Source organism: Arthrobacter sp. TJ-217, assembly GCF_058269255.1.
The window spans coordinates 280,628-615,920 of the sequence record NZ_JBZCNJ010000001.1 but is presented as its reverse complement, the minus strand read 5'-3'; the positions used below and the strand labels follow the sequence as shown (position 1 = coordinate 615,920).

Sequence of the window (335,293 nt, the reverse complement as noted above, 5' to 3'; positions counted from 1 at the left end):
CAGGCCAGCGTCGAACGCCTCACCAGTGACCTCAAGGCCCGCAACGCCACCGTCCACCGCACCACAAGCCCCGGCGGACACGGCATCAACCCCGAGGACATCATCCAGGCGGCCGCATGGATTGCGGAGCACTCCCACGCCGGGCGCACCGAGAAGCCGGCCTAGCGCCGGCGGCCGGAAAGTTACAGCGGAGAGTTTAGCCACAGCGAGGGGAGCCGCGGCTGGCCGGCAGTGCGTCGGCGTCGTCGGCGCGCCCCGTCCGACACGCCGTATTTGCGGGCCTGCCGCCGCCGGCCGGTTACCCCGGTGGATCCGCGCGGACAGGGGCCGGAGGGGCCCCGAACGGGCTCCCGTCGGCGGTCGGCGTAAACTGGGTATCTGCGGACAAGTTGTTGCCACTCCGGGCGCTGCCCGCTAGGAGGCTGAATTGGTACAACGTATGGCGGATCCCACCTATCGGGCGCAGCAATGGGAACGGCGCTACGACCCTAACATTGAAGACGTCAACCGGCTGTGTGATTCGCTGAGCGCTTCCAAACCCGGCTCGACCGTCCCCTATATCGACCCGGCGCACGACGTCGACGGCTGCAAGATTGTCAGCCTTTTCTCGAGCCCCGGCTCCTCGCTTTCGTCGGGATTTGTCTCCTTCGAGAACGAAGACCCCGCTTCGGTGCGGATCGCGGAAATCTATGAGTCCGCGGGCCTCCGTCCCGAGCAGGTCATGCCTTGGAACGCCTATCCGTGGTTTGTCGAAGAGGGCAAGGAGCGGGCGCTCACCATGGAGCAGATCACCGATGGCGTGAAGCCGCTGCTCAGCTTCCTCCAGCAGGTGCCAAGGGCGTCCGCCCTTATCGCCCACGGCGCTGACGCACACAAGGCGGCGCGCAGGCTGATGAAGCTCGAGAACCGGGCCATCTACAAGCGCGGCTTCAAGATCTACGAAGTCCGCTCCACCAGCGAACGGGCATTCAAGGGCACCCCCGCCAACCAGGAACTCTGGCTCGCCGAAATCCACGCGGCGTACACAGATGCCATGGGCAGGGCCGGAATCCGCCAGCGCCAGACGATCTAACGCGGCCGCGCGGTCCGGAAGCCCGTGCCCGCCTGGGCGGGGGCTTACTCGATGCTGCTCGGATTGAAGGCCACAGCAGCGCGCTGAAATGTCGGAGGCGGGCGATAGCGTTGGATACCCGACGTCGTCAGCCAAGGAAGCGCATGATCGAGCCGAACAAGCTCCTGCAGATCAGCCGGATCTATATCGAGCCCGCCGCGGCGGAGCTCCCACGGGGTCAGGAGATTCTTGCCCGTTGGCCTCAAGCCGAGGTGGTCGAGGTTGCCAGCCACTGGCGCATACCGGAGCTCAACGGCGATGAAGCCAATGTGCGCCGGTGGGTCAGGATCAAGACCGAGGCCCTCGTCGTAGGGGTCAAGAAGTCGTTGACGGCCAAGCCCAACGGGCGGTCCGCCGACTTCATCGCGCCTTCCACGGCGAACGGATGCGCGATGGCGTGCGCCTACTGCTACGTCCCTCGGCACAAGGGCTACAGCAACCCGATCACCGTCTTCGCAAACATCGAGCAGATCAGCGCCTACCTTGAGCGTCATGTCGCGAAGCAGGGCATGAAGCTCGAGCCGAACCAGTGCGATGACTCGGCGTGGGTGTACGACATCGGAGAGAACAGCGACTGCTCGGTGGACGCGCTGGTCAGCGACAACGTCAAAGACCTCGTGAATCTGTTCCGGGAACTTCCCACATCGAAGCTGTCCTTCGCCACCAAGTACGTCAACCGCGACCTGCTGTCCTGGGATCCGCAGCACCGCACCCGCGTCCGGTTCTCCCTCATGCCGGAGCGGCTCGCCCGGACCGTTGACGTGCGGACGGCCCCCGTTTCCGAACGCATCGCCGCGATCAACGACTTTGTTGAGGCCGGCTACGAAGTCCACGTCAACTTCTCCCCGGTGATCATCACCCCCAACTGGCGGGCGGAGTGGCGCGAGCTCTTCGCCCAGCTCGACGCGGCCCTGACCCCCGCTGCCAAAGCCCAACTCGCGGCGGAAGTCATCTTCCTCACCCACAACCAGCAGCTCCACGAGGTGAATCTGGGATGGCACCCGCAGGCGGAGGAGATTCTCTGGCGCCCCGACCTCCAGGAAGTGAAGCGTTCAAGCAACGGGTTCACCAACGTCCGCTACATCGCGTACGAAAAGCGGGGCTACCTCGACGACTTCCTGCAGGATGCACGGCACGCCATTCCCTACTGCCGCATCCGCTACGCCTTCTGAAGCCTCACCGATACGAATTTCCTTGTAGGCCCGGCCGGGCGGCCCTACAATCAATTCACACTTCCGAGTTCGAGGAGCGCCCGCCGGCGCCAGCTTCAACGCCTCATCCAACCACTTCCAACGCCTCACACCACAGCCATACCCCGCGTTCCGACCGAAGGGGACAATCCCACCATGACACCCAGGCCCCAGGCAGATAACTCCCGCCCTCCCGGACAGTCCAGGTACCAGCGCGCAGCTAGCCCACTGCGGAATCCCGAATCGAACAAGTTCCTCCGCGACCTCTCGGCCCGAAGGCATCAGGCGATGCGCAGCCTGACAAGCCGTATTCAGTCAGGGCGGCGCACCCCGCCGGTCTGAGCCAAGACGCCGCCGTTCCATCCCGGCTGAGCTGTGCGCGGCTCGGCCCGGGCGGAACGGCCGGAGCCTAAAAGGAAATTCCCGACGGCCTGATGCTCAGCGTCTCAATCGTCGATTCGAGGGATGCATCAACCGCAAGGCGCACGGCCTTGGCCACCTGGTCAGGCTGGATCCACGCCGCTGGGTTGTACTCCTTGCCCTCCAGCGCGTGCAGTTCCCGCTGCATGTCCGTGGCGACGCGTCCGGGATGGATGGAGCTGACCCTGACCCCGTTCGTGCGTTCTTCCTCACGCAGGGCGTCGGTGAGCGCGCGAAGGGCGAACTTCGTTCCGCTGTAGGCGGCAGAGCCGGCGCCCGAGCTGTAGCCGGAGCCTGAATTGATGGCAATGACCTGCCCGCCGGCCGCCCGCAGGGCGGGAAGCAGACGTTTGGTCAGGTCCGCGACGGCGAAGACGTTCACCTCGAAGCTTTCCCTCCAGTCGTCCCCGCCCAGGTCCGCCACCCTGCCCCCGCGGAGGATCCCCGCTGAGTGGATAAGGACGTCGAGCCGTTCAATTCCGGCGCAGGCCCGTTCCATTTCATCGCTGTGCCGGAGTTCGGCGACAAACGGCTCGGCCGAGGAAAAATTCGATGCCAGGTCCTGCAGGGCGGAGGCGTTCCTGCCGCCAAGGAGGAGGTGATGTGTCGAGGCGAGTTCGGCCGCGATGGCGCGCCCGATTCCGCGCGAGGCGCCCGTAATGAGGGCAACGGGGAGTCCGGTCATGCTTCACCATAACAATCGAGCGTCAACTCCTGCTCCATTGAAGACGCCCGCCTTCCGCGGGCCTAACATAGACGCACCAGTTGTGCAACCCTAAGGTGGTGTGGAATGAAAGAAATCCGCAGGACCCGCACGATTCCCGCCGCGCTGGCCGCTCTTGGCCTCACCGCGGCGCTGGGGCTGGCCGGTCCGGCCCCCGCCTCAGCCGCCTACTGCGGCATTACCTGGGGCTCGCAGGCCAAGACCGCTCCGGTCACTCGTACGGCTCCAATCACCAACGTGCGCGCAGGGCAGCACCAGTGCTTCGACCGAATGGTGGTCGACATCTCCGGACGTGCCCCCGGCTACCGGGTGTCGTACGTTCCGAGGGTGTATGCCCCCGGGTCCGGCGCCGTCATCCCACTCCGCGGACAAGCGGACATCCAGGTTGATGTCCATGCCCCCGCCTACAACGACAGGGGACAGGCAACCTACCGCCCCGCCAACCGCAAGGAGATAGTGAATGTGAACGGTTACCGGACCTTCCGGCAACTCGCCTACGCGGGAAGCTTCGAAGGTTCGACCACCTTCGGACTCGGGGTCCGGGCGCGGCTGCCGTTCCGCGTTTTCACCGTGGCAGGGCCGGGCAACGGCTCCCGCGTGGTGATCGACGTCGCCCACCGGTGGTGACGCTGGAACCTAGCTGACACCGGCACTTCGAACGGCACGCCCGGGTGCCCAAGGACCCCGGGCGTGCTGCTGCCCGGGCCTCAGACGGATTGAGCCTCAGACCGTGGTGACCTGTCCGGCGTCAACCGCCCAGCGGGTGTCGAGCCGAACGTTCTCAAGCATCCGGCGGTCGTGCGAGACGAGGAGCAGCGCGCCTGTGTAGCTTTCGAGCGCCTCCTCGAGCTGCTCGATGGCGGGCAGGTCCAGGTGGTTCGTTGGCTCATCGAGCACCAGCAGGTTCACGCCGCGCGCCTGGAGCAGGGCCAGCCCCGCGCGGGTGCGTTCCCCGGGGGAGAGCGCGCCCACCAGCGCGCCCGTCTGGTCGGCCTTGAGTCCGAACTTTGCCAGCAGGGTGCGCACTTCCGCCTGGGTCAGCTGCGGCATCGCCCTTTCGAAAGCCTCGCCCAAGGGGGCGTCCTCGGTGAGCTGGCTCCGCGCCTGGTCGATTTCACCGACCGAAACGCTCGCGCCGAGGGACGCACTTCCCGAATCCGGCGCCTCGTGCCCCAGCAGAAGACGCAGCAGGGTCGACTTGCCGGCGCCGTTGGGCCCGGTGATGCCGATGCGTTCGCCTGCGTTGACCTGCAGCGATGCTGGCCCGAGGGTGAAGCTGCCGTGGCGGGCCGTTGCCTGGTTCAGGGTTGCCACAACGGAGCTTGAACGGGGAGCCGAACCGATGCTGAACTGCAGCTGCCACTCCTTCCGCGGCTCTTCAACCTCGTCGAGCCGGGAAATGCGCGACTCCATCTGGCGCACCTTCTGGGCCTGCTTCTCCGATGACTCCATGCTCGCCCGGCGCCGGATCTTGTCGTTGTCCGGGTTCTTCTTCAGGGCGTTGCGTATGCCCTGCGAACTCCATTCCCGCTGCGTCCTTGCCCGTGCCTGGAGCTCTGACTTCTTCTCGGCGAACTCGTCGTAGGCCTCGCGCGCGTGACGGCGTGCGACGGCGCGCTCCTCGAGGTACGCGTCGTAGCCGCCGTCGTAGACCGAAACCTTGTTCTGGGCGGAATCCAGCTCCACCACGGTGGTCACGCACCGGGCCAGGAACTCGCGGTCGTGGGAGACGAGCACCACCCCGCCGCGCAGGTTCGTCACAAACGCCTCGAGGCGCGCGAGCCCGTCGAGGTCAAGGTCATTGGTTGGCTCATCCAAGAGCACCATGTCGAAGCGGCTGAGCAGCAGCGCGGCGAGGCCCGCCCGGGCGAGCTGCCCGCCGGAAAGGCTCGTCATCTCCGCCTCGGGGCCGACGGTCAGCCCCAGTTCGGCGAGCACCGCCGGAATCCGGTCGTCAAGGTCGGCGGCACCCGAAGCCAGCCAATGGTCAAGGGTGGCGGCGTAGCGGTCCTCGGCGGCCTTGGTTCCCGTGACAAGCGCGGCAGCCGCATCCTCCATCGCGGTGGTGGCAGCTGTGGCTCCGGTGCGGCGGCCGAGGTAGGCGGCCACCGTCTCGCCCTGGATGCGTTCGTGCTCCTGGGGGAGCCACCCGACGAATGCGTCGCCCGGGGCGCGGCTGACGGTCCCCGCCGACGGCGCACTTTCACCCGCGAGCAGACGCAGGAGGGTCGACTTCCCCGCGCCGTTGGGCCCCACCACCCCGACGACGGCACCCGGGGCCACGGTGAGGTTGAGCCCGGAGAAGAGGGTGCGGTGACCGTGGCCGCCTGAAAGGTTCTTGGCCACGAGAGTTGCAGTCATTGCCCCAGTTTAGAAGCAACGAGCGGCCGGCCGTGACGGAGCGCCCCGGCGGGAGGGTGCCCGCGGGCCTCGATGACCTCCGCGGCGGCGTGCGCCCTCGCCGGTAGGATGAGCGGATTCCAATCGATTCCCTCGAGAGGCAAGACGTGAACACCGTATACGCCCTGCACGAGAATCCGGAGTGGTTCCCGCCGTTCGCCCGGGCCTTCGAACACGAGGGCGTTGAGGTGGTGGAATGGCTCCTCACCGACGGCGTCCTTGACCTGGGGGCGGTCCCGCCCGAGGGCATCTTCTGGTCCCGCATCAGCGCCTCGGCGCACACACGCGGCCACGCCCTGTCCAAGGATTACGCCCGGGCGGTGTTGTCCTGGCTTGAGGCGCACGGGCGGCGAACCGTGAATGGCCGGCGCGTGCTTGAGCTTGAGATGAGCAAGGTCGACCAGCTCACGGCCCTCAAGGCTGCCGGCATCGAGACGCCGCGCACTGTCGCCGCGGTTGGACGCGGGCGCATCCTCGAGGCGGCGAAGACCTTCGAGCTTCCCTTGATCCTCAAACACAACCAGGGCGGCAAGGGGCTCGGCGTGCGGAAGTTCGACTCACATGCCGAGCTTGCCGCCTACGTCGCCTCGGATGTGTTCGAGGAGCCCCAGGACGGCATCACCCTGGTCCAGGAGTTCCTCCAGGCCGCGGAGCCGTTCATCACGCGCGTGGAAATCGTGGGCGGAGAGTTCATCTATGCGATCAAGGCGGACACCGCCCGGGGCGGTTTCCAGTTGTGCCCGGCCGACGCCTGCGCCATCGACCCGGTGACCGGGAGGCCGATCATGCCGCCCGGGGCAACGATGGCACCGGAGCCCGGCCAGCAGCTGTTCAGCCTTCGGGAGGGCTTTGACCATCCGATCCTTGAGAGGTACGTGGAGTTCGCGCGCAGGAACTCCATCGAGGTGTGCGGGATCGAGTTCATCGAGACGGTCGACGGGCGGGTTGTGACCTACGACGTCAATACGAACACCAACTACAACGCGGCCGTTGAGGCCTCGGCGCCGACCTCCGCACCGCGTGCCCTGGCACGCTACCTCGCCGGCGTTGCCGCCGGAGACAACGAGCCAAGCCTGGCCTAGGGTGGAAAAGACAGTCCAAGGAGGGTAGGTCATGGCCAAGCCCAAGAAACCCGCGGTCGAGGAACTGCCGAGCACGCTTCAGCGGTCGGGGAAACGCGCCCAGGATACGTTCGCGAGCACGCTCGAGTCCGCCGAGGAACAGTACGGCGACGGTGAGCGGGCCCACCGTACGGCGTTCGCCGCGCTGAAGCACACGCACGAGAAGGTGGGCGATCACTGGGAGCCGAAGGAGGAGTACGGCCCGTCGGACCCACAGGCCGAAGGCGGCGCCGATACGTCCCGCGCGACGGCCGGGGGCGTTGACGCCAACGCTTCAAAGGCCCACCTTTACGAGCTCGCGAAGCGGCTCGATGTGCGGGGCCGTTCGTCCATGACGAAAAGCGAGCTGGTTGACGCCCTCCAGAAGGCCAATGAGAGGGAGTCCCGCCGGGCCCGCGGGAAGTGATCCGTCCGGGCCCGGCACCCCTGTTACAGGCCGTAGTAATCGCTCAGCTGCCGTTCCTCGTCAGCCGAAAGTTCCTTGTCGCTGGATACGTCGGGGGATTCGGTGATGACGTCCCGGGTCCAGCCCAGATGGAGGTCGGACCCTTCAAGGCGGGACCCGGCGAGCGGAACGAAATGCTCACGGGTGTTGAGCAGCCCCAGGGAGACGGTCACCCACCCCGGCGCTCCCGAAGCCTTCTCCAGATGCACCTCGTTGACGGCACCGAGCTTGGTGCCCTCACTGTCCCAGGCCGTGGCCTCCTGCAGCTCATTGATTTCCAACTGGGCCATCATCGGTTCCCTTCGTTTTCTCCAATTCCAGCCTAGATGCGCGGGAACGGCAACGAAGTGGCGCTTAGGCGTTGTCCGCAGCCTCGCCGAGGAGCGGAAGGAACTTGTCCAAGGCCCATGGCAGGCTCAGTGGGCTGGCCGCAGAAATGGACAGGGTGAGGGTTTCATCGCTGTCGGCCACGAGTGCGCCCTTCTTCACGGCAGGAATCTGAGCGAGCAGGGGATCGCTCCCAATCGCTTCCGCCGTGGCGGCGTCGGGCACATAGGTCACGAAGACGTCCGACTCCAGCTCCTCCGCCCGCTCCGTGGACCAGGGGATGAAGAACTCCTCCGAGCCCTTGGTGTTCTCGGTGACGACATCCGCCTGGTTCATGCCAAGCTGCGACAGGAAGCGGGGGCGGTTGTCATTGGCCGTGTAAATGCTGATTCCCTCCGCGCTCTTTGGTGCGAGGGTGCCGTAAATGAAGCTCTTGCCCTTTAGTTGCGGATATTCGGCGGCCGCCTTTGTGATTGCGGATTCGGTGTCCGTCACGAGATCCTCCGCCCGGTCCGACAGCCCCAGCGCCTTTCCAATGATGCGCGTCGAATCCTGCCATGAGGTCCCGTAGGCAACCTCTGGGTGGGCGACCACCGGGGCGATGGCGCTGAGGGTGTCGTAATCCTCCTGGGAGAGCCCCGAGTAGGCGGCGAGGATGACGTCGGGATCCGTCGCGGCAATCTCGTCGAAGGCGATGCCGTCCGTTTCGGAGTACTGGGCCGGGGCGTCCTCGCTGCCGATCGGAGCGCTCAGTTCCTCAAGCTTGGCGTCCTTCCACGGGGTTGAATCGTTCTCGTTGCCGCCGTAGGAGTCGGCAGGCATTCCCACCGGAACCACCCCGAGGGCCAGCGAAACGTCGGCATTCACCCAGGCCACCGTTGCGACGCGTTCGGGCTTCTCCTCAAGGGTCGTTTCACCGAAGGCGTGCTCGATGGTGACCGGGAAGGCGTCTGCGGCACCGGCGTCATTGCCGCCGGCTGCGGCGGACCCTCCGTCTGCAGGCCCCGTGGAGCACGCGGAGAGGGAAAGTACTGCGGCGGCTGCGACGGCCATGAGGGCGCGCACGCGTGAGGGGGACATGGGGGTCCTTTACTTCCGGGGATCCTGGACTCAGGAGTGAACAGAAGTAAGGCTAGCCTAAATTCAAATCCTTTACGAAATGCTTTTGTGCCGTTATTACGAGGTTAGACGAGGCCCACGATGTACCCGACGATAAAGAGAATGAAGAGGATAACAATGATCCCGATGAGGACGAGCCAGATGCGGGAATAACCCTTGGCCGGCCCGCTTTCCGAGTGGCCCTGCTGCCACGTGGTGCTCGCCTCGCCGGGTGGGGTCTCGCCCGGAGGCACGCCGCCGCCGGGCTCGAGGCCGGTGATGTTGTCTTTTTCCGGATCGGGGTTCTGAGCGGACATGTCTTCCTCCGGTTCGGTCGCTGCGTAGTGCATTCAACAGTACCCCGGTGACCATAAGTCTGCTTAGCTTTTGCTGCGGTTCCTCAGGAGGGGTTGTCAGCTGTCTCCTGTTGCGGCACGCGCCGCGGCGTCCAGGACATCGTTATTGTCACTCCGTCTTCAATCTCCTCGACAAAGAGGTGAAGGTCCTCCCCGAGCAGCGCTTCGTGCTCAAACTCGTCACCGGCCTGTGTCGCCATTTCCCCGAGCCGGCAGATGGTGACCGCCATTGCCCGTCCCCAGTCCTGGGGATGCTTACTCGTGGATTTCTCGGTAGCTGTGAATTTCCGGTCGGATGTAAGCATGTTTCTCCCTCGTTCGTGGTGTAGGACGAGCCCCCTGCCACTCTTAGGTGGGCCCATTTTATCAGCCGCGTCTCCGTGGGACGCGGACCCGGTGCGGTTGACAAGATGTGAATGGCGTTTGACAGCTTCAGCCATGCAGTCCGGCGCGGGCCGCCTGGCCGATGACGGCGCTGTAGGTGGGGTAGGCGAACTTGACCCGTGCAAGGGTGGCGAGGTCGGTGCCGGCGGCCATTGCGGAAGCCACGGCCTGGATCACCTCGACCGCGTTTTCCCCGACGGCGTGGGCTCCGAGGATGAGCTCCCGGTGCCTGTCGATCACAAGCTTCAGGAATCCCTGTTCCCGGTCGTCGATGATCGGCCGTTCCGCGGCTGCGTAGGGAACGAGGACGGCATGGCATTCAGGGTCGCGTTCCCGGGCCTTATCCTCGGTAAGTCCCACTCCCGCGTAGTCGGGGTCGGTGAAGCCGCCCTCGGGCAGCAGGTGATGCGGGGTTGTCCGCTGCCCCTCGAGAACCGCGTTCTCGGCGGCCGTCTCACCTTCAAAGACCGCGGCCTGGACGAGCATGCTCGAGCCGTTGGCGTCACCGGCAACGAAAATGGACGGAACGTTGGAGCGCAGGTACTCATCGACGGGAACCGCGCGCCCGTTGGAAGCCACCCCGGCCGCCTCAAGGTTCAGTCCCTCAAGATTTGCGGGCCAGCCGGCCGCCATCACGACGGCGCCCACCTCCCTCTGCTGCTGCTCTCCGCCGCTGCGCCAGGAGATCAACAGGGCATCACCGTCACGCGCAAGGCCGTCGATGCCGTCGATGCCGTCGATGCCGGTCTCCACGGTGACGCCCCTGGCGGTGAAGCCCTCCGTGACCGCCGAGGCCACATCGCCATCTTCGGTGAGGAGGATCCGGGGAGCAACGTCGAGCAGGAGCACCTCCGAGCCGAGGGCGTTGAAGATCGTGGCAAGTTGCGCCCCGGTGTGCCCACCGCCGATGACGGCGACAGAGGAGGGCAGCTCGGGAAGGGAGAGAACCTCATGGGGGAGTACCGCGAGCTCGGCTCCGGGGATGGGAAGGCGGCGGGCGTTACCGCCGATGCAGAGAATGACCTTCGCCGCGCTGACCTCTCGGCCGTCGACAAGGAGCGTGTGTTCCCCGGTGAACTCGGCCTGCCCCGTGAGCAGGTCGATGCCGAGGCGGTCGAGTGCCGCGTCGTAGCCCTTGGCCCGGAGCACCCGGTCGACCGTCGAACGGACTCGCTCGACCGTCTTTTCCCAGTCGACCGAAGGCTGGACCACAACAATGCCGTAGTCGTAGGCCGTGCGCACCTCGCGGAACAGCCTCGCGGTTTTCGCAAGGACCCTGGTGGGCACGCATCCCGAGTTGACGCAGGTTCCGCCAAGGGCCGCGCGCTCGACGACGGCCGTGCGCGCCCCAAGTTCCGCGGCCCGCGTTGCCGCCGCCATGCCCGCCGGGCCGGCCCCGATCACGAGCACATCGTAGGTGTAGTCCATGCGGTGCTCCCTGGGGTGGCCGGCCGGTATGCGTCCCATCCTTTACCGGATCCCCCCGCGGCTCAAGGGCAATGACGGAGCGCTGCGGCGCGGGTAGGCTCAGAGGGTGACCACCATCCCCGCGACGCAGCCGGTGATCCGGCAATCCGCACTGAACCTGATCCCTGCCATCGCCATCGCTGCGGCGGGTTTTGTTCTGTTCGGGCTCGGGCAGCGGGTGCCCGGCTACCTCCTGCTCGCTGTTGCGCTCACGGCCGCGGTGTTCATCAGCAGGGCGCTGTTCAAGGACCTCGCCCTCGCCACCTTGGGCATCGTGGTGATCAGCACGGTGCCGATCACCACCGACATCAGCATCGACCACATGGCGGTGATGGGCACGGCGATGATCATCGCGGTTGCCCTCCCGTACGCGCTGTCCCGGTGGGTCCTGCGGGACAGGGCCATCCGGTTTCCCGTGCTCACCGGGCAGAAGTGGTCGCGCACCGAGCGCTGGTACCTCGCCGCCGTCGTCGTCATTGGCTACCTCGTGCTTCCGGTGTACATGATCCCTACCGGCGTGTACCAGAACTGGCCGGCGGCCAGTGAGGCTGACACGGTCTTCCGCCTGTTCCTTGGCACGAACGTCCTTGGCATCTGGGACGAACTGTTCTTCATCTGCACGATTTTCACCCTGCTGCGCCGCCACCTGCCGGAATGGCAGGCGAACCTGCTCCAAGCGGTGGTGTTCACCTCGTTCCTGTGGGAGCTGGGGTTCCACTCCTGGGGCCCCTTCCTCATCTACCCCTTCGCGGTGATTCAGGGATGGATTTTCGCGCGCACCAAGTCGCTCTCCTACATCGTGAGCGTCCACCTATTGTTCGACTTCGTGCTCTTCCTCGTGCTCCTCCATGCGCACAACCGGAGCTTCCTCCCGATTTTTCTCTACTGATCCGGAGCCTTTCGTCAAGTGCGGATATGGTGGCGCGCGCCTCCGGTTCCTGCCGCGGTGAACCCGCCCGGTGGAGCGACTAGGGTGGTTCATACAGCCCGCAGTGCGGGCCGGGATGCCGCTCCATGGGGGCAAGGGTGCGGCAGGGTTTTGGGTGCGGTTGACTAAGCGGGGACACGTGCAAGGACGCATTACCGGTAAGCTCGCGGAGCGGACCGCGGCCCTGCCGCGCGCAGCCCGCCATGGAGCATTCGCGGCCGCCGTCCTGCTCGCGGTGCTGGTCGGCCGGAGCACCCAGCTGCCGGGCAGCGGTTTTGCGGTCGCCTGGCCGGTGGCCGGTGTCGGATTCCTGTGGATCCTGTGGGCATGGCCACGGCGTGCCGGACGCAGCGTAGCCCTGGGCGGCGTATTCGTTCTGATCTCCCTGATCAACATGGTCACCGGGCTCGAGCCGGTGCTCGCCGTCGCCGGAGGGCTAGGGGGTGCGGTCCAAGGCGCGGCTGCGGCAGCCATCTTTTCGCGGCTGGTTCCGTCTCGCAGAGTCAGCGGCTTGGGTGACTACTTCCGACTCACCGCCGCCGCCGTTCTCGCGGCCGCCGCCGCGGGATTGATCCTCCTGGCCGGCGGGTTCGTGCTCGGTGCGCAGGGCCAGCTGCAGACCTACCTCGCGTGGGTGGTCCGCAACACTGTTTCCCTTGTGGCGATCGGCAGCTTCGCCCTGGTGGCCGTCCGGTCCGCCCTGCGCCCGGTTCCCGTACCCCGTGACGCGGGTATGCGCACGGTCGAAGTAGTTGCGCTTCTAGCAGCCACAGGCGTGCTGTACGTTGTCGGATTCGCGCGGGTCGACCCCCTGCCGATCGCATTCATCGTCATACCGGCGAACATCTGGGCCGGGCTCAGGCTACGGCCGGAGTGGGCGATGGCCTACGGGCTGGGCAGCGGGATCCTCCTCATCTGGCTCACCCTCTCCGGCCGCGGCCCGTTTCACAGCTTCCCGCCCGATACAGCCGCCTATGTGGCCCAGCTCTTCACCTTCGTCGCGTTCTCCGTTTCCGCTGTGCTGGCGCTGATCACTGAGGAACGCCTGCGGCTCATCCGGCGCCTTTCAATGGCCAACCGAGAAGCGCAGGCTGCAACCCGGCTCCGCGATGTGGTGATCGAGAAGATGAATGACGGCGTTGTTGTCGCGGACAGCTCCGGCCGGGTGCTGCTGCGCAACCCCGCAAGCATCCGAGGCCTCGGGGGAGGGATGCCGGCAACCCGGGAGGAATGGGTGGCACGCTATGACTTGCGAGCCCCGGGCGGGTCGGAACGGCTGTCGGTCGAGGAGTTGCCGCTCTCCCGGGCACTCACCGGCGAAAAGGTGGAGCGCGCGTCGGTCGAACTGCACCGGGCCGACGGCCAGGTGGTGCGGCTTTCGGTAGACGCCGTCCCACTGCCGGGCGGACAGGGCGCAGTGGCTGTCTTCCGCAACGTCACCGAGGAACGCCGCCACCAGGACGACCTCACCCGGTTCGCCTCGGTAGCGGCCCACGACCTGCTCACCCCCCTCACCGTCTTTGACGGGTGGCTCGAGATCCTTGAGGACGACGAAGTCTCGGACAGTGAACGCCGCGGCGCAATTCTCCGCCTTCGCCGGGCAAGCCAGCGGATGCGTTCACTAATCCGCGGACTGCTGGCCTACAGCCTGGCTGAGGAGGACAAGATTGCCGCCGGGCCCGTCGACGTCGCCGCGGTCGTTGCGGGGATCCTCGAGATGCGCTCGGCGCTTCCGGCGGACACGACGGCACCGGCGGTCACCTTCCACACGGACATCCGTAGGAACGTTTTCGCCGATGCGCGCCTGTTTTCCCAGCTTCTCGAGAACCTGATCGGCAACGCCGTGAAGTACGGCAGGAAAGACGGCACGGCGATGGTCACGGTGACCTCGGACGAGGACCCGGAAACGGGCTGGACGCGCGTGCGGGTTGCCGACAATGGAATCGGGATTGCCGCCGAGGAGCGGGAGGCAATCTTCAACGAGCTCCACAGGTCCGCGAATGGGATCTCCCACGCCAGCGGCACAGGCATGGGCCTGGCGATCTGCCGGCGCATCGTGGAGAACCACGGCGGACGGATCTACGTTGAAGACGGGCCCGACGGCGGATCGACCTTCACCTTCACCCTTCCGAACCGGCCGGAACAGCTTCCCGCGGGAATTTCAATCGCCCCGCCGCAGGGGCAAGGAGCCGGGAAAGAGGAATCGGTTCCCGGAAAGGGGCGCTAGTGCCCAAACCTGCGCCGGAGGCCCCGGGGGTAGAGGGCCGGCGAAGCGGTGTGTCCCTTGCCGTCGCGCAGACCCTCGAGCACCGCTGTCAGCGCCTCGACCGAGGAGTGCTGTGCGCTCCAGCCGAGAACTCCCGCTGCCTTGTCGGTATTCATGATCGGCGCCTGGGCAGCCATGTCAACCCAGCCGGGGTCGGTCCGCTGCAGTCCAAGCCGCCAGCTCAGGCCCACCACCGCCCGCAGCAGCGGCACGGGGACGTTGAGCACGCGCTGGGCGCGCAGTGCCCCTGCCACGCGGGCCGGGGTCAGCTCCGGTTCCGCGGCGATGTTGAAGGCACCCGACGCACGCTGGTCGACAACGCGCCAGTAAGCGTCGGCGACGTCGTCGGCGTGGACGGCCTGGAAAATGAGCTGATGCGGGATGGGCAGCACCGGCAGGGACACCCGGCCCAGAAAGATCTTGGGGATGAGCGGGCCCAGGAAATAGCGCCCTATCTCGCTTCCGGCCCGCGCCTGGAAAATCAGCCCCGGGCGGAGCCGTGCCACAGGAATTTCGGGGTACAGGTATTCGAAGCGGTCAAGCAGGCGTTCCTGCTCGGCCTTGTGGCGGCTGTAATGGGAGGTCGCGATGCCCCGGGTCGGCCAGGACTCGTCCTTGCGTGAATCCTTGTCGGAGGGCGAATAGGCCCCGACGGAGGAGGCGCACACCACGTGGCGCACGCGGGCGTCCGCAGCCGCCCGCAGGACGTTCTCGGTTCCAATGACGTTGCTGCGATGCAGCTGGGCCTCATTGCGGTTTGGCTGGATCTCCCAGGCGAGGTGGATCAGCGCATCGGCGCCCGCCAGGACTTCGCTGAGCCGCGCGCGCCCGGCGCCCGTTCCCGCGTCGAGTTCGTGCCAGTCGACGCCGCTGTAGGGAACCGCGGAGGTGTCCGGAGCGCGCCGGGCCACCCCGGAAATCATGATCGGCTCCGCGCCCGTTCCCGCACGTTCGGCCGCCGCCCGGTGAAGCCGTCGCAGTACCGCCGTGCCGACGTTCCCTGTCGCGCCAATGACAACGATGCGCATGAGCTGGCTCCTTTATTTCTGCTTCATTCAACCGTAGACGCTGTCATCCAACTGGACTAGTAAGTAAGCTTATGGTGCAGTAGCTCCTGAAGGAATCAACGAAACTGGCCCGCTGGGCTTTCGGACAGGCAAGCATTGTGGAGGTAACGTGAACAGCAAGAACGCAGCCCAGGCGGATTCCAAGGAGGAAGCGACCCGCCTCAGAGCGAGCCAGAGTCCTGACCCGAATGACTCGCGCAAGCCCGATGACCCCACCGACCTCGCAAAGCCGGCCTGGGGCTACATTCTGAAGCGGACCGTCTCGGAATTCGGCAAGGACCAGTGCACCGACATCGCCGCGGCGCTGACCTACTACGCCGTGCTCTCAATCTTCCCCGGGATCCTGGCCCTGGTATCGCTGCTCGGGATTTTCGGCCAGGCCGAAACAACAACCAACACCGTGATGGGGATCGTCGGAGACTTTGCCCCGGAAGGTTCGCTGGACACCGTCGAAGGCGTCGTGACGCAGCTCGCGTCCAACCAGGCGGCGGGCCTCGGCCTCGTCGTCGGTCTGCTTGGCGCCATCTGGTCGGCCTCCGGGTATGTGACCGCGTTCTCCCGCGCAATGAACCGGGTGTACGAAGTTGAGGAAGGACGCCCCTTCTTCAAGCTCCGCCCGCAGATGCTCCTGATCACCGTCGTCGTGCTCATCCTGATCGTGATCATGGCCCTGCTGCTCGTCCTGACCGGCCCCATCGCGCAGTCCGTGGGCGACACCATCGGTCTCGGCTCGACCGCCGTGGCAATCTGGAACATCGCCAAGTGGCCGGTCATGGTGGCCTTCGCGGTCCTCATGATCGCGGTCCTCTACTACGGTTCACCGAACGTTAAGCAGCCCAAGTTCCGCTGGATGAGCATGGGGGCGTTCATCGCCCTCATCGTCCTGGCCATCACCACTGCCGCCTTCTCGCTCTACGTGGCCAACTTCGGCAGCTATGACAAGACCTATGGCGCAATCGCCGGCGTCATCATCTTCCTGCTGTGGCTTTGGCTGGCAAACCTCTCGCTGCTGTTCGGCGTCGAGTTCGACGCCGAGGTGGAGCGCGGACGCCAACTCCAGGCAGGCATCGAGGCTGAGGAAATGATCCAGCTCCCCCCGCGGGACACCAAGGCGACGAAGAAGAAAGAGGAGAAGTTCAGGAAGCTCGCGAACGACGGGCGGGAAATTCGGCACCGTTTCTCGCGCAAGTCCGCCAACCGATAGGCGCTTTCACCACCCTCCTTGCCGGCGGGGATTAGGACACGTTCCCGTTTCCTAATCCCCGCCGGCGTAGGTTAGCCTTCCTTTACACGATGGAACGGCTGAAGGAGGGCGCATGGCCGGGTTGAGCCCCGTTCTCCAGCAGCCGGCCCCTCCGGCAACGCCGGGACCGCGCGGGAGCGTCGCCAAGCTCATCGCCGCAGCCGTCATCCTCGTGCTGGTGTGCGCGGCATCGCTGGTGATCGGCGCAAGGCCCGTACCTGTGGGGACCATCGTCGACGCGTTCACCGCCTTCGACCCCGGAAACGGCGACCACGCGGTCCTGGCCTCCCGGGTTCCCCGGACCGTCACCGGCGTCCTGGTGGGGGCCGCCCTCGGCGCCGCAGGCGCGGCAACGCAGGGAGTGGCCCGGAACCCCCTCGCCGACCCCGGCATCCTCGGCATCAACGCCGGCGCCGCCCTGGCCGTGGTGATGGGCATCCATCTGTTCGGAATAAGCCAGCCGTCCGGCTACGTATGGTTCGCCTTCGCCGGCGCCGCCGCAGCAGCAGCGGTTGTCTACACAGTTGCAAGCGCGGGCAGGGAGGGCGCGACGCCGGTCAAGCTCGCCCTCGCCGGCGCGGCGCTCGCTGGGGGACTGGGCAGCCTGACCAACGCATTCCTCGTCACCAGCCGGGAGACCCTCGACCAGTTCCGCTTCTGGCAGGTCGGAACGATCTCCGGACGCGGCTGGGAGGTGCTGCTTGCCGTGGCTCCGTTCCTTGCCGCCGGACTCCTCCTTGTCCTGGGAACCGGGAAGCTGCTCAACAGCCTCGCCCTCGGCGATGACATGGCGCGCGGCCTCGGACAGAACGTCGGACTGGCCCGCGGCATCACCGCCGGCGGGATCGTTCTCCTCTGCGGCAGCGCAACCGCGGCCGCGGGTCCGATCGCTTTCGTCGGCCTTGTTGTTCCCCACTTCGTGCGGCTGATTGTCGGAGCGGACTACCGGTGGGTCCTGCCGTTCTGCGTGGTCCTGGCGCCCGTGCTCCTGCTGGGTGCCGATATCATCGGCCGCGTCCTCCTGCCCCCGGGCGAAATCCAGGTCGGCATCATGACCGCCGTGGTTGGCGCGCCGGTGTTCATCTGGCTCCTGCGCCGCCGGAAGCTGGCACACCTGTGAGCGCGCTCAATATCGCCGGCGCTGGTGCACGGCGCCGGCGCCCCGGCATCCCCGGACCCCGCGGCCGGGTGGTTGCCGCCGCGGCCCTCGTTGTGGCGCTGTTCTGCGTCTCGGTTCTCCTTGGCTCCTACACCGTGACGGTTCCGGACCTGTTCCGCATCATTGGTGGGGCGGACATCCCCGGCGCAAGTTTCATTGTGAGGGAAAACAAGCTCCCCCGCGCGGTGGCCGGCCTGCTGGTCGGGGTGGGCTTCGGCGTTGCCGGAGCGCTTTTCCAGACCCTGCTGCGCAACCCGCTGGCCAGTCCCGACATCATCGGGATCAGCTACGGAGCGAGCGCCTCCGCTGTGGCGGCGATCGTGCTGTTCGGTGCCTCGGGAGTGCCGGTGTCGCTGGCGGCGCTCGTCGGAGCGCTGGCGGTTGCCGCAGCGATCTACCTGACGGCCCGACGCGGCGGCCTTGCCGGGCACCGGCTGATCCTGGTGGGCATCGGCTTTGCCGCGGTGATGCACGCACTCGTGAATTTCCTCATCACCCGCGCCGACATCCGCACCGCCGGTGAAGCCCTCGTATGGCTCAACGGGTCGCTTAATTCAAGCAACTGGAACCGTGTGGGCATCCTGAGCGCCAGCCTGTGCCTGCTGCTCCCCGCGGTCGCGGTGCTCGCCCGGAGCCTCGGGATCCTCGAGCTCGGCGACGACGCGGCGGCAGGGCTCGGAGTCAGGGTCGAATGGTCCAGGCTCGCCCTGATCTTCACCGGCGTCGGCCTCGCCGCAGTCTCAACGGCCGCGGCGGGACCTGTTGCCGCCGTTGCCTTCCTCTCCGGCCCCATTGCGCGGCGCCTGCTCGGCGGAAGGCCCTCCCTCTCGATGGCCGGGCTTGTGGGGGCGGCGCTCGTCCTGGCAGCGGACTTCGCCGCATCGAACCTCGTTCCGGGGGGATCCCTTCCTGTCGGGGTGATCACCGGAGCCCTCGGCGCGCCGGTCCTGCTGGGGCTGCTCCTATCCGTAAACCGTTCCGGCCAGGGAGGCTGACATGGCTCTATCCAATACGGTGTCCACCACTGTGTTCACCACCGCATCCCCGGCACCCAAGCCTCCGGCGCACACCCTCGCGGCCCGCTCGCTCACACTCTCCTACGACGACCGCCGAGTGGTCGAGGATCTGTCGGTAACGCTGCCGCAGGGGCAGGTCAGCGTGATCGTCGGCGCCAACGCCAGCGGCAAGTCAACCCTGCTGCGCGGGCTGGCCCGGCTGCTCAAGCCCGTCAGCGGCACCGTACTGCTCGACGGTGAGGACATCCACTCCCTGCCCACACGGGCCGTGGCGCGCACCCTCGGACTCCTGCCGCAGGCTCCGGTTTCCCCCGAGGGGATCACCGTCACCGATCTGATCGGACGCGGACGCTATCCGCACCAAGGCTGGTTCCGGCAGTGGAAGCCCGAAGACGACGCCGCTGTCGCCGCCGCGCTTGAGGCCACCGGGATCACCGAACTTGCCGACCGCCCCGTCGACGAGCTGTCCGGCGGGCAGCGGCAGAGGGTCTGGATCGCCCTTGCCCTGGCCCAGGAAACAGCAATCCTGCTCCTTGACGAGCCAACCACCTTCCTCGATGTGACACATCAGGTCGAAGTGCTCGACCTGATCACGGACCTGAACCGGAGGGCGGGGACGACCGTGGCGATGGTGCTCCACGACCTCAACCTGGCCGCCCGGTACGCCGACCACCTCATCGCCGTGAAGAACGGCCGGATCCTCGCGCAGGGCCGGCCGTCCGAAGTGGTCACGCAGCACATCGTGTCCGAGGTGTTCGGCCTGCAGTGCCAGGTGATCCCCGACCCCGTCTCCGGCACGCCCCTGGTGGTGCCGATCGGCCGCCACCATGGCGCGGCAGTGGCAGGCTCCGAACGCTTCGGTGCTGCATCATGACCGACCTGACGCACCGCCCACCGCACACCCAGCCCGCGGTTCCGGTCATGCTGGCGTTCGATGTTGAAGTCAAACGCGTCCAAAGGATCGGTGCGAACTTCAACCGCATCACCTTCGCCGGGCCAAGCCTGAAGGACTTCGGGGTCGTAGGACCCACCCACGACCTGCGGATCAAGGTGCTGATCCCGCCGGCAGACGGGAACGCGCCCGACATTGCCGCACTGATGCGGGCCGACCCGGAGGGCCGCGGTTGGTACCAGCAGTGGCTCGGCCTCGACCCGGCAGCGCGCGGTGCAATGAGGACCTACACCGTGCGCAGCTCGCGCTGCACGGCGGCGGAACCGGAAATCGACGTCGACTTCGTACTCCACTTCGACGCGGACGGCAGGGGCGGACCCGCCTCGCAGTGGGCGGCGGCCGCCGGTCCCGGCAGCAGGATATGCTTCATCGGGCCGAACGTTAACGCCGCGCGCTGCTCCACCGCCGGCGCCTACGGCGGCATCGAGTGGGCCCCGGGTCTGGCACAGCGCGTGCTGCTTGCCGGCGACGAAACCGCCGTTCCGGCCATCAGCGCGATCCTTGAAACCCTGCCCGCCGACATGGGAGGCCATGCCTTCCTTGAAGTTCCCGACGCCGCCGACATGCAGCCGATTCCCACGGCCTCGAAGGTGGCGGTCACCTGGCTGGTCCGTAACGGGCGCGAACACGGTGAACTCCTCGGAGCCGCGGTGCGCAACGCGGTTCCCCAGCCCGGGTGGGCCGCCCTCGGGGCAGCGCCGGGCGGCGCCGACGGAGGGGAAGTGGCAGCGGGCCCCGAACCCGAGGACGTCGACATCGAACAGGCCGTCCTGTGGGAGACGCCGCAGCGCCTTGAGGCCTCCGGGCATGAGAACGGCGGCGGTGACCAGCCGGCCGGAACCCGGCCCTTCTACGCCTGGATCGCGGGGGAGGCGGCAGTGGTCCGCGGCCTGCGCCGCTACCTGGTGCGCGACGTCGGCATCGATCGGAAACAGGTCGCCTTCATGGGCTACTGGCGCCTTGGCAAGGCCGAATCGGCATGATTGTGCAGCGCTTCACACAACGACACGCCGGGAGCGGTGTAACGGAATTGTAACTTTAGGCGAAACGAGTAGTATTACTCGGAGTCTGAACCAACTTTTAAGGTCCGCACGCCAAACCCTGTCAGCGGACCGCCCTCAACCTTGCATGACAGGGGCGGAGGACCCACCACCCGGCAGTCAGTGACTGCCTTGGGGTGAAGCCCTTCACTGCACTAACTGTCCGCAGTGCAACGAGCCGCAGCGCTAGCTGCCGCTGCGTTGCGCAGTGGGGCCGAGTCAACTCTTGCTCGAACCCGACAGCTAACTTCGCCGGCGTTCGAGAGAGGTACTTTCGTGACCCAGCCGGCCATGTCCGGGCGCCGCCGCGCGTCCGGAGCCGCCCCGAGCACTCTTGCAGCAACCGTGGCGTCCGACCGATCCTGCGAACTTCCCAGCCGCCGCGATCTGCGTCCGCAACCGTCGGCCCGGAGCGGCAAGGGCAACCTGACCGCGAGGATCCGCCAGGGCGGCCTCGCCGCGGGAGCACTGTTCGTTGGGGCAGGGCTCATCATGGGTGCCGTCGCCCCCTCCCAGGCAACCGCCGAATCCCCGATCAGCCAGGCAGCCGCGGCCGAACCGGCGCCCGAGGTGACCGCCGACGCCAAGGCGAAAATTGACTTCGGCCGGCAGAGCCCCGCCGCCGTCGCGGGCAAGGCCGAAGCGAAGGCCAAAGCCCTCTCCAGCAGCGTCAAGAAGGCGAAGGCCGCAGCCCTCGCAGCACCCCTCGACGACCTTTCGGTCGCCTCGACCTTCGGGTACCGGGTGAACCCGCTCGGCGGATACGCTCCCGAGCTTCACACCGGCATCGACTACGCGGGAGCGTGCGGCACCCCGGTCAAAGCAGCGGACGACGGCAAGGTCATCGACTCAAGCTGGCACCCCTACGGCGGAGGCCAGCGGATCGTCATCGACCACGGCGCCGGAATGAAGACCACCTACAACCACCTCAGCCAGCTCGGGGCCAGCATGGGGCAGAAGGTTTCCCGCGGGTCGCTGATCGGCGCAGTGGGGACCACCGGCAACTCCACAGGCTGCCACCTCCACTTCGAAGTGCTGATCAACGACGCCAAGGTCGACCCGCTTCCCTACCTGTAGGAAGCGCGGGCGCGCCGGGCATGATGCTGCCGTAGCCTGCAGCGCGTGCCGGATTACGGCAGGGGGTTGCTCAGGATCGCAGGGTCCTTGCTGCCGAAGGGCATGCGCAGCCGCAGCGCCTCGGGCATCATTTCGAAGGACATGTGCGTGGCCCGTCCCAGCGGGTCTCCGTCAAGCTGGACCTCAAGCGGTTCGTGGAGCTGCACTTCCGCGCGGCTGCACTGGAAGTACTGAAGGGACGGGTCTTTGCCCTTCCCGCGGGCAAACAGTTTCCCGGCCACGTTGAGCCAACCCAGCTTTCCCCGCGGAGCGACGGTCATGAGGTCAAGGAGGCCGTCGTCGATCTTGGCGCCCGGGAAAATCTCGAGCCCACCCATGATCTTTCCGCAGTTTCCGCCCATCACGCTGCGCAGCCGGCGCTCGAAGGGCCGGCCGCCGTCAACGGTGATCGTGGTGCGTGCCGGACGGCCCGGAAGGTTCCGGATGCCCGCGTCGACATACGCGAGCCAGCCCACGCGGTCCTTCAGGTCATCGCGCGTGTCCGACATGATGGCGGCGTCGTAACCGAGCCCGGCCATCACCAGGAACACGTGGGCCTTCTGCGCGCGGTCAACCGTGACATGGACGACGTCGATCCTCCGCTCGGTCCCGTTGAACGCCGTCTCAACGGCCTCCTCGGGGTTGTCCACGGCGATGTCGAGGTTGCGGGCCAGGAGGTTTCCGGTGCCCAGCGGCACCAGCGCCATCACCGTGTCAGTGCCCGACAGCTCCTCCGCGACGCAGCGCACGGTGCCGTCGCCGCCGGCCGCAATGACGACGTCGACCCCGGCACGCAGCGCCTCCTGTGCCTGGCCGTGGCCCGGGTCCCCCGGCGTGGTCTCCAGAATCAGCGGCTCATGCCACCCTTCCCGCGCCGAAATGCGCGCGACGATCTCCCGCACGTCCTGCCCGGTGTTCTTGATCGGGTTCAGGATGAGTGCTGCTCGCCGTCCGGGTGTGCTCGGGGTGGTGGTCATGGAGTCCTTCGGTCGAAATGCGGAAAATGGCGCGCCAAGGGGGCATCTGCGCATGAGCTTACCGCGCTGAGTCCCCGGACCGGGAGGAGGACGGGGTAGCCTGTCCGGGTGGAATTTACTCAGCGGTACGTCGCACTTGGCGATTCGTTCACTGAAGGAGTAGGGGACTGGGATCCCGGCAGCCCCAATGGGGTGCGCGGCTGGGCCGACCGCATGGCGGAGCAGCTCATCCTCGCCGACCCGGGCTGGGGGTACGCGAACCTGGCCGTGCGGGGAAAGAAAATGCAGCAGATCCTCGACGAGCAGATCGAACCGGCGCTCAGGCTGCGTCCCACGCTCGTGAGCCTCTATGCCGGAGCCAACGACCTGCTGCGCCCGCGCGTCGACATCGACCGCCTCGTTGAGGGGTACGACGCGGGGATCGCCCGGCTCGCCGACAGCGGTGCAACGGTTGTGCTGTTCACAGGTTTCGACTCGTCGGCTTCGGCCGTCTTCAGCAAGACGCGCGGCCGCACCGCCGTGTACAACGAACTCATACGGGAGGTCGCGGACCGCCGCGGTGCCGTGATCGTCGACTATTGGAGGATGCGCGAGTTCCAGAACTGGGGTTACTGGGACGTCGACCGCATGCACATGTCGACGGCCGGCCACACCCTGATGGCAATGCGGGTGCTGGAGGTCCTCGCAGCCTCGCACAGCGTCGACACGCCGGAACTCGAGGCACGGCCCGCGCTCTCGCGGCTGCGGCAGCTCCGCGCCGACGCGCAATGGGCCCGCGACCACCTCTCGCCCTGGGTGGGGCGGCGCCTGCGCGGGGTCTCCTCCGGCGACGAGCTCCGGGCAAGGTATCCCGAACTCACCCAGCCGGACTGGGTGCGACGATGACCGAACCGGATTGGCTCAGCGCCGAGGAACGCAGGGCCTGGCTTGCGCTCTACGCCGTCTCGACCCTGCTGCCCGGCGCCCTCGACGCCCACCTCTTCCGCGAGGCGCGCATCACCCTTTTTGACTACCATGTGCTGGCGATGCTCTCCGAGGCGCAACGGACCACCCTTCCCATGAGTGAACTTGCCGACCGGTCAACGGCCTCGCTGTCCCGCCTCAGCCACGTGGTCAAGAAGCTCGAGCAGCGCGGGTGGGTCATCCGCAACCCTTCGGCGAAGGACGGGAGGGTGACGACCGCCGCCCTCACCGCGGAGGGACTGAAAACGGTGAAGCAGCTGGCCGTCGCCCACGTGGGGCAGGTGCGCAGCCTCGTCTTCAACCCGCTCGATGACCGCGATGTCGCGGACCTAGAGCGGGTCGGGCGGAAGATCCTCGGCAGCCTCAAGCACGATTCCTGGATTCTCCAGGAAGGGACTCCCGGCGAGCGGTAGGCGCGGCCCGTTGCCTGCGCCGTCGCGGAAGAATCCCTTCCAGCCCGGTTTGGCTCAGCGGCGGACGACCCGTAGTATGGTATGGCGTTTGGTTGAGCTGGATCCCGCATGCCGGGGTCGGCCCAGCTACCCGTAACTACCTGGAATTAAGGTCGGCGCAGGGCTTCGGGCCCGCACGCCGACCTCAACTTCACCGTCTTCCCCGCGGCGAGGCGCCTCGGCAGGTTCTCACCCTGCCAGGTCCACCTCCGGAAAGCTGCAGTAATAACGGTGTCATTACTGGTGGCGGGACGCTTTACAAGTGATTTCGTCACGATCATCTAACTGGAGGAGAGTTATGGCAGCCCACTGCCAAGTGACCGGAGCCGAGCCTGGCTTTGGACACAGCATTTCGCACTCGCACCGCCGCACGAAGCGACGGTTCGACCCGAACATTCAGAAGAAGCGCTACTGGGTTCCGTCCCTGCGCCGCAACGTCACGCTGCAGGTTTCGGCCCGCGGCATCAAGACCATCGATGTGCGTGGCATTGACGCCGTCGTGGCCGAGATCCAGGCGAGGGGAGTGAAGCTCTAGTGGCAAAGGACAAGGACGTACGTCCCATCATTAAGCTGAAGTCCACTGCGGGCACCGGGTACACCTACGTGACCCGGAAGAACCGTCGTAACGATCCTGACCGCATGGTCCTGATGAAGTACGACCCCAAGATCCGCAAGCACGTCGAATTCCGAGAGGAGCGCTAAACAATGGCCAAGAAGTCAAAAATTGCTCGCAATGAGCAGCGCAAGGTTATTGTTGAGCGCTACGCTGCGAAGCGCCTCGAGCTCAAGAAGACCCTGGTCGACGAAAACGCTACCGACGACGCCCGCGAAGCGGCGCGCCTCGGCCTGCAGAAGCTGCCGCGCAACGCGTCGCCGGTCCGCCTCCGCAACCGCGACCAGATCGATGGGCGCCCCCGCGGCACCCTCCAGAAGTTTGGCATCTCCCGTGTCCGGTTCCGCGACATGGCACACCGCGGCGAGCTGCCCGGCGTGACCAAGTCCAGCTGGTAACCCACGACGGTTGAGGAAAGCCGGCGGCCTACGGGCCGCCGGCTTTTCTTATGCCCCTGGGCCCCGGGCCCCCTTCAGCGCGCGGCCGGCAGCGGCCCGCCGGAGGGCGAAATACCCGCCCAATCGCGGGAATTGCCCAAAAACAGAGCAAAATACGCTCATATCGAGCCCAAATTTGATGTTCCGTTCGCCCAAGCTGGTAAGTTCTCGGACAGAGGCTTTTCGAATATCCCGAAAGCTCGATGTACTAACACATGTCCAGGAGGACCGAAAATTGGCTAAAAACCGTAGTGAACTCGTTGCCGAGGTAGCCGCCAAGGCTGATACCAGCCAGGCTGCAGTGAACAGCGTCCTCGACGCTCTGTTCGATGTCTTCGCGGAGTCCGTTGCCAAGGACGAAAAGATCAGCATCCCGGGCTGGCTGGCTGTTGAGCGCACGAGCCGCGCCGCCCGCACCGGACGCAACCCCCAGACCGGCGAGACCATCCAGATCGCTGCCGGCCACGGTGTCAAGCTGACCGCGGGTTCGAAGCTGAAGGCTTCCGCCAAGTAACACAGGTGAACTCCACCGCAGAATTTAGGACCGCTGCCGAGAACCGGCAGCGGTCCTTTGCGTTTAATACGCATCGAATTGGCCCTTGTTCTACCGCGGGTAGACAATAGGAGGCGTGTCAACAACCGCGAAGGACCCCCGGCCCGCAGCCGGTGCCACCCGCAATCATGCGCAGGCGGTGCCTCCGGCCCTGCTCGCGGCCGGTGCCGCCGTCGTCCTTGCCGGGCTCCTGGCCGCCCTGCTCTTCTCAGGCGCCGCGGCTCCGCGCCAGTTGGGTGATCCCGGGGCCCTGACCCGGTGGGGGCTTCCCGCCGCCAAGACGCTCAACAACCTCGGTGCTGCCGGCACCATCGGCGCGCTCATCTTCTCAATCGTCATCCTTCCGCGGACCACCGGCGGGGGCCGGCGCCCGCGTGCGAAAGACACCCAGGCGGAGCATCCAGCCCTCACGCGGGCCCTGACGCTCGCCTCGGTGTCGGCAATTTCGTGGACCCTCGGCGCCCTGGGGGTCATGGTCCTCTCGTACTCCGACGCCGCCGGCGTGCCCGTGAGTTCCGACCAGGCGTACACCACCGGACTCGCCGAATTCCTGACGGACTTTGGCACCGGCAGGGCCTGGCTGGTGACCTCGACCGTCGCGGCCGTCCTCGCAACCCTCACCTTCGGTGTGCGCTCCCTCAACGGCCTCGGCGCAATGGCGGTACTCGCCCTCCTCAACCTCCTGCCCATGGCCCTCGTCGGCCACGCTGCGAGCGGCGACGACCACAACGCAGCGGTCAACTCGATCGCGCTCCACCTGGTGGGAGTCTGCCTGTGGGTGGGCGGGATCCTCGTCCTCGCGGTCGTCGGAGGACGCCTCGGTGACCAAACCCTGCCCGTCCTCAAACGGTTCTCGGCACTTGCCGGGTTCGCGTTCGCGCTAGTTTTCCTCTCCGGCATCGTCAATGCCAGCCTGCGGATCTCCGACCTGGCGCAGCTGAGCTCCCAGTGGGGGCTGCTCGTCACCCTCAAGGCCGTGGCAACCCTCGTGCTCGGCGGAGTGGGCTGGATGCACCGCCAGTGGGTCATTCCGCAGCTCGGCGGCCCCGGCGTCGCCAAGGAGGCGCGGCTCAGCGCACGGCGGGTCCTGTGGCAGCTGATCGCCGTTGAGCTGCTGATCATGGCCGCCGTCTCGGGAATCGCCGGCGCGCTCGGCCGCACGGCACCCCCGCGCGCGGAGGAACTCGCCCCGAACGCTTCCCCCGCGCGTATACTCACCGGCTACGACCTTCCGCCGGCACCCACGCTGTCCAGCTGGTTCACCGAGTGGCGGCCGGACTGGCTGTGGATCGCCGTCGCCGTGACCCTCGGTGCCGCCTACCTACTCGGGGTGCGCAACCTGCGCCGCCGGGGGGACTCCTGGGCCCTGCCGCGCCTTTTGAGCTGGCTCATCGGGCTGGTGCTGCTGACCTACTTCACCTCGGGCGGCCCGGCCGTCTACGGCGTGGTGCTCTTCAGCGCCCACATGGTCGACCACATGGCCCTCACCATGGTGGTGCCGCTGTTCCTCGTGATCGGCGCCCCCGTGACCCTGGCCCTGAAAGCGCTTCCCGCCCGCACCGACGGCACCCGCGGCATCCGCGAGTGGATCCTCGTGCTGATCCATTCGCGCTTCTCCGCCGTGGTGACCCACCCCTTGGTCGCGGCCGCGAACTTCGCCGGATCGATCGTCATCTTCTACTACTCGCCCCTCTTCGGATTCGCGCTGCGCGAGCACGTCGGGCACGAACTGATGATCACGCACTTCCTGATCACGGGTTACCTTTTCGTCCTCACCATGGCCGGCACGGACCCCCTGCCAAGGCGGGCGCCGTACCCGATGCGCCTGCTGCTCCTGTTCTCCACAATGGCCTTCCACGCCTTCTTCGGGGTCGCCCTCATGGGCTCCACCTCGCTGCTGCAGGCCTCCTGGTTTGGCAGCATGGGCAGGGACTGGGGGCCTTCCGCCCTCGAGGACCAGCAGATCGGCGGAGCGGCCACCTGGGGGATCGGGGAGCTGCCAACGCTCCTCCTGGCCATCGGCGTCGCCATCATGTGGTCAAGGACCGATGCGCGCGAGACAAAGCGCAAGGACCGCGCCGCGGACCGGAATAATGACGCGGACCTCGCCGCTTACAACAATATGTTCGCCAACCTGGCGGAGCGGGACAGGCGAAGCCAGGCCCCGGCACCCCAGGTTCCCGCAAAGCCAGGAGACAACGAATGACCGACACGTCGATCCGTAGCTCGTACCGAGTCCGCGCCTCCGCGCTTGAGGGCCGCAACTGGCTCAACACCGGCGGGAAGCAGTTGGGCCTTGAGGAGTTGCGCGGGAAAATCGTGATCCTCGACTTCTGGACGTTCTGCTGCATCAACTGCCTTCACGTCATCGACGAACTGCGCCCCCTCGAGGCCAAGTATTCCGATGTCCTCGTGACGGTCGGCGTCCACTCGCCCAAGTTCGAGCACGAGGCCGACCCCGTGGCCCTTGCCGCCGCCGTCGAGCGGTACGACATCCACCACCCCATCCTCGACGACCCGGAGCTGAGCACCTGGCAGGCGTACACGGCGCGGGCCTGGCCCACACTCGTGGTCATCGACCCTGAGGGCTACATCGTTGCGCACCTCTCCGGAGAAGGCCACGCCGACGGCCTCGATTCGCTCGTCGCCGAACTCGTTGAGGAGCACACAGCCAAGGGCACACTCCACCGCGGCGACGGCCCCTACGTTCCTGCCGAGAGCACCGCCGGCGACCTCAAGTTCCCGGGCAAGCTGCTCGCCCTGCCCGGAACCGGCACCTTCCTTGCCGCCGACACCGGCCACCACCGCCTTGTCGAACTCGACGCCGACCTGACAACGGTCCGGCGCACCGTCGGGACCGGAACGAGGGGCTGGGCTGACGGCGCCGACGATACGGCCGAGTTCAACGAACCCCAGGGCCTTGCCCTCCTGCCGCAGGAGACCGCGGAGCGGGTCGGGTACGACGTCGTCGTGGCCGACACGGTCAACCACCGGCTGCGCGGAGTCTCCCTGGCAACAGGGGAGGTGCGCACGCTCGCGGGCAATGGTGTGCAGCGGCTCCTCGACGCCGAGAACCACACCAAGGCCGCTCCGGGCGGAGCGCCCGCGTACGCCGATGACGATACGCCACGCCTGCAGGGAGCCGTCCTTGGCACCGACGCGTCGAACGTCTCCCTTTCCTCACCCTGGGACGTCATCTACTCGCGCGCCCTCGACAGCGTGGTCATCGCCATGGCCGGAACGCACCAGATCTTCACCTTCGACCCAATCACCTCCGCCGTCGACATCCTCGCGGGCACCGGGCTCGAAGGACTCAACGACGGCGCGGGCGACACCGCCTGGTTCGCGCAGTCCTCAGGGCTGGCCGAGGACGCCGACGGCCGCATCTGGGTTGCCGATTCGGAAACCTCGTCGCTGCGTGTTCTCACCGTCACCCCCGGCGACCAGCCCTCGGTGCAGGTGGAGACCGCCATCGGGAGCGGGCTCTTCGACTTCGGGTTCCGCGACGGGGACGCCGCCCAGGCGCGGCTGCAGCACCCGCTCGGGGTCACAGCACTGCCCGACGGTTCGATTGCCGTCGCCGACACCTACAACGGCGCAGTGCGCCGCTACGACCCGGCCACCCAGCAGGTGTCCACCCTGGTCCGCGGCCTGGCTGAGCCCTCCGACCTCATCGTCGACTCGACGCCTGCCGAAAGCGGATCCGAGCCCCTGCTCGTCGTTGTTGAAACCAACCGGCATCAGCTGGTTCGGGTGCCGATTCCCAAGGAGGCCCTTGCAGTTGACGAGGGCGCCTCGCAGAGCCAGCGCCCCACAACCTCGGTGACGGCCACCGGCCCCCTCGCGGTGAAGGTGCGCTTCACCCCACCGACGGGGCAGAAACTCGATGACCGGTGGGGAGATCCGTCGCAGCTGAAGATCTCAGCGTCGCCCGAATCGTTCCTGGTCTCCGGGAGCGGCACCTCGGTGGGGCTGACGCGGGAACTGCGCTTCTCCGACGAGGTGCGTGAAGGCGTCCTGCACATCACCGCGAGGGCCGCGGCGTGCGACGGCGAGCCGGGCGGGGAGATCCCCGACCACGCGGCCTGCCACCTGTATCAGCAGGACTGGGGCATCCCCGTTGTCCTGACCGCCGGCGGCGACAACGAACTGACCCTGGACCTGCGCGGGCTCAACTGACCGGACGGACGGGCCGGCCTCCCTTCAGGAGGGGGCAGGTGCTGCCGCCGGCCCCGGCGGCTCGGACGGCTGCGCCCGGTACGCGAGTGCCGCAGTACTCTACGGTTCTCAGTATTCGACCGTGATCAGTACTCGACGGTGCTCAGTACTCGACGACCGGCGTGACGGTGACCTCTGAGTCGGTGACCGTGAGTTTCGCGGAGAACTCGAACGGCCGCTCCGCCCTCACGTCCTCGATGGCGCCGCTGAAAAGGTCCTGGAGCCGGGTGTCGAGGCGGGCGGTGCCGGTGAGTGGGGCGATGACCCACTTCCCGTCGTTGGGACCGATGCGGATCGCCGGGTACTTCGTGATTGACCAGGAGATGTCCCCGGCCAGCCGCTGGGCGGTCTGGAAGTTGAAGGGGCAGTTGGTCGGCTGGAAGACCGTCTGGGCGGCGCACTTATCGAGGAAGGCCCGGATCTCGCCGTCGACGGCCTTGGTGAGCTCGGGTGTGGCGGCCGTCGCAAGGGCAAGGGTTTCCGTGCCGGCGGTGCGTGCCGTGACCGGGAGGGTGCGGGAGGCGGCGTTGAGGTACTTGCCGCTGAAGTGGCCCTCGAGTTCCACCGGGTAGAACGAGGCGAACCTGCTGCGCCCCTCGGGCAGGGCGACCCGCTCCCCGTTGACCGTGGCCTCGGTCCCGTTCACCACCGACACTTCGACTTCCGGGAGCATCGCCGGGACGAACTCCCAGACCGGGAAGAAGATCCAGCGGGTTCCGGTCTTTTCGAGCGGGAACGTTGTTGTGTGTTCCGTACCCCGGATGGTGTAGCTGACGGGAACATCGACCCGGTCACCGCCTGCCGGCACCGCATCCTGCACCTCGACATCCTTGACCGCCGCTGCACCTGCGGCGAGCGCCGGGCCGTCGAGCAGCGCGGGGTTGGCCTGCGGCACCGAGCCGTTGAGCAGGCCCAGGGCGCCCTCGCCGTCGCCTTCGCGCAGCGCCGAGAAGTATTCCTCGACCTGGCGCTCAGGGCCGTACAGGCCGCTGTTAAGGAAGAGCACGACGCCGACAAAGGCCGCCGCCGTGAGCATCAGTCCCAGCAGCCAGCCGGCAAGGACTTTCACGACGGGTGGAGTTTGCACGCTCCAACGTTACCCGCTTCGGGCGGCCGCCCTCCTCTCCGGGTGGCCTGTTGACGCAGGGCGGGCGGTGCCGTCGGCCCCGGAAACGCCGGTCGCGCCCGACAGCGGCGAAGCCGCACCGCCGGTCAGCGGTGCGGCTTCGCCAAGGTTTTTCAGCCGATGCGGGAGGCCTCAGCCGGCGGAATGCTTGCCTCCGGTCGCTGTCGCTCCGCCGCGGGAGCCGGCCGCCGCCGTGCCTCCTCCGGCCGCCGCGCCGGTGGGCGCCGCCGTCCGGTTGCTGCTCGAGAAGCCCGAACCCGTGTTGCTGCCGTCACCCTGCGCGTTGGCGATCTCCTCGGCGCGCTCCTGGTTCGCCTCCTCGGTGAGGGCCGCACCGGCGTCGGCGTCGCGGGTGAGGTTGTCCCCGGTCTCCGGATCGAACAGGTGGAGCTTGCGGGTGTCGAGCCAGATCTCCGCCTCCCGGCCGCCGCGGATCCGGCTTGCTGCGTCGAGGGTGACGACAACCTGGGGCCGCAGTTCGTCGGCGTCCATCTCCTTGGCCAGGTTGTTCAGCAGCTCCCGGACCTCGGGGGCAGGGTCGAAGTTGATGTACCCGTACTGCTCGTTGCCCAGCCACTCGGTGTGCGTGAGGTTGGCGCGGAAGACGGAGCCGTGGCCCCGCTTGGACTCCTCGACGAGTTTCGCGTCCTCGAAGAACTCGGGGCGCACCCCGACCAGCACAACCTTCTTCCCGGCGGCCTTCGCGGCCTTGTCTGCCGGGATTTCAAGGTCGCCCAGCGCGGTGTGCAGCACGTTCCCCGTGATCGTGGCAGGGAGGAAGTTCATTGACGGGGAGCCGATGAACCCGGCAACGAACAGGTTGCGGGGCTGTTCGTAGAGTTCCCGGGGGGAGGCGATCTGCTGCAGTTCGCCCTTCTTCAGCACCGCGACCCGGTCGCCGAGGGTCATCGCCTCGGTCTGGTCGTGTGTCACATACACCGACGTCACCCCGAGCCGGCGCTGCATCTGCGAAATCTCCGAGCGCATCTGCCCGCGGAGCTTCGCATCAAGGTTCGACAGCGGCTCATCGAAGAGGAACGCGTCGGCCTGGCGGACGATAGCCCGGCCCATGGCGACCCGCTGGCGCTGGCCGCCCGAGAGGTTCGCCGGCTTGCGCTGGAGGTGGTCCGTCAGCTCAAGGGTCGAGGCCGCCTCGGTCACCAGGCGCTTGATCTCCTCCTCGCTGTGCTTGCCCTTGGCCAGCCGCAGGGGAAAAGCGATGTTCTCGTAGACGGTCAGGTGGGGGTAGAGGGCGTAGTTCTGGAACACCATGGCAAGGTTGCGGTCGCGCGGGGCCTTGTCGTTGACGCGCTCGCCGTTAATCAGCAGGTCGCCTTCGGTGATGTCCTCGAGGCCCACGATCATCCGCAGCAGGGTTGACTTGCCGCAGCCGGAGGGGCCGACGAGGATGATGAATTCACCGTCGGCGATGTCGATGCTGACGTCGTTGACGGCAGGGAAGCCATCGCCGTATCTCTTGATCAGGTGATTGAGTGTGATTGAAGCCATTGGAGGGAATCCTTTTCTTGATCCGGGGTGTTAGCCCTTGACGGCGCCCTGAGTCAGGCCTGAAACGATTTGACGCTGGAATGCCAGGACCAGCACGACAACCGGGATGGTGACGATGATGGCCGCTGCCGAGATGGCGCCGGTCGGTGCTTCGAACTGCGAGGCCCCGGTGAAGAACGCCAGGGCCGCCGGGACCGGCCGGGCCGCCTCGGTGGAGGTCAGCGAGATGCCGTAGACGAAGTCGTTCCAGGCGATGAAGAAGGCGATGATCGCCGTCGTGAAGACGCCGGGTGCCGCGAGGGGAACGATCGCCTTCCGGAACGCCTGCCACGTCGTCGCTCCGTCAACCTGGGCGGCCTGCTCGAGTTCCCACGGGATCTGCCGGAAGAACGCCGCAAGCGTCCAGATGGAGATCGGGAGGGTCAGGGACAGGTAGGGGATGATCAGCCCCGGCCACGTGTCGTAGAGCCCGATGGTGCGCCAGAGGTTGAACAGCGGGGTCACGATCGAAATGACGGGGAAGATGGAGACCGCCAGCGCCGTGGTGAGCACCAGCTTCTTGCCCGGGAAATCGAGCCGGGCGATCGCATAGGCGCATAGGGTCGCCAGCACCACGGCGATAAATGTGGAGATCAGGCAGATGCCGATGGAGTTCCGCAGCGCTGTGAGGAACAGGCCCTGGGCGTCGCCGACAAGGATCTGCTCGTAGTTTCCGGTGGTTGCCGTGCCCGGCGAGGGCAGGAACCGCTGGCTCGTGAGGTCGCTTGGCGTCTTGAACGACGTGGCAAGGATCGAGACGACGGGGAACAAGGCGTACACCAGAACGAGCACGGTGACGATGGTCCAGAGGACCTTGGACTTGGTACTGGTCATCACTTACCTCCCTGGGCCCCGGCGAGGTCCACCTTGAACAGCTTGATGGCGATGAAACAGATGAGCAGCACGCACAGGAACAGGAGGACCGAGACTGCCGATCCGAGGCCGATCTCGAGCCTGCTGATCGACTGGCGGTAGGCCAGCAGCGAGAGCACTTCAGTGCCGTAGGCGCCGTTGGTCATGATGAACACGTTGTCGAAGATCCGGAAGGCATCGAGTGCCCTGAACAGGACGGCGACCATGATTGCCGCCTTCATGTTCGGGATGACCACCTTGCGCATCTGCTCCCACCAGGTGGCGCCGTCGACCTTCGCGGCCTCGGTGAGCTCGTCGGGAACCTGCGCCAGCCCTGCGAGCAGCAGCAGCGAGATGAACGGCGTCGTCTTCCAGATTTCCGAGGCCATGATCACGAACAGGGCGGTGGGGCCCTGGGCGAACCAGTTGAGGTCCTGATCGATCCCGGGGAGCCAGGCGAACCAGCTGTTGACGTAACCGGAGTTGATGTCGAAGGCGTAGAACCACGCGAACGCCGACACGACGGTGATGATGCCGTAGGGCACCAGGATCGCTGTGCGGAGCGGGCCCCGCACCGCCTTCAGGGCCTTGTGCATGACCAGGGCCAGCGCGAAGCCGAGGACGAGTTCCACGGCGACGGTGATGATGGTGATCAGGAGGGTGGTCCACAGGGCCGACCACCACACCCCGTCACTGAGGATCACCGCATAGTTGCCCAGCCCGATGAATTCGCGCTCGCCCGGGGCGGTGAGGCGGAACTGGAAGAGGGACTCGTAGATGGCCTGCAGGATCGGATACAGGGTCACCGCGAGCATGATGATGAACGCGGGACCCGCGAGCATCCAGCCGAGCCGCCGTTCCGCGCGCACGCGGTCGCTGTACTGGGCCGTTGGTTTCTTGTCGGATGGGCCGCCCGGGCCGACACTCGGCTGCGTGTCCGCCTCTACGTCCGGGCTGACGGGTTTTGCCGGGATTGCAGAAGTCACAGCAATTGCTCCCCTCGAAGGACCGAGATGATGAAGTCAGTTGAATTACGGGGCGTCGATTCCGGATCGACCGCGGCCGGGGGCGCCCACGTCTGCTGAATGCCCGTCGAGATTTCGTTGTAGAACGGGGTCTGGGGGCGCGGCTTGGACTGCTCGAGCGATTCCCGGATGGTGTCAGCCATCGGGAAGGTCTCCTCGATCCGCGGGTCGTCGTATGCCTCGGTGTTGGCCGGCGGGTTGCCGTTCGTGACGAAGTATTCGGCCTGGTTCTCGGGGGAAACGATGCACTCGATCGCCTCGTAGGCGAGCTCCGGGTTGTCGCTTGCCGCGCCCACGGCGAGACTGATCCCTCCGAGCGGGGGAGCGGCATCCTCGCCCTCCTTGACCTGCGGGTAGATGCCCCAGCCGATGTCGTCGATCAGCGACTCGTCGAGGGTGCCCGCCTCGACCGCACCGTTGGTGGCGGGCCACACGAACGGCCAGTTCACCATGAACGCCCCGTCGTCGCCCTGGAAGTTGATCATCGACGTGTTCTCGTCCTGGGTCGCCAGGCCCGGACCGCCGAGCCCCTCCCCGCCGATCGTCGAGATGATCCGGGCGGCTTCGGTGCCCGCCTCGGAGGTCAGGGCGAGCTCGATCTGGTCGGACGTTGCCTCGGGATCGACGATGATCGATTCACCACCCGACTCCACGAGCGCATTGACCCAGACCGTCATCGATTCGGCCTGCGCCCCTTGGACTCCAAGCACCTTGTCCTGCTCCTTGGCAGCGTCGATGATCTGGTCCCAGGTGACAGGCTTTGACATGTCGAGGCCCGCCGCCTCCGCCACCGACTTCCGGTACCAGAGGATCTGCGTGTTGGCCCAGAAGGGGATTGCAACAAGTTCGTCTTTCCAGGTCGCTCCCGCAAGGGCCCCTTCAACAACGTTCTCGGTTGTGTTTGAGGCGACGTCCTCGGGCACAGGAGCAAGAAAGCCCGGCTCCGCGAGTTCAGGGATGAACGGCGGGTCCAGGCTCATGATGTCGAGGGAGGAGTCTCCTGCGGCGAGGCGCCGGGCGAGCTGCTCCCGCTGGGAGGCCGCGTCGCTGGGAAGCAGTGAGGTTTCTATCCGGTAGGCGCCGTTTGCCTCTTCGGTGCATTTGGCGGCGATGTCCGCCTGCCCCCCCGCGTCCGGATTGATGTACCAGGTGAGTGTTTCAGTGCTCCCTGCGGAATCACCGCAGCCGCTCAGGAGCAGGGTTCCCGCGAGCACTGTGGCGATTGTGCCTGCGCGCGGTCGGCCTCGAGTGGAATTTCGTTTCCTAGTCGGCATACTTACCGAGCCTCCACATCTTTGTAGACAACCCAGCTGACGGTTCAGGTGAAGCGACAGCCTAAATCAACGTTCGCTTTTTGACCATATGCCCGAACAGCAGAATGCGCTAGACAGTCGGCTTACTAATTGGCTGACTAGGGATAATCCAAAGATGGAGGGCCGGGAGGAAACGGCGGTGGCCGGGTTCAGGAAGCCGCGGTGTGCAGCGCGTGCGGAGGGCGCTGAAGGTCATCGGTGAGGGCTTCCGCCGGGTCCGAACCCAGCTTCACAATCGAGTTTTTCCCGTCGACGTGGACCACTGTCGGCACGAACGAACGTGCTTCCTCGGTGGTCATCGAGGCATAGGTAATCAGGATGACGAGATCGCCGCGCTGCACCAGATGGGCGGCGGCGCCGTTGATGCCAAGCACGCCCGAACCGCGCTCGCCGGCGATCGTGTACGTTTCCAGCCGGGCGCCGTTTGTTACGTCGACGATCGAAACGAGCTCTCCCGGCAGGATGTCTGCGGCTTCGAGCAGATCCAGATCCACCGTGACCGATCCGACGTAGTGGAGGTCGGCGTGCGTCACGGTGGCGCGGTGGATCTTTGACTTGAAAATTGTGCGGTTCATCCGTACAAGGATACTGCGCGCGGGGCAGTGGCCCGTGCTGCATCGCTCACAGCGAAGTGCCGGCACCGGCGGGAACGAAACGAGCGGGCGACGGGAATCGAACCCGCGTATCGAGCTTGGGAAGCTAGCGCTCTACCATTGAGCTACGCCCGCACTGGGACCGCTGGCGGAGCCTGCAATCCCGATGAAACAACGAGATTGAGCTTACCTCAGAGTTGGGCGCTACCGGAACGTCGGGGCTGCGGCGGGGTCGGGCCGGAGTCCGCCGCCGGTTCAGCCCTGCGATTGCTGCCGCGCGCGCTCGATGAGTTCGCGCAGCGGCTCATCCAGCCGGCTTTCGGGCACGATGACCCGCTCGATGCCGATGACGATGGTGTAGACGTAACGGTCGCGCGGCTGGTCGGGGGAGGGCTGCTGGGTCTGGTCCTCAGGTGTCCGGACGGAACGCTGCGCCGCTCCGGTTGCCTCGCCAACAAGCGGCAGCCACCGTTCCTCGGCCTCCGCGGGGCTGACCTCGAGGCTCCACGTGCGGGTCATCCCCGCGATGCCGCCGGAGCGGGAGATCTCGATTCTCACGGGGCCACGCCGACCTTTGACCAGGCGTCGGCAACGGCGTTGGCTTCCTCGGAGGACGCCCCGTACCGTTCCGAGGCAGCCTGCTCGGTGGCAGCTGCGAATCCGACGAAGTCGCAGTCGGCGGGGATGTTGCCGCCCACAGCGGCGTCGTACCAGATCTGCCCCGCCCGCTCCCAGGCAAAGCCGCCAAGCTGCCGGGCGGCGAGATAGAACGCATGGTTCGGGATGCCGGAGTTGATGTGGACGCCGCCGTCATCCTCGGCCGTGTCGACGTAGTCCGCCATGACGGCCGGCTGCGGATCCTTGCCGAGCACGTCGTCGTCGTACGCGGTTCCCGGGGCGGCGAGCGAGCGCAGGGCCTCGCCCTGCACCTCCTCCGTGAAGACCCCCGCCCCGACAAGCCATGCGGCATCGGCGGCGTCCTGCCTCAACAGGTACTGCTCGACCAGGACCCCGAAGACGTCCGAGAGGGATTCGTTGAGCGCACCGGACTGGCCCTGGTAGATCAGGTTGGTCGTGTACTGCGTGAAGCAGTGGGCCAGTTCATGGCTGATGACCGTCAGCGACCGCGTGAAGCTTCCAAAAACGTCGCCGTCGCCGTCACCGAAGACCATGCGCTCCCCGTCCCAGAAAGCGTTGTCGTACTTGTCGCCGAAGTGGACGGTCGCGTCGAGGGGGCGGCCGCCGTCGTCGATCGACCCGCGCCCGTACACCTCGCTGAACAGGGCGTGGGTCGCGCCGAGTCCGTCGTACGCTTCGTCGACCGCGGAATCCCCTGTGGGACCGGCCCCCTCGGCGCGGACCAGGGTGCCGGGAAGGGCCTCAAGGTTCCCGGCGTCGGAGATCCGGCGGTGGAGGCCTGCCTTGATCGTCGCCCCGCGGCGCACCGGTGCGGCAAGGGCCGCGGAACGGGCGGCGAGCAGCGGGTCGAGCTGGACCAGGGCGTGCCGGGCGGCCGATGCCGCCGCTGCATGGCGGGGATCGTCGATCCGGGCAAGCCGGGCGAGAAGGTGCGGCGGGACGATGGCGCAGAACATGTTGCCTCCTAGGTTGCTCCTCAACGTAGACCACGGTTCCGCTCCCCTCAATGCGCCCCGCCTCCTGCGGCGTTCGTAGGGTGCGGCGTCGTACTGTTGGTTCATGAGCGTCGAGAAGAACACCCGCAGCCTTGAGGCCGGGATCGAGCGGGATTTCACCGACAAGATGAGCTACGGCTCCTACCTGCGCCTGGACCAGCTCCTCTCCGCGCAGCAGCCGGTCAGCCGGCCCGAGCACCACGACGAAATGCTGTTCATCATCCAGCACCAGACCTCCGAGCTGTGGCTCAAGCTCGTCCTGCACGAACTGCGGGCGGTCCGGCGGTTCCTGGGTGCGGACGACCTGCGCGCCGCCATGAAGGGCATTGCGCGCATCAAGCACATCCAGCGCTCCCTCACCGAGCAGTGGTCGGTGCTGGCGACCCTGACGCCGTCCGAATACGCCGAGTTCCGCGGAGAGCTGGGATCGGCGAGCGGGTTCCAGTCCTACCAGTACCGCGCCGTCGAGTTCCTGCTGGGCAACAAGAACGACGCGATGCTCCAGGTCTTCGCGGCCGACCCCGCTGCCCTCTCGCTGCTGTCGGAGCTTTTGGGGCAGTCAAGCATCTACGACGAGTTCATCGCCCTGCTGGCCCGGCGCGGTTACGCCGTGCCGGACGAGCTCCTGGGGCGGGATTTCAGCAAGGCGCACGAATTCACGCCCGCGCTCGTCCAGGTCTATAAGACTGTGTACGAGAATGCGGCCGAGCACTGGGATGTGTACGAGGCGTGCGAGGAGCTCGTTGACCTCGAGGACAACTTCCAGCTGTGGCGTTTCCGCCACCTGAAGACCGTCGCCCGGACGATCGGCTTCAAGACCGGCACCGGTGGGTCCTCGGGAGTCGGTTTCCTGCAGCGTGCCCTGGAGCTGACCTTCTTCCCCGAGCTGTTCGCCGTGCGGACAGAGATCGGCCGCTGACTCCTGTAGTTTTGTAGCGTGCTGTTCTCCGACCGCGATATCCGTGCCGAAATTTCCGCCTCCCGCATCGAGCTGGATCCCTACGACCCGGCGATGGTCCAGCCATCCAGTGTGGACGTACGGATCGACAGGTTCTTCCGGCTGTTCGACAACCACAAGTACGCCCACATCGACCCTTCCGAGGACCAGCCGGACCTGACGCGCCTTGTCGAGGTGGCCCCCGATGAGCCGTTCATCCTCCACCCCGGGGAGTTCGTGCTCGGCTCGACCTATGAGATGGTCACCCTGCCCGACGACATTGCGGCCCGCCTCGAGGGCAAGTCCTCACTGGGTCGGCTCGGCCTGCTGACGCACTCCACCGCGGGCTTCATCGATCCCGGGTTTTCGGGCCACGTGACCCTCGAGCTCTCCAACATGGCGACGCTGCCGATCAAGCTGTGGCCGGGGTCGAAGATCGGTCAGCTGTGCTTCTTCCGGCTGACCTCGCCCGCTGAACACCCCTACGGGTCCGGCGAGTACGGCAACCGCTACCAGGGACAGCGCGGGCCGACGGCGTCGCGCAGCCACCTCAACTTCCACCGCACGTCGATCTAGTTCCTCAAGGCGGCGCCGGCGGGCGCTGCCCTCAGCGTCGAGTCGTTGCCGGGGACGGCGTCGCCTCTCTTCGGTTGAGTTTGCAGCTGACCACCGCTGCCGCGCCGTTTGGCGTGGTGAGGTGTCGACTCGCCGTCGTTAGCCGGGGACGCCGTCGCCTCTCTTCGGCTGAGCGTGCAGCTGACCACCGTTGCTGGGCCGTTTGGCGTGGTGAGGTGTCGACTCGCCGTCGTGAGCCGGGATGGCAGAGACCGATACGCACATAGCAGCGCCTGGACCCCACTCGCGGCCTCCAGCCCAAGACACTGGCTCCATGCGCAAGCCACAGCCGTTGCCGGGGCCGCTGGCCGGACGATCCTTCACCCTCGACGAGGCGATCAAATTGGGTGTATCGAGGCGGCGGACGGAAGCCTCCCGGTTTGAGACGCCCAGCCGCGGAATCAGGGTCCCATGGGGCGCCGTCCAGCCGCTCACCCAGTCGCTCGGACCGCTGCTCGCCGTGACGCCCGGGGCCGTGGCGAGCTTTTCCACCGCCGCCCGCCTGTGGGGAATCCCCCTGCCGCCGGCCGTGGAACGCGACTTCACCATCCACCTCACTTGTCCCCGGGGGATGGCGGGCCCGCGTCGGAAGGGTGTGCGCGGCCACTCAATGAACCTCGGTGCGGCGCAGAGAACGACGCTGGAAGGCATTCCGTTGACCAGCCCGGCCCGCACCTGGTGCGATCTGGCGCAACTCCTCGACGTCGATGCCCTCGTCGCCGCCGGGGATTACCTGGTGAACTGCAATCACCGAATCTTTGGCGAGAAACGCGAGGCGCTGACGTCCTTGAGGGAACTGTCGGAAATGCTGAAAGGCCGGAGGAGGACGCGCGGGGTAACCACCGCACGCCAGGCTCTGGCTCTGATCCGGGTGGGTTGCGATTCGGCGCCCGAAACCGCGCTCCGCCTCGCCCTCGTACGGGCGGGACTCCCCGAGCCCGAGCTGGGATTCGTGATCACGGATGTGACCGGCGGCCACGTCGTCTGGCCGGACCTCGCCTATCCGGAGTACAAGGTCGCCCTGCAGTACGACGGCGCACATCACTTTGCGCCGGAGCGGCAGGAATTGGATATCGCCCGCAACGAGGCGACCGCACAAGCCGGGTGGACGCAGATCATCATCACTTCACGCATGATGGACGTCTTCGGATCGACCGCCGCCATGGTCAAGGTGCGCAATGCTCTGCTGCGCAACGGATGGGACCCTCGCCGGCGGCTCGGATGACCTGAGGTAGCGGTGGGTTCATTCCACCTGATCCCGCCGGGCCGCACTGTCGGCGGTGAGTTGACAGGTCACCACGTCAACGGCCACGCGAAGGGTGGTGAGCTGCGGATTCGGCGGGTGACGACGTCGTTGTCGGCGGTTGAGTTGCCAGGTCACCACGGTAACCGCGGCGCCGAAGGTGGTGAGCTGCAGTTTCGGCGAAAGGGAGCCCGCGAAGGGTGGTGAGCTGCAGGTTCGGCGGGTGACGGCGTCGTTGTCGGCGGTTGAGTTGCCAGGTCACCACGGTAACCGCGGCGCCGAAGGTGGTGAGCTGCAGTTTCGGCGAAAGGGGCCCCGCGAAGGGTGGTGAGCTGCGAATTTGGCGGGTAACGGCGTCGTTGTCGGTCGGTGCAGGCGTCGTTGTCAGGGTTGAGTTGGCAGATCAGCCCGTTCTCGGAGCGCCGGGGCGTGGTTACCTGCAGTTTCGGCGAAAGGGGCCCCGCGACGGGTGGTGAGCTGCGGATTTGGCGGGTGACGACGTCGTTGTCGGCGGGGGAGGACGTCGTTGTCTGGGTTGAGTTGGCAGATCACCCCGTTTTCGAAGCGCCGGGGCGTGGTTACCTGCAGTTTCGGCGAAAGGGGGGCCCGCGAAGGGTGGTGAGCTGCAGTTTCGGCGAAAAGGGAGGCCGCGAAGCGTGGTTACCTGCAGCTTCGATCGGGGAGAACGGGCCGGGGAACGCCCGCCGTCCTCAGGCCGCCGGGACGACGGCGGGAGCCACCTTCGCCGGCGGCTTCACCGGCAGGAGCAGGAGCAGCCCGGCGAGGAGCACCAGGAGGATCCCGATGATCCCGAAGCGCTGCGCTCCGAAGATGCCGATGGACAGGGCGAACAGGGTCGGGGCGAGGAAGCTGACGGCGCGCCCTGTCGTGGCGTAGAGACCGAACAGTTCGCCTTCCCCACCCTCGGGCGCCAGGCGCGCCAAGTACGCCCGCGACGACGACTGGGCCGGCCCGACGAACAGCGTCAGCAGGAGGCCGAAGACCCAGAACGTGGTGTCGCCCGTCCACGCCATTCCGAAGAAGGAGTACGTCTCCGCGCCGAGGATCAGGATGGCGGAGCCCGCGATCAGCAGGCCGACCAGCGCGCCGACGATGACCCGTTTGGGCCCAACCCGGTCATCGAAGTAGCCCCCGACCACGGCCCCGAGCGCGGCGATCACATTGCCGGCGATGGCGAAGACGATGACCTGGCTGAGCGTGAAGCCGAAGGTGCCCGCCGCGATGATCCCGCCGAAGGTGAAGACGGCGGCCAGTCCGTCGCGGAACACGGCGCTGGCCAGCAGGAAGAAGATGGTGTGCGGGCTGGTCCGGTAGATCGCCCGGACCCGGCGGATCAGCAGCCCGTACGAGGCGAGGAAGCCGAGCTGCGCGGCCTTGGCCTGGCGCGGTACCTCGGGCACCGAGAACATCACGGGCAGGGCGAAGGCGAGGAACCAGAGGGCGGAGAACACGGCCACCAGCCGGATGTTCAGGGCGTCCTCAGTGGAGGAGCCCGGCCAGTCGATCACTGGCTGCACGAAGGCGACGAGCACGATGACCAGGGCAATGATCCCGCCGACATAACCCATGGCCCAGCCGAAGCCGCTGATGCGGCCGATGGTCGCCGGAGTCGAGATCTGGGAGAGCATCGCGTTGTAGTTGACGCCGGCGAACTCGAAGAAGATGTTGGCCGCGGCGATCAGCGCGACGCCGAGGATGAGCAGTTCGGGGCGCGGGAAGACGAAGAAACACAGACCGGTGAGGAGCGCCACGATGAGGCTGTTCACGCCCAGCCACAGCTTCCGCCGGCCCCCGTTGTCGGAGCGCTGCCCGGTCACCGGGGCGAGCAGCGCAATGAGCAGCCCCGCCGCGGCGAGCCCCCACCCCAGGGTCGACGACGCGCGCTCCTCGCCGCCGAAGGCATCCGAGGTGAGGTAGACGGTGAAGACGAAAGTGGTCATCACCGCGTTGAACGCCGCAGACCCCCAGTCCCAGGAGGCCCAGGCAATGACCTGGCGGGAGAAGGTCCGCTCGGGGCGGTGCCCGGACGACGACGGGGCAGCGCTCTTCGCGGGCAGCGGCAGCTGCTGGTCCTTGGTCATAAGGTGAATGCTACCGGCGGCCCGTGGAATCGTCGGTCCGGCGCGGTGGAGGACTTCAGCGGCCACCGCGGCCCGGGCTCTACGTCAGGTCGCGGGTCTTCTCGAACCGCTCGATCGCCTTCTGCACGGTGCGGTTGGTGAACACCTGGATGGTGGTTCTCACTGCACCGGAGACCAGGGCGAAAACAAGCGCCGAGCGCACCGTGTTCTCGAGTCCCTCTGTGCCCTTGGGCGAGGATTCCCCGGTGATCTTCTCCCAGAAGAAGTCGACCAATTTGCTTGCGACGATACCGGCGCCCAGGCTCATCCCGGTTCCGAGCAGTTTGAACAGCAATTGCATTGCGTCTCCTTCGGTTGGCTCAATCTCCAACCAAGCCTAACGGCGCCGGGCCCGGCCGGCACTGCCCGCCGGGACCCGCATGGCAGCGTGCCGGAACCCGGGTGTAGACTCGGTCGCGCAAACATACGACAGGGGAGCGCCGGCCCGACGCAGTTACGCTGCTGAAGGAACCGGGCGCTGAGAGTGCGGACAACCGCAGACCCTCGAACCTGATCCGGTTAGTACCGGCGAAGGGAGTCGAGTTCTCAGGGCGAGCGCGGCGGCATATTGGCGCCGTCCATCGCCCTCCCCTCCTGTACCTCAGGAGGATCTTCACAATGGCAGTTTCCAATGCCAAAACCAGCACAGCTCCACCCCGGCGCCGCCTCGAATGGCGCGTCGTTGACATTGTCGTCGCCTCGGTGCTCGCCGTGGCCGTCGGCGTCGTCTTCTTCGCCTGGTCCGCCGGCTACAGCGGGGTCGTGCTGCTGACCAGCGCGTTTCCGCCGCTCATGGGTCTCTATACCGGCGGCTGGCTCATCGCCGGGGTCCTCGGCGGCCTGATCATCCGCAAGCCCGGCGCCGCGATCTACTGCGAGGTCCTCGCCGCCGCCGTGTCGGCGCTGCTGGGCACCCAGTTCGGCCTGTCCGTGCTGCTCTCTGGCTTCATTCAGGGTCTCGGCGCCGAACTGGTGTTCCTTCTCTTCCTGTACCGGAAGTGGAACCTCGGTGTCGCCCTGCTCGCGGGGCTCGGGTCCGGCATCGCCCTGGCCGTCAGTGAGAACATCCTTTACAACGCCCTGTGGGCCGTCGATTACCAGCTGCTCTACGTGCTGTTCGCCTCGGTCTCGGGCGTTGTCATCGCCGGGCTGCTGTCCTGGCTCGCCGTGCGGGGCCTCGCGAAGACCGGGGTGCTCTCCTCCTTCGCCGCCGGCCGCTCGGCGGACTGATGGCCCGGAACGACATCGCCCCCGTGGGCGCCACCGCCGATGGGTGGGGGTGGCGCCACGCGGGGCGTCCCGGCTTTGCCGTCCGGGGCGTCGACCTGCGGATCGAGCCCGGTGAACGGGTGCTGCTCCTCGGTGCGTCGGGATCGGGAAAGTCAACGCTGCTGTCCGCCCTCGCCGGCGTCCTGGGCGACGCCGAGGAGGGCGAGCAGGAGGGCTCGATCCTGCTGGACGGCGCACGCCCGGGCGCCCGCCGCGGCCGGGCCGGGCTCGTGCTGCAGGACCCGGACTCCCAGATCGTGCTCGCCAGGGTGGGAGACGAAGTGGCGTTCGGAGCCGAAAACCTCTCGGTTCCCCGGCCCGAGATCTGGCAGCGCGTCCGGCAGTCCCTCGACGACGTCGGACTCGACGTCCCGCTGGACCGTCCCACCTCCGCCCTGTCCGGCGGACAAAAACAGCGCCTCGCGCTGGCCGCCGTGCTCGCCATGCAGCCGGGCCTGCTGCTGCTCGACGAACCCACGGCGAACCTCGACCCGCAGGGCGTCACCGAAGTGCGCGACGCCGTCGTGCGCACCCTCGACCGGACGAAGGCCACCCTCATCGTCGTCGAGCACCGGGTTGCCGTGTGGGCCGACGTCGTTGACCGCGTGGTGGTCCTCGGCGCCGGCGGCGGCCTCCTCGCCGACGGACCGCCCGAAACGGTCCTCACCGGCCCCGCCACCCGCTCCGTCCTCGCAGCGGCAGGAGTGTGGATTCCCGGCTGGCACCCGCCCGTCCCGGGCACCCTGCCGGCACCGGGTGCTGGTGCGGAACTCCTTGCCGCCCGGGGCCTGGACGTGGCACGGACCAAGCGCGGGCCCGCCGTCCTCGAAGGGGTGGATCTCTCCCTGCGGGAGGGCTCCGCACTGAGCATCGTGGGCGCAAACGGGTCGGGAAAGTCGACGCTGGCGCTCACCCTGGCCGGGCTCCTGCCTGCCCGCGGGGGAACGCTCGCCGCAACGGACGCGCTTGCCCGGGGTTCTAGAAGCAACCCGGCCCGCTGGAAGTCCTCGCAGCTGGTCCAGCGCATCGGTTCGGTGTTCCAGGACCCCGAGCACCAGTTCCTGACCGGCACCGTCGCCGAGGAGCTGGCCTTCGGTCCGCGGTCGGCCCGCGAGCCCGAGGCGCTGTACCGCCCCCGCATCGAGGCGCTCGCCGAACGCCTGCGCCTGGCCCACATGCTGGCCGCCAACCCGTTCACGCTGTCCGGCGGTGAAAAGCGGCGGCTCTCGGTCGCCACAGTGCTTGCCACCCGTCCCGGGGTGTTGGTGCTGGACGAGCCCACCTTCGGCCAGGACGCCGGAACCTGGGCCGAACTCGTGGGGCTGCTCCGGGGACTGGCCGCCGAGGGCTGCAGCGTCGTCTCCGTGACGCACGACGACGACTTCACCCGCGCGCTCGGCAGCTGCGTCCTCGAGGTGCGCACCGGCAGGGCCGAGCTGCGGGCGGCGGCATGAGCGCCGACCTGCTCACCCCGGTCCTCAGCGGGACGGTGCTGCTGCGCGCCAACCCGCTCTCCAAGCTGTTCGCGGCCGGCATCGTCACGGTCGCCGTCATGCTCAGCATCGACTGGGTCAGCGCCGCCGTCGCCCTCACCGGTGAGATCCTCCTGATGCCCCTGCTTGGGATCAGCATCCGGCGGCTGTTCCTGCGGATCTGGCCGCTGGTGATCGCAGCGGCCCTCGGCGGCTACGGCACCGCGCTGCTCGCCCAAAAAACCGGCATGGTCCTGTTCGATGCCGGACCCTTCCTCTTCACCGAGGACTCGGTGGCCGCCGGCATCGCCGTGGGCCTGCGCGGGCTTGCCGTGGCGCTACCAGGGATCTTCCTGCTGGTCTCCACCGACCCCACCGACCTTGCCGACGCCCTCGCCCAGAAGCTGCGCCTTCCCCACCGGTTCGTCCTTGGCGCGCTGGCCGCGCTGCGGCTCGCAGGGCTCCTGCTCGATCAGTGGCGGATGCTCGGGCTGGCACGCCACGCCCGAGGCGCCGGACCCGACGGCAGCCCGTTCGCGCGCGCCGGTGACTTCCTCGGGCAGTCCTTCGGGCTGCTGGTCCAGGCGATTCGCCGCGCCACCCGCCTCGCCGTGGCAATGGAGGCCCGGGGCTTCGGTGCCGGGGAGCGCACCTGGGCGCGGGAGAGCACCTTCAGCGCCGTTGACGGCTGGGTCGCCCTCGCGGGCGCGGCACTGGCCGCGGCCGCCGTCAGCGCCGCCGTCTACGCGGGAACGTGGAACCTCATCGTGTCCTGACCGTTGGCCGGGAAAGCCGGGCCGGGACAAAATGAGCCGGTCAGCTCAGAGGAACCGGTCCACGAGCGCCGACAGCTCTTCGGTCAGCTCCGGAGCCACGGGGATCGGTGTTCCGTCGATCGCGGTCACCGGTGCCAGCAGGCGGATGCTCGAAATCAGCCACACGGCGTCGGCGTCAAGGAGGTCCTTGGGCTCCAGGGGGCCGTACCCCAGCTGCCAGTCGGCTTCGGCGGCGGCGCGGAACAGGGCGCCCTGCGAGGTTCCGGGCAGGATGCCGCTCTCCAGCTGCGGGGTGATGAGCGTCTTGACGCCGTCCCGGCGCCGGGCGATCAGCACGGTCGAGGTCGGGCCCTCAAGGACCTTGCCGTCGGAGGAGGTGAAGATGACGTCGTTGGCGCCGTGTTCCTTCGCGTACCGGATGGCGGCCATGTTCACCGCGTAGGAGAGGGTCTTCGCGCCAAGCAGCAGCCACGGCGCGCGCTGGGCGACAGTGCTGTCGTACCCGCGCTCGAGCAGCAGCACCGCCACGCCGGTCTCGCGCTGCTTCCTGGTGGCCGGCGGGACGGCGGAGACCTGCACCCACGCCGTCGGTCCGCGGCCCTCCACGCCGCGCGTTGCGACAAGCTTCACGACAACCTCGGCGTCCTCCGGGGATGCCGCCGCATATTCGGCAAGCCCGGTGCGCATGGCCCTGCTCCAGGCCTCGGCGGCGGGAATCCTGAGGGCCAGGGCCGACGCCGACGACGCCAGCCGCTCAAGGTGGGCCTGTTCCTTCCGCGGCGTGCCGCCGACGGCGAGGAGGGACTCGAAAATGCCGTCGCCGCGCGTCGCGCCCTGGTCGGTCGCCATGAGCTGGGGTTGGGACGCATCGACGACGCGGCCGTGCTCGAATGCCGGATCGAGGAACACCAGTACAGTCATGACGCCAGCATAACGGGCGCCCCAGAGGCGGCCCGGAGGGTGCCGCCTAGGAGGGAACACCTCCGCGGCCGCCGCGGGGATGCGGCGGCGGAGGACCGGTTGACTGCCGCACGACCACCTCGGGCCCGCCCGGAACCATGACGTCTTCGGGAGGGGCGCCTTCGAGCTGGGCGCAGAGAGCGTCGACGGCCGCCTGCCCCAGCTCCATCAGCGGCATGGCGATGGCGGTCAGGGGAGGGTGGAGGAAACCGGCAAGCGGGAGGTCGTCATAGGAGATGACCGAAATGTCCTCGGGAACGCTCAGCCCCGCGTCGTGGACGGCGGAAAGGACACCGATCGCCTGGTTCAGCGTGCTCGCGTAGATCGCGGTCATCTCCGGATGATCCAGCAGCAGCCGGGTGGCGGCCGCGAAGCCCCCCTGCTCGTTGAACTCACCCGGCTCGATGAACGGCTCGGGTATTCCGGCCCTCCGTGCGGCCCCAAGCAGGCCGGACCGCCGGCTGATGGTCGGCGTGAGGTCCTCGGGGCCCGAAACGTGCCCGATCTGCCGGTGCCCCAGCGCGAGCAGGTGGTCGAGGGCGGCGCGGCTGGCCGCCTCGATGTTCAGCGAAATGTTGCGGCCCGACCCGGAGACGACGCGGTTCACGAAGACATGCGGGATCTGGGAATCGGGAAGCATGCCCAGCAGCGGGTGATCGGAGCGCGCCGAGGCGATCAGGAGGCCGTCGACGCGGTGGCTCGCCACGAGGTCGGCGAACTGCCGGTCGACGCCGAAGTCGGCGGCATCCTCGGCGAGCAGCATCGCGAAGCCGCGGGCCCGTGCCTGCTGGACCGCGCCGCGGGTAATGCGGGAGTAGACCGGGTTCGTGAGGTCGGGGATGAGCAGGGCGAGGGCCCGCGTGCTGGCCCCGGCCAGGGCGCGGGCACCGGTGTGCGGCTGGTATTCGAGGTCCCGGACCGCCTCGAGGATCCGCACGCGTGTCTCCTCGCGGATGGAGAGGGTGCCGTCGTTGTTGAGGACCCGGGAGACGACGGACTTGGTGACGCCGGCGTGGTTGGCCACGTCGATGAGCCGTGACCTCTGCTTTGGCCTGACCGGTGTATCGGAGGAATCGCGCACTGAACCTCCCTTTAGACCCATGCGGCACTCTGATTGTGTCACAGCAGACAGTGTGATGTTGACCTCACTCTGGATTCACCGTAGGGTGGACGCCGCCGGAGAAAACCGGTTTTCTACAGTGCCGGACCGGCCCTTAGGGACGGCCGACCCATCAGCGGTAACCATGCCCAAAGGAGTGACAATGGCCAAAATCGAAACGATGCGGACGGACCTTTACCGGATCCCCCTGCAGCAGACGCTGACCGACAGCATGCACGGGGTCATGCTTGACTTCGAACTCATCACCGTCCGGGTGACCGACAGCGACGGTGCCGTTGGCCTTGGCTACACCTACACGGTCAACCACGGCGGCGCCGCCGTGGCCGTCATGATCGAGCGCTACCTGGCGCCCCTTCTGCAGGGCCAGGACGCCGACCGCATCGAATCCATCTGGCAGCAGTCATGGTGGGCAATGCACTACGCGGGCCGAGGCGGGCATGTCACCTCCGCCATCTCGGCGATCGATATCGCGCTGTGGGACCTCAAGGGCAAGAAGGCCAACGAACCGCTGTGGCGCCTGTTCGGCGGGTTCGACCCGAAGGTGCCCGTCTATGCCGGTGGGATCGACCTGCAGCTGCCGATCGAGGAACTGCTGGCCCAGGCCGACGGCTACCAGCAGCAGGGCTTCCGTGCCATCAAGATGAAGGTCGGGCGCCCCCACCTGCGCGAGGACGTTGCCCGCGTGGCACGCATGCGCGGGCACCTCGGCGAGGACTTCCCGTTGATGGTTGATGCGAACATGAAGTGGAGCGTCGATGAGTCGATCCGCGCCGCCCATGCCCTTGCCGAGTTCAACCTGGTGTGGATCGAGGAGCCCACGATCCCCGACGACATCGCCGGATACGTCCGCATTGTCCGCGAGGGGCGCCAGCCGATCGCCGGAGGCGAGAACCTCCACACCCTCTACGAATTCCAGCAGGCCATCTCCGCAGGAGCCATCACCTTCCCGGAACCCGATGTCAGCAACTGCGGCGGCTACACCACCTTCCGGAAGATCAGCGCCCTCGCCGAGGCACACAACCTTCCCGTGACCTCCCACGGCGTGCACGACCTCACGGTGCATGCCCTTGCGGCGGCACCCAACCGCACCTACATGGAAGCCCACGGGTTCGGCCTTGACTCCTACCTCGCCGCGCCCCTGCGCATCGAGGACGGCTTCGCCGTCGCCCCGGAGCTCCCCGGCCACGGCGTCGAGCTTGATTTCGCCGCACTCGAAGGGGTGCGTTCATGACGGCTTCGGAAGTCCTCGCCCGCGAACCCGCCCGCGAGCCCGTCCGACCCCGCCGGTTCCAACGGCCCGCCCCCGGCATGCGCTGGCGGATCATGGGCTCGAATGCGACAGTCCTTTTGCTCAACTACGGAGACCGCGCGGCGCTCGGTGTTGCGGCGCCGCTGATCATCTCCGAGTTCGGGTTCAGCACCAGCACCATGGGGCTGATCCTCGGCGCCTTCGCCTTCACCTACGCGCCCGCCTGCTTCGCCGGGGGCGCGCTCGCCGACAAGTACGGCTCGCGGAAGGTAATGGCCATCGCGGCCCTGTGGTGGTCGATCGCCACGGCGCTCGCCGCCTTCTGCTTCAACTTCGCCACCTTCTTCCTCCAGCGCCTGCTCTTCGGGCTCGGTGAGGGGCCGCAGGGCGCCACGACGGCGCGCACCATGGGCAACTGGTTCCCCCGCCGCGAATATGCGACGGCCATGGGCCTGACCTTCGCCGCCAACCCGCTTGGCGCAGCCCTTGGCGTGCCGGTCGTGTCCGCCCTGCTGATCTGGTCGAACAACAACTGGCGGGTACCCTTCCTCGTGCTCGGCGGCATCGGCATTGTCATCGCCGCCGGCTGGTACTGGGTGGTCCGTGACAAGCCGGAGCAGCACCCCCGCATCACCGCCGAGGAGCTCGCTCTCATCTCCTCGGACCGGACGCCGGTGGACGAGGCTTCCACCGAGGAGGTCCCCAAGCTCTCCTTCTACCTGCGCCAGCCCGCCGTCATCGCCAACGCGCTCGCGTTCTTCGGGTTCAGCTGGATGCTGTTCATGTTCCTGTCCTGGTACCCGACCTACCTTGTCCAGACCCAGGGCATCGACCTCAAGGAGCTCGCCTGGGCCGGATCCCTTCCCTGGGTGGCCGGTGCCATCGGAACGGCGCTCGGCGGGGTGCTCTCCGACCGGCTCGCCAGCAAGGCCGCCGTGCCGCTGACCGTGCGCAAATGGGCAACCGCGCTGTTCCTGGCGGTCAGCGGCGCCCTGTGCATCCCGCTGGCGACTGTGAATTCGCTGGCCTTCGCCGTGAGCCTGTTCGCCGTCGTCCTGTTCCTGCTCTACCTGGCCAATGTGCAGTTCTTCGCAATCGTCCGCGATGCGGTGCACCCTGCCCGCCTCGGCGGGGTCACGGGCTTCGTTCACTTCTGCGCCAACATGGCGGGTGTAATTGCCCCCATCGTCACCGGATTCCTCATCGAGGACCTCGGGTCCTGGACCGGGGCCTTCACCCTCGCCGCGGCCCTCGCTATCATCGGCGCGATCGCCTTGGTTATTGTCAAGGCACCCCCGGCGTTCGTTCCCGGCGCTCAAGCACAAGCATCACCGGCTTTGGAGGGATGAAATGTCAGACCAGTTGAAAATCATCATCACCGACTGCGACCACGATTCAATCGCCATCGAGGAGGAGCTCGCCCGCAGCCGCGGCGCCGACCTCAAGCTTGCCTCCTGCCGCACCGAAGAAGACGTCATCGCTGCTGCCGCGGGCGCCGACGGGATCCTCGTCCAGTACGCCCCCATCACCGCCCGGGTGCTCGACGCCCTCCCGGGGCTCAAGGCCATCGGGCGCTATGGGGTGGGCGTTGACACCGTCGACGTCGAGGCCGCCACCGCCCGCGGCGTCGCCGTGTGCAACGTTCCCGACTACGGAACCGAAGACGTCAGCGACCACGCGATTGCACTGGCCCTGACCCTGGCGCGGGGAGTCGCGCAGCTGGACCGCCGGATGCGCGCCGGAGAGCACAGCCTGGCCCCGGTCCAGCCGCTGCACCGGACCGCGACCCGGGTCTTCGGCATCGTGGGCCTCGGGCTGATCGGGTCGGCAACGGCCCGCAAGGCCCGCGGCATCGGGTACACGGTGATCGGCTATGAACCGCGCCTCCGCCCGGGATCTCTCACCCAGGACGGCGTCGAAGTCGTCGGGTTCGAGGACCTCCTCGCCCGCGCCGACGTCGTCTCCCTCCATGTGCCGCTGACCGCCGAAACGCACCACCTGATCGACGCCGGCACCGTGTCGGCCATGAAACCCGGCGCGGTGCTGGTCAACACGTGCCGGGGCGGGGTCGTGGACACCGAGGCGGTCGTTGCCGCCCTCGAGTCGGGGCAGCTCTCCGGGGCCGGCCTCGACGTCTTCGAACAGGAGCCGCTGCCGGCGGATCACCCCCTCCTGCGGCTCGAGAACGCGGTGCTGACCCCCCACGCCGCCTGGTACAGCGAGGAATCCTACGGAGAATTGAAAAGCAGGACCCTTCAGAACGTGCTCGACGTCTGCTCCGGAACCGTCCCCCGCAACATCCTCAACCCGAAAGTCCTTTCATGACCACCTCCAGTTCGACAATGAAGGCCGCCGTCCTCACCGCGCCGGACACCGTCGCGATGCAGCAGGTTCCCCTGCCCGAGGTGCCCGAAGGCTGGGCGCTGATCAAGGTCGAGTACACGGGCCTGTGCGGCACCGACTTCTCCATCTACCACGGCACCCACCCGCGGGCCCAGACGCCGCTGATCATGGGCCATGAGATCACCGGAACGGTCGCCGTCGCCGCACCGGGAGGCCCGGCCGAGGGAACCCGGGTGGTCGTGGAGCCGCTGATCACCTGCGGCACCTGCGGTCCCTGCTCCGACGGAAACACCCACGTATGCCAGAACCTGAACCTCTACGGCATCGACGCGCCGGGCTCGCTCGCGGAATACGTCGCCCTTCCGGCACACGCACTCCTTCCCGTCGATCCCGGTGTTCCCGCACGGCAGGCGGCCCTTGCGGAGCCCCTGGCCGTTGCGGTCCACGCCGTCTCCCGTTCCGGGCTGTCCGGCGGGGAGCGGGTCGCCGTCTTCGGGGCTGGCCCCATCGGGCTGTTCACCGCCCTTGTCGCCCGGGAAGCCGGCGCCGGCGAGGTGTTCCTGATTGAACCCAGCGAGCACCGCCGCGAGGCGGCCGAACGGTTCGGCTTTCCGGTCGTCGCCCCGGGTGACAACCCGGTGGACACGGTGCGCTCCAGAACCGGCAACGCCGGGGCCGACATCGTTTTCGACTCCGCAGCCCATCCCAGCGTCGCCGCCGCCCTGTCCGGGGCAGCACGGGTGCAGGGAACCATCGTGCTCGTCGGAGTCTACAAGGAACCGGCGAAGCTCGACCTGCAGGGCATCACCTTCGCCGAGCAAAGGCTTCTCGGGGTGCGCGTCTATACCCGCCAGGACATGGAACGGGCTGTCGCGCTTATTGAAACCGACGTGCTGCAGCTGAGCCGGGTACCGGTCGAGGTCTTCCCGCTCGAGAAGGTGCCCGAGGCCTTCACGAAGGCCATGTCGGCCAGCGGTGTCCTGAAGGTCCTCGTCGGTTCGGCGGAAGAGAGCGGGGCGGCTCATGTCTAACCCCTTCGACCTCGCCGGACGCACCGCCGCCATCACCGGCGCCTCCCGCGGCATCGGCCAGGCCACGGCCCGGGCCCTGCTCGAGGCGGGAGCCGACGTCATCGCACTCCAGCGCAGCGCACTCTCCGCCGAGCTTGAGGAGACCGCCGGACGGCTGGGCCGCAGCATCCGTCACATCCCGGTGGACCTGACGAGCGAGGACTCAATCGCTGAAGCGATCACCGCGGCACTGGCCGCCTCCGAGGTGCACATCCTCGTCAACAACGCCGGGACGCAGATCCGGCACGACGCCGTGGAGTTCCCGCTGGCGGACTTCGACACCGTGATGCAGGTCAACACCCGCGCCGTCTTCCAGCTGTGCCAGGGCTTCGGCGCCCCCATGCTGGAGCGCGGCGAGGGGAAGATCGTGAACCTCGCCTCGATGCTCACCTTCCAGGGCGGGTTCCGGGTGCCGGCGTACGCTGCGTCGAAGGGCGCGGTCGGGCAGCTGACCAAGGCGCTGAGCAATGAATGGGCGGTCCGGGGAGTCAACGTCAACGCGGTGGCCCCCGGCTACTTCGCCACCGACATGAATGAGGCCCTCCTGGCCGACGGGAACCGCTCGGCGCAGATCCTCGAGCGCATCCCCGCAGGACGCTGGGGGAAGCCGGACGACCTGACAGGAGGAGTCGTGTTCCTTGCCTCGCGGGCCGCCGACTACATCCACGGCACAATCCTTCCCATCGACGGCGGGTGGCTGGGCCGATGACTGCTCCCTCTTCCGTTCCGCGTCCTCCGGCCGGGCCGGCCCTGCTCCGGAACCCCGTGATCGCGGTGCTTCGGGCGGGCCATGCCGACCAGTACGCCCCAGTGATCGAATCGCTCCTCGCCGGAGGGGTCACCTCGATCGAGCTCACGCTCAGCACCCCCGGCGCGCTCGAGGAGCTTCCACGGCTCGTCGAACGCTTCGGGACCGCTGCCGACATCGGCATCGGCACCGTCACCGGAGTCCAGCAGGCGCAGCAGGCCATCGACGCCGGAGCGGCCTACATCGTCACCCCGGTGATGGACCTTCCCACAGTGCGCCTGTGCGTGGAGCGGGGCGTCCCGGTCTACCCCGGGGGCCTGACGCCCACCGAACTGCTGGCTGGGTGGAATGCCGGGGCCACGGCGGTCAAGCTGTTCCCCGCGTCCACCGTTGGAGCCGGGTACATCGGGCAGCTGCGCGGGCCCTTCCCGGACATCGAGGTCATTCCCAGCGGTGGCGTCGGCATCGCCGATGTGCCCCGCTGGATTGAAGCCGGTGCGCTGGCCGTCAGCCTGGGCGGCCCGCTCCTGCAGGACGCCTTCGCCGGAGGAAGCCCGGCGGGACTGATCCAGCGGGCCCGGGAAGTCTCCGAGCTGGTGGCCCGGTCGCGGCAGCCGGCCGCAGCCGGGGGAGCAGGGAAATGACAGGGGCCTCGGGACCGGGCATGCCGGGCGCCGCGGGACGGGCCGGCGTCATCACCTTCGGCGAAACCATGGCGCTCATGCGGGCGCAGACGCCGGGGCCGCTTGCCCACGCCTCCGAACTCGGCCTGGGCATCGGCGGCGCCGAAAGCAATGTCGCGATCGCCCTGGCCCGGCTCGGCACCCCTGTGGCGTGGTTCGGCCGGGTGGGTGCGGACAGCCTGGGCGACCTCGTGGCCCGCGAACTGCGCGCTGAAGGACTCGCTGTGCGTGCCATCCGGGACCCGGGGGCGCCAACGGGGCTCATGATCAAGGAACGGCGCACCCAGCACACCCAGAAGGTCTGGTACTACCGCGCAGGCAGCGCCGGATCGCGACTGGCGCCCGACGACGTGCCCGTCGACGAAATCGGTGCCGCCCGTCTCCTCCACATCACCGGCATCACCCCGGCGCTCTCGGGGACTGCCGCAGACGCCGTCGACCTCGCCGTTCAGGCAGCGCGCGCGGCGGGCACCCTCGTCTCCTTCGACGTTAACTACCGCGGGGCGCTGTGGAGTGCCGACGCCGCCTCCCCCGTGCTCCGGCGCCTTGCGGCCCGGGCCGACATCCTCTTCGCCGGCGACGACGAGGCGGCACTGCTCGTGGGCCAGGCGGACGGCCCGAAGGAACTCGCGGAACGGCTCGCCGGGCTGGGGCCGTCGCAGGTCGTCGTAAAACTTGGGGCCCGCGGGTGTGCGGCCCTGGTGGACGGGGCGTACTTCGAGCAGGCAGCGATTCCCGTTCAGGCGCTCGACACGGTTGGTGCCGGTGACGCGTTCGTGGCCGGTTACCTCGCCGAACGGCTGCAGGGGCTCGCGACGGAAGCGTGCCTGCTGACGGCCGTGCGCACCGGAGCCTTTGCGTGCCTCGTTCCCGGTGACTGGGAGGGAATGCCGAAGCGCAGCGAACTCGGGCTGCTCGAGGCAGCGGATCCGGTCTCGCGCTGAGCGGGCTGCTGCCCGTGTCCGACGGCGCCGCTGCGCGCGGGCCTCAGCCGGGGAACACGGCACCCAGAGCCGAAAGGACGCCGTAGGCCTTGGTCCGCACTTCCTCCCACTCCTCGGCCGGCACCGAATCGGCGGTGATCGCACCGCCCACCCCCAGCGAGAGGCGAGCCCCGCGGCCGTCATCCTCGATGACGAGCGTGCGGATGACGACGGCGAGGTCCGCCGCGCCGCTCAGCGAGAAGTACCCTGCTGCGCCCGAGTAGGCGCCCCGCGGTCCCTGCTCCAGCCGGTCGAGCAATTCCATTGTGCTGATCTTCGGGGCGCCGGTCATCGATCCGGCCGGAAAGGCCGAGGAAACCGCCTCAGCGCGGGACGAGCCCGGGCGCAGCCGGGCATCGATGGTGCTGACCATCTGGTGCACAGTGGCGTAGGTTTCGATGGCGCACAGCCGGCTGACCGTCACCGAACCGGGCACCGCGAAGTGGGAAAGGTCGTTGCGCAGCAGGTCAACGATCATGATGTTCTCAGCGCGGTCCTTCAGCGACGTGGCCAGGTCCCGCTTCAGGGCATCGTCCTCTTCCGGGTCGGCCGAGCGGCGGCGGGTCCCCTTGATCGGCTCGGCACGCAGCGAACCGTCGGCGCCGAGCTTCAGGAAGCGTTCCGGGGAGGTGCTGGCAAGCGCGAGCCCCGGGAACCGGAGGAAGTGCGCAAACGGTGCCGGATTGGCGGCGCGCAGTGCGAGGTAGAGCTGAAGCGGATCGACCGGAGTCTCAAGCCGGGCGGCGAGTTCAGTGGTGAGGCACACCTCGTAGGTGTTTCCCTCGGCGATTTCGGCCTGGGCCTTCCCGATTTTCGCGAGGTAGCCGGAACGGTCATCGCGGGAGGTGAAGACCGGAGGGTGCGGAACACCCGGGTCCTGCGTGGGCGCGGCCGTGGGGATGGCTGGACCGGCGGCTTCGGCAGTGGAAGCGGCGAGCACTGCGGCCCGGGCCGCCTCGAGCCAACGGCCCCGCTCGGGGTCGGCCGAGCCGTCGCCGAGGGTCAGCAGGAACGCGCAGCGGTCCCGGTGGTCGATCACGACGGCGCGCCCGGCGAAGATCAGCGCCGCGTCGGGGAGCGCGGTGGCAGGCAGCGAGGCGCCGCCGGTTTCCCGCTTCAGTTCGTAGCCGAGGTACCCCAGCCAGCCGAGGGTGAACCCGCACTCGTAACCGCCAGGGGCACCAAAGCTGCCGCGCCCCCAGACGCCGTCGAGCCACCGGAAGAATGGTCCCGCGATGCGCGCGGTGACGGCGCCGGCGGTGACTTCGGTGAGGCCCGCGCGGTGGCGGACGGACTGGCCGAACATCCCGCCGTCGTCAGCCATCACGGTAAAGCGGCTGCGCTCTGGCGGGGGAGAACCGGCAGCACCGGCGTCAGAGCTGTCGAGCCACACGGCGGACGGCGATCGGCCGTACAGCGCGGCGAAAAGAGCCGGGGTGTTGGGTTCGTGTCCGATCCGTTCGGCCGAGACGGTCAGCCCGCGGCGTCCTGCCCGCTCGGGCGACATCGCCGCCGACCAGCGGGGCAGCCCGGACAGGGCCAGCCGCGCCTGGGGCGGGGTGGTGGTCCCCCGGTGGCCCTGGACCACGAGGTCGGCGTTGACGGCGGGGGCGTCCTGCCCAAGCCAGGCCAGTTCCTGCTCGGCCCAGTGCTGCCAGTACGGCGCGAAGGTGTCGCCGTCTCGGGTGAGTGCGCTGGTGCGGCGGACGTCGTCGGGCGCCTCCACCCAGAGCGCGGCGTCGAGGTAGGGGCGGGCCGCCGCGCAGGAGGCCCCGACCCCCTCGACGATCACGATTTCGGCCGGCTCGGTGTGCCGCAGCAGGCCGTCTGTGCCGTTTTCCCAGTCCCAGGCGTGCCAGGACGCGGATTCGCCGCCGGCAAGGGGACGCAGGACCGTCTCGACATAACGGGTGAGGCCTTCTGCCAGTCCGTCCCAGCCGGGGTAGATGTCCTCGAGGTGGAACAGGCTCACCCGGTGGTGCTCGCGCAGCAGCGCCGCGAGTTCAACGGCCAGGGTGGTCTTGCCCGCTCCGGAGCGGCCGTCAACGGCGAGGATCAGCGGGACGTCCGCGCCGCCGGCCCGTGCTGCCACCGCTAGGATCCCTTCACATGGTTCACCGGGCTGGAAAGGGCGGGATCAGGCGAGGGCAAGCAGGACCCCCACTGCGACGAACAGCGACCCGAAGACGCGGTTGAGGATCCGCTGACCGCGCTGGTCGCGGGTGAAGCGCTGGAACGAGCGGGCGGTTGCGGCATAGAAGAACCACATCACGAGGACGTCGATGGCGATCACCGTACCCGCCAGCACCCCGTACTGTCCCAGCAGGGGTTCGTCGGGGCGGATGAACTGCGGAATGAACGCCAGGAAAAACACGACGGCCTTCGGGTTGAGCAGGTTCACCCACAGCCCGCGGCGGAACATGGACAGCGGGCCTTCGCGGCGGCGGGCTTCGGAGGCCTCCTCCAGATCCGGTGCCTGAAGGAATTTTCGCACCCCAAGGTAGACGAGGTAGGCGGCTCCCGAGTAGCGGATCACGTTGAAGGCGACCGGCGAACTCGTAACGAGCAGCCCGACTCCGGCTGCCACAACGGCGATGTGGATCAGGAGCGCCGCCTGCTGGCCGGCGATGCCCCAGATTGCCCGCCGGAAGCCGACGGTGAGCGCGTTGCTCATGGTGTTCACCGCGCCGGCGCCGGGGGTGAAGCTGATGAGGGTGCCGGCACCCAGAAGCGCAAGCCAGACCGAGGGGTTCACCTGTTCATAGTAAATCGTCCCGCCCGGGGCGCCCTACCGGAGCCCCGGGACCACGGACCTAGGACCGGGCGATGATTTCCGTGCTGGGGATCAGGAACGTGCCGGCCGGCTCCTGCGCCCAGGCGAGCCACCCGGCGGAGATGCGCTCGAGCGCGGCCTTGTCGGCGAGCCCGCGTTCGAGGGCCTGTTCCGCGAAGGCGGAGTGGAGCACCCGTTCCGCCCACGACTGCGCGTGCCACTGCCGCCGCTCCTCGCTGGCGTAGAGCCAGTTCGAGGAGGAGATCTCCACCTTCTCAAAGCCCGCGTCCTGGGCCCAGCCGAGCAGGCGGCGCCCGGCGTCGGGCTCGGCGCCGTTGCCGCGCGCAATGGCCTGGTACAGCGCCATCCACTCGTCGAGTTCGGGCAGCTGGGGGTACCAGGTCATGGCGTGGAAGTCGGCGTCGCGCACCGCGACAAGCCCGCCCGGGCGGGCGACACGGCGCATCTCGCGCAGCGCGGCAACCGGGTCGACGAGGTGGTGGAGCACCTGGTGGGCGTGCACCAGGTCGAAGGTTTCGTCGGGAAAGTCGAGGTCGTAGACGTTTCCGGTCTGGAAGCGGACATTGGCAAGCGAGGCGTGGAGCTCGGCGGCTTCAGCCACCACATCGGGGGAGCGGTCGAGGCCGGTCACCGTTCCGGGGCTGACGGCCCGCGCCAGGTCCGCGGTGATGCTTCCCGGACCGCAGCCGACGTCGAGGACGTCCATGCCCGGCCGCAGGTGCGGGATCAGGTAGGCGCCGGAGTCCGCAAGGGTGCGGGTCGCATGAGCCTGGGTGACGCTTGGATGATGGCCGTGGGAGTACACCTCGCTGTTCATGGTCTGAGGTTAGACCCCGGAGGGGAAACGGTCAGCCTCCCCGCGTCATTCTTCGCAGCAATGGTTGCGGCGGTGACACTTTCCATCATCGTCTTCAGCAGGGCGAGCTCGTCGTCGGTGTACCGGGCAAGGGCGTCGGAGATGTGCTGGGCGAGGGGGGCGAAGAGCCGGTTCCCGGCAGCATGCGCCTTCTCCGTCATCTGGAGGTGCACCTGCCGGCGGTCGACGTCGCTGCGCGTGCGGGTGACGTGGCCTGCCGAGGTGAGCCGGTCGATCAGGGCCGTGGTGGCGGGGGAGCTGAGGTTGAGTTCCTCCCGCAGCATGCTGGGGGTGACGACCGTTCCCGACCTCGCGGCACCGACCATGACGCCCAGCGCGTGAAGGTCAGTCGGGTGCAGGGCGTCCTTGGTGCTGACGACGTCGACGTAGCGTTCCGTCTCGGCGGTGAACTGCTGCAGGAGCGCCAGCAGGTCCGCCCGGTTGTCATTGACCACTGTTTACACCTCGTTTCATTTTCTACTCTAGGCGCCCTGCCAATTTATCTCCATCATGGATATACTCGGCAATAGAGATAATCCTTCGAGAGGCCCCACAATGAAAAGTATCTGGCTGCGCGTCCTGCTTCCCGCCGTCATCGTCCTGATCTGGCTGGCCGGTGCCGCCGTCGGCGGGCCAACCTTCGGGCGCCTCGAGGAGGTGTCGAGCAACGACCAGGCGGCCTTCCTCCCCGCCAGCGCCGAATCAACGGCGGCCGGCGAGTTCGAGGAACAGTTCCGCAGCTCCGATGCGGTGCCGGCCGTGATCGTCGCCGAATCGACGAGCGACATTCCGCCCCGGGACCTCGGCGCCTACGCCGAGGTGGCGGGTCGGCTGGCGGAGGTCGAGGGGCTTGAGGCCCCCGCCGGAGGAGGCCCCGCCGTCGTGGGTCCCATCCCCTCGGAGGATCTCAGGGCCGTGCAGTACATAGCGTTCGTCTCGGCCGACGCCGAGCTGGGCGAGGTCGTCGCCGAGCTTCGCGGAGTGCTTAACGAAGAACTGCCGGACGGCGCCACCGGGTATGTGACAGGACCTGCCGGATTCACCGCCGACCTGGTCAGCGCGTTCGGGGGCATCGACGGGATCCTGCTGGCCGTGGCACTCGGCTGCGTGTTCGTCATCCTGCTCGCCGTCTACCGTTCCGTGGTGCTGCCGTTCCTCGTGCTCCTGACCTCCGTCTTCGCACTGTCCACCTCGATCCTGGTGGTGTTCGCCTTCGCCAAGTGGGACTGGATCCAGCTCAGCGGCCAGAGCCAGGGCATCCTCTCAATCCTGGTGATCGGCGCCGCAACCGACTACGCGCTCCTGCTGGTGGCCCGTTTCCGGGAAAGCCTGGGCGAGGTGCAGTCGCCCTGGGAGGCGATGAAGATGGCCTACCGGGGATCGGTTGCAGCCATCGCGGCGTCGGGGGCGACCGTCATCCTGGGGCTGCTGTGCCTGCTCTTCTCCGACCTCAACTCCAACCGCAGCCTTGGACCCATTGCCGCAATCGGGATCGTCTTTTCCGTTGCTGCGGCGCTGAGCCTGCTCCCGGCGCTGCTGCTGCTCTTCGGCCGCGCCGCCTTCTGGCCGCTTCGCCCGAAGGTCGGCGCGCAGCGCGGCGGACCCGCCGACGGCGGACCCGCAGGCACCGAAGGCCTGCGCGGACTGTGGAAGCGGGTCGCCGTCCTGGTCGCCCGCCGGTACCGCGCCGTCTGGATCGGATCGCTCCTCGTGCTGGGCGCCGGGGCACTGGGGCTGACCCAACTGCAGGCAAGCGGAGTACCCCAGTCCGAACTCATCCTGACCTCCTCCAACGCCGTCGACGGGCAGGAGGCCCTCGGGCGCCACTTCGACGCCGGCTCCGGCAGCCCCATCGCTGTCGTCGTCCCCGAAGAGGATCAGGACCTCGTCCTTGACATCGTTCAGAACCAGCCCGGCATCTCCGAGGCCGCGCTCACCACCGACGCCTCGGGCGTGACCGAGGTGAACGACGGGCGGGTGCTGATCAACGGCACCCTCGAATACCAGGCCGACTCCGAAGACGCCGAAAACGTTGTGCGCGACCTCCGCACGGCGCTGGAGGGCGAAAGCCCCGATTCGCTCGTCGGGGGCGTCACGGCGATTGCCGTCGACACCAACGACACGGCGCTCGCCGACCTCGGCAAGATCATCCCCATCGTCCTGGCCGTCATCCTTGTGGTCCTGATGCTCCTGCTGCGCGCAGTCGTTGCCCCGGTGCTGCTCATCCTCAGCGTCGTGCTCTCCTACGCGACGGCCCTCGGCGTGTCCGCGCTGGTGTTCAACAACCTGCTCGGGTTCGAGGGCGCCGACGCGTCGGTGCCGCTGTTCGGTTTCGTGTTCCTCGTGGCGCTGGGCGTTGACTACAACATCTTCCTCATGACCCGGGTTCGGGAGGAGTCCCTGCGGCTGGGAACCCGCCCCGGCATCCTGCGCGGGCTGGGCGTGACCGGCGGGGTCATCACCTCGGCCGGGGTGGTGCTGGCGGCGACCTTCGCAGCCCTTGGCGTCATTCCGATCCTGTTCCTCGCCCAGATTGCCTTCATCGTGGCGTTCGGGGTGCTGCTTGACACGGTGCTGGTGCGCTCACTGCTCGTGCCGGCGCTCGCCTACGATCTCGACCGGCGCATCTGGTGGCCGTCCGCGCTCGGCAGGGGACAGGTGCCGGCGCACCGGGCGGCGGAGCCCGACGCCGAGGAGCACGAGCACCGGGCGGTGGCGGCCCACCGCGGCTAGGGTCTGCGGGCCGGCCACACGGCGGGTCGGCCCGCCACTGGCGCCCGGGGGCCGCAGGTGATGGGTGGGCATATCCGGACATGCCCACCCATCGGGGCCGGCCGGTGGGCAGGGGCAACCCGGAGGGGGCGGCTGTGAGGCCATGCCGCGGTCTCCTGACCCTCCGCGTCCGACACTGCTGCCCGTGCACATTTTCCCAACCCCGTTGCCGTGAGTAACGTTGCCATGAGTAATAAGGGCCCTTAGCGTTGACGGGGTCCAAAGCCCTTCCGGGCCCGTGCTGATACGAAGAGGTCTCAGACAATGTCCTTCCGCATCCGAACCGTCCTCGCGACCGTAGCCCTTGCCGCCGCAAGCATCGTCGGAGGAGCCCCTGCCTCGGCCGACACCCTCGACATCGCCCCGCCCGGCGCCAACGACTGGTCCTGCAAGCCCAGTGCCAAGCATCCGCGGCCCGTGGTGCTGGTCCCCGGCACCTTCGAGAGCATGGCCAAGAACTGGTCGACGCTATCTCCGCGCCTCGCGGCACAGGGGTACTGCGTCTTCGCCCTCAACTACGGCACCACCAACGGCGTGGACGCGACCGGGCCCATCGCCGATTCGGCAGGCGAGCTCGCCTCCTTCATCGACGGAGTGCTGGGTGCCACGGGGGCCCAGAAGGTGGACATCGTCGGCCACAGCCAGGGCGGCATGATGCCGCGGTACTACCTCGGCTTCCTCGGCGGAGCGAAGAAGGTGAACCACCTCGTGGGCATCGCGCCGTCCAACCACGGCACCGAAGGCGTTCTAGCGCCGACGCCGGACCAGGTTCCCCTGGGCACCGGCGATTCGGGTTTCCTCTGCCAGGCGTGTGCCGACCAGGAGGCGGGGTCGGCGTTCCTCGCGAAGCTCAACTCGATCGGTGACACGGTGAACGGCCCGTCCTACACGGTGCTCTCGACAAGGTACGACGAGGTGGTCACCCCCTATACGAGCCAGTTCCTGAGCGGGCCGGCCCGGCAGGTCACGAACATCACCCTCCAGGACAAGTGCCCGCTCGATCCGATCGAGCACGACCAGGCCCCGAACGATCCGGTGGTCCACCAGCTGGTCAGCCACGCGCTCGCCTCGAAGGGTCCGGCAAGCCCCCTGTACCAGCCGGAATGTTTGTGACCATTACGGAGTTGAGTAATACAGACTCAACTTTGGTTTGACTCCCTGCCAGCACGGAGTACAGTTGAGTGCAGAACGCTCAATCTACGCGCCCGGCGGTTGAGCGGCCAGCAAATTCCCGGGCTGTCGAAAGGAAACTTGCATGTCACGTGCAGTAGGCATTGACCTCGGAACCACCAACTCAGTTGTTTCAGTCCTCGAAGGCGGCGAGCCCACCGTCATTGCCAACGCCGAAGGCGCGCGCACCACGCCGTCGATCGTTGCGTTCTCCAAGGCAGGCGAGGTGCTGGTCGGCGAGATCGCCAAGCGCCAGGCCGTCAACAACATCGACCGCACCATCGCGTCGGTCAAGCGCCACATGGGCACCGACTGGTCCATCCCCGTCGACGACAAGAAGTACACCGCCCAGGAGATCTCGGCCCGCATCCTTCAGAAGCTGAAGACCGACGCCGAGTCCTACCTCGGGGAAAAGGTGACCGACGCCGTCATCACCGTTCCCGCGTACTTCAACGACGCCGAGCGCCAGGCCACCAAGGAGGCCGGCGAGATCGCGGGCCTGAAGGTGCTGCGCATCGTCAACGAGCCCACCGCCGCCGCACTCGCCTACGGCCTCGACAAGGGCAAGGAAGACGAGCTCATCCTCGTGTTCGACCTCGGCGGCGGAACCTTCGACGTCTCCCTGCTCGAAGTCGGCAAGGACGAGGACCAGTTCTCCACCATCCAGGTCCGCTCCACCGCAGGCGACAACCGCCTCGGCGGCGACGACTGGGATCAGCGCGTCGTCGACTTCCTCCTGGCCCAGGCCAAGGCCAAGGGCGCCGACCTGTCCAAGGACAAGATCGCCCTGCAGCGCCTCAAGGAAGCTGCCGAGCAGGCCAAGAAGGAACTGTCTTCGGCCACCTCGACCAACATCTCCCTGCAGTACCTCTCCGTCACCCCCGAGGGCCCCGTGCACCTCGACGAGCACCTCTCCCGCGCCAAGTTCCAGGACCTCACCAAGGACCTGCTGGACCGCACGAAGAAGCCGTTCCACGACGTGATCTCCGAGGCCGGCATCAAGGTCTCCGACATCAACCACATCATCCTGGTCGGCGGCTCCACCCGCATGCCCGCGGTCTCCGAACTGGTCAAGGAACTCGCCGGCGGCAAGGAGCCCAACAAGGGCGTCAACCCCGATGAGGTCGTCGCGGTCGGTGCCGCACTCCAGGCCGGTGTGCTGAAGGGCGAGCGCAAGGACGTCCTGCTCATCGACGTCACCCCGCTCTCCCTCGGCATCGAGACCAAGGGCGGCATGATGACAAAGCTCATCGAGCGCAACACCGCCATCCCGACCAAGCGGTCCGAGACCTTCACCACGGCTGACGACAACCAGCCGTCCGTGGCGATCCAGGTCTTCCAGGGCGAGCGCGAGTTCACCCGCGACAACAAGCCGCTGGGCACCTTCGAGCTGACCGGCATCGCGCCGGCCCCGCGCGGGGTCCCGCAGGTCGAGGTCACCTTCGACATCGACGCCAACGGCATCGTCCACGTGTCCGCCAAGGACAAGGGCACCGGCGCCGAGCAGTCGATGACCATCACCGGTGGATCGTCCCTCTCCAAGGAGGACATCGACCGCATGGTCCGCGAGGCCGAGGAGCACGCAGCCGAGGACAAGGCCCGCCGCGAGGCAGCCGACACCCGCAACGCCGCCGAGCAGCTCGCCTACTCCGTTGACAAGCTCATCTCCGATAACTCGGACAAGCTGCCCGAGGGGGTCAAGACCGAGGTCCAGGCCGACGTCGACGCCCTGAAGAAGGCGCTTGAAGGCCAGGACAACGACGACGAGGTGAAGTCCGCGTTCGAGAAGCTGCAGTCCTCCCAGACCAAGCTGGGCGAGGCAATCTACGCCCAGTCGCAGCAGGATGCGGGTTCGGCGGGCGCCGGTGCCTCGGCTGACGGCCAGACGCCGCCGGCCGGTGCCGACGACGACATTGTCGACGCCGAAGTTGTGGACGAAGACGACATCAACGAGAAGAAGTAACAATGCCGCACCACGGAAACGAAGAAGAGCACCAGTCAGAGCCAGTGAGCTTCCGCGACAAGCGGAAGATTGATCCTGAAACGGGCGCGGTCCGTGGGCAGCAGAACGACGCCGGCGACCCGGCACCGGCCGAGCCGGTGTCCGGGGACCCAGCCGGGGAGGAGGCGCCCCCGGCGCCTCCCGCCGCGGACACCGCCGACGGCGACGCGCTCGCCCAGGCCGAAGCCATCCTCAACGAGGCCGGCGAGGGCGAAGACGCGCCGGTGACGGAGGTCATCGCTGAACTGCGCAACGACCTGCTCCGGCTGCAGGCCGAGTACGTCAACTACCGGCGCCGCGTCGAGCGGGACCGCGATGTTGCGCGCGACCAGGCAGTCATCGGCGTCATCAACTCGCTGATGCCCGTCCTCGACGACATCGACGCCGCGCGCCAGCACGGCGACCTCGCCGACGGGCCGTTCGCGGCGATCGCGGGCAAGTTCGAGAACGCCCTCAAGGCGTACGAACTGACCCGGATCGACGAGACCGGTGTCGCGTTCGACCCGAACATCCACGAGGCGCTCATCCAGCAGCCGAGCCCGGAGGTGCAGGCCGACAGCGTCAGCCAGGTCCTCCGCGCCGGATACCGGAAGGGTGACCGGGTGCTTCGGGCGGCCCAAGTGATCGTCGCAGTACCGGAGTAATCTCCGTCAATGCTGGCCGGGTCCCCGGACGGCGGCAACGAAACTTCCCGCTCGCAGAGCTCGCAGGAAGTATTAAAGCCGCCTTCCCCGGGAACCCGGCCAGCGTCGGCAGTACCTCCGGCGGGTACTGTTCCCTACATCATTGAAGAAGCAGTGAAAGGAGACTCCAATTGGCTAGTCAGGATTGGGTCGATAAGGATTTTTACAAGATCCTCGGTGTCTCCAAGGACGCGACGGACGCCGATATCAAGAAGGCGTACCGCAAGCTTGCCCGCAAGCACCACCCGGACCGCAACGACGGCGATGCCGGATCCGAGCGGACCTTCAAGGACGTCTCCGAGGCATACTCCGTCCTTTCCGATCCTGAGGAACGCAAGCAGTACGATGCCATCCGCGCCATGGGCGGCGGAGCGCGCTTCACCGCCGGCGGGGCCGGCGGCGCCGGGGGAGGCGCCGGCGGCTTCGAGGACATCTTCGGCAACCTTTTCGGGCAGGGCGCAGGGTCCCGCCAGCGCACCGGAACCGGGTACGGCGACCTTCCGCCCGAGTTCGCCGACCTGTTCGGCGGGGGAGCCGGTGGCTTCGGCGGAGGGTTCTCGGCTCCTCCCCGGCGCGGCGCCGACCGCACCGCCAGCACCACCATCTCCTTCGCAGGCTCGATCAAGGGCACAACGATCGGCCTGCGCGAACCGTCCGGTGAAGTCATCGACGTGCGCATCCCGCCGGGGATCAAGGACGGGCAGAAGGTTCGCGTGCGCGGCAAGGGCCAGTCGGGCCCGGCAGGCAGCGGGGACCTGATGGTCACCGTCAACGTCAAGAGCCACCCGCTGTTCGAACGCGACGGCGACAACATCAAGGTCCACGTCCCGGTCACCTTCCCCGAAGCGGCGCTCGGCGCGCAGATCGAGGTTCCCACCATCTCCGGTGAGATGGTCAAGATGAAGGTTCCACCCGGAACGCCCTCGGGCCGGACCCTGCGGCTCAAGGGCCGCGGTGTTTCAACCTCGAAGACAACCGGCGACCTCCTTGTCACGATCGACGTCGTCGTCCCCCAGAACCTGTCGAAGGAAGCCGCGGCCGCCGTCGAGGCGTTCGCGGCCGCAACGGCCGATGCGAATCCCCGCGCCGGCCTCGCTGCCAAAGCGCAGCTCTAAGGGCAGCCCGCCTCCGGACGGGCTGCCCACCACCAACCGAAGAATTGCCATGAGGAGGCGACGCCCGCAATGGATGTGTCAATGCCGATCTACGTGATCTCGGTGGCCGCGGAGCTGGCCGACATGCACCCCCAAACCCTCCGCCAGTACGACCGGCTGGGCCTGGTGACGCCCAGCCGCGCTCCCGGCCGCGCCCGCCGGTATTCGATGAAGGATGTGAGCACCCTCCGGGAAATCCAGCGGCTCTCCCAGGAAGGGGTCTCCCTCGAGGGGATCCGGCGCATCCTCGACCTTGAAAACCAGGTTTCGGAACTCCAGCAGCGGGTCAAGGAACTCAGCGCCGAACTGCTGCAGCGCCGCGGCCAGCCCGACCCAAGCCGCGTCTTCGCCGCAGGGCTTGCCGGTGACGTCGTCACGCTCGCCCGCGGCCAGCGCCCGCGCGCCCGCAGCCAGGCGCTGATGGTCTGGCGGCCGCAGAGTTGAATCTTCCCGGCCGTCCTGGGCCGCCAGGGGCCCTGCGCAGAGAATGACGCTGGAAATTGGAGTGGCCGCAGGGCAGACTTGAGTAATGCCAGAACTCCGCGCACGAACGGGAATGCCGAGGAAATGATGGAAGAACTACTTCAACTCCTCCTTCTTGGCCTGGGTTTCCTGGCCTTCCTCACCATCGGCTCCGGTGTGACGCTGTGGCTGCTCGTCAGGCGCATCAAGCGTTCGGGCGTCGTGAAGCAGGCCGCCGAGCACGGAAGGCTCACCCTCCACAGCTATGCGGTGGACCCCATCACCCGTGAGCCGGCGCGCCTGATCCTCGAACTCCGCCGCTCGGTCCAGGCCACGCGGCGGGCGCTTGCCGAGGCAGTGCACCGCGGGCGGCCGGTGGGTGAGCTCCCCGGGGCGGCCCGGGAGCTGGAATGGGCGGCGCTGTCCCTTGAGGATCAGCTCAGGATTGCCGACCGGGAGCCGAACCGCGAACTCAAGCGCGAACTCTCGGCAGGGCTGGCAGGGCAGGCGCGCGCCCTCGAAAAACTGTCGGTGGACCTGCGCCGGTGCCTGCTGCAGACATCCTGGTCGCTCGACGGCGTACAGCTCCAGCGGGCCGACGTGCGGCTGCGCATGGAAATCAGCGCAATGCACTCGTGGATGAGTGCATACGGCGCCCGGCAGGCCTCGTGAGGCCGCGGAAACAGCGGCGCGGCTGAGGCTCCGGCATGTCGATTGGACGCCGCATCAAGCGCATTGTCCGCGCATCGAAAGCGTCGGCCCAGGACGCCGGCACCGACCCGATGCTCGCCGCCCAGCAGGTCCAGCAGGCGCAACAGCAGTCCCTGGAATCCGCGCGGCGGGCCGCGGCGGACCTTGCCGCCCACCGCCGGCGCCTTGAAATCATCACCCAGGACGCCGCGGCGAGGGTGCGTTACTTCGAAGCCCAGGCCGGAGCCGCCGTCGACCGCGGCGACGACGCCACAGCGCGGACGGCGATCCGTGAGGCAATGAACGCAGGCAAGCACCTGGCCACCGTGTCGGCGCAGTTTGAGGAAGCCGACGCCCAGGCCCGCAGGATCGCGGCGGACGTCGGCCGCCTTGAACGCCGGGTCTACGAAAACGCGCTCCAATACCAGGCCATCGCCGCGCAGCGCGCACGCGCCGAGGCGTCCCTCGGGGTGCAGGAGGCACTCAACGCCGCGTCGCGGCCGGTCCCCGGCGCGGAGCTTGCGGCCCGGGAAGCCGAGCGGGAGGCCCGCCGGCTCGCCGCCATTGCGGCAGCGCGGGAGGAACTGGCGTGGTCGGACTCAACATCCCTGCGCGTCGAGGAAGCGTTTGAGGAACTCGAGGCCGACACCGCGGCAGGTGAAGAGCTCGCCCGGCTCAAGGAACGACGCCCTAAAGGCTATCCTCCAGGGCAGCAGTAAGGGCCTCCATCGCCGCAGCGTCGACGTCGTCAACGCTGCGGAGGCGGATGCGCCACGCGAATGGATCGTTGGCCGGTGCGCGCACCGGCTCGACGCGCGCGTTGCCCGGCAGCGGAACGCGCAGGAGCACGTCCACCGCCGTCTTGGTGGCCGGGGTGACCTGCGCGAATTTGCGGCGGGCCGTCTGGAGCGAGACGTAGGTCTTGCGCATCTGGACCTCAACGCCCTCGGTTCCGAGCGCCCAGGCCAGGAGGATGTCGGCGATCGGCCGCAGTGCGGGCCGGTCGGCGTACTGCCCTTCGTAAAGCTCGTCAGCGGAGCGCATGAAGTACGCCGGGTAGCCGAACATGGCCCAGTCAACGCTCATCAGGCTGTACCCGGTGACATCCTGGCGTTTCAGCCAGGCCGCGAGCTCGGCACGGGATCCGATACCGGCCTCCCGGGCGGCGAGCACCCACTCGTCGACGCTGCGTCCCGTTGTGCGCTGGAGACGTTCGGCGTTCGTGTCAACCATCGCCTGCCAGGTCTTGATCTCGCTCATGGCCCACAGCCTAGCTGCCCACCGGGCGCCGGCCGGAACCCTGCGGGGTGAAGGGCCCGTTGGTACACTCGCACCATGACTGAGCTGAACGGGTCCCATTACCTCGTTGTCGGCGCCACCGGAGTGCTCGGTTCCGAGATCGCCAGGCGGCTGGCGGCGCGGGGCGCCCGGCTCACCCTCTCCGGGCGCTCGACGGCCAAGCTTGAGGCGCTCGCCGGGGAACTCGGTACGGCGGCGCTCGGCACCGTCGCGGCCGACCTCGGACGCATCGGTGCTCCCGCCGAGATCGCCGCCGCAGCGTACGGGCGCGAACTCAATGGGGTGGTGTTCGCTGCCGGCTCCGTTGCCTTCGGCCCCGCCGTCGAAGTTGATGACGAAACCCTCGATGAACTCATGCTTGCCAACCTGCTCGGCTACATGCGGCTGATGCGCGAGGTGGGCCCGAAGCTGGCGCAGGATTCGGTCGTCGTGCAGCTCAGCGCCGTCGTCGCCGAGAGCCCGACCCTTGGCATGGCCGCCTACTCGGCGACGAAGGCCGGGCTCAGCGCCTATGGCAAGTCGCTCGGACTTGAGCTGCGGCGGCAGGGGGTGCGGGTGCTCGACGTGCGGCCTCCCCACACCGAAACCGGACTCGCCGGACGGCCCCTTGCCGGCAGCGCGCCGCGGCTGCCGCGCGGCAAGGACCCGGGAGAAGTGGCCGAGCGGATCGTAATGGCCATTGTGGACGGGGAGAAGGACCTGCCGTCGTCGGCGTTCTGACGGACACGATCCCGCGCGCCACGGTGCTCGACACCGTGCTCCACACGGTCGTGGGGCGCCGCGGTTGCGGGCTCCGCAGCCTTACCCCGGCGGTTCACCGGCGCGCCGGGCGGCCCTGCTGACGGCAGGTCAGCCCGGCTGGCCCGATGCGCTTCCCTGCCCAGCCCCCGCTGCGCCCGGAGGGAGCCGGCCGGGATCCGTCTCAAGGTCTGCGCGGTCCCAGCCGCCGGCCTCGGCCGCCGCTTCGTAGGTGGACTGGAAGAACTCAAGGACGGCTGCATCCGGATCGGGAGCCGCGCGCGCCACCTCGTAGGGGAGCAGGAACTGCCGGTAATCGCTGTTGTAGTAGGCGCCGGCCGGCCGCACCGGGCTTTCGGCATACCCGGCGGTCTCGGGATAGATGTACGAATAGAAGGCGCCCTCCTCCCCGCCGCCCGGCCAGAAGCCGCAGCTGCTCAGCTCCCTCGAGTAGCTCTCGACCATCACCCAGTCCGGAGCGTTCGGGATGCCGCCGGGGTGCGGCGGGGCAGGCCTGCCGGAGAACCGCGTGCACGCCATGTCCATCGCACCCCAGAAGAAGTGCACCGGGCTCACCTTCCCGGCGAAATGCGCCCGGAACTTCTGCATGACCCGGTCCACCTGCATCAGCTGCCGCCAGAAAAGCTCGACCGACGCCCGGTCGTAGGTGCGGTGCCCGTAGTCCTCGGTGAAGGGGACAGCAGGCTCGACTTCTGTCGGCACGGCGCGGATCGATGTCGCAATGCCAAGGCCGGCCAGCGCGCTCATCGTCTCCTCGAAGAACTCGGCCACCGGCTTCGACTCGAGAACCACCGACCCTTCGCGGCCGTCGCTGCTGCGGATCCGGAGAACGTCAGCGAGGAAATCAAACTCCATGTCGAAGTTCCCCTGCCCGTAGGGGATCGAGGATGTGCCGAGGCCCCGCGGTGTCACATAGAGGGGAACATTCCACCAGTGGTTGACCAGCGGGGCGTGCGCCATGCGGATCTTCCCGACAATCTGCAGCCACATGTGGACGGTCTCCCGCGTCGAAGCCCACTCGTCGACCCGCAGCCGCGGCCAGGGCGGAACTGCGGCGGCGTCGGTTCTCGTGAATTCCACAGTGTCCCTCCGAATCTTCGGTCCTAGACGCCGGCTTTGAGGTTGAAGGAGGCCGTTCCCAGCACGACTCCGTGCCCCGCGATGAGAAGACCGTCCGCCAGCACCGTGCCCACCTTTCCTGTTCCGCGGACTGCGATGTTCACTGCTGCTCCTGGCGGTGGGAAAGCGTAATGATGGGGGAAGGTGGTGCGGCGAGTGCCCTCTGGGAGTGCTGCAGGGCCGCCGATGCGCTGCCACGAATGTACGTCCACGGGGTGCCGCGGTAAAGGGGTCACGGCCCGGCTCTGGCACCGGTGGGGCGCAGGGTGTAAAACTAGACGACCGTTGCAGGGCTTTGCTTCACGCCGCCCTGCGGGAAGGACGAAATAATGACCGATGTTACGGGGATTGATCAATCGGCGCCCCCCTCGGGGACGGGGTGCGTGGAATGCCTGACGGCGAACGGCTGGTGGTTCCACCTGCGCCGCTGCGCCCAGTGCGGACACATTGGCTGCTGCGATTCCTCGCCCAACCAGCACGCCAGCTCACATGCCGCTGAGACCGGCCACCCTGTGGTCCGCTCTTTCGAGCCGGGGGAGGAGTGGTTCTGGAACTACACCACCGGGGAGTACGTGAGGGGACCGGAGCTTGCGCCTCCGCAGAGCTACCCGCGGACCCAGCCCGTTCCGGGGCCCGAGGGCCGTGTGCCGGCCGACTGGGTCACGAAACTGCACTAGCTCCAGCGGGCTTTCGTCGTTAGAGGCGGCGGTAAGTGAGGTCGAAGATCATTCGGCCCGCCTCAATGGCCTTGTTCTCGAAGCTGGTCAGCGGGCGGCCCTCGAAGCGCGGGGCCCAGCCGCCGAGCGTGTCGGTGCCTTCGTTCTCTCCGGTGTTTCCGGTGCTGACCGGATCCTTGCCGGCACGCACGGGAGCGCCTCCAACGAGCTGCTCCACCCCGCTCGCCCACACCTGGGTCAGGGGGCTGGCCGCTCCTGTGCGCTCGCCGGCATGGGCGTTTTCGAAGAACGGCGAAGCATCAAGCACCGCGCGCATCTGCACGGCGTAATCGGACCAGTCGGTTGCCAGCCGGAACAGGGAGCCGGGGGCGAGCACGCGCGCGGCGAGCTCAGCGAAGCTTTCCTTCACGAGCCGACGCTTGCGGTGGCGGGCCTTGTGCCAGGGATCGGGGAAGTAGACCCACAGCTCGCTGACCGACCCGGCCGCGAGCATTCCCGCCATCGCCTCGGGGGCGTTGACCTGGGCCACCCTCACATTCGCGAGGTCCTTCTGGCTGATCCTGAGCATGGTCTGCGCCAGCCCCGGCCGGTACACCTCAAGGGCAAGGAAGTCGCGTTCCGGCTCCAGTTCCGCGGCGTGGGTGATCGCCTCGCCCAGGCCCGAACCGACCTCGACCACCAGGGGGGCCCTGCGGCCGAAGGCGGCCTCGGCATCGAACCTGTAACCGGGGTCGACTGAGGTATCGGCCTCAACCCGCGGCACATCGATCAGGTAGTCGGCGGAGAGTTCGGCCCAGGCGTCGCGGCGGCGCCCCTGCAGCCTCGAGCCCCGGCGGACAAAGGAGACCGGCTGGCCGCGGTGGGCTGCGGAAGCGTCGGCCGACGGCGCGTCCTGGGAGTCATGGTCTGTATACATCGGTATCAAGGCTACCGCCCGGGACGGCGCGGGGACGCCGCCCGGGCGGCTGGAACCCCGGTCAGCCGGGTTCGCCGGCGGGGGCAGCGAGCCGCGACAGCGCGAGCTGGGCGTAAAGGGCAGCGCCGTCGGCGAGGACGTTGTCCTCGAACACAGCGCCCGGCGAGTGGTTGAACGGCGCCTCCCTGGGATCCGCTCCGGGCGTCGTTGCCCCGAGGAACAGGAACGTCCCTGGCACCGCCTCAAGAATCCGGGAGAAGTCCTCCGATCCGCTCAGCGGCTGCTCCAACGTGCGGTAACGCTCCGACCCGAACAGGGCTTCGACCTGCCGCTGCGCGTGGAGGGTTTCCGCGGCGTCGGTGACGGTGAGCGGGTATTCGGTTGAGTACTCGACCTCCGCTTCGAGCCCGTGCGCCTGGGCGATGCCGTTGACGAGCTGCGGGGCCCATTCGGCCATGCGCTTCCGGTTTTCCTCCGAGAACGTGCGCACAGTGGCTTCGACGCGCGCGTTGTCGGGAATGATGTTCCGCTTCGTTCCCGCACGCAGCACGCCCACCGTGAGCACCACCGGGTCGAACATGTCGAACCTGCGGGTCACCATCACCTGCAGGGCGGTCACAATCTCCGCGGCAACCGTCACCGGGTCCTTCGCCCGGTGCGGCGCCGAACCGTGGCCACCCGCGCCGCGGACCGTCACCGTCAGGCCGTCCGACGCCGACATCAGGGTCCCGGGGCGGCTGGCAACGACGCCGTTGGGCAGCAGTGAGGACGTCACGTGGATCCCGTAGGCGGCATCAGGGACCCGCCCCGCGGCGTCGAGCACGCCTTCGCGGATCATCACCGCGGCGCCGTCGTAGCCTTCCTCGCCGGGCTGGAACATCAGCACGACGTCGCCGGCCAGCTCGCCGCGGCGTTCGGCAAGCAGGGTCGCCGCACCCGCGAGCATCGCCGTGTGGAGGTCGTGGCCGCAGGCGTGCATGACGCCCTCAACCTGGGAGCTGTAGGGGACTCCGGTGAGTTCGGCGACCGGAAGCGCGTCCATGTCGCCGCGCAGCAGCACCACCGGCCGGGGCCCCGTGCCGGAGGGCGCCGTGCCCCGCAGCACCGCCGTGACCGACGTCGACGCCGTTCCGCAGGTGATCTCGAGGGGGAGCCCGTTCAGCGCTTCGAGGACCTTCTGCTGGGTCCGGGGCAGCAGGAGTCCGATCTCCGGCTCCTGGTGGAGCCGGTGCCGCAGCTCCGTGAGGGAGGCGCTGATGCGGCGGGCGTCATCGAGCAGGCCCGGGGCCGGTTGGGCCGGAGGAGACTGCGGCGAAGCGGGAGAAATCACGGGGGTCCTTCCTGATCTGCGGCGAGCTGAATGGACACGGGTGTGTCGGATCCCACAATCGCAGACAACAGCGCCAATCGGCGGCATTGCGCGCCCGTCCGCGGCCCGTGGTCCGGCGGGCCGCCGTCCGGCTGGTACAGTGAAAGGACATGTCTGCGTACCTTTAGGGTCATTTTGACCCGCACTGCCCGCAGCCTGCGTCGATGAACGCTTTCTTTTGTCCCGCATCAAGCTTCCTTTGATGGAAGCGCGGTGGACACTGTCTGACTTTTCTTCGGCGAACCCCTGTGCCAACCGGCGCCGGGGAAGATGAGAAGAAAGTTCGTGTAAATACATGACTACTTTTGCTGCCCTTGGTGTGCCCAAAGCGCTGGTTGCGAACCTTTCCGCGCAGGGAATCACCGAACCTTTCCCCATCCAGGTCAAGACCCTGCCCGACACCCTGGCAGGGCGTGACGTCCTCGGACGCGGCCGCACCGGCTCGGGAAAGACCCTCGCTTTTGCCCTCCCCATGGTCTCCCGCCTCGCCGAGCAGGAAGCCGCCTACCGGCGCAAGCCCGGACGGCCGCTGGCACTGATCCTCGCCCCGACCCGCGAGCTCGCAACGCAGATCAACAACACCGTTGAGCCCCTAGCCAACGAGCTGGGCCTAAACACCACCGTCATTTACGGCGGGGTTTCCCAGCAGCGCCAGGAGAAGGCACTGCGTGCCGGCGTCGATATCGTCATCGCGTGCCCCGGCCGCCTTGAGGATCTGATGCGCCAGAAGCTGATCACGCTCGAGTCGGTTGAGATCACCATCCTCGACGAGGCCGATCACATGGCCGACCTCGGCTTCCTGCCCGTCGTGAAGAAGCTCATGGACACCACGCCCACCGAGGGCCAGCGCCTGCTGTTCTCGGCAACGCTCGACAACGGCGTTGACAAGCTCGTCAACCGCTACCTGAGCAAGCCCGTGACCCACTCGGTCGACGACCCCCAGGCCGCGGTGACCACGATGGAGCACCACGTGCTGCTCATCGGCGACCAGACCCAGAAGAAGCAGCTCATCGTCCAGCTCGCCTCCGGCACCGGACGCCGCCTGCTGTTCATGCGCACCAAGCACCACGCCCGCAAGCTGGCCAAGACCCTGACCGACGCCGGCATCCCCGCCGTCGACCTTCACGGAAACCTCTCGCAGAACGCCCGCGACCGGAACCTTGCGGAGTTCTCCAGCGGAGACGTCCGCGTCCTCGTGGCGACCGACGTCGCCGCCCGCGGCGTCCACGTTGACGACGTCGAACTCGTCGTCCACGTCGACCCGCCCACCGAGCACAAGGCGTACCTGCACCGTTCGGGCCGCACCGCCCGCGCCGGTTCCTCAGGCACCGTCGTGACGATCACCCTGCCGGAGCAGAAGTCCGAGGTTCAGAAGCTGATGCGCGCCGCCGGCGTCGACGTCGCCTTCGAGAACGTCAAGGCGACTTCGCCGCTCATCGGCAAGCTGATCGGTGATGTCGCGGAGAAGGTTGATCCGCGCACCCGTGCCGCACTGATCGCCCAGCGCGACTCCGCCCGCGGCGAGGGCACCTCCACCGGAGCGAACGCCCAGCGCAAGCGCGCCCGCCGCGGCACCGCAGCGCCGGCAGCCGGCGGACGCGGCGGCAGGGGTGGCCGTGGCCGCGTCTCCGCCGACGCCCAGCCCGCCCAGGGCAACCGCGCCGACCGCCGCAAGGACCAGCCGCAGGCTCCCCGCTTCGGGAGCGACGCCGGGTCAGGCACCGGCGGAAGCCGCCGTCGTTCGACCGACGAGGCCGCAGGCACCCGCAGCCGCAGGCCGGCAACCGGCCAGCGCGCCGGTGACGTCGCACCGCGCCGTCCCGCATCGGGCGCAGCACCAGCGGCCGGCGGCCAGCGCAGCCACGCGCCGTCGTCCGGCGGCAGGCCCGCATCGGCACCCCGCTCCGGCGGACCGCGCCGGGCCACCGCTCCTGCGTCGAACGAACGACGTTCGCGCTAAGCCCTGCCGAATCCGCAGAAAAGCCCCTTCCCGCATGCGGGGAGGGGCTTTTCCGTCTCCGCCTCCCCATCGAGTTGGCAGGTAACCCCCGTTCGGCGGCGCCGAAGCGTGGTGAGCTGCAGTTTCGGCGGGGGTGGCGCCGGGGAAAGAGTGGTTAGCTGCCAACTCGGTGCACCGTGAGCGACAATGGCCCAATGAACACACTCCTGAACGTGATCTGGCTGCTCTTCGGCGGCATTTGGCTTGCCCTTGGATACTTCCTGGCAGGCATTGTCTGCTGCGCGCTGATCGTCACCATTCCCTTCGGCATCGCCTCGTTCCGCATCGGCGCCTACGCCCTGTGGCCCTTCGGGCGCACCGTCGTTGACCGGGGTGGCCAGACGTACTTCTTCTCGACGCTCGGCAACATCATCTGGCTGCTGGTTGCCGGTGTGTGGATTGCCATCGGCCACGTGCTCACGGCCATCCCCATGTTCGTGAGCATCATCGGGATTCCCCTGGGCATCGCGAACCTGAAGCTCATCCCCGTGTCCCTGATGCCACTGGGCAAGGTCATCGTCGAAACCCGCGGCACCCGGCTGCCGCAGTACCAGTTCCCGCAGCAGCCGTTCCAGCCGTACCAGGCCCCGAAGTACCGCTGAGGCTTAGGAGCCGGCTCCGCCCAGGAACGACTTCATCAGCGGCCCGCCCGAGGTTGAGCCAAGCTCCCCCTCCTCGACGAAGACGGCGACGGCGAGGTCTCCCTGCAGCGCGACAACCCAGGCGTGAGTGCGGGGAGGTGTCTCGCTGCCGAACTCGGCGGTTCCCGTCTTGGCGAGGACCGGTTCCCCCGGCACGTCGTTGAGCAGCTGGGCGCCGCCCTCGTTCACCACGGCGCGCATCAGGGTGCGCAGCTGCTCGGCTTCCGCCTTGGTCAGCGCGCTGGGTTTCGCGGGCGTGCTGGACGCCGAGGGCTCCGACGACGGATCCCCCGACGCGGACGATCCACCCGACGGTTCACCCGAGGGCGACGGCGCTGCGGAGGCCTCGGGGCCGGCCCCGCCCAGGAGCGTGGGCGTGACCCGGGCCCCGGCACCGACGCTCGCGGCCATCGTGGCGAGCGCCAGCGGAGAGACAAGCACCTCGCCCTGCCCGATCATCGAGGCGGCGTGCTCCGTGCCGTCGGCCTCGGCGGGCACGGCGCCGAAGAAGGCAGGCAGCCCGATGCTTGCCTCGACGCCGATGCCGAGGTCCGCCGCGGCGGAGGCGAGCTCCTCCTGGGAGACCTTCTCGCGGTTGGAGATGAACCCGGTGTTGCAGGACTGTGCGAAGGTCTGCAGCAGCGGGATGGTGCCCACATACTGTGCCGGGTAGGTGCTCGCGTTGTTGAAGCGGCGCCCTTCGACCTCGAGCTCCGCCGTGCACTGCGTGTCCGTCTCGGGGGTGAAGCCCTTGCGCAGCAGGGCGAGGGTCGTTGCAACCTTGAAGGTCGATCCGGGAGGGTACTGCCCGAGCAGCGCGGTGGGCAGGCCCTCGCTGCCCGGGCCGTTCGCGGCGGTGAGGATCTCCCCGGTGCTGGGTCGGACGGCGACAATCGACGACGGCGACGGCTCATCGGCGAGAACCTTCTCGGCGAGGGCCTGCAGTTCGAGGTCAAGGGTGGTGGCCAGCGGGGCGCCGTCCACCGGTTCCGCGGCGAACAGCTGTTTGCGTTCGCCGGTTTCGCCGTCACCCAGGACGGCCGTGATCTCGACCCCCGGAATTCCCGCGAGCACCTCGTTGTGCTGGCGCTGCAGGCCCGAGAGCCCGGTGATGTCCCCGGCCTTGAGCGATCCCTTCGACTGTTCGATCATTTCGGCGTTTGCTTCTCCGACCGTCCCCAGCACTTCGCGCGCGAAGGTCCGCGTCGGGGCGAGCTCCAGGGTGCCCGGCAGCGCCGACGCCCCGGGGACGTCGTTGATCTGTTCGTCGCTGATTGTGCGGGAGGAATCATCGCGCAGCACGATCGCCTCGACGAACGCCTCCGCACCGGCGGCGGCGACCTGCTCGGCATAGGCGGCGGGATCGATCTCGACCAGTTCGGCCAAGGCCTTGGCCGCTGCGGGGTGGTCGGCCTCGGGGATGCGTGTCTTGTCGATGCCGACCCGCAGGATTGGGCGCTGGGTCACGAGCACTTCACCGTCGGCGCCGGTGATGTCGCCGCGGTCCGCCGGGATCTCGGTGATGTTCAGCCGTTCGTCCGGGCGGAGCTCGGGAGCGAAGACGGCGGGATCCCATTCGGCCTGCCACTGGTCCTCGACCCGGGTGAGGTTCGTCGAGGTGGAGTAGGTCCAGTCCTTGTCGGTGGCGTTGATGTCCCACGTGTACTTGAGCTCGGCGGTGGCGGTGTCGTCACCGGTCGGTTCGACGGCGCCCACGGCGACCTGCGGCTTCAGCGGCGCCACGCCCTCGGTGATCGTGGCGAGGTCCGCCGTGACATCCTCGGCTGCGGCTGCGGTGAACGACGAGCCGGTGACGTCGAGTGCCGACAGTCCCTGGGCGAGCTTCTTCGCCGCGTCCTCCGCCGTTGGGCGGTCGTCCGCGCAGGAAGCGAGCGTGGCGGCGAGCACTGCCGTGGTCAATATCGCTGTTAAGCGGTGAAGGTTCCCCATCAGGCCATTATTGCCGATGGGGAACCTTCGGTTCGCGCAAGAGATCAGCCGGCCGCCACTGTGACGAGCGCCGCGCGGTCCGCCTTGATGAGGTCGGCGCAGCGCTCGCCGATCATCATCGTGGTGATGTTGGGGTTTACCGTTGTGAGTTCGGGCATGACCGAGGCGTCAGCGACGCGCAGGCCCGTGACGCCCTTGACGCGCAGCTGGGGGTCCAGCGGTGACATCGGATCGTCCACGGCGCCCATGCGCACCGTTCCCGCGGGATGGTACACGGTGTTGTGCGTCCTGCGGATGTAGTCCTGGAGCTCCTCGTCGGTCTGCACGCCGATGCCCGGGTACAGTTCCGCTCCCGCCCACTCGGCCATGGCGGGCTGGGCGACGATCTCGCGGGCAAGCCGGATCCCCGCCACCATGACCCGCATGTCGTGCGGGTCGGTGAAGTAGCGCGGGTCAACCATGGGCTTGTCCCGGTAGTCGCGGCTGCGCAGGCGCACCGTGCCCCTCGAGCGGGCGTGGGTGACGTTGGGGGTGAGGCAGAACCCGTTCTCCGTTGTGGGGTAGCCCTGACGGAGGGTGTGCATGTCGAACGGGACGGTCCCGTAGTGGAACATCAGGTCGGGACGGTCGAGCCCCTCCTCGGTGGTGGTGAAGATCCCGATCTCCCACCACTGGGTGGAGGTCTCCGGCATCGGCTTTTTCGCCTCCCACTGGATGACGCCCTCGGGGTGGTCCTGGAGGTTCGAGCCGACGCCGGGGGAATCGACGCGCACCGCGATGCCGCGCTCGGCGAGGTGCTCGGCGGGCCCGATGCCGGAGAGCATCAGCAGCTTCGGTGAGTCGATGGCGCCGGTCGAGAGGACGACCTCGGCGCGCGCGGTCAGGGTGGAGGTGCGCCCGAAGGAGGAGTCGACCACGTCCACGCCGGTGCACCGGTTGTCGGCGTCGAAGGCAAGCTCGCGGGCGCGCAGCCCGGTGAGCAGCGTGAAGTTGGAGCGCTCCATGATCGGGTGGATGTAGGAGACCGACGACGACGCGCGGGTTCCGTCGGCCTGACGGTTGATCTGGAAGAAGCCGGCGCCGTTGATGACCGTTTCGCCGGTGTTGAACCGGGTGCGGGGAATGCCGGCCTGCTCGCAGGCGTCGAGCAGGGCCCGGCCCGAGGGGTCCTCGGCGGGGATGTTCATGAGGTGCACGGGGCCGTCGGCGCCGTGGTGCGGGGCGTCCGGTCCGGCGTCCTCGTTGGATTCGAGCCGCTTGTACAGCGCATAGGCCGTGTCGGCGTTCCAGCCCTCGGCGCCGAACCTGCGCTCCCACTCGTCGATGTCCTCGCGCGGGGCCCAGAAGGCGATGCACGAGTTGTGGCTCGAGCACCCTCCCATGACCCGGGCGCGGGCGTGGCGCATGAAGGAGTTGCCGTTCTCCTGGGGCTCCACCGGGTAGTCCCAGTCGTAGCCGGACTCGAGGAGTTCCATCCAGCGGTCGAGCTTCAGGATCGCCTCGTTGCCGCGGTCGTCCGGCCCCGCCTCGACGAGGGCCACCTCCACGTAGGGGTCCTCGCTCAGCCGGGCGGCGACGGCGGCTCCGGCCGAGCCGCCGCCGACGACGATGTAGTCGAATTCGGTTTTCGTGAGGTCGCTCATGCTGTCTCCTCGCTCACGCGTGCCTGGAACCAGCCGGTGACGGCGGGTTCGATGTTGTGGTAGATGTGCTTGGCTTCCTGGTACTCGGCCAGACCGGTGGGCCCAAGTTCCCTGCCGACCCCGGAGGAGCCGAAACCGCCCCATTCGGCCTGCGGAAGGTAGGGGTGGAAGTCGTTGATCCAGATGGTGCCGTGGCGCAGGCGTGCGGCCACCCGCTGGGACTTCCCGGCGTCCTGGGACCAGACGGCCCCCGCCAGCCCGTAGTGGGTGTCGTTGCCGAGCTCAACGGCTTCGTCTTCGCTGCTGAAGGTTTCGACTGTGACAACCGGCCCGAAGGCCTCGTCGACGAGCACCGAGGAGCCGCGGGTGACCTGGTCGAGCACGGTGGGGGTGTAGTAGAAGCCCTTTTCCAGCTCGCCCTCGCCCCAGGTTCCGCCGCAGCGCAGCCGCGCGCCCTCCTCGAGGCCCTTCTGCACGTAGGCGGTGACCTTGTCGCGGTGGGCGGCGGAGATCAGGGGGCCGGTCTCGGCATCTTCATCGAACGGCCCACCGAGGCGGATCCGCTCCGCGCGCTCCACGAGTTCGTTGACGAACCGGTCGGCAATTGACTCCTCGACGAGCAGGCGCGCCCCGGCCGAGCAGACCTGGCCGGAGTGCACGAACGCCGCGTTCAGTGCATTGTCCAGGGCGGCGTCGAAGTCGGCGTCGGCGAAGATGATGTTCGGGTTCTTCCCGCCGAGTTCGAGTGCGACCTTCTTGACCGTTCCCGCGGCGGCGGCGGCGATCTTCCGGCCGGTCTCGAGGCCGCCGGTGAAGGAGACCATGTCGACGTCAGGGTGTTCCGAGAGCGGGGCTCCGACGACGGCGCCGGGACCCAGCACCAGGTTGGCCACGCCCTTGGGCAGGCCAAGCTTGTCCAGAACGTCCATCATCAGGATGGCCGTCGAGGGGGTGAGCTCGCTGGGCTTGAGAATGAAGGAGCAGCCAGCGGCGAGGGCCGGCGCCATCTTCCAGGCGGCCTGCAACAGCGGGTAGTTCCACGGGGAGATCAGCGCGGCAACGCCCACCGGCTCGTAGACGATCCGGCTGACCACGCTGGGGTTGTTGGCGTCGACGATCCGGCCCGCGTTCTGCCCGGCGAGCTTGCCGAAGTAGGCGAAGCAATTGGCGATATCGTCCATGTCGATCCGGCTCTCCACGAGCCGCTTGCCCGTGTCGAGGGATTCGGCGCGGGCGAACTCCTCCTTGCGCTCCCGCAGTTCAGCGGCAACCCGGAGCAGGAAGTCCCCACGCTCGGGAGCGGGCACCGAAGCCCACTCGCCGCCGTCGAATGCCTTCCGGGCCGCCGCGATGGCGCGCAGGGCGTCCTCCCGGGTGCCCTCGGCGACGGTTGCCACGAGGGCGCCGTCGGCGGGGTTCAGGATGTCGCGGGTTCCGCCGTCGGAGGCGGCACTCCACTCGCCGCCGATGAACAGTGTTGTCTCAGTCACTTGGTTTCCTCCTGGAGGGGAAAGTCGGATTCCCAGTTGTCCTTGGCCGCCTTCTCGTCCGCCAGCGCGGTGTTGCCCGGCGCTTCGCGGTTGAGGTGCAGGAACTCAAGGTGCGTTTCGTAGTGGTCGAGCACGTCGGTGATGACCTGCTCCTTGGTATAGCCGGTGAGGTCGTAGCTGTGGCTTCCCTCAAGGGAGAAGACCTCCATGCGGTAGTACTTCTCGTCAACCGAGGCGCTCCGCGGGGCATACGACGGCGTCTCGTACTGCACCGGATAGATCTGGTACTTGAAGGGGCGCTCTTCGCCGAGGCCGACGTTGAGGTCGACGTGGCGGATTCCGCATGACTCCACGAGGCCGGTCGCGAGGCTGACCGCGGCGCCCTGGGCACGCAGTTCGTCGTGCACCTCCTGGAGAGCGGGCTGGGCGACGGTGTCGACGAAGCGGTTGGCCTGCCGCTGGCCGGGGTAGGTCATGGCGCGGGAGAGGCGCTGACGCCAGTTTCGGCCCCGGCCCTCTCCGGCGCGGCCGGACATAATGCCGGGAAGGCTCGAGCGGTAGCTGTCGGCCAGGGTGTTCTCAACGCGCAGCGCCTTGTACAGGCCGAGCATGATGAACAGCAGCAGGATCGACAGGGGCAGGCCCATGATGATCGTGGCGTTCTGCAGGGTGGTGATGCCGCCGACCATGAGCATGGCCAGGGTGAGGACGCCGGTGGCGACGGCCCAGAAGATGCGCATCCAGCGCGGGCCGTCGGCGTCGGCGTCCTTCAGGTGCGACGAGAAGTTCGCCATGACCAGGGCACCGGAATCGGCGGAGGTCACGTAGAACAGCAGGCCGGTGAAGGTGGCGACGGCGGCGCTGATCGGCGCGGCCGGGTACTGCTCGAGCAGCGAGTAGAAACCGCGCTCGGGCTGGCTCATCGCCGTCTCGCCGAAGGCGGCGCCGCCGCCGAGCACCAGGTCCAGGGCGCTGTTTCCGAAAATGGAGATCCAGAGCAGGATGAAGGCGAACGGCACGATCATGGTGCCGAGGACGAACTGCCGGATGGTGCGGCCGCGGGAGATGCGTGCCAGGAACAGCCCCACGAAGGGCGCCCAGGCGATCCACCACGCCCAGAAGAACAGCGTCCACGCGCTCAGCCACTCGTCGGGCCGGTCGTAGGCGAAGGTGTCGAGGGTCATGCCCGGGAATCGGCTGAGCACGTCGCCGGTGTTCTGGATGATGCCGTCGAGCAGGAAGGCCGTCTTGCCGCTGATGAGGACGAAGAGCATGAGTCCGATCGCCAGGACGACGTTCAGTTCGGCCAGGCGCCGGATGCCCTTCTCCACGCCCGAGACCGCCGAGACCGTGGCCATGACGACGGCGACGGCGATCAGGCCGATCTGGGTGGCAAGACCTTCGGGGAGCCCGAACATCACGTTGAGCCCGTAGTTGAGCTGGACGACGCCGATGCCCAGGGAGGTCGCGATGCCGAAGATGGTGCCCAGCAGTGCGGCGATGTCGACCGTGTGCCCGAGCGGACCGTCGATCTTCTTGCCGAAAATGGGGTAGAGCGCACTGCGGATGCTCAGCGGCAGGTTGTGCCGGTAGGCGAAGTAGCCCAGGGCGAGGCCCATCAGCGCGTAGAGGGCCCAGCCGGTGATCCCGTAGTGGAACAGGGTGAGCACCATGGCCTGGCGCGCCGCCTCGGCAGTTCCTCCATCGCCCTGCGGGGGAGCGAGGAACTGCGTGATGGGCTCGGAGACCGAGAAGAACATCAGGTCGATGCCGATGCCCGCCGCGAACAGCATCGATCCCCAGGTGAACATGCTGAACTGCGGCTTCGAGTGGTCCGGGCCCAGCTTGGTCCTGCCGACCCGCGTCAGCGCGGCGACGAGGACAAAGACGACGACGAGGGTGACCACGAGGAAGTAGTACCAGCCCATGTTCGTCGAAACCCAGCCGACCATCGAGCCGATGACGGCCTCGGCATTTTCGGTCGAGATCATTGCCCAGGCGGCGATCGCGAGGATTCCCACGGCGGAGCCGAAGAAAACGGTCCGGTTGGTTCGGGTTCGGCCGGGTGTCCGGCCCCCGTCGGTGTCAGTGGTGTCCTTGATGGGACCCGGTGGTGCTTCAGCTCTTGTACTCATTCTTCCCTCAGGTTGATGGAGGCAACGCCAGCTAGCGGCCCGCCGTGCAGCACGGAGCCGTGTCCGGTTTGGCGGGCCTAAAGAGGGTATCTTCTGCTCGTGGCAACCCCCGAAACGTTTGATCTTAATCACAGCGCCACGCGGCCAAAGATACAGGCAAAACCCGCTTCGCCGTGAGCGAAGTCCGCCCTGAAGAACGGCGAAAATAAGTTGAGTCAGGTACACTCAACTTAAGCATTTGCATGAGTGCCGCGGTGACGCGCCTGAAGAAAAGGATGTGCCAATGGACGCCAAATTCACCACCAAGAGCCAAGAGGCCCTCTCGGCAGCGGCGATGAACGCCTCCACGGCGGGCAACGCCCAGGTTGAACCTGCCCACTTCCTCAAAGCCCTGATGGACCAGCGTGAGGGCATCGCCGTCGCGCTGCTCAAGGCCGCGGGCGCCTCGCCCGACGACATCAGCGTCCAGGCGAGCTCGGCGATCCGTGCGCTGCCGTCGTCCTCGGGGACATCCGTTGCGCAGGCGCAGTTCTCCCGCGGCGCCCTCCAGGTCATTACTGCCGCCCAGCAGGAGGCGGAGGCGCTGGGGGACCAGTTTGTCTCAACCGAACATTTGCTGCTCGGGCTGGCATCCGACGCCGGAGCCGCCGGCAGGATCCTGCGGGGGGCCGGGATTTCCCGCGACGCCCTCGCCGCCGCGCTGCCCAACGTGCGCGGGGACCGGAAGGTCACCTCAATGGACCCCGAGAACACGTTCCAGGCCCTCGAGAAGTTCGGCGTCGACCTCACCGAAATCGCACGCCAGGGCAAGCTGGACCCGGTGATCGGGCGCGACGCGGAAATCCGCAGGGTGGTGCAGGTCCTTTCGCGGCGCACCAAGAACAACCCTGTGCTGATCGGTGAGCCCGGCGTCGGCAAGACCGCCGTCGTGGAAGGCCTCGCCCAGCGGATCGTCGCCGGGGACGTGCCCGAGTCGCTGCGCGGGAAGTCGCTGATCAGCCTCGACCTCGGCTCCATGGTCGCGGGCGCGAAGTACCGCGGCGAATTCGAGGAGCGGCTCAAGGCGGTCCTCGAGGAGATCCGCTCCTCCAACGGGCAGGTCGTCACCTTCATCGACGAGCTCCACACCGTGGTGGGCGCCGGTGCCTCGGAAGGGTCGATGGACGCCGGGAACATGCTCAAGCCCATGCTCGCCCGCGGTGAGCTGCGCATGATCGGGGCGACCACCCTGGATGAGTACCGCGAGAACGTCGAGAAGGATCCGGCGCTTGAGCGCAGGTTCCAGCAGGTCTACGTGGGCGAGCCGTCCGTCGAAGACACGATCGGCATCCTCCGCGGGCTCAAGGAGCGCTACGAGGGACACCACAAGGTTTCAATCGCCGACTCGGCGCTGGTGGCCGCGGCAACCCTCTCCAACCGCTACATCTCGGGCAGGCAGCTGCCCGACAAGGCCATCGACCTTGTTGATGAAGCCGCGTCCCGGCTGCGCATGGAGATCGATTCCGCCCCGGTGGAGATCGATGAGCTGCGCCGCGCCATCGATCGGATGCGCATGGAGGAGCTGGCCCTGGAGCGGGAAACCGACGAGGCCTCCCATGAACGCCTCGAGGACCTGCGGGCCGCGATGGCGGACAAGCAGGAGGAGCTGACGGCGCTCAACGCCCGGTGGGAGGCCGAGAAGGCGGGCCTGAACCGGGTGGGCGACCTCAAGGCCTCGCTCGACGAGCTGCGCTCGCAGGCCGACAAGGCCCAGCGGGAGGGCGACCTGGAGAGGGCATCGCGCATCCTGTACGGGGAGATCCCGCAGGTGCAGCGCGAACTCGATGAGGCGCAGGCCGCCGAACAGGAATCGGCGGGGGACGCCCCGGAGCTGATGGTCGCCGAAGAGGTGACGGCGAACGACATCGCCGAGGTCATCTCCGCATGGACCGGCATCCCGGCCGGCCGCATGCTCCAGGGCGAGAGCCAGAAGCTCCTGCACATGGAGGAGGTTATCGGCTCCCGGCTCATCGGACAGGCCAAGGCCGTCGCCTCGGTCTCGGACGCGGTGCGCCGTGCCCGCGCCGGGGTGTCCGACCCGAACCGGCCCACCGGCTCCTTCCTGTTCCTCGGTCCCACCGGTGTCGGCAAGACCGAGCTTGCCAAGGCGCTGGCGGACTTCCTGTTCGACGACGAACGCTCGATGGTGCGCATCGACATGTCCGAGTACTCCGAGAAGCATTCGGTGGCCCGGCTCGTCGGAGCGCCTCCGGGCTACGTGGGCTACGAGGAGGGCGGCCAGCTCACCGAGGCGGTGCGCCGGCGCCCGTACAGCGTGGTGCTGCTTGACGAGGTGGAGAAGGCGCACCCCGAGGTCTTCGACATCCTCCTGCAGGTGCTCGACGACGGCAGGCTCACCGACGGCCAGGGGCGCACCGTGGATTTCCGCAACGTGATCCTCGTGCTCACCTCGAACATCGGCTCGCAGTTCCTCGTGGATCCGGCCCTTGATGACGCCCAGCGCCGCGAAGCAGTCATGCGGACGGTCAACGCGAGCTTCCGCCCCGAGTTCCTCAACCGTCTCGACGACGTCATCATGTTCGACGCGCTGAGCCTCGATGAGCTGTCCAAGATCGTTGACCTTCAGGTCTCGGCTCTCGCAAAGCGACTCCAGGACCGCAGGCTCACGCTCAAGGTGACGCCGGCGGCGAGCGAATGGCTCGCGCTGACCGGTTTTGATCCCGCCTATGGTGCCCGTCCGCTGCGCCGCTTGGTGCAGCGCCAGATCGGCGACCGGCTTGCACGCGAACTGCTCGCGGGTGGGATCATCGACGGCGACACGGTCCTTGTGGACCGGGCCGACGGCGCGGAGTCCCTTGACGGCGGAGACAACGACGGACTCAGCCTGCACCGGCTCGCCGCCTAGGCGGCCGGCCGTCAGTTCGGGAGGTGCCGGTCGGGAAGCGTCAGTTAAGCAGGCTCCGGCTGAGGGTGGCCGCCTCGGACACCGCGAAGCAGTCGACGCGGCGGTCATCGTCAGCCCAGGAGCCCTCCGTGGGAGTGACGTGGAGGAGGGTGATCTCTCCGGCCGCCGCTGCGGCGCCCTCGTTGATGTCGGCGGCGTCGCACGCGGCCTTCGCGCGGGCGCCGAGCTGGTCGCGCCCGGGGAAGTCGGCGTCGTCCGGATAGAACTCGGAGGCGAGCAGCTGGGCGTGGTGCGGCGTCGTGCAGGTCACGATTGTCACGTTCTGGTCGGCGCCGGAGAAATCGAGGAGGCACTGCCCCGGTTCCACGCTGGTTGTGGAGACGTCCTCGGCGATGATCCCGTCTGCACCGGCCGTTGTCGGTATCACGGCAGCCGAAGCGTCGGGCCCGGACAGCCGTGCCACGAGCGCCACAACTGCCCATACCAAAAGTGCGATCAGCACCAGCGCTGCCGCGAGGATCAGCACCACCGGCCGCTTGCCTGAGCTCTTGCGGTTCCGGGGGCGGATCGGATGCGCGCCCGCGGCCACCGGGCCGGCCGAAGGACCCTCACCGTCCGGGATCCACGGCGTCCGTGCCGGAGGTGTGGAGTCCGCGGGTGCGGAGTCGGCAGGTGCGGAGTCGGCAGGTGCGGAAGCTGCGGAGTCGGCAGGTGCGGCAGCTGCGGCAGGGGCGCCGGCAGTGTGCGGGGCGCCGCCGCCCTGATTCTCGCTCGCGCCGACCGCGGCAGGGTCGGTTCCTGCGCCAAGACCGGGCCCGGCAGGCCAGACGGTGACCGGGACCTCCGCGGCACCCGCTGCGACCGGGGATGCAGCACCGGCTGCGGCCAGGCCGGAGTCCGCACCCTCGGAGTCGTCCGTTCCCGCCGCCGTCACCGGGGTGTCAGCGGCCGGGCGCGGGGTTTCACCGGAGTCGCCGGATCCGGGGACGGCTTCCATGCTCCCGGGCGCACGCGTGACGTGAACGGCCTCGGACGCACCGGTGCCGTCCGCAGTATCGGACGCGCCTGTGCCGCCTGTTGAATCGGAAGAATTCGTGTCGTCCGCTGGATCCGGCGTTTCCGTGTCACCGGCGGCACCCCCTGCGGGAGCGGTTCCGGACGGTGCGGCCTCGACGACCGGCGCTTCGGCCGGAAGGGGGCCGGCCACGAGGGTTCCTGCCTCCTCGGCCTCCTTCGCTACTGCACGGGCTTCGGCGGCAGCGGCCTCCAGGGACGCAGCCTCGGCCGTCTCCTCGCTGATCCGGGCCGGTTCAAGGGAAGGCTCGGTCAGTGCGAGTTCCTCGGGGGAGACCGTCAGCTCCGGCTCGAGCGCTTCCTGCGACACCGCGGCATCGGAGAGAACCACGTCATCGGGGTTCACGAGCTCCGGCTCTGGGGTTTCCTCCGGGCCCGGCACCGCGTTCTCCTTGTCACTCATCGAACGGTTGTCTCCTCGACAGTCTTGGCGCCTGGGTGCCGGCCATATTGCATTTCGGCCTTGACTCTATCCAAATTCCCGGCGCTGAGGGGCTATTCCGCGCCTAACCCGCCGCGCCAACAGGGAATTGCCCAATCTCAAGTCATGCTGATCACAAGCGGACGCTTACGCACCACAAAGCATGTAACCTATAGTTACGATAAATTGACCAAATACTCCGGGGCCTCGCTGCAGCCTTGGGCCTCGTGCCCCAGTGACCACCTCCGGATCGACGCACAAAGGGGGTCACGCCATGGGGCGCGGCCGTCAAAAGGCAAAAGCTACAAAGCAGGCCCGGGACATGAAGTACTTCAGCCCGGCGACTGACTACACGGCACTGCAGCGCGAGCTCACAGGCCCAGGCAGTCGTGCCTCGAACCGGCGTACCGAACCTCTTGAACCGGCCGAGCCGGATTATTCGGAGTATGCGGACAAGTACGCCGATGAGTTCGACGACGACGGAGAAGACGGCTCCCGCCGCACCGGCTGACCAGCCGGTTTGTGCGAGCACCCCATAGACGCTCGCGGTTCTGAATTTCTTCCTTCGCTCCGGTGGATTGCTCCAACCGGTTCGTTCGTTGCTGAGGCGATGCACCCTGTGCATCGCCTCAGCTCGTTAATCCCTCGGTGTTGACCCACCCGACATCCGCCGGTCAGCCCGTCCCCTGCCTGCAGCCGGGGACGGGCCGACGGCCGTGTCAGGCGTAGCCGCCGAGCAGCTGCACCGCTCCGCCGTCGACGCCCTTGGCGCCCTGGACGTAGTCGGGTCCTGAGCCTTCGCCGCGTCCGGCACCGACGGTGCCCATTGCCCAGGCGGGGACTCCGCGGTCGGCGAGGCGGGCCAGAGCGGCGTCCGCCCCTTCCGCTCCGACAATCGCGACCATTCCCACGCCGAGGTTCAGCGTGCGCTCGAGGTCGGGAAGCGGGACGCTGCCGAGTTCGGAGATGAGCTTGAAGACGGGCGGAAGTTCCCAGGTGGAGCGGTCGACCGTTGCCTCGAGGCCGTGCGGGAGCACACGGGCCAGGTTCGCGGCAAGCCCGCCGCCGGTCACATGGCTGAAGCCGTGCACTGCGGCCGGAAGATGGCGTGCCAGGTCGAGGCAGTCGGCCGCGTAGATCCGGGTCGGTTCGAGCAGTTCTTCGCCGAGGGTCCTGCCCAGTTCCGATACCTGGCGGTCGAGGGCCCATCCGGCCTGGTTGATGACCCGGCGCACCAGCGAGTACCCGTTTGAGTGGAGGCCGGAGGAGGCCATGGCGATCACCACATCGCCGTCCCTGACCCGGGCCGGGCCCAGCAGGGCGTCCGCCTCGACGACGCCCGTTGCCGCGCCCGCGACGTCGTACTCGTGTTCCCCAAGCAGCCCGGGGTGTTCGGCGGTTTCCCCGCCGACGAGCGCGGTGCCGGCAACGGAGCAGGCAGCGGCGATTCCGCGCACGATGTCGGCGATCCGCTCCGGCACCACCTTCCCGCAGGCGATGTAGTCGGTCATGTAGAGCGGTTCGGCGCCCACCACCACGATGTCGTCGACGACCATTCCAACGAGGTCGTAACCGATGGTGTCGTGGATGTCCATCGCCTGGGCGATGGCCACCTTGGTTCCCACGCCGTCGGTGGAGGTGGCGAGCAGCGGCTTGCGGTAGGTGAGCAGGCGCGACACGTCATAAAGTCCCGCGAACCCGCCGACCCCGCCAAGCACCTCGGTGCCGTGGGTGGCCTTCACGGCGTCCTTCATCAGTTCGACGGCGCGGTCGCCCGCTTCGACGTCAACGCCGGCGCTTGCATAGGTGATGGGATTGGGGGAGGCGCTCATACCCGTTCTTTCTTGTCTTCTTCGGTCAGTACAGCTTCGAGTTCACTGCCCGGTCCCGGGTCGCAGCCGTCTGCGCCGGTCTTGTCGGACGGGTTCACGCGCTCGAGGAGGTTCTTGCCGAGGCGGTCCGATCCGGGGAGCTGGATCGGATACTGCCCGGTGAAGCACGCGGTGCAGAGGCGTTCGCGCGGCTGGCGTGTCGCGTCGATCATCCCGTCCTCGGAGATGTAGGCCAGGCTGTCGGCGCCGATCGACTTGCTGATCTCGTCGACCGCGGCCCCGTTGGCGATCAGCTCGGCGCGCGAGGCGAAATCGATCCCATAGAAGCACGGCCAGCGCACAGGCGGCGAGGAGATCTTGACGTGCACCTCGGCGGCGCCGGCTTCACGCAGCATCCGCACCACGGCGCGCTGCGTGTTGCCACGCACGATCGAGTCGTCGACGACGATGATGCGTTTGCCGCGGATGACCGATTCGAGGGCGTTCAGCTTCAGCTTGATGCCCAGCTGCCGGAGGGTCTGGCTCGGCTGGATGAACGTGCGTCCCACATAGGCGTTCTTCACGAAGCCGTGGGCGAAGGGAATCCCGGACTCCTCGGCAAACCCGACCGCCGCCGGCGTGCCCGATTCAGGGACGGGAATGACGATGTCTGCCTGCGCCGAGTTTTCCCTGGCCAGCTGCCGGCCCATCTCCACGCGGGACTCGTACACCGAGCGCCCGGCGATCGCGGCGTCGGGCCGGGCCAGGTACACGTATTCGAAGACGCAGCCGGCCGGTGAGGGCATGCCGAAACGGCGGGAGCGCACGCCGTCCTCGTCGATGGCGATGAACTCGCCCGGTTCGATCTCCCGAATGAAACTCGCACCGACTGTGGCGAGGGCGGCCTGTTCGGAGGCGACAACCCAGCCGCGTTCGAGCCTGCCAAGGACCAGCGGGCGCACGCCGTAGGTGTCCCGTGCGGCATAGAGGGTGCCTTCGTCCATGAACACGAAGCAGAAAGCGCCCTGGATGCTCGGCAGCAGCTCCATCGCTGTCTCTTCGAGGGATGAGCCTTCTTCCCCGGCCAGCAGGGCTGTAACGAGGGCCGTGTCGGTGGTGTTGCCCTGGGCAATCTCGCCGGAGCGCGGCTTTCCGTGGCGCTCAAGGACCATCTCGTAAAGTTCGGCCGAGTTGGTGAGGTTGCCGTTGTGTGCCAGCGCCACGGTGCCCATGGCGGTGGCGCCGAGGGTGGGCTGCGCGTTGGCCCACTGTGATGCGCCGGTCGTCGAGTAACGGCAGTGGCCGACGGCCATGTGGCCGGTGAGCGTGTTCAGGGTGGTTTCGTCGAAGACCTGGGAAACGAGGCCCATGTCCTTGTAGACGTTGATCCGCGATCCGTCGCTCGTGGCGATGCCGGCTGACTCCTGGCCGCGGTGCTGCAGGGCGTAAAGGCCGTAGTAGGTGAGCTTGGCTACCTCCTCGCCCGGTGCCCAAACTCCGAAAACGCCGCAGGCGTCCTGGGGGCCTTTTTCGTGGGGGAGAAGATCGTGGGTAAGTTTTCCATCACCGCGCACCATTGCATCATTCTCTCACGAGCGGCAGCGGGTCCCTGCACTGCGACGGCGGGGAGGAGCCGGATGACCCGGCGGAGACTGCTAGGCCTCGTCGTCGTACGTCCGCTCCACCTGGGCACGCTGGGCACGGCGGACGCTGCGCCGGTCGAGGAGGAGAACCACGAGCGCTCCGAGCATCAGGCCGGGGATGGTGAAGACAACCGTGAAAAAGCCGAGGGCCGACTCCCGGGTGAGCGTTGGGTCGCCCGGTCCGGTATACGCGACGATCAGTGCCGCGAGAAATCCCAGCACCGCGCCGAGCCCCATGAAGGGGGCGAACCGCGGCGCCCGGCGGATGGTGACCTCCCGGCGCTCGGGGGTGCTTGGGGATACCGGCTGTTCAGGGCTCATGGTCCAAGGCTACCGGCCTTCGGCGCGGCGGTAGGCGCCGCGCCGCGATCGCGCGCGCTGGCTGATTCGTGCGCCGAGCCCCTGCACCTCGGCGTTCCCGGGTTGCTGCCGCTGCTGCGGGTTCCTCCAGACGAAGGTTGCGCAGGGCAGCCAGAGCAGTGCCTTGTGGCTCACCGAGCCGAGGTACCGGTTGTGGGGGACCCCGCGCCCGCGGCTGCCAAGCACAAGCAGCTGCGCCTTGTCCGCCGCGGCGAGGAGCGCCTCGGCGGGGAAGCGGTGGGTGTCGAGGTGTTTACTGATCACGAGGTCCGGGTAACGCTCTCCGAGCCCGGCGACAGACTCGGAGAGGACAACCTCTTCGGCTTCCTCCATCCGCCGCAGGAAGGTCTCGTTGGGGATGAAGCTGTAGACCCAGTTGTCCGGCGGGGTGAACGAATAGACGACGTGCAGTTCCTCGCCGAGCCGGTCGGCTTCGCGCGCGGCAATGGCGACAGCCTCGAGGGAGTGGTCGGAGCCGTCAACACCAACCACCACGCCGGACCTGCGGACGAGGTCGGCTGTGGGGATCACCGCGACCGAGCACAGGCTGCGCGTTGCGACCTGGAGGCTTGTTGTTCCGGGGACGAGGCCGCCGAGCACGCCGGGCCGGTGCCCGCCGACCACGATCAGCTCAACCTGTGCCGAAACCGCACCCATCACCGATGTCACTGACCCCATTTCCACCTGCGTGCTCACCTGCACCGACGGCGTGAACTCCCGAACGTGTTCTGCCGCCTTCTGGAGCATTGTCCGGGCATGCGTGGTGAGGTTCTCGTAGAAGGCGTACTCGGGCATTGCCCAGGTGTCGTCGAGGGCGTGGAGGAGGACCAGGGGGCGGCGCAGCTGCTGGGCCCGCGTCGCTGCCCAGTCGAGGGCTGAACGGTGCGACTGGCCCTCATCGATTCCAACGACTATCGCATTCTTCGGAAGGGGTTGAACCATCGTGATCACCGCGCCTTTCGTCCGGTGCCCGGCAAACCGGGCTCCAGCGACATTGTCCGCAAGGCGGTTCCCCCGGGTTAGAGGCTTAAGACCTCTGCCCCCCTGCGGTGCAGGGGCACGAGCGCCGACGCCGGATTCGCCGGACCGGACGTCAGCCGGTTCTGTGCACCAACTGGTAGCCCTGATCCGCGAACACGAGCGCGTACGAGGTGCCCGGATAGACCTGCTCCGCATGCTGCACGGCGTCGGCGGGACGGGACGGGCCCCAGCTCCAGTCCTCGGCGTCAACCACGAGGTAATCGGGCGCTGGGTTCTCGGAACCGATCCAGTACACCTCGGCGCGCGGGGCGAGGTAGGCCATCAGCCCAACGCCGGTTTCGACCGAGGCACCCTCCGGCACCGACTCAATGACACGGTTGGCCGCCTCCCAGCGCGGCGAGCGCTGGTAGGTTTCAGGGCGCACAAGGGAGGCGAACTCCTGGCTGGGAAGCAGGGCAACAGCCACGACCGCCGTCGCCGGCACGACGGCGGCCGCCACGGTGCGCAGCCAGGCGCGGCGGCTGCGCCGTGTGGCTGCGGCGGCATCGACGAGGGCGAGGAAGAGCACGGGCATCAGCACGGCGCTGTAATGCCAGTCGGGCCCCCAGTACCACTCCTCCTTCGACGCGAAGCGCCAGAGCATGGTCGGAAGCAGCACAAGCGCCAGCGGGGAGCGCAGGAACAGGAAGCCGCCGGAGAGAAGGAGCAGGAACACCGTTTCCTGTTTTTCGGCGCCGGAGACGAGGGTCACCGCGGCCTGCCAGGGGTCGGCGAGCATCCCGGCCACGTCGATCCGGCCGGCGTAATCGTAGGTGCCTCCGGTGTTGAGGGCGGGCAGGATGACAGCCACCGAGAGGATCAGCCACGCGGCGCCCCACGCTGCGAGCCACAGGCCTGCGGCGTGGCGGAACCGCAGGGCGATGACGAGGCCGAGCGCCATGACTGTCAGGCCCAGGTCCTCCTTGACGAAGACCAGCATCGCGGCCCAGCCGACGGCCGCAGGCAGACGGCGGTCGATTACCGCTTCGAGGCTCAGCGCGAGCAGTGGAACGGCGAAGGCAATCTCATGGAACTGGGCGAAGACCGCCGACTGCAGTCCCCACGACAGCCCGTAGGCCAGGCCCACCCAGACCGCCGCGGCCCGGCCCAGATGGCGGGCGGCGGTGCGTGCGACAACGAAGACCGACACGCCGAACAGCAGGTCCTGGACAACCAAGAGTGTAAAGGCCGACGGAAAGAGGAAGTAGACCGGGCCCAGCAGCACCAGCAGGGGGTGGAAGTGATCACCGAGCAGGTTGAAGTTCTGGCCCTTGATGGGAACGATCGGGGCGTCGAAGCCGGCATAGGCCTTGGCGAGCTGCGTGAAGATGCCAAGGTCCCACGACGGCGATTCGAGGCGGTTCCATTGGGCGGCCGAGAAGACCAGGTACACGGCCGTGACCGCCGCCGCAACGGCGACGGCGGTCAGGGGCCGGCGGCGCACCGCGTTCCGCACCGACCGCATCAGCGGCCTGGCTCCTGCCAGTGTCCGGGTGCGGCGCATGCTCACGCGCCGCCGAGTGAAGGCCCGGCCTGCGCTTGGGGCCGGGCGGAGAAGAGCGGCAGCCACATGCTGAGGTCGGCCCGCTGGCCCGAAGCCGCGACCCTGCCCGCAGCGACGGCCTCCGTCCAGGCGAGGGCGCCGGTCGCGAGCTGGAGCCAGGTTTCGGCGTCGGTCTCCACCACGTTGGGCGGGGTGCCGCGCGTGTGCCGCGGGCCTTCAACGCACTGGGTGACGCCGAAGGGAGGCACCCGCACTTCGACGCTGTTCCCGGGCGCGCGTTCGGCCAGTTCTTCGAGGCAGAAGCGCACGGCGGTGGCCTTCTGCGTCCTGCCGGTGCTGCCGCTGGACACCGCATGCAGGGCGGCAGTACCGTCTGCAGTGCTGATGCGCCGCCTTGCCATGCCTGGTCCTTTCACGGCCGAGGTTCTCACCCTGCGGGTCCAATCCGGCGGGAGCTTCAGCCCCGCCGGGCGTCGATGGGCAGTGCTTGTTTCCTAGTCGAGCAGCGCGGTCACAGGTGCCGCGAGGCGGAGCCTTCCAACCGGGCGGCCGCCGCCCAGCACCGGAGGAACCACCCGCTCGAGGACTTCACCGACCTTCGCCGCATCCAGCGCACCCGCGGCCGCAAAAAGGGTGAGTCCCACGAGCGTTGCCGCGCGCAGGTTCCCGTCAAGGATCTTCAATGCGAGCGAGGCGCCCGTCGGGGCACCCAGGACCAGCACCCCCTCCGCACCGCTTTTGGCGATGATGTTCAGCTCCTCCATCACCACCGAGTTGTCGAAGCCGCGCCCGTGGACGGCCCAGGGGTAGTCGAGCATCGCGGTGGCGACCGTCGCTGCCCGGGCGTCGGCGTTCTTGTCGGAGGGTGCCTTGGCGATCCGGCCGATGCCCCGTGCCAGGCCGGTCAGGGACACTGCGGCAAGCGGGGCGCCGCATCCGTCGACTCCCCAGTGCGCCGGGGTCTCTCCGGTGTACTCCTCGATGACCTCGGCGATGCTCTGCTGCAGCGGGTGGCCGGGGTCGAGGTAGGTTCCGTGGTCCCAGTTGTTCTCGGTGCATGCCCAGAGGAATCCCGCATGCTTGCCGGAGCAGTTGAACGCGATGCGCTGCTTCCCGCTGCCCGAGACGACCAGCCGGGTGCGCGCTTCCTCGTCCTGGGGCCAGTCCTCGGGGCACTGGAGATCGTCCTCGGTGACCCCGGCGGCGTTGAGCATCGTCTTCACCACCGCGGTGTGTTCGCTGCTGCCGACATGGCTTGCGGCGGCCAGCGCCACCTGCGGACCGCGCAGCGGCACGCCTGCCTTCATCGTGGCAAGCGCCTGGAACGGCTTGAGCGTGGACCGCGCGAAGATGGGGGCATCGATGTCGCCCAGGGCCGTGACCACGGACCCGTCGGCGGCAAGCACCACCGCGGAACCGATGTGCCGGGACTCGATGAATCCGTTCCGCTCGAGCACGGCCAGATCCACGGCGTCGGTGGAGGTGAAGGTTGAAGGCATGAAACCAGTATTGCCTATGACCCGGGTCGGTCCGGGGCACGGTGAGACTGTTTCACTGCGCCGTGAACTGCACCGACTGCCAGCCCGAAGCGCCGTTGGGCACAGTCTCGGCACGCTCCTTGGTCTGGACACCGTTTTCCGCGTCGGTCGCCCTCACCCGGATGGTGTGCAGCCCGGCGTCAACTGAAATCTCGTGGTGCCACTGGCGCCAGGTATCCACCGACGCCTCCGCGGCGAGCGTCACTTCCTCCCAGGCCCCTTCATCAAGTGAGACTTCAACGCGGGTGATGCCACGGGTCTGCGCCCAGGCCGTGCCGCCGATCATCACCGTTCCGGAGGCGACCTGTCCAAAGGACCGCGGCACCTCGACCCGCGCCATTGTCTTGATCGGCCCCTTCTCGGACCAGCCGCGGTCCGTCCAGTACGCCGTCTGGTCGGCGAAGCGTGTCACTTCGAGATCCACGACCCACTTCGTCGCCGAGACGTATCCGTAGAGTCCGGGCACGACCATGCGCACCGGGTACCCGTGTTCGAGGGGGAGAGGCTCCCCGTTCATGGCCACGGCGAGCAGCGCGTCGCGTCCGTCCTGGAGCACCGGCAGGGGCGTTGATGCGCTGAAGCCGTCGGAACTGGTCGAGAGCACCATGTCGGCCCCCTTCAGCGGCCGGGCCCGATTCAACAGTTCCCGCACCGGATACCCAAGCCACTTGGCGTTGCCCACCAGATTTCCGCCCACGGGGTTCGACACGCAGGTCAGCGTGATGTGCCGCTCGACAAGGTCGGCGGCAAGGAGGTCCGCGAACGTCACCGTCAACTCCTCCTCCACCATTCCGTGAACGCGAAGCTCCCACTGCTCAACGTCCAGTTGCGGCACGCTCAGGGCAGTGTCGATCCGGTAGAAGTCGCTGTTGGGCGTGAGCCAAGGAGTCACGCCGTCGACGGGGGCCTGCAGCCCGGCCGGCAGCGCCGGTGCCGTGCTCGCAGGGGCGGGAAGCGAAAGGTTCCGCCGCGCGGCGTCAACGGTATTGCGGATGCCCCCAAGGGCCCGCCCGCCGCCGGCAGCAACAGCTGCGACGACGGCCGTGATGCCGGCCGCCGTAATGAAGGACCGTCGGCTTGCCGGCGCGACGGGGGTGCTGCCGGCCGGTTCTCCAGCGATCGGGACCGCGGGGTCAGGTCCGGCGCCGGACCGGCGGGCATGTACCGGAGTGACCGCGCTCCGGGAGGCCTGTGCCGGGTGGGCAGGGAAGGCGCGGTGGAGCCTGATCGTCAGCAGCCGGAGGGCGATGAGTCCCGCCGCGGTGCCCACAACGGACGGCACCGCGTCGAGGACCGAGGCGCCGGCGCGGGTGAGGACGCTTGCCACAATGACCGTGCCCATCAGTACAACTCCGGCGGCACCGTAGGTCCACCGCCGGTAGGCCACCACTCCCAGAGCGGCGGCAAGACCCGCGATCGTGACTCCCATGCCGACGAACAGGGCCGCCTTGTCGTTTGTGCCGAACGTGGCGATGGCGAAATCCTTGAGCCACGGCGGCGTGAAATCGATGAAGGTGGAACCAAGGGCGATGACGGGCGTGGCCCGCGCCGTGAAAAATGCGCCGACGAGCTCCGCCGCACCCAGAACCAGCCCCGCCGCCAGGATGCCGGCAAGTGCTGCAAGGAGGAGTTCGCCGCGTCGCGAACCGGAGGGAGGGTTCATGGCATCTATTCGGAGGGAACGGCCGTCGGTATGGGTCTCAGGGCCGACGCCGGGCGTTCAGCCAGGCACGGGCCCCGACCTAGACGTCAGGAACTGTGCGCAATGGGGGCGGGCCGGGAAGTCTGCGCTGATTCAACACGGGGGAGAATGCGAGAACCAGGAGGCCGGCGGCCGGGACGACGATCAGGCCATAGCGGACGTTCGAGAGGTCCGCTATCGCTCCGATCAGGGGAGCCGAGATCAGGAAGCCGAGGCGCAGCAGCCAACTGACGATCGTGAGACCGCTTCCCGGTTTGAGCCCGGGCAGATTGTCTGCGGCGTGCATCGCGGCGGGGATGAGCGTGGCAACGCCGAGACCGGCGCAGCCGAAGCCGATAATGGTGCCTGGAAGGCTCGGCAGTGCAAGGGCGGTGCCCATGCCAAGGAATACCAGTGCCCCGCCGGCCTGAGCCACGGTCCTTTCGCCGAACCGGTCGACCATCCGGTCCCCGAAGATCCGCCCAACGAACTGCATGCCCTGCAGTGCGATGAACCCAACTCCGGCAAGGAAGGCTGTCGCCCCATGGGACCCGGCGAGGTACACCGCCGACCAGGAACTGCCCGCGTCCTCCACCAGGGCGGCTGACGCTGCGATCAAAACCAGGGCGGCGAGAGCCCCGTGTCTGACCCGGCGTCCGGTGCCGGGTGACACCACCGAATCGGCTTTGTTGTCTCCGGTGGTTTCCCCCGGGGTCTGCGTGGTTTCCGTGGGTTCCGGGCCGGGGAGAAAGTACCTGTAGCAACCAAGGGCAATGGCAGTGAATACAACCCCGGTTGCGGCAAGGTGAATACCGACCGGGATGTTGAGTCCCGCTGCTGCAGCACCGGTTGCTCCGCCCAGGACGGCTCCCACACACCACACCGCGTGGAGGGAGTTGATGATCGAGCGCTTATAGAGTTTCTGGACGCGCAGGCCATGCGAGTTCTGCGCGACGTCCGTGATGGAATCCATTCCTCCGGCAAGGAACAGCAGAGCGGCCAGGAGGACGCCCGTCGGTGCGACGCCGGCCAGGAAGAGGCCCAGTGCGGTCAGCAGGGTTGCCACAACGGCCAGCCTGGAGGAGCGGAACCGCCGGATCAGTACACCGGCCGCAATGCCCATCAACAGCGCGCCCAACGGGTACGCGGCGACTGCCAGCCCGAACGCGGTGTTGCTCAACTCAAGGTCCGTTTTGATCTGGGGATACCGGGGCACGAGGTTCGCGAAGACCGCACCGTTGGTGAAGAACAGGACGGCAACCGCTACCCGGGCACGGGAAAGCTGGACGGGGGGCCCGCCGTGGGCGGCCTGTGCGGTGGTCTCAAGCTGGCGCGTCATGAAGGGGTCACTATTCTCGTTACGGCGTCGCGGACGATCGCATCGGACATGGGATTGAGGGCGAGGGTGCGGTGGATGACCAGACCCTCAATGAGCGCGTCGAGCATGACGGTGGTCGGAGCATCGAAATGATGGGCCAGGGCCTCCCGGCTGCGTGCCATCCACGCGTCCGTGACCTCGCGCAGCGCCGGATTGCGTGCGGCGAGGGAGTACAACTCATAGGTCAGCAGCACATTGCGCCGTGAACCGAGCAGTTCGCCGGTGATCAGGTGGACGACGGCTTCGCGGGCCGTTTCCGGCCCGTCCGCTGATCCCAGGGCCTCTTCGAACCCGTCAGCGGTCATGTTGGCAAGCTTCGTAAATGCCGCTGTGAACAGCTCATCTATCCCGGTGAAGTGGTAGGTCATCGATCCCAGTGGGACATCGGCCGCGGCGGCGACTTTGCGGTGGGTCGTGCCTGCAACCCCGTGTTCGGAGATCACCTCAAGCGCCACGTCAATCAGGCGCTCGCGGCGATCGGGGTCGTGCCGCCGCGGCCGTGGGGAGCCTCGCCCGGCGGTCATAGGGTGCGGATGACCCGGGCAGGGTTCCCGACTGCAACAGCATTGGCGGGAACGTTTTTTGTCACGACAGACCCAGCTCCGATGACCGAGTTCTCGCCGACGGTGACACCAGGGAGGACGATTGCGCCGCCGCCGATCCAGACATTGTCACCGATAGTAATGGGCCGGGCGGCCTCCAGCTTGTTCTTCCGGGGGGCGGGCTCCACGGGATGGGTCGGAGTCAACAACTGAACGTTCGGGCCGATCTGGACGTCATTTCCCATGGTGATGACCGCAACATCCAATGCGGTGAGGTTGTAGTTGATGAAGGTGCGCGCCCCGATGTGCAGGTGGGAGCCGTAATCGACGAACAAGGGCGCCCTGATCTCGGTGTCCTCGCCGAGGCTTCCCAGCAGCTCCTCCAGGACGGTGGCCGCCGCGCTGCGGTCCGTGGGCCACAACGTTCCGTACCGGGATGCGAGCTCGATTGCACGCGTGCTCGCCTCGGCCAGTTCCTCATCATCGGCTATGTACAGGTCCCCGGCCAGCATCCGCTCACGCATCGACCGCTCGTCACCTTCGAAGTAGGCCGCTTTCACATCGTTCATATGTACAAGCGTACACAACTTGGCTGGGGATGGCACCAGGTCCGCGCCGGACCCGCAGGCGTTGCTCAGGGAAATTGAATGGAGTTGCTAAATGTCCTTGAGTGGCTGACCGCAGACTGGAACGTCTGCACAGCGGCCCTGCGAAGACGTGACGGGCCGCCGTGGCGATGATGCTGCGTCGCGTTGACCGTTCCCGCCCTATTCGCCGTCGGCGGTTGCATGGCCGTGGTCGAACGCGCCTGGCGGTTCGAGGGGCGGACCCGGTTCGGCGACGCCGGCGTAGGTCTGCCCTGATCCACCGGCGCGCAGCACGGCCGGATCGTCGTACCGCGGCCGGTCGCCCTCGTCCGCCCTGAAGAGCGATGCAATGGTGCCGGGCTCGACCGGCATCCCGGAAGCGGGATCCCCCGGAATGCATGAAGCGGGATCCTGCTCCAGTGACGGGTAGGCAACCACGTGGAGCCGAACAGGATCACTCGGTGCCGCATCGCTCGCTGTCATCTCGTCCTCCGGGTCAGGTATTACTCCTCAGGTCCCTGTTTGTCTGATCGTCCTCGCTCTCCGGCAGGTGTCAAGAGTTTCCGATTCCTCAACGGGCGTGGGCCGGGCCCGGATTTGCGGCGCCCGACCCCGGAGCGGGAGGCCCCCGGGCCCGTCGGGGATCACCGCGTGGTGACCGCGGTGGAACGATCGGTGCCATTTCGTCCCATTCCGTCGTCCAATCAGGTGCTTTGGGGCGATGGTGGAACCAGCGCAGGAACAAACGCTGGAACACCCAAGGATCGAAGGAACGACCACAATGACCATGAAGGACAACACCACGCGGACGAATGTCGGAGCGACGCACCCGGAGCTTTACGGGGCACTGGCGACTGTGGCGAAGCTGGCGGATAAGACCGCGCTCGCGGAGGGCCTGTCCCCGCTGCTGCTCGAGCTGGTCAGGCTCCGTGCTTCCCAGATCAACGGATGCGCGTTCTGCCTGCGAATCCACACGATGGACGCCCTGGCGAAGGGCGAGAGCCATGAGCGGCTGAGCGTGCTGCCGGCCTGGCGGGAGAGCGGTTACTTCGACGAGCAGGAGCGCTCAGCCCTGGCATTGACCGAGTACATCACGCTGATTGAGGACTCCCACCGCAATACGGGCCTGTACGAGTCCGCCGTCGCCCATCTGACTCCGGGCCAGGTGTCAGCTGTGACGTGGGTGACGATGGTCATCAACAGCTACAACCGCATCGCGATCAGCAGCGCATACCCCGTCGCCCCTTAGGCCGCCCGGAGCGGGTGCTGCCGCGCCCGACATCTGCCGCAGCCCCGGCGACGGGGCTCGGCTGATCACGCTGGGCGGGCCCGTCGACGAATCCGTGACCAAGGGGCGCAAGATCGAGGCGAAGTTCTTCATCATCACCCCGGATGGCAGGCAGCTGGAGACCATCGCGGGCCTGCTCGACTCGGGCGAACTGCGCTCCACCGTGGCAACGGTCTACCCGCTGGCCGAGGGACGCCGGGCCTACGACGAGGGTCCGCACCTTGGCAGGCCCGGAAGGACGGTCCTGGTCGTCAAGGAATGACCTCCGCTGCTGCCGCCGGGTCCCTTTTCGGACCCACCGTTAGCGCCGCCCATGGTGGCGCTAACGGTGGGCCGGCAGTCAGCCTTCGACCACGGTGATCTCGATGGGAACGCCGGGGAGCTCCGTCGAAGAGGTGATGGTTCCAGTTGAGAGGTCGACGGCGTGGACCCTCTTGGACGCGGGCTCGGTCACATAGGCCGTCCGATCGAGCACGGTCAGCGCGGGGTGGGGATCCTGCCATTCGGTTGGACCCTCCCACGCGTCGATGACCGGCAGGGAAGCGGTGATTTCACCGGACTCCTCATCGAGGGTGTGGAGGGAGCCGTCCGTGCCCAGGACGAGGATTTCGCCCCTGGGGCCGCGTGCGACGTCGCGCCACGTGTATCCGACGCCGTCGGGCAGTTCGATGACGTTCATTGTCTTCGCTGCCGTGTCGATGAGGGCGAGCTCGGTCAGGAGGTAGCCTTCGGCGTCGGGGTCGGAGTTGTAGTCCCCGACGGCGATCGGACTGGTGCCGGTGACGTAGGCGTTGCCCATGCGTCCGTATTCGTCGGGGGCCGCGATTTTCGTGATCTTGCCGGAGTCGTGGACGAGCACGCCGTTGCTGCACCCGAAGACGGTGACCTCGTTGGCCGCAGTGCCTTCGCCGTGGATGGATGGACACTCGTCGTTGCGGGCGACTTCGGTACGGTCGGCGTCGAGCACCCGGATTCCGGAACGGCTTTCCGAATCGCCCACCGTGGTGAGCAGCGTGCCGTCTTCGAGCACAATCGATACCCCGTGGTGGGCTTCTTCGGCTGGGACGATCTCCGTCTCGGGCAGGGTGTCCCCGGCGTTGAGCAGGTCGTTGGTGGTGAAGATGGTGGTTTCACCGGTGCCGTCCGCGAACAAGACGGTCTTGTCGCCGTGTTGCACCACGTGGCCCGCCTTGTCGGCGTTGAACACGAGATCGGTCAGTGCGGGTTCGCCCTGGTGTGATCCGGAGCCGTCCGTCCAGGTGCCGGTGTCGAGCACCTGGAAGCCTTTCGATGTCGTGACCAGGGCATGACGGCCGTCCCCTGCCGGGTTGAGCCGGGTGAACCCTTCGACCGGCAGGCTGCCCCGAAACGCAAGGAAGGCTCCGTCGAGGATGGCGATCCCGCCGTCGTATGTGAGCGCGAGACGGGGCGCCGGCGAGGAGGCAGCTGCCGGCGACGTATTGGCCGAATCTGCTGCGCCCGTCTCCTGACCGGCCGTGGATCCGCAGGCGGAGATCAGCAGGGCGGAGGAGGTGACGGCCGCGGCCAGAACAATACGCCGCGAACGGGTGTGGCGCGATTGGTCGGTCTTCATGGTTTCCTTCGGGTCGGGCCGCTCAGCGTGAGAGACCGGTGGAGATGCGCTCCGCGTTGGTGCGCATCATGGTGAGGTAGGAGTCGGCGCCCTCTCCGGGGCCCGTCAAGGATTCGGTGAACAGTTCAACGACGGCCACGTCGATGTCCGCGCCGTCCGCGAGGACCTGGACGAGCCGGTCGGGCTGGGACGACTCAGCGAAGATCGTGCCCACCTTTGCTTCCTCGATGGCGGAAATCAGTTCCCTGAGGTCGGATGCGCTCGGTGAGGCGAGCGTGGTGCCTCCCGGGATGACCGCGCCGATGATCCGGAAGTCATACCGGTGCGCCAGGTACCCGAAGACATGGTGGTTCGTCACGAGGTTCCGCCGCTGCGCCGGGACGGCCGCGAAGGAGGTCGCCATGTACTCGTCGAGCGCGCTCAATTCGGCCCGGTAGGCCCGGGCGGCCGGGCGGATCGAGGCGCTGTCGACGCCCTCGAGCGCCGTAACGCGCTGTTCAATCTCATCGACCACTTCGATCACGAGCGTCGGGTCGGTCCAGAAGTGGGGGTCGGCGGATGCTGCGCCGCCTTCGTTGAAGTCGAGGGCATCGATGACGTCGCCGGCCGCCAGCACGGGCACCCCGGCCGCCGACGCGCTGCCGATGTGTTTCTGCAGGCCTTCTTCCAACCCGAGGCCGTTCGCGACAATGAGGTCGGCGCCGCGCAGCATCGCTCCTTCCTGAGCGGAGATCTCGAAGGAGTGGGGGTCGGCGTTGAGCTGCATCAGCGTGTGGACCTCCACGTTGTCACCCACCACGTTTTCGACAACGTCACCAAGGATGTTCGTTGTGACAACGATGAGTGGCCGGTCGGGACCCGATGGGGAGCAGCCGGTTGCGGCCAGCATGGTGGTGGCTGCGAGCAGGGGTGGAAGCAGGCGGCGGAGCATCGTCTACCGTCCCGTCTCGGCGAGGAACCGGGGATTGGAGGTCACCTCGAAGGAGCGGGCGAGGCGTGCCTTGTCGGCGAAATCGATCTCGTGCAGTTGCCGTTCGGCCGGCGCATTGAGGTAGGCGCGGTGTTGGTCGACGATCAGCTCGACCCCTGCGGGCAGCTCGGAAGCGGAGAGGGTTTCGGGCAGGAGCGGCCCGGTCGCGGAGAGTGTGGCCCCGGTTTCGGCGGACAGCACGAGGACCCGCCCGTCGGCGGACAGGGCCACCACATGTCCGTCCCTGTCATCCACCGCCGAGACCTGCAGCAGCGGTACGTCCGTTTGAAGCAACTGCCAGGTGCGTTCGCGCGTATCGAGGAGCCATGCCCCTTCGGTTCCTGCGACGGCGGCGACTGTTGGCCGGCCTTCCCGTGCCCGGAAATCGGTGGCTCTTGCGGCGGTGGTCCCGGCGGGATACGGAATACGCTCGAAGGTGACCGAGGCCTCGCCGGCGGTGGCAAGGAGGGCGCCGTCGGCACAGCCGATCACCGCGCCTACCGGCGTCGTGATGGTGCCGCGCGCATCAGCACATTCGGCCTCTGAGCCGTCCAGCGGGGAACCGTCCACGTCGTAGGCCCGGACCCCGGCAGTCGTGCCGCCGGGTCCGGGTACCGTCGCCAGGGCGAATTTTGCGAGCGGCACAAGCATGCCCTCGTGCGGTTCACCGGCCAGCTCGGTTCGTTGACGCACTTCACCGTCGGCAAGACCCTCGTTGTCCAGCACCACTCCTCGTCCGGTAGCCGGGAAATAGACTCCCGTGCCGGAGGATCCGGGTGACACGACCGCTTCCCCTTCACCAGGGACTGTTCCCAGCGTCCGCGGCTCCGAGCTGTAGTAGTGGAAGTGATCCTCGTGGTCCCAGGTCCACACCCCACTGTCGACAACGGTCACTGTGCCTTTATCGGCGGAGGAGGCGAAGACATACCTGCCGTCGGTAGCGATCGAGCTGACGTCCCGCACGGACCCGGCGGCCTTCCACGATTCGGTGGCCAGTTCGAGCATGTCGACGGAGCCGGCCGGGTTGACCGTCAGGAGGTGAAGCTGGGGCTCCGCTTCCTCGCTCGCCCCAACCAGGGTGCCGTGCCCCTCGTTGGCGGATGATTCCGCCGGTGTAGCGGGTGCCGCACGGGGCGCGTCCGGGGCTGAACAGCCGTGTAAGGCAAGGGCCAGCAGGGATGCGGGGATGATGAGCTTGTTATGCGGTCGCACGGATGACTTCCTGGGTAGCGTGGCAGGAGGGGGAAGCTGCGTCTTCGACAACCGGACGACGCCGCAGCGGTTGTGCCAGGGCGTGGGCGATGTTGGAGAGCGCCGCCGAGGTGACCGCCGTGAGGGCGATCGAGGCACCGGCGGCGGTGCCGTAGTACCAGGAGATGAGCAGCCCGCACAGGACCGAGACGCCGCCCACCAGTGCTGCGAGCACCATCGTGGTCGGGATCCGGTGCGTCCAGGCGGACGCGGCGACGGCAGGGGCAAGCAGGAGCCCGATGACGAGCAGCGCGCCGACCGCCTGGTAGGAGGCAACAACCGCCAGGGTCACCAACCCCACCAGCAGCACCTGCGCGAGGCGGGGCCGGAGACCCATGACCTGAGCGACGCGCGGGTCGAAGACGAGCGCAACGAAGGAGCGGTGGAAGAGGACCGCGGTGAGCACTGTCACACCCAGTGCGCCGCCGAGCATCACGAGCTCGGTGCCGTTGATGGCCAGGATATCCCCGAAGAGGATGGCAGTGGCATCGGTGGCGAAGCTGCGCGAATGGGAGATGAGGATCACCCCGCCGGCGAGCATTCCGACGAAGAGGAGTCCAATGCTGGTGTCGTGGGACAGCCGGCCGCGGCGGGCGAGCAGGCTGACACCGACGCTCATCACCACAGCGCTGCCGGCCGCCCCGATGGCCACCGGGATGCCGGCCAGGGTTGCCGCGGCCACCCCGGGCAGCATTCCGTGGGCCATCGCTTCACCGAGGAAGGCCATTCCCCGGATCACGACCCAGGTCCCCACCACCGCGCAGATCACCGCGCACAGGATTCCGCCAGCAAGGGCACGGCCCATGAAATCAACGGCAAAGGGTTCGGTAAGGAGGGTCACGATCACCGACCCTAAACGAAAATGAGAATCATTCGCAACATGGTACGGTGACGGAATGCGCTTCCCTTTTCCCTCCGGATTTGCCTGCCGGCCGCAACATCCCTCGGCGGATCTTGTGCTTGATGACGTGTGGTTCGACCACGGCGGAGTGGATGTCCTGCGCGGTGTGTCCGCGAGGATCGGGAGCGGCACGATCACCGTTGTGGCCGGCCCGAACGGTTCGGGTAAGTCGACCCTGCTGGGTGTCCTTGCCGGGCTACTGCGCCCGCGGCACGGAAGGGTCCTGCTTTCACCGCGGCGCCGCACCGCCCTTGTGGTGCAGCGTAGTGAAGTGCCCGACAGGGTGCCCCTTACGGTGCGGGACGTCGTCACGTTGGGCCGTTGGGCACCCGCGGGACTGTGGCGGCCGCTGCGCGTGGACGACCGGCGGATCATCGACGAGTGCATCGGGCTGGTCGGCCTTGCCGGCTACGAGCATCGAGCGCTCCGGACCCTCTCCGGCGGGCAGCGGCAGCGCGCGTTCCTCGGCCAGGGCCTGGCTCAAAGAGCGGGCCTGATCCTTCTGGACGAGCCCACCACGGGGCTGGATGCGGAAGCGCAGGAACGGGTCGCCCGCATCCTGCGCAGCGAAAAGCGGCGCGGAACGACGGTCGTGTGCGTGTCCCACGACGGAGCCGCCCTTGAAGCGGCAGACCAGGTGATACGCCTGAACGGCGGCCGGGTCGTACCCGCGTAGACCACGCTGCAGGGCCTCTTACAGCTGTTCATCAACGGAACGCACCCCGTCTCCCGGAGGAGAACGTCACGACGAAAAAACGACCGGTTCGCTCCGTTCGGACGATGGCCTAGGAACTCGGGCTGACGCCGGGTCAGCTCGCACTGGCCCAGCTCCCGGTGGAGGATCCGGATCAGCGCTCGGGGACCGACGGCTGCCGCTCGGCGGCCCAGGACGCGAGCAGCCTCAGCCCCTCGGCCGAGCGCGACCCCGGTTCGGCGGTGTAGATCATGAAGACCAGGCCGGGCTCGGCCGTCAACACAAGTTCCTCGTAGGCGAGACTGAGTTCACCGACGATCGGATGGCGGAACCGTTTGGTTCCGGTGCCGTGTGTCCTGACGTCGTGGGCTCCCCAGAGGGTGCGGAAGGTCTCGCTGCGTGTGGAAAGTTCCCCAACGAGGTCCTGCATCGCGCGGTCGTGGGGGTCACGGCCGGCCTCGGCACGCATAATGGCCACACACATCGCAGCGAAGGCGTCCCAGTCGGGGTAGAAGGCCCGGGATGCGGGGTCGAGGAACTGGAACCGGGCCAGGTTCGGAGCCGGTCCTCCCTCGCCGATCAGGGGAGAGTAGAAGGCGCGGCCCAAGAGGTTCGTCGCGAGCAGATCCTGGTGCTGGTTGCGGACGAACGCGATGCCCTCGGTGACCGCGTCGAGAGCCCATTGAAGGCTGGGACGGGCCGGCGGCTGTTTCGTTGTGCGGCGTCGTGGCCGGCCAGCGGCGGGTACCCCGTCAGCGGCGCGCGCCAAGTCGAGAAGGTGCGCCCGTTCGGTTTCGTCGAGTTGCAGCGCGCGGGAGACCGCGTCGAGCACCGACGACGATGCGCCGGCGATCGCCCCGCGTTCCAGCTTCGAGTAGTACTCGACGCTCACACCCGCGAGGAGTGCAACTTCCGTGCGCCTGAGCCCCGGCACGCGCCGGTTTGGCCCGGGCAGCAGGCCGCTTGCCTCGGGTGTGACTTTGGCACGGCGCGACATGAGGAAGTCGCGGACCTCGGCTCGGTTATCCATGCTTCCTAGGGTAGGGCGGAGACTACGGGGGCGGGGTGCTCTCTCAGTACACCTCTCAACAGGGACTCCCCGGTTTCGGCCCGCCGGGATTGACTGGTGGCGTGGTTATTTCTTCCCCATCCCTCCGGTCAAGCCCGGGCACCGCCGATCGGCTCCTGCCGACGCTGCTGCTTCTGCTGACGATCTTCGGACCCATCTCCATGGACCTGTACCTGCCGGTACTTCCCGCGCTGACGACCGGGCTCGATGCTGCCGCGTCAATGGCGCAGCTGACCGTGACGGCCTGCCTGATCGGCCTCGCCCTCGGGCAGCTGGTCGCCGGCCCGTTGTCCGACCGGTTCGGCCGTCGAGTGCCACTCCTGATCGGGCTGGTCGCGTACATAGCCACCTCGGTCCTATGCGCGGTGAGCCCAGGCATTGAACTTCTGATTCTCGCCCGTCTCGTGCAGGGGCTGGCAGGCGGGGTCGGTATCGTCATCGCCCAGGCCGCCGGCCGCGACCTGTACTCCGGTGATGCGCTCCTGCGCTACTACAGCCGAGTCACTGTCCTGAGCGGGTTCGCCGCCATCGTCGGGCCGCTGCTGGGAGGCCAGCTGGCGACCTTCACCGACTGGCGCGGACTGTTCCTGTTCCTTGCGGCGGTCGGCGTGGCGATCCTCTCGGCGATCCTGCTCGGGTTCCGTGAAACGCTGCCTCCCGCGGCGCGGATGAGCGGGGACGGTTTGCAGACCCTGCGGGATTTCCACGTCCTGCTCTCCGACCGGGTTTTCCTTGGTGCTGTCCTCCTCCAGGGCTTCGTCAACGCGGCCCTTTTCGCATATCTCAGTGGAGCGACCTACGTGCTGCAGGGCATGTACGCCCTGTCGCCGCAGCAGTACGCGCTGGCTTTCGGGCTGAACTCCGCCGGGTTCATGGTCTTCGGTTACATCGCCGGGCGCACCTCGGTGCGGTGGGGCATGCAGGGAACGCTGGTGACCGGTCTGGGTATGTGCGCGGCGGGAGCACTGGGCCTGCTGGCGGCAGGCCTCTTCAGCCTGCCGCTGATCGCGGTCATCCTGTCCCTCTTAATCCTGGTCAGCGGAGTCGCTGTCACAACTCCGCCCGCCACCACCCTCGCGCTGAGCGGATACCCGCGGATCGCAGGGACCGCGTCGTCGCTGCTGGGTATGGCCCGCTTCGCGTTCGGCGCCGTCTCCGCACCTCTGGTCGGCATCGCGGGTGCGGCAATGCTGCTGCCGTTGGGCGTCATCACCGTCGTGGCGGTTGCCCTGTCCGTGGCCGCCTACGTGGCACTGATTTTCCGCCGGACCGACCCGGCGTCCTCATCCTCAACGGCCGATCCGCTGGTTGATCGAATCGTTTCCCCCTGAAAGAAGGAGCACATCCCATGCGTGGAGTCATCATGTACGCCCCCGGCGACGTCCGGGTCGAAGAGCGCGAAAACCCGAGCATCATCGAACCAACCGACGCGATCATCAGTGTCAGCGCCGCGTGCATCTGCGGCTCGGACCTGTGGCCGTACCGTGGCATCGAAGCACTCAATGGCCCAACACCGATGGGACACGAGTACGTGGGCGTCGTTGAGGAAATCGGCAGCGAGGTGAAGAACATCAACGTCGGTGATTTCGTTGTGGGTTCATTCTTCGCCTCGGACAACACCTGCGAGATCTGCCGGGCCGGGTACCAGAGCCGCTGTGTGCACGCCGTGATCATGCGCGCCCTTGGAACCCAGGCAGAACGCCTCCGTGTCCCCTGGGCGGACGGCACGCTCGTCGCCACCCCGACCGGGCCCACCGCCGAGCAGATCCCCAGCCTGCTGGCCGCCTCCGACGTCCTTGGAACCGGCTGGTTCGCCGCTGTTGCGGCCGAGGCCGCGCCGGGGAAGACCGTGGCCGTCGTAGGTGACGGCGCGGTAGGACTGCTTGGTATCCTCGCCGCCAAGCGGCTGGGCGCGGAGCGCATCATTGCCATGAGCCGGCACGCAGACAGGCAGGCCCTCGCCCGCACCTTCGGCGCCACAGACGTCGTCACCGAACGCGGCGATGAGGGCGTGGCGAGGATCAAGGAAATGACCGGCGGGCTCGGCGCCCACTCGGTCATCGAGGCGGTCGGGACGCAGGAGTCGATGATGCAGGCAATCCGATCGGCCCGCGCCGGAGGCCACGTCGGCTATGTGGGTGTGGCCCACGACGTCGAACTGCCCGGCGAGGAACTGTTTTTCTCCGGTGTCCACCTGCACGGCGGGCCAGCGCCCGTCCGCCGGTTCCTGCCCGAACTCATCGAACTCATCATGAGCGGACAGATCAACCCGGGGAAAGTTTTTGATCTCACTTTGCCGCTAGAAAAGGCAGCCGAGGGGTACCAGGCGATGGACGAGCGCAGCGCCACCAAGGTCCTGCTCACGACAACCTGATTCATCAGCGCCCATCGCTGCAGGGGGTAACTCGGGAAGGTCGACGGGTGGGCACCCGGGCCGACGGGGGTGGGGTTCGTTCCGGGATGGACCAAACGCTGTGGCTGATTCCCGCCGGACCGGCAGACGCCTCAGGAAGTTCATCAGTCGCCGCCAGTTGCCGGCACCCTCCGTCGCCCTTGTTCAGATGGGACTCGGTGCACTGGTGACGGTGATTGCCGCACCCGTCGTAGCCCGCGGGACCATCTCGCTGGACCTTCCGATCGTCCTCTCGATGCTGTGTCTCGGATGCCTAAGCACCGGCATGGCATACATCTGGAACACGGAGATTGTCGCGGGTTGGGGAGCCACAGCCGGACCCCGGAAACCGGTTCGCTCGCTACTCGGCGAGTGCCGGCTGGTGCGGGCTTTCCTGGTTCATGGCCCGCACCTCGCGCTCGCCGTCCCTGCGGATGAGGAAGCTGATGACGGCCGCCACAGCGCAGAGCACTGCGGCTCCGAGCCACGCGATGGTGTAGTCGCCGGTTGTGTCACGGATGTAACCGGCGGCGAAGGCAGCGGCTGCGGCACCGACCTGGTGGGCCGCGAAGACCCAGCCGAAGACAACGGCCCCGTCGGCCCCGAAGGCCTGTCGGCAGATGGCAGCGGTGGGCGGCACGGTCGCAACCCAGTCCAGCCCATAAAAGACGATGAAGAAGATGATTGGGGGCTGGATTGTCGCGGCCAGAAGCGCCGGCAGGACGAACAGGCTCACGCCGCGGAACAGGTAGTACAGCGCGAGCAGCACCTTTGGGTTGTAACGGTCGGTCAGCCACCCCGAGGCGATGGTTCCGACGACATCGAAGACTCCCACAGCGGCCAGGAGTCCTGCCGCAACGGTGGTCGGCATGCCGTGATCGTGCGCAGAGGGAATGAAGTGGGTGCCGATAAGCCCATTCGTCGTCGCACCGCAGATTCCGAAACCGACCGCCAGCGCCCAGAACGTCCAGGTGCGCGAAGCGGTCCTGAGGGCGCGCACCGCCCGGACCGCCGCGTTCGCCGGCTGCCTGACGACGGACGAGGCCGGTGCGGTTTCCGGGGCGGCCGGGCGCGAGGAGTTGGGTGGGTCCGCCGTCGCGCCGTAGGGCAGCAGGCCGACCTCCTCGGGGGAATTGCGGAGCCACAGCAGGACCAGGGGGACAACCACGATCGCCCCGGCGGCGATGACCAGCGAGGCCGTGCGCCAGCTGGATACCTCAACAAGTGCCGCGATGATCGGAAGGAAGACCAGCTGGCCGGCGGCGCTGCCGGCGGTGAGGATCCCGATCACCAGTCCGCGGTGTCGAACGAACCAGGTGTTGGCAACAGTGGCTGCGAACACGAGGGCTATCGACCCGGTTCCCAGGCCGATCAGGACCCCCCAGGTCAGGAGGATCTGCCACGGTTCGCGAACGAACACGGACAGGGCGCTGCCGGATCCGATGACCAGAAGGGCGCACGAGGTGACCCTGCGGATGCCGAACCGCTCCATCAATGCCGCAGCGAAGGGCGCCGTCAGTCCGAAGAGCACAAGGTTGATGCTCACGGCCAGTGAGAGGACGCTGCGCGACCACCCGAACTCCTGCTCCAACGGCACCATCAGAACCGATGGGCCCGCACGGAACCCCGCAGCGCCGACCAGTGTCAGAAAAGCAACGCCTGCCACGATCCAGGCAGGATGGATACGCCTTCCGGCGGGCGGGGCCTCACTGCAAAAACTTGTCTTCACCCGGTCACTGCCGTGCTGAGCCGGACCGGTTCCCCGGTGCGGGCGTAGCTGACCCAGCTTGTCGTGGCTGCGGTGAGCGGCCCTCGGCATCGGTCGCATCGGTCGGCGCTGGTGGTGGGCTGCCCGCAAGTCGTATGGATGACCTCCATGTGGGCCCGGCCGGAAGGAGCTTCGAGGTAGGACTCAGCGAAGTGGATCATGGCGTTGAGGGCGGGCAGGGCTCCTTCGCCCATTTCGGTGAGGCGGTACTCGTCCCGCGTCCGGCCCGTGTGATCCACGTAGGGAGCCCTCGTGAGCATGCCGCCTTCCGTGAGAGACGAAAGACGCTTGCTCAGCACGCTGTCCGCGATTCCGGTTCGCTGTTTGATCTCATCGAATCTGCCCCCGCCGAAAAAGACCTCCCGCAGTATCAGCAGGGTCCATGGATCCCCGAGGACCTCAAGGCTCCGGGCAAGGGGGCAGTTGTCGGTCGACCAGTCAGAGCGAAGAGGCATTCCCCGATGCTAGGCGGCTTTCTTGGAGAAAGCTAGGATGGCCGAACGTTTTGGCAGGTGACGCGACCCGGACGGGGAATCGGTCTGTATCAAACTATTCTTCGAGTCGCGTTTGCAGTCGTCGCTAAATGAGTTCATACTCGATTCACGCAGGATGTGACCGCGCCCACACTTGGGCGTATGGCTCAGGCTCACGGACTCGGCAGCGCGGATACACCCGGACGATGCCGCTTTCCGAGAGGCCAGCTATCCGAACCAGTAAGCCAAGGCCGACGCATGTCCGGCCCGCTATCTAAGGAGACCCATGCAGTTGCACGGAAGGCCAAAATTCGCCGCTCTTGTCGCCATATGCGCATTAGCACTAACCGCCTGCAGTAGCGCATCGACAGCGGCCACTAACCCCTCAGCCGGATCTGCGGACGGGGTCTCGCTTGTCTCGCCGGGCAAGCTCACGGTCTGCACCCACCTTCCGTTCGCCCCCTTCCAGGTCAACGACGATTCCGGAGAGACCGTCGGGTTCGACATCGATCTGGTCAACCTCGTGGCGAAGCGCCTTGGTGCCGAAGCAGCCATCATCGACACGCCCTTCGAGGGCATTAAGTCCGGTGAAGACATGGCCACCGGCAAGTGCGACATCGCCGCCGCCGGTATGACCATCACCGATGCCCGGAAGGAAGCCATCCTGTTCTCCGAGCCTTACTTCGATGCAACCCAGGCCCTTCTGGTGCCCGAAAATTCGACCGTGAAAACCCTTGAGGAGCTGAAGGGCAAGAAGCTGGGCGCTCAGTCGGCCACCACCGGCCTCGACTACGCAAAGGCACACCCCGAGTGCGGGTGCGAGATCATCGAGTTCCAGGACCTTGCCTCACTGACCCAGGCACTGATGACCGGCCAGGTGGACGCAGCGATCAATGACCTGCCCGTGTGGACCGAAGCGTTGAAGACCAACCCCGGCAAGGCAAGCATCTCGGCTCAGTTCGATACCGGCGAGCAGTACGGCCTCGGGATGAAGCTGGGCAACAAGGAACTCAAGAAGGTCGTGGACGAGGTTCTTGCTACGGCCAAGACCGACGGAACGTACGACCAGATTTTCGAGAAGTGGATCGGCGACGTGCCTCAGAAGTGAGCTGCCTGCCCGCGGCGGCCAGCTGCCGCCGCGGGCCGACACCCTATGAAGCGCAGGCACCAGTGAGGAAACCATGAGCACACAAACCATGCACGCCACCGCAGAGGTAGCTACGCCCCGGCTGACGCGGCGGCAGAGGGCCCGCGTCTCTCTCGGCGTCCAATACGCAGTCGGGATCGCCGTCATTGCACTTCTGGCGGTCATGACGGACTGGGCAACCTTCAGTGCGGCATTCCTGAGGTTCGACATCCTTGAGCGGATGCTCCCGCGGGTGATCCTCATCGGGCTTGTGAACACCATCATCTACGCGGCGTTGGCCTTCGTCTTCGCCTTCGTCGTAGGGCTGCTCCTGGCCATGATGAGGCTGAGTTCGGTTGCAGCCTATCGGTGGTTCGCCACCGCCTACGTCGAGTTTTTCCGCGGGGTACCTGCCCTCGTCGTCCTCTTCATGGTGGCCTACGGCATTCCCAACGCATTCCCGGGCTTCCAGTTCCCCGGAGACAAGTACGGCATGGTGATGGTCGGCCTAGGCATCACCGCCGCCGCCTACATGGCGGAAACCTTCCGGGCCGGCATCCAGGCGGTGCCGAAGGGACAGTTCGAAGCTGCGCGGACCCTGGGGATGAGCCACACGCGGACGATGGCGACGATCGTCATCCCGCAGGCCTTCCGGGTCGTGATACCGCCGCTCACCAACGAGATGATCCTCCTGGTCAAGGACTCATCGTTGGTCTATGTCCTCGGGGTGACGGCCGCCCAGTACGAGCTCACGAAGTTCGCCCAGGACTTCCTGAACCGCTCCGTGAACGCCACCCCCCTGATTGTCGCCGCACTGTGCTACCTGGCAATCACCCTTCCTCTGTCCGGCCTCGTGCGCAAGCTCGAAGCCCGCTACGCGAAAGCACGTTGATCATGCCCACCACATCGACCCCAGCACCCGAGGGTGCCACAAGCTCGCACGCAATCTCGATCCGCAACCTCAAGAAGAGCTTTGGCGGCAACGAAGTGCTGAAGGACATCTCCCTCGAGATAAACCCCGGTGAAGTTGTCTGCATCATCGGCCCCTCCGGGTCGGGCAAGTCGACTCTGCTGCGCTGCGTGAACCTGCTCGAAACCCCGACGTCGGGCACTGTCCTCGTTGGTCCGGATGAGGTGACCCACCCCGACGCCGACCTGGACCGCATCCGTCGGCGCATCGGCATGGTGTTTCAATCCTTCAACCTCTTCCCGCACCTGACCGTCCTTGAGAACCTCACGGTCGCCCAGGTCAAGGTCCTCAAGCGCCGCAAAGAGGACGCGATAGCGACCGCCCGGCTCAACCTCCACCGAGTCGGCATGTCGCACAAGGAGGACTCGTACCCGACTCAGCTCTCGGGAGGCCAGCAGCAGCGCGTGGCGATCGCGAGGTCACTTTCGATGGAACCGGAGCTGATGCTTTTCGACGAACCGACGTCGGCACTGGACCCCGAACTCGTCGGGGAGGTCCTGGCCGTCATGAAGTCGCTCGCCAATGAAGGAATGACGATGGTCATTGTCACCCATGAAATGGCCTTCGCGCGTGAGGTGGCCGATCGGGTGGTCTTCATGGATGGCGGCTACATCGTCGAGCAGGGCCTTGCCATGGACGTCATCGGGAACCCACAGGAAGACCGCACGAAGTCGTTCCTCCACCGGGTCCTCAACCCGATGGTCATCGATGCGGAAGAGGTAATCCAAGAGGAGAAGCTTTCCACGGCTTCCTGACCCCTGACCGGCGCCCGGGCGATACCCGCAGGCGTGAACGCGCGGCCCGTTGAATTGCTGAAGACCGGAACGAGGCAGGAACAGACATGACGATTGAAGAGACGATGACGGCGGCTGCGTCGCCGTTGGCGCCCCGGTGGCTGGGGGTTCCCGCCGACCTGAATGCCCTCCCTTCCAAGGTCTGGGCGAGCACCGTGAGCCGGTCGGCATCGGGGGAGTTGCAGGTGGGCGGTGTCGGTGTCTCGGAACTGGCAGGTGAGTTCGGTACCCCTGCCTACGTCATATCCGAGGACGACTTTCGAAGGCGCGCGCGGGCATTCCTCACGGCGTTCAATGAGGCTTTCGAACCGCTGTGCGGCGGGGTTGAGGTCTACTACGCCGGCAAGTCATTCCTGTGTGTCGAGGTTGCGCGATGGGCGGTCGACGAAGGGCTGCGGCTTGATACCTGCTCCGGCGGGGAGCTGGCCCTCGCGGCCCGGGCCGGCATCGAAGGTTCGAAGCTGGGATTGCACGGTAACAACAAGTCCGACGCCGAATTGGTCCGTGCGCTCGACATGGGAGTGGGCCGGATCGTCGTTGACAGCCTTCAGGAACTCTCGCGCGTGGGAGAACTCGCCCGGGAGCGGGGCGCCACTGCTCCTGTTCTGCTGCGGCTTACGCCCGGCGTGCACGCCGAAACCCACGAGTTCATTGCGACAGCCCACGAGGACCAGAAATTCGGCCTCTCGATGGCCTCTGCCGAGGGGCGCGTCTCCGCGGCCGAGACCGCCGTAGCCGCGGCCCTGCAAAATCCGGGCGTGCAGCTCCTGGGGATTCACTGCCACATCGGCTCGCAGATCTTTTCCCCCGAGGGCTTCGCCCTCGCCGCCGAACGGCTCCTGGACTTCATCGCCGAGATGCGCAGGATCCACGGCATTGTGCTGAACGAACTCGACCTGGGCGGGGGATACGGCATCGCCTACACCGAGGCCGACCACCCTCAGGAGATCACCGATGTTGCCCGGGCCATGGCCCGCGTCGTCGCCGACTCCTGCGCCCGCCTTGGCATTGAGATCCCGAGGATCTCCATTGAGCCCGGCCGCGCTGTCGTCGGCAGCTCCACCTTCACCCTGTACGAGGTGGGGACGCTCAAGACGAACTACGTCGAGCGCGGATCCGGCGTATATCCCCGGCGGTACGTCTCCGTCGACGGAGGAATGAGCGATAACCCGCGCCCCCTCTTGTATGGTGCCGACTACTCCGCAAGCCTGGCTTCCCGCACCTCGGACGCCAGCCCCGCTCTGTCCCGGGTGGTTGGCCGGCACTGCGAGAGCGGGGACATCGTGGTCCGCGATGCCTATCTTCCGGCCGATCTCGAACCCGGGGATCTCCTTGCAGTGCCCGGCACCGGGGCATACTGCTGGGTTCTCTCAAGCAACTACAACTACACGCCCCGCCCTCCGGTCGTCGCCGTCTCAGGTGGGCGCGCCCGCCTGATTGTTCGGGGAGAAACCGAGGAAGACCTCTTCCGGCGCGACATATGGGCCTGAAAAAGTCCGGCCGTCCGATCCACCACTTTCCTTCCTGATTTTCGGTCCGGAAGCGGGGGCAGGAAAGTACCATTGCTTCCAGTTCCGGTCGGCACGGCCAGTCATCGAACGGATGCATTTACGGAGGTAAGGCATGTCCGACCAGGGAGCGGCCGCGGGGCTTCCCGTGTTCGAAAGCATCCGGCGTCAGCTGTCCGAGATGTCGGCCGCGGAGCGCAAGGTGGCACGGACCCTGCTCGGCGGGCCGGCCGCCACCGGGCTCGCATCATCAACCAAGCTCGCACGCCTTGCGCAGGTGAGCGGGCCCACAGTGATCCGCTTCGTCAACCACCTCGGCTATGGCACCTACGCGGAGTTCCAGGAGGCGGTGAAGGTCGAGGTGGTCGCGCGTGTGACGACGCCGGTCGAGCTGTACCCCGAGGCGCACAGCGCCGCGGGGAGTGAGCTCCACGACTTCTCGGCCACCCTCAGTTCGGCGATCTCGGACACGATGAACCGGTTGTCCTCCGAGGACATCAACGCGGCGGCGAACCTTCTGGCCGACCCTCGCCGTAAGGTGCTCGTCTTCGGCGGATGGTTCAGCTCGTCCCTGGCCCGGCACCTGTCCGCCATGCTTCAGGAGCTGCGGCCGGGGGTTGAATTCGTGGACGAAGCACGCACCCGGCGTGTTGCGGCACTCTGCGATGCCGACAAACGCACGACGGCGGTTGCCTTCGACTTCCGTCGCTATGAGGCCGAGACCGAAAAGCTTGGAAGATCGCTCGTCGAACAGGGCGCCAAGCTCATCCTCTTCACCGACCCCTGGCTGTCTCCCTTAGCTGACGTGGCAAGTGCGGTCCTCCCGGCATCGGTGGGAACTCCAAGGCCATTCGAGTCCTACGTGTCCAGCCTGGCGGTGGTGGAAGCCCTGACGTCACGCGTGGTCGACCTGACGTCCGACTCTTCCCGGGCCAGGTTCGAACGCTTCGGCTCCTTCGTTGACACACTGGTTCCGCACTGGGAATACCGGCGGGAGGTCGAGGAGACAGCCGCGGCGGGTACGTCAGTCAGGGGAAGGGCCGCAGAGGTCTGAGGATGGCCTCGGCGAACCCGGCGGCGGGGCGGAAACATTGGAGGCCCGCTGATCAGGTCACGATCGCCTATCGATCGGGTTGGAAAAGCAGCGGTCAGGCCCAGCGCGGTCGGGTGGATCCATCCCAGTTGCTAGCGTTGAACCAATGACTTCCCCGAGTTCAGGTGTTGTGACGCCTCCGAAGACCTCCGTCCGTTCGAGCCTCGCCAACGCGTTGCGCGGTGCCCTGATCGGTCTGGTGGAGCTTGTTCCGGGAATCTCTGGCGGTACCGTTGCGCTCGTCCTGGGGGTATTCGACCGCCTGATCTCTTCGGCCAACCACCTCATCGGCGGACTCCTGCGGATCATGGTGAAGCGTGAGCGAAACAGTGCCAGACGCCTGTCCGCAGGTGTCGAGTGGTCGCTGATTCTGCCGCTGGTCGGCGGCATGCTCGTGGCCCTGTTCCTCCTGTCCGGACCGCTGCACACCTTCATGGAGACACAGCCGACGATCTCCAGCGCTTTGTTCCTCGGGATGGTGGCGGCGAGCCTGCTGGTGCCGATCACCATGGCCAGGGAGGCGGGACCCTCCACTACGGTCGCCAAAGTGGTCGGGCCCGTCGTCGTACTCGTGGTTGCTTCGGCCGTGTTCTGGCTCTTGGGCCTGCCCACGGCGCAGGTAGAGGATCCCGCTGGCTGGGTTCTGGTTCTGAGCGGGGCAGCTGCGGTCTGTGCCCTGGCTCTCCCCGGGCTCTCGGGCTCCTTTATCCTGCTGACCTTCGGCATGTATGAACCGACGCTCGAGGCTGTCAGCACGCGGAACGGCGGTTACCTGGCACTTTTCGTGGCCGGTGCTGTCCTTGGACTCGTCTCCGTGGTCCAGGTCCTCGCCTACCTCCTACGTGCCCATCGCCGCGCCACCCTCTTTGTGGCCATAGGCCTGATGCTCGGTTCACTGCGGGCACTGTGGCCCTGGCAGGAGAACAGCGCGCTCCTGCCGCCAGGCGAATCGTGGGCCGGACCGCTACTCGCCTGCCTGGGGGGTGCTGCCCTGGTCCTGCTCCTCTGGTGGCGGGACCTTCACACCACACGGACTGCTGTGAAAATTGGCGGGGAGAAACGGGTCCTCTGACCACATCCAAAACCTGCGTCCGCAGTGCGGGGAGCAGGCCGTTGCCCGGAGTGGGGTGTCATCCGACCGACGGTTTTTCCGGCCGGTACATCGGGGCCATTGTGCCGAGCGGATCCATCCGATGCAGCATTGCGTCGGTGATTGCCGTGAGTTGGGAGAGCTGATCCGGGGTCAACGCGTCGATGACGTTCTGGCGCACGTTGGCCACGTGTCCGGGCGCCGTAGCTACGACTTTCCGCCGGCCCTCGCTCGTCAGCCTGGCATTGGTGGCCCGCGCATCCTCGGGGCAGGGGAACCGCTCCACCAGACCCCGGGCCTCCAGGCGCCGCACCACGTGGGAGAGGCGGGGCAGTGTCGCGTTGGTCTGAGCGGCCAGCGTCGTCATGCGCAGGGTTTCCCCGTCGGCTTCCGAGAGCATCGCAAGCACGTAGTAGTCGAAGTGCGTAAGGTTCGCGTCCCGGCGCAGCTGGGAGTCAAGTACCCCTGGCAGCAACTCGACGACGGCCACAAGCCGTTTCCAAGCCGCCAGTTCATCATCCGAAAGCCACAGCGTATCCACAGGACCATCCTCCCAAACAACCGTCAACCGCCGAGCCCAACGTCGGCCCCGGTGGCCGTCTCGGCGGTATCGGTGACAAGTGAGACCACGCTCGCCCGCGGGTGCGGGCTGGGCGGCGGGACACAACAGCCGCCGCCCAGCGCTCCGGGAGTGATCGCCACGGTGGCGGGGGTCAGGCCTGTACGGCGAAGCCGCCGCTCCAGGAGATCTTCTCGCCGGCTGCAAGGGTGATCTGCAGGAAGCCGAGCGCTTCCAGCTCCCGGGCGCGGCGCAGCGAGCCCGCATCGATCGCCTTGAGTCCGCCTGCGGTCACGATGTCGGCGAGCTGGGACTTCGCGTCGGCGTCGTCTCCGGCAATCAGCACAGTGGTGGGCACTCCGGCGACGGTGCCCTCGGCCAGCGTTGCGGCGAAGTTGGTGTTGAAAGCCTTGATGACGCGCGAATCAGGAAGCGCGGCCTGGATTTCCGCTGTCGCGGAGGAGTCCGCGGGCACCGTGAGGGAGTCGAAAGTCTCGAAATCCATCGGGTTGGTGAGGTCGACGACGACCTTGCCGGCCAGCTGCCCGCTGCGCTGGGCGAGCACTGTGCTGACGGCGGGGTAGGGAACGGCCAGGACAACGATGTCGCCCGTTACCGGCCTATCGGTGTCGCTGCTTCCGAAAACTTCGACTGTGTTGCCGCCCTTTTCGACGATGCTGGCGATGGCCGGGCCCATGTTGCCCCTGCCGAGGATGCTCACGGTGGTCATGTCGATCTCCTTCGAGTTGGCGCATCAGTTGATGCTTCAAGTAAACTATCAGTTGTTAGTTGTAGGTACAACAGTTTCGGGCTGATCGCGTTTCACCGGTCGGCGGGAGTGCGGCACGGCAGGCACCCGCCGCGTCCCGGCAGCTCGGTGGGGGAGACCCGGTCCTACCGGCCGGGTTCGCGGGCGAGTGCCTTGTCATGCTCGATGTGGGCGCTGCGGATGAGGTCCATGAATTCGGTTTCGTTCCGGATCAGGCGCTTGTACTTCTCGGGAAGCTTCCGGATTTCCTGCTCCTCGGCGCAGAGCTTGGCGTAGATCCGCTCCCGCTCCACGATGTCCGTCTCGTAGTTGAGGTCGAGGTAGTCCGTCGCGTGGCGTTTGGCGCCGGAGACGGCGTTCTTGGCCTTGCCCTTGGGGCTGTAGATCGAGGCGAGGACGGTCACCACGAGTACTCCCAGGATGACGGTGAGGGACACCCCGGTGGTGACCTCCACAACGGGCACCTTCTCGCCGTCATTGATGAACGGAAGGTTGTTTTCATGAAGGGCGTGAAGGATGAGTTTGACCCCGATGAAGCCAAGGATGACGGCGAGGCCGTATGAGAGGTAGATCAGGCGGTCCAGGAGGCCGTCGATCAGGAAGAAGAGCTGCCGCAGGCCCATCAGGGAGAACGCCGTCGCGGTGAAGACGATGAACACGTTCTGCGTCAGGCCGAAGATCGCAGGGATCGAATCCAGGGCGAAGAGGATGTCCGTTCCGCCGATGGCGATCATGACCAGCAGCATCGGGGTCAGGACCCGCTTACCGTTCTCGATGGTGAACAGCTTGTCGCCGTCGTAGTGCTGTGAGGCCGGCAGGAAGCGCCGGGCCAGGCGCACCATGGCCGGTTCGGCGTCCGCGTCATGGCCGCCCGGCTTGAGCAGGTTCCCGGCGGTGAGCAGCAGGATCAGCCCGAAGATGTAGAACACCCACGCGAAGGAGTTGATCAGGGCCGCACCGAGGAAGATGAACGCGGTGCGGGCGATGAGCGAGAACACGATGCCGAACAGCAGCACCTTCTGCTGGTCCGCACGCGGCACCCTAAAGCTGGCCATGATGATCAGGAACACGAAAAGGTTGTCCACCGAGAGCGCTTTTTCGGTGACATAACCGGCGAAATACTCGGTTCCCATTGTTGGCCCGCCGAAGATCAGCACGCCCACGCCGAACAGCAGGGCGATCCCCACATAGATGGAGGACCAGATTGCCGACTCCCGCAGGCTGGGGGTGTGGGCCTTGCGGACGTGGAAGAAGAAATCGAAGACAAGCAGGCCGACAATCCCAATGACCGTCACGATCCATACAGAAGTGGGTACATCCATCCGGAGTCTCTCCTTTGCCAGGCGCAGGGTTCCTTCAGCGCAGGTTTCGCTCCAACGATACTGGGACGCACCCGGACCCATCCCGAAGCGTTGCCGACATGACGGAGCCGGGCTCTTCGGCTCCGGCCGGGGGCGGGTTTGCCCCAGCACGGTAAGCTTAAAACTCCTGACCATCCCCAACCGGAAGGCCACGGACTCGTGCTGATCATCCTCCTGGTGCTGTTTGTGGGCGCACTCATTGCGCCCCTGTTGTTCCGGCGCTTCGGACGGTCGGCTTTCTTTATTCTTGCCGCTCTTCCGGGAGCGTCCTTTATCTGGCTGATGGCGACCTACCGCCAGTACACGCAGGCCGGGCAGGGCCTGCCCGCAGGCATGCCCAATGCCCCGCCCTCGGTCACGGTTCCCTGGGTTCCCAGCCTCCAGCTCGAACTGGCGTTCCACATTGATGCCCTCGCGGCCGTGCTCTGCATCCTGATTCTCGGCATCGGCGCGCTCGTCCTCCTTTACTGTGCGAGGTACTTCAAGGAGGACGACCCCGACCTTGGGGCGTTCGGGGCGCAACTTCTCGCCTTCGCCGGTGCCATGTTCGGACTTGTGACCGCAGATGACCTGATCCTGATGTTCATCTTCTGGGAACTCACCACGATCCTGTCCTACCTGCTGATCGGGTATTCACGTCACCGGCTCTCGGCCCGCAGGTCGGCCCTGCAGGCACTTATCGTCACCACCTTCGGTGGACTGGCGATGCTCGTGGGCCTCGTCATTCTTGGTCAGGAGGCCGGCACCTACCGCATTTCCGAGATCCTGGCGGGAGCGGACGCGCTGGCCGCCCGCGGAACGCTCATCGACGTCGCCATCGCACTCGTCCTGGTCGGGGCCATCACCAAGTCGGCCCTCGTGCCGTTCCACTTCTGGCTGCCCGGCGCCATGGCGGCGCCCACCCCCGTCAGCGCCTACCTCCATGCCGCAGCGATGGTCAAGGCCGGAGTGTTCATCGTGGCCCGCTTCGCGCCCGGCTTCAGTGACACTGCCTTCTGGCATCCGGTGGTCATGACGCTGGGCATGCTGACAATGCTGGTCGGCGGCTGGCGTGCGCTGCGTCAGTCCGACCTCAAACTGATCCTCGCCTACGGAACCGTCAGCCAGTTGGGGTTCCTCACCATGGTGGTCGGGCTTGGCGGGCCTGACGGTGCCCTTGCCGGCCTGGGGCTCCTGCTGGCCCACGGCTTCTTCAAGGCCACGCTTTTTCTTGTGGTTGGCATCATTGACCACACAACGGGCACTCGTGACATCGGGAAGCTGTCCGGGGTGGGGCGCTCAGCGCCGATCCTCGCAGCCACGGCGGTAATCGCCGCTGCCTCGATGGCGGGGATCCCGCCCCTGCTCGGTTTCGTGGCAAAGGAATCCGTCTACGAAGCGTTCGTGCACCTAACGGACGGTGGTTCCAGCATCACCGGCGTGCTCCTCCTCGGCGGCATCGTTCTTGGATCAATCCTCACCTTCGCCTACAGCGCCCGCTTCGTCTGGGGCGGGTTCGCCGCAAAATCCGGCATGGAACCCACCGAGATCAAACGCATCCGCACGTCTCTCATTGCTGCTCCCGCCCTGCTGGCCGCGGCGACAGTGGTCTTCGGCCTCTGGCCGGCTCCGCTCAACTCCGCCATCCAGCCGTACGTGTCGCTGTTCGACGCCCCTGAGAAGCCGGTGTCGCTGGCCCTCTGGCATGGATGGACACTGGCGCTACTGCTGTCGGCCATCACCATCGCCACCGGCGTCGTCCTGTTCCTGCTGCGGGCGCGGGTCGAACGGCTGCAGGACAAGTTCCACCCGCTGATCGACGCGGAACGCACCTATCGAAGCGGTATCGGCGTGCTCGATGACCTCGCCGTCTGGGTCACCGGACGCACCCAGCGTGGTTCGCTCTCGTTCTACCTCTTCGTCATCCTGGCCACCGCCGTGGTGACGCCGCTGGCCGCCCTCATCCGGTTCGACGCACCCCTTCCCTCGAACTTTCGTGTCGCAGAATCCCCGGCGCAGCTGATCGTCGGCGCCGTCATCCTCGTGGGCATCGTCGCGGCGCTTCGCGCCAACAAGCGCTTCATGGCGGTGCTGATGGTCGGAATCACGGGATACGGGATGGCCGCCATCTACGCACTGCACGGAGCACCGGACCTCGCGCTCACGCAGATGCTCGTCGAGACGATCGTGCTCGTGGCGTTCGTCCTGGCCCTGCGTTCACTGCCGGCACGCCTGTGGAACCGGAAGGAAAGCCGGCACCGGCTGCTCCGCGCGGGTCTGGGCATCGCCTTCGGCGGGATCATGGCCGTCATCGCGATGTCGGCCATGGCCTCGAGGAACGCCGCGCCGATTTCGCTCGCCTACCCGGAACTGGCCTACAACGACGGCGGCGGGGCGAACGCCGTCAACGTCCTCCTCGTTGACATCCGTGCGTGGGACACGCTGGGCGAAATCACCGTCCTTGCGATCGCCGCCACCGGCATCGCAAGCCTGATCTTCATCCGTGGCCGCGGCGACAAGCGGCACCGGGCCGACGGTGTGGAAGACGGCTCCGTGGACCGGGGCCAGGAGCCCCTCAACGCCGGCGGCCGCGAAGCGGCAGCCCGTAAGCTGGCCGCCCGCTTCGCCGCCGTGTCCCGTGATGCCTGGCTCGTCGCCGGCCGGACCCTGGCTCCGGAGCGGCGCTCAATCATCTTCGAAGTCATCACCCGGCTGATTTTCCACACGATCATCGTGCTCTCGATCTACCTTCTGTTCGCCGGACACAACCTCCCCGGCGGCGGTTTTGCAGGCGGGCTCATGGCGGGCCTCGCCCTTGCCGTGCGGTATCTGGCTGGAGGGCGTTTCGAACTCGCTGAGGCCAGCCCCGTGAGCGCCGGAGCCCTCCTGGGCATCGGACTGGCCATCGTTTCGCTCACAGCGGCGGCGCCCCTGCTCCTCGACGGCGCGGTGCTGGAGAGCTACATCCTCGAGTTCTGGCTGCCGGTCTTCGGTGAGGTGAAGTTTGTTACCTCAACGATCTTCGATATCGGCGTGTACCTCATCGTCGTCGGCCTCGTCCTCGACGTGCTGCGCAGCCTCGGCTCGGAAATCGACGATCGCAGCGAGACCGAGAGTCCGGTGGAGGAAGCTCCGGGGGCCGAGGCTGTCGTTCCGGCCACCATCGAAGGAGGCCGTCCGTGACGATCAACATCACCCTCATCGTGCTCATGGCTGCCTTCTTTGCTGCCGGGATCTACCTGCTGCTCGAACGCAGCCTGACACGCGTTCTGCTCGGGCTGATTCTCATCGGAAATGGAGCGAACATCCTGATTCTGGCAACCAGCGGGGGAGGCGGGAGGTCCCCTCTTTACGTTTCGGGGACCGCCGCGGAGGAGTACACCGACAGCCTGCCGCAGGCGCTGATCCTCACGGCGATCGTCATCACCTTCGCCGTCACGGCCTTCATGCTCGGCATCATCTACCGCTCGTGGGTGCTGGGCCGCCAGGACGATGTGCAGGATGACCCTGAGGATCGGCGCGTCGCGGACCAGGACAGCTATGACGAAGAGGACGATGCCGACGTTCCCGCCGACACCTCTGAATTCTTCGACCCCGCCGTGAGACCCGGGGACGCACCGGACGGAGACCCCCGGCCGGTGCGCGCCACCAGGCAGCCGACGGGAGGGGACCGATGAACGTCGCCAACCTCGCTCCCCTCGCCGTGGTCCTGCCCTTCCTGGGCGCCGCCGTGACGTTCATCCTCATTCGGCATGCGCGAGCCCAGCGGGTGGTGAGCATCTCGACAGTCAGCATCACGCTGTTCATCGAAGTGATCCTGCTCCTCAACGCGCCCTCGGCCGGAACCCACGCGGTCCGGCTCGGGGGCTGGGAGCCGCCGTTCGGCATCGTGCTTGTCGTCGACCAGTTTTCCGCCCTCATGCTCGTGGTGTCCTCGGCGGTCAGCCTCGCGGTGCTCATCTATGCGGCGGGCCAGGGTATTGCCGACGGCGACGAGGACGGCCCGGTCTCGATCTTCCATCCCACCTACCTCATCCTTGTGGCCGGGGTGTCCAACGCGTTCCTTACCGGCGACCTCTTCAACCTCTACGTCGGCTTCGAGATCCTGCTGACAGCCAGCTACGTGCTCATGACGCTGGGCGGCACCGCGCCGCGCATCCGCGCGGGAGTCACCTACGTCGTCGTCAGCGTGGTGTCGTCGATGCTGTTCCTCATCGCGATCGGGATGATCTACGGCGCCACAGGCACCATCAACATGGCCGACCTCGCGGTGAAGCTCGAGGACGTCGATCCGGCGACGCAGATGGTGCTGCACCTGATGCTGCTTGTCGCGTTCGGCATCAAGGCCGCGGTGTTCCCTCTGTCCTTCTGGCTTCCGGACTCCTACCCGACCGCGCCCGCCCCGGTGACCGCGGTGTTCGCCGGGCTTCTGACCAAAGTGGGCGTCTACGCGATGGTGCGCGTCGAGACGTTGCTTTTCCCCGGTGACCGCATCAATTCGCTGCTCATGGTCGTCGCGCTGCTCACGATGGTCGTCGGCATCCTGGGTGCCCTCGCCCAGTCGGATATCAAGCGGCTCCTCTCCTTCACCCTCGTCAGCCATATCGGCTACATGGTCTTCGGGCTGGCCATTTCAACGCGCATCGGCCTGGGTGCGGCCGTGTACTACGTGGCACACCACATCATCGTGCAGACGAGCCTGTTCCTCGTGACGGGGCTGATCGAACGCCGCGGCGGCACGGCCAACGTCGACCGCCTCGGCGGACTCGCGAAGCTCTCCCCGATCCTTGGCGTCCTGTTCTTCCTGCCTGCGATGAACCTCGCGGGAATCCCGCCGTTCTCGGGCTTCCTCGGGAAACTCGGACTCATCCAGGCGGGCGTGGAGCTGGGAACACCGCTGGCCTTCGTGCTTATCGCCGGGGGAGTGGCGACAAGCCTGTTGACGCTGCTTGTCATGGCACGTGTCTGGAACCGTGCGTTCTGGCGGACGCCGGAGGACGCAGAGAACCCCGATCCCATCCTGCTGGCGAGCAAGGCCGACGGCTCGCGGGTGGGAACCTCGCGGCATGTCAACCGGCAGGGCACCGGCCGCTTCGCCGGAAGGGATGCGGTGACGCTGCTTCCCGCCACCATGACCGGGCCGACCATCGGTCTCGTGGCGCTCGGGCTGGCCCTCACGGTCCTTGCCGGCCCGCTCTTTGCCCTCAGCGACAGCGCCGCGCAGGAGATGCTCGACCGCACCCCGTACATCGAGGCCGTCCTGGGCGAGGGGGCCGACGAGTGAGCCGCCAGCGCATTCCCCTGATCACCGAGCTTCCCCTCGTCATCTGGCTCATCCTCGTCTGGGGTGCGCTCTGGCAGGATTTCAGCCTCGGAAACCTCGCCTTCGGCGCGATCATCGCCTACGCCGTCGTGAACTTCTTCTACCTGCCGCCTGTCGAACTCTCCGGCCGGTTCAGCGTGCCGTGGGCCGCATTGTTCCTTGGACGCTTCCTCTACAAGCTCGTGACGGCCAGCATCCAGGTGTTCTGGCTCGCCGTGGTCAAGGGACCCTCACTGCACAACGCCGTCATTGCCGTGCAGCTGCGCAGCCATTCGGACTTCCTTGTCACCGCAACGGGCCATGCCATCTCCCTCATCCCCGGCTCCCTGGTGCTCGAGGTGGACCGCTCGACCTCGACGCTGTACCTGCATTGCCTGAATGTCACTACCGATCACGACGCCGAGGCCGTCCGCCGCGATGTCCGCGCCACTGAGGCCTGGCTCATCCGAATGATGGGCACCCGCGCCGAACTGAACAGCCTCAGGGCCGAGGAGGTCCGACGATGACCGCGGTGATCTATGTCGTGGGAGGGATACTTTCGGTGGCGGCGGCCCTCACGCTGTACCGGGTGGTGCGCGGACCTTCCATCCTCGACCGCGTCCTTGCGCTCGATGTTCTTCTCGCCATCATCGGCGCGGCCCTGGTGCTCAACATGGTGGTGAACCGGCACCTCGACAACCTTGTCCTCCTCGTCGCCATTTCCCTGATCGGCTTCATCGGTTCGGTCACTGTGTCCCGTTTCGTCACGGACAGGAAGTAGCGCCCATGATCAGCGATGTCATCGTCTCGATCCTCCTGATCGGTGGAGCCCTGATGTCCCTGGCCGCGGGCATCGGCCTTGCGCGGTTCCCCGATCTCCTCTCGCGCATGCACGCCGGGACGAAGCCGCAGGTCCTTGGCCTGCTCCTGTTCCTGCTGGCGCTCGCGGTCGAGATCGAAGGATGGCTGTTTGTGCCGGTGCTCGTGCTCTGCTGGGTGTTCCAGCTGCTGACCAGCCCGGTCTCAGCGCACATGGTGGGCCGGGCGGGGTATCGCACCCGGCACCTCCGGCGGGACCTGCTCACCGTCGACGAGCTCGACGACATCGTGAACCGGGCAGCCGACGCCGATCCCCGCCCGCACCGGGAGTAGACGGCCGGGGCGGGAGCGGCCGACGCCCCCGGCGGCAGCAGGCCTGTCAGATCCAGCCCTGCTGCCACGCGATCGCCGCTGCCTCATGGCGTGACGGCGCGTCGAGCTTGGTCATGGCGGAGGAGACGTAGTTGCGCACCGTTCCCGGTGCCAGGTGCAGCTCCCGGGCGATTGTCTGAAGGCTGGCGCCCTGCCGCCCGTGGCGCAGCACGTCGAGTTCGCGTGAAGTCAGCGGGCAGGCATCCCCGGTCAAAGCGCTCGCGGCAATGTCCGGGTCGACATAGCGGCGGCCGGCCGCGACATCACGGATGACCTCGGCCAGCTGGCCAGCGGGAGTCGATTTCGGGACGAACCCTGAAACCTTGCTCGCCAGCGCCCGGCGCAGCACCCCCGGACGGGCATGCCGGGTGACGATGACGACGCGCGTCGCCACCGACCTCAGGATCTCCTCGGCGGCGTAGATGCCGTCCGTCGGCGGCATCTCCAGATCGAGCACGCACACGTCCGGTGCATGCTCCCTGGCAAGGCGTACCGCGTCCGTTCCATTGTCGGCACTGGCCACCACCTTGAGGTCCGGTTCCAAGCCCAGCAACGCCTCAAGGGCGCCGCGGATCAGGTGTTCGTCGTCGGCGAGAACCACCCGGATCACGGCCGCGCCTCCCCTGCGGCGGTGCGCGGGACGGAAGCACCCGGCACTGAAGCACCCGGAAGGGCAGCACGGCCATGGCGGGGAACGGTTGCGGTCAGCACGAAGTCCCCGCCGCGGCGCTGCGCAGCAATGCCGCCTCCGACGGTTTCGAACCTCTGGCGCAGGCCGTCGATCCCGGACCCGCCGGGGCGCGGGATCTCCTCGCCCAGGACGCCGTCGTTCGTGACAGTGAGGGCGAAGTTGTCCCTGGAGCGCTGGAGCCTGAGTGCAACGGCCTTGGCCTCGCTGTGGCGCAGGATATTCGTCGTGGCCTCACGGATGACGAGCCCGAACAGGGTCCGCTCCTCGGGAGGAAGCCCTTCGGCGTCAACCTCCACCGAGCAGTCAATGCCGGCAGCCCGGAGGACCTCTGCCGCGTTGGCGGCTTCGGAGGCCAGGGAAACCTTCCGGTAGCCGTGGACGAGTGCGCGTGTGTCTTCGAGGGCCGTGCGCGCGAGGTGCTGAACCTCGCTGATCTGGGTGCGGGCGGCCTCCGGGTCGGCGTCGAGCAGGCGGCCCGCGAGCTCCGTCTTCAGGGCGATGACCTGCAGGTGGTGCCCCTGGATGTCGTGCAGGTCGGCCGCAAAGCGCAGCCGTTCCTTCGCGACGGCGAGCTCACAGGAAGTGCTCCGGCTGTCATCGAGGCGCACAACGATCTCCCACCACCAGATGCTGCCCACGAAGAGCAGGGGCGTCATCAGTGCATAGACCGCCGCCGGCACGAGCCCTCCAGCGTCCCATGCCGCTTCAACAACGTTGCGTCCGAGCAGGAAACCGAGTGGTCCATGGAGGACCAGGGCGGCGAAGCCGGCGCCGAGCACCCACCAGCGAAACCTGCGGCCGACGACGACGGAGAGCGCATTTGCCGCAATCCAGAGCGGCAGCCCACCCACCCAGAGGGTGTGCGGTTGGAAGAGGCAGATGACCCAGAGCGCGGCGGCGGGAAGCAGGAGCCACAGCGTGTAGCGCTGTTCGGGCAACCCGCCCCCCAGCCCGCTCCGGAAGAACCAGCAGTACCGCGTCAATGCCGCGATGGCAGTGACAACCAGGGCGACGATCAGGAGGTCGAACAGCTGCAGTTCGTCGTCACCGCCGTCGAGCATGATCAGTGTGGCAACGACACTGACGAAGACGCTGTAACCGACGATCGAGCCCACCGTGTAGCGCCAGGTGGCGCGGACGCCGCGGCCCGTGTCGGAAGCGGCGCCCGTCTCCGGTGCCGCGGTCTCCACCGGATCATGCCTTCTGCCGCGAACCTTCAAGAGCACCATGACGTCCATCGTAGAACTATGACATTTGTCATGGTTCCCGCGTGCGGACCACCACGTGAAGAGGTGACGTGGAGCCACTGACGCCCCGTCCGGTGGTCGGCGAGTATAGAGGAGTGACCACCTCATCCAACGCCCCGACAACTAATTCATCCACAGACCTCCCCGCCGAACCCCTCGACACCATCGCCGTGTCCGCCCAGGGACTCCGTTGCTCCTACGGCTCCTACGAGGCGGTGCGCGGCATCGACCTTTCGATCCGCAACGGGGAATTCTTCGCACTGCTCGGCACCAACGGCGCAGGCAAGACGACAACGATGGAGACCCTCGAGGGCCACCGCGCCGCAAGCTCCGGAACCCTCTCCATCCTCGGCAGCGACCCCTTCCGCCAAAAGTCATTGCTTCGCCCCCGCATCGGCATCATGTTGCAGGAAGCAGGCTTCGCCGACGACCTGACGGTCGAGGAGACCTGCCTGCTTTGGCTCCGGCTCTCCAGGGCAAACCCCGACGGCAAAAGCCGGGAGGAAGTCATGAGGAAAGGACTCAACCTCCTTGACCTCACCGACAAGACATCCACCAGGGTGAAAATGCTGTCCGGCGGGCAGCGCCGCCGCCTGGACCTGTTGCTTGCAACCGCCAACGAGCCCGACCTCCTGTTCCTCGACGAGCCCACCACCGGCCTTGATCCGGAATCCCGCGAACGGACGTGGGAGCTGGTGCGCGCGCTGAACGGCGCCGGGACCACGGTGGTCCTCACCACCCACTATCTCGAGGAGGCGGAAGCATACGCCGACCGCATCGCGATCATGCACGACGGCAAGATCACCGTCGCGGGCACGCTCGCCGACGTGTTGTGTCGCGAACCAGCGGCCATTTCCTTCCAGGTGGACGCCGCCGTGGACGTCCTGTCCCTCAGGAGCGTCGGTCTCTCACCGGACGTCACGCGGACCCCGGCCAGCACACAAGTCACGGTGCCGTCGCTGCACCTCCAGCAGGACCTGTGGAAGGTGCTGGGCTGGGCCGAAGAACGGCGGATCCGGCTGGATCGCCTGTCCGCTTCGGAGGCTTCCCTCGCCGCCGTCTTCCGCCGCGTGAGCCTCGGCGATGCCGCATGACCAGTCACGGACACCCAGACAATCCCGCCGCCAGGAGAGAACGATGAAAACCCTCAGGTCATCCCCGGCTTCACCAAACGCCGCGCACCAACCTTCCGCAGCGAGCCGCGTCACGTCCATCGCACTCATGGAACTGCGCATCATCTTCCGCAACAAAACCGTCCTGACCGGTGCGGTCCTCATGCCGATCGCGACGGGCGTCTACATGTTCTACATCGGTGCCGATCAAATGACTGGCCCGTCCGGGGCTGCGATCCTGGCCGGCCTCACCCTCATGATCGTCGCCCTCCTGGGCGTCTACCTGACGGCGACAACAACCCTTGCCACACGCCGCCAGGAGCTGTTCCTCAAGGGGCTGCGCAGCGGTGAGTCTTCCGACACCGTGATCTGGCTGGGTATGCTCACCCCGATTGTGGCCCTCGCCGCCGCACAGCTCGCCATCATCACCGTCGGGTTCGCCGTCGGGGGCGTTGACGCGCCAGCCCATCCCCAGGTGGTGCTCGGCGCCGCATTCGGTTTCCTGGCCCTCTGCGCATCGGCCGGCATGCTCACAAGCATCTACACTCCGTCCGCGGCGGCCGCCCAGATCACCACCCTCCCGTTCCTCGCCGTCGTCATGGGCACATTTTTCTGGACCGGGTTCGACGACGGCTTCGAGACCATCTCCCGCCTCACCCCGGGAGGCTCCCTCCAAAACCTGCTCATGGCAGGCTGGGGCGCGGAGCCGTTGAACGCCTCGGTGCTGGGTGCGGCTCTCGTGCTCATCGCCTGGATTGTGCTGCCATACGCAGTCGCCGCGAAGCGCTTCCGCTGGGAGAAGCGCTGACCTGTTGATTCGCCCTGCTTACAGGACGGCCTCTGTCCCGGTCGTAGTCGTCCGCGGGAATCTCAGGTCCGGCCCGCCGAGGAAAGACAAAGGCTCCGGGCTCAGCGACAACCTGTCACCAATCGTGACGGTGGCCAGCAGCAGTGCCTGTACTGCGTCGATTCCCAGTGCGCGCCCGTCGGGGTCTGCCAGGCCCAGATTTTCGATCCGAAACGCGCAGAACCATTCATCGGGAGCACTCCCCACTGGCTGCGGCCTGCAGATGGATACCGTGACTTCGCTTCCGTCAGCCGTCGAGAGGGACCGGGAGGCGATGACCCGGGAGGGGTCGAAGGGGTACGCGGGGGAGTTCATGGTGTTCACGGGCTCTAGTCCTATCAGGTGTTCCCGCCGGCGGCCTTGCCACGACGCGAACTCCCCGGGAGATCAGCAGTAATGATGACACCCGTGGTCTGAGATCTCCCTCCTACGGCTGACGCGCCGACATGCCGGTCACAACTACGCTTCAGGGGTCAACAAACCACCCCCATCGCACCGCAACCGGTGCGGAAGAACTCTTGAGGAAAAAGAACAATGGAATCGCTGCAACACGTCGAACGCTTCACCCTGGTGCAGAAGATCACCCTGATGGTGAACCGCTATGAAATCCGAGCGACGGATGACGCCGGCGGACCGGGCGCCCTGCTTGCCGTTGCCCAGCAGAAGCGGGCGGCATTCAAGGAACAGGTCACCTTCTACGCAGACGAAGCGAGAAGCACCCCGCTGTTCTCCTTCAAAGCGCGGCAGCGCCTTGACGTCGGGGCAACATACGACGTGCTCGACGCCGGCGGCAGGCCTATCGGCAACTTCCGGAAGGACTTCGGCAAGTCCCTCTTCCGCTCGACGTGGCACCTCGATGCCCCGGGAGTGAAGGCCGTGGGGAACGAGCGCAGCGCCGGTGTGGCGGTGGCCCGGCGGTTGTGGGAACTGACGCCGATCGCCGACTTCATCCCGTCCCCGTTCCTGTTCCACTTCGATTTCCTCGACACTGCGGGTCAGCGAATCATGACCTCGGAACGCCGTCGCTCACTCCGCGACAGCTACGTGGTGACAGTCCCCGGAAGGACATTTGACGGGCGCGTTGCTGCCGCCATGGCCGTAGCACTCGACGCACTGCAGGCGCGCTAAGCCCGGCACTGGCCGCGGCGTCCTCCAAAAGGCGTACAAGGGGCCGGTCAAGGATCATCCCTCAGGCCGGTTACCGGGCACCGCTCAAAACCTACTGTTGGAATGACCCTGCAGCAGCAGGCTCACCCAACGCATTTCAACAGCAAAAGGACGCAGCAATGATCGAGGCACAGGCACTTTCGAAAAGGTACGGTTCCAAGACCGCCGTAGACGCCGTGTCGTTCACCGTGCAGCCCGGCAAGGTGACGGGGTTCCTCGGCCCCAACGGGGCGGGCAAGTCCACCACGATGCGCATGATCGTGGGCCTCGACAACCCGAGTGCCGGGCGGGCCACAGTAAACGGCGTGCCCTACGCCCAGCACAGGGCACCCCTGCGTGAGCTGGGGGCCCTGCTTGACGCCAAGGCGGTCCACCCCAAGCGCTCGGCCTACACCCACCTGCGCGCCCTGGCCGCCACCCATGGCATCCCCAACAGCCGGGTCAAGGAAGTCATCGAGCTGGCAGGCCTCGGCCCGGTGGCGAAGAAGCGCGTCGGCGGATTCTCCCTCGGCATGGGTCAGCGCCTGGGCATCGCCTCTGCCCTCCTCGGAAATCCCCAGACCGTCATCCTCGACGAGCCGGTCAACGGACTGGACCCCGAGGGCGTCCAGTGGGTGCGCCACCTGGCCAAGGCCCTCGCCGCGGAGGGGCGCACCGTCTTCCTCTCCTCGCACCTTATGTCGGAAATGGCCCTCACGGCCGACCACCTCATCGTGATCGGGCGCGGACGCATCATCGCCGACGCCCCCATCCAGTCGATCATTGACGGGCAGGGTGCCGCCCGCGTCCGGGTCCGGGCGGATCGACCGCAGGACCTCCTGGCCAGCCTCGCCGCCGACGGCGTCTCCTCGCAACTCCTCGAGCCCGAACTGCTCGAGGTCACCGGCGTCGATTCCCGCCGCATCGCGGAGATCGCCCTCCGGGAGCGCGTCCTTGTCTACGAACTGACCCCGCTGCAGCTGTCCCTCGAGGACGCCTATATGCAGCTCACCTCCCAAGAAGTCGAATACTCCTCGCACAGCCTGCCCACCGGCGGCCTTGCTGCGGCATCAATTGAAGGACACCGAGCATGACCACGTTCATCGAAACCGCGCCGACCCCCGCCCAATCGAGTCTGCACCCGCGGCATGAGGGGCGATCCGGCGTCACCTTCGGCAGGGTCCTGAAGTCCGAGTGGATCAAGATCACCTCGGTGCCGTCGACGGTCGTCCTGATCATCATCACCACCGTCGTCATGATCGGTCTCGCCGCGCTGCTGGCCTGGCAGACCACTGTGCTCCTCGACTTCGAGGGCGATCCTGAGATGGCGGCGCAGATGCAGGGACAGGCTGATGCGGCCTCCACCGCCTTCGGCGTCCCGGGGTCCGGCCTCACCTTCGGACAGTTGCTGATGGCTTCGCTCGCAGTGGTCCTCATCGCCTCGGAGTGGGGAACCGGAATGATCCGCTCCACGTTGGTCGCTGTTCCCCGCCGGGGCATGGCCCTGCTGGCGAAACAGTTAGTGATGGCCGCCATTTCCTTCGTGGTGGGTGCCGGGTCGGCCTTCGCCGGCTACTTCGTGGCGCAGCCCATCCTTGACAGCGCAGGCCTCGGCTTCGCCCTCAGCGACGACGGTGTACTCCTGCACATCGTGAACACGGGCTTCGTGCTCGCCCTCGTCTCCATCATTGCCATGTCGATCGGCACGCTGATCCGCAACACCGCCGGTGGCATTGTCACTTCGATCGGCGCCCTCCTGGTGCTGCCAATCCTCTTCAGCCTCTTCGGCGCAGGCACCGAGTGGGTTGCCGATGCAGCGCGGTTCCTCCCGAGCTCGGGTGGGGACCAGATGGTTGCCACAACGATCACCGAGGGTGCCTTCACCCAGTGGCAGGGCGCGCTGGTGCTCGGCGGCTGGGCACTCCTGCTCCTGGTCACCTCGCTCGTCGTCACTAAGAAGCGGGACGTCTAGTCCGCCCGTACACTCGCTCCATGGATCGAAAACCATGAGCGACCTGCACTTGGTGGGGGAGCCTGCGGAACGAACGGCCGCGGGCTCCATCACCGAGCTCAATGCCCGCAGGCGTGGGCCCCTCCGGCGGTACTTCCGCCGGCACCCGCGCGCTATGGACGCCGTCGTCGTCCTGACATTCCTGGTGATCGCCCTCCCCGACGCGATCGTCATGACCGTGGAGTCCGGCAACGGGTTGGGCCTGGCCGGCGTCATCTTGGCGGCCGGGGCGCTCGCCTTTCGCCGGGACCGCCCTCTGATCGTCCTTGCCCTCGTGGCGCTCCTCGACCCACCGGTAACCTTCCTGACCGGCGGGACCGTCGGCATCAGCACCGCCGCCCTGATCGCCCTGTACACCGTGGCTGCGGCCTATCCGCTGGGGAAAACCCTCGCCGCAGCAGTTGGTGCAACCATCCTGACGGTGGGTGCCATCCTCCTGGCACCGAACGAGAGATTCGCCGAGGCGCCCAGCGTCATCTTTCTGCTGATCGGATTCCTCGTCATGTTCTTGGCCGTCGCCGTCGGGATCGGGGTCGCGGTCCGGCGGGACCGCGAGCACGAGGAGGAAGTACGCCGGTGGGCTGCCCGCAACGCGGAACTCGCCTCGGCAGAGGAACGGAACCGCATCGCCCGGGAGATGCACGACGTGATCGCGCATTCACTGACGGTCATGGTGGCGCTCTCGGACGGCGCCGCCGTCGTGATGAAGCGCGACCCCGACCGTGCGCTCGCCGTCCTGGGCGAGCTTTCCAGCACGGGCCGCGCGGCGACCGCGGACATGCGCCGGGTCCTCGGCGTCCTCCGCCTTGAAGCACAAAGCGGGTCCCTCGAGCCGTTGCCGGCGTCGGGCTCGCTGGCGCAGCTGTTCGACGGATTCCGCGCGGCGGGCCTGCCGCTGCGGGTGACGAGCAGCGGACCGGGCCTGCCGGAGGATCCGGCGTTCCAGCTCACGGTGTACCGCATCATCCAGGAGTCCCTGACCAATGTTCTGCGCTATGGCAAGAGCGTCACCGTCGTGGATGTGTCAATTGCGAGGACCGGGAACCTGGTCACCCTCCGGATCGCGGACGACGGCCGGGGGGCAATGGGCCCCGCCGTGTCCCTGGGCTCGGGCCGGGGCATTGCAGGCATGCGGGAGCGTGCCGCGATCTATGCGGGCACGGCCGAAAGCGGCAGCAGGCCTTCGGGCGGCTGGATTGTGAATGTGCAGCTGACGGTTCCGGACGCCGGCCACGGCGCAGCGCACCAACTGGAGAAAGAAAACGATGACGACAAAGCCAAGCATGCCGGCCACGCCCATTCGAATCCTGCTGGCTGATGACCAACCGCTTCTAAGGATGGGTTTCCGGCTGATTCTCGAGGGCGAGCCGGACTTCGAGGTTGTGGGGGAGGCCTCCACGGGAGAAGAGGCAGTCCGCCTGACGGCCCGGCTGTCTCCCGACGTCGTCCTCATGGATGTCCGGATGCCCGGCGGTGACGGGATCGAAGCCACGCGGCGGATCACCTCGTCGGGTGCGTCGTCCCGCATCATCATCCTCACCACCTTCGACCTGGACGAGTATGCGTTCGCGGGTCTGCAGGCGGGAGCGTCGGCCTTCCTGCTCAAGGATGTGGCGCCGACGGACCTCGTCCAGGCGGTACGCGTCGTGGCCAGCGGCGACGCCGTCGTCGCGCCGCGGGTCACCCAGCGCCTGCTGGAGACGTACGTGAGGTCGCTCGCGCCGGCGCAGACGGCTCCCTCAGTGCCCGATAAGCGGCTGGCTGACCTCACGCCGCGGGAGCGGGAGGTCCTTGAGGCGGTCGCGGAGGGCTTGTCGAACGCGGAGCTGGCGAAACGGTTCTTCCTCTCGGAAGCGACGGTCAAGACCCATGTGCGGCGGATCCTCATGAAGCTCGGCCTGCGGGACCGCGTGCAGGCCGTGGTGTACGCGTATGAGAACGGCATTGTGGTGCCGGGGCCGGCTGCCTGAACACTATCTGCAGGGACGTTACTGTCAACGGCGTCATGCATCACGGCCGTTGGAACTGCCTCGACCGCGGGTGTCGAATCGGCGTCTGTACTCGGTGGGAGTGGTCGAGAAGGCGGCGGCGAAGTTCTGGCGGAGTGTGACGGCGTTGCCGAACCCGCAGTCCGCTGCGATCTGATCAATCGACAGGTCCGTGGTTTCCAATAGGCGCCGGGCGGTATCGAGCCGGCGGGAGCGTACCCAGGCGGAGGGTGTTGTCCCGGTTGCTGCCCGGAACGCGCGGACGAAGGTGCGGCGGCTCATATGCGCCTGCCCAGCTAGACGGTCGACGGTGAGCGGCTCACGAAGGTTGCCCAGCGCCCATTCGAGCAGGTGCGCAATCGGGTCGTCGGTGGAACGCTGGGGCATCGGGTGCTCGATGTACTGTGCCTGTCCGCCCTCTCGGTGGGGTGCGACGACGAGACTGCGGGCCACCTTGTTTGCTGCGTCGGCTCCCAGACGGGTCCGTACGAGATGGAGGCATGCGTCAAGGCCCGATGCCGTTCCCGCCGAGGTCATGACGTCCCCGTGGTCGATATACAGGACGGAGCGGTCGAGGAGGATGTCCGGGTGCCGATCGGTCAGGGTGGTAAAGGCCTGCCAGTGCGTGACGGCCTGACGGCCGGCGAGCAGGCCCGCGTCCGCCACGGCGATCGCACCTAGACACAGACCCAGGATTGCGACGTCCTGCTTGTGTGCGTCCTGCAAGACGCTCCGCAGCGTGTCGCTCGGAACGCGCCCGTCGTCGAACCACGAGGGCACCACCACGACATCCGCGCCCGCCGCGGCGTCGGGACCCTCAATCCCGGCCAACTGATAACCTTCGGCCGTCCGAACCGTGCCGGGGCGGTCGGAGAACAGGGTGGTCGTCCACTCCGCGAGTCCCTGCCGCATGACCTCGTCGAAGACCATCTGCGGGACGGCAAGATGGAACATCGTCACGCCGTCGAAGGCGTACACCGCGATCCGCACTGGAACCCCTTCTCTTGGCCCGAATCCATCGTACATAGGCCTCCATGCCACTGGTTGGACGCTGCTGCAGCGTGAAATATGAAGTTATCGCCGATTCGGCGGTGACCACGCCTATGCAGGAGAAGCCCATCCATGAGCATGCCCCGTCGCGCCCTCGTCATTGTCGATGTCCAGCAGCAGTACTTCAGCGGTCTCCTCGAGATCCAGTACCCGCCGCACCAGAATTCCCTGCCGATGATCGCACAAGCGATTGATGCGGCCACCACGGCCGGTATCCCGATCGCGGTCATTGAGCACACCGCAGGCGACGGAGCCCCGGTCTTCGCCCCCGGCACACCGGAGTTCGAACTCCACCCCGAGGTCCAGAGCCGACGCACCGACGCGTGGAAGAGCATCGTCAAGGAGTACGGGTCCATCTACGCCCACACGGACCTGGCGGAATGGCTGCGTGAACACGACATCGACACCGTCACCCTCGTGGGCTACATGACCAACAACTGCATCCTCGCCTCGGCTGTGGAAGCGGAATTCATCGGCTTCGCCACGGAGGTCCTCTCCGATGCCACCGGAGCCATCAACCTCGCCAACGAAGCCGGCTTCGCCGACGCGAGAACTGTTCACACAACGCTGCTCACGCTGCTGAACTCGAACTGGGCTTCCGTCGGGACCACCGAAACCTGGACCGAACTCCTCCGCGCCCGGCAGGTGCTGCAGGGAAGTGATCTGGGCAGCTCCGCGGCGGCTGGAACCGCACGCGTCGCCCGGCCCTCGTCCCTGGCGTCCTAGCCGCAGCGGGGTGACAGCGCCGGGAGCCTCAGCAGCTAGGGTGATCGCATGGACTTCGACTGGCTCCGGACTTCGTGCCTGTCCTTCCCCGGTGCCTACGAGGATTACCCCTTCGGATCCGAGACCGCCGTGTTCCGCGTCCGGGTCCGACACCGGGGCGAGACGCCGGCAGCAGGCAAAATCTTCGCCCTCGTCGGCGTCGACGCCAGCTCGTTGTCCATCTCCCTGAAGTGCGATCCGGCGCTTGCGGTCCAGCTTCGTGCGGCACATCCCGAGATCACGGGTGCCTGGCACCTGAACAAGAAGCACTGGAATGGTGTGCGGCTCGATGGAAGCATGCCGGCCGAAACCGTGCGTGACATGATCGAGGACTCTTACGACCTGGTCGTTGCGTCCCTGCCCGCCGCGGATAGAGACGCACTCGGCTGGTCCGCGGGCACGCCCTGACATGGAGCCTGCGAGGCGAAGAATCCGGCGGATAGAAATAGCGGCTCGTGCAGCCGCGAAGGGGCCCGCCGAGTACTCGGCGGGCCCCTTCGCGATGCAGGACTCAGGCCGTCTCTTCGCCCTTGTCGTCTACTTCCTCAACCCATGACGGCGGCTCATCGCGGCCCTGGTCTTCGTCCTTCTCTGCGTCCTCCGGCGTCTCCTGCACGATGCCCTGCGCGTGGTGCGTGGGCGCGTAGATCGTGTAGAGGCGGAGTGGTTCGTCCCCGGTGTTCTCGACGTCATGCCACGTGCCGGCGGGCACCTGGATGCTCCAGCCGTCCTCGACGTCCTGTTGGAACGAGAGGTCGTCCTTCGAGGGCCCCATCTTCACGCGGCCGTTCCCGGCATCGATGCGCAGGAACTGGTCGGTGCCGTGATGCACCTCAAGGCCGATCGCAGCGCCGGGCTCGATAGACATGAGCGTCACCTGCAGATGCTTGCCCGTCCAGGCAACGCGGCGGTAGTTGGTGTTTTCCGTCGTAGCGCTCTCGATGTCGAACGCGTTCGGTTTCGGTCCATTGTCGGTGATGTCCATTACCGAATTCTGTCCCATTCCTCCGAGGATCGCCAAGGCGGAGAACACATGACGTGAATTCAGGACGGCTTCCGGCTACTCGCCAGCCGGGCATTGTGAAAACTACGGCTGGGTCGGCCTGCGGCCGATCGCGCCCGACCAGCACTAATTTAATTCAGTATGAGTTCCGCCCGGCAGTGTTCACGGCGGCACTGGTGGAAGTTTGCACGTCTGCGGAGGTGAGGTGCAGCGCATGCAATTGATTGGTGAACGCCGCCGCCATCCGGTCGTGGCCCGCATGGGTCAGGTGGACCCCGTCGGTCATGAGCCGACCGGCCTGGTACCGGGTCAGCCAATCACCGGCACTGATGAACGTAATGCTGCTGCTGCGTGCGAAGGAACCAAGCAGCCCATCCACTGCGCTGCGCCGCCCACCGCCCGCGGCGGCGCCCTTGGCCAGAGTGCCGACCAGCACAATCCTCGAGGAAGGGTAGTGCTCGGCCAGCGGCGACATTAGAGCGTTGGCCCCGTTGATGATCTGCTCGTCCGTCGCCCCCTGCGTGGCATCGTTTCCGCCCCCCTGCACGACGATGAGGGCCGGATCCGAACAGGGCAGGACCCACTGGCCCCGAGTCAACGCGGCCGAGTAACTCAGCGCTCCGGCCCCGTTCGCGGCTACAAACCCCGTTCCTCCCGCTCCGACGAACCACACGTCATACCCGGCATTCCGTAAACCGGTCTGGGGCCACGTGCGGTCACCGCTCACTCCTGCGGCGCCGGCCGACTGCGAGTCACCGATCAGCAGGGCTGTCGTCCGGGCGTCTGGAGCACGCTGGCCAGGCGTGCCCGTGACAGGGTACCTGCACCCGTTCTCATGGGGTCCGCCGACCACTGCCCTTGCAATTGGAGGCGGTGCCGCTGAACGTGCCGGAAGAAATGAATTGGCAATACCGGTGACCACTGCGACGACTGCTGTTGCCTGAGGCTGGGATGTGACGAAACCACCGGTTGCCGCTATCACCACGGCCAACGTTACGGCGAGGCCCGCACCAGCAGGTGCCCGGCGTTGCCTGTGTCGAGTCCGGTTCATGGTTCCTCCAAGGCCGGGATGCCCGGCGCACCAAGGGTTCACATTGTGAGAGGTGAAGCACCCGCGAGTCAATGGTGTCTACGCACCAGACGGTCCAGGCATGCGCACGAGGACGGCCTCGTGGTGCCGAGGTCGGTTCACCGAACATAGATGGCGTGATCATGGGCAAGAGCCGGCATCACCAATGGCCTTGGTGCCGTCAGATCTCCAGGATGCCGTCGCGGGCGTCTGCGGCGGGCGGGAGCGCCCCCGTGTCGAGGTCCTCCATGAGGTGGATTGACGCGTACTGCGTCGAGGCCACCCTGCCCCCGTCATCGAAAACCCGAAGGGTGCGCCGCAGCCGACCGGATGGGTAGTGGGGGTGCTTGAAGCTCACCTCGACGCGCGTGAAAGGCCAGTCCCCGGCGACCTCCACGCGAGGGTTCCGCAGGCCGGTAGCGAGTGGAATCACGGAACCGTCATCGCCGTGCCAGTACGAGTCGAGGTTCGCGAATTCGGCGCAGACCGCGTCAACGGCCGCCTGCCTCTCGGCGGGAGACAGATCGACCAGATCCCACCACGCGCGCGGATCGCCCGGCTTGGGGGGATGCGCCTGCGGAGCGCACCTGTTCATCACACGAACAACCTCATGTTCACCGATGAAAGTTGTCGCGCACTCGCCGATGCGCAGAGTGGCGGGAAGCTCACCGGGAGGCAGGTCGAGCTGCAGGTGACGGTAGGAGTACCCGATGCCGCCAAGACTGGCGCGGTGCTGTGCGGGCGCGGATGCGTAGACCACCAGGTGGGCCGTCTCGCCGCTGTCCCACGCGAAAACGGCAAGACGATCAAGTACCAGCGAGTGTCGTGTCCCATCCGACCCGAGGACGAGGACCCCCCGCTCATCGAGCCACGCGGCGTGGTCGTCGGGGTCGGCGGGCCAGGCATCAGCGGTCAGCCACAGGCCGTGCCGGGTTGCCCCAATGGTCTTGAACCCTGTGAGGTCCGGGAACCGGGTCACCGCTCCGCTAGGGGACACATGGACTGCGGCGGCATGCTCCTCCGCGGCCGCGGCCGCGTCGTCCTCGGCCTCCGCCGGCGAGTAGAAGACCCATACTCCGCCCGGGGCGGCGGCGACGCGCATCTCTGGATGGCGCAGGCCGACAGGGAGGTCAGACCAAGCGACGGCAAGGTCGGGCATCCCGGCGCGCCGGACCACCGCGATCGGCTCGGTGACACTCACCCGGATCCGCGAACCTGCAACCCAGACTTCCTGCCAACCTGACGGCTCCTGCATCATGCGGTAAGTGTTGCAGACTGCCCCATACCTTCGATGAAACGCAGCAAACAATCACGTTGGGGCTCCCGCGCACGAATGGCGCTACCGCCAAGAATGATGGTGCGGCGAGTCCCTAGTCGTCGAACGTGAACCAGCAAATGCTGTTCCTACGCTTTTGATCGTCAATGACCAGGGCGCGGATGTTCCCTGGAAGCTGGTCGCGCTGCCAATCCCGTTCGGTCCGCCCTGCTTCGCGGCTCTTGCCGGGTGATGAAGCGGCTTGGACTGCTTTGATCGCGTATGCGGCCGCACCGAGATCATGTTCGGGCACGTGAGCCACGCACGCCGCTTGTCCGGCAGCGTACGCAGCAAACCGAGCCGCTCCTTGGAGTGGCCGGGCCGCGCCCATGGCGTGGCCACCGATCGCCCGGGTTTCCATCATCTGCATCTCGCCCCGGGTCCAAGCGCGTGCAGCCTCAAGTGCTTGCCGGGGTCGCGGATCAAAGGGCTGCGCCTGATCGAAGAGGGGTAGGACATGTTCGGCGCAGGCTGCCGCCCATAGAGCAAGGGAGTGATGGTCGGCGACAGTGAGAAGCCCACCGCGGCGCTCGGTGATGAACCGCGGATCGCGGACTGAGGGAAGGATCATCTCGCTCCTGGCAGGGGGACAGAAACTGACGTCTTCACTAAGGCTAGGAGCCGAGCTTCTCTGCGCCCAAGCTGATGAGGAACCCGTCGGGGTCTTTGATGCTGGCAACCCGCTCGCCCCAGGGCATATCAGCAGGCCCATTCACGGCCAGGCCGCCGGCCCTGAGGGCTTGCTGGAATGAATGATCGACATCGTCGACGTAAAACCACAGCGCTATCCGGTTGACGGCGGCGGGAGGAACCTCGTCTGCTGCTATTCCTACTTTTGCACCTCCGACCCGAAGGGAAACGAAGACGTCGTTTCCATCAGGGCCAGGGAACCCGTAGGTGCGCTCGGCGTCGAAAGCTGACTCGTAGAAGCTCACGAGGCGCTCAAGGTCCCTGGTGGAAAGGATTGGGAATCCACTGCATACCGCCATGCGGAAAGTCTAAGCCGGCCTGAGGAGATGATTCAGCAGAGCTGCGAAAACCGCTTCGGTGTCAGATGCCGCTGATCACCCGGTCACGCCCGGCAAGGACGCCCGTCACGGCGAGCACCGCCATGATGCCCGCGGTGACGAGGAGCGGAAGCGTCCAGCCCCCGCTCACGTCACGAAGACCACCGAACATCACCGGGCCCGCCGCGCCTAGACCGTAGCCGACAGATTGCGCCATGCCGGACAGTGAGGCTGCCTGCGGGTAATTCACGGTCCGGAGGCTGAACAGCGACAGGGCGATCACGATCAAGCTCCCGCACCCGATCGCACCAAGAAGAACCCACAGCAAGACGAGGTCCGGCGCAAGCGCCAGCCCGAGAAACGTCACCAACATGAGCGCGCTGCTCGCGAAAGCGACGAGCCGTTGGTCCGAACCCCGGTGGAGTATTCCCCCTGCGACAAGGCTGGCGAACACGCTGACGAGCAGGAACACGGACAGGTGGATGCCCGCCGTAGTGGCGGGGACCCCGCGGCTCTGTTCGATGGTGGGCAGCCAGGCCATCAGGACGTAGAAGGCGATCGATTGCAGTCCCATGAAGATCGTCACCTGCCAGCCCAAGGCTGAGGCCCAGGGAGACCGGTAGGGAACCTCCGGCGCGACGGCACGCACGGTGCCCGACTTGTGCCGGCGCAGCCACGGCAGGAGCACCGCCATGGCGATGAAAGCCAGTCCTACCCAGATTCCGAGGGCAAGCCGCCATCCCGCCGGGGACGTTTGTGCCACTGGAACGACGACGGCGGCACCGACCGCCGCGAAGGCGGCCTGGGTGGCGGTGTAGCTGCCGGTGACCTGGCTGACCCTCGCCGGAAAATCCCGCTTGACGAGGGATGGCACCAGAACATTGAGAAACGCGATTGCCAAGCCGATCAGTGCGGTCCCCACCCAGATGAAGCCGGGCACAGGTAAGGAGCGGAGCACGATACCCGAGGCGAGGATCAGCAGCGACATCCACAGTGCCCGATCAAGACCCAGACGGGAAGCGAATCCCGGCGCAACAGGGGAGAAGACTGCGAAAGCAATGAGCGGAAGACCTGTAAGGAACCCGGCTGCAGCACTGGACAGCTCAAGGTCGCTGCTGATGTTCCCGAGCACGGGTCCCACGCTGACGAAGGACACCCGAAGATTAACTGCGATGAGCAGCAGGCCGATGAAGGCGAGCCCGAACCTGGCAGTGCGGTCCGGCGGGTTCCGGGTGGCAGTGGGCATCGTGTGTTCTTCGATCCTCTGGGAGGTGGGGAGCGTCGCGGCGTCCGCCTAGTCGACCTTGTCAGGTCAGCTTAGGTTCTGACTGGGCGCCTTGGTTTGCGGACAACTTACCTCATGTCAGGTTGGATCCTTGATGCTGAGCGTCAAACTCTCAACCGAGGGCCCGGTCTACTGCGGCCTCCACATGGATCTGCGTGGTCGGAAACACCGGGACGGGGCTGTCGTCCGCGGTGACGAGCAACTCGATCTCGGTGCAGCCAAGGATGATGCCTTGGGCACCGTCAATGACCAGCCGCCCAATGATCTCGCGGTATTCGCCGCGGGATGCGTCCGATACGATGCCACGGACGAGTTCGTCGTAGATGATCCGGTGGACGGCCGCGCGGTCCCGGGGGCCGGGCACGAAGGCCTCGACCCCTCCGGCAGCGAGGCGGTCACTGTAGAAACTTTGATCCATCGTGAACGCCGTGCCCAGCAGCCCGACGCGGGTCAGGCCGGCCTCACGGATCTTGGCCGCTGTGGCGTCGACGATATGCAGCACCGGGATCGAGACCGCTTGCTCAATGGACTCGATGACAATATGCATGGTGTTCGTGCACAGTAGGAGCAACTCCGCGCCAGCCCGTTCGAGCGAGAGTGCCCTGGCCGCGAGCATCTCGCCGGCCTGCTCCCACAGCCCGGCTGCCTGCAGCTTCTCAATGTCAGCGAAATCCACCGAGTCGAGCAATATGCGCGCGGAGTGGACGCCGCCGAGCCGGTCGCGCACGAGCGCGTTCGTCAGCCGATAGTACTCAGCTGTCGACTCCCAGCTCATGCCACCCAGCATCCCGATTGTGCGCACCCGTCCTCCTCATAGTCGCGCTGAGGGCCAGCCTACGTGCGTAGGCGGCAGGCTTCCATCAAAGGACTCGCGACGCCGGCTGACCTCGAGCCGTCTAGTGCATGTGGCTCCCGCCGTTGATGTCGATAGTGGTGCCAGTGAGGTAACCGGTGTCGTTCGAAGACAGGAACGTAATGGCCGCAGCTACCTCTTCCGCTGTTGCTGTCCTTCCAAGCGGGATGTCCTTCACAAGAGCGGCTTCCTGCTCGGATGTGCTGCCGACTCTGATGTTGGTATCGACCGCTCCAGGGGTCACAACATTCACAGTCACTCCGCTATCACCCAGCTCCCGGGCCAATGCCTTGGTGAATCCCAGAATGGCCGCCTTGGCTGCAGAATACGGCACCTTCCCGAAGACGCCGCCCCCGCGCTGAGCTGAGACCGAGGACATGTTGACGATACGTCCCCACTTGTTCTCCAACATGGCCGGCAGGAACGCCTTGGTCACGAGGTAGGTGCCGGTTGCGTTGACGGCCATCACCTTGTTCCAAAGGTCCAGCGTGGTATCGAGGAAAGGGACAGGTGAAGTGATGCCGGCGATGTTGGCCAAGGCGCCCACGGCCGGCAGCCTGCCCTGGCCAACTTCGGCCGCTACTGCCTTTTGGGCAGCATTTACGGAGTCTTCGTTAGCGACGTCGACTTCGTGACCGAAGGCCGGGACGTTGAACTCATTGCTGATATCGGCGGCAACCTTGGATGACTTCTCGCCATCGAGATCCAGGATGACCACTGCCCAGCCCTGGCTGGCATAGCGGCGGGCGGCAGTGATGCCGATGCCTCGGTCGGAAGTCGCGCCGGTTAGGACTGCTGTGCGCTGAATGGTGGTCATGATTCTCCTATGGTGCGGCGATGGATCATATGGATGAATGCTTTGAAGAGGTCTCTCGACAGGGGCCATGAGGATCCCGTGAGCGTGAAAGGGCGCCGATATCCCCGAAGGGTGCGGTGCGGAGTGATGAACACCACGGTACGCAGTTAACTGTCAACATTCAACATCAATATGGAGTGCGTTGTTGACTGTTGACATTGGGATGTGTCGTGGACCACAATTACTGAATCAACCTGTTGACTGTTAACAGTCCAGGACCCCCCAATGCTGATAAGGATTCCCATGAGCAAGGAAGCTCTGCAGATGCGAGGTCCCGTCAACGGGACCAAAGACGCCCGCAAGGTCGCCATCGGATCAGGCGTCGGGGCAGTCATCGAAACCTATGACTTCATCGGGTTCGGTACTGCCGCTGCGCTGTATTTCGGTCCGGCCTTCTTCCCGGGTGCCGACCCGGTGACCGCGACCCTGGCCTCCTTCGCCACGTTGGGCGTGGGATTCGCCGCCCGACCGCTTGGCGGCATCATCGGCGGTCATCTCGGCGACAAGGTCGGACGCAAACCGGTCCTCGTCGCGTCGTTGATCATCATGGGCCTGGCGACCTTCGCGATCGGCCTCCTGCCGACGTACGCCACGATTGGAGTCCTCGCGCCAATTCTGCTGGTCATCGTCCGGATCATTCAGGGTCTGGCTTTCGGAGCCGAGTGGGGAGGTGCGATCCTGATGAGCTACGAACACGCCCCCTGGAAATCCAAGGGAAAGTACACGGGCATTGTCCAGGCGGGCTTCCCCGTTGGCCTGCTGCTGGCGAACCTCGTCTTCCTCTCAAGCGCCAATCTGATAGGCGACTGGGCATGGCGGATTCCGTTCCTGGCCAGCATCGTACTCGTCGTTGTCGGCCTCATCATCCGGTCGAAGGTTCCTGAATCACCCGTCTTCGAGGACGTGAAGGAGCACGGTGATATTGTCCGTTTCCCCATCGTGCAGGTGATCCGGCAGGATTGGCGCAGCATCGTCCGAGGCATTGCGCTGCGAGTCGCGGAAACAGCTGGATACGCCGTGGCGGTGACCTACATGATCTCCTATCTCCACACCGCGGAACTGGCGACGAAAACGGAAACGCTCACCGCGCTCTGCATCGCTTCGGCGATTGGAATCTTTGCCACAATGGGCTGGGCCCGGTTGACCGACCGCATCGGACGACGCCCCCTCTACATCTGGTCCTGCGCCTTTGCCGCACTGTTTGGCATCCCGATGTTCCTTCTGGCCAATACGGGCCTCTTCATCTGCGTCATCATCACCATCGTCATTTCCTACGCGGTGTGCCAGAACTCCCTCGCCGGAGCGCAGGGAGCATGGTTCCCCGAACTCTTCCAGGCGAAGATGAGGGCTTCCGGAGCCTCCTTGGCCTACCAGATCTCCGCGATGGTCTCGGGGTTCACCCCGTTCATCACAACCCTCCTTTTCATCCGCCTGGGCTGGCTTGGCCCTGCCCTGCTGTTTTCCACCTTTGCCGTCATCGGCCTGGTGGCGGCGCTCGTCACCCGCGAGACATGGGGCACGAGAGAACGCCAGCTTGCGGCCGAGGCAGAAAAAACCGCACCGCTTCCCCAGCACGTGTAACTCAAACTCCTCAGAAAGAGCGAGCCATGACCCTTTCAACTGCCACTACGACCACCCCCGCCTCGCCTGAAGAATTCACGGCACGAGTGAGGAAGGTTGAAGAATCCGCCTACCGGGCCCGCCACCATGCATTGAACATGGGTGAAGTACAGGGTCAGGGCTACGTCGGCCAGGCACTCGGATCCGCGGACATGTTTGCGTCCGTCTACGCCGATCAACTGCGCTACCGCCCCGACGACCCCCACTGGAGTGGAAGAGACCGGTTCCTCCTCTCAACCGGGCACTACGCCATCGGCCACTACGCTGCGCTTGCCGAAGCGGGAATCGTGCCCGTCAGTGAACTTGAAACCTACGGATCGGACGAGTCGCGGCTGCCCATGTCGGGCATGGCCTCTTACACCCCCGGCATGGAAATCTCCGGCGGATCCCTTGGGCACGGACTGACCGTCGCGGTCGGGATGGCCTTGGGGACTCGACTGCAGGGCGCCTCTGCCCGGATCTTCAACTTCCTCTCCGACGGGGAACTCGATGAAGGGTCAACCTGGGAGGCGGCAATGGGTGCCCATCACCACCAGTTGGGGAACCTGACCGCACTTGTGGACATGAATGCGCTTCAGGCCGATGGTGCAACCAAAACAGTCCTCAGTATTGAGCCGGCCGAGGAAAAATGGGCGTCCTTCGGCTGGTTCACCCAGCGCGTCGACGGCAACGACGCAGCCGCCCTCCTAGCGGCGCTGGACGATATAGCCGCCCAGGCGGACGCAGTCGGCAAGCCTTCGGTCATCCTCTGCGATACGAAGGTCGGCAAGGGCGTTCCTCTCCTCGAGCAAAGGGAGAAAGCGCACTTCATGCGCATTGAGGAGCACGAATGGCAGCTCTGCAGGGACCAGCTCTCCGAAGGACACGCGAAAGGCACTTCAAAATGAGCACGAACACCTCCACACCGAAACTCAAGACCTCCGCCATGATCGCGTCCTTCGCCGATCCGGGCCAGAAGACCACCCCGGCGCCGTTCGGTCATGCGTTGGTCAAAGCGGCTGAAGCTGACACGCGGATCGTTGGCCTCACTGCAGACCTCGGCAAATACACGGACATGCACATTTTCGCGAAGGCATTTCCGGAACGCTTCTTCCAGATGGGAATGGCCGAGCAGCTCCTTTTGGGAGCCGCCGCAGGCATGGCCGAAACGGGGATGATCCCTTTCGCCTCCACCTATGCGGTCTTCGCCGCTCGCCGCGCCTACGACTTCCTGTGCCTGGACATCGCGGAGCCGAATCTCAACGTCAACATCGTCGGAGGGCTGCCGGGCCTGACCACCGGTTACGGCCCCAGCCACCAGGCAACGGAAGATATGGCAATCTTCCGCGGAATGCCCAACCTCACGATTGTTGATCCGTGCGACTCTCTTGACATCGAGCAGGCCGTCCCTCAGTTGGCAGCATTGAAGGGGCCAACCTATCTGCGGCTGCTGAGGGGCAACGTACCGACCGTCCTTGACGAGTATGACTACACGTTCGAACTCGGCAAGGCCAAGGAGTTGCGCCCGGGCAGGGACGTGCTGTTCATCTCCAGCGGCCTGATGACAATGAGGGCCCTGCAGGCGGCCGAGGAACTCGCCAACCATCACGTCGATGTGGCTGTGGTCCACTCGCCCACCATCAAACCATTCGACAGTCCAGCCATCCTCAATGAACTGCGGCAGGACCGCCTCGTGGTCACTCTCGAGAACCACAGCGAGGTCGGGGGCCTCTTCGAGTCCGTGGCCGGCGTCGCCGTGCGTAACGGAAGCGGACGACGCATCGTTTCAATCGCACTTCCGGACCGTTTCTTGGACGCCGGTGCCCTGCCCACGCTGCATGAAAAGTACGGCCTGTCGACCAGCCGAATCGTCCAGAGGGTCCTCAAAGAACTCTCCTGAGGCATCGGGAGGTCATTCTTCTGCGCAGTAGAGCCTGCGCGACGGCAATCCTCTGCGTAAGATCATCATTGTCGACAGGTAGTTGTCGACAATGATCCTCTGAAGGGCGCGATTGGTCATGACGGCAGCACCACCTCTGATTCTCGGCGGACTTGAAAGAAGCAATCTGCGTCAGCAGGCCCTGGCGGCCCTCCGGCGCGCGATCACCACAGGCGAGTTGGCGCCCGGAACCCACCTCGTGGAAACCGACCTGTCGGAGAAACTGCAGATCAGCCGTGGAACACTTCGGGAAGCCATGCGGCAGTTGCAGCAGGAAGGACTCATCTCAGCAGGGGCCCGGGGCCGGCTCGCCGTCCGGCATCTCGACACTGCTGATGTACAGGACATCTTCGAGGTGCGTTCCGCCCTGGAATCATTGGCCGCCCGCACGCTGGCCGACCGGGGCGACCGGGAAGAGGCAGTCGCCGAGCTTGAGGAGGGAATTCGACGGATGGAGGAAGCAGGCGATGGGACGCTCGATGAGCGCATCGAGGCAGACCTGAATTTCCACCAGACGCTCTGCGCACTCACCGGCAATAAGACCCTGATGCATTCGTGGAAGTCGCTCGAAGGATCCATTCGGATGAGCATCATGTACGCAGGTGTCGATCAAGCGCTCAGCAACATGAGCGCCGACCGACATGCCGGCATCGTGCAAGCCATCAAGACCGGAGACCCGACTAACGCCATACACGCGGTCGAAGAACACATGCGGGAGACAACCCAAAGCCTGGTTGGGGACAGCGCGTAACTCCTGTTGCAGGCGTGCCAATCTCTGCAGCGGGCTCAGTGTGTCCATGTCAGACTGGCCCATGAGACTTCGGCAATATCCCCTACGCGGAGTGGGTGAGCAGGCGGCGAACCGGTTGGATCGGAGCAAATGGCCGGCAACCCTGGCGCCGGTCCGCCAGCTCATCGATGAGGGGATCCTCCTTGGACCTGCGACCGTGCTGGTGGGAGAGAACGGATCGGGCAAGTCCACGATCATCGAAGCGGTCGCCCTGGCTTACGGGCTCTCGCCGGAGGGGGGATCGACCGGGGCCCGGCACAGCACGCGCATCACGGAATCCATCCTCGCTGAGCACCTGCAGCTGATACGTAACGCCGGTGCTGCGAGACGTGGGTACTTCCTGCGCGCAGAAACGATGCACGGTTTCTACAGCTATCTCGAGGCGAACCCAAGTTTGAGCCGACGGGACATCGCCTTCCACGAGATGTCCCACGGCGAATCGTTCCTGGAGCTTGTGGGCGACCGCTTCAGGGGGCCTGGATTATGGATCCTTGACGAACCGGAATCAGCGCTGTCCTTCTCCGGATGCCTGGCTCTGCTGGGACTCCTTAAGGAGGTAATTGCCACAGGCAAGTCCCAGGTGATCATGTCCACCCACTCACCGCTGCTCGCCGCACTGCCTGGTGCGCAGATCCTGGAACTTGGGGACTGGGGCTACCGGCCCCGCGAATGGGGCGACCTTGATCTCGTGACCAACTGGCAGCGGTTCCTCGCTGCACCACACCGCTACCTCAAACACTTGTAACGGTCGAAGCCGCGCCGCCACGCCCGGGACCAACCGTGCCGATAGCTTTGGTTGTATGCCTGATGCTGATCTAGTCCTGCGCACCTCCCGTTTGGTCCTGCGGCCGTTGACCCTGGACGACGAAGAAGCGGTGATGGCGTACCGGGGAGATCCGCACCTGAGCCGTTTCCTCGCGCATCCACCAATGGCACGGGGCGGCTATCGGGCCTGGCATGCCGAACGCGCGGCGGAGGTCGATCTTCGAAATCCCGGCGACCGCCGCTTCCTCGGCATCGAGCTGGCGTCCTCCCGCGAACTCATTGGCGATGTCCTCTTGCGGCTCGCACCCGACGTGGTTGATCAGGGCGAGATCGGCATGATCCTTTCTGCCGATGCTATCGGGCAGGGATACGCCACGGAGGCCGGAGCCGCCGTCCTGGGTGCCGCATTCGAAAGCCTGGGGCTTCACCGGGTGATTGGCCGCGCGGACGAGATGAACGTCCCCTCTCGACGAGGAATGGAACGCCTCGGGATGCGGCTCGAGGGTCATTTCATCGAGGACAAACAGCGCGGAGGCCAATGGGTCAACACCGTCCTCTACGCCATCCTCCGACATGAGTGGCGCACGACGGGCGAACGGTGAAAACCGGCCCGGCGGAAGGCAAGCCGGGTCTGTGCGTGACGGAAAGCCGGGTGGTGACACTGCATGCCCCGGAGCGGTGGCCTCGGGGCATGCAGTAAACGCTTAGGACTCGGCGGGCTGCTGGGCGACGTATTCGCGGAAACCCGCGACCTTGTTTCCGCGGATGGTCAGGATGACGCAGTGGCGGGCGTGGTACGGGGCGCCGAGGATTTCGCCGCGGCTGATGTCCTCGAAGAACACGGTGTCCCCGGCGATCGTGGTGGCCGTCCGGGTGATGTCGGTGAGCCGGTGCTCGCCGCCGAAGAAGCGCAGCTGCTGCTCGAGGAACTGGCGACCCTCGGTGCCGGTGTAGCTTCCGGCTCCCGGCTCGGTGGGCCAGGCGACGGGGAGCTCATCCTCGACGTAGGCGAAGAAGGCGTCCCAGTCACCGTTGGTGAATCCGGAGCAGAGGCGCTCGTAGATTGTTTCGGCGATGGCGGAAATGTCGTTGCTCATAAGGATTTCCTTTGAAGATAACCGGCGTTGGTGGGGGAACGCCTCCTGATAGCGGGTCCCGGGCCGTTCACCAGGCGCAATCGGCCATGGCAAACGGGGTTGAGTACTGCAGGGCTTCAGGAGGTCGTCTGCTGCCGGGCGCAGCACGACAGATGCGTTCTTGTCTCAATTGTCCATTACTCTGTGCTGTGCGGGAAATGCGCCGCGTTCAACGCGCGGCGAGCCCGCACCGGACGGCGAGCCCGCACCGGACGACCGCCGCCAGCCAGGGGCCGACGCTCGGTGAAAAAGGCCGATGGCGAATTATATACGTCGGCCCGCACTCTGGGGCTCGGTCTGTGCCCTGGATCGGTGGCGCTCAGGAAGTGTTGACACTAACAACACGCAAGACTAACGTCGCCGTCACAAGTTCATTCTTCTGATCTCGCTTGCTATTTCCCGATCAACGCCGAGGCGGAGGGAATAGCGTTCTTATATCAAGTATCCACTCTTCTTATCGCGACGGAGCGCGCCATGAGCAGTGTTGGTTTGTTATACGTCGGCGCAGTTCTTTTTATTAACGGTCTCATGCTTATCGGGTTAGTCCCGGGCAAATCCGCGGCCATCCTCAATTTCTTCGTTGGGGTGATGCAGGTTGTCTTTCCAACGATCATCCTCATTCAGGCAAATAACGACCTGCCCACCATTTTCGGGGCTGCTGGCCTGTATCTCTTTGGGTTCACATATCTCTACGTGGGGATACTTCAGATAACTGGAATCAGCGGGGAAGGCCTGGGCTGGTTCTCGCTATTTGTTGCCATCTGTGCCGTAGTGATTGGTGCCCTCCAATTCACCCTCGTGGGGGACCCCGTCTTCGGCGTCATCTGGCTGACGTGGGCCGTTCTCTGGTTCCTCTTCTTCCTCCTGTTGGGATTGGGCAGGGAATCCCTGACCTACCCCACCGGCTGGTTCACGATCTTCGTGGCGCACATCACCGGGACGATTCCAGCGTTCTTCCTTCTGGTGGGCAGGTACGAAACGAACACTGGGCTTGCCCTGCTGGTGACCGTTGCTGCGGTTGCTGCCCTGGCGGCGGGATTCTTCCTGGGGCGGAAAGGCATCCCGCGCGGAAGGACGTCGCAGGAGGGTGCGGCGGTCTCGCCTGCCTGAAACTCGGATTGCCGAAAAGAAAGGTCTGCCCTATGCCAATCTATGAGTATTTCTGTCCCCAGTGCGCAGCATTCGAAGTCATTCGCCCAATGGGTGCAGCATCTGAGCTCCAGAGTTGCCCCGAGTGCGGGCAGCCCGCCCGGCGGAAAATCAGCGCACCCCACCTCTCCCGGACGGGCACGGCGGCCTTTCAGCTCATCGACTCAACACACCGCAGTGCATCGGAGCCGCAGGTGGTCAACGGGACGCTGCCATCGACGGGCGCACGCAGGACCCAGCCCTATTCGTCTAATCCGCTTCATAGGAAACTACCGCGGCCCTAGCTCACGGCGCGCGGCCAGATCTAGATAATTGGAGGATTTGAAATGCCTGAGGTCATATTTCCGCTCGATTCCACAAAGAAGTTCGAAGATCAGGAGAAAATCGGACACAACCGATGGCACCCGGAAATTCCGCCGGTCGCTACGGTGAGGCCAGGGGATTCTTTCAGGGTCCATTGCCGTGAATGGTTCGACGGCGCTATCGTCAACGACGACTCCGCGGACGACATCCTCAACGCCCCGCTGCTCACCGTCCACAAGCTCAGCGGGCCCTTCGCAATCGAAGGAGCGAGACCAGGCGACCTTCTCGTCGTCGACATCCTCGACGTCGGGCCGATTCCGCAGGAGGACTCCGGTCCTCTGGCCGGACAGGGCTGGGGCTACACCGGTATTTTCGCGCGGAACAATGGCGGCGGATTCCTGACCGACCAGTTCCCCGACGCCTACAAGGCCATCTGGGACTTCACCGGCCAGGTCGCAACGTCGCGGCACGTGCCCGAGGTGTCCTATGTGGGTCTCATCCACCCCGGTCTCATGGGCACGGCTCCCTCCGCCGAACTGCTGGCGAAGTGGAACCAGCGCGAAGGCGACCTGATCGCCACGGATCCCAACCGCGTACCGCCCCTCGCATTGCCGCCAGAACCGCGGGAGGCGGTGCTCGGCAGCCTGGCGGCGTCGGAGTTCGACAGGGTGGCGGGGGAGGCCGCCCGCACGGCACCTCCCCGGGAGAATGGCGGCAATCAGGACATCAAGAACCTGTCGAAGGGCACGCGCATCTTCTATCCGGTTTTTGTTGACGGCGCGAACCTGTCACTGGGTGACCTTCACTTCTCCCAGGGCGACGGCGAAATCACCTTCTGCGGCGCGATCGAGATGGGCGGCTTTATTGACCTCAGGGTCGATGTCATCAAGGGCGGCATGGATACCTATGGCGTGAGCGAGAACGCCATTTTCATGCCAGGCAATGTTGATCCCCGCTACAGCGAGTGGATTGCCTTCTCCGGCACGTCAGTGACCCTGGACGGCAAGCAGCATTACCTCGACTCGCACTTGTCCTACCAGCGCGCGTGCCTGCACGCCATCGATTACCTGACGAAGTTCGGCTACAGCCCAGAGCAGGCATACCTGCTGCTGGGGTCGGCGCCGATCGAGGGCCGGCTGTCCGGAGTGGTGGACATTCCCAACTCGTGCTCGACGGTCTACATCCCGACGGCGATTTTTGACTTTGACGTGCGCCCCTCCGCCGCAGGGCCGCACCAGGTGAACCGCGGTATGGGTGCGCCGAAGTCGAACAACACCTAGGAAGAGCCCGAAAACACCAGTGCCAGCGGCATGCCGCTGGCACTGGTGTTTGCGCAGCAGTTTTGCGGGGAGCTCCGCGATGGCTTGGAATGACGTCGTCCGCAGGCTTACGGTGTGGTTCATGTATCTTGAGAACCTTGTCTTCGACGCAGCCGAGCCGCAGCGACTGGGCCGGTTCTGGGAGGCGGTGGTCGGCGGTGAACGGCTCACAGACGAGTCTGATGCCTTCGAGACCCGGCTGACCATCGAAGGCGGACCCGTGCTCGACCTGTGCTTCCAGCGCGTCACCGACTCGCTTCCCGGTCGAGCTCCCCGGTTCCACCTCGACCTCCTCGGCGGCGCGCGACAGGCCGACGAGGTCGATCGGTTGCTCAGCCTGGGCGCACGGCACCTGGACATCGGCCAGGGAGATGTGCCCTGGGTGGTACTTGCCGACCCCGAGGGTAACCCCTGCTGCGTGATGGAGGACCGGGCGGCATACGCTGACACCGGACCGATCGCGGCGATGCCTCTCGACTCCGCTGATCCAGACCGCGACGCGGAGTTCTGGTCCTGGCTGACCGGCTGGGTCCAAGGGCCCGACGCTTCCCTGCGCCACCCATCGCTGCGGGGTCCCCTGCTTGAGCTATGCCCCGAACCGTCGCCAAAGGGCCGGGAGAAGAACCGGCTTCACCTCGACATTCGACTTGAGGCCGGCGACGATCCCGATGCGGTCGCGGCAGGCATCGCCGAGCGCGGGGGCCGCGAGCTCCACCCGGGGTGGGGCGAACTGCCGTGGCGGATCTATGCCGATCCGTCGGGCAATGAGCTGTGCGTGCTGGAGGCACGGCCATAAGGCATCGACAAACCGTAGACGTTCAGCCGAGGCTTCGCGGTGCCTGTGCATGGCCGCGGACAGGAAAAACAGGCGTTCAACGGCAACCATCCTGTTTCTGACATATTCCGGAGTTGTGTAGGTAAAATCCGGCTATGGATTCCACGTCGATGGTGGAAATAGAGCAAAAGTACGACGTCGGGGACGGGACCGCGGTCCCGCCTCTGCAGAACCTGCCCGGTGTTGCCCGGGTGGACCCGCTGGTGGAATACCGGCTTGAGGCCACGTACTTCGACACCGAGGGTCTGGTTCTGGCCTCGGAGCGCATCACGTTGCGGCGCCGGACCGGTGGCGGCGACGCAGGCTGGCATTTGAAGCTTCCCCTGGCCGCGGATGAACGGCGTGAGCACCGCGAGCCGTTGGGAGAGGAGACTGACGGCGTCCCAGAACCGCTGCTGCGATTGATCCGCGTCCATATCAGGGACACAGCACTGGTTCCGGTGGTGCGGCTGCTGACCCGGCGCACCGTGTACCGCCTTCGAGGTGAAGACGACGGCGTCCTTGCCGAGTTCAGTGATGACCGGGTTGAGGCGCAGACGCTCGCCCCGAAAGGTTCAGCACAGCACTGGCGGGAGTGGGAGTTCGAACTCGTCGACGGATCCCGGGAACTGCTCGACGCCGGGCAGGAGCTCCTTGCCGCCGCCGGCGTCCGGCCGGCCGGTCACTGTTCCAAGCTGGCACGTGCCCTTGGCCCGCGCCTCAACCCCGGTACAAAGGCTCCGCCGGCCCCCAAACCCGAGGCTCCCGCGGCCGACGTCCTTCTCGCATACCTTCGGGAGCAGGTGCAGGCGCTGAAGGATCAGGATCCCCGTGTGCGGCTGGACGCCCACGACGCGATCCACCAGATGAGGGTCGCCACCCGGCGCATGCGCTCGGTGCTGGCGACCTACGGTGGACTGCTGGAGGACACCGATGCGGTGAATCGCCTGCGCCAGGAGCTGAAGTGGCTGGCCGGCCTGCTCGGTGAAGCCCGGGACGCCGAAGTCATGCATGAACGGCTCAAGGACCTGGTGGCTGCCGAACCCGTCGAACTGGTCATGGGTCCTGTCACCCGCAGAATCGATCTGCAGCTCGGAGCCGACTACCAAAAGGCACACACCGGGGTGGTCGAGGCACTGAACGGACAACGGTATTTCCGCCTGCTTGACGCGCTCGAATCCCTGTTGGCCGCCCCCGCCCTGACGCCGCTGGCGTCAGGACGCGCACACAAGGTGATTCCAAGGCTGGTCAGGCGCGACGTCAAACGGCTGCGCAAGGCAGTCCGGAAGGCACATGAGCATCCGGCCGGAACCGGCGGCGACACGGCCCTGCACCAGGCACGCAAGAAAGCCAAACGCCTGCGCTACGCCGGCGAAGCAGCCGCTCCGGTCAACCCGGGGCGGGCCGCGCAGCTGGCCGACGCCGCCCATGGCGTACAGAAGATCCTCGGTGACCATCAAGACAGCGTTGTCACCCGCGACCTGCTGCGCCGCCTCGGTGTTGATGCGTTTCTTCAGGGCGAAAACGGCTTCAGCTTTGGCCGTCTCCACGCCCTTGAACAATCCCTCGCCAGCGAAATCGAGGTCAAGTTCCGCCGCGAATGGAAGAGCTTCCGCCCCCCTTCCCTGAAGAAATAGCATCAGCGGGGTGGGCTGTGGTCGGCCCGGGCAGGGCATCGGCTTAGGGGAGCTCCGGCGCGGTGCCCGAAGGGCCCGCGGCCTTGTCGGCGAAGTAGTGAAGCGTCGTTCCGGTCAGCGGACTGGTGCCCGCGACGAGCTCGGCGACGTGCGTTCCGACCTCGGTGCCGTCGATCCACCGCGGGTCGTCAACCCCGGCACGCTGCCGTGCCCGGGTGCGTACGACGCCGAGAATCACCTCATGGATCCGCGGACCGCGCCCGGCGAGTTCGGCAGCAATGGTGCGCGTGAGTGACTTGGTCGCCGCCGCAGTCAGCGCGACGCCGCCGGCACCGGGGAAGGGCAGATCGGCGCTGAGCCCGTTGAGCTGCACGAGCACACCGCCCGCGGCAATGGCGGGGACGAGCGCACGGTACAGGCGGAACACGCTCGTCTGGTTCGCCGCGACGAGGGCGTCCCATTCGGAATCGGTCAAGGCGAGCAGGGGTTTGCGGCCCTGGTCCCCCCACGCCGCGATGCTTACGACGACGCCGTCGAACTGTCCGTGCTCGGCCACGGCGACCGCCGCTGCCTCGTCCAGGTTGTCCGCCAACCCGTCAAGCACCGTGAGGTGCAGACGCGGCGAGGGGAGCCGCGAAGCGAGTTCGTCGAGACGGGTGCGGCTCCTGCCGGCCGCCACGACCGTCGCGCCCGATTCGAGGAGGGTCAGGACGACGCCTTCGCCGACGCCGCCGGCGCCTCCCACAACGAGCACTGTCCTGCCCGTGAGGTCCGTCTGAGGATGGGCCCATGCTGGCTGGTTAAGGGTGTTCATGATCGTCCTTCCGGATCTGCGTGAGAGTGCGATGGAATCAATCGGTGAGGGAGAAGTTCTTGTCGAAGAGCCCGGTGGGATCGTAGGTCGCCTTGAGCCGGCGGAGCCGGGCCAGGGTTGCGGGCGGGAAGGCGTCATGGAGCCGGCGTGGGTCCTTGTCCATTTCGAAGCTGAGATAAAGCCCGTCGAGGTGGGGGTGGAGTCCTGCCCATTCGCGCCAAAAATCGCCCCGGCGCGCCGGTTCGGCTCCCGCGAAAATTGAGAAATTCTGGTGCCGGTGCCCATATGCCGTGGCGCCGGTGGCGACGTCGTTGATCCTCCCGCCAACCGCGCGGACCTGCAGGGTGGCCGCGGTCCCGTTGGCGAGCATCCCTGCGAGCCGCACGGCGATGGGGGCATCCAGATGAGCCGCCAGGCCGCTTCGGGTTTGCAGCGACACCGCACCGGTATGCGGCGCGTTCGAGGGCGCGACCAGCGCCGCGTAGGACTCGGCCTGAGAGCGCCCGCCGAGGATCGGGGCCAGGGCGAGGAACGGTGCGAGGGACCGCTGTGCCGCGTCGGTGTCCAGCCCCGCGTAGACGATGGTGGCGAGGCCGGCGTCCTGTCCGGCGAACAGGTAGAGGAAGGCCGTGATATCCCGGGGTGCGCCTTCGACTGCGCCTCCCCACTTCTGCAGGAAACCGACGGTGTCAGACGTGTCGTACTGGACGGTGGTGTGGATGACTCCGGGAACTTTGGAGGCGGTGAATTCAAATTCGTAGACAACGCCGAAATTGGCGCCGGCTCCGCGGATCGCCCAGAAGAGGTCCGGGTTCTCGGTCGAGCTCGCATTGCGGATGGTTCCATCAGCGGTCACCAGTGTGGCTGCCGTCATTGAGTCGATCGTCAGCCCGTGCTTGCGTCCCATCAGGCCGACCCCGCCGGTCGTTGCAAGCCCGCCCACGCCTACGTCGCCCGAGTCACCCGAACTGATCGCCAGACCGAAGGGTGACAGTGCCCGGGCAACATCACCCCACCGAGCTCCGGCTCCGATGCGCACCCGCCCGGACCCGGGATCGAGGACTTCGACCTTGTTCATTGCCGAGAGGTCCAGAACGATCCCTCCGTCATTGGTGGAGGCGCTGCTGATGCCATGACCTCCGCTGCGGACACTGAGCGGGAGCCCTGTCGACGTCGAATGGGCCAGGGCGGCAGCGACGTCGTCGGGTGTCCGCAGGCTCACCACCGCGGCGGGGGACCCGCGGTAGGAGTAGGTGTGCCGAAGCCGCCCGTACTGCGGGTCCGGAGGGAGGACCAGGTTTTCTTGAAGGGAAGAGGGAAAAGACGAACGGCTGATGCCCTGGGCATCTTCACGTGCGGGAATTGAGTTCATGATTGTTCCCGTCATTGGGAGAACGGGGAATCGTCCTAGCCCTGTGAGCGGGATCCGACCGGCTGGTGGGTCGGGTCCGGTGCGGCCGGCCTCGAGCGTCGTTGCCGCACCGCAAGTGCCAGCAGCCCACCGAGGACGATGAGGGCGGCCACGCCGAGTGCCACTCCGTAGCCGGTGTCGACCGCGCCCTGCCCTGTCATTGGAAGGGAAGCCGTCACTGCGGAAGCGACCGCGCCGATGACAGTGAGCCCCGCCGCCCCACCGAGCTGTTGCGCTGTCTGGATCAGACCGCTGACGGATCCGGCCTCACGGGGGGTGGCACCGGCAAGGGCCTGCGTTGTCGCGGAGGTCACTGCAATGCCGACTCCTGCGCCGAAGGCCACCATCGCGGGGACGAAGATGCCGGACGGTGCTCCAATCGCCGCAGCCAGGGCCAGTGCCCCCGTGGCCAGCCCGAGCAGGGCAAGTCCGATGAACAGGGCGGTAAGGGGTCCCTTGGCCCCGACAAGCCGCGGCGAGAACAACGCGGCCACAATGGTGGCCAGGGACATGGGCAGCATCATCAGTCCTGCGCCGATCGGTGAGAAATCGAGGGTTCCCTGGAGGATGAGCGAGAGCAGCAGCATCGTGGGGTACAAGGCCACGGCGATGAGGACCATGCCGATGTTCCCGCCAACCGACGGCCACCGCTTGAGCAGATGCAGAGGGATCAGCGGCGCCGGCTTGCTCCGCTCGGTGACGATGAACGCAACGACGAGGACGGCTCCGCTGCCCAGCAGACCAAGAGCGGTCGGTGACAGCCATCCCTGCTCATTTCCCACGGTCAGGCCGCCGATCAGTGCGGATATACCCAGGAAGGACAGCACAGCGCCCGAGGCATCCAGACGCTGCGCAGCTCCTCGTGGCACCGCGGGCACCAGCAGGGGAATGGCTGCAAGCATCAGCACAACGATGGGGACGTTGACCAGCAGCACCGCACGCCAGCCCCAGGCCGCGGTGAAGGCGCCGCCCACAAGGACGCCCGCAGCGCCGCCGGAGCTGGCCACCGCTCCCCACACGCCGATGGCACGGCGCCGGGCGGCGGGATCCGTGAAGAGGGTCGTCAGGAGCGAGAGCGCCGTCGGGGCCAGCCCTGCAGCGGCGGCACCCTGGACCGCACGTGCGGCAATGAGGGTTTCGACCGTCGGCGCAAACCCGCCGGCCAGGGCCGCCGCGCCGAACAGCCCGACCGAGATGAGGAACATCCGGCGCCGGCCGATGACATCGCCCAGGCGGCCCCCGAACAACAGCAGCCCGCCGAACGTCAGCAGGTAGGCGGAAACCACCCAGACGGACAGGGACGCCGACGCCTTGAGGTCACCTGCCAGGTCCGGCAGTGCCAGGTTGATGCTGCTCGCATTGAGGACCACAACGAACTGGGCCGCCGCAAGCAGGGTGAGAACCGCTCCTGGCCTCGGACCTTGGCCCTTTTGTGCGGCCGGCGGCGCACCAGCGCTGGTGCCTGGGGTCGGTTGCCGGGTGGAAGCCATGAGAAGCCTTTCGGGGTGCCGCACGCTCCTGTCGCCGGGGGCGGAGGGAGGGTTGCCGGGCCTGATATTGCTGATGTGTCAGCAATCGAATACGACTATAGCTGATGTGTCAGCAATATCGAAATCCTCGGCAAGGCACCCGCCGCACCCGCTCCCGATCGGCGGCCGCTTCGCATGTAAAATCGCTGATATGTCAGTGAATATGACGGATCGCCAGCTCCGTACGTGGGAAAAGCTTCAGGACGTCACCGAACTTCTCCGGCGTGAGGTAGGCCGCGATCTCTGGAGCGACGCGAAGCTTTCAGAGGCTGAGTTCACCGTCCTGGCCCATCTGTCGATGGCTCCGAAGGGCACTGCGCGCCCGTCCGAGTGCGCCCGCGCCATCGGATGGGACTCGAGCCGGCTCGCGCACCAGCTCCGTCGACTGGAAAAGCGCGGGTTGGTGGCAAAAGCGGCAAGCGACGACACCGATGGCCGTGCTTCCCTCATCGCTCTCACCGACGAGGGGCGCACGGCCTACCGGCGTGCCCTTGGTCCGCACCTGCGGTCAGCGCAGAGGTGGTTCGCCGACGCTCTCACTGACCAGCAGGTCGACAACCTTGCCGACGCGCTTGAAACCCTGCTGCGGCACGGGGCCGAACTCGCCGCAGCTCCTTCGCCGACCACCGATCCGCGGCGCTGAGCGGGTGCGGGATGCGACCTATCGGAGGAGCAGGTCGCGGATGGACTGCGCAATGTCGCCCGGGGTTTCCTCGGCCATGAAGTGACCGGCCCGGGTGCTGAAATGTTCGAGGTCCGGTGCCCATGCCTTCCACAACGCCGAGGCATCAAATCCCAGCGCGGAGCCCCAGTCCTGTTGGATCACGGTGACCGGCATTCCAAGCGTGTTGCCGAAGTCGAGATCCGCTTGATCGTGCACCACGTCGATGCCGGCGGAGGCCCGATAGTCGGCCACAATGGACGGCACTGCATTTGCGCTGGCCCTGAGGTATGCCGCCCGGATGTCCGCTGGGATCGCCTCGGGGTCCTTCGTCCACACGTCAAGGAAGTAGGAGAAAAAGGTGTCGGCGCTGTTCGAGATCATTTCCTCGGCAAGGCCTGCGGGCTGGGCCATGAGGTAGAGGTGAAATCCGACCGCGGCGGACTGTCCGTGCAGGACGTTCCACATGTCGAGCGTGGGCAGGACGTCGAGGCTGGCGAAGTGCGTTACGGCGTCGGGGTGGTCCATTGCCGTGCGGAAGCCGACCAGGGCTCCGCGGTCGTGCCCCGCGAGGGCGAACCGTTCATGGCCCAGTGCGGCGGCCAGGGCGACAATGTCCTCGCCCATTGTCCGCTTGGAGTACACGGCGGGGCTGGTCTCGGCCGGCTTATCACTGTCACCATATCCCCGGAGATCCGGGCAGATGACCGTGTGGTCCTTGGCCAGGTCGGCGGCTACGTGCCGCCACATCAGGTGGGTCTGGGGAAATCCGTGAAGCAGCACCACGGGGCTGCCGGAGCCGGCCACGGCAACGTTCAGCTGCACATCAGCGGCCACTGTCACTTTTTGGTAGGTGAAATTTTCAATCATGGAGGTCATCGGGGTTTCCTTGGTTGGGGAGCAACGTGCAGCCCAAGGCTCGCACCGCCGACTCAACGGCTTCTCAACGGCGTCCTGCGCGCGCCGTTGCGTCCGGCACACTTGATACAGGTGGCGTGAAAGGTGGTCCTGACATGGGCGTGACGATCGGCGTGCTGGGTACGACGGCTGCCTGGGACGCCGCCCGACGCCCCATCGCACTTGGCGGCCCCCGACAACGGGCGTTGCTGGCCCGGCTTGCCGCGGCGCGGGGGCGTGCCGTCGCGCTGGGGACACTGATCGACGATTTGTGGGAGGACCCTCCGGTGAACGTCACCGGGGTGATCCACACCTACATCGGTGCGCTGCGCCGGGCCCTTGAACCGGAACGCCCTGCCCGGGGTCCTGCCCGGGTGGTCGTTTCAACCGGTGCGGGCTATGCCCTGCAGTTGGATCACTGCAGCGTTGACTCCCTCCTGTTCGAGGACGCCGTCAAAGCAGCTGGCGGTCCGGCCCCGTCACCATCACTTGCTGCAGTCGAGGAAGCCCTTTCCCTATGGCGGGGCCCCGCCTACGCCGATTACGCCGACGAGCCGTGGTCCCACGCCGAACGCAGGCGGCTGACCGAACTCCGTCTGTGGGCGGTGGAGGCGCGCGCGGCCGAACAGCTCAGAGCAGGGCAGGCCGTGCACGCCGTTCCCGACCTTGAGGCCTTCGTGGGGGAACATCCCTGGCGGGAGGAGGGTTGGCGCCTCCTCGCACTGGCCCACTACCAATCGGGCCGCCAGCACGAAGCCCTGGAGGTGCTGCGACGGGCCCGTTCCCTGCTGAATGACCAGCTCGGGCTGTCCCCGAATTCGGTGCTCCGCGCCCTCGAGCACGACATCCTCCACCAGTCTCCCAGTCTCGACCCGGACAGGGGGCCGGCCGATGCGATGAACATTGTCTGGAACCAGACGCTGTCCAGCTACAGCCAGAGCTCCGGGGTAAGTGCCAGGGGGCGGCTCCGTTCGACTGTCGAACTGTTGCGGCATCTTGCACTCACCGGCGGCGGAGGTCTGGAGGCCGCGCGCAGGCAGCGCCTGGCGGCGGTCGTCGCAGCTGAGGAGCTCAGCGACGTCGACCTCACGGCGCGGGTCATCGGGGCCTACGATGTTCCGGCTCTCTGGACCCGGTCGGACGATCCCGCCCAGACCGCACACATCCTCGCCCTCACTGAGAAAACCCTCGCAGCGCTGCCGGAGGGAACACACGACGCGCTGCGCGCCCGGCTGCTGACGACGATTGCCGTCGAATCCCGGGGACATCCGGGGAGCCGGGGGCGGCATGCCGCTGAGGAAGCCGAAGGCCTTGCCCGTCGCCTGAATGATCCGGCGCTGCTGGCATTTGCTCTCAACGGAACGTTCATGCAGTCGTTCCACCGGGCCGGTCTGGCCCCGGAGCGCGCCCGCATCGGGCAGGAGATCTTGGAGCTGTCCGAACGGTACGACCTCCCTGCCTATGAACTCCTGGGGCACCTCATCCGGATGCAGGCGTGCGCGGGGCTGGGAGACCTGCAGTCTGCCGATCTCCACGCGGCGTCAGCGGATCAGCTCGCGGAGAAGTACGAATCACCGCTGGTGGGCGTCTTCACTACCTGGTACCGCGCCCTGCGGATGGACCTCACCGGCGCGCCTCCCACTGAAGTGGCAGCAGCCTTTCGTGCGGCAGCAGGCCAACTGCGCGGCGCCGGCATGCCGGGGCTGGAGCAGGGCGCCCTGGCCCTGTCCCTGTTGTGTCTGCGGCTCCGGCATGGACGGCCGGCGCAGACCGAAGAGGGAACCGGGTGGGGCCCATACCTGCCCTGGGCGGAGCCGCTCGTCCTGCTGGCCGGGGGCAAAATCCCCGAAGCGCGCGCGGCCCTTCGCGAGGTCCCCGAGCCGGCGTCGGCCCATCACCGCGAGACGCTCTGGTGCCTGATGGCAGAGGCCGCCATGGCGCTCGACGACGTCGAGGTCATGAGCCGGGCCTTCACCGAACTGCGCCAAGCGGCCGCCGAATATGCGGGGGCCGGCAGCGGGTTCTGCAACCTTGGGCCCGTCTCGGGCTACCTGTCGAGGCTGTCGGCGCGGTTGCAGCACCTGCCGCAGGATCCAACTGAGCCGCGCGGGGCGGTTGCGGGTAACTAGTGGCCGGCGCCGAGCCTGCCACCTAGGCGTTCACGCATCCGGGTCGAAGCTTCGTTCAACCCCAGAATTTTCACCTTGATGCCGTGACGGCGGTATTTTTCCTCGATGGCATCGAGTGATGCGATGGTTGAGGCGTCCCATAGGTGGGATCCGTGGAAATCGATTGTGACGTCCTGCGGGTCCGTTGCGTACTCAAACCGGGTATAGAGGTCGTTGGATGAAGCAAAGAACAGCTCGCCGTTGACGGAGTAGGTAACCGACCTGCTGCCACCGGCGCCCTGTTCGGCGCGCTCCACCGTGACGAAGTGGGCGACGCGGCGGGCGAAGGCGACCATCGCGACCAGGACCCCAACGCCGACGCCGATCGCGAGGTTGTGCGTCGAGACGGTGGCGATAACGGTGGCGAGCATGACCGTGGTCTCGCTCTTGGGCATCCGCTTCAGGGTGGAGGGCCGGATGCTGTGCCAGTCGAAGGTGGCGATCGACACGAAGATCATCACTGCCACGAGCGCGGCCATGGGGATGAGCGCGACGATCCCGCCGAGGGCAACGACGAGGATGAGCAGGAAAATCCCGGCCGTGAAGGTGGAGATCCGGGTGCGCGCCCCGGAGGCCTTCACATTGATCATCGTCTGGCCGATCATGGCACAGCCGCCCATACCGCCGAAGAATCCGGTCACGATGTTCGCGGCTCCCTGCCCCCAGGATTCGCGGGTCTTGTCCGAGCGGGTATCGGTGATGTCGTCAACGAGCTTCGCTGTCATGAGGGACTCGAGCAGACCCACGGCCGCCATGGCCAGTGAGAACGGCAGGATGACCTGGAGGGTTTCAAGGTTCAGGGGAACGTTCGGGAAGAACAGGGACGGCAGGCTCTCGGGCAGTTTCCCCTTGTCCCCGACCGTGGGCACGAGCGCGTTCGTGAGGACGGCGAACACGGTCAGGACGACGATGGCGACCAGGGGGGCGGGGGCGGCGGTGGTGAGGCGGGGGAGCCCGAACACGATCAGCAGCCCGACGGCGACGAGGGGGTAGACGAGGAGCGGCACGCCGATGAGTTCCGGAACCTGCGAAAGGAAGATCAGGATGGCCAGGGCGTTGACGAACCCCACCATGACCGAGCGGGGGATGAACCGCATGAGCTTGGCGACGCCGGCCAGGCCGAGGACGACCTGGATGACGCCGGCCAGGATCACAGCGGCGATGAGATAGTCGACGCCGTGGCTGCCGACGAGGGGTGCGATGACGAGGGCAACCGCGCCGGTGGCCGCGGAGATCATGGCGGGCCGCCCGCCCAGGAACGCGATTGAGACTGCCATGGTGAACGAGGCGAACAGGCCGAGGCGCGGATCGACACCGGCGATGATCGAGAAGGCGATCGCTTCGGGGATCAGGGCGAGGGCCACGACGAGGCCGGCGAGGAGCTCGGTTTTCAGGAGGCGGGGACTGCGGAGGGTCCGCCTGACGGACTGCCGTTCCAGAGGTGTCGGGCGAGGGGGAGCAGGGGCGGGTGGGGATGAGGGCATGATTCGATGGTTCCTTGGGGCAGTCGTACGAGGTCTGTCATCGCCCAGGGAGGGCGGAAAGGATGGAGACTGCACGCCGCTGTGCAGGAGGGCCGCGCTTGACGCTGCGGCAGGATCGATCCCACCCTATACCTTGAGGAAATCCAGTTGGGTTTCCAGCGGGTCAGGGATGAAGCGCTGCAGCGCGATCTGCAGGCGATCCCCGGCGCAGCGGCCGCTGTTGGCGCCTCACTCTTGTGGCAACGCATAGGCAGGTTCCTTCGAGGCTCCCCGCCAACTTGCCCGGTTCATCAGCATCTCGACGCGGATTGTAAAGACTAGTTCATTCACTACGCTGGGAGCATGCCGCCCGATTCGACAGCCACCAGGGAACGGATCCTGCATGCAGCGGCGAAAGAGTTCATCGAACCTTTCGGTGCGCCGCCTCATGCGGCCGCCGGCGTGTAGGTAACGAGCGGTGGAAAGGAACCCGGCGTTCGGTGAGTACCTCAAGGCCCGGCGCAGACTGGTCAGGCCCGAGGACGTCGAACTGCGCACTTTTGGACGCCGCCGGGTTGCGGGGTTGAGGCGCGAGGAGGTGGCAAGCCTGGCCGGAATCAGCGTCGACTACTACGTGCGGCTCGAACAGGGAAAGGACCATCATCCTTCGCCGCAGGTCCTCGATTCCCTCGCCCGGGCCCTGCGTCTGGATCCGCCCTCAACCATCCACCTCCACCGGTTGGCTCAACCCGTAGCCGCTCCGGCCCCCACCGTTGGTAGCGACACCGTGGCTCCGGGGTTGGCGCACCTGCTGGTGAGCCTGGGCATGCCGGCGTTCGTGCAGGACCGGTTCATGACGGTCCTCGCGGCCAATCCCCTGGCGGTTGCCTTGTCCCCCCGCAATGCCCCCGGCACCAACGTGCTGCGCGAGGCATTCCTGGATCCGGCGGAACGCGAGTTGTACGACGACTGGGAGCAGGTCGTTCAGGAGGCGGCCGCCGGGTTGCGGGCCGCTGTCGGGGAGCGGGTGGCCGACCCACGTCTCACCGCCCTCGTCACTGACCTCTCCCAGCGCAGCGCGCACTTCCTCAAACTCTGGAGCCTCCACGAGGTCCGGCCCAAGGTCGCCGGCAAACGGCTGCTTAACCACCCGCTTGTCGGAGACCTGGAGCTCTTCCACGAGAAACTCGCCGTCACCGGCACTGACGGCCACCTGCTGGTGATCCATCATGCGGAACCCGGAAGTGCGTCAGAGGCCGCCCTGTCCCGGCTGGCGCGGACCGCGCCCGGCGCCCCGCGCGCCTGAACGGCATTCTGCCCGAAGGTGCCCAGGGTAGCCCTGGCGTTCATATGAAGTCCGGGGCTCTGGCTACCCCTTTTGGGTAAGCGCACACTGGCTTCAGGGCCGCTGCACACCGCTCTTTCCCACCTTGGAATTGTGGAATGCCGCGTGCTCGCACCAGACATTCACAGCAAAGCGTTACCGAAAGAAGCACATCATCATGTCAAGAATCACCACCAGTTTCGGATTCAGCTCCAACGCCACCGATGTCACCGCCGGCATCGACTTCACCGGCAAGCGCGTTGTCATCACCGGCGGCGCGTCGGGCATCGGCATCGAAACTACCCGCGCGTTCGCGGCAATCGGCGCCGAGGTCACCCTGGCCGTGCGCAACCTCGAAGCCGCCGAACCCGTCGCTGCGGAACTGCGCGAATCCACCGGCAACCCGAACATCTTCCTTAGTCGGCTCGACCTGGCCGACCGCTCCACCATCACCGCCTTCGCCGCCGGATGGAGTGGACCGCTGCATGTGCTGGTCAACAACGCCGGTATCATGGCCCTGCCCGAACTCGAACGCACCGCCGAGGGCTGGGAAATGCAGTTCGCCACCAACTACCTGGGCCACTTCGCCCTGGCCCAGGCCCTCCATCCGGCCCTGGCCGAGGCCGGAAATGCCCGCATCGTATCCCTGAGTTCCAGCGGACATCTGTTTTCCCCGGTCATCTTCGATGACCCGCACTTCAACTTCGTGACCTACGACGCTTTCCTGGCCTACGGACAGTCCAAGACCGCCTCGGCCCTGTTTGCCGTAGGCGCCACCGCCCGCTGGGCCAAGCACGGCATCACTTCCAACGCCGTGATGCCCGGGGCCATCGCCACCAACCTCCAGCGCCACACCGGAGGCCTGCGCACCCCGGTCGAACGCCAGAAAAACCCCGCCCAGGGCGCTGCCACCACGCTTTACGTAGCCACCTCACCGGACCTCGAAGGCATCGGCGGCCGCTACTTCGAAGACGTCAACGAAGCCCCTACCGTGGACCGGCGCGGCCCGGACTACACCGGTGTAGCGCCCTACGCCCTTGATGAGGCCAACGCCGAACGCCTCTGGAACCTCGCCACTGAACTCCTGGCCCAAAACGCCGCATAAAACTCCACCGACTCCGCACCGCAGAAAGACAAATACATGACCAGCACCACCAACACCAATGAGCCAGAGGAATTACCGGGCGGCCAGGCTGCGGCACGGGACGCCGCCCAGCAACTGAAGATCGGCTGGGTCGGCCTGGGAGACCAGGGTGCCCCGATGGCCCGGGCGATTGCCGAAGCAGGCTTCGATTTGCACATCTGGGTCCGCCGCGAGGCATCCCTTGCCGCCCTCGAGGGCCTGCCCTACACCCGGCACGAGAGCCTGACCGGGCTCGGCGCGGCCAGCGACGTCGTCGGCTTGTGCCTGCGCGAGGACTCAGACATCGAGGAGGTCCTCACAACGGGCGGGCTGCTTGGAAGCCTGCGCCCGGGCACCGTTCTCATCAACCACGGCACCGGACTTCCCGGCTACGCCTCGGCCATGGCAGAACGGGCCGCCGAGACGGGCGTCGCCGTCCTTGACGCGCCGGTCAGCGGCGGCCGCCCCGGAGCCGAAGCACGACGGCTGACGACCATCGTCGGTGGCCCCGAACAGGCGTTGGAGAAGGTCCGGCCCGTCCTGAACACCTTCTCGCTAAAGGTCGCCCATATGGGCGCCGTGGGAGCCGGGCAGACAGGCAAACTCATCAACAACGCGCTGCTCATGATGAACCAGAGGAATGTTCAGGACATCCTGGCCCTGGCCGACAACCTGAACCTCGATCTCGCTGCCCTGACCGACCTGCTGCTCTCCGGAACAGGCCGCAGCTTCGCCCTCGAGGCGCTCACCGGGGCCGTCACCACCCGCAACGCCGAACACCTCAAGGTCCTGCAGATCATCGACATGGACATCTTTACCGAGGCCATGACAAGCCTCGGCCAGAACGTGACCGTTGTGGACCGCTACGCCCGGTCGGGAGCGAACGGTCTACCCCGCGCCGCCCAACTGATCGACGGCCACGCATAAAACACACGGTCAACCACGGCCGGCTCGACTTCCTCCCGGTGGATGTATCAACCAGGATCATCGAACGTTCCATCGGATCGAGCCGGGCATACCCGGATCATCGCCACCAAGACGGGCCGAAGCGACCTCCCGGGTCCGTCAGGACGTATCCGAACCGCAGGGGATGGGGCTGATACTGCCGGCGCTGAGCCAAAGAGAAGTGCCGGCAGTATCAAGCAGCTTGTCCGGCTGGCACGAAAAGGGGCGCGGATCATCGATCCGCGCCCCTTGTGAGAGATTGTCTGCGTCTACGCGTGTGTCACTCGGAGCTTTGAGCGGCTGCGCGCCGGTCCCGGCTACGCATCCTGAGCTGGGTGATGAGGCCGACGAGGAAGAGGATGCCGGTCAGTGCCACGTAGCCGACGATTGCCGGAACGAAGCCCAACGGGGCGGCCAGCTGGCCGACGAGGATCACCGGGACGCTGAAGGCGGTGTAGCCGACGACGTAGACCGTGGCCACTGTGGCGCCCTTCTGCTGTGGCGCCGCCAGGGGCATGATCAGGCGAAGCACGGCGGTGAACGCGGCGCCGAACCCGATGCCGCCAATCAACTGGCCCGCGATCATGATGCCGAGACTGCCGACAAGGACACCGGTGAGGATGCCTCCGGTGCCTATGGCGGATATTAGGATTCCAACGATCATGCCCGTGCGCGGGTTGAACCGGATGAAGGCAAGCGCTGCGACAGCTGATGTCGCCGGTCCCACGAAACCCGTCAGCCCGTTGAGGAGGGCGCTGTCGAGTTGGAAGACATTGCGCACGATCGACGGGGCCAGGCCGAGTGAGAGGGCGGCGAGCATCCATGCAGCGGCTACTGCGGGAGCGGCGGCCGCGAACTCCTTCCGTGCGGCGTGGGGGACGGCTGCCCGCGGAAGGAGGGAGCGCAGGGCCCCGGGGGACCGCTTTGCCGTTTCGGGGCCGAAGGCGGTGATCACAATGCCGATGAGGCTGATGGCCGCAAGGATGGTGAAGATGAGCTCGTTCGGGTTTGGCGCGTATTCGATGGCGAGCCCGGCGAGGAGCGCGCCAAATGCCAGGCCGGCGGACAGGCCCACGGTGCCGATGATCGTTCCCAGTTTCTTCCGGTGGGCCGGGGCGAGTTCGACGAGCGCGGCCGCGAAGGCGCTGGTGGCAGCACCGGTCGCAACACCCTGAACGACACGTGCAGCGATGACCCAGCCGATGTCGGGCGCATTGAGGAAAAGGAGGGTTGACGCGAACTGGACGGCCAGGGCGCCGAGGAGGACGGGCTTGCGTCCGATGTAGTCCGAGAGCGATCCGACGGTCAGGAGGGCTATGAGCAGGCCTGCCGAGTAGACCGCGAAACCCAGGGTGATGAGCTGCGGCGCAAAGTCCCATTGCTGTTGGTAGAGCGGAAGCAGCGGTGTCGGTGCGCCTGCGGCAAGGTAGAGGCTGATGAAAGCGACTGCGCTGCCAAGAAAGGCGATTCCCGGGGCGAGAGTGAGTGACGCACCGCGGGCAGCTGTCCCGGCGGTGGCCGTCGTTTGTGTTAGTGGCATGTCAATTGCAACCGACTAGACCAGTCATCTAATTCCCGTGTTCCCGACGAACAACCAATCGGCCGCGTTGCGTCATGAATCACTCTCGTAACAAGGGGGTGGGGCTTCGCCGGGCCCTGCGCACCCAGTACGCTGATCTACTGTGAAGGTTCTTGTGATTGGCCCCGGTGGCCGCGAACACGCCATTGTCCGAACATTGCTTGCCGATCCGTTCGTCCGGGAGGTCCATGCGGCCCCGGGGAACGCCGGGATCGCCGCCGTCGTTCCAACGCACGCCATTGACGCAAACGACCCCGCAGCGGTGACCGCGCTGGCGCAGCAGCTGAACTCGGACCTCGTGATCATCGGCCCCGAAGCGCCCCTCGCCGCGGGAGTGGCGAACGCGCTCGCCGACGCCGGCATCCCGGTCTTCGGGCCCAGCCGCGAGGCCGCGCAGCTCGAGGCGTCCAAGGCATTCGCAAAGCAGATCATGGCAGCGGCCGGCGTGCCGACCGCCATGGCGCGGGTCGCCTCAACGGCTGCCGAAGCCGAAGAGGCCCTCGATACATTCGGCGCACCGTATGTCGTGAAGGATGACGGGCTCGCCGCAGGCAAGGGCGTTGTTGTCACCCGGGACCGTGCCGAGGCGCTCGCCCACGCGCAAAGCTGCTTCGACGCCGGCGGCACAGTGGTCATCGAGGAGTACCTCGACGGCCCAGAGGTCTCACTCTTCGTGCTCTCCGACGGGCGCTCCGTGCTGCCGCTCGCCCCCGCCCAGGACTTCAAGCGGATCCACGACGGCGACGAAGGCCCCAACACCGGGGGCATGGGTGCCTATTCGCCGCTGGCCTGGGCACCGCCGGGCCTGGTCGAGGAAGTGGTGGAACGCGTCGCGCAGCCGGTCATCGACGAGATGGCCCACCGGGGAACGCCGTTCGTCGGCGTCCTCTACTGCGGACTGGCCCTGACCTCGCGCGGAATGCGCGTCATCGAATTCAACGCCCGCTTCGGCGACCCGGAGACCCAGGCCGTCCTCGCCCGCCTGAAGACGCCGCTGGGCGGTGTTCTGCTCGCCGCTGCCAAGGGAGGCCTTGACCGCATCGACTCCCTCAACTGGTCGCCGCGCAGCGCCGTCGCCGTGGTGCTCGCCGCCGAGAACTACCCGAACCAGCCGCGTACCGGAGGTCGGATCCGCGGGCTCAAGAAGGCCGCGCGCATCGAGGGCGTGCAGGTGCTTCACGCCGGCACAACCGGGGCCGAAGGCAAGACGGTCGCCTCCGGAGGGCGCGTGCTCGCCGTCGTCGGCCTTGGCGACAATCTGGTTGACGCGCGCGAGAAAGCGTACGACGGCATGGCCCAGCTTGAGCTCGACGGCGGCCAGTACCGCACCGACATCGCTTTGAAGGCCGCGCGCGGGGAGCTCGGCCTCGCTGCTTCGCCGGTCCCGGCGGCGGGTTCGTGACAGGATTCGCCCCGGCCCACCCCGAACTGCCGGGATGGACCCATGTGTATTCGGGAAAGGTCCGCGACCTGTACGAGCCCGAACCGGGCACGGGGGACCCCGACACGGTGCTCGTCGTGGCCAGTGACCGGATCAGCGCCTTCGACCATGTGCTCGCCACCGAGATTCCAGACAAGGGCCGCGTGCTCACCCAGCTGAGCCTGTGGTGGTTCGAGCGGCTCACCGGGGTGCCCAACCACGTCGTCGCCGCCGATGCGGCAGGCGGGGTTCCAGCTGCCGTGGCCGGGCGGGCGATGATCTGCCGCCGGCTCGAGATGTACCCGATTGAGTGCATCGCCCGCGGCTACCTCACCGGAAGCGGGCTTGCCGAGTACAAGAAGTCGCGGACGGTCTGCTCCCTGCCGCTGCCCGAGGGCCTCGTCGACGGGTCGCGGCTTCAGCCTCCCCTCTTTACGCCGTCGGCCAAGGCCGAGGTGGGTGAGCACGATGAAAACATCACCTACGACGCCGTCGTCATGGCGGTCGGTGACGACGCCGCGGCCCAGCTGCGCGCGCTCACCCTCGACATCTACGCGCGGGCCGAAGCGATCGCCCGGGAGCGCGGGATCATCCTCGCCGATACGAAGGTGGAATTCGGGCTTGACCCGCTGAGCGGCCGCATCACCCTCGGCGACGAGGTGCTGACCCCCGATTCCTCGCGGTTCTGGGACGCTTCCCAGTACGAGCCGGGCCGGGTCCAGCCGTCCTTCGACAAGCAGTTCGTGCGCGACTGGCTCACCTCCGGTGCTTCCGGCTGGGACAGGGAATCCGTGCCGCCGGCCCTGCCGGACGACGTCGTCGAGCGCACGCGCGGACGTTACATCGAGGCCTACGAACGGCTCACCGGGCAGCGCTTCGCCTGACGGCTCCCGGCGGACGGGGACCACCCGCGACCCCTGCCGCGGGCCGATTCCGCACCCGAGCCGCACCGCTGCGCCGGCGCGAAATTGTTCGTCATGAAACCGGAAGTTTCACCGCAGGCGGAGGCGAAAGCGCGCCCGGGGATAGACTCGCCTCACAAATTCGCTTGAACCCGGTGGTGCCGCTCCGGCCGCGCAGGACGTCGGCAGGAGGCTTGGATGCCCGCCACGCCCAGCAGCGAGGAGAAAAATCCGATGCAGACGAAAATCACCCTCATCATCAACAACCCGGACAACCCCGAGGCCTTCGAAAGTGAGTTCCCGTCGCTCCTGGAAAAGGCCCGGGCGCTTCCCAATCAGCTCCGGCTCGAATCGGGGAAGGTGTGGCCCAAGGAGGACGGCACGCCCGCCCCGGCCCACCGCACCCTCGACTTCTACTACGAGGACTACGACGCCGCCTCGAGCGCTGTGGGCACCCCGGAGGCCGGGGCCTTCTTCCAGCAGCTCACCGGCCTCGGCGTGACCTTCACCGGGTTGTTCTCCGAGGTGGAGGGTACGTAGCAGGACCAAGGCACCGAGCACGAAATCACCGTGCCGGCTCCGGCAGCCGCGTCCGGACGAGCACCCCGCCCCTTCGTTCAACCCGAGGCTTGTCAACGTTTATTGACAGGCCTCGGGGTGTCAATATAGGTTGACGCCATGGAGCTTGAAGGGATGGTGGATCTTGTGAGGTCGGCAACGGCGGACGACGACCCAAAGGCCGGCCTCGCAGCGGCCGCGCGGCTGCGGCGGGAGCTGGAGCGGGTGGAGGCGGTTCAGGTGCGGCGCGCCCGGGCCCGCGGAATGACCTGGGAGCAGATTGCCGGTTCGCTCGGCGTCAGCCGCCAGGCGGTCCACAAGAAGTACGGCGGCGGATTGCTGAGGCGTTGACGTGCCGCCGGAGACGCCGCAGCGGCGCGCCACCCTTCGGGAGTTCCTGCCGTACCTGCGCGGGCATGTAGGTTGGCTGACCGCGGCAGGGGTTGTCTCGCTGATCGCCACCGTGCTGGCGGTCCTTCAGCCCCTCATGGTCCAGCAGCTGATCAACGCGGTCGCTGCCGGGAATTCCGCCGTTCTCTTCGTGTGGCTGCTCATCGGGATCACCCTCGGCCAGGCGGCGTTCAGCGCCGCCCAGTCGTATCTGCTGCAGCGCACGGCAGAGGCCGTGGTGCTCGGGCTGCGGAGGTCCCTTGTCGGGCAGCTGCTGAGCCTGCCGATCCGCGAATTCGACAAGCGGCGGGTGGGAGACCTGATGTCCCGGGTCGGCGCCGACACGACGCTCATGCGCTCGGTGATCACGTCGGGCCTGTTCGAGATCGTTTCATCGGTGCTGATGTTCTGTGCGGCGGTGGTGCTCATGGTCCTGCTGGACCCGGTCCTGTTCACCATCACCCTCGGCGCCGTTCTCGCCGGAGCCGGGGGCGTGCTGCTCCTTGGGTCCCTGATCCGCAAGACCAGCAGGGAGGTTCAGGAAGCGGTCGGGTCGATGTCGGCGGCCGTTGAGCGGGGCCTTGCCGGAATCCGCACGATCAAGGCGTCGGTCGCCGAGGACCGCGAGGCGGCGGTGATCGATCGGGAAGCCGTGCGCGCCTTCGACGCCGGAATCTCGCTGGCCAAACTGCAGGCGATTGTCCAACCGCTGATGTCCATCTGCATCCAGGGCGCGTTCATCGTGGTGTTGGTGGTGGGCGGCGTGCGCGTGGCAGGCGGCGACCTGCTGCTCGGTGACCTGATGGCGTTCATCCTCTACCTGTTCCTTCTCGTGCTGCCGATCGCGTCGGCGATGGGCGCCTTCGTGCAGATCCAGGCCGGTCTTGCCGCCCTCGACCGCATCCAGGAGATCGCTCGGCTCCGCCCGGAAGGCGCCGATGAGGTGGAAGCCCGTTCCGGCGCCGCTCCCGCCGGCGGATCGATCGAGTTTGCCGGGGTCAGCTTCCGCTACGACGCCGCGGACGACGACGGTGCCTGGATCCTCGACGACGTCACCTTCACCATTCCCGAGGGCGGCCGGACGGCGATCGTCGGCCCGACGGGCGCGGGAAAGTCGACGGTGCTCGCCCTGCTCGAGCGGTTCTACGAGCCGGCGGCCGGAACGATCCGCTACGGCGGCGCGGAAATCGGCGGACTCCCGCGGCACGCCCTCCGCTCCCGGATCGGGCTCGTGGAGCAGGAGGCTCCCGTACTCAGCGGGACCCTTGCCGACAACCTCCGGCTCGGGGCACCGGTGGCCACTGACGGCCAGATGCGCCGGGCACTCACGGAGGTGGGATTGCCGGAACTGGCTCAGCGGTCGGCGGAGGGCCTCGACCTGAACCTCGGCGAGGACGGCGTCCGGCTCTCCGGCGGCCAGCGCCAGCGGCTCGCCTGGGCACGGGCACTGCTGGCCGACCGGCCGGTCCTGCTCATGGACGAGCCGACGTCGGCGGTGGACTCCCTGACCGAACAGCTGCTGCAGCGCACCCTCGCCGAGTCGGCCAAGGACAAGACCGTCCTGGTGGTGGCGCACCGGCTGTCGACCATCGCCGACTTCGACCAGATCATTGTCCTGGACGGCGGCCGTGTGGCCGCGGTGGGCAGCCACGCCGAGCTGATCGCCGGCAACGCGCTGTACCGGGAGCTCGCGCTGCGCCAGCGGATGGTGGAGGAGCACGCCTGACGGACGGCTGCTCGTTGAAGCGCCGGTGTTCAGTTCCCCCGGTGATGCCCGATGTCGAGGAGGGCGTCGAGGCCTTCGATGTGGGCTTCAAAGGCCTGAAGGGTGCGCGGTGCGGGGGAGCCTGACCCGCGCGGCGTCAGCAGTGCCTCCGAGAGGACAACCGCGCCGATCTTCGCGAGGTCGTACCCGACGTTCACCGTGGCCCGGCGCAGCGACCCGTCGGGGGCGGGATCCCAGTAGATCGCCGTCTGCAGGGCGTTGACGCTCCACGGCTCGGGTGCGGGCAGGAACGTCTCGTCGGGTTCGGGAAGGTTGAACAGCGAATACTGGTCGGGGTCGGTGTCGGGCAGCAGGGTGATGCCCGGCGGGCGGGTCAGGATGTGGATCCTCCCCACTCCCTCGGCCGAGAGATACCCGCCCTTGCTGTTCGGCACCGCGACGATTCCGGTGTCGTTGAGGATCGGATTTCCCAGCAGCATGTTCCACACCCGGTCGCGGGTGGCATGCCGGTAGATCTCCCGGCGTACGAACTCAACCGGTTTGTATTCGCTGAGGTAGTGGGCAACGGCCTTTTCCGCTGCCGCGTTGATGAGGCCCGCGACGCGGTCGAGCGTGGGGCCGAACCTCTCCACGACCTGCGCGGCGTTGTGCATCCTCGTCCACCTCTTCGCGTCAGCGGTTTCTCTGCCAATCAATACAACCGCACAACCTCCGCGGGGCCTGCGGCAACACACCGGACAGGTGGCCTCTGCGGACGGCCTGCGTGGTCCTGAAGGCATCAGCTTGGGACAAAAGGGAAGAGCCCCCGCGGTGCGGAGGCTCTTTCACGATCAGCAGTCCTTACTGTCGGGGTGACAGGATTTGAACCTGCGGCCTCGTCGTCCCGAACGACGCGCGCTACCAAGCTGCGCCACACCCCGATCGCTGCCGTCCGCACAACCTGCGGCAAAAGCAACTTTCCAAGAATACCCCCTGAAGGCCCGGGAGGCGAAACCCCGGCCCCGCCTTCGCCTTCCTCAGACGAGCGAGTCCCGCCAGGCGGCGTGCAGGGCCGCGTAACGTCCGGTGCCGCCGATGAGGTCGGAGGGTTTTCCGTCCTCCACCACCTCGCCGTCGTGGACCACAAGCACGCGGTCAGCGATCGCCACGGTGGAAAGGCGGTGGGCGATAATCAGGGCGGTCCGCGAGCCCAGCAGCTGCTGCAGGCCCTGCTGAACAAGCCGTTCACTGGGGATGTCGAGGGAGGAGGTCGCCTCGTCGAGGATGAGGACCACAGGGTCGGCCAGGAACGCGCGGGCGAAGCTGATGAGCTGGCGCTGGCCCGCGGACACCCTGCCGCCGCGCTTGTTGACGTCGGTGTCGTAGCCCTCGGGCAGTTCACGGATGAAGCCGTCGGCTCCCACGGCCCGGGCCGCCGCCTCGATCTCGGCGCGGCTGGCCGTCGGCCGGCCGAGGGCGATGTTGTCGGCGACGGAGCCGCTGAACAGGAACGCCTCCTGGGTGACCATTACCACCGAGCGCCGCAGGTCCTCCGTGCTCAGCTCGCGCAGGTCGACACCGTCGAGGGTGATGCTTCCCTCGGTCACGTCGTAGAAGCGGGCGATGAGCTTGGCGATCGTGGACTTCCCGGCGCCGGTCTGGCCCACGAGTGCCACCGTCTGCCCCGCGGGGATGGACAGGTCGAGGCGGGGGATGACCAGCGGTCCGTCGCCGTAGCGGAATTCGACGCCGCTGAAGTCCACGGCCCCGCGGGCGTCCTTCAGCGCCACAGGGTTCTTCGGCGGGCGCACCGTGGGAACCTCCTCCAGCAGCCCGGAAACCTTTTCGAGGGCGGCCGAGGCAGACTGGAAAGAATTGTAGAACAGTGCCATTTGCTCCACCGGCTGGAAGAAGCGCTTGCTGTACAGGAGCAGGGCGAGCAGGGCGCCCACCTCGAGGGAGCCCTCAAGCACCCGGAAGCCGCCAGCGGCAAGGACGACGGCGACCGTGACGTTGCCGATCAGGGCCAGTCCGGGCTGGAAGACGCCGTTCAGGTTGATCGACCGGACGGTGGCCCTGCGGTAGTCCTCGGCCAGTTCGTCGTACCGGGAGGCGTTCTCCTTTTCGCGGCGGAAGGCCTTGACGGCCCGGATGCCCGTCATTGTCTCGATGAAGTGGACGATCAGTTTCGCCGACACGACGCGGGAGGCACGGAAGGCGGTCTGCGAGTGCTTCTGGTACCAGCGGGCGAGGAAGAACATGGGCACGGCGGCGGCGAGGATCAGCAGCCCGGTGCGCCAGTCGAGCCCGAAGATGGTCACCGCAGTGAACAGCATGAAGATCGCGCCCGAGGCGAGCGAGCTGATTCCCGAATCGAGCAGTTCGCGCAGGGCCTCGAGGTCGGAGGTCTGCCGCGAAATGATCCGCCCGGATGTGTATTTTTCGTGGAATTCAAGGCTCAGCCGCTGCGTGTGCCGGAAGACCCACAGGCGCAGGTCGAGCAGCATCGCCTGGCTCAGCCGTGCTGTCGCCCGCACATAGCCCGCGGTGAGGACGGCCGCCAGGACCGCGGCAACAAGGTAGGCTCCGCCGGCGGCAACCAGCTGGAGCGGATTTCCCGCGATGAGGGCAGGGAGGGCGCTGTCGATCCCGAAGGCGATGATTGCCGGTCCCGCCACCCGCGCGGCCTGGGAAATCACAACGAGGACCAGGGTGAGCACGAACTGCCGCCGGTTGGGCCGGATGAGCGATCCGAGGAGGCGGAAGGACCGGGACCGGACCGACTTGTTCTGCTCCCTGCTCAGCAGGACGTCGTCCTCGTTGAGGACACCCGCTGAGGTTGCGCCTCCGGGGCGCGCCGTCGACCGGTTTTTCATGCGAGGGCCTCCTCGTCATTGCGGCCCGCCGGAGCCGGATCGAGTGCCGCCGCCGGGAGTGCGGCGGAGAGGGGTTCCTCCTCCGCCGCGCTGTCCAGGTCAACCGGTTCCTCGGTGAGGCTGGCGATCACGTAGCGGTAGTGGTCGTTGCGGGCGAGCAGTTCGAGGTGGGGTCCGATGTCGGTGATCCGACCGTCCTGGAGCAGCGCGACCCGGTCCGCCAAGGCCACCGTCGAGGGCCGGTGGGCCACGACGAGCGTGGTGGTGCCGCGAAGTGCCGAGCGCAGCCGTTCCTCGACGAGTTCCTCGGTTCGCACATCGAGCGCCGAGAGCGGATCGTCGAGCACCAGGATCCGCGGCTTGGCGGCAATGGCGCGGGCCAGGGCCAGCCGCTGGCGCTGGCCGCCGGACAGGCTGAGGCCCTCCTCGCCGATCAGGGTGTCGAGCCCGGAGGGCAGGGAGTAGGCGAAGGACGCCTGGGCGACGTCGAGGGCCTGCTCGAGCAGGTTCTCCGCCTCGGCGTCATTGAGGGCGTCGGCCCCCATCAGCACGTTCTCGCGCACCGAGCTCGAGAACAGCGTCGTGTCCTCGAAGGCGACTGCCACCCGGCTGCGCAGGTCGTCGAGGGCGAGGTGGCGCACATCGGTGCCGTCGATGAGGATCCTGCCACCCGTGGCGTCATACAGCCGGGGCACGAGCTGGACCAGGGTCGTCTTGCCGCTGCCGGTGATGCCGACGAGGGCCACTGTCTCGCCGCCCTCGAGGCGGAGGTCGACGCCGTTGAGGATGTCCGCCTTGCCGTCCTCGGCGTCGGGGTAGCGGAAGTGCACGTTCTCGAAGACCAGGGCCCCGCGGCCGTTGGCCGGACTGGCTGGCGCCTCAGGGTCGGTGATCGTGTTTTCGGCGTCCATCACCTCGTAGTGGCGGTCGATCGCCGTCTTCGCCGTGAAGGTCATGGCCAACAGGGGGCCGATGAACTCGACGGGGCCGGCCACGACGGCGGCCGTGGCGAAGAAGGCAACGAGCGCTCCGATGTCGAGCTCCCCGGTCGAGGCGAGCAGGACGCCGACGACCAGCGAGGCTCCGAGCGCGAGTTCCGGGAGCAGGGTCACGATCATCGAGAAGTTCGCCAGCGACTTGGCCTTGGAGATTTCGGTGCGGCGCAGCTCCTCGGCCTGCTGGTTGAAGGCGTCGAGGGCTTCACGGCTGCGGCCGAAGGCCTTCAGAACGCGGATGCCGTGCACCGATTCCTCGACGGCCGTGGCGAGGTCGCCGGCCTGGTCCTGGCTCTTGCGGGAGACCCGGCTGTAGGAGGTGCGGAAGCGGAAGCCGTAGATCATCAGCGGCACCGCCGCGGCAAGGAAGATCAGTGCAAGCACCCAGCTGGTCAGGAACATGACAACCACGCCGACGGCCACGGTCAGCGAGGTCACGACGAGCATGATGAGCCCGAAGGCCATCCAGCGGCGCATCAGGTTGAGGTCGGTCATCGACCGGGAGAGCAGCTGGCCGCTTCCCCAGCGGTCGTGGAATTCGACGGGTAGTTCCTGAAGGTGGCGGTAGAAGGAGGTGCGCATGTTCGTCTCGACGGTTGTCGCCGGGTTGATGACGAACTGGCGGCGCAGGGCCACGAAGGCCGCCTCGAGGACGCCAAGGAGCAGCACCAGCCCCGCCGCGGCCCAGACGGTCGCGGCGGTTCCGCCCTGTGCCAGGACGTCATTGACGAGAACCCGGAATACCTGGGGGATGGCCAGCGCCATGAGGCTCGCGCCGAGGGCGCACAGCAGCCCCAGCAGCAGCCGCGGAAGGATGGGCTGGACGTGGGGATACAGTCGGCCGATTGATTCGCGCAGCGTGCTCTGTTTATTCATGCCAGCTCTTCGTGCTAGATGTTCGGTGCCCGCAGCAACTATATCGGGAGCGAGGGCGGATGGGGTCGCCTCGGCGAAAGACGGCCCCGGGACGCCCCGGTCAGGACGCGGTGCGCGGAACCAGCGTCAGCAGCACGGCTTCGGGCCGGCATGCGAACCGCACCGGGGCGAACCGTGAGGTTCCGATCCCCGCAGAAACGTTCAAGGGGACCCGGCGTCCATTGGACTCCCACATCGTGAGCCCGCGGGCGCGCCAGGTCGGAAGGTCGCAGTTGGTCACCAGCGCGCCGTATCCGGGCACGCAGACCTGCCCGCCGTGGGTGTGGCCGGCGAAAATGATGTCAGCGCCGTCGTCGGTGAACGAATCGAGAACCCGCTGGTAGGGCGAGTGGGTGACGGCCACCCGGATGTGCGGTGCCTCTGCGGAGGTGCTGCTGCCGGCGGGGTAGCCCGCGTACCGGTCGCGGTTCAGGTGGGCATCGTCGACGCCGGTGAAGTCGATGCGCAGTCCACGGAAGCCCAGCGACTGCGTGCGGTTGGACAGGTCGATCCATCCCGCGCCGCCGAAGGCGGTGAAGAGATCGGTCCAGGGGAGGTCCCGCTGCGGTTTGGCGGGGGAGTCGGCTGAAGGGTCGGCGAAGTAGCTCAGGGGGTTCTTCAGAACCGGTTCGTAGTAGTCGTTGGAGCCGGGAACGAAGACGCCGGGGAAGCGCATCAGCGGCTCGAGTGCCTCAAGCAGCGGCGCGACCGCCTTGCGGTGGCTGAGGTTGTCGCCGGTGTTGACGACGACGTCGGGTTCGAGCCGCGCGAGCCCCCGAAGCCAGGCGGCCTTTGCCTTGTCCCGCGGCGTCATGTGGATGTCGGAGAGGTGAAGCACCCGCAGGGGACGGGTCTGCGGGGGCAGGATCACGACGGTTTCTTCGCGGAGCTGGAAAAGGGTCCGTTCAATGGCCGAGGCATACCCGAAGGTTCCGGCTCCGGCCAGCGCCGTCAGGCCTGCGCCCCAGGCGATTGCCCTTCCCACGTCCTGCGTCGTCGTCGATTTCACGTTCAGCCGTCCCCTTCCCTGCCGCCGTCATTGCCGTTGCCGCCGCCGTTGCCCGAGTTGCCGTTACCGGAATTCCCGTTGCCTGCCGCGGGGCCGCCTGCTCCACCGAGTATGCCACCCGCGCCTCCGGGAAGCACGGGGTTGCCGGAGTTGAGCCCGGGCCGGTTGTTCTGGCGCGAGCCGGAGAGCATTTCACTCGGAGGAGCGGCGAAAGGCTTTCCGTCGTAGAGGCCGGGGATGCGCTGCATGAACTTGGCCCAGGAGGGGCCGGCGATGAGCGAACCGTCGATCTCGGGGTAGATCTTACCGCCGATGCGCAGGCCGCTCAGGCCGCCCTGCTCGTTGCCGCTCTTCCAGTTGCCGACCCAGCTTGCGGTCACCATCCCGGAGTTGTAGCCCATGAACCAGGTCTGTGAGCGGTAGTCGTTGGTTCCGGTCTTGCCGGCCATGGGGATATCGCCGTACTCGAGCTGGGAGCCGGAACCGACCTTCATGACCTCCTGGGTGGCGTAGTTCACGCCGCGGGCCACCTCCTTTGAGATGACCTGCTCGCAGGAAGCGGCGGGGACGGGGTAGCTGGTTCCATCCACAGCGGTCACTTCGGTGAGGGCGCGGGGCTCGCACACGTTGCCCTCGGCGGCGAAGCCTCCGAACGCGGTTGCCATGGAGATCGGCGCAACCTCGCCGGCGCCGCCGATCAGCATCGAAGGGACGATTTCCATCGGCTCTTCCTTGCCGTCGGCGCTTCCGGCCTTGTGGACGCCCATGCGGTAGGCGATGTCCTGGATCTCGCACAGGTCGAGCTGCTTGGCCGACCCGAAGGTGATCGTGTTCAGCGACTGCGCAAGCCCGTTGAGTATGGTCTCGGGACGGTAGTTGATGTCGCCGTAGTTCTGCGGCGTCCAGCCCTTTTCCTCGAGCTCTTCGTAGTGCCCGTACTGGAGGCAGCTTGCCTTCCAGCGCTCTCCCTGCGGGTAGGTGCGCTTCCTGCCGTCAATGTAGGCATTCAGGGACCTGCCGTCCTGGACCCAGGCGGCAACGGTGAAGGGCTTGTAGGTTGAGCCGGGCTGGAATCCGTCAGAGCCGCCGAGGCTCTTGTTGGGGTCGCCGCCGTCGAACTTGTCGACGTTGAAGTTGATCACCGAGTCGCCCGCGGCGGTTCCCGGGGTGTAACGGGTGTTCTGGGCCATCGAGAGGATGTTTCCGGTGCCCGGCTGCAGGCTGACCATCGAGTGGCCGACGGCGCCGTCGGTGGTGTCGGGGTCGGCAGTCTCGTTGACGGCGGTCTGGGCCGCCTTCTGGACCCTGGAATCGAGGGTGGTCTTGATCGTCAGACCCGACCGGTAGAGGACCTTCTTGCGGTCGTCGATGGTTTCACCGTAGGCGGGATCGTTGAGGATCAGGTGGGTGACGTAGTCACAGAAGTAGGGTGCCTGGGCGGCGCCGACGCAGCCGCTGAGCGTCGGGGTGATTTTCAGCCCGAGGTCCGTTGCAACTGCGGCGTCGTGTTCTTCCTGGGTGATCTTGCCGTTGGCAAGCATCGCTCCGATCACGATGTTGCGCCGTTCCAGTGACCGCTCCGGGTTCAGCTCGGGGCTGTAGTAGGTGGTTCCGTTGACGATGCCGGCCAGCAGTGCGGCCTGCGGGATGTTCAGGTCCTTGGCCTTGACGTTGAAGAAGTACTTCGAGGCGGCCTGGACCCCGTAGGTGGTGCCGCTGAACGGGACGATGTTCAGGTACCCCTCGAGGATCTCGTCCTTTGACAGCTCCTTCTCGACCGCGATTGCAAGCTTCGCTTCGCGCAGTTTGTCGCCGATGGTCTTGTTGCCGCTGAAGATCGCTTCCCCGCCGTTCTGGAGGGCGTCGTCGATCAGGACGTTCGTCACGTACTGCTGGGTCAGGGTCGAGGCGCCGCGGGTCGTCTCGCTCGTGAGGTTGTTTGCCAGGGCGCTAACGATGCCCTGGAGGTCGACACCGCCGTGCTCGTAGAAGCGGTTGTCCTCGATGGACAGGAGGGCGTCCTTCATGGTCGGCGACACCTGGTCCAGGGTCACCGGCTGCCGGTTCTCCTCGTACAGCGTCGCGATGAGGGATCCATCGGAGGCGAGGATCTTCGACGGCTGGGCCAGCGCGCCGCGCTTGAGCTCGGCCGGAAGCTCCTCGAAGAACTGCAGGGACGCCGAAGCCCCGGTGCCTGCGGCCGCCGCGACGGGCACAAGCAAACCGGCGGCGAGCACACCACTGAGGGCACTGATTCCGAGGAACGCAATGATTTTCCCTAGGGTGGTTGCCGTGTCAAAGAGTGGAGAGGTGCGAGCAGCCATGTACTGCAGTTTACAAGCACGCGCTAGGCTTTGAATCATGACCAAATGGGAGTACGCCACAATTCCGCTTATCATCCACGCCACAAAGCAGATCCTCGACCAGTGGGGCGACGACGGATGGGAGCTGGTGCAGGTGGTTCCGGGGCCTGACGGCAACGGGCTGGTGGCCTACCTCAAGCGCGAAAAGGGCCAGTCGTGAGCACCACTGACGCAGCCCAGTCGGCAGTGGAGGCACGGCTGAATGAGCTGGGAATCACCCTTCCCGCGGTCGCCGCGCCGGTGGCGGCCTATGTGCCCGCGGTCGTTTCAGGGAACTACGTCTACACCTCGGGCCAGCTGCCGTTCGTGGAGGGCAAGCTCGCGGCGACCGGGAAAGTGGGCGCCGGTGTGGAACCGGAAGCGGCAAAGGGCTTCGCGGAGACGTGCGTCGTCAACGCGCTGGCAGCCGTCAAGGAACAGATCGGAGATCTTGACCGCATCACCCGCGTGGTGAAGGTGGTGGGCTTCGTCGCCTCGGATCCGGCCTTCACCGGACAGCCGTCGGTCATCAACGGAGCCTCGGAGCTGCTGGGCAGGGTTCTTGGCGAAGCCGGAACCCATGCCCGATCCGCGGTCGGCGTCGCAGTGCTACCCCTCGATGCGCCGGTCGAAGTCGAGATTATTGTGGAGTTTGTCTAACCAAGTGGACCGCTTAAGTAACCGCCTGTTTCCCATTCCCGAGGCGCAGCGCAGCGCAGCGGAGAGCTGGGTGGAGCATGGCGGGCGTACACCGCTCAAGCCGCGGCTTGCGTCGTCGGTCGTGCTCCTCCGTGACAGCGCCGTTGGCACTGAGACGTACCTCTCCTACCGGAGGGGCGAGTCGCCTCTGGGCATCGTCGGGTTTCCGGGCGGCAGCATCGACGAAGCGGATGACGAGTATGTCGATTGGTGCGGGCCCACCCCGGCGGCGTGGGCGAAGGCACTGGGCATCGACGACCACGCCACGGCCCGACGCCACGTTGTCGCCGCGGTCCGGGAACTCTTCGAGGAAACCGGAGTGCTTCTGGCCGGTCCAAGCCCCGTCAGCCTCGTGGAGGGCACCCGCGGCAGGGAATGGATGAAGGCGCGCGAAGCCATCAATGAGCAGGAAAGCTCCTTCGCCGACATTCTGAACCGGCGCGGGCTCGGGATCCGCAGCGACCTCATCAAGCCGCTCTCGCACTGGCTCAGCCCCGACTTCGCCCACCGGCGGTTCGACACCCACTACTTCGCCGCGGCCCAGCCCGTGAACCAGGAACCGTCGATCCTGGAGAGCAAGGGCGTGTGGGGCGGGTGGCGGTGTGCCGCGGACGAAATCGAGCGCCGGAACACCACGGCGCTCGGTGATGAGATCGGCCAGCCGAACACCGTGGGCCGCACCCTCAGCGAGCTGGCCGTCCCAGCGGTCGAGGTGATCCTTGAAAAGATCGGCTCCGCCCGGGGCTGTGTCGCCTACCTGTCGCACAAGCGCCCGGTGAAGCTCTACTACCCGCGCCTCACCCGCCAGGACGGCGGGCTCATGCTTGAGGTGGAATGCCCGAAGCTCACCGAGGGTGGCTCGATCCAGCGCGGGTTGTAATACCCCGAATCAATGCGCTCCCCAGCAGGGACAACAAAAAACGGCGGGTACCCCTCGGGGTGCCCGCCGTTGTTTTCGCCTGAGCCTGTCAGCGGCTGCGCTGGCGGAGCCGCTGGATGTCCAGGATGACGACGGCGCGCGCCTCAAGGCGCAGCCAGCCGCGTTGTACGAATTCGGCAAGTGCCTTGTTCACGGTTTCACGGGAGGCGCCGACCAGCTGGGCCAGTTCTTCCTGCGTGAGCTCGTGGGCAACGAGGATGCCGTCGGTTGCCGGCCTGCCGAAGCGGTCAGCGAGATCAAGGAGCGCCTTCGCGACGCGGCCGGGCACGTCGGAGAACACGAGGTCGGCGAGCGACTCGTTGGTGCGGCGCAGCCGCCGCGCAAGCGCCTGGAGCAGCTGGGCCGATACCTCGGGGCGGGTTTCAAGCAGCACGCGCAGGTTTTCGTTCTTCAACCCGGCGAGCCGCGTCTCCGAAACCGCCGTGGCCGTCGCGGTGCGCGGGCTCGGGTCGAAGAGCGCCATTTCGCCGAACAGCTCGCCCGGGCCGAGGATCGCGAGCAGATTCTCCCTGCCGTCCTGTGCGGTGCGGCCGAGCTTGATCTTGCCCGAAACGATGAAGTACAGCTGGTCGCCCTGATCGCCTTCACGGAACACCGACGATCCGCGGGAGAGGTCCACCTCCGTCAGCTCGTCGGTGAGGGCGGCGAAGACGTCGTCTCCCAGTGAAGCGAAGAGTGGCGCCCTGCGCAGTACCTCGATATCCATGAATTCTCCTGATGACGTGATTGCGGCGGTCCCGCGGTGTCTGCTACCTCCCCATCTTGCCGCACGCGGGCGCGCGGGACCAGCTACACGGGTGTTGCACCTCTCAATCCCCGACCTGCCCGCGTCACCGGCCTCCAGCGGGCGGCCGATAAGGCCTATAGAATCGGAAACCAGTGACGGGGGTGCCCGGCTTCCCGAAGAGCAATGGAGAGACGACGTGCCGGACCTCAGCATCCTTGATGTCCTTCTTGTCATCGTGCTGCTCGGCTACCTTGTGACGGGGCTGCGGAACGGTTTCCTCGTCACCCTTGGCGGCATCGTTGGTTTCCTTGCCGGAGCGGTAGCCGCGTTCCTCGCCATTCCCCTTGTCAGTTCCTGGGTGCCCGACAATGGCTGGCGGCTGCCGGCGATCATCGCCACGGCCATCGTGTTGGTGATCGGCGGGCAGGCCCTTGGTTCGAGCTTCGGGGCCGCCATCCGGCGCTGGCTGGACTTCCCGCCCCTTCGGTTCGTCGACAGGCTTCTTGGCGGGGCCGTGAACACCGTCGTTGCAGCCCTTGTGCTCTCGATGCTCGCCTTCAGCGTCGGTGCCCTCGGTGTTCCCTTCCTGTCCTCGCACATCGCCGGGTCCTCGGTGATCCGCAGCATCGACGCCTCGACCCCCGCGCCGCTGCGCGCCTGGCTCGCCCAGCTGCGCACCCTCGCGTTCGACGACGGAATACCGACCATCCTCGAAGGCGTCGGCCCCACACCCTCCGCCGCGGTGCCCGACGACTCCGTCGACACCCCCGAGCTCGCGGCAGCGGCCGCCTCGGTGGTGAGGATCGCCGGAACGGCGTTCCAGTGCGGGCAGAACCAGACCGGATCCGGTTTCGTGATCGCCCCGGGCCGTGTCCTCACGAATGCGCACGTGGTCGCCGGCGTGGACCAGCCGGTTGTCGAGGTTCCCGGGGGCGGGGCCTTGCAGGGCCGGGTTGTGTACTTCGACAAGCAGCGCGACATTGCGCTGCTTGCCGTCGACGGGCTCGACCGTGCACCGCTGCCCCTGGGCACCGAACTCGAAAGCGGAACGACGGCCGCGTTCGCCGGGTATCCGGGCGGCGGCCCCTACCGCGTCCAGCCCGCGAGCATCCAGGGACTCTCGAAGGTACTCGTGCAGAACATCTACGGAACCGACCCGGAGCCACTGCAGGTATACAGCCTTGCGGCGAACGTGCAGCAGGGAAACTCGGGCGGGCCGCTACTCGATCTCCAGGGCCGGGTTGCCGGGATGGTTTTCGCCAAGTCGACCGCCGACGCCCCGGTGGGCTACGCGCTTTCCCTCGCCGAACTGCAGCCGGTGGTCGAGCGGGCCTCGAGCCTCAGCGCGCCGGCCGCCGCAGGGCAGTGCACGCGCAGGTAGCCCCGGTCACCGGCCCTGCGGCGTAAGCCATTCAATCCACTGTCCCTGAGGTCCTGTACGGGCGACGGCCGCGCCGTCGTGAAGCAGGAGCCGTCCCCTCCGGTTGCTGCTTCTGCGCGCCTGGGCGCCTTCCGGCCCTGTGGGTGTTCCCTCCTGTTGGAACGAGATCCAGTGAACGGTGCGGCCGCTGCCTGCGGCAAGGACCGGCAGGCGGGCCGCGGTCTCGCGCCGGGCCTGGGCGCTGAGCCTGCCGCCGGTGTCCAGAATGACGACGGCGGAGTTCACCGGTGCATGGTCGAGAAGGGCCGGAAGGTACTCCATGAGTCCGCCGCGGACCAGCAGGGGAGGATCCTCCCGCACCACGCCCGCCGCAGCCCTTACCTGTTCCCTGCGGTGTGCCTGCTCGGGCCGGACCAGGGCTTCAAGCCAGGCGACGTCGTCGTTGTGGTCCACCTCAAGCACGTGGTGGCCGACCACCGCCCGCCACGCCACCTCGGGCAGCTCTTCCGGCACCGGGACTGCGCCGCGCACCCCGCATTCGAACGGTGGGACGAGCGAGGGTCCGTTGCCGGGGTGAAGCTGCACGGTGGATCCTCCGGCCGGGCCGTAGCTGTAGCTGTAGCGGTCCGGGTAGAGGCACAGACCGGCCGAGGCGCCGGTTTCGATGAGCGAGAGCGGGGCGCCTTCCCGGCGGGCGAGCGCTGCGAGCAGGGGCAGCAAAGCGGCACACCAGCCAGGGTCGTCACTCTGGCCTCCACGGCGCTTCATGAGTTCCCGCACGGAGTCCCAGTTGCCCAGCACGAAGGACCGGAACCCTGAATACGGGAGTTTGCCGGCTCCAAGGTACCGGGCGGCGCCAAGCAGCAGCTCCGGGTGACGCCGAGCCGGAGGGAGGGTTTCGAGGAGCTCCAGGAGCGCGTTGTCCTCGCTGATTCCCGTGCACCACAGCACGTACAGGGGCGATCCGCCGCGGGCCTCCAGGTCGGCAAAGTGCCGGTAGCCGGCCGCCGTTTCATGAGCCGGGTTCATCGAACCCTCCTTCACCACGAAACCAAATCGTAACCGGATGTACGGGCCAAATACGGAATCCGGGCCGCTTTGAAGTTAGGCTCGTCACACGGACAGGGCGCCTAGCGTGCAGATCCGGGCGGATGCAGGGGTATCCGGTCAGAATAATTAGTTCAACAGGAGCTTAAAATGTTCACACGTGGCACTTCTGTGCGCAGCCACCGTCCCGTGCGGAAACGCGTGGCGGTCACTGCAGGAATCTCAATTGGCGCGCTTCTCATGACCGGATGCGTCCAGAGTCAGCGCGAAGAGGGCGCCGGGACCGAGAGCGGGGGAGCGGTCAACTCGACCTTCGTGTTTGCCGCCTCGTCCGATCCGAAGTCCCTCGACCCGGCCTTCGCCAGCGACGGCGAGTCCTTCCGGGTCAGCCGCCAGATCTTCGAGGGCCTCGTCGGAGTCGAGAAGGGCACCGCCGATCCGGCGCCGCTCCTCGCCGAGTCCTGGGAGACCGCCGAGGACGGACTGTCGACCACCTTCGCCCTGAAGGAAGGCGTGAAGTTCCACGACGGCACCGACTTCAACGCGGAAGCCGTGTGCTTCAACTTTGAGCGCTGGTTCAACTGGACGGGCCTGCAGCAGGCAGAGACAGTGTCCTATTACTACAACTCGCTCTTCCACGGCTTCAAAGACGAGCCCGACGACGCCGTCTACAAGTCCTGCGAGGCCAACGGCGACGCCGAAGTGACGATCAACCTCGCTAAGCCCTTCGCAGGCTTCGTTCCCGCCCTGTCGCTGCCGTCCTTCGCCATGCAGAGCCCCACCGCGCTCGAGAAGTTCAAGGCCGACGAGATCGGCGGCTCCGAGGAATCGCCGAAGCTCAGCGAATACGCGCTCGGGAACCCCGTGGGAACCGGGCCGTTCAAGTTCGAGTCCTGGGACGTCGGACAGCAGCTTGAACTGTCGATCTTCGAGGACTACTGGGGCGAGAAGGGGCAGATCACCGACACGATCTTCCGCATCATCGAAGACCCCCAGGCCCGCCGCCAGGCACTTGAGGCCGGAACCATCGACGGCTACGACCTGGTCGCGCCCGCCGACACCGGGGCGCTCAAGGAAGCCGGGTACAACATCATTGCCCGCGACCCGTTCACCATCCTCTACCTCGGTATGAACCACAAGGTCAAAGAGCTCTCCGACCCGCTGGTCCGCGAGGCAATCGCCCACGCCATCGACAAGGAAGCCCTGATCAGCCAGACGCTGCCCGAGGGAACAGAGGTCGCAACGCAGTTCATCCCCGACGTCGTCGAGGGCTACAACAAGGACGTCACCACGTACGACTTCGATCCCGAGCGGGCCAAGGAGCTACTCGCGGAGGCCGGCTACCCTGACGGCTTCGAGGTCGAGTTCAACTACCCGACGAACGTTTCGCGGCCGTACATGCCGACCCCCGAGCAGGTCTTCACCAACCTGCAGGCCCAGCTTGCCGACGTCGGAATCAAGGTCACCCCCAAGCCCGCCGCCTGGTCGCCCGACTACCTGGACCAGGTCCAGGGCACCGAGGACCACGGCCTGCACCTGCTCGGCTGGACCGGCGACTACAACGACACCGACAACTTCATCGGCGTCTTCTTCGGCCAGGAGAAGCCCGAGTTCGGCTTCAGCAATCCCGAACTGTTCGACGCACTCAACGAGGCCCGGGGAATGACGGACCGCGAGGAGCAGACGAAGAAGTATGAGGAGATCAACCAGCAGATTGCCGAGTTCGTCCCGGCCATCCCGCTGGCGCACCCGGCGCCGTCCCTGGCGTTCGCCGAGCGTGTGAAGTCCTACCCGGCCAGCCCGGTCAACGACGAGGTCTTCACAGACATCGAGCTCAGCGAGTAATCAGATTACAGTGGAGCCGGGCCGCACTGTGGCCCGGCTCCACTGTGGTTGCACCACCGAGCTCATCCCCGAGAGGACACAGTGTTACGCGTCATAGGCAAGCGAATTGCCCTGCTCATCCCCACCCTGTTCGGGCTGTCGATCCTGCTGTTCCTGTGGGTGCGCAGTCTGCCTGGCGGCCCCGCAACCGCCCTCCTGGGGGAGAAGGCGACACCCGAGGCCGTGGCCCGGGTCAATGAGTTGTACGGGTTCGACGAGCCCCTCATCAGCCAGTACTTCACCTACATGGGCAAGCTGCTCCAGGGCGACTTCGGTGTCTCGATCAACACCGGGCGCCCCGTCCTTGAGGAATTCGCCACCAGGTTCCCCGCAACAATCGAACTGACGATCGTTGCGCTGATCTTCGCCATCGGCGTCGGCATTCCGCTCGGCTACCTGGCGGCCCGGCACTACGGCCGGGCGGTCGACCACGGCTCCGTGGTGCTGAGCCTGATCGGGATCACGGTGCCGGTGTTCTTCCTGGCCTTCATCCTCAAGTACCTCTTCGCCATCCAGTGGCCGCTCCTGCCGCCGGACGGCCGGCAAAACCCCCGGATCAACGCCACCCACTTCACCGATTTCTACGTCCTCGACGGGATCCTGACCGGTGAGTGGGACGCGGCGTGGGACGCGCTGCAGCACCTGATCCTTCCCGGGCTCGCCCTGGGCACCATCCCTCTGGCGATCATCGTGCGGATCACGAGGGCATCGGTCCTCGAGGTCCAGAACGCCGACTACGTCCGCACAGCCCGCGCCAAGGGCCTCCTCGAGCGGACCATCCGCGGGCGGTTCATCCTGCGCAATGCGATGCTCCCGGTGGTCACGACCATCGGCCTGCAGCTCGGCCTGCTCATCTCGGGTGCGGTCCTCACCGAGACAGTGTTCGCGTTCAATGGCATCGGGCGCTTCCTCCGTGACGCCATCTTCGGACTCGACTACCCGGTGCTTCAGGGATTCATCATCTTCATCGCCATCCTCTACGCGATCATCAACCTTGTCGTTGACATTTCCTACAGCCTCATCGACCCGAGGGTGCGTGTTCAGTGAGTACAACCTTGCCCCCCGCAGCCAGCGGATCCGCAGCTCCGACAGACCCGGTGCTCGACACCGGCGGCGGCACCGGCCTGTGGAAGGACGCCTTCCTGCGGCTGCGCCGCAACCCACAGGCAATCGTGGGAGCAGTCATCATCGGGCTTTTTGTCCTCGTGGCGATCCTTGCCCCGCTGCTCGCGCCCCACGGTGGCAACGACCTTCCCGGGCGGACCGAAATCACGCCCACGTCGATCCCCGGCCCCGGCGAGATCGCAGGCTACCCGCTGGGCCTTGACCGATTCGGCGGTGACCTGCTCAGCAAGCTCATCTGGGGCGCACAGGCGTCCCTGCTGATCGGCGTCATCTCCACCACCCTCGGCCTGGCCGGCGGCATGCTGCTGGGCCTGCTCGCCGGAGGGTTCGGCGGCTGGGTGGACAACCTCATCATGCGGTTCGTCGACATCCTGCTGTCCGTTCCGAACCTGCTGCTGGCAGTGAGCATCGCGGCGATCCTCGGGCAGAGCCCGTACGCGATCATGATCGCCATCGGTGTTTCGCAGATTCCGATCTTCGCCCGCCTGCTGCGCTCCTCGATGCTCTCCCAGCGCGGCTCCGACTACATCCTCGCGGCCCAGACCCTGGGGTTGAGCAGGTCGACGATCACCATGAGCCACCTGCTGCCCAACAGCATGGGCCCGGTCATCGTCCAGGCCACCCTCACGCTCGCCACCGCCGTGATCGACGCGGCCGCGTTGTCCTTCCTGGGACTGGGTGGCGGGCTGCCGCAGACCGCAGAGTGGGGAAGGATGCTCACCTACGCGCAGGCCGAGTTGTCGGTCGCACCGCAGCTGGCGTTCCTGCCCGGTGCCTGCATCGCGATCACCGCTTTGGGATTCACGCTCCTTGGCGAATCGCTCCGTGAAGCGCTCGATCCCAAAACGCGCCGGAAGTAGGCAACGCGTTCAGCAGGGGGCGCGGACCGGTTCTCCGGTCCGTGCCTTCTCCTGTGTAAAGGGCCAGGTCCTCCGGCCGGCTACCGGTCGAGGCTCAGGCGGTTCCAGGCCCGCAGCGTGAGCGCGGCAAACAGTGCCGCAACGGGAACAATGAGCAGCAGCTGGACGGCGGTGACCGGGTCGAGTCCGGATCCCGTGCCGGCGGCCCACAGGCCGGGCGCGGAGAACGGAAACCAGCCGCCCGCCCCCGCCATGACGGCCATCTGCGCGAGCACGACTATGCCGATGACCAGGCCGATCGCCGCAAGGTATCCGCGGCCAAGGACGGCGGCCCAGGCGGCCGGTGCGGCAAGCAGCGCCGTCGACAGCACGATGACAAGGAACTTGCCCGCGCCGCCCAGCACCGCGGCATCGACGCTCCCGGCGCCGCTGAGCAGCCCGGCCCCGAGGAGCACCCCGGTCAGGGCCAGTGCCACAACGGCGGCCCACGCCAGCAGCAGGACAAGCTTGGCAGTGGCGACGGCCGTCCGGGAAACGGCCGTGAGGAACAGGGCTCCGGCGGTGCCATCGGTGAACTCGCGGCCGAACACCCACCCGGCGACCACACCGAAGCCGAGGAGGCCGCCCACCGCGATGATGGTGTTCGCGCCGGCAAAGATCCCGTCCCAGCCGCCGTCACCGATGATCGCCTGCCCCTTTGCGGCCAGCAGCGGGTTCGCGCCCTGAACGGAGAACAGGGTCAACAGGGTCATGGCGGGAACCCCCACTATGAGGAAGACGCTGGTGAACCACACCGGCCGCGCGCGTCGGAACTTCAGCCATTCCATCCACAGGGCGGCGCTGAACTGGGCCCTGGAGGTCACCGCTGCACCCCGCTGTCGGCATACACCATGTCGAAGAACCTCCGTTCAAGGTCGATCTCCGCTGGGTCGAGCGTGCCGATGGTGCGCCCGCCGTTAAGGACGGTGATGCGGTCGGCGACGCGGGCCACCTCGTCGAGATGGTGGCTGGACACCAGGGCGGCGGTGCCGCGGGGGCCGTGCGCGCGCTTCTGAAGGGCGCGCCGGACCAGCATGATGCCGGCCGGGTCGAGGGCGTTTGTGGGTTCATCGAGGAGCAGCACCTCCGGGTCCGCGATGAGCGCTGCGGCAAGGCCCAGCCGCTGCCGGTTTCCCATGGAGAGCTTCCTGGCCGGAGTGCCACGCCATTTTCCGAGCGCAAACTCGTCGATCAGGCGCTCGGCGGCAGCGGAAGCGCCATCGGCGCCCAGGCCCGCCAGCCTCCCGGCCACCCGCAGGTTCTGGAGGACGCTCAGTTCGGGGTAGGCGAGCGGGTTGTCAACGAGGTAGCCGACACGGGCGCGGTCCGCTGCCGGCAGCGAGGACGGCGCGTGGCCGAAGACGCACACGTCGCCGCTGTCGGGGCGCAGCATGCCGAGCAGCAGCCGCAGCAGGGTTGTCTTTCCCGCGCCGTTGAGCCCAATGAGGGCGTGCACCTCGCCGGGGACGACGTCGATGCTCACCGCATCGAGGACGGCGGCCCCGTCGTAGAGCTTGCCGGCGTTGATGCTTCTGAGGGCGGCTTCAGCCTGGCTCACCGTCGCCGTCCTTCCGGGACCCGCCATCGCTGCGGATCAGCTGGAGCATCGCCGCTGCGATCCAGTCCCCGAGCCTGCCCTCAGGAGCGGCCGCCCAGTCCATGAGGGCGGCGATGAGCGCCCCCAGGCAGGCACCGGCTGCGACCTCGGCCTCAAGCCGCCCCGCCCCCGAGCGCTGAAGGGCCTCGGCGACCACCCGCTGCGTCCGGTAGTTGTTCTCCCACATCCGGGCGCGCAGGTGGGGGTGGCCGGTCACGATCCTCAGCTGCGTGCGCATCTGCCCGGACCCGTCCTCGGGGATCGCGGCCCAGGCAGCCAACAACCCGGAACATGCCCGCTCCAACGCATCGGTGCCGGGCTGGGCCTCCACGATGGCTCCGATGACGGGATCGTACGGATCGTCAAGGAGTACGGCGTCCTTCGTGCCGAAGTGGCGGAAGAAGGTCATATGCGAAACGCCCGCGGCCGCGGAAATCTGCTCGACCGTGGTGTTGTCGTAACCCTGTTCAACGAACAGGGCCAGAGCTGCCTCCTGGATCCGGGTTTTCGTGCGTGCCGCACTCATACCGCTTATGTTAGTCACTAACATAAGCGGTGTCGAGACCCCGGGCCGGCGGGCGGTGCCGCCGGGCAGTCCCGCCGGCCCGCCTCAGCAGGCCGCTACGACGCTATGCCGTCTCCGATCTTGAGTTCGTTGCCCGGGATCGAGGCGAGCAGCTTGCGGGTGTACGGGTGGCGGGGGTTCTGGAACACCTCTTCCGAGCTCGCCGCCTCGACGAGCTCGCCGTCCTTCATCACGCACACGTAGTCGGAGATGAGGCGCACCACGGCCAGGTCGTGCGAGATGAACAGGTAGCTCAGGCCAAGCTCGGACTGCAGGTCCCCGAGCAGCTTGAGGATCTGCGCCTGGACGAGAACGTCGAGGGCCGAGACCGGCTCGTCGCAGACAAGCAGTTCCGGCTTGAGGGCAAGGGCCCGGGCGATCGCGACGCGCTGGCGCTGTCCGCCGGAAAGCTCCGACGGGTACCGGCGCAGCGCGTTGTGCGGCAGGGCCACCTGGTCCATCAGTTCCCGCACCCGGGCCGCCCGCTCCTTCTTGGTGCCCCGGTTGTAGGCGTTGAGGGGCTCCTCAACAATGCGTTCGATGGTGAACATCGGGTTGAGGGAGGAATACGGGTCCTGGAAGACCGGCTGGACGCGCTGACGGAAGTCGTTCAGCTGCGCCTTGTCGAGGGTGGCGACGTCCAATCCGTCGAACTTCATCGTGCCCGAGGTCGGCTCGATGAGCTTCAGGAGCATGCGGGCAGTCGTTGTCTTGCCCGATCCGGACTCGCCGACGATTGCCACTGTCTGCCCGCGCGGCACGTCGAGGGTCACATTCTTCGCGGCGTAGAAATCCTCCGAGCTGCCGCGCCGCTTGTAGACCTTCGTGAGGTCGCGGATCTCAACGATGTTCGTCCCCGGCGCCGCAGCCTCGGCCGCGACGCCGGCTACCGCGCCGTGCTCTTCGTAGACCGCCTCGGCAAGCTTCGCCCGCTTCGCCGGGTCGTCGTTGTAGGCACCGGGGCGCAGGCGCACCGCGGCGACGCTGGGCGCCGCACGGACCAGCGACTGCGTGTAGGGGTGCTGCGGGTCGTTGAGAAGCTGCTGGGCCGGCCCGGTCTCGACAACCCTGCCGCGGTGCATCACCACGAGGTCGGAGGCGCGCTCGGCGGCAAGGCCGAGGTCGTGGGTGATCAGCAGCACCGAGGTGCCCAGCTGGTCGGTCATTGTGGCGATCTGGTCGAGGATGGTGCGCTGCACCGTCACATCGAGCGCGCTCGTCGGTTCGTCGGCGATCAGGAGCCGGGGCTGGCAGGCGAGGCCGATGGCGATCAGCGCGCGCTGGCGCATGCCGCCCGAGAACTCGTGCGGGTACTGCTTGGCGCGCTCGCCCGCGTCGGGCAGGCCCGCGGCGGAGAGCACCTCAATGACGCGTTCCTTGACATTGCGCTTGGTGGCCATCCCGTGCACCAGCAGGGTCTCGGCGACCTGGGTGCCGATCTTGGTGACGGGGTTCAGGTTCGACATCGGATCCTGGGGCACCAGTCCGATCGCCCGCCCCCGGATGGAGCGCATTTTGGACTCGGGCAGCCCGACCAGGTCCTGGCCCTCGAAGAAGATGTTTCCGGCGGTTGCACGGCCGTTGCCGGGCAGCAGGCCGATGCACGCCATGGCGGTTGTCGACTTCCCCGAGCCCGATTCTCCGACGATCGCGAGGGTGCTTCCACGCCGCAGCGTGAAGCTGGCGTTCTCGACGGCGCGCACCTCCCCATGCGTGGTGCGGAAGCTGACTGCAAGGTCCCGGACTTCGAGCAGGGGGGCGTCGCTGGCTTCTGCGCCGGCGGGAGTGATATCCGTCATGGATCTATGGTGCACTACCGGAACGGTTTTGCCGGAAATCTGCGCCGCTGAGGCCTAATTTTTCGTCGGCGCTCCGGCGCCGGCTCCGAGGCGCGCAGTGAGATATTCGACGGCCAGCCGGTATCCGTCGACGCCGGCGCCCACGATGACCGCGTCGGCGACGGCGGAGATGTAGGAGGTGTGCCGGAACTCCTCGCGCCGGTGAACGTTGCTGATGTGCACCTCCACAACGGGCAGGGCCACAGCGGCGAGCGCATCGCGGATCGCGATGGAGGTGTGGGTGAAGGCGCCGGCGTTGATGATCACGGCGTCGGCGGTTCCCTCGGCCGCGTGGATCGCGTCGATGAGCGCGCCCTCGTGATTGGACTGGAAGCTGGTCACCGCCCAGCCGCGGGCGGCGGCGGCCGCGCGGGCCAGGCGTTCGACGTCGTCGAGCGTTTCCGAGCCGTAGACCGCAGGTTCCCGGGTTCCAAGCAGGTTCAGGTTCGGGCCGTTGAGGATCAGGATGCTGGGCGCGGCGGTCATGGCTTAACTATGCCCCAGAACCTCGCCCCGGCTTCCGAAGGCCCGTCAGACGCCGGGAGCCCCGGCCCGAGAGCGGAGGCGCACCGCGGCGACCGCGCCGGCGAAGGTGATGAGGCTGAGGGCCGCCAGCACGATGCCGGGGTGCCACCAGGCGCCGTCCGTTGCCTGCCCGAATGCCTGGGTGAGCGAGGGCACGAAGCCTGCGGCGATGGCGGCGAGGCTGTAGGCGAAGGAAAGCGCTGTGAAGGCTGTCCGGGGGTTGAAGATGTCCGCCATGAGCCCGCCGAGAGCGGCCCAGGTGGCGGTGGGGAGGATTCCACCAAGGAGGATCGCGGCGATGTAGGTCGGTTCGGTGGAGATGCTGATGAACCAGTAGAGCGGGAAGGCGATCAGGGCGGTGCCCAGGGCGCCTCCGGCGACAACCTTCGCCGAACCGATCCGCATGGCCAGGTAGCCGAAGGCGGGGATGGTGACCAGCTGGAGCAGTGACCCGATCAATGCCGCGTTGAGGACAGTCGCTTCGCTGAGGCCCAACCGTTCGGTGCCGTAGGCCTGGGTGTAGGAAACCATGAGGAAGTAGGAGCCGATGCCGAGGACGGCCGACGCCGCGGCGACGATGATTCCCACCGGCTGGGCGCGGAGCACCTCGAGGAAGGGGATGCGCGCCAGCTTGTTGCTGTTGGCCGCGTCCTTGAAGACCGGGGTCTCGTCGATAGCGAGGCGCAGGTAAATGGCGATCGCCAGGAACGGGAAGGCAAGCAGGAACGGGATGCGCCAGCCCCAGGTGGTCATGACGTCAGGCGCCGCGACCGTGAGGATCAGGAAGATGAGCGAGATGAGCATTGTGCCAACGGGGGAGCCCAACTGGGGGATCGACGCGTAGAGCGCGCGCTTGCGAGGTTCCGCGTGTTCGGTGGCGATGAGGATGGATCCGCCCCATTCGCCGCCGAGGGAGAGCCCCTGGAGCAGGCGGAGAACGGTGAGGATGATCGGCGCCCACACCCCGATGGTGTTGTAGTCCGGGAGCAGGCCGACAGTGCCGGTGGCAAGGCCCATCAGGGTGATTGTCCAGATCAGGGTCTTCTTGCGGCCGATGCGGTCCCCGAGGTGCCCGAAGAGGATGGCGCCCAGCGGGCGGGCGACAAAGCCCATCGCGAAGATCAGGAACGCCGAGAGGGTTCCGGCCAGAGGGTCCTGCTGCGTGAAGAACACTTCGTTGAAAACGAGTGCGGCGGCGGTGCCGAAAACGTAGAAGTCGTAGGACTCGAGCGCTGTCCCGACGAAGGAGGCGCCGGCTACCCTGCGCGCCATCCGGGGGTTGGGCGTGGTGGCGGGCGCAGAGGCAAGTGATGTGGACACGCTGACGATTGTCCCTCCGCCTTCGGGACGCGGCCAACGTTTGAGTCCAATCTCACACCGGCACCGGTACCGGCGCCGACGCCGACGGCCTGGTCCGGCGGGCGGCCGCAGGGACGCCCCTTGGCGGGGCGGCCCTGCGGCCCGTTCTGCCGACGCGCCAATGCCGCAGGCTGCTTCAGCCGGCTACTTGCGCAGCGACGCGGCGATCTGCTGCATCACGGTGTTGTCGGCAAGCGTTGTTGCGTCCCCGACCTCGCGTCCCTCGGCGACGTCCTTGAGCAGGCGCCGCATGATCTTGCCGCTGCGCGTCTTGGGCAGCTCCGGGACAACCAGGATGTTCCGGGGCTTTGCGATCGGGCCGATCTCCTTGCCCACGTGGTTGCGCAGCGTCGTGACGATGTCGTCGTCGTCCTTCGCCGACCCGCGCAGGATCACGAACGCCACGACCGCCTCCCCGGTGGTCTCGTCCTTGGCACCGACGACGGCGGCCTCGGCCACCGACGGATGGCTCACCAGGGCTGACTCGATCTCGGTTGTCGAAAGCCGGTGCCCGGAGATGTTCATGACGTCGTCAACCCGGCCGAGCAGCCAGATATCGCCGTCCTCGTCCTTCTTCGCTCCATCGCCGGCGAAGTACATATTGTCGAAGCGCGACCAGTAGGTCTGCTTGAACCGCTCCGGGTCGCCCCAGATGCCGCGCAGCATGGCAGGCCAGGGTTCGCGGATCACGAGGTAGCCGCCGGCGCCGTTGGGAACCGATTCGCCCATCTCGTCGACCACGTCCACTGCGATGCCGGGCACGGCGACCTGCGCCGAGCCGGGCTTGGTGCTTGTCACCCCGGGCATCGGGGCGATCATGTGGGCGCCGGTCTCGGTCTGCCACCAGGTATCGACCACGGGCGCCTTCCCCCCGCCGATGATCTCCCGGTACCACATCCAGGCCTCGGGGTTGATCGGTTCGCCGACCGAGCCGAGGACCCGGATGGAGGAGAGATCGTACTTCTTGGGGATGTCCCTTCCCCACTTCATGAAGGTACGGATGGCAGTGGGTGCGGTGTAGAGGATCGACACCTTGTACTTCTCGATCAGTTCCCACCACCGGCCCTGGTGCGGGGTGTCCGGGGTCCCCTCGTACATGAGCTGCGTGGCGCCGTTGATCAGCGGGGCATAGGCGACGTAGCTGTGCCCGGTCACCCACCCGATGTCGGCGGTGCACCAGAACACATCGGTCTGCGGGCGAAGGTCGAACGTGGCCTTGTGGGTGAACGCCGTCTGGGTCAGGAACCCACCGGTAGTGTGAAGGATCCCCTTCGGCTTGCCCGTGGTCCCCGAGGTGTAGAGGATGAACAGCGGGTGCTCGGAGTCGTGCGCCACGGCCGTGTGCTCGGCGGACGCGGTGTCGACGACGTCGTCCCACCACAGGTCGCGGCCCTCGGTCCACTCAACGGGTTCGTTGTTGCGCCGCACGACGACCACGTTGGCCACTGTGTGACCGTCCCGGGCGAGGGCGCCGTCGACGGCGGGCTTGAGTGAGCTCGGCTTGCCCCGGCGGTACGTGCCGTCCGCCGTCACTACGAGCTTGGCCTCGGCGTCGTCGATCCTGCTGCGCAGCGCATCGGCGGAGAAACCGCCGAACACCACCGAGTGGACCGCTCCGATGCGGGCGCACGCCAGCATGGTGATGACGGCCTCGGGAATCATGGGCAGGTAGACGGCAACGCGGTCGCCCTTCTGAACGCCCAGGGATTCGAAGGCGTTCGCCGCCTTCTTGACCGCCGTCGTGAGGTCGGCGTAGGAGTAGCTGCGCGTGTCGCCGGGTTCACCCTCGAAGTGGATGGCCACCCGGTCACCGCGGCCGGCCTCGACATGGCGGTCAAGCGCGTTGTATGCGGCGTTGAGCTTGCCGCCGACGAACCATTTGGCAAAGGGCGCATCCGACCAGTCGAGCGTCTTGGTGAAGTCGGTCTCCCAGGTGAGGTGGCTGCGCGCCTGGTCGGCCCAGAACTCGGGGCCCTTGGCCTTGGCCTCCTCATACAGGGCCGGCTGCACAACGGCCTGCGCGGCGAATTCTTCGGATGGCGGGAAGCGGCGTTCCTCGTGGAGCAGGTTTTCGAACGCGTCGCCTTGCCTTTGGGCGCTATCAGACATTTCTATCCCCTCTGCAGCTCAGTTCCTCTACTCAGTTCCTCTACCGGTGAAGCGTTCGGGCGGAACGGCTCCCAGCCGTGCCCCGACACCGGCATCTCCTTGACATTATCGGCCAGTTCCGTTCCGATGTGTCAGCAGTCACACCGCAGATGTAAGAGGCGACAAATGTGCGCCGAACGGCTCCACCGCCGCCGGGCCTGCTAGAGATGGCGAACGGGGGTGGCTAGTGTGGTGGGAGGAGACAAGAGCACTGATTCACGCACGGCCGGCTCAGGGCGGCCGTGCGGCCGCCACGAACGGGAGATTCACCATGACCGAACACCAACCGGGCCGCCAGCTCGATGACCGGGGGCCGCTGGTTTCAAGCGCCGGTGACTCCGGCCGGCCGGATGCGCCTGCGCAGCCCGCCTCCGACGCCACCCACGCAACGAGCCCTGCCGCTGTCGGGCCGTTCACGCTGCGTGAGGTGGTGCTTGCGGCGTCGGTCGCGGTGATCTTCCTCGGCACCCTGCTGCCCTTCTTCCAGGGTGTCGTCCGCTACGCCAACTTCTGGAACACGCTTCCGCTGTTCTTCGTCGGAATCGGCATCCTCCTCCCGCTTGCGGCTGTGGCACTGGTCATCGGCCGCCGCCGCGGTGCCTCGAGCCTTCGGGTCGGGTCGCTGTCGGCGGACCAGTTTGCGTCGGTCGCCGCCGTGCTCGCGGCAACGTTCTTTTTCCTCCAGACGATGAGCGCCTTCCACATCGGCCCGCTCATCTCCCTCATCGGAGCACTCGGAATGCTTGCGGCAACGGTGCTGGCCCCGCACCTGCCCGTGCTCAAGAAGGACTTCCACGACCGTCCCGATTCCGCGGCGCACCCGGTGGCACGTGCGGTTCTTCCCACCCGGCCCAAACCTCCCAAGCCCGTCTCCGCTCAGGCCGGCCACGACGCACAGGCATCCGATACACCGGCATCCAATGCGCCGGACGCCGACGCCACCGGCGCCGCGGGCCCGGCCAAGGCCAGCCTTGCCAAGTCCGGCCATGCCATCTCCAGCACCGCCAAGACACTTGCCGCACGCTTCCGCAGCCCGCGGAAGGCAGGCCCGGATGATGCAGCGGCCGCCAATGGAGTGGCCTCCGCCGTCGGCGGCTATGGCGCCACAGCCGTAGGATCACCGGCATCCGGAGCGCAGATGACTGCCGCCGACACTGACCCGTCCGAGCAGCCGGCCGACGCCGCGGAGCGCCCGCTGAACGGCGCTGCTTCCGGGGCTTCAACGGCTGTGACCCCGGAGGCCGACACGGAACGCGGCCACGGTTCGACGGCGGCGCCGGAGGACTCGGCGGACGCGGATTCCAAGCCCGACCCGGCACCCCGGACGCGCGTGCATCCCGTTGCGGCGAGCACCCCCGTGGAACAGCAGGAGCCCATTTCCGCGACCCGCAGCGCCGACGACGATCAGGTCGTTGAAGCGTTCTGGTTCGCCGTCGGCACCCCGCGCCCGGTGATCGACGAACAGTCAGGCCGGACGCTCTTCACCGTGGAGCCCGGCGACTGGGAGGTCGGGATCGAGGACCGCGGCACCGAATTCCTGGTCCAGGACAAGCGCACCGGCCAGATCGGCATTATGCACGACCTCACCAACATCGAGCGGGCGCCGCGGGACTAGGGGCAGCCCCAGGAAAGGCCGGATCATGAAGGCAAAGGCCCGGGAGCCCGAGTCGCCGGTTGCGCTCAAGCGCCGGGCGCGCCGCATCCATCGGGTGCTCGCCGAGCAGTACCCCTACGCGGTGGCGGAACTCGATTTCCGCAACCCGTTCGAGCTGCTCGTCGCAACCGTCCTTTCGGCGCAGACGACCGACGTGCGTGTGAACCTCACAACGCCGGCGCTGTTCGCGCGGTATCCCGACGCCCGGAGCCTTGCAGAGGCCAACGCCGAGGAGCTGCAGGAAATCATCCGCCCCACCGGCTTCTTCCGGGCAAAGGCCAACAGCCTCCTCGCCCTGTCGAACCGCCTCGTGGATGAGTACGACGGCGAGGTGCCCAACCGCCTCGAGGATCTCGTCACCCTTCCGGGGGTAGGGCGCAAGACGGCGAACGTGGTGCTCGGCAACGCCTTCGGGATCCCCGGCATCACGGTCGACACCCATTTCGGGCGGCTGGCACGGCGATTCCGCTGGACCGAATCCGACGACCCGGTGAAAGTCGAGGCCGAGGTGGGCCTGCTCTTTGAGCCGCGGGACTGGACGATGCTTTCCCACCGGGTTGTCTTTCACGGGCGCCGCATCTGCCATGCGAAGAAGCCGGCCTGCGGTGCCTGCCCCGTTGCGGCGCTGTGCCCGTCTTACGGCGAAGGCGAGGTCGACCCGGTGAAGGCCGCCAAGCTCCTTAAATATGAGCTGGCACCGGGGCGCGAGGAACTGCGCGAGTTGATGGTCAACGGCGCGAGCCGCGCCGAGCTGCGTGCGGCCGGCCACAGCCTCGGAACGTGAGCGCCCACCAGTCCCTGCGGAATTACGCCGCCTCGATGACGGGTGCGACGTCGGCGCAGTTCCACACCACCTGGCACCTTCGTGTCCTTGACCCCGACACCGCACGGCGGGCCGCCGTCCTGATCCTCTTCGGGGCCGACGACCAGCATCCACCGGGGGAACCTGTTGACCCGAGGGATCTCGACCTGCTCCTGGTCAAACGTGCCGGTTCCTTGAACAACCACCCCGGCCAGGTCGCCTTTCCGGGCGGCGAGATCGACCCCACCGACGCCGACGAGCCGGCGGCGGCGCTGCGCGAGGCCCGTGAGGAGACGGGGCTTGACCCCGCGGGGGTTGAAGTGCTCGGCGTCCTGCCCGAAGTGGGGCTTCCGATCAGCAACTTCATGGTGACACCGGTGCTTGGATGGTGGGCGCTGCCGACTCCCGTGGCCGTTGTTGACCTCGCCGAATCCTCCCATGTGTTCCGGGCACCGCTTCGGGAACTGCTCAATCCCGAGAACCGCAGGACCGTTGTGTACTCCCGCCGGGGTTTCACCGGGCGGAGCCCGGGCTTCGTGCTCCCAGGAGCAACGGTCTGGGGCTTCACCGGGATCCTGCTCGACTCCATTCTCGACGGACTGGGCTGGACCGAGCCGTGGGACGCCTCCCTGGAGATCCCCCCACCCCGGTGAGCCGGCAACCGCCTATTTGGCGTCGGCGTAGGAGCGCACCACCACCACGTTGACGGCGAATTCGATCGGAATGGGACCGAACATCAGCGCTGTCGCCGCTGCGGCGGCCTCCTCGAGGAGCACGCTGACCTCCGCGGCGCGGTCTTCGGGCACATGGAGCATCACCTCGTCGTGGAGGAAAAACACTAGGGCCGTGACCGCTGTGGGACCGCCCGCCTGCCTTAGCCGGCGGCGCACCTCGGCAAGCCAGCACAACGCCCATTCGGCCGCGGTTGCCTGCACCACGAAGTTCCGGGTGAAGCGCCCCCGGGCCCGGGCGGCAGCGTCGGCGCGGCGCTGCTCCTCCGCCGTCGCCGTCTGCTGTGAGGCGCGCCAGCGCTCCGACGCCGGTGGGCAGCCCCTTCCCAAATAACTGGTGACGGTGCCGCCGGCCTCCCCGGTGCGTGCAGCCGATTCCACAATGGCGATCGCCTTCGGGTAGGTGCGGGTGAGCTGGGGCATCAGCCGCCCCGATTCGCCCGTCGTCGCCCCGTACATCGCCCCGAGCATGGCCAGCTTGGCTTTTGCCCGGTCCCCGCCGAATCCCTGCTCGGCGATGCCCTGGTAGAGGTCCTTGCCCCGGGCCGCGGCGGCGAGCGCCGAATCCTGCCCCAGCGCGGCCAGCACGCGCGGCTCGAGCTGGGCCGCGTCGGCGACGATCAGCACATGTCCCGGGTCGGGCCGGACTGCGTCACGGACCTGCCGGGGGATCTGCAGGGCGCCCCCGCCCCGCGACGCCCACCGCCCGGAAACAACGCCGCCCACCACGTACTCGGGCCGGAAGCGGCCCTCCTCCACCCAGGTATCCAACCAGGTCCAGCCGTTCGCGGTGAGCAGCCGCGAGAGTTTCTTGTAGGCGAGCAGCGGTTCGATGGCCGGGTGCTTCTGGCGCTCAAGCTCCCAGGAGCGGGTTGTTGCCACTTCGATCCCCGCCCGGTGCAGGGCCCGGATGAGCTCCTGGGGTGAATCAGGGTTCAGTGTCGGGTTCCCCAGGGCACGCCGAAGCTCGGCGGCGAGCAGCTCGAGTCCGGCCGGGCGCTGGCCCTCGGGCGGGCGGGGCCCGAGGAGCCGTTCAAGGAGTTCCTCATGCACGTCCCTGCGCCACGGCAGGCCCGCCGCTTCCATCTCCGCGGCCAGGAGCGCTCCGGCGGATTCGGCGGCGAGCAGCAGGGCGAGACGTCCGGGGTGCCGGGAGGCGGCGACGGCCTCCAGTTGCTGCCGGAATTCCGTGGACACCGCCTCAAGGCCAGGGCCGGAAGCCCGGACGACCTCGTCGAAGAGACTGCTCTGGTTCGGTGCGGGGGCCGGTGGCAGAAGCTGCCGCGGAAGCGGTGCCTCCTCTCCGTCGGGCGCCTGCGCGCGCAGCTCCTCAAGGTAGGGGGAGGGTGCGCAGTATCCCGAGTGGGTGAGGACAGCCCGGGCCAACGCGAGGTCGTGGCAGCGGTCGAGGCTGATGCCTCCGGCCAGCAGGGCCGGGTACCAGGCGCGCGCGTTGTCCCAGACCCAGCGGGGAGAACCGGACTCGAACCGAGCGAAGACGTCGTGCAGTTCCCCGGCACCGGCCCGCAGCATAGGGCCGGTAGGGGAGCCGTCCGCGGCAAACGGCTGGAACACGGCCGCGGTGTCCGGCTCGGTGCTGGGCGGGTGGGCCACGACGACATACATACGATCATTGTCACCCGGGCCCCTCCCCATTCCGTGCCCGGCCGGATTGTCCACATAGCCGGGGCGCGCCCGCCCCGGACCGCACGTGGTGCGCAGGATGGAGCGATGACGGTCAGGTCCTCCTGGGTTCCCGCAGCCGCCACCGAGCACTGCGTGGCACTGGTGGGCGGAGCGCAGGCGCTGCGCGACGAGGCGGCGCGCGTGGGTGCGGCGGCTGGTGTGGTTCTGGTCCAGGCCGATTCGGTGGCACAGGCGCTCCAGCACAACCCGGCGGTCCTGCTCCTAACCTGTGACAGCGCCAACGCGGCCCTCCCTGCGGATACCCCGGTGATCCTCATCGGAGGAAAGGAGGACGAGGGTGCCGTCTGGGCGGCTGCCTCCCGAGCCGGGGCAGGCAGGGTCGCCATCCTTCCACAGGCAGCGAGTTGGCTCGCGGAACACCTGAGTGGTGCGGGATCAGCGGCGCGTTCCGGAACGGTGGTCGGGATAATGGGTGCATCGGGCGGTGCCGGGGCCACGACTCTCGGCTGCTGGCTCGCCGACCATGCGGGGGCGGGCGGGATGCGGACCGTCCTGATCGACGGCGACCCTGGCGGCGGTGGCCTGGGGCTCGCCCTCGGCGGGGCCGCCGGTTCCGGTGCCTGCTGGGACGACCTGGCCGAAGTGCGCGGGGCGCTGCACCCAGGCCAGTTTGCCGCAGCGCTGCCCCAGACGCGGAACTTCGCCGTGCTGTCCCAGCGGACTCCCGGCATCGGGGCCGGCACTCCGCCGCTCGGCCGTGCCCGCCCTGGATACCCGGGGCACGGCTCCGAGGCCGTGGCTTCGGTGCTTGCCGCTGCCCGCGATGCCTACGACCTCGCCGTCGTCGACCTGGGCGCGGCACACGCCGCTGGGGATTCCCTCTCCGGCTACTGCCAAAGCATCATCGTGGTCGTGCCGGCGCGGCCGCGGCCGGTCTCAGCCGCGGGGCGGATTCTTCCGCTGCTTGAACCTTCCTCCGTGGAGGTGGTGGTGCGCGGCCCGGTCCTCAACGGGCTCGATCCGGACCGGATCGCCGAGGCCCTCAGCCTGCCCAGGATCCCCGCCTTCCTTCCCTGGCTGCGTGCGGTACCGGCGGCGGAGGCGCAGGAACGGCTACTTGAACTCGGGCACCGGCGGGGCCCCCGGCGCGTTTGCGCAGCACTTGCCTCCCGGATCTGGGGAAGGCCGGCCGCGGGATGACCTGGCACGAGTCCCGCACCCGTCATGCTGCCGGCGCTGATACGGCATTGGTCACCGAGGTGAGGGCCGCCGTGCTCTCGGGGGCGGACCCCCTCACCGGGGCGGGTCTGGCCGACGCCGTCCGCTCCACGGGCCGGCTTCTCGGCTCCGAGGGAACGCTCACCGCCGTTGACAGGCTCCGCGCCGAATTCCAAGGCCTCGGGCCCCTGCAGCACCTGCTGCAGGATGAGGCGGTGACGGACATCCTTGTCAACGGGCCCTCGCAGGTCTGGGTGGACGGGGAGTCGGGGCTCCACCGGGTTGGCGCGGTCTTCCCGCACGAGGGCGAGGTGAGGGCTCTCGCCACCCGGTTGGTCGCCGCAGGAGGCAGAAGGCTCGACGATGCGAACCCGTGCGTGGATGTGCGCCTCAACGGGTTCCGTATCCACGCCGTTCTGCCTCCCATCTCGACCGAAGGCACCCTGCTTTCCATCCGGATCCGGCGCGAGCGGGTTTTCTCCCTGGCCGAGCTTGAGGCAACCGGTGCCCTTCACCCGGAAATGGCGGGCATCCTTCGCTCCGTGATCAGGCGGCGCCTCAACTTCCTCATCAGCGGCGCCACAGGGACGGGCAAGACGACGCTCCTTTCCACGCTGCTGGGGATGAGCAGCCCCACCGAGCGGATCGTCCTGGTGGAGGACGCGGCGGAACTGAGCCCCCACCACCCGCACACCGTCGGGCTTCAGGCACGCTACGGCAACCTCGAAGGGGCAGGAGTCATGGAGCTTGCCGACCTTGTACGCCACGCCCTGCGGATGCGCCCCGACCGCCTGATCGTCGGCGAGTGCCGCGGAGCGGAGGTGAGGGAACTGCTTGCCGCAATGAACACCGGCCACCACGGGGCAGGCGCGACAGTGCACGCCAACTCGGCGCGGAGCATTCCCGCGCGGTTGACGGCACTCGGGGCGCTCGCAGGGCTTAGCCCCGGTGCGCTGGCGCTGCAGGCCGCAAGTGCCCTCGACCTGGTGATCCACCTCGTCCGCACACCCGCCGGGCGCCGGGTGGAGCAGCTTGCCCTGGTCGGACTGGAGGATGGAAGCCGGCTTGAGGTGCGACCGGCCCTCACCTGGAATGGAACGGGGTGCTCACGGGGCACCGGGTGGGAGGGCCTCCGGGAGAAGCTCGAGGAGGCAGGGCCGCTGGGATGACCGGACTTCTCGTTGCCCTGCTGCTCGGTGCCGCGGCGGCGGTGCTGCGATTGACCACGCCGTTCCCCGCTGATGCGTGGCGGCGACCGCCTGGCGGTTCGGGCCTCCAGGGGAGCGGCCCCGCCCGGGGCTCGCGCGTTCCCCGCCCGAAGGACCCGCCCGTTGACCCGAATGACATCCCGTTGTTCGTCCGCCAGCTCACCGGTCTGCTTCAGGCAGGGAGGATGCCGCAGCAGTTGTGGGCGGACCTTGAGTCCGTCTATGCGCCGGCGGCCACTCCGGGATCAGGGTTCGCGCCCAGTGTCCTGCCTGTCATCCAGGCGGCGGCCCGGGCTGCGGCGCTGGGCCTGAGCGTTCCCGAGGTGCTCAACAGCGCTCCACCCCTCCGAACCGATTCCGCGCGGGCATCACCGTTAACCCTGTGGGTCGATCTCGCTGCGTGTTTCTCCGTCGCGGAACGGACCGGAGCCCCCTTGGCCCAGGTCCTGGCGCGGTACGCTGACCAGCTCGACGCGGAACTTGACGCCCAAGGTGCGCGGGACAGCGCGCTCGCCGGCCCCAAGGCAACGGTGTCGCTGCTGACCTGGCTCCCGGTCTTCGGGCTCCTGCTCGGCTACCTCATCGGAGCGGACCCGCTGCGCGTGCTGTTCGGCTCACCCCTGGGCAACGCTGTCCTGGCGGCCGGGTGCCTGCTCATGGCGGCCGCGCGCGTCTGGTGCTCCCGGCTGGTTGCCGCTGCGGCGAGGCGCACCTGATGGGCCCGGCGCTCACGGCGGCGCTTCTCCTTGCCGCCTACGGAATCCTCACCCTCTCCGCCCGCCCGTCGCTTGTGGCTCCGTCGAAAGGGAGCCCGCGTCGCGTGCCTGCCGGAATCACCGATGCGACCTTGATGCTCGACCTGATGGGAGCCATGCTCGCCGCCGGCGCACCGGCCGATCACGCCCTCTCCGTCCTGGCCGACATGGTGGAGGAACCGGTGGCACGCAGAATCACCCACGCCGTGGCCGCCCTCAGCCTGGGGTCGGAATGGGAGGCGGCATGGCAAGCCGGGCCCGACCCACCCGCCGGTGCATGGGACCCCTTGCGGCAGGGATCCCGGCTGACTGCCGCCGCAGCGGGACGCCGGCCCCTCGGGCGTTGGGGATCAGGGCGCCGCGCGCAGGGGCAGCGAACGGCCGGAGTCGATGCAGCCGCCGAACTCCGCGATGCACTGCGCTTTGCCGCGCTCACCGGCGCCCCATCGGCGGCCATCGTCCATGCGTGCGCGGGTCAGCTGCGGCGGCGGCAGAACCGGGATCTTGAACGGCGGGCCGCTGCGCTCGGGGTGAAGCTGGTTGTGCCGCTGGGGGTCTGTGCGCTTCCCGCCTTCGTCTGTCTGGGGGTGGTGCCCGTCGTGCTCGCCCTCCTGCCGTGAACAGCCGGGTCCCGGCCCCAGGTTATCCACTTATCCGGCATCCCACCACCGGCCGCAGCCGCAGCGGGGAAGAGTATCTTCATGCCGCAGCCGCGGCCCATCGACCGTCCCGGGCAGGACCGCCGGGCCCCAAGCAGGGAGAAATCAATGTCCTCATCAGACGCCGGAGCGCCGGGCGCCGCAACCGACCCACCGAAGGGGCCGGACCGGGACGACGCGGACAAGTCCCGGACAGTACCGCCGGACCACGCGGAGTCCGGACTGGCCACCGCTGAATACGCGATCGTCATGCTCGCCGCGGTCGGATTCGCCGCACTGCTCGTCGCCGTTCTCTCCAGCGGAGAAGTGCGGGACCTGCTGATGTCACTGATCACGTCGGCGCTGAATTTCGGCTGAGCACCATGCGCCAACGAGCCGTCAGGGGCGGAGCCGGCGAACGGGGAACGGTGACTGCCGAGGTCGCCGTCGCCCTGCCGGCACTCGTGCTGCTGCTCGCTGCGCTGCTGGGGGCCGCCGCCGTCGGGGTGACGCAGCTACGACTGGAGGAGGCGGCCCGCGCGGGCGCACGGGAAATTCAACGCGGAGAGCCCCCGGGATCGGTTGAAGCCACAGTGCTTCGCCTGGCCGGAGACGACGCCGAGCTATCGGTGTCCGCGGGCGCGGGATGGGATTCCATCACCGTGTCGTCCCCGGTCCCCGGGCACTTCCCCGGCATCTCGGAGATCCGGCTCTCGGCGACAGCAGAGAGCCGATCCGAAAATGGCTGAGGAGGAGGGAAGCGGAACGGTCCTTGTGGCGGCGCTCGCCGTCGTCCTGCTGGTGCTGCTCTCGCTGTCGGTCCTTCTTGTCCACGGCATGGTGGCTGCGGCGAGGGCCTCAACCGGGGGCGATCTCGCAGCCCTGGCGGCCGCCGACGCGGCCCGGGGGCTGCGGGACGGCGAGCCGTGCGCCGTCGCCCGTGAGGTCGCCGAAAAGCACGCCGCCCGGCTTGAGCACTGTGCCCTGTCCGGGGCGGGTCACTCGATCGTAACGGTGCGCGTCACGGTGTCAGCAGGATCCGTCCTGCCGCCCGCCTCCGCAGCGGCGCGGGCCGGTCCGCCCTGAACGCTGCCGCCGGGTCCGCTTAGGGCGCCTGGTCGAGGATCAGCGTGAGGAGGGAGACCGCGCCCACCTTGCTGAGGGGATTGTTGCGGTTCCCGCATTTCGGCGACTGAACACAGGAGGGGCACCCGTCGGGGCACTCGCAGGAAGCAATGGCATCACGGGTCGCCGTGAGCCACACCTTCGCCGCCTGGAATCCCCGCTCGGCGAACCCGGCCCCGCCGGGATGCCCGTCGTAAACGAAGATGGTCGGCAGCCCGGTGTCCGCATGGAGCGCCGTCGATACGCCGCCGATATCCCACCGGTCGCTCGAGGCGACCAGCGGCAGCAGCCCGATCGCGGCGTGTTCCGCGGCGTGCAGGGCGCCCGGAAGTTCCTCGGCCGGGATGCCGCCAGCTGAAAGAAGCTCATCGCTGATTTCGAACCAGACGCTCTTGGTGAACAGGCTGCGCGCTTCGAGCTCGAGGGGCTCCTCGCCCAGGATCTCGTTTGAGACGAACGCCTTGCGCTGGAACGACACAACCTGGGTGGTCACCTTCACATCTCCGAAGTTGACGAGAACCTTCCCCCACTGCTCCGTGTCGCCGCGCTCAAGGACCTCGATCTGCGTGATGTCGCGGGCCTGAGTGTAGAAGTCGGGATTTGCGCGGGAGACGACGGCGCAGTGGTCCTGCTCGTCGAGGGACTCCACGACGTAGGTGCGCCCCTGGTGCACGTAGACGGCGCCGGGATGCGCCTGGTAGTGGCTCTGCGGCGAATCCATGGTTCCCAGCACCGACCCGGTCTCGGCCTCGACGATGGTGATCGGGCCGCCGCCGTCGGCCCTGAGGTTCACCATCGCGGCGGCGCTCTGCGGGTGGGTCCAGAACCAGCCTGCAGGGCGGCGGCGCAGGTAGCCCTGCTCCGTGAGCTGGCCCAGCAGGGCCGCCGCGGTCGGGCCGAACAGCGGCAGGTCGGCGTCGGTGAGGGGCAGCTCCGCGGCCGCGGCGCAAAGGTGCGGCCCAAGCACGTAGGGGTTTGCAGGATCGAACACCGTTGCCTCGACCGCCACGTCGAAGACCGCCTCCGGGTGGTGGACAAGGTAGGTGTCGAGCGGGTCGTCGCTGGCGACGAACGCGGCCAGGGCGTCCTGCCCCGACCGGCCGGCCCTGCCGATCTGCTGCATCAACGACGCCCGAGTTCCCGGCCAGCCAGCCACGAGGACGGCGTCGAGCCCCGAAATGTCGATGCCGAGCTCGAGCGCGGACGTGCTTGCCACCCCCAGCAGCTCGCCGCCGCGCAGCGCCCGCTCCAGTTCCCTGCGTTCCTCCGGCAGGTACCCGGAGCGGTAGGCGGCCACCCGCTGCGGCAGGCTCGGATGCACCTCGTCGAGCAGCCGTTTCGACATCGAGGCGATGCTCTCGGCGCCGCGCCGCGACTTGATGAAGGCGATCGTGCGCACCTGGGCCGAGACGAGGTTTGTCAGCAGGTCGGAGGTCTCGGCGACCACCGTCCTTCGGGAGCGTGCGCCGTTCTCGCCGGCCGGTCCGGTCAGCTGGGGCTCCCAGAACGCCACGGTGGTCGAGCCGTGCGGGGAGGTGTCCTCGGTCACGGCTTCGACCGGCGCACCGATGAGCTTGCTGAACGACGCCGCCGGGTCGGCCGAGGTTGCCGAGGCCCCGATGAATACAGGGGAGGCGCCGTAGCTGGCGCAGATCCGGCGCAGACGGCGCAGGAGGTTCGCCACGTGGGAGCCGAAGACACCCCGGTAGCTGTGCGCCTCATCGATGATGACGTACTTGAGCCTGCGGAAGAACCTCGCCCACCAGGGGTGGTTGGGCAGGATCCCGTGATGGAGCATGTCCGGGTTGGCGAGCACCAGGTTCGCGTGGTCCCGGATCCACCGCCGAGCCCCGGTGTCGGTGTCACCGTCGTAGGTTTCGGCACGCACCGTCGGCAGCTTCAAAGCGTTCACCGCGGAGAGCTGGTCCGCCGCAAGTGCCTTGGTGGGGGCGAGGTAGAGCGAGACCGACCCGGAGGGTGCAAGCGTCGCCTGCATGGCGAGCTCGCTGCGGTGGATCTCATCGAGGACCGGAAGCTGGTAGGCCATCGACTTACCCGACGCGGTGCCAGTGGCGATGATCGTGTTGCGGCCCCCGTGCGCCGCATTGGCTCCCTGTACCTGGTGCCGCCACGGTTCGTTCACCCCAATTGACGCGAAGGCGCCGACGACGTCGGGGTGGACCCAGTCGGGCCACGGCTCGTGGACGGCCTTCCGCGCGGGGATCTCACGCACGTGAAGCAGCTCTTCCGGGGTTTCTCCGCCTCCGAGCAGGGAGATCAGGGAGTTCTGCTGTGCCACGCCGCCATTGTTTCACCCGGCCGCGGGCCGGGGCAGCGCAACCCGGCCTTATCCTCTTACAACGAACACATCCGCCAGGTGCTGCCAGCCCAGGAACTCGTAGAGGCCCCGCCCGTCCGACGACGCCATGAGCAATCCGATACGGACATCGTCCTCGAGGGCGGCGGCGATGAGCGCCCGCATCACGTAACTGGCCAGCCCGCGCCGGCGGAAGCGTTCTTCGGTCACGATGCCGTCGAACACGGCGAATTCGCCGGTGACGGCGACGGCGCCGCGGGCGGCCGGCTCTCCGCGGAAGGAGACCTCGACCCTGCGGCTGGCAGGACTGTCGATGCGCTTCAGGATGAACTCCTCATCCGGCGGCAGGGGGTCCTCGACGTCCTGGCCGCTCATGTCGGCGCTCATCAGGGACTGGTCGCGGTCGACAACGCGCATGTCCAGCGGCTTGGCGGCGTCGAGCAGGTCCTGCATGCGGTTGGTCACAACGGTCAGCAGCCGGGCGGGGTCCGCCTTCGTTTCGGCAGCCACCTGAAGGAACAGTTCCTCGGACGGCTCGTACAGGAAATGCTCGCTGACCTCGCGACCGTTGGTAAGCACCACGGAGGTCGTGCGCCCGTCATCGTGGCGCTCGTAGCCGCGGCAGGAAGACCACCCGGTGATCCAGGTGGCGAGGAGATCATTCGTAGCTTCAGTTCCCATGCACTGACGATAGTGGCCATCGTCGTCAAAAAACACCGTCCAGCCGGACAGTGATGATTTTGATGCACGAAGTAGGGTTAAAACCGTGTCAATGAACCGGATTGTCTTGTATTACGCCTTCACGCCGCTGCCCGACCCCGATGCGGTCAAGCTCTGGCAGAAGGGCCTCTGTGAACACCTTGGCCTGCGCGGGCGCATCCTCATCTCCAAGGACGGCATCAACGGCACCGTCGGCGGTCCGCTCGACGCGGTCAAGCAGTACGTGAAGGCGACCCGGCAGTACCCGGCCTTCAAGAAGATGGACATCAAGTGGTCCGAGGGCGGAGCCGAGGACTTCCCGCGGCTGAGCGTCAAGGTGCGTGACGAGATCGTCTCCTTCGGCGCCCCGGGCGAACTGAAGGTCGACGCCGGGGGAGTGGTCGGCGGCGGCACCCACCTGCGGCCCGAGGAAGTCCATGCCCTTGTCGAGCAGAAGCGAAGCGAGGGCGAGGAGGTCGTGTTCTTCGACGGGCGCAACGCCGTCGAAGCCCAGATCGGGCGCTTCAAGGGAGCAGTGGTGCCCGATGTGAGCACGACCGCCGAATTCATCGCCGAACTCGACTCCGGCAAGTACGACAACCTCAAGGACAAACCGGTCGTCACCTACTGCACCGGCGGTATCCGCTGCGAGGTGCTCTCGAGTCTGATGATCAACCGCGGGTTCAACGAGGTGTACCAACTGCAGGGCGGGATCGTGCGTTACGGCGAAACCTACGGCGATTCCGGCCTCTGGGAGGGATCGCTCTACGTCTTCGACAAGCGCATGCATCTGGAATTCAGCAAGGACGCCGCGACGATCGGCAAGTGTGTGCGCTGCGAGGCGCCCACGAGCAAGTTCGAGAACTGCTCCAATTCCGCCTGCCGCAACCTCACGCTCTACTGCGCCCGGTGCGCGGCGCGGCCTGAAACACTCCGCTGCCCGCAGGGGTGTGAAACCGACGAAGCCGAGGCCACCGCAGCCGGTGCCGCCTGATGCGCGCCTTCGACGAGGACGTCTCCACCGCGCCGTCGAGCCGTGACCAGGGCCTCCTTGTCTCCCTCGCGGCGGACCTCGCCGGGCTCAACTACACGGTCGACGGCGTCGCCGGCCTGATCGGGGCGGAGGCGTACGCGGCGCTCGGGCGGGACCAGCTGGTACCGGCCCGGCTGGCCTGCGACGAGGAACTCCGCCGGGAATCCCCGTCGCAGCTTGTTGTTCCGGTGCTGCTCTGGCTCCTCGGCGAACCCGTCCCGGAACGGCAGCTCGACCTGGCATTCCCGGCGACCGGTGCCGCCGGGCTCCGGGCCCTGCGGCTTGTCGAAGGCCACCCGGCGGAGGAGGGCCCCGACGACGTGCGCGCCGCCGTCGACCTTCGGCCGTATTCCTCAGACTCGGACGGAGACCTGTGGGTCGCGAGCGACCTCGGCGCCACCCAGCGCCCCGGCGCGCTGCGGCACGACCACGTGCTGGGCATCGGCGGGGCCTCGCTCACGCTGGCCCAGCTCACCGTCCGCCGGGACGCCGATACCGCGCTCGACCTTGGAACCGGCTGCGGCATCCAGACCTTCCACCTCCTCTCCCATGCGCGGCACGTGACCGCCACCGACATCTCCTCCCGGGCCCTGGCGTTCGCCCGGTTCAACCTGCTGCTCAACGCCGGCCCGCTCGGCATCGACCCGTCCGCCCTTGAGGAGCGCGTTGCCCTGCGCCAGGGAAGCATGCTCGAGCCAGTGGCCGGTGAGCGGTTCGACCTCGTCGTTTCAAACCCGCCGTTCGTCATCACCCCGCGCGGCGCGCATGACAGCCAGGACCAGCAGTACACCTACCGGGACGGAGGGCTCGCCGGCGACGCAATCGTCGCGGACCTGGTCCGCGATCTGCCAGGGGTGCTTCACGAAGGCGGCACCGCACAGCTGCTGGGCAACTGGGAAGTGCAGGACGGGCGGGCGTGGGATGAGCGGCTCGGGCAGTGGCTGCCGGGCGGAACCGACGCGTGGATCATCCAGCGGGAACTGCTCACCCCGCTGCAGTACGCCGAAACCTGGCTGCGCGACGCCGCCGAAAACCGTGACCGTCCGGCCTACCTCCGCCGCTACGCCGAGTACCTCGGCGACTTCCGTTCCCGGGGCGTCGGCTCGGTCGGCTTCGGGTATGTCTGGCTCCGGCGCACCCCGCCCGGGCGTATGCCGTCGGTGCGCTTCGAGGAGATCACCCACGACGTCGAGCAGCCGCTCGGTCCGCACCTCGCGGCCGCCGCCTCCCGCATCGACTGGCTGGCCGGCCATCCCGCGCCGGAGTCGCCGTCCGGTGAGGGGCCCGGACTCGCCGCGGCGTACCTGCTGGTCGCCGAGGACGTGACCGAGGAACGCCACCAGCGCCCCGGCGCCGAGCACCCCGGTGTGATCCTGCTCCGCCAGGGCGCGGGGCTGCGCCGCACCACCCTGCTGAGCACCGAACTCGCGGGCTTCGTCTCGGCGTGCGACGGTGAGCTGACGGCCGGCCAGATCGCAGGCGCACTTGCGGCCCTGCTGGGCCGCGAAGACGGAATTTTCGCCCTGGAACTGCTGGCGGCGGTGGAGCAGCTGGTGCTCGACGGATTCCTGATTCCGGCGCCCTGAATCTTGCCGTTACCCTAGTGCAGGTACGCATACCGCATACTGGGAGGGGTGGAGCCAGCAGCGGGATCCCCACCGGATGTCACTGACCGGCTGGCTCAGCACCCCCGTATCGAGGAGAAAAGTGCCCACTAAGGCATCGGACAAAAAACACGGCAAAAAGCTCGTCATCGTCGAATCACCCGGCAAGATCAAGACCATTGCCGCGTACCTTGGCGAGGGCTTTGAGGTCGCCGCATCGATGGGCCACATCCGCGATCTTCCCCAGCCCTCCGACCTCCCCGCCGAGATGAAGAAATCCTCGGTGGGCAAGTTCGCTGTGGATATCGACAAGGACTTCGAGCCTTACTACGTTGTGTCCTCGGACAAGAAGAAGAAGGTGGCCGAGCTCAAGGCGGCCCTCAAAGACGCCGACGAACTCTATCTCGCAACCGACGGTGACCGCGAGGGCGAGGCCATCGCGTGGCACCTGCTTGAGGTGCTGAAACCGAAGGTGCCCGTCCACCGGCTCACCTTCCCCGAAATCACCAAGGAAGCCGTCCAACGCGCCCTGCTTGAAATGCGCGACCTCGACATTCCGATGGTCGACGCCCAGGAGACGCGACGGATCCTCGACCGCCTCTACGGGTACGAAATCTCACCGGTGCTCTGGCGGAAGGTCGCCCGCGGCCTGTCCGCAGGCCGGGTGCAGTCAGTCGCAACACGGCTCGTGGTCGAGCGCGAACGCGAACGCATGGCGTTCCGCTCCGCCTCCTACTGGGACCTCACCGGCTCCTTCACCCCCGAAGACTCCGCCAAGGGCAGCGAATTCCCGGCGAAGCTTGTGGCCGTTGACGGAAGCCGGATCGCCTCCGGCAAGGACTTCTCCGACCGCGGGGAGCTGACGGCCAAGGGCGCCGTCCGCCTCGACGAGGAAGCAGCGCGTTCGCTCGCCGCCGGCCTCGAGAACGCCGCCTTCACCGTGCGTTCGGTCGAGACGAAGCCGTACACGCGCCGCCCCGCCGCACCCTTCACGACGTCGACCCTCCAGCAGGAGGCAGCGCGCAAGCTGCGCTTCTCCTCGAAGATGACGATGCAGGTGGCCCAGCGGCTGTACGAAAACGGCTACATCACCTACATGCGTACCGACTCGCCGGCTCTGTCGGACCAGGCCGTGAACGCCGCCCGCCGGCAGGCCTCCGAGCTCTACGGCGCCGAGTACGTTCCCGAGGCGCGGCGCATCTACAAGGGCAAGTCGAAGAACGCCCAGGAAGCGCACGAGGCCATCCGGCCCGCCGGTGATTCCTTCAGGACCCCGGCGCAGGTGGCCAAGTCGCTGCGCGGTGACGAGTTCCGCCTCTACGAACTGATCTGGAAGCGCACCGTGGCCTCCCAGATGGCCGATGCCAAGGGTTCGACCGCGTCGCTCCGCCTCGGGGCGCGCAGCACCGATGGCCGCGACGCCGAGTTCTCCGCCTCCGGAACGGTCATCACCTTCCGCGGCTTCCTCGCCGCCTACGAGGAAGGCCGCGACGCCGACCGGAACCAGGACGGCGACGACGACGCACAGGGCACCCGCCTGCCCAACGTCGCCCGTGGGGATTCCCTCGCCGCACGCTCGATCGAGCCGATCGGGCACGAGACCTCGCCGCCGCCGCGCTACACCGAAGCTTCGCTGGTGAAGGTCCTTGAAGAGCGCGGCATCGGCCGCCCCTCGACCTACGCCGCCACGATGTCCACAATCGTGGACCGCGGCTACGTGCGCATCCGCGGTCAGGCGCTGGTTCCGAGCTGGATTGCGTTCTCCGTGGTCCGGCTCCTCGAAGAGCACTTCAACGACTACGTCGACTACGACTTCACCGCTGAACTTGAAGAGGACCTCGACCGCATTGCGCGCGGCGAGGCGGGCCGGGTCGAGTGGCTCGACCGCTTCTACTACGGCGACCGCAAGGACACCGGGCTTCACACGATCGTCAACGATCTCGGGGAGATCGACGCCCGGCGCATCAACTCGGTCGAGATCGCCGACGGCATCACGCTGCGGGTGGGCAAGTTCGGCCCGTACCTCGAAAAGCCGCTTCCCGCCGATGCCCCCGAGGGCGCCGAGCCGCAGCGCGCCAACGTTCCTGAAGATCTGGCACCGGATGAGCTGACCGCCGAGAAGGCCATCGAACTGATGGAGTCGCCGTCCTCCGAGGAGCGCGTGCTCGGCGTCGACCCCGAGACCGGGCGCACGATCGTGGCCCGAGACGGCCGCTACGGTCCCTACGTGATCGAGCTCATCCCGGAGCCCAGCGAAGAGGACCTGGCGAACCAGCCGGTCGAGTATTACAAGAACGGCAAGCCCAAGCCGCCGAAGAAGCCGGCGAAGGTCAAGCCGCGCACCGGCTCGCTGTTCAAGTCGATGTCGGTCGAAACGGTGACCCTCGAAGACGCCCTGAAGCTGATGAACCTGCCGCGGGTCCTCGGTGAGGATGCCGAAGGCAAGGAGATCACCGTCCAGAACGGACGCTTCGGGCCGTACCTGAAGAAGGGAAGTGATTCCCGCTCCATCGGCTCCGAGGAGGAGATCTTCACGATCACCCTCGAGCAGGCCCTGGAAATCTACTCCCAGCCCAAGCAGCGCGGCGGGCGCACCGCGACGCCGCCGCTGGCCGAATTCGGTGACGACCCCGACAGCGGGAAAGCTATTGTGGTCAAGGATGGGCGCTTCGGGCCGTACATCACGGACGGAATCACCAACATCACCGTGCCGGGATCGATGGCCATCGAGGAGCTCAGCCGGGAGCAGGCGGTTGAGATGCTCGCGGAGAAACGCGCGAAGGGCCCCGCGCCCAAGAAGACGACCCGGCGCGCACCGGCAAAGCGCAAGGTCGCGGCGGGGAAGTAGGCCTTTGCGGGAACTCCGCGGCCGGGAAGACATGATGAGTGGCAGAAAGCTGGCGGAACGATGCGTCTAGGGGTGTTGGACATCGGGTCGAATACTGTGCATTTGCTGCTGGTTGATGCCCATCCCGGGGCGCGGCCGGTCCCGTTCGCATCGCATAAGCGCCCGCTGCAGCTCGTCGCCCACCTCGATGACGAGGGCCGCATTACCGACGAAGGGCAGGCCGGCCTTGTCGGGTTCGTGCGGGAGGCGCGCGAATTCGCCCACCAGCACGGGGCCGAAGACCTGCTGGCGTTCTGCACCTCGGCCATCCGGGAGTCCGCCAACGGCGAAGCGGTCCTGGCCCGGGTGACTGCTGAGACCGCGGTCGACCTCCAGGAGCTTTCCGGTGACCAGGAGGCGGCCGTCACCTTCCAGGCCGCACGTCGCTGGTACGGGTGGGGTGCCGGATCGCTCCTGAACCTCGACATCGGCGGCGGGTCCTTCGAAATCGCGATGGGTTCGGACGAGCTGCCCCAGCGGGCCGTTTCGGTTCCCCTGGGTGCCGCCCGGCTCACACGCGAGTGGCTGCGGGATGATCCGCCCAGCCCCCAAAGCATCACCGACCTGCGCGGATACATCCGCTCAACCCTCAGCGATGTGGTGCGCGGCTTCAAGCCCCTCGGCCGCCCGGACCTCGTCGCCGGCACCTCGAAGACCTTCCGCTCGCTGGCGCGCATCGCCGGAGCCGCCCCGTCGACCGCCGGGCCGTTTGCGCGCCGCCAACTGCACCGCAGCGACCTGAGCCTCTGGGCACGGCGGCTCTCCGCGATGTCCGCCGAGGACCGCGCCGGCCTCAAGGGCATCTCCGAGATGCGCTCCGGCCAGCTGCTTGCAGGAGCGCTCGTCGCCGAAGCCGCGCTCGATCTGTTCCGGATCGATTCGATTGACATCTGCCCCTGGGCGTTGCGCGAAGGGTTGCTCCTGCGTCGCTTCGACGCGAAGATGTTCGACGCGGAGCAGCCCCTGCCGGGGGCAGGGGTGGGGCACGCCCACCTCGACGCCGGTGCCTCTGCGGCGGCAGGCGGGTTGTCCTGAGATGGGCGATCCGTTGACGCCCGGGCGTCCCATTCCCGTGGCACTCTCCAGTGCTTCCGTCTACCCGCTGTCAGTCCACGACGCTTTTGCCCTCGCCAGCGACCTTGGTTACGACGGCGTCGAAGTGATGGTGACGAACAACTCGGTCAGCCAGAACCCCGACAAACTGGGCATCCTCAGCGAGCAGTACAGCCAGCCCATCCTGGCGATCCACGCCCCCACCCTGCTGCTGACCCAGCAGGTCTGGGGCAAGGCATGGACCAAGGTGGAGATGTCAGCGGCGATGGCCGCCGAAGTAGGAGCGAAGACGGTTATTGTCCACCCGCCCTTCCGCTGGCAGACCGGATACGCGGAGAACTTCGCCGAAGGCATCAACAGGGTCGCGGGGGAGTACGGCATCGAGATCGCCGTCGAAAACATGTACCCCTGGAAGGTCCGCGGCCGGGAAGCCAAGGCCTACCTGCCCCACTGGAACCCCGTCCCCGAACCCTACGACGCCGTGACCTGGGATTTTTCGCATGCGGCAATCGCCGGAATGGACTCCTTCGAGGAGATCCGGGGGCTTGGTTCACGGCTCGCGCACGTCCATCTCACCGACGGAAACCTCAACGGCAAGGATGAGCACCTCCTGCCCGGGCAGGGCGGCCAGCGCTGCGGCGAGGCGCTGGGGTACCTTACCGATTCCGCATGGCAGGGGGTCGTGGCCGTCGAAGTCAGCACACGCAAGGCGCGCGGCGCCGGAGAACGCGAGGAATGGCTGGCGCAGACCCTCGCCTTCGCCCGGCAGCACCTGCGGCATCCGCGGGGGGCGAACACCGGGGTGGCCGGCATCACCGAGTAGTGCGGTGCCGAGAGTCGAGGGAAAGCTGATTACCCGTCCCGGCGCCGCAGGACACCTGCGGGTTGACCCTTTAAAGAAGGATGGCGCCGGCGGCAAAGGCGGGTGCTGGGGGGTCACCCGTCATGCCGCCAGCGCCGGACCGGATCAGGAAGTCCGGCCCTCATCACTCGCACCTTCATGAGGTAACTGAAACGCTATCGCCCCAGCTTGTGCCTTAACCGGATAAACGCTGGGAGAACGCTGGGAGGCGGGCGTGGCAGGATTGAGGAATGACTGATGCACAAGCACAACGCCTGTCCTTCCTCGGCTGCGGGTCGATGAACGAAGCGATCCTCGCTGGGCTGCTCGCCGCAGGGCTTGAGCCCACCCGGGTGAGCGCGACCGTCCGGCGCGGGGAACGCGCCGCGGCGCTGCGCGGGCGGCACGGGGTCACTGTCCTCGCCACCGAGGAGGATGAGGCGGCCAACCGGAAGGCGGCAGCAAACGCCGACGTCGTCATTCTCGGCGTGAAACCGGTCGGCGTCGTCCCGCTCGCCCAGGACATCGCCGCCTCGCTCCGCCCTGACACCCTGGTGCTGAGTGTGGCCGCCGCGGTCACGACCGCAATGATCGAGGCTGCGCTTCCCCCGGGCCAGCCGGTGATCAGGACGATGCCCAATACGCCGTCGCGCCTGGGCCGGGGCGTCCTGTCCATCTCGGCCGGATCCGCCGCCGGGCCCGAGCACCTTGCCAAGGCCCGTGCCCTGCTCGCATCTGCAGGCACCGTTGTTGAGGTTCCCGAGGCCCAGGTCGACGCCCTGTCCGCCATCAGCGGGTCGGGCCCCGCCTACGCCTTCTACCTCGCCGAGGCCATGGCCGCGGCCGGGGAGAAGCTCGGCCTTGCCCCGGAACTCTCCCGGCTTCTGGCGACCGAAACCGTTGCCGGCGCCGGGTTCATGCTCGCCCAGGAGGGCGCGGACGCCCGCGAGCTGCGCCGGGCCGTGACCAGTCCCAACGGGACAACCGAACGGGCCGTGGCGACCTTCGACGAGCGGGGGCTGGCGGACATCATCGCCGACGGAGCGCGCGCCGCAACTGAGCGCGCCGCACAGATCACGCGCGAGCTCGGGGGCAGCTAGCGCTCAGGGTCGGCCGGCGAACCGTTCGAGCAGGTCGACGTGTCCCGAGACGATCAGCATGTCGCGTCCGGAAACCTTGGTGTCGGGCCGGGCGTAGGTGAAGTCCTCGCCCGGGGATTTCACGCCCACGACCGTCACCCCGTACTTCGAGCGCACTGAGGACTCGGCAAGGGTGAACCCCTGCGTCTCCTTCGGCGGGTACATCTTGACGATCGCAAACCCGTCGTCGAACTCGATGAAGTCCAGCATCCGTCCACCGACGAGGTGGGCGGCGCGCTGCCCGGCGTCGGCCTCGGGATAGATCACGTGGTTGGCGCCGATGCGCTTGAGGATCTTCCCGTGCGAGGGGGTGATCGCCTTGACCCACAGGTGGTCGATGCCCAGGTCGACCAGGTTCGCGGTGATCAGCACGCTCGATTCGATCGACGTTCCCACCCCGACGACGGCGGCGGTGAACTCCTGCGCGCCGAGCTGGCGCAGCGCGTCAATGTTCGTGGCATCGGCCTCGACGACGTGGGTGAGAACGTTGGAAAACTTCTGCACCAGCTGCGGGTCCCGTTCAATCGCCAGGACCTCACGGCCCTGCTTCACGAGCTGCTCGGCCGTGGCTGAACCGAACCGGCCCAGGCCGATCACCAGGACCGGGGCGTTGTGGGGTGGTCTCTCAGCCAATGATCGGCCTTTCTTCGGGGTAGTGATAGAGCGTGCTGCGCTGCTGCAGTGCCAGCGCCGAGGCAAGTGTAATCGTGCCCATGCGGCCGGCGAACATCAGCGCAGAGAGCACGTACTTGCCCTCGGGCGGCAGCTCGGCGCTGAGGTTGGTGCTCAGCCCGCACGTTGCGAAGGCGGAGATCACTTCGAAAACCACCCTGTTCAGCTCCTCGTCGGAGATGGCCAGGATCAGCCCGGTGCCCACCATCACCAGGGTGGCGCCCATGAAGATCACCGAAATGGCAACGCGCATCGCACCGTGCGGGATGGTCCGCCCCCACGCCCGGACGTCGGTGTTGCCGCGGGCCTCCGCCACGATCGCAAGGAACATCACGGCGATCGTGGTGACCCGGATGCCGCCGGCGGTTGACGCCGAACCGCCCCCGGCGAACATGAGCGCGTCGGTGAGCAGCATCGTGGTGGAGTCCATGACGCTCTGGTCAACGAGGTTGAAGCCGCCGGAGCGCATCATCACCGAGGCGAAGACGGCGTGGATCACCTTGTCCGATGCGGCGAGCCCGCCAACGGTGCGCGCGTTCGACCACTCCAGGGCGGCCCATCCAATCGTCCCCGCGGCGAGCAGGATCAGCGACATCGTGACGGTGAGCTTCGTGTGGAGGTTCCACTTGCTGAACCTCCACTTGGTCTGCAGGAGAACCATGACGACCGGGAAGCCGAGGCTGCCCAGGAAGACTCCGACCATGAGCGGGGTCAGGATCCACAAATCCGTCTCGTAGGGAACCAGCCCGTCGGAATGCGGAGTGAAGCCGGCGTTGTTGAACGCGGAGATCGAATAGAAGATGCCGTGCCAGACCGCCTGGCCGAACGGTTCCCCCAGCACCATGAACCGCGGAATGAGCACCAGTGCGAGCACCACCTCGATCACCACCGAGGTGGTGATGACGATCCTCAGCAGCGTGCCGATTTCTCCCAGCCTGCTGGCGTTGTTCAGCGCCTCCTGGGCGATCAGCTTCCCGCGCACGCCGAGGCGCCGGCTGACGACCAGGGCCAGCAGCGACGCGAGGGTGAGCGTGCCGAGGCCGCCGATGAAGATGCCCAGCAGGATGATGAGCTGTCCAAGGAAGGACCAGTGGGTTGCGGTCGAAACGACGGTCAGCCCCGTCACGCACACTGCCGACACGGCAGTAAACATCGCATCGTGCAGCGGGGTCACCTCGCCGGAACTCGATGCCATCGGCAGGCTCAGCAGGGCGGTGAAAACGAGGATCACCGCGATGAAGATCATCAGGGCAAGCCGGGCGGGCGAGCTGTTGGCGAACGCGTCAAGGAGGTCCCGGGCACGCCCGAGGAGCCGTAGGGTGCTCTGCTGATTCTGCCTCAGCCATCGCGGCTGTTGAGTGACCATCGACGCCGTTCGTCCCTGGTTGCTGTTCAAGCCGCCTCGGCGGCACTGCGTTTGTCCTTCGAGTAGTAAATCACTTCCGGACGGTCTTCGTAGCCGAACGGTGCGGCGTCGCGTAGCCTGTCAGTGATGTCTAGACATTCCCCGCCCACACCGCCCACCCAGGTGACGTGGGACGACTCGATGCTCGCCTACAACTTCGGCGGGCACCATCCAATGAATCCGGAACGGCTCGCCCTGACGGCCCGTTTGGCGCGCGACATGGGCCTCCTTGACCTTCCCAGCGTCTCGGTGGTCCGCCCCCACGTTGCCGCCGACCCGGAGCTGGCGCTTGTTCATGGCCGCGACTACATCGCCGGGGTGCGGACGCTCAGCGAAAATCCCGAAGCCGCGTCGCCCGGGTTCGGGCTCGGCACCGAAGACACTCCCGCCTTCCGGGGCATGCACGAAGCCAGCGCCCGCCTGGTTGGCGGTTCGCTTGCCGCTGCAGAAGCGATCATCTCGGGCCGGGCCGTGCACGCGGTGAACTTCGGCGGCGGCATGCACCATGCGGGACGCTCGAATGCCAGCGGCTTCTGCATTTACAACGATGCCGCCGCGAGCGTCCAGCGGCTGCTGGATTCCGGAATGCAGCGGGTGATGTATATCGACGTCGACGCCCACCACGGGGACGGCACGCAGAACATTTTCTGGAACGAGCCCCGCGTGCTGACGGTGTCGCTCCACGAGACCGGGATGAGCCTGTTTCCGGGCACCGGATTCGCTAACGAGATCGGCGGACCCGGAGCCGAAGGTTCTGCCGTCAACGTGGCCCTTCCCACCCACGCCGGCGACGCCGCAGTGCTGCGGGCCTTCCACGCGGTCGTGCCGCAGCTCGCTGAGGTCTTTTCCCCGGACGCGATCGTCAGCCAGCACGGGTGCGACTCCCACGCGGCGGACCCGCTGACCCACCTCAAGCTGAGCGTGGACGCCCAGCATGCGCTCATGCTCGGAGTGCGGGACCTCGCGACGCGCTTTTCCGATGGACGCTGGATTGCAACCGGGGGAGGCGGCTACAACCTCGCCAGCGTCGTCCCCCGCTCCTGGACCCTCTTGATCGCGGTGGCTGCCGGGGCGCAGGTTGGACCCGAGACTCCTGTGCCGTCCAGCTGGCGCGACTACGTCCGGGAACGGCACGGGTCGGAAGCCCCGGCGCTCCTGGGCGACGGCGCCGACACCTGGTGGCGCTCCTGGGAAATCGGCTACGACCCTGCCGACGACCTCGACCGCAGTGTCATGGCCACCCGGAAGGCAGTGTTCCCCCTGCACGGGCTCGACCCCTGGTTCGATTAACCGGCATCCCATCCCGCCGGGATGCCGTTTCGCGTATATATCGCTAGGGTGAACGGATGGGTATCGATGATGTGTTCGCAGTCATCGCCGAAGGCACGCGCAGGGAAATCCTGGGCTCGCTGCGGGCGGGCGATAAATCAGTGGGTGAGCTCGTTGCGGAACTGAACGTCAGCCAGCCCACAGTCTCCAAGCATCTGAAGGTGCTCCGCGAGGCAGGACTGGTCAGCCCCCGGGCGCAGGGCCAGAAGCGCTTCTACTCCCTCGACGCAGCGCCGCTGGCCGCCGTCCAGGAGTGGCTCACTGAGTTCGCCCCCGCCGACGCGGCCGATGCCGTTTCGCCGGCAAGCGCGGCTCCCGAGGATCACGCCGGCGCGCAACAGCCCGGCGACCGGGCGGAACTCCCCGCCGGGGAGCCCGCGCCTGCGGAATCCGCACTGCTGCAGCCCGACGAGGAGTCGGCTGCCGAGCCGCTCGCCGCGGCCGCGCTCGCCGTTCCCGCGGACGCGCCGCCCACTGCGGCCGAAGTGACCCGGCAGCAGCAGATCGGGCGCACCGTCGGCCGCGCCGCCGAGCGGGCATCCGACCTCTTCGCGCAGCTGCGCCGCCGCCGTGAAAAAGAGCGGTAACCCCCTGGTCCCGGCACATCCCGGGCCGCAGCAGGCCGAACCCCATTTGAGCCGCCGCCGCCGGAAGGGTAGGGTACCTTTCATGACCCGTTGGTATGCGTATTTTTTGTTGGCTCTGAAGGAGCCCGCAGTCTAATACGCTGACCAACTTCTTCAGAGCCAACAGGGCGGGGATCACTCCCTGCCCTTCGCCGTTTCTACGGCGGGTTCTGCAGCAGCTGAATCCGGCCGAAGCGGCAGGCACACCGCCCTCGCACACCGGAAATGGGAACCACAGTGACCACTCAGCTCCATGCCCCGCAGACAAGCGCCACCCGGAATCTCCGCGTCACCCGGTTCGAGCCGCTGCCGACGCCGCGGCAGCTGCGCCAGGAACAGCCCCTCAGTGATTCCTCCGCCGAAACGGTCGCGGGCGCCCGCCGCGACATCCGTGCGGTGCTCGACGGCACCGACGACCGCCTGCTGGTAATCGTCGGCCCCTGCTCGATCCACGACCCGGCGGCGGGCCTCGACTACGCCCGGCGCCTGGCATGTACCGCAGCGGCCCTGGATGATGATCTTTTGATCGTGATGCGCGCCTACTTCGAGAAGCCGCGCACCACCGTGGGCTGGAAGGGGCTGATCAACGATCCGCATCTTGACGGCAGCCACGACATCTCGCTCGGGCTCCGCACCGCCCGCCGGTTCCTCGGCGAGGTCACCGACCTCGGGCTGCCCGTGGGCACGGAGTTCCTGGAGCCGGTGAGCCCCCAATACCTCGCCGACCTCGTGGCGTGGGGCGCAATCGGCGCGCGGACCACCGAGAGCCAGATCCACCGCCAGCTCGTGTCGGGCCTGTCCATGCCGGTCGGATTCAAGAACGGCACGGACGGCGGACTCCAGGTCGCCCTCGACGCGTGCGTTGCTTCATCCGCGCCGCAGTCCTTCCTGGGGATCGACGATTCCGGGCGGGCCGCCCTTGTGACGACCACCGGAAACCCCGACGCACACCTCGTCCTGCGCGGGGGCAGCGGCGGGCCGAACTACTCATTCGAACATATTGCCGCCGCGGGCGCCGCGCTCTCCGGGCAGCGCACCGCTGCCCGCCTGATCGTTGATGCAAGCCACGCCAACAGCGGAAAGGACCACGTGCGGCAGGCGGAGGTGGCGCGCGAGATCGCCGCGCTGCGGGCTTCCCGGCCGGGGTACGCGGACGCCGTCGCCGGTGTCATGCTCGAAAGCTTCCTTGTTGAAGGGGCCCAGAAGCTCACCGAGGGCGCGGCAGGGGAGCTGAGGTACGGGCAGAGCATCACCGATGCGTGCATGGACTTCGCCACCACCGAGTCGATCCTTGAGGAGCTCGCCGCCAGCGTGCGCGGCACCCGTGAAGCCTCCCGTTAATACGGTGCTTTCACTTTGGTCACATTAGCCACTAGAGTACTGCTCTAGGCGGATAATCCTTATGCCACAAGGCGACACGCCGACTAGTCGCTCAATGGGTGTCAAGCGTGATGCCGGTCGCAGGGTGAGAAGCCTTCAAGAAAAGGACAGTGGTGAGATGGCAGACGGGAACAATTTCTCGGATGTGCAGTTTCTGACGGTCGCCGAGGTGGCCGAGGTCATGCGGGTTTCCAAAATGACGGTCTATCGGCTCGTCCACTCCGGGGAAATGCCGGCCGTCCAGTTCGGCAGGTCCTACCGCGTGCCCGAGTCGGCCGTCGAGGCGTACGTGCGCCACGCGCAGGTCGACGCGCAGGTCGCCGTGCAGGTCGACGGACAGTCAGCCACGGCCTGACCGCGCCCGGCAAACAGGCACCGCGCGGGCTGGTCCCGGTCAAGGGGCGGCGCCAATTGGCTGTACCCTGTTAAGGAATGTTTTGGTCGGCAATTGTCTGCCGTCCTATGCAGCACCACCGGTGCGCATCACCTTGTGCGCCAATGTCAGATCCAGGCGGAAGCACGCTGTTCAGCGGCGTGTGCCGCCGCTTGGAAACTTCAGCAAAGTTTGTGAGGACTCTATGGGTTCAGTAATCAAGAAGCGCCGCAAGCGTATGGCAAAGAAGAAGCACCGCAAGCTGCTTCGCAAGACCCGCCACCAGCGCCGCAACAAAAAGTAGGGCCTGGCCCCTCGCAGCCGGCCTGCCGCTGACGGGAGGCTTCCGCTCCCGCTTTACCGGTCCGCAGCTTCAACCGAAACAGTTGAAGCCGTGGGCCGGACGTGGTTAAGGCGTCCTGGTGAGCCGCAAGATTTTCCGACCCGGCTGCACGGCCCGGCTGACGCGGGTGCAGCCGGGTCAGCGCCCGCGCATCCGCGTGAATCCGCGCCAAAGCCCGTAGACCACGCCGGCTCCGGTGGCCGCCCGCAGCCCGGCCGTTGCAGCGCGCCGGCCGCTGCGGAAGTCGTAGACCGGCCAGTTGTTCGCCCGGGCATGGCGGCGCAGTTTGCTGTCAGGGTTGATTGCCACTGGGTGCCCGACGATGCTCAGCAGCGGCACATCGTTGTAGGAGTCGCTGTATCCCCAGCATCGGGCAAGATCGAGGTTGTCGCGTGCGGCGAGGTCGATGACTGCGGCGGCCTTCGCCGCGCCGTGAAGGAACTCGCCGACGAGCCGGCCCGTGTAGAGGCCGTCCGCCACCTCGCCGACGGTGCCCAGGGCGCCCGTCAGGCCAAGGCGCTTGGAAATCACGGCGGCCACCTCAACCGGGGTGCCGGTCACGAGCCACACCTTCCGGCCGGCGTCGAGGTGATGCTCGGCGAGCGCGCGGGCTCCCGGCCAGATCTTTGAGGCGATCATCTCGTCGTAGACCTCTTCGCCAAGGGCGAGGATGTCGGCATGGGCGATGCCGATGGCGAAGGACAGCGCGGCGTCGCGCACCGCGTTAACGTCCGTCATTGTTTCGCCGCGCATGATGAAGCGGATCTGCTTCCAGGCCAGGCCGGCGGCGAACCTCAGCGTGAACGCGCGCCGCTGGTACATCTTACGGGCGACGTGGAAGAGGCTTGCCCCTCGCATCATCGTGTTGTCGACGTCGAAGAAGGCGGCTTCCCCGGGCTCGCCGACCGCACGCGGAGGACGCGGGGTCGACCCCGGGACGGCTGCAGGCATGGTTTGAGTCTAGCTACTGGGCGCCCGCACCCGGCACAGGCGCCCGGGCGGGTAGTTTTGAGTCATGGACACTTCCGAAGCCGCCGGCGCCGGGCCGGACATCGTCCTTCTGACGAAACCCTCCTGCCACCTGTGCGAGGACGCCCGCGCCGTTGTGGAGCGGGTGGCCGGCAGCCTCGGGCTGCGCTGGCGGGAACGCTCGGTGGCCGGGGATCCGGATCTCCTTGCCCGGTTCGCGGAGGAGTTGCCGGTGCTCATGATCGACGGCGTGCAGCGGGATTTCTGGACCATCGACGAGGCCAGGCTGCGCCGGCTGCTGATGCCGGGTGCGTGAGCGGTGACGCCCGTGCCCGTTCCCGGTCAAGCCCGCGCTTCCCGGTTGGAGGGCCGACCGTCGCCACCTAGAGTGGAAGTAGATCCGCCGGGAAATCGTGCCAGTGGGGGCGATACCGTTTCTGCGGTATCCGAGATGCAACGGAGCAGAGAACAGTGACGACGCCGGACGTGCCAGAGCTTCATCCAGTAGGCGGTGAAGCCGCGCGTCGGATTCCTCCCGCGTCGCTTTCCCGCCTGACCATCTACCTGCGGGCGCTGAACTCACTGCTTGCAGAGGGTATCGAGCGGGTGTCCTCCGAGGAGCTTGCCGATGCGGCCGGCGTCAACTCTCCGATGCTGCGCAAGGATCTGTCTTATCTCGGCTCGTACGGCACCCGCGGAGTCGGTTACGAGGTCCAGTACCTCAACCGCCAGATTTCGAGCGCCCTCGGGCTGACCCTCGACTGGAGGGTTGCGATCATCGGCGTGGGCAACCTCGGGCGCGCCCTTGCCGGTTATTCGGGGTTCGCCTCGCGCGGGTTTGAGATCGTTGCACTTTTCGACGCCGACCAGATGGTGGTTGGTTCCGAGGTGGGCTGGCTGCGTGTCAGCGCCGTGGATGAGCTTGAGCCGGTGCTCAAGCGCACGCGCGCGAATATGGCGGTGCTGGCCGTGCCGGCCGAAGTCGCCCAGGCCCTCTGCGACAGGCTTGTCGCTGCGGGAATCACAAGCATCCTCAGTTTCGCCCCGGTCGTGCTGCAGGTGCCCCCGCACGTCCAGCTGCGCAAGGTCGATATGTCAACGGAACTGCAGATCCTCGCCTACCACGCGCAGCGGGCCCAGGAGCCCGACATGGGCCTCCCCGACGCCCGCTCCGCTCAGTAGGAGCCGGAACGCAAACCGGGCAGCGGCACTGGCTTCGGTGCCGTCCGGCGCAGGCGCCTCGCCTGCGCCGGCCTCGGCAGAGGAACGGTGCGGGGCCCTGCTAGTAGCGCGGGGCCCGAGGGGCGAAGTACTCGTTTGTTGGCTTCAGGTAGCAGAGGATTACCCCAGCGACACCAAGCAGGACGGACAGGGCCGCGAGCGCGCCGCCGCCCAGGGAAAGCAGCGAAAGCCCGGCCAGGACGGTTGCCGTGATCCGCGCCCAGTTCTTTCCCTTGCGGATCATCACCGCGAGGAGAACGTAGATTGCCGTGAAAACGATCCCGAAGATGATCGCCAGGGTGGCGATCGTTCCGGCGAGCGACTCCGCCGTGAACCCCGCGGTCTCGAGCTGGGCAATCTGGGAGGGGTCGAGCGTGGCAAGGGGGTTCATCGAAGAAAGGATGGTGCTGAGCAGGAAGACCAGGCCGGCGGCGATGATGAGCCAGTATGCGATAACGACCTTCTGCGGTGCAGGACCCTTTGTCGCGGCCGCAGCCGGCGCGCCCGGGTAGGTGTATCCGGACGGCTGGGCAGCCTGGTATCCGTAATTGGGCTGCTGCTGACCGTACTGCTGCTGACCCTGTTGCCCGTACTGCTGCTGGCCCTGCTGGCCGTACTGCTGCTGGCCGTACTGGGGTTCGACCCGTTCGCCGTACTGCGGCGGGCCGGGCTGCTGTCCGTATCCTCCGGCCTGCCCGCCGCCCGCCGGCGCCTGGGGTGCGTTCTGCCCGTACCGGGGCTGAGCAGGGTTCTGGGGTGCGGGATCGTGCGGAGTCGGATCCTGGGGGTTGGGCTCAGGAGTTCCCGGAGGTGTAGTCATGACCGCATCCATTCACTGAGGGCGCCCGAGGGCGCCGGGGCTTCGGTTTCAGCCTATCGCGCAGGCAGGCGATCGCTACCTCGGCGCGGCCATCCCTTTGGGTCAATTCAGGGGATGCGGCCGGCCCGGACGCCCGGGGAGCCGTTAACGCGGTCAGCCGCCGGCCCCTGGGGGGCCGGCGGCTGACGAAAGCTGGCGGGCGGGTGCCCGAAGCTGACTGCTAGTTGGCTACGAATGCAGCGTCGAGGCTGATGGTGACCTTGTCACCAACGAGAACGCCGCCGGCTTCGAGGGCAGCATTCCAGGTCAGGCCGAAATCCTTGCGGGAAATGGTGGTCGAGCCGGACACGCCTGCGCGGGTGAAACCGAACGGGTCAACAGCAACACCGTTGAACTCGGTATCGAGAACGACGGTCTTGGTGATGCCGCGGATCGTGAGGTCACCCGTGACCTTGTAGGTCTCGCCCGAACCCTCGACCGAAGTCGACGTGAAGGTCATCTCGGGGAACTCCTCGACGTCGAAGAAATCGGCGCCGCGTACGTGGGCATCGCGGTTCTCGTCACCGGAGTTGAAGGAGGCGGTCTTGACGGTCGCCGTCACCTTCGAGTCTGTGAGGTTGTCACCAACGACCAGGGCTGCTTCGACATCGCCGAAGGTGCCGCGCACCTTGCTGATGCCGGCGTGGCGGACGGTGAAGCCGATCTCGCTGTGTGCGGGATCGAAGGACCAGGTTCCGGTGCTGAGGCCTGAAGGGATGCTCATGGGTTGTTCTCCTTGGATGGGAAGAGGAAGGTTGTTACTTCTATATAAACATGCGTTTGCATCTTTTATTCCCACCCCGTCCGCAATCAGCCCGGTGCACGGCCGCCCGGGGCAGTCCACGGGGGATTTAGCGGGGCGGGGATAACTCTGCGAAACTGGGACCATGCCCCTTGCAACCGTTCACCTGGTGCGCCACGGTGAGGTCCACAACCCCGACGGGGTCCTGTACGGGCGGCTCCCGGAGTTTCACCTCTCCGATCTCGGCCGCCGCATGGCCCAGCAGATGGCGGACCATTTCGAGCAGCGCCGCAATGAAGGTGCCAATATCGTTTACCTTGCCGCCTCGCCGCTGACCCGCGCCCAGGAGACCGCCGCGCCTGTCGCCAGCGCCCTGAACCTCGAGGTGAACACCGACAGCAGGATCCTCGAAGCCGAAAACCGTTTCGAGGGGCTGTCCCGCATCAAGAGCAAGCTGCGGCAGCCGCGCTACTGGCCGCTGCTTGTCAATCCGATCCGGCCGTCCTGGGGTGAGCCATACTCGGCGCAGGCGTCGCGGGTCATGGAAGCGGTCCGCTTCGCCCGGGATGAGGCGCTGCGCGGAGCCGGCGGTGACACGCACGGACCGGCCGAGGCGATCCTCGTCAGCCATCAGCTGCCCATCTGGGTCACCCGGCTCGCGGCCGAGGGGCGGAGGCTGTGGCACGATCCCCGCCAGCGCGAATGCACCCTGACGTCCGTCACGTCACTCGATTTCTCCGGTGATGTTCTCACGCGGGTCCGGTATGAGGAACCATGCGCGGACCTGCTTCCGGGTGCGGCGAATGTCCCGGGAGCATAATAGAATTACTACACGTTGTAGAAAAATGTGGAAGAAGCCGTGACACCTTCGAATGCCGCTCCGGCTAGACGCCCGCTGATCAAATTCGGCGCCGCTCTCGCCCTTGCACTGTCCGCCTCGATGGCGCTTGCCTCCTGTGCCGCGGAAGACCCCCTCGCCCAGCAGGCGGCGGCGGGGGACAACAAGAACTACATCGCCGGAGACGGATCGGTCACGGAATACGCTCCGGGGGAGCGGGGAGAGCCCGTGCAGCTCACCGGGACCCTGTTCGACGGTTCCGAGGTTTCAAGCGCCGACTGGGATGGACAGGTGACGGTGCTGAACTTCTGGTACGCCGCCTGTGCTCCCTGCCGCAAGGAAGCCCCCGACCTCCTGGCCCTCCACAACGCCTTCGAGCCCGCCGGCGCCCAGTTCTACGGGGTGAACATCCGTGACGAGCGCAAGACAGCCGAGGCCTTCGAGCGCACATTCGACATTCCCTACCCCAGCTTCAACGACAAAGACGGCGGCGTTCTTCTCGCGATGACGAGCTACGTCCCGCCCCAGGCCGTCCCCACCACCCTGGTCCTGGACAAGGAGGGACGCGTTTCGGCGCGGATCCTCGGCCTTGCCGACCGCAGCACCCTGAAGGCCCTGATCCAAGATGCCGTCGCCGAGTAGCGCCCCATGCAGCTGCTGACAGCGCTTGGGGCGGCCGTTCCCGCACAGGGCAACCCGTTCGCCGACGCGGTGCTCAGCGGCTCGATGCTTCTTGCCCTGCCGGTTGCCCTGCTCGCCGGGCTCGTCTCCTTCGCCTCGCCATGCGTGCTCCCGCTCGTCCCGGGGTACCTCGGCTATGTGACGGGGCTGACGGGCGTCGACCTGGAGCAGCAGCGGCGCGGCCGGATGTTCGTCGGAATAGCCCTGTTCGTCCTTGGCTTCTCGCTGGTCTTCATGGCCTACGGGACGCTGTTCGGCCAGCTCGGGGCCTGGCTGCGCGTCTCACAGGACTGGCTGATCCAGGTACTGGGCATCGTTGTGATCCTCCTCGGCGTGGTGTTCGCCGGCGGATTCTCGTGGTTCCAGAGAGAGAGCAGGGTCCACGCCCGCGTTCCCGCCGGGCTGTGGGGCGCCCCACTGCTCGGGATGACGTTCGGGCTCGGCTGGGCGCCCTGCATCGGCCCGACGCTGGGCGCCGTCCAGCTGCTCGCCATTTCCGGCGATGACGCAAGCGCGCTCCGCGGCGCCGTCCTCACCTTCGTCTACTGCCTGGGCCTCGGGCTTCCCTTCCTCTTCATTGCACTGGGTGTGCGCCGGGGGATGGGGGCAATGCGGTTCTTCCGCAGGCACCGGCGCCTGCTGCAGCGCGCCGGCGGCGGCCTGCTGATCGCCGTCGGAGCGCTGATGGTGACGGGCGTATGGAACCGGTGGATCACCAGCATCCAGGACCTCCTCATCAGCAATGTGAATCTGCCCATCTAGCCCGCTTCCTCACCCGGTTTCCCGGATGAGCGACCACCCAACGAAGAACAGGTCAAGGTGAAAAAGGAAAAGGAAAGCACAGCGGCTGCCAAGCCCGACGCCGTCCTGCCCGCGCTCGGCCTCGGCGGAAGCCTGCGGTGGGCGTGGACGCAGCTGACGAGCATGCGCACGGCCCTTTTCCTGCTGCTGCTGCTCGCAGTGGCTGCCGTCCCCGGATCACTGTTCCCGCAGCGGCCCGCCAACCCCGCCGTCGTGACCCAGTACATCGAAGACCATCCCGGCACCGGCCCGGTGCTCGACTGGTTCCAGCTGTTCGACGTGTATTCCTCGGTCTGGTTCTCCGCGATCTACCTGCTGCTGTTCATCTCCCTCATCGGATGCGTCATCCCCCGCGCGCTCGCCCATGGCAGGGCCATGAAGGCCCTCCCGCCGCGCACACCCAAGCGTCTGTCCCGCCTGCCGGTCTACGGCACGATCGAGATTCCGGCCGAGCGTGCCGCAGCCGCGGGGATCACCCCCGGCTCCGCGGCCGCCGACGCCGCTGAAATCCTGCGCAAACGCGGATACCGGGTGGACATCCGGGACAAGGACACCGACCGCCCCTCCGTCGGGGCCGAGCGCGGCCTGAGCAAGGAACTGGGCAACCTGGTGTTCCACATCTCGCTCATCGGGGTCCTGATCTCCGTGGCTGTGGGCGGACTGTTCGGCTACAACGGTCAGAAGGTCATCGTCGAGGGCGACAGCTTCGTGAACACCCTGGTGGGCTACGACTCCTTCACCCCCGGCACCAACTTCAGCAACGACCAGCTCGACCCCTACTCGATCCGCCTGGACTCCTTCGACGTGCAGTTCGACCGCGACCAGCCGGCGCACTACGGCCAGCCGCTGGACTTCACCGCGAACCTCACAACCAAGGACGGCCCCGGCGCTGCCCCGCAGAAGCAGGTGCTCAAGGTGAACGCGCCGGTGAAGATCGGCGGCACGAGCGTCTACCTCGTCGGCAACGGCTACGCGCCGGTGGTCACGGTGCGCGACGGCGAGGGGAACATCGCCGTCCAAGGCCCGGTTGTGACAGTGCCCTCCGACGGCCTCTACACCTCCCTGGCCGTCATCAAGGCGCCCGACGCCCAGCCCGACCAGCTCGGCTTCGTCGGGTTCTTCCTCCCCACGGCCTTCATCGACGAGAACGGGGTCTCCTTCTCGCGCGACCCCGATCCGTTCAATCCCCAGCTGAACCTCAACGCCTACTACGGTGACCTCGGCCTTGACGGGGGCGATCCCCAGAACGTCTATGCCCTCGACACCGAAGGACTCACCGAGCTCAACAGCAGGAACAGCGACAACGGCGGCATCGTGCTCGGGGCGGGCGAGACCTACGACCTGCCCGAGGGCAAGGGCTCAATCACCTTCGACGGGCTGAAGCGGTACGTCGCCCTGGACATCCACCACGACCCCGGTCAGCTCGGTGCCCTCGCCTTTTCCACCCTCGCCCTGACAGGGCTCACCGCCTCGCTGTTCATCGGGCGCAGGCGGCTGTGGTTCCGGTCCGGAATCCACCCCGACGGGCGCGTCCTCCTTGAGTACGGGCTGCTCGCCCGCGGCGAGGACCACCGCCTCGCCGGGGAAGGCGCCGCTGTCGAGAAACTGCTCCGCGCACGCTGGCTGGTGCCGGAGGCCCAAGCAGGAGAAAATCAATTGCAGCCCGCCGGAACGCGCGGCGACGACGGTAAGGACACCTAATGCCAAGCGTTAACGCCGAATTGGGCGCAGCCAGCGAGCTCTTCATGCTGCTCGCCTCCATCGCCTATGTTGTGGCACTCGTTTTCTTTGTGCTCGACCTGGTCAAGTCGAGCAAGACCATTGAGAAGGTCGAAGCGCGGCTCGCCACCGTCGGAGCGCCGCAGGCGGACCTGCCTCCCGGTGCGGGGGCGGCTGCGACCGCTGACGACTCGATGTCGTACAGCGCCGGCCAGCGGCGCTCCTCGGCACGGATCGCCGTCGCGCTCACCGTGCTTGCCACGGTCATCCACGCCGCGGCGGTCGTGAGCCGGGGCGTCGCGGCGAACCGGGTGCCCTGGGGCAACATGTACGAGTTCTGCACCACGGGCGCGCTCGTCGTCTCGCTGATCTTCCTGATCACCCTGACCCGGCGGGACCTGCGCTTCGTTGGATCCTTCGTCGTCGGCCTCGTGGTGGTCATGCTGTGCGCCGCGACGGTGGGCTTCCCGACCCCGGTGGCCAACCTCATCCCCGCGCTGCAGAGCTACTGGCTGATCGTGCACGTGTCCATCGCCGTTGCGTCCTCCGCCCTCTTCACCATCACCTTCGCGATGTCGGTGCTGCAGCTGGTGCAGTCCTCGCGGGAAGCCCGCGTTGCCGCCGGCCGCTCCGATACCGCACGCTTCATGCGCCTTGTCCCGTCGGCCCTGAGCCTGGAGAACCTTTCCTACCGCCTCAACGCCGTTGCCTTCGTCGGCTGGACCTTCACCCTGATGGCCGGCGCGATCTGGGCCGAGCAGGCGTGGGGCCGGTACTGGGGCTGGGACACCAAGGAGGTCTGGACGTTCGTGATCTGGACCGTCTATGCAGGCTACCTCCACGCCCGGGCCACGCGCGGCTGGACCGGAACGCGGGCGGCCTGGCTGTCGATCGTCGGCTACCTGTGCATCGTGTTCAACTTCACGATCGTCAATATCTACTTCTCGGGGCTCCACAGCTACGCCGACGCGGGCTGACCTTCCCGGCCGCACAAAGCCGCACCGGCCCCATCCCCTTTCGGGATCGGACCGGTGCGGCTTTTGCGTGGGTGAAGAGTGCGGCGGAAGGGCGCGGGCTACGGGTTCTTGGGCCGGTGCGCGCCGGTACTTCCGGAGTCCCCGGCGTCGTCGTCCGATTCGGGGGCCTGCGGAGTCTCGGAACTGCCTGAGGCCGGTCCGTCCGCCTTGGGGCCGCCCTTGGTTCCCCCGCCCTTGGTTCCTCCGGCGTGCGGCTGGCCGTCGTGCGGCTTCCGCTCCTGCTCGCGCCGGCGCTGCTCCCGTGCCTGCTGCCGGCGCTTGGTCTCAAGGTTCTGCAGGAACTGCGGGTCGTCATCGGGCGCGGTGGGGCGCCGCGGAGCAGGGCGGGTCGGACCGGCCGGCCGGGCCTGGCGCGGGCGCCCGAAGAGGAACCAGAGGCCCGCTCCGAGGAGGGGAACAACGAGGATCGTGATCAGCCATGCCGGTTTCGAAATGCTTCGCACTTCATTGGACCGACTCATGAAGCAGTCGATCAGGGCGTAGATGATGATTGCGACTCCAAGAATCACCAGAAAGAGCAACAGGCGGGGCATACCCCAATTGTAGGCGAGTAAACTTGTACGGTGGCCTTCCTCAAATTCACCGCCCTGCGGCTGCTGCTCGTCGTCGTCATCTTCGTGGTCTGCGTGCAGCTCGGGCTTGGTGCCATCCTGTCCGCCGTTGCCTCCGCCGTCCTGGCTTGGTGCGTCACCTACCTCTTCTTCCGGGAGCTCCGCGACGCCGCTGCGGCAAACCTGCAGCGCCGGTTCAAGGAGGGGGCGCCGCCGGTGCGCAACGCGATGGAGAACGACGACGCCGCCGCCGAAGACGGCCTCGACCCCAACGCCCCCGTCAACGCTGACCGCCGGCCGCGCCGGGACTGACCGGGCCGCACGGTGCCGCGCGGGCCTACAGCGCGACGGTCAGGACAATCCCGAGGGCGAACAGCACGCTGAAGCCCAGGTTGATCAGGCTTGTCTGCTTCAGCACGGGGATCAGGCTGCGGCGCTTCTTGCCCTTGAGCATCAGCCAGCTCGGCATCAGGCAGGCCGGAATCAGCAGGAGCACGAGCAGCACCCACGGGTACTTCTCGACGAGGAACAGGGGCAGCAGGATGGCTGTCGCGAGCATCATGACGTAACTGACCCGCGCGGCGGTGTCCCCGAGGCGCACAGCGAGGGTCAGCTTCCCCGAGGCGCGGTCCGTCGGGATGTCCCTCACATTGTTCGCCATCAGGAGCGCCATCGCGATGACCCCGGTGCTCACTGCCCCCACCCACGCGGCGGCGCTAAGGGAACCGGCCTGGGTGTAGGTGGTGCCAAGCGTCGCGACGAGCCCGAAGAACACGAAGACGAAGATGTCGCCCAGGCCGAGGTATCCGTAGGGGTTCTTTCCGCCCGTGTAGCCCCAGGCGGCGGCGATGCAGCCAAGTCCAACGAGCAGCAGGAACCAGGTCTGCGACAGGATGATCAGCGCCGCGCCGGCAACCATCGCCAGCGCGAAGCAGCCGAAGGCGGCGTACTTCACCTGGCGGGGTTCGGCGGCGCCGGACCCGGTGAGGCGCAGGGGTCCCACGCGGTCGTCGTCGGTGCCCCGGATGCCGTCGGAGTAGTCGTTGGCGTAATTGACGCCAACCTGCAGCAGCACGGCGACGACGGCGGCGAGCACGGCGTTGAACGGCCGGAACGAGGCGAGCCCGTGGGCTGCCGCGCTGCCGATGATCACCGGTGCAAGCGCCATGGGCAGCGTACGGGGGCGGGCTCCTTCAAGCCACTGAGCGGCATTCGCCACGGTTTGTTCCTTTGCTGGTTGTGCTGGTGTGTCTGGCCGGTCAGGTGCCGGTGGGGAGGAAAAGGGTCAGTGCCCCGACTTTTCGAGGAGCGCCCTGAGCGCCTGGCGGTCGGGCTTGCCTCCGGGAAGCAGGGGGAGCGCGTCGAAGCTCAGCACCGTCTTGGGCGCGGCATGGGCGCCGAGTTCCTCGGCCACGCGGGCACGGACAACGGTTGCGTCAACGGATCCGACGACGGCGGCACCCACCGCCGCGCCCCACTCGGGGCTGGTGATTCCCAGGACGACGGCCTGGCTCACCTGCGGGATGTCCTCGATGACGCCGGCGATGACCGACGCCGAGACCTTGAGTCCGCCTGTGACGATGACGTCGTCGATGCGGCCGTGCACAACGACTTTCCCGTCCGCGCCGACGTCGCCTGCGTCGTCGGTCCTGAACCACCGGCGCCCGGAGTTGTGGACGAAGCGGTCCTCGGTGAGCTGGGGGTCGTTGAGGTAGCCGTCGGCGAGCATCGGGCCGCTGATCCACAGCCGCCCTTCTTCGGACAATACCTCTACGCCGTCGAGGGGCACGCCGTTGTAGACGCAGCCTCCGCTGGTTTCGCTCATCCCGTAGGTTTCCACGATGTTCAGGCCCTGGCGGCGGGCCTCGCCGCGCAGCGCAGAACCCATCGGAGCCCCGCCGAGCAGGATGGCGTTGAACCGGCGGAGCACCGCGAGGGTCTCCGGGGCCGGATCGGCCAGCAGGCGGTGAAGCTGCGTGGGGACCAGGGAGGTGAAGCGTACCCGGTCCGTCAGCTCGGACGCGGCGGCGGTGAACGCTTCGGCAGTGAACGGTGCACCCGAGTCCATCGTCCAGGGGCGGGTGCCTGCGTAGAGCGAGCGGACCAGGACCTGGAATCCCGCAACGTGGTGCACGGGCAGCGCGAGGAGCCACTGTCCCTCCGCCTTCAGGGCGAAGGCCGTGGCCATGGCGGAGGCGGCCAGCGCGTCGACGCTGAGCATTGTCTTCTTGGGCACCCCCGTCGAGCCGGAGGTGCTCAGGACGGCGGCGATTTCGTCGTTGGGCAGTTCCCCGGGGAAGTCTTCGTCGGCGGCAACATGCGGGGCGATCGCCGGGCCCTCGCCGGCGAGCGAGGCCGCCAGCGGTTTCAGCAGTTCGTGCGCGTCGAAACCCGAAGGGGTGAATATGGGGAGCAGTTCCATGCCGGTCCTAGAAGTAGTAGGGGAACGCGGACCAGTCGGGGTTGCGCTTCTCGAGGAACGCTTCCTTGCCCTCGACGGCTTCGTCGGTCATGTACGCGAGCCGGGTGGCTTCTCCGGCGAACACCTGCTGCCCGGCGAGTCCGTCGTCGGCGAGGTTGAAGCCGAACTTCAACATCCGCAGCGCCTGCGGGCTCTGGCGGGCAATGTCCGCTGCATACTCGAGGGCGGTTGCTTCGAGGGAGGCGTGATCGACGGCCTCGTTGACGGCGCCCATCGCCACCATGTCCTCGGCGGAATATTCGCGGGCGAGGAAGAAGATCTCGCGCGCACGTTTCTGCCCGATCTGGCGGGCCAGGAGCGCCGAACCGTAACCGGCGTCGAAGCTTCCCACTGTCGCGTCCGTCTGCTTGAAGCGCGCGTGCTCGCGCGAGGCGATGGTCAGGTCCGCGACCACGTGCAGGCTGTGCCCGCCTCCGGCGGCCCACCCGTTGACGACGGCGATGACGACCTTGGGCATGGTGCGCATCAGCCGCTGCACCTCGAGGATGTGCAGGCGTCCCGCGCGGGCCGGGTCGATGGTCTCCCGTGTCTCGCCCTCCGCGTACCGGTAGCCGTCGCGCCCGCGGATGCGCTGGTCCCCGCCGGAGCAGAAGGAGTGCCCGCCGTCCTTCGGGGAGGGGCCGTTTCCGGTGAGCAGGACGGCGGCGACGTCGGGGGTCATCCGCGCATGGTCAAGTGCCCGGTACAACTCGTCCACAGTGCCGGGACGGAAGGCGTTGCGCACCTCGGGGCGGTCGAAAGCGACGCGCACCGTCGGGAGGTCGCGGAGCACGCGGCCGTCTGCCGAACGCTCCACCTGGCGGTGGTACGTCATGTCGGTGAAATCCTCGAAACCCGCGACGGTTCGCCACTGGGTGGGGTCGAAGATGTCGGAGACCTGAGGGGGAAGATCGGATGTCACCAACCGAGTCTAGCGGTGGCAAGCACCCCGGGCATGCAGCGGCGGGCGCTTAGGAGATGCAGAACTCGTTGCCTTCGGGATCGGTCATCGTGTACCAGGTCAGCGGGCCCTGCCTGCCGTCATGGAGGAAACTGGCGCCGCGTGCTTCGAGGGCGGCACGGGCTTGATCCTTGTCGATCTCCTTCCGGTGGATATCCAGGTGGAAGCGGTTCTTTGCCGTCTTGGGTTCGGGGACGGGCTGGAACACGAGGCGGAGCCTGTCCTTCTGGCCCAATTCACCGGCCTTGCAGACCGCTGCGCCGTCGCGCCAGACTCGTGCGCCCCGGTGCACGACGACGTCGGACTCGTCCGCGTAGCCCGCGGAAAGCATCTGGTCGATGAACCCCTCGTCGACCGGCTCGACGATCCAGCCCAGCGTTTCGGCCCACCAGTCGGCCTGGGCGTGGGGGTCGCTGCAGTCGATGGAAATCTGAATGTTGTGTTCCATGCCGAAACGGTAAGGCTGAACCCGCCGGGTGCGGAAGACACCCGCGGTCAACCGCTGTCCTCGACCCGAACGCACCCCGCTCCGGATCCTGTACAGGAACCCCGGGCCGGCGGTGGACAGTGCCTGCTCCGCCGCGGCACATTAACGGGCGCAAGTTCCGCTGGATTAGAATCGGCACAACCATCCGGCGCCGAAAGCGCGGGATAGGACTCAACGAGTAAGGCAGTAATGAGTAATCTCGAGACCCGTCCGGTTCCGGTGATCTGCGAGAGCGGGCCCGAGCGGGCCGGAAGCCCTCCGGTCGAAATCCTCGAACCCCGCGAGGTGCCGTTGGGCGGTCCCCGGAGCATGTCAGTTCGCCGCACGCTCCCGCAGCGCGGCCGGTCGCTGATCGGCGCATGGTGCTTCCTCGACCACTACGGGCCCGATCCCGTTGAGGCGGCCGGCGCCATGAGCGTCCCGCCCCACCCCCACACCGGCCTGCAGACGGTCAGCTGGCTTTTCGCCGGTGAGATCGAACACCGCGACAGCGCCGGAAACCACGCATTGGTTCGACCCGGCGAGCTGAACCTCATGACGGCGGGATCGGGCATTTCCCATTCCGAGGTCTCAACGCCGGCAGCGTCGTCGCTCCACGGGGTGCAGCTCTGGCTGGCGCTGCCGGACCGCTCGCGCTTCGTGACCCACCGCTTCGACCACTACGCCCCGGTCCCGGTCCAGGGCGAAGGGTTCGACCTCAGCGTTTTCCTTGGCACCCTTGGCGGCTCAGCTTCCCCCGTTGCCACCCACACCCCGCTGCTGGGAGCCGAGCTGAGGATCCGCGCCGGCTCCACCGCCTCCTTCGCCGTTTCCCCGGATTTCGAACACGGAATCCTTGTCGACAGCGGCAGCATCGAATTCAACGGTACGGACGTTGCAGCAGGTGAACTCGCCTATCTGCCGGTCGGTCATGAATCGATCGAAATCAGGGCAGGCGGCAGCGGACCGGCGCGGCTGATGGTCATCGGCGGCGAGCCTCTCGGTGAAGAAATCGTGATGTGGTGGAACTTCGTGGGACGCAGCCACGAGGAGATTGTCGAGTATCGCAACCGGTGGCAGTCCGAGATCGGTATCGAGGAAGACCAGGTGCGGCCCGAGGTTCTGTTCGGCCTTCCCGAGGGCAACACCCTGAAGCCCCTGCCTGCACCGGAGCTGCCGCGGGTGCGCATCCGCCCTCGAAAGTAGGGCGCAGCACCTCCCGGAAATACCGTCACCGGAGCGGGCGACCCGACTCCGGCAGTGCGGAGGGTCAGTTCCCTCAGCGCTGCATGGCCTGGTGCTGCATGTCACGGACGGCGCGGGAATACATAACCGGTTATGCACCGTTACACGGGCAAGATACATAACTGGTTATGTAGTTCTTCCAGTGAAAGGCACGCACGATGCAGTTCGGAATTTTCTCGGTCAGCGACATCACGCGGAACCCGGTGACGGGGTACACGCCCAGCGAGGCGGAACGCATCGATGCAACGGTGAAGATGGCAGTCAAGGCCGAGGAGGTCGGTCTGGATGTCTTCGCCATCGGCGAGCACCACAACCCGCCGTTCTTCTCCTCCTCGCCGACAACTCTGCTGGCCCATGTCGCAGCCCTGACCAAGCGGATCATCCTTTCGACGTCGGTCACCCTGATCACGACGAACGATCCCGTCCGCATCGCCGAGGAGTACGCGCTGGCCCAGCATCTGGCCAAGGGCCGGCTGGACCTGACCCTCGGACGCGGCAACACTGTCCCGGTCTACCCGTGGTTCGGCAAGGACATCCGTCAGGGCCTGCCGTTGGCGTTGGAGAACTACAACCTGCTGCACCGGCTGTGGCGCGAGGACGTCGTCGACTGGGAAGGCAATTTCCGGACCCCGCTCCAGGGATTCACCTCAAGTCCCCGGCCCCTGGACGACGTGCCTCCCTTCGTCTGGCACGGCGCTATCCGCACGCCGGAAATCGCCGAGCAGGCTGCCTACTATGGCAACGGATTCTTCGCGAACAACATCCTGGCCCCAAACTTCCACTTCCTGCCGCTGGTCAACCTCTACCGCGAGCGCTTCGAGCACTACGGGCACGGCACCAAGGCCCAGGCGATCGTGGGCCTCGGCGGGCAGGCGTACATCGCCAAGCGCTCCCAGAACGCCATCCGCGAGTTCCGCCCCTACTTTGACGAAGCACCGGTCTACGGGCACGGAGCCCCATTGGAGTACTACGCGCAGCAGACCCCGCTGAGCGTCGGAAGCCCCCAGCAGATCATCGACAAGACCCTGGAATTCCAGGAGAAGTTCGGCGACTACCAGCGCCAGCTCTGGGTCATGGACCATTCGGGCCTGCCGCTGGCCGCCGTGCTTGACCAGCTCGAATTGCTCGGCGGGGAGGTTGTTCCCGTGCTGCGCAAGGAGATGGCCGCACGGCGTTCCCCTGACGCGGCGGACGCCCCCACCCACGAGTCCCTCACCAAGGCAAAGTACGGCGACGCCGCACCGCGACAGCCGCGCCCCAACCCCAACCGGGGGGACAACGTCACGGGCACCTCGCCCTACCAGGACAGCGACGCCGCGACCCCGGCCCGCTATCCGCTGATCGGATAGAAGGGTGATCCGATGAACCGGCAAGACAGAAACGAGATCCGGCTGGCTAATGAGTCCTGGGAAGCCCTGCTTCAGGCAGAGAGCGCACTTGGCCGGCGATTTGCCGCCGACGAGATCTGGGATGAGATCTCCAACCGGGAGTACGACGTCCTCTTCACCCTGTCCAAGGCCGACGGCGGACTGGGAATCAGCGACCTCGGCCGGAGGGTCCTGCTCTCCCAGCCGGGCATGTCGAAACTCGTGTCGCGGCTTGAGGAGCGCGGGCTCGTGGAAAAGCGTCCGAACCAGGTGGACCGCCGGGAAGCCCGCATTCTTCTGACCCATGCGGGAACCGAAGCGCAAAGACGGGTGGGGCGGAAGCACGCGCGGGCCGTCACTGCCACAATGACCAGCGCCCTCAGCCACGCCCAGCTCGAACAGCTTCGCGACCTCTGCCGGCAGATCACCGCAGTGATCAATCCGGACCTCCTGAACAAACCCACCACCGAACGGACCCCCTCGTGAACTCTACTTCCCCCCAGCACGCCCACCCGGACCCGGACCAGACCCGCAGCATCGTGATCCTCAGCGGAGGCATGAGCGACACCTCCTCCTCTCGGATGCTTGCCGACCGCCTGGCCCAGAAAACACTGGACCGCCTGAACGGGCAGGGCATCCCGGCCGCGGTCAACATCATTGAGCTGCGCCCGCTCGCCGCCAACATTGCCCACGCGATCGTTTCCGGTTTCCCTGACGCGGACCTCCAGGCCGCCATCGACAGGCTCGCCGCCGCGGACGCCGTCATCGCCACGACTCCTATCTACAAGGCAGGCATCAGCGGGCTGTTCAAGGCCTTTATGGATATCCTCGACAACGATCTCCTGATCGCCGTGCCCGTGGTCCTTGCGGCAACCGGCGGCAGTGGCCGGCACGCACTGGTGATCGATGATCAACTCCGGCCACTCTTTGCGTTCATGCGCACGCTCACCACCCCCACCTCGCTCTTCGCAGCACCGGAGGACTGGGGAGACAGTGCGCTCACCACCCGGATCGAACGGGCGGCGACCGAACTTGCGGCAATGGTCAGCACCGGCATCAGGGCCGCGATCACCGACGACGCCTGGGGCCAGTACCAGCACACCTTCGCCGGGAACGCCCGCCCCGCAACGGCCGCCCCGGAGGTTGCCTTCGATACCGACCTGATGAGGCTGGCAACCGGCGGCAGCCTCGCTGCACGGGCCTAGCGGGATCTGCAGTCGGCGGGAGTGCCCGCGGCGCCGCGGGCGCTCCCAAGTGAGCCTCATCGGAAGACTGCGGAGGATATCCGTGCGTGGAAGAATTCGCCTTCAGCCTCTCGCCCGGTTCCCCACCACCAAGCGGCGCGGATGGCTGATGGGATCACGATTCCTTCGAATTCAGCCTCTTCCTCAATGGAAACGCCAAAGGGGTAACGGCCTGGCGGAGCTCCTCCCGGCTCGCCCCACCGCTGCATGAACGCCGCATTGAGCCGGCCATCCGGACCGAACCGAAGTTGAACCTCCTCGCTCTGGTGGTTGATCTGACGGGACATAATCGCCGTCCCGTCCGACGGGCCGTCAGCCCACGCGGCGCTCCCGAAAGCGGTGGGAACGAGCACCCCTTCACAAGCCAACCGGCCCGCGGCACTGCGGGTAACGTCGGCGCCGTCTGCTGACATAACCGGAACAATGTCCAGCAGGCGCCACCGCATCTGGCCGGTACCTTCACTGAAGCGGTCGAACCCCCTGACCGGCAGGCCCATGACGCGTGCTTCGGCCGCCCAGACGAACCCCTTGGCGGGAGCGAGAACCTGCCGCGCGCGGAAGGGGCGCCAGGACGCACCAAGCTTGAGCTGCCCCGACATGGTGAGCTCAACGGACGAACACAGAAGGGTTCCCGGCCGAACCGAGTGGTCCAGCCAGCGCTGGATCGGCTCCGGCAGTCCTGCCGCCCTGGATGGGTCATAACGGGGAGGATCGGGCTCTCCCCGGCTGAGCAGCTGCCACGCGGCGCGGGCCGGGCCCGGAATCGGAACGGCCGATGTCGTGGTGCCCCTGGAGGTTACGACCATCCCCGGAACCCACGGCTTTGGCATGATTCCTCCCCGATTGTGCTGCCGAATACCAGCATCGGGCGTAGGGCCGCCGCGCGACAGGGCCGTTGGTCCCCGACCGCGGGCAGCAGGTCTAGTCCCACCGTCCAAACCAACCGGCCTGCTCCTGTAGAGAGGCCGGTCGGATCACGGCCGTGCTGGACTCCGCCGCGGGCCGTCCGGCAAGGGCACGCGACCCCTGTTGCGTTGCGGTGGGAACCAATACGCTGGGGGCATGAATCATCAGCCCGCTCCCACCGAGGTACTTTCGGCCAGCGAGTGTTGGCGCCTGCTGCGCACGGCGTCCGTCGCGCGCCTGGCCCTTTCGACGAATGACCAACCGGACATTTTTCCGGTCAACATCCAGGTCGACCACGGCACCGTGGTGTTCCGGACCTCCGAAGGCGCCAAATCCAGGGCGGCAGTGGAGAAGGCGCCGGTCGCAGTCGAGGCCGACGGGCTCGACGCTGACGGGACGAGGGCCTGGAGCGTGGTCATCAAGGGCACTGCGAGCACGATTTCCACGACCAGGGAACTGCTCGAGACCATCGATCTGCCCGTCCATCCGTGGGAGGGCGGGCGCAAGGACCGTTTTGTACGGGTTACGCCGGACAGCATCACCGGACGCCGGTTCCCCGTAGCTCCGGCTCCCCACAGCGTTTCCCGCGCATCTGGGCGCGACGAATAATCCCTTCTGATTGGTCGATCAGTCCTCGCTGCGCAGCGAGGAATCATCGTGCTGGTCCCCGTCGGTCCCCGGTCGCCGGGCCGCACGATGCCGTGAAACGCCGGTCGCCAGAAGCGTCAGGCCCGCGATGATCAGGACCATCGCCACCGCGATGAAGACGAACGCCTGCGCCAGGCTCCCGGCGCTTCCGCCCCAGGAGGCCCGCTCGAACGCGTTGATGCCGGGCAGGAGCGTCACCGCGCCGGCGATGAGCAGGGCGCCCGCTGCCGTGATGAACCAGCGTGGGGCCGGGGCCCTCGATTTACCGACCATTCGGCTCACCCCTTGTATCGCGTGGCGGAGGTGGGTGGCTGTCGCGACAGCCCGTTAGCGCTCATGGTTCACCACTGCGGCCGCGCGTGCAAGGCCTTCTAGGGGACGATGGAATCGATATAGCCGCCGTCCACGCGCAGTGCGGCCCCTGTGGTCGCCGAAGCCAGCGGGGATGCCAAGTAAGCCACGAGGTTCGCGATTTCAGTGGGCTCGATGAGCCGTTGGATCAATGACTGCGGTCGATGCACTTTCATGAACTCCTGCTGGGCGTCGTTCCAGTTCAGATCCTTGTCCACGAGCTGATACACGAAGTCCTCGACGCCGCCGGTATGCGTGGGCCCGGCGATCACCGCATTCACGGTGACCCCCGACCCGGCGGCCGCCTTGGCGAAACCTCGTGAAACACCGAGCAGTGCGGTCTTCGAGACCCCGTAGTGGATCATCTCGGCCGGTATGACGATGGCGGAATCGCTCGCAATGTACTGGACGCGACCCCATCCCCGGGACATCATCGCGGGAAGGTAGGCCCGCGTGAGACGCACCGCGGCCAGAACATTGACTTCAAAGAACCTCAGCCATTCGGAGTCAGGGATCTCCAAAGCGGGCTCCGGGCTGAAGATGCCGAGATTGTTGATCAGGATGTCGACATTGGCGACCAATTTACAGGCTATTGCCGCGCCTTCCTCCGTGCTTACGTCGGCCGGCGCTTCAAGGATCCGCGCCCCGGGGACCGCCTCGCGGATCGTCTGGGCGGCTCGGCCCACGCTCGCGGCCGTGCGCCCGTTCACCGCGACCTCGGCGCCGGCGCGGGCCAGCTGGAGCGCGATCTCGGCGCCGATACCTTGGGTTGATCCCCGTCACGAGCGCGGTCTTTCCGGTCAAATCAATACTCAAAGACAAAGCGGGCCTCCCAGTGGCATTCGGTGCTCCGGGCCGGAAGAACGCGAAGCGTTGCGGCTTCGAATCTACTCCTTCGACCGACGAGGGGGAGCGCCGGGCCGCGCTGCCGGACCGGAACACCACTGGACTTATGATGCTCAAATGGGGGAGAACAGCAGCAGGGTGCCCGGTCACAGGCGGCAAATCTACGTGGAGATCGGCATCCGCACGTCGATGGACCGGTTGTGGAGACTGAGCCAGGATGCAGAACTGCACCCGCGGTGGGACCTGCGGTTCTCGCGCATCGTTCCCGCCGCGCACAGCGCCGGGGAGCCGCAACGGTTCCGGTATGAATTCGGTCTTCCGTTCCACACGATTACTGGAACGGGAATCTCGCTGGGGCATCGGCACCGGGAGGACGGGCAGTCGACGTCAGTGCTGCGGTTTTCCACCTCGGACCCACTTTCGCCCATCGGGTCCGGCTCCGGGTACTGGCGCTACATTCCGACGCAGCACGGTATCCGGTTCATCACCGGATACACCTACCAGCCAGGCATGGGCGTTCTGGGCAAGGCGTTGGACCGCCGGGTCACGCGGCCCGCCCTCGGCTGGGCGACGGCGCTGAGCTTCGACCGCCTCCGCCTGTGGGCCGAACTCGGTGTGGATCCGCGGGACGCGCGCACCCGGTGGATCCTCGACGCCGTCGTCCGCGCGGGCGGCGTCGCAGCCGGAAGTGCGCTGCTCCTATCCTCGGCGGGCCGGCCCGAGGGTGCTCCGGCCGCCGTCGTGGGCCTTGCCATCGCGGCGGCGTCCCTGCTGGTCCCAGCGCATCGGACGGTCCCCCGGGCGCGGCGGTGCCTGCGGCGCGCACCGGACCGGCGCTCCGCCAAGGCGCCGTCCGCGCTCGCGGGGCTTCCGGCTCCAAGAGTTTCGGACGCGGGCCGGGAACCTGCGGTCGGTGGTGCTCTGTGACCTCGATCTTCGCGAACGCCCTAGGGGAGGACTTCCACCGCCTCCACCCGATGCTGCAGCGGCGCTTCGGCGTTGACGTCGACGCCGGCTACGCCTGCGTGGGGCGCGGCCGCTTCTCGGAGGTCCGCCGCGGGCCCCTGTGGACGGTCCCCTTCCTCAGGCTCGGCGCGTTCCGGAACATCCTGTTTCCCCATCACGGCGAGAACATCCCGTTCACCATTGAGAACTACCCCTACCTCGACGGGTTCGGCCGGCCGACCGTGACCTTCGTGCGCACTCTGGAGATCAGCGGGGCCGAACGCCGACGCTTCGACGCGACCATGATCTACAGTGCCGAAAAAGGCAGGATCATCGATTACCTGGGCACCCACCAGCATCTTGCAACAGCCCTTGAACTTGAGGTCCTCGCGGACGGTTCGCTTTACCTTCAGACCACAAGCCAACGGCTGTACGCGGGATTCCTGGGATTCACCTTCCCGGCGATCCTCACCGGCACCGCCGACCTCTACGAGAGCTACGACGACGCCCGCGGCGTCTTCACAATCGACATGCGGGTCCGCAATCCCCTTTTCGGGTTCCTCTTTGGCTACCGCGGGGAATTCACCTGCACCTACCCGGCGGTGTCGCCCGGGGACACTCCGCAGCGCCTGAAACCGCTGAGGGAGGAAATCCGGCAGTAGCGGGCGGCCATCAGATCTCCTCGCCGAGGATGCGCTGGTAGAGGATATGGTCCCGCCAGGCACCGGCGATCTTCAGGTACGCCGGCGCCGTCCCGATTTTGGTGAAGCCCAGCCTGGCGAGCACTTTCTGCGAGCCCTCGTTATGGGGCAGCGTCGCGGCCTGCACCCGGTGCAGCCCGAGCTGCCCCGAAGCAACGGCGAGGGCATGGGCGACGGCGGATGTGCAGATACCCCTGCCGTTGTGGTCCTTGTCGATCCAGTAGCCCAGGTTGGCGTTAAGGAACGGGCCGCGCACAATCCCGGTAAGGTTCAGGACGCCGATCACACGCTCCTGCTTCACGAGGATCCAGGGCACTTCAATGCCCGATGCGTGAAGCTCCAGCTTCGACTCGATCACCGAACGCTGGCCCGCTTCCGTAAAGAAGTGCTGGTTCCTCTGCGGCTCCCAGGGGGCCAGGTGCTCCCTGTTCACCGCATAACCGTCAGCGAGCCGCCCGGAATCGGAGGTTCGCACCAGCCGCATCTCGACGTCGCAGGTCAGGGTGTGCGGCATGATCGTCATCCACGAACTCTAGCCAGACGAAGGTCTCCCCTGCACGATGGGGCAATGGATCCTTCATTGGCCCGCGCCCTCGCACCCGTCCTCGCCGACATCGAGGCCACCGGCGCTCCCGTGCCGTTGATCAGGGAATCAGCATGGACCAATGACCGGAAGTCCCCGTCGGCGATGTTGTGGGCGAGTGACGGGTCCGGGCGAGACGTTCATATCTCGCTGCGGTGGTCCGACCTCGAGCGGACGATCGAGGTCGCGGATCAGGTCCAGGAATGGGTGATTGAGGAACGCTGGGCACGCGGCAGCAACTGGCCCCAATGCCCCCGGCATCCGCTCACCCATCCGGCGCGGCCCCGGGAGGCAGCGGGCGTTGCGGCATGGGTGTGTCCGGCGGACGGCGCGCTCATCGCCCGTATTGGAGAGCTTCCCGCATGAACGGGCCCGGACGTCCAGATTCCGGTGCGTGCTAGGCATCCCGGGCGGATTCCTGAGCGGCGGCAAGAGCGGCGGAGATGTGCGCTTCAGACCGTTCCTTATCGATCCCCTGGGCGGAAAGTACGCCCGTTTTGTCCTCAAGCTCCAGCAGGGCGAGCAGGATGTGCTCGGTGCCCACATAGTTGTGGCCAAGGCGCAGAGCCTGCCGGAAGGTCAACTCAAGTGCTTTTCTTGACCTTTGGTCGAAGGGAATCAGGTCGGGAACCTGGGCGGACGCCGGCGGCAGTACTGCGGTGGTGGCGTGCCGGAGCGCATCGATCGTCACCCCCTGGGCGGCGATGGCTGCCGTTCCGATTGACCGAGGCTCCTGGAGCAGCCCGAGGACAAGATGTTCGGGCCGGATTTCGTCATTGCCTGCAGCACGGGCCTCGTTCTGGGCCGCCATCACCACGTTCTTGGCGCGCTCGGTGAACCGGCTGAAGCCCTGGCTGGGGTCAAGGTCCGTCTGGTCACCGGGCGCCTTGGGGACGAAACGCTTTTGGGCTGCCTGTTTGGAGACGCCCATGCTCCTGCCAATGTCCGACCAGGACGCACCGGAGCGCCTTGCCTGGTCCACGAAATGGCCAATGAGGTGATCGGCCACTTCGCCGAGATGGTCGGCGGCGATCACGGCATCGGACAGCTGGTCGAGAGCGTCGGGGTGCACCTTCTTGATGGCGTCGATGAGCTCATCAAGGCGTACGGGGTTGGTCATGCGGATTGGATCAGTCATGAGTCAACCGTAAGTTGACGATATGTTATTCGTCAACTAGTGGTTGACGTAGCCTCCGGGGATGCAGCAGCGGACGCTGACTCCGCCGGGGTGCGTCCGCTGACATTCCTTGCGGCAGCGGCGGGAAGCACGCTCACACCTGCCGGTTGATCACTGCCCGTTTGACTTCCTTGATCGCCTGGGTGATCTGAATGCCCCGCGGGCAGGCCTCGGAGCAGTTGAAGATGGTGCGGCAGCGCCAGACTCCCTGCGCGTCGTTGAGGATCTCCAGCCGCAGGTCGCCTGCGTCGTCCCTGGAGTCGAAGATGAACCGGTGGGCATTGACGATGGCGGCCGGCCCGAAGTACTGCCCGTCGGTCCAGAACACGGGGCACGACGAGGTGCAGGCGGCGCAGAGGATGCACTTGGTGGTGTCATCGAACCGTTCGCGTTCCTCCGGCGACTGCAGCCGTTCCCGGTCCGGTTCGTGGCCCCGGTTGATGAGGAAGGGCATCACTTCCCGGTAGGACTGGAAGAACGGTTCCATGTCAACAATGAGGTCCTTCTCCACTGGAAGTCCCTGCAGCGGTTCCACCACGATGGGGTCCGCGGGGTTCAGGTCCTTGAGGAGAGCCTTGCACGCCAGGCGGTTGCGGCCGTTGATGCGCATCGCGTCCGAGCCGCACACCCCGTGAGCGCAGGAACGCCGGAATACCAGCGTGCCGTCGTGCTCCCACTTGATCACGTGGAGCGCATCCAAAACGCGGTCGGTGCCGATCATGGTGAGGTGGAAATCCTCCCAGTGCCCCTCCTCGGCGCGTTCGGGCTGATACCGGCGTATGCGCATGGTGACCTGGAGCGTCGGAATTTCCCCTGCAGTCTTGGCCTGGGAGAAATCGACCTTGGAAGGCGGCTCCGGCAGGTCGTACTGTTGTCCGCCCGAAGGCGTCTGGGGCCGCGCCGGGGCAGGCTGCTCTGCCTGGGTGGCGGCCTTGGCTGCAGTGAATTCGTGGCTCATCATGTGGCTCCGCGCTCGAATAGTCATGCGCCACAACTGCTGGACTAAGACAAGCCTAGAAAGGTGCGCTGGAGCGCACAAGGAAAATCCGAACCCACTGGTGTGCCTGCGTGAGGCCGGAAGGATCCGCTTCATCCCCTCGCCGGCGGGCGCTGGGCGGATAGAATTGGCTCCCTTAGCCGCATCACGAAGGAGGTGGGACCGATTACCGCACATCAGGCAAGGCGCTTCCGCCCCGCGGTCCTGCCGGGACTCGCGCGAACCTGACCCGGGAGCGCCCTCACGCTTCGTGAAGGGTCTTTCATGTCGTTCCGCTCCAACATCCCGTTGGAAGAACTTGTCACCTCCCGCCTTCGAGCCGCCGGCTGCGTTTTCGCCGAAGAGGAAGCGCATCTGTTGCTGAATGCCGGCTTTCCGCCGTTGGACCTGGCCGCAACGATCGACCGGCGCGCAGCCGGCGCCCCGCTTGAGCACCTTCTCGGCTGGGCCGAGTTCTGTGGAGCGAGGATGGTTGTTGATGCCGGGGTGTTTGTTCCGCGCCGCCGCTCCGAACTCCTGGTCCGGGAGGCCGCCGCCGTAGCCGTTCCCGGCGCCGTCGTCCTCGACCTTTGCTGCGGCTGCGGGGCGCTCGGGGCCGCACTTGCGGCGGCAGTGCCAGGGATCGACCTCCATGCCTCCGATATCGACGCGCGGGCGGTGGAGTGCGCCCGGGCGAATCTCGCGCCAAGTGGTGGCGCCGTATACCAGGGCGACCTGTTTGAGCCGCTGCCTCCCCGCCTCAAGGGGACCGTCGAGGTTCTGCTCTGCAACGCACCCTACGTGCCCTCGGAAATGATCGCGTCGATGCCCCCGGAGGCCCGGCTCCACGAGCCGCGCCGGGCCCTCGACGGAGGGGCCGACGGGCTCGACGTGCACAGGCGGCTCGCCGCTGAGGCGGGTGACTGGCTGGTGCCGGGCGGCAGCCTGATCATCGAGGCCGGGAGCCGCCAGGCACCGCCGGCCGCCGGGCTCCTTGAGGAATGCGGGCTCAGTACCCGCATCGCGTTCTCCGAGGATCTTGAGGCGACCGTGGTCATCGGCATGCGGAGCCCCTGCTGAATCCCCGCAGCGGCCGCGTGCAGCAGGACCGGCAGGCGCTGGCCCTCGGGCCGCGACGGAAACGGTTCGGTCCCGTGCCGGTTGACCCGGGAAAACCGCCGTGCGATTCTTGTATCAGTTTTTACAGAACGAACGGTCGGTAAATCCCGCCGGTTCGTGCCGGTAAGCAGGCCCTGCAATGGAGGCAGTCATGACCGAGGCTTTTCTCGTGGGCGGGGTCCGCACCCCGGTGGGCCGCTACGGCGGCGCCCTTTCCTCAGTACGCCCCGACGATCTGGCGGCCCTGGTGATCCGCGAAGCCATCTCCCGGGCCGGTATGGATCCCGGGCACATCGACGAGGTGATCCTCGGGAACGCCAACGGCGCGGGGGAGGAGAACCGCAACGTTGCGCGAATGTCAGCGCTCCTGGCCGGGCTGCCCAACACCACGCCAGGCATCACCGTGAACCGGCTTTGCGCCTCCGGGCTTTCGGCGATCATCCAGGCGTCCCAGATGATCAAGTCCGGGGCCGCCGACGTCGTGATCGCCGGCGGCGTCGAATCCATGAGCCGGGCACCCTGGGTCATGGCAAAGCCCGACAAGGCCTTTGCCAAGCCCGGGGCCGTGTTCGACACCTCCATCGGGTGGCGGTTCACCAACCCCGAGTTCGCTGCCACCGAGAAGTTGACGTACTCGATGCCGGAGACGGCAGAAGAGCTCGCGGAGCTCGACGGAATCTACCGTGACGACGCAGACGCCTTCGCGCTGCGCTCCCATCAGCGCGCCGTCGCGGCGGCCGACGCCGGCCGGTTCGACGACGAGATCGTCACGGTCCAGGTGAACGCCGGAAAACGCTCCTTCAGCGTCGCCTCCGATGAGGGCCCCCGCGCCGACACAACCCTCGAGGTGCTGGGCGGCCTCCGGCCCGTCGTCAAGAAGGGCGGGGTGGTTACCGCCGGCAACTCGAGCTCCCTCAATGACGGCGCATCCGCCGTCATCGTCGCCTCCGAGGCGGCCCTCGAGCGCTTCTCCCTCACGCCGCGGGCGCGGATCCTTGACGGCGCCTCCGCCGGAGTACCCCCGGAGATCATGGGGATCGGGCCGGTCCCCGCAACGCAGAAGGTGCTCGAGCGCACCGGCCTCTCCGTTGGCGATCTCGGCGCCGTGGAACTCAATGAGGCGTTCGCGGTGCAGGCCCTGGCCTGCATCCGGCGCCTGAAGCTCGACGAGGAGCTGGTCAACCGCGACGGCGGCGCCATCGCCCTCGGCCACCCTCTCGGATCCTCCGGGGCGCGCATCGCCATCACCCTCATGGGCCGGATGGAACGCGAACTGGGATCCGGCGGCCGCCGTCTCGGACTGGCCACCATGTGTGTGGGAGTCGGTCAGGGAACCGCGATGCTCATCGAGGGAGTCTGATGGGCCCCTTCGCCGCACTGGAGGTCGAGGAGCGCCCCGACCGCCTGCTTGTGCGCCTGAACCGGCCGGCGGTGCGCAACGCGATCGACCAGCAGATGGTCGACGACCTGCACGTTGTCTGCACCATGCTTGAGCACGACCCCCGCGTGCTGATCCTCGCCGGAACCGATGGGGTCTTCGCCTCAGGTGCCGACATCGCCCAGCTGCGTGAACGCCGCCGCGACGACGCCCTCGCCGGCATCAACTCAACCCTGTTCGCCCGCATCGCCCGGCTGCCCCTGCCGGTCATCGCCGCCCTTGACGGGTATGCGCTGGGCGGCGGCGCGGAGCTGGCCTACGCCGCGGACTTCCGCATCGGCACGCCGTCGGTGAAGATCGGCAACCCCGAAACCGGGCTCGGCATCCTCGCCGCAGCCGGAGCGACCTGGCGGCTGAAGGAGCTTGTCGGGGAACCGCTCGCCAAGGAGATCCTCCTGGCCGGGCGCATCCTCGACGCTGATGAGGCGCTCGCCGTGCGCCTCATCACCGAAATCCACGAGCCCGGAGAGCTGATCGACGCCGCCCACGCACTCGCTGACCGCATCTCCCGCCAGGACCCGCTCGCCCTGCGCATCACCAAGAGCGTCTTCGCGGCACCGGCGGAGGCCCATCCGCTCATCGACCAGCTCGCGCAGGGCATCCTCTTCGAATCCGACGCCAAGTTTGAACGCATGCAGCGCTTCCTCGACCGCAAACAGGACCGAGGCACGACGGCGGCGCACGCGGGCGACGGGACGGCACGCTGATGCCGGTCCCGGAGCGGGTAGGAGTGCTCGGCGGCGGCAGGATGGGCGCCGGCATCGCCCACGCCTTCTGCGTGTCGGGAGCCGACGTCGTCATCGTCGAGCGGGACGACGACGCCGCGCAGGCGGCGCGGTCACGGCTCGCGGCGGCTCTCGGCAAGAGCGTTGAGCGCGGCTCGGTCACCGAGTCCCTTGAGGTGCTGCTGGGCCGGACTGCAGTGTCGACCGATTATTCAGCCTTCGCCGGCAGGGGGCTCGTGGTGGAGGCGGTGCCGGAAAATCTTGCCCTGAAGAGTTCGGCTCTCGCCGCCGTCGAGGCGCAGCTCGCCGAGGGTGCCTGGCTGGCAACCAACACGTCGTCGCTGTCCATTGCCGAACTGGCCAAATCCCTGACCCGCCCCGCCGAGTTCTGCGGCCTCCACTTCTTCAACCCGGTGCCCGCTTCGACCCTGGTCGAGGTGGTGCTCGGCCCGCAGACCTCTGAGGCAACCGCGGGCGCGGCCCGGGAGTGGGTCGAAGCGCTCAGCAAGACCCCGGTGGTGGTCCGCGATGCACCGGGTTTCGCCAGCTCCCGGCTCGGGGTGGCGATAGCGCTCGAGGCGATGCGGATGGTCGAAGAGGGGGTGGCCTCCGCCGAGGACATCGACACCGCGATGGTCCTTGGCTACAAGCATCCCGTCGGCCCGCTGAGGACCACCGACCTGGTGGGCCTCGACGTGCGGCTCGGGATCGCCGAGTACCTGGAATCCACCCTCGGCGAGCGTTTCGCTCCGCCGCGGATCCTGCGCGACAAGGTGGCACGCGGGGAGCTCGGACGGAAGAGCGGCAAAGGCTTCTTCCACTGGGTGGACTGAGCCGCAGGACCGCGTGTTGTTACCCTGAAGGATGAGCGACACTCCGTCCGTCCCGCATCCCCGGGGGAGCGTGCCCTGGGAGGGTGCAGTCAATGCCCGCGACCTCGGCGGTATTGCCGGGATGGTCGCCCATGGCCGGGTCTACCGGATGGGGCGAAGGGAATGGCTCACCGACCGCGGCTGGCAGCAGGCGTGGGATGACGGCGTGCGCACGGTGATCGACCTGCGCAGCCCGGGCGAGGTGGGCCGCCGCGGCACCGACCCTGCCGTGAAGAGGGCGCCGGAGCAGTTCCTCCTCCTCAACCTCCCCACCGAGGACCAGTCCGACCCCGAGTTCACAGCCGTCTGCGGCCCGTACCTGAACTCCCCGCGGTACTACCGCTACAACCTGGAACGGTGGCCCGAGAAGTTCGCCGCGGTCGCCCGCGCCGTCGCCTCCTCGCCGCCGGGAGGTGTCATCGTTCACTGCGCTGCGGGCCGGGACCGGACCGGGATGGTGTCCGCACTGCTGCTCTCCGCCTGCGGTGTTCCGGCGGAGGCAATCCTCGAGGACTATGCCGTGGCGGTGCGCTCCATGAACGACTACTACCGGGGGCAGGACGCACCGCGGGAAAAACCGCGCGCCGAGCCGGAACTCGACGGGTGGCTTTCGGAGACCCGCGCCCATCTGCATGAGCTCCTCGATACCCTCGACGCCGAGGCATATCTGCTCGGAGCTGGTGTGACACCCGCCGAGGTCGCCGCACTGCGGCACCGCATCCTGGCCTGAACGGAGCTGCCGCTTCCGCTCAACGCTGCGCCTCTCGGAGCGCGGGCAGGTCGACGGCGCCTCGGACAGCCGCGAGATACCCGGAGCGGTACCCGGCCGCGGTGGGGTGCAGGCCGTCGGGCTGGTCGGCGGCGGTGATCCACGCATCGGCCGCGCCCAGCCCGTGACCCCGGAAGGCCTCGGTCAGCGGCACCCAGATGAAACCGTGGGCCTCGGCGGCGTCTTCAAGGACGGCGTTGAGGGAGTCGGTGCCGCCGTTGAACAGTTCCTGGGCCGGGACGCTCAGCGCCGCTTCAACCCCGAACTCGGGAGAGAACAGATGCGGGTAGCCGGTGACGACCACCGTTGCATTGGGGGCAGCGGAGCGGATCCGCCCGTAGAGCCGGTCGAGGTCCCCGGCGAGCACGGGAAGGACGGCCGTCGTCTTGTTTTCAACCATCCGGCGGCACGATTCAAGCGGTGCGGCCGCGCAGGTTTCAGAGACCTCGCCGAACCCGGCGTCATTGCCGCCCGCGGAGATGGTGATCAGGTCCGTTTCCGGGCCGAGGGTTCCCTCGGTGACGAGCCCGGCCACCTGATCCGGAAGGGTCGATGCCCCGTCCGAGCGTGGGGCGGCAACCGCTCCGGCGCAGGTGGCGTCCGCGGCGAGGCTGACGTTTTCGTCGGTGTCGAGGAGGCCAGGCAGACCGGAGGGCGAGCGTCCGCACTCCTCGGAGTAGGAGCCTGCGCCATAGCCGGAAGCGTAGGAGTCGCCAAGGGCAACGTACTCAAGGGGGGCCGGGACCGTCCGCCGGTCCGCGGCGGCCGGCGCACCGGTTCCTGAAGAACATCCGGCGAGCATTCCCGCAACAAGCGCTCCACACGCCGCCGCTGCCGCCGGGATGCGCTGCGTGGCCGACATCATGGGTCAACGTTAGCAAGCGAAGGCGGGGGTTGGCCGGGCGCAGGGTTGCAGGGCATTCCCCGATGATGCCCTGCAACCAGCCGTTACGCCGTGCCGCCGCCTCCGGTGCACCCGCGAGCTCCTACCTGCAAATCTCCACCAGTAATACAGGAGCGTGGCCGGGAGGTCGACAGGAAGGTGCAGGGTCGTTCCCTCTTGACAACAGGAGGGCCGCTCGGCAGAAGCGTAGGGCGTTGGTGCGGCCCGTGCCGGCGCCTGCCGCCGGCGCGAAATAAAGGAGACGTGGACACGGAGAGGTGCAATGCTTTCCTCCATGACACACGAGCGCTCGCACGCGGAGATTTGGGCCGGACTTTCCCCGGCAACCCAGGACCTCCTGCGGGCTGATCCGAATGCGCCGTTGCCCGCGGGCGCCGAAGCCGAAATCATCAGAGCCGGCGGTGCCGTGGCCGCGGCATGGTGGAAAGGCGACACGGGCACCCCGGGAGGGCACAGGCTGCCGGCGGGTTTCCAGCAGTACATCGCCGCGGTGGACCGCCCCGAAGGGGACATCAACAGCTAGGCGGCCTACCGCTCCGTTGCGTCCTGGTGGGCGGGCCCGCGAAGCGGCCGCGGTCCCCGGCGGTCTATCCGGCGAGCGAGGAAACCAGTGTCTTCACCTGGCTGTGCAGACGGTCGCGGACGGCCCTGAAGCTTTCCACTGATCCGCCAGCCGGTTCACCAACGCTCCAGTCCTCATAGCGCTTGCCCGGATACACGGGGCAGGAATCCCGGCAGTCGAGGGTGATGACGACGTCGGAGGCGCGCACCACGTCGTCGGTGAGCGGCTTCGGGTAGTTCTCCGACACGTCAATGCCCAGCTCGGACATCACGGCGACGACGGCGGGGTCGATCTCCGGAGCAGGCATGGATCCCGCCGAGCGCGCACGGACCCGACCCCCGCCCTCAAGGTCAAGGAGCGCCGCGGCCATCTGGGAGAAGACCGCGTTCTGCACGCACACAAACAAGACTTCGGGTCCCTCCCCGCCCGCCGCACCCTTGGAGCGGGCCAGGGCGCTGAGCCGGTCGTTCGCGAAGTGCTCGGTGGTCGACGGCAGGAAGGTGCTGATCCTCGCGGTCCTGACAAGAGCCGCATAGGACTCAAAGACGTAGCGTTCAACGGTCTCGGCGGCGATCACCCCCGCGAACCGTTCGGTAAGGCGGTCGGTGATCCGGTGCAGAACTTCGGTGTTGTCCTGAAGTCCAGGGAGGGGATCAGGGTTGTTCATCGCGGCACTCCGCGGCCCGCACCGGAGTGGACCCGCCCGCACGGCTGGGCTTCGATGGTGGCTGTCATGGGTCTCCTGACGCTCTCGGATCCACGTGGGACGGCTTCGCCGGCGGGGTGCAGTGGGTGCCTGAGGGGAGCTGTATCGGTGAGGATCGGTAGCGAAAGTATCGCGAGCCGTATCCTCCGATGTCAAAGGGCATAATTGCCGGATGAACCCACTGCAGATCCTGGGGCGCGCGTCCGCGGTGGCCGGACGGCCCTTCGGAGCATGAGCTACTACTTTGAGTGCGTTACCCGTACGACAATCGGCGCAACCGAACTCTTCGACCTGTCACGCAGCATCGATGCACATCTGGGCTCGATGTCCCGATCGCGGGAGAAGGCGGTCGCCGGTGTCACCTCGGGACTGATCGGCCTGGATCAGCAGGTCACCTGGCGGGCGTGGCATTTCGGCGTTCCGTTGCACATGACAAGCCGGATCACAGCGATGGACTCACCGCACCGCTTCGTCGACGAACAGGTCAAAGGCCCCTTCAAGCGCTTCCGGCACGTTCACGAATTCCTTGAGGTGCCCGACGGGACCGTGATGGTTGACAGGATCGAGTTCGCGGCGCCGCTGGGCGTGCTCGGATGGGCGGCGGAGCGGATGTTCCTCGGCCGGTACATGCGTCACCTGATCGAAACCCGCAACCGGTATCTGGTGGGGCGCTGAACAGCTTCAGCCTGTTCGTCCCGGACCGGTAACCCCGGTGCGGAGGCCGGCGGCGGCCACCGCTGCCGAGCCGAGCATCGCCGTAAGCCCGGAAAACCGGTGACGGCCAAGAGTCCGCACGGCCACTCCGGCGAGTCCCCACGCGACGGCGGCCGGATAGGCGGCGGACACCGGCCTTGCCCTGACGAACGCCGTGGCGGCGCCCGACGTGAGGGCAAGCGCCGCGGCGCTCCAGGCCTCGGCGCCCGGCCGCGGCGGTTTCGCGCCCTGCGCCATCAGGTTTTCCGCGGTTCCGGCGACAGCGGCGAGGGTGATCCAGCCGGCCAGCAATCCCAGCGGCGCCCGCACGAGCCACCTGGCCGCCGTCGACCGCCGCTCCTTCTCGTCCTCCGGTGCCGCCCGTACGTAGGCGAGCAGTGCGGCGGCGCACGTTCCCGCAATGAGGGGCAGCTGAAGCAAAGGTGCTTCGCGCGTCCTGACCCACAGTCCGGACAGTCCGATGGCCGCCGCGGCGGGTCCGCCGGTCCGGCGCAGCAGCGGATCCTGCCGCGTTGCGGGCAGGCCCTGGTAAACGGCGTAGCCGATTACTCCTGCGTAGATCGGCCCCCAGATCGCGAAGGCGTAATTGCCCGGGAGGACGAGGCTGCGGCTTTGCGCAGCATCGCCGTAATTCCCGGGCGCTCCGCTGAGGATTCCGCCGGCAACGGCCCCTGCCACCGCACACTGCCTCAGCACGTCTCGATCTGTCATCGGACTCTCCTTCCTGACGGCAGCCGGTGGAATGCGGGAACCGGATGCCCTGGGCCCGCACGCTGCGGGAAAAGACTCTGCTGCCGGTACAGATGGACATTACAAGGACAACTGCCCCCCTGCCGCAAGGGTTCACCGCGGACGTTACGCCGGGTCTCAGCAGCGTCGGACCCTTGGTGACGCCGGGCGCGGCGTCACCGCACGAAACGCCCCGGTCTGAAGCCTGCCAGCATCGGGTGCGCCTCTCCGGTCAGGATTTCCCCCGCAAGCAGTTCACCGGCGATGAGCCCGAGTGTCGCACCGGAATGCGTGAATGCCACGAAGCAGCCGGGAACCTCCTCAAGTTCCCCGAACACCGGCTCGCCATCGCCGGGGACGGGTTTGCGGCCCAGCCTGAAGGAGGCCGCCTCGAGGACAGGGGTTCCCGGGAGAAGCCTTGCCACTTCGTCGAGCAGTTCGCGCACAACGGCCTCGGGGATGCTGTGGGAGCCGTCGGGATTCTCGGTGATCGCCTCTTCGTACCAGCCGTGGTCGGCTGCGAGGGTGCCGCCCGGGTTCGGGCGGACCGCCGCCCGCGGTGTGTTCAATACGCAGGTCAGGCCGTGATCCAGGGGCCTGGTCACCACAAGCATCGACAGCGGCGACGCGTCGTCAATTGTGACCCCGAGCTCGGCCACCACTGAGGGCGTCTGGGCTCCGCAGGCGACGACGACCGCATCGCCGTCGTAGGCGCGTCCGTCCCCGGTGGCGGCGCCGGCGGCGCGCCCGCCCCTCAGGACGACGGCTGCCTTCCCTGCACGCGTGGCAAGGCTCCCGCCGAGGCGGGTGAACTCCTGCACCAGGTGGTCGATGAGGTGCGGCAGCGACACCCAGCCTTCGCCGGGGTTGAAGATGGCCGCCGGGGCAACTGCACTGGAATTGACCCCCGGAGCGAGCAGGCCGGCCTCCGCGGGATCGATGAGCCGGGAATCGTATCCGTGCCGCCGTTCAGCCGTCTGGCGGCGTCGGACCTTCTCCTCATCGCCGGACTCGGCCCAGTAGAGTCCGCCGCCGAAGCGCAGCCAGCTACGGGAAGGATCGGAGGCGAAGAGGGTGCGGTAGCGGTCGATCCCCGCCATCCGCAGCAGGTGGTAGGGCTCGGTGCGCTCCCCTGCCGAATTCAGCCAGGACAGGGAGCGCCCCGAGGCGCCGCTGGCCAGTCCGGCCTCGGTCACCAGGACAACCTCCGCCCCGCCGCGCAGCAGGTGGACGGCGGTGGAAACGCCGAGGATGCCGCCGCCGATAACGACCACGCGCCGCACCGGCGCTGAAGCGGACTGTGGCATCTCAACCCCACTCTCAGGGAGGGTGAATCGGGACCGTTCGGGAGTCCCGGGAAACGGCCCGGGCTCAGGCCGGGATTGGCTTGTCCAGCAGCAGGTTTGTGATCCGCATTGTGCAGAGCCGCTGGCCCGACTCGTTCTCGATAAGCACCTCGTGGGTGGTCAGCGTCCGGCCGAGGTGGATGGGCGTCGCCGTGACGGTGACCGTGCCTCCGCGGGCGGAGCGGTGGTGGGTGGCCGATACGTCAACCCCGACGGCCGTCTTGCCGAGGGTACTTGCATGGATGACGGCAGCCCAGGAGCCAACCGCCTCGCCCACCGCAAGGGAAGCCCCGCCGTGGAGCAGCCCAAAGGACTGGCGGTTGCCCTCGACCGGCATGGTCGCCACAACCTTCTGCACCGACTGCTCGAGGATCTGCACGCCCATGGCGATGTCGAGTTCGCCGGGGACGATCCGCCAGGGCTGCACCGCGGCTCCGGCGTCGGGGATTTCGCTCACGGTTGCTCCTTGGGAGGGGTGCTTGAAAAAAGGCGGTTCCTGTACGCTGGTCATATTACCGAACGTCCGTTCAGTTTATCCCTGGCGGGCCCTGCATCATCAAGCTGAAAGGCGAGTCGATGACGACTACAACAGCTGTCGGCACAGACATTGTCCCAAGTTTCGTCGAGGATTCCTGGTGGGCGCCCGACGCCGCCGCACTCACCGGAGCAGCCACCGAGGTCCGCGACGCGAGCACCGGAGAAGTCCTCGCCCTGGTCAGCACCGAAGGGCTCGACGTCGGAGCGGCGGTGCGCTACGCCCGCTCCACCGGTCAGGCGGAACTGGGGAAGTTCACCTTCCACGAGCGCGCCCTCAAGCTCAAGGAACTGGCCCAGTTCCTCAACAGCCGCCGCGAGCCGCTGTACGACCTGTCGGCCCGCACCGGGGCCACGAAGGTCGACTCGATGGTCGATATCGACGGCGGCATCGGGGTGCTCTTCACTTTCGGTTCCAAGGGCCGGCGCGAGCTGCCCAACTCCCAGGTGATCGTCGACGGCCCAACGGAGAACCTCTCCAAGGACGGCTCCTTCCTCGGCACTCACATCCATACCCGGATCCCCGGCGCAGCCGTCCAGATCAACGCGTTCAACTTCCCGGTCTGGGGCATGCTCGAAAAACTCGCCCCGGCGTTCCTCGCCGGCGTTCCCACGATCGTCAAGCCGGCAACGCCCACCGGCTACCTGAGCGCCGCCGTCGTGAAGCTGATCATCGAGTCGAACATCCTTCCCCCGGGGGCGCTGCAGCTCATCTCCGGCCCGGCCCGGGACCTGCTTGACTACCTCGACTACCGGGACCTAGTGGCCTTCACCGGTTCCTCCTCCACTGCCAACCACCTGCGGTCCCACCCCAACGTGATGCACGGCGGAGTGCGCTTCAGCTCGGAGACCGACTCCCTGAATGCCGCAATCCTCGGGCCCGACGCCGTGCCGGGCACCCCTGAGTTCGATGCCTTCGTCAAGTCCCTGGTCACCGAGCTCACGGTCAAGGCCGGGCAGAAGTGCACCGGTATCCGCCGGACTATCGTGCCCAAAGCGATCGTTCAGGACGTCGTCGATGCGGCCCGTGCCCGCATCGAAGAGCGCATCACCCTGGGCGATCCGCGGGCCGAGGGGGTCACCATGGGCGCCCTCGCCTCCCTTGAGCAGCTGGAGGGGGTGCGGGCCGCCGTGCGCGAACTCGTGTCCTCGGGCGGCGAGTTCGCCCTGGGCTCCCTTGACGTCCCCGAGGTCACGCATGCCGACGGCAGTGTCGCCCCGGCCGACGGCGGGGCGTTCATGGCGCCGGTGCTGCTGACCTGGGAGGACGTTGAAGCCGGAGCGCTTCACTCGGTCGAGGCGTTCGGGCCCGTCGCTTCGGTGATTGGTTACGACGACGTCGCCCATGCTGTGCACCTCGCGGCGCTGGGTTCCGGGTCGCTCGTCGCGACGGTGTGCACGAACGACCCGGCGGTGGCGCGCGACCTGGTGACGGGAATCGCCGCCCACCACGGCCGGGTGCTGATCCTCAACCGGGAGGACGCACGCTCCTCAACCGGCCACGGATCACCGGTCCCGCACCTCACCCACGGCGGGCCCGGGCGCGCCGGCGGCGGCGAGGAGCTCGGCGGCATGCGCTCGGTGCTCCACCACATGCAGCGCACCGCTCTCCAAGGATCGCCGAACATGCTCACTGCCGTCACCGGGATCTGGCACACCGGCGCGGACCGCACCTTTGACGGCGTCCATCCGTTCCGCAAGAACCTTTCGCAGCTGCGCATCGGCGACGCCGTGCGCTCGGACCTGCGCACGGTCACCCTCGAGGACATCACCGCGTTCGCCAACACCACGGGCGACAAGTTCTACGCGCACACCAACGAGGAGGCCGCGGCGGCCAACCCGTTCTTCCCGGGGATCGTGGCGCATGGCTACCTGCTGCTTTCCTGGGCGGCCGGACTCTTCGTCGATCCAGAGCCCGGCCCCGTCCTGGCGAACTACGGGCTTGAGAACCTCCGCTTCCTCACCCCCGTGGCCGCCGGTGATTCGATCCGGGTGACCCTCACCGCCAAGCGCATCACGCCCCGCGAAACCGACGAGTACGGCGAGGTGGCCTGGGATGCGGTGCTGACGAACCAGTCGGATGAGATCGTTGCAACCTACGACGTGCTGACCCTCGTGGAGAAGTAGGACCGGCGGGCTGCGCCGCTGCCTAGGGGCGGTGGTGCAGCCCGTCGAAGACCATGGTGATGACGTCGTCGGCAAGCTTCTCGGCCGTGAGCGGGCCGCCGGGCTTGTACCACTCGACGATGGAGTTGATCGTGCCGAACAGCAGCCGCGTGGTGGTGCGCGGGTCGATGTCGCTGCGCAGCGAGCCCTCCGTGCGGGCGGCGTCGACGAGCGCCGACACCTGGCGGTCAAAGGAGCGGCGGCGCTCCAGCGCACCGCGTTCGACGTCGGTGTTGCCGCGCAGGCGCAGCAGCAGCGTGACAAACGGCAGCCGCTCGGTCAGGACGGCGATGGTGCCGCGCAGCACGAATTCAAGCCGCGCGTCGGCCCGCCCGGCGGTGGCGCGGGGGTCGGTCAGCACGGCCTCCAGGCCGCCGAGGGCGTGCTCAAGGGCCAGCCGGAGCAGGTCGCCCTTGGACGGGACGTGGTGGTAGATGGCTGACTTGCTGATCCCAAGGTTCTCGGCGAGCACGCCCATCGAGGTGGCCTCGTACCCGTGCCGGTTGAACACGTCGACGGCGATGGTCAGGACCGCCTGCTGGTCATAGCCGGGCCGCCCGCGGCGTCCGGGGGCCGCGGCCGGTACTGGGATGCTCGCCATACCCGTCATTTTCGCATGAACGTTCGGTAACTAAACGTCGGTCTTGGGCCGGAGGTCATACACCCGCTTGAGCTTGCCGCTGGAGCGCACAAGAGAACCCTGTTCGACCACCGTCACCGCGCAGCTCGACCCGATGTGAATCTTGATCTGCTCGCGCAGGACGGCGGCCGCCTGCTGGGCGTCCGCCGGGGAGACACCCTCCCGCGGCTCCACCAACACGTTAAGCTGGTCCATCCGCTGGCCTTCGGGGCGGGTGAGTTCGAGCTGGAAGTGCGGGCTCAGTGCCGGAATCCGCAGGGCGAGCTCCTCGACCTGGGTGGGGAACAGGTTCACGCCGCGCAGGATGATCATGTCGTCGCTGCGGCCGGTGATCCGCCCCATCCGCCGCATCCCGGGCCGTGCCGTCCCTGGCAGCAGCCGGGTGAGGTCGTGGGTGCGGTAGCGGATGATCGGCAGGGCCTCCTTGGTGAGCGAGGTGAAGACCAGCTCGCCGTGCTCGCCGTCGCCCAGCACCTCGTCGGTGAACGGATCGACGATTTCTGGCCGGAAGTGGTCCTCCCAGATGTGGGAGCCGTCCTTGCTCTCGACGCACTCGCCGGCCACGCCGGGGCCCATGACTTCGGAGAGGCCGTAAATGTCGCAGGCGTCGAAACCCATGCGCTCCTCGAGTTCGTGCCGCATTTCCTCGGTCCACGGTTCGGCGCCAAGGACGGCGGTCTTGAGCGTGGTGGAGCGCGGGTCGATGCCTGCGGCGGTCATCGCGTCGAGGATGGTCAGCAGATAGGTGGGGGTGGCGAGGATCGCGTCGGGTTCGAAGTCGCGGATCAGCTGGACCTGGCGCTCCGTCTGGCCTCCGGACATCGGGATGACGGTGCAGCCGAGTTTCTCGGCGCCGTAGTGGGCACCGAGGCCGCCGGTGAACAGCCCGTACCCGTAGGCGTTGTGGACCTTCCATCCCGCCTTGACCCCCGAGGCACGCAGCGAACGGGCCACAAGGCCCGCCCAGGTGGCGACGTCACCGGCGGTGTAGCCGACGACGGTGGGCTTGCCGGTGGTCCCGGAGGAGGCGTGGATGCGGGCGATGCGCTCCTGGGGCACGGCGAACATGCCGAAGGGGTAGCTCTGGCGCAGGTCTTCCTTGGTGGTGAAGGGGAACTTGGCCAGGTCTGCGAGCTCCCGGAGGTCGCTCGGGTGCACCCCTGCGGCGTCGAACTTCCGCCGGTACAGGTCCACCTTCTCATAGGCGAGGGTGACGGTGCGCTGGAGGCGCTCGAGCTGGAGTGCCTCGATGCGGTCCCGGCTGTATTCCTCCTCGGGGTCGAGGGTGCCGGGGGCCGCCGCCGTGGCCTTCAGGGCGGTGCCGGTCATGATTCCTCCATGGCTGTGGTGCTCGGCTGGGGAGCGGGGATTGTGCGTGAACGTCCGCGGAATTCGGCGACGGGACGCGAGCCCGCGCCGTCACCGGCCGTGACGGTGATATCGAAGAGGCCGCTGCGGCCTGCCTCGGCGCGCCGGGTGGCCACCGCGGTGAGGAGTTCGCCGGCGCGGACGGGGCTGAGGAAGGTGATGTCGGCGCCGGAGGCGACGGTGACGGAGGTGGCCGGTTCCAGCGACGCCGGGTTGCAGGCGAGGGCGAACGCGGAGTCGGCGAAGGCGAAGATCATTCCTCCGTGGGCGATGCCGAAGCCGTTGAGCATTTCCGCGCGCACCCGCATCGAGATGGTGGCCGATCCCTCGCCCACGGCAAGGAGCTCGATGCCCAGCCAGGCGGAGGCGTGGTCCTCCTCAAGGATGCGGTGCCGGAGGGCCGGAGCGCTTGTAGATTGGACGCCGATGTCCGCCATGACTGCCTTTCGAATTTCTTACCGAATGTTCATTAGGTAATACCTGCCGGTGGATCGATGTCAAGGAGACCCGGCCGCATCAAGCCTTGCATTCCGTCCAGTATATCTATTAGATATAACCAACCAACGGAGGGGATTCCATGTCGCGCTCGGAGCAGACCCAGACCGCCGTCCTCGGCGCGCTCAGCGTCATGCCGATGACCGGCTACGCCCTGCGGGAAGAGATCCGGTCGGTCCTTGGGCATTTCTGGAGCGAAAGCTTTGGCCAGATCTATCCAGCGCTCGCCGACCTGGAACGTCAGAACCTGATCGAACGCAGGGGCACTGAAGGAGCACGGTCAACCGTCTTTACCCTCACTCCGGCCGGGAGTGCGCGGCTCAAGGAACTCCTCTCGGCGCCGGTGCAGCCGACCCGGCCCCGGAACGGGCTGTTGCTCCGACTCTTCTTCGGCCGCCAGCTGGGGCCGGATGCCTGCCGAGGACTCATCGAGGACGCCAGGGTCAAGGCGGAGGAACAGCTTGAGGAGCTGGCGGTGGCGCGCCGCAAGTCCCAGGAGGGCGGGGAGCACCCCTTGGACAGCGCGTACTGGCTCCTGACGATCGCTGCGGGCGAGCATGCTGCCCGTGCCGCAATTGCGTGGGCCGATGAAGCACTCGAAGCCCTTGCCGATTTTCCCGACCCTGACCCTGCCCCACAGGGGCCGGTCGAAGGATCGGCTGCACAACCCCCACCCCTTCACCATCAAGCCAAGGAGAACCCATGAGCGCCGCCCCAACCCTTCTGTCCCGTCTGCGGGCAGCGGCAACGCCCGGACGGACCGCTGCCGCGGCGGCCGCAGGATTCTCGGCGATTGCGGCGTTCCAAGCCGCCCTCGCCCTGGGGGCGCCCTTCGGGGCGGCTGCCTACGGCGGCGCAACCACGGGGCAGCTACCGCCGGGACTGCGCGTGACGAGCGTGGTCTCCATGGTGATCTGGCTTCTGGCGGCGTTGGTGGTCCTCGCCCGGGGCCGATCGGCGCCGGTGCCTTCCGGCAGGACGGTCCGCTGGGGCGTCCGCGGCCTCGTGGCACTGCTTGCGGTGGGAGCCCTCATGAACGCCGCCTCTCCAAGCCCGTGGGAACGGTTCTTCTGGGCGCCGCTGGTGCTCGTCCTGCTGCTCCTCTGCCTGCGTCTTGACCGGCACCGCGGGGCAGAGGGGAGCCCGAGCCGCGCTGCTGCCTGAGCATGCGGGGCGGACGGCAGGCGGGTTGACGCCGATGTCCCGCAGTGCCCTGTCGCGCACGCGGTGGTTGTGTTTGACTGCCGGTATGAATGGGCGTGACAACGGCCGGGAGAAGGCGCGCTGTGAAAGCTCCCGTTCGAGACTGAGGAGGGTGGTCCGGTGGGCATAGTGACCTGCGGCGTGGCGGTGTCGGTTGACGGTTTTGCCGCAGGGCCGGGGCAGGGCCTCGAGAGCCCGCTCGGTGCGGGCGGGGAGAATCTCCACCGATGGATGTTCGAGCAACCGGATGAGAACGCCGAAGAAATCGCGGACCTGCTTACGCCCGGCGCCTACATCATGGGCCGGAACATGTTCAGCTCGGGCCGCGGGGCCTGGGACGAGGAGTGGCGCGGCTGGTGGGGAGAGGATCCGCCGTACCACGCGCCGGTCTTCGTCCTGACCCACCACCTGCGTCCCCCGCTGGTGATGCAGGGCGGCACAACGTTCACCTTCGTCACCGACGGCATCGAGGCGGCGCTTGAGCGGGCCCGGAACGCCGCCGGAGACCGGGACGTCGGCATCGCCGGCGGGGCGGCGACGATCAACCAGTACCTCGCGGCGGGACTGATCGACGAACTGCACCTCCACGTTGCGCCGGTCGTCCTCACCCGCGGAGAGCGGCTCTTCGCCGGCGTCGGGGACCTCGAACTAGAGATCATCCGCTCGCACAGCACGTCACTGGTCACCTCCACCCGCTACCGGGTGGTCCGGTAGGCGCTCCGTTGCGTGCACCGTCCCCAGGAAGTGCCGGGACGGCTGGCGGCTCGGCCGAATACGTCATTTAAAAATGCGCATATTTCGCGGGTTCACGCGGCTCCAGCGGTGCTAGATTCGTTGAAACGAAGGGTGTTTTCTAGGTGTCGCCGGAAATCCCGGCAGCCTCGGCAAGTGCAGATTTTTCAGAGCCATTAGCCTCCCGGGAGGAAGACATGACTGAACACGTTGCCAGCGTTACAACCTGTGACGTTGAAGCCTGCTCGTTCAATCACCACCACGACTGCACCGCCTTTGCCATCACGGTTGGCGGCAGTCCGGCACACGCAAGCTGCTCAACCTTCATCGACATCTCGACCACCGGCGGGCTGCCCAAGGTGCTCGCCCACGTGGGCGCGTGCCAGCGCACCGAATGCCAGTACAACGACCACCTGCTGTGCGACGCCGTCAACGTCCGTGTCGGGCCGGGGGCCGAGGCAGCGGACTGCCTCACCTACAGCCCGCGCAGCTGATTCCCGCTCAGCGTGCGGTGCCGGCGGGCACCGCACGCCAAGCGGTGAAGCTCACTGCCGCTGCGCCGGAAGGACCTCGGTGGCACCGAGCGCGTCGGCCGTGAAGGCGTAGTCCCATGCCACGTCCTTCCAGCGGGCATAGCGGCCGCTGGCACCGCCGTGGCCGCCGTCCATCTCGGTTTTGAGGACGATGGGGTCGCCTCCCGTTGTCTTTTCCCGCAGTTCAGCCACCCATTTCGCCGGCTCAACATAAAGGACCCGGGTGTCGTTGAAGCTGGTGACAGCCGCAATGCGCGGGTAGTCGACGGCGCGCACGTTTTCGTACGGCGTGTACTCCTTCATGTACCGGTAGGCCTCATTGTCGGTGATCGGGTTCCCCCACTCCTCCCACTCGAGCGCCGACAACGGCAGCTCCGGGTCAAGGATGGTGGTCAGCGCGTCGACGAACGGCACCTGGGCCACGATTGCCTTGTACTTCTCGGGCGCGAGGTTGGCAACGGCGCCCATGAGCAGGCCGCCGGCAGAGCCGCCCATTGCCGCGATGCGGTGCGGGTCAACCCAGCCCGACTGCGCCAGGTAGGTCGTGGCGTCAACGAAGTCGGTGAAGGTGTTCTTCTTGTTCAGCTTCTTGCCCTGTTCGTACCAGGTGCGGCCCATCTCGCCGCCGCCGCGGATATGGGCGATGACGAAGATGACACCCCGGTCGAGCAGCGAAAGCCTCGACACCGAGAACCCGGGATCCACGCTCACCTCATAGCTGCCGTACGCGTAGACAAGCGCCGGATGGGACCCGTTCTTCACCAGCTCGGCGCGGCGGAGCACCGACAGGGGGATCAGCGTCCCGTCGGCCGCGGGCGCCCAGTGCCGTTCGGCGGTGTAGCTCGCCGGATCGTATCCGCCGCGCACCTCGGTCTCCTTGCGCAGGGAAAGCTCTCCGGTGGCAAGAACGTAGTCGTAGACGCGGGGAGGGGTGAAGAAGGACGTGTAGCTGAGCCGGATGACGGGCGATTCGAACTCGGCGTTGGCAAGGTTGGTGGTGGTCAGCTCCTCGTCGAAGGCCGGTTCGACGGGCGCCGCCTGCGCCGGCGTCCCGAGGCCCGCGAGGGGAAGGACCTGCACCCGCTCGAGGGTGTCCTTGCGCACCGACAGCACCACGTGGGTGCTCGTCACCGCCGCGCCGTTGACCCGGACGGCGTCGTCGTGCCCGACCACAGTGACCCAGTGCTGGTCGGCGAGCGGCTTGGCGAATTCGGCGGCGCCGACGAGGCTCACCATCGAGTTCTTGGCGCCGCGGTTGTGCGTCAGCAGGTAGTTGAGGCGGCCCTCAAGGCGCACCGGCTCGGCCTCATAGAGGATCTTCTCGTCGCGGGAGATCAGGGTGGTCAGCTCGGCGTCCGGGGTGGTCAGGTCCAGTGCCCGGTATTCGCTGTATTCCGAGGAACCGATGCTGACCAGGAGCTGCGTGCGGTCCGCCGAGAGCTCGAACCCGGTCCACATGGCCACGTCGTCCTCCTGGTACAGGACGACGTCGTCCTCGACAGGGGTGCCGAGGGTGTGGATCTTCACCTGGAAGGGCCGCCACGAATCGTCCACGACGGTGTAGAAGACACGCGTGCCGTCGGGGGAGAAGCCGAGGCCGTAGAAGACGTTGGCCACCTCGTCGGGCAGGAGCTTCCCGGTCTCGAGGTCCTTGACTCGCAGCGTGAACCGCTCGTCGCCGGCGTTGTCCTCGCAGTAGGCAAGGAGCGTCCCGTCCTCGCTGACAGCAAGGCCGCCGATCGAAAAGAAGGGCTTGCCCTCGGCCTCGACGTTTCCGTCGAGCAGGATCTGTTCGCCGTCCACCGGCCTGCCGGGGACAACCTCCGGGGGAGTCCAGTCGCGGTCCAGGTCTCCGGTGTCCACTGCTGCAACACGGCACTGGATGCCGTACTGCTTTCCCTCCTCGGTGCGGGAGTAGTACCACCACCCCTTTTTTCGGGCAGGGACCGAGAGGTCGGTCTCCTGGGTGCGGTTCTTGATCTCCGCGAAGATCGCCTCGCGCAGGTTCTCCTGGCCGGCGGTGACGGCCTCGGTGTACTTGTTCTCGGCCGTCAGATGCTCAACGACCTCGGGGTTGTCCTTCTCCCGGAGCCACTCGTAGTTGTCGACGAAAACATCGCCGTGGTGCGTGCGCTGCACCGGCAGTTTCTTTGCGGTGGGAGGGCCCGGAACGGTGTCCACGTGAGTCTCGGCAGTCATGGCACCATCTTGCCAGTTCCCGTCTGGAACCCCACCGCCTGCGTCCGATTCCGCTGTCCACGAACGCGGCGCCCCGGTGCTGACCCGGTGGCCCGCACCAATTCGTGCTGCTTTCACCGTGCGGGGTGCGTGTCGCGCCCCGACACGCCGTCGTGCAGACACCCCGGCTGCCAAAGGCGCAGGAACCGGCACGGGAGCCGGACGCAGCCCGCAGGATCGGGGCAGGATGTGCCCCGACCGCCCTTCGAGGGCCCGTTCCAAGTGTTGACTGCCGCCCCGGCGGAGCATATCCTGAACGAACGGTCGGTAATTATTTCCGGTACTTCTCGGCACACAGTGAGGTGGCTCCCATGCCAGCAACAGCAGCGACCAGGACCGACGGGCTTGACGCGGACGCCGCAGGCCAGAGGCTGTTTGATGAGATCATCGCCCAGGACTCCCGCATCGAACCGCGCGACTGGATGCCCGAGGCCTACCGGAAGTCCCTGACCCGCCAGATCTCCCAGCACGCGCACTCCGAAATCATCGGCATGCAGCCGGAGGCGAACTGGATCACCCGCGCTCCGTCCCTGAAGCGCAAGGCCATCCTCATGGCCAAGGTGCAGGACGAGGCCGGCCACGGGCTCTACCTCTACTCTGCCGCCGAGACCCTCGGCACCCCGCGGGACAAGATGACCGAGGACCTCATCGCCGGCAAGGCCCGGTACTCGAGTATCTTCAACTACCCCGTGCTGACCTGGGCGGACATCGGCGCGATCGGCTGGCTGGTTGACGGCGCCGCCATCTGCAACCAGGTGCCCCTGTGCCGGGCCTCCTACGGACCCTACGGCCGCGCCATGGTGCGCATCTGCAAGGAGGAGTCCTTCCATCAACGGCAGGGCTTCGAAATCCTGCTCGAACTCGCAAACGGCACCCAGGCCCAGCGCGACATGGCCCAGGACGCCATCAACCGCTGGTACGCCCCCTCGCTCATGATGTTCGGCCCGCCGGACGACGATTCCCCGAACTCCAAGCAGTCGATGGCCTGGAACATCAAGCGCTTCTCCAACGATGAGCTGCGCTCGCGGTTCGTCGGCATGATCGCCGAGCAGGTCAAGGCCCTCGGGCTGGTGCTTCCCGACCCGGACGTGCGGTTCAACGAGGAGACTCAGAGGTGGGAGCACGGCCCGCTGGACTGGGAGGAGTTCAAGGAGGTCCTCGCCGGCCGCGGCCCCTGCAACGCCCAGCGCATGGAGCGCCGCCGTGAGGCACATGAAGACGGCGCCTGGGTGCGCGAGGCCGCAGCGGCCTACGCCGACAGGCAGGCCCGCAGCGCCAACTCAGCAACGGAGGCAGCATGACCGGCGGATCAACGACGGGCGACGACGGCGCCACGGCACCGGCCGCAGGGCCCGCAGAAAAACGCCAGCCCTGGCCCCTGTGGGAGGTGTTCGTCCGGTCCTCGCGCGGGCTCTCCCACGTCCACGCCGGTTCGCTCCACGCGCCCGACGCCGACATGGCCCTGCGCAACGCCCGCGACCTCTACACCCGGCGCAACGAGGGAATCAGCCTGTGGGTGGTGCCGTCCTCGGCCATCATCACCAGCGACCCGGATGCCAAGGAGCAGTTCTTCGAATCCCCGCAGGGCAAGGACTACCGCCACGCCACCTACTACACCAAGAGCGAAGGGGTGAAGCACCTGTGAGCGAGGCAAACGCCAGCGCCACCCGCATCACTCCGGGCAACGCGCTGCGCCCCGAGGACATTGCCGCTGCGCACACCGTGCCGACACCCGAGACCGCCGAATACGCGCTCTGGCTCGGGGACGACTCTCTGATCCTCGCCCAGCGGCTCGGCTGGTGGATCTCGCGCGCACCCGAACTTGAAGAGGACGTGGCGCTTGCCAACATCGCCCTCGACCTCATCGGCCATGCCCGCTCCTTCCTCACCTACGCGGGCCACGCGACGGGCCGCACCGAGGACGACCTCGCCTACTTCCGCCGCGAGCCCGAGTTCCGCTCCGCGCACCTCTTCGAACAGCCCAACGGTGACTTCGCCCGCACCATCGCCCGGCAGTTCGTCGTCTCCCACTACCAGTGGGAGCTGTACTCCCGCCTGATGCACTCCACCGACCCCACCCTGGCGGCCATCGCCGCCAAGGCCGTCAAGGAGGTCGACTACCACCGCGACCACAGCGTCCAGTGGGTGCTCCGCCTTGCCCTGGGAACCGAGGAGTCGCGGCGCCGCATGACCGCCGGGCTCCGCCTCACCTGGCCCTACGTTGACGAGCTGTTCGTCGACACCCCGCTCACCGACGCCCTTTCCGGCGTCGCCGTCCGCCCCGGGGACCTGCGGAAACCGTTCGACGCCGCCGTCACCGCAGTGCTGCAGGAGGCAGAGCTCGAGGTCCCTGGCGTTCCCGGCGCCACCGGCGGCGGACGCCGCGGCGTCCACAGCGAGCACCTCGGCTACATCCTCGCCGAGCTGCAGGTCCTCGCCCGCGAGCATCCCGGCGCCTCCTGGTAGCGACGATGGGTACCAATACGGCGCAGCGGCCGGCCGATGAGCGCGCCGCAGAGATCTGGGACATTGCCGCAACCGTGTGCGACCCCGAGATTCCCGTGCTCACGATCGAGGACCTCGGCATCCTCCGCGCCGCCGCCGCCGTCCCCGGCACCGACGGTCCGGCGGCCGCCGTGGTCATCACCCCCACCTACTCCGGCTGCCCGGCCATGGACGCGATCCGCGACGACGTCGTGACCGCCCTGAAGTCCCGCGGGTACGGGGAGGTGCGGGTCGAGCTCGCGCTTGCCCCGGCCTGGACCACCGACTGGATGACCGAGGCCGGCAAGGAGAAGCTCAACCGGTACGGCATCGCCGCCCCCAGCGGCATGGCCGCCGCCGGCCCGGTCCGGGTGGGACTCAGCGTCAAATGCCCGCAGTGCTCCTCACTGAACACGCGGGAACTCACCCGCTTCGGCTCAACCTCCTGCAAGGCGCTCTATGTCTGCCAGGACTGCCGGGAACCCTTCGACTACTTCAAGGTGCTGTGAATGGCTGTCACGTTCGCCCCGTCAAATAAGCGGCGCACCGCTTTCCACGAGCTGACCGTTGCCGAAGTGCGCCGGCTCACCGAGGACGCCGTCGAGGTGACCTTCGCGGTGCCCGAGGAGCTCGCCGGGAAATACGACTACGTTCCCGGCCAGTACGTCGCACTTCGGACCACCCTCGAGGTGGACGGCGAGCCCAAGGAGGTGCGCCGCAGCTACTCCATCTGCGCCGAGCCGCGTCCGGGCGAAATCCGCGTGGCGATCAAGCGGGACCTCGGCGGGGTGTTCTCAAGCTGGGCCAACGAATCGCTCAAGGCCGGGGACCGCCTCGACGTGATGAGCCCCATGGGCCAGTTCATCTCCAAGCACGAGATGAACGAACTGAACCACCCCGAAAACATCGACACGACAACGCAGAACACCTTCGTTGCCGTTGCCGCCGGATCGGGCATCACCCCGGTCATCGCGATCGCCCGCTCCGTCCTCGCCGCCGGGCAGAACGTCCGCTTCGACCTGATCTACGCCAACAAGGCGGCAATGGATGTGATGTTCCTCGAGGACCTTGCCGACCTCAAGGACCGCTATCCGGCCCGGTTCGCCGTCCACCACGTCCTCTCCCGCGAACAGCGCATCTCGCCGCTGCTCTCCGGGCGCATCGACGCCGAGAAGCTCCAGCAGCTTCTCGGAACGGTGATCCGCACCGAGGACGTTGACGAGTGGTTCCTGTGCGGGCCGTTCGAACTGGTTCAGCTGTGCCGGGACACCCTGGGCGAGCGGGGTGTGCCTGCCGAAAAGATCCGGTTCGAACTGTTCAGCACCGGGGAGCCCACCCGCCCCGAGGGCCAGATCGGGCGGCCCGTCAAGGCCGCCGAGAACGGCGAGAACTACTCCATCTCCTTCCGCCTTGACGGACTGCAGGGAACCGTCGAAAGCCCGACCCACGCCCGGGAATCCCTCCTCAACGCCGCCCTGCGGGTGCGTCCCGACGTGCCGTTCGCCTGCGCCGGCGGGGTCTGCGGCACCTGCCGGGCCAAGATTGTCTCCGGGACCGTCGAGATGGAGGAGAACTACGCCCTTGAACCTGACGAGATTGCCAAGGGGTACGTGCTCACCTGCCAGGCACGCCCCACCAGCAAGGCCGTGACCGTTGACTACGACGCCTAGGAGCACCGGATGAGCACCACCATGATCGAGCTGAGCACCGGCGCCGGCGTCGCGGAGATCGTGCTCAACGCACCGTACAAGCTCAACGCCCTCGACGAGCAGGCGCTCGCCGATCTTTCCCGGGCCTACGACGACGCCGCAGCGGCGGCTGCCGAGGGTTCGGTGCGCGCCCTGGTGCTGCGCGGGGAGGGGCGCGCCTTCTGCGCCGGCCGTGACATCTCCGGCGTCGCCGCGGAAACCGACGACGCCGAGGCTTACCTCGCAGGGCTGGTCACCCCGCTGCTGCACAAGATGGCGGCCTTTCCCGCACCGACCTTCGCCGCCGCCCACGGGGCGTGCCTCGGCGTCGGGCTCGGCCTGCTGATCGCCACCGACGTCGTCTACGTCGCCGACACCGCGAAAATCGGATCGCCCTTCGCAAACCTCGGGGCCACGCTCGACTCCGGCGGGCACTGGCTGTTCACCGAACGCCTCGGCACCCACCGCACCCTCGACCTGATCTACACGGCCGAACTGATGAGCGGGGCCGACGCCGTCGGCGCCGGGCTGTTCAGCCGGTCGATGCCCGCCGACGCGCTGCTCGACTTCACCCGGGCCACCGCCGCCCAGGTGGCGACCGGGGCCACCGGCGCCTTCCGGGCCTCCAAGCAGCTGGTCGCGGACATCCGCGACCGCCGGCTGGGCCTGTGGGATGCCATGGACCAGGAGAACGCCGCCCAGGCCGCGCTGAGCCGCACCCCGGACTATGCCGAAGGGTTCACCGCCTTCCAGGAGAAGCGCAAGCCGCACTTCACCGGCTGAGCGCGGGCACGCCGCGGACGGTCCGCCCGGGCGCTAGCGGGTATCGAGGTCTTCGAACACCAGGAAGGTCTGGGTGTCGAGCACGCCCGGCATCGACTGGAGGCGGTCGAAAATGACCCGGCGCAGGTCGAGGTTGTCTTCCGCGCGCACCAGCAGGATCACGTCGAAGTCACCGCCCACGAGGGCGATGTGGTGGATCTCCGGGATGGCACGCAGCTCCTCCTTGAGCTCCCGCCAGGAATTCTGGCGCACCTTCAGCGTCACGTACGCCGAGGACCGCAGGCCGGCCTTCACCGGATCCACGAGGGCGGTGAACTTGGTGAGCACGCCCTCCTCCGAGAGCCGGGCCATCCGTGAGTACGCATGGGCGCGGGAGATATGCACGTTCTCCGCCACCGACGTCACCGACTGCCTGCCGTCGCGCGTCAGCTCCGCCAGGATCTTCCGGTCCACCTCGTCAAGCACCCGGTCGTTCATCCGTCTCCATCCCCGCCCGTAATCCAGCTCACACTTGCATTCCGTCTACAGTTCACCGCTCAGATCACGATTGTTCCAGACTTTGCGCATTCGGTGGATACGAAAAGTACCAGATTGCGATACTTGGATGACACAGCATCCACGGAGCCGCCGGTTGGCGGGACCGGGGTCCTTGAAGGCATGCGGCCAATGGAGGCACAGATGACCATTCCGATCGACAGCGGGTTCGACGGAGCGCTTGCGGGCGGACGCCGCGGCGCGCCCGTCGGACTGCCCGCGGAGATGCAGCTCCTGCCCCGGGAGCGTCCGGTGCAGCTGATCGACCACAACGGCACCGCCAACCCCGACGGGCGTTACGGCCTTCCCGCTCCCGGCACCCTTCTTGAGGCGTACGGCAAGCTCGTTTCGGGCCGGCGCATCAATGACCAGGCGAACGCCCTCGTGCGCCAGGGCCGCCTCGCCGTCTACCCCTCCTCCCACGGGCAGGAAGCCTGCCAGGTGGCAGCCGCCGCCGTCCTGGAGCAGCAGGACTGGCTGTTCCCCACCTACCGCGACACCGTGTCCGTGGTGACCCGCGGCGTCAACCCCCTCGAAGTGCTGACCCTGCTGCGCGGCGACTGGCACTCCGGATACGACCCCTACGAGCACCGGGTCGCCCCGCAGGCCACCCCGCTGGCCACCCAGCTGCTCCACGCGGTCGGCGTCGCGCACGCCGCGAAGCTGCGGGGGGAAGACACCGTTGTCCTGGCGATGTGCGGCGACGGAGCCACAAGCGAAGGTGACTTCCACGAGGCGCTCAACTTCGCCGCGGTGTTCCACGTGCCCGTCGTCTTCTTCATCCAAAACAACGAATACGCGATCTCCGTGCCGCTGAAGAACCAGTCGGTCGCGCCGTCCCTGGCGCACAAGGCCATCGGCTACGGCATGCCCGGCGAGCGCGTTGACGGCAACGACCTCGCCGCCCTGCTCTCTGTCCTCGGGGCGGCAGTGGACCGGGCCCGCAACGGCGGCGGCCCGTCCCTGGTTGAGGCACATACATACCGCATGCAGGCGCACACCAACGCCGACGACGCCACCCGGTACCGTTCGGCCGAAGATGTGGAGAAGTGGGTGCCGAAGGACCCGATCAGCCGCCTGCGCACCTACCTGAGGAACCTGCAGGTGCTCGACGACGGCGCCGAGGAGCAGATCGCGGCGGAGGCTGAAACCCTTGCCGCGTCGATCCGCGCCGGCCTCAACGCGGAGGTCGACGTCGACCCGCAGGACCTTTTCGCCTTCGTCTACACCCAGAAAACCGCGCAGCTGCGGGAACAGGCCCAGTTGCTGCGCGACGAACTCTCACGCGAGGCCCAGCCATGACCCAGACCAGCGAACGCGCCCCCGCAGCCCCGGCGTCAGCCGCCGCAGCTCCCGGCACCGCAAGCTTCACCTTCGCCAAGGCCCTCAACGCCGCACTGGCCGATGAGATGGAGGCCGATTCCTCGGTCCTGATGTTCGGCGAGGACGTCGGACCCCTCGGCGGAGTCTTCCGCATCACCGACGGGCTCACCGCCCGGTTCGGGCACGAGCGGTGCTTCGACACACCCCTGGCCGAGGCCGGCATCATGGGCATGGCGGTCGGCATGGCGATGAACGGGATGCGTCCGGTGGTGGAGATGCAGTTCGACGCCTTCGCCTACCCTGCCTTCGAGCAGGTGGTCAGCCACGTCGCGAAGATGTCCAACCGCACCAGGGGCAGGGTCAGGCTGCCCCTGGTCATCCGCATCCCCTACGCCGGCGGGATCGGGGGAGTGGAACACCACTGCGACTCGTCCGAGTCCTACTACGCCCACACCCCGGGCCTGACGGTGCTCGCCCCGGCCACGGTCCGCGACGCCTACACGATGCTGCGGCAAGCGATCCGGTTCCCCGACCCGGTTGTCTTCCTCGAACCGAAAAAGCTGTACTGGTCGAAGGAGGTCCTTGACCTCGACGAGCTGCGCCGGGACTTTGACGCCGGGCAGGGGCCTGACACCATCGGCAGGGCCGTCGTCGCGCGCCCCGGCAGCGACGCCACCCTGATCGCCTACGGACCGTCCGTCCCCACCGCCCTCGCCGCCGCCGCGGCCGCCGCCGAGGAAGGCCGCTCGCTCGAGGTGATCGACGTCCGCTCGATCGTTCCCTTCGATGACGAGACGGTGTGTGCGAGCGTGCGCAGGACCGGGCGCGCCGTCGTCATCTCCGAGGCACCGGGCTTCGCCTCGGTGGCCTCCGAAATTGTCGCCCGCATCCAGGAACGCTGCTTCCACTCGCTCGCCGCGCCCGTCCGCCGGGTTACCGGGTTCGACATCCCCTACCCCTCTCCCAAGCTGGAGCACCACTTCCTGCCGGGGGTCGACCGGATCCTCGACGCCGTCGACGAACTGCAGTGGGAGGACGAAGCGTGAGCGCCGAAGCCCTCCAGCAGCCCCTGCTGGTCTTCAACCTCCCCGACCTTGGCGAAGGGCTGACCGAAGCCGAGCTCGTCTCCTGGCTCGTGGCCGAGGGCGACGAAGTGGTCGTGGACCAGCCGGTCGCCGAAGTGGAGACCGCAAAGTCGGTGGTGGAGGTGCCCTGTCCGTTCGCTGGGACGATCGCCAAGCTCCACGGGGCGGCGGGCCAGACCCTCGACGTCGGCAGGCCGTTCATCTCGGTGCGCGGAGCGGACACCGAAACGCACCACGCGGATGCTCCCCAGCCGCCGGATCAGCCCCAGCCAGCCGGACGCTCCGCCGCTGCGGGCGCCGCTGCCGAGACCTACCGGGCCGAGGAGCGCGCCGGCATCTCGGCCGAGGCTGCCGCCGCCGCTGCCCCCGAGCCCGAGCAGGGCTCGGGAAACGTCCTCATCGGTTACGGCACCCCGGCCGGATCGAGCCTCAAGCGCACCCGCAGGCCCCGCGCCGCCGCCGGCCGGGCAGCCGGCTCCGGAACGGGCCCGGATGCCGCGGTTCCGGGCGAGGTCGCGGACGCAGCTCCGGAACCAGCGACGGGCCACGCTGCGGGCCGCCGCAGCGAAGCCAACGGCACCGGTCAGGCACTGCTGTGCAGCTCGCCCCTCGTACGCCGGATGGCCCGCGAGGCAGGCCTCCGGCTGCGCGACATTCCCGGCAGCGGCCCCGGCGGCCTGATCCTGCGCCGCGACGTCGTCGACGCCATGTCCGCGGCCGCGCCGGAGGGCACCGCCGTGCCCGAGGCCGGGGCGCGGCGGGACCAGGAGCCGGTCGGCGGAGCCGGCGAGGATCCCCGTTCCGGGCTGAGCGTTCTCGAGCGCACGCCCCTGCGCGGGGTCCGGAAAACCATCGCCGACACCCTCTCGCGCAGCCGGCGGGAAATCCCCGAGGCAACGGTTTGGGTTGATGTCGACGCCACAGCCCTTGTGGAACTGCGCGCAGGGCTCAAGAAGCGCGACCCCGACACAACCCCCGGTCTTCTTGCATTCATCGCCCGCTTCGCCGTTGCCGGCCTTGCCCGGTACCCGGAGCTGAACACCCGCATCATCACGGACGAGGGCGGCTCCCAGGAGATCCTGAGGGTCGAGGGCGTGAACCTTGGAGTGGCGGCGCAGACCGACCGCGGACTGATGGTGCCCTCCGTCCGGCGTGCGGACCGGCTGAGCGCCCGCGCACTCGACGCGGAGATCCGCCGCCTCACGGCCGCGGCCCGCGAAGGAAAGGCGACGCCCGCCGACCTGACCTCGGGAACGTTCACCCTGAACAACTACGGCGTGTTCGGTGTGGACGGCAGTGCCGCGATCATCAACCACCCCGAGGCTGCGATCCTTGGAATTGGAAGGATCATCGACCGGCCCTGGGTGGTCGACGGAAGCCTTGCCGTGCGGAAGGTGACCGAACTGACGCTGACCTTTGACCATCGGGTCTGCGACGGCGGAACCGCCGGCGGGTTCCTGCGCTTCGTCGCCGACGCCATCGAAAACCCCGGAGGGCTGCTCGCCGACCTCTAGGCGATCCGGACGCCACTACCACCACCGGAACCCGCCGTCGCCAGAAGACGGCGGCGGGCGCCGGCCCCGCCGCCCACCCCGTTCGCGACTAGAATCCGATCATGGACCTCCGTCGAGACGGCAGCTCTCCCCGCTACCCCGGGGCGGTGGGGTGGTGAGCTGCAGACTCGGCCGGGGCAGGGCCGGTGCAGGGGTCCGGAAACCTCCGCGGGGACTCCCACCTCCCGCCCTATTGCGGCCGCCGCTGCGCTGGTAGGGTGCGCGCATGGGGGAAGACATCAGCAGATTCATCAACGATTTCGCGACGCTCGTACGGCTTGCACAGTCGGGCCTCGAACCGGATCCGAAAGGGGAACGGCTGCTTTCGGTGCTCAGCGGGCACCTGGGGCAGCCCGCCGAGGACCTGCCCGTGGTCCTCGAGGAGGTCCGCTCGCACCGCTTCGTGGACGTCGACATCCTCGTGGCGGAGGAAGTTGGAACGGACCCGGAGGCCCGGCTGATCGGAGTCGGCGGAGAGCAGCGCCACCACGTCTCCCTGAGCGACATGCTGCAGCGGTCGGGAATCTTCCCGCAGTTCTCGGTATCCCAGCCCGACTACACGAACGTGGCCGTGGGCCCGGACGAGCAGAGGCAGGCGGTGGCCCTGGGCATCTGGCTCTTCCACCGGAAGGGCGTGCCGCTGGTGGTGATGCAGCGCAACGCCTCGCCGAACTACGGCCGGATGACGGTGTCCCTCGAGGTGCTCTCGCCCGACGCCGGGGCCGGTGCCGAGTTCCTGGCCGGACTGCGCCGGCGCCTGCAGAACGAGAGTATCCTCAAGGGGCAGGTGATTTCCCTGACCCTTGAGGAGTACGGTTCCCAAACCGCCGGGGTCACCATCCACGCCCGGCCCAGCCTCTCGGCCGCCGACGTCGTGCTCCCGCCGGGGCTGCTCCAGAAAATCTCCGCGCACGCGCTCGGCATCGCCGTCCACCGGGAGGCGCTTAGGGCCAGCGGCCAGCACCTGAAGCGCGGCATCCTGCTCTATGGCCCGCCGGGGACCGGGAAAACCCACACGGTGCGGCACCTCCTCAGCGAAAGCCACGGCACGACGGCGATCCTGCTCTCCGGGGGTTCACTGGCCCACATCAGTGAAGCGGCGAGGATGGCCCGCGCGCTCCAGCCCTCAATCGTGGTCCTCGAAGACTGCGACCTTATCGCCGAAGACCGCAGCTTCGGGCACGGACCCCAGCCGCTGCTGTTCGAGGTGCTCGATGCCATGGACGGGCTCGACGACGACGCCGACGTTACCTTCGTGCTGACCACCAACCGGGCGGACCTGCTCGAACCCGCTCTGGCGCAGCGGCCCGGAAGGGTGGACCTGGCGGTGGAGATTCCCCTTCCGTCGGAGAAGGAACGGGCAGAACTGGTTACCCTTTACTCCCGGGAGATCGGCTTCAGCACCGAAGCGGTCGCCGAGGCCGCCCGCAACACCGCAGGGACAACCGCGTCCTTCGCCCGCGAACTGGTCCGCCGGGCGGTCGTGGCCGCGGCCATCGACAATGCGCGGGTTGCCGACGTGCATCTGCGCGGTGCCGTTGACGACCTGATGGCCGACAGTGCGGCCCTGACCCGCAGCCTCCTCGGCAGCCGGTCCGACACCGGATTCGACCGGTACGGCCACGCCGCACCGGATGCCTCCGGTCCGGCGTTCTAAACTGGAGGCCCCCGTACCCCGTCCGAGAGGAAACCCAATGCCTTTCCAACCCCCTCCGCTTGAGCCGGACACCGCGCGGCAGGAACTCGGCGAGGGGATCTGGCTCCTGCGGGGCTCCGCGGGCGGCGCCAACACAGGGCTGGTCGTGGGAAGCGAGCGGGCACTCGTCATCGACACCGGCGCCGGTCCGCGCCAGGCGGGCGAACTCCACCGGCAGGTCAGGGAGGTGACCGAGCTGCCGCTGGTCGTGGTCACCACCCACGCCCACGCCGACCACTACTTCGGCAACGGCCACTTCGCGCAGCAGGGAGCACTGGAGTTCTGGGGCACCTCGCGCTGCGCCGAGGTGATCGCGGAGCAGGGCGAGAAGCGCCGCGGTGCGGTTGCGGAAGCCGAACCGGAGATGGCGGCCGCCGACGGCGGAAGCACGGTGATTACCGGGCCAAACCGGCTGGTCGAAGGCAAGCCCGTGGACCTCGATCTCGGAGGAGTCTCCGTGACGCTCTTCCATCTGGGCAGGGGGCACACGGACCACGACCTGCTGGTCGGTGCCGGAAACGTGCTCTTCACCGGCGACCTCGTGGAGGAGGGGGCCGACCCCAGTTTCGAGGACTCCTTCCCGGCCGACTGGGTCCGCACTCTCTCGAAGATGGTCTCCCTTGAAGACCTCTACGACGTGTTCGTTCCCGGACACGGCAGCCCGGTCGGTGTGGAGTTCGTGACAACCCAGATGAACAAGATGCGCTCGGCAATCCGGGTAACGAAAACGGCGATGGATGAAGCCTCAATCGACATGACGAAGGCGATTCCGATCCTTCCGTACGGTCCGGAACAGTCGAGGGCGCTGCTCATCCGGCTGCGCACGCTCGCCCATTGGAACTGGCTGGCGCGCAAGCATTAGCGCCGGCGCCGGGACTCCGGGGCAAGCCGGGCCTGGGAACTGAACAGCCAACCTGCGGCGGCCGAAAGGGTGAAACCCACCCCGACGATCGAAGAAAGCCCCGACCAGAAGAACAACGGCACCCGTGCCGTTCCCGGGACCGGTGCCGGGCCGACCTGCTGGGCATATAAATACAGCGCAACCGAGAGGGCGGCCCCGAGCAGGCCGGCAATCCAGCACAGCGCCAGCCAGACCCGTGAAGAGGCCCAGTGGCTGCCGAACCCGGACCACGCATTCCAGGCGTCCCCGGTGCGCATGATGAGCAGCCCGCCAACCAGCGTCCAGGTGCCTACCACCAGCAGGGCCGCGATCACGTCGGCCGGGCGGTGCCACAGGTTGATGAACGTCGCGGATCCGGCGACCACCGAGTAGAGGCCTCCCGCCGCGGCGGTAAAGGGGCGCCAGCGGGGCGATACCACCATGAACACGGCGGCCGCGGCTGACGCCGCAAGCGTTGTATGCCCCGAGGGTAATGAATTGAAATCGAGGGTGGGAACGCCGCGGTCGGGCCGGTCGAGCACCACATGCTTGAGCAGCTGCGTTGTGAGGTTGGCCGCCGCGATCGAACCGAGCGCAATGCCCGCGGCAACCCACCGCCGCCGTGCCAGGGTCACAAAAAGGATGGTCGCCGCGGCAAGGACCACGGAGATCAACGGCAGGCTGTCGAGGAACCGCAGCACGGGCAGCTTCGTGTCGGGGGCGGCCACCCCGGCCTCGGCCCACGCTGACTCGTCGGCGAACTGGCCGGAGCTGGTGCGCACGAATGCCCAGTAGGTCCATCCGAGCGCCAGGGCGCACGCAAACGCGCCCACCACGAACAACGCCGGGGTGCGCGCGGCACGTGACCGACGCGGCGGCCGGCTTTGTCCTCGCTGCAGGGTCATGCAGGCAACTTTTCCATACCCGGCTGGGAGTTCCGTAATCAGTTCGTGACGCGCACCACCGTGCCGCTTTCATCCGGCCGTGGGGGAGTTCGTTCGTTATGTCCTACCCTGAAGCCGTGAGCACACAGCATTCGGCGCCCCCGTTTCTTCCCTCCCTGGCGGAGCTGAAGGAACGCTCAAGGGTGGTCGCGCTGCCCATGCGGGTCCGCTTCCGCGGCGTCACCGTCCGTGAGGCGCTGCTGTTCGAGGGCCCGGCGGGCTGGGGGGAATTCTGTCCCTTCCCGGAGTACGGGGATCCCGAAGCCGCCAGCTGGCTGCGGTCAGCCCTCGAAGCGGCCTGGCTGGGGTTCCCTGAGCCGCTGCGGGAGAGCGTGCCGGTCAATGCGACGGTCCCGGCGGTCGCGGCGGCCGACGTCGAGCGCGTCCTCACCCGGTTTGGAGGCGTTGATGCAGTCAAGGTCAAGGTGGCCGAACGCGGCCAGCAGCTGGCCGATGACATCGCACGGGTCGCCGAAGTGCGGCGGCTGCTGCCTCACGCTGCCCTGCGCGTTGACGCCAATGGGGGCTGGAACGAGCAGGAGGCGCTCAGAGCGCTCACCGCGCTTGCAGAACACACGCTCGAATACGCCGAGCAGCCGGTTCCGGGCATCGCCGGCCTGCGCTCGGTGCGGCTTGAGCTGCGCCGCAGGGAGCTTCCGGTGCTCATCGCCGCCGACGAAAGCGTCCGGCGGGAGGAGGACCCCCTGAGGGTGGCCCGGGAGGACGCGGCCGACCTGCTCGTCATCAAGGTGGCTCCCCTGGGCGGGGTGCGGCGTGCCCTGGACATCGTCGCCCAGGCCGGTCTTCCGGCCGTCGTCAGCTCGGCACTTGACACTTCGGTGGGCATCAGCGCCGGTGTGGCGCTTGCCGCAGCGCTTCCTCAGCTCCCGTATGCGTGCGGCCTCGCGACGGTTTCGCTCATGGCCGGTGACGTCGCCGAGGACCGGCTCGTGCCTGACGGCGGCGTTCTGCCCGTCCGCACTGTCCGCGCGTCCCCGGAGCTCCTTCGAACCTTCGCCGCCCCGGCAGAGCGGGAGCGGTGGTGGCTTGAACGGCTTGTTCGCGTTCACGGTATCCTGGCCGGGCCGGCGCGGTAGCCGGACGGGTGCCAGATGTTCAGGCGGGCTTTGCCCGGAGTTAACCCGGATGAACTGCCACCGTCGGGTCGGCTTGCCAGTGTGGGTCGACGAACCACCCGCCCGCTTGTCCCCCGGAAGGCCCCTCCATGAGCGAAACCACCCGCCGTCTGCTCCCCATGCTCGGACACACCAAAGGCAAGCGCAGTCCCGTCACCTGTGCGCTCAAATGCGACAACGCCTGCTCCTCCGCGGTGTGCAACACGTCCGACAACAATTACTTCCGCGACATCGTGTCCACCGAGTTCTCCCGCCGCAACATGCTCGGGGCAGGCGCGGTGGGTGCGTTCGCCCTGCTTCTGGGGAATGCGGCGGGCCCCGGAGCGGGCCTCTCCCCGGCGGCCGCCCACCAGGGCGGTGCCGCCCGCAGCCGGCTCGCCTTCACCGCCATCGCCCCGGTCGACGCCCTGGTGGACGACGTGACGGTTCCGAAGGGCTTCGCCTGGAAGCCGGTGATCCGGTGGGGGGATCCGCTGTTCGCCGATTCCCCGGAGTTCGACCCGCAGCACCAGACGGCGGCGGCCCAGGCCCGGCAGTTCGGGTACAACTGCGACTACACGGACATCCTCCCGCTCCCCGGCAGCAAGGGGCGCCGGGCGGTGCTGTTTGCCAACCACGAATACACAAACGAGTCGATCATGGTTCCTCCCACCCTTGCGGCCGCCGAGGTGCGCGGGATCGGCAAGGCCGCCCACGGCCTGTCCGTGGTTGAGCTTGAGCGGAAGAACGCCGCCAAGCCGTGGAACTACGTGCAGGGGGCCCCGTTGAACCGGCGGTTCCTCACCAGCACCGCCTACCAGCTCACCGGGCCGGCTGCCGGATCGGACCTGGTGAAGACGATCGACGATCCGGGCGGCCGCACCATCCTCGGCACGCTGGGCAACTGCGCCGGCGGGACAACCCCGTGGGGGACCATCCTCTCCGGGGAAGAAAACTTCAACGGGTACTTCGTCAGCGCCGGAACGAGCGCCGGGGACCGCCGCTACGGGCTGGGCTCCAAGCCGACGGCCCGCGGCTGGGAAATCGACGAGGCACGCTTCGACACGCGGAACCCGGGCTACGAAAACGAGAAGCACCGCTTCGGCTACATCGTGGAGGTCGACCCGTTCGACCCAACATCGACGCCCCGCAAGCACTCCGCGCTTGGGCGTTTCAAGCACGAGGGGGCCAACGTGAGCGTGGCGCCGGACGGGCGGGTCGTTGCCTATTCCGGAGACGACGAACGGTTCGACTATCTCTACAAGTTCGTCTCAACCAACACCGTCCAGCCCGGGCACACCCCGGAGGCGCGGCGGGCGAACATGGACCTGCTCTCCAGGGGCTCCCTCTACGTGGCCCGGTTCCAGGGCAACTCAGTGCCGGAAATCAACGGCTCCGGCGCCCTGCCCTCCGACGGCGCGTTCGACGGCGTCGGCGAATGGTTGCCGCTGCTGCTCGACAATGAATCGGCGGTGCCCGGCATGAGCACGGCCGAGGTGGCCGTCTTCACCCGCCTCGCCGCCGACAAGGTGGGGCCCACGAAGATGGACCGCTGCGAGGACGTCGAACCCAACCCGGCGACCGGCAAGGTGTACGTGGCGTGCACCAACAACACCAACCGGGGCACCGGCACCAACGCGGCGGCCGACGAGGCGAACCCGCGCACCGCCAACCGCGACGGGCACGTGGTCGAGCTGACGGAGGCCGGCGGCGATGCAACGGCGACCCGCTTCACCTGGAACCTGCTGCTGGTATGCGGGGACCCGGCGAAGAACCCGACCGCCTACTTCAGCGGATACCCGGCCGACAAGGTGTCACCAATCAGCTGCCCCGACAACCTCGCCTTCGACTCGGCAGGCAACCTGTGGATCTCGACCGACGGGCAGCCGGGCACCATCGGCTACTGCGACGGACTGTTCAAGGTGGGCCTCGAGGGTCAGGAGCGGGGCCGCGTGGAACAGTTCCTCGCCGTGCCCCGTGACGCCGAAACCTGCGGGCCGATCATCCACGACGCCGAACGGATCGTCTTCGTCGCCGTCCAGCACCCCGGCGAGGACGGAAGCTGGGCCAACCAGGTCTCCCGGTTCCCCGATTACGTGCCGGCCGGCGCCCGGCCGGCCGGCGGTGAAGCCGCACTGCCGCGCCCGTCGGTGGTCCAGGTGTACCGGGGCTGAGGGCGGGAACGGGCCGACCGTCACGGGATGATGCGGTCGGCCCGGTAGCGGTCGAACAGCGTGGTGAAGGCATCCTCGGTGCACCTGTACCCCGTGAAACCGGCAAGCCTGCTCTTGCTCATGTCCGCGACGACTTCGATCTGCCGGCCGAGGTCGCCGTCGGTGTGCCACCAGGAGGCAACCCGGTTCAGGTCGTCCTCGACCAGTCGGTGCTCGCTGGCGATCTCCTTCCACACGGCCTCCATGCCCTGCATCTGCACCGCCAGGGGACGCGGGGATTCCTCGGGTCCGACGGGCTCGAGGCCGAAGTAGCCGGCCACGCGGGACCACATCCGGCGCCAACGGAACACGTCCCCGTTGACGATGTTGTACGCCTCGTTCGCGGCCTCCGGAGCGGTGGCCGCCCAGATCATGTGTTCGGCCAGCAGTCCCGCATCGGTCATGTCGGTCAGGGCGTTCCACTGCTGCTGGGACCCGGGAAAGACGAACGGCAGGTTCTCCCTCCGGCAGATGGATGCCTGGGCGGCGAGGGTCAACCCCATGTTCATCGCGTTTCCCACGGCATGACCGATCACCGTGTGGGCCCGGTGCACCGACCAGGTGAACCCCTGCCGCTTTGCGGCAGCCCACAGCTCGTCCTCCTGGGCGTAGTAGAAGTTATCGACAGGGAGCCGGGACTCTTCCTCGTGGAAGGGCGTGTCCGGCATCTCCCCGGCGGCGTACGCCTCGAACGGGCCGAGGTAGTGCTTCAGCCCCGTCATCAGAGCCACGTGCTGCACCGGCTTCCCCTCGAGGGCCCCGAGCAGGTTGCGGAGCATCCCGCCGTTGACCTCGATGTTCTCCCGCTCGGTCGGCCGCGGAGACCAGGCGGTGAAGAACACATGGGTGGGCCGCTCGCCGGCCAGGACCGTGCGCAGCTCCGCCGGTGAGCCGAGGTCGGCGGCAAGGTGCCTCACTCCGTCCTGCTGGGCCCCCGGTGTGCGGGACAGGGCCAGCACCTGCCACCCCGCCTCAACCAGCCGGTCGCGGAGGGCCGAACCGGCGATGCCGCTGGCCCCGACCACCAGGGCGGTTCCGATACGTGGTGCGTTGGTTTCCATTCAAGCTCCTTTGTTCTCCGACCGGTGCCGGGATGCTGGTACATGGCCTGGGGTGCTGGTCAGCGTGCGGTGTAGCCTCCGTCGAGGGGCAGGTTCACCCCGGTCACCCACCCGGCCTCGTCCGAGGCCAGGTACAGCACGCCGTAGGCGACGTCCGAGGGCCGTCCGAGCCGCTTGAGCGACTGGCGGGCGGTCATCATCTTTTCGTAGGCGGGCAGTCCGCCGTCGTAGGCCGCAGCGATCCCCTCGACGAGGGGAGTCAGCACGGTGCTCGGATGCACCGAGTTGACCCGGATGTTGTACCGGCCGTACGTCGCCGCGTCCTGGCGGGTCTGCATCGTCACTGCGCCCTTTGCCACGTGGTACGGGGTGAACTCGTCGTTGCCGACCAACCCGTAGATGGACGAGAAGTTCACGATCGATCCTCCGCCGCCGGTGATCATGTGCGGAACCACGTGCTTGGTCGCGAAGAACACTCCCTTCACGTCGACGGCGAACAGCGCGTCCCACTCCGCCTCCGACACCTCGTGGGTGGGCTTGTCCACGCCGATGATTCCGGCACAGTTGACGAGGATGTCGATGGTGCCGAACTCCGCAACCGCCGCCGCCACGCCCGCCGCAACGCTCTCCTCGGCGGCGACATCCACCGGCCAGAAGCGGGCCCGGCCCCCGGCGGCGGTGATTCCCTCAGCGGTTTCGGCACCGGCCGGACCGTGAAGGTCGGTGACAGCCACGGCCGCGCCCTCCTGCGCGAAGAGCTCGGCCGTGGCCCGGCCCATCCCGGAGGCTGCGCCGGTGATGAAGGCGACCTTGCCCTCGAGCCGGCCGGTCATGCTGTCGCCGGCTCCTTCGAGGCGTCGGCGGAGGCAAGGAAGTCGCGGTAGCCGTTCTCCTCGGCCTTGCGGCAGAACTCCTGGTACACCTGCCCGCCTCCCATGTAGACGAGGAACGTCTCCGGCTTTCCGGGGACGTTCTCGCCGAGGAACCAGGCCTTCGCCTTCTTGCCTTCCGAGTACATCACCGTGGACTTGCCTGCGCGTTCCACCTCCTCGGCCCACCACTGCTCCGACGCCGGCGTCGCCTCGAACCGCTCGACGCCGTTCTCCTCCGCCCACCGGATGGCCCGCTGCAGCCACTGGGCGCCGAGCTGGATCGGTACGGGCAGGTTCGAGTAGGGGGTCTGCGGACCAAGTGACATGAAGAAGTTGGGGAAGCCGTGGGCGTTGATGCCGAGGTTCGAGCGCAGGCCCTCGGCCGCCCACTTGTCGCGCAGGGTGACCCCGTTGCGGCCCACGATATCGATGTTCGTCAGCGTGCCGGTCATCGCATCGAAGCCGGTGGCGAAGATGAGGACGTCGAGTTCGTACTCGGTGCCGCCGACGCGGACCCCCTTTTCGGTGATCTCGGTGATCGGAGTGGTCTTCGTGTCAATCAGGTGCACGTTGCCCCGGTTGAACGTGGCGTAGTAGTTGTGGCCGGTGGGCACGCGCTTGCCGTTGAATGAGTAGTCGTGCGGGCTCAGCAGGTCCGCTGTGGCCGGGTCGGTGACGATCTCGCGGATCTTGCCGCGGATGAACTCCGAGGCCAGTTCGCTCGACTCGTGGTTCGTCGCGAGGTCGTTGAAGCACTCATTCGCGAAGTGGAAGCCGCCCTCGTTCCATTTGCTCTCGAAGATCCGCTGCCGCTCCTCGGGGGAGACCTCAAGGGCGCTGTGTTCGGCCGGCTCCATGGCGACGCCGAACGGGTGCTGTGCGGCCTTCTCATAGATCGCGTCGTAGTTTTCGCGCACGTGCTGCATTTCCTCGGGAGTGACCGAGTCGTTCGTCGTCTCCACGATGAAGTTCGGGGTGCGCTGGAAAACGAAGAATTCCCCGACCTCGGGCGCGATGGTCGGCACGATCTGGATGCCCGAGGCGCCAAGGCCGATCAGGCCCACCCGCTTGCCGGCCAGCGAGGCGCCCTCCCTGGGCCAGTGCGCGGTATGGAACTTCGCCCCCTTGAAGCCCTCGATGCCGGGGATGTCGGGGTAGATCGCCTGCGACAGCACACCCATGCCGCTCACAAGGTACTTCGTTGTCAGCTTCGTGCCGTCGGAGAAATTGACGGTCCACAGGTTCGTGGCCTCGTCGTACACGGTCGAGTCGACGCGGCGGTTGAGCTGGATGTCCTTGCGCAGATCCAGCCGGTCGGCCACGAAGTTGAGGTACTTCAGCACCTCGGTGCCCGAGGGGTACCGCTCGGTCCAGGTCCATTCCTCGCGGACCTCCTTGGAGAAGGAGAAGGAGTAGTAGCTGTATTCGCTGTCCGTGCGGACGCCGGGGTACCGGTTGCTCCACCAGGTGCCGCCGATTCCGTCGGCGCCGTCGACGACGAGCGTGTTGAGCCCGATCTCGCGCAGGTGGTGCAGGACGGCCAGGCCCGAGAAGCCGGCCCCGATGACGATGGCGTCGTAATCCGCTCCCGGCGTCGCTGCCGGGCGGGGTGCGGTTTGGGAAATATCGGTCATGGGAGGGTTCCTTTCGAAAGGTGGGGTGGTTAGCCGGCGGTCCGGCCGGAGCGGTACCAGGCGGCCATGTTCTTTATTTCGGCGTCGGCTTCGGGCAGGTTGCCCGCCTGCAGGGGGAACACGTGCTGCATCCCGGCGCCCACGGAGAGGGTCACGTCCACTCCCGCGTGGTCGGCGAGCTTGTGAAGGCGTTCGGCGTCGGCGTACAGCGATTCGGTGTCGGAGACGCCGATGTAGAGGGGCGGGAAGCCGGTGAAGTCGGCGTACAGCGGGTTGACCAGCGGGTCGGTGGGGCTCGCCCCGCCCGAGAGGTAGCGGTCGATGTTGCCCTGCAGCCCCTCGCGCGTAATGAGGAAATCGGTGTCGTTGTTCGTCTCGATCGTTTCCCCCGAGTTCTCCATATCGAGCCAGGGGGACATCGTGATGACCCGCTCCGGGTGCGGCTCCCCGCCCTGGAGCAGCCGGAGCACCAGGGCAATGGCGATGCTCGCTCCCGCGCTGTCGCCCACCGGCGTGATGTCCGAGGCCTTGATGCCGTCGGCGATCAGCGCCCGGTACACGGACTGGGCGTCGTCGATCTGGGCGGGATAGGGGTGCTCGGGCGCGAGCCGGAAGTCGACGACGAAGGCGCTGGTGCCGCACGCCTTCGCGAGGTGGGCGGCGAGCTTGCGGTGGCTCGATGCCGATCCGAGCGCGAACCCTCCGCCGTGGAGCACCAGGAGCACCTGGCGGGGATCGGCGTCGAGCGGGGTGACGAGGATGCCGCGCACGCCGCCGACCACCGTGGTGCGGTAGGTGACGTCTTCGGGTTCGGTCGTGGCCCGCTGCCAGTCCTCGAAGATCCAGCGGGTCATCTGGAGGGACATATCGGGGTTCGCCGAAAACTCGGCGCTCCACTGGGCATACATTTCGCCGAGCAGGTCGGTCGGCTGGTTTTCAGGCATTCAAGGCTCCTCAGGGTTGGGGATTGTTCAAGGATGGCCGCGCGGATCCGCCGGTGGAGGCGTTGTCGCAAAATGATGCACCGGTGTCTCAGGGTGAGGCGTTCGCCCCGGGGCCGGGTGCCCAAGACTCGTAGACAAGCCAGGCACACGGCCCGAACGTCTTGTTCCACAACCAGCACCACGCGGAAATCGGCAGGACCCGTCAAGGACGACGGTGAGCATCCGGCACCCCGGCGGACCTTCACCGCAGTCCACCAGCTGGGGTCCCGGTCCGTCCGGCCGGCCCCAACACCACTCATCAGAAGGAAGATCCCATGTTCCAAACGAAAACAGCGATGGCGGCCGCGGCACTGCTCGCCGCTCTTCCCCTGGCCAGTTGCTCGACCGGTGCGTTGTCGAGCGACGGCGACGCCGCAGCCGGGGCGGACTCGGATTCGGGGTCCGGGGAGATCACCGTCGGGGCCACCGGCGTACAGGGCGACCTCCAGGAGATCAGCGAATTCTGCGGTGAGAAAGACCTCAAGGTCGCGCTCGCCGACGGGTTCGGCGGCAACTCCTGGCGCAAGATCACCCGTGCGATCTTCGAAGAGGAGGCCGCGAAGTGCCCCAACATCACCGAGGTGCTCTACACAGATGCCCAGGGCGATACGCAGAAGGCGATCTCCGACATTAACTCGCTCGTCGCCCAGGACGTCGACGTCATTGTCACCTTCGTCGACGGCGGCGAGGCCCTGCTTCCAACGATCAAGAAGGCGACAGCCGCCGGAGTGAAGGTCGTCCCCTACGTCGGCTCTCCCGGCGGCACTCCCGGAACGGACTACGTCGACTTCGTCGCCGAGGATGTCAAAACCTACGGCAAGAACCTCGCGGAGTGGACCATTGAGACAATGGGCGGCTCCGGCAACCTGGTGATGCTCGGCGGGATCGCCGGCAACTCGTACTCGCAGGGCGTCTTCGACGGCGTGAAGGAAGTGGCCGCCGCCAACCCCGACATCAAGCTGCTCAATGAGGAAGGCCCGGTCGCCACCGACTGGGAGCCCGGGAAAACCCAGCAGGTCGTCGCCGGGCTGATCACCAAGTACGGCGACATCGACGGCATCGTTGCTGACTACGGTGGAGGCTCGGTCGGCGGTATCCGCGCCTTCCAGGCGGCCGACAAGCCGCTTCCGGCCTGGTCCGCCAACGACTCCAACGAGTTCGCCTGCCTGTGGTACGAGCACAAGGACGCCGAGCCCAACTACCAGATCGCCACCGAATCCTCCCGGAACTGGATCGTCTCGGCCGCCCTGCACAAGGGCCTCGCCGCGGCCAACGGCCTTCCCAACGACGAGCCCTCCATCTACAACCTCGAAATCATCGAGGACTCGACCAACCCCGACCTCCAGCCCAAGTGCGAGAAGGAACTGCCCCCGGACGCCATCCTTTCCTCGGGGCTGACCGTCGACTCGCTCAAGAAGCTCTTCCAGTAACCACCCGGTTCCGGGCCGGCGGATGCCGGCCCGGAACGTCAACCCTTCCCCCCCACTTCCAGAACCGGAGCACCACATGAATCGCCTCGAAGGCAAAGTCACTATCGTCACAGGAGCCTGCCGCGGGATCGGCCGCGCAATCGCCGAGACATTCGCCAGGGAAGGCGCAACGGTCATTGCGACAGGGCGTGCGGCGGCGGATCCCACGTTCGACGCCGGAATCGAGTACCACCAGCTCGAGGTCTCCAAGGAGGAGCACTGGCGCCGGGTCGTCTCCGACGTTGTCGCCAAGCACGGCCGTGTCGACGTCCTCGTCAACAACGCCGGAATCATCGCCTACGACACCCTGCACGAGCTCACCGTCTCCAGCTGGAACGAGGTCATCGCGGTCAACCAGACGGGCACCTGGCTGGGCATGCGCGACGTCATCCCCCATATGGTTGCCCAGGGCGGCGGCTCGATCATCAATGTGTCATCCATCTGGGGCAGCGTCGCGGTCTCCGGTGCCCACGCCTACCACGCCACCAAGGGCGCTGTACGGAACATGTCCAAGAGCGCGGCGATCACCTACGCCAAGGAGAACGTGCGGGTGAACTCCGTGCACCCCGGCTTCATCGTGACGCCGCTGACTGACGCGCAGGCCCCCGAGGTGAACGACTATGTCGTCTCCATGACCCCGATGGGACGCGCAGGACAGCCAAGCGAGATCGCCAACGGCATCCTCTTCCTCGCCTCCGACGAGTCGAGCTTCGTCACCGGATCGGAACTGGTCATCGACGGCGGGTACCTCGCCCAATGACCGCCTACCGCCCTTTCAGCCCTTCACCACCGGACCAGTAAGGAGTTGCCGCGGTGACAAACCCCGACCTCTACGACGTCTCAACCCTTCCCGGGGCCGACGGCGCGCGCGCGTTCGGCCCCGCCGTCCTGAAGCCTGACGGCATCGTCAAGACCTTCCCGGGCGTCAAGGCCCTCACCGATGTGACCCTTGAGGTGCTCGCCGGTGAGGTGCACGCACTCGTCGGCGAGAACGGCGCGGGCAAGTCCACCCTGATGGCCGTCGCCTCCGGAGCCCTCACGCCCGATTCCGGCACCGTGCACATCGGCGGAACGGAACTCGGCACCTCCTCGCCCGGGCAGGCGCGGGAGCTCGGGCTCGGCATCGTCCGACAGGACCCTGCGCTGCTTCCGGACCTCACGGTTGCCGAGAACATGGCGGTCGGCGTGGGGTACCGGCGGGTGGGGGGCCTGCGCAGGGCGGCCGCCTGGTCCCAGAAGGAGCTCGACAAGTGGGAGATGGGCATCGACGCCCGCACCCGCGTCGCCGACCTTTCCGTCGAGCAGCGCTTCATCGTGGAAATCGCCAAGGCGCTGGCGCTTGAGCCGAAGGTGCTCATCCTCGATGAGCCGACTGAGCACCTCAGCCTCGAAGAGGTCCAAAAGCTCTTCCGCACCGTCCGCGCCCTGGTGGCCGGATCGACCGCCGTCGTCTACATCTCGCACCGGATTCCCGAAGTGAAGCAGATCGCCGACCGCATCACCGTCCTCCGCGATGGGCGGGTCCGGGGCACCTTCGAGGCCGGAGACGTCGACGAGCAGCAGATCGTCGAGCTCGTCATCGGGCGCACGCTCGACGCCGTCTTCCCGGCCAAGGGATCCCAGGCCGGAACCATCGGCGCCGACGACCGGCTGACCGTCACCGCCCTTGAGGGCGAGGGCTTCCACGACATCAGCTTCAGCGTGAAGGCCGGGGAGATCGTCGGGCTGGCCGGGGTGCAGGGCAACGGGCAGACGCAGCTGATCCGCGCCCTCGCCGGCCTCGAACCGGCCTCCGGCGGCATTGCCGTGGCCGGCCGGAAGGTTCAACCCGGCAGCAACGCCGCCGCAGCGCGGGCCGGAGTGGTCTACGTTCCCGCCGACCGCCACGGCGAAGGTGTCTTCCTGCCGTTGTCGGTGGGGGAGAACATCTCGGCGAAAACCCTTCCCCGGGTCTCCCGGGCGGGAGCGGTCAGCGAGCGGCGGATCGTTGACGTGGCCCGGGAGCAGATCCGCCGGCTGGCGGTAAAGACTCCGTCACCGAGGACCCCCATCTCCTCGCTGTCCGGTGGAAACCAGCAAAAGGTGGTCCTGGCGCGGACGCTGCTTGCCGAACCGGCCGTCCTCCTCGCCGAGGAACCCACCCAGGGCGTCGATGCGGGCGCCCGGGTCGACATCTACGGCATCCTCCGGGGCGCCGCGGACGACGGCGCGGCCGTGGTCATCCTCTCCTCCGACGGGGTGGAACTCGAAGGGCTCTGCGACAGGGTGCTCATCCTCTCCCGCGGCACGGTCGTTTCCGAGCTTGCCGGCGACGACGTCACTGAGGCCGCGATCGCACGGGCCGCCCTGACCTCCACCACGGTGCGGGAACGCACCGACGCCGACAAGGCCGCGCGCGGGGTGAACCTGCGGCGCTGGCTCCGCGGCGACTCCTCGCCGGCCGCTGTCCTGGCCGGACTGTTCCTCCTCCTTGGGGTGGTCGTGGCGGCAACGAACCCGTCGTATTTCGGGGCGTTCAACCTCAACAACCTGCTCCTGATGGCTGCCCCGCTGCTCTTCGTCGGGGCAGCGCAGCAGGTGGTGGTCCTCGGCTCGGGCTTCGACCTGTCGGTGGGCCCCCTCATGGGGTTCCTCGTGGTCCTCGCCTCCTTCTGGATTGTCGACGGCGGCAACCTCTACCTCGGGCTCGCCCTCATGGCCGCAGGCGCGCTCGGTACCGGCATCGTGAATGGGCTCCTCGTCACCCGGTTCAACATCAACCCGGTCGTGGTGACCCTCGCCATGTACATGGCACTTCAGGGCATCTACCTGGCGCTGCGCAGCACCCCCGGCGGAATCATTTTCGGTGGCGTCGCAGAGCAGATCCAGGCCCGCATCGGGATTGTGCCGGTTGCGACGATCCTCGCCGTTGCCGCCCTGGTCGTGCTTGAGGTCGCCCTGCGCCGCACCCGCTGGGGCGTCGAGCTCCGCGCCGTCGGCTCGCGGATCGACGCCGCCGGCCGGCTGGGGATCCGGGTCAAGCGCACCCAGTTCCTTTCCTACGTGCTGTGCTCCCTTCTGGTCCTGCCGGCGGCGCTCATCATGATGGCCCAGATCGGCATCGGCGACGGAAGGCCATCGCTGTCCTACACGCTGGCATCGGTCACCGTGGTCGTGCTGGCCGGGGCGAGCATCTTCGGCGGCCGTGGGTCGTTCATCGGCATCATCGCCGCCGCTTTCCTCGTGCAGCAGGTGCTCAACGTCTCGCCGTTCCTGGGGCTCTCCCAGGCCTGGTCCTACTGGCTTCCCGGCCTCATCACCCTCTCCGCGGCTGTTCTCTACGCCCAGTTCCGCCGCTCCCGCGGAACCCGTCGTTCAAGGAAGGCGTCATGACCACCACCAAGGACCTGCTGACCCGGCCCGCCGCCTCCCAGGCGGACGACGGCGCCGAACCGGTATGGCGCAGGATGCTTTCGGGCAGCTGGGTGGGCATCGCCGTGGCCACCGTCCTGCTGTTCGCGCTGAGCCCGGTGATCGCGCCGGGCAGCCTGGGGGCGGCGCCGCTGCTGAGCATGCTGCCCTTCGCCTCGGTGCTCGCCATCATCGCCGCCGGCCAGACCCTCGTCGTCCAGCAGCGGGGCCTGGACCTTTCCGTGCCGGGCATGATCGCGCTGGCCGCCGTGCTCTCAACGGGGCTGCCGCAGAGCCACGGCTGGCCGCTGTGGGCAGCAGTCGTCGCGGGCCTGGTGGGGCCGGGCCTCGTCGGGCTGGTCAACGGCGTGCTGGTGACGGTCTTTGGGGTCATGCCGCTTGTGGTGACCCTCGGCATGAACGCCGTCCTGCTCGGCACCGTGTTCTTCCTCGCCGATGGAACACCCTCCGGTGCTCCGGATGCACTGAACCGGTTCGCCCTCGACCGCACTCTCGGGATACCGAATACGGTGCTCATCGCGGTGGGCATCGTGGGCATCGCCGCGCTCGTGACGCAGCGCCTGATCGTGGGAAGGCGGCTCACCGCCGTCGGAGTCAGTGCAAGGGCCGCCGCCGTGCTTGGCATCCGGGTGAACGTGTACACCATCGTCGCCTACGGCTTCGCGGGGCTTTGCTACGGCGCCGGCGGCGTGCTGCTCGCCGGCTACACCAAGACGCCTGCCCTGTTCCTTGGCGACTCCTACATGCTGCCGTCGGTGGCCGCGGTGGTGCTCGGCGGCACCGCGTTGACCGGCGGCCTTGCGAGCGTTGCCTCGACCGGCATCGCGGCGCTGTTCCTGACCCAGCTCGGGCAGCTGTTCCGGTCGATGGGCTGGCAGGACGCCATGCAGCTGATCGCCCAGGCGGCGGTGCTCATCCTCGTCGTGCTCGCCCGGGAGATCCTGCCGGCCGCGGCGGCGCGGCGGGCAGCGCGGAAAACTGCAGGGGGGCCGCCGTCCCGCAGGCTAGGCGTCCGCGCTGCTACAGCCAGCCGCGGTGGCGGAACATGAGGTACAGGCCCACTCCCATCGCCACCATCAGCGCGAGCGCGAACGGGTAGCCAAGCTGCCAGGACAGTTCGGGGATGTTCTCGAAGTTCATGCCGTAGATGGTGCCGACGAGGGTGGGGGCGAACAGGATCGCCGCCCATGAGGAGATCTTCTTGACCTCCTCGTTCTGCACCAGGCCGGATTCGGAAAGCAGGCGCATCTCGTCGTTCTGCCGCTGGGCAACGAAGGTTGCATGAACGGTGAGGGCGTTCTGCAGCAGCACCCGGAATGCGTTGACCTGGTCGATGATGCGCAGCACATGGTCGTGGACGTCCCGGAGCCTGCGCTTGACCTCGACGTCCATGCCGTTCATGTCTGATTCACGCTGCAGGGCCTCGAGCATTGAGCCGAGGGGCTGGGTGGCCCGCTGGAACAGGACGATCTCCCGGGAGAGGTCATAGATGCGCCGGGAAACGTCGGCTCCGGCGTTGAAGAGCTGGTCCTCGATCTCGTCGATGTCGTTCTGCAGCCCCGCCACCACGGGCTGGTACTGGTCCACCACCTCATCGAGGATCGCGTAAAGCACGATCGGCGGTCCCATTGCCAGAAGCTCGGGCTCGGCCTCGAGCCGATGACGGACCGGGGCAAGGTTGAGCGCCTCGGTGTGGCGGACCGTGACGATGAAGTCCCTTCCGGCAAACACGTGGAGTTCCCCGAACTCCACCTTCTCAACGTCGTCGAGGTACCGGGCCGGCCGCAGCACCACAAACAGGGTGTCGCCGTACTGCTCGAGCTTGGCGCGCTGATGCCCGGTCAGGGCGTCCTCGACGGCGAGTGCGTGAAGACCGAACTCGGCGGCGACCGCATCCACTTCCTCAGGCGCAGGGCGGAACAGGCCTATCCAGGCCATGCCCCGCCGCTCGTGCATCATGTCGAAGGTCTCGTCGAGACTGTCGGGGTTGTCGGTTCGAATTCCATCCAAGTACACCGCGCTGTCGATCGTGGTCATGAAACCCACCTGCTCCTTTGCTGGCCGCTGCTTCACTGCACGCCGGGTCCGGTCTCCTCGCCACGTGCGATGAAATCATGGTCCTCCAGAGCCGCCCCGGAGCATAGGGAGGCAACCGGAACGCTGGCGCGCGTTACGGGCCGGCGGGATGAATCCGGGCATAAGCGGTTATGTGCCGGGCGCTGCGGACGTGCGCGGGCGGAACCGTCGGATGCTGTAGACAATGAAGCCGAGTGCGAGGATGCCGGAGAGGATCAGGCTCGACCCGACGCTCCAGCCGCCGGGCAGCCACCACCGGTCGGAGAGGGGCCACATTCCCGGAACCGGAGGCTGCATGCCCCACGCAACCCCGGCTGCGATCAGGAGGAGGCCGCCGAGGCAGCTGAGGCTGATCCGGCCTTTGGTGCGCACGCCTTCGGCCGCGGCAGCGAACGCTTTGCGCTTGACCGGCCGGAGCCAGCGCTTGGCCCAAGCATATTGGGTGCTCAGGACGGTCAATCCGGCAACGAGGGCAAGAAGCCCGGGGCCGGGAAGCACGAGTGCTGCCACGCCGATGAGAACCAGCATCCACCCGAGAACGAGGGAGCCTATTCGATGGAAGTGGCCGGATTTGGGGGATAACTGTGGCATTTTCCTGCTTTGCACATCGTATGCAGCAAGGCTGCACGAAACGGTTTACGGGACCTGGATCGGACGGATGTTTTCTGGGTCGGGCGTCCCCTGCGTCCGACAGAGAGGAAACGCTCCGCCGTCTGAAATGGTGCCCTGTTTCCGGTCCTGCCGTCGAGGAATTCGTGGCTGCCACCAACCCACGCCGGTCCTCCGGGATGGGCCGGCTTCGGTGTTAGCGTTGGCCGATGCGCCCCAGCTTTGTTCTGCTGCCAAGTCCTTTCCTTGGTCCTGCCGCGTGGCGGCCCGTGGCCGGGGTCCTCGCCGGCCGGGGACACAGAGTGATCATCCCGGAGCTGCCAACGGCAGCGCCGAGGACCGCGCGGGAGGTGCTGTCCACCTTCCTTGAAGCGGTGCCAGGGGACGGTGAAAGCGTTCTGGTGCCGCACAGCAACGCCGGGTTGTATGTGCCGGCATTGACGGCCCGCGCCCGGGTCCGTGGGTTCATCTTCGTCGACGCCGTGCTTCCACCGGCCGGCGGTGAAATGCCTGTTGCGCCGCGAGCACTGCTTGAAACAATGCGGGACCTGGCCGGCACCGACGGCCTGCTTCCTCCCTGGACCCAATGGTGGGACGAAGCCGACGTCGCGGGCCTGTTCCCCGACGAGGCCGCGCGCCGGAGCGTGGAAAGGGAACAGCGGCGCATTCCGCTTTCCTACCTCGAGGGGACGGTTCCCGTGCAGGAGGGGTGGGACCTCCGTCCCGGTGCCTACCTTGCCATCGGTGACACCTACGCAGCGGAACGGACCGAAGCGGGCCGCCGCAGGTGGCCTGCGGTCACGCTGCCGGGATCGCACCTGCACATGTTATGGGACCCCGTCGGCGTCGCGGACCAGATACTGGCACTGCTCGCGGCGTATCCAAACCGGCCGTGAACCGGACGCGGTGCGGTGCGGGCAATCCCGTGGGCACCGGCCGGGGTCAGTCCTCCGTGAGCAAAGCGATCAGCGCCGGTGCCAGGTCTTGATTCGAATACAACAGCCGCACCGCCCGGGGGTCGGGGTTGCCCGCGTCGGGGCCTCGCCAGATGAACCGGAGCCCGGCCCGCTCAATCGTCCTCTGCGACCGGTCGTTGCCCTCGAGGAGGTATGCGGTCAGCGGCAGGTCCGGCCGGTTCCGGTGGGCGGCGGAGACGGCGGCGCCAATAATCTCCTGCGCGTAGCCGTGCCTCCAGAAGGGCGGCGACAGGCGGAACCCCAGGTTCCAGGCAGCACCGTGGCGGAGGCTGCAGCCGCCGATGCCAACGAACTGTCCTTTCGTGGCGGGCACCGTGCTGTGCGCTACCCCCATTCCCAGGCCGTTACGTTCCCACCCGGCCCGCCAGCGCTCGATCATCCGCCCCGTCTGCGCCGGGGTGGTGTGCCGGCTGAGCGGATCAGGGCCCCACACCTGAGGATCGGCGTACATCGCGTGCAGTTCCGCCTGGTCGGATTCCACGGGCGGCCGGAGCGCGAGGCGGGCCGTGGCGGGTCGGCTGGGAGCCAGGTCCGCGGTGCGGGGTGTCTTGGCGGCTGCACGTCTTTCCATGGGGTAGAGCCTGCCACGGCGCCAGGACCCCGCCAAACCCGCCCCGCGGCCTCAGCACTCTTGCACCACGCGGGTGCGGTACCGATGGCTGAGACCTGGGCGGGTCCTAGATAACGCCAAGGGCAAGCATGGCGTTCGCGACCTTCACGAAGCCGGTGATGTTCGCACCGGCCACGTAATTGCCCTCCATTCCATACTCCCGCGCGGTTTCGGCGCAGCTGTCATGGATCCCGACCATGATCTCCTCGAGGCGTCGTTCCGTATGGTCGAAGGACCAGGCATCCCGGGAAGCGTTTTGCTGCATTTCCAGTGCCGACGTTGCGACCCCGCCGGCGTTGGCCGCCTTGCCTGGCCCGAAGAGCACGCGCGTTTCCTGGAACAGGTCGATCGCCTCCGGAGTGCAGGGCATGTTCGCGCCCTCGGCGACGGCCAGGAGCCCCGAGGCGATGAGGCTACGGGCGTCCTTTCCGTCGAGCTCGTTCTGGGTGGCGCAGGGTAGGGCGACGGTTGCCGGGGCGTCCCAGACCGAGCCGGAACCGCTTTCCACGAAGTGTGCGCTGGACCCGCGCCGGGCGGCGTACTCGCTGACCCTCCCGCGTTCCACTTCCTTGATTTCCCTGAGCAGTGGGAGGTCGATCCCCTTTTCGTCAATGACGTACCCGGAGGAATCGGAGCAGGAAACTACATGGGCGCCGTAGGCCTGCGCCTGGGCAATCGCGTGGAGGGCGACATTTCCCGCCCCGGACACGGCAACCCGCTGCCCGTCGAAGCCCAGGCCGCGCGTCTTAAGCATTTCGCGGGCGAAGATGACGCAGCCGTACCCTGTGGCTTCCGGGCGCACCAGGGATCCTCCCCAGCCGATACCCTTCCCGGTCAGGACCCCGGACTCGTAGCGGTTGGTGATCCTCTTATACTGGCCAAAAAGGAAGCCGATTTCCCTGCTGCCGACGCCAATGTCACCGGCGGGAACGTCCGTGTACTCCCCGATATGCCGGTACAGCTCCGTCATGAAGGACTGGCAGAAGCGCATGACTTCCGCGTCGCTGCAGCCCCGCGGATCGAAGTCGGACCCTCCCTTGCCGCCGCCGATCGGCATTCCGGTCAGGGCGTTCTTGAAGATCTGCTCGAAACCGAGGAACTTCACGATTCCCAGATACACCGACGGATGGAACCTCAGACCTCCTTTGAACGGGCCCAGTGCGGAATTGAACTCCACCCGGAACCCCCTGTTGATCCGGACGTTTCCGCTGTCATCGACCCATGGGACACGGAAAATGATCTGGCGTTCGGGTTCACAGATCCGTTCCAGGATCGAGGCTTCAACGAACTCGGGATGCTTCTTCAGGACGGGCTGGAGGGAGTCGAAGACCTCTACGACCGCCTGATGGAATTCGGCCTCGCCGGGGTTGCGGTTGAAGACCTCTTCGCGGACCGCCAATAGTGCTGGATCCATGCGTTGCTCCTTTGAAAAGGCCTTTCAGGCCGAGATTGTGTGGAGATTCCACGGCGACAGGGAGTCTGCGTGCCTAGTCCGCCCTCCGTCGCGCAGGAGGGGTCAGGCACGGCTCTTCGACGGGGCAGGGGCTTCCGCTGCGGACCCCGCGGCGGCCGGCTTGAAGCGCCTGCGCTCGTGGGGCATCAGGAGGGCCACGAATTGGGGATGTTGGATGAAGAACTCTTGGGATTCGGGGCAGAAAGGGGAAATGTCGAGCCGGCGCCGGTGTGCGTTAAGCAGCACCGATTTCATGAGGACCGGTTCCAGATCCCACCGGCGGAACCGCCGGTCGACGACCACCTGGATGATGCGCACCTGACCGTTGCGCTGCTCATACTTCACATACCCCGCCATCAGGCCGTTGTTGTACAGCTCGAACCGGGAGTACAAGACGTTGTCGCGGAACACTGTGCGGGGGGCCTCGGAATGCGCTTCCGGCATCCGCGCCGCGGACTCCCTCCGATCGAGTTCCTCTGCCAGCGACTCGTAGCGCTCGCATGCATCCGGAGGTGGAAAATCGCTGTCCATGAGCCGGTACGCCTGATTGCACAGGGCCGTGAGGTCGCGGGTGGACACAGCGCTCAGGTCCAGAGGGAAAACCGGCGCGGCATGGACGTCCGGCCCGCGCCCGGAAGGTTCGGGCCAGAACTCCAGCGCGTTAAGGCCCGAGTCAAGAACGTGATTGCGCCGCAGCGCCTGGGAAGAATTCATGACGGTCAACTCCGCAGTCAGGGGGCTGGGCCAACTGCTCGACCGGTTGCACAAGTGTAAGCCCGCACCGACGGAAAAGAAAGGATGCTTAGTAACGTCCCGGGTCCCGCGAAGTTGCCTCACTGCCAGACTTACTGCCGCCCATCGTGTCTTGGGCGCCGCCATGACGGATAATTTTGTGCCATGACGGCAACGTTCAGGTACGACGTCGAGATATTGCATCTGCTCGTGTCCCCGGCTCACGCCTACTTTGGCCGTGCACGCGACGGAGTAGCCGATGTTCCCACAACAGATGCCGACCAGGTCGAGTTGGTCGCAGGCAAAGGGATCGTCGGTGACAGGTTCTTCGGGAAAGCGGCCCATATGGATGCCGCAGTGACGCTCATGGCGGTGGAGGCCCTTGAAGCAATTGCCGCAGATTTGGGCGTCGCCCCTTTTGATCCCCTCCTTCCGCGGCGCAACGTGGTTATCCGGGGCGCCGAACTCGCACCGCTGGTGGGCGAGGAGTTCACGCTTGAATCACAGGGGGACCTCGTGCGGCTGCGGGGAGGACGGCCGGCCCATCCCTGTATCTGGATGGACAAGGTGATGGCTCCGGGGGCGCACGCCGCAATGCGCGGGCGTGGCGGCCTGCGCTGCCAGGTGCTTACCGACGGCATCCTGCACCGCGGGCCGGCGGTGCTCGTCACATCCGTGCCGCTGCAGCCGGAACAGGCGCATGTCGCAACCCTCCGGCGTCCCACCCGCCTGCCCTAGCGCCCGCAGGCGCGCCGGGAGCCCCGCCGACCGGAGGGCCTGCCGGCGGGGCTGAGACGAAACTCCGGGCCCTCCGCCTCGGATGCCCGGCCGTTGTGAAGTGCAAAGATGGCATGTGTCGAAAAAATCCCAGTCACCGAAGCGCATACGGGCCGTCCTGCAGCAGTCGATGGAGCAGGTCCTCCCCGTTCAGCTGCGCCGTTCCTTGGAAAGGCACGAGACCGAGTCCGGAGTGGTCCTGGAGATCGGCGATGAATGGATGCTGCTGGCGTGCCTGCGGGAGGGCATCCTGCTCGACGGCTTCGTTGCCCTCCGAATCGACCAGCTGGCGCGGGCGGAGCTCAAAGGAACGTTCACCGGCTACGTTGAACAGCGCAACGCCTGGCCACCGGCGAGGCCCCACGGGTCGTTTTCCATTGATAATCTGCGCTCAATCATGGCCGGCGGCGTGGACACCTCCGGCGTCGTCTCCGTGTATCGGGAGGGAAAGTACCCGGGGCAGCTGCTGATCGGCGTGCCGGTGAAGTGGACCAAGAAGCGGATGTGGCTGTTCACCATCGATCCTCAGTGCCGCTGGGACGATTTCCTCGACCGATACAAGCTGAAAGACATCACCAAGGTTTCCTTCGGCGGGGACTACGAAAAGGCGGTCCTGGCCGTCGGCGGGCCAATGCCGCCTTCTGTCCCGGCGACGGACAACAGAGGTAAGCCGGTACTGCTCCCGACGGTCAGCGGACCGGACTTGTAAGGTCAGGCGCCCCGAACGGACTCAGCGGGGCGCCACATTGTGGTTGATCCGGAAGACGTTCTGCGGATCGACCTGGGTCTTGAGTTCGGCGAGGCGGTCGAGGAGTGCGCCGCGGTAGACGGCGGTTTCATCCGGCGAGCGGGTTCCCGTGCGTTGGTCCAGATCCTCGGGTTCCTCAGCACCCAGGAAGTTAACGTACCGGCCGGGTGCGGCATGGGGCGCAACGTCTTCGGAGAACCCTTTGACGAACTGCACGTTCCGCTCATCGTCGCCGTCGTCGGTCCAAAACCCGTAGATGTTCAGCCAGTAGGGCGACCTGCGGTCCGGGAAGGGGGTGGCCTCGACCGGCACCCGGGCCACCGCCCCGCCCATGTGGTGGACGTCGAAAGCGGTGCCCTGCCAGGTCTGTTCGGCCGCGCGGCGGAGCAGGATTTCCTGGAGATCCCCGGAAAGGTGCTTGAGCGCGGCATTCCGCCAGTACGCGCGAACACCCTTGGGGAACAGCTCGTCCACCGCTGACTGCCAGCCGGTCCACGTGGTTTCCCCAATGTCCTCCATCTCCGGAGGCGCCGCAGCACGGAGATTGCCGATGAGCGCCTCTCCGACGTTCCTCTCGTGGCCGGCCCACGCGAATCCGACGATCATGAGCGGGTCACCTCCCATCTCCCAGTGCGGCGGAGGCGTGAGGAAGGTGAGGATGCTGTTCAGTTCATCCGGAACGGTTTCGGTCCACGCTGCGTAGGCGGCCAGCGCCGTGTCCCAGGTCCGGTGCGTGTAGACGAGGTTGCCGGCATAGAGGGGCTGGGGCAGGCGGTGAGCCCGGAACGTGAAGGATGAGACGACGCCGAAGTTGCCCCCTCCGCCCCGCAGGCCCCAGAACAGGTCTGGGTTCTGTCGTTCGCTGGCTTCGACAACCTCTCCCGAGGCTGTGACGACCCGGGCGGAGACCAGGTTGTCGATGCTCAGCCCATAGGGCCGGGTCAGCCAGCCCATGCCGCCGCCCAAGGACAACCCGCCAACACCCGTTGCCGAGACGACGCCGAGGGGGACTGCCAGCCTATGCGGCTCCGTTGCCGCGTCCACCTGTGCCAGCGTTGCGCCGCCGCCGATCTGGACCAGGCCCCGGTCAGCGTCGACGGCGACGGCTGACAGTGCGCTGAGGTCGAGCACGATGCCGTCGTCAACCGTCCCGTTACCGGCGACGCTGTGACCGCCGCCGCGCACCGCGAGCGTCATCCGGTGTTCGATTGAGCACCGGATAGCTGCGGATATGTCCTCCTCGCCGGCTACCCGCAGGATGGCGGCGGGACGGCGGTCGATCATCGCGTTCCAGACCCGCCGGGCGTCGTCGTACTCCGGATGGAATTCGTCAATCACCTCCCCGGAGACTGCTCCGCGCAGTGCGATGACTGCCGCCGTTGTGGCATCGTGGCTTGGCATTGGGGGAGTGTGCATGATCTATCACGTCGCCGCGTCGGGGCTCCCGTTGAGTCCGCGGGGAAACGCGGTCAATCCATTATCGAAAGGGCCGAAACGGGAGGTCAACGTGACTTTGGTACCTAAACGCGGACCCGCCAGGGGGCCATCCAAGGCGTGCCAAGGCACCCTGGCCACGGGCGGGCGCCGCCCGACGCGTCAGCTCCAGATACGGGCGGTGCTCGCGAATTCGGCAGGGTCGCTGTGAAGGGGAATGACGCACACCAGATGGCCACCGGGGACTTCAAGGGTCCGGCAGTCAAGCCACCGGGACCGCTCAACAGCACCGAGGCCGACGAGCCGGGCCGTCTCGGCCTCGACATTGTCGGTTTCGAAATCGAGGTGGTAGCGCGGCTCGTCATCGACGCTCTGCACCGCGGTCACGAGGCCCGGAACCGCGTGGGGCAGCGAGGTGAACTGCTCCTCGCCCGGAACGGGGTGGGCGGGCACTCCCAGGGCCCCGGACCAGAAGGCCGCTGACGCTGCGGCATTGTCCGACGAAACATCAATCAGCAAGGTGGATAGACGGCTTCGATGCATACCGCGATCCTACTGCGGCCGGAATCGGCGGCCGGCCGGCAGTCTGGAGAGGGCCCTACCAGGACGAGCTGTAGGGTTCGGCCCAGAGGATCGCGGTGAGGGTGACGCCTTTGAACCAGGCGTTATACATCGCGTCCAACTCATCGGCGTCGGACACCTCTTCGGCGAGGAAGGGGCGGATCGTCAGCGTGAGGGGCAGGATGAATCCCACGAGGTAGCGCAGCTTGATCTCGGAAGCGGGGGAAGCGACGCCGTCCGTCAGGTTTTTCTTGGCGGTCGTGTGGCGGAGGGCGATCTCGTGCTGGTAATCCAGCCACTCCTGGTCATGCTCCCGTGAGCACAGGTCGTTGATCCAGGCTTCGAACCGTGCCCGCACGTTTGAAAGGTAGCCGGAATCCGGCGAGCCGTCGGCGCCGGCGAAGCTCTCGATGAGGAAGGGGTGGTCTCCGACGTAGCCGTACCAAACATCGAGGATCCGCCCGCTGCGCGGCGCCAGGATCGGCTTGGCCCGCAGGAGGGCCTGCCGGTCTGCGTCGGTCCACAGAACCGTCTCTTCGAGCTTCCGGAGCTCCTCAAGTGAAACGGGACTTTTTTCGAGGTCTGCACTGCCATAGGCGTATCCGTGAGGTCCGGTCATGATGGCCCTTCCTATGCATCAGGTGGTCCGGCCCGGCGAAGGTCCGAGGTGCGGCGGCATCGTCGAGTTCGAACCTGGCTTGGGGTTGTGGCCCGCCGAGTCGGGCCTGGTGCGCGGCCCTCGGGTTGTCCCGTCGAGGGTGCGGCAGAAATATCCGGCTGCGCCGCCGTCGTGCGGGCAGAGGGACGAGCGCGGCTGCCGATGGGCCAGCACCGGCAGTCCTCGTAGTTTAAATTTGCGCAAATCAAAGGTCAATGGACGCCGTGCGGGCCATCCTGCGGCGCGGGCGGCGTGAAAGGGTCCGCCACGGCGGGCCGAGTTGGCAGATCACCACGCTTAGGGCGACGCCGTCGGTGGTCATCTGCAGAGTCGCGGGGATGGGGCGGGGCCGGGAGCTTCCCGCGGAGCGCCGTCCCCGCGGGCCTGCTACAGGGGCAGGCGCATCAGCACCCGCGGGATGCCGTTGGAGACGGATGCGGTGTCGGCGGCCTTTGTGAAACCGGCCTCCTCGAACAGCGAGCGCGTGCCGACGTACGCCATCGTGGTGTCGACCTTCTGCCCCTTGTTGTCGACGGGATAGCCCTCAAGCGCCGGTGCGCCATGCTCGCGGGCGTGCCGGATGGCTCCCTCAAGCAGCGCACGCGCCACCCCCTTGCCGCGGTGGCCGCCGCGCACCCTGAAACACCAGGCCGTCCATACCGGAAGGTCATCGACGTGTGGAATCCGGGTGCCGTGGGTGAAGGAGTGGAGTTCCGCTCGCGGGGCGACGCCGCACCAGCCGACGACGACGTCGCCGTCGTAGGCGAGGATGCCGGGCGGGATCGGCCGGCCGCAGAGCTGTTCCACCAACTCGCGGCGCCCGCGTGCACTCAGCGCCCGGTTCTCCTTCGACGGCAGCCGGTAGGAGAGGCACCAGCACACCGGCGAGTCCGGGTTCTTGGGCCCGAGGATCGTCGCGACGTCCTCGAACCGGTCCTGCGTCGCCGGCCGGATGGTGTATTCCATGCCAGCACCCTAAGTCAGCGGACGCGGTTGATCCACTGCTTCAGGAGTGGAGCCTCCGCCACCGCGGTGCCGGTCTGCCGACGATCAGTGGATGACCTTGAGCCCGATCACGCCGCCAATGATCATCGCCAGGAACACGACCTTCAACAGTGACGTCGGCTCGGTGCCGGTGACCATGGCGTACACGACCGTCAGCGAGGCTCCGATGCCGACCCAGACGGCGTAGGACGTGCCGACGGGCAGCGTGCGCATCGCGTAGGCGAGCCCGGCCATGCTGGCGAGTATCGAAGGGATGAAGACAAGGGTCGGGCCCATCCGGGTCAGGCCGTCCGACCTGCCCAGCGCCGTCGCCCAAACTGCCTCAAGGATCCCGGAAAGGACGAGAATGATCCATGCCATGACAACCTCCATGGGCCGTCTTGTCGCACACCGGGTACGGCACCCATCGTCCGGGAGCGCCCTGGTCGGACACCCACTTCCATTTAGTCACGCCCGGTCCGGGAAGGCCAATCCCGGGCGGGACTCAGTGCCCCCGGTCGATCCACTCCTGCAGGTGCGGGGCCTCCGCGCCGATGGTCGTGGGATCGCCGTGGCCGGTGAGCACTTCCGTTCCCTCCGGAAGGGTGAGCAGGCGGGTGCGGATGGACTCGACGATGGTGCCGAAGTCGCTGTAGGACCGTCCCGTGGCGCCCGGCCCGCCCTGGAAGAGGGTGTCACCGGAAAACACAACACCGTCCGGGCCGAGGCCGGGGGCGCTGAAGCAGACGGAGCCGGGGGAGTGGCCGGGAGTGTGAAGCGCGGTGAGCTCCACCCCGCCCACGGTAAAGACGCCGCCGTCGGCAATCGGTGAGTCGACAGGGGTGTCCGGGTAGACCTGCTCCCACAACATCGTGTCGGCCGGGTGCAGGCGGACCGGCGCGCCGACCTGTTCGGCGACGTCACGTACGGCCCGGATGTGGTCGTCATGGCCGTGGGTGAGCAGGATCGCCCGCACGGTGCGCCCGGCGACGGCTTTCACGACAGCCTGCGCATCGTGGGCGGGGTCGATGACCACGCACTCATCGTCGCTGCCGACGATCCACACGTTGTTGTCAACGTCCCAGGTGCCGCCGTCGAGGGAAAACGTGCCGGAGGTGACGAGGTGCTCCACGCGGACCCGGCCGGCCTCGTCGGTGCGGCCTGGGGCGGATCCGGCGGTCATCGGCCGGCCCCCGGCTGGACGCTGTTGATTTCAACGACGGAGCGCAGCACCTTGCCGGCCTTCATCTTCTCGAACGCGGGCTCGACGTCGTCGATCCCGATCCGCTCCGAGACGAAGCCGTCGAGATCGAGACGGCCCAGCAGATACTGGTCCACGAGCATGGGCAGGTCACGGGACGGGAGGGTGTCGCCGTACCAGGCGGACTTGATCGCCCCGCCCCGGCCGAAGACCTGGTCGAGCGGGATGTCCCAGGTGGTCCCGGGGTCGGGGACGCCCACGAGGATCATGCGCCCGGCGAGGTCACGCGCCTCGAAGGCCTGCTTGAAGGTGGCGGCGATGCCGACTGCGTCGATGACGACGTCGGCACCGAAGCCGCCGGTGAGCTCACGGATTGCCTCGACCGGATCCTGCGCCCTCGAGTTGACGGTGTGCGTGGCGCCGAACGAGCGGGCGGTCGCGAGCTTCTCGTCATCGAGGTCGACGGCGATGATCGTTGTGGCGCCGGCCAGCTGTGCCCCGGCCACCGCCGCGGTTCCTACGCCGCCGCAGCCGATGACGGCCACTGACTCACCGCGCTGCACGGCGCCCGTGTTGAGCACCGCGCCGATGCCGGCCATCACGCCGCAGCCGAGCAGTCCGACGGCCGCGTACTGGTGGTCCTCGAGCTCGGCGCCGATCTTGGTGCACTGCCCGGCTGCGACAAGGGTCTTCTCCGCGAAGGCGCCGATGCCCAGGGCGGGGGAGAGCTCGGTGCCGTCGAGCAGCGTCATCTTCTGGGTGGCGTTGTGGGTGTTGAAGCAGTACCACGGCTGGCCCTTGCTGCAGGCCCGGCACTGCCCGCACACGGCACGCCAGTTGAGGATCACCTTATCCCCGGGGGCGACCTCGGTGACGCCCTCGCCGACCGCTGAGACAACGCCGGTGGCTTCGTGGCCGAGCAGGTAGGGGAAGTCGTCTCCGACGGCGCCGACCTTGTAGTGGTGGTCCGTCTGGCAGACCCCGCAGGTAAGGACGTCCACGAGCGCCTCACCCGGACCCGGGTCCGGGACGAGGATGGTCTCGACGGTGGCGGGTTCGTTCTTCGCTCGAACGACGACGGCTTTGACCTCGTGCATAGGAAACCCTTTCAGTTGGCGAAACCGCAGCGCGGCGTCGGCTCCGCCTCTTTCGGAGGAACTGGTCTTCTTCACACTACTGAAGACTTGGCGCGCAGGCTCGTGCCTCGTCTCCGGAATTGTTTCGAACGTAATACGCCGTGACGTGGCACAAGGGAGTCAGTAGCGTGAGGGGATGAGTGAGATTATCCGCAGAATCAGGGCGGGTGGAACGGCCGGGTTGCTTGGAAGGGGCCAGGCCACCCCCGTGCAGGTCCCCCTGCCGGAGCCGGACGGCATCCGGCACTCCTTCGTTGAGCTGCCGGGGCTGCGCATGCACGTGGCTGAAGCAGGCAGCGGCGAGCCGGTCCTGCTGCTCCACGGATTCCCGCAGCACTGGTGGCAATGGCACTCCGTCATTCCGGCGCTCGCGGAACACTACCGGGTGATCGTTCCCGACCTGCGGGGAGCCGGCTGGACCGATGCACCTTCCCGCGGTTATACCCGCGATCAGCTCCTCGCCGACGTCGTGGGACTGCTTGACGTCCTGGGGCTGGACCGCGTGCGCCTGATCGGGCATGACTGGGGCGCCCTCGTCGGCTTCCAGCTTTGCCTGCGCCACCCGGAGCGCGTGCGGCGGTTCCTCTCGCTTGCCATCCCCCACCCCTACATGCGCTTCAACCGCCGGCTCCTTTCGACAATGCCGCACGCGTGGTACCAGCTGGCGATCATCGCTCCCGTTGTGGGTCCACGGTTCCTGGGCAAAGGCAGCCAGCGGCTGCCGCGCTACCTGTTCCGACGCTTCGCGACAAACCAGGAGGCCTGGGCCGGGCAGGACCTGGAACTCTACCTTGCCCCACTGCGTGAGCCGCGGCGCGCGCGGGCCGGGTCCGCCCTGTACCGCGGCTTCATCACCCGCGAGTTCGTCCGCATCATCACCGGCGCCTACGGCGGCAGCCGGCTCAGGACGCCCACCCGGATCCTCGTGGGTGCCGATGACCCGGTGGTGCGCCCCGAGTTTCTTTCGGGCTTTGAGAAGCACGCAGACGAACTCGCGGTGGAGGTGGTCCAGGGGTGCTCGCACTTTCTCCCCGAGGAGCAGCCGGCCGCCGTTGTGGACCACGCACTTGAGTTCCTCGCACGGGCCTGAAGCGCCCTTCCGTCAAACCCCTTCCAGCACCGGCTCCATCGGTGCCGGAACCCCGCCGGTCCACCGGTGGAGCCGAAGGGTGCTGGTGTGCCCCGGACGGCCGGACGCCGATGCGGTCCCCTGCTCCGAGAGGTAGTAGTACCCGCCCCCGAGCGCCGCGATGCCGACGTCGGCGGTCAGTTCCCAACCGTGTATCCCGGAAGCCGCGTCGTGCAAGCCGCCCCGGTGCAGTTGCAGCACCTTTCCCCACTCCGGCTCCGACTGCCCCCGAAGGGGTGTTTTGACAGGCGGGTGGGTGCCGTCGATGAGGAACAGGGGGTAGTTCGGGAAGGCTTCCTTGGCGCCCCGGTAGACGCCCATGAACCAGTGCCCGGTGTGGGAGTCGTACTTGAGGTTCTGTACGCCGAAGCGGGTGTTTCCGGTGAAGACGAAGAACTTGTTGTCCGGTGCGGCCGGGCCGCTGGAGTGCGGCCGCGATTGATACAGCGGCCTCTCGTACTCCCGCCACCGCGCGGTGTCGTACTGGAGAAGCACCTGATAGTCGTTATCGGTCCGGTGCGTATCGGAGTAGATGCCGTAGGCGACCATCAGCCGCCACGGACCTGTCGGATCGCCCGGGGTGGGACCGAATGAAATCCCGTCAATGCCGCTGCAACCGTACCTGTGCCTGCGGGTGCCCCCGTCTCCGCCGACCGCTGCGGTGAAGTCGTTCCCCACCTCCTTCAGGCACACAGTGGTGAGCACCCCGTCGGTTTCCGCGTCCAGGTTGCTGCGCGTGATCCTGTCCACGTCGAAGACCGCCACATGGAACGACGCCTCCGCCTTGTACTCGAGGGAGCCGTACACCCGCCCGTCGCCGGGGTTGAAATCCACGTCGCCGAGGTGCCCGGTAAACCCGGTGACCGAGCCGACCACGGCGCCCCGCAGGTCCGTCTTGACCAACATCGTGGTGAAGGAAAAGTAGACGAAGCCCTTCTCCTGGTCGACGGCGATGCCCTGCACGTGCCCCGTCTGCCAGGGGCCGCTGTCGATGCGCGGCGGCAGAGTCCGCGACGGCGCCGGGGCGGACGCAGGAACGAGGGACCGGGGCGGGGCGTACAGGACGGAACTCATCGGCGGTCTCCTGGGAGGTACGGGCAGGATCGGCCCGCCGCCACGGCGGAAGCGGGCACCCTCAGGGTTCCAAGGTCGAACGAACAGCGGCGGACACGTGCGTGACGCCGAACTGAACAGCAGGCGTCATCTGTCCGGCACCGTTACTTCCCGGATTTCACAAGCCGTCGCAGGCCGCCGTGCGGGGGCACGACCACCGGTGCGGGCCAGCGGGGCTGCAGGTCATCGCCCAAGGTGACCCTGCGGATCTTCCGGTGGGCAAGCGGCAGTACCCACTCGTGGACCCATTGGCGTTGTGTCCGTTCCCATTCCCGAAGTGTCCGGGGCGGGGCGGGCTCCCACTGCTTGAGTTTCAGCGAGTGCGCCACGCCGAGGCGGTCGAGGACCTGGGAGGCCATGTATTTGTGCCCGGCCTTCGACATGTGGAGGCGGTCGGATGCCCACATGCGGCGGTCCCGGTAGGCGTCCATGGCCCAGTAGTCGACCAGCACCGCCCCATAGCGTTGGGCGATGTCCCGCACGCCATCGTTGTAGGCGTGGTTGCGTTTCCGGAGCACCCGCAGCGCGGGCGTGACCTCGACGTCGTAGCCGGTAAAGAGCAGCAGTGTTGCGCCGGTTGCAGCAAGCGGCGCAACGAGTTCCTCGTACGCCCGGAGCAGTTCGGTGACGTTCGTCCCGGCATCCATGACGTCATTCCCTCCTGCGTAGAGGGTGATCAGGGTCGGCTTCAGGGCCAGTGCGGAGGGAAGCTGCTCGGCTGCGATGTGCCGCAGGCGCTTGCTGCGGATGGCAAGGTTGGCGTACTCCCAGCCCGGGTCGGCCTTCGCGAGTCTCTCGGCCACCCGGTCGGCCCAGCCGCGTACGCCGTTGGGCAGGTGTTTGTTCGGGTCGCCCACGCCCTCGGTGAAGGAATCACCGAGGGCGACGTACCGTCCGGCGGCGGGCCTCACGCTTCGGGGTGGCGGGGTCAGGGCACGGATCCCGAGCGGGAGCGGGCCGCGGAGGGCACCGTCCACTGCCCGCGGCCGACGCCCCGGTATTCCCACCCTGCCGATCGCCACTGGTCCGGGTCCAGGGCGTTGCGTCCGTCAAGGAGGGCCCGCCGGGTCACCAGGGAAGACACCGCGTGCGGCTGGAGGGAGCGGAATTCCTTCCACTCGGTCAGCAGGACGGTCAGTTCGGCTCCGCGCAGCGCCGTCACGGTGTCCTCCACGAAACGCAGCTGCGGGTAGTGCAGCCACGCATGGGCGGCGGCCCGCGGATCGGTCACCGTGACATCGGCCCCGGCGAGGGCAAGCCTCAGGGCGATGTCGATGGCGGGGGAGTCGCGGATGTCGTCGGTGTCAGGCTTGAATGCGGCTCCCAGGACGGTGATCCGGCGCCCCGCCAGTTCCCCGCCGCACATCTCCACCGCCGTTTGGTGGATCCGTTGCCGGGCTTCGCTGTTCATTGTGTCGACCAGTTCCAGGAGGTTCCCCAGCGACGGGGCGCCGGAGTCGAGGGCCTGCGCCCGGAGCGAGCGGATGTCCTTGGGGAGGCACCCGCCCCCAAAACCTGCCCCGGAGTTCAGGTACCTCGAACCGATCCGCGGGTCCAGGCCGAGCGCCCGGCTGAGGTCGACCACGTCGGCGCCGACATTTCCGCACAGTTCGGCGATGCCGTTGAGGTAGGAGATTTTGAGGGCAAGGAAGGCGTTGGCTGCGGATTTCGTCAGTTCCGCCGTCGCCAGTCCTGTGACGAGTCGCGGCACCCCTGCATGAAGCAGGGGTGCGTAGACCTCATCGAGGGCGCGGGCCGCCCGCATTCCGGCTCGTCCCTCCGGCACGCCGTAGACCAGGCGGTCCGGCTGCAAAGAGTCCTGGACGGCCGTGCCCTGCCGGAGGAACTCCGGGTTCCACGCGAGGTCCGCACCGGTGCCCTCGAGCAGGCGGGTCAACGCGGTGCTGGTCCCCGCAGGAACCGTTGACTTGCCTACAACGGTGGTACCCGGGCGGAGGTGATGGGACAACGCCTCGACCGCCGAGACGACGTAGGTCAGGTCGGCGCGCTGCGTGGTTTTTTCCTGAGGCGTGCCCACACAGATGAAGTGAAGGTCGGCGTCGGCGGCCTCCCCGATGTCGGAGGTAAACCGCAGCGTGCCTTCCCTGAGACCGGCTGCGAGGAGCGTTTCGAGTCCCGGCTCATAGAAGGGGACGGCGCCGACCGAGAGCTGGTCCGCCCGTGCGGGATCGGTGTCGACCCCGGTGACGGTGTGGCCGAGGGAGGACAGCGCGGCCGCGTGGACGGCGCCAAGGTAGCCGCACCCAATGACAGAAATCTTCATGATGTTCCCTAACGGATCAGAGGCGGAGCAGTGCGTGGTCGTGGATGGCTTCGTCGTAGTGCCGGATGAGCAGTTCGCAGAGCACCGGCCAGGTGCGCCCCTTCACGCTTTCGGAGGCGGCAGCGGCAAACGCGGCGCGCTTTGCGTCGTCTCCGATCAGGTCAAGGACCCGGCTGCGCAGCTGCTGGAGGTCGCCGGGGTCGTACAACCAGCCAGTGCGCGAACTTTCAACGAGGTCCACCGGCCCGCCCCTGCCCACCGCAACCACCGGAACGGCCGAGGCCATTGCTTCCTGGATTGTCTGGCAGAACGTTTCCAGCTCGCCGGGATGAACGAAGAGGTCGAGACTGGCCACTGCGGTTGCCAGGGCGTTCCCGGAGAGGAAACCAGTGAAATGGGCGTTCGGCAGTGCCGCTTCAAGGGCCGGCCGCTGAGGTCCCTCACCGATCACGACGAGGCGGGTGTCCTTAATGTCCGCAAGGACGCGCAGGTCCTCCACCTGCTTTTCCAGTGCAAGCCGTCCCACGTACCCGATGAGCTTCTCCCCGTTGGGGGCGATCCGCGCCCGCAGGGCCGGGCTGCGCCGCGACGGGCGGAACCGGCCCGTGTCGACTCCCCGGCGCCACAGCTGCACCCTCGGGATGCCGCGCAGCTGGAGCTGATTGACGGCGGAGGTGGAGGGCGCCAGGGTGCGGGCTGCACCGCCGTGGATGTTCTCGACCCGCTGCCAGGCCCAGTTCTCCAGGAACGGCAGCCCGTACCTGGCCGCATAGCCGGGAACATCCGTCTGATAGACCGCTACGACCGGTATGCCCAGTTGGGCCGCGGCCCGCACGGCCCGCCAGCCAAGTTCGAACGGGGAAGCGAGGTGAACGACGTCCGGGGCGAAATCGGCAAGTATCCCCCTGACCCGGGCGACACCACCGACGGCAATGCGGACGCTGCCGTAGCCTGCCAGCGGAACCGAAGGAAGCCGCCGGACCGGGGCACCGCCGTCCTCGTGGGTCGGTTCCGCGGTGCCGGGGCCGCCCGGTGCAATCACCAGCACCTGATCGCCCCGCAGGGCGAAGTGTTCAAGCATCTTCTGCACGGAGTGCGTCACCCCGTTGAAGGCGGGCAGGAATGTTTCAGCGACAATCGCGATCCTCACCCCATCACCGTTCCATCCGTCCACTGATCCGGGGCGTCCTCAAGGTGACGTCCGGCGAAAGGCTCAGTGAATAGAAGGCGCGGTGTGGGCGCGGGCAGGATACGTCGCGGCCCAGTTCCTCGGTGGGGCCCTGGCATCGGTTATCTTCGCTGCGAGCACAGGGCCCGTGGCGGTCAGCATCGGCTACGTCCGGACCGAGACCGCCTCGGGCCCGGCATTGTCACCGGGTCCTTCACCTCACTCTGGCCCTACCTCGCGGGGCCGGTACTCGGAGCGCTGCTGGCAGCTCCGGTTCTCCTAACCTTCCAGTGTGAGGTCCACGTGGGCGGCGATTTCCACCAATTGGTCCGGCAGCGCCAGTCCAACGACTCCGAAGATGTTGCCCGTGGGCCGGTGGTCCCCGAAATACTCCTTGTGGATCGCTGCAAATTCGGAAAAGTGCTCCGAAAGATCCCGCACGAACACATTTGTTTCAACGATCTGGCTGCGCCTGGCATTGAAGTGCGCGAGGACCCGGTCCAGATTGTCGAACGTTGCGCGGACCTGCTGTTCGAAGTCTCCGGCGTGCAGGAAGTTGCCTTCCAAATCGTGGGAGAGCTGGCCGGATATCCTCAGGAAGGTTCCGACTCTGCGTCCCTGGCAGTACCCAAAGGCGTCTTCCCAAGGGAGTCCGAAACTGAAAACCGAATCCGTGTTGTCCATCTCATTTCCCGTCTGACTGTGAAGGTAAAAGGTAAGGACCACAGAGCCGGCTGAGGTCCGCGCCAGGCACCCCCAGATGGCCGTGCGTGTTTCAGCCATAGCCCGATGAATCCACGATAGGCGCGGCCCGCGCTCCACAAAAGGAATGTGGATTACCGGAACGAATGTGAAGTGGACAGCGAAGCCCGCGGCCCGGAACCCGGCCCTGCGGCGCTTCGGTCTCGTGCAATCAGCGCCGTGCCGAGTCAGTCAGTGCATGCGACAGGCAGAAACCTGCTCAGCGCGGAGGCTCAGGTGCCGCAGAAGGTCCGGTAGAAACCGAAGTCCTCAGGAGCGCCGGCGGCATAGCGCTCCAAACCGGGGCGCTCCTCGTATGGGGCAGCCAGCACCTCAACCAGGCGCGTGAGGGGATCCAAGTCACCTTCGGTTGCAGCGGCCAGGACCTCCTCAACGAGGTGGTTGCGCGGAATGTAGACGGGGTTCACCCGGGCCATCACCTCGGCGTCCGGGCCCAAAGCCCGCCAGCGCTCTAACCAGGGATCGAACCCCGTCCGGTTGGTGAACAGGTTCCGGGCGGATTCGCCGTCGTTTCCGCCCGCGGCTCCGAGGCTCCGGAAGAACGACGTGTAGTCGACGCGGCCCTCCTGCATCAGGGTGAGCAGCTCGTTCACAAATGGGTGCGCCGCTTCGTCGTCGATGCCGGGCAGCCCGAGCTTGGACTTCATCCCCGCAAGCCAGGCAGCGCTGTACTGGCTGCGGAATGCGCCGAGGGACTCGACCGCGAATTCCACGGCCCGCTCCTGGTCAGCATGGATGAGGGGCAGGAGGGTCTCGGCCAACCGGGCAAGGTTCCACTCCGCCACGAGCGGCTGGTTGCCGTAGGCATAGCGTCCGCCATGGTCGATCGAGCTGTACACCGTGGCCGGGTCGAAGGTGTCGATGAACGCGCAGGGTCCATAGTCGATGGTCTCGCCCGAAATGGTCATGTTGTCCGTGTTCATGACGCCGTGGATGAAACCCACGAGCATCCACTGGGCAACAAGCGACGCCTGCGCGGCCACAACCGATTGGAACAGTGAAAGGTAGGCATTGTCGGCCCGCGCCGCCTCAGGATAGTGGCGGTCGATGGCGTGGTCGGCCAGCCGGCGCAGCAGGTCGGCGTTCCCGGTTGCCGCAGCGTATTCGAAACTGCCAACGCGCAGGTGGCTGCTCGCCACGCGGGTCAGCACCGCTCCCGGGAGCATCGTCTCGCGGCGGACCGGCTTCCCGGTGGCCACGACGGCGAGGGAGCGCGTGGTGGGGATGCCCAGGGCGTGCATCGCCTCGGCCACGATGTACTCCCGCAGCATCGGTCCGACCACGGCCAGGCCGTCGCCCCCGCGGGCGAAGGGTGTGCGCCCTGAACCTTTGAGGTGCACGTCGCGAAGACGGCCCTCGGCGTCGGGAATTTCGCCCAACAGGAGGGCCCGCCCGTCTCCGAGCCGCGGATTGTAGGTGCCGAACTGGTGGCCGGCATACGCCTGCGCCACAGGAGTTGCACCATCGGGGATCGAATTGCCAATCAGGAATGCCAGTCCCTCCGGCAGTCGCAACGTGTCGGGGTCCAGCCCCAGCCCGCGGGCCAACGGCTCATTGAGCACAAGCAGCCGCGGCTCGGGAACTTCCTCCGCCTGCCAGGGGATGGCCATCTCCGGGAGTTCCTGGGCGAAGCGGCCCTCGAAGGTGATCTTTTTGTGGGTTGGCACGCTCATTTATCAACAGTACGTCCGGAGCAGCGCCCGGTGACACCTCGAGAAAATACTTGCGGCCGTTCCGCCGACGGGCACTATACGAACTCAGCCGCGTTTCCACTAGGTCCCCCACGAAAAGTGGTCACTGTTCGAAATAGGCCCGGAAACCGTCCCAGCCCGGTGCTACTGTCCCTCGCAGAACGGGCGCTTCAGGCACCACGTTCGCAACAACTGGCCCTCATCCAAGGGTGTCTTGCTCTAGCTGGGAAATTTTCACTAAGGAGAACAGTTGAACCTCACCACTCGCACCCGGGGGCTGCGGTGCGCGATCGCGCTCGCCGTAACCGGCGCCGTCGTTCTTACCCCCGCGGGCACCAACGCGACCCCCGGCGCTGCCCCGGTCTCACCCGCCGCAACCTCCGCCTCCTCCTCCACCGCGTCACCGAGCGCCGAAGGAGCGGCCGCAAAGGCCGACGACCGATCCGATCCCGCCGCCGAGGAGCGCCGGGTCCTCAACCAGCAGGCCGTGGAAAAGGTCATCTCCGGCGCCGCACGGGTAGAGGACCGCAACGGCTCCAGGGCCGTGCAGGTCGCGCCCGGCCAGTGGGCCGAATACGGGCTTGAAGATACGGACCGGATCCTCTCGTTCCTCGTCGACTTCGGCGACCAGGTGGACCCGCGCTATCCGGCCTCCGCGCCCGGGCCCAAGCGGAACACCATCAGGGAACCGAACCGTGCGGTGGACAACTCAACCTACTGGTCGCCCAACTTCGACCGCGCGCACTACCTCGACATGTTCTTCAGCCCGGAAGGCGAATCCCTCAAAGGCCTCTACGAAGAAATGTCCAGCGGCCGCTACACGGTCGACGGTGACGTCAGCGACTGGGTGACCGTGCCCTACAACTCGGCCAGCTACGGTGAAACCGAGAGCCAGGCGGACATGACCCGCTTCGTCCAGGACACCGCCAACGCCTGGTACGACTCGCAGCTCGCCGCCGGGAAGACTCCCGCGCAAATCGACGCGTACCTCGGCTCCTTCGACGAGTGGGACCGCTACGACTTCGACAAGGACGGCGACTTCGACGAAGCCGACGGTTACATCGACCACTTCCAGGCAATCCACGCCGGCGAGGGCGAGGAGGCCGGAGCGCCGTCCTCGGCCATCTGGTCGCACCGCTGGTCCGTCGGCCAGGCCGGCCGGGGCACCTCGGGCCCCGCCGCCAACCCCTACGGCGGCATCAAGATCGGCAACTCCAACATCTGGATCCGCGACTACACCACCGAACCCGAAAACGGCGGCCTGGGCGTCTTCGCGCACGAGTACGGCCACGACCTCGGCCTGCCCGACCTCTACGACACCAGCGGCGGCGAGAACGGCACCGGCTTCTGGACGCTCATGAGCTCCGGCTCATGGCTCGGGCACGGGAAGGAATCGATCGGCACCACCCCGAACCACATGGGTGCGTGGGAGAAGCTGCAGCTCGGTTGGCTTGACTACGACGTCGCAACGGCCGGTGAGGCCTCGGTGCATACCATCGGACCGTCCTACCACGCGACCAAGGCCCCTCAGGCCGTCGTCGTTAACCTTCCCAAGGATGCCGAGGGCAAGAGCCGCTTCTACCTCGCGGAGAACCGCCAGTACGGTGGCTACGACGCGACCCTGGCCACGGGACCATACAACTTCGGCTGGAGTCTGACGGCGCCGGACACGGTTGAGCACTTCCCGTACCAGGACGGCCTGAGCATCACTTACTGGAACACGGCCCAGCGCAACAACAACACCCGCCAGCACCCGGGGGCCGGGCTCGCCCTGCCGGTCGATGCCCATCCGAAGGCCCTGACCTGGTCCGACGGCACCGTTGTGCGGAACCGGATCCAGAGCTACGACGCCACCTTCGGCAAGCAGCCAACCGACCCGCTGAGCCTGCACCGCCAACTGGCGACCGGCATGACGACGCTCACCGCGCCGTCCCAGCCCGGAGTCGCCGTCTTCGACGACACCAACCCGAATGCCTACTACGACGCCGCCAACCCGCAGGGCTCCGTCGTCGTGGCCGGAACAGGTACCCGAATCGAAGTTTTGCAGTCGAACCCGGGCGGTTTCATGACGCTTCGGGTGAAGTAGCACCCGCGTTGCGGGCGGAGGGGCCGGGAGGAATCTCTCTGCCCCTCCGCCAGCCTGGGAATGCCCGATGCGGAAGCCCTATACCCATGCCGGCGGGCTCACGGGGATCGCGACCAAGTACGGGGAGTTTCGCGACGAACGCGCGGTCGGCGCGAAGGGTCGGCTAGGATTGGGGGTGGTGTGCCGGGAAGTCTGGTCGGCAGTTTAATTGTCGAGCGACGATTCAGGAGCGCACTTTGAAAGAGAATTCCCCATTCCACCCGGAAACCGCGGTTCTTGCACGCGGCACCTACGCAGAGAAACTGCGCATCGGGGAGATCCTCCGAAAGGAGACGGTCGGGGGGATCCTGCTCGTCGTCGCGGCCGCCATCGCGATCATCTGGGCCAACTCCCCGGCAGCGGACAGCTACTTCGCCCTGCGGGACCTGCGCATCGGATATGAGCCGTGGCATCTGGACCTGAGCCTCGGCGCGTGGGCCGCCGATGGTCTGCTCGCCATCTTCTTCTTCCTCGTGGGCCTTGAGCTCAAGAGGGAGTTCGTGGCCGGCGACCTCCGCAGCTTCAACAGGGCCGTGGTGCCCGTCGCCGCCGCGGTGGGCGGCGTCATCGTTCCCGCCCTGGTGTATGTGGCCGTGAACCTTGCCAGCCCGGAGACCCTTGGCGGTTGGGCCATTCCCACCGCCACCGACATTGCCTTCGCGGTCGCCGTCCTCGCGATTGTCGGATCCCACCTGCCCAGCGCCCTGCGCATCTTCCTGCTCACCCTGGCGGTCGTGGATGACCTGATTGCGATCTCCATCATCGCGATCTTCTATTCGGGGGACCTCCATCCCACCCCCCTGCTCCTGGCGCTCATTCCGCTGGCCCTGTACATCGTGCTGGCGCAGAAATACACCCGGTTCTTCGGCATTAAGCCGGCGGCGGCATGGCTCATCCTGCTGCCGATCGGCTTCATCGTGTGGGCTTTGGTCCACGCCGGTGGGATCCACGCCACCGTGGCCGGGGTGCTCCTTGGGTTCGCCGTCCCCGTTGCCCGCAGCCGGGCCAGCGGAGGGCCCGGCGCCGGGCCGGGATTGGCCGAGACATTCGAGCACCGCTTCCGCCCGTTGTCCGCCGGATTCGCCGTCCCCGTCTTCGCGTTCTTCTCCGCCGGCGTGGCCGTCGGAGGGCTCGCCGGGCTCGGGGCGGCGCTCACCGACCCCGTCGCCGTGGGCATCGTAGCCGGACTCGTTGTGGGTAAGCCGATCGGGATCGCCGGCATCACCTGGCTGCTCACGAAAATCACCCCTGTGCGGCTCGACCCGGCTTTGCGATGGATTGACCTGATCGGTGTGGCGCTGCTGGCCGGTATCGGTTTCACCGTGTCGCTGCTCATCGCCGATCTCAGCTTTGCGGCCGATCCGGAGACCAACGACAGTGCCAAGGTCGGCATTCTCGCCGCATCACTGGTTGCCGCACTGTTGGCCTCAATCATCCTGCGTGCACGCAACAGGCATTACCGGCGCATTGAGGCCGAAGAGGAAGTTGACGCCGATCGGGACGGGATACCCGATGTGTACCAGCAGTCCACGGACGGGCAACCCGTGGGCGGGCCGGACGCCGTCGATCCCGGTTCCCCAGCCGGGAACCCGAGGCATCAGTAACTTCGGAAGAGGATCGCTGCTAAGTCGCCACTTCTTTTTGTGCCTGGCGGGCGAGACCCAGGAGAACTTGTTCGTCCCGCTCAGTGAATGCACGGGGCTTGTCGTCAATAATGCACAGGGTGCCGATTCGCCAGCCGCCCGGCCCTACCAGGGGGAAACCGGCGTAGAAACGGATGTGGGGCAGTTCCAGGACAAGCCGGTTATGGCTGAAGCGATCGTCGTGAAGAGCATCGGTCACGACCATGCAGCCATCAGCGCGAATGGTCTCATTGCAGAAGGAAATCGCGCGGGGAACGTTCTGCCCGATCGGCCCGCTGAGCGACTTGATGAACTGCCGGTCCTTGCCGATGAGCGCAATGGAGGAGGAACTGACGTGGAACAGTTCTGTGGCCTGACGGGTGATCTGGTCGAAGCGTTCCTCATTGGCCGAGCCGAAGAGGCCGGTCTGGTGCAGTGAATCGAGCCTGCGGGCTTCATATTCTTCCGGGTTCATGAGGCCGCGCGCTTCTGACGTGAACCGGGTTATCTGCTCGTCCGTGCAGCACCCGAGCGTATTGAAGGCCGTCTCGGGGTAGCCCGAGGCCTTCGAGACAACGTCCGTCGAGTACGCCGCCCGCCGCGCGGGGGACGCCAGATCGTCGAGCAACTCGTTCACGGCATGGGCGATCATATCCCTCTGAAGGCCATCAACGAGCAGCAGGCCGTGCAGGTAGCCTGCGACTTCGAGTTCATCGCACATTCCACCCATGCTGATGTGATTCATCCATACCTCAGCGACGCTGAGTGCGCCCTGGGTTGCGGCCTGCACGGTGGACCACTGCTGGACGTGGGGTTCCATCATGAAGTCGTCGAACCTCCCTTTTGTACAAGCTCTAACCATAACCGCCCCGGCTCGGTGTGCGCATGCAATATCCGGGTGCCGGGGTCAAGGGGGCGGGTAAAAAGACCAGTGGGTTTGAGGCGAAATCGGGTAGATCCGGTGCTTCGTTGCCAGCACATACTTTTCTTGAGGCGGATGAGGAGCGGCGCCACGGCGGCCGCAGTCCTCCGGGCCGTCATGTTTCCTATTGGGTCGAGGATGACGGGCGGGACTCCCATGGATATGAGGAGCGTCTCAGGCGGCGAGAACGTCGTCATTCCCGGATCGCTGCAGGCGCAGCGGCAGCACCGGCACTTCGGCCCCGCTCTGGACACGGGAATGTCCTTCCACACGAATGTTCGCTGCATTCCCCGGTCCCGCACTGTTCAACCTCGGATGTGGGCGTCTCAAAGGAAAGGAACGGATATGCGAAAGACAATCGGTGGACACGGGGTGGTCTTCATCGCCCGGCTGGCAGCGCTGTTCGCCCTCACCGGTGACGATGATCCCGAGCGCGGCGATGTCCCGGGGTGGGTGATGATCACCCTCATGTCGGCGGTTCTCGTGGCGGGAATGCTCGCCGTCTCCGGTCCGACGCTCGTGGCGTTGTTCCAGGCGGCGGTCAGCCAGGTCGCTCCCTAGGCGGAGCAACCGCGGGCGGAACCACTGGATCTAGGAGGTACTCCCGGACTCCCAACGGATTTCCCCTTCCTCAAAAAGGTCGGTCGGGTGTAAACCTTGCCGTCGGGCCACTCCAATCGACGCCTCATGGTCTGGGTGGATGTAGGCCGAGCAGGTGCGGACACCTTGCGTTCGCAACCGGGCGATCATCGCTGCGGTTGCTTCGGAAGCGAGTCCCTGCCGCTGATAGGCAGGAGAGATCACCCAGGCGATCATCGCTTCAAGGCCGGCGCGTCTCTGCTGGACTGTGGCCTGAACAAACCCGACAGCGGTTCCTTCGCTGTGAAGGCGCACAATCCAGTTGAACCAGCCCTGTGAACCGTCCTCGGGCCGCCCTGCGACCTGCGCCGACTACCGGCGGTGGAGCTGCTCCATGGAGGGCGCTTCGCCGCCCATGTACTCATACAGGGAGGGACGGGCCAGGACCTCAGCCATCTCAGCCGCGTGTGCGGCCGCAAGCGGCTCAAGAAGCAGCCGCTCAGAAAGGATCGCCTCGCAGCACGGCAGGTTCATATCCCAAGTATGGCCGCCGTCGCACCAGGACGAGTCCGGCACAGGCCTCTGCTGCGCGGGTTTCCGTCCGGTGAGACACTGTCGTGGAGCACCCTTCATCAACGAAAGGGAGAAGTCCATGTACACACCAGCGCACTTTGCCGCCGGCCCGGGCGTGGTGCACGATCTTCTTACCCGCCCAGCCGCGGCGAACCTAATAACCATGACCCCGAAGGGCCTGCTGGCAACACTGCTGCCCTTCCTCTACGATCCATCGATCGGTGAACACGGGGCCCTGCACGCCCACCTGGCCCGGAACAACCCGCAGTGGTCGGAGCCCGCGACCGGAGAAGCCTTGGCGATCATCCAGGGTGCTGACGCCTACATCTCACCGACCTGGTACCCATCGAAGGCAGAACACGGACGCGTTGTCCCGACGTGGAACTACTCAACGGCCCACGTGTACGGCAGCCTCGTAATCCACGACGACCCGGTTTGGCTTGGAAACCATGTCAGGCGCCTGACCGACCTCAATGAGGCCCGGTCGGGGCGGCCCTGGATGGTGGACGATGCGCCGGAGCGGTACATCACGGGCCAGCTGCGCGCGATCGTGGGGGTTGAGCTGCTCATCAGCAGGGTCGAGGCGAAGACCAAACTCAGCCAGAACCGACCCGATGCCGACATCGACGGCGTCGTTGAAGGCCTTCACGCCAGCGGCCAGGCAAAAAGCGCCGCGGACGTCGCGCGGGCGAGACCTGAACGGTCAGGGCGGCAGCCGGGCCGCGCATAGGGTCCAGGGGAGTAGATGCTGCTCTCCGTGTTCAGTTGCTCGTCCCGGACGAGACCGGCCGGGCTCGTGCGGGGATGAGCGCGTGGGCGGCATCCTGGGGGCCTGTCCGGCGGAGCGGACGCAGGAGGCAGATGCCCAGCGCGGCCACCCAGAGTCCCCATCCGGTGCTGCCGAGCAGGCCGGCGAGGTCCCAGACCGGGAAGCCCGGGATGGCGGTTGCGAGGATATCACCCTGGTTGAGGAGATAGACGGTGCTCACCAAGAGGCCTGCGCCGCCAAGCCATCGCGGCAGGACTGCGGTGCGCAGGATGACGAGGCTGAGCGCCACCGACCACCCTATGATGAGCAGCTGACCCAGGTGTTCGCCCAGGAGCGCCCCGCCGAATTGGTGCTGGGCAGTCCAGGCGGCCTCCACGGCGGCCCGGGTCTGGGCGTCGCCGGCGATGTAGGCCCGTGACAGCTGCGGAACAACGAAGACCCAGCGGAGGAATCCGATCAGCGACAGGAGCACCGAAGCGGCTCCCGCGAAGGTAGCCACCCGCACCACTGGGTTCTCGCGCAGGCTCAGCGCTGCAGGCAGCAGAAGCACCGGCACGGCGAGTAGTCCGTAGGTCCAGGCGGTTCCGAACCAGGTCCAGATCAATCCCGGGCCCCCGGCGCTGAAAGCCGGCAGCACCACGCTTCCCGGTTCCGGGAGCACATCCGGCCAGTCGAAGGTCATCGCGAGGACCGTGGCGGCCGCGGCAAACGCGACGGCGCTCACCACGAACAACATTCCGGTCATGTGCCGCACGTTCGCGTCCCTGGTGGTTTCCATGGCAGATCGGCTTTCTCGAGAAGGAATGTTGTACAATGTACAAATACTGTACGTCGTACAGAGAAAAAGCACCAGAGGAAGGCCAGCATGACGTCGACAAGCCGGACCCCCCGCCGCGGTCCGCGCAGGACTTTGACAGAGGACGAGATCCTGAAGGCTGCGCTGAGCCTCCTGGATGAGGGCGGTACAACTGCGGCATCCATCCGTGGCATCGCCGCGAAGGTGGGTGTCGCCCCGAACGCGGTGTATACCTACTTTCCCGACAAGGCGGCGGTGGTGAAAGCCGTAGTCGAATACCTGCTCGGGCAGGTTGACCACGCAGTGGCAGCGGACCGGGACCTTTTATGGACCTCGCGGGTCGAACACCTCGCCCTGGAGTTGCGGGAACAGTTGACGGCTCATCCCGGGGCGGTGAACCTGATGATCGGTGGCCCCATGGACGGGCCCAGCGCTCTGGCCCTCAACGAACTGCTTCTCGAAGTCCTGACTGCTGCCGGGCTTAGCCCCACTGATGCGGCTAAGGGCACCTACCTGCTGATCGTTTACGTCTTCGGCGCCATCGCCCTTGAAGTGGCAGAACTGGGTGATACCCGCGTGGCGCCCCCGGAAGCCGAGCATATTGCGGCCCGCCATGCCGGGTTCTCCGCCATCCCGGCGCGCAGCTATCCCTTATCTGCCGCCGCAGCAGACACCATGGCCCGGTACGTTTCCACGGAACAGTACCTTTGGGGGCTCCGCCGGGTACTTGACGGGCTCACCGGGCTCCGGCTCGAGGAACGGGCCTGATGGATCCGAAACGCTGCGGGCCGGTCTGAGCGCCTGAGGCGGCCAGCGCGCTGAACGAGCCGGTGCGATTATCGGTCGGATCGGGGATGATGACCCTATGCGAACCTGGGGGATGGCCGGCGTCTGTATTGTCGCCGCTCAAGCGCTGAGCGGCTGCTCAGGCCCGGTGGCCTGCCCGGCGATTGCGTATTCGTCGACCATTCCGGTGGAACTGTCCGGGGCGGTGCAGCGCGTCCACACCGTTGAGGTGTGCTCCGACGCCGGCTGTACTTCGGTGCTGGGCCGGAGGGCCTCCGCAGGCGGCGGGGCATCCACCGCACACGTGTTCATGCCCGTCAACAGTGCCGCTCCGACACCGCCTCCCGATTCGTCCCCGTTCGGGGAGGCCGCGCAGCTGGACGAGGACTCCTGGGTAATCCACGTTTACGGGACACTTCCCAACCGCGTGACCGCGCGGGCGCTCGATACGGAAGACGCCGTCCTAGCCGAGGACCAGTTCGCGCTCCAGTGGACGAGGGTCGGGGGAACGGAGGAGTGCGGCGGCCCGTTCGAGTCCAACACGATCACCCTCGATATCGGTTCCTAGAGCCGCCGGTCCACGCGGCCGGCGGAATGAATCACTGTCCAAAGGAGACGACGTTGATTCAGGTCAACGGCACGCGCCTGCCCCTTGGGGATATTGAAGCGGTTGCACTGAAGCGGGAACCGGTGATGTTCACCGAAGCCGCCATCGCACGCCTGCGCCATTCATACGAAGCGGCGGCGGCGGCCGTGCAGCACAGGCCGGTTTACGGGCGGACCACCGGCGTCGGTGCCAACCGCTCCGTCTCGCTCGATGGCGCCGACTCCGCCCAGGGCCTCAATCTGCTCCGCAGCCACGCGGCCGACTCCGGCAGCGTGGTGGACGACGAGACGGTGAGGGCAATGCTTGTGGTCCGCGCATCCCAGCTGGCTGCCGGCGGATCCGGCATCGACCCCGCGATTCCTGCCGCCCTCCTCGATCTCCTCAATGAAAACGTTCTACCGGAGGTCCGGGTGTTCGGCGGCATCGGCACCGGCGACCTCCCCGCGTTGGCCGGCACAGCGCTGACGCTGTTGGGCGAACGAGCGCCGAAGGCAGGAATCCTGAGGAGACCGCTGCAGGGCTGGAAGGTCGACGATGCGCTGCCCTTCATCAGTTCGAATGCGCTGACAATCGCCCAGGCCGCGCTGGCAGCCCGGCGGGTGCGCGTGCTTCTCTCCAACCTCGTCGTCACGGGGGCGTTGTCCTCCCTTGCGCTTCGGGGCAACAGGGAAGCGTGGTCAGCACCGGTCACCGCAGCCATGACCGGCCCGTATTCGGCGGATGCCGCCCAGGCGCTGACCGCACTCACCGAAGGAACCAAGGCTCCTGCGCGGATCCAGGACCCTTACTGCCTGCGAGCCCTTCCCCAAAGCCTCGGTTCCCAGTTTGAGGAACTGGTGGCACTGGAGGAACTTGTGGAGAAACTCGCCGCCGGGACCTTGGAGAACCCGCTCGTTCACTGGGGTCGTGACGGCGCGGGCAGCGGCGACGTTTCCCATAACGGCCTGTTCCACGCGATGAACCTGGCTCAACGGGTGGATGGCGTGGGAGTCGCCGTGGGTGCCGCCACCGCTCTCACCCTGCGGCGCATCAGCCTCCTCAATGATCCCGCGTATACGGGGCTCGAACGGTTCCTGGCTTCGGCTGGGAACGGAGCGTCCGGGGTAATGATGCTCGAATACGTGGCCGCCGCGGCAACAGGACGGATCCGGGCCAATGCCCACCCCGCCAGCCTCCAGACCGTCGTGTTGTCGCTGGGTGCCGAAGAGGACGCCAGCTTCGCCAACCTCGCCGTCGAACAGCTTACGTCCACCGCCCTGGCGCTGCGGACGCTCGTGGGCGTGGAGTTCCTTTGTGCAACCCGCGCGCTGCGCCTGCAGGGTGCGAGCGCGGACAGCTTCGGGCACCCCGCTGTCCGGACGGTCCTGGCTGAGCGTTTCGCCCGCCCCTATGACGCGGGCGACCGTGATCTCCGGAACGAGCTGCAGGAGGCGGAAGAGCTGGTTTCGGCAACCCCACTCGCAGGGGGATCGCTCGACCAACATTCCCTATCCGGGGTCGACATCGGAGGAAGCGGCGGATAGCTCCCCGGCGGGGAGGAGCTTTTTCATCTGTGTGGCAGTCGCCGCGTAGCCCAGCTTTTCGTAAAGGCGCTGCGCATTCTTGTTGTGGCCGAACACGTTGAGTCCCAGGGAGGAGGCACCGAGCCGCTGCGCTTCCTGCTCGGCCAGGAGCATTGCCTCACGGCCCAGTCCCTGGTGCCGGAATGATTCCTCTACGGCAATGTCGTATATCCACCACGCCGTCGCATCCGACTCGGTGGGGCCAATCCACAAATATCCCACCGGGGATCCGCCAAGCATCAGGTCGAAGACCTGGTGCAGTGGGGCGGGGCTTCCGTTGGGGAAGTACATCGCGAACGAACGTTCAGCATTCTCCCCTGCCTCGCTCAATGACTCGCCGGCCTTCATCCGCTCCTCGATGTAGGTGCTCATGCTGGTGTCGATCCAGGGGGCAAGCCTCTCGGCCGGCATCGGACGGAGAGTGAGGTGGGGCCGCAGAGCTTTCGAAGTCATCTGAACCAGGCGGAACCGTTCAAGGACCACCAATGTCTCGTCGGAAACTGTGAAACCCGGGTCGCCGAGGAAGCCGCGCATCTCGGCACTGTGCCAGAACTCTTCATGGGCCGCCCGCCACTCCTCAATCGATGAATGCCCTTCACCCTCGTCCCGGACGTGTTCCCAGGGCACTTTGCCCAACGGAACCTGCTCGACCCTCACCGTTTCGATCACCGCCACCGGTTCATTGGATGAGTTCACAAGGAGCTGGCGGGCCCCGACGCGGGGAAGTGGATCATCCTCAATCCCGTATTCGGCGACTGTCGACGTCGTCGTGGTCTTGCTTCCACTGAGGACGGCGTCAACGAGCCTGTCCCGGAGCGGGCCGGGGAACCCAAACTCGGCCCGCGGAAGGTCTCCGAAGGTGGAGATATTCGGATCCACGCGGGCGCCCGGGGCGACGCGACCGAGCTGGGCGGGCTGCCCGGGCCGCGGGGCTGTGCCGAGAAGGTCCGCGGTGCGGACAACCGTGGCGAACTCGCCGTGCAGGTTCACTCCTGTGATGCGCGCGAGATCCGCGGCAGCGACGGTCTGCCCGTCGATGCCGGTCCGGTCGAAGGTGTGGGTCGCATCGGTTGGGAAGTACACCTCGTAGCCAAGGTTGCCGCCCATCCGCGCGGTGGTCTCGCAGCAGTGATTTGTTGTGATGCCGCAGACGACGACGGCGCCAATCTTCTGCGCGGTCAGCCAGGCGTGGAGGTCGGGGGTCCCCAGGAAGCTTGAGTTGACGGTCTTGGTGACCAGCAGGTCCGGGCGGCCGCTGATGATCGGCTTGAAGTCGTGGCCCGGGTTGCCGGGGTGCAGGGGGGAGGCGGGGTTGGTTGAGGCGTGCTTGACGAAAACGACAGGACGCCCGGTCCGCCGCCACTCATCGAGGAGGGCTGCGATGTTCGCTTCGCATGCCGGATTGTCCCGCGGCCCCCACCACGCGGCGTCGTTGAAACCCTGCTGGACGTCAACGATGATGAGGGCCGTCGTCCGGGAGGCGACGGCTTCTGCAGGCGATGAAAGCTGGTCCATGACCGCACCCTACTCCGTGTCTTCACGCTTTCCGGTAGCCCTGGCATGCCGCCCGGTGCTTCGGCATACCCGTCGGTACCAACCCCGGGGCGCGGACGCCGGCGCAGATTTCGGTGGGCACCGGAGAGAAAGTCCAAGGATAGGCGCATGATCACCGCAGATTCTGCCGAGGAATGACCCACATTTTTCCCATTGCCGAAATAGGCCCGATTCGGGAGGTTAGCGTTGTGAAAACCGGGAAACCGGCGGGTCGGCCACATCGGTCCGGATCCGCGGTCTCCCCGGACAGGAAGCACAGGCCGCCCGTCGGGCCGGTCCATCTCTAGGGGGTAGTCGACGTTGAACCGTGAAGAACGCAATGGACTCGTTCTCGAGAACCTTCCGTTGGTGGGCTACCTCGTCTCCGAAATCTGCGCGAAGGCACCCCACCTTTCCCGTGATGACCTGGCGGCGGCGGGCGCACTTGCTCTGGTGACGGCGGCACAGTCGTTCAACGCCGAATTCGGAGTCCCTTTCGGGGCGTTCGCCCGCCGCCGGATCCTCGGTGCGTTCGCTGATGACATGCGGGCCTCCGACTGGGCGAGCAGGGACACCCGGCGGAAGATCAAGGCAGCCCTTGCGGTGTCCGAAGCGCTGACGGGAACCCTGGGCCGCACCCCGACCCTTGAAGAGGTCGCCGAGGCCCTCGGGGTCGGCCGGGATGCCGCCGCTGCGATTCTCGCCGATGCCTCCCGCACGGTTTCCACACTTGATGAAACGCTCGCCGACATCCCGGCGGCGGCGATTGAGACACCTGAGGAATCGCTCCTGGTGGCCGAACAGGGGCAGTACCTGCGCGCCGCGGTCGAAGCGTTGCCCGAACGGATGCGGTACATCATCAAGGCCACCTATTTTCAGGACCGCACGGTCAAGGAACTGGCCGCCGAGTTCGGCTCCACCCACTCCGCCGTTTCCCAGCAGCGCGCCGAGGCCATCCGGCTGCTGCGCGACGGCCTGGCGGCTGTCTATGCAGACCAGCAGGCGGCGCAGGCACAACCTGAATCGCGCATCTCACCGGCCCGGCGCAGCGCCTACATCGGTTCCCTTGCCACACTCACCCAGGGAGGATTCACCCGGGCTGGGGCAAGGGAAATCCCGAGGGTCGCCGCCGTGGCGTGACCCTCGGCCGCCTCGTTCCGAATTTTCCTGCTGGTCCGCCGGTACCTGCCGCGCGTACGGTCGAGGGAGGCGGCAGTCGGGCCGCCGTACCATCCAACGCTCAGGGACGAAGGAGAAGACAGTGACTCACGCAGCAGCGATGCTCGGCACCTACCCTCAAGACCTCGGCACGATCGACCGGGAAAAGCTCCTGGCCTGCATTGACGCCTGCTTCGACTGCGCACAGACGTGTACCGCCTGCGCTGATGCTTGCCTGAGCGAGGACATGGTGGCCCACCTGACCAAATGCATCCGCACGAACCTCGACTGCGCCGACGTCTGCGCCGCAACCGGGAAGGTCCTCTCCCGCCACACCGGGTACGACGCGAACGTGACAAGAAGCGTCCTCGAGGCGTGCCGTACTGCCTGCAAGGCCTGCGGCGACGAATGCGACAGCCACGCGGAGATGCACGAGCATTGTCGGGTCTGCGCAGAGGCGTGCCGCCGCTGCGAACAG

Annotated in this window: 326 protein-coding genes, 2 tRNA genes, 1 pseudogene and 3 riboswitches (1 of these 332 only partly in view); of the genes and pseudogenes, 181 read left to right on the top strand and 148 right to left on the bottom strand. The window is 67.2% G+C overall.

The features are described 5' to 3' along the window. The first annotated feature begins 439 nt into the window (after nucleotides 1–439). Both AC4D2R_RS03065 and AC4D2R_RS03060 read left to right on the top strand, forming a co-directional pair. Entirely contained in the window at nucleotides 440–1,072 is a 633-nt protein-coding gene (locus AC4D2R_RS03065) for a uracil-DNA glycosylase family protein (protein ID WP_490900579.1), read from the top strand. A 146-nt stretch (nucleotides 1,073–1,218) separates the two neighbouring features. Then, nucleotides 1,219–2,283 (top strand): spore photoproduct lyase family protein, encoded by a 1,065-nt coding sequence (locus tag AC4D2R_RS03060; protein WP_490937364.1) that lies wholly within the window; start codon nucleotides 1,219–1,221, stop codon nucleotides 2,281–2,283. A gap of 427 nt (nucleotides 2,284–2,710) precedes the next feature. Here AC4D2R_RS03060 and AC4D2R_RS03055 read toward each other — a convergent pair whose 3' ends face one another. Continuing rightward, nucleotides 2,711–3,406: an SDR family oxidoreductase gene (locus AC4D2R_RS03055; RefSeq protein ID WP_490937329.1), complete on the bottom strand. Its 696-nt coding sequence runs from the start codon at nucleotides 3,404–3,406 to the stop codon at nucleotides 2,711–2,713. Nucleotides 3,407–3,511: 105 nt separating this feature from the next. On the opposite strand from AC4D2R_RS03055, the gene AC4D2R_RS03050 reads away from it, so the two are divergent. Then, nucleotides 3,512–4,072, top strand: a complete 561-nt coding sequence (locus AC4D2R_RS03050; protein ID WP_490900581.1) for an AMIN-like domain-containing (lipo)protein — start codon at nucleotides 3,512–3,514, stop codon at nucleotides 4,070–4,072. A gap of 96 nt (nucleotides 4,073–4,168) precedes the next feature. Here the strand turns inward: AC4D2R_RS03050 and AC4D2R_RS03045 are convergent, their stop codons facing one another. After that, the gene (locus AC4D2R_RS03045; RefSeq protein ID WP_490937327.1) at nucleotides 4,169–5,806 is read right to left on the bottom strand and encodes an ABC-F family ATP-binding cassette domain-containing protein; all 1,638 of its coding nucleotides are present in this window, start codon (nucleotides 5,804–5,806) and stop codon (nucleotides 4,169–4,171) included. A 146-nt stretch (nucleotides 5,807–5,952) separates the two neighbouring features. Between AC4D2R_RS03045 and AC4D2R_RS03040 the strand changes: the two genes are divergently transcribed. Continuing rightward, nucleotides 5,953–6,927, top strand: a complete 975-nt coding sequence (locus AC4D2R_RS03040; protein ID WP_490937325.1) for an ATP-grasp domain-containing protein — start codon at nucleotides 5,953–5,955, stop codon at nucleotides 6,925–6,927. A gap of 31 nt (nucleotides 6,928–6,958) precedes the next feature. Continuing rightward, complete coding sequence (locus AC4D2R_RS03035) at nucleotides 6,959–7,372, top strand: ChaB family protein (protein ID WP_490937323.1); 414 nt, start codon at nucleotides 6,959–6,961, stop codon at nucleotides 7,370–7,372. 23 nt (nucleotides 7,373–7,395) lie between these two features. Here AC4D2R_RS03035 and AC4D2R_RS03030 read toward each other — a convergent pair whose 3' ends face one another. From AC4D2R_RS03030 to AC4D2R_RS03010, 5 genes are all read right to left on the bottom strand, one after another. Next, complete coding sequence (locus tag AC4D2R_RS03030) at nucleotides 7,396–7,701, bottom strand: PRC-barrel domain-containing protein (protein ID WP_490937321.1); 306 nt, start codon at nucleotides 7,699–7,701, stop codon at nucleotides 7,396–7,398. Nucleotides 7,702–7,765: 64 nt separating this feature from the next. Beyond that, nucleotides 7,766–8,818 (bottom strand): iron-siderophore ABC transporter substrate-binding protein, encoded by a 1,053-nt coding sequence (locus tag AC4D2R_RS03025; RefSeq protein WP_490937319.1) that lies wholly within the window; start codon nucleotides 8,816–8,818, stop codon nucleotides 7,766–7,768. Between the two features lie 104 nt (nucleotides 8,819–8,922). Continuing rightward, nucleotides 8,923–9,153 (bottom strand): DUF6480 family protein, encoded by a 231-nt coding sequence (locus AC4D2R_RS03020; RefSeq protein WP_490900587.1) that lies wholly within the window; start codon nucleotides 9,151–9,153, stop codon nucleotides 8,923–8,925. 83 nt (nucleotides 9,154–9,236) lie between these two features. After that, complete coding sequence (locus AC4D2R_RS03015; RefSeq protein WP_490937317.1) at nucleotides 9,237–9,497, bottom strand: hypothetical protein; 261 nt, start codon at nucleotides 9,495–9,497, stop codon at nucleotides 9,237–9,239. Between the two features lie 127 nt (nucleotides 9,498–9,624). Beyond that, the gene (locus AC4D2R_RS03010) at nucleotides 9,625–11,004 is read right to left on the bottom strand and encodes a dihydrolipoyl dehydrogenase family protein (protein WP_490937315.1); all 1,380 of its coding nucleotides are present in this window, start codon (nucleotides 11,002–11,004) and stop codon (nucleotides 9,625–9,627) included. A 106-nt stretch (nucleotides 11,005–11,110) separates the two neighbouring features. Here AC4D2R_RS03010 and AC4D2R_RS03005 point away from each other — a divergent pair, with 106 nt between their 5' ends. Continuing rightward, complete coding sequence (locus AC4D2R_RS03005) at nucleotides 11,111–11,932, top strand: CPBP family glutamic-type intramembrane protease (RefSeq protein ID WP_490937313.1); 822 nt, start codon at nucleotides 11,111–11,113, stop codon at nucleotides 11,930–11,932. 178 nt (nucleotides 11,933–12,110) lie between these two features. Then, the gene (locus AC4D2R_RS03000) at nucleotides 12,111–14,198 is read left to right on the top strand and encodes an ATP-binding protein (protein ID WP_490937311.1); all 2,088 of its coding nucleotides are present in this window, start codon (nucleotides 12,111–12,113) and stop codon (nucleotides 14,196–14,198) included. Here AC4D2R_RS03000 and AC4D2R_RS02995 read toward each other — a convergent pair. Further along, complete coding sequence (locus AC4D2R_RS02995) at nucleotides 14,195–15,265, bottom strand: NAD-dependent epimerase/dehydratase family protein (RefSeq protein WP_490937309.1); 1,071 nt, start codon at nucleotides 15,263–15,265, stop codon at nucleotides 14,195–14,197. The two genes, AC4D2R_RS03000 and AC4D2R_RS02995, sit on opposite strands and share 4 nt — an antisense overlap. 148 nt (nucleotides 15,266–15,413) lie before the next feature. On the opposite strand from AC4D2R_RS02995, the gene AC4D2R_RS02990 reads away from it, so the two are divergent. The 6 genes from AC4D2R_RS02990 (at nucleotide 15,414) to AC4D2R_RS02965 (ending at nucleotide 21,791) form a co-directional block, all read left to right on the top strand. After that, on the top strand, nucleotides 15,414–16,508 hold the full coding sequence (locus tag AC4D2R_RS02990) for a YihY/virulence factor BrkB family protein (RefSeq protein ID WP_490937307.1): 1,095 nt from the start codon (nucleotides 15,414–15,416) through the stop codon (nucleotides 16,506–16,508). A 112-nt stretch (nucleotides 16,509–16,620) separates the two neighbouring features. Then, nucleotides 16,621–17,667: a FecCD family ABC transporter permease gene (locus AC4D2R_RS02985; protein WP_490937305.1), complete on the top strand. Its 1,047-nt coding sequence runs from the start codon at nucleotides 16,621–16,623 to the stop codon at nucleotides 17,665–17,667. Next, nucleotides 17,664–18,701 (top strand): FecCD family ABC transporter permease, encoded by a 1,038-nt coding sequence (locus AC4D2R_RS02980; protein WP_490937303.1) that lies wholly within the window; start codon nucleotides 17,664–17,666, stop codon nucleotides 18,699–18,701. The genes AC4D2R_RS02985 and AC4D2R_RS02980 overlap by 4 nt, the downstream gene beginning before the upstream one ends. A gap of 1 nt (nucleotide 18,702) precedes the next feature. Continuing rightward, nucleotides 18,703–19,596: an ABC transporter ATP-binding protein gene (locus AC4D2R_RS02975; RefSeq protein WP_490937301.1), complete on the top strand. Its 894-nt coding sequence runs from the start codon at nucleotides 18,703–18,705 to the stop codon at nucleotides 19,594–19,596. After that, a complete protein-coding gene (locus tag AC4D2R_RS02970) occupies nucleotides 19,593–20,657 on the top strand; it encodes a siderophore-interacting protein (RefSeq protein WP_490937299.1) in 1,065 nt (354 codons plus the stop codon). The genes AC4D2R_RS02975 and AC4D2R_RS02970 overlap by 4 nt, the downstream gene beginning before the upstream one ends. Before the next feature lie 120 nt (nucleotides 20,658–20,777). Beyond that, nucleotides 20,778–20,987: riboswitch (cyclic di-AMP (ydaO/yuaA leader) on the top strand. A 3-nt stretch (nucleotides 20,988–20,990) separates the two neighbouring features. Beyond that, nucleotides 20,991–21,791: a M23 family metallopeptidase gene (locus AC4D2R_RS02965; protein ID WP_490937297.1), complete on the top strand. Its 801-nt coding sequence runs from the start codon at nucleotides 20,991–20,993 to the stop codon at nucleotides 21,789–21,791. 53 nt (nucleotides 21,792–21,844) lie between these two features. Here the strand turns inward: AC4D2R_RS02965 and AC4D2R_RS02960 are convergent, their stop codons facing one another. After that, complete coding sequence (locus AC4D2R_RS02960; protein WP_490937295.1) at nucleotides 21,845–22,807, bottom strand: diacylglycerol/lipid kinase family protein; 963 nt, start codon at nucleotides 22,805–22,807, stop codon at nucleotides 21,845–21,847. 108 nt (nucleotides 22,808–22,915) lie between these two features. Here AC4D2R_RS02960 and AC4D2R_RS02955 point away from each other — a divergent pair, with 108 nt between their 5' ends. The 8 genes from AC4D2R_RS02955 to AC4D2R_RS02920 all read left to right on the top strand — a co-directional run bounded on the left by AC4D2R_RS02955 (nucleotide 22,916) and on the right by AC4D2R_RS02920 (nucleotide 30,004). Beyond that, entirely contained in the window at nucleotides 22,916–23,692 is a 777-nt protein-coding gene (locus tag AC4D2R_RS02955; protein ID WP_490937293.1) for an SGNH/GDSL hydrolase family protein, read from the top strand. Further along, nucleotides 23,689–24,183: a MarR family winged helix-turn-helix transcriptional regulator gene (locus AC4D2R_RS02950; RefSeq protein WP_490937291.1), complete on the top strand. Its 495-nt coding sequence runs from the start codon at nucleotides 23,689–23,691 to the stop codon at nucleotides 24,181–24,183. Before AC4D2R_RS02955 ends, AC4D2R_RS02950 begins: the two co-directional genes overlap by 4 nt. A gap of 337 nt (nucleotides 24,184–24,520) precedes the next feature. After that, a complete protein-coding gene (gene rpmB, locus AC4D2R_RS02945; protein ID WP_026545364.1) occupies nucleotides 24,521–24,757 on the top strand; it encodes a 50S ribosomal protein L28 in 237 nt (78 codons plus the stop codon). Continuing rightward, entirely contained in the window at nucleotides 24,757–24,924 is a 168-nt protein-coding gene (gene rpmG / locus AC4D2R_RS02940; protein WP_019481734.1) for a 50S ribosomal protein L33, read from the top strand. The genes rpmB and rpmG overlap by 1 nt, the downstream gene beginning before the upstream one ends. A gap of 3 nt (nucleotides 24,925–24,927) precedes the next feature. Then, complete coding sequence (gene rpsN, locus AC4D2R_RS02935) at nucleotides 24,928–25,233, top strand: 30S ribosomal protein S14 (RefSeq protein WP_049830829.1); 306 nt, start codon at nucleotides 24,928–24,930, stop codon at nucleotides 25,231–25,233. A 274-nt stretch (nucleotides 25,234–25,507) separates the two neighbouring features. Further along, nucleotides 25,508–25,786, top strand: a complete 279-nt coding sequence (locus tag AC4D2R_RS02930) for an HU family DNA-binding protein (protein WP_120167571.1) — start codon at nucleotides 25,508–25,510, stop codon at nucleotides 25,784–25,786. Between the two features lie 115 nt (nucleotides 25,787–25,901). Continuing rightward, complete coding sequence (locus tag AC4D2R_RS02925; protein WP_490937289.1) at nucleotides 25,902–28,031, top strand: bifunctional copper resistance protein CopD/cytochrome c oxidase assembly protein; 2,130 nt, start codon at nucleotides 25,902–25,904, stop codon at nucleotides 28,029–28,031. Then, nucleotides 28,028–30,004: an NHL domain-containing thioredoxin family protein gene (locus tag AC4D2R_RS02920; protein WP_490937287.1), complete on the top strand. Its 1,977-nt coding sequence runs from the start codon at nucleotides 28,028–28,030 to the stop codon at nucleotides 30,002–30,004. The genes AC4D2R_RS02925 and AC4D2R_RS02920 overlap by 4 nt, the downstream gene beginning before the upstream one ends. Before the next feature lie 142 nt (nucleotides 30,005–30,146). Here AC4D2R_RS02920 and AC4D2R_RS02915 read toward each other — a convergent pair whose 3' ends face one another. The 9 genes from AC4D2R_RS02915 to AC4D2R_RS02875 all read right to left on the bottom strand — a co-directional run bounded on the left by AC4D2R_RS02915 (nucleotide 30,147) and on the right by AC4D2R_RS02875 (nucleotide 38,095). After that, nucleotides 30,147–31,130, bottom strand: coding sequence for a hypothetical protein (locus AC4D2R_RS02915; RefSeq protein WP_490937285.1), 984 nt, complete (start codon nucleotides 31,128–31,130; stop codon nucleotides 30,147–30,149). A gap of 171 nt (nucleotides 31,131–31,301) precedes the next feature. Then, nucleotides 31,302–32,678, bottom strand: coding sequence for an ABC transporter ATP-binding protein (locus tag AC4D2R_RS02910; protein WP_490937283.1), 1,377 nt, complete (start codon nucleotides 32,676–32,678; stop codon nucleotides 31,302–31,304). A 30-nt stretch (nucleotides 32,679–32,708) separates the two neighbouring features. Then, nucleotides 32,709–33,551: a carbohydrate ABC transporter permease gene (locus tag AC4D2R_RS02905; protein ID WP_490937281.1), complete on the bottom strand. Its 843-nt coding sequence runs from the start codon at nucleotides 33,549–33,551 to the stop codon at nucleotides 32,709–32,711. Next, complete coding sequence (locus AC4D2R_RS02900; RefSeq protein ID WP_490937362.1) at nucleotides 33,551–34,438, bottom strand: carbohydrate ABC transporter permease; 888 nt, start codon at nucleotides 34,436–34,438, stop codon at nucleotides 33,551–33,553. The genes AC4D2R_RS02905 and AC4D2R_RS02900 overlap by 1 nt, the downstream gene beginning before the upstream one ends. A gap of 113 nt (nucleotides 34,439–34,551) precedes the next feature. Then, nucleotides 34,552–35,868: an extracellular solute-binding protein gene (locus tag AC4D2R_RS02895; protein WP_490937279.1), complete on the bottom strand. Its 1,317-nt coding sequence runs from the start codon at nucleotides 35,866–35,868 to the stop codon at nucleotides 34,552–34,554. 188 nt (nucleotides 35,869–36,056) lie between these two features. After that, on the bottom strand, nucleotides 36,057–36,482 hold the full coding sequence (panD, locus tag AC4D2R_RS02890) for an aspartate 1-decarboxylase (protein ID WP_490900608.1): 426 nt from the start codon (nucleotides 36,480–36,482) through the stop codon (nucleotides 36,057–36,059). Nucleotides 36,483–36,564: 82 nt separating this feature from the next. After that, nucleotides 36,565–36,635: transfer RNA gene (locus tag AC4D2R_RS02885), tRNA-Gly, on the bottom strand. A 120-nt stretch (nucleotides 36,636–36,755) separates the two neighbouring features. Continuing rightward, entirely contained in the window at nucleotides 36,756–37,058 is a 303-nt protein-coding gene (locus AC4D2R_RS02880) for a protealysin inhibitor emfourin (protein ID WP_490937277.1), read from the bottom strand. Next, nucleotides 37,055–38,095 carry a M4 family metallopeptidase gene (locus AC4D2R_RS02875; protein ID WP_490937275.1) on the bottom strand — a complete coding sequence of 347 codons (1,041 nt, stop codon included), beginning with the start codon at nucleotides 38,093–38,095 and terminating at the stop codon, nucleotides 37,055–37,057. Before AC4D2R_RS02875 ends, AC4D2R_RS02880 begins: the two co-directional genes overlap by 4 nt. 103 nt (nucleotides 38,096–38,198) lie before the next feature. Here AC4D2R_RS02875 and AC4D2R_RS02870 point away from each other — a divergent pair, with 103 nt between their 5' ends. The 3 genes from AC4D2R_RS02870 (at nucleotide 38,199) to AC4D2R_RS02860 (ending at nucleotide 40,911) form a co-directional block, all read left to right on the top strand. Further along, the gene (locus AC4D2R_RS02870; RefSeq protein WP_490937273.1) at nucleotides 38,199–39,053 is read left to right on the top strand and encodes a tryptophan 2,3-dioxygenase; all 855 of its coding nucleotides are present in this window, start codon (nucleotides 38,199–38,201) and stop codon (nucleotides 39,051–39,053) included. A gap of 18 nt (nucleotides 39,054–39,071) precedes the next feature. After that, a complete protein-coding gene (gene dcd, locus AC4D2R_RS02865) occupies nucleotides 39,072–39,647 on the top strand; it encodes a dCTP deaminase (protein WP_490900613.1) in 576 nt (191 codons plus the stop codon). 313 nt (nucleotides 39,648–39,960) lie between these two features. Then, entirely contained in the window at nucleotides 39,961–40,911 is a 951-nt protein-coding gene (locus tag AC4D2R_RS02860) for a hypothetical protein (protein ID WP_490937271.1), read from the top strand. A 728-nt stretch (nucleotides 40,912–41,639) separates the two neighbouring features. On the opposite strand, the gene AC4D2R_RS02855 is transcribed toward AC4D2R_RS02860, so the two are convergent. Further along, entirely contained in the window at nucleotides 41,640–43,031 is a 1,392-nt protein-coding gene (locus AC4D2R_RS02855; RefSeq protein ID WP_490937269.1) for an MFS transporter, read from the bottom strand. Between the two features lie 79 nt (nucleotides 43,032–43,110). Further along, the gene (locus tag AC4D2R_RS02850) at nucleotides 43,111–43,371 is read right to left on the bottom strand and encodes a DUF4235 domain-containing protein (protein WP_490937267.1); all 261 of its coding nucleotides are present in this window, start codon (nucleotides 43,369–43,371) and stop codon (nucleotides 43,111–43,113) included. 120 nt (nucleotides 43,372–43,491) lie between these two features. After that, nucleotides 43,492–43,624, top strand: a riboswitch (TPP riboswitch). Nucleotides 43,625–43,688: 64 nt separating this feature from the next. Here AC4D2R_RS02850 and AC4D2R_RS02845 point away from each other — a divergent pair. From AC4D2R_RS02845 to AC4D2R_RS02835, 3 genes are read left to right on the top strand one after another with little or no spacing between them, the layout of a single operon-like run. Continuing rightward, on the top strand, nucleotides 43,689–44,300 hold the full coding sequence (locus AC4D2R_RS02845; RefSeq protein ID WP_490937265.1) for an ECF transporter S component: 612 nt from the start codon (nucleotides 43,689–43,691) through the stop codon (nucleotides 44,298–44,300). Then, a complete protein-coding gene (locus AC4D2R_RS02840) occupies nucleotides 44,300–45,793 on the top strand; it encodes an ABC transporter ATP-binding protein (RefSeq protein ID WP_490937263.1) in 1,494 nt (497 codons plus the stop codon). The genes AC4D2R_RS02845 and AC4D2R_RS02840 overlap by 1 nt, the downstream gene beginning before the upstream one ends. Continuing rightward, entirely contained in the window at nucleotides 45,790–46,587 is a 798-nt protein-coding gene (locus AC4D2R_RS02835; protein WP_490937261.1) for an energy-coupling factor transporter transmembrane component T family protein, read from the top strand. Before AC4D2R_RS02840 ends, AC4D2R_RS02835 begins: the two co-directional genes overlap by 4 nt. 45 nt (nucleotides 46,588–46,632) lie before the next feature. Here the strand turns inward: AC4D2R_RS02835 and AC4D2R_RS02830 are convergent, their stop codons facing one another. Continuing rightward, nucleotides 46,633–47,508, bottom strand: a complete 876-nt coding sequence (locus tag AC4D2R_RS02830; RefSeq protein ID WP_490937259.1) for an aminodeoxychorismate lyase — start codon at nucleotides 47,506–47,508, stop codon at nucleotides 46,633–46,635. 46 nt (nucleotides 47,509–47,554) lie between these two features. Next, nucleotides 47,555–48,628, bottom strand: a complete 1,074-nt coding sequence (locus tag AC4D2R_RS02825) for a LacI family DNA-binding transcriptional regulator (protein WP_490937257.1) — start codon at nucleotides 48,626–48,628, stop codon at nucleotides 47,555–47,557. Between the two features lie 181 nt (nucleotides 48,629–48,809). Between AC4D2R_RS02825 and AC4D2R_RS02820 the strand changes: the two genes are divergently transcribed. The 7 genes from AC4D2R_RS02820 to AC4D2R_RS02790 are packed head-to-tail and all read left to right on the top strand — an operon-like array spanning nucleotide 48,810 to nucleotide 55,704. Next, nucleotides 48,810–49,898, top strand: coding sequence for a mandelate racemase/muconate lactonizing enzyme family protein (locus AC4D2R_RS02820; protein WP_490937255.1), 1,089 nt, complete (start codon nucleotides 48,810–48,812; stop codon nucleotides 49,896–49,898). Beyond that, entirely contained in the window at nucleotides 49,895–51,265 is a 1,371-nt protein-coding gene (locus tag AC4D2R_RS02815; RefSeq protein WP_490937253.1) for an MFS transporter, read from the top strand. Before AC4D2R_RS02820 ends, AC4D2R_RS02815 begins: the two co-directional genes overlap by 4 nt. A 1-nt stretch (nucleotide 51,266) precedes the next feature. Further along, a complete protein-coding gene (locus tag AC4D2R_RS02810; RefSeq protein ID WP_490937251.1) occupies nucleotides 51,267–52,241 on the top strand; it encodes a C-terminal binding protein in 975 nt (324 codons plus the stop codon). Next, complete coding sequence (locus AC4D2R_RS02805) at nucleotides 52,238–53,290, top strand: zinc-dependent alcohol dehydrogenase (RefSeq protein WP_490937249.1); 1,053 nt, start codon at nucleotides 52,238–52,240, stop codon at nucleotides 53,288–53,290. Before AC4D2R_RS02810 ends, AC4D2R_RS02805 begins: the two co-directional genes overlap by 4 nt. Continuing rightward, nucleotides 53,283–54,038 (top strand): SDR family oxidoreductase, encoded by a 756-nt coding sequence (locus tag AC4D2R_RS02800; protein WP_490937247.1) that lies wholly within the window; start codon nucleotides 53,283–53,285, stop codon nucleotides 54,036–54,038. The genes AC4D2R_RS02805 and AC4D2R_RS02800 overlap by 8 nt, the downstream gene beginning before the upstream one ends. After that, nucleotides 54,035–54,721: a bifunctional 4-hydroxy-2-oxoglutarate aldolase/2-dehydro-3-deoxy-phosphogluconate aldolase gene (locus tag AC4D2R_RS02795; protein ID WP_490937245.1), complete on the top strand. Its 687-nt coding sequence runs from the start codon at nucleotides 54,035–54,037 to the stop codon at nucleotides 54,719–54,721. Before AC4D2R_RS02800 ends, AC4D2R_RS02795 begins: the two co-directional genes overlap by 4 nt. Beyond that, nucleotides 54,718–55,704, top strand: coding sequence for a sugar kinase (locus tag AC4D2R_RS02790; RefSeq protein ID WP_490937243.1), 987 nt, complete (start codon nucleotides 54,718–54,720; stop codon nucleotides 55,702–55,704). The genes AC4D2R_RS02795 and AC4D2R_RS02790 overlap by 4 nt, the downstream gene beginning before the upstream one ends. Nucleotides 55,705–55,747: 43 nt before the next feature. Here the strand turns inward: AC4D2R_RS02790 and pabB are convergent, their stop codons facing one another. From pabB to AC4D2R_RS02770, 4 genes are read right to left on the bottom strand one after another with little or no spacing between them, the layout of a single operon-like run. After that, on the bottom strand, nucleotides 55,748–57,835 hold the full coding sequence (pabB, locus tag AC4D2R_RS02785) for an aminodeoxychorismate synthase component I (RefSeq protein WP_490937241.1): 2,088 nt from the start codon (nucleotides 57,833–57,835) through the stop codon (nucleotides 55,748–55,750). A gap of 45 nt (nucleotides 57,836–57,880) precedes the next feature. Continuing rightward, complete coding sequence (locus AC4D2R_RS02780) at nucleotides 57,881–58,498, bottom strand: LysE family transporter (protein ID WP_490937238.1); 618 nt, start codon at nucleotides 58,496–58,498, stop codon at nucleotides 57,881–57,883. A 58-nt stretch (nucleotides 58,499–58,556) separates the two neighbouring features. Then, nucleotides 58,557–59,354, bottom strand: coding sequence for a methyltransferase domain-containing protein (locus AC4D2R_RS02775; protein ID WP_490937236.1), 798 nt, complete (start codon nucleotides 59,352–59,354; stop codon nucleotides 58,557–58,559). After that, nucleotides 59,351–59,848 carry a MarR family winged helix-turn-helix transcriptional regulator gene (locus AC4D2R_RS02770; protein WP_490937234.1) on the bottom strand — a complete coding sequence of 166 codons (498 nt, stop codon included), beginning with the start codon at nucleotides 59,846–59,848 and terminating at the stop codon, nucleotides 59,351–59,353. Before AC4D2R_RS02770 ends, AC4D2R_RS02775 begins: the two co-directional genes overlap by 4 nt. A 100-nt stretch (nucleotides 59,849–59,948) precedes the next feature. On the opposite strand from AC4D2R_RS02770, the gene AC4D2R_RS02765 reads away from it, so the two are divergent. From AC4D2R_RS02765 to AC4D2R_RS02730, 8 genes are all read left to right on the top strand, one after another. Then, entirely contained in the window at nucleotides 59,949–62,126 is a 2,178-nt protein-coding gene (locus AC4D2R_RS02765; RefSeq protein WP_490937232.1) for an MMPL family transporter, read from the top strand. 303 nt (nucleotides 62,127–62,429) lie between these two features. Beyond that, the gene (locus tag AC4D2R_RS02760; RefSeq protein WP_490937230.1) at nucleotides 62,430–63,278 is read left to right on the top strand and encodes an esterase/lipase family protein; all 849 of its coding nucleotides are present in this window, start codon (nucleotides 62,430–62,432) and stop codon (nucleotides 63,276–63,278) included. A gap of 142 nt (nucleotides 63,279–63,420) precedes the next feature. Further along, nucleotides 63,421–65,298, top strand: a complete 1,878-nt coding sequence (gene dnaK / locus AC4D2R_RS02755) for a molecular chaperone DnaK (RefSeq protein WP_490900648.1) — start codon at nucleotides 63,421–63,423, stop codon at nucleotides 65,296–65,298. Between the two features lie 2 nt (nucleotides 65,299–65,300). After that, nucleotides 65,301–65,981 (top strand): nucleotide exchange factor GrpE, encoded by a 681-nt coding sequence (locus AC4D2R_RS02750; protein WP_490937228.1) that lies wholly within the window; start codon nucleotides 65,301–65,303, stop codon nucleotides 65,979–65,981. A 170-nt stretch (nucleotides 65,982–66,151) separates the two neighbouring features. Next, nucleotides 66,152–67,135 carry a DnaJ C-terminal domain-containing protein gene (locus AC4D2R_RS02745; RefSeq protein WP_490937226.1) on the top strand — a complete coding sequence of 328 codons (984 nt, stop codon included), beginning with the start codon at nucleotides 66,152–66,154 and terminating at the stop codon, nucleotides 67,133–67,135. An 81-nt stretch (nucleotides 67,136–67,216) separates the two neighbouring features. Continuing rightward, nucleotides 67,217–67,618, top strand: coding sequence for a heat shock protein transcriptional repressor HspR (locus AC4D2R_RS02740; protein ID WP_490900652.1), 402 nt, complete (start codon nucleotides 67,217–67,219; stop codon nucleotides 67,616–67,618). Between the two features lie 123 nt (nucleotides 67,619–67,741). After that, the gene (locus AC4D2R_RS02735) at nucleotides 67,742–68,308 is read left to right on the top strand and encodes a hypothetical protein (protein ID WP_490937223.1); all 567 of its coding nucleotides are present in this window, start codon (nucleotides 67,742–67,744) and stop codon (nucleotides 68,306–68,308) included. Nucleotides 68,309–68,343: 35 nt separating this feature from the next. Beyond that, nucleotides 68,344–69,045 carry a PspA/IM30 family protein gene (locus AC4D2R_RS02730; RefSeq protein ID WP_490937221.1) on the top strand — a complete coding sequence of 234 codons (702 nt, stop codon included), beginning with the start codon at nucleotides 68,344–68,346 and terminating at the stop codon, nucleotides 69,043–69,045. On the opposite strand, the gene AC4D2R_RS02725 is transcribed toward AC4D2R_RS02730, so the two are convergent. Beyond that, nucleotides 69,017–69,586 carry a DUF5655 domain-containing protein gene (locus AC4D2R_RS02725; RefSeq protein ID WP_490937219.1) on the bottom strand — a complete coding sequence of 190 codons (570 nt, stop codon included), beginning with the start codon at nucleotides 69,584–69,586 and terminating at the stop codon, nucleotides 69,017–69,019. The genes AC4D2R_RS02730 and AC4D2R_RS02725 overlap by 29 nt on opposite strands. 75 nt (nucleotides 69,587–69,661) lie before the next feature. On the opposite strand from AC4D2R_RS02725, the gene AC4D2R_RS02720 reads away from it, so the two are divergent. Further along, nucleotides 69,662–70,345 carry an SDR family NAD(P)-dependent oxidoreductase gene (locus AC4D2R_RS02720; protein ID WP_490900659.1) on the top strand — a complete coding sequence of 228 codons (684 nt, stop codon included), beginning with the start codon at nucleotides 69,662–69,664 and terminating at the stop codon, nucleotides 70,343–70,345. A gap of 129 nt (nucleotides 70,346–70,474) precedes the next feature. Here the strand turns inward: AC4D2R_RS02720 and AC4D2R_RS02715 are convergent, their stop codons facing one another. Next, complete coding sequence (locus tag AC4D2R_RS02715) at nucleotides 70,475–71,464, bottom strand: DUF5996 family protein (RefSeq protein ID WP_490937217.1); 990 nt, start codon at nucleotides 71,462–71,464, stop codon at nucleotides 70,475–70,477. A 368-nt stretch (nucleotides 71,465–71,832) separates the two neighbouring features. Between AC4D2R_RS02715 and AC4D2R_RS02710 the strand changes: the two genes are divergently transcribed. Continuing rightward, nucleotides 71,833–72,180: a UBP-type zinc finger domain-containing protein gene (locus tag AC4D2R_RS02710; protein ID WP_490937215.1), complete on the top strand. Its 348-nt coding sequence runs from the start codon at nucleotides 71,833–71,835 to the stop codon at nucleotides 72,178–72,180. 19 nt (nucleotides 72,181–72,199) lie between these two features. Here the strand turns inward: AC4D2R_RS02710 and trmB are convergent, their stop codons facing one another. Both trmB and AC4D2R_RS02700 read right to left on the bottom strand, forming a co-directional pair. Next, on the bottom strand, nucleotides 72,200–73,096 hold the full coding sequence (gene trmB, locus AC4D2R_RS02705) for a tRNA (guanosine(46)-N7)-methyltransferase TrmB (RefSeq protein ID WP_490937213.1): 897 nt from the start codon (nucleotides 73,094–73,096) through the stop codon (nucleotides 72,200–72,202). 61 nt (nucleotides 73,097–73,157) lie between these two features. Then, a complete protein-coding gene (locus tag AC4D2R_RS02700; RefSeq protein ID WP_490937211.1) occupies nucleotides 73,158–74,426 on the bottom strand; it encodes a M20 metallopeptidase family protein in 1,269 nt (422 codons plus the stop codon). Nucleotides 74,427–74,760: 334 nt separating this feature from the next. Between AC4D2R_RS02700 and AC4D2R_RS02695 the strand changes: the two genes are divergently transcribed. Together AC4D2R_RS02695 and AC4D2R_RS02690 are read left to right on the top strand one after the other, a co-directional pair. After that, nucleotides 74,761–76,425, top strand: a complete 1,665-nt coding sequence (locus AC4D2R_RS02695; protein WP_490900667.1) for a DEAD/DEAH box helicase — start codon at nucleotides 74,761–74,763, stop codon at nucleotides 76,423–76,425. Between the two features lie 194 nt (nucleotides 76,426–76,619). After that, nucleotides 76,620–77,066 (top strand): YccF domain-containing protein, encoded by a 447-nt coding sequence (locus tag AC4D2R_RS02690; protein ID WP_490900669.1) that lies wholly within the window; start codon nucleotides 76,620–76,622, stop codon nucleotides 77,064–77,066. Nucleotides 77,067–77,069: 3 nt separating this feature from the next. Here AC4D2R_RS02690 and AC4D2R_RS02685 read toward each other — a convergent pair whose 3' ends face one another. Genes AC4D2R_RS02685 through betT form a run of 4 tightly spaced genes read right to left on the bottom strand, consistent with a single transcriptional unit; the run spans nucleotide 77,070 to nucleotide 84,323 of the window. Then, complete coding sequence (locus AC4D2R_RS02685) at nucleotides 77,070–79,055, bottom strand: penicillin-binding transpeptidase domain-containing protein (protein ID WP_490937209.1); 1,986 nt, start codon at nucleotides 79,053–79,055, stop codon at nucleotides 77,070–77,072. A 44-nt stretch (nucleotides 79,056–79,099) separates the two neighbouring features. Then, nucleotides 79,100–80,698, bottom strand: a complete 1,599-nt coding sequence (locus AC4D2R_RS02680) for a GMC family oxidoreductase (protein ID WP_490937207.1) — start codon at nucleotides 80,696–80,698, stop codon at nucleotides 79,100–79,102. Beyond that, nucleotides 80,695–82,188: an aldehyde dehydrogenase family protein gene (locus AC4D2R_RS02675; RefSeq protein ID WP_490937205.1), complete on the bottom strand. Its 1,494-nt coding sequence runs from the start codon at nucleotides 82,186–82,188 to the stop codon at nucleotides 80,695–80,697. Before AC4D2R_RS02675 ends, AC4D2R_RS02680 begins: the two co-directional genes overlap by 4 nt. After that, entirely contained in the window at nucleotides 82,185–84,323 is a 2,139-nt protein-coding gene (gene betT, locus AC4D2R_RS02670) for a choline BCCT transporter BetT (RefSeq protein ID WP_490937203.1), read from the bottom strand. The genes AC4D2R_RS02675 and betT overlap by 4 nt, the downstream gene beginning before the upstream one ends. 283 nt (nucleotides 84,324–84,606) lie before the next feature. On the opposite strand from betT, the gene clpB reads away from it, so the two are divergent. Beyond that, a complete protein-coding gene (clpB, locus tag AC4D2R_RS02665; protein ID WP_490937201.1) occupies nucleotides 84,607–87,228 on the top strand; it encodes an ATP-dependent chaperone ClpB in 2,622 nt (873 codons plus the stop codon). Between the two features lie 40 nt (nucleotides 87,229–87,268). Here the strand turns inward: clpB and AC4D2R_RS02660 are convergent, their stop codons facing one another. After that, nucleotides 87,269–88,705 carry a hypothetical protein gene (locus tag AC4D2R_RS02660; RefSeq protein WP_490937199.1) on the bottom strand — a complete coding sequence of 479 codons (1,437 nt, stop codon included), beginning with the start codon at nucleotides 88,703–88,705 and terminating at the stop codon, nucleotides 87,269–87,271. Nucleotides 88,706–88,997: 292 nt separating this feature from the next. Here AC4D2R_RS02660 and AC4D2R_RS02655 point away from each other — a divergent pair, with 292 nt between their 5' ends. After that, nucleotides 88,998–89,234, top strand: coding sequence for a DUF3073 domain-containing protein (locus AC4D2R_RS02655; protein ID WP_490900681.1), 237 nt, complete (start codon nucleotides 88,998–89,000; stop codon nucleotides 89,232–89,234). Nucleotides 89,235–89,442: 208 nt separating this feature from the next. On the opposite strand, the gene purM is transcribed toward AC4D2R_RS02655, so the two are convergent. The 12 genes from purM to AC4D2R_RS02595 all read right to left on the bottom strand — a co-directional run bounded on the left by purM (nucleotide 89,443) and on the right by AC4D2R_RS02595 (nucleotide 101,270). Further along, nucleotides 89,443–90,555 carry a phosphoribosylformylglycinamidine cyclo-ligase gene (purM, locus tag AC4D2R_RS02650; protein ID WP_490937197.1) on the bottom strand — a complete coding sequence of 371 codons (1,113 nt, stop codon included), beginning with the start codon at nucleotides 90,553–90,555 and terminating at the stop codon, nucleotides 89,443–89,445. Beyond that, nucleotides 90,552–92,111, bottom strand: coding sequence for an amidophosphoribosyltransferase (purF, locus tag AC4D2R_RS02645; RefSeq protein WP_490900683.1), 1,560 nt, complete (start codon nucleotides 92,109–92,111; stop codon nucleotides 90,552–90,554). The genes purM and purF overlap by 4 nt, the downstream gene beginning before the upstream one ends. A 78-nt stretch (nucleotides 92,112–92,189) precedes the next feature. Beyond that, entirely contained in the window at nucleotides 92,190–92,498 is a 309-nt protein-coding gene (locus tag AC4D2R_RS02640) for a hypothetical protein (protein WP_490900685.1), read from the bottom strand. Between the two features lie 9 nt (nucleotides 92,499–92,507). Continuing rightward, the gene (locus tag AC4D2R_RS02635) at nucleotides 92,508–93,479 is read right to left on the bottom strand and encodes a universal stress protein (protein WP_490937195.1); all 972 of its coding nucleotides are present in this window, start codon (nucleotides 93,477–93,479) and stop codon (nucleotides 92,508–92,510) included. Between the two features lie 151 nt (nucleotides 93,480–93,630). After that, nucleotides 93,631–95,061, bottom strand: coding sequence for a DUF2079 domain-containing protein (locus tag AC4D2R_RS02630; RefSeq protein WP_490937360.1), 1,431 nt, complete (start codon nucleotides 95,059–95,061; stop codon nucleotides 93,631–93,633). Nucleotides 95,062–95,063: 2 nt separating this feature from the next. Continuing rightward, nucleotides 95,064–95,462: a sterol carrier family protein gene (locus AC4D2R_RS02625; RefSeq protein ID WP_490937193.1), complete on the bottom strand. Its 399-nt coding sequence runs from the start codon at nucleotides 95,460–95,462 to the stop codon at nucleotides 95,064–95,066. A 93-nt stretch (nucleotides 95,463–95,555) separates the two neighbouring features. Next, nucleotides 95,556–96,560 carry an asparaginase gene (locus AC4D2R_RS02620; protein WP_490900690.1) on the bottom strand — a complete coding sequence of 335 codons (1,005 nt, stop codon included), beginning with the start codon at nucleotides 96,558–96,560 and terminating at the stop codon, nucleotides 95,556–95,558. Between the two features lie 52 nt (nucleotides 96,561–96,612). Continuing rightward, nucleotides 96,613–98,262, bottom strand: a complete 1,650-nt coding sequence (locus tag AC4D2R_RS02615; RefSeq protein ID WP_490937191.1) for a molybdopterin-dependent oxidoreductase — start codon at nucleotides 98,260–98,262, stop codon at nucleotides 96,613–96,615. A 79-nt stretch (nucleotides 98,263–98,341) separates the two neighbouring features. After that, entirely contained in the window at nucleotides 98,342–99,619 is a 1,278-nt protein-coding gene (locus AC4D2R_RS02610) for an MFS transporter (RefSeq protein ID WP_490937189.1), read from the bottom strand. Next, on the bottom strand, nucleotides 99,616–100,182 hold the full coding sequence (locus AC4D2R_RS02605) for a TetR/AcrR family transcriptional regulator (RefSeq protein WP_490937187.1): 567 nt from the start codon (nucleotides 100,180–100,182) through the stop codon (nucleotides 99,616–99,618). The genes AC4D2R_RS02610 and AC4D2R_RS02605 overlap by 4 nt, the downstream gene beginning before the upstream one ends. Further along, nucleotides 100,179–100,769 (bottom strand): sugar O-acetyltransferase, encoded by a 591-nt coding sequence (locus AC4D2R_RS02600; RefSeq protein WP_490937185.1) that lies wholly within the window; start codon nucleotides 100,767–100,769, stop codon nucleotides 100,179–100,181. Before AC4D2R_RS02600 ends, AC4D2R_RS02605 begins: the two co-directional genes overlap by 4 nt. Before the next feature lie 198 nt (nucleotides 100,770–100,967). Beyond that, nucleotides 100,968–101,270 carry a hypothetical protein gene (locus AC4D2R_RS02595; protein WP_490937183.1) on the bottom strand — a complete coding sequence of 101 codons (303 nt, stop codon included), beginning with the start codon at nucleotides 101,268–101,270 and terminating at the stop codon, nucleotides 100,968–100,970. A gap of 298 nt (nucleotides 101,271–101,568) precedes the next feature. On the opposite strand from AC4D2R_RS02595, the gene AC4D2R_RS02590 reads away from it, so the two are divergent. Both AC4D2R_RS02590 and AC4D2R_RS02585 read left to right on the top strand, forming a co-directional pair. After that, a complete protein-coding gene (locus AC4D2R_RS02590; protein ID WP_490937182.1) occupies nucleotides 101,569–102,036 on the top strand; it encodes a carboxymuconolactone decarboxylase family protein in 468 nt (155 codons plus the stop codon). Between the two features lie 31 nt (nucleotides 102,037–102,067). Further along, nucleotides 102,068–102,337, top strand: coding sequence for a zinc-binding dehydrogenase (locus tag AC4D2R_RS02585; RefSeq protein ID WP_490937358.1), 270 nt, complete (start codon nucleotides 102,068–102,070; stop codon nucleotides 102,335–102,337). Between the two features lie 78 nt (nucleotides 102,338–102,415). On the opposite strand, the gene aztD is transcribed toward AC4D2R_RS02585, so the two are convergent. The 4 genes from aztD to aztB are packed head-to-tail and all read right to left on the bottom strand — an operon-like array spanning nucleotide 102,416 to nucleotide 106,731. Next, nucleotides 102,416–103,669 (bottom strand): zinc metallochaperone AztD, encoded by a 1,254-nt coding sequence (gene aztD / locus AC4D2R_RS02580; RefSeq protein WP_490937181.1) that lies wholly within the window; start codon nucleotides 103,667–103,669, stop codon nucleotides 102,416–102,418. Between the two features lie 22 nt (nucleotides 103,670–103,691). Beyond that, the gene (gene aztC, locus AC4D2R_RS02575) at nucleotides 103,692–104,600 is read right to left on the bottom strand and encodes a zinc ABC transporter substrate-binding protein AztC (RefSeq protein ID WP_490937179.1); all 909 of its coding nucleotides are present in this window, start codon (nucleotides 104,598–104,600) and stop codon (nucleotides 103,692–103,694) included. A gap of 3 nt (nucleotides 104,601–104,603) precedes the next feature. Beyond that, nucleotides 104,604–105,851, bottom strand: coding sequence for an ABC transporter (locus AC4D2R_RS02570; RefSeq protein WP_490937177.1), 1,248 nt, complete (start codon nucleotides 105,849–105,851; stop codon nucleotides 104,604–104,606). Further along, complete coding sequence (gene aztB, locus AC4D2R_RS02565; protein WP_490937175.1) at nucleotides 105,838–106,731, bottom strand: zinc ABC transporter permease AztB; 894 nt, start codon at nucleotides 106,729–106,731, stop codon at nucleotides 105,838–105,840. The genes AC4D2R_RS02570 and aztB overlap by 14 nt, the downstream gene beginning before the upstream one ends. A gap of 55 nt (nucleotides 106,732–106,786) precedes the next feature. Between aztB and aztA the strand changes: the two genes are divergently transcribed. Then, a complete protein-coding gene (gene aztA / locus AC4D2R_RS02560; RefSeq protein ID WP_490937173.1) occupies nucleotides 106,787–107,467 on the top strand; it encodes a zinc ABC transporter ATP-binding protein AztA in 681 nt (226 codons plus the stop codon). 172 nt (nucleotides 107,468–107,639) lie between these two features. On the opposite strand, the gene AC4D2R_RS02555 is transcribed toward aztA, so the two are convergent. Then, nucleotides 107,640–108,515 carry a helix-turn-helix domain-containing protein gene (locus tag AC4D2R_RS02555; RefSeq protein WP_490937171.1) on the bottom strand — a complete coding sequence of 292 codons (876 nt, stop codon included), beginning with the start codon at nucleotides 108,513–108,515 and terminating at the stop codon, nucleotides 107,640–107,642. Between the two features lie 101 nt (nucleotides 108,516–108,616). Between AC4D2R_RS02555 and AC4D2R_RS02550 the strand changes: the two genes are divergently transcribed. Further along, on the top strand, nucleotides 108,617–109,885 hold the full coding sequence (locus AC4D2R_RS02550) for a multidrug effflux MFS transporter (RefSeq protein ID WP_490937168.1): 1,269 nt from the start codon (nucleotides 108,617–108,619) through the stop codon (nucleotides 109,883–109,885). A gap of 17 nt (nucleotides 109,886–109,902) precedes the next feature. Then, nucleotides 109,903–110,928, top strand: a complete 1,026-nt coding sequence (locus AC4D2R_RS02545) for a zinc-dependent alcohol dehydrogenase family protein (RefSeq protein WP_490937166.1) — start codon at nucleotides 109,903–109,905, stop codon at nucleotides 110,926–110,928. A gap of 379 nt (nucleotides 110,929–111,307) precedes the next feature. Here AC4D2R_RS02545 and AC4D2R_RS02540 read toward each other — a convergent pair whose 3' ends face one another. Together AC4D2R_RS02540 and AC4D2R_RS02535 are read right to left on the bottom strand one after the other, a co-directional pair. Next, nucleotides 111,308–112,675, bottom strand: coding sequence for an MFS transporter (locus AC4D2R_RS02540; protein ID WP_490937164.1), 1,368 nt, complete (start codon nucleotides 112,673–112,675; stop codon nucleotides 111,308–111,310). Continuing rightward, complete coding sequence (locus AC4D2R_RS02535) at nucleotides 112,672–113,169, bottom strand: winged helix-turn-helix transcriptional regulator (RefSeq protein WP_490937162.1); 498 nt, start codon at nucleotides 113,167–113,169, stop codon at nucleotides 112,672–112,674. The genes AC4D2R_RS02540 and AC4D2R_RS02535 overlap by 4 nt, the downstream gene beginning before the upstream one ends. A gap of 304 nt (nucleotides 113,170–113,473) precedes the next feature. On the opposite strand from AC4D2R_RS02535, the gene AC4D2R_RS02530 reads away from it, so the two are divergent. The 6 genes from AC4D2R_RS02530 (at nucleotide 113,474) to AC4D2R_RS02505 (ending at nucleotide 119,750) form a co-directional block, all read left to right on the top strand. Then, the gene (locus tag AC4D2R_RS02530; protein ID WP_490937160.1) at nucleotides 113,474–114,295 is read left to right on the top strand and encodes an ABC transporter substrate-binding protein; all 822 of its coding nucleotides are present in this window, start codon (nucleotides 113,474–113,476) and stop codon (nucleotides 114,293–114,295) included. A 73-nt stretch (nucleotides 114,296–114,368) separates the two neighbouring features. Further along, nucleotides 114,369–115,205: an amino acid ABC transporter permease gene (locus AC4D2R_RS02525; RefSeq protein WP_490937158.1), complete on the top strand. Its 837-nt coding sequence runs from the start codon at nucleotides 114,369–114,371 to the stop codon at nucleotides 115,203–115,205. Nucleotides 115,206–115,207: 2 nt separating this feature from the next. Continuing rightward, nucleotides 115,208–116,038, top strand: coding sequence for an amino acid ABC transporter ATP-binding protein (locus AC4D2R_RS02520; RefSeq protein WP_490937156.1), 831 nt, complete (start codon nucleotides 115,208–115,210; stop codon nucleotides 116,036–116,038). Nucleotides 116,039–116,124: 86 nt separating this feature from the next. Next, nucleotides 116,125–117,567: a diaminopimelate decarboxylase gene (gene lysA / locus AC4D2R_RS02515; protein ID WP_490937154.1), complete on the top strand. Its 1,443-nt coding sequence runs from the start codon at nucleotides 116,125–116,127 to the stop codon at nucleotides 117,565–117,567. A 133-nt stretch (nucleotides 117,568–117,700) separates the two neighbouring features. Beyond that, nucleotides 117,701–118,639, top strand: a complete 939-nt coding sequence (locus AC4D2R_RS02510) for a MurR/RpiR family transcriptional regulator (protein WP_490937152.1) — start codon at nucleotides 117,701–117,703, stop codon at nucleotides 118,637–118,639. 145 nt (nucleotides 118,640–118,784) lie between these two features. Next, entirely contained in the window at nucleotides 118,785–119,750 is a 966-nt protein-coding gene (locus tag AC4D2R_RS02505) for a DUF368 domain-containing protein (protein WP_490937150.1), read from the top strand. A 58-nt stretch (nucleotides 119,751–119,808) separates the two neighbouring features. Here the strand turns inward: AC4D2R_RS02505 and AC4D2R_RS02500 are convergent, their stop codons facing one another. From AC4D2R_RS02500 to AC4D2R_RS02490, 3 genes are all read right to left on the bottom strand, one after another. Continuing rightward, nucleotides 119,809–120,309 (bottom strand): MarR family winged helix-turn-helix transcriptional regulator, encoded by a 501-nt coding sequence (locus tag AC4D2R_RS02500; protein WP_490937148.1) that lies wholly within the window; start codon nucleotides 120,307–120,309, stop codon nucleotides 119,809–119,811. A gap of 172 nt (nucleotides 120,310–120,481) precedes the next feature. After that, complete coding sequence (locus AC4D2R_RS02495; RefSeq protein ID WP_490937146.1) at nucleotides 120,482–121,057, bottom strand: NADPH-dependent F420 reductase; 576 nt, start codon at nucleotides 121,055–121,057, stop codon at nucleotides 120,482–120,484. A gap of 164 nt (nucleotides 121,058–121,221) precedes the next feature. Continuing rightward, on the bottom strand, nucleotides 121,222–122,418 hold the full coding sequence (locus tag AC4D2R_RS02490; RefSeq protein WP_490937144.1) for a TerC family protein: 1,197 nt from the start codon (nucleotides 122,416–122,418) through the stop codon (nucleotides 121,222–121,224). Between the two features lie 198 nt (nucleotides 122,419–122,616). Here AC4D2R_RS02490 and AC4D2R_RS02485 point away from each other — a divergent pair, with 198 nt between their 5' ends. Genes AC4D2R_RS02485 through mnhG form a run of 6 tightly spaced genes read left to right on the top strand, consistent with a single transcriptional unit; the run spans nucleotide 122,617 to nucleotide 128,890 of the window. Beyond that, entirely contained in the window at nucleotides 122,617–125,619 is a 3,003-nt protein-coding gene (locus AC4D2R_RS02485; RefSeq protein WP_490937142.1) for a Na+/H+ antiporter subunit A, read from the top strand. After that, nucleotides 125,616–126,113: a Na(+)/H(+) antiporter subunit C gene (locus AC4D2R_RS02480; RefSeq protein ID WP_490937140.1), complete on the top strand. Its 498-nt coding sequence runs from the start codon at nucleotides 125,616–125,618 to the stop codon at nucleotides 126,111–126,113. The genes AC4D2R_RS02485 and AC4D2R_RS02480 overlap by 4 nt, the downstream gene beginning before the upstream one ends. Further along, nucleotides 126,110–127,720, top strand: a complete 1,611-nt coding sequence (locus AC4D2R_RS02475; RefSeq protein WP_490937138.1) for a Na+/H+ antiporter subunit D — start codon at nucleotides 126,110–126,112, stop codon at nucleotides 127,718–127,720. The genes AC4D2R_RS02480 and AC4D2R_RS02475 overlap by 4 nt, the downstream gene beginning before the upstream one ends. Beyond that, nucleotides 127,717–128,265: a Na+/H+ antiporter subunit E gene (locus AC4D2R_RS02470; RefSeq protein WP_490937136.1), complete on the top strand. Its 549-nt coding sequence runs from the start codon at nucleotides 127,717–127,719 to the stop codon at nucleotides 128,263–128,265. The genes AC4D2R_RS02475 and AC4D2R_RS02470 overlap by 4 nt, the downstream gene beginning before the upstream one ends. Continuing rightward, nucleotides 128,262–128,519 (top strand): MrpF/PhaF family protein, encoded by a 258-nt coding sequence (locus AC4D2R_RS02465; protein ID WP_490937134.1) that lies wholly within the window; start codon nucleotides 128,262–128,264, stop codon nucleotides 128,517–128,519. Before AC4D2R_RS02470 ends, AC4D2R_RS02465 begins: the two co-directional genes overlap by 4 nt. A gap of 5 nt (nucleotides 128,520–128,524) precedes the next feature. Beyond that, nucleotides 128,525–128,890: a monovalent cation/H(+) antiporter subunit G gene (gene mnhG / locus AC4D2R_RS02460; protein ID WP_490937132.1), complete on the top strand. Its 366-nt coding sequence runs from the start codon at nucleotides 128,525–128,527 to the stop codon at nucleotides 128,888–128,890. A 46-nt stretch (nucleotides 128,891–128,936) separates the two neighbouring features. Here the strand turns inward: mnhG and AC4D2R_RS02455 are convergent, their stop codons facing one another. Both AC4D2R_RS02455 and AC4D2R_RS02450 read right to left on the bottom strand, forming a co-directional pair. Next, nucleotides 128,937–129,539, bottom strand: a complete 603-nt coding sequence (locus AC4D2R_RS02455; RefSeq protein ID WP_490937130.1) for a response regulator transcription factor — start codon at nucleotides 129,537–129,539, stop codon at nucleotides 128,937–128,939. Then, the gene (locus AC4D2R_RS02450) at nucleotides 129,536–130,849 is read right to left on the bottom strand and encodes a sensor histidine kinase (protein WP_490937126.1); all 1,314 of its coding nucleotides are present in this window, start codon (nucleotides 130,847–130,849) and stop codon (nucleotides 129,536–129,538) included. Before AC4D2R_RS02450 ends, AC4D2R_RS02455 begins: the two co-directional genes overlap by 4 nt. Before the next feature lie 113 nt (nucleotides 130,850–130,962). On the opposite strand from AC4D2R_RS02450, the gene AC4D2R_RS02445 reads away from it, so the two are divergent. Then, complete coding sequence (locus tag AC4D2R_RS02445) at nucleotides 130,963–131,961, top strand: ABC transporter ATP-binding protein (RefSeq protein WP_490937124.1); 999 nt, start codon at nucleotides 130,963–130,965, stop codon at nucleotides 131,959–131,961. Between the two features lie 43 nt (nucleotides 131,962–132,004). Continuing rightward, nucleotides 132,005–132,787: a hypothetical protein gene (locus AC4D2R_RS02440; RefSeq protein ID WP_490937122.1), complete on the top strand. Its 783-nt coding sequence runs from the start codon at nucleotides 132,005–132,007 to the stop codon at nucleotides 132,785–132,787. 18 nt (nucleotides 132,788–132,805) lie between these two features. On the opposite strand, the gene AC4D2R_RS02435 is transcribed toward AC4D2R_RS02440, so the two are convergent. Next, nucleotides 132,806–133,141, bottom strand: coding sequence for a DUF6968 family protein (locus AC4D2R_RS02435; RefSeq protein WP_490937356.1), 336 nt, complete (start codon nucleotides 133,139–133,141; stop codon nucleotides 132,806–132,808). Nucleotides 133,142–133,360: 219 nt separating this feature from the next. Here AC4D2R_RS02435 and AC4D2R_RS02430 point away from each other — a divergent pair, with 219 nt between their 5' ends. The 5 genes from AC4D2R_RS02430 to AC4D2R_RS02410 all read left to right on the top strand — a co-directional run bounded on the left by AC4D2R_RS02430 (nucleotide 133,361) and on the right by AC4D2R_RS02410 (nucleotide 137,953). Continuing rightward, on the top strand, nucleotides 133,361–133,954 hold the full coding sequence (locus AC4D2R_RS02430; RefSeq protein ID WP_490937120.1) for an LURP-one-related family protein: 594 nt from the start codon (nucleotides 133,361–133,363) through the stop codon (nucleotides 133,952–133,954). Between the two features lie 158 nt (nucleotides 133,955–134,112). Then, nucleotides 134,113–135,066, top strand: a complete 954-nt coding sequence (locus AC4D2R_RS02425) for an ABC transporter ATP-binding protein (protein ID WP_490937118.1) — start codon at nucleotides 134,113–134,115, stop codon at nucleotides 135,064–135,066. Beyond that, the gene (locus tag AC4D2R_RS02420) at nucleotides 135,063–135,944 is read left to right on the top strand and encodes an ABC transporter permease (RefSeq protein WP_490937116.1); all 882 of its coding nucleotides are present in this window, start codon (nucleotides 135,063–135,065) and stop codon (nucleotides 135,942–135,944) included. Before AC4D2R_RS02425 ends, AC4D2R_RS02420 begins: the two co-directional genes overlap by 4 nt. A gap of 34 nt (nucleotides 135,945–135,978) precedes the next feature. Then, on the top strand, nucleotides 135,979–137,301 hold the full coding sequence (locus AC4D2R_RS02415) for a sensor histidine kinase (RefSeq protein ID WP_490937114.1): 1,323 nt from the start codon (nucleotides 135,979–135,981) through the stop codon (nucleotides 137,299–137,301). Next, nucleotides 137,249–137,953: a response regulator gene (locus AC4D2R_RS02410; protein WP_490937109.1), complete on the top strand. Its 705-nt coding sequence runs from the start codon at nucleotides 137,249–137,251 to the stop codon at nucleotides 137,951–137,953. Before AC4D2R_RS02415 ends, AC4D2R_RS02410 begins: the two co-directional genes overlap by 53 nt. A gap of 33 nt (nucleotides 137,954–137,986) precedes the next feature. Here AC4D2R_RS02410 and AC4D2R_RS02405 read toward each other — a convergent pair whose 3' ends face one another. Continuing rightward, nucleotides 137,987–138,961, bottom strand: a complete 975-nt coding sequence (locus tag AC4D2R_RS02405) for a GlxA family transcriptional regulator (protein ID WP_490937107.1) — start codon at nucleotides 138,959–138,961, stop codon at nucleotides 137,987–137,989. A gap of 132 nt (nucleotides 138,962–139,093) precedes the next feature. Between AC4D2R_RS02405 and AC4D2R_RS02400 the strand changes: the two genes are divergently transcribed. Together AC4D2R_RS02400 and AC4D2R_RS02395 are read left to right on the top strand one after the other, a co-directional pair. Then, nucleotides 139,094–139,747 (top strand): isochorismatase family protein, encoded by a 654-nt coding sequence (locus AC4D2R_RS02400; RefSeq protein ID WP_490937105.1) that lies wholly within the window; start codon nucleotides 139,094–139,096, stop codon nucleotides 139,745–139,747. Between the two features lie 48 nt (nucleotides 139,748–139,795). Beyond that, complete coding sequence (locus AC4D2R_RS02395; protein WP_490937103.1) at nucleotides 139,796–140,194, top strand: MmcQ/YjbR family DNA-binding protein; 399 nt, start codon at nucleotides 139,796–139,798, stop codon at nucleotides 140,192–140,194. A 103-nt stretch (nucleotides 140,195–140,297) separates the two neighbouring features. On the opposite strand, the gene AC4D2R_RS02390 is transcribed toward AC4D2R_RS02395, so the two are convergent. The 8 genes from AC4D2R_RS02390 to AC4D2R_RS02355 all read right to left on the bottom strand — a co-directional run bounded on the left by AC4D2R_RS02390 (nucleotide 140,298) and on the right by AC4D2R_RS02355 (nucleotide 147,135). Continuing rightward, nucleotides 140,298–140,771, bottom strand: a complete 474-nt coding sequence (locus tag AC4D2R_RS02390) for a cupin domain-containing protein (RefSeq protein WP_490937101.1) — start codon at nucleotides 140,769–140,771, stop codon at nucleotides 140,298–140,300. Between the two features lie 154 nt (nucleotides 140,772–140,925). Continuing rightward, on the bottom strand, nucleotides 140,926–141,642 hold the full coding sequence (locus tag AC4D2R_RS02385; protein ID WP_490937099.1) for an SGNH/GDSL hydrolase family protein: 717 nt from the start codon (nucleotides 141,640–141,642) through the stop codon (nucleotides 140,926–140,928). A gap of 397 nt (nucleotides 141,643–142,039) precedes the next feature. Further along, nucleotides 142,040–143,116, bottom strand: coding sequence for a hypothetical protein (locus tag AC4D2R_RS02380; RefSeq protein ID WP_490937096.1), 1,077 nt, complete (start codon nucleotides 143,114–143,116; stop codon nucleotides 142,040–142,042). A gap of 112 nt (nucleotides 143,117–143,228) precedes the next feature. After that, nucleotides 143,229–143,744 carry a putative immunity protein gene (locus AC4D2R_RS02375; protein WP_490937094.1) on the bottom strand — a complete coding sequence of 172 codons (516 nt, stop codon included), beginning with the start codon at nucleotides 143,742–143,744 and terminating at the stop codon, nucleotides 143,229–143,231. 43 nt (nucleotides 143,745–143,787) lie between these two features. After that, nucleotides 143,788–144,162, bottom strand: a complete 375-nt coding sequence (locus tag AC4D2R_RS02370; protein ID WP_490937092.1) for a VOC family protein — start codon at nucleotides 144,160–144,162, stop codon at nucleotides 143,788–143,790. 61 nt (nucleotides 144,163–144,223) lie between these two features. Continuing rightward, nucleotides 144,224–145,426 carry an MFS transporter gene (locus AC4D2R_RS02365; protein ID WP_490937090.1) on the bottom strand — a complete coding sequence of 401 codons (1,203 nt, stop codon included), beginning with the start codon at nucleotides 145,424–145,426 and terminating at the stop codon, nucleotides 144,224–144,226. Between the two features lie 151 nt (nucleotides 145,427–145,577). Beyond that, nucleotides 145,578–146,267 (bottom strand): aspartate/glutamate racemase family protein, encoded by a 690-nt coding sequence (locus AC4D2R_RS02360; protein WP_490937088.1) that lies wholly within the window; start codon nucleotides 146,265–146,267, stop codon nucleotides 145,578–145,580. 94 nt (nucleotides 146,268–146,361) lie between these two features. Further along, on the bottom strand, nucleotides 146,362–147,135 hold the full coding sequence (locus tag AC4D2R_RS02355; RefSeq protein WP_490937086.1) for an SDR family NAD(P)-dependent oxidoreductase: 774 nt from the start codon (nucleotides 147,133–147,135) through the stop codon (nucleotides 146,362–146,364). A 282-nt stretch (nucleotides 147,136–147,417) separates the two neighbouring features. Here AC4D2R_RS02355 and AC4D2R_RS02350 point away from each other — a divergent pair, with 282 nt between their 5' ends. The 6 genes from AC4D2R_RS02350 (at nucleotide 147,418) to AC4D2R_RS02325 (ending at nucleotide 152,869) form a co-directional block, all read left to right on the top strand. After that, a complete protein-coding gene (locus AC4D2R_RS02350; RefSeq protein WP_490900781.1) occupies nucleotides 147,418–148,755 on the top strand; it encodes an MFS transporter in 1,338 nt (445 codons plus the stop codon). Between the two features lie 26 nt (nucleotides 148,756–148,781). Continuing rightward, a complete protein-coding gene (locus tag AC4D2R_RS02345) occupies nucleotides 148,782–149,681 on the top strand; it encodes a transketolase (protein ID WP_490937084.1) in 900 nt (299 codons plus the stop codon). Then, nucleotides 149,678–150,673: a transketolase family protein gene (locus tag AC4D2R_RS02340; protein ID WP_490937082.1), complete on the top strand. Its 996-nt coding sequence runs from the start codon at nucleotides 149,678–149,680 to the stop codon at nucleotides 150,671–150,673. The genes AC4D2R_RS02345 and AC4D2R_RS02340 overlap by 4 nt, the downstream gene beginning before the upstream one ends. A gap of 118 nt (nucleotides 150,674–150,791) precedes the next feature. Continuing rightward, the gene (locus AC4D2R_RS02335; protein WP_490901512.1) at nucleotides 150,792–151,463 is read left to right on the top strand and encodes a GntR family transcriptional regulator; all 672 of its coding nucleotides are present in this window, start codon (nucleotides 150,792–150,794) and stop codon (nucleotides 151,461–151,463) included. 61 nt (nucleotides 151,464–151,524) lie between these two features. Beyond that, on the top strand, nucleotides 151,525–152,247 hold the full coding sequence (locus AC4D2R_RS02330) for an AAA family ATPase (RefSeq protein ID WP_490937080.1): 723 nt from the start codon (nucleotides 151,525–151,527) through the stop codon (nucleotides 152,245–152,247). Between the two features lie 55 nt (nucleotides 152,248–152,302). Beyond that, nucleotides 152,303–152,869: a GNAT family N-acetyltransferase gene (locus AC4D2R_RS02325; RefSeq protein WP_490937078.1), complete on the top strand. Its 567-nt coding sequence runs from the start codon at nucleotides 152,303–152,305 to the stop codon at nucleotides 152,867–152,869. A gap of 102 nt (nucleotides 152,870–152,971) precedes the next feature. Here the strand turns inward: AC4D2R_RS02325 and AC4D2R_RS02320 are convergent, their stop codons facing one another. Continuing rightward, on the bottom strand, nucleotides 152,972–153,364 hold the full coding sequence (locus tag AC4D2R_RS02320; protein WP_490900788.1) for a nuclear transport factor 2 family protein: 393 nt from the start codon (nucleotides 153,362–153,364) through the stop codon (nucleotides 152,972–152,974). 513 nt (nucleotides 153,365–153,877) lie between these two features. On the opposite strand from AC4D2R_RS02320, the gene AC4D2R_RS02315 reads away from it, so the two are divergent. From AC4D2R_RS02315 to AC4D2R_RS02295, 5 genes are all read left to right on the top strand, one after another. After that, nucleotides 153,878–154,513, top strand: a complete 636-nt coding sequence (locus AC4D2R_RS02315; protein ID WP_490900790.1) for an AmiS/UreI family transporter — start codon at nucleotides 153,878–153,880, stop codon at nucleotides 154,511–154,513. A gap of 32 nt (nucleotides 154,514–154,545) precedes the next feature. Beyond that, entirely contained in the window at nucleotides 154,546–154,836 is a 291-nt protein-coding gene (locus tag AC4D2R_RS02310) for an FmdB family zinc ribbon protein (RefSeq protein WP_490937076.1), read from the top strand. A gap of 42 nt (nucleotides 154,837–154,878) precedes the next feature. Further along, nucleotides 154,879–156,135: a formamidase gene (gene fmdA / locus AC4D2R_RS02305; RefSeq protein ID WP_490900793.1), complete on the top strand. Its 1,257-nt coding sequence runs from the start codon at nucleotides 154,879–154,881 to the stop codon at nucleotides 156,133–156,135. 79 nt (nucleotides 156,136–156,214) lie between these two features. Further along, on the top strand, nucleotides 156,215–156,970 hold the full coding sequence (locus AC4D2R_RS02300) for a VOC family protein (protein WP_490937073.1): 756 nt from the start codon (nucleotides 156,215–156,217) through the stop codon (nucleotides 156,968–156,970). Nucleotides 156,971–157,104: 134 nt separating this feature from the next. Continuing rightward, nucleotides 157,105–158,625, top strand: a complete 1,521-nt coding sequence (locus tag AC4D2R_RS02295; RefSeq protein ID WP_490937071.1) for a CYTH and CHAD domain-containing protein — start codon at nucleotides 157,105–157,107, stop codon at nucleotides 158,623–158,625. Between the two features lie 43 nt (nucleotides 158,626–158,668). Here the strand turns inward: AC4D2R_RS02295 and AC4D2R_RS02290 are convergent, their stop codons facing one another. Genes AC4D2R_RS02290 through AC4D2R_RS02280 form a run of 3 tightly spaced genes read right to left on the bottom strand, consistent with a single transcriptional unit; the run spans nucleotide 158,669 to nucleotide 162,340 of the window. Beyond that, nucleotides 158,669–159,439 carry an SDR family oxidoreductase gene (locus tag AC4D2R_RS02290; protein WP_490937068.1) on the bottom strand — a complete coding sequence of 257 codons (771 nt, stop codon included), beginning with the start codon at nucleotides 159,437–159,439 and terminating at the stop codon, nucleotides 158,669–158,671. 37 nt (nucleotides 159,440–159,476) lie between these two features. Continuing rightward, nucleotides 159,477–160,811 (bottom strand): FAD-binding oxidoreductase, encoded by a 1,335-nt coding sequence (locus AC4D2R_RS02285; protein ID WP_490937066.1) that lies wholly within the window; start codon nucleotides 160,809–160,811, stop codon nucleotides 159,477–159,479. 35 nt (nucleotides 160,812–160,846) lie between these two features. Then, nucleotides 160,847–162,340, bottom strand: a complete 1,494-nt coding sequence (locus AC4D2R_RS02280) for an MFS transporter (protein WP_490937064.1) — start codon at nucleotides 162,338–162,340, stop codon at nucleotides 160,847–160,849. A 190-nt stretch (nucleotides 162,341–162,530) separates the two neighbouring features. On the opposite strand from AC4D2R_RS02280, the gene AC4D2R_RS02275 reads away from it, so the two are divergent. Next, complete coding sequence (locus tag AC4D2R_RS02275; RefSeq protein WP_490937062.1) at nucleotides 162,531–163,022, top strand: MarR family winged helix-turn-helix transcriptional regulator; 492 nt, start codon at nucleotides 162,531–162,533, stop codon at nucleotides 163,020–163,022. 18 nt (nucleotides 163,023–163,040) lie between these two features. On the opposite strand, the gene AC4D2R_RS02270 is transcribed toward AC4D2R_RS02275, so the two are convergent. Beyond that, on the bottom strand, nucleotides 163,041–163,919 hold the full coding sequence (locus tag AC4D2R_RS02270) for an alpha/beta fold hydrolase (RefSeq protein ID WP_490937059.1): 879 nt from the start codon (nucleotides 163,917–163,919) through the stop codon (nucleotides 163,041–163,043). Between the two features lie 134 nt (nucleotides 163,920–164,053). On the opposite strand from AC4D2R_RS02270, the gene AC4D2R_RS02265 reads away from it, so the two are divergent. Beyond that, nucleotides 164,054–166,066, top strand: coding sequence for an AfsR/SARP family transcriptional regulator (locus tag AC4D2R_RS02265; RefSeq protein WP_490937057.1), 2,013 nt, complete (start codon nucleotides 164,054–164,056; stop codon nucleotides 166,064–166,066). On the opposite strand, the gene AC4D2R_RS02260 is transcribed toward AC4D2R_RS02265, so the two are convergent. Next, nucleotides 166,063–167,589 (bottom strand): SulP family inorganic anion transporter, encoded by a 1,527-nt coding sequence (locus AC4D2R_RS02260; RefSeq protein ID WP_490937055.1) that lies wholly within the window; start codon nucleotides 167,587–167,589, stop codon nucleotides 166,063–166,065. The two genes, AC4D2R_RS02265 and AC4D2R_RS02260, sit on opposite strands and share 4 nt — an antisense overlap. A 457-nt stretch (nucleotides 167,590–168,046) precedes the next feature. Here AC4D2R_RS02260 and AC4D2R_RS02255 point away from each other — a divergent pair, with 457 nt between their 5' ends. The 3 genes from AC4D2R_RS02255 (at nucleotide 168,047) to AC4D2R_RS02245 (ending at nucleotide 170,942) form a co-directional block, all read left to right on the top strand. Then, on the top strand, nucleotides 168,047–168,874 hold the full coding sequence (locus AC4D2R_RS02255; protein ID WP_490937052.1) for a helix-turn-helix domain-containing protein: 828 nt from the start codon (nucleotides 168,047–168,049) through the stop codon (nucleotides 168,872–168,874). Nucleotides 168,875–169,070: 196 nt separating this feature from the next. Then, entirely contained in the window at nucleotides 169,071–169,997 is a 927-nt protein-coding gene (locus tag AC4D2R_RS02250; RefSeq protein WP_490937050.1) for an SDR family NAD(P)-dependent oxidoreductase, read from the top strand. A gap of 36 nt (nucleotides 169,998–170,033) precedes the next feature. After that, entirely contained in the window at nucleotides 170,034–170,942 is a 909-nt protein-coding gene (locus AC4D2R_RS02245; protein WP_490937048.1) for an NAD(P)-dependent oxidoreductase, read from the top strand. Nucleotides 170,943–171,240: 298 nt separating this feature from the next. On the opposite strand, the gene AC4D2R_RS02240 is transcribed toward AC4D2R_RS02245, so the two are convergent. After that, nucleotides 171,241–172,500 (bottom strand): MFS transporter, encoded by a 1,260-nt coding sequence (locus tag AC4D2R_RS02240; RefSeq protein WP_490937046.1) that lies wholly within the window; start codon nucleotides 172,498–172,500, stop codon nucleotides 171,241–171,243. Between the two features lie 142 nt (nucleotides 172,501–172,642). Here AC4D2R_RS02240 and purD point away from each other — a divergent pair, with 142 nt between their 5' ends. From purD to AC4D2R_RS02215, 5 genes are all read left to right on the top strand, one after another. Continuing rightward, nucleotides 172,643–173,941 carry a phosphoribosylamine--glycine ligase gene (gene purD / locus AC4D2R_RS02235; protein WP_490900820.1) on the top strand — a complete coding sequence of 433 codons (1,299 nt, stop codon included), beginning with the start codon at nucleotides 172,643–172,645 and terminating at the stop codon, nucleotides 173,939–173,941. After that, nucleotides 173,938–174,843, top strand: coding sequence for a phosphoribosylaminoimidazolesuccinocarboxamide synthase (locus tag AC4D2R_RS02230; RefSeq protein WP_490937044.1), 906 nt, complete (start codon nucleotides 173,938–173,940; stop codon nucleotides 174,841–174,843). Before purD ends, AC4D2R_RS02230 begins: the two co-directional genes overlap by 4 nt. Before the next feature lie 216 nt (nucleotides 174,844–175,059). Then, nucleotides 175,060–175,401 carry an EthD family reductase gene (locus tag AC4D2R_RS02225; protein WP_490937042.1) on the top strand — a complete coding sequence of 114 codons (342 nt, stop codon included), beginning with the start codon at nucleotides 175,060–175,062 and terminating at the stop codon, nucleotides 175,399–175,401. Nucleotides 175,402–175,539: 138 nt separating this feature from the next. Beyond that, nucleotides 175,540–175,770, top strand: coding sequence for a hypothetical protein (locus AC4D2R_RS02220; protein WP_490900826.1), 231 nt, complete (start codon nucleotides 175,540–175,542; stop codon nucleotides 175,768–175,770). Between the two features lies 1 nt (nucleotide 175,771). Then, nucleotides 175,772–177,535 carry an ABC transporter ATP-binding protein gene (locus AC4D2R_RS02215; RefSeq protein WP_490937040.1) on the top strand — a complete coding sequence of 588 codons (1,764 nt, stop codon included), beginning with the start codon at nucleotides 175,772–175,774 and terminating at the stop codon, nucleotides 177,533–177,535. Nucleotides 177,536–177,564: 29 nt separating this feature from the next. Here AC4D2R_RS02215 and AC4D2R_RS02210 read toward each other — a convergent pair whose 3' ends face one another. From AC4D2R_RS02210 to AC4D2R_RS02185, 6 genes are all read right to left on the bottom strand, one after another. Continuing rightward, entirely contained in the window at nucleotides 177,565–178,188 is a 624-nt protein-coding gene (locus AC4D2R_RS02210; RefSeq protein ID WP_490937038.1) for a hypothetical protein, read from the bottom strand. A gap of 193 nt (nucleotides 178,189–178,381) precedes the next feature. Further along, a tRNA-Pro gene (locus AC4D2R_RS02205) sits at nucleotides 178,382–178,455 on the bottom strand. Between the two features lie 96 nt (nucleotides 178,456–178,551). Next, nucleotides 178,552–180,390: an ABC transporter ATP-binding protein gene (locus AC4D2R_RS02200; RefSeq protein WP_490937035.1), complete on the bottom strand. Its 1,839-nt coding sequence runs from the start codon at nucleotides 180,388–180,390 to the stop codon at nucleotides 178,552–178,554. After that, nucleotides 180,387–182,261, bottom strand: a complete 1,875-nt coding sequence (locus tag AC4D2R_RS02195) for an ABC transporter ATP-binding protein (protein ID WP_490937033.1) — start codon at nucleotides 182,259–182,261, stop codon at nucleotides 180,387–180,389. Before AC4D2R_RS02195 ends, AC4D2R_RS02200 begins: the two co-directional genes overlap by 4 nt. A gap of 100 nt (nucleotides 182,262–182,361) precedes the next feature. Next, on the bottom strand, nucleotides 182,362–183,309 hold the full coding sequence (locus AC4D2R_RS02190; RefSeq protein ID WP_490937031.1) for a metallophosphoesterase: 948 nt from the start codon (nucleotides 183,307–183,309) through the stop codon (nucleotides 182,362–182,364). A gap of 2 nt (nucleotides 183,310–183,311) precedes the next feature. Then, on the bottom strand, nucleotides 183,312–185,633 hold the full coding sequence (locus AC4D2R_RS02185) for a transglycosylase domain-containing protein (protein WP_490937029.1): 2,322 nt from the start codon (nucleotides 185,631–185,633) through the stop codon (nucleotides 183,312–183,314). Between the two features lie 37 nt (nucleotides 185,634–185,670). Between AC4D2R_RS02185 and sp36 the strand changes: the two genes are divergently transcribed. From sp36 to AC4D2R_RS02170, 3 genes are read left to right on the top strand one after another with little or no spacing between them, the layout of a single operon-like run. Then, a complete protein-coding gene (gene sp36, locus AC4D2R_RS02180; RefSeq protein ID WP_490900837.1) occupies nucleotides 185,671–185,832 on the top strand; it encodes a Sp36 family protein in 162 nt (53 codons plus the stop codon). After that, on the top strand, nucleotides 185,829–186,311 hold the full coding sequence (locus AC4D2R_RS02175) for a RidA family protein (RefSeq protein WP_490937027.1): 483 nt from the start codon (nucleotides 185,829–185,831) through the stop codon (nucleotides 186,309–186,311). Before sp36 ends, AC4D2R_RS02175 begins: the two co-directional genes overlap by 4 nt. Before the next feature lie 4 nt (nucleotides 186,312–186,315). Beyond that, nucleotides 186,316–187,230: an NUDIX hydrolase gene (locus AC4D2R_RS02170; protein WP_490937025.1), complete on the top strand. Its 915-nt coding sequence runs from the start codon at nucleotides 186,316–186,318 to the stop codon at nucleotides 187,228–187,230. A gap of 88 nt (nucleotides 187,231–187,318) precedes the next feature. On the opposite strand, the gene AC4D2R_RS02165 is transcribed toward AC4D2R_RS02170, so the two are convergent. Next, nucleotides 187,319–187,996 (bottom strand): Crp/Fnr family transcriptional regulator, encoded by a 678-nt coding sequence (locus AC4D2R_RS02165; protein ID WP_490900842.1) that lies wholly within the window; start codon nucleotides 187,994–187,996, stop codon nucleotides 187,319–187,321. 217 nt (nucleotides 187,997–188,213) lie between these two features. On the opposite strand from AC4D2R_RS02165, the gene AC4D2R_RS02160 reads away from it, so the two are divergent. Next, nucleotides 188,214–189,398, top strand: a complete 1,185-nt coding sequence (locus AC4D2R_RS02160) for a MarP family serine protease (RefSeq protein WP_490937022.1) — start codon at nucleotides 188,214–188,216, stop codon at nucleotides 189,396–189,398. Between the two features lie 6 nt (nucleotides 189,399–189,404). Here AC4D2R_RS02160 and AC4D2R_RS02155 read toward each other — a convergent pair whose 3' ends face one another. Further along, complete coding sequence (locus AC4D2R_RS02155) at nucleotides 189,405–190,427, bottom strand: DUF2332 family protein (RefSeq protein ID WP_490937018.1); 1,023 nt, start codon at nucleotides 190,425–190,427, stop codon at nucleotides 189,405–189,407. Between the two features lie 168 nt (nucleotides 190,428–190,595). Between AC4D2R_RS02155 and AC4D2R_RS02150 the strand changes: the two genes are divergently transcribed. The 3 genes from AC4D2R_RS02150 to AC4D2R_RS02140 all read left to right on the top strand — a co-directional run bounded on the left by AC4D2R_RS02150 (nucleotide 190,596) and on the right by AC4D2R_RS02140 (nucleotide 194,314). Further along, nucleotides 190,596–192,290, top strand: a complete 1,695-nt coding sequence (locus AC4D2R_RS02150; RefSeq protein ID WP_490937016.1) for an ABC transporter substrate-binding protein — start codon at nucleotides 190,596–190,598, stop codon at nucleotides 192,288–192,290. 81 nt (nucleotides 192,291–192,371) lie between these two features. Then, entirely contained in the window at nucleotides 192,372–193,376 is a 1,005-nt protein-coding gene (locus tag AC4D2R_RS02145) for an ABC transporter permease (protein WP_490900847.1), read from the top strand. Beyond that, the gene (locus AC4D2R_RS02140; protein ID WP_490900848.1) at nucleotides 193,373–194,314 is read left to right on the top strand and encodes an ABC transporter permease; all 942 of its coding nucleotides are present in this window, start codon (nucleotides 193,373–193,375) and stop codon (nucleotides 194,312–194,314) included. Before AC4D2R_RS02145 ends, AC4D2R_RS02140 begins: the two co-directional genes overlap by 4 nt. An 80-nt stretch (nucleotides 194,315–194,394) precedes the next feature. On the opposite strand, the gene AC4D2R_RS02135 is transcribed toward AC4D2R_RS02140, so the two are convergent. From AC4D2R_RS02135 to acs, 7 genes are all read right to left on the bottom strand, one after another. After that, nucleotides 194,395–195,177, bottom strand: coding sequence for an ABC transporter permease (locus AC4D2R_RS02135; RefSeq protein ID WP_490937014.1), 783 nt, complete (start codon nucleotides 195,175–195,177; stop codon nucleotides 194,395–194,397). Next, nucleotides 195,174–195,911: an ABC transporter ATP-binding protein gene (locus AC4D2R_RS02130; RefSeq protein WP_490937011.1), complete on the bottom strand. Its 738-nt coding sequence runs from the start codon at nucleotides 195,909–195,911 to the stop codon at nucleotides 195,174–195,176. Before AC4D2R_RS02130 ends, AC4D2R_RS02135 begins: the two co-directional genes overlap by 4 nt. Continuing rightward, nucleotides 195,898–196,476: a TetR/AcrR family transcriptional regulator gene (locus tag AC4D2R_RS02125; RefSeq protein WP_490937009.1), complete on the bottom strand. Its 579-nt coding sequence runs from the start codon at nucleotides 196,474–196,476 to the stop codon at nucleotides 195,898–195,900. The genes AC4D2R_RS02130 and AC4D2R_RS02125 overlap by 14 nt, the downstream gene beginning before the upstream one ends. A gap of 95 nt (nucleotides 196,477–196,571) precedes the next feature. Next, on the bottom strand, nucleotides 196,572–198,314 hold the full coding sequence (locus AC4D2R_RS02120; protein ID WP_490937007.1) for a dipeptide ABC transporter ATP-binding protein: 1,743 nt from the start codon (nucleotides 198,312–198,314) through the stop codon (nucleotides 196,572–196,574). 54 nt (nucleotides 198,315–198,368) lie between these two features. After that, nucleotides 198,369–198,839, bottom strand: coding sequence for a type II 3-dehydroquinate dehydratase (gene aroQ / locus AC4D2R_RS02115; protein WP_490937005.1), 471 nt, complete (start codon nucleotides 198,837–198,839; stop codon nucleotides 198,369–198,371). 45 nt (nucleotides 198,840–198,884) lie between these two features. Next, nucleotides 198,885–200,198, bottom strand: coding sequence for an MFS transporter (locus AC4D2R_RS02110; RefSeq protein WP_490937003.1), 1,314 nt, complete (start codon nucleotides 200,196–200,198; stop codon nucleotides 198,885–198,887). Nucleotides 200,199–200,381: 183 nt separating this feature from the next. Beyond that, nucleotides 200,382–202,346, bottom strand: a complete 1,965-nt coding sequence (gene acs, locus AC4D2R_RS02105) for an acetate--CoA ligase (protein WP_490937001.1) — start codon at nucleotides 202,344–202,346, stop codon at nucleotides 200,382–200,384. A gap of 310 nt (nucleotides 202,347–202,656) precedes the next feature. On the opposite strand from acs, the gene AC4D2R_RS02100 reads away from it, so the two are divergent. Genes AC4D2R_RS02100 through AC4D2R_RS02090 form a run of 3 tightly spaced genes read left to right on the top strand, consistent with a single transcriptional unit; the run spans nucleotide 202,657 to nucleotide 205,494 of the window. Further along, the gene (locus tag AC4D2R_RS02100) at nucleotides 202,657–204,000 is read left to right on the top strand and encodes a hypothetical protein (protein WP_490936999.1); all 1,344 of its coding nucleotides are present in this window, start codon (nucleotides 202,657–202,659) and stop codon (nucleotides 203,998–204,000) included. Between the two features lie 25 nt (nucleotides 204,001–204,025). After that, complete coding sequence (nth, locus tag AC4D2R_RS02095) at nucleotides 204,026–204,823, top strand: endonuclease III (RefSeq protein ID WP_490936997.1); 798 nt, start codon at nucleotides 204,026–204,028, stop codon at nucleotides 204,821–204,823. Further along, nucleotides 204,820–205,494: an NUDIX hydrolase gene (locus AC4D2R_RS02090; RefSeq protein ID WP_490936995.1), complete on the top strand. Its 675-nt coding sequence runs from the start codon at nucleotides 204,820–204,822 to the stop codon at nucleotides 205,492–205,494. Before nth ends, AC4D2R_RS02090 begins: the two co-directional genes overlap by 4 nt. A gap of 12 nt (nucleotides 205,495–205,506) precedes the next feature. On the opposite strand, the gene AC4D2R_RS02085 is transcribed toward AC4D2R_RS02090, so the two are convergent. Next, the gene (locus AC4D2R_RS02085; RefSeq protein WP_490936992.1) at nucleotides 205,507–207,198 is read right to left on the bottom strand and encodes a bifunctional 3'-5' exonuclease/DNA polymerase; all 1,692 of its coding nucleotides are present in this window, start codon (nucleotides 207,196–207,198) and stop codon (nucleotides 205,507–205,509) included. Nucleotides 207,199–207,303: 105 nt separating this feature from the next. Here AC4D2R_RS02085 and ssd point away from each other — a divergent pair, with 105 nt between their 5' ends. The 7 genes from ssd (at nucleotide 207,304) to AC4D2R_RS02050 (ending at nucleotide 212,124) form a co-directional block, all read left to right on the top strand. Beyond that, nucleotides 207,304–208,419: a septum site-determining protein Ssd gene (ssd, locus tag AC4D2R_RS02080; protein WP_490936990.1), complete on the top strand. Its 1,116-nt coding sequence runs from the start codon at nucleotides 207,304–207,306 to the stop codon at nucleotides 208,417–208,419. Beyond that, a complete protein-coding gene (locus AC4D2R_RS02075; protein WP_490936988.1) occupies nucleotides 208,416–209,606 on the top strand; it encodes a TadA family conjugal transfer-associated ATPase in 1,191 nt (396 codons plus the stop codon). The genes ssd and AC4D2R_RS02075 overlap by 4 nt, the downstream gene beginning before the upstream one ends. Next, a complete protein-coding gene (locus AC4D2R_RS02070) occupies nucleotides 209,603–210,361 on the top strand; it encodes a type II secretion system F family protein (RefSeq protein ID WP_490936986.1) in 759 nt (252 codons plus the stop codon). Before AC4D2R_RS02075 ends, AC4D2R_RS02070 begins: the two co-directional genes overlap by 4 nt. Next, complete coding sequence (locus AC4D2R_RS02065; protein ID WP_490936984.1) at nucleotides 210,361–211,020, top strand: type II secretion system F family protein; 660 nt, start codon at nucleotides 210,361–210,363, stop codon at nucleotides 211,018–211,020. Before AC4D2R_RS02070 ends, AC4D2R_RS02065 begins: the two co-directional genes overlap by 1 nt. A gap of 147 nt (nucleotides 211,021–211,167) precedes the next feature. After that, complete coding sequence (locus AC4D2R_RS02060) at nucleotides 211,168–211,416, top strand: DUF4244 domain-containing protein (protein WP_490936982.1); 249 nt, start codon at nucleotides 211,168–211,170, stop codon at nucleotides 211,414–211,416. A 5-nt stretch (nucleotides 211,417–211,421) separates the two neighbouring features. Then, the gene (locus tag AC4D2R_RS02055; RefSeq protein ID WP_490936980.1) at nucleotides 211,422–211,787 is read left to right on the top strand and encodes a TadE family type IV pilus minor pilin; all 366 of its coding nucleotides are present in this window, start codon (nucleotides 211,422–211,424) and stop codon (nucleotides 211,785–211,787) included. Continuing rightward, nucleotides 211,780–212,124: an Rv3654c family TadE-like protein gene (locus tag AC4D2R_RS02050; protein ID WP_490936978.1), complete on the top strand. Its 345-nt coding sequence runs from the start codon at nucleotides 211,780–211,782 to the stop codon at nucleotides 212,122–212,124. Before AC4D2R_RS02055 ends, AC4D2R_RS02050 begins: the two co-directional genes overlap by 8 nt. Nucleotides 212,125–212,143: 19 nt before the next feature. Here AC4D2R_RS02050 and AC4D2R_RS02045 read toward each other — a convergent pair whose 3' ends face one another. After that, nucleotides 212,144–214,462: a DEAD/DEAH box helicase gene (locus AC4D2R_RS02045; RefSeq protein WP_490936976.1), complete on the bottom strand. Its 2,319-nt coding sequence runs from the start codon at nucleotides 214,460–214,462 to the stop codon at nucleotides 212,144–212,146. Nucleotides 214,463–214,510: 48 nt separating this feature from the next. Continuing rightward, nucleotides 214,511–215,161, bottom strand: a complete 651-nt coding sequence (locus AC4D2R_RS02040; protein WP_490936974.1) for a GNAT family N-acetyltransferase — start codon at nucleotides 215,159–215,161, stop codon at nucleotides 214,511–214,513. Nucleotides 215,162–215,246: 85 nt separating this feature from the next. Between AC4D2R_RS02040 and trhO the strand changes: the two genes are divergently transcribed. From trhO to proC, 6 genes are all read left to right on the top strand, one after another. Continuing rightward, nucleotides 215,247–216,173 (top strand): oxygen-dependent tRNA uridine(34) hydroxylase TrhO, encoded by a 927-nt coding sequence (gene trhO / locus AC4D2R_RS02035; RefSeq protein WP_490936972.1) that lies wholly within the window; start codon nucleotides 215,247–215,249, stop codon nucleotides 216,171–216,173. Then, on the top strand, nucleotides 216,173–217,798 hold the full coding sequence (locus AC4D2R_RS02030; protein WP_490936970.1) for a DUF7059 domain-containing protein: 1,626 nt from the start codon (nucleotides 216,173–216,175) through the stop codon (nucleotides 217,796–217,798). The genes trhO and AC4D2R_RS02030 overlap by 1 nt, the downstream gene beginning before the upstream one ends. Before the next feature lie 121 nt (nucleotides 217,799–217,919). Beyond that, nucleotides 217,920–220,664 carry a type I DNA topoisomerase gene (gene topA / locus AC4D2R_RS02025; RefSeq protein WP_490936968.1) on the top strand — a complete coding sequence of 915 codons (2,745 nt, stop codon included), beginning with the start codon at nucleotides 217,920–217,922 and terminating at the stop codon, nucleotides 220,662–220,664. Between the two features lie 60 nt (nucleotides 220,665–220,724). Next, nucleotides 220,725–221,738 (top strand): Ppx/GppA family phosphatase, encoded by a 1,014-nt coding sequence (locus AC4D2R_RS02020; protein WP_490936965.1) that lies wholly within the window; start codon nucleotides 220,725–220,727, stop codon nucleotides 221,736–221,738. Nucleotide 221,739: 1 nt separating this feature from the next. After that, on the top strand, nucleotides 221,740–222,579 hold the full coding sequence (locus AC4D2R_RS02015; protein WP_490936963.1) for a sugar phosphate isomerase/epimerase family protein: 840 nt from the start codon (nucleotides 221,740–221,742) through the stop codon (nucleotides 222,577–222,579). A 269-nt stretch (nucleotides 222,580–222,848) separates the two neighbouring features. Continuing rightward, nucleotides 222,849–223,697, top strand: coding sequence for a pyrroline-5-carboxylate reductase (gene proC, locus AC4D2R_RS02010; RefSeq protein ID WP_490936961.1), 849 nt, complete (start codon nucleotides 222,849–222,851; stop codon nucleotides 223,695–223,697). A 3-nt stretch (nucleotides 223,698–223,700) separates the two neighbouring features. Here proC and AC4D2R_RS02005 read toward each other — a convergent pair whose 3' ends face one another. Both AC4D2R_RS02005 and AC4D2R_RS02000 read right to left on the bottom strand, forming a co-directional pair. Then, entirely contained in the window at nucleotides 223,701–224,369 is a 669-nt protein-coding gene (locus tag AC4D2R_RS02005) for a potassium channel family protein (RefSeq protein ID WP_490900933.1), read from the bottom strand. Beyond that, the gene (locus tag AC4D2R_RS02000; RefSeq protein WP_490936959.1) at nucleotides 224,362–225,774 is read right to left on the bottom strand and encodes a TrkH family potassium uptake protein; all 1,413 of its coding nucleotides are present in this window, start codon (nucleotides 225,772–225,774) and stop codon (nucleotides 224,362–224,364) included. The genes AC4D2R_RS02005 and AC4D2R_RS02000 overlap by 8 nt, the downstream gene beginning before the upstream one ends. Nucleotides 225,775–225,900: 126 nt before the next feature. Here AC4D2R_RS02000 and AC4D2R_RS01995 point away from each other — a divergent pair, with 126 nt between their 5' ends. The 5 genes from AC4D2R_RS01995 to AC4D2R_RS01975 all read left to right on the top strand — a co-directional run bounded on the left by AC4D2R_RS01995 (nucleotide 225,901) and on the right by AC4D2R_RS01975 (nucleotide 229,825). Next, nucleotides 225,901–227,103 carry an acetoin utilization protein AcuC gene (locus tag AC4D2R_RS01995; protein WP_490936957.1) on the top strand — a complete coding sequence of 401 codons (1,203 nt, stop codon included), beginning with the start codon at nucleotides 225,901–225,903 and terminating at the stop codon, nucleotides 227,101–227,103. Nucleotides 227,104–227,159: 56 nt separating this feature from the next. Then, nucleotides 227,160–227,729 carry an ArsR/SmtB family transcription factor gene (locus AC4D2R_RS01990; protein ID WP_490936955.1) on the top strand — a complete coding sequence of 190 codons (570 nt, stop codon included), beginning with the start codon at nucleotides 227,160–227,162 and terminating at the stop codon, nucleotides 227,727–227,729. Nucleotides 227,730–227,993: 264 nt separating this feature from the next. Next, nucleotides 227,994–229,109 (top strand): 3-deoxy-7-phosphoheptulonate synthase, encoded by a 1,116-nt coding sequence (locus AC4D2R_RS01985; RefSeq protein ID WP_490936953.1) that lies wholly within the window; start codon nucleotides 227,994–227,996, stop codon nucleotides 229,107–229,109. Nucleotides 229,110–229,266: 157 nt separating this feature from the next. Continuing rightward, nucleotides 229,267–229,503, top strand: coding sequence for a helix-turn-helix domain-containing protein (locus tag AC4D2R_RS01980; protein WP_490936951.1), 237 nt, complete (start codon nucleotides 229,267–229,269; stop codon nucleotides 229,501–229,503). A gap of 223 nt (nucleotides 229,504–229,726) precedes the next feature. Then, the gene (locus AC4D2R_RS01975) at nucleotides 229,727–229,825 is read left to right on the top strand and encodes a 30S ribosomal protein bS22 (protein ID WP_003792170.1); all 99 of its coding nucleotides are present in this window, start codon (nucleotides 229,727–229,729) and stop codon (nucleotides 229,823–229,825) included. Nucleotides 229,826–230,002: 177 nt separating this feature from the next. Here AC4D2R_RS01975 and AC4D2R_RS01970 read toward each other — a convergent pair whose 3' ends face one another. Further along, a complete protein-coding gene (locus AC4D2R_RS01970; protein ID WP_490936949.1) occupies nucleotides 230,003–230,815 on the bottom strand; it encodes an HAD family hydrolase in 813 nt (270 codons plus the stop codon). Between the two features lie 64 nt (nucleotides 230,816–230,879). On the opposite strand from AC4D2R_RS01970, the gene AC4D2R_RS01965 reads away from it, so the two are divergent. Together AC4D2R_RS01965 and AC4D2R_RS01960 are read left to right on the top strand one after the other, a co-directional pair. Next, nucleotides 230,880–231,149: a glutaredoxin family protein gene (locus AC4D2R_RS01965; RefSeq protein ID WP_490936945.1), complete on the top strand. Its 270-nt coding sequence runs from the start codon at nucleotides 230,880–230,882 to the stop codon at nucleotides 231,147–231,149. A 155-nt stretch (nucleotides 231,150–231,304) separates the two neighbouring features. Then, nucleotides 231,305–232,015 carry a redox-sensing transcriptional repressor Rex gene (locus AC4D2R_RS01960; protein ID WP_490900947.1) on the top strand — a complete coding sequence of 237 codons (711 nt, stop codon included), beginning with the start codon at nucleotides 231,305–231,307 and terminating at the stop codon, nucleotides 232,013–232,015. Nucleotides 232,016–232,115: 100 nt separating this feature from the next. On the opposite strand, the gene AC4D2R_RS01955 is transcribed toward AC4D2R_RS01960, so the two are convergent. Beyond that, the gene (locus tag AC4D2R_RS01955; RefSeq protein WP_490936943.1) at nucleotides 232,116–232,874 is read right to left on the bottom strand and encodes a hypothetical protein; all 759 of its coding nucleotides are present in this window, start codon (nucleotides 232,872–232,874) and stop codon (nucleotides 232,116–232,118) included. 220 nt (nucleotides 232,875–233,094) lie between these two features. Beyond that, nucleotides 233,095–233,637, bottom strand: coding sequence for a YceI family protein (locus AC4D2R_RS01950; RefSeq protein WP_490936941.1), 543 nt, complete (start codon nucleotides 233,635–233,637; stop codon nucleotides 233,095–233,097). A gap of 163 nt (nucleotides 233,638–233,800) precedes the next feature. On the opposite strand from AC4D2R_RS01950, the gene AC4D2R_RS01945 reads away from it, so the two are divergent. From AC4D2R_RS01945 to ccsB, 5 genes are read left to right on the top strand one after another with little or no spacing between them, the layout of a single operon-like run. Beyond that, complete coding sequence (locus tag AC4D2R_RS01945; protein WP_490936939.1) at nucleotides 233,801–234,475, top strand: histidine phosphatase family protein; 675 nt, start codon at nucleotides 233,801–233,803, stop codon at nucleotides 234,473–234,475. Nucleotides 234,476–234,514: 39 nt separating this feature from the next. After that, nucleotides 234,515–235,135 carry a TlpA family protein disulfide reductase gene (locus AC4D2R_RS01940; protein ID WP_490936937.1) on the top strand — a complete coding sequence of 207 codons (621 nt, stop codon included), beginning with the start codon at nucleotides 234,515–234,517 and terminating at the stop codon, nucleotides 235,133–235,135. Nucleotides 235,136–235,141: 6 nt separating this feature from the next. After that, the gene (locus tag AC4D2R_RS01935; protein ID WP_490936935.1) at nucleotides 235,142–235,936 is read left to right on the top strand and encodes a cytochrome c biogenesis CcdA family protein; all 795 of its coding nucleotides are present in this window, start codon (nucleotides 235,142–235,144) and stop codon (nucleotides 235,934–235,936) included. A gap of 57 nt (nucleotides 235,937–235,993) precedes the next feature. Further along, the gene (gene resB, locus AC4D2R_RS01930) at nucleotides 235,994–237,676 is read left to right on the top strand and encodes a cytochrome c biogenesis protein ResB (RefSeq protein WP_490936933.1); all 1,683 of its coding nucleotides are present in this window, start codon (nucleotides 235,994–235,996) and stop codon (nucleotides 237,674–237,676) included. Then, nucleotides 237,676–238,671: a c-type cytochrome biogenesis protein CcsB gene (ccsB, locus tag AC4D2R_RS01925; protein ID WP_490936931.1), complete on the top strand. Its 996-nt coding sequence runs from the start codon at nucleotides 237,676–237,678 to the stop codon at nucleotides 238,669–238,671. Before resB ends, ccsB begins: the two co-directional genes overlap by 1 nt. A gap of 98 nt (nucleotides 238,672–238,769) precedes the next feature. Here the strand turns inward: ccsB and AC4D2R_RS01920 are convergent, their stop codons facing one another. Then, on the bottom strand, nucleotides 238,770–239,264 hold the full coding sequence (locus AC4D2R_RS01920) for a PLD nuclease N-terminal domain-containing protein (protein ID WP_490936929.1): 495 nt from the start codon (nucleotides 239,262–239,264) through the stop codon (nucleotides 238,770–238,772). Between the two features lie 30 nt (nucleotides 239,265–239,294). Here AC4D2R_RS01920 and AC4D2R_RS01915 point away from each other — a divergent pair, with 30 nt between their 5' ends. Then, nucleotides 239,295–239,594 carry a DUF4229 domain-containing protein gene (locus AC4D2R_RS01915; RefSeq protein WP_490936927.1) on the top strand — a complete coding sequence of 100 codons (300 nt, stop codon included), beginning with the start codon at nucleotides 239,295–239,297 and terminating at the stop codon, nucleotides 239,592–239,594. Nucleotides 239,595–239,619: 25 nt separating this feature from the next. Here AC4D2R_RS01915 and AC4D2R_RS01910 read toward each other — a convergent pair whose 3' ends face one another. From AC4D2R_RS01910 to AC4D2R_RS01895, 4 genes are all read right to left on the bottom strand, one after another. Then, nucleotides 239,620–240,501, bottom strand: a complete 882-nt coding sequence (locus AC4D2R_RS01910) for a 1,4-dihydroxy-2-naphthoate polyprenyltransferase (protein WP_490936925.1) — start codon at nucleotides 240,499–240,501, stop codon at nucleotides 239,620–239,622. Between the two features lie 66 nt (nucleotides 240,502–240,567). Then, the gene (locus AC4D2R_RS01905) at nucleotides 240,568–241,704 is read right to left on the bottom strand and encodes an AMP-binding protein (protein ID WP_490936923.1); all 1,137 of its coding nucleotides are present in this window, start codon (nucleotides 241,702–241,704) and stop codon (nucleotides 240,568–240,570) included. 7 nt (nucleotides 241,705–241,711) lie between these two features. After that, on the bottom strand, nucleotides 241,712–242,665 hold the full coding sequence (locus tag AC4D2R_RS01900) for a 1,4-dihydroxy-2-naphthoyl-CoA synthase (protein ID WP_490936921.1): 954 nt from the start codon (nucleotides 242,663–242,665) through the stop codon (nucleotides 241,712–241,714). Nucleotides 242,666–242,714: 49 nt separating this feature from the next. Next, nucleotides 242,715–243,152 carry a VOC family protein gene (locus AC4D2R_RS01895; protein WP_490936918.1) on the bottom strand — a complete coding sequence of 146 codons (438 nt, stop codon included), beginning with the start codon at nucleotides 243,150–243,152 and terminating at the stop codon, nucleotides 242,715–242,717. A gap of 228 nt (nucleotides 243,153–243,380) precedes the next feature. Between AC4D2R_RS01895 and AC4D2R_RS01890 the strand changes: the two genes are divergently transcribed. From AC4D2R_RS01890 to AC4D2R_RS01875, 4 genes are all read left to right on the top strand, one after another. Continuing rightward, nucleotides 243,381–244,376: a pirin family protein gene (locus AC4D2R_RS01890; RefSeq protein WP_490936916.1), complete on the top strand. Its 996-nt coding sequence runs from the start codon at nucleotides 243,381–243,383 to the stop codon at nucleotides 244,374–244,376. Nucleotides 244,377–244,573: 197 nt separating this feature from the next. Continuing rightward, complete coding sequence (locus AC4D2R_RS01885) at nucleotides 244,574–245,764, top strand: LLM class flavin-dependent oxidoreductase (RefSeq protein ID WP_490936914.1); 1,191 nt, start codon at nucleotides 244,574–244,576, stop codon at nucleotides 245,762–245,764. Nucleotides 245,765–245,776: 12 nt separating this feature from the next. Continuing rightward, nucleotides 245,777–246,268 carry a MarR family winged helix-turn-helix transcriptional regulator gene (locus tag AC4D2R_RS01880; RefSeq protein WP_490936912.1) on the top strand — a complete coding sequence of 164 codons (492 nt, stop codon included), beginning with the start codon at nucleotides 245,777–245,779 and terminating at the stop codon, nucleotides 246,266–246,268. After that, complete coding sequence (locus AC4D2R_RS01875) at nucleotides 246,265–246,987, top strand: CE1759 family FMN reductase (protein WP_490936910.1); 723 nt, start codon at nucleotides 246,265–246,267, stop codon at nucleotides 246,985–246,987. The genes AC4D2R_RS01880 and AC4D2R_RS01875 overlap by 4 nt, the downstream gene beginning before the upstream one ends. A 56-nt stretch (nucleotides 246,988–247,043) precedes the next feature. On the opposite strand, the gene AC4D2R_RS01870 is transcribed toward AC4D2R_RS01875, so the two are convergent. After that, complete coding sequence (locus tag AC4D2R_RS01870) at nucleotides 247,044–247,856, bottom strand: DUF6544 family protein (RefSeq protein WP_490936908.1); 813 nt, start codon at nucleotides 247,854–247,856, stop codon at nucleotides 247,044–247,046. 232 nt (nucleotides 247,857–248,088) lie between these two features. Here AC4D2R_RS01870 and AC4D2R_RS01865 point away from each other — a divergent pair, with 232 nt between their 5' ends. Next, on the top strand, nucleotides 248,089–248,541 hold the full coding sequence (locus AC4D2R_RS01865) for a pyridoxamine 5'-phosphate oxidase family protein (protein WP_490936906.1): 453 nt from the start codon (nucleotides 248,089–248,091) through the stop codon (nucleotides 248,539–248,541). 18 nt (nucleotides 248,542–248,559) lie between these two features. Here AC4D2R_RS01865 and AC4D2R_RS01860 read toward each other — a convergent pair whose 3' ends face one another. Beyond that, entirely contained in the window at nucleotides 248,560–248,853 is a 294-nt protein-coding gene (locus tag AC4D2R_RS01860; RefSeq protein WP_490936904.1) for a hypothetical protein, read from the bottom strand. Nucleotides 248,854–248,951: 98 nt separating this feature from the next. Continuing rightward, nucleotides 248,952–249,668, bottom strand: coding sequence for an SDR family NAD(P)-dependent oxidoreductase (locus tag AC4D2R_RS01855; protein WP_490937354.1), 717 nt, complete (start codon nucleotides 249,666–249,668; stop codon nucleotides 248,952–248,954). Nucleotides 249,669–249,894: 226 nt separating this feature from the next. Here AC4D2R_RS01855 and AC4D2R_RS01850 point away from each other — a divergent pair, with 226 nt between their 5' ends. Continuing rightward, nucleotides 249,895–250,704 (top strand): hypothetical protein, encoded by an 810-nt coding sequence (locus tag AC4D2R_RS01850; protein WP_490936902.1) that lies wholly within the window; start codon nucleotides 249,895–249,897, stop codon nucleotides 250,702–250,704. Beyond that, on the top strand, nucleotides 250,701–251,384 hold the full coding sequence (locus AC4D2R_RS01845) for a DUF4166 domain-containing protein (protein WP_490936900.1): 684 nt from the start codon (nucleotides 250,701–250,703) through the stop codon (nucleotides 251,382–251,384). The genes AC4D2R_RS01850 and AC4D2R_RS01845 overlap by 4 nt, the downstream gene beginning before the upstream one ends. Nucleotides 251,385–251,394: 10 nt before the next feature. Here AC4D2R_RS01845 and AC4D2R_RS01840 read toward each other — a convergent pair whose 3' ends face one another. Next, complete coding sequence (locus AC4D2R_RS01840; protein ID WP_490936898.1) at nucleotides 251,395–251,946, bottom strand: GNAT family N-acetyltransferase; 552 nt, start codon at nucleotides 251,944–251,946, stop codon at nucleotides 251,395–251,397. Nucleotides 251,947–251,991: 45 nt separating this feature from the next. Between AC4D2R_RS01840 and AC4D2R_RS01835 the strand changes: the two genes are divergently transcribed. Continuing rightward, nucleotides 251,992–252,372 (top strand): hypothetical protein, encoded by a 381-nt coding sequence (locus AC4D2R_RS01835; protein WP_490936896.1) that lies wholly within the window; start codon nucleotides 251,992–251,994, stop codon nucleotides 252,370–252,372. A gap of 31 nt (nucleotides 252,373–252,403) precedes the next feature. Here the strand turns inward: AC4D2R_RS01835 and AC4D2R_RS01830 are convergent, their stop codons facing one another. Then, nucleotides 252,404–253,144 carry a Clp protease N-terminal domain-containing protein gene (locus tag AC4D2R_RS01830; protein ID WP_490936894.1) on the bottom strand — a complete coding sequence of 247 codons (741 nt, stop codon included), beginning with the start codon at nucleotides 253,142–253,144 and terminating at the stop codon, nucleotides 252,404–252,406. Nucleotides 253,145–253,277: 133 nt separating this feature from the next. Continuing rightward, nucleotides 253,278–254,168: a succinate dehydrogenase iron-sulfur subunit gene (locus AC4D2R_RS01825; protein ID WP_490936892.1), complete on the bottom strand. Its 891-nt coding sequence runs from the start codon at nucleotides 254,166–254,168 to the stop codon at nucleotides 253,278–253,280. Nucleotides 254,169–254,444: 276 nt separating this feature from the next. On the opposite strand from AC4D2R_RS01825, the gene AC4D2R_RS01820 reads away from it, so the two are divergent. The 5 genes from AC4D2R_RS01820 to AC4D2R_RS01800 all read left to right on the top strand — a co-directional run bounded on the left by AC4D2R_RS01820 (nucleotide 254,445) and on the right by AC4D2R_RS01800 (nucleotide 259,043). Continuing rightward, nucleotides 254,445–255,239, top strand: a complete 795-nt coding sequence (locus tag AC4D2R_RS01820) for a putative protein N(5)-glutamine methyltransferase (protein ID WP_490936890.1) — start codon at nucleotides 254,445–254,447, stop codon at nucleotides 255,237–255,239. A gap of 190 nt (nucleotides 255,240–255,429) precedes the next feature. After that, nucleotides 255,430–256,638: a thiolase family protein gene (locus AC4D2R_RS01815; RefSeq protein WP_490936888.1), complete on the top strand. Its 1,209-nt coding sequence runs from the start codon at nucleotides 255,430–255,432 to the stop codon at nucleotides 256,636–256,638. Next, on the top strand, nucleotides 256,638–257,423 hold the full coding sequence (locus tag AC4D2R_RS01810; RefSeq protein ID WP_490936886.1) for an enoyl-CoA hydratase/isomerase family protein: 786 nt from the start codon (nucleotides 256,638–256,640) through the stop codon (nucleotides 257,421–257,423). The genes AC4D2R_RS01815 and AC4D2R_RS01810 overlap by 1 nt, the downstream gene beginning before the upstream one ends. Beyond that, nucleotides 257,423–258,274, top strand: coding sequence for a 3-hydroxyacyl-CoA dehydrogenase family protein (locus AC4D2R_RS01805; protein WP_490936884.1), 852 nt, complete (start codon nucleotides 257,423–257,425; stop codon nucleotides 258,272–258,274). Before AC4D2R_RS01810 ends, AC4D2R_RS01805 begins: the two co-directional genes overlap by 1 nt. Before the next feature lie 31 nt (nucleotides 258,275–258,305). Further along, nucleotides 258,306–259,043, top strand: coding sequence for a tyrosine-protein phosphatase (locus tag AC4D2R_RS01800; RefSeq protein ID WP_490936882.1), 738 nt, complete (start codon nucleotides 258,306–258,308; stop codon nucleotides 259,041–259,043). 19 nt (nucleotides 259,044–259,062) lie between these two features. Here AC4D2R_RS01800 and AC4D2R_RS01795 read toward each other — a convergent pair whose 3' ends face one another. Then, nucleotides 259,063–259,947: an SGNH/GDSL hydrolase family protein gene (locus AC4D2R_RS01795; protein ID WP_490936880.1), complete on the bottom strand. Its 885-nt coding sequence runs from the start codon at nucleotides 259,945–259,947 to the stop codon at nucleotides 259,063–259,065. 313 nt (nucleotides 259,948–260,260) lie between these two features. On the opposite strand from AC4D2R_RS01795, the gene AC4D2R_RS01790 reads away from it, so the two are divergent. Further along, on the top strand, nucleotides 260,261–260,509 hold the full coding sequence (locus tag AC4D2R_RS01790) for a hypothetical protein (protein ID WP_490936878.1): 249 nt from the start codon (nucleotides 260,261–260,263) through the stop codon (nucleotides 260,507–260,509). A gap of 64 nt (nucleotides 260,510–260,573) precedes the next feature. Here the strand turns inward: AC4D2R_RS01790 and AC4D2R_RS01785 are convergent, their stop codons facing one another. Continuing rightward, on the bottom strand, nucleotides 260,574–261,215 hold the full coding sequence (locus AC4D2R_RS01785) for an arsenate reductase ArsC (protein ID WP_490936876.1): 642 nt from the start codon (nucleotides 261,213–261,215) through the stop codon (nucleotides 260,574–260,576). A gap of 270 nt (nucleotides 261,216–261,485) precedes the next feature. On the opposite strand from AC4D2R_RS01785, the gene AC4D2R_RS01780 reads away from it, so the two are divergent. After that, a complete protein-coding gene (locus AC4D2R_RS01780) occupies nucleotides 261,486–261,929 on the top strand; it encodes an SRPBCC family protein (RefSeq protein WP_490936874.1) in 444 nt (147 codons plus the stop codon). Nucleotides 261,930–261,935: 6 nt separating this feature from the next. Here the strand turns inward: AC4D2R_RS01780 and AC4D2R_RS01775 are convergent, their stop codons facing one another. The 3 genes from AC4D2R_RS01775 to AC4D2R_RS01765 all read right to left on the bottom strand — a co-directional run bounded on the left by AC4D2R_RS01775 (nucleotide 261,936) and on the right by AC4D2R_RS01765 (nucleotide 264,428). Beyond that, on the bottom strand, nucleotides 261,936–262,679 hold the full coding sequence (locus tag AC4D2R_RS01775) for a TspO-related membrane protein (RefSeq protein WP_490936872.1): 744 nt from the start codon (nucleotides 262,677–262,679) through the stop codon (nucleotides 261,936–261,938). Nucleotides 262,680–262,873: 194 nt separating this feature from the next. Then, complete coding sequence (locus tag AC4D2R_RS01770) at nucleotides 262,874–264,004, bottom strand: NAD(P)/FAD-dependent oxidoreductase (protein ID WP_490936870.1); 1,131 nt, start codon at nucleotides 264,002–264,004, stop codon at nucleotides 262,874–262,876. A gap of 64 nt (nucleotides 264,005–264,068) precedes the next feature. Beyond that, nucleotides 264,069–264,428, bottom strand: coding sequence for a PaaI family thioesterase (locus tag AC4D2R_RS01765; protein ID WP_490901514.1), 360 nt, complete (start codon nucleotides 264,426–264,428; stop codon nucleotides 264,069–264,071). 191 nt (nucleotides 264,429–264,619) lie between these two features. On the opposite strand from AC4D2R_RS01765, the gene paaZ reads away from it, so the two are divergent. Next, nucleotides 264,620–266,704 (top strand): phenylacetic acid degradation bifunctional protein PaaZ, encoded by a 2,085-nt coding sequence (paaZ, locus tag AC4D2R_RS01760; protein WP_490936868.1) that lies wholly within the window; start codon nucleotides 264,620–264,622, stop codon nucleotides 266,702–266,704. Nucleotides 266,705–266,726: 22 nt separating this feature from the next. On the opposite strand, the gene AC4D2R_RS01755 is transcribed toward paaZ, so the two are convergent. Genes AC4D2R_RS01755 through paaI form a run of 3 tightly spaced genes read right to left on the bottom strand, consistent with a single transcriptional unit; the run spans nucleotide 266,727 to nucleotide 269,188 of the window. Beyond that, a complete protein-coding gene (locus AC4D2R_RS01755) occupies nucleotides 266,727–267,344 on the bottom strand; it encodes a TetR/AcrR family transcriptional regulator (protein WP_490936866.1) in 618 nt (205 codons plus the stop codon). A 30-nt stretch (nucleotides 267,345–267,374) separates the two neighbouring features. After that, complete coding sequence (gene paaK / locus AC4D2R_RS01750; RefSeq protein ID WP_490936865.1) at nucleotides 267,375–268,712, bottom strand: phenylacetate--CoA ligase PaaK; 1,338 nt, start codon at nucleotides 268,710–268,712, stop codon at nucleotides 267,375–267,377. Continuing rightward, nucleotides 268,709–269,188, bottom strand: coding sequence for a hydroxyphenylacetyl-CoA thioesterase PaaI (gene paaI, locus AC4D2R_RS01745; protein ID WP_490936864.1), 480 nt, complete (start codon nucleotides 269,186–269,188; stop codon nucleotides 268,709–268,711). Before paaI ends, paaK begins: the two co-directional genes overlap by 4 nt. A 140-nt stretch (nucleotides 269,189–269,328) precedes the next feature. Between paaI and AC4D2R_RS01740 the strand changes: the two genes are divergently transcribed. From AC4D2R_RS01740 to AC4D2R_RS01725, 4 genes are all read left to right on the top strand, one after another. Next, on the top strand, nucleotides 269,329–269,952 hold the full coding sequence (locus AC4D2R_RS01740) for a PadR family transcriptional regulator (RefSeq protein WP_490936862.1): 624 nt from the start codon (nucleotides 269,329–269,331) through the stop codon (nucleotides 269,950–269,952). Beyond that, complete coding sequence (locus AC4D2R_RS01735; RefSeq protein WP_490936860.1) at nucleotides 269,949–270,410, top strand: hypothetical protein; 462 nt, start codon at nucleotides 269,949–269,951, stop codon at nucleotides 270,408–270,410. The genes AC4D2R_RS01740 and AC4D2R_RS01735 overlap by 4 nt, the downstream gene beginning before the upstream one ends. Nucleotides 270,411–270,569: 159 nt before the next feature. Beyond that, nucleotides 270,570–271,163: a dihydrofolate reductase family protein gene (locus AC4D2R_RS01730; protein WP_490936858.1), complete on the top strand. Its 594-nt coding sequence runs from the start codon at nucleotides 270,570–270,572 to the stop codon at nucleotides 271,161–271,163. 215 nt (nucleotides 271,164–271,378) lie between these two features. Beyond that, nucleotides 271,379–271,675, top strand: coding sequence for a DUF1540 domain-containing protein (locus AC4D2R_RS01725; protein ID WP_490936856.1), 297 nt, complete (start codon nucleotides 271,379–271,381; stop codon nucleotides 271,673–271,675). 51 nt (nucleotides 271,676–271,726) lie between these two features. On the opposite strand, the gene AC4D2R_RS01720 is transcribed toward AC4D2R_RS01725, so the two are convergent. After that, nucleotides 271,727–273,913: a S9 family peptidase gene (locus AC4D2R_RS01720; RefSeq protein WP_490936854.1), complete on the bottom strand. Its 2,187-nt coding sequence runs from the start codon at nucleotides 273,911–273,913 to the stop codon at nucleotides 271,727–271,729. 350 nt (nucleotides 273,914–274,263) lie between these two features. On the opposite strand from AC4D2R_RS01720, the gene paaA reads away from it, so the two are divergent. The 6 genes from paaA to AC4D2R_RS01690 are packed head-to-tail and all read left to right on the top strand — an operon-like array spanning nucleotide 274,264 to nucleotide 278,907. Next, entirely contained in the window at nucleotides 274,264–275,253 is a 990-nt protein-coding gene (gene paaA, locus AC4D2R_RS01715) for a 1,2-phenylacetyl-CoA epoxidase subunit PaaA (RefSeq protein ID WP_490936852.1), read from the top strand. Next, a complete protein-coding gene (gene paaB / locus AC4D2R_RS01710) occupies nucleotides 275,250–275,597 on the top strand; it encodes a 1,2-phenylacetyl-CoA epoxidase subunit PaaB (RefSeq protein ID WP_490901005.1) in 348 nt (115 codons plus the stop codon). The genes paaA and paaB overlap by 4 nt, the downstream gene beginning before the upstream one ends. After that, nucleotides 275,594–276,418 (top strand): 1,2-phenylacetyl-CoA epoxidase subunit PaaC, encoded by an 825-nt coding sequence (gene paaC, locus AC4D2R_RS01705; RefSeq protein ID WP_490936850.1) that lies wholly within the window; start codon nucleotides 275,594–275,596, stop codon nucleotides 276,416–276,418. The genes paaB and paaC overlap by 4 nt, the downstream gene beginning before the upstream one ends. Nucleotides 276,419–276,423: 5 nt before the next feature. Next, nucleotides 276,424–276,945, top strand: coding sequence for a 1,2-phenylacetyl-CoA epoxidase subunit PaaD (gene paaD, locus AC4D2R_RS01700; protein ID WP_490936848.1), 522 nt, complete (start codon nucleotides 276,424–276,426; stop codon nucleotides 276,943–276,945). Then, entirely contained in the window at nucleotides 276,946–278,106 is a 1,161-nt protein-coding gene (paaE, locus tag AC4D2R_RS01695; RefSeq protein WP_490936846.1) for a 1,2-phenylacetyl-CoA epoxidase subunit PaaE, read from the top strand. It abuts the gene before it with no gap. 21 nt (nucleotides 278,107–278,127) lie between these two features. Further along, nucleotides 278,128–278,907 (top strand): enoyl-CoA hydratase/isomerase family protein, encoded by a 780-nt coding sequence (locus tag AC4D2R_RS01690; RefSeq protein WP_490937352.1) that lies wholly within the window; start codon nucleotides 278,128–278,130, stop codon nucleotides 278,905–278,907. A gap of 33 nt (nucleotides 278,908–278,940) precedes the next feature. Here the strand turns inward: AC4D2R_RS01690 and AC4D2R_RS01685 are convergent, their stop codons facing one another. Next, the gene (locus AC4D2R_RS01685; protein ID WP_490901011.1) at nucleotides 278,941–279,384 is read right to left on the bottom strand and encodes an Lrp/AsnC family transcriptional regulator; all 444 of its coding nucleotides are present in this window, start codon (nucleotides 279,382–279,384) and stop codon (nucleotides 278,941–278,943) included. 201 nt (nucleotides 279,385–279,585) lie between these two features. Here AC4D2R_RS01685 and pdhA point away from each other — a divergent pair, with 201 nt between their 5' ends. The 5 genes from pdhA to AC4D2R_RS01660 all read left to right on the top strand — a co-directional run bounded on the left by pdhA (nucleotide 279,586) and on the right by AC4D2R_RS01660 (nucleotide 285,960). Beyond that, nucleotides 279,586–280,743 (top strand): pyruvate dehydrogenase (acetyl-transferring) E1 component subunit alpha, encoded by a 1,158-nt coding sequence (gene pdhA, locus AC4D2R_RS01680; protein ID WP_490936844.1) that lies wholly within the window; start codon nucleotides 279,586–279,588, stop codon nucleotides 280,741–280,743. After that, entirely contained in the window at nucleotides 280,740–281,810 is a 1,071-nt protein-coding gene (locus AC4D2R_RS01675) for an alpha-ketoacid dehydrogenase subunit beta (RefSeq protein ID WP_490936842.1), read from the top strand. The genes pdhA and AC4D2R_RS01675 overlap by 4 nt, the downstream gene beginning before the upstream one ends. Continuing rightward, on the top strand, nucleotides 281,807–283,363 hold the full coding sequence (locus tag AC4D2R_RS01670) for a dihydrolipoamide acetyltransferase family protein (RefSeq protein WP_490936840.1): 1,557 nt from the start codon (nucleotides 281,807–281,809) through the stop codon (nucleotides 283,361–283,363). Before AC4D2R_RS01675 ends, AC4D2R_RS01670 begins: the two co-directional genes overlap by 4 nt. A 265-nt stretch (nucleotides 283,364–283,628) precedes the next feature. Then, on the top strand, nucleotides 283,629–285,059 hold the full coding sequence (locus tag AC4D2R_RS01665; protein ID WP_490936838.1) for an AAA family ATPase: 1,431 nt from the start codon (nucleotides 283,629–283,631) through the stop codon (nucleotides 285,057–285,059). 37 nt (nucleotides 285,060–285,096) lie between these two features. Next, nucleotides 285,097–285,960, top strand: a complete 864-nt coding sequence (locus AC4D2R_RS01660) for an MBL fold metallo-hydrolase (RefSeq protein ID WP_490936836.1) — start codon at nucleotides 285,097–285,099, stop codon at nucleotides 285,958–285,960. On the opposite strand, the gene AC4D2R_RS01655 is transcribed toward AC4D2R_RS01660, so the two are convergent. Continuing rightward, nucleotides 285,957–286,883, bottom strand: coding sequence for a phosphatase PAP2 family protein (locus tag AC4D2R_RS01655; RefSeq protein ID WP_490901017.1), 927 nt, complete (start codon nucleotides 286,881–286,883; stop codon nucleotides 285,957–285,959). The genes AC4D2R_RS01660 and AC4D2R_RS01655 overlap by 4 nt on opposite strands. Nucleotides 286,884–286,999: 116 nt before the next feature. On the opposite strand from AC4D2R_RS01655, the gene AC4D2R_RS01650 reads away from it, so the two are divergent. Together AC4D2R_RS01650 and AC4D2R_RS01645 are read left to right on the top strand one after the other, a co-directional pair. Further along, nucleotides 287,000–288,019: an o-succinylbenzoate synthase gene (locus AC4D2R_RS01650; RefSeq protein ID WP_490936834.1), complete on the top strand. Its 1,020-nt coding sequence runs from the start codon at nucleotides 287,000–287,002 to the stop codon at nucleotides 288,017–288,019. A gap of 128 nt (nucleotides 288,020–288,147) precedes the next feature. Then, nucleotides 288,148–290,211 (top strand): PhoX family protein, encoded by a 2,064-nt coding sequence (locus AC4D2R_RS01645; protein WP_490936832.1) that lies wholly within the window; start codon nucleotides 288,148–288,150, stop codon nucleotides 290,209–290,211. A 20-nt stretch (nucleotides 290,212–290,231) separates the two neighbouring features. Here AC4D2R_RS01645 and AC4D2R_RS01640 read toward each other — a convergent pair whose 3' ends face one another. Genes AC4D2R_RS01640 through AC4D2R_RS01625 form a run of 4 tightly spaced genes read right to left on the bottom strand, consistent with a single transcriptional unit; the run spans nucleotide 290,232 to nucleotide 294,761 of the window. Continuing rightward, a complete protein-coding gene (locus AC4D2R_RS01640) occupies nucleotides 290,232–291,311 on the bottom strand; it encodes an SDR family oxidoreductase (protein WP_490936830.1) in 1,080 nt (359 codons plus the stop codon). Between the two features lie 59 nt (nucleotides 291,312–291,370). Then, nucleotides 291,371–292,144 carry an SDR family NAD(P)-dependent oxidoreductase gene (locus AC4D2R_RS01635; RefSeq protein ID WP_490936828.1) on the bottom strand — a complete coding sequence of 258 codons (774 nt, stop codon included), beginning with the start codon at nucleotides 292,142–292,144 and terminating at the stop codon, nucleotides 291,371–291,373. Beyond that, nucleotides 292,141–293,817, bottom strand: a complete 1,677-nt coding sequence (locus tag AC4D2R_RS01630) for a flavin-containing monooxygenase (RefSeq protein WP_490936826.1) — start codon at nucleotides 293,815–293,817, stop codon at nucleotides 292,141–292,143. The genes AC4D2R_RS01635 and AC4D2R_RS01630 overlap by 4 nt, the downstream gene beginning before the upstream one ends. A 29-nt stretch (nucleotides 293,818–293,846) precedes the next feature. Further along, the gene (locus AC4D2R_RS01625; RefSeq protein WP_490936824.1) at nucleotides 293,847–294,761 is read right to left on the bottom strand and encodes an alpha/beta hydrolase; all 915 of its coding nucleotides are present in this window, start codon (nucleotides 294,759–294,761) and stop codon (nucleotides 293,847–293,849) included. A 314-nt stretch (nucleotides 294,762–295,075) separates the two neighbouring features. On the opposite strand from AC4D2R_RS01625, the gene AC4D2R_RS01620 reads away from it, so the two are divergent. The 4 genes from AC4D2R_RS01620 to AC4D2R_RS01605 all read left to right on the top strand — a co-directional run bounded on the left by AC4D2R_RS01620 (nucleotide 295,076) and on the right by AC4D2R_RS01605 (nucleotide 300,729). Further along, entirely contained in the window at nucleotides 295,076–296,230 is a 1,155-nt protein-coding gene (locus AC4D2R_RS01620) for a substrate-binding domain-containing protein (RefSeq protein WP_490936822.1), read from the top strand. Between the two features lie 76 nt (nucleotides 296,231–296,306). Further along, on the top strand, nucleotides 296,307–297,029 hold the full coding sequence (locus AC4D2R_RS01615; RefSeq protein ID WP_490936820.1) for an SDR family NAD(P)-dependent oxidoreductase: 723 nt from the start codon (nucleotides 296,307–296,309) through the stop codon (nucleotides 297,027–297,029). A 53-nt stretch (nucleotides 297,030–297,082) separates the two neighbouring features. Further along, entirely contained in the window at nucleotides 297,083–299,641 is a 2,559-nt protein-coding gene (locus tag AC4D2R_RS01610; protein WP_490936818.1) for an ATP-binding cassette domain-containing protein, read from the top strand. Beyond that, nucleotides 299,638–300,729, top strand: coding sequence for an ABC transporter permease (locus AC4D2R_RS01605; RefSeq protein ID WP_490936816.1), 1,092 nt, complete (start codon nucleotides 299,638–299,640; stop codon nucleotides 300,727–300,729). Before AC4D2R_RS01610 ends, AC4D2R_RS01605 begins: the two co-directional genes overlap by 4 nt. Here AC4D2R_RS01605 and AC4D2R_RS01600 read toward each other — a convergent pair. Both AC4D2R_RS01600 and AC4D2R_RS01595 read right to left on the bottom strand, forming a co-directional pair. Then, nucleotides 300,701–301,717 carry a magnesium and cobalt transport protein CorA gene (locus tag AC4D2R_RS01600; RefSeq protein ID WP_490901034.1) on the bottom strand — a complete coding sequence of 339 codons (1,017 nt, stop codon included), beginning with the start codon at nucleotides 301,715–301,717 and terminating at the stop codon, nucleotides 300,701–300,703. The two genes, AC4D2R_RS01605 and AC4D2R_RS01600, sit on opposite strands and share 29 nt — an antisense overlap. A 168-nt stretch (nucleotides 301,718–301,885) precedes the next feature. Beyond that, complete coding sequence (locus AC4D2R_RS01595) at nucleotides 301,886–302,347, bottom strand: PGPGW domain-containing protein (protein WP_490936814.1); 462 nt, start codon at nucleotides 302,345–302,347, stop codon at nucleotides 301,886–301,888. A gap of 227 nt (nucleotides 302,348–302,574) precedes the next feature. Between AC4D2R_RS01595 and AC4D2R_RS01590 the strand changes: the two genes are divergently transcribed. Continuing rightward, nucleotides 302,575–303,261 carry an alpha/beta hydrolase family protein gene (locus tag AC4D2R_RS01590; RefSeq protein ID WP_490936812.1) on the top strand — a complete coding sequence of 229 codons (687 nt, stop codon included), beginning with the start codon at nucleotides 302,575–302,577 and terminating at the stop codon, nucleotides 303,259–303,261. A 46-nt stretch (nucleotides 303,262–303,307) separates the two neighbouring features. Here AC4D2R_RS01590 and AC4D2R_RS01585 read toward each other — a convergent pair whose 3' ends face one another. The 3 genes from AC4D2R_RS01585 to AC4D2R_RS01575 form a co-directional block, all read right to left on the bottom strand. Further along, nucleotides 303,308–303,913, bottom strand: a complete 606-nt coding sequence (locus AC4D2R_RS01585; RefSeq protein ID WP_490936810.1) for a GNAT family N-acetyltransferase — start codon at nucleotides 303,911–303,913, stop codon at nucleotides 303,308–303,310. 106 nt (nucleotides 303,914–304,019) lie between these two features. Then, on the bottom strand, nucleotides 304,020–305,366 hold the full coding sequence (gdhA, locus tag AC4D2R_RS01580; protein ID WP_490936808.1) for an NADP-specific glutamate dehydrogenase: 1,347 nt from the start codon (nucleotides 305,364–305,366) through the stop codon (nucleotides 304,020–304,022). Nucleotides 305,367–305,468: 102 nt separating this feature from the next. After that, a complete protein-coding gene (locus tag AC4D2R_RS01575; protein WP_490936806.1) occupies nucleotides 305,469–306,119 on the bottom strand; it encodes a GNAT family N-acetyltransferase in 651 nt (216 codons plus the stop codon). A 183-nt stretch (nucleotides 306,120–306,302) separates the two neighbouring features. Between AC4D2R_RS01575 and AC4D2R_RS01570 the strand changes: the two genes are divergently transcribed. Together AC4D2R_RS01570 and AC4D2R_RS01565 are read left to right on the top strand one after the other, a co-directional pair. Further along, a complete protein-coding gene (locus tag AC4D2R_RS01570; RefSeq protein WP_490936804.1) occupies nucleotides 306,303–306,875 on the top strand; it encodes an MOSC domain-containing protein in 573 nt (190 codons plus the stop codon). 115 nt (nucleotides 306,876–306,990) lie between these two features. Beyond that, nucleotides 306,991–307,623, top strand: coding sequence for a hypothetical protein (locus tag AC4D2R_RS01565; protein ID WP_490936802.1), 633 nt, complete (start codon nucleotides 306,991–306,993; stop codon nucleotides 307,621–307,623). Nucleotides 307,624–307,644: 21 nt separating this feature from the next. Here AC4D2R_RS01565 and AC4D2R_RS01560 read toward each other — a convergent pair whose 3' ends face one another. The 7 genes from AC4D2R_RS01560 to AC4D2R_RS01530 form a co-directional block, all read right to left on the bottom strand. Further along, a complete protein-coding gene (locus AC4D2R_RS01560; RefSeq protein WP_490936800.1) occupies nucleotides 307,645–309,063 on the bottom strand; it encodes an FAD-binding oxidoreductase in 1,419 nt (472 codons plus the stop codon). A gap of 195 nt (nucleotides 309,064–309,258) precedes the next feature. Then, nucleotides 309,259–309,639 carry a VOC family protein gene (locus AC4D2R_RS01555; protein ID WP_490936798.1) on the bottom strand — a complete coding sequence of 127 codons (381 nt, stop codon included), beginning with the start codon at nucleotides 309,637–309,639 and terminating at the stop codon, nucleotides 309,259–309,261. A 55-nt stretch (nucleotides 309,640–309,694) separates the two neighbouring features. Continuing rightward, entirely contained in the window at nucleotides 309,695–310,276 is a 582-nt protein-coding gene (locus AC4D2R_RS01550; RefSeq protein WP_490936796.1) for a protoglobin domain-containing protein, read from the bottom strand. 426 nt (nucleotides 310,277–310,702) lie between these two features. After that, on the bottom strand, nucleotides 310,703–311,281 hold the full coding sequence (locus AC4D2R_RS01545; protein WP_490901047.1) for a GNAT family N-acetyltransferase: 579 nt from the start codon (nucleotides 311,279–311,281) through the stop codon (nucleotides 310,703–310,705). 84 nt (nucleotides 311,282–311,365) lie between these two features. Further along, nucleotides 311,366–311,680 carry a DMT family transporter gene (locus AC4D2R_RS01540; RefSeq protein WP_490936794.1) on the bottom strand — a complete coding sequence of 105 codons (315 nt, stop codon included), beginning with the start codon at nucleotides 311,678–311,680 and terminating at the stop codon, nucleotides 311,366–311,368. 9 nt (nucleotides 311,681–311,689) lie between these two features. Then, nucleotides 311,690–311,757: riboswitch (guanidine-III (ykkC-III) riboswitch) on the bottom strand. A gap of 47 nt (nucleotides 311,758–311,804) precedes the next feature. Then, complete coding sequence (locus AC4D2R_RS01535) at nucleotides 311,805–312,482, bottom strand: MBL fold metallo-hydrolase (protein ID WP_490936792.1); 678 nt, start codon at nucleotides 312,480–312,482, stop codon at nucleotides 311,805–311,807. Next, the gene (locus AC4D2R_RS01530; protein WP_490936790.1) at nucleotides 312,479–313,597 is read right to left on the bottom strand and encodes an S-(hydroxymethyl)mycothiol dehydrogenase; all 1,119 of its coding nucleotides are present in this window, start codon (nucleotides 313,595–313,597) and stop codon (nucleotides 312,479–312,481) included. Before AC4D2R_RS01530 ends, AC4D2R_RS01535 begins: the two co-directional genes overlap by 4 nt. Before the next feature lie 175 nt (nucleotides 313,598–313,772). Between AC4D2R_RS01530 and AC4D2R_RS01525 the strand changes: the two genes are divergently transcribed. Further along, on the top strand, nucleotides 313,773–314,726 hold the full coding sequence (locus AC4D2R_RS01525) for an alpha/beta fold hydrolase (protein ID WP_490936788.1): 954 nt from the start codon (nucleotides 313,773–313,775) through the stop codon (nucleotides 314,724–314,726). Nucleotides 314,727–314,738: 12 nt separating this feature from the next. On the opposite strand, the gene AC4D2R_RS01520 is transcribed toward AC4D2R_RS01525, so the two are convergent. The 6 genes from AC4D2R_RS01520 to AC4D2R_RS01495 all read right to left on the bottom strand — a co-directional run bounded on the left by AC4D2R_RS01520 (nucleotide 314,739) and on the right by AC4D2R_RS01495 (nucleotide 321,765). After that, complete coding sequence (locus tag AC4D2R_RS01520) at nucleotides 314,739–315,839, bottom strand: hypothetical protein (protein WP_490936786.1); 1,101 nt, start codon at nucleotides 315,837–315,839, stop codon at nucleotides 314,739–314,741. A gap of 143 nt (nucleotides 315,840–315,982) precedes the next feature. Further along, on the bottom strand, nucleotides 315,983–316,789 hold the full coding sequence (locus AC4D2R_RS01515; protein WP_490936784.1) for an SGNH/GDSL hydrolase family protein: 807 nt from the start codon (nucleotides 316,787–316,789) through the stop codon (nucleotides 315,983–315,985). 17 nt (nucleotides 316,790–316,806) lie between these two features. After that, nucleotides 316,807–318,162, bottom strand: a complete 1,356-nt coding sequence (locus AC4D2R_RS01510) for a UDP-glucose dehydrogenase family protein (RefSeq protein WP_490936782.1) — start codon at nucleotides 318,160–318,162, stop codon at nucleotides 316,807–316,809. 16 nt (nucleotides 318,163–318,178) lie between these two features. Beyond that, nucleotides 318,179–319,312: a glycosyltransferase family 4 protein gene (locus AC4D2R_RS01505; RefSeq protein WP_490936780.1), complete on the bottom strand. Its 1,134-nt coding sequence runs from the start codon at nucleotides 319,310–319,312 to the stop codon at nucleotides 318,179–318,181. Nucleotides 319,313–319,609: 297 nt separating this feature from the next. Continuing rightward, the gene (locus AC4D2R_RS01500; protein ID WP_490901058.1) at nucleotides 319,610–320,014 is read right to left on the bottom strand and encodes a RidA family protein; all 405 of its coding nucleotides are present in this window, start codon (nucleotides 320,012–320,014) and stop codon (nucleotides 319,610–319,612) included. Between the two features lie 290 nt (nucleotides 320,015–320,304). Beyond that, entirely contained in the window at nucleotides 320,305–321,765 is a 1,461-nt protein-coding gene (locus AC4D2R_RS01495; protein ID WP_490936778.1) for a protein adenylyltransferase SelO, read from the bottom strand. 268 nt (nucleotides 321,766–322,033) lie between these two features. Between AC4D2R_RS01495 and AC4D2R_RS01490 the strand changes: the two genes are divergently transcribed. Continuing rightward, entirely contained in the window at nucleotides 322,034–323,869 is a 1,836-nt protein-coding gene (locus AC4D2R_RS01490) for an immune inhibitor A domain-containing protein (protein ID WP_490936776.1), read from the top strand. Between the two features lie 236 nt (nucleotides 323,870–324,105). Next, on the top strand, nucleotides 324,106–325,512 hold the full coding sequence (gene nhaA, locus AC4D2R_RS01485) for a Na+/H+ antiporter NhaA (protein ID WP_490936774.1): 1,407 nt from the start codon (nucleotides 324,106–324,108) through the stop codon (nucleotides 325,510–325,512). A gap of 19 nt (nucleotides 325,513–325,531) precedes the next feature. Here the strand turns inward: nhaA and AC4D2R_RS01480 are convergent, their stop codons facing one another. Next, the gene (locus AC4D2R_RS01480; protein WP_490936772.1) at nucleotides 325,532–326,353 is read right to left on the bottom strand and encodes a GAF domain-containing protein; all 822 of its coding nucleotides are present in this window, start codon (nucleotides 326,351–326,353) and stop codon (nucleotides 325,532–325,534) included. Between the two features lie 444 nt (nucleotides 326,354–326,797). Between AC4D2R_RS01480 and AC4D2R_RS01475 the strand changes: the two genes are divergently transcribed. Next, entirely contained in the window at nucleotides 326,798–327,013 is a 216-nt protein-coding gene (locus AC4D2R_RS01475; protein ID WP_490936770.1) for a hypothetical protein, read from the top strand. Nucleotides 327,014–327,043: 30 nt separating this feature from the next. Here AC4D2R_RS01475 and AC4D2R_RS01470 read toward each other — a convergent pair. Further along, a pseudogene (locus AC4D2R_RS01470) lies at nucleotides 327,044–327,358 on the bottom strand (GNAT family N-acetyltransferase); the annotation flags it as partial. Between the two features lie 45 nt (nucleotides 327,359–327,403). Beyond that, nucleotides 327,404–327,565, bottom strand: coding sequence for a hypothetical protein (locus AC4D2R_RS01465; protein ID WP_490936768.1), 162 nt, complete (start codon nucleotides 327,563–327,565; stop codon nucleotides 327,404–327,406). 118 nt (nucleotides 327,566–327,683) lie between these two features. Between AC4D2R_RS01465 and AC4D2R_RS01460 the strand changes: the two genes are divergently transcribed. After that, a complete protein-coding gene (locus AC4D2R_RS01460; protein WP_490936766.1) occupies nucleotides 327,684–328,334 on the top strand; it encodes an FMN-binding negative transcriptional regulator in 651 nt (216 codons plus the stop codon). 31 nt (nucleotides 328,335–328,365) lie between these two features. Here AC4D2R_RS01460 and AC4D2R_RS01455 read toward each other — a convergent pair whose 3' ends face one another. Continuing rightward, entirely contained in the window at nucleotides 328,366–329,151 is a 786-nt protein-coding gene (locus tag AC4D2R_RS01455) for a DUF4386 domain-containing protein (protein ID WP_490936764.1), read from the bottom strand. A gap of 87 nt (nucleotides 329,152–329,238) precedes the next feature. Between AC4D2R_RS01455 and AC4D2R_RS01450 the strand changes: the two genes are divergently transcribed. The 3 genes from AC4D2R_RS01450 (at nucleotide 329,239) to AC4D2R_RS01440 (ending at nucleotide 332,085) form a co-directional block, all read left to right on the top strand. Next, the gene (locus AC4D2R_RS01450; protein WP_490936762.1) at nucleotides 329,239–329,937 is read left to right on the top strand and encodes a TetR/AcrR family transcriptional regulator; all 699 of its coding nucleotides are present in this window, start codon (nucleotides 329,239–329,241) and stop codon (nucleotides 329,935–329,937) included. A gap of 97 nt (nucleotides 329,938–330,034) precedes the next feature. Next, nucleotides 330,035–330,523, top strand: coding sequence for a hypothetical protein (locus AC4D2R_RS01445; protein ID WP_490936760.1), 489 nt, complete (start codon nucleotides 330,035–330,037; stop codon nucleotides 330,521–330,523). Between the two features lie 53 nt (nucleotides 330,524–330,576). Further along, on the top strand, nucleotides 330,577–332,085 hold the full coding sequence (locus tag AC4D2R_RS01440; RefSeq protein ID WP_490936758.1) for an aromatic amino acid lyase: 1,509 nt from the start codon (nucleotides 330,577–330,579) through the stop codon (nucleotides 332,083–332,085). On the opposite strand, the gene AC4D2R_RS01435 is transcribed toward AC4D2R_RS01440, so the two are convergent. Next, a complete protein-coding gene (locus AC4D2R_RS01435) occupies nucleotides 332,050–333,639 on the bottom strand; it encodes an isochorismatase family protein (protein ID WP_490936756.1) in 1,590 nt (529 codons plus the stop codon). The two genes, AC4D2R_RS01440 and AC4D2R_RS01435, sit on opposite strands and share 36 nt — an antisense overlap. Nucleotides 333,640–333,978: 339 nt before the next feature. On the opposite strand from AC4D2R_RS01435, the gene AC4D2R_RS01430 reads away from it, so the two are divergent. Further along, nucleotides 333,979–334,797 (top strand): sigma-70 family RNA polymerase sigma factor, encoded by an 819-nt coding sequence (locus tag AC4D2R_RS01430; protein WP_490936754.1) that lies wholly within the window; start codon nucleotides 333,979–333,981, stop codon nucleotides 334,795–334,797. Nucleotides 334,798–334,918: 121 nt separating this feature from the next. Next, nucleotides 334,919–335,293, top strand: the 5' portion of a protein-coding gene (locus tag AC4D2R_RS01425; RefSeq protein WP_490936752.1) for a four-helix bundle copper-binding protein. The gene runs 33 nt beyond the window's last position; only the first 375 of its 408 coding nucleotides appear in the window; the start codon lies at nucleotides 334,919–334,921; its stop codon lies off the right edge, out of view.

What these genes read in the sequence shown, in the direction of transcription:
- AC4D2R_RS02795 (WP_490937245.1), top strand. Translation starts at nt 54,035, where the DNA reads ATGACTGCTCCCTCTTCCGTTCCGCGTCCTCCGGCCGGGCCGGCCCTG.
- AC4D2R_RS02310 (WP_490937076.1), top strand. Translation starts at nt 154,546, where the DNA reads ATGCCAATCTATGAGTATTTCTGTCCCCAGTGCGCAGCATTCGAAGTC.
- AC4D2R_RS01560 (WP_490936800.1), bottom strand. Translation starts at nt 309,063, where the DNA reads ATGCCAAGCCACGATGCCACAACGGCGGCAGTCATCGCACTGCGCGGA.
- AC4D2R_RS01895 (WP_490936918.1), bottom strand. Translation starts at nt 243,152, where the DNA reads ATGGAACACAACATTCAGATTTCCATCGACTGCAGCGACCCCCACGCC.
- AC4D2R_RS02065 (WP_490936984.1), top strand. Translation starts at nt 210,361, where the DNA reads ATGGGCCCGGCGCTCACGGCGGCGCTTCTCCTTGCCGCCTACGGAATC.
- AC4D2R_RS02640 (WP_490900685.1), bottom strand. Translation starts at nt 92,498, where the DNA reads ATGAGCCCTGAACAGCCGGTATCCCCAAGCACCCCCGAGCGCCGGGAG.
- AC4D2R_RS01945 (WP_490936939.1), top strand. Translation starts at nt 233,801, where the DNA reads ATGCCCCTTGCAACCGTTCACCTGGTGCGCCACGGTGAGGTCCACAAC.
- AC4D2R_RS02300 (WP_490937073.1), top strand. Translation starts at nt 156,215, where the DNA reads ATGGCTTGGAATGACGTCGTCCGCAGGCTTACGGTGTGGTTCATGTAT.
- AC4D2R_RS01595 (WP_490936814.1), bottom strand. Translation starts at nt 302,347, where the DNA reads ATGCCACAGTTATCCCCCAAATCCGGCCACTTCCATCGAATAGGCTCC.
- AC4D2R_RS02895 (WP_490937279.1), bottom strand. Translation starts at nt 35,868, where the DNA reads ATGCCGACTAGGAAACGAAATTCCACTCGAGGCCGACCGCGCGCAGGC.
- AC4D2R_RS02210 (WP_490937038.1), bottom strand. Translation starts at nt 178,188, where the DNA reads ATGCACAACGCCGCGCAGGTCGTGGAGAGGTTCGGCCCCACGCTCGAC.
- AC4D2R_RS01635 (WP_490936828.1), bottom strand. Translation starts at nt 292,144, where the DNA reads ATGACCGGCCGGCTCGAGGGCAAGGTCGCCTTCATCACCGGCGCAGCC.
- AC4D2R_RS02625 (WP_490937193.1), bottom strand. Translation starts at nt 95,462, where the DNA reads ATGGCAAGGCGGCGCATCAGCACTGCAGACGGTACTGCCGCCCTGCAT.
- AC4D2R_RS02165 (WP_490900842.1), bottom strand. Translation starts at nt 187,996, where the DNA reads ATGGATATCGAGGTACTGCGCAGGGCGCCACTCTTCGCTTCACTGGGA.
- AC4D2R_RS02015 (WP_490936963.1), top strand. Translation starts at nt 221,740, where the DNA reads ATGGGCGATCCGTTGACGCCCGGGCGTCCCATTCCCGTGGCACTCTCC.
- AC4D2R_RS01935 (WP_490936935.1), top strand. Translation starts at nt 235,142, where the DNA reads ATGCAGCTGCTGACAGCGCTTGGGGCGGCCGTTCCCGCACAGGGCAAC.
- AC4D2R_RS02265 (WP_490937057.1), top strand. Translation starts at nt 164,054, where the DNA reads ATGGGCGTGACGATCGGCGTGCTGGGTACGACGGCTGCCTGGGACGCC.
- AC4D2R_RS02195 (WP_490937033.1), bottom strand. Translation starts at nt 182,261, where the DNA reads ATGAATAAACAGAGCACGCTGCGCGAATCAATCGGCCGACTGTATCCC.
- AC4D2R_RS01555 (WP_490936798.1), bottom strand. Translation starts at nt 309,639, where the DNA reads ATGCATCGAAGCCGTCTATCCACCTTGCTGATTGATGTTTCGTCGGAC.
- AC4D2R_RS02850 (WP_490937267.1), bottom strand. Translation starts at nt 43,371, where the DNA reads ATGCAATTGCTGTTCAAACTGCTCGGAACCGGGATGAGCCTGGGCGCC.
- AC4D2R_RS02225 (WP_490937042.1), top strand. Translation starts at nt 175,060, where the DNA reads ATGCCCGCCACGCCCAGCAGCGAGGAGAAAAATCCGATGCAGACGAAA.
- betT (WP_490937203.1), bottom strand. Translation starts at nt 84,323, where the DNA reads ATGAGTACAAGAGCTGAAGCACCACCGGGTCCCATCAAGGACACCACT.
- AC4D2R_RS01785 (WP_490936876.1), bottom strand. Translation starts at nt 261,215, where the DNA reads ATGAACAACCCTGATCCCCTCCCTGGACTTCAGGACAACACCGAAGTT.
- trmB (WP_490937213.1), bottom strand. Translation starts at nt 73,096, where the DNA reads ATGTATACAGACCATGACTCCCAGGACGCGCCGTCGGCCGACGCTTCC.
- AC4D2R_RS02280 (WP_490937064.1), bottom strand. Translation starts at nt 162,340, where the DNA reads ATGGCTTCCACCCGGCAACCGACCCCAGGCACCAGCGCTGGTGCGCCG.
- AC4D2R_RS02910 (WP_490937283.1), bottom strand. Translation starts at nt 32,678, where the DNA reads ATGGCTTCAATCACACTCAATCACCTGATCAAGAGATACGGCGATGGC.
- AC4D2R_RS02330 (WP_490937080.1), top strand. Translation starts at nt 151,525, where the DNA reads ATGAGACTTCGGCAATATCCCCTACGCGGAGTGGGTGAGCAGGCGGCG.
- gdhA (WP_490936808.1), bottom strand. Translation starts at nt 305,366, where the DNA reads ATGGATCCAGCACTATTGGCGGTCCGCGAAGAGGTCTTCAACCGCAAC.
- AC4D2R_RS02605 (WP_490937187.1), bottom strand. Translation starts at nt 100,182, where the DNA reads ATGACCGCCGGGCGAGGCTCCCCACGGCCGCGGCGGCACGACCCCGAT.
- AC4D2R_RS02840 (WP_490937263.1), top strand. Translation starts at nt 44,300, where the DNA reads ATGGCCCGGAACGACATCGCCCCCGTGGGCGCCACCGCCGATGGGTGG.
- AC4D2R_RS02365 (WP_490937090.1), bottom strand. Translation starts at nt 145,426, where the DNA reads ATGCCCACTGCCACCCGGAACCCGCCGGACCGCACTGCCAGGTTCGGG.
- AC4D2R_RS02620 (WP_490900690.1), bottom strand. Translation starts at nt 96,560, where the DNA reads ATGCCTTCAACCTTCACCTCCACCGACGCCGTGGATCTGGCCGTGCTC.
- AC4D2R_RS02275 (WP_490937062.1), top strand. Translation starts at nt 162,531, where the DNA reads ATGTCAGTGAATATGACGGATCGCCAGCTCCGTACGTGGGAAAAGCTT.
- AC4D2R_RS02355 (WP_490937086.1), bottom strand. Translation starts at nt 147,135, where the DNA reads ATGACCACCATTCAGCGCACAGCAGTCCTAACCGGCGCGACTTCCGAC.
- AC4D2R_RS03050 (WP_490900581.1), top strand. Translation starts at nt 3,512, where the DNA reads ATGAAAGAAATCCGCAGGACCCGCACGATTCCCGCCGCGCTGGCCGCT.
- aztA (WP_490937173.1), top strand. Translation starts at nt 106,787, where the DNA reads ATGCGCTTCCCTTTTCCCTCCGGATTTGCCTGCCGGCCGCAACATCCC.
- AC4D2R_RS02535 (WP_490937162.1), bottom strand. Translation starts at nt 113,169, where the DNA reads ATGCCTCTTCGCTCTGACTGGTCGACCGACAACTGCCCCCTTGCCCGG.
- AC4D2R_RS01825 (WP_490936892.1), bottom strand. Translation starts at nt 254,168, where the DNA reads ATGACTATTCGAGCGCGGAGCCACATGATGAGCCACGAATTCACTGCA.
- AC4D2R_RS01495 (WP_490936778.1), bottom strand. Translation starts at nt 321,765, where the DNA reads ATGAGCGTGCCAACCCACAAAAAGATCACCTTCGAGGGCCGCTTCGCC.
- AC4D2R_RS01885 (WP_490936914.1), top strand. Translation starts at nt 244,574, where the DNA reads ATGCAGTTCGGAATTTTCTCGGTCAGCGACATCACGCGGAACCCGGTG.
- paaZ (WP_490936868.1), top strand. Translation starts at nt 264,620, where the DNA reads ATGACGACTACAACAGCTGTCGGCACAGACATTGTCCCAAGTTTCGTC.
- AC4D2R_RS02525 (WP_490937158.1), top strand. Translation starts at nt 114,369, where the DNA reads ATGAGCACACAAACCATGCACGCCACCGCAGAGGTAGCTACGCCCCGG.
- AC4D2R_RS01465 (WP_490936768.1), bottom strand. Translation starts at nt 327,565, where the DNA reads ATGAACCTGCCGTGCTGCGAGGCGATCCTTTCTGAGCGGCTGCTTCTT.
- AC4D2R_RS01890 (WP_490936916.1), top strand. Translation starts at nt 243,381, where the DNA reads ATGAGTAATCTCGAGACCCGTCCGGTTCCGGTGATCTGCGAGAGCGGG.
- AC4D2R_RS02855 (WP_490937269.1), bottom strand. Translation starts at nt 43,031, where the DNA reads ATGACCAAGGACCAGCAGCTGCCGCTGCCCGCGAAGAGCGCTGCCCCG.
- AC4D2R_RS01540 (WP_490936794.1), bottom strand. Translation starts at nt 311,680, where the DNA reads ATGGCATGGATCATTCTCGTCCTTTCCGGGATCCTTGAGGCAGTTTGG.
- AC4D2R_RS01840 (WP_490936898.1), bottom strand. Translation starts at nt 251,946, where the DNA reads ATGACGATCATGCCGCACACCCTGACCTGCGACGTCGAGATGCGGCTG.
- paaA (WP_490936852.1), top strand. Translation starts at nt 274,264, where the DNA reads ATGCCAGCAACAGCAGCGACCAGGACCGACGGGCTTGACGCGGACGCC.
- AC4D2R_RS01645 (WP_490936832.1), top strand. Translation starts at nt 288,148, where the DNA reads ATGAGCGAAACCACCCGCCGTCTGCTCCCCATGCTCGGACACACCAAA.
- AC4D2R_RS02590 (WP_490937182.1), top strand. Translation starts at nt 101,569, where the DNA reads ATGACCATGAAGGACAACACCACGCGGACGAATGTCGGAGCGACGCAC.
- AC4D2R_RS02950 (WP_490937291.1), top strand. Translation starts at nt 23,689, where the DNA reads ATGACCGAACCGGATTGGCTCAGCGCCGAGGAACGCAGGGCCTGGCTT.
- AC4D2R_RS01655 (WP_490901017.1), bottom strand. Translation starts at nt 286,883, where the DNA reads ATGACCCTGCAGCGAGGACAAAGCCGGCCGCCGCGTCGGTCACGTGCC.
- AC4D2R_RS02270 (WP_490937059.1), bottom strand. Translation starts at nt 163,919, where the DNA reads ATGACCTCCATGATTGAAAATTTCACCTACCAAAAAGTGACAGTGGCC.
- AC4D2R_RS01965 (WP_490936945.1), top strand. Translation starts at nt 230,880, where the DNA reads ATGGACACTTCCGAAGCCGCCGGCGCCGGGCCGGACATCGTCCTTCTG.
- AC4D2R_RS01905 (WP_490936923.1), bottom strand. Translation starts at nt 241,704, where the DNA reads ATGGAACTGCTCCCCATATTCACCCCTTCGGGTTTCGACGCGCACGAA.
- AC4D2R_RS02320 (WP_490900788.1), bottom strand. Translation starts at nt 153,364, where the DNA reads ATGAGCAACGACATTTCCGCCATCGCCGAAACAATCTACGAGCGCCTC.
- AC4D2R_RS02695 (WP_490900667.1), top strand. Translation starts at nt 74,761, where the DNA reads ATGACTACTTTTGCTGCCCTTGGTGTGCCCAAAGCGCTGGTTGCGAAC.
- AC4D2R_RS01820 (WP_490936890.1), top strand. Translation starts at nt 254,445, where the DNA reads ATGTCGTTCCGCTCCAACATCCCGTTGGAAGAACTTGTCACCTCCCGC.
- AC4D2R_RS01575 (WP_490936806.1), bottom strand. Translation starts at nt 306,119, where the DNA reads ATGAATTCTTCCCAGGCGCTGCGGCGCAATCACGTTCTTGACTCGGGC.
- AC4D2R_RS01690 (WP_490937352.1), top strand. Translation starts at nt 278,128, where the DNA reads ATGATCGAGCTGAGCACCGGCGCCGGCGTCGCGGAGATCGTGCTCAAC.
- AC4D2R_RS02735 (WP_490937223.1), top strand. Translation starts at nt 67,742, where the DNA reads ATGATGGAAGAACTACTTCAACTCCTCCTTCTTGGCCTGGGTTTCCTG.
- AC4D2R_RS01545 (WP_490901047.1), bottom strand. Translation starts at nt 311,281, where the DNA reads ATGGAATACACCATCCGGCCGGCGACGCAGGACCGGTTCGAGGACGTC.
- AC4D2R_RS01790 (WP_490936878.1), top strand. Translation starts at nt 260,261, where the DNA reads ATGACACACGAGCGCTCGCACGCGGAGATTTGGGCCGGACTTTCCCCG.
- AC4D2R_RS02820 (WP_490937255.1), top strand. Translation starts at nt 48,810, where the DNA reads ATGGCCAAAATCGAAACGATGCGGACGGACCTTTACCGGATCCCCCTG.
- AC4D2R_RS02710 (WP_490937215.1), top strand. Translation starts at nt 71,833, where the DNA reads ATGACCGATGTTACGGGGATTGATCAATCGGCGCCCCCCTCGGGGACG.
- dnaK (WP_490900648.1), top strand. Translation starts at nt 63,421, where the DNA reads ATGTCACGTGCAGTAGGCATTGACCTCGGAACCACCAACTCAGTTGTT.
- AC4D2R_RS02155 (WP_490937018.1), bottom strand. Translation starts at nt 190,427, where the DNA reads ATGAACCCGGCTCATGAAACGGCGGCCGGCTACCGGCACTTTGCCGAC.
- AC4D2R_RS02030 (WP_490936970.1), top strand. Translation starts at nt 216,173, where the DNA reads ATGCGCGCCTTCGACGAGGACGTCTCCACCGCGCCGTCGAGCCGTGAC.
- AC4D2R_RS01870 (WP_490936908.1), bottom strand. Translation starts at nt 247,856, where the DNA reads ATGCCAAAGCCGTGGGTTCCGGGGATGGTCGTAACCTCCAGGGGCACC.
- AC4D2R_RS01955 (WP_490936943.1), bottom strand. Translation starts at nt 232,874, where the DNA reads ATGACTACACCTCCGGGAACTCCTGAGCCCAACCCCCAGGATCCGACT.
- AC4D2R_RS02875 (WP_490937275.1), bottom strand. Translation starts at nt 38,095, where the DNA reads ATGTTCTGCGCCATCGTCCCGCCGCACCTTCTCGCCCGGCTTGCCCGG.
- paaK (WP_490936865.1), bottom strand. Translation starts at nt 268,712, where the DNA reads ATGACCGGCACCGCCCTGAAGGCCACGGCGGCGGCCCCCGGCACCCTC.
- AC4D2R_RS02810 (WP_490937251.1), top strand. Translation starts at nt 51,267, where the DNA reads ATGTCAGACCAGTTGAAAATCATCATCACCGACTGCGACCACGATTCA.
- AC4D2R_RS01460 (WP_490936766.1), top strand. Translation starts at nt 327,684, where the DNA reads ATGTACACACCAGCGCACTTTGCCGCCGGCCCGGGCGTGGTGCACGAT.
- AC4D2R_RS01450 (WP_490936762.1), top strand. Translation starts at nt 329,239, where the DNA reads ATGACGTCGACAAGCCGGACCCCCCGCCGCGGTCCGCGCAGGACTTTG.
- AC4D2R_RS02870 (WP_490937273.1), top strand. Translation starts at nt 38,199, where the DNA reads ATGAGCGTCGAGAAGAACACCCGCAGCCTTGAGGCCGGGATCGAGCGG.
- AC4D2R_RS02805 (WP_490937249.1), top strand. Translation starts at nt 52,238, where the DNA reads ATGACCACCTCCAGTTCGACAATGAAGGCCGCCGTCCTCACCGCGCCG.
- AC4D2R_RS02020 (WP_490936965.1), top strand. Translation starts at nt 220,725, where the DNA reads ATGCGTCTAGGGGTGTTGGACATCGGGTCGAATACTGTGCATTTGCTG.
- AC4D2R_RS02060 (WP_490936982.1), top strand. Translation starts at nt 211,168, where the DNA reads ATGTCCTCATCAGACGCCGGAGCGCCGGGCGCCGCAACCGACCCACCG.
- AC4D2R_RS01850 (WP_490936902.1), top strand. Translation starts at nt 249,895, where the DNA reads ATGGGGGAGAACAGCAGCAGGGTGCCCGGTCACAGGCGGCAAATCTAC.
- AC4D2R_RS02245 (WP_490937048.1), top strand. Translation starts at nt 170,034, where the DNA reads ATGACCAGCACCACCAACACCAATGAGCCAGAGGAATTACCGGGCGGC.
- AC4D2R_RS02290 (WP_490937068.1), bottom strand. Translation starts at nt 159,439, where the DNA reads ATGAACACCCTTAACCAGCCAGCATGGGCCCATCCTCAGACGGACCTC.
- AC4D2R_RS01880 (WP_490936912.1), top strand. Translation starts at nt 245,777, where the DNA reads ATGAACCGGCAAGACAGAAACGAGATCCGGCTGGCTAATGAGTCCTGG.
- AC4D2R_RS01500 (WP_490901058.1), bottom strand. Translation starts at nt 320,014, where the DNA reads ATGGACAACACGGATTCGGTTTTCAGTTTCGGACTCCCTTGGGAAGAC.
- AC4D2R_RS01445 (WP_490936760.1), top strand. Translation starts at nt 330,035, where the DNA reads ATGCGAACCTGGGGGATGGCCGGCGTCTGTATTGTCGCCGCTCAAGCG.
- AC4D2R_RS02595 (WP_490937183.1), bottom strand. Translation starts at nt 101,270, where the DNA reads ATGACAGCGAGCGATGCGGCACCGAGTGATCCTGTTCGGCTCCACGTG.
- AC4D2R_RS01950 (WP_490936941.1), bottom strand. Translation starts at nt 233,637, where the DNA reads ATGAGCATCCCTTCAGGCCTCAGCACCGGAACCTGGTCCTTCGATCCC.
- AC4D2R_RS02690 (WP_490900669.1), top strand. Translation starts at nt 76,620, where the DNA reads ATGAACACACTCCTGAACGTGATCTGGCTGCTCTTCGGCGGCATTTGG.
- AC4D2R_RS02260 (WP_490937055.1), bottom strand. Translation starts at nt 167,589, where the DNA reads ATGCCCTCATCCCCACCCGCCCCTGCTCCCCCTCGCCCGACACCTCTG.
- AC4D2R_RS01770 (WP_490936870.1), bottom strand. Translation starts at nt 264,004, where the DNA reads ATGCCACAGTCCGCTTCAGCGCCGGTGCGGCGCGTGGTCGTTATCGGC.
- AC4D2R_RS01860 (WP_490936904.1), bottom strand. Translation starts at nt 248,853, where the DNA reads ATGGTCGGTAAATCGAGGGCCCCGGCCCCACGCTGGTTCATCACGGCA.
- AC4D2R_RS02100 (WP_490936999.1), top strand. Translation starts at nt 202,657, where the DNA reads ATGACCGAACACCAACCGGGCCGCCAGCTCGATGACCGGGGGCCGCTG.
- AC4D2R_RS01755 (WP_490936866.1), bottom strand. Translation starts at nt 267,344, where the DNA reads ATGGCGAGCATCCCAGTACCGGCCGCGGCCCCCGGACGCCGCGGGCGG.
- AC4D2R_RS01455 (WP_490936764.1), bottom strand. Translation starts at nt 329,151, where the DNA reads ATGGAAACCACCAGGGACGCGAACGTGCGGCACATGACCGGAATGTTG.
- AC4D2R_RS01475 (WP_490936770.1), top strand. Translation starts at nt 326,798, where the DNA reads ATGCGAAAGACAATCGGTGGACACGGGGTGGTCTTCATCGCCCGGCTG.
- AC4D2R_RS01570 (WP_490936804.1), top strand. Translation starts at nt 306,303, where the DNA reads ATGACGGCAACGTTCAGGTACGACGTCGAGATATTGCATCTGCTCGTG.
- AC4D2R_RS02380 (WP_490937096.1), bottom strand. Translation starts at nt 143,116, where the DNA reads ATGATGCAGGAGCCGTCAGGTTGGCAGGAAGTCTGGGTTGCAGGTTCG.
- purM (WP_490937197.1), bottom strand. Translation starts at nt 90,555, where the DNA reads ATGAGCGCCTCCCCCAATCCCATCACCTATGCAAGCGCCGGCGTTGAC.
- AC4D2R_RS02545 (WP_490937166.1), top strand. Translation starts at nt 109,903, where the DNA reads ATGCGTGGAGTCATCATGTACGCCCCCGGCGACGTCCGGGTCGAAGAG.
- AC4D2R_RS02440 (WP_490937122.1), top strand. Translation starts at nt 132,005, where the DNA reads ATGAAAACCCTCAGGTCATCCCCGGCTTCACCAAACGCCGCGCACCAA.
- AC4D2R_RS02970 (WP_490937299.1), top strand. Translation starts at nt 19,593, where the DNA reads ATGACCGACCTGACGCACCGCCCACCGCACACCCAGCCCGCGGTTCCG.
- AC4D2R_RS02510 (WP_490937152.1), top strand. Translation starts at nt 117,701, where the DNA reads ATGTCCGACCAGGGAGCGGCCGCGGGGCTTCCCGTGTTCGAAAGCATC.
- AC4D2R_RS03025 (WP_490937319.1), bottom strand. Translation starts at nt 8,818, where the DNA reads ATGTCCCCCTCACGCGTGCGCGCCCTCATGGCCGTCGCAGCCGCCGCA.
- AC4D2R_RS03020 (WP_490900587.1), bottom strand. Translation starts at nt 9,153, where the DNA reads ATGTCCGCTCAGAACCCCGATCCGGAAAAAGACAACATCACCGGCCTC.
- AC4D2R_RS02345 (WP_490937084.1), top strand. Translation starts at nt 148,782, where the DNA reads ATGACCCTTTCAACTGCCACTACGACCACCCCCGCCTCGCCTGAAGAA.
- AC4D2R_RS03030 (WP_490937321.1), bottom strand. Translation starts at nt 7,701, where the DNA reads ATGGCCCAGTTGGAAATCAATGAGCTGCAGGAGGCCACGGCCTGGGAC.
- AC4D2R_RS02765 (WP_490937232.1), top strand. Translation starts at nt 59,949, where the DNA reads ATGAAAAGTATCTGGCTGCGCGTCCTGCTTCCCGCCGTCATCGTCCTG.
- AC4D2R_RS01995 (WP_490936957.1), top strand. Translation starts at nt 225,901, where the DNA reads ATGTCTAGACATTCCCCGCCCACACCGCCCACCCAGGTGACGTGGGAC.
- AC4D2R_RS01685 (WP_490901011.1), bottom strand. Translation starts at nt 279,384, where the DNA reads ATGAACGACCGGGTGCTTGACGAGGTGGACCGGAAGATCCTGGCGGAG.
- AC4D2R_RS02555 (WP_490937171.1), bottom strand. Translation starts at nt 108,515, where the DNA reads ATGGATAACCGAGCCGAGGTCCGCGACTTCCTCATGTCGCGCCGTGCC.
- AC4D2R_RS02720 (WP_490900659.1), top strand. Translation starts at nt 69,662, where the DNA reads ATGACTGAGCTGAACGGGTCCCATTACCTCGTTGTCGGCGCCACCGGA.
- AC4D2R_RS02375 (WP_490937094.1), bottom strand. Translation starts at nt 143,744, where the DNA reads ATGATCCTTCCCTCAGTCCGCGATCCGCGGTTCATCACCGAGCGCCGC.
- AC4D2R_RS03015 (WP_490937317.1), bottom strand. Translation starts at nt 9,497, where the DNA reads ATGCTTACATCCGACCGGAAATTCACAGCTACCGAGAAATCCACGAGT.
- AC4D2R_RS03055 (WP_490937329.1), bottom strand. Translation starts at nt 3,406, where the DNA reads ATGACCGGACTCCCCGTTGCCCTCATTACGGGCGCCTCGCGCGGAATC.
- AC4D2R_RS02315 (WP_490900790.1), top strand. Translation starts at nt 153,878, where the DNA reads ATGAGCAGTGTTGGTTTGTTATACGTCGGCGCAGTTCTTTTTATTAAC.
- AC4D2R_RS02920 (WP_490937287.1), top strand. Translation starts at nt 28,028, where the DNA reads ATGACCGACACGTCGATCCGTAGCTCGTACCGAGTCCGCGCCTCCGCG.
- AC4D2R_RS01810 (WP_490936886.1), top strand. Translation starts at nt 256,638, where the DNA reads ATGGGCCCCTTCGCCGCACTGGAGGTCGAGGAGCGCCCCGACCGCCTG.
- paaE (WP_490936846.1), top strand. Translation starts at nt 276,946, where the DNA reads ATGGCTGTCACGTTCGCCCCGTCAAATAAGCGGCGCACCGCTTTCCAC.
- AC4D2R_RS02775 (WP_490937236.1), bottom strand. Translation starts at nt 59,354, where the DNA reads ATGAACAGCGAGGTGTACTCCCACGGCCATCATCCAAGCGTCACCCAG.
- AC4D2R_RS02085 (WP_490936992.1), bottom strand. Translation starts at nt 207,198, where the DNA reads ATGTATGTCGTCGTGGCCCACCCGCCCAGCACCGAGCCGGACACCGCG.
- AC4D2R_RS01720 (WP_490936854.1), bottom strand. Translation starts at nt 273,913, where the DNA reads ATGACTGCCGAGACTCACGTGGACACCGTTCCGGGCCCTCCCACCGCA.
- AC4D2R_RS02120 (WP_490937007.1), bottom strand. Translation starts at nt 198,314, where the DNA reads ATGACGGATATCACTCCCGCCGGCGCAGAAGCCAGCGACGCCCCCCTG.
- AC4D2R_RS02520 (WP_490937156.1), top strand. Translation starts at nt 115,208, where the DNA reads ATGCCCACCACATCGACCCCAGCACCCGAGGGTGCCACAAGCTCGCAC.
- AC4D2R_RS01605 (WP_490936816.1), top strand. Translation starts at nt 299,638, where the DNA reads ATGACCACCACCAAGGACCTGCTGACCCGGCCCGCCGCCTCCCAGGCG.
- AC4D2R_RS01775 (WP_490936872.1), bottom strand. Translation starts at nt 262,679, where the DNA reads ATGACAGATCGAGACGTGCTGAGGCAGTGTGCGGTGGCAGGGGCCGTT.
- AC4D2R_RS02150 (WP_490937016.1), top strand. Translation starts at nt 190,596, where the DNA reads ATGTTCACACGTGGCACTTCTGTGCGCAGCCACCGTCCCGTGCGGAAA.
- AC4D2R_RS02740 (WP_490900652.1), top strand. Translation starts at nt 67,217, where the DNA reads ATGCCGATCTACGTGATCTCGGTGGCCGCGGAGCTGGCCGACATGCAC.
- AC4D2R_RS01830 (WP_490936894.1), bottom strand. Translation starts at nt 253,144, where the DNA reads ATGACTGATCCAATCCGCATGACCAACCCCGTACGCCTTGATGAGCTC.
- AC4D2R_RS02660 (WP_490937199.1), bottom strand. Translation starts at nt 88,705, where the DNA reads ATGAGTGACAAGGAGAACGCGGTGCCGGGCCCGGAGGAAACCCCAGAG.
- AC4D2R_RS02390 (WP_490937101.1), bottom strand. Translation starts at nt 140,771, where the DNA reads ATGGACATCACCGACAATGGACCGAAACCGAACGCGTTCGACATCGAG.
- paaB (WP_490901005.1), top strand. Translation starts at nt 275,250, where the DNA reads ATGACCGGCGGATCAACGACGGGCGACGACGGCGCCACGGCACCGGCC.
- AC4D2R_RS01520 (WP_490936786.1), bottom strand. Translation starts at nt 315,839, where the DNA reads ATGAGTTCCGTCCTGTACGCCCCGCCCCGGTCCCTCGTTCCTGCGTCC.
- AC4D2R_RS01585 (WP_490936810.1), bottom strand. Translation starts at nt 303,913, where the DNA reads ATGGAAAGACGTGCAGCCGCCAAGACACCCCGCACCGCGGACCTGGCT.
- AC4D2R_RS02410 (WP_490937109.1), top strand. Translation starts at nt 137,249, where the DNA reads ATGACGACAAAGCCAAGCATGCCGGCCACGCCCATTCGAATCCTGCTG.
- AC4D2R_RS02075 (WP_490936988.1), top strand. Translation starts at nt 208,416, where the DNA reads ATGACCTGGCACGAGTCCCGCACCCGTCATGCTGCCGGCGCTGATACG.
- AC4D2R_RS02730 (WP_490937221.1), top strand. Translation starts at nt 68,344, where the DNA reads ATGTCGATTGGACGCCGCATCAAGCGCATTGTCCGCGCATCGAAAGCG.
- AC4D2R_RS01480 (WP_490936772.1), bottom strand. Translation starts at nt 326,353, where the DNA reads ATGATGGAACCCCACGTCCAGCAGTGGTCCACCGTGCAGGCCGCAACC.
- AC4D2R_RS01435 (WP_490936756.1), bottom strand. Translation starts at nt 333,639, where the DNA reads ATGGACCAGCTTTCATCGCCTGCAGAAGCCGTCGCCTCCCGGACGACG.
- AC4D2R_RS01970 (WP_490936949.1), bottom strand. Translation starts at nt 230,815, where the DNA reads ATGCCTGCAGCCGTCCCGGGGTCGACCCCGCGTCCTCCGCGTGCGGTC.
- AC4D2R_RS02615 (WP_490937191.1), bottom strand. Translation starts at nt 98,262, where the DNA reads ATGAACCCTCCCTCCGGTTCGCGACGCGGCGAACTCCTCCTTGCAGCA.
- AC4D2R_RS02600 (WP_490937185.1), bottom strand. Translation starts at nt 100,769, where the DNA reads ATGAACGATGTGAAAGCGGCCTACTTCGAAGGTGACGAGCGGTCGATG.
- AC4D2R_RS01740 (WP_490936862.1), top strand. Translation starts at nt 269,329, where the DNA reads ATGTCGCGCTCGGAGCAGACCCAGACCGCCGTCCTCGGCGCGCTCAGC.
- AC4D2R_RS01780 (WP_490936874.1), top strand. Translation starts at nt 261,486, where the DNA reads ATGAGCTACTACTTTGAGTGCGTTACCCGTACGACAATCGGCGCAACC.
- AC4D2R_RS01665 (WP_490936838.1), top strand. Translation starts at nt 283,629, where the DNA reads ATGGGGGAAGACATCAGCAGATTCATCAACGATTTCGCGACGCTCGTA.
- AC4D2R_RS02050 (WP_490936978.1), top strand. Translation starts at nt 211,780, where the DNA reads ATGGCTGAGGAGGAGGGAAGCGGAACGGTCCTTGTGGCGGCGCTCGCC.
- AC4D2R_RS02725 (WP_490937219.1), bottom strand. Translation starts at nt 69,586, where the DNA reads ATGAGCGAGATCAAGACCTGGCAGGCGATGGTTGACACGAACGCCGAA.
- AC4D2R_RS01535 (WP_490936792.1), bottom strand. Translation starts at nt 312,482, where the DNA reads ATGACCGCCGGATCCGCCCCAGGCCGCACCGACGAGGCCGGCCGGGTC.
- AC4D2R_RS02370 (WP_490937092.1), bottom strand. Translation starts at nt 144,162, where the DNA reads ATGGCGGTATGCAGTGGATTCCCAATCCTTTCCACCAGGGACCTTGAG.
- ccsB (WP_490936931.1), top strand. Translation starts at nt 237,676, where the DNA reads ATGCCAAGCGTTAACGCCGAATTGGGCGCAGCCAGCGAGCTCTTCATG.
- AC4D2R_RS01640 (WP_490936830.1), bottom strand. Translation starts at nt 291,311, where the DNA reads ATGGAAACCAACGCACCACGTATCGGAACCGCCCTGGTGGTCGGGGCC.
- AC4D2R_RS02395 (WP_490937103.1), top strand. Translation starts at nt 139,796, where the DNA reads ATGGACTTCGACTGGCTCCGGACTTCGTGCCTGTCCTTCCCCGGTGCC.
- AC4D2R_RS01990 (WP_490936955.1), top strand. Translation starts at nt 227,160, where the DNA reads ATGGGTATCGATGATGTGTTCGCAGTCATCGCCGAAGGCACGCGCAGG.
- AC4D2R_RS02635 (WP_490937195.1), bottom strand. Translation starts at nt 93,479, where the DNA reads ATGGTTCAACCCCTTCCGAAGAATGCGATAGTCGTTGGAATCGATGAG.
- AC4D2R_RS02295 (WP_490937071.1), top strand. Translation starts at nt 157,105, where the DNA reads ATGGATTCCACGTCGATGGTGGAAATAGAGCAAAAGTACGACGTCGGG.
- ssd (WP_490936990.1), top strand. Translation starts at nt 207,304, where the DNA reads ATGACGGTCAGGTCCTCCTGGGTTCCCGCAGCCGCCACCGAGCACTGC.
- AC4D2R_RS01765 (WP_490901514.1), bottom strand. Translation starts at nt 264,428, where the DNA reads ATGGGCGTGCAGATCCTCGAGCAGTCGGTGCAGAAGGTTGTGGCGACC.
- AC4D2R_RS02435 (WP_490937356.1), bottom strand. Translation starts at nt 133,141, where the DNA reads ATGAACTCCCCCGCGTACCCCTTCGACCCCTCCCGGGTCATCGCCTCC.
- AC4D2R_RS02070 (WP_490936986.1), top strand. Translation starts at nt 209,603, where the DNA reads ATGACCGGACTTCTCGTTGCCCTGCTGCTCGGTGCCGCGGCGGCGGTG.
- paaI (WP_490936864.1), bottom strand. Translation starts at nt 269,188, where the DNA reads ATGGCGGACATCGGCGTCCAATCTACAAGCGCTCCGGCCCTCCGGCAC.
- AC4D2R_RS01615 (WP_490936820.1), top strand. Translation starts at nt 296,307, where the DNA reads ATGAATCGCCTCGAAGGCAAAGTCACTATCGTCACAGGAGCCTGCCGC.
- AC4D2R_RS02505 (WP_490937150.1), top strand. Translation starts at nt 118,785, where the DNA reads ATGACTTCCCCGAGTTCAGGTGTTGTGACGCCTCCGAAGACCTCCGTC.
- AC4D2R_RS02055 (WP_490936980.1), top strand. Translation starts at nt 211,422, where the DNA reads ATGCGCCAACGAGCCGTCAGGGGCGGAGCCGGCGAACGGGGAACGGTG.
- AC4D2R_RS01920 (WP_490936929.1), bottom strand. Translation starts at nt 239,264, where the DNA reads ATGCCCCGCCTGTTGCTCTTTCTGGTGATTCTTGGAGTCGCAATCATC.
- AC4D2R_RS01630 (WP_490936826.1), bottom strand. Translation starts at nt 293,817, where the DNA reads ATGACCGATATTTCCCAAACCGCACCCCGCCCGGCAGCGACGCCGGGA.
- AC4D2R_RS01620 (WP_490936822.1), top strand. Translation starts at nt 295,076, where the DNA reads ATGTTCCAAACGAAAACAGCGATGGCGGCCGCGGCACTGCTCGCCGCT.
- AC4D2R_RS02465 (WP_490937134.1), top strand. Translation starts at nt 128,262, where the DNA reads ATGACCGCGGTGATCTATGTCGTGGGAGGGATACTTTCGGTGGCGGCG.
- AC4D2R_RS02610 (WP_490937189.1), bottom strand. Translation starts at nt 99,619, where the DNA reads ATGACGCGCCAGCTTGAGACCACCGCACAGGCCGCCCACGGCGGGCCC.
- AC4D2R_RS03010 (WP_490937315.1), bottom strand. Translation starts at nt 11,004, where the DNA reads ATGGACTACACCTACGATGTGCTCGTGATCGGGGCCGGCCCGGCGGGC.
- AC4D2R_RS01525 (WP_490936788.1), top strand. Translation starts at nt 313,773, where the DNA reads ATGAGTGAGATTATCCGCAGAATCAGGGCGGGTGGAACGGCCGGGTTG.
- AC4D2R_RS01975 (WP_003792170.1), top strand. Translation starts at nt 229,727, where the DNA reads ATGGGTTCAGTAATCAAGAAGCGCCGCAAGCGTATGGCAAAGAAGAAG.
- AC4D2R_RS02185 (WP_490937029.1), bottom strand. Translation starts at nt 185,633, where the DNA reads ATGGCTGCTCGCACCTCTCCACTCTTTGACACGGCAACCACCCTAGGG.
- AC4D2R_RS02325 (WP_490937078.1), top strand. Translation starts at nt 152,303, where the DNA reads ATGCCTGATGCTGATCTAGTCCTGCGCACCTCCCGTTTGGTCCTGCGG.
- purF (WP_490900683.1), bottom strand. Translation starts at nt 92,111, where the DNA reads ATGGTGCGCGGTGATGGAAAACTTACCCACGATCTTCTCCCCCACGAA.
- AC4D2R_RS02425 (WP_490937118.1), top strand. Translation starts at nt 134,113, where the DNA reads ATGATCGAGGCACAGGCACTTTCGAAAAGGTACGGTTCCAAGACCGCC.
- AC4D2R_RS01800 (WP_490936882.1), top strand. Translation starts at nt 258,306, where the DNA reads ATGAGCGACACTCCGTCCGTCCCGCATCCCCGGGGGAGCGTGCCCTGG.
- AC4D2R_RS02285 (WP_490937066.1), bottom strand. Translation starts at nt 160,811, where the DNA reads ATGAACTCAATTCCCGCACGTGAAGATGCCCAGGGCATCAGCCGTTCG.
- rpmB (WP_026545364.1), top strand. Translation starts at nt 24,521, where the DNA reads ATGGCAGCCCACTGCCAAGTGACCGGAGCCGAGCCTGGCTTTGGACAC.
- AC4D2R_RS01795 (WP_490936880.1), bottom strand. Translation starts at nt 259,947, where the DNA reads ATGATGTCGGCCACGCAGCGCATCCCGGCGGCAGCGGCGGCGTGTGGA.
- AC4D2R_RS02430 (WP_490937120.1), top strand. Translation starts at nt 133,361, where the DNA reads ATGGAATCGCTGCAACACGTCGAACGCTTCACCCTGGTGCAGAAGATC.
- AC4D2R_RS02760 (WP_490937230.1), top strand. Translation starts at nt 62,430, where the DNA reads ATGTCCTTCCGCATCCGAACCGTCCTCGCGACCGTAGCCCTTGCCGCC.
- sp36 (WP_490900837.1), top strand. Translation starts at nt 185,671, where the DNA reads ATGACCAAATGGGAGTACGCCACAATTCCGCTTATCATCCACGCCACA.
- AC4D2R_RS02960 (WP_490937295.1), bottom strand. Translation starts at nt 22,807, where the DNA reads ATGACCACCACCCCGAGCACACCCGGACGGCGAGCAGCACTCATCCTG.
- AC4D2R_RS02350 (WP_490900781.1), top strand. Translation starts at nt 147,418, where the DNA reads ATGAGCAAGGAAGCTCTGCAGATGCGAGGTCCCGTCAACGGGACCAAA.
- AC4D2R_RS01660 (WP_490936836.1), top strand. Translation starts at nt 285,097, where the DNA reads ATGCCTTTCCAACCCCCTCCGCTTGAGCCGGACACCGCGCGGCAGGAA.
- AC4D2R_RS02125 (WP_490937009.1), bottom strand. Translation starts at nt 196,476, where the DNA reads ATGAGTGCGGCACGCACGAAAACCCGGATCCAGGAGGCAGCTCTGGCC.
- mnhG (WP_490937132.1), top strand. Translation starts at nt 128,525, where the DNA reads ATGATCAGCGATGTCATCGTCTCGATCCTCCTGATCGGTGGAGCCCTG.
- rpsN (WP_049830829.1), top strand. Translation starts at nt 24,928, where the DNA reads ATGGCCAAGAAGTCAAAAATTGCTCGCAATGAGCAGCGCAAGGTTATT.
- AC4D2R_RS02475 (WP_490937138.1), top strand. Translation starts at nt 126,110, where the DNA reads ATGAACGTCGCCAACCTCGCTCCCCTCGCCGTGGTCCTGCCCTTCCTG.
- aztD (WP_490937181.1), bottom strand. Translation starts at nt 103,669, where the DNA reads ATGAAGACCGACCAATCGCGCCACACCCGTTCGCGGCGTATTGTTCTG.
- AC4D2R_RS02415 (WP_490937114.1), top strand. Translation starts at nt 135,979, where the DNA reads ATGAGCGACCTGCACTTGGTGGGGGAGCCTGCGGAACGAACGGCCGCG.
- AC4D2R_RS02860 (WP_490937271.1), top strand. Translation starts at nt 39,961, where the DNA reads ATGCGCAAGCCACAGCCGTTGCCGGGGCCGCTGGCCGGACGATCCTTC.
- AC4D2R_RS02495 (WP_490937146.1), bottom strand. Translation starts at nt 121,057, where the DNA reads ATGACCACCGTGAGCATCCTCGGCAGGGGCAACATGGGCCCGGCCATC.
- clpB (WP_490937201.1), top strand. Translation starts at nt 84,607, where the DNA reads ATGGACGCCAAATTCACCACCAAGAGCCAAGAGGCCCTCTCGGCAGCG.
- AC4D2R_RS02815 (WP_490937253.1), top strand. Translation starts at nt 49,895, where the DNA reads ATGACGGCTTCGGAAGTCCTCGCCCGCGAACCCGCCCGCGAGCCCGTC.
- AC4D2R_RS02400 (WP_490937105.1), top strand. Translation starts at nt 139,094, where the DNA reads ATGAGCATGCCCCGTCGCGCCCTCGTCATTGTCGATGTCCAGCAGCAG.
- fmdA (WP_490900793.1), top strand. Translation starts at nt 154,879, where the DNA reads ATGCCTGAGGTCATATTTCCGCTCGATTCCACAAAGAAGTTCGAAGAT.
- aztC (WP_490937179.1), bottom strand. Translation starts at nt 104,600, where the DNA reads ATGCTCCGCCGCCTGCTTCCACCCCTGCTCGCAGCCACCACCATGCTG.
- AC4D2R_RS01550 (WP_490936796.1), bottom strand. Translation starts at nt 310,276, where the DNA reads ATGACCGGACCTCACGGATACGCCTATGGCAGTGCAGACCTCGAAAAA.
- aroQ (WP_490937005.1), bottom strand. Translation starts at nt 198,839, where the DNA reads ATGACCGCCGCGCCCAGCATCCTGATCCTCAACGGCCCGAACCTGAAC.
- proC (WP_490936961.1), top strand. Translation starts at nt 222,849, where the DNA reads ATGACTGATGCACAAGCACAACGCCTGTCCTTCCTCGGCTGCGGGTCG.
- AC4D2R_RS02800 (WP_490937247.1), top strand. Translation starts at nt 53,283, where the DNA reads ATGTCTAACCCCTTCGACCTCGCCGGACGCACCGCCGCCATCACCGGC.
- panD (WP_490900608.1), bottom strand. Translation starts at nt 36,482, where the DNA reads ATGAACCGCACAATTTTCAAGTCAAAGATCCACCGCGCCACCGTGACG.
- AC4D2R_RS01815 (WP_490936888.1), top strand. Translation starts at nt 255,430, where the DNA reads ATGACCGAGGCTTTTCTCGTGGGCGGGGTCCGCACCCCGGTGGGCCGC.
- lysA (WP_490937154.1), top strand. Translation starts at nt 116,125, where the DNA reads ATGACGATTGAAGAGACGATGACGGCGGCTGCGTCGCCGTTGGCGCCC.
- AC4D2R_RS02450 (WP_490937126.1), bottom strand. Translation starts at nt 130,849, where the DNA reads ATGGTGCTCTTGAAGGTTCGCGGCAGAAGGCATGATCCGGTGGAGACC.
- AC4D2R_RS01625 (WP_490936824.1), bottom strand. Translation starts at nt 294,761, where the DNA reads ATGCCTGAAAACCAGCCGACCGACCTGCTCGGCGAAATGTATGCCCAG.
- AC4D2R_RS03045 (WP_490937327.1), bottom strand. Translation starts at nt 5,806, where the DNA reads ATGACTGCAACTCTCGTGGCCAAGAACCTTTCAGGCGGCCACGGTCAC.
- AC4D2R_RS02995 (WP_490937309.1), bottom strand. Translation starts at nt 15,265, where the DNA reads ATGCGCATCGTTGTCATTGGCGCGACAGGGAACGTCGGCACGGCGGTA.
- AC4D2R_RS02250 (WP_490937050.1), top strand. Translation starts at nt 169,071, where the DNA reads ATGTCAAGAATCACCACCAGTTTCGGATTCAGCTCCAACGCCACCGAT.
- AC4D2R_RS01805 (WP_490936884.1), top strand. Translation starts at nt 257,423, where the DNA reads ATGCCGGTCCCGGAGCGGGTAGGAGTGCTCGGCGGCGGCAGGATGGGC.
- AC4D2R_RS02985 (WP_490937305.1), top strand. Translation starts at nt 16,621, where the DNA reads ATGGCCGGGTTGAGCCCCGTTCTCCAGCAGCCGGCCCCTCCGGCAACG.
- AC4D2R_RS02200 (WP_490937035.1), bottom strand. Translation starts at nt 180,390, where the DNA reads ATGAAAAACCGGTCGACGGCGCGCCCCGGAGGCGCAACCTCAGCGGGT.
- AC4D2R_RS01980 (WP_490936951.1), top strand. Translation starts at nt 229,267, where the DNA reads ATGGCAGACGGGAACAATTTCTCGGATGTGCAGTTTCTGACGGTCGCC.
- pdhA (WP_490936844.1), top strand. Translation starts at nt 279,586, where the DNA reads ATGACCATTCCGATCGACAGCGGGTTCGACGGAGCGCTTGCGGGCGGA.
- AC4D2R_RS03065 (WP_490900579.1), top strand. Translation starts at nt 440, where the DNA reads ATGGCGGATCCCACCTATCGGGCGCAGCAATGGGAACGGCGCTACGAC.
- acs (WP_490937001.1), bottom strand. Translation starts at nt 202,346, where the DNA reads ATGTCTGATAGCGCCCAAAGGCAAGGCGACGCGTTCGAAAACCTGCTC.
- AC4D2R_RS02680 (WP_490937207.1), bottom strand. Translation starts at nt 80,698, where the DNA reads ATGAGCGACCTCACGAAAACCGAATTCGACTACATCGTCGTCGGCGGC.
- nth (WP_490936997.1), top strand. Translation starts at nt 204,026, where the DNA reads ATGAAGGCAAAGGCCCGGGAGCCCGAGTCGCCGGTTGCGCTCAAGCGC.
- paaD (WP_490936848.1), top strand. Translation starts at nt 276,424, where the DNA reads ATGGGTACCAATACGGCGCAGCGGCCGGCCGATGAGCGCGCCGCAGAG.
- AC4D2R_RS03035 (WP_490937323.1), top strand. Translation starts at nt 6,959, where the DNA reads ATGGCCAAGCCCAAGAAACCCGCGGTCGAGGAACTGCCGAGCACGCTT.
- AC4D2R_RS02490 (WP_490937144.1), bottom strand. Translation starts at nt 122,418, where the DNA reads ATGGATGTACCCACTTCTGTATGGATCGTGACGGTCATTGGGATTGTC.
- AC4D2R_RS02335 (WP_490901512.1), top strand. Translation starts at nt 150,792, where the DNA reads ATGACGGCAGCACCACCTCTGATTCTCGGCGGACTTGAAAGAAGCAAT.
- AC4D2R_RS02000 (WP_490936959.1), bottom strand. Translation starts at nt 225,774, where the DNA reads ATGGTCACTCAACAGCCGCGATGGCTGAGGCAGAATCAGCAGAGCACC.
- AC4D2R_RS02420 (WP_490937116.1), top strand. Translation starts at nt 135,063, where the DNA reads ATGACCACGTTCATCGAAACCGCGCCGACCCCCGCCCAATCGAGTCTG.
- AC4D2R_RS02530 (WP_490937160.1), top strand. Translation starts at nt 113,474, where the DNA reads ATGCAGTTGCACGGAAGGCCAAAATTCGCCGCTCTTGTCGCCATATGC.
- AC4D2R_RS02845 (WP_490937265.1), top strand. Translation starts at nt 43,689, where the DNA reads ATGGCAGTTTCCAATGCCAAAACCAGCACAGCTCCACCCCGGCGCCGC.
- AC4D2R_RS01725 (WP_490936856.1), top strand. Translation starts at nt 271,379, where the DNA reads ATGACTGAACACGTTGCCAGCGTTACAACCTGTGACGTTGAAGCCTGC.
- AC4D2R_RS01835 (WP_490936896.1), top strand. Translation starts at nt 251,992, where the DNA reads ATGGATCCTTCATTGGCCCGCGCCCTCGCACCCGTCCTCGCCGACATC.
- AC4D2R_RS02830 (WP_490937259.1), bottom strand. Translation starts at nt 47,508, where the DNA reads ATGACTGTACTGGTGTTCCTCGATCCGGCATTCGAGCACGGCCGCGTC.
- AC4D2R_RS01985 (WP_490936953.1), top strand. Translation starts at nt 227,994, where the DNA reads ATGGGAACCACAGTGACCACTCAGCTCCATGCCCCGCAGACAAGCGCC.
- AC4D2R_RS02655 (WP_490900681.1), top strand. Translation starts at nt 88,998, where the DNA reads ATGGGGCGCGGCCGTCAAAAGGCAAAAGCTACAAAGCAGGCCCGGGAC.
- AC4D2R_RS02040 (WP_490936974.1), bottom strand. Translation starts at nt 215,161, where the DNA reads ATGGGAACTGAAGCTACGAATGATCTCCTCGCCACCTGGATCACCGGG.
- AC4D2R_RS01510 (WP_490936782.1), bottom strand. Translation starts at nt 318,162, where the DNA reads ATGAAGATTTCTGTCATTGGGTGCGGCTACCTTGGCGCCGTCCACGCG.
- AC4D2R_RS02975 (WP_490937301.1), top strand. Translation starts at nt 18,703, where the DNA reads ATGGCTCTATCCAATACGGTGTCCACCACTGTGTTCACCACCGCATCC.
- AC4D2R_RS01735 (WP_490936860.1), top strand. Translation starts at nt 269,949, where the DNA reads ATGAGCGCCGCCCCAACCCTTCTGTCCCGTCTGCGGGCAGCGGCAACG.
- AC4D2R_RS02340 (WP_490937082.1), top strand. Translation starts at nt 149,678, where the DNA reads ATGAGCACGAACACCTCCACACCGAAACTCAAGACCTCCGCCATGATC.
- AC4D2R_RS02240 (WP_490937046.1), bottom strand. Translation starts at nt 172,500, where the DNA reads ATGCCACTAACACAAACGACGGCCACCGCCGGGACAGCTGCCCGCGGT.
- AC4D2R_RS02905 (WP_490937281.1), bottom strand. Translation starts at nt 33,551, where the DNA reads ATGACCAGTACCAAGTCCAAGGTCCTCTGGACCATCGTCACCGTGCTC.
- AC4D2R_RS01530 (WP_490936790.1), bottom strand. Translation starts at nt 313,597, where the DNA reads ATGCACGAGGTCAAAGCCGTCGTCGTTCGAGCGAAGAACGAACCCGCC.
- AC4D2R_RS02685 (WP_490937209.1), bottom strand. Translation starts at nt 79,055, where the DNA reads ATGGGGAACCTTCACCGCTTAACAGCGATATTGACCACGGCAGTGCTC.
- AC4D2R_RS02835 (WP_490937261.1), top strand. Translation starts at nt 45,790, where the DNA reads ATGAGCGCCGACCTGCTCACCCCGGTCCTCAGCGGGACGGTGCTGCTG.
- AC4D2R_RS01590 (WP_490936812.1), top strand. Translation starts at nt 302,575, where the DNA reads ATGCGCCCCAGCTTTGTTCTGCTGCCAAGTCCTTTCCTTGGTCCTGCC.
- AC4D2R_RS01865 (WP_490936906.1), top strand. Translation starts at nt 248,089, where the DNA reads ATGAATCATCAGCCCGCTCCCACCGAGGTACTTTCGGCCAGCGAGTGT.
- AC4D2R_RS01600 (WP_490901034.1), bottom strand. Translation starts at nt 301,717, where the DNA reads ATGACCACGATCGACAGCGCGGTGTACTTGGATGGAATTCGAACCGAC.
- AC4D2R_RS02750 (WP_490937228.1), top strand. Translation starts at nt 65,301, where the DNA reads ATGCCGCACCACGGAAACGAAGAAGAGCACCAGTCAGAGCCAGTGAGC.
- AC4D2R_RS02630 (WP_490937360.1), bottom strand. Translation starts at nt 95,061, where the DNA reads ATGCGCCGCACCCGGACACTGGCAGGAGCCAGGCCGCTGATGCGGTCG.
- AC4D2R_RS01675 (WP_490936842.1), top strand. Translation starts at nt 280,740, where the DNA reads ATGACCCAGACCAGCGAACGCGCCCCCGCAGCCCCGGCGTCAGCCGCC.
- AC4D2R_RS02220 (WP_490900826.1), top strand. Translation starts at nt 175,540, where the DNA reads ATGGAGCTTGAAGGGATGGTGGATCTTGTGAGGTCGGCAACGGCGGAC.
- AC4D2R_RS02790 (WP_490937243.1), top strand. Translation starts at nt 54,718, where the DNA reads ATGACAGGGGCCTCGGGACCGGGCATGCCGGGCGCCGCGGGACGGGCC.